A 452,599-nucleotide genomic window follows, 5' to 3' on the forward strand; every position below is an offset into this window, starting at 1 on the left:
CCGATGCTGTCGCATATCCACTGCTTCAACGACGCCGCCATGCTGACGCACGGCAAGGTCTCCGGTGATATCCCAGCCGTCAGCGCGGGTGCCGACCGTTTGGTCCGCGGCATTGCCGCATCGCTGTTTGCCGAAGATGTCGAAACCCACTTCGCCAACCTGATCGCTTACGACACGCCCGAACTTCTGGGCGACGAATGGGTCGATTCAACACCCTTGTTGGAGAAGGAGGCCGCGCTGTGATCGACGCAATGGACAAGGCCGCCGGTCTATCACCGCACGATGCGCTTTTCAGCGCGCGTCGGTTTCGGCCTGAATTCGTGCTGGGGGCCGAGGAATGTCGCCTCTCCGTCCTGCAGCCAGCAAATGACCAAGGGCTTGCGCCTAATTTGCGGGTTGCTCTGGCCCGTCGCATGGCCGCTCTGAATGCCGATCCGGTCCTGATGGCCGAATTTGATGTGCAGCTGGCTCAGCTCGATCCGACTGAGCAGCTTCTGGCCTTAGCCCAGGGGGAAACGGATTTGGAAGAGCCATTGGCGACCATCGCACGTCATGTGGACCTGATTACGCTGACACCGAAAAAGGCGGAAGCGGGCCACATCGCCCTGCTCGCCCAAGCTGGATTGAACAATCCTCAGATCGTCGCCCTTTCCGAGCTCATCGCCTTCGTCAATTTCCAGACGCGGGTGGCAACCGGCCTGCGATTGTTGAGGACGGCATGATTTCCGCGGTGCGCCTGAAGCCATTGAATTGGCATCCGTACATAGCGCCAGTCGAGCTATCCGAGGCCACGCCGGAACAGCTTGAAGCGATGAAGGTCACGCCATCAGCCAAGAAAGTTTCGGAATATGTGCGCACCCTTGCGCATGACCCTGAGAGCTACCTTGCCCGCACCATCTTGTTCAACGCCATCATGTATGTCGAAGGCGGGCTTGCCCGCCCTGACCGCGAGCTTGGTGCATTAGGTGCGTCCATCGTCAATGGCTGCAAATTCTGCGCCGTTGTTCACGCCCGCAGGCATGCAGAGCTGACCAAGAACGACGAAGTGGTCACCGCGCTCTATCTCGATAAACCTGAAGCGCTCGGCCCACGCGATGCGGCAATCTACAGTTTTGCCCGCCGCCTGTCGGCGGCCCCGTCGGAAGCGACGGCAGACGATATCGCCGCGCTTCGATCAGTCGGCATGGACGACCGCGAGATTATCGACCTGATCCACGCCATATCGATCTTCGGCTGGGCAAACCGGCTGATGCACGTTCTCGGCCATGCGGAGAGCGGGTGATGATGTCGCATGCGGTCGAAGCAGTCCGTCTCACACTTTCCGAAGGGACAACCAGCAATGCTTGAACTCAAAGATGTAAAGCTGTCTTACGGAAGCACGCAGGTTCTGAACGGCGTCAATCTCTCGGTAAAGCGGGGTGACGTGGTTTCGATCATCGGCCCCAGCGGCACCGGCAAGACCACGTTGCTGAAATGCATCAACTACCTGGCCAAGCCGTCGTCAGGAACCATCGCGTTCGATCAGATCCGGATGGATTACCAGCGTGCCGACAAGGTCGCTGTCCAGGCGATCCGGTTGCGAACGGCGATGGTCTTTCAACAATTCAACGTCTTCAAGAACATGACGGTCCTGCAGAACGTGATGGATCCACTGGTCGTCGTGCAGCGCAAGTCCGCGGACGAGGCGCGGGAGATCGCCTTGCGGGAGCTCGAGCGGGTCGGCCTCACCCCGAAGCGAGACAGCTATCCCTCCCAACTGTCGGGCGGCCAGCTCCAGCGCACCGGCATTGCGCGCGCCCTGGCAGTTCGTCCCGACGTGATACTCTTCGATGAGCCTACGTCATCGCTGGATCCAGAACTCGTCGGTGAAGTCCTGAAGGTGATCAAGGACGTCACCTCGTCAGGGATCACTTCGCTGCTTGTGACCCACGAGATGCAATTCGCAAGGAACATCTCCAACCGGATCGTCTTCATGGACCGTGGCGTGGTCGCCGCCGATGGCAGCCCGGCTGATATCTTCGACGCGCCTTCCAGCCCACGACTTGCTCAATTCCTGCAGTCAGAACTCGCTTTTCAATAATCCAACAACAAGGGAACCTAAGAAATGTCTGTAATCACATCCCGCTTTTCCCGTCGTCATGCCCTGGCTGTCGTCGGCGGCATCGCAATAGCCCTTGCAACCGCAGGAGTCAGTTATGGTCAGACCGTTCGGACAATCAAGATCGCGACGTCTGCCGAATCCAAGCCGCTGGCATGGGGCGCGATCGGCGTCGAGCCGCAAGGCTATGAGCCCGATCTCCTGAGGGCGATCAACGCAAAGCTGCCGCAATACAAGTTCGAGATGGAAGGTGTCTCTGACATCGCGCAGGAAACTGGCCTCGCCACGGGCAAGTACGACATCGCGGTGGGTGGCTACTACAAGTCGCCCGAGCGCTCCAAGCAGTTCTTCATTCCGGAAAATCCCATGGGCGCCAGCCTGATGAAGATCTACAGCAAGAAAGACAGCGGCATCAAGGAAATGAAAGACCTGGTCGGCAAGAGGATCGTTCCGACCACGGCCGGCGGTGGAACCTACAAGTTCATCATGAACTGGCAGAAAGAAAACCCGCAATACAAGCTCGATGTCACGGCATCGAGTGCAGGCATTCCCTACCCGAACCGGCTGGACGAAGTTCAGAACGGCAAGTTCGACGCTCTCGTCTTGCCGTCCAATCTCGGTGAGCAGACCGTCATCGAGCAAAAGAAACTCGATATCGTGGCGTCCGAACCAGTGTTCAGCAACAACACCTACATGCTGATCCACAGATCAGACGAGAACAAGGTTCTGGCTGACGATGTGAACAAGGTTCTCAAGGAATTGAAAGACGACGGCACGATCGAGAAGCTCTCGCAGAAGTGGTTCGGCGAGGGCATCGTCCAGTACATGAAATAGCACGGCCGTTGAGGGCCATATTCGCTAGTCAGCGGCAAGGCTGAATTGCAAGAAGGAGCGTTTCAAAGTGGATGTATCTGCTATGATTCCCGAGTTGCTAACGGCACTGCCGCTGACGCTCGCCATCACGTTTACGGCCCTCATTTCCGGGTTCTGTCTGGCTCTCATCGCGACAACACTCCGTGTTCGCAGGGTGCCACTGATCAGTCACCTGGTGGACCTCTACGTGTCCTATGCCCGGAGCGTTCCTGTCGTCCTGCAGCTGTTCGTCGCGTTTTATGGGCTTCCGCTGTTGGTGATCCTGTTCGGCGCCAAAGATTTTATTTCGCCGACGATGGCTGCCATGGTGGGGTTGAGCCTCTACCATGGAGGATATCTGTCGGAAGTCATGCGGCCTGCATATCTTGCCGTCGATCGCGGCCAGCACGATGCGGCCGATAGCCTTGGATATACGTTCCGGCAGAAAATTACTCGCGTCGTCGGCCCGCAAGGGGTGCACTTCGCACTACCGGGCTACGGGAACTCCGTCATCTACCTGATCCATAACGTTGCGCTGGTCATGTACATCGGCGCCGCCGACGTCATGGCGACTGCGCATTTGATCATGGAGCGCGACTACAACCAGTTCCAGTTCGAAACCTACCTCGTCCTGGCGGTCATCTATTCGCTGATGTGCCTGGTCGCATGGCTCATCGTGCGCTTCTTCGAGCTTCGATCACCGATGCAAGCGCCAGAGGCAACGACAACAACTCAGATCAAGAACGAGCTCCTCGCGAGCGTCTGACGTAAGGGTATTCAACCATGTTTGATACCGATATTTTGCTCCAGGACACGCAGGAAATTCTGAGTGCCGTACCCGTGACCGTTGGAATGGCACTCTTGATTTTCGTCCTGTCGACGATAGTCGGCAGCATATTCGCGCTGATCGAATACAGACGGGTGCCGGTTCTGCGAGAGCTCATCATGACTTACAAGATCGTCTTCAAGGGCGTTCCAATGGTCATCGTGATTTTCCTCGCCTATTTCGGTCTGCCGCCCGCATTCCAGTTCCTGTTCTCGTTGCTCGGGATCAACTTCAACGCTCACGAAACCCCCAATTGGGTCATTCTTGTCGTTGCGATTACCGGCTGTGTCGCCGCGTTCCAATCCGAGATTATCAAGGGAGCCCTGAATGCATTCGACACCGGTCAGTCGGACGCGGCCCATTCGCTCGGCTATACGGGCGGCCAACTGTTTCGACGTATCCTGTTTCCCCAGGTGGCCCTCACGGCAATTCCCGACCTGACGACTTCGATGATGGTCATCATGAAGGCGCTTTCTCTCGGATTCGCCATCGAGGTCGTCGATATCTTCGCCCAGTCCCAGCTGACCGCCGCCCTGAACTACTACTACCTCGAAGCCTTCGTGATTGCCGTCGTGATCTACATGGTGATTGCCTATATCGTCACACAGATTGCCGACAGGCTGGAGCAGGCGTTGAGGGTGCGGACGTGAGGCGAATGTGGGATAGAATCGTCAAGCTTCGGATATCGAGCCGCACCTGGGAGGCAATTCTTTCGGGGATGAAAAGCTTGAGGAGAAACCCAAGTAGCCGATGCATGTACCGCTGAATGCCGACTGAAGCACCGATCGCGCCGACGCAACGTTGCGACTGTGCCGACCAGAGGAATCCGGTCTCCGGCTACTGGCATGGAGATCCCCAAGCCGTATTCGGCGCCGCGAGTACGCATCAATATTGGAGAACCTGGGCCTCTCCGTCTCCCACGCCGGTTTATCCGACTTGTCTCACGTCGTATTCCTGCAGGATACCCGCTTTGATCCGACCAGCGAAATGACAACTTGCGAGATTCGATTCCGACAAGCTGTTGACCGGAGGCGATGTCTCACAAACACTTTGCACGGCAGGGCAGCGCGTACGAAAACGGCATCCGGTCGGCGGATTCACAGGGCTTGGCACATCTCCCTTTAGAATGATCCGCTGACGTTCGCGCTCCTCAACTGGATTTGTCGACGGGACCGCGCTGAGCAGCGCCTGTGTATACGGATGTGCGGGCTGGCTATAGAGCGCGCCGCTCTCACCTTCTTCCATGACGCGGCCGAGATACATCACGTAGACGCGCTGTGCGGCCTAGCGAACGATGGCCAGATCGTGCGCAATGAGAAGACATGACATTCCGAAATCATCGCGCAGCTTCAGAAACAGGTTCATGATCTGCGCTCTGACCACGCATGCGCATCGGCTTCACCCCTCGGGAGATTTGCGCTCGCTTGTCGGGCCTTGCCTTCGATCTCGATCTTGCTCCGCGCTTGAAGATCGAAGCGCACCGTTACGGTGCGCATGCGTGCATGCAGCACATCGTCCAGCGTGCCGCGCATTTCATGCAGATAGGTCAGAGACGACTTCCCAACCTTTTCGACAACCGAGCGAATGGTGACCAAGGTTCCAACCGCGGTTTCGTGCGCATAGTCGATCTCCATCCTGACGTCCGCCCAGCCGAGAGTCGGCGTTAGATTGGGAGCGGCAATCCTGCCCAGCAGTTGAAAGCTGGCATCATCGAACATGGCGACGTAGTGACGAACGTTGAGATGGCCCATCACGTCGCACATCCAAGGGTGCACGACGCCGACATAGGTTTCAATGCCGGGCGCGGTCAAAACCCGACCTCGTTGCCACCCTTGAGATCCAGCAGCTGCCGCGCCTCTTCGGGCGTCGCTATTTCAAGCGAGAGTTCGCCAAGGATTCGCTTGATCTTGGCGACCTGCTCGGCATTGCTCTTGGCAAGCGCGCCCTTGCCGACATAGAGACTGTCTTCCAGCCCAACCCGCACATTGCCGCCCATGATCGCTCCCATCGTGCAAAGGTTCATCTGATGCTTGCCGGCTGCAAGGATCGACCAGAGATAGTCGTCTCCGAACAGTCGCTCCGCCGTCCTGCGCATATGCATCATGTCTTCGGGGTCAGAGCCGATTCCACCTAGAAGTCCGAAGATCGTCTGGACGAAAAGCGGTGGCTTCAGCAGCTTGCGGTCGAGAAAGTGCGCCAGCGTGTAGAGGTGACTGACATCATAGCACTCGAACTCGAACTTCGTCCCATAGGCCTGGCCGACCTCGACGATGATGCGCTCGATCTGCTGGAACGTGTTGGAGACGATGCCGTTCTTGGTGTCCTCGAGATAAGGCTTTTCCCAGTCGAACTTCCATTCGGTGTATTTTGGCGCGATGTGGTGCAAGGCAAAATTCATCGACCCCATGTTGAGCGAGCAGAGTTCGGGCTTGGCGGCATGAGCGGCTTCGAGACGTTCGTCGAGCGTCATCTTGAGGCCGCCGCCGGTAGAAATGTTCATCACCGCGTTGGTTTGCTGCTTGATGCGCGGCAGGAAGTCCATGAAGAGCTTGGGATCGGGGGTCGGTTTGCCCGTCTCGGGGTCGCGGGCATGCAGATGGATCACCGAGGCGCCAGCTTCGGCTGCGCCGACGGCGGCATCGACGATCTCTGACGGCGTTATGGGCAGATACGGGCTCATCGTCGGCGTGTGGATCGAGCCGGTGACCGCACAGGTGATGACGACTTTCGGCGATTTCTTCATGGTTAGAGTCTCCCTTGTCTGCCTTTTGTTGTTATCTATCGAGCGCGAGGCAATCCTCACGACCACAGCCCAGCCGGATCGCCGTACCTGGATCGAGCTTCGGCTGAGACGACGAAGTAGCAAGCTTGACGATGAATTTCTGGCCGCTCGCGGTCGCGGCGACGAGCCGGACATGATCGCCGACGTAGATTGATTGAACGACCGTCGCCGGAATCTCGTTGAGCGCCGTGACGCCGTCCTGCAGAACGGACAGGCGCTCGGGCCTTATCGACAGCGTCACCCTGACACCCGCAGAAAGCGCAGCACCGCAGGACATGGCGTTCAACACAACGTCGCCGTCGTCGAGGCGGACGGATACGCCGCCATCCTCGCTCCCGGCCAGCACGGCACCCAACATGCGGTTGCTCTCGCCGATGAAACTTGCGACAAAGCTCGCCGCGGGACGCTCGTACAGTTCGCGCGGCGTCGACAGTTGCTCGATGCGGCCGGCGCTGAACACTGCGATCCGGTCCGACATGGTCAGCGCTTCAGTCTGGTCGTGCGTGACGTAGACGAAGGTCACGCCCAGCCGGGCGTGAATATCCTTGATCTCGAACTGCATCTGCTCGCGCAGCTGCTTGTCGAGGGCGCCAAGCGGTTCGTCCATCAAGACAAGATTTGGTTCGAAAATCAGGGCCCGGGCAACCGCCACGCGTTGTTGCTGCCCGCCCGAAAGCTGCGCCGGCCGCCGATTGCCGAATTCGGGCAACTGGACCATGTCGAGAACGTTCCCGACACGTCGCCTGACCTCCTCGCGGCCAAGTTTGCGGACCTCGAGCGGGAAAGCCAGATTTTCGGCGACCGTCATGTGCGGGAAAAGCGCGTAGTTCTGGAACACCATGCCGATGCCGCGACGATTGGCGGGAACGTTGTCGATGCGCTGACCGTCAATGAGAATTTCGCCCTCGGTCGTATCTTCGAATCCTGCCAGCATCATCAACGCCGTCGTCTTGCCGGACCCGGAAGGGCCTAGCAGCGTCAGGAATTCGCCGCGCATGATTTCCAGGTCGAGCTGGCGCACCGCTTGGACCGCATGCCCGTAGCGCTTGCTCACGCCGCGAAACTCGACGTGAACCGGCCCACGCGGAGATCCGCCCATCACCGAGCCTGCGCCTTCGGATCACGGCGCACCGAAGTCGAGCGCTTTCGAGCAGGCTGCGCCTCAGCCGCCGCCGCGGCGCGAAGAATGATGTCGGCGGCCTCGCGCAGATCGGCCACCAAGGCCTTGCGCGCAGCCGCGCCATCGGCGCGACGCAGCGCCGCGAGCATTTCGTCGTGATGGTCCAGGCCCAGGCCGTAGGTCACGTCCGAGCGGACGATGTTCAAAAACGGTCCTGCCTGCAGCCACAATTTCTCGATGATCTGCTGGATGAGAGGTGACCGCGCGGCATGGTACATCGTGAAATGGAACCGCCTGTTCAGGCCGAGATAGTTAGCCATGACGTTGCTCTCGACGCACTCGCGCATCAGGCTGTTCAGCTTCGCCAATTCATCGAGTTCTTCGGGCGTGATGGTCGTCGCAGCCCATTCGGCCGCGGTCCCTTCGACGCTGCAGCGCACACGCACGAGATCCGAAATACGCGCCACCGTGGCCTCGGGGACGATGACGCCCCGGTTTGGGTGGTCGAACATCGCCTCGTCGCTGACGAGTTGCCGCAAGGCCTCGCGCACCGGCATGGCGCTGGTCCGGTACTGTTCGGCAAGCTGTCGCACGACCAGTCTTTGGCCGGGCAGGAAGTCACCGTTCATCAGTGCTTCCTTCAAGCCCGTATGGACACGAACATGAGCTGTCTTTTGCGCGGCCGAGCCGGCGGTGGCATCCTTGCGATCGAGCATCAGTTTGTCCGGCGGGGCAGTATTTTGAGGTTGCTCGACAGGAAATCGTCGAATGCGGCGGCGAAGCCGTCGAGTTCGGCGTCGCCAAATGGCAGTGACAACGCCAGCATGCCGCGCGGCGTCACGTAGTACCCTCGCAACAGCATCTCGATATGCCACAGCGCAATCACCGATGGATCGGCATCGTCGAGCCGCGCCGGCTTGTCCACCGGCCCCCTGACGAAATGCAGGTTCATCAACGACCCGCGCCCTATGACGATGCCCTCGACGCCATGTCGTTCAAGGGAGACGTTCATCGCTTCACGCAAGCGATCGCCGCGCGCATTGATGGCGCGGCTCGCCTCTTGCGTCAGCACCTGCGTCAGACCGGTGAAACCAGCAGCCATGCTGAGAATATTGTTGTTGAACGTCCCGCCATGCGAGAACGCACCAGGCAAAGCCGGATCGAAGCGGTCGACGAGGTCGGCGCGTCCACCGAATGCACCAAAACTCGCACCGCCGCCGATGTACTTTCCGAGCGTCACGAAATCGGGAAAAATTTCATGCGCACCATGGAGCGCTCGATAGTCGAGGCGCGAGGTCATGACCTCGTCGAAGATCAGCAGCGCGCCGGTCTCCTTCGTCGCTGTGCGCAGCGCCTGCAGGAACTCGCGTGTCGCCGGGATGCAGCCGCCGCCGCCCATCATCGGTTCGACGATGACGGCGGCAAGCTCGTCGCCCTGTTCCTTGATGAGCGCCACGGCGCCTGCACTATCGTTGTAGTCGGCGAAAACAAAGGGGAAAGGCAAATTGAGCGGTGAGCCGCCATGCGCAAAAGTCAGTACGCCGCCGTGATAGCCTTCCCGGAAGGCGAGTATCTTCGAACGCTTCGTGATGGCGCGAGCGGCGGAAATCGCCATGATGTTCGCCTCGGTGCCCGAGTTGCAGAAGCGCACGCGCTCGATGGCTGGAAAACGCTCGACCACCGCCGCTGCCAGGCGCGCCTCGTAGCGGTTGGGTGCACCCAGCATGATGCCGCCCTGTATGACGTCCACAAGGGCCGCCGAAATCGCCTTGTCGGAGTGGCCGTAGAAGCCGGCGCTGTATTCCGAGACCAGGTCGACATAGGTATGGCCGTCCAGATCGGTCACCCTGCAGCCCTCGCCGGAGACGAACGAAACAGGGAATGGCGGGTACCAAAGTACAGCCCTCGTATTGCCGCCCGGCAACGATGCCGCGGCCTCGTTCTGACGCGCCAGGCTGTTTGGGTTGGCGTCAGCGAAACACTGTCGCGCCTCGTCCAGAACAGCAGCGAGACTGACATTGGCGCGCACGTCTCTAGTGCCTTGCAGCATTCGATCAAATCCCCTTGTCTTTTTAACTTTTTTGCACCCTATCGCAAATTCCTGTTGCTAATCAATCCATTTTGCGTTTGAAATTTGATCAAATCCACAACGATAAGAAAGGGGAACTGCGATGAGGACTTATCTGCAAGCCGTATCTGCCGCCGCTATCTGCCTCGCGACCTCGACTTTTGCCGCGTCCGCGGCCGATCCCGTCACGGTGGTCGGCTGGGGTGGTACATGGGACAAGGCCTACAAGGATGGAGTCTGGGACAAGTATACCGAAAAGACGGGCGTCCCGATCATCATGGAAGAGTGGGGCGGCGAGGTCGCCAAGGTGCGTGCCCAAGTGCAGGCGGGCAACATTACCTACGACGTCGTCTCGGTGGAAGCGCCCGCCATGGAGGTCGGCTGCGCCGAAGGCCTGTTCGTCCCGCTGACGCCCGAGATCACCGGCGACGCGGCGAATTATCTCCCAGGCACCCTGCATGAATGCGGTGTCGCGTCCGACACATGGGCAACGGTTCTTGCCTACAACACCGATGTCTATAAGGGCGACGCCGCGCCAAAGAGTTGGGCGGACTTCTGGAACGTCGAGAAATTTCCAGGAAAGCGCGGCCTCTACCAGCAAGCGCAGTTCACGCTGGAAAACGCGCTCATGGCCGACGGCGTGAAACGCGAGGACATGTACAAGGTGTTGGCCACGCCGGAAGGTGTCGACCGGGCTTTCGCCATGCTCGACAAGATCAAGCCGAACGTCGTCTGGTGGTCCACCACGACGCAGGGCATCCAGAACCTCGACAGCGGCGAAGTGACGCTCAGCGACGCGTTCAATGCACGCATCACCAACGAAGCCATCAACGAGAAGAAGCCCTACGCCATCGCGTGGGACGCCGGCTTCTTCTACGGCACCGACTACTGGGCCGTGGTGAAGGGCGCACCGCACCAGCAAGGCGGGCTGGATCTCCTCAAGTGGTTCTCCATCCCTGAAAACCAGGCCGGCTTCTCCAAGCTCTATGCCTATGGCACCGGCCGCAAGGAAGCCGCCGACCTCATTCCCGCGGACTGGAAGGCCAACCTGCCGACGTCGCCGGAGCACCTCCAGTACGGCGCCGCCTATGACAACGACTTCTGGACCGAGCACAAGGAAGCGTTGGAAGAACGCTTCAAGGCCTGGCTCGCGAAGTAACTTGGGCATGTTGGTCGGGACAAAACCGGCTATGAAGCGACGCCAACGGGGCGGCATGCTCGCCCTGTTGACGGCTCCGCTTATATTATTCGTCGTCATTCTGTTTCTGTGGCCGGTGGCGCGCTTCCTCGCTCTGGCCGTCGACAACTCGGATTTCTCGAACAACCTGCCGCGCACCATTGCCGCTCTTGCCGGCTGGAAAGCAGAGAGCGGCCTGCCTGGCGAACCCGTCTTTGCAGCACTCGTCGAGGACCTGGCCGACGCGCGGCGCGCCGGGAAGGAAGGCGTCCTGGCGCAACTCGTGAACCAGCGCGTTGTCGGTAGCCGTTTCCTCGTCATCAAGACGGCAAAGGATGCGGCCGACGGCAAGCTCGGCATGCGCCCCGTGCGCGACGAGGTGCTCGCCAAACAGGCCGGCTGGAAAAACATCGATCTCTGGCAGGTCATAGCGCGTCAGCAAAGCGCGCGAACGGACTATTATCTGCTTGCGAGCCTCGACCTGAAGCGCGGCGCGGACAATTCGATCGAAGCCGTTTCGGCCGACCGCGCCATCTTCGTCGACGCGCTGCTGCGTACGATCTGGATCAGCATCGTGGTGACGGTCATCTGCGCGGTGCTCGCCGTGCCGCTGGCGCAGGCGATCGTCAGCGCGCCGCCTGCCTGGTCGAAGCTGATGTTCGCGCTGATCCTGTTTCCGCTCTGGACATCGCTGCTGGTGCGCACCGTCATCTGGATCATCGTGCTGCAGAAGAACGGTCCCGTGAATTCCACACTGCTCGGATTGGGTATCGTCAGCGAACCCCTCGACCTCATCTACACCCGCTTTTCGCTGTATCTGGCGATGGTTCAGGTTCTGCTGCCCATGATGGTCCTCTCCGTCGTCGCCGTCATGCGGCGGGTTCCGACCACCTACATGCGCGCGGCGCTGTCGTTGGGCGCGCCGTGGCTCACGGCGTGGCGCCGCGTGCAGTTGCCGTTGATCCTGCCCGGGATCCTGTCCGGCGGGGCGATCGTTTTTGTCTTCGCTCTCGGCTATTACATCACCCCGACGCTTGTCGGCGGGCCGACAGACCAGATGATCTCCAGCTACATAGCCTTCTACACCAACAGCACGCTGAACTGGGGCATGGGCGCAGCGCTTTCCCTGCAACTGCTGATGATCCTCGTATTGTTTGCGTTCCTGTTCTGGACGGCATCCGTCCTCTTCCGCAGCAAGGCGCATGTCGCATGAGCGCCGACCGCTTCCGGAAATGGCTGATGTATGCCTATGCGGCGACGTTGCTGGCTTTCATCATCCTGCCCCTGCTGATCGTGGTCCCCATGTCGCTGACCTCGAGCAATTCGCTGGCATTTCCGACGCCGGGCTGGTCGTTGCGCTGGTATGCCGAACTGTGGGTCGACGAGCGCTGGCCGAACGCGCTGTGGAACTCGGTCATCATCGGGCTATCCACCACGGTTCTGGCTTTGCTGCTCGGCATACCTGCGGCGATCGGGCTTGCCTGGGGTGATTTTGCCGGGAAACGGATCCTCTGCGCGATCATCGCCGCGCCTTTGGTGACGCCGGTCGTCATCGTCGGCGTCGCGGCCTTTTCATTCTTCGCCACGCTGGGACTCGTTGGCAACAAACTATCGATCATTTTGGTGCACATGGCGATGGCCGTGCCTGTGATGCTGACGACCGTCGTCGCCAGCCTTTCGACCTTCGACCGGACGTTGGTTCGTGCGGCGGCATCGCTCGGCGCCGGCGCCATGCGCACCTTCTTCAAGGTGGTGCTGCCGCTGATAGCGCCGGGCGTCGTTACAGGGGCCATCATCGCCTTCATCATTTCTTTCGACGAAGTCGTCGTCGCAAGCTTCCTCTCGACGGGCGCGGAGCGAACCTTGCCCCGCATGATATTCTCCGGGGTTCGCGAGTCCATCAGCCCTGCCATAGCGGCCGTCGCCGTGCTGCTGATCGCTTTCTCGGCGATCCTGCTTGGGGTCATCGCCATCCTGCAGAGCCGCTCGCAAGCTCTCCGCGCAAAGGCATCGGCATGAAACTCGATCCGTCGGTGCGGCAACTCGAGACCGAGATGACGGCGTGGCGGCGGCATCTCCATGCCAATCCCGAGCTCGGTTTCGAAGAGTTCGAGACGGCCCGTTTCGTGGCGGACAAACTGCGCGCGTGGGGCATCGAGACGACCGAAGGCGTCGGACGCACAGGTGTCGTCGGCACGCTCAGGGGCAGGCTCGGCGCTGGTCGCAGCCTTGGCATCCGCGCCGACATGGATGCCCTGCCGATGACTGAGGCACGGCCGCTGGTGCATGCGTCCCGCACCCCCGGGCGGATGCATGGCTGCGGCCATGACGGCCATACCACTATGCTGCTCGGCGCAGCCTCGGCGCTTGTTCGCTCGCCCGACTTCGCCGGCACGGTGCATTTCATCTTCCAGCCGGCCGAGGAGGGTCGAGGTGGGGCGCTTGCCATGCTGAACGAGGGCCTTTTCGAGCGTTTCCCCTGCGATGAAGTCTACGCGCTGCACAATTGCGAACGGCCGCTCGGCGAGATCGCCGTCCACCGCGGAACGGTGGCCGCGGCGGCCGATCGCTTCGAGATCGTCGTCCACGGAAGGGGCGGCCATGCGGCGATGCCGCATCTGGCGATCAATCCACTCCCCATCGCCGCGCGCATCCTGCTGGCAATCGAAGCCCTGCCCGGCCGCGTCACCGATGTGCATTCTCCCGCAATCGTCACCGTTGGCAGCCTGCGTGCAGGCGAAGCCTTCAACACCATCCCCGATACGGCGTTTCTGACCGGCACCGTGCGCACCTTCGACCACGAGGTTCAAAAGACGCTGGAGTCGGCAATCCGCCGCATCGCGAAAAACGAAGCTGAAGCTTTTGGCGCCGGCGTCGACATCCGCTACGAAACGCCCTTCGCACCGACGATAAACACTGCGGCGCAAGCCGACGCGATGATCGCGATTGTGAACGAGGTGATGGGACCGGCAAGTCTCGTCATCGATCCGCCTCCCGAGATGGGTTCCGAAGATTTCTGCTACATGCTGGAACAGCGGCCGGGCTGCTATTTCCTGCTTGGCCAGGCGGACGCTGCGCACCAGGCCGCCGCGCACGACACCAACTACGATTTCAACGATGCTATCCTGCCTATCGGCGCGAGCCTTTGGGTCAGGCTGGTGGAGCGCCGGCTGTCCGCGGCAGGCGCATCGTGATGCAGCTGCCGGAAAAGGACATCGTCTGGCGAAGCCACTGGCTGCGGCAAGCCCTGCCCGAGGACCCGAACCTTGCGCCTCCGCTCGAAGAGGCGACGCAGGCCGACATCTGCATCGTCGGCGGCGGCTATCTCGGACTGTGGACCGCCATTCGCCTCAAGGAGCACAATCCGGACTTCGACATTGTCATTATCGAGCGCGACATTTGCGGCGGTGGCCCGAGCGGCCGCAATTCCGGAATGGTACTTTCGGCATGGACGAAATACAGCGCGCTTGCCGCGCTGCGCGAGGGCAACGATGCGCTTTCGATCATCAAGGCGTCCGAAGCCGCGATCGGCGGCATCGAGGCTTTCTGCAAGGCCGAGGGAATAGACAGCTGGTTCGATCGCATCGGCTGGATCTGGGGCGCGACATGCGAAGCCCAGCTGGGGGCCTGGGACGACGCATTGAACAAGCTGGCGGCGCATGGCTACGTGCCTGCACGACGCGTTTCGTGCGACGAGATCGCGGCGATGGCCGGCACGACGAGCCACCTCGGCGGCGCGTTCGATGCGTCGTCGGCAACCGTGCATCCAGGGTTCCTGGTGCGCGGCCTGCGTCGGGCAGCGCTAAAGCGCGGCGTTCGGATCTATGAAAAGTCGCCGATGACGCGGTTTTCGCGCGACGGCACGCTCAAGGTGGAGACGGGGAGAGGCACTGTGTCCTGCGGCAAGATTGTGCTTGCCATGAATGCATGGTCCGGCGCCATTCGAGAACTGGCGCCGGCAATCTTCAACATCTCCAGCGACGACGCCATGTCAAAACCCATTCCAGACCTTCTCGACAAGGTCGGCTACCGCCGCGCGCCGCTGATGATCGATTCCCGCGTCTTCGTTGGCGGTTGGTCGCCGACCCGCGATGGTCGGCTGTCTGTTGGCGTCAGTGGCGGCGTCATCGGCCTCGGCGGCATCGTCGACCAGCGATTTCATGGCCAATCGCCACGGATTGCCGACATGCGCCGCGTGTTGCGGGACGGTCACCCGGCGCTCGCCGGCTTTCCGCTCGAGACATCGTGGAACGGACCCATCGACCGGACCGTCAGCGGCGTGCCGCTGTTCGGCGCCCTGCCCTCTAACCGCGACATCATTTACGGCTACGGCTTTTCAGGCAACGGTACGACGATGGCTTATCTCGGCGGCAAGATCCTGACCACCCTGTTGACCGGCGGCGAATCCGAGCTCACCCATTCGGCGCTCGTGCGCCCGGTGACGCGAGGCTTCCCATCCGAACCATTCCGGTTCGTCGGCGCGCATTTCGTTCGTGGCGCGGTGCGGCGGCGCGACGATCTCGAACATGCCGGCCGAAAACCCGACCTCTTGACCAGATGGCTCGCGGGACTGGCCCCGTCCGGCGTCACCCCTTCGAAAGCCAACCTCCGCGCAAGGAAAGGATAAACGGTGTCCAAGGCCAAGATCTTCAAGCACAGCGAATTGACCCTGAAGCCGTCTATCACACCGACCGGCACATCCTCGATTGCCCGCGTCATCAATGCCGATATCAGTCGGACCATGGGCGGCGGCATCGAGTATCTCGAGAACGCCTCGATCGACTGGACCGTGACCTACGACGAGGTGCTGTTCATCCACGAGGGCACCTTGACGATCGAACTGGACGACGGTCGCCATGAGTGCAATCCCGGCGATATCGTCTGGCTGCCAAACGGCACCCACCTGAAATACATCGCCACCGAGCGTACCGGCTATTTCTATTGCCTTTACCCGTTCGATTGGGCAGCGCGGCAGGGAACGGTAGAACCCTGAACTGACAGGCACTCCTTTTCCATGCGTTGGCCATCCGCAGCGCAGTTCCGAACCCGGGGCGTCCAGACATCGACTCCGGCTCCCACTCCTTGGGTTGTCACGTTCATCATATGTCATGCTGGCGCGCATGTCTGGCCGCAGATTGCAGCGACACAGCTCAGCCGCAGCACCTAAGCAGGAACCGGTAGTTCGACGAGTGGGGGGAAAGGCGGTAGCGCTCTCCCGCTACCAGTCCCTCACTAAGGGATTGATATCTCAGCAAGTCGCTGGTTTTGAACCTGTTTTTTCTCGCAGCTGGTACCTTTCTCTGGTACCTTTTCGGGATGGAAGACATGGCGAAACCTCGTTATCTGGTCGGCAAACCAGGTGACCAAAAATTCAAGCGTAACATCCCTGCACGGTTGCAATCCGTGGCAGGGCAAACCGCGTTCGTAGAAAGGGTGCGCGGCAATAGCGCAGCTGAAATACGACAGCAGGGCAGCTTGTTTGCCGTGATGACAGACGCCCAATTGCAAACCCTCGAAGCAAAGCTGGCATCAGGCGTTGGTCGGCCTTCTGAAACCGAGAGCGAGCTTAACCTGAGCGTGACGAACGCGCGTCAGATCGCGGTCTCCTACTTCTTGGAGCGTCACCAGGCCAATCTGCTCCGGGGGGACTACTTCGCTCTCAAGGATGACCCTGGTTTCCCCGATCTGTTGTCTGATGCAGGAGAGGCGGCTTCCGTGGCGCTACGTGTGGCTTCCGGAGCCGAGGTGACCACCGACCCGAACGCGCTGGAACTGCTTGTGAGACATGGAATAGTTTCCCGAGCGCAAGCTGACCGAATTTCGCCAGACAGGTGGCCAAGTAGTCTGAGAAATCACAAAGCGTTTCAGCTTTTGTGCCGCCTCATGGAGCACGCCGACCTGGAACTCGCCAATCGACGATATCGTTCGTTGAACCTGGGTACAGTGGCCCCCGTTCGAGACGAATTCTTTGCCAGTGCCGAAGGTGCTCCGTCACAGACGCTCCCGTCTCGCGCTATCGCGCCCACTAAATCGATCGTCGACCTGAAAAAGCTGTTCCTTGAAACGAAAACAGGGGTCACTCGATCCCGGTCATCCCAATACCGGATCCCGTTTCGGGTTCTGGAAGAGCAAATCGGGATTACCCCTTCGCTTGCCGACATCGACCGCGAGAAGTGCCGCGAGCTGATGAATTTCTTTCCAAAGGTGCCAGCGCACGCTGCGCAGCACTACCCCACGGCCACTCTTCAACAGGCGGCAGAATTGTACCGCGACAAGACGGGCGCCTATGCAAATCGACCTACCGAGGCACAAAAACACGTCGCAATTTTGAAGAGCGCTTTTGATCTCGCGGCTCAGGAAGGTTGGATATCCAACAATCCGTGGGACGGGCTCAAAGTGGCAATACCCCGGACAAAGAAGTTTGTCGCTAAGGGGAACACCTACCAACCGTTCAGCATAGCTGATTTGAACAAGTTGTTTGGGCTACCGCTGTTTACCGGTTGCGTGGACGACGGCCACGGCTGTCATACCCCAGGTCCAAATCTGCCCATGCGACATCGATACTGGGCTCCCATTCTGGCCCTTTGGACAGGCATGCGAATGAACGAAATATTGCAGCCTGAGAAGGCTGATATCTGCCGTTCGAGCGAAGGGATCGCGTACATCAGGATCACTGATCAAGAACATGGAAATTACGAAGGCAAAGCTTTTGCAAAGCGCGTCAAGACGACCAACGCGATACGCAACATTCCGCTCCACAGCCAACTTATTCAGATGGGATTTCTGGTCTGGGCGGATGCGTCTCAGGATCAGCGGCTGTTTCCGGAAGCTCTTGCAAAGGAGGGCGAGAAACCATCGGATGTCTATTCGAAGCGATTTCGCTACGACGCAGAATTCGCCGGGGTCTGGAAGGCCCGTCGACTTGTCTTTCATAGCTTCCGTAACAACTTCAATGACGCACTTCGGAATGCATCCGTCGAGGTAGAAATTCGCGAAGCTTTGAATGGATGGCGCGCCCAGGGTGTCATGGACAGCCGGTATGGCGAGGGCCAAACCATCAAGCGGCTTCATGATGCTGTGGAGCTGGTTCAGTACGAAGGCTTGGACGTCCGCCACCTAATAGCGAACGCGTCGCGCATCTGAACGAGTTTGCTGCGACAGTTGTCAGCCCCAGGGCGCGCCTTTGCCGGGCAAGGTCCGACTGGCACACTCCACCGGCAAGGTGGACAAGGACACAGGCCGCGACAACGGGCTCAAGTTCTCCCGCGCTGCGCTGCTCGTGGATACCCTGTTCTCCGAGGAAGGCTTCAAGCTCAAGCCCCGGGTCTGGACCCCCGGCACCGCCAAGCTCAAGGACGAAAGCCAACGCGTCCCCTCGACCTCCGCAAAGGAACACCTGCCCTACTTCACCTCACATGCGAAGCACGGGCCGTTCGTCGCCGACTTGATCGACTATCAGCGCCTCAGCAAGATGCGCTCGACCTACGTCGGCCACCCCACCCGCATCATCACCAACGCCAAGGGCATAGAGGTTACCGAGGAAGCGACCGGCTTTTGGAGGTACGTGCATGAAGGGCTCATCCACCCGAGCTTCCTCTTGCACGCCACGGTGACGGGCCGCTCCTCCAGCCGAGACCCCAATGCGCAGAACTTCCCCAAACGCGGCAAGGGCAACATGAAGGAAGTGGTGAAGGCGTTCCGTCGCGTCTTTACCGCACCCGATGGCTGGGTCGTGCTTGAGGCCGACTTGTCGCAGATCGAGCTACGCATCCTCGCGTGGATGTCCCGCGATCCTGTCATGCTGGAAATCTATAGGAACGGCGGCGACACCCATAGCGCCACGGCAGCGGCAGCAAACGGGATGTCCCTGTCCCAGTTCGCAGCGCTGCCACCAGACGAAAGAGAGAGGCTTCGCTTCCAAGCAAAAGCTAGCAAAAGCCCCGTAGAAATATGGCTTACGGCATGATACGTTAATATAGTTAACTAAATTGGAGATTTTATCGTGGCATTTCGTGCTGGAGAGCAGCATCCATTCTCTATCGATCTGAAAGAGCGGTTGATTGTTTTGAAATCAATGGACCTGGGCTCGCGTAAGATCGTTGGAGACGAGATAATTAGACAAGGTCGTTCGCGACAAATGATCAAAACGCTTTGCGGAAATTGCGGAACGACGAAGTTGCTGCACATAGACAACCTGCTCAAAGGAGCGTCGAGCAACTGTCCGTGTCAAAGGATAACGCAATATGGTCCGAAGGCGCGGATGTTGGCTTCGCGGTTCGATGCAATCTATCAACGATGTAACAATCTAAAAAATAAGTCGTATGCGAACTACGGCGGCAGGGGCATTATGTGTCTGTTCGAACGTAATGGATTTGTGAGGTACACGCTTCGCCTGTTTAAAGGCGTTGAGCTGTCCGGGCTCGACATCGACAGGATTGACACCAATGGGAACTATGAGCCTGGAAACTTACGATTGATCGATAGGGAAGGGAATTTGAATAATAAGCGCAGTACAGTCATGGTTTCTGTTTACGGCGAGGTAGTTCCCTCGTCTAAGGCTTACGACAGGATCCGCGCAATCAACCCAGATTTTCAGCTGTCCCGTGGGACGACTGCGAAACTAGCAAGACAGGGTGTTACCGTTGAGGAGTTAATTCGCCGAAAGCCGAGATCCAAGCGCGTTTAGTCCCGTGCGCTGATATTTTGGCTGGGCTCCTCGCATGCGCAAAATGACCATCATTAAAAGCGTGAACTCATCGCTCTCCCTTTGTAAGTGCTTTCAGCATAACCAGGGCCAGAGCCAATTCCTTATCGTCTAGCTGTTTCAGTAGGCGCCTGCCGACCGCCAACTGATCTTCTCCCTCATTGGTTGATGCGACAGGCAAATCGTCAAACAGTTCGTTGATGGTAGCACCCAGTGCCTCGGCCAGCTTCTCAACCGTCTCTGCGTTTGGCCAGTTTACGCCACGCTCAATCAGCGAGATGGTATCGACTGCCCTCTCCGCCCGGTATGCCAAGGCGTCTTGCGTCAAGCCACGCTGTCGGCGCAACGACTTGATCCGATTTCCAAAAGCTTCTTTCAAACCCATGCACGTATCATGGAGGCGGTTTTACGTGCGATGAACCGATCGTCGGTACGCCAAAATATTGATTTCCGTACCGTTGACCAGTATCCTGGAATAATTCCGGGCTTTAAGTCCGGCCAACTCCGGAGCTGAGAAATGAGATTGAAGCCGATCTTCGGCATGGCGCTCGTTGCCACGAACCTGGTGGGTATTTCACAAGCGGCCACTATTCTGAGCGCCACTCCACCACCAGGATATTGCGATACCATCCAGCAGTATGACGTGATTAGGAGCCAGGCGAACGAGCAGTTCGCCGAGGACGGTTCCGACGGCAAATGGGACAAGCGCCGGGCCTGGATCGAAAAGCGCGTCAAGAAGGTCGACGACAAACTGAGCAAAGCGTTAGGCGTGTCACGTGACGATTGGATCGTCGCGGCAGCAGAGAACAAATGGGGCAGCGCTTGTGAAAGCAAAGCGACCGGATTGGTCGAGATCAAATTGGAAGGCGTGTCGAATGTTACTGACGGCCAGGTCGACAGAGTGCGGGATGCAGTCGAGCTGGAATACCTCGCACGACTGCGCTCAGGGCACGACGCTTTCTTCGACCCAGACAAATACAGCGTGGTGAGTTGTCGAAAGGCCGATGTCGACGGCTACCGCTTCGTTGGGTGTAAGATGAAGGCATTCACCGCCGAGACTGACCCTGACGTGTATCTGGTGGGCCAGCAAGGCGGCACTGCGATTGCTATACCCTACGATGCCGAGGCAAAGGCACGTGTTGCTGACGCCACGACACTAGCGTCTGGAAATGAACGAGTAGAACTCGGGACCTACGTAGGCAATTTGCCGCTGGTCGAGTACACGAAAATACGGGACCGGGTGGACTAGACTACGGACGGAGAGCACAAACCCATTGCGGCTCCCTGCTCAGGTAATCAAGCCGAGACTTTGCAGTTTTTTTGCAGCCTCCGCCTTTTTGGAGAGACTGGCGGCAACGTCTTTGGCTGTATCCCCCTGATAAGGTCCCAAGCGATACTCTTTGCGCAGACGGAGTGCGAGGTTGATCGCAGTCTGCCCGACTGAGAGGTATCCGTCATCAGCCGTCTTGGTAGCTTCGGGTGGGTCCACGACCTCGGCTGTAATGCTTACATTCCGCTTAGCTTGTTGGATTTCGGTCTGTAGATCGGCAAGGCCTACGGCGATATGGCGAGGTAGGATGTCTAACGCCACGTCGTCTGGATATTTCAAAGGAGGCATATCGTAATGCCGAGGATCATTCCGATTTAATCGGTCGTAGTCGTTGTAGTCGTGGCGAGCATCGCACTCTAGAGCGAAGGTCGTTAGCACCTCCACTAAACCTATGGCACTGGTTGTCCCCCTTCGTCGATCGAACATCCGCGACTGCCATGCATCCTTCAGCGCAGCGGCAGCCTGATTAAACACAGCCGTAAATACGCCCGTAGTCAAACCTAGCTTCAGGATCAGTCCCCACGTAACAGCTGCCTCCGCAGTCTCTCCCGAAATAGTCATTCCGCCTCACACTGTTTTGCCGCCCTTGTACCACATGAGCTCGCTCATGTGGGACACTCGAAGCGCAGTATTTCAGCGTCTCACATACATGTCTTTTGACTTTTGAGACAATTGTCTCATAATGTCTTTGATCCTAATGGAGCGAATGAGATGCTTGTAGGTTATGCGAGAACATCGACGGCTGAACAGGAGGCCGGGCTCCTGGCGCAACACAGGGATTTGCGTGACGCCAAAGTGGAGAAGCTTTTTTCAGAGCAGGTCTCCTCGGTAAGCCATCGCAAAGAGCTTGACGCCTCGCTCGACTATGTCCGCGATGGCGACACATTGGTGGTAACCAAGTTGGACCGCCTTGCGCGTTCGACTTCTCACCTCCTTGCGATCGTGGACCGGTTGGAAGCAAAGAAGGTCGGACTTAGAATTCTGGATTTTGGCGGGGCTTCGGTCGACACCAAGTCCCCAAGCGGCAAGCTTATGCTTACGATGTTCGCTGCAATGGCTCAGTTCGAGAGAGAGATGATGCTCGAACGTCAGCGCGAGGGTATTGCGAAGGCCAAACTTGATGGAAAATACAAAGGCAGGAAGCCGACCGCCCGAGCGAAAACGGAGGAGGTTTCTAAACTCTACAGGGATGGGGTAGGTCCGACGGAAATTGCGAAGCGCTTAGGCGTGGGTCGGGCATCGGTCTATCGGATAATAAGGGAAAATCAGCAATGATATGCACATGATTTACACGTTGCTGACAAAACGACCCTTCACCGTAATTCTCGCTACGGTCATCACAGAGGCAGAGCATCGAGGTCACGGAGACCATTGCGTTTTGGTGGCGAGCTGTTCAGTTTAAATTTGGGAAATAACTAGAGTGAGCTCGATAAAATGCCTGGAAGCCTTTTAGCTACTCCGTATCCAACCGCTGACGAATGGAAGAAATTGGTCGAAGAGTTCTCCCCGGAAGCCATCGCCCACAAGCTGCTACTCGCCCACGTGCCATATGTCTTTCGCGACGAGCCTTTAAAATTTGCGCTTTTTAGAAAGACAATCGCTGATGCATTCGGTGTGGAACCGAGCAATGTATTTATCGTAGGGAGTGCAATGGCAGGGAGGAGTCTCAAGGGACCGAAGATTGAAAGTGTCTACTCCAGCAAGAGCGACATCGACACACTTATCATATCCGAGCATCTCTTCACCAGGTACGTGATGAAGTCACTAGCATGGGTAAAGGACATAACTCGCCCGGATTTCTCAGGAAAAGTACCCAAATCACCGAGGATTGAACCGGAGCAGACAAAATTTGTCGGTTGGCTAGCGGAAAGCGCTCACAAGGGCATTTGGCGCCCCGACAGCCTTCCAAATGACGCAGCAGCTCGTATCGAGTTTTTTGAGAAGTTTGCTGCAGTGTCTTTGAAAACCCTGGGCCTACAACTCTCGGAAGACACGGTGGCCAAAGTTAACGGCAGGGTTTCGCGGTCTTTTGAGGATGCAGTACGCGACCTGGGTTCCAGTATAGCCCGACTGCGTAAGGAGTTCCGCGGAGAGCAAGTGGAACCCGAGGCTGAGCCTCTGACAGCTCGCGCCTGAGGTCGGCCCTGCCGAAATCGCGCGCCACTCTGTTGCTAGGTCACGTGTTGGAATAACGCTTGCTGGATGAAAATCCGCAGTGAACCCGGGTACAATTGCTCCTTTGCGCCTGCGCCAAGGTTGTCATTGGCGTTTCCGCCGTCCTAAGGTCCGGTTAAAAGATTCGGGTGTGGGGAGCGATTGTGCCGCGAGGGAAAAAACCGTGAAGTAAGGATGCTGTCGCTAAGATTGCACCCACCGACCCTGCGATTGGGAAAACCCTTTTCGCGGCTGCAGACAAGCTGCGTGGCAACATGGATGCCGCTGAGTATAAGCATGTCGCGCTCGGGCTGATCTTTCTGAAGTACATCTCCGATCGCTTCGATGCACGCATTTCAGAGGTCAAAGCGAACCCGGAGGAGGCGTTTCTCCTCGACGATCCTGATGCCTCGCGCGATCTGATCATCGGCGCAGGCATCTTTTTCGCGCCCGAACGTGCGCGATGGACCTTCCTTAAGGAGAACGCCACCAGCACCAAACCTACCATCGGTGAGTTGATCGATCAGGCCATGTTCGCCATCGAGGCGGAGAACCCCACTCTTAAGGGGGTACTGACCAAGAACTATGCCCGGCAGGAACTTGACCAGACCAAACTCGGTGAGGTTCTGAAGCTCTTTTCTGATATCAAGTTCGAGGATGCGCATCACGGTCAAGACGTTCTGGGTCGCGTTTACGAGTACTTTCTTGGCGAGTTTGCAAAACTGGAGGGCAAGCGCGGCGGGCAGTACTACACGGCGGGCTGCGTGGTGAAGCTGCTCGTCGCCATGCTGGAGCCCTTCAGGGGGCGGGTCTACGATCCATGCTGCGGGTCGGGCGGAATGTTCGTCCAGTCGGAGCGCTTCGTCGAACAACACGCGGGAAAGCATGTCGACCCCAAAAAGGCGCGCGACCAGATCGCGGTCTACGGGCAGGAGTCAAACGCCACGACATGGCGGCTCGCCAAGATGAATCTTGCTATCCGGGGCATCGAGGCAAACCTCGGTTCCAAATGGGCGGACACCTTCCACGAGGACCTGCACAAGGGCCTCATGGCTAAGTACGTCCTTGCTAACCCGCCCTTCAACGACAGTGACTGGGGCGGCGACAAGCTGAAGGGCGACACCGAACGCTGGAAATATGGTGTACCGCCCGCTGGTAACGCCAATTTCGCCTGGCTCCAGCATATCATCTACCACCTCGCGCCGGATGGCTATGCGGGCGTGGTGCTCGCCAACGGCTCGCTTTCTAGCCAACAGTCCGGCGAGGGCGATATCCGCCGCAAGATGATCGAAGCCAATCTTGTGGATTGCGTCGTCTCACTGCCGGGGCAGCTTTTCTCCACCACGCAAATTCCGGTCTGCCTTTGGTTCCTCACGCGTGACAAGTCTAACGGCCTCTCGCGCGACAAGACGCTACGCGACCGGACAGCCGAAATACTCTTCATCGATGCGCGCGGACTGGGGTCTATGGTCTCGCGCACGCTGAAGGAACTGACGGACGAGGATATCGCCCAAGTCACTGAGACCTATCATGCATGGCGCGAGAAAGCTGGCGGATATGCGGACGTGCCGGGCTTCGCCAAGGCCGCCAGCATTAGGGAGGTGGCGGCGCAGGGCTTCGTATTGACGCCGGGGCGCTATGTCGGCACCGAAGCCGCGGAGGAAGACGCGGAAGGCTTCGATGCCAAGATGGCTCGGCTGACCAACGCGCTACGCGAGCAGATGGTCGAGGGCGAGTCGATCGACGAGCGCATCCGCAAGGCTCTGGTGGGCGTCGGCCATGGCTGGTGAGGCCGGCGCCACTCAAACGGGCGGACGACCTGCAACCGGTGGGACCATCAAGGGCCGATATGGCCTGTCGGTTGGAAATCCAGGCACGCCGCTGCCTGACGGCTGGACGTGGACAGCGTTATCCTCTGTCGCCCGCCTCGAAACGGGTCATACGCCAAGCAGGAAGCACCCCGAATGGTGGGGTGGAGAAATTCCTTGGATCGGCATCCGTGACGCCACCTCCAACCATGGCAGGATCATTTACGGGACGCGAGAATACACCAACCAACTCGGTATCGAGAACTCTTCGGCTCGCATTCTCCCAGCAAACACGGTGTGTTTGTCGCGGACGGCTTCGGTAGGCTATGTGGTCGTCATGGGTGTGCCCATGGCGACCAGTCAGGACTTCCTTAACTGGGTCTGCTCCGCTCGCCTGAACCATCACTTCTTGAAGTACGTTTTGCTCGCGGAAAAAGATGCCATTCTTCAATATGCCAGCGGAACTACACATCAAACGATATATTTCCCGGAAGCAAAGGCGTTTCACATTGCGCTCCCTCCCGTGCGCGAACAGAATATAATAGCCAACCTTCTCAACTCCCTGGACGATAAAATCGAGCGGAACCGACGCATGGCAGCGACGCTGCAGGAAATTGCGCAGGCCCTATTCAAGAGCTGGTTCGTGGACTTCGACCCAGTTCACGCCAAGGTCGATCGCCGCATCCTCAGCCTCCCCGCCGCCACCTTAGCTCTCTTCCCGGACAGGTTCGGTGAGAATGGGTTGCCAGAAGGGTGGCGGGAAAGTGCGTTCGGCGACGTGTTCGATATCAGGAACGGCAATACCCCTAGTACTGAGGAGCTTCGATATTGGGGAGGCGAGCACCAATGGGCAACGCCGAAAGACCTGTCGCCGCTCGTATCCCCAGTGTTGCTCAATACAGACAGGACTCTCTCGGACCAAGGCGTCGCCGTAGTCAATTCGGGCCTTTTGCCGCCTGGATCAGTGTTACTGTCGACACGTGCACCTATCGGCTATATTGCCTTCGCCACGCGTCCGGTCGCCATCAACCAAGGCATGGCGGGGATCGTCGGCAAGGAAATCTCTACGGCCCATGCTTGGCTGTGGTGCATAGCCAATAACGATGTATTCCTTTCTGTCGCTGGAGGTTCGACCTTCCCGGAGATCAGTAAGGGGACGCTCCGTCGGTTGCCAATGGTTGTCCCGAGCGATGATGTTTCGCGCTCCTTCTCCGCAAGCGTTGACCCAATCGTCGAGCGCCTGATCGCGCTGGCGGAAGAGAATGACAACCTAGCACTGCTACGCGACAGTCTCCTCCCCCGACTTATTTCCGGGGAATTGCGGATTAAGGATATTGAAGCCCAAGGGGAGGCGGCGTGACGCAATGCAGTACCGTCTCCAGATGCTGCATGCGCTGATCGAGGCCCATCCCGATAGAGCAGGCCGATTAAAGGTGCATGTCGATGCTCTGGAGTCGACCATCACAGGCGAACCAGAGCGATGCCTTGAGCGCGTGCGCGCATTGTTCGAGGCCACGTATCACACCATTGCTCCCCAACTGGGCTTGGGCTCTGTCGCAGGAGAGGACTTCCCAGCGCAAAACAGCCGGGTCATCAAAGCGCTCGACTTTACTCTTGATGGTCACCCAGAAGCCGAGCGAATTGGAGAGACGATCCGCAAGCTAGTAGGTAGCATCAACGGCACAGTCGGGGCACTAGCCGAGCTCAGCAACATCAGCGGCATGCGTCATGGTGGGTCACTCGACTGGAGAACGCTGCAACGCCAGCATGCGGTGATGCTGGGTGGGCTGTGTGATACCCTCGTCAGCTTCCTCTTTGATGCGGCTTGGAGCCGAGTGGTGGCGACAGAGGCAAACACGCCGGACTACGGCGAGCACGCAGAGTTCGACGGATATCTCGACTCGGAACACGATGTTGTCGAGATCGCTGGCGCTACTTTTGAGCCAAGCCGGGTCCTGTTTCAGCTCGACCGCACTATCTATGACGCCGTGCGGGTCGAATGGGAACTAGCGCAAGGTGCTGAGCAGGAAGCGGACAAAGAGGTCGCGGCATGACGCGCGTGGCTGTCAGCTCATGCGAGGTGCTGCATCGCGAGCGCAGCCGCTTCGTACTTGATCACCGGGAAGCGGCATGAGCGAGACCTACACTGCTGCCCCAGAGACTCCTCGCCTGGAACTCGCCGAAGAGGCCGTGGAATTGGCGGCGCTTTCCTGGTTCGAGTTGATAGGCTGGAAAAGCGTGCCAGGCGGCTATCTCGCGCCGGACGGCCCGATGGGCGCGCGCACAGATTATCGCGAGGCGATCCTTGAGCCTGAGCTGCGCAGCGCAATCGCGTCGCTGAACCCCGAGGCGACTGCAGACATGGTCAACGCGGCAGTCCTTAAGGTCAAGTCGTCACCCAGCCAGGACCTGACCGAGAACAATCGGCTGTTCCACCCTTTTCTCGTCAGTGGCGTGCCGGTTGAGATCAACGAGAAGGGTACGACTCGGACCATTGGCATTCGCATCATTGATCAGGAAAACCCGCTCGCAAATCGTCTGCTGGTGGCGAACCAGTTCATCGTCAAGGCTAATCGGGCTACTGTTCGCGCGGACGTGACGGCGTTCGTCAATGGCCTGCCTGTGGCCGTATTGGAGCTGAAGAGCCCGTCCGATGCAACCGCCACGCTGGAAAAGGCACATAATCAACTCACAACCTACAAGACCAAAACCCCGGAGCTAATGCGCACCAATCAGGTGCTGGTAATCAGCGATGGCAGCAATGCACGGGTCGGATCGCTGACCGCCGGACTGGACCGCTTCGCCCCGTGGCGAACAATTAGCGGCACAGAATACGAAGATGCGGGGCGCTCGGAGCTAGAGGTGCTTATCCGTGGCGTGTTCGCGCCAGAGCGGTTCATTGATCTGATCACCGACTTCGTCGCCTTTGAGGTTAAGGACGGGGCGGTTAAGTCCAAGAAGCTTGCAGGCTACCACCAGTTTCATGCAGTAAAGAAGGCGTTGGCCTCGACCCTCACCGCATCACAATCAGGCACCCGCAAGGGTGGGGTGGTGTGGCATACGCAAGGGTCAGGCAAGTCGCTGACGATGCTTTTCTTCGTGCGCCAGCTTCAGCTCGCCAAAGAGCTTAAGAACCCGACCATTGTGTTGGTAACTGACCGAAACGACCTGGACGACCAACTTTACGGCACTTTTGCGGACCACGGGGCGACCCTTCGTGGTACCCCTCGACAGGCCGAGACAGCAGAGGAAATGCGTCGCCTTCTGGCGGTTGATATTGGGGGCCTCGTCTTCACAACCATCCAGCGGTTCCGGGGTGAAGACGGTTCGCACCCACTCCTCACCGATCGCAGCAATGTGATCGTCATCGCCGACGAGGCCCATCGCACTCAATACGGAGTCAAGAAGCGCTATGTCGAGCGGGATGGCGGCATCCGAGAGGCTGTAGGTTTTGCAGATTACCTGAGGCAGGCACTACCCCAAGCGACCGTCGTCGGCTTCACCGGGACTCCCATCGAAGAACGCGACCGCGATACTTATGGCACTTTTGGTGAAGTTATCGACACCTACGACATGACGCGCGCAGTTGAGGATAAAGCCACCGTCCCGATCCACTACACGGCGCGGCTTGCCCGCCTGCATCTCACGCTAAGCGATGATGAGCGCGCTCAGCTCGACAGTCTCGCCGAGGAACTAGTTGAGGGAGATGACGCGGCGATAGAGCGCATCAAGGGCAAGCTCGCGCGCTTCGAGGAGGTTGTCGGGGCACCTGACCGCGTCGCACAGGTCGCTGCGGATGTGGTGAGCCACTTCGATACCCGCCGCGAAGCTATGGCTGGCGGCAAAGGCATGATCGTCACGGTTAGCCGGCGTGTAGCCGTGATGCTCTACGACGAGATCGCCAAGCTCCGACCAGGATGGGTCACAACCGATACCAGCGACGATAAGGCGGGATTGATCAAGGTGGTCATCACCGGTAACCGAGCCGATGATCCTCAGCCGTTACAGCCTCACCTGCGCACAAAGTCCCGCCTTGAGGCGCTCGCGACCCGGTTCAAGGACCCCACCTCGGGCTTCGATTTGGTGATCGTGCGTGACATGTGGTTGACCGGGTTCGACGCGCCGTCGCTCCACACACTTTACGTCGACAAGCCCATGCGTGGCCACGGCCTCATGCAGGCGATTGCGCGCGTCAACAGGGTTTGGGGGGACAAGCCCGGTGGTTTGGTTGTTGACTATCTGGGGATCGGATCCGAACTCAAGGCGGCTTTGGAAAAGTATACACAAGGCGACCGTGACCAAGTGCGGATGGACCCAAGCGAGGCGGCCCGCCAAACACTGACACTCCTCGAAACTGCGCTGGCACTATTGGACGGGGGGGGCAATTGGAAGGGTTTCTTCGCTGCACCGCCGACCACTCGACTGACAATCTTGAAACAGTGCCTTGAACACTTGTTGGCGACGGGCAAGCGTGACGCCTTTATCGAGGCCGGCCTCAAGTTAGAGCTCGCCTATGCTATCAGCGCAGGCGATGACCGGGTCATGGGCCGTGCGCATGAGATTGCTATGGTCGCGGCCCTGCGGGCAAATTTGGCGAAGTACACCACAGGCACGGGACACCGCCGCGCCACGGTCGAACGGGATATCCGCCAACTGCTTTCGAAGGCAGTGATGGCAGACGGCATCCTCGATGTGTTCAAGTCGGCCGGCTTGGATCAGCCAGACCTATCCATATTCTCAGACGAGTTCCTTGCCGAGGTCCGTGGTACTGCGCATAAGAACCTCGCTGTCGAGACGCTACGCCGCCTGCTAGCTGACGAGATCAAGGCGCATGCCAGGACCAACATCGTTCATTCTCAAAAGCTGAGCGAGCGACTGGATGAGACGCTACGCAAGTACCACAATCGCGCCGTCGACAGTGTGCAGGTCATTGAGGAACTGATCGCACTTGCAAATGACATACGCGCAAACGTGGCCCGTGCGGCGGAACTGGGGCTGTCTCAGGAAGAGGTCGCGTTCTACGAAGCACTCGCAGAGAACGGGTCAGCCCGCGAGCTGATGGCTCACGAGACGCTGCGCACGCTGGCGCGGTTGCTGGTTCAAACGATCCGTGAGTCGGCGACCATCGACTGGACGCGGAAAGAGGGTGTCCGCGCCAAGATGCGCATCGAAGTTCGAAAACTCCTAGCCCGATACGGATACCCTCCTGATCTGCAGAAAGCAGCAGTCGATTTGGTAGTGCGTCAAGCAGAAGCCATCGCCACCGACTGGGGTTGAGATAGTCCCGAGCTTACGCTGAACTCGGCTCCCAAATCACTCCGCTTTGTCTAGCAGGTCAATCGTGGCGATGGGCGAGCGGCTGAAAAACTGAGCCTCCAAGGCAGGAGGGTTTGAACCGGGTGGATAGTCGATCTTTTCTAAGGGATGCTGTTCGCACCACAACTATCCCCAGCACCGCTCGTCGGAGATTATCGGCTGATCGTCGACAAAGCAGTGGACACAGCAAGAACGTAAATAGCTTCTGCCCTAGATTGTGAGCAATCTTGCCAATGGAAGGGGGCACGATGTACAAGCCAGGTGGTACCATCAAGGACGCTCTACAGAAAATTGAGCAAAAACAGTGGGTTCTCCCTGCTATTCAGCGCGAGTTTGTCTGGAGGTCCGATCAAGTTACGGGTTTCTTCGATAGCCTTATGAGGGGGTTTCCATTCGGTACATTCCTTTTCTGGCGTATCGAGCCTGAACAAGTTGGCGAGTGGAAATTCTACGATTTTATGCGCGACTACCATGAGAGGGATGCCCGGCACTGCAGCGAGCTAGGCCCGGTATCAAGTCGCGCGCTCACTGCGGTGCTGGATGGTCAGCAGAGGCTGACTGCTCTCAATATTGGCCTTCGCGGATCAATGGCGCTTAAGCGAAAACACGCTCGAAAGTCTAGCGCCGACGCCTATCCAAGAATGACTCTCTATCTCAACTTACTATCTAGCGAGAAAGAAACTCCGGAAGGTCAGCTTGAGAAGCAGCGATATGATTTTCGGTTCCTTAGTGAACGTAAGGAATATGTTTCTGGGCAGGAATTTTGTTTCGAGTTAGTGAGATAATGGCCCTTCAAAGCGGCCCTAATATGCTAAACCTTCTGACCCAGAACGGCTTACAAGGTGAAGACCTCAACACCGCTTTTTCTGCTCTTGATCGCCTACACAAGGTCATTCATGTCGATCCTTTGATATATTACTACGAGGAACCGAGTTCAGATCTAGAGCGAGTTCTTAACATATTCATTCGTCTCAATAGTGCTGGAACTCTCCTGTCGCAATCTGATTTGCTCCATAGCATCATTGTTTCTCAGTGGGCTCATCTAGACGCAAGGCGCGAAATAGCGTCCTTAGTTGACGATCTTAACAGAGTTAAGCCAGGGTTTGCCTTCACTCAGAACTTTGTCCTGAAGGCTGGGTTGATGCTGACAGATGTTGCGAGTGTTGGGTTTCGCGTCGAGAACTTCACACGCTCCAACATGGCGCTGTTAGAAAAAAATTGGACAAACATTCGCTCGGCGCTGGTCTTAACAACTCATCTCGCAAGCCAATTCGGGCTCAGCGGGAGCAACCTCCGGGCGGTTAGTTCGCTACTGCCTATCGCGTACTATTTGTATCGGATACAGGCACAAGATAACTACCTCACGCACATGCAGTACGCCGGCGATCGCAGACAGATACGCAGATGGCTCATCGCGTCATTGCTAAAACCTTCCGGTATCTGGGGCAGTGGATTGGACACCCTGCTTACCCATCTAAGGACACCAATTCGCGATAGCGCTGAGGCAGGCTTTCCGGAAGCACATCTCCGCGAGATTATGGCAGCCCGAGGAAAGCCTTTGACATTCGAAGAGCGGGAGATCGATGCCATTCTTGGCTCAGACTATGGAAAGCCAGCCACATTCCTGGCATTGACGCTACTCTATCCCTTTGTCGACCTACGAAATCAGTACCACATCGACCACATATATCCAGAAAGTCTGACGAAGTGGTCTTCCCTTAGCAAACAGGAGTGGCCCGTCGAGGAAATAAGCTGGGTCTCGCAAAGGAGAAATCTTCTCCCAAACTTGCAACTACTGGATGGCGCTGAGAACAACGAGAAACGTGCTGCACTGCCGGCAGATTGGCTCGCAAAGCGCTTCTCTGGACACACAGAAAGGCAGCAGTACGAAAGCGCCCACGATATCGGAACTTCGGTTTCGATGGGCCTATTAGGCTTTCGGGAATTCTATGACGCAAGGAAGGAATTGATGAAGCAGCGGCTTCTGGCGGTACTCAACGAGTAACAGGCTCTAGGGTCGATTTTCGACTACATCGAGCGCTTCAACAACCCACGGCGGCGGGACCCGGTATTGGGCTCTCTGAAGCCCGTGCAGTTCGACGAGCTATGTCCGCTTAGGCGGGGCACCGGGCCACCATGCCGTACGGCTTTGCCCTCCTAGACGTTTAGTGCAGACTATCAAGGTGGGAGGAAGACTGTGCCGGTGATAGCGTGCTTAGGATGGGGCTCCTTGATATGGGATCCACGCGAGTTGCCTGTCCAAAGACAGTGGTTTGACGACGGCCCATTCGTCAGGATCGAGTTTGCTCGTCAATCTAGTGACGATAGAATCACTTTGGTGATTGAGCATTCCGCGAAGCCGGTCCGGGTGCTTTGGGCTGTTATGGACACGACCGACATCAACCAATCAGCAGAAGCCCTGCGAGGAAGAGAGGGAAAGCCCTCGAAAAATCACATTGGCCAATGGGTGCTCGGCGCACCTTCGCCCCAACACATACCGAGCTTGCCTGAATGGGCCGGAGCAAGGGGCGTTGACGGCGTTGTTTGGACAGCGCTTCCTGCCAAATTCCTGGGGGTCGACAGCAATATCCCGAAGATTGAGCAAGTGTTAGACCATCTGCGAACGTTGGTTGGCAGCAAGCGTGAAAACGCTGAGCGTTACATTCGGCTGGCACCACGACAAATCGACACAGAATTCCGGCGGCGCATCGAGGCGGAACTTGGCTGGACGGCTCTCGACAAATGGCGAGACCCTCAACCTTAAACCACTCGTGTCATGGATAGCTGCGTGGTATGGAGCGACTAATCACGTTGTTTTTTGCCTCTTTGGTCTTTGTAGCAGCAGCTTCGTAGTCAGCCCGTAGTCGACCAAACTCATCTTCTCTTCCGGCAGAATGAGCGAGGTCCGTAAGCCAGGTGAGGTTGCGCAGGGCGTGGATGTTTTCGGAGGGCTTGCTTCCTTGTCGTCGTGCTTGCCTGAACTGGTCGATGTTAAGGCGCGCAACACCAAGACGTTGCATTTCTCGAAGTTCTACCGTTGCTGGTTTGGACGCAAATTCTTCGAAATACTGATCGATAAGATCGCGCGTCGCAGCATGAATCAACGAAACGATGTCTTGCTCTTCACGATAGGCGGCCTTGTACGGCCTTTCTGATTCACGATTGGTCATTGTTCCATAATTGGATATCTCCCAATCGTCCGAGCATGCGCCGCAATTCGTTCCGTAGGAGCTGTGAGCAGAGCTCCATGGGTTGTCTTGCGTGGTGATGTACCTAAGGATTTTACCCCTCCCGCACGGGCAATCCATGACCGCAAACTCTGTCGTTTCAGAAGTGCTCATCGATCTCTCATTTGGCTGAGTAGGCTTGCTATATGGGGATCCTAGCGGAGCCTTTCTAGTTGCTAGGTGTCGTAAGCGTCTGCATGCTTTGTGTTACTCTTTCAATGATGGGGACGAATGAGCGGGAGCTACAATACGACGGCTGCGAAACCGGCTGCTTCCCCAAAAATCAGAAGCTCCTGTTAGGCAATTTTTGCGTGGCCTAAAAAGCGGCAACTCGATCGGAGACAATTGTCTCTTTACGACTTGACCACCCTGCCTATCGGGGCGAGAATTAATCATCGGGGTCGAGGCTGAAATGCTTCACGAACCGCGTCGCTAAGGCGATAGCTGATACCGCCGGCACACGGCGGACCGCCGACCACACCTGTCTGACCAGGTGAGGTTGTCGGTTGGCTCGCGACACCTCTTTTCCCAAGACCTCCTAGAGCCGAAGGAGAAGTTGGTATGTCGAAAATCATCCAATTGCGCCGCCACCAGGCAATAAGTGTCAAGGCCAAGGCGAAGCACGTTGTGAGACTTCGGGTCGCAGACCGAACATATCCCGAGGAAACACGTTGGGATGTTCAGCGACCCATCCAAAACGCCGGAAGCTTTCGCGCACTAGATGGCTTTGACGATCGCTGCGCTCGATCCGGTAAGTGGCATGTGTTCGAAGTGTCTCACCGGCTCATCTCGAGTTTTGCCCGGCAAATCGAACCCTACGCGGCGCGGAACCAGGTGGAGGTTCGGATCGACGGTCAGGCGGTCCGTATGGTGAAGAAGGTGCGTGCCTGATGACAACGCCCGGCTCCTAGAAAGACTAGGAGCCAGGCAGTGTCAAAGGCCTTCAGGCAATAACGTGTTTCTTTCAGGTATTGAGTTTTGGTACCTTTTCGGTACCATGGCTCTAAAGAAAATCGTTCAAAATCAATGTCGAAGGTAGCGGGATATCGTTTCCCTCTCCCGCTACCAGCCTACCTTAAGCTATTGAAATCATAGCAAAGACGCGGACCTATGGTAGGCGCCCTGTCCGAAAAAATCTTCAATGATTTTAGGACCTAGCCTGCTGCCATTGTGACGCCAACGAACGTGTTGCGACGCTTCGCAGACAACAAACTGCGCCTCGAGAGACTTGATTGCGAGAATTGGCTGAAATCTCGACCTGCGGACCCATTCGGTCTCGATTCCGAGGCGCAATCGACGCGGATTTTCGAATGGCGCGCCCGTGTCGCTCGGCGGCTTCTGCCCGAGTTATCCAGCTAAATTAAGCAGTCTCATCGGGCGGGCGCTCTGGATTCGCCGACGCCAATCCGCGTGAGCGTACGCGGATCGTCTGACAGATACGATCAGCGAGAGAAGCGAGCGCGCCCTGCACAGTGCGTGCCCCAAGAACGGATTGGAGGGTAACGGCCTGTGTTGCAAACCTATGTTTGAAGGCCTCTCCGCCACAGAGGAAATCGACCAATCCCAAGCCGTGATCAAACGACCACTGTATATACTCCGTAATCAGGACCGCACCCGGCGACGCTCGGCTAAAATCAGGGTCGTAGGTGGTAACGAATGCCATCATGACGTTGTGCTGGACGATGTTGATGGAAACCGCGACCATCGCACCATTGCATTCAAGTACGAAAATGCGCAGCACACCGGCGCGTGACAGCGCGTCGACCAGAGCGGCAAGAACCGGCTCGCCCTCTTCGAAAAGGTCGGATTCACGCGTGTGCTTTTCCAGCCATCTGCGCTTCAGCGCCGATAGTCGCTCCAGCAATGGCTGCAGCGGCTCGTCGGCCGACAGGAGGCGGAATTTCACTTCGCCTGTTTCTTCCAGTATCTTGATGCCGCGCCGATAGTTCTGGCGCATCTTTTTCGGCTGGTCCGCCAGCCACGCTGCTCCGCTGGCCCACTGTCCAGCGACGCGATAACTGACTTCCTCCCGGTGATTGGCGCGAAGCTTGACGCCGCTGGAAGAGGCCGGTGTAAAAATCCTGCGGGCTGCCGCATCCGGAGACAGACGATTGATAAAAGCAAGATCGAAGCCACCTGCCGAACAGATCCGGTTCCAGAGGTTCTGGAGGGCCGATAGGGAGCATTCCGGCGCGACAAGAATATCACCATAGTCCGTATAGCTATTGGCGGCCCATTCGAGGAGCCGAAGTCCTTTTCGTCTGCCGATCGCCAGGGGAATGACAGCGACCAGCCTGTCATCGCTCCATACCAGGCCGATCCGCAGCGAGCGCCGGTCGCGGTCACGCACGGTGCTCCACCATGCCGAAACCCAGGCATGGCTCTGAAAGATCAGTGCATGGGTACGATGCCATAGGTCTACCCATTCGGCTTCGATGGCGGCCAGGCGATCCGTCGAACTGACGATTTCCAGTCGCTCCGCACCAACAGCGTCAATCGAAGCCATTTTGTTCATGGTTGGAGACGGTCCTGCGGCCGCGCGACATCGATGCGCTTTTGAAAAAGTCGCATGATATGGTTTGCCATTTTCTTGAGCGGCAGCACGTAAAGTCCGAAAAGCGACTGATAGTCGCGTACGTCGCGATCTATCAGTCCAAACTTGAGGTCTTCGTCCGGATCCGGGATGAACTGCGTTCCGAATATGCGATCCCAGAATGAAAAAAGTAGCCCGAAATTCTTGTCGTAGTGGCGAGGGTCGACACTGTGATGCACCTGGTGCCAATGCGGACACAAGATGACGCCGTTCAACCGGCCGAAGGAAATCTTCAGATGCGTGTGGCGAACGAAGTCCATCATGAGAATGTTGCGAATGACATAGACGTTGATGCCAAATATGGCGATCTCGACCGGATCAAGCGCAATCAGGCTCCACAAGCCGAAACTGATCCCCGGTATGACGCCGTCCCAGATCCGGTTCATCAGATCGTCCAGGGGGTGAACCCGGTCCTTGGTGATCCCAACCATCACTTCGGCCGAATGATGCACCTTGTGCAATTCCCACAGGAACGGGAAACGGTGCTGGGCAACGTGATATAGGTAGTAGGAGATATCGTAAGCAACGAGCATGGTTGCGGTGAAGAGGATGATCGTCACTGGGCCGGCGGGGCCGGGTATCAGCGGTTGCGAGATGCTGAAGAGCCAGCCGACTGCCTGGTTTGTTGCATATCCCGTGGCGGCAACGAAGGTGACACCGGCGGGAATGAGCAGGAAGGGCATCACCAGCCTTTTCGTGATCCAGAACAATGCGTCCGCTCGCGCCGATGGGTGCATGATGACTTCCGCGGGAAAGGCGAAGTCGAAAAAGTCCCGGAAGGATTTCTGTTCGACCGTTCGCCAGTAGGCGACCACCGCGCTCCCCAGCGCCGTGAGCAACAGGAGACCGAGTGTCAGCAGATCGATGTGTGAGAGTTTTTCCACGATCACTCTGGCGAATTCCGAAAACATCGATGCAGTGGCTCCTAGGTGGTGAAATGGCGATCCGGCTCGTCGCGAAGCACATATTGCCAGGCCTATCATATGCTGCCCGCAACTGTGTATCGGGATGCGACTGGCAGAACAATCATGGCCAAATTAGCAGATCAACGGTGTCAAAACCGCTAAATATCTGAACGTAATTAATGTCGAACGCTGCGCCTGCAACCTGCCCGTTATCGGGTCTGCGGCGGACTTGGCGCGAGCCGGATGACTACTCCCTTTTCGCCTACTTGGCCACGCCATGCGAGGCGTTCGGCTGGCTGCCTTGCACCAAAACGCGGCGAAACCCAGCCGCCCTGGCCCGGTGTGTCGCCGCCGGAACGGATGTGGATCGCTGCGTCTGGAAAGTGGATAGTCATCAAAGGTTCAGCGCCGCGCAATATCGTGACAATGTTTCCATCCCTGTTGGCGTGGAGGTCGGCGGCGAGTTGGAAGACGATCTCAGCGACGCGGCTGCCGCCGAGCAGTTGGTCGGTCACGAGGATGCCGTCGCCATCGCGTGTCACGGCGCGTTGATGCACAACGCCGAAGCGGCCTTTGTACCCGTCATGTCGGGCACACAGCCTCCAGTGCGGCCCCGGCTCGCTCTCCACCAATGTCGCAACCGCCTTGTGCGACCAGTTGAACGCCCCGGAGATGATGCTTTGGCTTTTACCCTCTAGGTTCAGCGTGTTGTGCGCCGGCGTCGAGCGGAACCAGTCGCGCCAGCCTCCCCCCGAACCATAGAGCCATGTGCCGGGGTCGACCAGCACCGGATCGCCGTCAATGCACAGGGTGAGCGACAGCGCGTCGGCATGACCGTGCGCCGCTATCGAAAGGTAGCCCAGCGGGCCGTGGTCGTATGTCAGATGGACGTTGCGACCATTCATCTCGCCGCGCCAGACGGAGAGCCCGCCTTGCGTGAATGTATGCAATCCATTCGGCACCGGCGCCGGCCGCGGTGGCGCGCCGAAGAAAAGCGCACGAAAATCGCCAGGCTCCGGTGCGCTGCCCGGCATCCGTAGAAAACCACGGATGGCGGCCGCGACCGATCCGACATAATCGGTTTCGCCCCCCAGCGTGATCACGCGGCCTTCATCATTGTCGCCGAAGCCGCTGGTTTTCGGCGGGAGCCAGCCTGCGAAATTGGCGAAAGCGGCCAAACGCGCTTCGACGGGCTGGGGAAAAGGCAGTCCGGCCTGGCGCGCCGCCGCAGCGCACAGCAGGAAAAGTTCGGCACTGAAGGCGGCGTAGGTCGGGGTCTGCTCGGCCCCGGCGCCATCGGCCAGGATCTGTTTGAGCACCTCAGCCAGGAGCGACTCGCGAGCCACCTCGGCCCCGAAAGCCAGACCGATCAAATATTCGCCAGCCAATTCCGCGACGAGATGGTTGTTGGCGGACGAAAAACGGGAGGGAAACCGCGGCAGCCAATAGGCGCTTGCCGCCAGTATTTCACCGACTTTTTCTCGCGTCGCCGCGCCAAGCCGGTCGCCGACGAGGTCGAGCGTGACAATCAGGCTGATGGCTCGTAGCGCGACCTCGATGCCCGAGGCCCAGCCAACGCCCCGAAATGGTGGGTTGGCGAAATGCCAGCTCTCGATCGCCGCCTCGATGGCCGCACGGGATTGATCATCGCCGGTGAGAAGCAGATGGGCAGCCAGTGGCGGCAGTTGCTGCAGCCGGTTGATTTCCCAGACATATTTTACATCGCCACGGCCGGTGGCATGGCGAAAATCGATATCGAAAGTATGGGTCTTGGGGCCTGGCCAAAGCCGGCCGGTCACCGGATCAAGGCGCCAGAGCTCGGGTGGAAAGAGAGTATAGGGGTCTCGCTGTGGCCAGGTCTGCCCAAGTGCTGAAAACTGGCCCCGAAGAGTGTTTTGCGCAGCCGCCTCGATAGCTTGCCGCTGGGCTGGTGTCGCAGCGGCCGGCACAGCATTCCGCAATCCGTGCAGCACCGGGTGCAACTGCGGCGACGCATAGCGCTGCCAGCCGTTGTCGCGGCGGCGCGAAACGGTCCTCCGGCGCTGCTCGTCCAACCGATGCAATATCTCGGCCAACTCCATGCTGCGCAATCGGTTGAAATACCACCCGACCCTCATCCGCGCTCCGCCAAGATTTTGATCCTCATACACCATCCCGTCGAAAAAGCGTGTGGCGGCATCCTCTTTTCCGTTCCCGCGGTTAATATCTTCGGCCATGACGCGGAGTTTTGCGATGAGAAAAGTTGTCTACGTCATAGCGTGCGCGCTTGGCATGGCTTTGTCAGCCGAGGCGGCGCCGATCCCGCTTGAGCGCGGCGTTGGCGTCCATGAATGGCTCAACTGGTCGCCGGTGGAGAAAGATGGTTCCTACAAATGGCCGCCCTATCGCAGCGAGAAGGAATGGCTTGCGGGCGGCAGGCCGCTCACCGATTGGCCGGACGGCGACCAGTTTGGTCGCATTCGATCCATGGGCTTCGACTTTGTCCGGCTGAGTGTCGACCCTGGCCCTCTGCTTGCCAGCGAGGGCGCCAAACGACAACAGGCGCTGGACATGCTTGCCGCTGCGGTGCAGCGGGTGGTTTCAAGCGGGCTCAAGGTGGTTTTCGATCTGCATGGCGTCAGCCAGGTTCCGGCCTACAGCATGGAAATGATCCATGGCGGGGCCGACAGCGAGGGTGTTGCCCGCTATCGCAAAATGGTAGTGGCGGTGGCTGCCATGCTGATCAAAATTGGCGCCGACAAGGTCGCCCTCGAGCCCTATAACGAGCCCGCCTACTACCCTTGCGATTCAAGCGGCAGCGATGACTGGCAGCGGATCATGGCAGGCACGGTTCGCGATATTCGCGCCGTCAGCAGCGAACTCACCATCGTCGCGACCGGCGCCTGCGGCGGGAGCATCGCGGGACTGGTCAACCTGGACCCCAACTTCGACGACCCCAACGTCTATTACAGCTTCCACATGTATGATCCGCACAGCTTCACGCACCAGCGGGCCGATGACAAGAACGCTTTCTCCTCCGGCCTTCCCTGGCCTGCCGACGCCAGCACGCCCGAAGTGGTCGCCGAAACCCTCAAGGCGCAGATGGACGCCGCCGGCTTGAGCCAGATCGAAGAGGTGATGAACATGGCCTCGGCGCGTGAAACGATCGCCCGATACTTTGAGCAGAATTGGGGGCAGAGCCAGCTCGAAGCGGGTTTCCGTCAGGCGGTCGACTGGGCTGAAGCCCATGGCATAGCGAGCAGACGCCTGTTCGTGGGCGAATTCGGCGTTATCCTGATGTCTGCGGATGGCCGCATGGGAGCTTTCGATGCTGATCGCCTGCGCTATCTCATGGCAGTGCGCAGAGAGGCGGAACGCTTCGCGATGCCGTGGTCGGCCTGGGAATTCTCCAATCCTTACGGAATGAGTGTTATCCAACCCAAGGGGCCTGCGATCCCGGACCGGGAGATGTTGCGGGCACTGGGCCTGCCATAACTCGTCATCGGGTCAGGATCGGTTCGAGCGGTCTGCCTGGTTGCTGGCGATCAATCGCGTGAAACCCAAGGACTGTCGTCTCCAGTTGCAGCCGAGAGGGCCTGATCGAACCAAATCAGGCTCAGTTTTAAAATCACTCCACCGAGCAGCTATTTAATATATTCGCTGTAGATTGGTGTCCTCGATCATACGCAAACAAGGGAAAGAGGGCCAAGGGAAAGAATGTGCGGAATTGCCGGCTGGATTGGGCGCAGGGTCGAGAAGCCACAAGATCGGGCCGCCGGGATGTCGAATGCCTTGCAGCATCGTGGTCCGGATGCCGAAGGCATCGAACTCCTGGACCTGAACACAGGCGAGGACCAGTTGGCATTGGTGCATCGCCGCCTGGCGATTATTGACTTAAACGCCGATTCAAATCAGCCGATGCAGACCGAGGACGGACGGCTCCGGATTATTTTCAACGGCGAAATATACAACTACATCGAGTTGCGTGAGGAGTTGATCGGTCTCGGCCACCGTTTTCGCACACGCTCCGACACGGAAGTGCTGCTCAGGGCTTATGACCAGTGGCGCCTGGCCATGTTCGACCGATTGAGCGGGATGTTCGCTTTTGCGCTGTGGGACGCTCAACGGCGCGAATTGATCCTCGCTCGCGACCCCTTTGGAAAAAAACCCCTTTACCTCATGCAAGGCAGAAATTTGCTGTCGTTTGCCTCGGAGATCAGCGCGTTGTTGTCTGCGCAGCCAGATGGCCAGCAGCTCGATCTGGATGGAGTGCGCGAGTATCTGACCTGGCGTTACGTGCCTGGACCGCGGACGCTTTTCAAACAGATCCGCAAGCTCAACCCGGGAAGCTACGCTGTGTGGTCGCAAGGGGAAGTAACGGAAACGCGCTACTATGCGCCCCCGGATCAGACCGATCTGACAGCGGATATCGATCCAGGAACCGCCAAGCGGCGATTTCTGGAATTGCTCGACCGTTCTGTCGAGATCAGGATGCGCAGTGATGCGCCGTTTGGCGCCTTTCTGTCCGGGGGCCTCGACTCGTCGGCAATCGTTGCCCTGATGACCAGGCACAGCGACAACCCCATTCGTACGTTTTCGGTCGGTTTCAGCGAACAGGCTTACAGCGAGCTTCCATTCGCCCGGCGCGTCGCCGATCATTTCAAGACCGATCATTGCGAAATCGTCATCCAGGCGGATGACCTGATGAATCATCTGCCCAAGATGGTCCGCCATCGGGGGGCACCTGTTTCACAAAGTACGGACATTCCAATTTACCTGATGTCGGTTCGAGCCTCGCAGGACGTCAAGATGGTGCTTACGGGCGAAGGTGCGGACGAGATACTCGGCGGCTACCCCAAACATCGCGCAGAGTCTCTGGCGGGTGTCTACCGGTCACTTGTTCCAGCGTCGCTTCACAACAATCTCCTCGCCCCTTTGATGCGCGCATTGCCCGGCGCATCGGCCAAGTTCGATACATTTGCCCGAAGCGCGGGTGAACGGGACTTTGCCACCCGGATGATCTCCTGGTTTGGAGCCATAACGGCGCGGGAACGCGATTCGCTCCTCGGTGGGTTGGCCACTTGCGGCCATGACTGCAACGATTTCCCGTTCTCTTCGAGTGTGACGGAATCTCATCTGCGCCGTGTGTTGTTTTTTGATCAGACATCGTGGTTGCCCGACAACCTCTTGGAACGGGGCGACCGAGTGATGATGGCCGGTTCAATCGAGGGGCGAATGCCATTCCTTGATCGCGATCTGGTTTCCTTCGTCAGCCAACTGCCCGATCGTTACAGGCTGGGCTTCCTGCACAGCAAACAGATCCTGCGCGACTGCATGGCCGGCATGGTTCCCGACGAGGTCCTCAACCGCCCAAAGATCGGCTTCAAGGTGCCCGTCGCCGAATGGTTCCGCGGGCCGATGAGCGATTATGTACGGGACCATCTGTGTTCGTCCCATTCGGTCATCCGTAGCTATTTGAGCGCCAAGAAGCTGGACCAGATTGTCAGGGAGCACGCCGAGCGCGCCGCGGACCACGAAAAACTGATATGGGCGCTTTTGAACCTGGAGATATTCCACCGCGAATTCGCGCTTGGCCCGCCGCAGTGACGACAATGAAGGACAGCGTCAGCGCTTGACCGATCGCGCCTCGGACGCGACCGATCTCCAGACATCGCAGATCGCGTCGACAAACGGTGCAAGCTCAAGCCTTTCCCGGTGCACCGCCATGGCGGCGGCGCCAAGCCGCGCGCGCAGCGCCGTATCCTCGACCAGCCGAGTTAACGCCTCGGTCAACGCCGCCACATCGCCGGGCGGCACCAACAGACCGGATTGTTCGTGGGTGATGATGTCCTCGACCGCGCCAACCGGGGTGGCCACGACAGCCAGGCCGGCCGCCATGCCTTCGATCACCGACATTGGCAGATTTTCGGCGAACGAGGGGAGCACCAGAATATCGGCCGAAGCGATCAGTGATGCGACCTCGTCAGGTCCCACCCAGCCCGGAAAAGCAATACGGTCGGCAATCCCTAGAGCGACCGACCTCGCTCGTGCCGGCTCGACCTCACCATCGCCGGCGATCGTGGCACGCCAACCCCTGAGATGTTTCATCCGCTCCAGCGCCTCGCCCAACTGCGGCACGCCCTTTCGCTCGCCGATGCGGCCGAGGAACAGGATGTGCACGTGATCGCCTCCGCCGACATGCGCCAGGGAAGGAACTGCCGTGGCGTTGGGAACGATGACAATATTGCCGCCGTTCGCCGGTGCCCGGCTGGCGACGAAATCGCGCCAAAGCCCCCCCAGGACAATCACCCGGCCGGCATGCTCGAACAGAGCCCTGATACGGCGGCTCATGAAACTATGATCATCTTTCCAGAATGTCTGATACTGCGCCCCATGCAGATGAAGGACATATGGTATCGACAACAGCCTGGCGCAGGCGGCGATCATCATCTTGCGATAGGTGCTGCCGGAGACCGATATATTGATGTGAATGACGTCGGCGCGTCTGTCGAGGCGGGCCGCAAGCATCCGCGCGCAAAAACCAAGCATGTAGAAGATCGAAAGCCCGACATGTCCCGGGCCACGGCTGGAAAGAAAGCGCAGATCGATGTCGGCGATCTCTTGCCGTTCGAACTCCTGCTTCAGCGCCCCCATGATCCGGTCGATGCCGCCTTGTCCCGAAACGCCCGAGGGCGTTGCGACCAGGACATGTATTTTTCTATTGTGGGCGAGACGCTGCAACATGACACCATTTGGATTGCGGATGCCGGGTGACCGTAAAGCAAAGGTTCCAAAAAAGATTTACGACAAATCTTTTGGTTCAAACTGTATCCGTTCACCCTTTGCCGTCATCGTGCTGGAATTCCCGTCGGTCAACGATTAATCGACGGCAAATTTTCCGGGAACAACCCTTTGCTGCTCCGTTCCACACTCATCTATGGCCCAGCTATTATGCTGACGCGGGTTTCCGCTCTGCTCCTGCTGGTCGTCATGACGCGGCTGATCGACCAGACGGAGTATGGCCTGCTGACCCTGGTGGTCACCGTGGGCGAAATGACGGATGTTGCCGTTACCAACTGGCTGCGCATTGCCTTGTTGCGGCTTGGCGGAAAAGGCGACGTCAGCCGTGGCAGCCTGATGCTTGCCGGACAGGTATTGCTTGTCACCACGGTGCTGGCCCTGATCATATCCGTGATCGCCTCGGCGGTGATCGTGCCGGAGCGCTGGATCGAATTTGCAATCGCCGTCTGCAGCTATCTGATTGCCGGCTCCATCAGCCGGTTCGCGTTGACGGTGCTGCAAATGCAGCAGCGTCATTCCCTCTATTCGATGCTTGAATATCTGCGCGGCCTGCTGCAACTCGCCTTGCCGATCGCCGCCATCCTTATCTTCCAACGCTCGTTTCTGACGGTATCGCTCGGCTCGAGCCTCGCCGTGCTGATTGCCGGCATCGTGGCGTGCGTGGTGGCATCCGGGCGCGTTATTGGCGGCCCGCCGCGCTTCACCCACAAGGAGTTTTTTGCCCTCGGCGTGCCCCTGGTCATCATGGCGCTGGTCGGTTTCGGTCTCAACAGCGCTGAACGCGTCTTCCTCAAGCTCTACTACGATGCCGGCGCGGTGGCCGTCTTCGCAGCCGCCTACGCATTGGCTCGGCAGCCGATCGATATGGTCGCCAACGCAATCAACATGGGCGCATTTCCAGAAGTGGTCAGCCGCTTCGACGAAGAGGGATCCGAGGCGTCCGGGCGGTTGTTGTCGCAACTCATGGCCTTGATGATACGCCTTTGCCTGCCGGTCGCAGCAATGCTTATCGCGCTCAGCGGCGACATCACGCGACTCCTGCTGCCCGCGGAATATCATGGTCGCTTCGGCCTGCTGTTCCCGATCATCGCCTTCAGCGTTCTTTGTGCCAATCTCACAAGCTTCGTTTATGGCGTCGTGGTGCACGCACATAAGCGGCCGTGGTTGCTGATCATCGCCAATTCCTTCGGCTCGGTGGCAACGATTTCACTGTCTTTTCTGTTGATTCCCACCATGGCGGAGGTTGGCGCGGCGTTGGCGTTGGCGGGCGGATCGCTGGCAGGTCTTGCAGCCTGCATCGTCATCGCCGAGAGGCTCACGCCGGTGCCGGTGCCCTGGCGCGACATCGCTGTCTCAATCATAATTTCTATCTGCACCGGATTGGCCGCCAGCCTCGCCAGCACTGCGCTGGGCTATATGCCGGCGATCTTTCCGCTCGCGGCGGGCGGCGTCGCCGGCGCTGCGGCTTTCCTGGGACTGACCTGGTTGTTTCACCCCGCGGCCGTGACGCATTTCATCGGCAAGCTAAGGGCACGGCTCCGGATCGCATAAATCCCGCGCTATGAGGCATGCTTGTCTGAAAGTCGCGAGCTTACGGATTGACGTTTCGGCGTCCCCGGCGAGACCAGAACTCACGCCACAGCAGCAGTGCATAGGCGGTGTTGGTATCGTAATAGCGGCGCCACAAGCGTCGCGGCTCCTGCGCCACGCGGAACAGCCACTCCAGGCCGGCCGCCTGAACCAGTTTCGGTGCCCGGGCGACCTTTCCACCATAGACGTCGAAGCTGCCGCCCACGCCCATGACGAAACTCGGAGCGAGTACGTCGCGATAGCGCTTGAGAAAGCGCTCCTTGCTCGGCGTCGGCATCGCCACAAACAGGCAGTCGGCACCTGAAGCGTTGATGGCCTCGACGATCGCGGCCTCTTCCTCCGCCTTGAAATACCCATTGCGCCGGCCGGCAATGGCCAGGCTCGGATGATCTCTGGCAAGTCGGCTTTCAACTGCGTCGAGAATGTGCTGTTCAGCGCCCAAAAGGTAGGGGCGATAGCCACGCTTGGCGCACAGCGCAAGCAGGTTGATCATGACGTCGACGCCGGTCACACGCTCCGGCAACTCGACGCCGCAGAGCCGCGCGCCCCAAAGCACGCCTTTGCCGTCGACATTGACCATATCCGCCCCGACGACATCCTCGCGCAGTTCGGCATTCTTGCGCATGTTCACAAGCTTGGCGACGTTCACGACAACATGATGAAGCGGTCGCCGCGTCGCCATCGCCTCGTCTGCGATGGCCAGCGTCTCGGCCATGGTCAGCGCATGGATGGTCGCACCGAGAAACTCGCGGCGGCGTGATGCCAATAGAGAGTGTTGCGCCCATGCCGGGTCATGCGAGTTCATGCCGCTTCTCCGGTGCGAGCGAGAGACTGCGAGCGTTCCATTTCGGATTTCTTGCCTTCGATGCGGGCGTCGGGCTTGCGCGCCTTGCGCCAGGTCCACAGGCCCCGTGTGTCGACGAGCTTCTTGTCCTTGAGCGCTTCGGGATCGATCAGATTGAATTGTCGATGGTCGACCAGCAGGACGACGATATCGGATTGGTCAATAGCGGAAAGTGCATCGGTGAACATGACGCCGCTGCCCTCGAGCTCGTGTGGCAACTGACGCGCATTGGGCTCGGCAGCGACGATCTTGATATTGGGAATCTTGGACAGAAGCTTAACAACCTCGACAGCCGGGCTCTCGCGCATATCGTCGATATTGGGTTTGAAGCTGAGGCCAAGACAGGCGATCGTCTGCTTGCGGGTCGGGTCGAGCAATGCCTCGATGTCCCTGACCACCGACAAGGGTCGCTCGGAATTGATGCGCCGTGCCGAACTGATCAGCCGCGTATTGTTCGGTGCGGCGTCGATGATAAAATACGGATCGATCGCAATGCAGTGGCCGCCCACGCCCGGGCTCGGCTGCAGGATGTTCACGCGAGGATGCCGGTTGGCGAGATCGATTACCTCCCAGACGTTGAGCGACAGATCCTGGCACACCGCCGCAAGCTCATTGGCGAAGGCGATATTGACATCGCGGAACGCATTTTCAGTCAGCTTAACCAGTTCCGCGCTTTCGGCCTGGGTTATGAACAGGTCGCCGGCGACGAAGCTTGAATAGAGTGCCGCTGTCCGCTCCGAAGACTTTCGGGACAGTCCGCCGATCGAGCGATCATTGTTGATCAGCTCGGTCAGCACCTTTCCCGGCAGCACGCGCTCGGGAGAGTAGGCGACCAGGACGTCAGCTTCCTCGCCATGCGCAACGGGAAATTTGAGATCGGGTCGCAGTTCCGCGAGCAGCGCTGTCATGACACGCGTCGTACCGACCGGCGATGTTGATTCCAGCACCACCAGGTCGTCCCGTTTTAGCACCGGAGCGATGCTTCGCGCTGCCGCAAGCACGTAGCTGACATCCGGCTTGCGGTCCGGGGTGATCGGAGTTGGAACGGCGATAATATAGGCATCGGCCGGCTGAGGCGTGCTGAATGCCTTGAGCTTGCCATTGGCGACAACTTTCTGGATCAAACCATCCAGGTCCGGTTCGATGATGTGGATTTCGCCGCGGTTGACCTTCGCGACCACCGCCTCGTTGATATCGACACCGATGACATCGAGTCCGCGGCTGGCAAAAATGGCACAGGTCGGCAGGCCGATATAGCCCATGCCGATAACGGAAACGGTTTTGATTTCAGCCATGATTCAGCAATTCCTCAACGATCCGGCTCGCGGCTTGGCCATTGCCGTATGGATTGTGCCTCTCCGCCATGCCGCGATAGACGCTCTCATCATCGAGCAGGCTATTGGCATTGGCCAGAATTTTTTCGATATCGGTGCCGACCAGCCGGGCAGTACCAGCGGCGATCCCTTCGGGTCGCTCCGTGTTTTCCCGCATTACCAGCACCGGCTTGCCGAGTGAAGGCGCCTCTTCCTGCACGCCGCCGCTGTCGGTCAACACCAGGTAGCTCTGTTTCTGCAGGTACAGGAACGGCAAATAGTCCTGCGGGTCGATCAGGTGGATGTTCGGCACCGTCCCGATTTCGGCCTCGACCACGGAGCGCACATTCGGGTTGGGATGGACCGGGTAGATGATCTGCACATCCCTGCGCGCCGACAATGCCTTCAGCGCGGTGCAGATTCTCTGGATGCCGCCATCGAAATTCTCACGGCGATGACCGGTGACGAGTATCATTTTCTTGGTCGGATCGATGAAGGGGAAACGAGCGGCGAGCTTGGCGTTCATCAACTTGTCGGCATCGATCTCGCTGGAGAAATGCAGCAGCGTGTCGATCACGGTATTGCCGGTTACGAAGATGGTGTTCGCAGCCTTTCCTTCGGCGATGAGATTGTCGCGCGCCTCGGTGGTCGGCGCAAAATGCCAGGTGGCGATGTTGCCGGCAATCTTGCGGTTCAGTTCCTCCGGAAAGGGAGAGTTGATGTTGTGGCTGCGCAATCCCGCCTCGATATGGGCAACCGGAATGTGCTTGTAGAAGGCAGCTAGAGCCGCGGTCATCGCGGTGGTTGTGTCGCCCTGGACGACGACGATGTCCGGCTTCGCCTTCTCCAGCACCCCCGCCATTCCGAGGAGCACGCGCGAGGTCACGTCGAACAACGTCTGACCTGGCTGCATGATGTTGAGATCGTAGTGCACCGGCAGGCCCGTCAGTTCAATGACCTGATCGACCATCTCGCGATGCTGGCCCGTCACACATATTTCCGTGGTAAAGCCCGGATGGGCAAGCGCGGCGCGCGCCACCGGAAAACATTTGAGCGCCTCCGGCCTCGTGCCGAACACGATCAGCAGTTTTCGCCTTGAGGGCAATTTCGGATGTGAAACGGCGTTCATGGTTGACCCTGGTCACCGAAAGCGTGGGCGCCCGGCTGATATGTGCTTACAGCCTAACAATAGCGCCCTGAACCGCCTTCGTATTCAAAAAAATTAACGTATGATTAACGCTAGAGTCCGCAGCCCCCCTTGGGCAACCCTTGCCAGGAACAGTGGGGAAAGATACCAGAGCAAAGCCATTTTTTGCTTTAACGAGAATAACTTGGGTTGACTAATATTTTAATCATCGGCCACGCCGTCGCATCCCGGCGCTGGGAAAATGAGCTTTTTAAGCGGTTGGATGCGGCAGGTTATGTGGTCTCGAGTTGCAACGCGCCGGCGGCGGCGCCAACCGCTCGGGGGCTGGACACTGTCTTGGCGATCGAGAGCCGGCGTTTCGGTCCCTCGCTGGCGGGCCGGTCCGAGCCGCTGCCGCCCATCGATCGCGGCCCTCCGGACCTCGTCATAGATCTCACTGCCAGCGCAACGGGGCAAGGCGCGCCAGTCCTGAGGCTCGAATTTTGCGGCCGCAACAGCTTTCCAGCCGGCGTTGCCGCAATGTTGGCGAGCGGACAATTGCCTGAACTTGGCGCTCGCCTCGATGGCGTTGTCGTGGCCCAGGCTAGACCGATGCTGGCAGACAGGCTCTGGCTATCTCGAAGCTGCAACGACCTGCTCGCCGGCGCCATGTCGCTGATCATGCAAACCGTCGCCCGCTTCTTTGCGGGCAAGCTTGTGCCGGTAAGCGACAACCCGGTGCCGATCCTGAAGAACGACAGTTTTGTTCGACACTATGTGCCCCTTTTCGGCAGGGCTTTGATCGATCGCGCCGTGCAAAAAATCAGGCGGGGACGACGCCCCTTCTATTGGCAGGTTGCCTATCGGGTGATCGACGGACCAGGCATCGCCGAAACCGGGCAACTCGACGGCAAACCGTTCACAGTCCTGCCGGACGATGGCCAACGCTTCTATGCCGACCCGTTCGTCTTCGAGACCGACCGCCGCCATCATCTGTTTGTCGAGGAATTCCCCTACGCGACGAGTCGCGGCGTGATTTCCGTCGCCGAGCTCGGTGACGATGGCACTTTCGGTGTTCCAAGGGTTGTATTGGAGGAAGCGCACCACCTGTCGTATCCGCAGGTGTTCGCACACGATGGCGAGATTTTCATGATCCCCGAAAGTGGTTCGGCTCGCGAACTTGTGCTCTATCGCGCCGCGCAGTTTCCCGACCGCTGGGTCCGCGACACGGTGCTGATGACGGACAGGGATTTCAACGACGCGACGCTGCTCGAATCCGACGGTCGCTTCTGGCTGGTTGGAACGGAGCGGTTCGGCTACGGCAGCGCGTCGGACACGATGGCGGTCTATTGCGCGCCCTCGCTGCGCGGGCCATGGGTCGCCCATCCGCTCAATCCCATTGCCGTCGATCATTCGGCCACCCGGCCGGGCGGCGCCTTTATCCGCCAGGACGATGCCCTGGTGCTGCCGGTGCAGAACGGATCGAGGGCCTATGGCGGTGGTCTGGGGCTGATGCAGCTTGAGCGACTCGACGCGTCAGACGTCCGCTTCGCCTCGCCCCGGCCGATCGGCGCGGGTCCAGCATGGGCACGCACGGGCATTCATACGCTTAACCGCGCCGGCAATGTCGAGGTCGTGGACAGCGCGGGCTGACTGAAGCGCTGAAAGCCGTGAGCGTCCCGTTGCGTGACCTGCTTATTTGTTCTCCGTGGCAATATGAGGAAGCGGTGTGTTTCTCGTCTTCCTTCTGCCGTTCAGGGTCTGAAGAATCGGCTTCTCGATCATCTCGTAAATCACCAGACTGACGAGGCAGGCTGCCACGATGCTGACCACCGACACCAACCATACCGTTGTCGGATGCTCGTATCCGACGGTGCGTCTGGCCAGGTACGCCACAGCGCCGATCACGAAGATATGCGACAGATAAAGCGCGTAGGAAGCGTCGCCCAACTGCTCGAGAAGGCTCCAGTGCTTGAGTTTCGGCTCCAGAATGAGGCTGAGATGAAGCAGGCCCGCCGCCCACATTGCTTGTCCCGCGAAGCTGATCTGACCCAAGAGCGGCGTACCGTCATCGACGAATGAAAGCACCACGCCTGCAGCGGTCATTACGCCGAATATCCAGGCATGGCGTATGTCGGAAGTGAAATCACCGTCCAAATAGCGCCGCCCTATCCACATGCCGATTACGAATGCCACCGGAGAAGGGTTGAGATAGAACTGGATAACAGGGTTGGTGGGAGCCAGCCACAGCCCGGATATCCACATCGCAATGAAAAAGACCGTCAGCACAAATACGCGCGAGGTCACGGACAGGAATGCGAACACCGCAAAAGCGATATAGAAAAATACCTCGTAATTGAGCGTCCAGCCGAGTGAGAGGATTGGACTGGCGCTATCCCGTCCAGGCGCTTCGTGAACAATGAAGAGGAGCGACTGAAGATAGTGGGGCCATGTAAAGACGGTCTTCTGGAAGAGACTTGGCGCGAGCGCCGCCAGAACCGCGGCGAGGCTGGTGAAAAGCCAGTAAAGGGGGATGATCCGGATTGCTCGGCGTTTCAGGAAGGTGGCAGCGGAAAACGGACCATCTCCCGTAATATGGACCATTATGAAACCGCTGATGACAAAGAACAGAACGACGCCCAGGCGGCCCGCCGTCACAATAATCAGATTGTCCACGCCAATCTGATAGGAAAAGGCGTGTGCGAACAGAACCAGCAAGGCGGCGCAGGCGCGAAGATACTGAATCGAATAGAATTTCTTCACCTTGATCTCCTGCGCTTTGCCGGCGCCTGATGCCATTGTGCCGTCCACAGGCAGCGCGTCGGGCGCCGTGCAAAGCATCGCCATCAATACGACCGGCCAATTAAGTGTGGGTTACCGAGTTCACGAAATAGCGTAAATCCGGCTGCCGATGCATGTCGCGCAAGTGCATTGCGTGCATTCGTTCCCACGCGGCGCACTTTGGTGAGATTTCAATGAGCGGTGTCCGGCTTTTCGGCAAAGCTGACATGTGGCGGCCCATGCCCGGCATCGCCACTGTTAAGATCGGGTTATCCATATTCCTTTACGTTCGTGCAGGAAAATGTACCCGGGGGCGCGTTCGTCCCCTGCCATCTCAATCGCAAGCCGCAACGCTGGTCGGATAATCGTGAGTGTCACCCCCACAGAGCAACAGTTCGTGACCGCGCAGGCCAGCCGCCAAGACGCCCTCACACTCCTGTTCTTTCTCCTCGCGGCCTTCGCTTTCCTGCTCCGCTCGACCATCTCTCCGCAGTTGATGAATATGGTGATGTCCTATTCGACGGAGGGGGGGTCGTTTCCCGAAAAGCTGCATATCGGGACCTATGCCATCTTTCTGCTGCTTGTCGTCATCGCCACGACCCGGCCAATTCGGCTCGAAGGCGATGAAGTCAGGCTGTTCAAGGCGACATTGTTATATTCGCTGCTGCTGTTGTGGCTGGTGCCTTATCTCTTCGTGATAGGCCGTGCCGGCTCGGCCGGCTTCATAATCGATTCCTATCTGGTCTCTTGTGCCGCGGCGATGATCATGCTTGCCTTGGGTGACCATGTGCGCAGGGCGCTTGGCAATGTCATCGTCGGCATGATCGTCCTCAGCGCCATCATCGGAACGATCGAGGCCGTCACCCAGCATCGATTCCTGCCCTATCCCCTCGTTGAGCTGGACTTTCGGCCGATCGGACTGTCGGCCCATCCGCTGGCGCTGGGCGCGCTTTGCACCACCGCCATAGGTTTCGTTGCATTGACGCGGTGGCGTATCTGGGTGTGCGCGCTTTGCATCTTCATTCTCTTCATCGGCACGGCCGCTTCGGGCGCGCGCACCGCCCTGCTGCTCGCTTGCGGCGAGATCCTGTTCCTGCTCGTGTTCCTGCCTTGGCCGGACTTGTCACCCAGACATCAACGCCAGGCCAAACTCCTGGTGCTGATGCTGACGCTGGCCGGTGGCGCCATACTGATTGCGATACTCTTTTCGGCGGGGCTGCTGAACCGCTTCAGCAACACGCTCTTTGATCAAAATTACGACGCGCGCGTCAAGATCTACGATGTATTCAAGTTCGTTGAATGGAGGGACATCCTGCTTGGCATGAATCCCAACGAGTTGTTGAAGATCGTCAACGAAAAGCTCAACCTCCCCTTCATCGAAAGCACGCCGGTCGTTCTTACGCTTTTGTTCGGCCTGCCGATCGCCCTGCTCTTCGCGTTTGCTTTCTTCCGGTTCCTTTTCAAGCTCCTGCGCAATACGCCTCGGGCCGCCCATATCGCAGCGGCCGCGTCCATCCTCGCGGCATTGTCAAACAATGCCCTTTCTTCGAAGGCGCCGGATATCATGCTGCTCGTCATCTTGTTGCTCGCTTATCGAAAGCCGGATGGGCGCCAAACCGGCACGCCCCTTCAAGGCCAACCAGCATCAACAGCGACATGACGCCAAGCCCGCTCCTTGCGGGTGCCCTCGCGACGACCTCTTGTATTTCCATTTGAAACGCCTGCACGCTTTGCCAGGCTACGACGGGCGTGGCAGAATACCGACCAAGGGTGGATAGATCGCTGTTCCGGAACGCGCCTGACACGCCTGGAAAATGAAATGTTAACGATGTTTCCGTAAAGCAGGCTGTGCGTATTGAATATTAAAGGGTTAGCATGATGTCCGCCGCTTCCGGTCCTCCTCCAGCCGCGGCCGCCGCCGGCATTAGCCCCTATGAACGGATCGAAAATGCGCGGCGCGCCAGCAGGCCAAAGCCGCAACAAACCGCGCCGATCATGGCACATGCGGCGGCACCCGCTGTAACGTCGGCCCCTGTAACGTCGGCCCCTGTAACGTCGGCCCCTGTGTCGCCTGCACCCGTGGCGCCGCCTGTAGCCGAGCCCGTCACGACGGTGACGCTCAACAAGATCGGAACCTTTCTCGAACTCGATTTCGGGCGTCTGTTTGTCTGGCTGCGCGCCGGCCTCGCTCTGGTATGCCTGCTGGCAATAGCCGGCGGGATCATCGGCGGTGCCTACGCTCTGCTGAGCAAGCAGCGCTACACCGTGACCACGGACATCCTCATCAATCCCGCCAATCTTCAGGTTGTTCCGAATGATCTTTACCCGCAATCGGCCCAGGTCGATGGACAGCTGCTCAGCGCGCGCAGCAAAGAGCGCATCTTGACCTCGGGCAGCGTGCTTTCACGTGTTGTAGACGATCTTGACCTGGCCAGTGACCCGGAGTTCTTCGACGCGGACCGAAGCCGCACAGGGACGGACGGCGCCAAACCCGACCCAAAGCTTACCGCCCTGAAGAACCTGGCGGAACGGGTTAGCAGCATCGCGGATGAAAAGTCGTTTGTCACGACCTTGATGGTATCGGCGGAAACCCCCGCTAAGGCGATCCTGATTTCGCAGGATATCGTCAAGACTTTCCAGGAAGAGCTGGCCAGCGCCGAGGCTTCCGGCGCCAGCCGTGCCGCGGCCGCGCTGGACGGGCGGCTGGGCCAGCTCAAGAGCGATGTGCAGGCGGCCGAAGAGAAGGTCGAGGCCTATAGGCGCAGCCACAATCTGGCCACCAGCAATGGGCAGCTTGTTTCCTCGCAAACCATGACCCAGCTCAACGGCCAGATCGTGGAGACGCAATCGCGCGTCATCGCCGCGCAGGCAAGTTACGACGCCCTGCTTGCCGCCGGCGCAAACGGCACCAATTCCGGTCCCGCCACGTCGGAGGCGCTTGTGGCGCTGCGCGCAACGGCCAACGGCCTGCGCCAGCAGATCGATTCGCAGTCGATGACCTTTGGCCCCCGTCATCCGTCGATCGTCAGGCTTAAGACGGAGTACAACACGGTCAGCGCGCAACTCAGCGCCGAATACGCGCGCACCCTGCGCTTGGCGAAGGTCAATCTCGATGCCGCCAAAACCTCGTCGGCCTCCCTCAATGCCAAGATGAATGACTTGAAGGGCAACGTGTTCTCGGATAGCGATTCCGAGGTCGCCTTGCGTGAGCTTGAACGTGACGCCGCGTCGAAGACGGCTATCTATGAGAGCTTCCTGTCGCGGGCACGCCAGATAACCGAGCGCGAACAGATCGACAGCACCAATGTGCAGGTGATTTCCACCGCAGTGCCGCCAAAGGGCCGTTCATGGCCCCCGCGCACCGTCGTGATGATCGGCCTGGGGGCCATTGGCGGCATGATCCTCGGCATGTTGCTCGCCATTACCCTGGGTATCGTGCGCGACATGCGGCTTCCGCCGAACCGCCCGGATGTCATTGCCAGCCGCGCCTGAAATGGCGAAGCGGATTGTCTTTCACATTGCCAGCCTCAGGGGCGGCGGCGCCGAGCGTGTGTTCGTCCTGATAGCGAACGAGCTGGCATCGCGCGGCCACAACGTCACGCTTTTTACCTGGAACGCGCAGGGGCCCAATGCCGCCCTGCTTTCGCCTGCCGTGCATCTGGTCGATTTCGGCCTCCCCATTCGCGGCGAGGGTTATGGCAAGTGGGCGACATTGAAAGGCATCGTGCGAAGCGCGGGCCTGCTTGGCCGCCTTTCTCCCGACGCGATCTACAGCGCCCCGGAATTCGCCAATCTGGTCGTGGCGCTGGCGCTTTCCCTCGCGCGAAGCAGGGCGCGGTTCTTCCCGAGTTTCCACGCCGCCGCCTCATTGCCTTCCGGCAGCCTTGGCGCGAAAATGGCGGTCTGGCTTTCGGCCCTGGTTGCGGCCCGCGCCACCAGGGCCATCGCGGTTTCTGAGGGTGTCGGCGGCGATCTTGTGGCCCGAGGCTTCCCGAAATCCAAGGTCGTGGTCATCAACAACCCGCTGCCGCCGGCTGCGGCATCCCAGCAACGCTCCTACGCCTGGCAGGCAGAGCTCGCGGCGATGGGCGACGGCCCCGTCATCATCACCGCCGGACGCCTGGTGCCGGTTAAGGATCATTGGACGTTGCTGCGGGCCTTCGCTGTGCTGCGCGCCGGCCGCCGGGCCCGGCTTGTCATCTTCGGCGAGGGTCCGCTGGCCGACGAGCTGCGCGCCTATGCCGAAGAATCCGGTATCGGCGCAGACGTTCTGTTTGCGGGCTATGTCAATGATCCGGCGGCCTGCTACGCCGTAGCTGACTTGTTCGTCCTATCATCGACCAGCGAGGGCTTCGGCAATGTTCTGGTCGAGGCCATGGCAGCGGGGATTCCGGTGGTCTCCACGGACGCGCCGCACGGCCCGCGCGAAATACTTGATGACGGCCGCTTCGGCGCCCTGGTGCCGGTCGGCGATGCCGCGGCCCTGGCAGTGGCGATGGCCGGAATGCTCGACCAGCCGACAACCGCCGCGATCCTGAAAAGCAGGGCGGCGGATTTCGAAATTGAAAAGATCGGAGACCGGTACGAGGCGTTGCTCTGAATTAGCGCATGGATCGGCTTGCGGCGGCACAGGAATCCGCCATTGATGGGACAGGACGCCGCCAACATAGGCCGGTTACTCCCAATCCAATCATGATCTTTAACATCAATTTACCCGGAGTTGGTAACAACAGGGAACCCGCGTTTTATCCTCAGGATAGGGATTTTCCTTGCCGCAGCATCACAGCCTTCCTGCCGGCCGTGCAAACGATCGCAATTGGCCGCGATTGCACCGCTTCATGCGGGTTGAGCTGGAACTCGCGCCTGACGTCCTGGTGCCGCGAGCCGAAACGGAACTGCTTGGCCGGACGGCCGCGGCCATTCTTGGCGAACAGGCGCACGAAACGATCCTGATCGACATGTGCTGCGGCAGCGGCAATCTTGCCGTGGGCATCGTCAGCGAATGTCCTCGGGCTCGGGCATGGGCGGCGGACCTGACCGACAGCACGGTTTCGCTTGCCCGCCGCAATGTTGTGCGCCTCGCCCTGCAGGACAGGATCAAGGTCCGGCAAGGCGACCTATTTGCCGCGATCGAGGGTGACGGCCTCCGCGGCGCTGCCGACATGGTTGTGTGCAACCCGCCCTATATTTCCTCATCCCGTCTCGATAGCGAAAGCGCGCATCTGTTGGAGAACGAACCTCGGGAAGCTTTCGACGGCGGCCCTTACGGTATTTCGATCCTCCAAAGGCTGGTCCGGGATGCCGCAGCTTTCCTCAAGCCAGGCGGATGGCTGCTATTTGAGTTCGGCGAAGGTCAAGATCGGCAGATAGCAACCCTTTTATCGAGAACGAGATCCTACGAAACCCCAACCTTTGCCGTGACGGCCGACGGCCAGCCCCGTGTCGCCATGGCGCGCAAACATGGTGGCCGGGTTCCCGGAACCGGGAGCCCGGCGTGAGCGTCGTCCGCGCCCTCGATCAGGCCGACCTTGCGGCCGTCGCGGGCATGTTTCAACGCATGCTGCGCAAGAAGCGGGGGCCAGCGCCGGCCTCCCTCGTCGATTACATGAGGCGGTTTTATCTGGACGCACCCGACTGGGGCAGCGGGCTCCGTTCGCTTGTCCATGTCAATGACGCCGGCCAGGTTTCCGGGTTCGTCGGCGTTCATGCGCTGCCAATGAAATTCAACGGCCGGCAGCTCTACGCTGCCATCTGCAGCTCGCTGATGGTCGAGGATCACGAGACCGATCCGATGGCCGGTGCCCGCCTGTTGAAGGCCTTCCTCGATGGTCCGCAGGACATCTCCTTCAGCGAAACCGCCAATGATACGTCCGTGAAACTGTGGACGCGGCTTCGCGGCGTTGTGCTGCCGCAACACAGCCTTGACTGGGTTCGCGTGATGCGGCCGGCGACCTTCATGCTCAGCCTTTTTGCCAATCACATGAAGCTTGCCTGGATGTTCAACCCGCTCGCCCGGATCGTCGACCGGCTCTACCTTCGCAAAATGAAGGGCAGTCAACGACGCTGGACCGGCGTCGTCGCCAACGCATCGAGCCGGGGGGCATTTCGGGCCTCCGAGATCGACAGCGGCAGCTTTGCGGGGCTGCTGGAGCCGCTTTGCGCCCAATTTCCGCTACGTCCGCAGTGGGCGGAAGGTCAGCTCAACCATATTCTGGGCGATGCGGCGCAAAAGCCGGATTTCGGAGAGCTTGTCTACGTGTCGGTGGCATCGCCGAACGGCGCCAATGTCGGCGCTTTCGCCTATTACGCGCGACCGGACGGGATCGGCCGCGTGCTGCAGGTCCTCGCTCTTCCCGGCCAGGCCGGGCCGGTGATCGATTGCCTGGTCGAGCATGCCGCCCGGCGCGGTGTCTCCGGCTTGCGCGGCCGCGTCCAGCCCGCGCTTCTGGACGCCATGCTTGTAAGACGCATAGCCTTCATACCGGTCGCCTCGACCGTCGTGCATTCACGCGATCCCGAGCTTCTCGATGCCATGAAGAACGCGCAGGTCTTTCTGAACGGGCTTGCGGGCGAGCAGTGGAGCCAGTTGATCGGCGGCCGCTTCACCTGAAGCGTTCCGCCTACAGCAATTCCAGGAAAGGGTGCGCGGCTTTCCGTCCGGAATTGCGTAAAGACAAGAGCTTAGTATTTCTTTCATGCATGTCGTATCGCAAGACCGGATCACTTTTGCTCGATATGCATAGGTCAGGAGCCGACTTCGTCCACGCCGTCAACGAGCTGCGGGCGCAGGTGCAGATAGCGCGTTGCCTTTCGCTTGGCGGCGATGTCGGCCCAGACGCGTTCGATCTGTGAGGCGGTCAATCCCGCCGCTTGCCCTACCACCTCGGCGGACACGCCGTTGTTGAGGCCGTAGAGACACAGATCCATCCGATCGTAAGGCAGGGAGAAGTAGAATTCTTCCTGCGTCTGCGCCAGCGAGTAGGTGTCGGTGGTCGGCGGCCGGTTGCGGACCTCTTCCGGAATGCCGAGATAGGCGGCTAGCGCATAGACCTGCGTCTTGTAGAGATGCGCGATCGGCTTGACGTCGGCGGCGCCGTCGCCGTTCTTGACGAAGAACCCCTGGTCGTATTCCAGCCGGTTCGGTGTGCCGAGCACGGCGAAGTTCAGCCGGTCGGCATGATAATATTCGAGCTGCTTGCGGGTGCGCTGCTTCATGTTGGTGGCGGCAACGATGCCGAGATAGACAGCCACCGGCATCCGCAATTTCGTCTGCTTGCCTTGCGGGTCCTGCACCACCAGCGACGAGATGTTGTAGCCCTCGCCTTCGAGCACGTTCGCGATCACGATCTTCGAGGCCCAGCCCTTGCCATAGTCCGGGACCAATTCGCGGATGAAGGCGTCGCGGCGTTCATAGCAGCCCATTGCCCGCAGGGTCGGCCCGATATCCTCCACAACGGCCTCGACGCCGAAAGTGTCGGCGACCAGATGGCCGAGCCGCAGGCTTTCGGGGTCGGAATCGCTTTCCGGCATGAGGACGCACAGCACATTCTGGTGGCCGACGGCCCGCGCGGCCAATGCAGCCGAAACGCTGGAATCTACACCGCCCGAAAGACCGAGCACGAGTCCGCGCTTGCGAATGCCGCGCAACTGCTCGCGCAGGGCCGCCACGATCCTGTCCGTTTCGGCGGCGGGATCGATGGCCAGGGCTTGCGTGAAGGCCGGCGCATCCTGGGTTGAGCCGATGTTCATTGCTCGGCCTCCATCATCTCAGCCGCGAGCCGGCGGCTGACCTTGCCCGACTCCGTCTTCGGTAATTCGCTCCGGAACTCTATGATTTTGGGGACCATGAAATCCTCCAGGTGGCGCGCGCAGTGACGAATGATGTCCTTTCCGCCAAGCGCCGGATCGGACCGCACGACGAGCGCGCCAATCGCATGCCCCAGCACCGGATCCGGCACGCCGACGACCACCGCTTCCGCGATACCTGGATGGGCGTGGAGCACGGCCTCCACTTCCTTGGGGGCGACCTTCTCGCCACGCGTCTTGATGATGTCGTCCTTACGCCCGACAAAATAGAGAAAGCCGTCCTCGTCGGTCTGGAACAGGTCGCCCGTATAGAGCACCTTTTCCCAAGGGTTAGGCCCCGGCCGGAGCGCTCGTTCCGTCGCGGCCTTGTTGCGCCAATAGCCCTGCATCACGTGCGGACCGCGGATGACTAGCTCACCTGCCACGCCCGCCGGCACGCGTTGTCCAAGGTCGTCGACGACAAAGGCTTCCGTGTTGGGGATGGCTATGCCGACCGACCCTGGCCGGCGGTCAAGTTCCTCGGGTGGCAAATAGGTGCAGCGCTTGCATTCGGTCAGCCCATACATCGAATAGATCCGGACGCCGGGCAGCAGCGAGCGCAGGCGTTCTATGTGGGCTGGCGGCAAGGCGGCCGCGGTGTTGGAAATATAGCGGAGGCTGGGCAGGAAACCCGGCGCCAGATCACGCATCTGCAGGATCATCGCCGCCATGGTAGGCACCAGCGGAAGGCCGGTGACGCCCTCTTTGCGGATGCGTTCGAAGATCTCGTGCGGGAAGGCGAAGGACTTCTCGAGCACCAGCGTGGCCCCGAGCCTGACTGCCATCAGCAACTGGTAGAGGCCATAGTCGAAGGCAAGCGGGAGGACGTTCAGGATGATGTCGTCCGGCGCGTTGCGCAGATAGGTGGCGATCGACCCCGCGGCGGCGTCGCAATTGCGATGCGTCATCATCACACCCTTGGGCCGGCCGGTCGAACCTGACGTGTAGATCAGCATCGCAAGGTCGACGTCGATGCCGCGATGGTTTACCTCCGCGCCATCGAACGTCAGGCAGTCAGTCAGGGACGCGGCCCCTGCCGGGCATTGCCCGTCGGCCCCAGGGGTGGAAGCCACGAAGATGCCGGGCTTGCCTTGCGATGCGCAGGCTTCGGTGACCACGGGCATCAGCTTCGCCTGCGTCAGGACCGCCCTGGCGTCGCAATCGGCGATGACGTAACCGAGCTTGTCGGCCTTTGTGGAGGGGTTGATCGGACTGAAGGTCGCACCTGCCTTGAGTGCGGCAAAGATCGATACGGCGGCCTCCCAGCAATTGTCCATGAAGATCAGAACGCGGTCGTCGCGCCTGATCCCATTCATGAAGAGAGCGGTGGCCAGCCGGCTCGAAAGGTCGTCGAGTTCTTCGTAGCTCAGCCTTTTGCCCTTGGTGACCAATGCCGTCTTGGCCGGGTGGGCAGCAGCCTTCGCCACCAGAAAATGCTCGATCCGCACGGGACGTTCCTCGCCGTTGGCGCTTACGCTGCCAGCGTTTGTGCTCTCGCCTCGATGAAGGACGAGATGCGGTCAAGCGAGTCCAGGTTGGCCGGAACGATGTCGGCATCCACCATCGCGATGCCGAAATTGTCCTCGATGAAGGCCACCAGCTCAAGTACCGCAGTCGAGTCGATAATGTCGTTCTCGATCAGCGAGGCTGAATCCGACAGTTTGTAGGAGGTGTCGCCGAACAGGAAGTTGTCGACGATAAAGCTTCTGACCCTGTCCTTGATTGCCGTCATCATGTCTTTCCTTTTCCTCGCCGTCTCAGGCCGCTCTTGCCGCGCCGGCCGCTTGGCCGGCGAAATTCTTCTGCCACAGCTGCGTCGACAGAATGCCGACGAAGGCGGCGTTGTCGCGAAATCCGGTCGCGGTCTCAATGCGGCATTTCTCGTGGAGCTTGGCCACCGCCTTGGCGTTGAACAGGCCGCCGGCGGTAATGCTCGCCTCGCCCAGGCAGTCACGAACATAGTCTAGTTCCTCCGCCCCGACGAAGGAGCGGGCCTCCGGGGCGCGGTAAGGTTGCTTGGTGCGTTTACCGATCGCCGCCGGAAGGTGGTGCCTGGCCACCTTGCGCAATATGTGCTTCTCCATCAAGCCTTTCAGTTTCATCTCCGGCGGAAGTCTTGCCGCGAACTCTACCACGCGATGATCCAGGAAAGGAAACCGCCCTTCGATGCCGTGCGCCATGGCCATCCGATCGCCTTGGCTGGAGAGGATGTAGCCGGGCAGGAGGAAGCGGGTTTCGAGATATTGCGCCTGATGCAGCGGATGCCATAGGGAAAACGCCTCGGGTAGGCGGCTGGTCAGCTCTTCAGCTGCGTCATAACCCTTCAACGTCGCGCGCAGGTCGCCGGAAAAGAAGATTTTCGCCGCCGCCGTGGTCTTGAAGCGTGGCCGATGCGAGAACAGCGGATCGTCGAGGGCAGCGTTGCTGGTGCCGAAGAAGGCAGCCAGATACTCCACCGATTGCTGTTGCAGGCCCGGCAGATACGGGTAAAGCCGGCGGAACAGCTGCGGCCTTATGCGCGATGTGGGCTGCCGCCCGCAGAACCGGCGGACACGCGCCTCCTTGAAGACGTCGTAACCGGCGAAGACCTCGTCGGCGCCTTCACCCGTCAGCACCACCTTCAGGCCGGCCTGGCGAACCAGGGCGGACAATTTGTAGAGTGGCGCTGGCGCCGTGCGGATGATCGGCCGCTCGGCAAAGCGGATGACGTCAGGAAAGACGCTGGCGATATCGCGGGCGCCGCATTCTATGGCGTGGTGGCGCGTGCCGAGCGCCGAGGCCATTTCGGTCTGAAAGGCGCTTTCGTCATGCTCGGCGCTGTCGAAGGTTACGGAAAATGTCTCCAGTCTCCGAGGAGTCATGCCGGCGGCAAGCGCCGAAACGAGCGACGAATCGAGCCCTCCGGAAAGATAGGAACCGACCGGCACGTCGGCCCGCATGCGAAGCCTCACCGCATCGGTCAGAAGGGCTTGCAATTCCTCTGCCGCGTGGTCCTCGTTCGTGATCTTCGACGGCTCATCACGATGCGGATAGTCCAGGTGCCAGTACCGTCTGACCGTGACCTGCCCCTGCGTCGCGATCATCACACTTGCCGCTTCCAACTCGTGGATATTGCGGAACGCCGTGCGCGGAGCGATCGGCGCCCACAGCGTAAAGATCTGATCCAGCGCAATCGGATCAATTTCAGCGGAGACGCCCGGGACCTTCAACAGGGCTTTGATCTCCGAGGCAAAGTAAAGCACCCCGTCCTTACTTGTGTAGAACAGCGGCCGGACACCCATCCGGTCTCGTGCAAGCACCATTCGTCGCTGCCGATTGTCCCATATCGCCAAGGCGAAATCACCGTTCAGGAGAGACAAGCAGTCTTCGCCCATCTCCTCATAGAGCTGAAGGATGACCTCTGTGTCGCTCGACGTCCGAAAGTGTCGGCCCTTGGCGATCAGCCCTTCGCGCAGTTCTATGTAGTTGAAAATCTCGCCGTTGAACGCAATCGTCAAATTGCCGGCCTCGTCGGACATCGGTTGCTGGCCATCGCCGATGCCGATCACCGACAGCCGCGCATGCCCGAGCCCGGCATCGGGTGCTACGAATTTCCCTTGCTCATCCGGCCCACGATGGGCAATTGCGGCTACCATGTGCGTGAGCAAAGCTTCCGCATCCCGGATTGACCCGAAATAACCCCCGAATCCACACATCCCTTGAACTCATATTGAACGCTAAGGTACGGAACATAACCTCGATAGTGGCATCTGGGGTTAATCCGATATTTTCACCGAGCATGTGGTTAACAAGAAGTTGCCACGATGTGGTCTTCGTGGCTAGGACGCGATGGCTCTCCATCACCTCGCGGTTGCGGCCGTAATAGCCGGAACGGTAGCCCAGGCGCTCCGACGTGGCGAACCGCCTGGATACAAACGGGCCGCGCGCAACGTGCTGGCGATCTTGAGGCAAATTCAACCGCAGGCTGCTGGGCTGACTATTATCGGGGTAGGTTTTTTCAACGCTTGCAACGGCTTAGTGCTTTCCGACACGCGCCGGGCGCGAACGGACCAGAGCATTTCCAAAAAAGTGTGACACGGTTTTCTCTGCAGAAGCGCGCGGCGCTTCTGCAGCAATTTGCCTCGAAATCAAGAGATGACGGGGGTTTCAACCTGTCTGTGGAACGGTTGATCGCTCTAGGCCTTTTGTCCGGGTTGGCATGGCTGGACACGGGCGGCTAAGGCTGGAAATGTGATTGCACGTCTTCGCTGCCGGGGGGCTGGCCGGAGGACGAGGAGGATGGCGCTGAATTTCGAATATATTGCCGGCCATCCGGCGCTGCACCGTCATGTCGAGGCGCAGTCGAAGGCGCTGCTGCATATCTATGAAACGAGCCCACGCCTGGCCGCCGTGTTCGCTACGCAACAGCGCTGGCTGCTGGCTCACACCGGCCTAGCCCTGCATTTCGCCCGCGACCCGCGCGACCCCCGCACGGAACTGACACTGGCCCGCTTCATCGATGCCGTGCTTCACTATTCCGTCGCTAGCCGCAACACGGCCGAAGCCTTCATCAAGGAGATGCTGCACTATCACATCATCGAATACCTGCCGCACACCGGTGACGGACGAGCCCACCCGTTTCAGGTGACGGCAGCGACGCTGAAGGAATTCGACGGCTGGGTGGTTGCGCATCTGCGCACGCTCGACGGTCTCGACAGCGGCAGCCGCCTCGCCGCCTTTCTCGAGCAGCACGGCATGATTTCCAGGCTGCAGCCGCTGGTGGCGGAAGGCCTGCTCTCCTCCAACCCTGTGCGTGAGCCCAAGCAGACGTTTTCGCTGTTCATCTGGCTCAACAATGGCGGCATCGTCATGGATTGGCTGATGTCCGGCATCGATCCCGACAATGCCGCCCTCGACCGGATCCCGACCAGCGTGGTTTCGATCGGCGAATTCGCCAGTTGGCTAAAACTCTCGCGCACCCATCTTGCGCGCAAATTGCGCGACGCCGAAAAGCTCGGCAGCGTCGGCTGGCTGGGCCGGCGCGGGCATTCCGTAATGTGGGTCTCGAACAGCTTCTACCAGGAATACATGACCGTGCAGGCCGCCAAACTTGCCGTCATCGATGCCGCGTTCGAAGCCTGCCGACCGGCGTCGCCGCACGCTGGCTGAACGTTCGGCGCAGACGCTGTTGCGCAGCCGATCGTGCCGACCGCGAGGACCCGTCCGGGCGCATGGCCGAGGCGGCCTTTCCGCCGTCGGGATACGGACATCTGGACAGCGGGGGCGAAGCCTGAAAGCGGAACGATCCGCGCGAGCGGCAGCGATCCGCCCGACGGGTTCGGGTGGATCAACTGGTCAAAAGCCGGGCGCAGCATCTCAATCGATGTCGAATGACACGCCCTGCGCCAGCGGCAGCGCCTTGGAATAGTTCACCGTGTTGGTGGCGCGGCGCATATAGGCCTTCCAGGCATCGGAGCCGCTCTCGCGGCCGCCGCCGGTTTCCTTCTCGCCGCCGAACGCGCCGCCGATCTCGGCGCCCGACGTGCCGATGTTGACGTTGGCGATGCCGCAATCCGAACCATCGACGCCGAGGAAGCGCTCGGATTCCTGCAGGTCGCGGGTGAAGATCGACGACGACAGTCCGGCGCCGACCGCATTGTGCTCGTCGAGCACGGCATCGAAATCGGAATATTTCATCACGTAGAGGATCGGCGCGAAGGTTTCTTCGGTGACGGGAGCCACCTGCTTCGGCATTTCGACCAGCGCCGGATGCACGTAATAGGCATCGGGATGGCCATTCTCGACCCGCGAACCGCCGGTCAGCTTGCCGCCGTGAGCGGTGGCTTCCTTGAGCGCCTTCTGCATGGCGTCGAAGGCCGCCTTGTCGATCAGCGGCCCGACGAGCGAAGACGTCTCCAGCGGATTGCCGACCGAGACGCTCTCATAGGCCTTCTTCAGCCGCGGCAGCAGCGCGTCATAGACGCTGTCATGCACGAACAGGCGCCGCAGCGTCGTGCAGCGCTGGCCGGCGGTGCCCATGGCGCCAAAGGCGATGGCGCGCAGCGCCATGTCGAGATCGGCGGTCGGGCAGACGATGCCGGCATTGTTGCCGCCGAGTTCGAGCACGGCGCGGGCAAAGCGCTTGGCCAGACGCGGGCCGACATCCCGGCCCATGCGGGTCGAGCCGGTGGCCGAAACCAGCGCCACCTTCGGGTGGTCGACCAGGATCTCGCCGACGGAGCGGTCGCCAATCAGCACCGGTGCCAGGCCCTGCGGCGCATCTGCGCCGAAGCGCTTGACCGCGCCGGCAAAAATCGCCTCGCAGGCGAGCGCCGTCAGCGGCGTCTTTTCCGAGGGCTTCCACACCACGGCGTCGCCGCAGACCAGCGCGAGCGCCGCGTTCCACGACCACACCGCGACCGGGAAGTTGAAGGCCGAAATGACGCCGACGGCGCCGAGCGGATGCCAGGTCTCCATCATGCGATGTCCCGGACGCTCGGTGGCGATGGTTAGACCGTAGAGCTGGCGGGAAAGGCCGACGGCGAAATCGCAGATGTCGATCATTTCCTGGACTTCGCCGAGGCCTTCCGACGGGATCTTGCCGACCTCGATCGACACCAGCCGGCCAAGCTCGGTTTTGTGCGCGCGCAACTCCTCGCCGAGCAGCCGCACCAGTTCGCCGCGCCGGGGACCCGGCACCATCCGCCAGGCCTGGAACGCCGTGTGCGCGGCATCGATGGTCTTGGCCGCATCGGCCGGCGAAATCGTCTTCAGCGCCGCGATCTGTTCACCCGTCACCGGGCTGCGCACGACGAGGTCGCCGCCGGTCAGCGCGTCCTTGGCCACACCCAGTTTCGCCAGAAGTTCGGCCGTTTCCTTCGCTATCGTCATTTTTATCCCTTTCAGATCCGCTCGCCATCATAGGGCGGCGGTCGAGCCTTGGCGCCATTGTCGCCCGCATGCCGCGGGCGCTGTCATGGCGTGCCATTACTCGTTTCAGGGGAAAATCGCCACCCCGGCATGGTCCAAGCCGGGATTGCACGATTGAGCCAGAGGAGGAACAGGCTTAGTGCGCTGTCTTCGCCGGCGCCTTCACGGCTCCGTCCCGCATCAGCCGGTCGATATGCATGCGGATATGGGCGGCTTCCGCTGCCGTGTTGGCCAACGCAATGGCGCGATCGAAGGCGACACGCGCCTCTTCGCCACGGCCGAGTTGCATCAACAGACCGCCCTTTAGGCCGAAGAAGTGGAAATAGCCGGACAGCCTCTCGCCAAGCGGCTCGATCATGGCAAGGGCAGCTTCCGGCCCGCGCACCTTGGCGACCGCAACGGCACGGTTCAGCGTCACCACCGGCGAAGGTTGCATCGCTTCCAGCAGGCTGTAGAGCAGGTCGATCTCAGTCCAGTCGGTCTCCTCGGGGGTTGCCGCCCGCGCATGAAGGGCGGCGATCGCCGCCTGCACCTGGTAGGGTCCGGGCTTCTGGTGGCGCAGGGCCTTGTCGACCAGCGCCAGGCCTTCGTCGATCATCTTGCGGCTCCACAGCGAGCGGTCCTGGTCGTCGAGCAGCACGATCTCGCCATTCTCGTCGAAGCGGGCCGGCGCGCGCGCATGCTGCAGCAAAAGCAATGCCGTCAGGCCCATGATCTCCGGCTCGGTCTGGAACAGCCGCAGCAACAGGCGCGCCAGCCGGATCGCTTCCTCGCAAAGCGGCGCACGCGCCGGCGCCTCGCCGCTGTTTGTGGAATAACCTTCGTTGAAGATCAGATAGACCATGGCGGCAACGGCGGCGAGCCGCTCCGAGCGCTCGACCGCTCCGGGCGTCTCGAACGGCACGCCGGCATCGGCAATGCGCGCCTTGGCGCGCGTGATGCGCTGTTCCATGGCGCTTTCGCCGACCAGGAACGCACGCGCGATCTGCTTGACGGTGAGACCGGAGACGATGCGCAGCGCCACCGCGATCTGCTGCGTAGGCGGCAGATCCGGATGGCAGCAGATGAACAAGAGCCGCAATATGTCATCACGGTAGTGCGCGCCGTCCAGCCGTTCGGCGATATCGCTCTCGGCATCTTCCAGGTCCGAGATCTGGTCCTCTTCCGGCATCGGCGCCTGCTTGGCGCGCTTGCGCACCGCGTCGATGCCGGTGTTGCGGCCGACAAAGATTAGCCAGGCCGCAGGATCGCGCGGCGGCCCGTTCTGCGGCCAGTTCTTGAGTGCCCTCAGGCACGCGTCCTGGAAAGCTTCCTCCGCCGTATCGAGATTGCGGAAATAGCGCAGCAGCGCACCCATAGCCTGCGGGCGGGCAGCGCTGATCGCCGAGCTTATCCAGGCGAGGTCTGTCATGTGGCTACTCTGGTTGGGTTGAAGACGGAAACCGGTCGGATCTCATAGGATCCGCCGCTGGGATTGACCTCGGAAAGCTCGCGCGCGAAGTCGACGGCTTCGTCGAGATCGGCGCATTCCAGCGTGTAGAAGCCGAGGAACTGTTCCTTGGTCTCGGCAAACGGGCCGTCGATGACGACCAATTCGCCCTTGACCTTGCGCAGCGTCGTCGCGGCGGTGGTGGGCAAAAGCCGCGCCACCGGCCCAAGCCGGCCGGCTTGAGCGTATTTTTCCTGCACATGCATGAGCTTTGCCATGACCTCGTCATCCTGTGCCTTGCTCCAGGAGGAGACGACATCTTCGGAGGCATAGCAGAGGATAGCGTAGAGCATGGGACGTCCTTTTCTGTCTCAAAGGACGAAACAGTAGGGCCTATGCCGACATGGCGTCGACAAAAAAGTTACGCCATTTTTGTCAGCCTTCGCTTGCCTTCAACCATCTCAGCACAAGGGCCTCTTCATCATCGAGACCGTCGATCGCTCGCTTGCGCTTGTTGGCCTCGGTCATTTCGCTAAGCAGCCGCCCTTCCACCCAGGCTTCGAAAACCTGTGGATGGATGTAGCATTTGCGGCAGACGGCGCGTGTGTTGCCGAGCCGCTCGGCCACCTTGTCGATGACGGCGTTCATTACACGCTTGGTCTGCGCCTGGCTTTCGGGAAGCTCCGTCCGCGCAAACAGCGACGCGGCATGGATGGTGCCGCCCCAGGTGCGGAAATGCTTGGAGCTGAAATTGGCGCCGATCGCGTCGCGGATATAGCGGTTGACATCGTCGGAGCGCACTCCATGCCTCTCGCCATCCTCGTCGAGATATTGGAACAGTTGCTGCCCCGGAATATCCTGCGCGCCGCGCACGACCCGGGCGATGCGGCGGTCGACCAGCTTCAATTTCCATTCCTTGCCGGACTTGCCCTTGAAGGCAAAGCGCAGGCTAGATCCCTTGATGTCGACGTGGCGGTCGCGTAGCGTCGTCAGCCCAAAGCTCTTGTTGTCGCGGGCATAGGCGGCATTGCCGACCCGGATCATCGTGTTGTCGAGCAGCCAGACAATTGCCGCCACGACGCGCTCGGCCGGCAGGCCACGGCGGCGCAGATCGGCATCGATCCGGCGGCGCAGCTCCGGCAGGCTTTCGGCAAAGGCGACAAGGCTGGAGTATTTGGCGCCGTCGCGCTCGGCGGCCCACAGCGGATGGTAGCGGTACTGTTTGCGCCCGCGCTGGTCGCGGCCGGTCGCCTGGATGTGGCCGGCGGGATCGGGCGAGATCCACACATCCGTCCATGCCGGCGGAATGGCCAGCGCCTTGATGCGGGCAATGGCTGCCGCGCCGACGGCCTGTCCTTTCGCGCCCTTGTAGGAAAAGCCTTCGCCCGCCTTCAGGCGCCGGATCCCCGGTTCGCTGTCGCTGATATAGGTGAGCGAGGCCTGTTCGGCAGCGGTCTGCGCGCCGTTCTTCGGCGCCCCATCGTCCCCCTGTCCGGCCGCCGACCGGCCGGATGGCGTCCCAGATTTGTCCAGCATGCCCGCTCCACGAGATTTTCTCGTAGATAAGCGCCAAGCCGACTGCTGGTTCCGCGCTCAAGCTTTTTCCAGCGCGACCGGGATGACGTCGACGGCCTGGTCGCCGACCTGGCCGCCGGTGGTTTTCAGCACGCCGACGATCGGAGCCACGTCGGAATAGTCGCGGCCATAGCCAACGGTGATGTGGTCGTTGCTGGCCCGTATGCCATTGGTCGGGTCGAATTCCTGCCAGCCGGCATCGCGCCCACACCACACCTTGACCCAGGCATGCATGGCATCGGCGCCTTCGAGCCGCGGCTTCCCTTTCGGTGGAATGGTGCGCAGGAAGCCGCTGACATAACCCGCAGGAATACCTAGCCCGCGCAGGCCGGCGATCATGATGTGGGAGAAGTCCTGGCACACGCCCCGCTTCAAACGGAAGGCATCGCTGGCCCCGGTACGCACCGTGGTCGCTTCCCCGTCATAGGTGAAGTCGCGGTGGATGCGGTTGCACAGATCGATGGCCATGCCGACCGTCGAGCCGCCGGCGCTGTCGCGGGCATAGGCGGTGATCGCCGCATCGATGCCGGCATGATCGCTGGCGGCGAGAAAGTGATGCGGTGCATCCGGCGCCAGTGACCGTACGGCGCCGAGTTCTTCCCGCAGGCGCTGCAGATCGGGCGACACGTCGAGCCCAGGCTCCGGCCGTGACACCGACACGCGCGCGCTCATTCTGATGTCGAGCCCGTCATGGACGTCGCGAAAGGCGATCGCGGTGACATTGTTGCCGAAGAAATCGGCAAAATCCGTGCGCTCCGATGGGGTCGGCACAAACGAAAGCGAGGCCGCGATCACGCGCTGCACGCCGGCAATGGTCGGCGGCAATACACGCACCTGATGCCGGCTGCCGCCGGCCGCGGCGTCATAATCGTAGCTGAGATGAAGCCTGATATCGTACAGCATGTTAACCGAAATACGCTTTAGCCAGGCTGCTATAGAGGTTGCCGATCTCAGTTGCGAGATCGTCCAGCACCTCCGCCGACATCTCCGATGGCTCCATGACGGCAATTGCCGTGTTGAGCTGCAGGATTTCCTTGGCCGCGACCGACATATGCCCCTCCGGCCCAACCGATGGCAACAGGCCGATCTCCGCCTTCAGCCGTTCGAGCTGGAACAGGATCGAGCGCGGGTTGAGTGGGTCGAGCGCCAAGAGGTCGATCACCGTGCGCCGTCCGGCCCGCACCGGATATTGCCGGCGGTGGGTCATGACGCTGTCGCCGATCTCCAGCATCATGTCGAGCGAGCCGTCCGGCGCACCGGACCTTGTCAGTCGGGCTAGCGTACCGGCGATCTGGATGCCGCGCTCGATCCGCCGGCCGATCTCGAGGAAACGCCAGCCGGTGAAACGGTACATATTCTCGTGCAACAGGCCGGAGAAACCGGCGAGCTTGCGCAGCATGACCGTCATCGCCCGTGTCGCGTCGTCACCCGGCGCCACCGTGGTGGCGAACTGATGAATGGTCTTCGACAGGTCCTTCAGCGCCAGCCAGCCATCGGGCGAAAAGCGGTCGCGGATCTGTCCGGCGCTGTAGACGGCGCTGTCCAGCGTGCCGATCAATCCGGGCGGAATGGCCGCTTCGAGATCGACGCCGAAGGGTTCGAGATAGTCCCTGATATCGGCGAGCAGCAGCATGTCAGGATCGGACGTCTCGGCCAGCCGCACATGATAGGCGCGCAGGATGCGAACCGTATCCTCCGAGCGCTCGATATAGCGGCCGAGCCAGGTCAGGTTTTCCGCCGCGCGGCTGGGCAGGCTGCCCGGCATGGTGCGGACGAAGCTGTCATGCTCCTGCGGCAGCAGCGTCTCGCGCTCGACCGACCGGTCGCTGACCACCCAGACGTCGGCCGCCTGGCCGCCGCGCTGCATGGCGATGGCCGTCGGGTCGAGCGAAAGGCCGACACGGGCGAAACCGCCCGGCATTACCGTCCAGCCATCGGGCGTGCGCGCCAGATAAACGCGCAGGCTTGCCGGTCGCGGTTCCAGCCAGCCGCCGACATAGACCGGCGTCGTCGACAGCGTCACCGCTTCCTGGCCGACGAAACCGCTGCCATCGCTCTCGATGCGCGCGATCAGCGCGATGCGTTCCTCCGGCGTCAGTGCCGAACCGAGCCTGGTCTGGCCGTCATCCTCGAAGGCCAGCCGCGTCGACAGCGCCGGACCGATCACCATGCGATCGATATTGGCAAGCACATGGGCCCGTTCGGTTGCTTGCCCGCACCACCAGGTGGCGACGCTTGGCAACAGAAGTTCTTCGCCGCGCAATGCGCGCGAAATCTTCGGCAGGAAAGCGAGCAGCGCCCGGGTTTCCATCAAGCCCGAACCCAGCGCATTGACCGTCGAAACCGTGCCGCGGCGGATCGCCTCGACCAGCCCCGGCGTGCCGATATGCGAGTCCGACCTCAGTTCCAGCGGATCGGCAAAGGCGGCATCGAGCCGCCGCCACAGCACGCTGATCGGCATCAGCCCGGAAACCGTGCGCACCATCAGCTTGCCGCCGGAGACGGTCAGATCCTCGCCCTCGAGCAGCATGATGCCGAGATAGCGGGCGATATAGGCGTGCTCATAATAGGTCTCGTTGAGCGGCCCCGGCGTCAGAATGGCGACGCGGCCGTCATTCTCCTTCGCCATGCCGATCAGAGCATCGCGAAAGCGACGGAAGAAACCGGCCAGGCGATGCACATGCATCTCGCCATAGATGTCGGACAAAGCCCGCGTCGTGGCGACGCGGTTTTCCAGCGCAAAGCCGGCGCCCGACGGCGCCTGCGTGCGGTCGCCCAGCACCCACCAGCTTCCATCCGGCCCACGGCCGAGCTCGAAGGCGCAAAAATGCAGGAAATGACCGCTGGCCGGCATGGTGCCGACGACGGGGCGCAAATATTCGGGGCTCGCCGCAATCAGGCCTGCCGGCAGGATTCCCTTCTCGATCAGCCGGTTCGGCCCGTAGATATCAGCGACTATCTCCTCGAAAAGGTCGGCCCGCTGGACGAGACCGGCGCTGATCCCTGCCCATTCCTTGTCTTCGATCAGCAGCGGGATATGCGCCAGCGGCCATTCGCGCTCATTGGCGCCGGCCTTGTCATAGACGCGGTAATAAACGCCGGCGTCGCGCAGATATTGGTCGGCGCGGGCAAAGCGCTGGCCCAGCTTTTCGGGACCCAGCTCCTCCAGCGCCTCGATGAAGGGCGCCCAGGCCGGACGCGGACGGCCCGAAGCATCGACCATCTCGTCGACGACGCCGTCAATCGGCTGGTAGTGCTCCAGCAGACTGTGCCTCAGCGGCTTGCCGCGGATCTTTTTCTGATTCCCCTTTGCCATCGCTGATCAGAGTCTTGCTGGCCGCCTGAGGTCAAGGGTCATGGGGAAGTCTTCAGAGGCTTCTTCATTGCGCAGCACATAGGCCGACGGCGTATGGCCGCGCGGCTCGAAGCGGGCGAGACGCCTCGCCTCGGCCTCATTGCCGTTGACCGGGAACGTGTCGTAGCTGCGCCCGCCTGGATGCGCGACATGGTAGACGCAGCCGCCCACCGCCCGGCCCGACCAGCGGTCGTATATGTCGAAGACGAGCGGCGTGTTGACCGGCAGCGCCGGGTGCAGGCCCGACGAAGGCTGCCAGGCCTTGAAGCGCACACCGGCTACCGCGACCTCGCGATTGTCGGTGACCTTCATCGGCACGATTCGGCCATTGCAGACAATGGCATGACGTTCCGGGTTGAGGCCTTCGGTCCTGGCCTGCAGCCGTTCGACCGAGGAGTCGACGAAACGCACAGTGCCGCCGATGGCGCCTTGCTCACCCATCACATGCCACGGCTCCAGCGCCTGCCGCAGTTCCAGCTTGATGCCGGCATGCTGGACTTCGCCGCAGAACGGAAAGCGGAACTCCAGCTGGGCATCGAACCATTCCGGCCGGAATTCGAAACCGTTGAGCTTGAGGTCGTCGAGCACGTCGAGGAAATCCGCCCAGACATAATGCGGCAGCATGAAACGGTCATGGAGCGAGGTACCCCAGCGCACGAAGCGGCCATCAAGCGGGTTCTTCCACGCACTGGCGATGATGGCGCGCACCAGCAATTGCTGCGCCAGCGACATGCGCGCATTGGGCGGCATCTCGAAACCGCGGAACTCGACAAGCCCAAGCCGGCCGGTCGGGCCATCGGGCGAAAACAGCTTGTCGATGCAGATTTCCGAGCGGTGCGTATTACCGGTGACGTCAGTCAACAGATTTCGGAACAGTCGGTCGACCAGCCAAGGCAGCGGTGGGTTCCCCTGGCCCGGATGCGGCACCTGCGCCATCGCGATCTCGAGTTCGTAAAGCGAATCGTGGCGCGCCTCGTCGAAGCGCGGCGCCTGGCTGGTCGGGCCGATGAACAGGCCGGAGAATAGATAGGACAGCGACGGGCGCCGCTGCCATTGTAGCACCAGGCTCTTCAACAGATCGGGCCGGCGCAGGAACGGGCTGTCATTGGGCGTTGCGCCCCCGACGACGACATGGTTGCCCCCGCCGGTACCGGTGTGGCGGCCATCGATCATGAACTTGTCGGCGCCAAGCCGCGTCTGCCGTGCTTCCTCGTAGATCGCCGTCGTCGTCGCCACGCAGTCCTGCCAGTTGGCAGCCGGATGGATGTTGACCTCGATGACGCCGGGATCGGGTGCCACCCTGATAACGTTGAGGCGCGGATCGTGCGGCGGTCCATAGCCTTCGATATGCACGGGAAGGCGGATCGACTTGGCCGCGTTTTCTGCGGCTGCGACCAGTTCGAGATAATCTTCCAGCGCCTCGACCGGCGGCATGAACACGCAAAGCCGCCCGTCGCGCGGCTCGACCGAAAGTGCTGTACGCACCGCGCCGCCGATCTCGGTGATCTCCTGCTCCACCCGGTCTTGCTGGCCGGTCGTCGCAGTGAACGATACCGCCTGCTGGCGCCGCGCCATCTCGTCGGCGCCTTCCAGTTCGGCCGGAGCCGGTTCTGGCAGTATGGCTTCCCGCGCCGGCAGCGGTCCACGCGGCAGCGACGGATCGACCGGCACGATATAGGGGAACTGTGCCGGCGGCACATAAGGCAGCGTGCCCAGCGGCAGGCGGTAGCCGACCGGGGAATCGCCCGGCACCAGGAACAGCCGCCCGCGCCGCGTCTTCCATTTCTCCGAGCGCCAGCGCGGGTCCGATGCCTGGCTGTTCCAGCGCTGGACCGGCAGCACATAGCCGGATGGCTTGGTCAGCCCGCGCTCGAACACTTTCGCCATGCGGCTGCGCTCTTCGGGGTCTTCCAGTTTGGAGTTGGACGGATCGACATTGTCGGGCAGCTTACCTTCCTTCAGCAGCCATTCGGCCGGGTCCTCATAGGCCTCGCTGACCATCGCCTTGTCGATGCCGAGTTCGCCGGCGATTGCCGTCAGCAGGCTTTTCGCCTGCTGCGGCCCGACCTTCGCATCGCTCTTTTCGCGCGCGATCAGCGACGGATCGCTCCATACCGGCTGGCCATCGGTGCGCCAATAGAGCGAAAAGGTCCAACGCGGCAGGCTTTCGCCCGGATACCACTTGCCCTGGCCGTAATGGAGGAAGCCGCCCGGCGCGAAGCGTTCGCGCAATTTACGGATCAGCGCATCGGCCTTTTCGCGCTTGGTCGGGCCGACGGCGGCGGTGTTCCACTCGGCGGACTCGAAATCGTCGATCGACACAAAGGTCGGCTCGCCGCCCATGGTCAGCCTGACATCACCCGCTTGAAGTGCGGCGTCGACCTTGTTGCCCAGCGCATCCAGCGCCTGCCAGCTTTCGTCCGAGAATGGCTTGGTGATGCGCGGATGTTCGGCAATGCGGTCGACACGCATGTCGAAGCCGAACTCGACATTGGCAAAGCTCGCCATGCCGGAAATGGGCGCGGCGTTGCGGAAATGCGGCGTGGCCGCCAGCGGCACATGGCTTTCGCCGGTGAGCAGGCCGGACGTCGGATCGAAGCCGATCCAGCCGGCGCCCGGCAGATAGACCTCGCACCAGGCGTGCAGGTCGGTGAAATCGACAGCGGTTCCGGCTGGGCCATCGAGCGCGACCAGATCGGGCTTCAGCTGGATCAGATAGCCGGAGACGAAACGCGCGGCGAGGCCGAGATTCCTGAGGATTTGCACCAGCAGCCAGCTCGAATCCCGGCACGATCCCTTTTTCGCGGCCAGCGTTTCCTCCGGCGAGAACACGCCGGTTTCCATCCGCACGATATAAGCGATCTCCCGCTGCAGCCGCGCATTGAGGTCGACGACGAAATTGACGGTGTTGGTGGCGCTACGGTCGATGGTTGCGAGGAAAGCAGACAGCAGCGGCCCCGCCGGCTCCGGCGTGCGGTAGATGGCGAGATCGTCCCTGATGTCTTCGGGGTACTCGAACGGGAAGGTCTCGGCCGATGGCTCGACGAAGAAATCGAACGGATTGTAGATCGTCATGTCGGCGACGAGGTCGACCTCGATCTTCAATTCCGTCACCGGTTCCGGGAAGACGAAGCGGGCCAGGAAATTGCCGTAGGGGTCCTGCTGCAGATTGACGAAGTGGTTCGCCGGCCCGACCTTCAGCGAATGGCTGAGCACCTTGGTGCGGGAATGCGGTGCCGGCTGCAGCCTGATGACCTGGGGCCCGAGAACCACCGGCCGGTCATATTTGTAATGGGTCAGGTGGTAGACGGCTGCCAGTATTGCCATGGGGCCCCGGAGATCGGCGTTTCTTCAGCCGAACCCTGACACATCTATTGGCCATTCTCCAAGCAGAGATGTTGCGCTGCACCTAAATTAAGCAGCCGAAGCCGGCTACGCTGTGTCGAGATTCAGGTCAGGCCGAGTCGAAAATGGCTGATACCGAGAACCGGAGCAGAGCGTACTTTTGGTACGCGAGCACCGGAAGCGCAGGTATCGGCCATTTGCAGGCCGGCCTCACTTGAATTCGGCACAGCTTAGAAAAACGCCTGTATCCCCGTCTGAGCCCTGCCAAGGATCAGCGCATGCACGTCATGCGTGCCTTCATAGGTGTTGACCGTCTCCAGGTTCTGCGCGTGGCGCATGACGTGGTAGCCGATCTGGATGCCGTTGCCGCCATGCATGTCGCGGGCCTGGCGGGCGATGTCGAGCGCCTTGCCGCAATTGTTGCGCTTGACGATCGAGATCATCTCCGGTGCCATCTTGCCCTCGTCCATCAGCCTTCCGACCCGCAAGCTGGCCTGCAGGCCCAGCGCGATCTCGGTCTGCATGTCGGCGAGCTTCTTCTGGAACAGCTGCGTGCCGGCGAGCGGCTTGCCGAACTGCTTGCGGTCGAGGCCATATTGCCGCGCCCGGCGCCAGCAATCGTCGGCCGCGCCCATCGCGCCCCAGGAAATGCCGTAGCGCGCGCGGTTGAGGCAGCCGAACGGACCGCCGAGGCCCTTGGCGTTGGGCAGCAGCGCATCTTCGCCAACCTCGACGCCTTCCATCACCACCTCGCCGGTGATCGACGCGCGAAGGCTGAGCTTGCCGCCGATCTTCGGTGCCGAAAGCCCCTTCATGCCCTTTTCCAGCACGAAGCCGCGGATTTCGTCCTTGCCGTTGTCGCCCTTGAGCTTCGCCCAGACGACGAACACATCGGCGATCGGCGCGTTGGAGATCCACATTTTCGAGCCGGAAATCCTGTACCCGTTCGCGGTCTTCTCGGCCCGCGTCTTCATACCGCCGGGATCGGAACCCGCATCCGGTTCGGTCAGGCCGAAGCAGCCGATCCATTCGCCGGAGGCCAGCTTAGGTAGAAATTTCTTGCGCTGTTCTTCCGAGCCATAGGCATGGATCGGATACATCACCAGCGACGACTGCACGGACATCATCGAGCGGTAGCCGGAATCGACCCGCTCGACCTCGCGCGCCACCAACCCGTAGGTGACGTAATTGGCGCCGAGCCCGCCATATTCCTCGGGAATGGTGATGCCGAGCAGGCCGGCCTCGCCCATCTCACGAAAAATGCCGGCGTCGGTCTTTTCCTCGAGATAGGCCTCCTCGATGCGCGGCGCGAGCTTGTCGGCGGCAAAGGCGGCCGCGCCATCGCGCACCATGCGCTCATCCTCGGAAAGCTGGTTCTCGATCAGGAAGGGGTCTTCCCAGACGAACGCGTTCTTGTCGGCGGCCATGGCTTCGCTCTCTCCCAAAATCTTGAAGTGCTCGGGCTTATCCACCTCCGCTTCGGAAAAATCAAACAAAATTGCATCACCGATCAATGAGGTTTAGTAATGGATCATGAACGTCCAACGCCGGCTTTTGCCCAGCACCAGCGCCCTTGCCGCCTTCGAGGCCGTGGCCCGCCTTGGCTCCTTCACCGCTGCCGCCCAGGAACTCGATTTGACCCAAGGGGCCGTCAGCCGCCAGATAGCCCTTCTGGAGGAACAGTTCGGCCGCCGGCTGTTCGAGCGCGACAGCCGCAATGTTCGGCTGTCCACGGCGGGCGAAATCTATGCCGAAGCCGTGCGGGCGGCACTCGGGCAATTGCGCGACGCCGCGCTCGGATTGATGAGCAATCGGCATAGCGGCATGCTGAACCTCGCCATACTGCCGACCTTCGGCACGCGCTGGCTGATGCCTCTGATCCCGGATTTCGTCGCAGAAAACCCTGACATCACCATCAACTTTGTCACCCGCATCGGCCGCTTCGACTTCGCCCGCGAGCGGCTCGACGCCGCCATCCATCATGGCCAGCCCGACTGGCCGGACGCCGATTCCACATTGTTGATGCGCGAAACCGTGATGCCGGTGGTTTCGCCCGACTTCCTTGCCAGCCGCGATATCACCACGGCGGCCGACATCAGCCGCCTGCCGCTGCTGCACATGGCGACGCGTCCCGGGGCCTGGGGCGAATGGTTCGAGGAACAGGGCTTGAGCGCACCGATCGGACCCGGCATGCAGTTCGAGCAATTCGGCACCGTTGCCCAAGCCTGCATGGCGGGGCTTGGCGTCGCGCTCCTGCCGCAAGTTCTTATCGCCGGCGAATTGCAGCGCGGTCAGCTCGTGCCGGCGCCGGGACAGCCGATGCAAAGCCGCAGCGCCTACTACCTCGTCGTCCCGAACGACAAGCGCGGCCACCCGCCCGTCGTCAGCTTTCGCGACTGGCTGCTGGGCCAGGTTGAGAAGGAACCGGCCGTTCTGGCCTGGTAGCTACTTCCGCTTCATCGGCACGGTTTCCGGCTGGAAGCGCAGCGTTTTTGCGACTTGCGTTCGGCAACTTTCGCATCGAGCTTGCTTTTGATCCGGGCGAAAGCCTGGTCTCCATCGACCGAACTGCCACTCGCCATGCCCTCGTCCCAAAGACGCCCCAACTCTTGGACACTCACTTTCTCGAAACTTGCCATATCGCGCGTATCTCCACACAAGGATGGTAGATAACGCTCTAGCGATTGCAAGGAACCATTCGAGGCTACTTCCGCTTCAAGGCATCGGCCAGTGCTGCGCCAAACGCGCCTTGCTGTGCCGGTCGTTCCGGCTGACGCCGCGGCATCGGCGAAGGTTGCGCCGGCTTGCCGCCGCCATTGTCGCGCGGCCCCTTCGGCATCCCGCCCTCGCCGCCGTCCTTGCGCATGGACAGCGCGATGCGCTTGCGCTTGATGTCGACATCGACGACCCGCACCTTCACCACGTCGCCGGCCTTCACCACCTCATGCGCGTCCTTGATGAAACGATCGGCCAGTTGCGAGACATGCACCAGCCCGTCCTGGTGCACGCCGATATCGACGAAGGCGCCGAAGGCAGCGACATTGGTGACGGTGCCTTCCAGAAGCATGCCGGGCTTCAGATCCTTGATGTCGTCGATGCCATCGGCAAAGGTTGCGGTCTTGAAGCCGGGGCGCGGGTCGCGGCCGGGCTTTTCCAGCTCGGCAATGATGTCGCGCACCGTCGGCAGGCCGAACCGTTCGTCAACGAAGACGCGCGGATCGAGCGCCTTGAGCGCGGCACTGTCTCCCATCAGCGAGCGCACATCGCGACCGCAGGCGGCGACGATCTTCTTGGCCACGCCATAGGCTTCCGGATGGACCGACGAGGCGTCGAGCGGCTCGCTGCCATTGGCAATGCGCAGGAAGCCTGCGGACTGTTCGAACGCGCGCGGTCCGAGCCGCGCTACCTTGAGCAGCTCCTTGCGGCTGGCGAACGGCCCGGTCGCATCGCGATGCGCGACAATGGCGTCGGCAAGCGAAGCGCCCAGGCCTGACACGCGGGCCAAGAGCGGCGCCGAGGCGGTGTTGAGATCGACACCGACGGCATTGACCGCGTCCTCCACCACCGCTTCCAGCGAACGGCCGAGCCGATACTGGTCGACATCGTGCTGGTATTGGCCGACGCCGATGGATTTCGGCTCGATCTTGACCAGTTCGGCGAGCGGGTCCTGCAGGCGCCTGGCGATCGACACCGCACCGCGCAGCGACACGTCGAGCCCGGGAAACTCAGCCGCCGCTGTCGCCGAGGCCGAATAGACCGAGGCGCCGGCCTCGCTGACGATCACCTTGAGCGGCTTTGGCCCACCATCCGAAGGCATGTCGGACAGCATGTCGGCGACCAGCTTTTCAGTCTCGCGGCTGCCGGTGCCGTTGCCAATCGAGATCAGCTCGACCTTGTGCAGGCGGATGAGCTTGGCGAGTTCCGCCTGTGTGCCGCGCACATCGTTCCGCGGCGGAAATGGATAGACCGTCGTCGTCGCCAGCACCTTGCCGGTGCCATCTACCACCGCGACCTTGACGCCGGTGCGGATGCCGGGATCGAGTCCCATGGTCGGCCGCGAGCCGGCGGGTGCTGCCAGAAGCAAATCCTTGAGGTTGCGTGCAAAGACATGGATCGCCTCTTCCTCCGCCCGCTCGCGCAGATCGCGCATCAAATCGAGCGTCAGGTGCAGCGAAAGCTTGATCCGCCAGGTCCAGCCGGCGACTTCCATCAGCCAGCGGTCGCCCGGCAGGCTGCCGCCGATGGCGTAGGCATTGGCGATCATCCGCTCGACCGGCTTCACCGGCGAGGCATGGTCGGCATCGACCTCGATGTCGAGCGACAACACCTCTTCGTTGCGGCCGCGCAGCATGGCCAGCGCACGGTGGCTCGGAACATTTGCCCAACGCTCGACATGGTCGAAATAGTCGGAGAATTTCGCCCCGGCCTCCTGCTTGCCGTCGACGACACGGGCACGCATGAAAGCGCGCTCCTTCATGTAGGTTCGCAATTTGCCGACCAGATCGGCATTTTCCGCAAACTGTTCCGACAGGATGTCGCGTGCGCCTTCCAGTGCGGCCTTGGCGTCGGCCACATCCTCGGTCACATAAGCCAGCGCCGCCTGGGCGGGCACCAACGACCGGTTGGCCAAAATAGCCTCCGCCAATGGCCCCAGCCCGCGCTCCCGGGCGATCTCGGCCTTGGTGCGGCGCTTGGGCTTGTAGGGCAGGTAGATGTCTTCCAGTTCAGCCTTAGTGGCGGCAGCCACAATTTTGGCCTCAAGTTCGTCGGTCAGCTTGCCCTGCTCGCGAATCGAACCAAGGATCGTATCGCGCCGCGCATCGAGCTCGCGCAGATAGGCCAGCCGCTCGGCAAGGTCGCGCAATTGCGTGTCGTCGAGCCCGCCGGTGACCTCCTTGCGGTAGCGCGCCACGAACGGCACCGTCGCGCCCTCATCGAGCAGCCCTATAGCTGCTGATGCCTGCTCCGACCGCGCCCCGATCTCTGCCGCGATGATGGATGCGATGCGTTTGCTGTCTGCTGCCATGCTGGTCCCTGTCGCAAAGAGCGGCGACCATAGGCGCTGATGTCCGTCCCGCCAACCGCAGTGTTCTCAAGCGTCAAAGAGGTCCACAGGAAAGCGCCTTGCTTTGGCTCGTCCTCAGACCATCCCGCTCAGCGCCTCGAAAAAGGCAATGATCTCGCGTTCGAGCGGATAATCTTCAGGCACCGGCTGCGACCCCATTTTTGCAATCACCACTTCCATCTTCGGATCGACGTAGAGCCATTGGCCGTGGATGCCGATGCCGCAGAAAGCACCGTTTGCCGCACCCGTCTGGTACCATTTGTTGCGATAGCGGCCCTTCGGGAACAGATGCACCATCGTGCCGCGCTGCCAGGCCTCCGCGCTGCCGCCGGCAACGGTCGTATCGCGCACCCAGCCTTCCGGCACGATGCGCCGGCCATTGGCCGTGCCGCCCTGCCGCATCATCTCGCCGATACGCGCCAGGTCGCGCGGCGTCACCGAAATGCCGCCGGCGGTGCGCGCCGTACCTTCCATGTCGACGCCGATCGAAGCCTCGCTGACAGCACCCAGGGGTAGCCACAGTTTCTCGCGCATCAAGTCCGGGAAGCGCAGGCCGGAAGCTCGTTCGAGCAGCAGGCCGAGCAGATCGGAATTGGGCGAACGGTAGCGGAAGGTTTTGCCGTGCGGTTCTTCGAGCCGCTGCAAGGTCAGAATGAATTCGCGCAAGCTTTCAGTGCCGCCGCCCGGATTCCACAGCGTAGCGCGACGGTAACGGGCAAAGGCGCTTTCGGGATCGAGATAGGCCTCCTCGAAGTCGAGGCTGACGCTCATATCGAGCACATGCCGGCAGCTTGCATCGGCATAGGCCGAACCGGCGGCTTCCGGAATGTACTGGGTCACCGGCGCTTCCGGGTCGAACACGCCCTCGCCTTCCAGTATTCCGGCGATGATCGCGGTGACCGATTTGCTGATCGAAAAGATGATGTGACGGGCGCCGAAATCCATATTGGGCGCGAACCAGTCGCCGATGACCTTGCCAGCCTTCATCACCGCCAGCGCGTCGCTGCTCGAACGTGTGAGGAATTCGGCCACCGTTTCCGGGGCGCTGGCGATCGAAACCTTTTCGCCGAGCAGGCCGCTCAGGTCCCGCACCGGCGCTTCGACGCTTCCCGGCGTCGCCGCCACGGGAGCGGTCGGCACCAGTTCGCCAAGGTTCTGGAATGACCAGCGGTTGAACGGGTTTTCGCGCCAGTTGGAGAGCAGCACCTCATTGCGGGCAAAGCCGTAGCGGATCTCGAACGCAGTCTTGCCAGTCATGAACGTTTCCTCGGAGGGATGATTTGTTGTGGGTCAACCAAGCGCCTTGGCGATGGCGTGCACCGCCTTCAGCGTTGCCACCGAATAGGCGACATTGCTGAAATCCGGATAGCTTGAAAGCTTGACCACGACCATGCCGGTGTCCCAGTCGATATGGATCATCTGCCCGAACACGCCCCGGCACATCAGTGCGCGTGAGCGCGGGTTTTCGATCCAGAACTGGTTGCGGTAGCTGCCCTCCGGCAGGCTCGGATTGAAATCCGGCGCATGCCTGCCGTTGCGCGTCGCCTCGATCCAGTCGGCCGGCACGATGCCGCGGCCATTGTCGAGGATCAACTGGCCGAAGCGGGCGTAGTCTCGCAGCGTCGCGTTGAAGCCGCCATCGGCCAGCGCATAGCCGGCGCTGTCAACCGTGAAGCAGGCGCTCTCGTCGGCGCCGAGCTTTTGCCACAGCTCCTCGGACACCAGCTGCGCCAGCCGTTTACCGGTGACCCGCTCCATGATGAAGGCAAGCACGTCGGTCTCGATCGAGCGGTACTCGAACGCGGCGCCATGCGGCCGCACCTTGTCCTTCAGCTGCAGGATCAACTCGAACAGATGCGGCGGCCATTGGAAATCCGGATCGCTGTCCGGCGGCACCGGCTTCCAGCCGGTGGCGACATCGACCTGGCCGATATCGGAATAGCGATCGGTGTATTCCTCGGAAAAGCGAACACCCGTCGTCATGTCAAGCACATGCTGCACGCTGGCGCCGTCCCAGCCGGTCGCGCCGAGCTCCTGCAGATAGGCGGTCACCGGTTTGGCCGGGTCGATCAAGCCGCGCCCAACCAGAATACCGAACACGGTGCCTGTTACCGACTTCGCCATCGACTGCGACAGATGCAGCGTGCGCTCGGCCATGCCGTTGAAATAGCGCTCATAGGCGACCTTGCCGTCTTTGAGCACCAGGAAGCCGTCCGTGTAGGTCTCGTCGAGCAGGCCAACGAGCGTCGTCGGACGGCCCTTGCTGTCTTCCACCGGCAGCGCGTCGAGATCGGTCTCTGCGCGCTCAAGACGATGGCGATGGCCATTGCCGCGCCAGACCTCGATGGTCGGCAGGAATTCGCGGATGTGTTGGAAGGCCCAGCGATTCCATGGCGGCCGGTCCCAGTCGAGCTTCGGCAGCACCATTTGAGGCGGCGAGCCCCGCATGATCGACGGCCGCGGATCGCTGTTGCGATAGGAGTCCATGAAAGCCATTCCGGAAAAGAAAAGACCCGGCGGCGGATGCCGCCGGGTCTGTCAGACTGCGGTTATTTCTGCAGTTCGGTCCAAATCTTGGTGTAGATGTCCTGGATCTCAGGCGCGCACATCTTCTGGAATTCGCCTTGTGCCTTCGCAGTCTCCGGAATGACGACTTCCGGCGCATCCTTCATGTCGGCCGGCATGTACTTGTCCGAGCCGGTAATGGCGTTTGCGTAGCGATGGAAGGCCGAGAGGCCGGCCGCGTTTTCCGGATCCATGATGAAGTTCTGGAACAGCTTGGCGTTCTCGACGTTCTTGGCTTCCTTGAGAACGACGACGTTATCGCTCCACAGGCCGTAGCCTTCCTTCGGATAATTGTAATGGATGGCCGGATTGGCCAACCGCTGGCGTAGCGCCGAGCCGTTCCAGTCGCTGGTCGCCTTGAAGTCGCCGGCGCCCATCTTTTCGATGGTGTTGTATTCCATGGCGATCCAGTTCGGCTTGGCCGCGACAAGCGTGTCGCGCACCTTCTTCAGCACCGTCTTGTCGTCGGTGCACTGCTGGCCGCCGACATATTTGATCGCCGCGAAGATAACGTCATTCATCTCCGGAACGACATTGGTCTTGCCCTTCAGCTCGTCCGGCGTGTTGAAGATGATGCCCCAGCTGTCGGCTGGTCCCTTGTAGGCATCGGTGTTGACGACGACGCCGACGGTGCCCAGCGCCCACGGCACGGAATATTTGCGGCCGGGGTCGAAGTCTGGATTGGCCCATTCCGGCGCCACGTTCTTGAAGTTCTCCATCTTGCCCGGATCGGTCTCCTGCACGAGGCCCTCCTTGATCCAGATCGGCACGTAGGTTTGCGACGGAACGGCTATGTCGAAGCCGGTGCCGCCCTGGCGTACCTTGGCGAGCGCCGTATCGTTGGAATCGTAATCGGTAATGGTCACCTTGACGTTGTATTTGGCTTCGAACTTTTTGATCACGTCGGGGCTGGTATAGTTGCCCCAATTGTAGATGTTCAGCTCGCCATCGGCGCTGGCCAGGCTCGTCGTTGCGAGCAGCGCCAACCCCATGGCGGCTGTCGTTGTTTTCCAGTTCATGGTTTTAGCTCCCATTTGTCGGTTCAGTCTCTTTTCCTGCTGACGAAGAAAAACAACGTGACGATCGCGACCGAAAGCAGCAGGAAGGCGGTCGATATCGCGTTGATCTCAGGCGTGATGCCGCGGCGGATCTGGCCGAGCATGTAGGTGGGCAGCGTATCCTGGCCGCCCGATTTGACAAACTCGGTGATGACGACGTCATCGAGCGAGATGACGAAGGCCAGCATCAGTCCGGCCAGTATGCCGGGCCACAAAAGCGGCAGCGTGATGCGGCGGAAGGTCTTCCAAGGCGTCGCGTACAGATCGGCGGCCGCGCGCTCCAGCGTCAGGTCCATGTTTTCCAGCCGCGCCCGGATCGGCAGATAGGCGAACGGGATGCAGAAAGCCGTGTGCGCGGCGATCAGATAGCCAATGCCGGAATAGCCGGTGAAGATCTTGATGCGCGAGAAGAAGATCAGCAGCGCCACGCCGGTGACGATCTCGGGCACCATCAGCGGCTGGTTGATCGCCGCATATTTGAAGGTGAGGCCCGGATAGGATGCGGTGCGCGTGGTGGCGAGCGCGGCCATGGTGGCAAAGATTGTCGACAGCACCGCAGCGACGGCGCCGATCCGGAACGAGCGTAGCGTCGCGTCGATAACTTGCACGTTCTGCCAAGCCGACTGAAACCAGCGCATCGAAAAGCCGCCCCATTCCGACGTCGAGTTCGCCGCGTTGAAGGCATAGGCGACCAGCACGATGATCGGCAGATAGAGCACGATAAAACAGGTCGCAGCGATCACCGTGAAGCCGGTCTGGTGCTTGATGGAAAAGTTCTTAGCCATGCCGCGCCCCCGACTTGCCGGCATTGCGCACATAGGCAAGCAAGGCAACCATGACGATGATCATCACCGTGATCGACAGCGCCGAGCCGAGCGGCCAGTTGCGGCCTTGGCCGAACTGCAATTCGATCAGGTTGGACAGCATCATGTTCTTGCCGCCGCCAAGCACGCTCGGCGTCACATAGGCGCCAAGGGCTGGAATGAAGACCAGGATGGAGCCGGCAATGACGCCGGGTTTGACCAGCGGGAAAATGATCTTCCGCAATACCTTGAAACGGGTCGCGTAGAGGTCGTAGCCCGCCTCGACGAGGCGAAAATCAAGCTTCTCCATGCTGGCATAGATCGGCAGCACCATCAGCGGCAGATAGACATATGCCATGCCGATCAGAATCGCCGTGTCGGTGAAGAGGATCTGCACCGGCGCTGAGACGATACCAAGCTTGAGCAGGATGGTGTTGATGATGCCTTCGTTGCGGATGATCTGCAGCACGGCGAAGGTGCGGATCAGCAGGTTGGTCCAGAACGGAATGGTGATCAGGAACAGCCAGAGATCCCTGGTCTTCTCGCTGCGTGTCGCCATGAAATAGGCGGTTGGAAACCCCAATGCCAAAGTTGCGATCGTCGTTATCACCGCCAACTTGATCGAGCGCCAGAATATGGTGACGTGCGCTGCCGCAAGCGAAAGCGTATCGTCGAAAATGTCGCGTTCCATGAACACCGACAGCCAGGCATCGGGCGAGAACTGCCACTTCACATCGCCATAGGGGCCAGGCGTCAGGAACGAGTAGATCAGCACGATCAGCAAGGGGCCGGTCGCGGCGAGGAAGATCACCAGCAAGGCTGGCGCTGACAGCAGCCAGCGGTCGCGCACATCGCGTCGCTGCGCTGCCTTGGCGACTTGTTCCGCGGTCGCCATGATCAGTCCTTCAGCACTTGCGCGGCGTCGTTGCCGATCGTGATGCCGATCTGGCCGCCCTGCACGAAGCCGTCACCGGCGCCGCGGCTGTTCTGACGCCGCACGATGAACGGCTCGCCACCGGCAAGGCGCAGATGGAAGTGCGTGTCGGTGCCGAGATAGACGATGTTTTCGACGGTGCCGGACAGCGAAGCGCTCGGGCTGGCCGTGCCCAACTGCGCATGCTCTGGACGCACGACGATGGTGACCTTGCCGCTGGGGCTGAAGCCTTCCGGCAGCGAGGCTGGGATTTCCACACCAGACGGCAGCTTCACCGTCGCCCGGCCACCAGTCGCGCTAACCACATCCGCCTTGAGGAAGTTCGACTCGCCGATGAAGTCGGCGACGAAACGCTCGGCCGGCCGGTCGTAGATGTCGCGCGGCGAGCCGACCTGCAGGATTTTGCCCGACGACATCACCGCGATGCGATCCGACATGGTCAGCGCTTCCTCCTGGTCGTGGGTGACGAAGATGAAGGTGATGCCCGTCTCGTGCTGCAGCCGCTTCAATTCGATCTGCATTTCCTTGCGCAGCTTGTAGTCGAGCGCCGAGAGCGGTTCGTCGAGCAGGAGCACCTTGGGCTGCGGCGCCAGCGCCCGGGCGAGCGCCACGCGCTGCTGCTGGCCGCCGGAGATCTGGCTGGTTCGGCGACCCGCCAGCGCCTCCATCTTCACCAGTTTCAGCATCTCGGCGACGCGCGCCTTGATCTCGGCCTTCGGCTTGCCCAGCATTTCCAGGCCAAAGCCGATATTGTCGGCGACCGTCATATGCGGGAACAGCGCGTAGGATTGGAAGACGGTGTTGACCGGCCGCTTGAAGGGCGGCAACGGCGCGATGTCCTGACCGTAGAGGAGGATTTCGCCGGCGGTTGGAAAGTCGAAGCCGGCAATCAGCCGCAGCAACGTGGTCTTGCCGCAGCCGGATGGTCCCAGCAGGGTGAAGAACTCATTCTCGCGGATGGATACCGAGACCGTATCGAGGGCAGCGACCTGCCCCTCACCCGATCCGAAAATTTTACTGACGTTTACGACTTCAATTGCATTCCGATCCGGTTTTTCCGGCACGATACGCCTCACTGTTGACCCCGCTCTTGCTGGCGGAGTTTTTCCCCTGTTCGATGTGACCACACGGCCGGTTGGTTGGCAAGTCCGGCATTGAATCACAGTTCAGTCGGTCATTTCGTCTTGCAAGCGGCAAGCTGTGCAAGCCGCATGCCATTGTCAGGCCTGGTAGGTGACCTTGCCACCGCAGACCGTCGTCACCGGCCGCAGCTTGTGTAGATCGGCCGGCGCCGTCTTCTCGATATCGGCCGACAAAACCACCAGATCCGCCATATAGCCGGGTTTCAGAACGCCTTTGCGATGCTCGGCGAATTCGGCATAGGCGCCCTCGACCGTGTAGGCGGCAATCGCTTCCTGCAGCGAGAAACTCTGGTCAGGATCGCCTTCTGCCCATGGTTTGCGCTGCACTGCCGCCTGAATGCTCAGGATCGGGTCGATCGCCGCCACCGGCCAGTCCGAGGCGAACACGACATGGGCGCCGGCGCTTTTCAGGGTGCGCCAGGCATAGCTCAGCGGCCAGCGGGCCGGCCCGATGCGTGACACCGTCGGCTCCAGCGGAAAATCCATGGCGCCGGGCGGATGCGACGGCTGCATCGAGGCGATGACGCCGAGTTCGGCAAAACGCGGCACGTCGGCTGCTGTGGTGACCTCGATGTGCTCAACCCTGTGCCGGCTGTCGCGCTTGCCATTGACCTTCTGCGCCGCCTCGTAACCGTCGAGCACTGCGCGCACCGCGCCGTCACCGATCGAGTGCACGGCGATCTGCAGCCCGCGTTTGTCGATAGCCACGGCGAGATCGATAAATTGCTGCGGCGTGAACAGCGGCTCGCCGACCCAGTCGGGACGATCCGCATAAGGTTCGACCATAACAGCGGTCCAGGAATCGAGCACGCCGTCATAGAACACCTTGACCATGCCCGATGACAGCCACTCACTGCGGTAGCGCTCGGCCATGACGGATGCCTTCTCCAGCATGTCGAGCGTCATGAAGTTCTTGTAGTGGAATGGGATCTTGACGCGGCAGGGCAATCCCTCCTCGGCCTCGATCTCGGAAAGCAGTTCGAGCTGGTAGAGATTGCCGTCCATGTTCTGGATCGAGGTGATGCCGTGGCGCGCGCACCACGCAAGCCCGCGCCGCATTATGTCACGGTCGGCGGCCCGCTCGGCGGCCGACGGCATTGGGTCGGGCTCACCGCCGGTCGACAGCCCCAGCCGCACCCGGCTTTCGCCGGCAAGGTCGAGCACCGGACCGAAGGCCTCGCCCTCGCGCAATTCGCCCGCGGCCAGGCCGTCGCCACCCATCACGATCTCGTTGCCCGGACCGAGCGTGCGTCCTTTCAGGATGCCGGCTATCTCCAACGCCTTGGTGTTGGCCCACATCGTATGGTGGTCGGGCGCTGCCATGCAGAAGGGGCGGTCGGGCAGGATGGCGTCGAGATGATGGCGTGTCACCCGCTCGTCGCCGAGCACGGTGTAGTCGACGCCCTGGCCCACAAGCATTTTCGCCTCGGGCCGCGTCGTTGCGTAGTCGCGGATGGCGCTTTGAAGCGCCTCGAAGCCATGGATACCGCCGAGTTGAAGATGCGCGAGCTCGGCCCCTCCCGAGAACAGATGCATGTGGGCTTCGATGAAACCGGGCAGGACCGAACCGCCCTTGGCGTCGATCACCTCTGTGGTCGTTCCCTTGAGTTTTTCGATGGCGGCGTGGTTGCCTATGGCGATGATGGCGCCGTCCTTGACGGCAATCGCCTCGGCGGCGGGATTGTCATCGTCCATGGTCCGCACGCGACCATTGATGACGATCAGATCAGCATTTTGACCCGCACCCGTGACAGACATCGCGACTCCGCGCTTTTGACGACTGGCTGAGACCGACAACCCTCTTGTCCGACAAGCTGCCACTCCGCCGGAGCGGCTTTATCGGACGAAAACTGATGCCAGTGCGCTGTTTCGAAATTCCCCTTGTGATCTCTCAAAACAGCGTGGATAAAAGAATGCGACTAATTATTCGCGTTTGTCAACGTGCCGAATTTCGAATGTATTGTGGACGACACACCACGCCAATGTTGAGACCGGGACCTGTGTTGAAACCGGCAGGGAACGAAGGCATCAATCCGTGAAGCGCAGTCTCAGCCGCGAAACCAGGATGGCGCTCGAACCGCGCAAGCAGCCGCGGCAGGAACGGTCGAGCAAGGTCGTCGACAGGATACTCGACGCTGCGCTGACCCTGACGCGGGAGCAAGGAACCAAGACGCCGACGACGCTCGCCATTGCCCGGCGCGCGGGCCTGTCGGTCGGTTCGGTCTACCAGTACTTTCCCAACAAGGAAGCCATTCTCCTCGACCTCGCCCGGCGCTGGCTGTCGTCGTTTCCCGAGGTGATCGCCAGGCGCATCGAGGTCACCCCACCCACCAACCGCGACGAGTTTCGGCAGGAGGTGCGCAAGCTGTTCATCGATACCTCCAGAATATATCTCGAAAACGCCACCCTGATGCCGGTGATCGAGGCGATATCCGGCAATGCCGACCTCAGGCCGATCCAGGACGAATATGACGAGCAGATCATCGCGCTTTACGCCGCGTGGCTGCAGCATGTGAACCCGGCCCTTGAAGACAAGATCGCCAGCCGGCTCGGCGTGCTGATGATGGATGTCGGGCACGCCTGCCGGCTTGTGGGGTTGAAGCGGGATCGCAAGACATACGACCTCATCGAGGACGATGTGGAAAGAATGTGGCTCGCTTTGGTCACCCCCTATCTCAACCTTGACTGATTTCGCTATTTCGAGAGGAAATTCATGAAGACTGTCTATTCGCCGCTTCATGCCGGCCATGCCGGCCAGATGGAACTGGTCACGTCGGCAATCGTGCCGGGTTTCGAAAAGCCGTCGCGGGCGGAGTTCATCAAGGCGCGGGTCGAGAGCGAAAAGCTTGGGCCGATCGTCGGACCGGTCGAGCACGATCTCACAGCCGCCAAGCGCATCCACAAGGCCGACTATATCGACTTCCTGCCAACCGTCTGGCCGGCGTGGAAGGCCGCCGGCCTCGATGGCACGGCGATGCCCTTCACCTGGCCGACGCGCGGCCTGCGCGGCGACGTGCCGCCCAAGCGCATCGATGCACTGCTCGGCTATTATTCCTTCGACGCCGGCGCCACCTTCGTCGAAGGCACATGGACCGCGATCAAATCGTCCTATGACGTGGCGCTGACGGCCGCCGCCTTCGTCAAGGGTGGCGAGCGGTCTGCCTTCGCGCTCTGCCGCCCGCCCGGCCATCACGCCGGCGCCGGCTTCATGGGCGGCTACTGCTACATCAACAATGCTGCGGTCGCCGCGCAATGGTTCCTCGATCAGGGCGCAAAACGCGTCTCGATCCTCGACGTCGACTATCACCACGGCAACGGCACGCAGGAAGTATTCTATGAACGCGCCGACGTGCAGGTTCTCAACCTGCATGGCGATCCGATGGTCGAGTACCCGTTCTTCCTCGGCCATGCCGACGAACGCGGCTCCGGCGCCGGCGAAGGCTTCAACGTCAATTATCCCATGCCCTTCGGCACCAACTGGGACGCCTGGAATGCCTCGCTGGAGGATGCCTGCGTCAAGCTCGCCGCCTACGCCCCCGATATCGTCATCGTCTCCCTTGGCGTCGACACCTTCGAGAAGGACCCGATCAGCCAGTTCAAGCTGAAAAGCCCGGACTATCCGAAGATCGGCCATCGCATCGCAAAGCTCGGCCTGCCGACGCTGTTCGTAATGGAAGGTGGCTATGCCGTCGAGGAGATCGGCATCAACGCCGTCGGCGTGCTGACCGGCTTCGAGGACAAATAGGAAAGCAATTCCAGGATAAGTGTGAGGCGGTTTTCCGGCCGGAATTGTGCCAAAGAGATATGGGGCGGCTCCGGCCGCCCCGACCATCTAGGCGGCCGCAGCCGGGTTGGGTGCAACCACCGGAACGGCTGGCCTTCGCGACCGGCCGATGCGGTAGACAATCACCGCCGCAATCACGCCTGCCGCCAGGATGGCGAGCGCCAGCAACGGCCGGTACCAGAACCAGGCAATCGCGATCGTCACCGTGCCGACCAGGATCGCCAGAACGAAGGCGATGATGCCGGTGCCCATCCGCGCCATGCTGCCGAGGAAGGGTATGACGTCGAGGATCACCCCGATCGGGCTGAGGAACAGCGCAAAGCCTATGGTCAGCAACAGCAAGCCGGCGCCGCGCAGCAGCCAGGTGATCAGCGTGTTGGCGCTGACCGCGTCGGCGAACATCTTTTCGGCCGGGACGTTGCCGGTATCGACCATCAGCAGCGCATCGCCGGCTTGCGTCTGGTAGGGCTCGAAGCGGCTGCCGGCCTGGCGCGCGACGATACTGATCACGCCCAGCGGCGCCAGTTCGTAGCCGATGCGATAGTCACCCAAAGCGGGCGTCGTGTTGTCATTGCCGAGAAAAATCTTGCCATCGACGATGCTGAGCGGTTTCGTTCCGGTATAGGCAGCCTTTATCGCCGCCGACTGGTCGGCTGAGAGCGAATAGTCCTTGTCACCCTCGATGCGGTCCAGCACCGGCGTATCGAGATCGAAGGCGACAAGCTTGCCCTCAGGAATCTGGAAGGTCCGGCCGTGGATTTCCATCGGCGGATTCTGGTGGCCGTCCGGCTTCTTGAAGTCCGACGAGTCGATCTGGCTGTCGTCCCACACCTTGGAATAGCTGTAGGTGGTCACCGTCTCTTCGCCACCGCCGAGCTTCTTGGTCGTCTCCGACTTGGACTCTTCCTTCCACTGATACATCTCGACACTGCGCGACAGCCGCAGCCCTTGCGCCGCAATGCCGAAATCCGGATCCGCCAGGCCGCTGTCCGCCGTCACCAGTCCGCTGACATGAACCAGCTTGCCGTCATTGGCGGTATCAACGCTGTCGGCGCCGACCGAAACCACCGCTCCAGAACCTTCGGCCAGCGAGCGCGCCGTCTGCACGGCGCGGCCTTCGTTCCAGAACAGCCCGATCACCATCAGCACGATCAGGATAAGGCCGAAGATGACCCCGCCGACCGCGCGCTTGATCCGCCCGAACCACGAGACGGACGTTACTTCCCGAAATGAATCGCTCATCGTTTCCCCCGAAACAAAGTTGCCCAAGATTTAAACGCGGCCGGCGGCCGCCTCGTATCGATCAGTCGGCGTGGATCTGCGCGCCGCAGTCCCTATCGCCTGTACAGGAATGCACCGCCCGTGTCGTGCCGCCATCGCCGACCCGCCATGGCGATGCGGAGAGCGGCGCCTGGCGATTGCCCCCGAGAAGATCGAGCGCCCGCATCGCCGTCTCTTCGCCGACCTCGTCACGCTTGACGATCTCGACGTCCTTGAAACCGATAGCGGCAAGCTGCGGCATCACCACATCGGGGTCGCCCGCCACCACGATCAGCGACGGATCGAGCGACGCCAGGGCCAGCGCCTGTTTCTGAACCGCATCGAGCGTCAGCTTTGTGCGCGCCGCCATGCGGGTTTGCTGGTCCTCCAGCGTCGATCCGCTGCCGACCGCGCCAATCAGCGAGGAGAACAGACCAGCCGACGTCTCGGCCGATCCAGCCAGCGCCCGGCGATAGACAGTCACCGTGCGGTCGACCTCGTCCTGCGCCACCGGCAAGGTGGTCAGGCCGGCAAATCCTTTCAGGATTTCGGTAATCGCCGGCCCGGTGTTGGCGCGCTCGACGGTGGTTGCCACGACCAATCCCGAGCCGGCCTTCATCGGGCTCATCAGATAGCTCGACACGCCATAGGAGTAGCCCTTCTCCTCGCGGATCACCGAATTCAGCCGGCTGGAGAAATCGGCGCCAAGCAGGTTGGAGACCGCGGTCGATTCAGCGCGCTCGCTCTCGTCGGTGCCGGGCGCCGGCCGCGCCACGAACAGCGCCGACTGGCTGGCGCCGGGTTCGGGCACCAGCAGCACTTTCTGTCCCCCGTTGAAATGCGCCGCCGGCGACGGCTCGACGGCATAGCCGGCGGTGTCGCTTGTCCACGCGCCGAATGCTTTTTCAAGGCTGGCGGCGACGGTCGCGACCGGCATCGGGCCGACGCTGTAGAAGGTCACCGCCTTCGGCGTGAACTCCGCCTTGAATGCGTCCCTCGCCTCGTCGAGCGAGATCGAGGCCAGCGCCTTTGCCGACCAGTCCACCGCTGCCTTGCCCGGCACCTGCGGGATCAGCGTCGCCTTTGCCATGCGGCCGGCAACGCCGGGCAGATCCGCCTCGCGGCCGTTTAGCCAGTCGACCGTCTGCGCCATCAGCACCGTCCATTCGGTCTTGTCGAAACGAGGCTTCAGTACCGCGTCGGCGAGCAGGCCAATACCCTGGTCGAGCTTTTCCGGCGGCACGCCAAGCGTCATCATCGTGGTCAGCGTTCCGGCCTGGTGGCTGACGCCGGCGCCGATGTCGCTGGCCGCCTTGGCGAAATCAGCCGAGCCGCGATCGGCGGCCCCGCGTGTCGCCATGCTTGCTGCAAGCTCCAGCAATCCCTCCTTGCCTTCCGGCACGCTGTTCCAGCCGCCGGCGGCACTGGCCGCGACATAGACCATCGGCGCTTCCGGCATTGTGTAGTGGACGAGTTTGATGCCATTCGAGAGCGTCGCCGTTTCCATGGCGGGCAGTGTTGCCGAAGGCGCTTGCCCGGCCGCATGCTTCGGAATGTCGATCGCCGCTCGCTCCGGCGCGGTGAACGGCTGCGGTGTGCCGGACGAGCCGATCAGTGCATCGGGATAGCCGCCGCGCGGGCCGGGCTTCAGCACCAGCACGCTGGCGTCTCCCGGTTTCAACAGCCGCTTCATCGTTGCCTCGACATCCGCCACGCTGGCGTCCTTCACCCGCGGGTCGTCGACCAGCGCGCTCTGCGCATCGCCGAGCACGTCGGCATTGTAGGAGACGACGCCGGCGCGATCCTTCAGTGCTTCGCTGCCGAGCCGCGCTGCCTGCAAGATGCCGGTGCGCGCACGCTCGACATCGACCGGATCGAGCGGGGTCTTCAGGAAATCCGCAAACGCCGTTTTCATCGCGCTTTCCAGCGCTTCCGGCGCCACACCTTCGGCGGCACCCGCCTCGAAGGTAAAGCGGCCACCGAGCAGACCGCCGGTCCAGCTCGCGCTGGCATAGGTGGCAATGCCCAACTGCGAAACCAGCCGGTTGCGCAAAAACCCATATTCGCCGTTGCCGAGCAGTTCGGCGGCAATGCTGAGCGCACCATTGTCGGGCGACTGCGCCACCGGGCCACTGAAGCCGACCACGACGATGGGGCTTGGCACACGATCCTCGAGCACCAGCTTGAGCCGGGCCTGCGTCGGTGCCGGCACGGCGGGCCGCGCCACATCGGCGCCGCGCGCCACGCGGCCGAACGTGTCGGCAATCAGCGCCTTGGTGTCGTCGATCTCCAAGTCGCCGACCAGCACCAGCACCGCATTGTTGGGCAGATAGTAGCTGTTGAAGAAACCCCTGACATCGTCGAGCGTCGCCGCATCGAGATCGGCGACCGAGCCGATAACCATGCGGCTATAGGGATGCGGCTTCGGGAACAGCCCGGACCAGAAAGCTTCCCAGCCGGATGCGCCGGCCTTGTCGAGCACGTTCTGGCGCATCTCGTTCTTAACCACCGAGCGCTGCAGATCGAGCTTGGCCTGAGTCACCGAGCGGCCGATATTGGCCATGCGGTCGGCCTCCAGCGACAGGATCATCGGCAGTGACGACGACAGCCCGTCGACGTAATATACCGTGCCGTCTTCGGTGGTCCAGGCATTGATCTCGTTGCCGAGCGCGGCGTGCGCGCCGAACACGTTCGGCCAGGCCGGCGTGCCGGAAAACATCAGATGTTCGAACAGATGCGCAAAGCCCGAGCGTCCCGCGGGTTCATTCATCGACCCGACGCGGTAGCGCAGGTTCATCACCACCTTCGGCACGCGATGGTCGGGCACCAGCACCACCTGCAGCCCGTTGTCGAGCGCATAGCTAACGGTCGGCTCAGCCTTGGCGGGCGCTGCCATGCCGGCAAGAACCGCAAGCACCACCGTGAACGCCAGGAAAACCTGCTTCATCATGACCCCCGATGCTGATGGCCGCGAGCAAGCGCCGCCAAATCCGCCGTATGACCGAAGGGATGCCCACCCCTCCCGGCTGCCGAGACCCTATCGGAATCGATCGGCCCTCGATACGGCAGTATCGCAACACCCTCTGGCTTTTTCGTGTCGGCGTTTCAGGCCTTTTGCGGCGGAAAAGGCCGCGAAAGCCGCCCCTGAGTCGCTTGAGTCCAATAATATTGATTTTGTCAAATCGCGTTTGATGTCGGATTCATCTGCGGGTAGATTAGACCCGAATCAGCCGGTCCTTGGGGGGCGCGGCGACCACCCAAAGTCTCAAGTTCCGGCCAATGACCGGCACCAGACGCGGACGGCTTCGCGTTCCCTGAATGGATTCGGCGATCAGCGCGACCGCCGCGCCGTGTGAGTGCTTCGTAAACGTGATGCGTCTTCAAGTTCGGCCGCTGCCAACCCCAGCGTCCGGGCTCAAGAAAAGACTCCGGCCATGACATACAACCAAAGCATCCAATGAGCAGTTCCGCCGCGCTTCTCCAATCCGATACGTTAGGCTCGCGCCTCGAATCGCGCGGCGATCTCACCTCCTTTTTCATGCAGCTTGCCGCCGAGATCGGCGCCGACAGCTACATGCTCGTCGCCATCGTCCACGACCAGGACCGCAACGACGCCCGCATCGTCTCATCCAACTGGATCTTCGACGCCATTGAACTGATCGGCAAGCGGCTGATCGCCGGCCTTGCCCAGGGACCGCTGACCGTTGCACCTGGCATCCGCCCGAGGCCGCTGGTCGCCGCCGCGGCGCCCGACGCCGGCGGACTGCTCACCGGCGAAGAGGCGCGCCTGCTCGACGTGCTTGGCCATGCCGAAGTCTATTCACTGCGGCTCAATGTCGGTCGCCAGCGGCTGTTTGCGCTTTTCTCGGCGGCCGAGGCCGGCAGTATCGACCAGCCGGCGCTGATGAAGGCTCAGTTGAAGTGCTGCTACGCGCTGTCCGCCATCCCGCAATTGATCGCCGCCGTCGCCATGCAGGACCCGCTGTCCGACCGCGAGCGCGAATGCCTGTTCTGGGTGTCTGAAGGCAAAACCACCGATGAGGTCGCAGTGATCCTCGGGGTCTCGTCCAACACCGTCAACAGCTACATCACCCACGCCATCCAGAAATTCGCGGCCTCGAACCGCGCGATGGCCATCGCCACGGCGATCAGGAGCGGCATCATTTGAAACACGCTGACATCAAGGCGGCGGCCGAAGCCCTTTTCAACGAGCAGCGCAATCCGTTCGGCGCCTTCTCCATCGGTTCCGAGACGCACCATGCCGTTACCATCCCGGACGCGGTGCGCCGCTGCCGCTGGATCGCCGTCGACATCAACGCGTCGGCGTTTGGCCTCTATTTCGTCAGCCCCTCGCCGGAACGGGCGCGCCTGGTGCCGAGCTTCGATTCCGACTATCCAGCCACTGCGGTGACAACCAAGTTCATCGCCGGCGCCAATGGCGAGGAGATGGTGCGCCACAGCGGCGCCTCGACAGCGCCGCGCTGGTGGGCCGATGACGGCATCGCCGGCTCGGACGCCGTCTTCCAGAACCTCGCCTGGGCGGAGCGGACGGCGCCGCTGGCGCCGGGCACCAACGGCATCGCCTTTCCCGTCCATGCCGATCGCGGCCATTGCGGGCTGGTGGTGTTCCTCGGCTCGACGATCGCTCTGCCGGAGGACACGCTCTACGAAATCCACGCCCGCTGTTTTTCGCTGTTCGCCGCCGTCGCCCGCATTCGTCCGAACGATGCCGGCCGGATGCGGTCAATCTCCAAGCGTGAACTGGAGTGCCTGAAGCTGACCGCCAACGGCAACACCAGCGAAGAGATCGCCAGGCTGTTGAAGCTGTCGGTCCACACCGCCAACCAATATCTCACCCAGTCGACGCAGAAGCTCAACGCGGTCAACCGCAACCAGGCGGTGGCCAAGGCGCTGCGGCTGGGGCTGATCGAGTGATCCGAGTTGCCCAAAAAGCGGTTTTGGGAGAACAACGTTGAGCAATGACAAACAAGTCACGGGGAACATCGGCGTCTACTATGTAGCGTGGCAGCTGTCGCGGATTGGCTGGAATGTCATGCTCACGGTTCGGAACGCAAAAGGTGCCGATATGTTCGCCGTGTCCGAAGACGAGAACACCCAGCATCCGATTCAGGTTAAGGCTCATGCAGCAAAACCACAGGACACGTTCCTTGGCCTTCAGCCTGAGAAGCACGTTACCCGATGGTGGATGTTTGTCGCGTTTGCGCGCAGCGCCGAACCGGTGTGCTATGTCGTGTCGCTGGACGAGGTTCGTGTCCGCATGGGCCGCGATCCAGGTACCCGATCAGGCAAAACCGAACTTGAGCGCTCGTTCTGGCTTGATCGTCGCTACTACACCCCCGGATCAGACCGCGAGATGATCGAGGCGCGCAACGCTTGGCACCGTCTCGGACCGGCTAGGACGACCATATCGCAGATTTAGTTCTCTATGTCTGCCGCGAACGGTACCTGCCATACCCTGCGGGTACACGTCTCAGACTTTGCCGCTAAAATGCCAGCGGCTCGGTCCGGCGAATGCGCGCCTCTTCGATCACCGTCTCCAGCAAAGCGGTGTTGTGCTCGGGGTCCTCGCCCGGCTTTTCGAACGACACATAGTTGACCGCGACCGAAGACCTCTCCTCGCTCAGCGTCAGCTGGAAATAGACGGTGACGCCCGGCGGCCGAAGCTCGAGATCGAGCACGATGCGCGGGCTGCCGCTCCAGTCGACATGTGCCTCTCCGCCATGGCCGAGCCTGAGCGTGCCCGGCAGGAAAAAAAGCTCCACAGCCGAATCCACCAGATCCGACAGGCAAGCGAAATGCTCGAGCCGGATGAAGGCGATGTAGTCGGCGACGTCGATCAGCCGCAACTCGTCGACCACCTGCTCGATGGCCTTGGCGACGATGAGTTCGCGGGATTTTGCGTGCGGTTGGCGGTTCATGAAATTTGTCTCCGCTCAGCCTTTTTGGAGTAGACGATCCGCACCAGTTCGGCGACGGCCTGGTAGAATTGCGACGGGATCACGCTATCAACCGAAACTTGCTTGTACATGGAGCGGGCAAGCGCCACGTCCTCGAAGATCGGGATGTTGTGCTCCTTGGCAATCTCGCGAATCTTGAGCGCCACCAAGTCCTGGCCCTTGGCCAGCACCAGGGGTGCTGAATCCTCGTCGCGGACATATCTGAGCGCGATGGAAAAGTGCGTCGGATTGGCGATGATCAGCGTCGCGCGGGGCACCGCCGTCATCATCCGCTTGCGCGCCCGGTCACGCGCCAGCGAGCGCAGCCGCGACTTGATGATCGGGTCGCCCTCGGACTGCTTGAACTCGTCCTTGACCTCCTGCTTGGTCATCCGCAGATCCTGCTTCCAGTGGAAGCGCGACCAGACGACGTCGACCGCCGCGATCAGCCCCATGACGAAGACGATCGCCACCAATATATGGACGGTGATGCTTTTGATGACGAGGCCGAAAGCGACGGGGTTGGTGATCATGCCGGCCAGGAGTTGGCGGTAGTCCTGCGACAGCGTGAAGTAGAGCACGATACTGGCGAAGCCGAGCTTGCCTAGCGATTTCAGGAATTCGACCCAGCCCTGAATACCGAACATCCTGGTCCAGCCTTTGGCGATCGAGATGCGCGACAGTTGCGGCCGGATCCGCTCGCCGACGACTTGCGGCATGTTCTGCAGCACCGAGGCGCCGATGCCGGCCACCACCAGCAGCACCAGCAGGCTGACGACGGCATGGCCGATCTCCATCATCACGGTCTTGTAGAGCGCGATGACGTCGGTCTCGGTGTCCATCGGCCACGCCTCGGGCTTCTCCAGGAACATCGACAGGAACATGCCGAGATTGACGACCGCGTCCTTGGCGTAGAAGACGGTGAACACCAGTATAGCGATGAAGGACGCCAGAAGTGCGGCCTCCCTGGAATGGGGCAGCTTGCCCTGTTCGATGGTGTCGCGGATCTTCTTTTCGGTCGCGTCTTCGGTTTTGGAGTCTTTGTCCGCCGCTTCAGCCATTGTGGGGTCTGTTGCTCAGCGTCAGGCCGCTTCGCTCTGCTGCGATGAAGGGAGTTCAAATGCCCCCTCTCGCGACAGCCGGATTGTCGCCACGGCAACGGTCTTGCGCGCCGTCATGATGTCGGCAAGCTGGAGACCTTCCGAGCCTTGTCCGAGCTCGGACTCGATCATGCGCCGCGACCGGGCGCCGATCGCCGACAGCACCGACTCCGTCAATGCGGGCGCCGCACCGCGCAGCGCCAGCGTGATCAGTTCGGTCGACAGCCCGTCGAACAGGAGTACCCTCGCCTTCTGCGTCAAAAGCGGCAGATCGTCGAAGGCAAACAACCTGGAGCGGACACCGCCGAGGTCCGGCGTGCCGGCCTCTTCCAGATCCTGCATGACCTCTTCCAACTGAGGCTTGTCCATCTCGTTGAGCATACTGGCGACGCGCGCCTGTCCCGCCGAGATGTCCTTGGTCGCTGTCTGCGCCAGCACGGTGGCGCGCAGCTGGTTCTCGATGATCCTGGTGGCCGCGTCCGGAATGGTCGCCATCGTCACCATGCGCTTGATGATCTCGCTGCGCATCGGCTTTTCCATGGTCAGCAGAATGTTGGCGGCGGTCTGCGGCGCAAGCTTCGACAGCACCATGGCCGCGGTCTGTGGATGCTCGGCGGCAAGGAACGTGCCCAGACGCGTCGGTTCGAGCTTTTCCAGCTCCGGCCAGATCGGCGGTGGTCCTTCCGGCGCAACCTCGAAGCGCTTGTCGCCCATGATGGCGCTCATCTCTTCGGGCGACAGCGATTCATTGAGGATCGTGTCCATCCGGTCGGCGGAATCGAGCAGGCCCGCACCTTCGGTGAACTCGGCCTCGAATTCGGCGACGATGCGTTCGAGGTCGCTTTGCGGAATGGTGCGCAGCAGCCGCGCCCCTTCGATCAGTGCCTTCAGTTCTTCCTGTTTGAAGAATTTCAGCAGCCGGCTGGCCGAAGGTTTGCCCATCGCCACCAGGATGGCGGCGGCCTTTTGCGGGCGCGTGAGCGTCACCGGCGTCGTCATGGCATAAGCTCCGATCGCTGCTGAGACCGCATGTCGTCTAATCCTCAGGCGCTCTTGGCGGCAGCGATGATTTCGGTCAGCCTGATGCCAAAGCGCGACGGATCGCTTTCCAGCACGGTGATTTCGCCGCGCGCGATCTTGCGGCCGTTGACCACGACATCGACCGGTTCGCCGATGCGCCGGTTGAGCGCCACCGTCGAGCCCTTCTGCAGCGCCATCAGGTCCGACACCGGCATTTCCGTACTGCCGAGGATGATCTGCACATCGACCGGGATGCTCATGATGATGTTCGAATTGGCGCCGGACGTGGCAGCCCGCAAGGCGGCGTCGGGGCGCTTTTCCTCCTCCTGAAGGACGCCGCGCAATTCCTCGATGGCGCGGTCGAGCTGCTCGTCCGGCTGGTCGATATTGGCTTCCACCTTGGTCTTGGCCATAAGTCGTCTCCAAATGCTTGAGCTTGCCCGGCGTCAGCCCGGCATGAGCCCATCGATAAAATCCTGACCGGCATCGTAAGGATGCCTGATCCGAACGGTGTAGTTCTGCCCGAGTTTGCCGAACTCGCAGACAAACAGCGTCTTGTCGCGCGCGCTCAGCTTGGCATGCGACTGCGCGGTTTCCTCGAACTCGATGATCTGGCCCGGCTCGAAGCCGGCGAGGTCGCCGAGCGTCAGGCGGGCCAGCGGCATGGTCGCTTCGAGCGTCACCGTCGAGCGCATGACCTCTTCGGAAAAACGTGCCCGCCAGTCGGAGGTCGTGCCTTCGCTGTCGTGGACATCGGCGATACCGCGTGTGGCCAGCAGGATGCGCTGCGGAATCATCACCGTGACGGTTCCGCTGTCGGTCGGCGTCGAGATGCCGAAGACGATGCGCACCGCCGCGCCATCGCGCAGCACGCGACGCTTGGCTTCGCTGCCCGAAAGCGCCCGCGGCACCGGCAGCCGCAGCTCGAGCGAGCGCCGGCCCGATCCGTTCAACGCCTGCGCAACTTCCTGGAAGACCGTGGTCGCGACATCGGTCTCGATCTGCGACAGAGCGCGCTCGATCGGCGAAACCGGCTGATCCGGATCGCCGCCGAACAGCGCGCACACCATCACGGCGATGGCCGGCGCATCAGCCACCAGCGTCATCGCATCCGAAGACGTCGGCGATGCTATGATGGCCATGGCAAAGGCATCGCCGGCATTCGTGCGGGCATCGGGAACACGGCTGATCTCGACCGCGCGCAGGTCGACGGTGACCGGTGCGCCGAGCTCGCCGGCTAGGCTGTTCTGCAGCAGCGGCAGCGCGCGCTCCCCCATCGAGCGCCCGGTGCCGATGACATGAGCGGCCTCACCGCTGTCACCGACCAGACGCTCGATGATCAGCGAGCGGGCTTGCGAGGGGCTGCCAGGACTTGTCATGACGGCGTGCGGTCCTGTCTGTCGTCATGCATGGCTCAAGCCGCTTTCTTCTCGGCGGAAGCTGTGTTCATCGTGCTTTGCTCGACGGCATCGATCGTCGGCCGCTCATAGGACGAGATGGTCTTGCGACCGAACTCGATGGCCACCTGCGGCAGAGCGCCGTTCATGTAGGCAAGCAGCGTCTGCTTGACGATGATATAGAGGCGATTCTTCTTCTCGCGCACCGTCTTGATCTTGGTGGCAACCGGTCCGACCACCGCATAAGACAGGAAGATGCCGAGGAAGGTTCCGACAAGGGCGGCGCCGATCAGGCCGCCGAGGATTTCGGGCGACTGGTCGAGCGCGCCCATCGCCTTGACCACGCCGAGCACGGCGGCGACGATGCCGAGCGCCGGCAGACCATCGCCCACCGCCACCAGCGCGTGGTAAGCCTTCATCTTGTCGGACTTGATGGTCTGGATTTCCTCGTCCATCAGCGCCTCGATCTCATGCGAGCGGGCATTGCCGATGATGATGATGCGGCAGTAGTCGCAGATGAAATTCGTCAGATCGTGATTCTTGAGCACGGTCGGGAATGCCTGGAAGATCGCCGATTCCTCCGGATTGTCGATATGCGCCTCGACCTCGCTGCGCGACTTCGAGCGCAGTTCGCGCATCAGGCTGTGCAGCACGCCCAGCGTCTCCAGATAGTCGCGCTCCTTCGGCACCGCCTGCTTGAACGCTTCGAGGATACCCCTGCCGGTGTCCTTGACCGTCTTCATCGGGTTGGCGACGAGAAAGGTTCCAAGTGCGGCGCCACAGATGACCACCGCTTCCCAAGGCTGCATCAGCACATGCAGATGGCCGCCCATCGCCATGAAGCCGCCGAGAACACAGCCGAGCGTCACCACAAGTCCGATCAGAATGCCCACGCCAGATCCTTCCGCATCACGTCAGGCCTAACCGATAGCCCCCGTGCCTTGTGTGAGGCTTGAATCATGCAAGGTGAAGCGATTCAGCCTCGCGCAAGCAAGTCCGCATAGTCTTGCTTTTGAAGCTGCGACCGGAGGCATGTCGTGTTGAGCACTTTTACCAGCTACCAGCTCATCGCCAGGGACATCCCCAAGGCGATCGACCGCATCGAGGCGGAGCCGATCACCAAGCGCGACACCGACTACTATCTCGCCAACATCGGCAGCGTGAAATCGATCGACGATTTCGTCAAGAACGACCGGCTGTTCAAATATGCCATGAAAGCCTTCGGTCTCGGCGACATGGCTTACGCCAAGGCCTTCATGGTCAAAGCGCTGAAGGAAGGGGTGTCGGATTCCGACAGCTTCGCCAACAAACTGAGCGACAAGCGTTATGCCGAGTTCGTGTCGGCCTTCAATTTCGCCGCACTTGGCGCTAATGCCACGAGCTACAATTCGGCACAGCAGGGCGTGACCAACAATTACGGCCTCCAGGTCTCGGTCGGCCCTTCGCAGAACGGCTTCACCTACTACAAGGGCGAAACCTCGTACTACCTGAGCAACATCTCCAACGTAAAATCGATCGACGACCTGATGGGCAACGATCGCCTGCTCACCTATGCGATGGCCGCGTTCGGCCTGGACGCCGACGCCGAGCCGGCTGCGACCGTGCGGGCCATGCTGGAAGGCGGCGTCACCGACCCGAACAGCCCCGCGAACACGTCGACAAACAAGGGCTATGCGGCTTTCGTCGCGGCTTTCGACTTTGCCCAATATGGCGACCAGGCTACGGCGCGCGACGCCGTCCAGCAGGCGGTGCCGAAGGCTGTGATCGGCGGAACCGGACTGTTGCTCGTCAAGCCGACCGCGCAATACATCAAGGGCGAGGCCGACTACTACGCAGCCAACATCTCCAAGGTGAAGTCCATCGAAGACCTGCTGAAGGACAAGCGCCTGCTGACCTTCGCCATGGCTGCCTATGGGCTTGATGCATCGACCCAGACGACGAAGCAGATCCGCACCATGGTCAATGGCGGCGTCACCGATCCGTTGAGTCCCGCCAACCTGTTGACCGACAAGAGCTACGCCAACTTCGTCAGCGCCTTTGATTTTGCCCAGTATGGCGATCAGACGACCACGCGCGACGCGGTGCTGAAGACCACGCCGAAGCTCTACACGACCGAGTCCAGTCTTGGCCTCATCAAGCCGAATGCGGACGCCGTCCAGGCCGAGACCAGCTACTACCTCGCCAACATCACCAAGGTGAAATCGGTCGACGACCTGATGGCCGACAGCCGCCTTTATAACTATGCTCTGTCCGCAAGCGGGCTCGATCCGGCGACCACCAACAAGGATCTCGTCCGTGATGTCCTTGAGGGCGGTGTCCGTGAGCCCGCCAGTGTCGCCAACAAGCTCTCCAACAAGGCCTATGCCAGGCTCGCCACCTCGTTGAATTTCGAGGCCTACGGCGAAGCGGCAACGACCCGCAGCCCGTCGCAGCAGCCGGTGGTCGACAAATACATGCGCCAGACCCTGGAAGAAGACGCCGGCAAGACCAATGAGGGCGTGCGGTTGGCGCTCTATTTCGAGCGCAAGGCCTCGACCATCACCAACTGGTACGACGTGCTGGCCGACACGGCCCTGACCAGCGTGGTACGCACCGCCATCGGCCTGCCCGATTCCTTCGCTGCCGCAGATATCGACAAGCAGGCGCAGGCCTTCGAGGCAAAGCTCGACCTCACCGATTTCACCGACCCGGCCAAGCTCGAGAAATTCCTCACCCGCTTCACCAGCCTTTGGGAAATCAATCATCCGACCTCGACCGCCCAGACATCGATCGGTGTGCTGTTTGCGCAGCCGACCACCGTCGGCATCTCGACCGATCTGATGATGGCCATGCAGAAACTGAGATTCTGAGAACACCATGCAGGACAGCCTTTACGTCGCCCTTTCCTCGCAGATCGCGCTTGAGCGCCGTCTCGACACCATCGCCGATAATGTCGCCAACGCCTCGACCATCGGCTTTCGCGCCACCGGCGTGAAGTTCGAGGATGTCGTCTCCGGCAGCGGCCCCAAATCGGTGTCCTTCGCCTCCTCCGGCAAGACCTATTTGTCCGGCGCGCATGGCGCGATGACGCAGACCGGCAACCCGTTCGACTTCGCCGTCCAGGGCGATGCCTGGTTCGGCATCGACACCCCGGCCGGCACCGTGATGACGCGCGACGGACGTTTTTCGATGAACGAGAACGGCGAGTTGATGTCGCTCGAGGGCCATCCGGTGCTGGATGCCGGCGGCGCGCCGATCCAGCTTGACCCGCGCGACGGTCCGCCCAAGGCGGGCGCCGATGGCTCGCTGCGCCAAGGCGACAAGCTTGTCGGCGCCATCGGCCTGTTCAATTTCGACCCCGGTCCGAACTTCGTCCGCTACGGCAATTCTGGCATCGTGCCCGCGCGTGCGCCGGAGCCGGTCACCGACCGTTCCGATCTCGGCGTCGCGCAAGGCTATGTCGAGGAATCCAATGTCAATCCGGTGCTCGAAATGACGCGCCTGATCATGGTCCAGCGCGCCTTCGAGAACACCGCCGCGCTGATGCGCCAGACCGACGCCTCGACCGACGACGCCATCAAGACGCTCGGCTCCAAGTCGTAGCAGCATGTCGAGCAGCAAATCATCGATACGCGCGCTTGAACGGCAACCGGAGACAGCACCGGAAAACCGGCTGGCTGCGCTGGAGCGGATCTGGCGCCGCTTCGATGACACCGAGACGTTGCTGCGGCGCGGCGGCCGTGTTTCGGAGGTTTCGCCAACGCATTACAAGGTGCGCGGCCTGTCTGAAGTCGCCAGGCTTGGCGACCTCGTCGAACAGCGCGGCAATGCCGGCACGCGCCGCGGCGAGATCGTCAGGATCGGCCGCGACGAAGTCGTCATCGCCCCTTTCGAACGCAGCGCCGACGCCGGCATCGGCGACGCCGTGTTTCGCCGCGGCCCGCTGACGGTAACGCCGCATGCTTCGTGGCGCGGGCGCGCCATCGACGCGCTGACCCGCGTCATCGACGGCGGCCCGCCGCTGATCAGGATCGGCGAGGCTGCGAGCGGCGACGGCACAACGCCCGGCGCCATGGCGCGGCAGCGCGTCGGCACCGCCTTCACGACCGGGGTCAAGGTGATCGACATCTTCACGCCGCTCTGCCTCGGCCAGCGCCTCGGCGTCTTTGCCGGTTCCGGCGTCGGCAAGTCGACGCTGCTCGCTATGCTGGCCGGCGCCGACGCCTTCGACACCGTGGTCGTGGCGCTGATCGGCGAGCGCGGCCGCGAGGTACGCGAATTCCTCGAAGACACGATCGGCGCAGAGAGCATGGCCAAGACGGTCGCCGTCGTCGCTACCAGCGACGAGAGCGCCATGATGCGCCGGCGCGCGCCGGATACCGCCATGCGCGTTGCCGAACATTTTCGCGACCAGGGCCATCGCGTGCTGCTGGTGCTGGATTCGATTACCCGCTTTGCCCATGCGCTGCGCGAGGTAGCGACCGGCACCGGCGAGCCGCCGGTCGCCCGCGGCTATCCCGCTTCGGTTTTCACCGATCTGCCTAAGCTGCTCGAACGCGCTGGCCCGGGCGCTGAAGGCCCCGGTATCAAAGGACAGGGATCAATCACTGCCATCATCTCGGTGCTGGTCGACGGCGACGACCACAACGACCCGGTCGCCGATTCGGTACGCGGCATCCTCGACGGCCATGTCGTGCTCGACCGCGCCATTGCCGAACAGGGCCGCTACCCCCCGGTCAATCCGCTGTCGTCGATCTCGCGCCTCGCCGACAAGGCATGGAGCCCCGAGCAACGCATGCTGGTGACCAGGCTGAAATCGATGATCTCGCGCTTCGAGGACACCCGCGACATCCGCCTGCTCGGTGCCTATCAGGGCGGCGCCGACGCCGAGCTCGATATTGCCGTGCGCCAGGTGCCGCTGATCTACGAGGCGCTGACGCAGTCGCCCAGGGATCGCGCCTCGAGCGACGCATTCTCCGACCTCGCCCGTCATCTGAAAGGCAAGCAAAGTGTCGATGCAGGAGACTGAGCTTCAGTACACCGAGCGGCTTTTGCGCGAGATGATCGCAGAGGCCAGTGCCGCCGAGGAAGCCCGGGCCAACGAAGCGAGAGCTGTCAGGGCAAAGGCCGATCTCGACAAGGTCGCCAAGGCTGAGGCCATTCTGGCCAGGGCCGCCAGGCCAGTCTTGCCCAGGGTAGCCAGCGTAGTCGAGTCCACTGTGCCTCGCTTGGCCGAGCCTGCCTTGCCCAGCGTCGTCAAGCCTGAATTGCCAAGGGCCCCTCGCGCCGGCCCCAAAGAAGCGATCGAGACCAGTCGTGACTCGCTTCTCGACGGGCTGTTCCCGGTCACCGAATGGCCGCAGCCGACAAGGCCGCAATATCCCAGGCTCGACAAGAAATCCGACCGCCGCAGTGATATCGTCTTTGCCGCGCTCGGCATCACGCTCGGCCTGATCTGCGCGCTGTTTCCCTGGTATATCTTCTTCAATCAGGACCAGTTCGGCGTGCAGGCGATCAAGTTCGGCGGCAGCGGCACCAATGCAGGGCGGGTCAGCGGCGGCTCGCAGATGGAGAACAGCGGTCAGCCGCTGACGGCAAACGATGTTCCCGATGTCGACCTGTTCGCCACCGGCACGCTGCAGGACCCCGAGGACAAGACCCGGCCTCCCGGCGTCGACGAGCAGCCCTTCCCGGCGGACGCCAAATTTCGCATGGTTCATGTCGCCAATGGCCGCGCCATGATCGAGGACGATGCCGGCCTGTGGATCGTCCAGCGCGGGTCGAAGCTGCCAGACTCCAGCGTCGTCTCGTCGATCGAGCAACGCAGCGGCAAGTGGGTCATGGTCACCAGCACCGACCAGGTGATCGAACTCTCCAAATAGCGGCACACCGGGTTACCCCCCGGCTCGCGCAAGGTCCGCGCAAGACTGGCAGCCTAGTCTTGTTCGTACCAGCCCGGAGATCCCCATGGAGCCCGTCAATCTTTTCGATCTCGCCGCCAAACAGTCGCAATGGCTGTCGGTGCGCCAGTCCGCCATTGCCGGCAACATCGCCAACGTCAACACGCCCGGCTACACCGCCGGCGATGTCGAGCCGTTCGAGAAGGTGCTCGACCGCACGGCAGTGTCGCTGACCGCCACCCAGGCAGGCCACCTCGGCACTGCCGCCACCAATGCCGGCTTCACGGTCAAGCCAGAAGAGACGACCGGCGCCATCATGCCCTCGAAGAACACGGTAGTGGTCGAGAACGAACTGATGAAGGCCGGCGAGGTCCGCCGCTCGTTTGAACTCAACACGGCGATCGTCAAGGCCTTCCATTCGATGATGATGATGGCGGTGAAGAGCTGACCATGGACGCCTTGACCTCAGCTCTCAAGATCGCCGCGTCCGGCCTCAGCGCCCAGTCGGACCGCTTGCGCGTGGTGTCGGAAAACCTTGCCAACGCGCAGTCGACCGGCAACACGCCGGGCGCCGACCCCTATCGCCGCAAGACCATCAGTTTCGTCTCGGAACTCGACCGTGCCTCGGGTGGCACGACGGTTGAGGTCAACTCGATCGACCGCGACCCCAGCGACTTTCCCGTCGAGTTCCAGCCCGGTAACGAGGCCGCCGACGACAAGGGCTACGTCAAGATGCCCAATGTCAACGTGCTGGTCGAGATGGCCGACATGAGCGAAGCCAACCGCTCCTACGAAGCCAACCTTCAGGTCATCAAGCAGGCGCGTGATCTGATCTCCATGACCATCGACCTGATGAGGAACCAGTAATGATCAGCGGCATTGGCGGTATCGGATCGCTTCCCCTCAAGCCGGAGATCGGTGGCGCCGATACCACGACCGACCTGTTCCAGGGCACCAGGGCGCCGATGGCCGGCAGCGAAATCGGCGCCACCTTCGCCGAAGCGCTGAGCCAGGCTGCTTCAAAGACCGTCAACACCTTGCAGAACGCCGAGCAGGTCTCGATCCAGGCGCTCAAGGGCGACGCCGATACCCGTCAGGTCGTCGACGCCGTCATGAGCGCCCAGCAGGCCCTGCAGACCACGATCGCCATCCGCGACAAGGTCGTCTCCGCCTATCTCGAAATCAGCCGTATGGGCATCTGAGGAGACTTGCCGTGAAAGCACTCGCCATCGCAGCGACCGGCATGAATGCCCAGCAGACCAATCTGGAAGTGATCGCCAACAACATCGCCAACATCAACACCACCGGCTACAAGCGCGCGCGCGCCGAATTCTCCGACCTGCTCTACCAGGTCGACCGCACGCAGGGCGTGCCCAACCGCTCCAATTCATCGCTGGTGCCGGAAGGCGTGTCGATTGGCCTTGGCGTCAAGACGACGGCGGTGCGCAACGTCCATACCCAGGGCGAACTGACCTCGACCGGCAACAGTTTCGACATGGCGCTGACCGGCCGCGGCTGGTTCCAGATCGAGGGCGCCGACGGCGGCACACTCTACAGCCGCGCCGGCGCCTTCAACACCAACGCCACCGGCCAGCTGGTGACCGTCGACGGCGCCAATGTCATCCCGGCCATCACCGTGCCGACCGATGCCATCGAAGTTGTCGTCAACAAGACCGGCCAGGTCTTTGCCCGCATCGACGGCCAGACCGACCTCCAGCTGCTGGGCCAGCTGCAGCTCGCCAACTTCGCCAATGAAGCAGGCCTCGCGCCGCTCGGCGACAATCTGTTCCAGGAGACGCCGGCCTCCGGCCCGGCCAATGTCGGCGTGCCCGGCGATCCCGGCTTCGCCTCGGTCGAGCAGGGTTATCTCGAGGCCTCCAACGTCGATCCGGTCAAGGAAATCACCGAGCTGATCTCGGCGCAGCGCGCCTATGAGATGAACTCCAAGGTCATCCAGGCCGCCGACGACATGGCCTCCGTCGTGTCCAAGAACATCAGGTAAGATTTGATGGTCTCTCCGGCCTTCCGCTCCGCGCTTTGCCGCACCGCGCTGATCCTGGCGCTGGTGGCCGGCGGTGTGCCGGCGTTTGCCCAGGAGAGCGCAGACCAGCAGACCACCACTCAGGTCGCGAGCAGTCAGGCAACCGGCGAGATCGTTCTGATCCCCAACCGGGTCATTTATCCCGGCGAGATGATCGACACCGGCGTGCTGAAACCGGTGACGCTGCTCCCCGGCAAGCACAGGCCAGATGCGGTCGCCACGCGGGCCATGGAACTCCAGGGCAAGGTCGCCAAGCGCACGCTGCTGCCCGGCCGCTATATCCCGGTCGCCGCCATCCGCGACGCCTGGCTGGTCGAACAGGGCGCCGACGTGCAGGTCTATTTCATCGCCGGCGACCTCACCATTTCGGCCACGGCGGTGTCGCTGCAGCCGGGTGCCGCCGGCGATTTGATAAAGGTCCGCAACACAGACAGCGGCAAGATCTTTTCCGGCACGGTGATGGCTGACGGCACCATCCGGGTCAGCGCGTCATGAGACGCGGAGCTGCCCTTCTGCTCGCGGCCGTTGTCGGCCTGCAGCCGGCGCTGGCCGACGGTCTTACGCCGAAGCAAAAGCGCGATCTTGCCGGCCAGAATGGCGGCGCCTTTGTCGATCCCGAATACGATCCGGCCACCACCAACCGCATGTTCAGGGTCTCCAACGGCCCAAGCTCTCTGCCACCCGGCCAGGTCGCATCGCGCATCAAGGACATTGCGCAGCTGCAGGCTTCGCGCGACAACCAGCTCATCGGCTACGGCCTCGTCATCGGCCTCGCCGGATCGGGCGACAGCCTGCGCAATTCGCCCTTCACCGAACAGTCGATCCGCGCCATGCTCGAAAATCTCGGCATCGCCACCGAAGGTGGCAGCGCGCGGGCCAAGAACGTCGCCGCCGTCATCGTCACCGCCAACATGCCGCCTTACGTGCAGTCGGGCGCCCGCATCGACATCGACGTCTCCTCCATGGGCGACGCCACATCGCTTGCCGGCGGCACGCTGATAATGACGCCACTGAAGGCGGCCGATGGCGAGATCTATGCTGTCGGGCAAGGCTCGGTCATCGTTTCCGGCTTCACCGCCCAAGGCGATGCCGAAAAGCTGACGCAGGGCGTGCCGACGGCCGGCCGCGTGCCCAACGGCGCCATCGTCGAGCGCACTGTGCGCGCCGAATTCGAGGACCAGGCGCTGCTCACCTTGCAATTGCGCAACCCCGATTTCTCCACTGCCGTTCGCATCGCCGACGCCATCAACGGCTACACCTCGCAACGCTTCGGCATGCGTGTGGCGGCGGAGCGCGATGCACGCACCGTGCAGATCAGGCGGCCGAAGAATGTTTCGGCGGCGCGCTTCTACGCCGAGATCGAGAATTTGGTGGTCGAGACCGACACGCCGGCACGCGTCGTCATCGACGAACGCACCGGCACCATCGTCATCGGCAACGAGGTCAAGATCTCGCGGGTGGCGATCAGCCACGGCACGCTCACCGTGCGGATCACCGAACAGCCGAAGATCGTCCAGCCGGAACCGTTCTCCAAGGGCGTGACAGCGGAGGAACCCTTCACCACCATCGATGCCACGCGGCCTGACGCCCGCGTCAATGTGCTCGACGGACCGAACCTCGAAACGCTGGTGTCGGGCCTCAACCGTCTCGGCGTCAAGCCGGACGGCATCATTGCCATTTTGCAAGGCATCAAGTCGGCCGGCGCTTTGCAGGCCGATCTGGTTCTCCAATAGGCCATGCCGATGATCGATTTCTTTTCCCAAAAGCAGCACCGCCGCAGCGCAGCCTTGGCAGCTTGCGTCATCGCCGCCACCGTCCTTGCCGGCCGCACTGTCCGCGCGGAAGAAGCGGTGCGGCAGGTTCTGCCTGGCGGGCAACAGCCGGCGGCAGTGCAGCAGCTGGTCCGCGAGAAGGTGCCCGATGAAAGCGAGATCCAGCGCTTCTGCTCCAACATCGCCGACGCCGCCCGCGACCGCCGTTACGCGCTGCAGGCCGAAGAGCTGAAGCAGCTGCAGGCCGGCATCGACCTCCGCATGAAGGCGCTGGACGACAAGCGCGCCGAATACGAGCAATGGCTGAAGCGGCGTGAAGTTTTCCTGGCCCGCGCCGAGGATGGCGTCGTCAAGATCTATGCCGGCATGAAACCGGATGCCGCGGCCGAGCGCCTGGCCATGGTCAACACCGATCTCGCCGCCGCCATCCTGATGAAACTCGATTCGCGCAAGGCCGGCGTCATTCTCAACGAAATGGACCAGAAGGCGGCAGCCACGCTCACCGGCATTATGGCCAGCGCGGCGCGAAGGGTAGACCCGTCATGAAGTCGCATATACTCGCCCTGGTCGCCACCGCTTCACTTGCCGGCTGCGCCTCCGACCCCAGGGAGATCGGCAGGGAGCCGGCGCTGTCGCCGGTTGGCACCGGCATTACCGGCAGCGTCAATGCGCCCTACTCCTATCCCGAAACGCCACCCGCGCCAGTGAAGAAATTCTCGCTGTGGGATGATCGCCAGAGCCGGTTGTTCACCGACCCACGCGCGCTGCGCGACGGCGACATCCTCACCGTCAGGATCAAGCTCAACGACAAGGCCAACTTCAAGAACCAGAACGACCGCAGCCGCACCGCCGGGCGCAAGCTCGGCTATGACGTCAACCTCGGATGGGAAGGTGCCACCACCAGCGGCAAGGGCGACGCGGGGCTGAGCTCCACCACCGAAACCAATGCGGACGGCGAAATCAAGCGCTCGGAGAACCTCGAGCTCAACGTCGCCGCCGTCGTCACCGAAGTCCTGCCCAACGGCAATCTGATGATCCGGGGCTCACAGGAGGTGCGCGTCAATTACGAGCTCAGGGTGCTGACCATCGCCGGCATGGTGCGTCCATCCGATATCGGCGCTGAAAACACCATCTCTTATGAACGCATCGCCGAGGCGCGCATCTCCTATGGCGGCCGCGGCCGCGTCAGCGAAATCCAGCAGCCCGCTTACGGTCAGCAGATCCTCGACCAAGTCCTCCCCTTTTAGGACTGGAGAACGGCGCCGTGGCAAATGTCGAACAGGTTCAGCAAAAAAAGGGCCCGTCGCTTGTCATCCAGCTTGCGATGCTGCTGGCGGTGACGGGCGCCGCGATCGGCATGGGCTGGATGTCCGGCGGCTATCTGAAGGGCGTCGGGGGACCGGTGCCTGTGCCCGCCGCACCGGAGAACCAGTCCAATGCCGAGCAACCGAGCAAGGCGGCCGAACATGCTCCCGGCACCGGGCCGACGCTTGTCCAGCTGGCGCCGATCACCACCAATCTGGCTTCGCCTGCTGACACCTGGATAAGGCTGGAAGCGTCGGTGGTCTACGATGCGCCGCAGCCGCCGGAACTTACCGAAAGCATTCACCAGGACCTGCTTGCCATGGTCCGCACCCTGAAGATGCATCAGATCGAAGGCGCCAGCGGCTACCAGCATTTGAAAGCCGACCTCGAGGAGCGCGCCGCAATCCGCAGCGGTGGCCATGCCAAACAGGTTCTGATCAGGACATTGCTGCTCGAATGAGAAAACTCGTCCTCGCCGCCGCGATCGTCGTCGCCGCCACCTCTGTCGCCGCCGCCCAGCAGCTCGATCTCGGCGGCATCGGCAAGGCCGACGGCGCCACCGTCGGCTATATCATCCAGATGTTCGGTCTGCTCACCGTGCTGTCGGTGGCGCCGGGCCTGTTGATCATGGTGACGAGCTTCACCCGCTTCGTCATCGCCTTCTCGATCCTGCGCGCCGGCATCGGCCTGCAGTCGACGCCGGCCAATCTGATCCTGATCTCGCTGTCGCTGTTCATGACCTTCTACGTCATGGCGCCGACCTTCGACCAGGCCTGGAACACCGGCGTCAAGCCGCTGATGGACAACCAGATCAGCCAGACCGAGGCGTTCGAAAAGATTTCGGACCCGTTCCGCACCTTCATGCTGCACAATGTCCGCGACAAGGACTTCGACCTGTTCGCCGATCTCGCCCGCGAACGCGGCCAGGTCGTTGCCAGGGACACCGTCGACCTGCGCATCCTGGTGCCGGCCTTCATGATCTCCGAAATCCGCCGCGGCTTCGAGATCGGCTTCCTGATCGTGCTGCCGTTCCTCGTCATCGACCTGATCGTCGCCACCATCACCATGGCCATGGGCATGATGATGCTGCCGCCGACCGTCGTTTCGCTGCCCTTCAAGATCCTGTTCTTCGTCCTCATCGACGGCTGGAACCTGCTTGTCGGCAGCCTGGTGCGCTCCTTCACCTGACCGTCCGCGCCCTTGGCGCCTTGCTAAAATTTTATGCAATATATTTCCGGTTAACCGTCCCGTTTAGCCCTTTGGTAGGGACTTGCCCGCATATTGCTCGCAGATGGCGGGTGATCGGGTCTCACGATCATTGGCATGATGCCGCTCCGTCATACCGGAAAAGCCGGTATGTCAAAAACACCCTGTAAAAATCAAGGTACGAGTAGCCATGTCCAGTATCATGACGAACGCCTCGGCGCTGACCGCGCTGCAGAGCCTGAACAACACCAACAAATCCCTCGAGCAGACGCAGGCCCGCATCTCGACCGGCTACCGCGTTGCCACCGCTTCCGACAACGCCGCTTACTGGTCGATCGCGACCTCGATGAAGTCCGACAACAAGGCCAACTCGGCCGTGCAGGACGCCCTCGGCCTCGGCGCCGGCAAGGTTGACACCGCCTACACCGCCATCAACGACGTCAAGGACCAGGTCGACCTGATCAAGACCAAGCTGGTCACTGCCCGTAGCGCCTCGAAGGAAGACCAGCAGAAGATCGCGACCGAAATCAACGCCATCCAGGCGCAGATCAAGTCCTCGGTCGCTAACGCCAACTTCGCCGGCTCGAACCTGCTGCAGAACGACGCTGCCGCTGCGTCCGACCTGAAGATCGTTGCGGCTTACAACCGTACCGGCGCGACCGTCACCATCGACACCATCGACGTCAAGGCTGCCGATACGCAGGTTCTCGATGTCGCCGGCACGGGCGGCATCGTCGGCGGCCTGCTCGCCGCTGCCTTCTTCGACCCGAGCACCACGGCGGTTACCCCCGCCGCCATCGACACCGCGCTCGGCACTGTTGAAACCGCGCTTGCCAAGCTGTCCACCGGCGCTGCCTCGCTCGGCGCTGCCAAGTCGCGCATTGACACCCAGAAGAGCTTCCTGTCGAACCTGTCGGACTCGATCGACAAGGGCGTCGGCGCTCTGGTCGACGCCGACATGAACAAGGAATCGACCCGTCTGCAGGCCCTCCAGGTCCAGCAGCAGCTCGGCATCCAGGCGCTGTCGATCGCCAACGGCAACTCGCAGTCGATCCTGTCGCTCTTCCGCGGCTGATCTCTCGACATTACGACTGACACCATCCGTCGGGCCGCGCCAACAGCGCGGCCCGATTTCTTTTTGCGGCTGTTGATTTTCTTGCTAAATGGCTGCCGATTTTTGCTCTTGGCCAGCGCCCTGAATGGCTTGGTTTAACAGGCCGTTAACCATATCCCGGTAGTCATGGTTAACCATTCCATGGCGGGCAGACCATACGGTCGAGGGCTTATGCCTACCCCCTTGATGAAGTTGATCCGGCGTGTTCGGGACACGCCAGTGTTTGAAAAGGGGTAAATATCTTGGCTAGCATCATGACGAACGCTTCGGCTCTGACCGCGCTGCAGAGCCTGAACAACACCAACAAGCAGCTTGAAACCACCCAGTCACGCATTTCGACCGGCTACCGCGTCGCCACCGCCAGCGACAACGCCGCCTACTGGTCGATCGCCACCACGATGAAGTCCGACAACAAGGCGCTTTCGGCCGTTCAGGACGCGCTTGGCCTCGGCGCCGGCAAGGTCGACACCGCCTACACCGCCATCACCGACATCAAGGACCAGGTCGACCTGATCAAGGCCAAGCTGGTCACTGCGCGCAGCGCCAGCAAGGACGACCAGCAGAAGATCGCGACCGAAATTAAGGCCATCCAGGACCAGATCAAGTCGTCGGTCACCAACGCCTCCTATGCCGGCTCGAACCTGCTGCAGAACGACGCTGCCGCGACCTCCGACCTGAAGATCGTCGCGTCCTATAACCGCACCGGCACGACCGTCGCCATCGACACCATCGACGTCAAGGCGGCCGACACGCAGGTTCTCGATCTTCCTGGCACTGGCGGCATCGTCGGCGCTCTGCTGGCGACGACCTTCTTCGATCCCAGCACCACCCAGGTCCTCCCGGCGGCCATCGACACCGCACTCGGCGCCGTTGAAACGGCGCTTGCCAAGCTGTCCACGGGTGCCGCCTATCTCGGCGCCGCCAAGTCGCGCATCGACACCCAGAAGAGCTTCCTGTCGAACCTCTCGGACTCCATCGACAAGGGCGTCGGCGCGCTGGTCGACGCCGACATGAACAAGGAATCCACGCGGCTGCAGGCCCTACAGGTCCAGCAGCAGCTCGGCATCCAGTCGCTGTCGATCGCCAACGGCAACTCGCAGTCGATCCTGGCGCTGTTCAAGCAGTAAGCCTGACCCGGCTTTCTCCTTCTTGAATTGAAGGGCCGCGCCGACAGCGCGGCCCTTTCGCTTTGTGGCTGTGTTTTGACGCATGTCGTTGACCCGGAACCGCTGCACTTCCGGGCGACATGCTCTATCATCTTCGCACAAGCTTCGCGGTCTAGTGTTCCCACGGAATATCATGCTGGGAGCGCTTGAATCGTGCCGCAACAGATCCAGAGCATCATCTCGAATCTCAGGGCATTTGGCGTCAGGCGCCTTGCCATGCTGGCCGGCATTGCCGCATTGGTGATGGCCGTCATCGGCATCGGCTCGGTCTATCTCAACCGCCCGGCCTATGAGACGCTCTATGTCGGGCTTGATCGCTCCGACGTGAACCAGATCGGCCTGGTGCTCGGCGAAGCCGGCATCGGCTTCGACGTCGGCTCCGACGGCACCTCCGTGCTGGTGCCGGCCGGCACCACCGCGCAGGCGCGCATGCTGCTCGCCGAAAAGGGCCTGCCGACCAGCGCCAATGCCGGCTACGAACTGTTCGACAATGTCGGTTCTCTCGGGCTGACCTCCTTCATGCAGCAGATCACCCGCGTGCGCGCGCTGGAAGGCGAGATCGCCCGCACCATCCAGTCGATATCCGGCATCAAGGCCGCCCGCGTTCACATCGTCATGTCCGAGCGCGCCAATTTCCGCCGCGACGAACAGCAACCCTCCGCCTCGGTGGTCATCCGCTATTCCGGCATCGACGCCGAAAAGAGCGCCATGTCGATCCGCCATCTCGTCGCCGCCGCCGTGCCGGGCCTGTCGGCCGACAAGGTTACCGTGCTCGATTCCAACGGCAACCTTCTCGCCGCCGGCGACGATCCCTCCAACACAAGTGCTGCCCGCACGCTCGGCGTCGAGCAGACCGTCGAGGCGCAGATCGGCGACAACATCCGCCGCGCGCTGACGCCTTATCTCGGCCCCGACAATTTCCGCGCCAGCGTCAAGGCCGATGTCAACACCGACACCCGCCAGACCGAAGAGACGATCTTCGATCCGGAGTCACGCGTGGAGCGTTCCGTGCAGTCGGTGCGCGCCAACGAAAACAGCAATCAGAGGCAGGCCTCGACCCCGGCCACCGTCGAGCAGAACCTGCCCGAGACCCAGGCGACCAGCACCGATGGTCCGCAGACGTCATCGGAGAATGATCGCAAGGAGGAGATCACCAATTACGAGATCAACTCCAAGAAGATCGCCACAGTCTCGAACGGCTATTCCGTCACCAAGATGTCGATCGCCGTCGTCGTCAATCAGCAGCGGCTGATGACCATCCTCGGCAAGGACGCAACGCCCGAGCAGATCGCCAAGCGCGTTGCCGACATCCAGAAGATGGTGGCTTCGGCCACTGGCTTCGACGACAAGCGCGGCGACATCATCGATGTCTCGGCCGTCGAGTTCATCGACGGGCTCGACGGCGAGGCGGTCGAACAGCCGGGCATAATGGCGTCGATCGGAACCCATGCCGGTACGATGATCAACGCCGGCGCTTTCATCGTCGTGGTGTTCCTGGTCGCCTTCTTCGGCCTGAGGCCGATGGCCACCGCGCTGAGCGCGCGGCCGACGCCGGCACTTGCCGGTCCGAGCTTCGACGACGTCCAGCGTTCACTGCCGACACCCGAAGCCGCCAGCGCCGAACAGGCGCCGGCTGCCTTGCCCGGCAGCCGCCCAGGCCCGACTCCACTCGACGATCTTCGTCAGAAGATCAGGCCGGCGCCGCAGGAGCGGCTTGCCCGCATGGTCGACATCAATGAGGAGCGCACCGCGCAGATCCTGCGCAAATGGGCGGCCCAGGAAGCAGCGGTATAGACCATGGCCTCGGCAGCGCTTTTCGACCTTTTGCCGGATTTCGGCGCACGCAGCCAGCGTGCCGGCCAGCCCTCGCTCGCCGCCATGGCCGAGCCAAGGCCGGAGACGTCGGCGCCGCAGGCCGACATCGGCGCGCTGATCGCCGAAGCGGTCATCGATGCCGAAGCCGCCCTTGAAGCCCGCCTTGCCATCGCCCACCAGGCAGCGCTCGAGGCGCAGAGACAGGCCAACGCCGATGAAGCAAAGGCCTTTCTAGAAAGTTTCGGCGGCGATCTCGGCGCGGTCGTCACTGCCCGCATCGAGATCATGGAGGCCAAGGTCAGCGACCTCGTCGGCGCCACCATTGCGCGCATCATTGGCGGCCTTGTCAGCGACGATCTGCAGAAGCGTTCGCTGGAAACCCTTGCCGGCACGATCCGCGAAGCCGTCGGCGACAGCGAGGCGGTGCGCATCGCCGTGCGCGGACCGCTGTCATTGTTCGAGACGCTGAAGGCTTCGCTCGGCCCACGCGCGGCCAATCTCGATTTCGTCGAGGCGCCCGGCTTCGACCTTACCGTCGCCATTGACGAAGCGGTGTTCGAAACCCGCATTGCCGAATGGTCGGCCGCCTTGTCGGAGGCCCTGTCATGAGCGAGGGCCCTCTTACGAACGAGTGGACGTCATGAGCGTTGTCGAGGCCGCAGACGCCAGGCATGAGATCATCATCGTGCGGCGCAACCACGACGACCACGACGACGCCCACCATGGCGGCGTCTGGAAGATCGCCTTTGCCGATTTCATGACTGCCATGATGTGCTTCTTCCTCGTCATGTGGCTGATCAACGCCGCCAACGAGCAGACCAAGGCAGCCGTCGCCAGCTACTTCAATCCGGTCAAGCTGGTCGATCGCAACGCCAGCCGCAAGGGCCTCGAAGACCTCGGCGATGGCCCGAGCAAGGTCGGGCTGACGGCGGACGACCCGCGGGACAAGACCAGCAAGGCCGGACAGGACGGCGTCGGCGGCGCCGGTACTTCCGACAAGAAGCAATCGAAGGAATCGGCGCCAAAGACGGATCTTTCCGACGAGCATCTGTTTGCCGATCCCTATGCGGTGCTGTCGGAAATCGCCACCGACACCGGCGTCATGCAAAATGTCAGCGAGAAGGGCGATGGCGGCGCGCAGGCGTCCGGCCCGGCTACCGGCGCATCCGGCGGCCAATCCTACCGCGACCCGTTCGCGCCGGATTTCTGGTCGCAGCAGGTGGCTGCACCAGGCGCCGAAGCCACCGCCGAACGCACCAAGATCGAAGGCGATCCCCTGAAGCCGGGTGACAAGGCGGCACAGACGCAAGTGGCGGAGGTGAAGGCCGTGCCGGCCGCGCCGCCAGTGGCCGCGGCGCCGCTCGAGCCGCTGGCGAAATCCGTTTCCGATAAGCCGCTGACCAAGGCTGAAGCCAAAGCAGAGGCCAAGGCTGAAGCAGCGAAGGCCGAAATTGCAAAGGCCGAAGCCGCCGAAGCACAACCCGCACCCAAACCCGAAGCCGCGGAAAAAGCGCCGACGGCCGCCACTGTTAGAGCCGCGGCGCAGGTCAAGCAGGAACTGGCCGAGGCCTTCAAGCCAGGCGACAAATTGCATAATGGCGTCTCCGTCGAAGCCACCGACAAGGGTGTCGTCATTTCGATCACGGACCAGTTCGATTTCGGCATGTTCGAGATCGGATCGGCGGTGCCTAGGCGTGAACTGGTGCTGGCCATGGAAAAGATCGGCCGCATCGTCAACGAGCAGAAAGGCACGATCAGCATCAACGGCCACACCGACGCGCGGCCGTTCCGCAGCGACACTTACGACAATTGGCGGCTGTCCACGGCGCGCGCCCATTCCGCCTATTACATGCTGGTGCGCGGCGGCGTCGACGAGCGCCGCATCACCGAGGTCGCCGGCTTCGCCGATCGCGAGCCGAAAATTGCAGCCGACCCGATGGCGGCCGCGAACCGCCGCATCGAAATCCTGATGGCGACCGACGGATGAGGCGCGCCGCCATCATCGGCCGCGCCGTCGGGCTGCTGCTGCTGAGCGCTGTCCATCCGCCATCGGCCTTCGCCGAGGACGGCTTGCAGCCCTATCAGCTGGTGCGCTCGCTGCAGCTTGTGCAGGACCGCATCGCCGCCGGCGATCACGCCGCGCTGCCGATGCAGGCCAAGCTGCTCGAAATGGCCGACACAAGGCTGCGCGCGGCGGACGCAGATGATTTCAGCGACCCGAAGAATTTTCGCGCCTTGCTGGTCTATGGCATGAGTGGCGGCAACCCCGTCACCGTCGAGGCGGCGGTGTCGCGCGCCAAGACCGACCCGCAAAGCCTGACCATCGCCAAGGGCATTGTCGATTATCTGAACGGCCGGCAGGCGGCTGCGATCGAGGCGCTGAAGCCGATCGATCCGATGACCCTGCCCCCCGATGTCGGTGCCTTTCTGGCGCTGGTCAAGGGCTCGCTTCTCGCCACCGAGCAACCGGTCAGCGCGCTTGCGCTGCTCGACGATGCTCGCCTGCTCAGCCCCGGCACGCTGGTCGAGGAAGCAGCACTGCGCCGCTCGGTCGGCATCGCCGCCGCGCAAGGCGACGGTGCGCGTTTCGCGCTTGCCTCAACCCAATACGTCGAAGACTACCTCTATTCGCCCTATGCCAGCCAGTTCGCCGACGCCTTCGTCTCCGGCGTCATCACGCTGCACATGGCGATCAGCCAGGACAAGCTCGCCGACATCACCGCAATGATGGATCCAGAACGCGAGAAGGTGATCTATCTGCGCATCGCCCGCCGCGCCGCGATCGACGGCTTTGCCGATCTCTCCGCCTTTGCCTCGGCCAGGGCTGAACGGGGCCGCGACGGCATCCACAATCAGGACGATCCGCGCGCCCAGCTCTATTCCAGCCTGTCCACGGTAACGTCCGGCACCATCGGCGAGGTCCGCGCCAAGCTGGACAAGATCGATCGCAACCAGCTTTCGCAAAGCGACCGCGACCTGCTCGATGCCGCGCAGGCCGTGGCGGGTGAAGTCATCGCCCCGCCGGCGCCGCTGCCTGCCGAAAAGCCCGCACCTGCCGCGGCCAGGCAGGAGCCGGTCAAGACCGCGGCCGTGGAAAGACCCGACGAGCCAGAGCTGCCGCCGGTCGAAGGCGCGATGCCGGAACAGCCAGCCGCCACAACGTCGAGTGAACAGCCCGCAACCGACCAACCGAAGGCGGCAAGTGAGCCGGCCGCGCAGGCACCGAGCACGCCCGAGCCAAAGGCGGCGGAAACGCCTGCAGTCGCCTCGGCCAGCGATGCGGCTCCGGTCGTGCCGGCATCGGTGCCGGCCCCCGCCGCAGTAGAGCCTACCGATCCCACCGACGCCGCCATGGCGAGGACGCGTCACCAGCTCGATTTGATCGACCAGATGCTTGGAGCAGCCCCGAAATGACCACCAATGTTGGCCAGGCCCTGCCGGCTCCCGCGCACGCCGGATCGAAGCAGTCGGCCTCAAACGCCAAGGGCGGCGACAAAAGCTTCGGCGACATGGTGCGCGGCGACGACGATGCGCCGACACCGATAGGCCAGGGAGCAATTGAGGCCGCGTCGCACGAGCTGCATTGGGCCAAACGCAGCCCTGCCGGTCCCGGCAAAAGCGAAATCCCACACACCCAGTCTGGCAAAACGGGGACGAAATCCGCTGCCGGCAAGGCCGCAAAAGAACATGCCGATAGTGGCCCGGACAAACCATCCAAGGACGCTGAGGTGGCCGGACGAGACGCGGATGCAGGATCGCTGCAGGATCATTTGCCACTGGTGCTGGCGCTGCACGATATCAGGCATTTCTCAACGGTCCGGACAAGCGGGAACGGCATCGCGACGAATGGACAGACTGGGCAACCGGCGCCCGCTGGCGAGGCCACTTCTGCACAGACGTCGCCTCTGAAGAGACACCGCGCAGCGTCCGGCATTGACAACAGACTCGACACGACGACGCGATCGGAACGGGCCAAGCCCGGTACCAGCGTTTCCGCACAGGATCAGGGGCAAAAGCTGCCCGCGATCGGGCTCCAGTCCGGCAAACTGCCGCACCAGGATGGTCCGACGCCTCCTCTACCGGCGGGCCAGACGGCAAGCGACGTTTCGGCACCCGAGGCAAAACGGTCCGCGCCGTCGGCGAAGTCCGTCGATGGAGCCCATTCCGCGGCATCGTCCACACAGGGAAAACAGCCGCCATTCGCTGCGCGCGTCGACATTGTCGCCGAACAGAGCTTCCCCGCGCCGGCGCATAGTCCGATAAACCAAACGACTTCGGCGCTTATCGACGCGCTGGCTTCGGATAACGGCCTGCGGCAAGCGGTTTCGACGCCGTCGACGACCGCCCAGACGGCCGGTTCTGTTGCCGTTCCGACACATATATTGAAGATCGAGCTTCACCCGGCAGAGCTCGGCATGGTCACCGCCAGTCTCAGGCTTTCCGGAGAACAACTTTCGATAGAATTGAAGCCCGAAACCCATGAGGCTTACCGCCGTCTCGCCACCGACAGCGACGCCATCGTGAAGTCGTTGCGCGGGCTCGGCTTCGATGTCGACAAGGTGACCATCCTGCAACCCTCGATAGCGATCCACGCAGCGGCCCGCAGCGATGCAGCGAACTCGCATCCAATGCCGCAAGGCCGCGACCAGTCCGCTTTTCAGCCCGGAAACTCGAGCGGCAACAATACGGGTTCGGGCGGCCACCAGTCGGGAAGAAACCGCAATGACGATGCCCAGGAATTCGGCCGCGCTGGCGCGCCTGCTCGCGAGCGTGCTGGCGACGATATGTTTATCTAGCCTCGCCACCAAGCCGGCCACCGCCGCCACCAACCCTTGCGAGCCCGAGATTTTGCGTGCCGCCGATCGCTATGGCGTGCCGGCCGGCATCCTCTATGCGGTCGGACTGACCGAGACCGGCAAGAAGGGAAGCCTGCAGCCTAATGCGTTGAATATAGAGGGGAAAGCGGTATTTCCAAGGAACCGCACCGAGGCCCTGGCCGCCTTCGAAGCAGCCCGGCGCGAGGGCAAGACACTCATCGATCTCGGCTGCATGCAGATCAACCATCACTATCACGCCGCGCATTTCCGCAGCGTCGACGACATGCTGGACCCGCGCCAGAATGTCGACTATGCCGCGCGCTTCCTGGCCAGCCTGCATGCGCGTCATGTCAGCTGGTCGATGGCCGTCGCCCGCTACCACGCCGGCCCCGACAATGACCCCGCGCAGAAATTCTATGTCTGCCGCGTCATCGCCAATATGGTCGCCACCGGCTTCGGCAAATGGACCCCGAACGCCCGCAACTTCTGCAACCATTAGGTGAATCATCTCTTGCGAACGGCTGCAAATCCACGCCCGGCGGGTGACGTGCCACGTCACCCGTTCGGCAACCAACGATACAACCTCCTGATTGCGGTTATTTCGAAACTCGAAATAACTCCCAAGAAAATAGCTACAAGAAATGATGGTTGTTCAGGATTCCCGGCACCGGTTACGGCTCTTCCCACGGGGCAGATGATCTGATTCGGAGGCGGGGCCGATGATTGTAATCGTTGACGAGCGTGAGCTCGTAACTGAAGGCTATAATTCACTTTTCGATCGTGAGGGCGTCGCCTGTGCAGGCTTCGCGTCCGGTGAATTCGGCGAGTGGGTGACATCGGCCGCCGACACGGATTTGCGATCGGTCCGAGCCTTCCTCATCGGCGACTGCCGCGAAGGCGCCATCTCGCCACGCCAGATCCGCGACCGCACCGGCGCTCCGGTTATCGCGCTCAGCGAACAGCACTCGCTTGAAAATACGCTGCGGCTGTTCGAGAGCGGTGTCGACGACGTCATCCGCAAGCCGGTCCATATCCGGGAGATCCTGGCCCGCATCACCGCCATCCGCCGCCGCGCCCATGAGGACGTCAGCTATACCGAGATCGGCGCCATGCGCATCTTCATGGACGGCCGCGATCCCGAGATCGATGGCCAGCCGTTGCCTCTGCCGCGCCGCGAACGCCGCATCCTCGAATATCTGGCGAGCAACCGCGGACGCCGCGTCACCAAGACCCAGGTCTTCAACGCCATCTACGGCATCTTCGACGAAGAGGTCGAGGAGAACGTCGTCGAGAGCCACATCTCCAAATTGCGCAAGAAGCTGCGCGAAAAGCTCGGCCAGGACCCGATAGATTCCAAGCGCTTCCTTGGCTACCGGCTGGTGTTCTGATGGCGGTCTGCGCCAGCCTCGCGCAAGACAGAAATTATATCCTCGCGACCACAGATGGGCCCAACGATGTTGGGCATTGAGGAGACGTTCGATGAGCCTTTACGGAATGATGCGGACCGGCGTTTCCGGCATGAACGCGCAGGCCAACCGCCTTTCGGCCACAGCCGACAACATCGCCAATTCCGACACCACCGGCTACAAGCGATCCTCGGCCGAGTTTTCGACGCTGATCATGCCGCAGGTCGGCGGCGCCTATAATTCCGGCGGCGTCAACACCACCATCCGCTCGGCCATCAGCGCCCAGGGCGTGCTGCAGTACACGACCTCGGTTTCCGACCTTGCGGTCAACGGCAACGGTTTCTTCGTCGTCCAGGACCCCAGCGGAACGCCTTTCCTCACCCGCGCCGGCGCATTCGTTCCCGACGCTCAGGGCAGACTGGTCAACGCAGCCGGCTACCAGCTGATGGCCTACAGCTACGCCAACGGCACACCGGCTGCCACCGCCAACGGTTTCGAAGGGCTGGTGCCGGTCCAGATCTCCGACCAGGAAATGACCGCGACGCCCAGCACCGCGGGCAACTTCAACGCCAATCTGCCGGCCGGCGCCACGCCGCCCGCCGGTCCGCTGCCGTCCACCAACAGCCCGACGGCGGAATACACGTCGAAATCCTCGATGGTCACCTACGACAATCTCGGCAACAAGAAGCTGCTCGACCTCTATTTCACCAACACCGGGACCGGCACCTGGTCGGTCTCTGTGTTCGACCAGTCCCAGGCGACGCCGGGCACATCCTTTCCCTATACGGGCGGCGCGCTGGCCACGGCCAACCTGACCTTCGACACCACCACCGGCAAACTCACCGGCGCCGTCGATTCGATTACCATCCCCGTACCGGGCGGTGCGTCGCTCGACCTCGATTTGTCCAAGCTGACTCAGCTCGGCACCGGCTTCACGGTCTCCGAAGCCAAGGTCAACGGCAACGCGCCCAGCACGATCGAAAAGATCCAGATCGGCGAGGACGGAGTCATTTACGCCCAGTATCAGGACGGCTCGACCAAGCCGCTGTTCAAGATCCCACTGGCCGACGTCCAGAGCGCCGACAACCTCACCGCACTGCCTGGCAATGTCTATGCGCAGTCCACCGACTCCGGCACCGTGCGCATCGGCTTCGCCAATGAAGGCAAGCTCGGCAGCATCATCTCCGGCGCGTTGGAAAATTCCAACGTCGATATCGCCGAGGAATTGACCAACATGATCGCGGCGCAGCGCAGCTACACCGCTAACTCGAAAGTGTTCCAGACCGGTTCCGACCTCATGGATGTCCTTGTCAACCTGAAGAGATAAACGACGGGCGCCAGGGGAATGAACCCAAACCAGAGCAGCGCGGTGCGCGGATTTCGAATTCAAGGCCACACCGGCAAACCGGCCGGGGTGGTCTGGAATTGCAGGTTTCCGAACGCCGACGCCGCCGACAGGGCAGAGACGTCATCCCCTCCCCACTGGCCTCGTGAAAGACCCGCATGTCGCTGACTTCCGCATTGACCATAGCCCAACAGTCGCTTCAGACCACATCGAAGCAGACCAGCGTCCTTTCCCGCAATATTGCCGACGCCAGCAACCCCGACTATGCCCGCCGCACGGCGGTCGTCGTCAGCAGCGCGCCCGGCGCCCGCTCGGTCGAGATCCAGCGCGCCACCAACGCCCTGCTGTTTCGCCAGAACCTTAGCGCGCAATCGGCATGGAGCGGCCAGAGCACGCTTTACAGCGGAATTGACCGCCTCGCCGTTGCCGTCAACGGCGTCGACAACGCCTCCTCTGCCTCGACCGCGATCGGCAAGCTGCAGAACGCGCTGCAGCTTTACGCCGCTACGCCATCCAACCAGAACCTCGGCTCCAGCGTCATCGACGCGGCCCAGCAGGTGGTGCGCGCTCTGAACGACGGCACCAACGCGATCCAGGATTTCCGCACCCAGGCCGATGGCGAGATATCAACGGCGGTTAACGATCTCAACTCGCTGCTTAGTCAGTTCCAGGACGCCAACAAGGCGGTCATCTCCGCAACCCGTTCGGGTACCGACGCATCCGACGCGCTCGACCAGCGCGACGCTTTGCTGAAGAAGATCGCGGACTATGTGCCGGTGTCGACCTTCACGCGTGGCGACAACGACATGGTCATCACCACCAAGGATGGCACGACACTGTTCGAGACCATTCCGCGCTCGGTAAGTTTCACCCCGTCGGCGGGCTACACGGCCGGCACACCAGGCAACACCATCTACATCGACAATGTGCCGGTCAGCGCCGGGGCTGGCGGCAACACCAGCGCCGACGGCAAGCTCGCCGGGCTCATCACCTTGCGCGACGGCGTCGCGGCGACGATGCAGAGCCAGCTCGACGAAGTGGCGCGCGGCCTCATCACCGCCTTTGCCGAAACAGCACCTTCGCAGCCCGACCGAACCGGCCTGTTCACCTGGTCGGGTGCGCCCGCCATTCCGGCCGCCGGCACGCTGATCGACGGGCTTGCCGGCTCGATCAAGGTCAACGCCGCAATGGACTCGAGCGTCGGCGGCAATCCGGTGCTGCTGCGCGACGGCGGCGCCAATGGTGCGGCCTATATCGCCAACACTGCCGGCAACGCCTCCTATTCGCAGCTCTTGATCGGCTATGGCGACAAGCTCGACAAGCCGATGCCTTTCGACGCTGCGGCCGGCATCACCGTCACGTCCAGCGTGTCCGACTACGCCGCCAATGCCATTGGCTGGTTCGAAGGCCAGCGCCAGCAGGCCTCGAGCAACGCCGACGCCAAGGAAGCGCTGGCATCGCGCACCGCCGAGGCGCTGTCCAACGACACCGGCGTCAATGTCGACCAGGAGATGTCGCTGCTGCTCGACCTCGAACACACCTATCAGGCCTCGGCGCGCATGATGAAAACCGTCGACGACATGCTGTCGGCCCTGCTCGATGCCGTAGGATAAGCCATGAAAGCCACATCCGTCTCATCAGCCGCCCTCTCCAACGCCGCGCGCTATCAGCAGATGCGCATGCAGGCCGAACTGGTCAAAGCCACCAAGGAATCGACGACCGGCACCGTCGCCGATGTCGGTCTGGCGCTCGGCGCGCGCACCTCGCAGGCGGTCACCTTCTCGCGCGACCTCGACCGGTTGAACGTCATCATCGATTCCAATTCGCTGGTCACCGCGCGGCTGTCCTCGACGCAGGCTGCGCTTGGCCAGCTTTCCGACACTGCGCAGAATTTGCTGACCGCGCTGACCGCCGCCGGCAATTCCTCGAGCACCATCACGCAGCAAGCCGGCAAGGCCGCCGTGCAGCAGATGACCTCTATCCTCAACGCCAGCGTCAACGGCGAATATCTGTTTGCCGGCACCAACACCGACGTCAAGCCGATCGACGATTTCACCGCCGCGGGCTCGCCGGCCAAGGCGGCGTTCGACGCTTCCTTCTCGTCGTATTTCGGCTTCACGCAGGCCGATCCGCTCGCTGCCAACATCACCGCCGCCCAGATGGACGGCTTCATCACCAGCAATGTCTTGCCGCAGTTCATGGGCTCCGGCTGGCAGGCCAACTGGTCGAACGCCACCGACCAGCAGATCGTCAGCCGCATTTCGCTGGGCGAAACCACCCAGACCTCGGCCAGCGCCAATGACGACAGCATCCGCAAGCTCGCCATGGCTTCCGCCCTGATCACCGGCCTGCTGTCCGGCAATATCAGCCAGGCGGCGAAGACCACCGTTGTCGGCCGCGCCCAGGCGATGGTCGGCGAGGCGCTGGGCGGGCTAGGGCAACTGCAGGCCGAGACCGGCCTTGCCGAGAAGCGGGTCTCCGACGCCAGCGACCGCATGAAGACGCAGGTCGACCTGTTCGAGCGCCATATCCTTGATCTGGAAGGCGTCGACCCCGCCGAGGCAGCCACCCGCGTCGCGGATCTGACGCAGCATATCGAGACGTCCTTCGCGCTGACCGCGCGCCTGCAGCAGATGAGCCTGCTGAACTACCTGACCTGACAATCTCAACCGCAACGGTAGAGCCAAACGATGTACCAATTCTCCTACGCCGACATCCAGACCGACTCCGTTGCCGATGCGAAAGATCGCGAGCGGCAGCTTTTGACCCGCTCGATCGAAATGCTGGCGGCGGCGGCGGCGGTCGGCCACACCTCGATGGAGGCGGTCGAAGCGCTGCACTTCACCAACCGGGTCTGGACCACCTTCGTCGAGGATCTCGGTTCCAGCGACAATGTCCTGCCCAAGGAACTGCGCGCCAACCTCATCTCCATCGGCCTGTGGCTGCTGCGCGAGGCCGAGGACATCCGCCAGGGCCGCACCGACAATTTCGAAGGGCTGATCGAAGTGTCCCAGATCATCCGGGACGGCATTCAATGACCAACACGCTGAAGATATCGCTGAAGCCGAACGAGAAGATCTACATCAACGGCGCCGTCATCCGCGTCGACCGCAAGGTCACCGTCGAGCTGATGAACGACGTACAGTTCCTGCTCGAGAACCATGTCATCCAGGCCGACGATGCCTTGACGCCGCTCAAGCAGCTCTATTTCATCCTGCAGGTGATGCTGATGAACCCGGCCGGCGCCATCGAGGCGCGCGCCATGTTCCGCCGCTCGCTGCCCTTGCTTTTGGCAAGCTTCGAGGATGAGCAGATCAGTGGCGCGCTGAAGCAGATCGACCGCATGGTCGGCGAAGACCATATCTATGAAGCGCTGAAGGCTATCCGTGCGCTTTATCCGCTCGAACGCCGCGCACTTGGCGGCAATGACGATGTTCAGGGTGCGAAGCGCCCGCTGGCCGTGGGAGCACAATACTGATGAATGTGGACATGACGACGACGATCCCCACGGGCGCCAACCAGGGCACCCAGCAGACGTCGAAGACAGCGGTCGACTACCAGTCGTTCCTGAAGCTGTTGATCGCCGAGATGAAGAACCAGGATCCGACGAAACCGATGGATTCGACGCAGTATGTCGCCCAGCTCGCCACCTTCTCGCAGGTAGAGCAATCGGTGCAGACCAACACCAAGCTCGACCAGATCATGCAGTCCTCGGCGCTGTCGCAGGCCGATGCCTTGATCGGCCGCTCGATCACCTCGGCCGACGGCAAGACGACCGGCGTCGTGGCCTCGGTCAGGCTTGCAAGCAACGGCGTGATCGCCGTGTTGCAGAACGGCACCGAAGTGCCGGTCGGCGCGGGCGTTTCGATAAAGCCGGCCAGCTAGACAGTTCCATAGAGGCGCGCTCACATGAACGAGGCCGACGCACTCGACATCGTCCAGTACGCGGTATGGACGGTGCTTGTTGCTTCCGCGCCGGTGGTGCTGGTCGCCATGGTGGTCGGCATCGGCATTGCCCTGATCCAGGCCCTGACCCAGATCCAGGAAATCACCCTGACCTTCGTGCCCAAGATCGTCGCCATCATGCTGGTCGTGGCGCTGACCGGTCCGTTCATCGGCAGCCAGATCTCGGCCTTCACCAACGTCATTTTCGAGCGCATTGAAAACGGGTTCTAGGCAGCGCTTGCAGGCGGCTGTGTTCCGGCTAGATTGCAGGCCATGACTCAGGCAGAACTCACCGGCAGGCCATGTGCGGAATAGCCGGCGTCTGGCGCAAACGAAACCCGATCGACGCCAACGACCTGTCGGATGTCGCCAGCATGATGCAGGCGTTGGTACATCGCGGCCCCGACGATCATGACAGCTGGCACAACAATCGGCTGGCGCTCGGTCACCGCCGACTTACCATCATCGATCCCTCGCCCGCCGCCCGTGAGCCGATGCTGACTTCTTCCGGCGATGGCGTTCTCGTCTACAATGGCGAGGTCTACAATTACCGCTCGCTGCGCGAAACGCTGCAGGCGCAAGGCGTCGTCTTTCGAACCATCTGCGATGCCGAAGTGGTTCTCGAAGCCTTGCATCACTGGGGCCCCGAAAAAGCCGTGCCGCTGTTCGACGGGATGTTTTCCTTCGCCTATTTCGACGCTCGCAGCAGTGCGCTGTGGCTTGCGCGTGACCGTCTTGGAATCAAGCCGATGTCGGTGGCCGACACGCCGGAGCGAATCCTGTTCGCCTCGGAGGACAAGGCGATCCTCGCCTGCGACGGTTTTCCGCGCGACATCGACAGCCGCGAGATCACCTTGCGGCTTGCCTGGCAGAGCCGCGATTCCAGCTACAGCCTGTTCGACCGCATCGAGCGCCTGCCGCCCGCCGGCCTGTGGAAGATCACCGATGGCGTTATCGAGAAGCGCCGCTTCTGGCATGTGCTGGACGTGCTGGAGACCGCGCGCATTACCGGCGATGCATCCGCTGATGCTGAACACATGGCGACGCTCGAGGCGTTGCTCAAGGACAGCGTCGGACTTCACTGCATCGCCGATACCAGCGTTGCCACCGCCTGCAGCAGCGGTGTCGATTCCGGCCTGATAACGGCGCTGGCAAAGCGGTTCAGGCCGGAAGTCCACGGTTATGTCGTCGACCCGCAGCTCGGCAACAGCGAGGCCGAAGACGCCGAACGCACCGGCCGCCATGTCGGCGTGCCCTTGCGCCGGGTGCCGGTCGACAGGAACCGGTTTTTCGAACTTTGGCCAAGGGTAATCTGGCATCTTGAAAGCGATGGCTGGCACGCCAGCCATGTCGCACTGCTGGCGCTTGCCGAACGATGCCGGGCCGATGGCGTCAAGGTGCTGCTCACCGGCGAAGGCGCAGACGAATTGTTTGGCGGCTACCCCTTGCAGGCCTTGAGCATGAAGAAGTGGCGTTCCTGGTCGTGGCCCCGGCGCCTGGTCCATTCGAAGCGCTCGCTCGACCGGAGATTCGAGCAACAGCGTCATGCCCCCTACAAGGTCTCGGCTGGAAGCCACTCACAAATGGATCGCAGCATGGTCCTGCGTGCTTTGTCGCCGGAGCTGAATTTTCTGCAAACCGAGATCTTCGACCGCCTGGAGCCGGTTATGCCGCCCGCGGATCGCGCCTTTCTCGGTAGTTGCCTCTACGACCTCTATTCGCATCTGCAGGACATCCTGCACCGGCACGACCGGCTGAGCATGGCGGCGTCCGTGGAACTGCGGGTCCCGTTCCTGGAAAACCGCCTGATCGACTTCGCCATCCATTTGCCGAGGCGGCAGAAATACCGCGACAAAACAGGAAAATGGCTTTTGCGAAAGGTCGCTGAAAAGCATATTCCGCGCCAGAACGTCCAGGCGCGCAAGATCGGCTTCGAGATGTCGTCGCAATTTTCGGCCGGCACGGAGACTTTGCTACGCGGCGGTTTCCTGCGCGATGCCTTGAAATGGCCCGCCGCGAATTTGGAGGACATGGTCCAGTTGGCGCGGCGCGAGCAACCGTCCAGGCTGCGGCTTGTCGGCATGGAGCTTTTCCTGCGCCTTCACGCCGGCGGCGAGACGACAGGCACGCTGACCGAAGCCTTGCATACCGCTGCCCGGGACAGAAGCTGACTTCGCGCGCGGCCGACAGCCCCGCGCAGTGGACCAATGAGAACATCGCTCTGGGTAGCGGACCATTCCCGGCTGACGTATTTTCGCCTTGCTATCCTGTTGTTGGACCATGATCTTTTTCGAAGACGCGTTCGCCCTTTTGGATGTCGTGCTCTATTTCAAACGGATGCCATGATTGTCGTCCCCGCGGACGAAACCAGCACGTTAAGGTGGGACAGGTCTGATGATCGATGACGAGCCGGACAGCGAACGCGTTTCGGCGCTGGCGCCGTTCCGGCACGGCATCTTCCGCGCCGTCTGGTCGGCCAGCCTGGTGTCGAATTTCGGTGGCCTGATCCAGGGCGTCGGCGCCGCCTGGATGATGACCACCATCGCCACGTCGCCCTATCAGGTGGCGCTGGTCCAGGCCTCGGCCACTCTGCCGATCATGCTGTTTGCACTCGTCGCCGGCGCCATCGCCGACAGCTTCAACCGGCGCAAGGTGATGCTGATCGCCCAAATCTTCATGCTGGTCGTCTCTGCACTTCTAACGCTGTTCACCTGGAACGGCTGGATGACGCCGTGGACGCTGCTTGCCTTCACCTTCCTAATCGACAGCGGCACGGCGCTCAACAACCCGTCCTGGCAGGCATCGGTCGGCGACATGGTGCCGCGCAACAAGCTGCCGGCCGCGGTTGCACTCAATTCACTGGGCTTCAACCTGACACGCAGCGTCGGCCCGGCGATCGGCGGCATCATCGTTGCCGCCGCTGGTGCGGCTGCTGCGTTCGCCGCCAATGCGCTGAGCTATATAGGTCTCATCATCGTGCTCTTCCGCTGGAAGCCGGAGCTGCCGGTCTCGACGCTGCCGCGCGAGACGCTGGGCGCCGCCATGGGCGCCGGCCTGCGCTATGTCGCCATGTCGCCCAACATCGGCAAGGTGCTGGTCAGGGGCTCCGCCTTCGGCTTCAGCGCCGGCGCGGTTTTGGCGCTGCTGCCGCTGGTGGCGCGCGACGTCGTCAAGGGCGATGCCTTGACCTACGGCATCATGCTCGGCGCCTTCGGCATCGGCGCCGTCGGCGGCGCGCTGATAAGCGTGCGTCTCAGACAATTGCTGTCCAGCGAGACGATGGTGCGGATGGCCTTCGCCGGCTTTGCCGTCTGCGCCTTCAATGCCGCCATCAGCCTCAATGCCTGGCAGACTGCGGCGGGTTTGCTCATCGGCGGCGCCTGCTGGGTGATCGCGCTGTCGCATTTCAACGTCACGGTGCAGATGTCGACGCCGCGCTGGGTCGTCGGCCGGGTGCTGTCGGTCTACCAGACGGCGACCTTCGGCGGCATTGCGCTGGGCAGCTGGATCTGGGGCGTCGTTGCCGATGCGCATGGCGCCGAAACCGCGCTGATTGCGGCGGCCATCGCGATGCTTGTTGGCGGCGCCATCGGCCTGTTCCTGCCGCTGCCGCAGCAGACGACTCTCAACCTCGACCCGCTCAACCGCTTCAAGGAGCCGCATCTCGGCCTCGACCTGAAGCCGCGCAGCGGCCCCATCGCCATCATGATAGAGTACATTATCCGCGACGAAGATGTACCCGAATTCCTCGCCACCATGGCCGAGCGCGGGCGCATCCGCCGCCGCGACGGCGCCCGCAACTGGACGCTGGCTCGGGACCTAGAAAATCCCGCAGTCTGGATCGAACACTACCACACGCCGACCTGGCTGGAATACATCCGCCACAACCGGCGCGCCACCCATGCCGACGCCGTCGTCGGCGAGCGGGTGCGGGCGCTGCACAGCGGCGACGAACCGCCGCGCGTGCGCCGCCTGATCGAGCGCCCGACGACCGCCGGCACCGCGCTGGTCTCGCCGAAGGGGCCGATCGATCACTGAGCTCGCCATAGCCGTAGCGCCGGTCAGCCGGCGCTCTGGATCATGTAGAGCTTGCGCGTGGTCTCGCGTATCAGCCACTCGCCCTTCCAGCCCTGCGGCAGGACGAGGAGATCGCCCGGACCGAGTTCCCGCACCTCGCCATCGATGCGGCTCAGTTCCACGCGCCCCGAAATGATGTGGCAGATCTCCGACGAGTCCGAACGATCGGCGGTGAAGCGGCCGGGCGTGCATTCCCAGATGCCGACATCGACAGTCCCGTCAGGCGATTGAAAGAACGAGCGCACGGCCTCGACCTGATCGCCTTCAATCGAGCTTGGCTTAGGAGAGAACGCGCCGATCTCGGCCTTGGCGAGATCGTGGAAGGTCGAAAGATCGATCAAGTCTAGCTCCATGGATAAGAGCAATTCCAGGAAAGGGGTCTGCCCCGGAATTGCGTGAGAACAAATGGCTTTAGTGGCCGGTGATGCTGTCGGCCAACGCGGCCAGCTTCGAGGTGCGCGCAAGCCCTGCCGCCTCGCGGCCATCGGCAATGCGATAAAGCTGGTACATCGAATGCACGCCCAGCCAGCGGAAGGGCTCCGGTTCCCATGGCCTGACCTTGCGGTTGACCCAGGGCAGCTTCGTCAGCTCGGTGTTTGCCCCGAGAACAAGGTCAGCCAGCGTGCGCCCCGAAAGGTTGGAGCTGGACACGCCGAGGCCGACATAGCCGCCGGCCCAGCCGATGCGGGTCGCGGGATCGAGGCCGACCGTGGTGCACCAGTCGCGCGGCACGCCGAGCACGCCGCACCAGGCGTGATCGATGCGGCATCCCTTGGTCTGCGGCAAGAGCGTCGTCAGGATCGTGTGCAGCTGGTCGATCGTGGCCTGCTGCGTCTGGCCGTTGACGTCGGTGCGCGAGCCGTAGCGATAAGGCACGCCGCGTCCGCCCATCGTGATGCGTCCCTCACGCGTGCGCTGGGCATAGCAATAGGCATGCGCCGCATTGCCGAGCAGTTCGTGCCCTTCCCAACCGATGTCGCGCCACAGGTCGGCAGGCAGCGGCTCAGTCACGATCTGCGCGCTGTTGAGCGCCAGCCAGGTCCGCTCCTCGCCGGGGATGCCTGATGTAAAACCCTCGGTCGCGCGGATGATCGTCTCCGCCTGCACCGTACCGCGGTCTGTCGTCACGCTGCCCTTGGCGATGCTTGTCACCGTCGTCTTCTCATAGATCGGCACGCCCAGCCGCTCGACGGCATCGGCAAGCCCGCGCACCAGCTTGGCCGGCTGCACCCGCGCCTGGCCATGGACGACGAAGCCGCCCATGACGTTACGGATGTTGATGCGCGTGCGCGTTGAGGCGGCGTCCAGCATCTCGACGCGGTTCGGGTCGACATCCCAGGAACGGATCGTCTCGCATTCTTCGCGCACGCGCTCCAACTGCGCTGCGTTGGTGGCCACCGTCAGATTGTCGACGCGGCGAATGTCGGCGTCGATGCCTTCCTCGGTCGCGACCCGGATCACTTCATCAACGCAGCCTGCCATCGCCGCCTGCATCGCCATCACGCCTTGGCGGCTCGATGTCTTGAGATATTTTTCGCGCGACCAGCTGAAGCCGCCCGACAGCCAGCCGCCATTGCGCCCCGAAGCGCCGAAGCCGGCAAATTCGCGCTCGACGATCACGACGCGCAGCGATGGCTTCGCCTTTTTCAGATAGTAGGCGGTCCACAGGCCGGTATAGCCGGCGCCGACAATGGCGACATCGGCCTCGATGTTTCCAGGCAAGGACGGGCGCGGAACGGGAACCGCCCCCAGATCCGCATACCAGAACGATATGTCGCCGTTGCGCTTGGCTTGCATGGAATGACTTTCAGATGGGATCAGGCCAGATGGGATCAGGCCAGATGGAATCAGGTGAGTGTGGTGTCGGCGCTTGCGTCGTCCGCGAGCAGCTTGGCATCGCTGCCGTCGAAGCAGAGCTCGACCTTGTCGCCGAGGCCAAAACTTTCGCCGGTCAGCGGTGAGCGCACGATCGCGGCCGAGCCGTCGGCGAGCTTAACTTCGTATTTCGATTCCGAGCCGAGATAGATGGCTTCCGCGATCGTCCCCGACAGGCGGTTGGCGCCATTGGCAGCACTTTGGCCGGCTCTTCGGATCGCGAGCTTTTCGGGACGCAGCAGCATCACCGGGCTGGCTTCCCCCGACAGCTTACGCGGTACCGTCACCGTCTCGCCGGCGATGCTCAGCGCGGTGCTGTTGCCATCGCTGCGCGCCTTGCCGCGCAGCACGGTGGAATCGCCGATGAAGCGGCCGACGAACAGCGTTGCCGGCTCGTCATAGAGCTGGCGGCCGGTGCCGACCTGCTCGATGCGCCCGCGGTTGAACACGGCGATGCGGTCCGACAGCACGAGCGCCTCTTCCTGGTCGTGCGTGACATAGACGAAGGTGGTGCCGAGTTCGCGATGGATGCGCTTGATCTCGAGCTGAAGCCATTCGCGCAGCTTCTTGTCGAGCGCGCCGAGCGGCTCGTCCATCAGGAGCAGCGGCGGGTCGAAGACGATGGCGCGTGCCAACGCCACGCGCTGCTGCTGGCCGCCCGACAATTCGCTGGGATAGCGATGCGCGAAATCGCCCATCTTGACCATGTCGAGCGCCCTTGCCACGCGTGTCTGCCGCGTCGCCTGGTCGACGCCGCGCAGCGTCAGCGGATAGGCGACGTTGCGGCCGACGCTCATATGCGGGAACAGCGCGTAATGCTGGAAGACGACGCCGATGTTGCGCTTGTGCGCCGGCACGCCGACGACGCTTTTTTCCCCGACCAGAAGCTTGCCGCTGGTGACATCGGTGAAACCGGCAATCACGTTGAGCGTCGTCGTCTTGCCCGAGCCGCTGGGGCCGAGCAGCGTCATGAACTCGCCGGGCTCGATGCGCAGCGACACGCCGTCCAGCGCCTTGAAGCCGCCATAGGCCTTGCTGATCGCTTCGAGATCGATCGCCGCGCCCTTGCTTGTCGGCTTCGGATTCATTGGCGTCCTTTCCGCTCGCGGCCAAGAAGGAGCATGCCGCCGCCGATCAGGATCGTGGTCGCGAAAAGCAGGATCGTGCCGACAGCCGCCACCGTCGGATCGGCGTCGCGCGTGATCGAGGCAAAAATCTGCACCGGCAATGTCTTGAGATAGGGGTTCGTGATGAACAGCGACACGACAATCTCGTCGAACGACGTGGCGAAAGCGAACAGCAGGCCTGAGAGCACGCCCGGCGCGATCAGCGGCAGCGTCACCGTGCGAAACGTGGTCAGTGCGCCGGCGCCCAGGCTCGCGGCGGCTGTCTCCAGCCGGCGGTCGAACACTTCGAGACTGGCCGAGACCGCGATCAGCACGAAGGGCAGCGCAAGGATGGTGTGGGCCAGCACGAAGCCGAGCAGCGTCCCGACGAGCTGCGTGTCGAGATAGACGGCATAGATGCCGATCGCCAGCACCACGCCCGGCACCACCATCGGCGTCAGCATCAGCATACGCAAAAGGTTCGCCGGCCGCGCCTTCATGCGGTCGAGGCCGAAGGCGGCAAGCGTGCCGAGCACCGTCGCCAGCACCGCCACGATCGAGGCGACCTTCAGCGAATTCAGGAAGCTGTTCGACCAGTCCGGATTGGTGGCGAAATTCTGGTACCACTGCCAGGAAAAGCCTTGCGGCGGAAAGGCCAGCGATTTGTTTTCGTTGAACGACATCGGCACCACGACCAGCGTCGGCGCCACCAGCCATATCGCCACCAGCAGGCAGACGAGCCCGAGAAGAACGCGGGTGAGCGGCTTCATCTCCATCAGCGCCGCCCCGCTTCCCGATGACTGGACCGCATCACAGGTGCTGCCAGCGCCAGCAGCACGAAGGTGGTGACCAGCAGAACGACGCCCATGGCGCCGCCCCTGCCCCATTGCAGCAGGCTGAGCACCTGCGTCTGCACCAGCGTCGACAGCATGGTCGAGCGCGGGCCGCCGAGCAAAGCAGGCGTGATGTAGAAGCCGAGCGACAGGATGAAGACGATGATCGCGCCGGCATAGACGCCGGCCAGCGACAGCGGCAGATAGACGGTGAAGAACGCGCGCGACGGCCGCGCACCGAGGCTTTGCGCCGCACGCATCAGCCTGAGGTCGATGCCTTGCATCACGGAATAGAGCGGCAGGATCATGAACGGCAACAGCACCTGCGCCATGCCGATGACCACGCCGGTCTGGGTGCGGATCAGCTTGACGCCGCCGAACCCGACCGAGCGCAGCAACGAATTGATGACGCCCGAATCCTGCAGCAGGATCACCCATGACAGCGTTCGCACCACACCACTCACCCAGAACGGGATCAGCACGCAAAGCACAAGCATCAGCCGGACGCGCGGCCCGACCGCGGTCATCAGATAGGCATAGGGATAGGCCGCGATGACGCAGACCAGCGTCACCCAGGCCGAAATGACGAAAGTCCGCTGCAGCACTGTCAGGTTGACCGGCGCGCCGAAGAACCAGGCATAGTTCTGCAGCCCCCACTCAGGTTCCGACAGGCTGCGCAGCACGATGGTGAGCAGCGGATACCCGATCACCGCGACGAGCAGGATGAGCGCCGGCGCCGTGAGCGCGAACGGCCGCCATGCCCGACCCGGCCGCGCATCGGCGGCGGGTTGGGCGATGGGTTCGGACGCGCTCACGGCCTGGCTCTCGCTTGGCTGTTCAGTTGCCGGCCATCAGCGCCGACCACTTCTCCTGCGCCACCGGGAAGTTCTCGACCCAGAATTTGATGTTCTGCTTGTAACCCTGCTTCTGGCGCTCGGGCGTGTTGGTCAGGAAGGCGGCGACCGACGCATCGACCTTGGGCTGCGCGTCATTGTTGATCGGCGTATAGGAGGTCTGCTGCGCCAGGATCTCCTGCGGCCCCTTGCCGAGATAGGCATTGAGCAGCGCATAAGCCGCATCCGTATCCTTGACGCCGACCGGAATGGTCATCTGGTCCATCACCACCAGCCAGTCCTGCCAGGCCGGCGCGTATTTGGCGCCGTTCTTCACCGCCGTCATGGCACGGCCCGTCCACATCATCAGCATGTCGGCCTCGCCGGACTCGGCGAGTTGCTGCGATTCAGCACCGGTCTTCCAGTAGATCGTGTCGGGGCCGAGCTTGCGGATCACGTCGATGGACTTGTCGATGTCGGCCACCGTCATCGCCTTTGGATCGCCGCCCGACACCTTCAACGCCTGCTCCAGCAAGCCGCCGGTCGGATCGCCCGAGCCGTCGAGCGCGCGTGTGCCGGGGAACTTTTCCGTGTCGAAGAAATCGGCCCAGTTCTTGGGCGGGTTATCCCCATACTTCTCCTTGTTGTACATCAGCACGACGCCGTAGTTCATGGCCGGCACCGAGCATTCGCCGACCTGGCCCTCGGGCACCTTGGAGACGTCGAGCTTGCTGAAATCGAGCTTCTGGAACAGCTTGCCGCAATAGACGTAAGGCGGCAGGTCGGCGGTGTCGACGACGTCCCAGGTGACGTTGCCGGATTCGACCTGCGCCTGCAACTTGGCGATCTCTGTCGGCCCGTCATTGAGCAGCGTGGCGCCGGACTTTTCGACGAACTCCTTGAGCGCGGCGGCCTGGCCGTCCTGGTAGATGCCGCCATAGGAAACGAGCGTCAGCGTCTTGCCCTTCAGCGAGCCTTCCTTGACCTCGCCCGCCACCGGCTTTTCCTGCGCGAACGCTGCGGTTGCCAGAACGCCGAGCGCCAGCACGGCGCCAAGGCCCAGATGTCTTGATTTCAGCATGATTATTGTTCTCCCATTTGACCCGCATGGATTGAACCTACCTGGCTGCGAGCGGTTTCCAGGCCCTGTATTGATCGAGTTCGGCGCGCACCGAAGTCGGCGGCGCAATGATCCACATCACCTCGGCTCGGCCACTACCGATGTTCTCTGAGCGATGTGCTGTCGATGTCGCGTATTCGATGCTGTCGCCCTCTTCCAGCACATGCCTGACATCGCCGAGCGAGACCTCGACAATGCCACGCAGCACGACCAGCATCTCGTGCGCGTCGCCATGCGTGTAGAGCGCGGGTCCGGTCGAGCCGCCAATGTCGAACTCGCCGATATAAACTTCCATATCACTCAAAGGAGGGCGCGAGAGCAGCATCTTGCGGCAGCCGTCGCTGGGCGGCAGGCTCGGCCGCTCGCTCCGCAGCAAGACCCCGCGCTGCCCGGCGGCACTATCCTCGAACAGCATCGCCACGCTTACGCCCAGGGCCGAGGCCATCTGGTTGAGGGAGGCGGTGCTGGCGCCGGTCAGGCCGCGCTCGAGCTGGCTGATGAAGCTGGCGCTGGTCCCGGTCAGCTCTGCGAGTTCGCGCAGCGAAAGCCGCCGGCCGAGACGCAGGCTCTTCAGCCGCTGGCCCAGCATATGATGGGCATGCGTCGCCGTCGAGGCGACGCCATTCTTGACTGGAGCCTGGTCGGTGCTCATCCCGTCTTTTTCTCCCACTGAACAATTTGTACAGTGACACTGTACACGTGGCAAGCGCCGAGTAGGGACATTTAAGATGCCGGCCGAGGCCTAGTCTTCGCCCGACAGGTCGCGCCGCGCCTTGTCGAGTTCCTCCGCGTAGCGCCGCATCAGATGGCCCTCGGTCAAAAGCCCGACAACGGCCCGGTTGTCGAAATCCTCGACCACCGCCAGTTCCTCGGCGACGGCGCGCTGGAAGGTTTCGGCGGCCGACTGGACGTTCATGGTCGGCACCAGCACCGCATGCCGGAATTTGGCCAGCGCCAGCACCGGGGTCTCGCCATCGGACGGATCGCTGTGCAGTTCGGCGACGATCAGCACGCCGACATAGTGCCGGCTGCTTGCGGCGCCATTCTGGCGCTGAGGCGCAGTCAGGCTTGCCGCCCCCGCTTCAATTCCCCGCGAGCGTGTCGAGGTATATGAGCGATCGCTTACGCAATCGACGCAGCTGTGTTATTTTTGGCCGTCTCTATTTCCCTCAAGGAGGAGAAGATGAGTGCGCGGGGATTTTTTTCATTAGCTGTTGGCATGATTTTTTTGAGCTCGTCTGCGGTGAGCAATTCAAGCATGGATATGCCGGTTAGGTCTGTTGTGTCACACCCGATGTCTCTTTTGGCGGGAGGCAATCCGGAAAACCAAAGCCGGCCGGCAAAGGAATTTATCCAGACTGCACAACAAGATGTTTGCTGTCCTGGCGGCTACCCTTGGTATCGCAATTCGACGAACACCTGCTACGGCAGCTATGAAGACTGCCACGATACCGATGGCGGCGGATGGTCCTGCAGACAGGTCAACGCCTGCTAGACTTTCTTGGGCCCACGCCTTCTTGACTGTGCCCGGTCCTCAGATCGGCTTCGGCTCGCCGGCCTCATAGAGCATGAGGTTGCGCTCGCCTATGCCGAGCGATGCCCAGCTCGCCCGCCAATCGGCGATGTGAGGCGAGCGGAAATGCGCGTCGAGCGCGGCCCTGTCGCTCCACACCTCGGTTACATGGATGAGCCCGACGTCGAGCACGTCCTTTGCGTAGGAGTATTCGATGCAGCCGGGCTCCGCACGGCTGCCCAGTATCATGCGCTGCATGGCCGGCCTTGCCTCGTCGAGCCGTTCCGCCGGCAGGCGAATGGTGCCGATGATCACCAGCATGATCTCTCTCCTCAAGGCCTCTATCGTCCTGGCAAGTAACCAGTCCTCCCACCCTCGCGCAAGCTTGACCGGTTAGGCTCGAAGGGCTGTCGCGTGCTCGGCAGGCTTGTGATTGGGGACGATATGGCCGTCAGCGAAAGCTTAGCGACAGGAACAGTGGCCAAGAACGGCCGCGATGTCTTCTTCGCCATCGGCATCGTCATCATCCTGGCCGTGCTATTCCTGCCGATCCCGGCCTTCCTCATCGACATCGGCCTCGCCTTCTCGATCGCACTGTCGGTGCTGATCCTGATGGTGGCGCTGTGGATCCAGCGGCCGCTCGATTTCTCGTCCTTCCCGACCGTGCTGCTGATCGCCACCATGCTGCGGCTATCGCTCAACATCGCCACCACGCGCATGATCCTGTCGCACGGCAATGAGGGCACGCACGCCGCCGGCTATGTCATCGCCGGCTTCTCCAAACTGGTGATGGCCAGCGATTTCGTCATCGGCCTGATCGTCTTCATGATCCTAATTGTGGTCAACTTCATCGTCATCACCAAGGGCGCCACCCGTATTGCCGAAGTCGGCGCCCGCTTCACCCTCGACGCCATCCCCGGCAAGCAGATGTCGATCGACGCCGACCTGTCCGCCGGCATGATCGACGACAAGACAGCGCAACTGCGCCGCCGGGAGCTGGAAGAGGAATCCTCCTTCTTCGGCTCGATGGACGGCGCCTCAAAATTCGTGCGCGGCGATGCCATTGCCGGCCTCATCATCACCGCAATCAACATCGTTGGCGGCATCGCCATCGGTTACATCAGGCACGGCATGGGCATGGGCGAAGCCGCCGATGTCTTCATCAAACTGTCGGTCGGCGACGGCCTCGTCACCCAGATCCCGGCGCTTATCGTTTCGCTCGCCGCCGGCCTGCTTGTGTCCAAGGGCGGCACGCGCGGCTCGACCAACCAGGCGGTGTTCGGCCAGCTCGGCGCGCATCCGCGCGCGCTCTATGTCGCGGCCTCGCTGCTCGTCCTGCTCGGCCTGATGCCCGGCCTGCCGTTCTTCCCGTTCTTCACGCTGGCTGCAGGCATGGCCGGCCTTGGCTACGTCATCCCGATGCGCGCCAACCGCGAGGCTGCCGCCGCCGAAGCGATCAAGGATCTGGAGAAGGCCAACAAAGTCGAGGAAGAGAAGAACTCGGTCAAGGCTTCGCTGACCACCGCCGAGATCGAGCTTCTGATCGGCAAGCAGCTGTCGACAAGGCTCTTGGTGTCGCATCAGGAACTGGTGTTCCGCATGGCCAAGATGCGCAAGAAATTTGCCACGCAATACGGCTTCGTTGTGCCGGAAGTGCGCGTCGCCGACGATTTCGGCATTCCGCCGAAGAGTTATCAGATCAAGGTCCACGGCACCGTCGTCGCCGAATACCAGATGCGCGTCGGCGAGATCATGGTGCTGCTCGGCAACCGGGATTTGCCCGACGTCCCCGGCGAGGAAATCCGCGAGCCGGCCTTCGGCATGCGCGCCTTCTCGGTGCTGGAAACCTTCGCCGAGGATCTGAAGCGCGAGAACTATACCTTTGCCGACAACATGTCGGTGCTGCTCACCCATTTGTCCGAGGTGATCCGCAACAACCTGCCACAGCTTCTGTCCTACAAGGACATGAAGGCGCTGCTCGAGCGCCAGGATCCGGAATACCGCAAGCTCGCCGACGAGATCTGCACCTCGCACATCTCCTATCCCGGCCTGCAGGCGGTGCTGAAACTGCTGCTGGCCGAACGCGTATCGATCCGCAACCTGCATTTGATCATCGAGGCTATCGCCGAGATCGCACCGCATGTGCGCCGCACCGAGCAGATCGTCGAGCATGTGCGCATCCGCATGGCCCAGCAGATCTGCGGCGATCTCTCCGAGGGCGGCATGCTCAAGGTGCTGCGCCTCGGCAACCGCTGGGATCTCGCCTTCCACCAGAGCCTCAAGCGCGACGCCAAGGGCGAGGTGCGCGAATTCGACATCGACCCGCGCCAGCTGGAAGAATTCGGCCAGGACGCGACCAAGGCGATCCGCAAGCATCTCGAGGCCGGCGAGCGTTTTGTCCTCGTCACCGCGCCCGATGCTCGCCCCTATGTGCGCATGATTATCGAGCGCCTGTTCACGACGCTTCCCGTTCTCTCCCATGTCGAAATCGCCAAGGGCGTCGAGATCAAGGTGCTCGGGACGATCTCGTGAACATACTGTCGCAAGGCGTCGTCATCGCCGCCTTCCTCGCCTTCTGTCGCATCGGCGCCTGCTTCATGCTGATGCCGGGCCTGTCCAGCGCCCGCGTGCCGGTCCAGGTCCGGCTGTTCGTGTCGATCGCCGCCACCGGTGGCCTGCTCGCCTTCCTGTGGGACAAGATCTTTCCCTTCGTCGATGCGCGACCGCAGGTGCTGGCGCCGATGATCATCTCCGAACTTTTGGTCGGCGGGCTGATCGGCGCGATGACGAGGCTCTACATGGAGGCGCTGCGCTTCATGGGTTCGGCCATCGCCATGCTGATCGGCTATGGCGGCACCGGCGGCCCCGCCATCGAGGAGCCAGAGCCGCAGGCCGCCCTTGCCGCGATCATCTCGTTTTCAGCGTTGCTGCTGCTCTTCGTCTTCGATTTCGACCACGAGATCATCCGCGCTCTGGTCGCCTCCTACACGGTGGCGCCGGTCAACGTCTTCTTCAATCCCCAGGCCGCCCTGGTCGATCTCACCGACACGGTGTCGGACGCCTTCTTCCTGGTCATCCGGCTCGGCAGCCCGTTCATCGCCTATGCCATTCTGGTCAATTTGACCATCGGCTTCGTCAACAAGCTGACGCCGCAAATCCCGGTCTACTTCATCTCGCTGCCTTTCGTCATCGCCGGCGGCATGATCATCTTCTACTTCGCCATCGGCACCATGCTGTCGCTGTTCGTCGACGGCTTTGTCGACCTGACGCTGGCGAGGTGAGATGAGCACGCGCAAGGAACGGCTGAAGAAACTGGTCAAGGTGCAGGAGCAGCTGAAGGCCCTGCACGAGACGCGCCATGCGGCCTTCCTGGCGGCAGCGGCAACCGCCGAAACCGAGGCCAAGGAACTAGTCCAGCATTTCGACGCCGACCAGTCGATGGCGGTGCTGTTCCCTGACCTCTACCATCGCCGCATCGCGAATGCGCTGGTCCGGCAGGAAGCGAGCTTGGAAAGCGCCAGGCAGGAGGTCACGCTCATCGCCACTGCGACGGCGCGCACCAACATGGTCGAGCGCGCCTACAAGGACGTGCGCCGACAGGACGAACGCGAACGCTCCGACCGCGACCGGCTCGATCTGGTCGCGCAGAGGCGAGGGCAGGAATAATCGGAAGTTAGAGCCGGGTCACCTGCGGACGGCGTTCGGTTTCGTTCCGTGCGGCGGGCTGTGTTGGGTGTACGGCGCCGTGTTCGGCCTCTGCGCCTACGCCACCTACGATCTGACCATGGCGACGCCGGCAGCGCCCACCGCAAACGACCAGATCGCATCGACCCAGCCGGAGTTGCCGCTGCTGATAGCAATGCCTAGCATCCGGCGAAGGATTTCGAGCCGGCAAGCCTGCCACAAGCTTGCTGCGGCATGGTCGCTCAGGAAACCCGGCAAAGAGGCGGACTTTCTTGGCGATTTCTCCACCCAGCGACATCGTTCTCGATGTTGCCCGAGCCGTCGACCCGACGGATATCGAGGCTGCCCGTGCCGCGCTGGCCAAGCGGGCCAACGGCGTTGGCGGCGCCTTTTTGGTCGACATGGCGGCTTCGGTGGATACCGGCTCGATCTTGTCGCGTGCCACGGCCGACAAGGCCGCGGCAGGCGCCGATCCCGCGGGAAAATTCAAGAAGTTCGAGGCCATGGTCTTGCAGACCTTCATCCAGAACATGCTGCCCAAGGACACCGAGGGCGTCTACGGCAAGGGGCTAGCCGGCGACATGTGGAAATCGCAGCTTGCCGAGCGTGTCGCCGACGTCATGGCTGAGCGCGGAGGGATCGGCATCGCCAAATCGCTGCTCGCCGACCACTACAAGGACGGCAAGCGCACCGTGCCGATCGGCCCGGTGTCAACCGGGCCGCACAAGACCGAGATCGACCAGCAGACCCGGCTGTCCACCTCGCTGGTCGAGGAATTGCAGCGCAAGGCCGCACGGTCGATGACCGGCGACGAGACGACCATCAAAACCGAAATCAAGATCTAGACCAGGATTTTCAATGGCCGATTTTTCAAAATACTCTTCCAACCTGCCGGCGCGTACGTCCGAAGCGCCGATCCCGTTTGCACGGCCGGGCAACCTTGCCGCCATCATCGGCCGCATCGAGGAAGCGGTCGAGGAAGAGACGGCCGGTTTGAAGAACGACACCAGCTATGACCTCAAGGCCTCCAACGCCCGCAAGAGCCGCTACCTCTATGAGCTGACCCGCGCCATGAAGGGCGCCAACGAGATCGAATTCCTGGAACAGCATCGCGACAGTCTGGCGCGGCTGCGCCAGAAGCTCGCGAAAAACGAGGCTGCAATCCTCGCCCACCTCAACGCGGTCAACGAAGTCGCCACGCTGTTGAAGAACGCCATTCAGCGCGCCGAAGCCGACGGCACCTATTCGGCCGGCGAATTCGGTTGGGCGAGCTGATGATCTCGGCAACAGGCGGGAACAACCGGTGATCAAATTCATCGCTGCCGCGATCTGGATCTGCGCCGCCACGCTTGGCGCGGTGTTCTATTCGTTCCAGGCGGCCGGTGAGCGCGGCGTCGGCGAGACGCCGAAACCGATGCTGGGTGGTCTCGACTACGTCAAGACCGACATCATCTCGGTGCCGCTGATCCGCGATTCCAAGATCGACGGCTATTTCCTCACCAAGCTCGTCTACACGGTCGAGCCGGCCGAGATAAAGAAGATGTCGATCCCGGCCGAAGCGCTGATGACCGATCAGGTCTATTCCTATCTCTACTCCAATCCTCAGATCGACTTCACCAAGAAGGAAACCATCGATCTCGATGCCTTCCGCAAGGCCATACGCGACACCGTCAACGCCCGCGTCGGCGCCGACCTGGTGCATGAAGTGCTGATCGACCAGGTCAACTTCCTGACCAAGGACGAAATCCGCGACAACGCCATGCGCCGCCGCAAGGATCCGGCCACGCCGACCGAACCGGCCCCGGCGGAATCGGCCCAGGCCGAGGCGGCGAAGCCCGCTGCTGAACACTAACCTTCGTCGCAGGGCGAATGTTCTCTGCCGCATTCCTTCCGACTGAAACGAGATGACGCATCGCGCGTTGACGTTTACGTCAACTCGAAGCTATATGCGCCAAGCGACCAGGATCGCGGTACGCGCGAGACAGCGACTTCGGCGGAGGCCGGTCACTGAAGCGCGGCAAAACGCAACGAGACCAGGAGAACAGTCATGAGCGTTCAGGATATTGCCGAGAAGATGAGGTCGCGCGTGGCGAGCGCCGGGTTCGAACATTCCGTGAAGTTCGATACCGGCAGCAACGGCGTCATCGTCATCGACGGCGCAACCGTCTCGACCACCGACGCGCCGACCGACTGCACCATAAAGCTGTCGCTCGACGATCTGGATTCGCTGATCGCCGGCGACCTCAACCCGACCATGGCGTTCATGTCCGGCAAGATAAAGGTCGAAGGCGATATGTCGGTCGCCATGGCGCTCAGCCAACTGATCGGCTGAGCCCTTCGCAAAAACAAAACGCCGCCCTCGCTGAAATGCAAAGGACCGGCGGCGTTTGTTTTTGGACAATCAGGCGGCCAGCGACAGCCTCTGTGCCTTGAGCTTGCGACCTGCAGCCTTCAGCGTGCCATGCGCGCCGTCGAGCGCACCATCGATCAGTTCCAGCGCCAGCAGGCGGTGCCGCTCGTACGGACCAGGCATGGCGAGCGCGCCGGTCTTCTCCGCCGAGAAGCCGAAGCGGCCATAGTAAGGCGCATCGCCGACCAGCAGCACCGCGGCATGGCCGAGACGCGCGGCCTCGGCCAAAGCATGGCGCATCAGCGCCGAGCCGATGCCGGCGTTCTTCAGCGCCGGATCGACGGCGAGCGGTCCGAGCAGAAGTGCTCCCGGGCCACCCTCGCCCAGACGCACGTCCCACAGCCGCACCGTACCAGCAACCGCGCCGGTTGCATCGCGCACGACAAAAGCGAGGCCTTCGGAAGGCCGGCGGCCACGCCGCAGCTTCTCCGACGATTTCTTGCGCCGCATCGGCCCCATGGCTCGATCGAGCAACGCTTCACGCGATGCAATGTCTGCCGCAGTTTCGGCGACGACAACAATGGCGCGGGCACTCTCCCCCCTCGAGGGGGAGATGTCGCCGAAGGCGACAGAGGGGGTCGGCACGACCTGACGCGACACCGCGTCGTGGACGAGGGATGCCGGCGCTTCACGCGAGACGACCCCCTCTGGCCTGCCTGCCATCTCCCCCTCGAGGGGGGAGATTCCCACGGCACCATCAATGTAATTTACAATGTCCATTTCCGCGATCCTTCACGAGCGGAGCTTGTTCCACAGGCGAACCCGAGCGGACGCAAACGTCCACCTGAGGTGATCTGAAGGCCGAAGCCGTCAGATCACGTAGGATCGGAGAGGCTCGAAGCCGTTGAAGGCGACCGCCGAGTAGGTGGTCGTGTAGGCGCCGGTGCCTTCGATCAGCACATCGTCGCCGATGGTCAGCGACAGAGGCAGCGGATACGGCGTCTTCTCGTACATCACGTCGGCCGAATCGCAGGTCGGGCCGGCGAGCACGCAAGGTGCGGTCTCCGAACCGTCATGGCGGGTGACGATCGGATAGCGGATCGCCTCGTCCATCGTCTCGGCCAGACCGCCGAACTTGCCGATGTCGAGGAACACCCAGCGCACATTGTCGTTTTCGGCCTTCTTCGAGATCAGCACGACTTCCGACTTGATGACGCCGGCATTGCCGACCATGCCGCGACCCGGCTCGATGATGGTCTCAGGGATCGCATTGCCGAAATGCTTGCGCAGCGCCGAGAAGATCGCCTGGCCATAGGCCTGGGCCGCCGGCACGTCACGCAGATAGCGCGTCGGGAAACCGCCGCCCATATTGACCATCTTGAGGACGATGCCTTCGTCGGCGAGCGTGGCGAACACCTTCTTGGCGTCGGCCAGCGCACGGTCCCACGCCGTCAGGTCGGTCTGCTGCGAGCCGACATGGAACGACACGCCATAGGCGTCGAGGCCGAGCGTCCTGGCGTGGCGCAGCACATCGACGGCCATCGCCGGCACGCAGCCGAACTTGCGCGACAGCGGCCACTCGGCGCCTTCGCCATCGGTCAAAACGCGGCAAAACACGCGCGCGCCGGGAGCGACGCGGGCGATCTTGTCGACTTCCTCGACGCAGTCGACGGCAAACAGCCGAATGCCGAGCTGGTAGGCGCGTGCAATGTCACGCTCCTTCTTGATAGTGTTGCCGAAGGAGATACGGTCCGCCGGCGCACCGGCGTCCATCGCCATCTCGACCTCGGCAACGGAAGCGGTGTCGAAGGACGAGCCCATCGCAGCAAGCAGGCGCAGGATTTCCGGCGCCGGATTTGCTTTCACCGCATAGTAGATCCGGGAATCGGGCAGCGCCTTTTCGAAGGCGCGAAAATTGTCGCGCACGACATCGAGGTCGACGACGAGGCAGGGGCCGGACGGACGTCGGGTGGCGAGGAAGTCAAGGATGCGCTGGGTGGCCATGGGGTCTCTCCATATACGCCTTGCGGCGCGCAATAAGGCTGCGGACGCGGGGCTTTCGGCCTCGCGAACACGCGGTCAAACAAAGGCGGGACGGAAATCCATGGAACCAGCCGGTGGAGACCCCGGAACCATGAAACGCCATCTCGCGGCGGTGAACCTTGGCCTTGCCCGGCCTCGGTTCGCTTTGTCTGCCTTGGCTTGGATGGGAGACCCGTCCGCACTGCCGGCAATGAAGGTGTGCCTCTTCAGTAACCCCGGTCTTTGGACGACCGGCAGAACACCAGAAAGGCCCGCACCGTCGTTGCTTCAAGGTGTCCTCGGGCTGGCGGTTGGCCGCTAGACCGACTGGAGGGGTTAGCTCCAGTTACCTTACCGATTTCCCTCACCATTCGAGGATCGGCGGACACCCACAGGCACGTGCGACTTTGGGCAAGCGCGATATAAGATCGAAAGATTTCACAATCAATAAAAATCGTATCCCAGGTTGTAAAATTTCCGGCATCGAACAATGCTGGGCCTACTGTATACGGATATCGAACGATGCCAGGCACGCACGGCCCGCTCAACGCCTTTCTTGACCTGCGCCGCATGCCGGTCGCCAATGCGGAACTGGGGCCGCTGGCCGGGCTCAGGCTGGCGGTAAAGGACATTTGCGACGTCGCCGGCTACCGCACCGGTTGCGGCAATCCGGTGAAGTTCGACGAGGCGCATGCCGCGTCCAGCACGGCACCGGCCGTGCAGATGATTCTCGACGCCGGCGCGCGCTTCATCGGCAAAACGCAGACCGACGAGTTCGCTTTCTCGCTGATGGGCCAGAACGCGCATTTTCCGTTTCCGGTGAACCCGGCCGCTCCCGATCGCGTCACCGGCGGCTCGTCCTCCGGATCGGCGGCGGCGGTGGCCGGCAAGCTTGCCGATATCGCCACCGGCTCCGACACCGGCGGCTCGATCCGCGCCCCGGCGAGCTTTTGCGGGTTGATCGGGCTGCGCACCACGCATGGCCGCATTTCGCTCGAAGGCACGATGAAGCTGGCGCCGAGCTTCGACACATTCGGCTGGTTCGCCGACGACATCGAGACCTATGAGACGATCGGCAAGCTGTTGCTTGGCCGCGACCCGCATCAGCATCCGCTCAACCGGCCGCTTTCGATCCGCTGGCTGGACGCTTTCGTGGCCGGCCCCGCCGAGGCAGCCGAATATGCCAGGATGAGAGCGCTGGCCGCCAGTCTTGTCGGTGAGCCGGCGCCGGTAGAGTACAGCTTCGCCTCCTTCCCCGACGAGCTCTACTGGTGCTTTCGCCGCCTCCAGGCCGCCGAGGCCTGGCAGCAGCATGGCGCCTGGATCATTTCGGGCGAGCGCGATCTCGGGCCGGGCGTCGAGGAGCGCTTTGGTTTCGGCCGGACAATCGACGAAAAGACCGCGCGGGCCGAGGCGGTGCGCCGCTTGACGTTCCGCTCCGAGCTAGCCGCGCTGCTCGGCCAGGACGGGTTTCTTGTCCTGCCTACCGTTCCAGGCCCCGCACCTCTGGTCAAAAGCGAGCCGCAGCAGCTCCAGGCCTACCGCGAAAGGGCCTTGCATCTTTTGTGCCTTTCGGGTCTTTCAGGCTTTCCGCAAATCACCCTGCCGCTGGGCTCGGTTGACGGCGCCCCTTTCGGCCTCTCGCTGCTCGGTCCTCCCGGCAGCGACATTGCCCTGATACGGCTCGGCCGGCGAATTCTCGATGCGGCACGAAAGGCTTGATGATGGATACACTGACCCGCATGCGCGCCTTCATCGACGTCGTCGAGGCCGAAGGCTTTTCGGCGGCCGCGCGCAAGATCGGTCGCTCCAAGGCGCTGCTGTCGAAATATGTGCGCGAACTCGAGGACGAACTCGGCGCGCTGCTGCTCAACCGCACCACGCGGCAGTTCTCGTTGACCGAGGCCGGCCATACCTATTACAGCCGCGCTTCGGAAATCGTGCGCGAGGTCGACAGCCTGGCCGACGCCGTGCGCGAATCCTCCGGTGACGTGCGCGGCAGGATCAAGCTGTCGGCGGCGCGCACCTTTGCCGATGCACCGATCGGCCAGTCGCTGATCGACTTCGCCAAGCAGCATCCCGACATCGTGCTCGACATCCATCTCGACGACCGTTTTGTCGATCTGGTCGAGGAAGGTTTCGATCTTGCCGTGCGCATCTCGCGCCTGGAGAACTCATCGCTGATCGCCCGCCGCCTGGGGCCGTTTTCGATCAAGCTTTGCGCCTCGCCGGAGCTGATCGCCAAGCACGGCAAGCCGACGCGCCCGCAGGATCTCGCCAACTTGCCCTGCATCGTCGACACCAATGGCCGCTCGCTCGCCAACTGGCGCTTCAGGGGCGATGGCGAGGAGCCAGTCAGTGTCAACGTATCGGGTCCGATCGAGGTCAACAGCCCGATGGCCGCGCGAGCCGCCGCCGTGTCGGGTCTGGGCTTCACCATCCTGCCGGATTTCATCGCCGCACCCGACCTCGCATCCGGGCTGCTGGTGTCCTTGCTCGACGACCGCATCCAGTCGGGCAGCGGCATTTTCGCCGTCTACCCGCACCGTCGCTATCTTCCGGCCAAGGTCCGTGTCTTCGTCGATTTCCTGGTGCAATGGTTCAAGAACCGCGAGAGCGCTTGAGCCGGTCCTGCCGTGCCGCGGTCCCAATTTCGCCCCGTTTCTGGTAACCTCTCGAAATCTCTCCGAGGCCGATGGAACAGCGACCGAGAATGCATCTGAAACGGCACGCAATCATGCTGGCTTCGGCCCTGGCGACGACTTTTGCCTCCGTCGGAGCGGCTGGCGCGCATCCTCATGTATTCGCCGAGGCCCGCCTCGACGTGATCCTCTCGCCGGATCACCAAAGTGTGAAAGCGCTGCGTCACCTCTGGCGTTTCGATGATCTGTTTTCGAGTACGGTGATGATGGAGTTCGACAAGAACTCCGACCTGAAGCTTGACGACAAGGAGCTGAAGGATGTCGCCGACACAGTTCATGCCTCGCTGGCCGAATTCAACTATTTCCAGCTCGTCACCGTCGACGGCAAGGACGTGCCTATGACGCCGCCACCGCATCTGATGGCCAATTTCGACAACGACCAGTTGATCATCCTGTTCGAATCCGAACCCAAGGTGCCGATCAAGCTCGCCGGCAGGATCGATTTCGGCGTCTACGATCCAACCTTCTACACAGCGATCGACTTCACCGAGGATAGCAACATCACGGTGGAAGGCCTGCCCTCGAACTGCACCAAGAGCGTCATCCGGCCTGATCCAGACGAGGCGATCAAGGAAAACCAGAAGACCCTGACGGACGCGTTCTTCAACGACCCGACAGGCACCGACATGAGCAAGATCTTCGCCACCAAGCTCGAACTGAATTGCCCGCCAGAAGGATAGATCCGGTGATGAAACCGTCCCTGCGTTTGGCATTCGGCCTCGTGGTCGCTGCCCTGCTGATGACGCACTTTCTCGGGCAGGCCCATGCCCAGAGCTCACTCGGCATCGGTGTCAATGACGGCATGGCGCCCACCACCGGCCCGTTCGCCCACATCCTGATGTGGATCAATCTGCGCCAGCAGGAATTCTACCGCGCATTGGCTACGGCGATGAAAGCAATGCGCGAGGACGGCAGCAAGATGTGGCTGCTGATCGGCCTGTCCTTCGCCTACGGCATTTTCCACGCCGCCGGCCCCGGCCACGGCAAGGCGGTGATCTCGTCCTACATGGTGGCCAATGAAGTGGCGCTCAGGCGCGGTATCCTGCTGTCCTTCGTCTCGGCGCTGCTGCAGGGCCTGACCGCGATCCTGGTGATGCTGCTTGCCTATTTCGTCCTGCGCGGCACCGCCATCTCGATGACCGACGCAGCCTGGTTCATGGAGATCATGAGCTATGTCTTCGTCACTTTGTTCGGCGCCTGGCTGCTGTGGCGCAAGCTCGGGCCTACGGTCCTGCGCTGGTTCGGCAAGGCGCCCGCCTACAGCCTGTCGGCAGCCCACGCCGGTCATTCCCATGGCGGCCATTCGCATGCCGCTCACAGCCACGCGGCGCATGCGCATTCGCATGCCTTGCATGTGCATCACGACCATTCGCATGATCATCACGATCACGCTGCGCACGACCACGACACACACGATCGTTCCCATCACGACCACGCTCATCACGATCACGCCGCTCACGATCACCCAGCCGGCGAGGTCTGTGATACGTGCGGCCACTCACATGCGCCCGATCCGGCGCTGCTGTCGGGCGACCGCTTCGACTGGCGCACGGCCTGGTCGGCTGTAGCCGCCGTCGGCATCCGCCCCTGCTCCGGCGCGCTGATTGTGCTGAGCTTCGCTTTGCTCAACGGCCTGTGGCTCGGCGGCCTGCTGTCGGTGCTGGCGATGTCGATTGGAACCGCCATCACAGTCTCGGCGCTGGCAACGATCGCAGTCACCGCCAAGAACTGGGCGGTCTATTTCGCCGGCGACGGCCGCATGGGCAACCGCATCCACACAGTCGTCGAAATCGGCGGCGCCGCCTTCGTCTTCCTGTTCGGGCTGTTGCTGTTGTCGGCGAGCCTGTCCGGAGCTGTGTGACCTCGGCGGGTCAGGCCTGACCCGCGATCATTCCGCCCAGCTCATCCTCGATATGAGCGCGGATGATTTCATCGAAACTGTTTTCGGCGCTGAAGCCGAGGTCCCTTGCACGGCGCGCCTCGAAGCGCGTCGGCCAACCCTTGACGATCGCCCAGATCGTCTCGTCGGGCTCCTCACGGATCAGGCTCGCCACCTCGGCGCCTGCAGTGCGCTCCAGCGCCTCGATCTGCTCGCCGACGGTGACGGCAACGCCGGGCATGGTGAGGTTGCGGCGCGGCCCGACAGCGGCACCGTCGAGCCCGGCGGCATGGATCAGGAAACCGACCGCAGAGCGCGGGCTGGCATGGGTGTGCAGCACCGAGCGCGGCACCGGCAGGATCGCCTCGTGGCCGCTCAGCGGCTCGCGGATGATGCCGGAGAAGAAACCTGACGCCGCCTTGTTCGGCTTGCCGGGCCGCACGCAGATGGTCGGCAGCCTTATGCCGATGCCGTCGAAGAAGCCGCGCCTGGAATAGTCGGCCAGCAGCGCTTCGCTCATCTGCTTCTGCGTGCCGTAGGAGGTCAGCGGCGTCGGATGAAAGTCGTCCGGGATGACATCGGGGAACGGCGCGCCGAACACCGCGATCGACGAGGTGAAGACGAGGCGCGGCGCAAAGTCTGCCAGCCGCACGGCGTCGAACAGCGCCCGTGTGCCGTCGAGGTTGACGCGGTAGCCGAGATCGAAATTCGCCTCCGCCTCGCCCGACACGATGCCGGCGAGATGGAACATGACGTCGGGGCGTGAGGCGACCAGGCTCTCGGCAGCACCGGCGTCGGCAAGGTCGCCCGTATGCGTGGCGATGCTGACGCCATCCATCGCCGGCGCTTGCGGCGGCACGATGTCGTGCAGGTCGAGCCCGGTGATCTTGCGGCCGTTGAGCGTGCCGTCCTTGGCCAGCCGGTCGACAAGTTTGCGGCCGACCATGCCGGCGGCGCCAGTAATCAGGATGCGCATTTCGAAAGCCTCTTATTTGCCCTTGTTCTGGTTGCGGCCCCGCAACCAGAACACCAGAAAAAATGCCAGCACGAAGGCGATGCCGACGATGCCGGCAAGTACGGTCGAGACATTGCCGACGGCCAGCATCACGGTCGGCAAATAGAACGCCGCGATGCCGAACAGCAGCATGATCCAGGCTGCGGCAATCAGCGCGTTTCGCGTGTCGCGGTCCATCATGCGGTCCCACCACAGCGGGAACTCGTCAACTCGGATGCCAATGCCATGAAATTCCCTGTCAGTGATAATGGCCGTGATGCGGTGGCGCACCATGGTCGTGGTCATGATCGTGCTCGTCACGGCTGTCGGCGCACTGGCCGAATTCCGGTTCAACCGTGGCGTGGCTGATGCCGTGTTCGGCGGCGAGCCGCTTCTTGATGGCGCTGACCGCCTGGTGCGGATCGACGCCATCGTTGAGGCAGGCATGCAGCGTCGCCATGTTGCTGGACCCGTCGAGCGACCAGACATGCATGTGATGCACTTCGCGCACGCCGTTGACGGTGCCGGCAATGTCCTTGGCGATGAGGTCGCGGTCGAGGCTTGCCGGTACGCCTTCGAGAAGGACGTGGGCGGCTTCGCGCATCAACGACCATGCGGTGGACAGGATCAGCACCGAGACCAGCACCGACAGAATCGGGTCGATCGGCGTCCAGCCGGTGGCCAGGATGACCAGCGCCGCCACGATCGCCGCCGCCGAACCGAGCAGGTCGCCCAGCACATGCAGGATGGCGCCGCGCATGTTGAGGCTGTCGTGGTCGCCGCCATGCAGCACGAAGAACGAGGCGAAGTTTACCAGAAGGCCGGCGATCGCCACCACCAGCATCGGCCCGCCCAGCACCGGCGCCGGCGTCATCAGCCGGCCCCAGGCTTCGTAGACGATCCACAAAGCAATGGCGAAGATGGCGATGCCGTTGGTGTAGGCGACCAGCGTCTTGACCCGGCCGAAACCATAGGTCAGGCGCACTGTCGCCGGCCGTCCGCCAAGATGGAAGGCGTACCAGGCAAGGCCAAGCGCGATCGAGTCGGCGAGCATGTGGCCGGCGTCGGCCAGCAGCGCCAGTGATCCCGTCAAAAGGCCGCCAAGCACTTCGGCCACCATGAAGCCGGCGGTCAGGCAGGCTGCGATCAGCACACGCTTCTTGTCGGTCGAGCCATGCACGTGGCCGGCGCCATGCCCAGCATGCGAACCATGATCATGGCTGTGCGCCATCGGAAAAAACTCCTGTTACGCGCCGAACTCGGCGCGGAAATCCTCGAGCCGCCGCTTCTGCCGGCCTTCGCCATCGAAATTGGCGGGATCGAGCCATGCCTCATAGGCTTTGCGCAGCGCCGGCCATTCCTTGTCGATGATCGAGTACCATGCGGTATCGCGGTTTTCACCCTTGACCACAAGATGCTGGCGGAAAATGCCCTCGAACTTGAAGCCGAACCGTTCCGCCGCGCGCTTTGACGGCTCGTTGCGGTTGTTGCATTTCCACTCGTAGCGGCGATAGCCGAGCCCGTCGAAAATATACTTCATGAACAGGAACTGCGCCTCGGTCGCTGCCGGCTTGCGCGAGATCAGCGGCCCCCAATAGATGTTGCCGATCTCGATGACGCCATAGGTGGGATCGATGCGCATCAGCGTCTGTCGCCCGGCGACCTTGCCGCTGGCCTTGTCGATGACGGTGAAGAACAGCGGATCCTCGCTCGCCTCGACCTTGTCCAGCCATGGCTGGAAATCGGCGCGGGTTTGCGGCGGGTAGTCGGGCAGCCAGGCAAAGCGTCCATCGATGTCGGGCACGGACGACGCCTCGTACAACCCATCGCCGTGCTTTTCGGCGCTCAGCGGTTCGAGCCGGACATAGCGGCCGTCAATGGGCTTGCGCTCGGGCCGCGGACGCGCTTGCCAATCTTTGAGATTTTCCGACACGCAAAACTCCAATCCGTTTGACTTTTGTGAGCAGACGCTCACAAAAACGCGACCTAACAGCAAGAACCACACGGACGGGAAAAATGCTCCACACGATTTCGGCCTTCGACCGCCTCGGCGAGGAAAACGCCTTTGCCGTGCTGGCGCGCGCCACTGCACTGGCTCAACAGGGCCGCGACATCGTCAATCTCGGCATCGGCCAGCCCGACTTCAAAACGCCGCAGCACATTGTCGAGGCCGCGATCAAGGCGCTGCGCGACGGCCACCATGGCTACACCCCGGCCAATGGCCTGCTGGCGACGCGCGAAGCGGTGGTGCGGCGCACGCTGACCACTACCGGCGTCGAAGTCTCGCCCGAGAATGTAATGATCCTGCCCGGCGGCAAGCCGACCATGTTCGCGGCCATCTTGATGTTCGGCGAACCCGGCGCCGAGATCCTCTATCCAGACCCAGGCTTTCCGATCTACCGCTCGATGATCGAGTTCACCGGCGCCGCGCCCATTCCGGTGCCGATCCGCGAGGAGAACGGCTTTGCCTTCTCGGCAGAAGAGACGCTGGCGCTGATCACGTCGAAGACCAGACTGCTAATCCTCAACTCACCGGCCAACCCGACCGGCGGCGTCACGCCGCGCGCCGAGATCGAGAAGTTGGTGGATGGGCTGCAAGCGCATCCGCAGGTCGCTATCCTCTCCGACGAAATCTACGACGTCATGACCTATGACGGCGAGACGCATTTTTCGCTGCTCAATTTTCCGGAAATTCGCGACCGGCTGATCGTGCTCAACGGCTGGTCGAAGACATGGGCGATGACCGGCTGGCGCATGGGCTGGTCGATCTGGCCGAATGGCGACAAGGGCGGGCATCTCTACGACAAGGTCCGCAAGCTGGCGGTCAATTGCTGGTCCTGCGTCAACGCGCCGAGCCAGTTCGCCGGCATCGCCGCCATCGACGGCCCGCAGGACGATGTCGACAAGATGATGCGCGCCTTCGACAACCGCAGGAAGATCGTGGTCGAGGGGCTGAACGCGCTGCCCGGCGTCTCCTGCATTACGCCGAAAGGCGCATTCTATGCCTTCCCGAATGTTTCGAAGACCGGCTGGAAGGCCAAGAAGCTCGCCTCGGCACTGCTCGAGGAGGCCGGCGTGGCGCTGATCGGCGGCCCCGATTTCGGCATTCTCGGCGAAGGCTACATCAGGCTTTCCTACGCCAATTCCGAAGAGAACATCTTGCACGCGCTGGAGCGGATCGAGGCGTTTTTGAAGAAGTAGGCCTTCGGCTGTTCACCCACGCCCCACGAACGGCATCTTGGTCGCCATCACCGTCATGAACAGCACGTTGGCGTCGAGCGGCAGGCTGGCCATGTGGACGACGGCGTCGGCGACGCGCTGGACGTCCATCACCGCTTCGGCGGCGATGGTGCCATTGGCTTGCGGCACGCCGACCGTCATGGCATGCGCCATATCGGTCAGCGCGTTGCCTATGTCGATCTGGCCGCAGGCGATATCATAGGGCCGGCCGTCGAGCGCCAGCGTCTTGGTCAGCCCCGATATGGCGTGCTTGGTCGCGGTGTAGGGCACCGAGCCCGGCCGTGGCGCATAGGCCGACACAGAGCCATTGTTGATGATGCGGCCGCCCATCGGCTTTTGCTTGCGCATGGCGCCGAAGGCGGCGCGGGCGCACAGGAAGGATCCGGTGAGATTGACGCCGACAATATCGTTCCAAACCTCGACCGGTATCTCGTCGATCGGCGTCGACTTGTAGCTCATGCCGGCATTGTTGAAGAGCAGGTCGACGCGGCCGAAGGCTGCGGCCACCGTCTCGAACAGATCATCGACTTCGCCGGCCTTGCTGATGTCGCAGGCAACTGCCAGCGCCTTGGCGTCCGCTTTCCCGGCTTCGGTAATGGCGGCGTCGAGCACCGCTTTGCGGCGGCCGCAAAACACCGTGTTCCAGCCCGCCTTGAGCAGCGCCGTGGCGACGCTCTTGCCGATGCCGGTGCCGGCGCCGGTGACGATGGCGGTTTTCTCTGTGAGGGCTGTCATGGATTTTGCTCCTGCGCGCCGCGCATCCCCGGCACAGATCGGGGTGCATCCGAATGCACCGACCCATCGCAAATGAGGGCGATCATGGCAAGCCGGACACTAATGCATGTCGCTCAAAAGTGGCCCCGGTTCTAAGAGAACGACATGCATCAGGACAAAAACATGAAGCGCCACGCGCTTTATGTGATCGGTCCAACAAAAAGGGCGGTCATTGGCGACCGCCCCCTGATCTGAACCGGGCTTGGGAGGAGGAAAAGCCGATCCGACTGACTAAAATCATGCGCTTCCTCGGTAAACGAGACGTTAACGCATTTTTCCGGCCTCGGCCCCCCTGCCCCAGGCGCGCGGCTGCGTTGTCTACCAGCGCGGGTTCGGCGCCGTGCCTGACGGAACCGGCACCTTGGCCGCCGACACCGTCGCCTCGACATGATCGACGAGCGCATCCGGCAGGCCGAGCCGGCCGGCGAGCAGGTCGAGATAGCCGCGTTCGGCGCGCGTATCGGGGTCAATCGTCAGTCGCGACGCCGTGTAGAGCTCGAGCCTCTGCTCATCGGTCTTGGCGCCGGCGACCAGCGTATCGAGGTCGAGCGGGCTGTCCAGCTCCGCCATCAGAAACTTTTCCGCTTCCGTGCCGATGCCGGCCAGACTGAGCTTGCCGGCGATCTTTTGGCGCTCCGCGTCATCGACATGGCCATCGGCCTTGGCCGCCGAGATCATCGCCCGCACCAGGGTCAGCGTGAACTCGTCCTCCCCCTGTGGCGCCTGTGAAGGATGAAAGCCGGTGTCGGCGGGCGGCGGCAGCAATTCCGGCTGGCCGGCCGCCGGCGCCTGCTCGGGTGCATTGCCGGCCTTGTAATTCTGGTAGGCCTTGTAGGCGAGACCGCCGATCGCAGCCAGTCCGCCGAGCTTCACGGCCGTGCCGGTGAACTGCCGTCCCGTGCCGGTTCCAAGCAGCACCGCAGCCAGCGCACCGGCGGCCAGCGGATTGTCCTTGGCCATCTGCACAGCCTGCCCGGCCTTGTCGCGAACGGTGCCGGTTGTGCCGGGAACTTGCGAGCCGAGCAGATTGTCGAGAAGCTTCTTGGGGTCGAACATGGTGCCTCCAGAAAAGGGCCCGCGCCAAACGTGAACGGGCAGGTTTTGGACGTTGCAGAGGTAGGTCCCGCACACTGACATTACAATGACGGAGACGCGCTTTGCTATCGGCGCCGGCAATGCCCCAAATCGGTGATCGGTGTGTCGATACCGGCCTCGGCTTGCGCTAATGTCGCCGCCGCATTGCCGAGGGAGGAACCTTGCCGTGACCGATCAACCTGGCCGGGAACCGGCGCGCGATCCGCAGGATCTGGAACGTTTGTTGATCGACCGGCAGTGGGCCGGAGACATTGACGGCATGGTGGCGCTGTTCCAACCCGATGCCGCCATCGACACCGGAGCAGCCGAATTGACGCGTGGCCACGAGGCGATCCGCGCTTTGCTCGAAGCCTTTGCCGCGAGCGGACGAAAGTTCCAGCGCGGCGAGCAGCGCCCGGCGGCCATTAACGGCGACCTCGCGTTGACGTCGACCAGGCTTGCCGACGGCTCGATAACCTCAGAGGTCGCGCGCCGGCAGGCCGACGGCACATGGCTGTGGGTGATCGACCGCTATTCTGTCGTGTGGTGATCCAGTCAGGGCGTCGGCGGCACTTAACTGCCGATATGTCCCCTGCCCCGCGCCTGCGCAAGTTCGACCTGGCGCTGGCGCTCGGCATAGCGGGTGCGATCCTCATCCGAGCGTGCCTCGTAACAATGCGGGCATGACACGCCGGTGGAAAAATGCGGCGACAGCCGGTCCTCCGGCGTCAGCGGATGCCGGCAGGCGCGGCAGAGTTCGGCCTCGCCTTCGGTCAACCCATGCGACACCGAGACCCGCTCGTCGAAGACGAAACACTCGCCCTGCCACAGGCTGTCTTCGGCCGGGACCTCTTCAAGATATCTGAGGATGCCGCCCTTGAGATGGAACACATCCTCGAAGCCGAGCGACTTCACATAGGCCGTCGCCTTTTCGCAGCGGATGCCGCCGGTGCAGAACATCGCGACCTTGCGGCCGTCGAGTTGGTCGCGGTGTTTTTCCACCCAGGCCGGGAATTCGCGAAAGCTCGACGTGCGTGGATCCACCGCACCCTCGAACGTGCCTATCGACACTTCGTACGCGTTGCGTGTGTCGATGACGATGGTGCCGGGGTCCGAGATCAGCGCGTTCCAGTCGGCCGGCGCGACATAGGTCCCCGCACCCGTCGCCGGGTCGAGGTCTTCGACGCCCATGGTGACGATCTCGCGCTTCAGCCGCACCTTCATGCGATGGAACGGCATTTCGGCGGCAGTGCTGTATTTGACCTCGAGATCGGCAAGACCCTCGATGGCCTCGAGATAAGCGATCAGGTCGGCTATGTCGGTTTCGCTGCCGGCGACCGTGCCGTTGATACCTTCCTGCGCCAGAAGCAATGTGCCCTTGATGCCGCGCCCGCAGCAGAAGGCGGCAAGCGGCGTGCGCAATTCTCGCAGCGCGTCGAAGTCGCCCAGCCTCGCAAATTTGTAGAGCGCAGCGACGCGCACGGGTTCACGGTTGGTCATCGCCAAGCCACTAAACCGTGGTCAAAGCGGATTCAAGGCAGAGCTAAAGACACCTTGTCGGTATTCGCCAGCAGGCTCGTTGGCCGACATGTGACATCGCGGCAGGCCGGGTTTCGTGGACTCGGAATCGGCCTTCTGCTAATCGGTTGAAATCACCTAGGGAGAGACAAGCCAATGCCCAGCAAGACCGAAAAGCTCCTGTCGCTGCTCAATGGCCAGCCGGTCATTCCGGTGCTGAAGATCGCCAATGTCGCGGACGCCGTCCCGCTCGCCCGGGCGCTCGCCGCCGGCGGCCTGCCGGCGATCGAGATCACGCTGAGAACCGCCGATGCGCTGGAAGCGATCCGCCGCGTCGCCGGTGAGGTCGAGGGCGCCATTGTCGGCGCCGGCACAATTCTCGATGCCAAGCAGTTCGACGAGGCAGCGGCCGCCGGATCGAAATTCATCGTCAGCCCCGGCATCACGCGAGAGTTGCTGGCGGCGACCAAGGACAGCGACGTTCCCTTGCTGCCCGGCGCCATCACGCCCGGCGAGATCATGGCTGCCCGCGAGGCCGGCCTGCGGTTCCTGAAATTCTTCCCGGCCGAACAATCCGGCGGCATCGCCTCGCTGAAGGCCTTTGCCTCGCCGCTGGCCGACGTGAAATTCTGCCCGACCGGCGGCATCTCGGCCAAGAACGCCGCCGACTATCTCAGCCTGTCCAACGTTATCTGCGTCGGCGGCTCGTGGGTGGCGCCGGACGAGTTGGTCAAGGCCGGCAAGTGGGATGAGATCGAGGCGCTCGCACAGACCGCGAGCAAGCTCGGAAAATAACCTCCGCTACTTTGTCTTTGCGCAATTCCCAAGGGAAGCGCTCCGCGCTTTTCCGGGAAAATCACAGTGTTCCCGGAATTGCACTCGGCACAAAAACCCGCCAGCTGCGCCGACCGGGTTTGCTACGCGTTGAGATTTTGGTTCCCGCTCATGGGCTCGAACCACGATTCACGCCTTCAAAGGGCGCTGTCCTACCATTAGACGAAGCGGGAATGCAGCTTGGTGGTTAGCATTCTGTGGCGATGGAAGCCAGTGCTCGAGATCTCGCTAAAAACAAAAGCCGCACAGGTTGCCCAGCGCGGCTTCGAGTCGATAACGCCCCGGTCACGCCCTTACTTCGTCTGGAAGCGGGCGACCGAAAGGAATTTTACGGCATTGCCGGTGAAGCGGTTGGCATCGGCCATCTGGTTGTCCGCCTGAAAGCCTGCGGTGTAGACCTCGCTCGGCGGCGTATGCACGATGTTGTAGGCATAGCGCGGCGCTGTCGTCGGGCTGGAAACGGTGGCGATGTTGTCGCCGCTGCTCAGCGCCCAGCGGGCCGCCTGCGGTTCGGCCGCCATCACCACTGCCTTCGGTCCTGGCTTCAGGTCGCGGGCCGAAGCCCTGGCTTCCTTGCGTGTCGTCTTGACGCCGGCGCCGATCACCGAGGCTGGATCGGTACCGGCGGGACGGGCAGCAATAGCGCCGCGCGGCGATGCGGCATCGACACCTGACGGATCGTTGAACGCCGAGCGCGGCTCAAGCGACGCAACCTGATAGTCGTCGGTAGCACCGGCTGTATCGGCGGCGCTGGCCTGTTCGAGAACCGCCTTGACCTCGTCCGGACGCTGCGACGGCAGCACCGAGAACGCGTCGGTTGCGGTCTGCTTGTGGGCAGCCGTATCGGCCAGCGCCAGCAGAACGCCCTTGTCCTGCGGCGCAAGCTCAGCCGGCGGCGAAGAGCGGTCGGGACGCCAGGTCGGCAACGGGACGTTGACCGCGACCTGCGCCGGAGCGGCAGCTTGATCGGCCCCCTGGTCGGCATTGCTCGCATCGGCCGTGCCGAACGGCACATTGGCCGGCGCCTGCGCCGTCGCCACCGTCTGTTCGGTGGTGGCATCGGCCACGCCGAACGGCACGGTCTCAGGTTGTTGCGCGCCGACATCGGCCTTCGGCCGCGGTGCGAAAGCGGGCAGCGGCACTTCCTTGGCGGGCAGCGCGGCGATGATCGTCTCCGGCGTGTCCTGCGGCTCCGCATCGTCAGCGCTGTCGTCGGCAAGCTGCGGAATGTTGGCGCGCTTGGCGTTCTGCGGCGACACGATCGCGATGCCAGGCAGATTGCTGTTGTTGTTGCTCGTGGCAGCCAGCACCGGCTTCACGCTTCTCGGCGGCGGCGCGGCGGTAGCGACATCGGCGCTGTCGTCGGCTTCGTCTTCACCGCCACCGCCAAAGAAAGCGGACAGGAAGCCACCGGATTTCTTGGTGCTGCCGCCTGCGCTGGCCATCATGATGGCAGGAGAACCGGCGCCCTTGCGCGCCTTGTAGGAGGCGAGCGCCTGGTCATAACCCGGCAACGGCCTGCCGTCGCTCGGCACATGCAGCGTCTTGCCATTGGGAAACAGGCTGACCAGTTCCTGGCGGCTGATGCCTGGCCAGTGCCGCACATTGCCGACGTCCATGTGGACGAAGGGCGAACCCGACGACGGATAGTAGCCGACGCCGCCGCCCTGCATCTTCAGGCCGATGTTGCGCAGCTTCTTCAGCGGCACACCCGGAATGTAGAAGTCCATCGCCTTGCCCAGCATATGCTGGCTTTCCTTGGCGACACCGCGGCTGCGGCTGCGCAGCATCGAATTGGTCGACGGCGAGCGATAGCCGCAAACGACCTGGATATAGTCGGTGGCGCCGGCCTGCCGGTAAGCTTCCCACACCAGATCGAGCAGGCGCGGATCCATCTTGGTCGGTTCGTTGCGACGCCAGTCGCGCAGGATGATGTTGATCTTCCTGAGGCCTGCCGGATCGTAGCGGCCATTGCGCTTGTAGACGATCTCGGCCTTTTCGTGCGTGTGGAGGTGATAGAGCTTGAGCGAGCGCGTTTCAGCGCTGGCGCCGGCAGCAGTAGCGGCAAGGAAAGCGAACGCAACGATCACCGCTGCCAGCCATCTCGGCCAGACGCCCATGTGATCGCGCCGCCCGTTTCTGTGTCGTTCGACTTTGTTCAAATCAAAAGGCCTTGCAGGCTGCCGTTTGTCCCCGGATTTGTCCAAACGGATGCGTGGTTCTTACATCCGAATATCGATCCTAATGGTTAATCATCGCTTATTGAAGCCGAAATGCGGTAACACCGTGGCGATATCCCGTCAAAAATAATACACAGGATTTCTTGGTAAACTGCTGGTTTAGATCAAGATTCAGCCTTTTCCCGCTACACGATCTGTTACCGCTGGCCTTAATGCGTGAACAACGCTGTCCGCATCAGTCATATTCCCGCCCCAACCCTTATGCAGCGCCGGATGTGGCATGGCAAGCTGGTCCCGGCCTTGCGTTGGCAAGCTGTGGAATTCGGCGTTCAGGAGGCAAGGCGGTCGAGGCGGCCGGTTTCCGGGTCGATGCCGTATTCCTTGAGCTTGCGGTAGAGCGTCGAGCGGCCGATGCCGAGACGCCGCGCGACCTCGCTCATCTGGCCGTTATAATGGTCGATGGCGAGCTTGATCATTTCGAGTTCGACATCGGCCAGCGCACGCACATTGCCACGCTCGTCCAGCGCCCGCAGCGTGCCGAAACGCTGAAGCAGCCTCGCCGGAGGGGCGGGCTCGGCAGCTGCAGTACCGGCGTCGTCAGTCTGCGCGCCATCGCCTTGCGATCCGGTGCTCAAGGCCATGCCGGGGTCCGACAAGGACGCATCGGCGTCGAGATTGACGGTGCCGTCGACCTGCGCCCGGATCTGCGGAAATTCGTCAGTCGTGAGCACATCGCCTTCGGCAAGCACCGAGGCCCTGAACACGGCGTTTTCCAGCTGCCTGATGTTTCCCGGCCAATCATAGGCCTGCAGCATGGCCAGTGCGGCATCCGAGATGCCGTGCAGGCGATTGCCCGCCGGCGCCACCTTGTCCATGAAATGCTTGACCAGATAGGGGATGTCGTCGCGGCGGTCGCGCAGCGGCGGCACGACGATCGGGTAAACGTTGAGCCGGTAGAACAGGTCCTCGCGAAACTTGCCGTCCTTGACCTGCTGCAGAAGGTTGCGGTGCGTGGCCGAGATCAGCCTGATGTCGACCCTGACGGTGGAACGGCCGCCGACCGGATCGACCTCGCCATCCTGCACGGCGCGCAACAGCTTGACCTGCACGTCGAGCGGCAGGTCGCCGATCTCGTCCAAGAACAGCGTGCCCGAATGCGCCTCGACGAACTTGCCGGTATGCTTTTCGGTGGCGCCGGTGAACGAACCTTTTTCGTGACCGAACAGGATCGATTCGACCAGATTGTCGGGGATGGCGCCGCAATTGACGGTGACGAACGGTTTTGTGCGGCGTTCGCCGCTGCCCTGGATGGCGCGCGCCACCAATTCCTTGCCGACGCCCGATTCGCCCTCGATCAGGATCGGGATGTTGGAGGCCGCAGCCTTCTGGCCGAGGCGGATCACCCGGTCCATCGCCGGGCTATGCGTGATCATGTCCTTGAATGTCAGGTGGCCGCCCCGACGCCGCGACGTGCGCTTGACCTCGTCCTCGACCGCCTCGACCTTGAGCGCGTTGCCGATCGCGGTCTGCAGCCGGTCGGGAGACGCCGGCTTGACGACAAAATCGAAGGCGCCGTGGCGCATCGCCGAGACCACCGTTTCTATGCCGCCCTGCGCAGTCTGCACAATGACGGGAACAGTGATGCCGCGCTCGCGCATCGCCTTCAGCACGCCGATGCCGTCGAGGCCCGGCATGACAAGGTCGAGGATGACTGCCGAAATATCCCTCGCATTGGGTCCGTCAAGCGCGCTCAGACCGGCCTCGCCGCCATCGGCAACGATGGCGCTGTGGCCGAATTTCGTCACCGCCGCTTCGAGCAGCCGGCGCTGCACGGGATCGTCATCGACTATAAGAATGGAACCTGTCATGACTGATTTGAGTTGCCCGCCTGGGAAATTCCCATGGATCATCTTGGCACAGGGTTCTAAACAAGGTTTCAAAAAACCCGGTGAACGAATTCCTTAGGATTTGACCGGCTTGTCCTTTCCCCTTGATTCCAGAAGGTAATTGTTGATGAGCAGGATTCTCGGTCGGCAGCTTGCGGCGGTAGCGTCCGGTCAGGGCGCGGCGGAACTTGGCGACCTGCCGGAATGGAATCTCGCCGATCTTTATTCCGGCATGGAGGCGCCCGAACTGAAGCGTGACCTTGCCAAGGCGGCGGCCGACGCCGTCGCCTTCGAGAACCGCTGGAAGGGCACACTGGCTGCGGAGGCCGGGCGCGGAAGCGCCGGCAGGCTTGGCGAGGCGCTGACAGCCTATGAGGCGCTGGAGGAACTGATCGGCCGCATCGTCTCCTATGCCGGCCTGATCTATGCCGGCAACACCGCCGATCCGCAGCGCGCAAAGCTCTATGGCGACATCCAGGAAAAGATGACCGACGCCAGCGCGCATCTTCTGTTCTTCGCGCTGGAACTGAACCTGATCGATGACAAGGCGCTCGAATCCGCCCTCGCCGCCGACGCCGGCTTTGCCCATTACCGGCCCTGGGTGCTCGACCTCAGAATGGACAAGCCCTACCAGCTCGAGGATCGGGTCGAGCAGCTGTTCCATGAGAAGTCGATCACCGGGCGCGGTGCCTGGAACCGGCTGTTCGACGAGACGATGACCGATCTGCGTTTCGACATAGACGGCGAGGAACTGACGCTGGAGCCGGCGCTGAACCGCCTGCAGGACGCCGATGGGGAGGTCCGCCGCCGCGCCTCCGAAGCGCTGGCCACAACCTTCCGCAAGAGCCTGCGCACCTTCACGCTGATCACCAACACGCTGGCCAAGGACAAGGAGATTTCCGACCGCTGGCGCGGCTTCGAGGACATCGCCGACTCACGCCATCTCGCCAACCGTGTCGAGCGCAGCGTGGTCGACGCGCTGGCATCGGCCGTGCGCGAGGCCTATCCGCGCCTGTCTCATCGCTACTACGCGATGAAGGCGCGCTGGCTGGGCATGGAGGTGATGAACCACTGGGACCGCAACGCGCCCTTGCCCGAAACGCCGCAAGCGGTGATTCCTTGGGATGATGCCAGGAACACTGTGCTATCGGCCTATCAGCGCTTTTCCCCCGACATGGCGGAGATCGCCCGCACCTTCTTCGACCGCAACTGGATCGACGCGCCGGTCAGGCCCGGCAAGTCGCCCGGCGCCTTCGCCCATCCGACCGTGCCTTCGGCGCACCCTTACGTGCTGCTCAACTACATGGGCAAGCCGCGCGATGTGATGACGCTGGCGCATGAACTCGGCCACGGCGTGCATCAGGTGCTGGCCGGCGGCCAGGGCGCCCTGATGGCTTCGACGCCGCTGACTTTGGCCGAGACGGCCTCAGTATTCGGCGAGATGCTGACCTTCCGTTCGCTGCTCGACCAGACCACCGACAAGCGCGAGCGCAAGGCGATGCTCGCCCAGAAGGTCGAGGACATGATCAACACGGTCGTGCGCCAGATCGCCTTCTACGAGTTCGAGCGCAAAGTGCATGCAGAGCGTAAGAACGGCGAACTGACCTCCGACAAGCTCGGCCAGTTCTGGCTCGAGGTGCAGGCAGAAAGCCTGGGGCCGGCGATCAAGCTGCGCGAGGGCTATGAGGTCTTCTGGACCTACATCCCGCACTTCGTCCACTCCCCCTTCTACGTCTACGCCTATGCCTTTGGCGACTGCCTGGTGAACTCGCTCTACGCGGTCTACCAGAACGCTGAGCATGGCTTCCAGGATAAGTATTTCGAGATGTTGCGCGCCGGCGGCACCAAGCATCACTCGGAGCTTCTCGCGCCCTTCGGCCTCGACGCCACCGACCCCGCCTTCTGGCAGATCGGGCTTGGCGTGATCGGCGGCCTGATCGACGAGTTGGAAGCGCTCGACAGTTAATGCGCGCACCCATTGGACCGATGGCGCAGAGTGGCAGGTTCAGCAGCGGCCTCGACTTTGCAGAATCGCAGAACAGTTTAGCCGGAATGCATGTGACGGCAGCTCTGTTCTTGTTCTAAATATCTGTTCTTGAATAACTCTCCGGCGAAAATTCCGTTAGCTTTCCCGAAGCCGTATGATAGCTTTCCGACTGAAGCTCAGCCGGGCGCGCGGCTTAAGGCCGGACAGTATCCCGGCCCATGGCAGCGGTCTGACGAATGCGACAGCGACGGTTGGCAATGGGCGGAAAGCCGAACGCCGACACTCGACGACAGACCGGCTGTTCCCTGAGCCGCCGAACCACATTGGATGATCCGATCTGCCAAGGTCATGACTTGGGACGGCGGCGGACGGATCCGACTGGAGAGAGACGATGACCTTCTTTTACATTGTCCTGGCGTTCCTTGTAGGTGTGTTGGTTGGCTGGTTTATCTGGGGCCGGCTGCGCGGCGAACTCGACAGCCTGCGCGGCGATCTCGACCGCACCCGCAGCGAGCGTGACAGACTGCGCGCCGACGCCGATCGCCTGACTGGCGAACTCGACGCCTGCGGCAAGACCCGCGCCGATCTCGAACGCCGGCTGCGTGAAACATCAGCTCCATCCGCCAAGCCTTCAAGTTCGGCGCCGGCCGCGCTGGTATCGACAGCGGCAAAGGCCAAGTCCGCCCCGGCCGCGAAACCGGCCCCCGCCAAACCCGCCGCGGCCAAACCAGCTGCGGCCAAATCGGCGGCCGCAAAACCAGCGGCCAGCAAACCTGCCGCCGCCAAGGCCGCGCCCAAAGCCGCTGCTTCAAAGCCCGCCGCCGTCCCGAAGAAAGCCGCCCCGGCAGCTGGGAAGGCCGATAATCTGCGCCGCCTGATCGGTATCGGCCCGGTCAACGACAAACTGCTCAAGGGCCTTGGCGTCACGACCTACGCGCAGATCGCCGGCTGGACCGCGGCCGACGTCAAGCGCATCGAGGACACGCTGAATTTCGACGGCCGCATCGCCCGCGAAAAGTGGGTCGAGCAGGCCAAGCTGCTTGCCACCGGCGACGAAAAGGAGTTCGCACGCCAATTCCCGAGCGCCGGGACCGCCAACAACAGCTGATCCGTCATCGGCAACATAACCAGAAGGCGGCGCTTTCGGGCGCCGTCTTTGTTTTTGCATTCGCCACTGTCTTTGCGCCCTGCGACGCCGCTCCCTCGATTGCACGCCGCCCGGCCCCCATATAGAGCGGTTCTGGCGTCATCGACCGCAGTACCCGAGCCCCATGCCCCTGCCCTCTGCCATTTTCCGCAACGATGAAAGCGGCCGTCAGTTGGTCTTCGACCACCAGGCCGACATCATCATTGCCTATGATGCCAAGGATTTTCTGCCGGCGCTGGTGGCCGCGCAGGCGGCGAGCGATGCCGGCAAATGGCTGGCCGGCTATTTCTCCTACGAAGCGGGCTATCTGCTCGAACCGAAACTGGTGCCGCTGCTGCCTGAAGGCCGGCGCGCGCCACTGGTTTGTCTGGGTGTGTTCGATGCTCCGGTCGAAGAGGCCGTGCCGCGCAACGATGCGCCGGCCACCAATGGCCCCATCTTCGACGCCAGGGCCAGTTGGTCCGCTCAGGACTACGCCAGACGCTTCGCGCGCCTTCACGACCACATCCGCAAGGGCGATTGCTACCAAGGCAACCTGACCTTTCCGGTCCGTGCCCAATGGTCGGGCGATCCGCTTGCTGCCTTCGACGCACTGACAGGACGCCAGCCGGTCAAGTATGGCGCGCTGATTTCGCTCGGCGATCCCATCGTCTTGTCGCGTTCGCCCGAGCTGTTCTTCGAGATCAATGCCGAAGGCATGATCGAAACCCATCCGATGAAGGGTACCGCACCGCGCGGCGCGACCAAGGCCGAGGACGCGCGGTTGAAGTCCTTCTTGCGCAGCGACGAAAAGAACCAGGCCGAGAACCGAATGATCGTCGATCTCCTGCGCAATGACATCTCGCTGATCAGCGAGGTCGGCACGCTGGAAGTGCCGGAACTGTTCCGCATCGAGAGCTACCCGACCGTCCATCAGATGGTGAGCCGTGTGCGGGCGAAGCTTCTGCCTGATCTCGGCATCCGCCAAATCTTTGGCGCGCTGTTTCCCTGTGGCTCGATCACCGGCGCGCCGAAAATCCGCGCCATGGAAATCCTGCACGAGCTGGAAGAGACACCGCGCGACGTCTATTGCGGCGCCATCGGCTGGATCGCGCCTGCCGGCATGATGCGCTTTTCGGTGGCGATCCGCACCATATCGCTCTTTTCCAGTGGCGAGGCCGTTTACAATGTCGGCGGCGGCGTCGTCTTCGATTCGACGGCGCAAGAGGAGTATCAGGAGTGTCTGCTGAAGGCGCGCTTCGCGACGGGGACACCGCCGATTTCGAGCTGATCGAGACGATGCGCTGGGAGCCCGGCCAGGGCTTTCTGCGCTTCGAACGCCATCTCGCGCGCCTTTACGGCTCGGCGGAAGAACTCGGCTTTGCCTGCGATCCGCAGCGGATCGGCGAGGTGCTGGCGAATACTATCGGGGCGCAGCAAAAGGCGCTGCGCACCCGGCTCGTCCTGCAGCGCAATGGCGAAGTGACCGCCTCGGTCCAGCCCTATGAGCCGTTCGCCGCCGACAAGGTCTGGCGGCTGCAGCTGGCACGGGTGCGGCTCTCCTCCACCGACACGCTGCTGCGCCACAAGACCGGCCGGCGGCAAGTCTACACTCACGCCCGCTCCGAATATCTGATCACCCAGGCCGACGAAGTGTTGCTCGCAAATGAGCGCAGTGAAATCTGCGAAGGCACCATCACCAACGTCTTCGCCGATTTCGGTGATGGCATGCTGATGACACCCAGGCTCGACTGCGGCCTGCTGCCTGGCGTATTGCGCGCCGAGCTGCTGGACGAAGGCCGCGCCCAGGAGGCGATCTACAGCTATGACGAGTTGAAATCCGCCAAAACACTGTTCGTCGGCAATTCTCTGCGCGGCTTGATCCCGGCAACATTGGCCTGATACGAAGCGGCTGCGAGAATAACCGCCGGCATTGGACACTTTCTAGCGAAGCATGAATTCTCGTCAGCCCACGCACACGCCCTATGATGGCTCCTCAAAGCTCTTCACCATCGGGCTGAAGCCGCTCGAACTCGACAAGTGGATCGAGGTCGACCGGTATCTCTTCGACCATCTCGCCGAAAAGCGCCGGCTGTATGCCGAAATTCCCGACAAGGTGTTTGTCGAGGAAGACGGCACGCGCGACGCCCAGCGCGAAGTGCGCGGCCTCATCGAAGCACATCTGCTGTCGACATTTCCCGGGATGTACCGGCGCACCAATGCCGGGGTTGAGGTCATTGGCGCCAAAGCCGACTCTGACGCCACCTTCCCCGATGCCCCGCTGGTCGCAGCGTCGCTGCTCGTCCAGGAAGACCTGATCCTGATGCGCCGTGACGACACCGGCTGGCGGCTCGCTGCCGGCTCGCTGTGTTTCCCGTCATCCTGGTCGCTGGTCGAAAAATTCGGCCGGCCGCTGCAGCAGATCCACGCACCGGTGCCGGGCTTCGGTCCGGGCACCAGGCCGGCCGAGCTCATCAACCGCATGTTCGACGGCCTGCAGGGTCAGGCTGTCGAACGCTTCAACTGGTCGATCCAGGCCGACGACGCGCTCTATCATCCGCTCTCCAATGTCGAGCGCATCGACCGCGCCACCAACCGCCCCTCGCGATTTCCCGACGGCGACGTCAACGCCCACGCCTTCATCCGCGTCGAGCGCCAGACGCTGCGCAAGCTCCCCGTCTCGCGCGACATCCTGTTCACCATCCGCATCCATCTCGACCCGCTGAAAGTGCTGGCGCGGCATCCCGACCGGGCAACGCTTGCCGCCTCTTTCGCGGCGCAATTGCAGGCGCTGGATGAGGCTCAACTCGACTACAAGGGGATGACATCAGACCGTGACCGGCTGGTGCAACGCCTGCAAACCATGGCTCAGGAGTGACGATGATCCGACATGTTCTGAAGCTAGCCGTCCTGCTCGGTGCATTGCTGGCGTTGCCGGCAACAGCGCATGCGGAACCGGTGACCTATGCGGGGAAGCTCGGCAACATCGACATCGTCGTCGAGTTTACCGGTGATCCGGCGACGGCTGGAGAGGCACTGGCGGGCCGCTATTTCTACCGCTCCAAGGGCGTCGATATTCCTCTGCAGGCGAAGTCGAGCAAGGGCGTCACCTTTCAATTGGCCGAGGAAGAAGCCTGCGATGCCAAGAAGTGCGGCGACGGCCAGGCTCCACCCATCGGCGCCGTCTGGCGATTGAGTTCCGCCGACAATGGCAAGACGCTGGAAGGCACCTGGACGGCCAAAAAGACCCTGCCGCTGAAGCTGACAAGGATCGCCAGCCGTGCCCAGACGGAGACGCCGGCGACGACGCCACGCGATCTTTATGATTTCACCGACATGACATTCTCGGGTGACGATGCGCCGATCACCATGGCGGCATCGCCCTACGACTATCTCAAGCTGGATTTCGCGCCCGAGGCAGACGCCAAGGAAGGTTGGCCGGATGCAGCCTACAACTATGTCACCGATCCACGCACCAAATTCGCCAGGCCGCGCATCGTCGATCTCGCCGGCGGCGCGCCGATCGAAGCCGCCAATGCCTTGCTGCAGAACCGCCATTGGCATGACAGCCTCAGCGCCTTGACCTGCGCGGCGCTGCAATACGCCGGCTTCCACGATGGACCACCGATGGAGGGCATGGATGACGATTCGCTTGGCGGCTACGAAGACACGACGTCCAAAGTGACGTCATTGACGCCGAAGCTGATGAGCTGGTCGGAATCCGGCAGCCTCTATTGCGGCGGTGCGCATCCGAACAACTATTCCGACGCCTATGTCATGGACGTGCGCCGTGGCGCCTTGCTTACCCTTCAGGACATGTTTTCCGATACGGGCGACGGCAAGCCAGGCCCCTCGCTGGCCGCCTTCGTCAGGGAAAACCGCAAGAAGCCAAGCGACCAGACCGAGGTGGATTACGAGGCCGAATGCGGCATCGACGATTTGATCAGCGACTATCTAGGCGCCAGCCTGAAGCGCGATGGCGACAGGCAGGTTCTGGTCTTCGGGCTGCAAGGTTTGCCCAACGTCATCCAGGCTTGCGGCGACGATCTCGTTGAAATGCCGGTCTCCGAAGCACAAGCGCTGTTCACACCGGAATTCGCGAAACTGCTCGAACCGTAGGCGCGCATCTGCGCCGTCGGGAACTAACCTTATCCCTGCTTTTCGCTTTATTGTGACAATGATCTATGGTTTGTCGCGCGGCGGTCGAACGGCCGTTTTGGCGCGTTGCTTGAAGGAGTGCTCGATAAAATGGCGAATGAAAACTGGCCCGTTTACGGTGAAATCACCGGCCCTGTCGTGATGATCGGCTTTGGTTCGATCGGACGGGGAACGCTGCCTCTGATCGAGCGCCATTTCAAATTCGACAAGTCGCGCATGACGGTCATCGACCCGCTCGACACCGACCGCAAGCTGCTCGACGAGCGCGGCATCGCCTTCGTGCAGGAGCACGTGACCGAGAAAAACTACAAGAAACTGCTGACGCCGCTTTTGACCAATGGTGGCGGCCAGGGCTTTTGCATCAATCTGTCGGTCGATACCGGCTCGGTCGACCTGATGCGGCTCTGCCGCAAGCTCGGCGTGCTCTACATCGACACCGTCGTCGAGCCGTGGCTCGGCTTCTATTTCGACGCCAAGGCCGACAATGCCAGCCGCACCAACTACGCGCTGCGCGAAGCCTTGATCAAGGAGAAGCACGACAAGCCCGGCGGCGCTACCGCGGTTTCGACCTGTGGCGCCAATCCGGGCATGGTCTCGTGGTTCGTCAAGCAGGCGCTGCTGAACCTTGCCGGCGACCTCGGCCTCGAGTTTTCCGAACCCGCGCAGGACGACCGTGACGGCTGGGCGAAGCTGATGAAGAAGGCCGGCGTCAAGGGCATCCACATCGCCGAGCGCGACACCCAGCGCACCAAGAAGCCGAAGCCGATGAACGTGTTCTGGAACACCTGGTCGGTCGAAGGTTTCATCTCGGAAGGGCTGCAGCCGGCCGAGCTCGGCTGGGGCACGCATGAGAGATGGATGCCGAAGAACGGCAAGGAGCACAAGCATGGCTCCAAGGCTGCGATCTATCTCGAACAGCCCGGCGCCAACACCCGCGTGCGCTCCTGGTGCCCGACGCCGGGCGCGCAATACGGTTTCCTGGTGACGCATAATGAGGCGATCTCGATCGCCGACTTCTTCACCGTGCGCGGTAAGAAGGGCAAGGTCCAATACCGCCCGACCTGCCACTATGCCTATCACCCCTGCAACGACGCCGTGTTGTCACTCCACGAAATGTTCGGCGCTGCCGGCAAGCCGCAGCCGGTCCACCATGTGCTCGACGAAAACGAGCTGGTCGACGGCGTCGACGAGCTTGGCGTGCTGCTCTACGGCCATGCCAAGAACGCCTACTGGTACGGTTCGCAGCTGTCGCTGGCCGAAGCCCGCAAGCTGGCGCCCTACCAGAACGCTACCGGCATGCAGGTCACCTCGGCCGTGCTCGCCGGCATGGTCTGGGCGCTGGAAAACCCGGAAGCCGGCATCGTCGAGGCCGACGAGATGGACTACAAGCGCTGCCTGGAAGTGCAGTCCCAGTATCTCGGACCGGTCAAGGGCTACTACACCGACTGGACGCCGCTCGATAACCGTCCGGGCCTGTTTCCCGAAGACCTCGACAAAAGCGACCCGTGGCAATTCCGCAACATCCTCGTTCGATAGCGGTTCCATACCCCTGCCTCACTGCCTTGCAATCGCCCGGAAATCGGGCGATTGAAGGGATGCGGACGAGAGCAGTGTGCATCCATTTGGACGCACGAGGGACGGCTCTGGAAACTTGAGGCCACGCACATCGTGTTCCCCAAAACGTCGTTTGACGATTGGGCCGATGCGTCAGGAGAGGATTTGATATGACGATTGCGCGCAAAATTCTTTCTGCGGGCGCGGCGGGCGTTCTTGCGACGATGCTTGCCGCCTGCACCACCGGCGGCTCCGACGGGCCACCGATCTCAGCGCAGGCGCGAGGCGTCGAAGGCTCATGGCTGAACGCCGAAGGCAAGGCGGTCTCGACATTGAACGGCGGCGTCTTCACCACCGTTTCGGCGGAGACCGGTGAGAAATTCGCTGACGGCAGCTACACCAAGACCGGCGCCACCTCGGTCGAGATCAACGGAACCTCGCTGATCCGGCAGCAGCCAATCGCTTTCAACTGCCTGCTGGTGTCCATAAACCAGCTGAATTGCACCAGCTCCGCCGGGCAGAACTTCGTGCTGACCAGGCGTGGCTGAACCTTTCCCATGCGGCTTTGCGGATGGCGGCGGCGCGATGCCGCCGCCTTTTTTATGCCGGCAAACCGATGCCGGTTATCCGCCCTGATTCTTCTTGCATCGCCACAACCGCGATGTGAACATACCCGAAATGCTGGCTGTTATCCTGCAGTCGGGCAAGAGCGTTAAACGCCTTTGATCATATCCGGGAGACGAAGATGAAGAAGCTCGCCGCCATTGCCGCCCTCTCTGCCTCGACACTCGGCCTGTCGGCCGCACCATCCTTTGCCGACTACACGTTGAACATCCTGCATTTCAACGATTGGCACAGCCGCATCGAAGGCAACAACAAATACGAGTCGACCTGCTCGGCCGAGGAAGAGACCAAGGGTGAGTGCATCGGCGGCGCCGGCCGGCTGGTCACCGCGATCGCACAGGAGCGCAAGAAGCTCGAAGGCCAGAACGTGCTGCTGCTCAATGCCGGCGACAGCTTTCAGGGATCGCTGTTCTACATCACCTACAAGGGCACGGCGGAGGAGGAATTCCTCAATCAGATCAAGCCCGACGCGGTGACGCTCGGCAACCACGAATTCGACGATGGCGAGAGCGCGCTGGTGCCTTATCTCGACAAGGCGAAGTTCCCGATCGTCAGCGCCAATGTCGTGCCCAACGACAAGTCCGGCGCCGCAGGCAAGATCAAGCCGTCGATTGTGCTTGAGGTCGGCGGCCAGAAGATCGGCATTGTCGGCGCCGTGACCAACGACACGCCGGAACTCGCCTCTCCCGGCCCCAACATCACCATCGCCGACGATGTCAAGTCGATCACCGCCGAGGTCGAGAAGCTGAAGGCGCAAGGCGTCAACAAGATCATTGCCGTCACCCATATCGGCTACAGGCGCGAGCGCGATGTCATCGCCAAGATCCCGGGCATCGATGTGGTGGTCGGCGGCCACAGCCATTCGCTTCTGTCCAACACCGACCCGAAGGCTGAAGGCCCCTACCCGACGATGGTCGACAACCCCGACGGCTCCAAGGTGCCTGTGGTGCAGGCCGCGTCCTATTCGAAATATCTCGGCGAATTCAAGGTCGTGTTCGACGACAATGGCAACGTCAAGGAAGCCAGCGGCGACCCGATCTTCCTCGACAAGTCGATCACTCCCGATCCGGCCGTTCTTGCCCGCATCAAGGAGCTTGGCGCGCCGATCGAGGCGCTGAAGAACAAGGAAGTGGCCGAGACCACCGAGGCCATCGACGGCAGCCGCGAAAGCTGCCGCACCAAGGAATGCGCGATGGGCAACCTCGTCTCCGACGCCATCCTCGACCGCGTCAAGGGACAGGGCGTCGAGATCGTCGTCTCGAATGGCGGCGGCCTGCGTGCTTCGATCGACAAGGGCACCGTCACCATGGGCGAGGTGCTGACCGTGCTGCCGTTCCAGAACACGCTGGCGACCTTCCAGATTTCCGGAAAGGATCTGGTTGCCGGGCTGGAAAACGGCGTCAGCCAGGTCGAGGACGGCGGCGGCCGCTTCCCGCAGGTGGCAGGTCTCAAATACTCCTTCGACAAGTCGGTCGCGCCCAATGCCGGCCGAGTCAAGTCGGTCGAGGTGATGCAGAACGGTGCCTGGGCGCCGATCAATCCGGACAAGGACTATCTGGTCGCCACCAACAATTACGTCCGCCAGGGCGGCGACGGCTACAAGGTCTTCGCCGAGAAGGCCAAGAACGCCTATGATTACGGCCCGGGCCTCGAACAGGTGGTCGCCGACTATCTCGCCGCGCACCGGCCCTACACGCCCAAGCTCGACGGCCGCATCACCGAGGTTGCCGCAACCGTAGCGGCTGCCCCGGCCGCCGAGCCGGCAAAACCAGCCGAACCGGCACCTGCTCCAGCGGAACCGGCAAAACCGGCCGAGGCTGCACCGGCGGAGCCGGCGATTCCCGCATTGCCGGCAGGCTCCGGCGACATCACCACCACGCCGCCGACTGTCCCGGCGGAAACCGCCCCGGCAACGCCGGCTCCGGCCGAACCGGCAAAACCGGCCGAAGCCGCACCTGCTCCGGCAAAGCCGGCTGACGCCGCCCCGGCCGAAGCCAGCCATGTCATCGTCGCCGGCGATACCTATTGGGATCTCGCCAAGAAGGCCTACGGCGACGGCGCCAAATGGAAGGTGATCTCCGAGGCCAACAAAGGCTACGAACCACGCCGGCTTCCTGTCGGCGCGACCTTGACCATTCCGGCGAAGTAACCTCGCTTCGCACTCACGACCAGCAAAACCCGTCCGGGTAACCGGACGGGTTTTTGGCTTTCAGGGTAAGGTGCGGCCAGACGCAGCATTGAAAACTTGCTCCGCATCGCTAGGTTCGCCCGACATCGTCGGTTTTCGCGGTGTCGGGAGACCTTCATGACGCTTTCCACGCCTGTCGACCCCAAAGCCGCGAAAGCGCTCGACCCGCTACCGGCCGGACATCCGCCGGTAAAGGCAGGCAAGATCGGCGTCATGTTGGTAAATCTCGGCACGCCGGACGGCACCGATTTCAAGCCGATGTGGCGCTATCTCCGCGAATTCCTGTCCGATCCGCGGGTCATCGAGCTCAACAAGGCCGTCTGGTATCCGATCCTCTACGGCTTGGTGCTGACCACGAGACCGAACAAGTCCGGCGCCAATTACGCCAGGATATGGAACCGCGAGAGGAACGAGTCGCCGCTGCGCACCTACACCCGGGCGCAGGGCGAAAAGCTGGCCGCAGCGCTCATCGACCTACCCGATGTCGTGGTCGACTGGGCGATGCGCTACGGCAACCCCTCGACCGCGAGCGTCGCGCAAAGGCTGGTCGAGCAAGGCTGCGACCGCATCCTGTCGTTCCCACTCTACCCGCAATACTCCGCGACCACCACCGCGACCGCCAACGACCAGCTGTTTCGCGCCTTGATGAAGATGCGCCGCGCGCCTGCCGTGCGCAGTGTTCCGCCCTACTATGACGAGCCGGTCTACATCGAGGCGCTCGCCCATTCGATCGAACGGCATCTGGCAACGCTAGACTTCGAGCCCGAGGTGGTCATCACCTCCTATCACGGCATCCCGAAGCCCTATTTCGAGAAGGGCGATCCCTATCACTGCCACTGCCAGAAGACGACACGGCTGTTGCGTGAACGACTGGGGTGGGATGAAAAGAAGCTGATCATCACCTTCCAGTCGCGCTTCGGCGCCCAGGAATGGCTGCAGCCCTACACCGACAAGACGGTCGAGAAACTGGCGAAGGACGGCGTGAAATCGATCGCCATCGTCAACCCAGGCTTTTCCGTCGACTGCATCGAGACGCTGGACGAAATCGGCCGCGAGGCGGCCGAGACCTTCCATCACGCCGGCGGCGAGAAATTCGCCCACATCCCGTGCCTCAACGACAGTGCAGAAGGCATGGCGGTGATCGAGGCGATGGTGCGGCGCGAGCTGTCGGGCTGGGTCTGAGGCCGCCACGTTGCGGCGATCGATCGCCGCAGTTGCGCTATTCCATGCACTAATAATCAACGATCACCTGATTGTAACATTATTGAAACACACCTAAGTGTTTGGTGAAGTCGGTTGCATGGAATCAACGCCATGGCCGGCATCTGAGGGAGATTCAAATGGACTTCAGTGGTTTCGGTATTGCGATTGGTGCGCTTGCCTTTCTGGTATTGGTGCTTCTTATCAAAGGCATCCGGACAATCCCGCAAGGCTATAATTATACGGTGGAGCGCTTTGGTCGTTACACCAAAACACTAAGCCCCGGCCTCAACCTCATCGTGCCGTTCGTCGACCGAATCGGCGCCAAGATGAACATGATGGAGCAGGTGCTCGACGTTCCGAGCCAGGAAATCATCACGCGCGACAACGCCATTGTCGGCGTCGACGGCATCGCCTTCTACCAGATCCTCAATGCGGCGCAGGCCGCCTACCAGGTCGCCGGCCTGGAGAACGCCATTCTCAATTTGACGATGACCAACATCCGTACCGTCATGGGCTCGATGGACCTCGACGAATTGCTGTCGAACCGCGACGCCATCAACGAGCGCCTGCTGCGCGTCGTCGACGAAGCGGCGCATCCGTGGGGCATCAAGATCACCCGCGTCGAGATCAAGGACATCAATCCGCCGGCCAACCTCATCGAATCGATGGGTCGTCAGATGACGGCTGAACGTAACAAGCGTGCGCAGATCCTCGCCGCCGAAGGCCTCAAGCAGTCGCAGATCCTTGAGGCCGAAGGCCGCAAGGAAGCCGCCTTCCGCGACGCCGAGGCACGCGAACGCTCGGCCGAGGCCGAAGCGCGAGCCACCCAGGTTGTATCGGAAGCCATCTCCAAGGGCGACGTGCAGGCACTCAACTACTTCGTGGCGCTCAAATACACCGAAGCGATGGGCAAGATCGGTACCGCCAACAACAGCAAGGTCGTGCTGATGCCGATGGAAGCCTCGGCGCTGATCGGCACGCTCGGCGGCATAAGCGAGATCGCCAGGGAGGTGTTCCGCAGCGAAGGCACCGCCGGCGCCGCCAGGCAGGCCGCCCGCGCTCCGGTGGTTCGCCCAGGCGAGAATTGAGGCTAGCTGAGAACTGAGATCATAGGAGCGCACTCCCATGTTCGACCGCATCATTTCCGAACTTGGTCCGTGGAACTGGATGGTTCTGGGCTTCGTCCTCCTGGTGATGGAGGTCATCGCGCCAGGAATATTCATGCTGTGGATCGGCATGGCCGCATTGGTGATCGGTGTGATTTCCCTGCTCGTCTGGGACGCAAGCTTCTGGGCCTGGGAAGTCCAGGTCCTCGCCTTCCTGGCCCTGTCGCTGGTCTCGGCCTTTGCCGGAAAGAAGCTGGCTGGTGGGCGTAATACCCCTAGCGACCAGCCGCTGCTCAACCGGCGCGGCGCGCAGTTGGTCGGCAGGATGGCAACGCTGGCCGAGCCGATCAAGGACGGTCGCGGCCGCATCAAGCTCGGCGACACACTGTGGCGCGTCTCCGGTCCCGACCTGCCGGCCGGCACGCAAGTGCGCGTCGTCAGTTCGGCCGACACCGATCTGGAACTGACCGTCGAGGCAGTTTGACATTTCGAAAGCGCATGGCGCTTTCGATCCGGAAAATCAGGCCGCGTCGCCTAGGGCTTCCCGAACGCGACGCGTCCTTTGATTTTTTCAGGCGGCGCCGATGCGCAGCAGGTCGTGCAGATGAACCAGTCCCACGAGCCGCCTGCCTTCGACCACCATCAGGCTCGTAATGGCCGAATTGTTGATAATCTGCAGCGCCGTCGCCACCAGCGTGTCCGGTGTGGCCGTCTTCGGCTTTTTCGTCATCACCTGATCGACGCTCATTTCCATGAGATTGCTGCCGATGTGACGCCTGATGTCGCCATCGGTGATGATGCCCACCAACGCGCCATCCGCCGTCGCGATCGCCACGCAGCCGAAGCCCTTGTTCGACAATTCGAGGATCGCCTCGCGCATGCCCGTGCCGGAAGCCACCAGCGGCAGCCTTTCGCCGACATGCATGATCTCGTGGATCTGCGTGAGATTGGCGCCGAGCTGGCCGCCGGGGTGGAACGTGCGGAAATGGTCGGGCGTGAAGCCGCGCGCTTCGAGCAGCGCTATGGCCAGCGCATCGCCGACCACCAGTTGCAGCAGGGTCGATGTCGTCGGCGCCAGACCGTGCGGGCAGGCTTCCGGCGAGGACGGCAGGAGCACCACCACGTCGGCCGCGCGCGCCAGCGCCGAGGCCGCGCCCGCGGTAATCGCAATCAGCGGGATCGAGAAGCGCCTGGAATAGGCGACGATGCCCATCAATTCCTTGCTCTCGCCGGACCATGACATGGCGATGATGGCATCGTCTCTGGCGATCATGCCAAGGTCGCCGTGATTGGCCTCCGCCGGATGGACGAAGAAGGCAGGCGTGCCGGTCGAAGCCAGACTAGCCGCGATCTTAGTGCCGATATGGCCGCTTTTGCCGACGCCGGTGACTATGACGCGGCCATTGATGCGCGACACCATGTCGACGGCGCGGGCGAAAGGTTCGGCCAGTTCGTTCTCCAGCGCGGCGGCCAATGCCGCCACGCCGGCCTGTTCCGTGGCTACCGTTCTCAGCGCCGAGGCGACCGAAGCCTCCAAAGGCTTCTTTTCTGGGGATCCCGCATGCATGGCTGATGCGATTAGCGCTTTGCCGTTCGCCTGTCCAACAGAATTGCCGTCCAGCCATGTCGTACAGGCACACCTTCAACCCTCCGTTAACCATCCCCGTTTACGGTTCGGTAAGTATGGCGCGCTTGCGCCGCGCAAGCAGTGGTGACGATGTCGCGGGCCCAGCCTCAAGAGAAAAAAGGTCGAACGGGCAGAGCGTTTTGCGCTCTGCTTCTGGCGACGAGCGTGCTCGCTTTGCTGCGGCCAACTGCGCTTCATGCCCAGGAGACCGAGCTGCGCGGCGAAGTTTCGGAATCGGCGATCCTGTCCGACCAGCAGCGCCGGGCCAGGCAATTGAGCAAGGCCAACACGCAGGTCAAGACCGCCCCTGCCGACACCGCCCCCACGGGAAACACGCCAACCGCTTATGTGCCGGCCAGCGACGGCGCCTTGCCTGACGACACCGACCCGTCACAGGCCGGCGCAAACAGCATTTTCGACCCGCCGGCGACCATCGACAATTCGTTCGTCGACAAGCCGCCAACCGTCCAGCCACGCCGGCCGTCGACGGCAAAGCAACGCGCCGCCGCGGATGCAGACAAGGCCAAGGACAAAACCAAGGCTGCCGACAAAAAGAAGCCTGGCAAAGCCACGGACCAGACCACCACCGGAACGACTCCGGACGGCACTGCGGCAGACGACGCCGATCAGGACACAGCCAACCGCCGTGTCCTCACCGTCGACAGCGTCGACCGGCAGAAGCTCGACCCTGGCGCCGAGCGCACCGACGCCATCGAGGGCCAAAAGAAGAAGCTCGAGGACGACCCGTACGCGGCAACCGGCATCAAGGTCGGCTCGTTCCTGCTGCGGCCGACGCTCGAGCAGGGCGTTGCCGTCACGTCGAACGCCGATTCCAGCGCTGGCGGCAAGTCGGCGGTGCTGTCCGAAACGGCGCTGCGTTTTTCCGCCGCCTCCGATTGGCGCGAGAATTCGGCGGTCATCGACGGCTACGGCAATTTCCGCAACACCATTTCGGGCCAGAAGATCAATGAGGCACGCGGCCGTATCCAAGGCACGTACAATGTCGACCTCGACAATGAACTGCGTGCCATCGCCAAGCTCGGCTACGAGATTGCGCCGGAATCGGCCTCCGCGCCCGACGCCATTGCCGGCGTCAAATCGCAGCCGATCCGCCAGACGGTCGACGGCAGCCTCGGCGTCGAGAAGGACGTTGGCAAGATGCGCTTTGCGCTGACCGGTGCGGTCTCCCACGACATCTATGGCGACGCCAAGCTAACGGACGGCACCGTGTTGTCGCAGAAGGATCAGGACAACACGCTCTACACCGCAACGTTGCGGACCGGCTATGAAATTTCCCCGGCTCTGACGCCCTTTGCTGAGATTGAGCTCGGCCGCCGGGTATATGACCAACGGATCGACAACAAGGGCTTCGAGCGCTCTTCGACCCGGCTTGGCGCACGCGCCGGTATCGAAGTCGACATGGGCGAGAAGCTCAAGGGTGAGTTCTCGGCCGGCTGGGTGAGGGAGGCGATCGACGACAAGAACCTGGAGGCGATTTCGGGAGCCACCATCAATGCCGACCTCAAATGGTCGCCCGAGCGCGGCACCATCATCGGCGTCACCGGGCGAACCACGGTCGAAGGCACAACGAATGCCGGTGAGAGCGGCGACATCCTCTATTCCGGCCGCCTCACCGGCGAGCGGCAGATCCGCGCCGACCTGACCGGCAACGCAGCCCTTGGGCTCGACTGGCGCAATTACACCGGCTCCGACGGCCATGACATGACGCTAAGTGCAGAGGCCGGGCTGACCTGGTGGCTGAACCGTTACGTCGGTCTCACCAGCCGCGCTCGCACCGAAAAGCTGACCAGCAATCTGCCCGGGCGCAACTACACCGCCAACAGCATCTATTTGGGGCTGAAGCTGCAGCGGTAGCTAAAAAGCAGCGCCGCGACGCTCGGACGGCTTCATCTCATCGAGCAGCGTGCGGATGACGCCGGCCATGTTCTCGTTCATGTCGCTGCGCCACAGCGCGAAGGCGACATTGGCCTCGACGAACCCTTCCGGCGAGCCGCAATCGAAGGTGCGGCCCTGAAAGTGGTAGCCAAAGAAGGGCTGCTGCTTTTCCAGCTTCAGCATCGCGTCGGTGAGCTGGATCTCGTTGCCGGCGCCCTTTTCCTGGCTTTCCAGGATCTTGAAAATCTCGGGCTGCAGGATGTAGCGGCCGTTGATGTAGAGATTGGACGGCGCGGTGCCGATCTTCGGCTTTTCGACCATCTCGGTGATGCGGAAGCCGTGATGCGTGTCCTCGCCGCGGCCGACAATGCCGTATTTGTGGGTTTCGGCCGGATCGCATTCCTGCACCGCGATGATGTTGTTGCCGGTCTCCTCGTAGAGCTCGACCATGGCCTTCATGCAGCTCTTTTCGGACTGCATGATCATGTCGGGCAGCAACAGCGCGAAGGGTTCGTCGCCGACCAGTTCCCGGGCGCACCAGACGGCGTGGCCGAGACCCATCGGCACCTGCTGGCGGGTGAACGAGGTCTGCCCCGGGCCCGGCTGCAGCCGCTGCAAGCGGGCCAGCTGATCGTCCTTGCCGCGCTGTGCCAGCGTATCATAGAGCTCGAACTGGATATCGAAATGGTCTTCTATGACCGCCTTGTTGCGGCCGGTGACGAAGATGAAATGTTCGATGCCGGCCTCGCGCGCCTCATCGACGACATACTGGATGACCGGCCGGTCGACGACGGTCAACATCTCCTTGGGAATGGCCTTGGTGGCCGGGAGAAACCGTGTGCCGAGACCGGCGACCGGGAAAACTGCCTTGCGAACTCGCTTCATGCGTCAATTATCCGTTTGAGGGCGTGCCCGGCAATCCCGCCTCGCGACATTTTCGCGCCGGAATTGGGGATTATCGGGCCATTGAGGGAAACATCAACCGGTAAAGCATCCAGGTGTCTTTTCGTTCCAGGCGCCGCCTATGGTAAACCAATTGCTAACCCGGTTCGGCGATGAATGGTCTTTCCTGAGATAGAGAAAGGGGAAAATATGTCCGTTCGCAGTGCCGCAAAACTCTTTACCAGCGTGCTGACGGCGGCCAGCCTCTCGCTCGCCTTGCTGATGCCGGCCGGACCGGCCTTCGCCGATGCCGGGTTTCGGCAATGGGTCGCCGGCTTCCGCGCCACGGCCGTGGCGGGCGGCGTTTCCGGCGCGGTCTACGACCGAGCGTTCCGGGGCATCAATGAGCCCGACCCGGTGGTGCTGGAAAAGGCACGCACCCAGCCCGAGTTCACCGCGCCCGCCTGGGACTATTTCGACAACCGCGTCCATGACCAGTCCGTTGCCGTCGGCCAGCAGATGGCCAGGAAATGGAAGCCGTGGCTGGACCGGATCGAAGCCAGGTTCGGCGTCGACCGCTACATCCTGCTCGCCATCTGGTCGATGGAATCGAATTATGGCGAGATCCTCAAGCGCGACGACATCATGCGCAATGTCATCCGCTCGCTGGCAACCCTCGCCTATGGCGACGCCAAGCGTTCGAAATTCGCCCGCACCCAATTGGTCGCCGCGCTGAAAATCCTGCAGACCGGCGACATCGACGAAAGCCACCTGATGGGCTCCTGGGCCGGCGCCATGGGCCAGACCCAGTTCATCCCGACCAGCTACCAGCATTATGCCGTCGACATGGACGGCAACGGCAAGCGCGACATCTGGAATTCGATCCCCGATGCGTTGGCGACATCAGCCAATCTGCTGAAGAAGAATGGCTGGCAGGGCGGCAAGACCTGGGGCTACGAGGTCACCATTCCAGCCGGCAAACTGCCTGCCGGCTCGAAGACATTGGCGCAGTGGCAGGCGCTCGGCGTCGCCAGGGCCAATGGCAAGCCGTTCAAGAACGCAACCGACACGGCGACGCTGAAAGTGCCGGACGGCCGCGGCGGACCGGCCTTCCTGATGATCAAGAACTTCTCCGTCATCAAGGCCTACAACAACGCCGACAAATATGCCCTGGCCGTCGGCCTTCTTGCCGACGAAATCGCCGGCTCTAATGGTCTGGTGCAGGACTGGAAGCGGCCTTTCACCAAACTGTCCTTCGAGGAAAGGCAGGAGTTGCAGAAGCGGCTTTCGCAGCACGGACTTTACGACGGCAAGTTCGACGGCAAGATCGGTGACGGTACGAAAACCGCCATCATGACCTATCAGGCAACGGTCGGCTTGACCCAAGACGGGTATCCGAGCATGGAAGTGCTCAAATGGCTCAGAAAGAAATAGAGCCGACGACGGCAGCGCGCATCTGCGACGCGCAAGGGATGCCGTAGCATCGGTCTGTGCATGATCCCCTGCGAGGGCCATGCACCAAGTGATGGAGAGGGTGCTTGGTTCCGGCAGCGCGTATCCGTGTGATCGTTTTCCGCTTGCCGATCCTCATTCTGGCCATCGTCGTCCTGGCGACGGGGGTCGCCGGCAGTTTCCACACACCGGCTTTGGCGCAGGAGCAACCGCAGAACCGCGGCTGGTCGCTGCGCGACCTTCTGTTCCCGCGCCGCAGCGAACGCATCGAGCCGCCGCTCGACGTCCGCAAGGCAAAGCCGAAGGTCAAGAAGAAGCCCCGTGCACCCGTTGAACCTTCCGCTCCGATTGTCGAGAAGACACCGGATGCCCGCGTCATTCTGGTGATCGGCGATTTCATGGCCAACGGCCTGGCCGAAGGCCTCGAAACAGCCTTTGCCGACAATGCCAACGTCAGGATCGTCGAGCGCGCCAACGGTTCTTCGGGTTTCGTGCGCGATGATGTCTACAACTGGCCCGAACAGGTCAAATCGCTGGTCGAGACCGAAAAACCCTCCGTGGTCGTCGTCATGCTCGGCTCCAACGACCGCCAGCAGATGCGCGTCAACGATGTGCGCGAGCAGCCGCGCTCCGAGAACTGGACCAAGGAATACGAACGCCGGACCGAAGCCTTGGGAAAGGCACTGGCGGCGACCAAGGTGCCTTATCTGTGGGTCGGCATGCCAGCCTTCAAGACGCCGAAGATGACCTCCGACATGCTGGCATTCAACGACATCTACCACTCGGCAGCCGAGAAGAACGGCGGCGAATTCGTCGATGTCTGGGATGGGTTCGTCGACGAGAACGGCGCCTTTGTCTCGACCGGCCCCGACATTAACGGCCAGGCCGTGCGGCTGCGCTCCGACGACGGCATCAACGTCTCGAAAGCCGGCAAGCGAAAGCTCGCCTTCTACACCGAAAAGCCGCTGGCCAAGATCCTCGGCCTGGCAGCGCCGGGAAGCGTGCTGACGGCTGCCGCGCCGGCCGGCGCCCCGGTCGAGGCGCCGTCGCTGCCCGCCGCCCCGATCGTGGTCGACCGCACCGTTCCAATGCTGCTCAACGATCCGGCGCTCGACGGCGGGACCGAGCTTCTCGGTGCGGCGGCGGCGCCGAAAGCCAATCCGGATCTGCCCGGCGAAAAACTAATCCTCGAAGGCAAGGCGCCCGAGGCCTCGCCCGGCCGCGCCGACGACTTCTCCTGGCCGCCCAAGGCCGCTGCCGCGACGGATACGACGACGGCGATCAACCGTTAACGGGGGAGTACCGTCGACCCCATCAGCGCTTCATCGATCGAGCGCGCGGCCTGGCGGCCTTCGCGGATCGCCCACACAACCAGCGACTGGCCGCGGCGCACATCACCTGCGGCGTAGAGCTTGTCGACGCTGGTCTTGTAGTCGCGATCGTTGGCTTCGACATTGCGGGAACGGCGGCTGTCGGTGGTGATTTTCATCTCACCGTCCAGCTCTTTCGCGACGCCGGCGGCAGCCGGTCCGGCAAAGCCGATGGCGATGAAGGCGAGGTCTGCACGGATGACGAATTCGGTGCCGGGGATAGGCTTGCGCTTCTCGTCGACTTCGCAGCATTTGACGCCGGTCAGCTGGCCGTCCTCGCCGATGAATTCGAGCGTCGCCACCTGGAATTCGCGCTCCGCACCTTCGGCCTGTGAGGACGAGGTGCGCATCTTGGTCGCCCAGTAAGGCCAGACCGAAAGCTTGTCTTCCTTCTCCGGCGGCTGCGGGCGGATGTCGAGCTGGGTGACGCGCACCGCGCCCTGGCGGAAGGCGGTGCCGACGCAGTCGGACGCGGTATCGCCGCCGCCGACGACGACGACATGCTGGCCGCCGGCGATGATCGGATGCGACGGCCAGGCCACCGACTGGATCGGCTCGCCGCCGACGCGACGGTTCTGCTGCACCAGATAGGGCATGGCGTCATAGACGCCGCCGAGATCGTCGCCCGGAATATTGGCCGGACGCGGCGATTCCGAACCGCCGCAATAGAGCACCGCATCGTATCCGGCGAGCAACTCTGCCACCGGCTTGTCGACGCCGACATTGACGCCGCAACGGAAGGTCACGCCCTCGCCCTGCATCTGCTCGATGCGGCGGTCGATATAGTGCTTCTCGATCTTGAAGTCGGGAATGCCGTAGCGCATCAGCCCGCCGGGACGGCTCTCACGCTCATAAACGCTGACCTCGTGGCCGGCGCGGCCAAGCTGCTGCGCCGCCGCCATCCCTGCCGGGCCGGAGCCGATGACAGCGACCCGCTTGCCCGTCTTCTTCTCTGGCGGATAAGGCCGGATATGGCCGGTTTCATAAGCCTTGTCGGCGATTGCCTGTTCGACAGTCTTGATGGCAACCGGAATGTCCTCGAGGTTCAGCGTGCAGGCTTCCTCGCAGGGCGCGGGGCAGATGCGGCCGGTGAACTCGGGGAAATTGTTGGTCGAATGCAGGTTGCGGATCGCATTGTCCCAGTCGCCATTGTAGACGAGGTCGTTCCAGTCCGGGATCTGGTTGTGGATCGGGCAACCGGTCGGCCCGTGGCAGAACGGGATGCCGCAATCCATGCAGCGCGCCGCCTGTTTCTCGACCTCCTTGTCCGACATCGGCAGCGTGAATTCACGAAAATGCCGGATGCGGTCGGAGGCCGGCTGGTACTTGTGCACCTGCCGGTCGATTTCGAGAAAGCCTGTTACCTTGCCCATAGTCCAGTTCCTGCTGTCCAGATGGTGCGGTTTTCGCACCCGTTAACCCCTTGAGGCAGCCGTGGCAACCTTGCATCCGAGGTCAAACTGTCGCTGAAAGTTCCGCCGGGAAGCCTGCGCCTCCCGGCAAGTCGAAAAACCTATTCCGCCGCCACGCCCATGCGCATGCGTTCCATCTCGATCAGCGCGCGGCGGTATTCGACCGGCATGATCTTGCGGAATTTCGGCCGGAAGGTCGTCCAGTCGTCGAGTATCTCGCGGCCGCGTACCGAACCGGTGAAATGGACGTGGTTCGAGATAAGCTGGTAAAGCCGTTCCTCGTCATGGGTGGTCATGTCACCCGAGACGTCGACGCGACCCTTGTGGTCGAGGTCACCGCCATGATGCAGCAGCCTTTCCATCAGATCGTCTTCTTCCGGAACCGGCTCCAGCTCGACCATCGCCATGTTGCAGCGCGCGGCGAAATCGCCGGCCTCATCCAGAACATAGGCCACGCCGCCCGACATGCCGGCAGCGAAGTTGCGACCGGTCTGGCCGATGACGACGACGATGCCGCCGGTCATGTATTCGCAGCCATGATCGCCGACGCCTTCAACGACGGCGGCGACGCCCGAATTGCGCACCGCGAAGCGCTCGCCGGCGACACCTGCGAAATAGGCCTCGCCCTCGGTCGCGCCATAGAGGACGGTGTTGCCGACGATGATCGATTCCGCCGCGACGATCCTGGACTCCTCCGGCGGCCGGATGACGATGCGTCCGCCCGACAGGCCCTTGCCGACATAGTCGTTGGCCGCACCGACGAGATCGAACGAGATGCCGCGCGCCAGGAAGGCGCCGAACGACTGGCCGGCGGTGCCGGTCAGCTTCACCTGGATCGTGTCCTCGCGCAGGCCCTTGTGCCTGAAGCGCTTGGCGACTTCGCCCGACAGCATGGCGCCCGTGGAGCGATCGACATTGCGGATGTCGACCTCGATCTTGACCGGCTGCTTGCTTTCGAGCGCGGGCTTCGCCAGTTCGATCAGCTTGCGATCGAGTACATCGTCGATCGGGTGTTTCTGCCGTTCGGTCCAGTGCACCGCCTCATGCGGCGCGTCCGGCTTGAAGAACATCTTGCCGAAATCGAGCCCACGCGCCTTCCAATGCTGGATCATCTCGCGCTTTTCCAGCAGGTCGCTGTCGCCGATGATCTGGTCGATATGGGTGTAGCCCATCTCGGCCAGCAGCCCCCTCACCTCTTCCGCAACATAGAAGAAGAAGTTGATGACATGCTCGGGCGTGCCCTTGAAACGCTTGCGCAGAACCGGATCCTGCGTCGCGACGCCGACCGGGCAGGTGTTCAAGTGGCACTTGCGCATCATGATGCAGCCGGCCGCGATCAGCGGCGCGGTCGAGAAGCCGAACTCGTCGGCGCCGAGCAGCGCACCGATGATGAGGTCGCGCCCCGTGCGCAAGCCGCCATCGACCTGCAGCGCAACGCGCGAGCGCAGCCCGTTCAGCACCAGCGTCTGGTGCGTCTCGGCTAGGCCCATTTCCCACGGGCTGCCGGCATGCTTGAGCGAGGTCAGCGGCGACGCGCCGGTGCCGCCATCATAGCCCGATATGGTGATGTGGTCGGCGCGTGCCTTGGCGACGCCGGCCGCAACCGTACCGACACCGACTTCCGACACCAGCTTGACCGATACGTCGGCCGCCGGGTTGACGTTCTTCAGATCATAGATCAGCTGCGCCAGATCCTCGATCGAATAGATGTCGTGATGCGGCGGCGGCGAGATCAGGCCGACGCCGGGCGTCGAGTGCCGGACCTTGGCAATGGTCGCGTCGACCTTGTGGCCGGGCAGCTGGCCGCCCTCACCGGGCTTGGCGCCCTGCGCGACCTTGATCTGCATGACATCGGAATTGACGAGATACTCGGCGGTGACGCCAAACCGCCCCGAGGCGACCTGCTTGATCGCCGAACGTTCGGGGTTCTTGCCGCCGCCGGGCAGCGGCAGATAGCGGTCGGCCTCTTCGCCGCCCTCGCCGGTGTTCGACTTGCCGCCGATCTGGTTCATGGCACGCGCCAGCGTCGTGTGTGCCTCGCGCGAGATCGAGCCGAACGACATCGCCCCTGTCGAGAAGCGCTTGACGATATCGGCCGCCGACATCACGTCCTCTATCGCCACCTTCTTGCGGCCGGTCTCTTCCGCAAGCTTGATCCTGAACAGGCCGCGTATGGTCTGGGCACGGGCCGTCTCGCTGTCGATCTGCGCGGAATACTCCTTGAACGTCTCCCACGAGCCCTGGCGCACGGCGTGCTGCAAGGTGGCGACGGCGTCGGGCGACCACATATGGGCTTCGCCGCGCATGCGGTACATATACTCGCCGCCGACCTCGAGGCTGTTGCGCAGCACCGGATCGTTGCCGAAACCGTCGGTGTGCCGGCTGAGCGTCTCAGCCGCGACCTCGTCCAGGCCGACACCTTCGATCAGCGTCGCTGTGCCGGTGAAGTACTTCTCGACGAAATCCGACTTCAGCCCGATGGCGTCGAATATCTGCGCGCCGCAATAGGACTGGTAGGTGGAGATGCCCATCTTCGACATCACCTTGAGGATGCCCTTGCCGATCGACTTGATATAGCGCGAGACCACCTCGTAGGCGTCGACCTCCGCCGGCAGTTCGCCACGCTTGTGCATGTCGAGCAGCGTGTCGAAAGCAAGGTAGGGGTTGATCGCCTCGGCGCCGTAGCCGGCGAGACAGCAGAAATGATGCACTTCGCGGGGCTCGCCGGATTCGACGACCAGGCCGACCGCGGTGCGCAGACCCTTGCGGATCAGATGGTGGTGCACGGCAGCCGTCGCCAGCAGTGCCGGAATGGCGATACGGTCGGGACCGACCTGGCGGTCGGACAGGATGATGATGTTGTAGCCGCCGGCAACGGCCGCCTCGGCGCGCTCGCACAGACGCTCGACGGCGCCCTGCATGCCGGCCGCGCCCTCGCTCGACCCGTAGGTGATGTCGATGGTCTTGGTGTCGAAACGGTCCTCGGTGTGGCCGATCGAGCGGATCTTTTCCAGATCGCCATTGGTCAGGATCGGCTGGCGCACTTCGAGCCGCTTGCGGCGCGAATTGCCGACCAGGTCGAAGATGTTCGGCCGCGGCCCGATGAACGACACCAGACTCATCACCAGCTCTTCGCGGATCGGGTCGATCGGCGGGTTGGTTACCTGGGCGAAGTTCTGCTTGAAATAGGTGTAGAGCAGCTTCGACTTGTCCGACATCGCCGAGATCGGCGTGTCGGTTCCCATCGAACCCACGGCTTCCTGGCCGGTGGTCGCCATCGGCGACATCAGCAGCTTGGTGTCTTCCTGGCTGTAGCCGAAAGCCTGCTGGCGATCGAGAAGGCTGACATCCTTGCGTAGCGCGCGCGGCTCGACCGGCTTCAGATCCTCCAGGATCAGCTGCGTGTTGTTGAGCCAGGTCTTGTAGGGATGCCTGGTGGCGATCTCCGACTTGATCTCCTCGTCGGAAATGATGCGGCCCTTGGCAAGGTCGATCAGAAGCATGCGGCCAGGCTGCAGCCGCCACTTCTTGACGATCCTCTCCTCCGGCACCGGCAGCACGCCGGCTTCGGACGCCATGATGACGCGGTCGTCGTCGGTGACGATGTAGCGCGCCGGGCGCAGCCCGTTGCGGTCGAGCGTGGCGCCGATCTGGCGGCCGTCGGTGAAGGCGACCGCGGCCGGCCCGTCCCACGGCTCCATAAGCGCTGCATGGTATTCGTAGAAAGCCTTGCGATCGGCATCCATCAGCTTGTTGCCGGCCCAGGCTTCCGGGATCAGCATCATCATGGCGTGGCTGAGGCTGTAGCCGCCCTGGAACAGGAATTCGAGCGCATTGTCGAAGCACGCCGTGTCGGACTGGCCGTCATAGGAGATCGGCCACAGCTTGGAGATGTTGTTGCCGAACAGTTCGGAATCGACCGAGGCCTGGCGCGCCGCCATCCAGTTGTTGTTGCCGCGCACCGTGTTGATCTCGCCATTATGCGCGACCATGCGGTAGGGGTGCGCGAGCTTCCATGACGGGAAGGTGTTGGTCGAGAAGCGCTGGTGGACGAGGATCAGCGCGGTCTCGAAACGCGGATCCGACAAATCCTTGTAATAGGCGCCGACCTGGTAGGCCAGGAACATGCCCTTGTAGACGATGGTACGCGCCGATAGCGACACACAGTAGGCGCCGATATCCTTGTTGTTGTTCTCGGCGTAGATGCGGCCGGAAATCACCTTGCGCAGCAGGTACAGCCTGGCCTCGTATTCCTCGTCATCTGGAATGTCCGATGTGCGGCCGATGAAGACCTGGCGATGGAACGGTTCGGAGGCCGCAATATCGGGCGCCTTCGACAGCGATGAATTGTCGACCGGCACGTCGCGAAAGCCGAGCAGCGGCAGCCCTTCTGACTGCGCCGATTCGGCGATGATCTCTTCGATATGGGCGCGCAGTGCCGCATCCTGCGGCATGAACCAGTGGCCGACGCCGTATTGGCCTGCCGCCGGCAGTTCGACGCCCTGGGCCGCCATCTCTTCGCGGAAGAAATGATCGGGAACCTGCACCAGCACGCCGGCGCCGTCGCCCATCAGCGGATCGGCGCCGACAGCGCCGCGATGCGTCAGGTTTTCGAGCACGAAGAGCCCGTCCTTGACGATCTGGTGCGACTTCACGTTCTTCATGTTGACGATGAAGCCAACGCCGCACGCGTCATGCTCGTTGCGCGGATCATAGAGACCCTGCGCGGCCATGCCATTGGTGGTCAGGCCGTTGGTGGTCTGGCCTTCTTTGGTCAGAACGGTATTTTTAACGGCTGCCGCTTTCGTCTGCGCGGCCTGGCCGATAATCGCAGATGGCGTCAGTTCCGTCATCGTCCTGTCCTCCGTTCCGGCCCCTTGCACGTCTAGCATTTGGGGCGCTGGTCTACCTTGGGAAGCGACTGGCTTCCGCTCTCATTCTTGCGGCACGTCTTTTCGAAATCCTTGGCGGACCGTGCGGTGCACCGCCGGTTCGTATCCGGTATCGTACAGGCCACAGCCGAGCCGTCTACCCGTCGCTCGCGGCAACGGCCGGAGTGGCCCAAATGATACGCCAATCCAGCCTGACTTGTGCGACAAAATAAGACAGCACTACTGTCCTAAATTTTTATGGCAGAAATCCTGGGCGCGCACAAGACCGATTCACCAAATTCTTGGACGTTTGGCGACAGAAAATTACGTCAGGCGCTGTTGAAACGAAATTTCGGTCCCGGCACTCCTTCGTGATCGCCTTTGGCTTTACCGCTTTTTCAGCCCTTGGCCCTTGCGCGTCAAACCCCGAAACGGCCATGGTCGCGCTCTTGTCGCAACCAGACTTTCTCAACCAGGCAGGGACTTTGCTGATGTTCTTTGCATCCGACAACTGGGCGGGCGTCCATTCCAACATTGCCGCCGGGCTGTCAGCCAATGCCGGCGGCTTTTCGACCGCCTATGGCGATGGCGATCTCGACCGCGCCGTCTACCAGCGTTTTAGCGAGATCTTCGAACGCGAGGTCGCGGTGTTCTTCGTCGCTACCGGCACGGCGGCCAACTCGCTGTCCCTGGCCGCTTACAACAAGCCCGGCGGCATTTCCTTTGCGCACCGCGAATCGCACATCATCGAGGACGAATGCGGCGCGCCGGAATATTTCAGCGGCGGCTCGCGTCTCCATGCTGTCGACGGCGCCCTGGGCAAGATCGATCCGCACAATCTTGAACGCGCCGTCGCCCGTTTCGCACCCGAAATCGTCCATTGGGGACGCCCGACGGCCGTCTCGATCACCCAATCGACCGAAGTCGGCACAGTGTACGGGCTCGACGACATTTCCACCATTTCGGAGATCGCCAAACGCTTTTCCCTGCCGCTGCATATGGACGGCGCCCGTTTTGCCAACGCATTGGTCGCGCTTGAGACGACGCCGGCCGAAATGACCTGGAAGCGCGGCGTCGACATCGTCTCGTTCGGCGGCACCAAGAACGGCTGCTGGTGCGCCGAAGCGGTGGTGCTGTTCGATCTAGACCGCGCCAAGGAGTTGTCCTTCCTGCGCAAGCGCGCCGCACAGCTGTTCTCCAAGTCGCGCTTCATCGCAGCGCAGTTCGACGCCTACTTCACGGACGGCCTGTGGCTGGACACGGCCCGTCATGCCAATGCCATGGCCGCGCGCCTGGCGGCTGCGATCGAGGATTCGGCAACGGCGAAGCTCGCCTGGTTGCCGCAGGCCAACGAGGTGTTCGCGGTGATGAAAAAGGCGGAAGCCGAAAGGCTGCAATCCGTCGGCGCAGCCTTTTACGACTGGCACAGGCCGCACGGCTTCGACGGCCATGTCGGCGAGGACGAGTTGCTCTATCGCTTCGTCACCAGCTTTGCCACGACTTCAGATGAGGTCGATCGCTTCGGCCAGATGATCGCCTGAACCCGCGAGACCGCGCCAATGACAAAGCCACCTCTCGGCTCAACCATGCGGCTGGTTCGCCCGGCGCCAAACGTGCTCGGCTTCTACGATGGCCGCGTTGACGGCGTTCGCGCCTGGTCGGACGAGCCGAACTGGCTGGACGACGGCGCCTATGCCCTCGGCATCTGCACCTATGCGATCGTCGATGGTTCGCAGGCGCTTGTCTACGACACGCATATTTCGCTGCCTCACGCGCGCTTCATCAGGCAGACGCTCGAAGACATGGGCGCAACATCGATCCGGGTCGTGCTCAGCCACTGGCATGACGATCATATTGCCGGCAATGAGGTGTTTCAGGATTGCGAGATTATCGCCAACACGCTCACCGCCTCGGCGCTCGCGAACAACCGGGCTGAGATCGAAAGCGGTGTTCCACCGATCAAGCCTCTCGTGCTGCCGAACAGGACCTTCGCAGGCAGTCTTGACCTCGCCGTTGGATCGATCGCCGTCGAACTGCGTCAGGTCGAAATCCACAGCCATGACGGCACGGTGCTGTTCATGCCCGAAACCGGCCTGCTCCTGGCGGGCGACACGCTCGAGGATCCGATCACCTATGTCAGCGAGGCGGATCGGCTGGCGCAACATCTGGTCGATCTCGAACGCATGGCCGGCTGGTCGATAGACCGCATCTTGCCCAATCACGGCTCGCTCGAAGCGATTGAGCGAGGCGGCTACGACAAAGGCCTCATCGCCGCGACGCAAGCCTACGTTCAAAAACTGCTTCGCTGCCGGCGTGAGCCTGATCTTGCGAAGCAGGATCTGAAAACCTGCGGCGCCGACATATTCGCCACGGGCGCGGTCGAGTACTTCGCGCTGTACGAGCCCGTCCACCGGCAAAACGTCGAGGCCGTTCTCGCAACCGGCACCGATCGCTAAGCAAGGAAAGGCCGCGCCAAAAGCTCGAGGCCAAGCAAGATCAGGAAAACAAGAAACCAGCGCCGGAAGGTCGCCGGGCTGATCCGCTGTCGGAGCAACTGTCCGAGCCACATGCCGAGCAAGGCCGGCGCAACCGCCAGCGACGACATGGCGACATGCCCGACCTGGAACGCGCCGTGCGAGGCAAGGCCGGCAGCGAGCGCGATCGTCGACACGGTGAAGGACAGGCCGAGCGCCTGGATCAGATCGTCACGGCTCAAGCCCAGCGCCTGAATGTAAGGTACAGCGGGCACGACGAACACGCCGGTGCCGCCGGTGACGATGCCGGTAAGGAAACCGACGATGGGCGACGACCAGCGCTCGGCTGACGCGGGAACCGTCAACTGCCGCGCCAGCAGCGTATAGACGGCATAGACGATCAGCGCCGCCCCGAGGCCGGCCGTCGTCCATTTGACATTGTCGCTGGCCAGCAGCCATGAGCCGGCCAGCGTGCCGGCGACGATGCCGACCATCATCAGCCACAGCCGCCTGAGGATCCATCCGAAGCTCGGGCCGGCAAACAGCTGCCAGATATTGGTGACGAAGGACGGCACGATCAGCAGCGAAGCCGCGGCGACCGGCGGCATGATTGTGCCCAGCAGCCCCATCGCCAACGTCGGCAGTCCCATACCGGTAACGCCCTTGACGATGCCGGCCAGCAGGAAGGTCACCGCAATGGTTGCCGTTAGGGCCAGGGAAAAATCAGCCGAAAGATCAGACATCGCCCTTCATGGGAAGACGGCGCCCGCCGCAAAAGAGCCAGAACTCTTCGGTTGGGGTGACAGAGGCTGCGGCGAAAAAAAGCGGCGCCTCGCGGCGCCGCTTTCGTCTCGGGAGGAGACGCTTTCAACCTTGGGCGTTGTGACGCCGCCGTCTTGATCACGCGGCGTTCTTGGCCTCGATCTGCTTGGCGTTGGCCGAAGAGGCGGTAATCGCGATCTTGCGCGGCTTCAGCTCCTCGGGGATGTTGCGCTTAAGGTCGACGAAAAGCAGGCCGTTCTTCAGGGTGGCGCCGACGACCTCGACATGGTCGGCAAGCTGGAAGCGGCGCTCGAACGAACGCGAGGCGATGCCGCGGTAGAGCAGCTCGGAGCCTTCGCCATTGCCCTCTTCCTTGCGCTCACCCTTGACGGTCAGCACGTTGCGGTGGGCTTCGATCGAAATCTCTTCGTCCGAGAAGCCGGCAACCGCCATCGAGATGCGATAGGCGTCCTCGCCGGTGCGCTCGATGTTGTAGGGCGGATAGGTCTGCGCGCCATCGGGCTGGGCCAGCGAGTCGAGCATGGTGAACAGGCGGTCGAAGCCGACGGTCGAGCGATAGAGCGGGGAAAAATCAACGTGACGCATGAGGTGTTCTCCTGTTGAGCAACATGTTTGCGTGTGGCCGGTGCGAAACCCTGGAAAGGCGTTTCGGGTGGACCAGCAGCCCCGACATCGGCGGCTGCATCCGACATTTGGGGAGCGCAAAAGCGCATTTCAAGGATTTTTGAAGAGCGCCAATCGAGGCGTCGATGAACGGCAGATGAACCGCTGCTTCGGCGCCCGTTCAGCCGGCCGGCGCTAGAGTGCCCCCAGGATAAAGAACCAGGCGGCGCCGGATGAAAGCGCCGCGACGAGGCCGACCGGGTGTAACGTCCCTTCCTCCCGGATCGACAGAGGCCGGAAGCACGCCGCCGCAGGCTGCTTCCGGCCTTGCTTGTCGTTCGTCCGCCCCCTTGGCGTCCTCCCTTTGCTTTTCATCCATTGGCGTCTATCACCATGCCGACGCCCTGCCGGGTGAGACACCACGAAGACGCAAGCGCCTAATGACGGATCTCTTCCATCCCACGCCAGGCAATCCGCCGCCGCAAAATGTCGCCGGCGGCTTTTTCACCACGCGCGACGGCAAGAAGATCCGCTACGGCCTGTTTGCCGCGGTCACCCGGCCGCTGAAAGGCACCGTCGTGCTGCTGCCCGGCCGCAACGAGTGCATCGAGAAGTATTTCGAAACCATCCGCAACCTGACCGACCGCGGCCTCGGCGTCGCCACGCTCGACTGGCGCGGCCAGGGCGATTCCGACCGGCTGATCGCCGATCCGCAACGCGGCTATGTCCGCTCTTTCTACGATTACACCGGCGACCTCGAACAGTTCTTCGAGGATATCGTGCTGCCCGACTGCCGCGGCCCGTATTACATCCTCGCCCATTCGATGGGCGCCGTGATCGCGCTGCTCGCGGCGCCGTCGATGGTCAACCGGGTGCGTCGCATGGTGCTGATTGCGCCTTTCCTGACGGTGCCCGACTCGCCCGTGTCGGCAAAAACCGCGCGCCGCGTCTGCTCGATATTGTGCTTTCTCGGCCTCGGCCGGCTCTACGCCGCCTGGGGTCCGCGTCCCAGGGAAACCCTGCCCTTCGCCCTCAACAAGGTGACATCGGACCCCGGGCGCTATCAGCGCAACACGAAAATCTACGAGCACTATCCGCAACTGGCGCTCGGCGGGCCGACGATCCGCTGGCTGCAGGCGGCAATCAAGGCAGGCGAAGCCATCAGTGAGCCCGACTTCATGGCCAGGATCCAGGTGCCGCTGCTGATGATCGCCGCCGGCGCCGATCAGGTCGTCTCGACCAAGGCCGTGGAAGCCTATGCCAGGCGTCTGCGTCTGGGCTCGCTGCTGATGATCGATGGCTCGAAACACGAGATCCTGCAGGAGGCCGATGTCTATCGCGAGCAGTTGCTCGCCGCCTTCGACGCCTTCATACCCGGCAACGGCGACCCGACAGCCTGATGCCGCCGGCGCTGCATGTTGCGGCGCCTTGAGCTTGCGTCGCCTGCTGACAGCCTTCTGTCAGGAGCAGCGCCGGCAGCACCCAAAGAGCTAAAGATTCTGACAGCCGGTGCCGCCCCGGAATGCTCATCTCTCCGGGTCGAACCGAACGCCAAGGAGATGACGTCATGACCGAGAAAACCTGCGCTGCCTGCGATTGCCAGCTGGACGCCAACCCGATCCGCGTCAAGGTCGGCGGCAAGACCGTCGAGGTCTGCTGCGAGGAATGCGCGATTGCGCTGAACGAAGCCGGCGCCTCAGTGGCCGGCGCCGGCAACGGGGAAGCCTGAGCGATGCGCCCCGATCATGCGGCGCAATGCCTCGCACATCAGCCGACAACTCAAACCGCGACGTTCCGGCGGTCCTTGCGGACACAAGGCATCGCGGCGGCCAACTGGATCGGCCGTCAATTGGAAAGGCGCCGAAGCCGCCTTGCCTTGCTCGAAATGACCGACGAACAGCTCAAGGACATCGGCCTGTCGCGCAGCCAAGCTCACTGCGAATACATGCGCCGTTTGTGGGACTGAGCCATGGCCGTTACAAAGGGCCCGACAGGTGAAGTCTCCTGACAGGTTTGGACAGGTCAATCGCCTAATGTGCCGGAGCAGCTTTCGGTGCAAGGGTAGAATGCCACGGCCATGTCTCAGCTCACCATGTCGCAGTTCACGGTACAGACACTTCTGGACACCGGCACCGTCATGGTGAGGGATGTCCTCTGCAGCGGCGAATGCCGGCACAAGAGCGAAGAAGAGTGCACCGCTGCCACGCATCTTGTGTTTCCCTATCGCGGCGTCTTCGTGCGCCATGTCGGCCGCAACGATGCGGTCGCCGAAGCCAACCAGTTGTTGTTCTTCAACAACGCCGAAGGCTACCGGATCAGCCATCCCGTCGAGGGTGGCGATTCCTGCCTCGATCTCGTTGTCGAGGAGGCGCAACTGCAGGAGCTGACGCCGAAGGAGCAGTTGCGCTCGGGCAGCGCCGTGGCGTTTCGTCGTCAGCGCCGCCGCATCGACCCGCGGGCTCAGGCGCTGGTGGCGGTGCTGCGCCACAGCCTGAGCCGCAACATTGCCGAAACGCTGGAGGCCGAAACCCTGGCGCTGACGCTGGTGCGGCGCTCCCTCGGCGAGCGCACCTCGCATGCCGCCGGCGCAAGCGCTGGCCGGCAGAAGCTGGTCGATCGCGCCAAGCTCGTCCTGTCCTCGGATCTTTCGCGGCGCTGGACGCTGGCCGAGATCGCCGCTGAAGTCGGGGTATCACCGGTTTATCTCACGCAGGTTTTCCAGCAGGTCGAGGCGATGCCGCTCTATCGCTACCATCTGCGCCTGCGGCTGGCGCGCGCGCTCGACCTGCTTGGCCGCTACGACAATCTGACCACGCTCGGCCTGGACCTCGGCTTCTCCAGCCACAGCCATTTCAGCTCAGCGTTCAGGCAGGTCTACGGGCGAACGCCGGCGGAATTCCAGCGCTCGATCAAGCCGCGCTGATCGGGTCGACTATCAGCCCCGCAGGGCTGCCATTGCAGCCGCGTGAAGCTCCGGCGTTGCGGCGGCCAGGATGTCGCCGCCCTTTTCCGCCGGACCGCCCACGAATGTGGTGACGACGCCGCCGGCCTTTTCGATGATCGGGATCAGCGCCACGATGTCGTAGGGTTTCAATCCGGGATCGGCGACGATGTCGACGCTGCCCGAGGCAATCATGGCAAAGGCGTAGCAATCGGCTCCGTAGCGGGCGAGCTGGATCTGTTTCTCGAACGCGTCGTAGCGGATGCGCGCCTCGCCCTTGAAAAGCGCCGGCGTGGTGGTGAACAAGGTCGCCTCGTCAAGCTTCGTCCTCTTGCGGGTCGACAGCTTCCGCGGCCCACCGGGGCCTTCGTAGTGGGAGCCGGAAGCGTTGGCGTAGAACAGCTCGCCGGTGAACGGCTGCGCCATCATACCGGCGACGGCGTCACCGTCGACCGTCAATCCGACCAGCGTTCCCCACACCGGCAGGCCTGAGATGAAGGCGCGGGTACCATCGATCGGATCGATCACCCAGACATGCCTTGAGGAGATGTTTTCGCTGCCATGTTCTTCGCCAAGGATACCGTGATCGGGATACTCAGCCGAGATCAGCGCCCGGATGGCGCGCTCGGCCTCGCGGTCGGCCTCGGTGACCGGGTCGAAACTGCCTTTTTCCTTGTTGGCCACCGCGCCCTGTGCGCGAAAACGCGGCAAGGTTTCAGCCGCCGCCGCTTGCGCGATCCGGCGCATGAAATCGATGCTGATGTCCACGTGATTCTCCCGCATTGCAGAGTGCCAACCCGGTCTGCAGGCACTTTCCCGCCAAAACAAGCCGGTTTATCGATTTTAGAGACATCAGCGTTGCCGAAATGTCACACATCGGCGCCATCGAAACGCATTTTCACATCAGAGTGAATCAAAAAAGCGTGGGATCGATTGACATTTGTGCATCGCACAATAAATTTGTTCTCGGACAGGTTTTCCTGTCCATGCCCTCCTTGGGCGTTTCCTCCCTAGACTTCGACCGTGTCGTGCAAACGATGCGGTCTTTTTTTACGCTGCGGGATGGCCAGCGCGGGATCTCATGAACAGCCGCCGCTCCGTGTCATTCGGCGGCCAGCGGCAGGTCTATGAAGTGGTGGTCGGGCATCGCCATCAGGTCGGCCGAAAAGCGCGCCATATCGTCGGCCAGCGCATCGAAGCCGGCCGATTTCTGGAACGTCCGCTCATTCATGTAGAGGCCGCGATTGACCTCGATCTGCAGCGCATGCAGATGGCGCGCCGGCCGGCCGTAATGCTCGGTGATGAAGCCGCCTGCATAGGGTTTGTTGTGGGCGACGGTGTAGCCCATGCCGATGAGCAGGCCGATCGCCGTCTCGGTCAGGGCTGCCGTGGCCGAGATGCCGAAACGGTCGCCGACGATGAAATCCGGCCGCAGGCCGCTGTCGCCCACCCTGATGCTCGCCGGCATCGAATGGCAGTCGATCAGCACGGCATAGCCGAACCTGGCATGGGTTCTGGTCAATAGCCGCTTCAGCGTCTCGTGATAGGGTTTGTAGACCGCCTCTATGCGCTGGACGGCCTCCGCCAGCGGCAGACGGCCGGAATAGATGTCGAGCCCCTCACCCACCAGCTTGGGCACGGTGCCGAGCCCGCCGGCAACGCGCGCCGAGCGGATGTTGCAGAAGGACGGCACCGGCTCGGCGAACATGCGCGGGTCGAGTTCCCAGGGTTCGCGATTGACGTCGAGGTAGGCGCGCGGAAAATTCGCCGCCAGCATCGGCGCGCCCAGCACCACCGCGCTGCCGAACAGCTCGTCGACATAGCAATCCTCGGAGCGGCGGATGGCGTTCCGGTCGAGCCGCGCCATGGCCAGGAAGCGGTCTGGATAATAGCGGCCGCTATGCGGTGAGTTGAAGACGAAGGGAACGCGCTGCTCGGCGCCCGATCGGATTTCGAAGGGTGGAACGACCGAAAAATCTTCGGCTGCCGTCGTCAATTTGAACGAACCCGGAAACAGCAATGCATCATGATGGGAAACTGCCACCTCATCGGCCGCATGTCCAGCATTTCGGCATGTCAGGAACCCCGTCAAATCAGGATTAATGCCGCCAACGTTCACTTGATGTTTACCGTCAGCTCCTCATATACAGGATGGTTAACGGGCTTGCCGGACGGCAGGCTTGGCTGGGGTGATTCGGACGGGACAAGATGGCACGCATTCTGCTGGCGGAAGACGACGACGACATGCGCCGGTTCCTGGTCAAGGCACTGGAGCGGGCCGGCTACCACGTCAGCGATTTCGACAATGGCGCCAGCGCCTACGAGCGGCTGCGCGAAGAACCTTTCTCCCTGCTGCTGACCGATATCGTCATGCCGGAGATGGACGGCATCGAACTCGCCCGCCGCGCCACCGAGATCGATCCCGACCTGAAGGTGATGTTCATCACCGGTTTCGCGGCCGTCGCGCTCAACCCCGATTCCAAGGCGCCGAAAGACGCCAAGGTGCTGTCCAAGCCCTTCCACCTGCGCGATCTCGTCAACGAGGTCGAAAAAATGCTGCAGGCCGCCTGAAGCACGCACAGTGTGATCTCGCCGCTTCGTCGGCGGCGCGACAAAACGAGCCTTTCTTTCCCTTTCCGGCTATTGACGCGCTGGACCAAAAATGGTGTATGCGCGGCTTCGGATGGGCGTGTAGCTCAGCGGGAGAGCACTGCATTGACATTGCAGGGGTCACAGGTTCAATCCCTGTCACGCCCACCATCCTTTCAATAACTTAGCCAAGCCCGTTTTTGGCTGACCCCTTCGACGACTTAGCCGGTAAGGCGGCCACCGCTTGTGGCAGCCGCCTCGTGTTTGTGGACATTCTAATGCATGGCGCTCAAAAGTGGCCCCGGTTTTGAGACGACATGCATAAAAACAAAGACCTAAAGCGCGTCGTCTGAGTCCGTTCAAACGCGACGCGCTTTAGACGTGGTGCGGGCTTAGCGTCCTTGAAGGCGCAGGCTCGATGCCGTCCTCCATAAGAATATCCTTCTTGCGAGCGAACGCGACGAAGACGCCTCGTGCTGTCTCGGGTTCCACATCGCCAATCAGAGCGGCTTTGCAAGCGCGAATAGCAGCTCTCTGCTCCGGGCTGTTGCCACACCATTCGGATGCGAATTGATAGGCATCTGCGACCGTGTTGAGTTGGCGGGGAAAGCCCAATCCCACCCACACCCGGACTGGCTTTTCAAAAGGTTTCGATAGCATCATGACCTCCTTTCCTAATGCATGTCACCCAGAAGTATGCCGCGGTTCTGGGACAACGACATGCATCAAAACAAAGACTTAAAGCGTGTCGCATGAATCCGTTTCGCGACGCGCTTTAGGCAGTCACTCCTCCGCCTTCGCCACCTCTGCCCATCATCCACGGCATTGTCTTGGATACTTCCTCAAGGATTCTGGCTGCTTTCGCAAAACCGCTGAACGCGTCTCTGGCTGCGGAAAGCGGATAATCGCTATCGAAAGCTCGCTGGCAGGCCCGCAATGCGGTTTGGTGAATGGGGCCGCGCCTGTCCTTCGGCCATTCATAGAGGAACTCCAGAGCGTCCTCGAGACACGTGATTTCCTGAACAAGGTTGTCGCCGCTTTTCACGAAAACGGCGCTGTCAAACATCCGATCGTTCATATGATCCTCCAAATTGAACGAACCATTGAGTTTCATGGTTTGCGCGGTCCAGGCCAACTGCAGGCGCGCGACAGAGGCGCGCCAGTACGTCCTGCAGTGATCATCTTCGTTTCTCCGCAATCACAGCCTCCCGGCCGGAACCGGGAGGCGGACCCGCAGTTCAAAGTGTGACAGATCGACAGGATTACGCGGCTTTACGCGCGCGGTCCGTGTCTTGCGTGATCTGAGTGGCGGCCGTCGGCGTGTCGCCGACGCCGATGCTGATGCGGCGCGGTTTCAGCTCTTCGGGAATCTCACGGACGATGTCGATCGAGAGGAGGCCATTCTCCAGTTTGGCTGCCTTGATCTTCATGTGGTCGGCAAGCTTGAACGTCTGCCTGAAACTGCGATAGGCGATGCCCTGGTGCAGCAGCTGGCGTCCGCTCTGATCATCAGCCTTCTGGCCTACCACGACCAGTTCGGGTCCATGCTGGGTCAGCTCGACCTCATCCTGGCTGAAGCCTGCGATGGCCATCGAGATACGGTAATCGTTCTCGTCGACCTTCTCGATGTTATAGGGCGGCCAGTCTGGACGCGTGCCGCTGTCGAGCATGTCGAAAAGCCGGTCGAAACCGACGGTGGTCCGATAGAGGGTATCAAAGGTTCTCATAGCCACATCCTCCTTGAAGCAACATGGGTACAAGGACGCCGCCCCGTGCGGCGCCGCCATTTTTTGCCGAGCCTTATGGCCTTGGCGGAAATCGAATTAGGAGGCGCCCCAAATGAGTTCAAGAGCATCTCGAATTTTTTTTAGTAGCATCCTTCGCATCGACGGAAAGCGAAATCTGAGTTTCTACGGGACCTTCCCTTCGAACAGTCGAACAGCCCCTTGAAGTACATATCCGGCGGGAAGTTTTCGCGCGATCTGCGCGACCGCATCGTCTACTGCCCCGCCGTCCCGTTTCGTATTCAAATGCCGGCCAGCAAGGAACCGGGTAGCGGCCTTCCGATCCGTAAATCCACCCTGTCGGGGGCGAAACGTCCCGGCGCGTGCCGGGACGTTTCTGGCTCGCGGATCACTGTGGCCGCGGATCGGGCCTGTCGGGCTTGTCATGAGGGGTGTTGTTGCCTTCACGGCACGGTGTGCCGATGCCGCAGCATTTGCCGTTGTAGGTGACACCGGGCTTGGTCTTCTCGCATTCCCTCGGCGGTGCCGTCTGACACCCTGCCAGCACCGAAACCGCGATGGCGGCGAGAAAGACGTTTCTTGAAGTGATAAACATTGACGTTCTCCTTGATGGACCGTGTTTGCTACACACCGCTTGGTCGCGGGCGGCAGCGAAATGGTTCAAGGAAAATTGGAATCAGGCCGCGCCGAGGCGGACATCACCCTTCTCAACATGGTTGAGAAACCACGCATATGTCTGTTCCAATCCACCGCGAAGCGCGTAGCGGGGGCGCCATCCCGTTGCAAACAGCCGCGAAACATCCATCAACTTGCGCGGCGTGCCGTCTGGCTTGGTCGTATCGAAGGCGATATTAGCCTCGACGCCGACGACCGATGCGACGGTCTGGGCAAGCTCGGCAATGGTGACATCCTCTCCCGAGCCGACATTGACGTGGCCGTCGCCGGCACAATTCTTCAACAGCCAGACCAAGGCATCGGCGGCGTCGTCGACATGCAGGAATTCACGCCGCGGCGTGCCCGAGCCCCAGACCTCCAGGCTGCTGCCACCGCTCAGTGCCAGCGCATGCGCCTTGCGCATCAGCGCCGGTACGACATGGCTGGACTGGAGATCGAAATTGTCGCCAGGACCGTAAAGGTTGGCCGGCATCGCCGAGATGTAGTCGACGCCATGCTGGCGCCGATAGGCCTGGCACAGTTTGAGCCCGGCGATCTTGGCGATCGCATACCATTCATTGGTGGGTTCGAGCGGACCGGTCAGCAGCGCGTCTTCCCTGATCGGCTGCGGCGCGAGCTTTGGATAGATGCAGGACGAGCCGAGAAACAAAAGCTTGCCGACCTCGCTGCGAAAGGCGCCGTCAATGACATTGCCCTGCATAACCAGGTTTTGCTGCAGGAAATCGACAGGGAACCGGTCATTGGCCAGGATACCGCCGACTTTGGCGGCCGCCATCACCACCGCATCCGGCCTGTGGTCGGCCATCCAGCGCCGCACCCCCGCCTGGTCGAGCAGGTCGAGCTTGTCGCGCGATATGGTGAGTATCTCGCAGTCCTCGCTCGCCAGCCGGCGCACGACGGCCGAACCGACCATGCCGCGATGCCCGGCGACGAAGACACGCTTGCCCTTCAGTTCAAATGTCGCGTCCATCGGCCTGCCTCACGCAGAACGGCTGTTCTGCCGCGTGCCGCCGGCCGCGCGTGCCAGATCGGCCTGCACCATTTCCGTCACCAGATCCCTGAAGCCGGTCGTGTGCGACCAGCCGAGTCTTGCCTTGGCCTTGGCGGGGTCACCGAGCAGCAGATCGACCTCGGTCGGCCGGAAATAGCGCGGATCGATACGGACCAGGACAGTGCCCGAACCGGCATCGACACCGACTTCATCGACACCCTCGCCTTGCCAGCGGATGCTGCGTCCGGTCTCGGCAAAAGCCAGTTCGACGAATTCGCGCACGGAATGCGCCTCGCCGGTCGCCAGCACGAAGTCATCGGCTTCGCTGTGCTGCAGAATGCGCCACATGCCCTCTACATAGTCGCGCGCATGGCCCCAGTCACGCTTGGCATCGATGTTGCCGAGATAGAGCGTGTCCTGCAGGCCATGATAAATCGAGGCGACGGCCCGTGTGATCTTGCGAGTGACGAAGGTCTCGCCGCGTGTCGGGCTTTCGTGATTGAACAGGATGCCGTTGGCGGCGAACACGCCGTAAGCCTCGCGGTAATTGACCGTGATCCAGTAGGCGTAAAGCTTGGCCGCGGCATAGGGCGAGCGCGGATGAAAGGGCGTGGTCTCGCTTTGCGGGACCTCGCGCGCCTTGCCATAAAGCTCCGACGTCGAGGCCTGATAGAAGCGCACCGACTTCTCCAGGCGCAGGATGCGGATCGCCTCGAGCAGCCTGAGTGCTCCCAGCGCATCGGCATTGCCGGTGTATTCCGGCGTCTCGAAACTCACCTGGACATGACTCTGGGCGCCGAGATTGTAGATCTCGCCGGGCTGTGTCTCCTGCACCAGGCGAATAAGGTTGGTGGCGTCGGTCAGGTCACCATAATGCAGGAAGAAACGCGCACCGCGCTCGTGCGGATCGACATAGATGTCGTCAACGCGCTCGGTGTTGAACGAGGACGAGCGGCGTTTGACGCCATGGACAATATAGCCCTTCTGCAGAAGCAATTCTGCGAGATAGGCCCCGTCCTGCCCGGTTACACCGGTGATGAGCGCCACTTTTTCCGTCATTGCCGCTCCGTCCGCATCCAATCCCGGCAACCGAATACAGATTTGGCGCGAGAACGCAAATCCCCCATACGGGGGACAGGTTTCAGCCAGCGATTGTGTCGTTCTCAGGCACCTGCAACCGCGCAGAAATGCTTCATCCTGGCCAGCGCAAGCTCGGGATCGGCGAGCAACCCTGCCTGGTCGGCAAGGCGGAAGATGTCGGCATAGTGCAGGATGCCGCGCGCCGACTGCATGCCGCCGACCATGGCGAAATGGTCCTGATGGCCGTTGAGCCAGGCCATGAAGACGATGCCGGCCTTGTAATACTCCGTCGGCGCCTCGAAGATCTTGCGCGACAACGGCACTGTCGGCGCCATCAGCGCGTCATAGCCGGCGCGGTCGCCCTCAGCCAGTTTCGCCAGCGCCGCACTGGCGACCGGCGCGATGGCATCGAATATGCCGAGCAAAGCGTGCGAGTGCCGCTTCCCGTCGCCGGCAATCAGTTCGGGATAGTTGAAATCGTCGCCAGTGAACATGACGACGCCTTCCGGCAGCCGGTTGCGCAAGGCAACTTCCTTGCCGGCATCGAGCAGCGATATCTTTATCCCCTCGACCTTATTAGCATGGCGCTCGATGATGGCGACGACGGTGTCGAGCGCAGCCTCGAAATTCCCACTGCCCCAATATCCCTGCAACGCCGGATCGAACATGTCGCCCAGCCAGTGCAGGATGACCTTGCCGGATGCCTGGCTGAGGATGCGATCGTAGACCCTGATATAGTCGTCCGGATCTTTTGCGACCGCCGCCAGCGCCCGGCTGGCCATCATGATCGCCTTGCCGCCCTCGCCTTCAATGAAAGCGAACTGCTCCTCATAGGCGGCGATCACATCTTCGAGTGATCTCGAATTGGCCGGCGCCAGATGATCGGTGCCGGCGCCCGAGGCGAGGTCTGCGCCTTCGACGCTGCGCGCCTCGGCGATCGAGCGCCGGATCAATTCCTGCGCATTCGCCCAGTCGAAACCCATGCCGCGCTGCGAGGTGTCCATCGCCTCGGCGATGCGGAAGCCAAGCCGCCACAAATGATGCCGAAACGCCATCGTCTTGTCCCAGTCGACCGCAGGCTTCGACCAGGGGTCGGTCATCGCGAAAGGGTCGGCGACGACATGGGCAGCGGCATAGGCGATGCGCGGGAAAACCGCACCGATTACGGGCTCGACCGGACTGCCCGCGAGCTTGTAGCTGACGCGGCCGCCATTCTGCGTAGGCAGGGTGATATCCATGGCAACCTCCGTTTTCGGCATCCTATAAATGGAACGTTCCAATAAATCAAGAACCTTTATGATTCAGGCGATTGAACCGGTCCAAATGCCGAAGAAGGCTAAGAGCCCTTGCTTGGAACCGCATTCCTCACCTTTTCGATCTCCGCAAGAATCCCGATTGACTCTCGTTTGGCAGAGTGATTAGAACGTTCCAATAGATTTGCTCATTCAGGCGGAGGAAACCACCGACATGGCCAGCCGGCCCAAGGCAACGATCCTGGACATCGCCCGCGAGGCTGGTGTGTCCAAATCGACGGTGTCGCTTGTGCTGCAAGGCTCAGGGCTGATCCGGCCTGAAACCGCGGTCAAGGTTCGCAAGGCGATCGAGGATGTCGGCTATGTCTACAACCGCGGCGCCGCCAATCTGCGCAAAGCCCATTCCAACGTCATCGGCATGGTCATCAACGATCTCACCAACCCCTTTTTCGCCGAGCTGGCGGTCGGCATGGAGCGCGTCTTCCAGTCAGCCGGCATCGTGCCCTTCATCGCCAACACGGCGGAGAACCCGGTGCGCCAGGAAGAAGTGCTGAAGTCGCTGATGGAACAGGGCGTCGCAGGCCTGATCGTGTCACCGGCACGCGGCACCACGCCGGGCGCCTTCCGTCGCCTCGAGATGGCGGGCGTGCCGGTCGTCTTCGCCATGCGCCGCCTGCCGGACAGCCGCATCCCGGTGATCGCTCCTGACAACCATCGCGGCGCGTATCTCGCCGCCGCCCATCTGATCGGCAAGGGCCATCGCCGGCTGGCCTTCTTCGGCGGCACCTCCGACCTGGTCGTCTATCAGGAGCGCCTGGGCGGTTTTCGTGAAGCTTGCGAAACATTGGGCATTGCCAGGCGCGACGTGCTTGTCGTCGAAGGCGAGACCAGCCGCAGGGGCGGCATCGCGTGCCTGGAAACCGCCCTTGCCATGGCCGAGCCGCCGACGGCGGCACTGTGCTTCAACGATGCCGTCGCCTTCGGCGTCATGCTGGCGCTGCGCAAGCGCGGGCTGGAGCCCGGCGCGGACTTTGCCGTCGTCGGCTTCGACGACGTGGTCGAGGCCGAGCATTATATGCCGGCGCTGACCAGCGTCTCGGTCGACACACCCGGCCTCGGTGAACGCGCCGCCCACGTCATGCTGAAGATGATCCAGTCGCGCACCACGCATGCCGAGGACCATATCGGCGCCGTCAATCTGGTCGTCAGGGACAGCTGCGGTCCCGGTCGCCGCGCCCAGAACACATCAGCAGGAATGGGAGACGCGGCATGAGCGTCAGATGGGGACTGATCGGCGCCAGCACGATCGCCAAACAGTTCATGATCAACGCCATCCGCGCACAAAAGGATGGCGAGATATCAGCGGTGATGAGCTCCAACCCGGAGCGCGCCAAGACCTATGCCGCAGAAAACAACATTCCTCTCGCCGTCTCGACGCTTGACGATTTGCTCGGCGCCGACATCGACGTCGTCTACATCTCGACCACCAATGAACTGCATCTCGAACAGGCGCTGGCCGCGATAAAGGCGGGAAAGCATGTTCTGTGCGAAAAGCCGCTGGCGCTGAACAGCACTGATGCGCGCACGATGGTCGCCGCCGCCAAGGAAGCCGGCGTGGTGCTTGGCACCAACCATCATCTGCGCAATGCCGGCGCCCACCACGCCATGCGCGACGCCATATCAGCCGGCCGCATCGGCAAGCCGATTGCCGCGCGTGTGTTCCATGCCGTCTATCTGCCGGAGAACCTGCAGGGCTGGCGCATCACCAGACCGGAAGCCGGCGGCGGCGTGGTGCTCGACATCACCGTGCACGATGCCGACACGCTGCGCTTCGTGCTCGGCGACGACCCGATCGAGATTTCGGCCTTCACCCAGTCGGCCGGCATGGCCGGCAGCGGGCTGGAAGACGGTGCCATGTGCATCTGGCGCTTCAGGTCCGGTTTGATTGCCCAGTCGCATGAAGGCTTCACAACCAAGTTCGCCGATACCGGCTTTGAGGTGCATGGTTCCGAAGGTTCGCTGATCGCAAAAAATGTGATGACGCAGAAGCCAGTCGGCTCGGTGCTGCTACGCACCGCCAAAGGCGAGGAAGAACTGAGCTTCGACCGAGAAGACCTCTACGCCAGGTCGCTGCGCCAGTTCCATGCCGCCATGCGTGGAGAAGGCCAGCCCTCCGCCACCGGCGAGGACGGCGTCTGGTCGCTGGCGTCGGCCGAAGCAGCGTTGCTGTCCGGGAAATCCGGCAAGGCGGTTGCCATCGAGCCGAAACTCGGGAGCGCCAAGTGAGCAAGCTCGTCTCCGCTCAGCAGGCCGCCAACCTCATCAAGGACGGCATGACCGTGTCGGTCTCGTCGTCGAGCGGGCTCGGCTGCCCGGACGCCGTGCTCGCCGCCATCGGCGGGCGCTTCGACGCGGAAGGCCATCCGAAAAATATCACCACGCTGCACCCTATCGCCGCCGGCGACATGTATGGCATCAAGGGCATCGACCATCTGGCCAAGCCCGGTTTGTTGAAGCGCACGCTCTGCGGCTCCTATCCCTCGGGCCCCTCCTCGTCCGAGCCGCCGCAGATCTGGAAGATGATCGGCGACAATTCGGTCGCCGCCTACAATGTGCCGTCGGGCATCCTGTTCGACATGCACCGCGAGGCCGCCGCCAAGCGGCCGGGCGTGCTGACCAAGGTCGGCCTTGACACTTTTGCCGACCCGCGCCACCAGGGCTGCGCCATGAACGCGGCTGCAAGCGAGCCGATCGTCTCGGTGCAGCAGTTCGACGGCGAGGAATGGCTCTATTTCCGCTCGATCGTGCCCAACATTTCGATCATCCGCGCTACCACCGCCGACGAGCGCGGCAACCTGACCTATGAACATGAGGGCGCCTATCTCGGCGGCCTCGAACAGGCGCTTGCCGCGCGCAACAATGGCGGCATCGTCATTGCGCAGGTCAAGCGCGTCGTCGAGAACGGCACGCTGAAGCCGCATGACGTGCGCGTGCCCGGCGTGCTGGTAGACCACATCGTGGTGGCGCCGGACCAGTTGCAGACGACGCTGACGCCTTACGACCCGGCGATTTCGGGCGAGATCTTCCGCCCGCTGTCAAGCTTTCGCAACGCCGAAATGAACATCCAGAAAGTAATCGCGCGCCGCGTCGCCATGGAGTTGCGCGATGGCATGGCCGTCAATATCGGCTTCGGCATCTCGGCCAATGTGCCGCGTATCCTTCTCGAGGAAGGCCAGCACGGCAAGGTCACCTGGGTGATCGAGCAGGGCGCGGTCGGCGGCGTGCCGCTGCTCGACTTCAAGTTCGGCTGCGCTTCCAACGCCGAGGCGATCATGCCCTCGCCGCACCAGTTCATCTATTTCCAGGCCGGCGGCTTCGATGCCTCGCTGCTCTCCTTCTTGCAGATCGACCGCCATGGCTCCGTCAACGTGTCGAAACTCTCGGCCCGGCCACATGTCACCGCCGGGGCCGGCGGCTTTGTCGACATCACGGCACGGGCGAAAAAGATCGTCTTCTCCGGCTTCTTCAATGCCGGCGCAAAACTGTCGCTCGCCGATGGCGGCATCCGCATCGATGCAGAAGGCAAGGTCAAGAAGGTGGTCAACGAGGTCGAACACATCTCCTTCTCCGGCAAGCGCGCCGTCGCGCAAGGGCAGGACATCACCTACGTCACCGAGCGCTGCGTGATGAAGCTGACGCCGGACGGTCTGATGGTGACGGAACTGGCGCCCGGCATCGACCTCGAACGCGATGTGCTGGCGCAGTCAGAGATTCCGCTCGGCATCGCCAACGATCTCAAGGTCACGCCGGCGGCTCTCTATCAGGACCGGCCGATCGGCCTGTCGCTGAATGGTGGCGCTTCGCTCGGAGGCGCGCATGGCTGAGCGCCTCGTCACCTTCGAGCAGGACGGCGCCATCGGCATCGTCACGCTGCGCCGGCCGGAGAAGTTCAACGCGCTGGACATTCCGATGCTGCGCGCGCTCGAGACAGCGCTCGACGAAGCCGAAATGGCTGAAGGCGTGCGCGTCGTGCTGATCCGCGGCGAAGGCAAAGGCTTTTGCGCCGGCGGCGACGTCGAGGCCTGGGCACAAATGAGCGCTGCCGACTTTCAGGTGCAATGGGTGCGCTACGGCCACCGTGTCTTCGACCGACTGGCGCGGCTGCGGCAGCCGACCATCGCGGTGCTTTCCGGCCATGCGCTGGGTGGCGGGCTGGAGCTGGCGGTCGCCTGCGACTTCCGTGTCGCCGAAACGCAGGTGAAGCTCGGCTTTCCCGAGACATCGATCGGCGTCGTCCCCGGTTGGTCCGGCACGCAGCGCGCCGTGCGCCGCTTTGGGGCCCAGATCGTGCGCCGCATGGCACTCGGCGGCGAGCTCTTTGCCGCCTCCGACGCGCTTGCCCTCGGCGTCGTTGACCGCGTGGTCGAGACCGGCCAGGCGCTGGCAGAGGCCAGGACTTGGGCCGAAAAAATCGCCGGGCGCGGGCCGCTCGCAACCGAAGCCGCCAAGCTGATGATCGCAGTCGCCGAAGGCGAGGAAAGTGCGGCCGCCACCGAGGCGCTCGCCAGCGGCTTCGTTGCGCTGACCGGCGACCTCAAAGCCGGCGTGAGCGCCTTCAAGGCCAAGCAGAAGCCGGCCTTTTCAAGATCCTAGAGAAAGCATGATGAACGCACCGCTCAACATTTCCATGCCGGCCGAGGCGTCCAAGGCGCCGAAGGCTTACAAGCTCCTGATCGACGGCAAGCATGTCGATGCCCGTGACGGCCGCACGATTGCGCGCAACAGCCCCGGCCATGGCTTCACCGTTTCGCGCTATGCGCAGGCCGGCGAGGCCGAGGTGGAGGCGGCCATGCAGGCCGCGCACAAGGCATTCGAGACCGGCCCGTGGCCGCGCACGAAGGCGGCCGAGCGCGCCGCGATCTTGCTCAAGACGGCTGACCTGATCGAGGCCCAGCGCGAAGACATCGCCCGCCTCGATGCGCTGGAATCCGGCAAGCCGATCGCCCAGGCGCGCGGCGAGATCGGCGGCGCCGTCGACATCTGGCGCTATGCCGCCTCGCTCGCCCGCACGCTGCACGGCGAGAGTTACGCCAATCTCGGCGACGCCATGCTGGGCGTGGTGCTGCGCGAGCCGATCGGCGTCGTCTCGATCATCACCCCGTGGAATTTCCCGTTCCTGATCGTCAGCCAGAAACTGCCCTTCGCGCTCGCCGCCGGCTGCACCGCGGTGGTCAAGCCGAGCGAAATGACCTCGGCCTCGACCTTCGTGCTCGGCGACATCCTGATGCAGGCCGGCCTGCCCGCGGGCGTCGTCAACATCCTGGCCGGCCTCGGCGCCGATGTCGGGGGGCCGATGGTCAGCCATCCGCTGGTCGAGATGGTGTCGTTCACCGGCTCTACCCGCGTCGGCAAGATGACCATGGCTTCCGCCGCGCAGTCGCTGAAGAAAGTCTCGATGGAGCTCGGCGGCAAGAACGGCCAGATCGTCTTCCCCGATGCCGATCTCGAGGCGGCCGCTGACGCAGCAGTGTTCGGCGGCTTCTTCAACGCCGGCGAATGCTGCAATGCCGGCAGCCGGCTGATCGTGCATGAAGCCATCGCCGACGATTTCCTCTCCACTGTCAAGGCCCTGACCGCCAAGGTAACGGTCGGCGACCCACTCGACGACCGAACCAAGGTTGGCGCGATGATTTCCGCCGACCATCTGACCAAGGTGGCGGATTACGTCGTGGCGGCAGCAAAAGACGGCAGCAATGTCTATACCGGTGGCGGCCAATTGGCGTCCAATGCCGGCCAGTACCTCGATCCGACCATCATCCGCGGCGTTACCGAAGACATGGCTATTGCGCGCGAGGAAGTGTTTGGCCCGGTGCTCTCCGTGCTGACTTTTGGATCGATTGAAAAGGCGTTGCACATCGCCAACAACACGCCCTATGGTCTGTCTGCAGGGGTGTGGAGCGCCAGCATCGACACTTGTATGTCGGTGGCGCGTGGTGTGCGTTCGGGGACCGTTTGGGTGAACACATTCATGGAAGGCTTTCCCGAGTTGCCATTCGGGGGCTACAAGCAGTCCGGCATCGGACGCGAACTCGGCAAACGCGCTGTCGAGGATTATACCGAGGAAAAGACAATCCAGTTTCATCGCGGCCAGCGCACCGGTTGGTGGGTCGGCTGAGTTTGGAAGAACCCGGTGGGGCTTCCACCGGTCGTGTAATGCAACAAGGGAGGTAGAACATGTTGCGCAAACTGCTTATCGGAACGGCTCTGGCGACGGCCTTTGCTTTCTCGGCCCATGCCGAGGACGTCAAGGAAGTGCAGATGCTGCATTGGTGGACGTCGGGCGGCGAAGCGGCTGCTCTCAACGTCCTCAAGGGCGACCTTGCCAAGGAAGGCTATGCCTGGAAGGACGTGCCGGTGGCCGGTGGTGGCGGCGACGCCGCCATGACTGCGCTGAAGGCGATGGTCGCGGCCGGCAATTACCCGACCGCGTCGCAGATGCTCGGCTACACCGTGCTCGACTATGCGGCGGCCGGCGTGATGGGCGACCTGACCGAGACGGCGAAGAAGGAAGGCTGGGACAAGTCGGTTCCGGCAGCCCTGCAGAAGTTCTCCGTCTATGACGGCAAGTGGGTCGCTGCTCCGGTCAACGTCCACTCCGTCAACTGGCTGTGGATCAACAAGGCGGTGATGGACAAGATCGGCGGCACCGAGCCAAAGACCTTCGACGACTTCGTCGCCCTGCTCGACAAAGCCAAGGCGGCTGGCGTCATTCCGCTCGCCCTTGGCGGCCAGAACTGGCAGGAAGCCACCATGTTCGACTCGGTCGTGCTGTCGACCGGCGGACCTGAGTTCTACAAGAAGGCCTTCAACGACCTCGACGACGAGTCCCTCAAGTCGGACACGATGAAGAAGTCGTTCGACAACCTCGCCAAGCTCGTCACCTATGTCGACCCGAACTTCTCGGGCCGCGACTGGAACCTTGCCACCGCCATGGTCATCAAGGGCGATGCCCTGGTGCAGGTGATGGGTGACTGGGCCAAGGGCGAGTTCAACGCCGCCAAGAAAACGCCGGGCACCGACTTCCTGTGCTATCGCTTCCCGGGCACGGAAGGCTCGGTGGTCTACAACTCCGACATGTTCGGCATGTTCAACGTTCCGGACGACCGCAAGGCCGCCCAGGTCGCGTTGGCCACCGCCACCCTGTCGAAGAGCTTCCAGTCCGCCTTCAACGTCGTCAAGGGTTCGGTTCCCGCCCGTACCGACGTTCCGGACACCGACTTCGACGCGTGCGGCAAGAAGGGCATCGCCGACCTGAAGGCTGCCAACGAAGGCGGCACACTGTTCGGCTCGCTTGCCCAGGGCTATGGCGCGCCTCCGGCGGTCGCCAATGCCTACAAGGACGTCGTTTCGAAGTTCGTCCACGGTCAGATCAAGACCTCGGACGAAGCCGTGACCGAACTGGTCAAGGCAATCGACGACGCCAAGTAAGCGCTGGCCAGCAAGACACCTTCCCCGCTTCGGCGGGGAAGGTTCGCCTCAGGATTGGCCGGCTGGCGCAATTCCAGGAAAAGTGTGAGCGGTTTTCCGGCCGGAATTGCGTGAACGAAAGAGTTAGAGAGGTTCGCCGTTTCCGTGAAACGGTGAAACCCTTTTGAACACCATGCCGACCAGAGACCCGTATGCACGGGGCCGCCTTGCCGCCTGACGGCAGGCACGGACGACCCGAACGGGAGGAGCCCTATGAGCAGTGTAGCGACAACCCAGATCAAGCTGACGCCCGAGCGGTCTCGCCCCTCCGTGCGCGCGCGATTGCAGGACGCGCTGCCGAAGATCGTGCTGGCGCCGAGCTTCGCCATCACCATCGTCTTCGTCTATGGCTTTATCCTGTGGACTGTCTATCTGTCCTTCACTAATTCCAAGACCTTCCCGTCCTATGTCATTACCGGACCACGCGCGTATCTACGGCTGTGGGGCTGGACCTTCGACTCCGACCCGCCATCGAGCTGGTACACGTCGATCGTCAATATGGGCATTTTTGGCTTTCTCTACATCGCCATCTGCCTGGCGCTCGGCCTGTTCCTGGCCATCCTGCTCGACCAGAAGATCCGCGGCGAAGGCGTGCTGCGGCCGATCTATCTCTACCCGATGGCGCTGTCCTTCATCGTCACCGGCGTTGCCTGGAAATGGTTCCTCGACCCGGGCCTCGGCCTCGAACAGACATTGCATCAATGGGGCTGGACAAGCTTCCATTTCGACTGGATCAAGAACAAGGATTTCGTCATCTACACGGTGGTCATTGCCGGCGTCTGGCAGGCCTCCGGCTTCATCATGGCGATGTTCCTGGCCGGCCTGCGCGGCATCGACGGCGAGATCATGAAGGCGGCGCAGATCGACGGTGCCACCACCTTCCAGCTCTATCGCCGCATCGTCATTCCGCTGCTGCGGCCAATCTTCCTGTCGGCCTTCATCGTGCTCGCCCACCTCGCCATCAAGTCGTACGATCTGGTGGTGGCGCTGACCAGCGGCGGCCCCGGTGGCTCGGCCTGGCTGCCGTCCAACTTCATGTATGAGTACACCTTCAAGCGCAACGAAATGGCCGTCGGCTCGGCCAGTGCCGTGATCATGCTGATGACCATCGTCGCCATCATCGTGCCTTATCTCTATTCGGAACTGCGGGAGAAGCCGCGATGAGCGCTGTCGCCACCCCTGCCCGTCCCGCTGCTTCCCGACAGGCCTCCGGCGGCATCAGCACCAAGACCCTCAACCGCATCGTCATCTACGGGCTTCTGGCGCTGTTTGCGCTGTTCTATCTGATGCCGCTGTTCGTCATGCTGGTGACCTCGTTCAAGACCATGGACGAGATCCAGAACGGCAACATGCTGGCGTTGCCCAAGGCGCCGACCTTCGACCCGTGGCTGAAGGCCTGGGGCGAGACCTGCGTCGGCCTAACCTGCGCCGGCATCAAGGGCTATTTCTGGAACTCGATCAAGATGGTGGTTCCAGCCGTACTGATCTCGACCATGCTCGGCGCGCTCAACGGCTACGTCTTGACCAAATGGCGTTTTCGCGGCGCCACGCTGGTGTTCGGGCTGATGCTGTTTGCCTGCTTCATTCCGTTCCAGTCGGTGCTGCTGCCGATGGCGACCATCCTCGGCAGCCTGGGACGTTTCGGCGTGAAGCTGCAGAATGCGACGGGTACGACCTTCGGTCTCGGCAATCCGACGGTCAACCTGGTTTTCGTCCATGTCGTCTACGGCATCGGCTTCACCACGCTGTTTTTCCGCAACTATTACGAGGCGTTCCCGAACGAACTGATCAAGGCGGCGCAGGTCGACGGCGCCTCCTTCTTCCAGATCTTCCGCCGCATCATGCTGCCGAACTCGATGCCGATCTTCGTCGTCACCGTCATCTACCAGTTCACCAACATCTGGAACGACTTCCTGTTCGCTTCGGCTTACGCCGGCACAGGCGACTCCATGCCGATGACGGTGGCGCTCAACAACGTCGTCAACACCTCGACCGGCGTCGTCGAATACAACGTCAACATGGCGGCCGCGATGATCGCGGCTCTGCCCACCCTGATCGTCTACGTCGTCGCCGGCCGCTATTTCGTGCGCGGGCTGATGGCTGGCGCGGTCAAGGGCTGATCAATTCGGAAGGAACGACCATGGCTTTTCTGGAAATTGATGGGCTGAAGAAGCGCTTCGGGAATGTCGAGATCCTGAAGGGCATCGATGTCGAGCTCGAAAAGGGCGGCTTCCTGGTGCTGGTCGGCCCGTCCGGCTGCGGCAAGTCCACCTTGCTCAACACGATTGCCGGCCTGGAGCAGATCACCGAGGGCGAAATCCGCGTCGACGGCCGCGCCATCAACGATCTGCACCCATCCAAGCGCGACATCGCCATGGTGTTCCAGAGCTATGCGCTCTATCCGAACATGACGGTGGCCGGAAACATCTCCTTCGGCATGGAGATGCGCGGCGTGCCGGCCGACGAACGCCAAAAGGCGATCGACAAGGTGGCCAAGGTCCTGCAGATCGGCCACCTCCTGCAGCGCAAGCCGAGCCAGCTTTCCGGCGGCCAGCGCCAGCGCGTCGCCATGGGCCGGGCGCTGGTGCGCGACCCCAAGCTGTTCCTGTTCGACGAGCCTTTGTCCAACCTCGACGCCAAATTGCGCGTTGACATGCGCATCGAGATCAAGCGCCTGCATGCCACCACCGGCACAACCATCGTCTACGTCACCCACGACCAGATCGAGGCGATGACGCTGGCTACCAAGATCGCCGTCATGCGCGACGGCGAGGTGCAGCAGTTCGGCACCCCGGCCGAGATCTACAACAACCCGACCAATTTGTTCGTCGCCGACTTCATGGGTTCGCCAGCGATGAACCTGATCCCGGCGACCATTGCCACGTCGGGAAATGCGCTGTCCGTCGTGTTGGAGCGCGAGGCGCGCGAGCCGATCACGCTGCCGATGGCCAACGCGCCGGCGGGTCTTTCGGCATTCCAGGGCAAGCCGATCATCTTCGGCGTGCGCCCGGAAGCGCTGACCGATCCGGAAGGTGCGGAACGCAACGCCTCCAACATTGCCACTGCCGACCTGCACATCGAAGTGGTCGAGCCGGCAGGGTCCGATACTTTCGCGGTGACCAATCTCGGCGGCAAGGGCGTGGTGGCGCGGTTGCGGGCCGACGCCAACATCCAGCCGGGCACCAGCACGCCGCTCGCCTTCAACCTGACCAAGGCCGTGTTCTTCGATCCGGCGACCGAACACCGCATCCGCTGATCGAGATGGTCAGCCCCGATATCGTCATCATCGGCTCCGGCATCGGCGGCGCTACGATCGCCTCCGGTCTGGCGGGCAGCGGCGCCTCGATCCTGATGCTGGAGCGCGGCGAGCCCTTGACGGCAACGCCGCATGCCCGCGACACGCGCTCCATCTTCGTCGACGGCCACTACCGTCCGAAGGAGATGTGGCGCGAGCCCGGCGGCGCCGCCTTCAACCCCGGCAATTACTACTATGTCGGCGGCAATTCGAAATTCTACGGCGCGGTGCTGATCCGCTACCGCAAAGAGGATTTCGCCGCCGTGGAGCACTTCGGTGGCGTCTCGCCGGCATGGCCGTTTTCCTACGATGAATTCGAGCCTTGGTATTCGAAAGCCGAGCAGCTGTTTCGCGTCCGCGGCTCACTTGGCGAGGACCCGACCGAACCGTTCCACTCGGTCCCCTATGCCTTCAAGCCGGTGCCCGACGAAGCGCCGATTGCGCGCGCCCGCGCCGAGCTGAAGGGACTGGGCCTGCACCCCGCCTCGCTGCCGCTCGGCGTCGACATCGACACCTGGCTGAAGGAGGGCAAGACCGGCTGGGACGCATTCCCCAACACCGCCCAGGGCAAGGTCGATGCGCAGACCGGACCGCTGACGGCTGCACTTAAGGACAGCAATATCCGACTCGAAACCGGCTGCCATGTCGAATATCTCGAAGCGTCGTCCGACGGCAAAAGCATCGCTGCCGTTCACTACCGTCAGAATGGCGAGCTGAAGAAAGTCGCGCCGAAGCTGGTCATCCTGTCCGCCGGCGCGGTCAATTCCGCCGTCATCCTGCTGCGCTCGCCTTCACCAGATGGCAAAGGCTTCGCCAACCGCTCCGACCAGGTCGGCCGCAATTTCATGAACCATAATTCGAGCGCCATGCTGGCGATCGATCCGCGCCGCAGGAACGACAGCGTCTACCAGAAGACGCTGATGCTGAATGACTACTATCTCTCCGACGGCAAAGGCGGCAAGCCGCTCGGCAACGTCCAGCTGCTCGGCAAGATCGACGGCAACATGTTGAAGGCCAACGTCAAACGCGTGCCGAAATTCGCGCTCGATTACATGGCCGGTCACGCCGTCGACTGGTATCTGATGTGCGAGGATCTACCCGATCCGGAAAGCCGCATCATGGTCGACGGCAAGGACATCGTCATGCAATGGCGGCGCTCCAACATGCAGTCGCTGGACGGGCTGACCAAGCTGATGCGTGAGAACTTCCGCGCCTGCGGTTATCCCATCGTGCTGTCGCGTCCCTTCGACAAGCGCACGCCCTCGCACCAGTGCGGCACGGTGAAAATGGGCGACGATCCGGCGACGTCGCCGCTCGACCCTTTCTGCCGCGCCTTCGACCACCCGAACCTGTTCGTTGTCGACGCCAGTTTTTTGCCGAACTCGGCCGCCGTGAATCCGGCGCTGTCGATTGCGGCACAGGCGCTCCGCGTGGCCGAGCATATTCGCCGAACGGACCTCGCGGCATGACCCGCCCCGCAGCAATCGTCACCGGCGGTGCGCGGGGTATTGGGCTCGCCTGCGCCGAGGCGCTGGCCGGGGCCGGCTTCGACATTTTGATCGCCGACCTTGCCGAACAAGCGCCGGACGAACTGGCCGCCAACATCACCGCACGGGGTGCGGAGTTCGCCTATGTCCGTTGTGATATCGCCAACCTCGAGGATCACACGGCCCTCGTCGACGCCGCCATACGTGCCTTCAGCCGCATCGACTGCCTGGTCAACAATGCCGGCATCGGCGCCGTGGTGCGCGGCGATCTGCTGGAGCTGAAGCCCGAGAATTTCGACCGTGCGCTGGACGTCAATCTGCGCGGCACAGTCTTCCTTAGCCAGGCCGTCGCCAAGGCGATGCTGGCGGCTCCCAGCAATCATCCGCGCTCGATCATCACCATCACCTCGGTCAGCGCCGATATGGCCTCGCCGGAACGCCCCGACTACTGCATCTCGAAAGCCGGCCTTTCGATGTGGGTGAAGAACCTGGCGCTACGGCTTGCGCCGGAAAACATCGGCGTGTTCGAACTGCGGCCGGGCATCATTCGCACCGACATGACCGCGAGCGTATCAGCCAAATACGACGCGCTTATCGACAGCGGCCTGGTGCCGGCAAAACGCTGGGGCGAAGCATCGGACATCGGCGCCGTGGTGGCGACGCTTGCCGCCGGCAAGCTCGGCTTTTCCACAGGCTCGATTATCAATGTCGACGGCGCGCTCTCCGTGCCTCGACTGTAGGTGGATAGAGTTATGACCGACTACATCATCGTAGGTGCCGGCCCGGCCGGCTGCGTTCTGGCCAACCGGCTGAGCGAGGATTCAGCGAATTCCGTGCTGCTGCTCGAGGCCGGCGGCAAGGACTGGCACCCCTACATCCACATGCCGGCGGGCTTTGCCAAGATGACCAAGGGCATCGCTTCCTGGGGCTGGTCGACTGTGCCGCAGAGGCACATGCAGGACCGCGTCTTCTGGTATACGCAGGCGAAGGTGGTCGGCGGCGGCTCGTCCATCAATGCCCAGATATACACGCGCGGCAACGCTCGCGACTACGACGCATGGGAGAAGGAAGAGGGCCTCGCGGGCTGGGGCTATCGCGACGTGCTGCCCTATTTCAAGCGCGCCGAGAACAACCAGCGCTTCGCCAACGATTTTCACGGCGACCAGGGGCCGCTCGGCGTGTCGAACCCGATTTCGCCGCTGCCGATTTGCGAGGCCTATTTCCGCGCCGGCCAAGAGATGGGCATCCCCTTCAACCCGGATTTCAACGGCGCTAGCCAGGAAGGCGTCGGCTACTACCAGCTGACCCAGAAGGACGCCCGGCGCTCATCCGCTTCGGTCGCCTATTTGAAGCCTATCCGCGCCCGCAAGAACCTGACGGTCCGAACCGATGTGCTGGTCACCCGCATCGTCGTCGAGAAAGGCCGCGCCATTGGCGTCGAGATCGTCGACAAACCCGGCGGCGAGAAGACCATCATGCGCGCCGAGCGCGAAGTGATCGTCTCGTCCGGCGCCATCGGTTCGCCGAAGCTGTTGATGCAGTCGGGCATCGGCCCGGCTGATCACCTGAAATCGGTCGGCGTGACGCCGGTGCATGATCTGCCCGGTGTCGGCTCCAACATGCAGGACCATCTCGATTTGTTCGTCATCGCCGAATGCACCGGCGACCACACCTATGACAACTACGCCAAGCTGCACCGCACCGCGTGGGCCGGCTTGCAGTATCTGCTGCTGAAGAAAGGGCCGGTCGCCTCCAGCCTGTTCGAGACCGGCGGCTTCTGGTACGCCGATCCGACCGCCGCCTCGCCCGACATCCAGTTCCATCTGGGACTCGGCTCCGGCATCGAGGCCGGCGTCGAGAGGTTGAAGAACCCCGGCGTGACCTTGAACTCGGCCTTCCTGCGCCCGCGCTCGCGCGGCACGGTGCGGCTGAGCAGCGCCGACCCGGCCGACCACCCGCTGATCGATCCCAACTATTGGTCGGACCCTTATGACCGCGCCATGTCGATCAAGGGCCTCAGGCTTGCGCGCGAGATCATGCGGCAGAAGGCGCTTGCACCTTACGTGTTGCGCGAGGTGCTGCCCGGACCATCGCTCGCCAGCGACGACGAGCTGATCGACTATGCCTGCCGCACCGCCAAGACCGACCATCACCCCGTGGGCACCTGCCGCATGGGCCATGACGATATGGCGGTGGTCACACCGGACCTGCGCCTGCGCGGCATCGAGGGCCTGCGCGTCTGCGATGCCTCGGTGATGCCGCGCGTGCCTTCCTCCAACACCAATGCGCCGACCATCATGGTCGGCGAAAAAGGCGCCGACATCATCCTCGGCCGCGAGCCGCTGCCGCCGGCGGTGTTCTCCGGCAATCGGGCCGCATAGCCACTTGGGAGAACGAACCAATGATCAGACACTGCGTCTTCGTACGCTTCCGCAGCGATGTGCCCGCCACCGAGCGCACCGCAATCCACGCCGATCTCGAAGCACTGCGCTCCGTTGTCGACGGCATGGACACGGTCCATTTCAGCACCAATGTCAGCCCGGAGCCGTTCGCGCGCGGCTTCAGCCATGCCTTCACCATCGACTTCCGCGATGCCGCCGCCCGCGACGCCTATCTCGTGCATGAAGCGCATCAGCGCGCCGGCGCCCGATTGGTCGCAGCGCTCGAAGGCGGCACCGACGGGCTGATGGTGTTCGATCTCGACATTACGAAAAAGTGACCGCGCTTCTTTCGAAAGCCGGCTGACGCCTGTTCTCTTTTGCGCCCCAAGGAACATATCGTTCCCCGGGGGCGTTTAGGAGGAACGTCGTGGCTCTCACCGCGCAGCAGAAGAAAACCGTCCTTGCCTCCTTCCTCGGCTGGACGCTCGACGCTTTTGATTTCTTCCTTCTGACGTTCCTGCTCACCGATATCGCAACCTGATTCAACACTGACGTCCCGGCAGTCTCCAAAGCGTTGTTCCTGACGCTGGCGACACGCTTCATCGGCGCCTTCTTCTTCGGCAGGCTGGCCGACAAATATGGCCGCAAGCCCATTCTGATGCTCAACATCGTCAGCTATTCGGTGATCGGCGCGCTGGCTGCCTTCTCGCCCAATCTCGGCATTTTCCTGGCGCTGCGCGCTCTGTTCGGCATCGCCATGGGCGGCGAATGGGGGCTGGGCAGTTCGCTCGCCATGGAGTCCATTCCGCCCAGTGCCCGCGGCATGGTCTCGGGCATCCTGCAATGCGGCTATCCCACCGGCTACCTTCTGGCGGCCGTGGTTTACGGCGTGCTTTACGAGCAGACGATCGGCGGTTACACGATCGGCTGGCGCGCCATGTTCCTGCTCTCCTTCCTGCCGGCACTTATCGTGCTCTTCATCCGCTCGCATGTGCCGGAATCGCCGGCCTTCGTCGAGGCGCAGAAATCCGTCAGACCTGGCCTTCTTGAAACGCTGCGGAAGCACTGGGGCGTCGCCGTCTATGCGGTCGTGCTGATGATGTTCTTCAATTTCTTCAGCCACGGCACGCAGGACCTCTACCCGACCTTCCTCAAGAAGCAGCATGGCTTCGACCCGCACACGGTGAGCTGGATCACCATCGTCGCCAATATCGGCGCCATCGTCGGCGGGTTGGCGTTCGGCGCACTGTCGGAGAAGATCGGCCGCGTCAACGCGATAACGCTCGCCTGCCTGATTGCCTTGCCCTCGATTCCGCTCTGGGCCTTCAGCTCGACACCGTTCATGCTGGCCATCGGCGCCTTCGTCATGCAGGTCGCGGTGCAGGGCGCCTGGGGCGTCATCCCGGTGCATCTTAACGAGCTGTCGCCCGGCGCCGTGCGGGCAACCTTGCCCGGCTTCATCTACCAGGCCGGCAATCTCGCGGCGTCCTATGGCGGTCCCTACCAGGCCGGCATCGCCGAGACGTCTGGAGGCAGCTATGGCTACGCGCTGGCGCTGTTTGCCGGCGTGGTCGCCGTCTGCATCATCGTCGTCATCCGCTTCAGTACGGAACGGCGCGGACAGGTGATGACGGTGCTCGGCTGAAGTATCAGGCTCTCAGCCCAGTCTGAGGGCCACGACACCGGCGACGATGCCGAGCGCGGCGGCGCCGCGCCAGCCTGTCATCTTCTCGCCGAGCGCGAAAACCGAGATCATCATGGCAAACAGGATCGACGTCTCGCGCAACGACGCCACCGAGGCGATCGGCGCCTTGGTCATCGCCCACATGACGATCCAGTATGCCGCGCCGCTGAGCACGCCGGTGAACAGGCCTGCCTTCCAGTCGCGCGCCAGCACGGGCAGCGCCTTGGGCCCGCGAAAGATGAGGCACAGCACCAGCGCCCACGTGGCATCGCAGATGAACAGCCATGCGGCATAGCTCGTTGCCGTTGCGGCCAGCCGCGCGCCGCTGCCGTCGGAGAGCGTGTAGCTGGATATGAAGATCGAAGTGCCGAGCGCAGAGCCGACCGCCCGCACATTGATCCGCTCCAGATGCGCGCCGCCGCGAAACGACATCACCAACGTGCCGGCCGACAGCAGCAGGATGCCGAGGATGGCGAAAGGCGCCGGCATCTCCTGCACCACGACAACGCCGCCGAGGGCGGTCAAAAGCGGCGCCGTGCCGCGCGCCAGCGGATAGGTCTGGGCGAAATCGCCGGCCTTGTAGGCGCCGATCAGGAAAGTCCGGTAGCCCATGTGGAAAATCACCGAGGCGATGATGAAAGGCCACACTTCGGCCTTCGGAAACTCGACGAAGGGCAGCACGAAAAGCGCGGCAAACCCCATGCCCAGTGTCATCAGCGTGATCGACAGGAAGCGATCGAGATGGACCTTGACCAGCGCGTTCCAGATCGCGTGCATGGCGGCGGCGGCTAGCACCGCGAAGAAGACGAAAAGCGTCATCGAGGGCTCACCGATCTCCTGAGCTCAAAGGCGTTTCGAGATCGATATCGATCCGGACCGGAAAATGGTCTGAAGCGATCTCGCCTATATCGGCACTGACCGAGCGCACACGGTCCGCGAACATACCGCCGACGAAGCAATGGTCGAGCCGGCGTTTTGCCACTTTCCCGTCGATCGTTTTCACATGGGTGTGGAAATCGGCAGCCGGCTCGCTAGCGACGGCAGCGGCATCAACAAAGCCGTCGAGATAAGCTGCCCCGCGATGATAGGGCGTGCTGCCGACGATGCGGCTGTATTCGGCGCTGCCAGGCTCCATGTTGAAATCGCCCATCCAGATCGCAGCTGTCGGGTTCTCCGGCTCGGCCTCGCCGCTGGTCCAGTTGCGCGAAGGCTCATCGTCCGCGCCGCTCCACGGGCCGCCCTCGGACGGCGCGCGGCGATGCTCGGCCAAGAGATAGTCGATCTGCTCCAGCCGCTCCTCCGCCGCGACATGGGCGAGGTGCAGCGACAGGACCCTTACCGGTCCGGCGGGTGTGCGGATCATGCATTCGAGCGCCGCATTGCGGGTGTTGAGCGGCTTGAGCGTGCGGCGCATGGGCAGCGCGTGCAGCCGCGACCAGGCGATCGGCAGCTTCGACAGCAGCATGGTGCCGAACTGGCGGCGGCGGTTGACGACCCGGCCGTCGCGCCGCTCACTGGCGTCCATGTCGAAGGCCGGGCCATAGACCCAGTAATAGCTAGGCAGCAGCTTGGACAGGACCTCCGGCTGGTCGTCCTCATTGGTGCGCTGCCAATGCCGCTCGACCTCCTGCAGCGCGATGATATCGGCGCCGTCGACCAGCTTGGTGCAGCGCGAAAGATCGTAACGGCCATCGCCGCCGAACCCGTACTGGATGTTGTAGCTGACCAGCTTCATTGCTTATCCGGCTCAATTTCGCTTTGGCAGTAGCGGTTCGGCAGATGGGTTGCAATGTACCGGCACGACGGCGGAACTGGGCCAGCGTCTATGATGTGGTCAGCGGCTGGAACCGGCCCGCCGGCGATGCCGCCAGTTCGGCCCAGTCGATCTCTTCCTCCAGCCGGTGGTAGGCTTCGTCGCCGATCGTGCCGTTGCTGCGCAACTCCTCGAGCGTGTCGCGCTGGCGGTTAATGGCATAGAGGCGCAGCCGGTCGTATTCGGTCGCGGCCTGAGCGTCCTCCGGGTTTTCCGCAATCAGGCGCTGCGCTTCATACTGTTCGCGCACGACGGCGGCGGCCGCAGATGTCTTGCGGCTCAGCACGTCCAGTGCTGCCTGCATGATGGCGACGCGCGCCTGCGCCACCTCATTGTCGACGGTTCTATCGGGGTCGAAGTTGATCCAGCGCAGCAGCGGCTTCAGCGTCATGCCTTGCAGCACCAGCGTGCCCAGCACCACCGCGAAGGCGGCAAGCACGATCGGGTCGCGGCCGGGAAAATCGGCCGGCAGCGCAATGGCGACCACCAGCGTCACCAACCCACGCATGCCGCACCAGCCGACAATGACGGCGCCGCCGAATGTCGGCAATTCCCGCCTTGCCTCTTGGCTGCCGAAGCGAGCAAGCCACCGGATGATCGCGACGTAACTCGCCACCCAGACAAGGCGCGCGACGATAACGACGACCAGCACCGTTGCGGCGAAAAGGAATGCTTCGCCTTGCCCGTCGCCGGCCAGCCTGCCAACGATCGTGCGTGCCTGCAGGCCCATCAGCACGAAAGCCAGCACGTTGAGCACGAACACGGCCGACTCCCAGACCGAATAGGTGCTGACGCGGCGTCTCGCCGACGACTGGCGCGGCGCCCTGCGCGCAATGGTCATGGCATAGACGACGATGGTGATGATGGCGGAAAGGCCCAGCCTGTCGGCGATGATCCACACGGCGAAGGTTCCGGCAAACTGCACCACCGTGCTGCTCGCCGCATCCTCGATGCGGCCGAGCGACAGCAGCGAGACGCGGCCAAACAGATAGCCCGCGATCACACTGCCGATCGTTGCCAGCAGGATCACCGGAACGGCGTTGCTGAGCATGATCGTGCCAAGCGCCGCCGAAACCGCCAGCCGGTAGATCAGCAGCGCCGTGGCATCGTTGAGCAGGCTCTCGCCCTGCAGGATGGCGGTAATGCGGTGCGGTACCTTGAACTGGCTGAGCACGGCGGATGCGGCCACCGCATCCGGTGGCGCGACGATGGCGCCGAGCGCGATTGCCGCCGCGATCGGCAGGCCGGCCATCTTCCAGCCGACCAAGGCAACCACCACGGTGGTGAAGACCACGGCGCCTAGCGCCAGCAGCGCGAGCGACAGCCGGTAGCGCTTGAGGTCGCGCAGCGACGTGTCATAGGCGGCGTCGAGAAGCACCGGCGCGATGAACAGGGCAAGCGCCAGCTCCGGATCGATCTCGATCGTCGGCGCACCGGGTACGAAGGCAATCGCGACGCCGGCCAGAGCCAGCAGGGACGGATAGGGAATTTCCAGCCGCCGCGACAGCGCCGTCAGCGCGACGGCAGCCAGAAGCAGGATGAGGGTAAGTTCGAATAGCGCCATGGCCCATCGTAGCGGCGAAGCGGCATCATGGGCAGTGGCTGGATGGCAAGATGCTGTTGATTATCCAGCACTCGGGGTCCGGCAATGATACGGCCGTTCATCGCGCCAGCTTGAATCGACCGCCTCGGTCGCCCCAGGATGCTGCTTTGCTAGTGCAGCACCAGCATATCGCTCGATGAGAACGATATGTCGGCCTTCTCGCCGACAGCCGGCGGTGGCGTTGCCGGGCTGTTGAAGGTGTCGAGCGACACCGTGTTGCCGCCGATGCCGACGCGAACGCGAATGACCGAGCCGAGGAAGTGCACTTCGGAGATTTCGCCCGACAGGCTTGAATCGCGACCGGGCTGGCGTCCGAGCGAGATCGCCTCGGGACGCAGCGCCAGCGACAGCGTGTCGCCCGACTTCGAGCCGTTGAGCTTGCCCTTGAGCGAGACTTCCTGCGTGTTGACTTGCACCGTGCCGGCCGCGGCGTCAGTGACCTTGCCTTCGAGCACGTTCAGCGTGCCGACGAAGTTGGCGACGAACTTGGTCGCCGGCCGGTTGTAGATCTCGAACGGCGTGCCGACCTGCTCGGCCTTGCCGCCATACATCACCGCGATGCGGTCGGAGATCGACAGCGCCTCTTCCTGGTCATGGGTGACGAAGATGGTGGTGATGCCGAGCTTCTTCTGGATCGAGCGGATTTCCTCGCGCAACGACACACGTACCTTGGCATCGAGCGCCGACAGCGGCTCGTCGAGCAAAAGCAGCTTCGGCTTCGGCGCGATGGCGCGGGCCAGCGCGATGCGCTGCTGCTGGCCGCCGGAGAGCTGGTAGGGATAGCGGTCGGCCATCTGCGGCAGCTTGATGATGTCGAGCATCTCGGCCACGCGTCTGTCGATGTCCGCCTTGGGCATGCCGGCGACCTTCAGGCCAAAGCCGATGTTTTGCGCCACCGTCAGGTTGGGGAACAGCGCATAGGCTTGGAACACCATGCCGACATTGCGCTGGTTGGGCTTTAGCCTCGTGATGTCCTTGCCTGCGACGACGATCTTGCCCGCCGACGGCTCTTCGAAACCGGCGACCATGCGCAGCACGGTGGTCTTGCCGCAACCCGATGGCCCAAGGAAGGAAACGAACTCGCCCGGCTCGACATCAAGATTGAAATCTTCGACCACGGTGGTGGCGCCGAAGGATTTTCGCACATGCTGGATGGAGAGGAATGGTTCGGCCATGGCTTTTTCTTTCGATCAGTACTTTGTCGATCAGTTCGGGCGGTTCGCCGATCTCGGCGCGAAACGGGACAGGATCTGGATCAGCGACATACAGCCCCAGGTGATGGCGAAGGCGATGATGGCAAGCGCCGCCGGCTCATAGGCGCGGTTGGCGCCAACGTTTTGCAGATAGGGGCCGAAGGCGGGCCGGTTGAGCAAGCTGGCCATGGTGAATTCGCCAATGACGATGGCGAAGGTAAGGAAGGCGCCCGACAGCACGGCGATCAGCACATTGGGCAGGATCACACGACCAATGATCGTGCCCCAACCGGCGCCAAGGATCTGCGCCGCTTCGGTCAGCGTCCTGACGTCGATGGTGCGCAGTCCGGTATCGACCGCGCGATACATGTAGGGCAGCGCCAGCATTGCATAGCCGATGACCAGCAAGGCATTTGTGCCCATGTCGGTCGCCAGGAACGGCAGCGGCGAATTCGAACCGTACATCCTGATATAGCCGAAGACGATGACGATGGCGGGAATGACCAGCGGCAGCAGCGTGATGAACTCTACGATCGGGCGCAGTTGCGGCAGGCGCAGTCGAATCCAGTAGGCGGCGGGCACCACGATCAACACGCCCAGAATGATGGTGAAGATGGCGGCAAGCACTGAGTAGCCAAAGGTCGCCTGAAAACGAGGGTCGCCAAGCACGATCTGATAGGCGTCGAAGGAATAAGCGCCGCGCCGCATGCGCAAGGAAAATTCCACCGTCGCGATCAGCGGAATGAAGAAATAGGCCGCGCCCAGCCCGAAGACGACCCAGGCCCAGAATTTTCCGGACTTCATTTCAGCCACCTCTCCGAGCGCGTCCGGAACCAGATGTAGAAGACATTGGCCAGCCCGGTGATGACGATCATGCCGAAGGCGATCGCATAGCCGAGATGGGCATTGTGCAGCACGTCACCGCGTATCTGCGCATAGAGCAGGATCGGCACGATGTTGAGTGAAGAGCCGGTCAGCGCATAGGCGGTGGCGATGGCGCCGAAGGCATTGGCGAAGAGCAGGATGACCGTGCCGAGGAAACTCGGCCAGATCACCGGGATGACCACCATGCGCCAGTATTGCGTCTGGGTGGCGCCAAGCGTCGCCGCAGCCTCGCCCCACTCCTTCTTCAAGCCGTCGATCGCCGGCGTGATGATGACCACCATTAGGGGAATCTGGAAATAGACATAGGTCAGCGTCAGGCCCCAGAACGACAGGATGTTGAAGCCGTGCGCGTAGATATTAAGACCGAAAAAAGTGTTCAGCATCACCGTGGCAAGGCCCAGCCGGCCGAGCGTGGCGATGAAGGCGAAGGCCAGCGGTACGCCGGCGAAATTGGAAGCCACGCCGGAGAATGTCAACGTCGCCGAACGTATCCACTCCGGCAGGCCGCCGCGCACGATGGCGATGGCGATGCCGAGACCTGCGAAGGCGCCGATCAGCGACGAGGAAAGGCTGACCTTGAGCGAGATCCAGTAGGCGGCGACAATCGATGGCTGCGCCAGTGCTGCTATGTTTTCGAACGTGAATTCGCCGGCATCGTTCTGGAATGCACCCAGCATCAGATAGAGCGTGGGTAGGATCAGGAACATGATGGCGAAGATGAAGAATGGCGCAACGCCGAGCCATTGCGTCGGCAGTCGCATTGCACGCGCCTCGCTGGGGGGCGCGGTCTTCCCGGCAACTGCGTGATCGGAAAGCGAGATATCTGTCATGCGCCGGCTACCGTCTCCGAGGAACACCGGGCGGCCGCGAGGCCGCCCGGTTGGTTTCAAGCCTTACTTGACGTTGGCGCCGACGACGGCATCCCAGTTCTTGGTGACGGCTTCCTTTGCCTTGCCCTGCTCGTCCAGCGTCGGGAACACCGCGGCAGCGTAAGCCTCGGCCGGCGGCAGCTTGGCCATCACGTCCGCCGGGAGCTTGCCGTTCTTGGCAAGATCGTTGAAGCGGATCGGGTGGCAATAGCCCTTCAGCCAGCCGATCTGGCCTTCGTCGGAGTAGAGATACTCCAGCCAGAGCTTGGCAGCGTTCGGATGCGGTGCGAAAGCACTGATCGCCTGCACATAGACGCCGGCAACGACACCGGTCTTGGGCACGACGACGTCGACGGGCGGATTGCCCTTCAGCGTGTCGCGACCGGCAAGTGCATTGTAATCCCAGGTCACCAGGATCGGCGTCTGGCCTTGTGCCAGGGTCGCCGGTTTGCCGATGACCGGCACGAAATTGCCGGCGGCGTTAAGCTTCTTGAAGAAGTCGAGACCAGCAGTGCCAGCAGCTTCGCCGGCAGCCGCACCACCGGAAATGCCGGCCGCGTAGACGGCCTGGATGGCCTGGTTCGAGGCGCGCGGGTCGCCGGCAAGCGCCACGGTGTTGGCGAATTCCGGCTTCAGCAGGTCAGCCCAGTCAGCAGGCGCTTCCTTGACGAGGTCCTTGTTCACCAGGAAGGATAGCACGCCATAGTAGTCGCCGGTCCAGTAACCATCGGCATCCTTGGCGCTGTCGGGGATCGAGTCCCAGGTCGACACTTTGTAGGGCTGGATCAGGCCGTCAGCCTTGGCGGTCGGGCCGAAGGACAGGCCAACGTCGATGACGTCGGGCGCCTGCGGGCCCTTGTTGTCCTTGTTGGCCTTGATCGCCTCGACCTCGTCGCCGGAGCCGGCATCGGGGTTGAGTTCGTTGATGGTGATCTCAGGATACTTTGCCTTGAAGCCGTCGATGACGGCGCCGTAGCCGCACCAGTCATGCGGCAGCGCGATGGTCGTGAGCTGGCCTTCCTTCTTCGCAGCGGCAACCAGTTCATCCATGGACTGGGCCGACGAGATAGCAGAGGTCGCCATGAGGGCGACGGCCGAAAGGGAAAGCACTTTCCCTGTGAACTTGAACATGTGTTCTCTCCGTTGAACTGGCGTCCTGGACGCCTGCGATGCGGTATCGGTTTCATATGACAGCCAGATGAAAGCTTTTTGAAACTGGCCCCCGGCGGTACGAAAAGTTAACTCTTTTTAACCGGCTGTAGCAATTAGCCTCGACTTAATTTCCCGGCTAATGGTTTATTGCCTTGCTTTTTGCCCCCTTGCCCTTCCTTTCCTTCGTTTTTAGATCACGTCCGGCGCAGAAACCGCCTCAGACAGTGCCGGCGATAGTGTTCTCGAGCAGCGTCAGCGCCGCCTTTTTGGTCAGCCTGACCGGGTTGCCGCCGGCGGTCGGATCGACCACCGCCATGTCGGCGATCAGCCCTTTGCGCTTCTTGTCCATGTCGAGCCCCTTGATCAGATCGGGCAGCGCATGCGGCACCTTCAATTCCTTGCGCAGCTTGATGATCGCTTTGGCAAAGCCGTCGAAGCCACCCTTGATGCCGCAATAGGCAGCGAGCCGGGCAATCCGCTCCTCGATGGAGTCGCGATTGAAGGCCAAGACATAGGGCATGAACACCGCATTCGTCATGCCGTGATGGGTGTCGTAGAGCGCGCCGATCGGATGCGACAGCGAGTGGATGGCGCCAAGACCCTTCTGGAAGGCGGCAGCACCCATGGCGGCCGCACTCATCATGTGGGCGCGCGCGACAAGGTCCTTGCCGTTGGCGTAGGCCTTGGGCAGGTTCTCGAACACCAGGCGCACACCTTCCACCGCAATGCCGTCGGCCATCGGGTGATAGCCCGGCGCGCAATAGGCTTCGAGGCAGTGCGCCAGCGCATCCATACCGGTGCCGGCGGTGATGAAGCCGGGCATGCCGACCGACAGTTCCGGATCGGCAATGACGATTGCCGGCAAAAGCTTCGGATGGAAGATCACCTTCTTAGTGTGCGTCGCCTCATTGGTGATGACGCCGGCACGCCCGACTTCCGAGCCTGTGCCGGCAGTGGTCGGCACGGCTATGATCGGCGCGATGGCATCCGAATTGGCGCGCGTCCACCAGTCGCCGACATCCTCAAAGTCCCAGATCGGCCGCGTCTGGCCAGCCTGGAACGCGATCAGCTTGCCGAGATCGAGCGCTGAACCGCCGCCGAAGGCGATGACGCCGTCATGCTTGCCCTTCTTGAACACGGCGATCCCGGCGGTGAGGTTGGAATCGACCGGGTTCGGCTTCACCTCGGAGAACACGCCATAGGATACCTTGGCGTCGTCGAGGATTTTCAGCGTCGAAGCGACGACCGGCAGTTTCGCCAACCCCGGATCGGTGACGAAAAGCGGCCGCTTAATGCCGGTGGCCGCGAGCACCTCAGGCAGTTCCTTGATGCGCCCGGCACCGAAGCGGACGGTGGTCGGGTAGTTCCATTTGGAGATCAGCTTGGACATGTCTTGTCTTTCAAAAAATCAGATGGCTTCGCGCAGATGGAAGGATTTCGGCCGGGTCAGATTGTCGTAGCCGAGCGCCGAAAGGGCAACGCCTTTGCCGGTGTCCTTGACGCCGGTCCAGACCAGCGCCGGATCGAGGTAGTCGCAGCGGTTCATGAACACGGTGCCGGTCTCGACGCGGTCGCCGATCGCCACCGCATGCTCGATATCGTCGGTCCAGATCGAAGCGGTCAGCCCGTAGGGGCTGTCGTTCATCAGCGCGATCGCCTCCTCGTCGTTGCGCACCTTCATGATGCCGACGATCGGGCCAAAACTTTCCTCGCGCATGACGCTCATCTGGTGGTCGACGCCGGTCAGCACTTCCGGCGCCAGATAGGGCGAGCCGGCCTTGTCGTTAGCCACCTTCATATTGATGTGTGCGATTGCACCCTTGCGCAGCGCCTCGGCCTTCTGCTCGCGGATCAGGTCGGCAAAGCGCGCCTGCGCCATCGGCCCCATTGTCGTCGCCTGTTCCAGCGGATTGCCGACGACATAATTCTTCGTCTCGGCGATGAAACCTTCGACGAACTGGTCGTAGACCTTCTCATGCACATAGACGCGCTCGATGCCGCAGCAGCACTGGCCGGAATTGTAGAAGGCGCCGTCGACCAGATTGGCCACCGCATGGTCGAGCTTGGCGTCGGGCAGCACATAGGCCGGATCCTTGCCGCCGAGTTCGAGCCCGAGCGTCATGAAGGTGCCGGCCGCCGCCTTCTCGATGGCGCGGCCGCCGCCGACCGAACCGGTGAAATTGACATGGTCGATCTTGCCCGAGCCGAGCAGCTTCTCGGTCTGGGCATGGTTGAGCACGACATTCTGGAACACGCTCTTGGGCAGCCCAACCTTGTCGAAAGCCTGCTGGAAACGTTCGCCGACCAGCAGCGTCTGCGCCGCATGTTTGAGGATAACAGTATTGCCGGCCATCAGTGCCGGCACGATGGTGTTGACGGCGGTCAGATAGGGATAGTTCCACGGCGCGATCACCATGACGACGCCGAGCGGATCCTTCTTCACATAGCGTCGGAAGCCGTCCTTCGGGTTGGATGCCGGCACGGATTTCAGCGCGGCTTCAGCGATCTCGACCATGTAATTGGTGCGTTCCCTGACGCCGCCGAACTCGCCGCCATAGCGCACCGGTCGCCCCATCTGCCAGGCGATCTCCGGCACGATCTCGTCGGTCATCGCGACCAGCGCTTCGAGCATCGCCAGCATAAATTTGCCGCGCTCGACGATCGGCTTCAGCGCCCACTTCTCCTGCGCCGCTTTGGCGCGCTCGACCGCGGCATTGATCGCCTGGTCGGTCGCGATCGGTCGCTCGGCATAGATCGAACCATCGATGGGCGATTTGAGTTTTACGGTTTCCAAAGGATGCTCCAGTTTAGCAGGCTAGCGTACGCAGATGGCCGTTGCGGCCATAGCGAAGGATGGGCTCGTCACGCGTCACCAGAACCATGTCCAACGCTCTCGCACTTGCCATCAGTATCCGATCCATGGGATCACCATGAGGCGGACCGGGCAGGTTGGATGACGCAATCAGAATGGCTGGTGAGATAGCGCTGAGCTTTGCCGACATTCGCTCGATGAATCGCTCCACGAAGTCGAGTGGCGCCAATGGCAGATTGAGCCGGCCCTTGGCTACGCCAATTCCGATCTCCCATGCCGACATCGGCGAAAGATACAGACGGCCGTCATAGGCCGCTTCCGAAATCTCCCGGCTTGCGTGCGGATCGATCAGACTATCGTTGGCGACAAAGATCATCGCACATGTATCCAGAAGCAGGTTTGGCTCTTCGCTCATTTACGCACCGCAAGTTTGCCGTCGCGCGCGTCAGCCTCACCGCCCAGATAGCCCCGGTCCCATGGCTCGTCATCGAAAGGTTTGGTGATATCAAATCCGGCTTCGATTGTTATCAGGCCCTTCATGAAACCAAAACCGGGGTGGCGATCCGCGCGCGCCTCCTTTGGCGCGGCAGGCACGCTACCACTGGGCGGCGCCGAAATGGGCACTTTGCGAACGCGGCGAAATACCAGTTTCCCACTCCCTATATTGACGGATTCGGTCTCGAACCCAGCCTCAAGCCACTCCCTTGTCATGGGATTGTTGCTCGGATTGTTGCTCCACCATGCAGGGTATTGCTTCGATGCGGGCAGCGGCAGATTGAGCACTCTCTCGATTTCGGCGAATGACATCGGAACGCGATCGACATTTTGGGCAATGAGAAAGTCCTTGAGCGGCGCATATTTGGACATTGCAAACTCCTCAATGTAGCGCACTGCAGTTTACAGGTACCATATGGCACTAACTTCACTACATTGTCAACATTAAAGCTGTATAAAGTTTTAATACCGCTCGAACCCCCTGTGCAGTTCCCAATCCGTAATGCGGCGGTCGTATTCGAACTGCTCCCACTTTGCGGTGTGGACATAATGTTCGAGCACATCGTCGCCGAGCGCCTGCTTCAGCATCTTCGACTTGGCCAGCGTCTCGGTGGCGTCGCGCAGCGTCTTCGGGATCTCCGGCAGGCGCGAGGCCTGGTAGGCATCGCCGACGAACGGCTTCTGCAGTTCGAGCTTCTCGTCGACGCCGGCAAGGCCGGCGGCGATCAGCGCGGCGAACGCGAGATAGGGGTTCAGGTCGGCGCCGCCGATGCGGCATTCCATGCGGATGCCCTTGGTGCCCTCACCGCACAGGCGGAAGCCGGCGGTGCGGTTGTCCTCGCTCCACATGATCTTGGTCGGCGCGAAGGTGCCGGCCTGGAAGCGCTTGTAGGAGTTGATGTAGGGCGCCAGGAACCAGGTAAACTCCCTGGCGTATTTGAGCTGCCCAGCCGCCCATTGCTGGCCAAGCGTGGACAAAGTCCAGTCCGCCTTCTTGTCGAAGAACAATGGCGTCTTGCCGTCGGCGCTCCACAGCGAATTGTGGATGTGGCTGGAATTGCCGGCGAGCCCGTAATTGTATTTCGACATGAAGGAAATCGACTTGCCTTCGGACTCGGCAATCTCCTTGGCGCCGTTCTTCAGGATGACGTGGCGGTCCGCCATGTCGAGCGCCTCGGCATAGCGCACATTGATCTCTTCCTGGCCCGGGCCCCATTCGCCCTTGGAGTTTTCGATCGGAATGCCCGCCGCTTCCATCTCGTTGCGAAGCCGGCGCATGACGCCTTCTTCCTTGGTGGTGATGCCGATCTGGTAGTCGCCGATATAGGGCGACGCGGTGTCGAGCCCCTGCCAGTGCTTCTTGCGGGCGGAATCATAGGTCTCGTTGAACAGGTAGAATTCGAGCTCCGAGGCGAAGTAGCCGATATAGCCGCGTTCGGTGAGCCGCTTGACCTGCTTTTTCAGGATGGCGCGGGGCGAATGCGGCAGGTCGTCATGGGTGTGGTGGTCGAGCACGTCGCAGATCACCAGCGCCGTCTTTTCCAGCCACGGAATCCGCCGCAGCGTGGCAAGGTCCGGCTTCATGACGAAGTCGCCATAGCCCTTCGACCAGCTCGCCGCCTTGTAGCCCGGCACCGGCTCCATATCGATGTCGGCGGCGAGCAGATAGTTGCAGCCATGCGTCTCGTCATGGGCGGAATCGACGAAGTACTGCGCCAGGAAACGCTTTCCCGCCAGCCGCCCCTGCATGTCGACGATGCAGGCCAGCACCGTGTCGATCTCGCCATTGGAGACCGCTTTCTTCAACTGATCGAACGAGAAATTTCCGGCCATTCCTTTGGCACTCCAGCGCTGGTCGTTGATGACAAAACCATGGCCGGCACGATGCCGGCCATGGCCATGATGGTTTACGTCAGTGGCCGGTTTCGCCGACGGCCTGCTCGGCTGCCTTGATGGCTGCCTGACGCGCCGCGATGATGTCGCCCAGCGGCGGACCCTGGAAGCGATTGCGCTCGAAAGCGAACCAGATAATCGCCGTCAGGATGAAGAAGCCAACGGTGATGTATAACGCCCAATCGTTCGGCGGCTGGATGCCGATGATGAAGATCAGGATCATCGACAGGATCGACAGCACGGCAAACAGCATGAAGATGCCGCGACCCATGTTCCAAGGGCCCATCTTGTCCCACTTCGGCGTTCCCCAGGCCAGCATGCCGAGCACGATCGGCACGGTGAAGGAGAGGAACAGGAAGATGACGGTGCAGGACACGACGATGGTGTAGGCCGAGGTACCGGCGACGGAGACCAGCGTCGAACCCCAGACGAACAGCACCGATAGGACCGACGCCGTCCAGATCGCCGCCACTGGCGTGCGATAGGTCGGGCTGACCTTGGCCAGCGCCGCCGAGCCCGGCAGGCCGCCGTCACGCGAGAAGGCGAAGATCATGCGCGAGGCCGAGGTGACGGTTGCGAGACCGCACAGCAGCTGGGCGATGAACACCACGAGGTAGACGAACTCCTTGAGGCCGGGGCTGACGCGCTGGTCGAAAGCCCAGAAGAAGACGTTCCAGCCCTGCTTGGCGGCGTCGTCCATATTCGGGATCATCAGCACGAAAGCGGCCAGGAACAAATAACCGAAGACCGCCGACCAGATGACCGACATGACCATCGCGCGCGGCACCGATGAGGCCGCCTTGATGGTTTCCTCGGAAGTGTGTGCCGAAGCATCGTAGCCGGTGATGGTGTAGATCGGCAGCAAGAGGCCGAGAGCGAACACCCAGGCGTTCGAGACGGACGGCCAGACGCTGGCGCCGGCCTCACCCGAGTAGTTGTGGAAGGTGAAGAGCCGGCTGAAATCCCAGGTCTCGGCGGAGAACAGGCAGACGACCGCAATCAGGATCGAGCCGAAGAAGATCAGGTAGCCCGAAAAATCGGTCAACCTCGCCGTCAGCTTGATGCCGAGATGGTTGATCAGGGCCTGGGCGCCAGTGATGATGACCAGGAAGATCATCTGATTGGTCAGCGTACCCTCGATGCCGAGCGTCGGCCCGAAGGCGCCGATAAAGAACGTCCAGGTGCCGACGTTGATGGCGCCGAGCACGGTGATCAGGCCGAGCAGGTTGAGCCAGGCCGTCACCCAGCCGGTGCCGCGATTGCCGAGGATCGAACCCCAGTGATAGAGGCCGCCGGCCGTCGGATAGGCCGAGCTGATCTGCGACATGGCGACCGCGAAGGTAAGCGAGACGAAGCAGCCGACCAGCCAGCCGATGCCGATGCCGATACCGCCGGCGCCCGACGTTGCCTGCGCCAGCGAATTGATGCCGCCCGACAGGATGCAGATGATGGAGAAGGAAACCGCGAAGTTGGAGAAGCGGCTTAGCCGCCGCTCAAGTTCCTGGGCGTAGCCCATGGAGTGGAGGTGCTTTACGTCTTCCGCCTTGTCTGTGTCTGAATAACCCGGTGCTGCCATTGTAGTCCCCTTTGCGTTCTTAGCTGGCCGGCCCTGCCCCGGTCGGCTTGCGCCGGCCGGAGCATCTAGTCTTGCTGTTAACCGGCCGTCTGGCCGACGGCTGCTTCCGCGGCCGCGATCTCCGAAGCGCGGCGAGCAATGTCGGCGCCGATCGGCGGGCCTTTGAAGCGGCGCGATTCGATGCCGAACCACAGCACCACCAGCAGAACGATCAGGCCGATGGCATAGTTGATCAGGATGTCGAAGGGCGGCTGGATGCCGGCATACATCAGCACCAGAACGCCAAGCACCGTGATGACGGCGAACGGCTTGGACCAGATGCCGAGGCGGAACGGGCCGAATTCGGTCCAACTCTTGCCCTCGGCAAGCAGGCCTGCGGCCACCGGCATGGCGTAGGACACGTAGAGGAACAATGCACAGCCGGCCGCCAGTGCGGCGAAAGCCGGCGAGTACAATGTCGCTGCGACAGCGAGCACCGCTCCGAGCCAGATCGCCGCCACCGGCGTACGCCATGTCGGGCTGACGGTTTTCCACACCGACGAACCGGGCAGGCCGCCGTCACGCGCGAAGGCAAAGATCATGCGCGAGGTCGACGTCAGTCCGGCGAGCGCGCAGATGAAATTCGCCAGCACGATTGCGATGGCAATCATGCTCTTCAGCAGGAATGGTGCCGGCAGATTGTTGAAAAGATTGAACCAGGCATTGGCGCCATCCTTGGCCGTCGCTGCCAGATCGGGGCTGGCCAGTACGAACGAAACGGCCATGACGAAGCCGAACACCAGCGACCACAGGACCGAATGGATCATGCCGCGCGGCACCGCCACGCGGGCATTGTGGGTCTCTTCGGACGTGTGGGCCGAAGCGTCGAAGCCGGTGATGGTGTAGAGTGGGTAGAGCAGGCCGATTAGGAAGGCGACGAGTGCCGTCCGTGCGGTCGGAACGTAGCCTGCGCCTGGATCACCGGTGTTGTTGACGAAGGTGGTGAGCCGCGAGAAATCCCAGCTTGCGCCCCAGATCAGGAACATCGCGGTCAACACGACGGCGACGACCAGAATGAGGTAGCCCGAGAAATCCGTCAGCATGGTGGTGAGCCTGATACCGAAATGGTTGATCAGCGCCTGCGCGACCGTGATGATCACAACGCCGATCACCTGCTCCTGATAGCCCCACGCGGAGACGTCGTGACCGAACACGCCGGACCAGACAAGGTCCTTGAACAGCGCATAAACGCCGACATTGACCGAGGCGACGACGAAGACCAGGCCGAGCAAGTTGATCCAGGCCGTGGCCCAGCCCCAGCCGCGCCCGCCGAGAATTGACGACCAGTGGTAGAGACCGCCGGCCGTCGGATAGGCCGAGCCGATCTGGCCAAGGGACGCGGCAACGACAAGTGCAAAGACGCCGCCGATGACCCAGCCGACAGTCGCCTCGAAGCCGCTGCCGGTCGCCATGGCCAGCGGGAAGGACGTGATGCCGCCCGCCAGAATGCAAATGATCGAAAAGGAAATAGCGAAGTTCGAGAAGCCGCTCATGCGGCGAGCCAACTCCTGGGCATAGCCCATGCTATGGAGGGTTTTTACATCCTCCGATCTTTCAGCGTCTGATTTGTCCGGTCCTGCCATTTTCGTCCCCTGTTTTTCTAGCTGGCCGATTGAACTGACTTTCCCACTGCGTGTCGCCGGGAACCCTTTGCCTCCTCGGGTTCCAGGTCAGAAAAAATGCCTGTGAGCAGATCCGCCCATTTCCGCTGCCCGGTCTCGCCGGAGATCTCGTCGTTGCGGATTTCGATCATTGCGCAGGCAAGGCCGCGCGAGCGTGCATGGCGCTCCAAAGTGAAATAGACGCGGTCGGCCGGCGAATATGGCTCGTTGATGCCGACACTGACGCCGGAGAGCCGCTGCAGCGCCGCTATGAGCGGCGACGCCAGCCGGCGGTCGTCATCGTGGATGATGCCGATATGCCAGGGCCGGTTCTTGCCCTTGTAGACCGGGGTGAAGGAATGCACCGACACCAGCCGGGTCTCCTGCCCACGCGCCTGCCGGTCGTCGATGATCGATGCGATCGTGTCGTGGAACGGCCGCCACGACAAAGCGATGCGCTCGGCGCGCTCACTGTCCGACAGGCCGGCATTGCCCGGAATGGCCGTCGTCTCGCTGACCGGCGGCACCAGGTCCGGTGCGTCGAGCGGACGGTTGCAGTCGATGATCAGGCGCGAGATGCGGGTTTCGATGAGCGTCGCATCGAGGGCGGTCGCGATGCGGCGGGCCACCGGCAGCGCGCCGGGGTCCCAGGCGATGTGGCGGGAGAGATCTTCGGCCGGCAGGCCAAGCGTGCCGAATTCGGATGGCAGGAAGTTGGAAGCGTGGTCGCAGGTCAGCACGAAAGGGCTGGACCCGCCGGGGTTCGTCACCCCTACGATATCAGACGATGCAAGGCTGGCGGGCCGTGCTCTCTCCATAGTCTGCCGTCCCCTGGGGAGCGCTGTATCTTATGTTACGTATTTTGCGTCATTGCGTCCCTGTGGATGATTTCATACAGTTTGTCCGGCTTTGTCAAACGCGATTTCGGGGAAGCGGTCTGGACGGGCTCAGGGGTGGGGAAAACGATGATTTCCAGCATTGCCGAACTGATTTCGGACCGCATCGGCACGATGCCGGCCGGCGAGCGCCGCGCCGCGCAAACGCTGATTGCCAACTATCCGCTGATCGGGCTGAAGACGGTCGCCGAGTTCTCGACCGCCGCCGGCGTATCGTCGCCGACCATCCTGCGCTTTGTCTCCAGGCTGGGGTTCCAGAACTATCCCGAATTCCAGTCGGCGCTGCAGGACGAACTGGCGGCGCAATTGCAGTCGCCGGCATCGCGCACGCTCAATCCGGCCTCACCGGGCAGCAGTGCCGTGTCGCCAATGCTGGAGGCGACGCTGGACAATATGCGCGAGACCTTCAGGCATCTGTCCGACAGGCAGCTTGCCGACATCGCCGAAAGGCTCGCCGAACGGCGCGGCAAGACATTCCTGATCGGCGGCCGCTTCACCGATCCGTTGGCGCGCTACATGGCCGCCCACCTCGCCATCATCCAGCCCGACGTTTATCACCTCGCCGGTCAGGAGAGCATCTGGCGCGACCGGCTGATCGACATGGGCAAGCGCGACGTGCTGGTGATCTTCGACATCAGGCGCTACCAGGACAGTCTGGTACGCTTTGCCGAGACCGCGCATCAGCGCGGCGTGCAGATCGTGCTGTTCACCGACCAGTGGCTATCGCCGATCGCCCGCTTCGCCCGCCATGTCATTGCAGGACGCACCGCCGTGCCTTCGGCGTGGGACTCTTCCGCCGCTCTGTTCGTTGTCGCCGAGACGCTGATCGGCGCTGTCACCAGGCAACTCGAGGCCGACAGCGCCAAGCGCATCCGCGACCTGGAAAGCCTGCGCTGACACGCTCAATCCCGGCCGCAGGTGCGCAAAATTACGCAGATTTAATGTGCATGGAAGCGGCAGAATTGCCATAAAGCCATGATATTGCGGCGGCTTCGCACATACCGGGTGCGTCGCTGCGCGTTTTTTTGCTTGGTGAAACCGGTAGACGTTTTGCCAACCGGAGTGTCGATGGTCGCCTGGAAACAGATCGTTTTTGCGCTTGTGATCCTGGTCGCGGCTGTCCTCGCCTGGGCGCGATTCTTCCCGGGCGCGCCGGAGGTTCTGGCACGCTGGGGCATCGACTGGACCTATGCTTCGGCGCCCGCCACAACCGGTGCGGTCGACACGACAAAACAGGCAGGCGGTCGCAACGCTGCCGGCCGCCCGGCAAATGTCGTCGCCTTGCCTGCGGCCACCGCCACCATCAACGATCGCCTGCAGGCGATCGGCACCGGCCGCGCCAACGCCTCGGTGACGGTCAACCCGTACAGCTCCGGCCGGCTGGTTGAATTCCTCGTTCAGTCCGGCACCCGCGTCGACAAGGGGCAGATCATCGCTGTTCTCGATTCCGAGACCGAGGTGATCTCGCAGGATCGTGCCAAGCTCGCCTTGCAGGATGCCCAGGACAAGCTCGAGCGGGTGAAATCATTGAGGGCCTCCAACGCCGCGACCCCGGTCGCCGTCGCCGATGCCCAAGTGGTGCTGGCCGGCGCCAAACTGGCGCTGCAGGATGCCGAACTCGCCTTGCAGCGTCGTTCGATCGTCGCCCCTATCGCCGGCACGGTCGGCATCCTGCCGATATCGGCCGGCAATTACGTCACCAGCCAGTCGGCGATCGCCACGCTTGACGACCGCTCCTCCATCCTGGTCGATTTCCTGGTGCCCGAGCGCTTTGCCGCCGCCGTCAAGGTCGGCGCGCAACTGTCGGCGACGCCGATCGCCAATCCGAGCAAGGCCTATACCGGCACCGTGTCGGCCATCGACAACCACATCGACGAAAAGAGCCGCACTCTGCTGGTCAAGGCTGCAATCGCCAATCCGGCGGATTCGCTGCGCGCCGGCATGTCGTTCGGCATCACCATGCGCTTCCCCGGCGACACCTACCCGGCCGTCAGCCCCCTGGCGATCCTGTGGGGTTCCGACGGCGCCTATGTCTGGCAGGTCGAGGACGGCAAGGCCAGGCGCGTTCCCGTGCGCATCATCCAGCGCAACACCGAGACGGTGCTGATCGACGCTGAGATCGAGGATGGCGACATGGTGGTGACCGAAGGCACCCAGAGCGTCAGCGAAGGCGGCGCGGTCCGCATCGCCGGCCAGGATCAGCGCGCCGCGGACGCGGCCGAAGGCTCATGACCGCGCCTGTCAGCACCGCCAGCGAAACCGGCTTCACCGCTCTCTTCATCCGCAGGCCGGTCATGGCCTTCGTGCTGAACACGCTGATCGCAGTGGCCGGCCTTGCCGCTTTCTACGGCGTCGAAATCCGCGAACTGCCCGATGTCGACCGCGCCGTGGTCACCGTGTCGACGGCTTTCGAGGGTGCCGCCGCCGAAACCGTCGACCGTGAACTGACCGACACCATCGAGGGTGCGGTCGCGCGCGTATCCGGCGTCAAGTCGATCTCGTCGACCTCGTCCTTCGGCCAGAGCCGCGTCACCATCGAGTTCAACGACGGCGTCGATTTGAACGTCGCCGCTTCCGACGTGCGCGACGCGGTCGGCCGTGTCGCCAACATGATACCGGAGACCGCCGATCCGCCGCGCATCGTCAAGGCCGATGCCAATTCCGATGCCGTGATGCGACTGGCCGTCACCTCCGACACCATGTCGGTGCAGGACATGACGGTGATTGTCCAGGACCAGATCGAGGACGAACTGGCTGCCGTGCCTGGCGTCGCCGACGTTCAGGTCTATGGCGACCGCGACAAGATCTTCCGCATCGATGTCGACCAGAACAAGCTCGCCAGCCTCGGCTTCACTGTCGCCGATCTGAGGGCAGCGCTTGCCTCGGTCGCTTTCGATTCACCAGCCGGTTCGATCACCACCACCAACCAGGATCTCATCGTCCGCACCACGGCCGATGTGACGACGCCGGAAGAATTCGAAAACATCATCATCGGCGGCACGACGCGCATCCGCGACGTCGCCACCGTCACGCTTGGTCCCGACATCGGCCAGACCTCGTTGCGCTCCGACGGCAAGACCGGCATTGGCCTTGGCATCATCCGTCAGGCGGAATCGAACACGCTGGACATTTCCACCGGAGTGAAGGCAGCCGTCGCCAAGCTGCAGGAAAACCTGCCCAAGGGCATGTCGATTAAGATCACCAGCGACGACGCAGTCTTCGTCAACGGCGCCGTGCACGAGGTCGAGATCGCGCTCGGCCTGTCGATCTCCATGGTGCTGATCGTCATCTACATCTTCCTGCTCGACTGGCGCGCGACGCTGATCCCCGGTCTCTCAATGCCGGTCGCCATGATTGGCACCATCGCCGCCATCTATCTCGCCGGCTTCTCCATCAACATCCTGACGCTTCTGGCGCTGGTGCTGGCGACCGGCCTTGTCGTCGACGACGCCATCGTCGTTCTGGAAAACATCGTGCGACGGCGCAACGAAGGCATGGGGCCTCGTGCCGCCGCCGTGCTCGGCGCCCAGGAAGTGTTCTTCGCAGTCATCGCCACGACGCTGACGCTCGTTGCCGTTTTCGTGCCGATCTCCTTCCTGCCGGGACAGACCGGCGGCCTGTTTCGCGAATTCGGCTTCGTCCTCGCCATGTCGGTGCTGCTCTCCTGCGTGGTGGCGCTGACGCTGTGCCCGATGCTGGCCTCGCGCATGTTGACCGGCGCATCGCTCCACCATGAAGGCGGTCACGGCATTGGCGCGCGCGTCGGTGGCGCGCTGAACGCGGCCTACAAGCGCGCCCTGCATGCCTGCCTTGGCGCGCCGTGGATCGTGCTGCTGGTTGCGGTGCTGTTTGCGGGCGTCGCCTTCAGCCTGTTCGGCACCATCCGCCAGGAACTGACGCCGAGCGAGGACCGCGCCGTCGTGCTGTTGCGCATCAACGCGCCGCAAGGCGTCAGCCTCGATTACACCACGCAGCAGATGCAGAAGATCGAGCGGCTGATCCAGCCGCTGCGCGATTCCGGTGAGATCGTCTCGACCTTCGAAAACGCCGGCCAGAACGGCGCCTACAATTCCGGCTTCATGGTGATGACGCTGGCGCCGTGGGACGAGCGCACGCGCAGCCAGCAGGAGATCATGGCGCAGATAAGCCAGCTGACCCGGCAGGTGCCATCCGTGCGCATCTTCCCGGTGCAGGCCAATAGCCTCGGCATTCGCGGCGCCGGCAACGGCCTGCAATTCGCGCTGGTCGGCAACGACCGCAAGGCGCTCGGCGACGCGGCGGTGAAGATCATCGCCCGGATGCAGGCCGATCCGCGCTTCCAGACGCCGCGGCTTTCCATCGACCCGACGCAGCCGCAGCTGGCTGTCGCCATAGACCGCGAGCGCGCCTCCGATCTCGGCATCGACATATCAGGGCTCGCCAACACCTTGCAGGCGATGCTCGACGGCAACGATGTCGTCGATGTCTACATCGCCGACCGCAGCTATGGCGTGAAGCTGGTCTCGACCACCAACCCGATCAATGATCCGACCGATCTGGAAAACATCTTCCTGAAGACCGCCGACGGCCGCTTCGTGCCAATGTCGACCATCGCCACGCTGACCGAGCGCGCCGTGCCGCCGTCGCTGACCCGCGAACAGCAGCAGCCTTCGGTGGCGATCACCTCGAACCTGAACGGCAATTTCGCACTGGGTGACGCGCTCGGCGTTGCCGAGCAGATCGCCGCCCCGCTGCTGCCGCCGGGCAGCCGCGTCCTGCCGCTGGCCGAAGCCGCGACGCTCGGCGAGACCAACAGCGCCATGATCACCATTTTCGGCTTCGCGCTGGTCATCATCCTCCTGGTGCTCGCAGCCCAGTTCGAAAGCTTCGTCAGCGCCGTCATCATCATGGCGACGGTCCCGCTCGGCCTTGCCTGCGCAATCTTTGCGCTGCTTTTGTCAGGCACCAGCCTCAATGCCTACAGCCAGATCGGCCTCGTGCTTCTGGTCGGCGTAATGGCCAAGAACGGCATTCTCATCGTCGAATTCGCCAACCAGCTGCGCGACCGCGGCCTCGGCGTGCGCGAGGCGATCGAGCAGGCCTCGATCATCCGCCTGCGGCCGGTGATGATGACGATGATCTGCACCATCCTCGGCGGGGTCCCGCTGGTGCTGGCCGCCGGCGCCGGTGCCGAAGCGCGCATCGCGCTCGGCTGGGTCATCGTCGGCGGGCTGGGTCTCGCCACCGTCTCGACGCTATTCCTGACCCCGGTCGCCTACCTCCTGCTCGGCCGCTTCGTCACGCCGAAGACGCATGAGGAAGCGAGGCTGAAGCGGGAGCTTGAGGAAGCGGCGTACACGAATGTGGAGCCGGCGGAGTAGCTCCGCTTACCCTCCCCCTTGTGGGGAGGGTCGGACCGCAGGTCCGGGGTGGGGGTGCAGCGCCAACTAACGTCGGTGCAGCGCTCCCGCGAATAACAGAGGTAGGAGCCAAGACCCCCACCCCGACGAAAGAGCAAAATTGCTCTTTCGTCGACCCTCCCCACAAGGGGGAGGGTCGAAAGTCACGGCCTGATAAACACCTTCCCGTTCGGCTTGGCCAGCTCCGCCGGGACCTTCGCCATCGCCTCATCCAGCGGTAGCACCGCCGTCACGTCGGTCGACCAGCGCCCATCCGAAAAGCGCTTTTGTGCTTCCATGATCGCCGGGCCGCGCTTGTCGCGGAAGTGGCGCATCCATTCGACCAGCCAGAAGCCTTCAATGTGCTTGTGTTGGAAGATCATCTGGCCGGGCTCACGGATGACAGTGGTGTCCGGATCGAGCCGTCCATAGATGATCCAGCGCGAGCGCTTCGGCATGGCGTCGAAGATCGCCGAGGCCAGCGGCCCGGTCACGGCATCGAGGAAGATGCGCGGCTGCTCGGCCTTGACCACATCGCGTAGTGCTGCCTTGAAATCCGGCGCCTTCTCGTTGAGCACATGGGCAGCCCCGATCTCCTTCAACAGCGGAATCTGCTCGTCGCGGCGCACGGTGACGATCGGCCGGAACCCAGCCTCCTTGGCGAGACCCGCGATCAGCTTGCAAAGCTGGCTGGCGCCGGCGGTCATGATGAAGGCTTTTTCGCCCGTCTCCTTGACGATGTCGAACATGGCGAGCGCCGTGAGCGGGTTGACGATCATCGCCGCGCCATCCTCGTCGCGGACCGTGTCGAGCAGCGGAATGCAGCCGGCAGCTTCGGCAACTGCATAGTCCGCCCACGCGCCCCAATTGGTGACGCCTGTGGTGAAGGCGATGCGCTTGCCGATCAGGCTTTTCGCATAGGGCTCGTCGCCGCTGGCAACGACCGTGCCGACACCCTCGAAGCCGGCCGGCTGGCCCTTGGCGCGCGGCTGACCGTACTGGCCCTTGATGAACATGACGTCGGACGGGTTGATCGAGGCGAGGCTGACCTTGATCAGAACCTGGCTCGGTCCGGGCGTCGGCACGCCGATGCTGCCAAGCTTGAGATACGGCTCCATCGCCTCCAGCACGCTGCCGGAGGGCGTCCTGGTGTAGCCGTCGCCGGTCAGCAGCAGTGCTCTCATGTCTGAAGGTATCGGCATGGCGGGGCTCCTTAACGTTTGAGGATGAGCTTGCCGGATGCGCCACGGCCAAGCACGCGCGTCACCACGGCGGCGGCATCGGCCAGCGGATAAGTGCCTTCGATGGCCGGCCGAACCTTGCCGGCGAGATGCCAGCCGACCAGCTCCTTCAGATTGTCGGCATGGACGAGCTGGTCGAGCGGCGCGAAATCGCGGGCGATGAGGGTTTTCATCCACTCAGAACCCTTTCCTGCGTGTATTTCCTGAGCTCCGTGCGCGCCACCTGCCGGCGGTGCACGGCGTCCGGCCCGTCGGCGAGGCGCAGGGTTCGCAGATGCGTCCATGAGCGTGCCAGCGGCGTGTCCTGGCTGATGCCTTGCGCGCCGAACATCTGCACTGCCTCGTCGGTGACCTTGAGCGCGACGCGCGGTGCGATGACCTTAATCTGGCTGATCCAGGGCGCGGCTGCGCGCGCATCGCCCTGGTCGATCATCCACGCCGCCTTGAGGCAGAGCAGCCGCGCCATCTCGATCTCCATGCGGCATTCGGCGATGATGTCGAAATTGGCGCCGAGCTTGGCCAAGGGCTGGCCGAAGGCCTCGCGGCGCACCGAGCGCTGGCACAGCAGCTCCAGCGCCATTTCGGCCTGGCCGATGGCGCGCATGCAATGGTGGATGCGGCCGGGGCCAAGCCGCCCCTGGGCGATCTCGAACCCCCTGCCCTCGCCGAGGATCAGGTTTCCGGCCGGCACCCGCACATTGTCGAAGCGAAGATGCATGTGGCCATGCGGCGCGTCGTCGTCGCCATAGACCTGCATCGGCCGCAGCTTGGTCACGCCCTTGGTGCCGGACGGCACCAAGATCATCGAGTGGCGGCGGTGCTGCGGATCGGCTTCGCCGCCGGTGCGGACCATGACGACATAGATGGCGCAGCGCGGATCGCCGGCGCCTGATGCCCACCATTTCTCGCCGTTCAGCACATAGTTTTCGCCCTGCCGTTTGCAGCGCATGGCGATGTTGGTGGCGTCGGAGGACGCAACGTCAGGCTCGGTCATCAGATAGGCCGAGCGGATCTTGCCCTCGAGCAGCGGCTCAAGCCATGCCTGCTTGTGGTCGTCCGAGCCGTAGCGCTCCAGCACCTCCATATTGCCGGTGTCGGGCGCCGAGCAGTTGAAGGTCTCGGCGCCGAGATGCGCCTTGCCCATCTCCTCGGCCAGATAGGCATATTCGACGGTTGACAGCCCATAGCCGCGCTCGGAGCCGGTCAGCCAGAAATTCCACAGGCCGCGCTCCTTGGCCGTTTTCTTCAACCCTTCGAGGATTTCGGTCTGCCGCGCGGTATAGACCCAGCGGTCGCCGCCCTTGCCGACCTCGCTCAAAAACTCATGATCGAGCGGCATGATCTCGTCGCGCACCATGGCGGCGACGCGGGCGTGGATCGGCTTCAGCCGCTCGGTCATGCCGAGATTCATGTCCGCCATCGGTCTCCAACCCTTTCACGCATCCAGGCACTTTACCCGTGGCAAGGATGACCGTACTTCGGATAGCCTTGTCAACGCGAACTCTTGCCGGGCGGCAAGGAAGAGGCGGAGGATCGATGAGCTATCTCGACGAGTTGTTCTCAGTGGTCGGCAAGACCGCGCTCGTGACGGGAGCCGCGACCGGCATCGGCCGCATGGTGGCGACCGCTTTGGTCCAAGCCGGCGCCACCGTGATGATCGCTTCGCGCAAGGGCGAGGATTGCATCAAGGTCGCCGCTGAGTTGAACGGGCTCGGCGGCTCCGGCAGTGCCGAAGGCTTTGCCGGTGACGTCTCGAGCGAAGCAGGCATTGCCGCGCTGGTCGGCGAGGTCAAGGCGCGCACCGAGAAGCTGCATATTCTGGTCAACAATGCCGGCATATCCTGGGGTGCCTCCCTGGAGGATTTTCCCTATAGCGGCTGGGCCAAGGTGTTCGCCGTCAACGTCACCGCCGTCTTCCATCTGACGCGCGAATTGCTGCCGCTGCTGGAAGCTGCGGCCAGCGATGCCGATCCGGCCCGCGTCATCAATCTGGGCTCGGTGATGGGCACGCAGCCGCTGGCCGACGATGCCTATTCCTACACGGCCTCCAAAGGCGCCGTTCACCACCTGACGCGCACGCTGGCGATCGAGCTCGCGGCGCGGCGCATCACCGTCAACGCCTTTGCGCCCGGCCCCTTCCAGAGCCGGATGACCGCCTTTGCCACCGGCACCGAAGAAAAGGCCAGACATGTCGGCAGCCATGTCCCCATCGGCCGTATCGGCGTGGCGGATGACATCGGCGGCGCAACGCTCTATTTGTGCAGCCGTGCCGGTTCCTATGTCACCGGCGCCATCCTGCCGATCGACGGCGGGCAGTCGGTGCAGCATGGGCTGACATTGTTCAAGGAATGAGCCGCGGTCGGCGGCAAGGGGAGGACACCGCAGTGGAACCGATCAGTCTCGATGTGCTTCTGGCCAGCGTCGGCAAGGAAGTCGGCGTCTCGCCATGGCGCGAGGTCACACAGACCATGATCGACCAGTTCGCCGACGCCACCGACGACCACCAGTTCATCCATTGCGACCCCGAGCGGGCCAAAAACGAGACGCCGTTCGGCGGCACCATCGCGCATGGCTTCCTGTCGTTGTCGCTGCTCTCGGCGATGACCTTCGAGACCATGCCGCCGCTGGAAAAGGGCAAGATGGGCGTCAACCACGGTTTCGATTCGCTGCGCTTCCTGGCGCCGGTGAAGACCGGCGCGCGCATCCGCACCCGCTTCGTGCTGGCCGACGTCAAGGTCAGGCCGTCGGGCTGGGTGCAGACGGCGCATGACGTGACCATCGAGATCGAAGGCTCGAAGAAGCCGGCGCTGACGGCGCGCTGGCTGACGCTGACGCTGATCGAGCGTGAGCCGGAGACCGCATGAGCGGCGACGCCAACGCGCTGGACCAGACGGCACTAGCGCCCTATCTCGAGGCGCACATCCCGGGATTTGCCGGGCTTCATTCCATCGAAAAATTCAAATCCGGCCAGTCGAACCCGACCTATCTGCTGACCGCGGCCAGCGGCCGCTATGTCCTGCGCGCCAAGCCGCCGGGCCAGTTGCTGAAATCGGCGCATCAGGTCGACCGCGAATTCACGGTCATGAAGGCGCTGGCCGGCACCGCCGTGCCGGTGCCGGCGATGCTGCATCTGTCGGCGGAGGCGACGCCGATCGGCCGCATGTTCTACGTCATGGATTTTCTCGACGGCCGCATCTTCTGGGATCCGGCAGTGCCGGAGGCCGCTGGCAACGATGAGCGCGCCACCCTCTACGATGCTATGAACGCCACGCTGGCGGCCCTGCACGATGTCGATGTCGAGGCGGTCGGGCTCGGCGATTTCGGCAAACCCGGCAATTACTTCGAACGCCAGCTGGCACGCTGGACCAGCCAGTACCGCGCCTCGGAGACCGGCACGGTCGCCGACATGGACCGGCTGATCGCCTGGTTGGAGACGCATACGCCGGCCGATGACGGCCGGATATCCCTCGTGCATGGCGACTACCGGCTGGACAACATGATCTTCGCAGCCAGTGAGCCGAAAGTGCTGGCGGTGCTCGACTGGGAACTGTCGACACTCGGCGATCCCTTCGCCGACATCGCCTATCAATGCATGCAATGGCGCCTGCCGCACGCCTCGGGCTTTCGCGGTCTTGGCGGCGTCGACCGCGCCGCCCTCGGCCTGCCCTTGGAGGAAGCCTATGTCGCGGCGTATTGCCGTCGGCGCGGGCTGGCCGGCATCGACAATTGGAGCTTCTTCCTCGCCTTCTCCTTCTTCCGCCTGGCGGCCATCTGTCAGGGCGTCTACAAGCGGGCGCTCGACGGCAACGCCTCCAATCCCGAAAAGGCCAGGACCTATGGCGAAGCGGTGAAGCTGCTGTCGCACCTTGCCGCCAAGCTGATCGACCGAACCTGACTCGACAATGAGATATTGTGGTCGGCGCGATTTGATGACAGATCGGATCAGTTCCGTTCCCCGACCGGGGAGCAAGCCCATACGGAGGTGGCAACCGGCCTGGAAACAGGACGCAAACCGATCACCGTCTGTACAAAGAGCATGATGCCGAAAGTGTGAAGCGGTTTTCGGACGACATCATGCTCTATCAATTTGATTAGACCCGGATTCAGATTTCAGGTCAATTCGACCTGAAATCATCCTGCTCTAGCGCGCATCGCTGGAAATGAACTTCATGTGCCGGCTAACTTGCAGGGCGATGTAGACGACCAGCGAGCATCCGATCGGAAACACGATCTCAATGAGGCCGGTGGCGACAGCCTGCGGCAATGCCAGCGCAATGTCCTTGGCTGCGGCAGTCTCGATCGTTAGCGCCGTGATCCCGCCGCCGAACACCGCGCCGGCCAAGGCACCCGCCAGCATGAAATGCAGCGAGCGAGGTTCTTCCTTGGATGCCAGCGAAGCCAGCATCCAGCCCAGCAAACCATACTCGATCGCCCGCAACATACCGAGCGTGGTGAGCGACAGGATCACGGGCTTTGCCGATACATCAAGCGCGCTCACCATCACCTTTTGCGTACCTTTGGCGATGCCCATGGCCAGCGGCCCCGAGATCATGGCGATAAGGCCGCCAAGCGAGGCTCGCACCTTGGTGATCGCCGTGCCGAGGCTGACGCCGGCGCAGACGAAGAATGACCAGGTCACGCCTTGCGCCAAGTCTATCAGAACCTGGGTTGGCGCCGGGTGCGAACCTGCCGCAAATCCGGCAGTCAAGATAAGCGCTTCCATGGCGAAGCCGATTGCGATCGCCAGCCATGCGACTATCACGACCCGCCTGAGCGCTAGCCTTGCGCCATGAGAAAGTGGATGTGCGCCCGGCAGCCCGGACGAAAGCTCTATCGAAGCCATAGAGGCCCCCCAAAACCGAAATTTCTTGCAGAGCCGCCAAATAGGCTTTGTTTGTAACAGTCCGATGTTGCCTGCGTGCGCCCAGGTTACACATGCTGTGACATAGATGCTGGCGAAATGGACCAGAACGGGCACGACTATTCGAGAGAAAGCTTGAGGTCGCTTTTTGATGCCCCTGACAGCGCCCTTGCCCGTTTCCGTACAGCGTATATATTTAGTCATGCACAACCAACCAAAGGCACCGGATCTTGCCACTGAGCGTCCAGAAACGCCGCGAGAAACAAAAGGCCGAACTGCGTTCCGAACTGCTCGACGCAGCCCACAAGCTCGTCAAGGAAGAGGGCTATGAAGGCCTGACCATCCGCAAGTTGGCCAAGCGGGTCGGCTATGCTCCGATGTCGGTCTATTCCTACTTCGCCGACAAGCAAGACATCCTGTTTGCGCTGGCCGAGGATGCCTTCGAAACACTTGCCCGCCGCATCGAGGAGCACCCTTCCGACGATCCGATCGAGGCTTTGCGTGCGGTGATGACCGAATATTCTGCCTTCGGGCTCGGCAATCCCAACGAATACCGCACCGTGTTCATGACCGAAAAGACCAAGCTGCCGGAAGGCAGAAGCTATGAGGACATGGAAGAGGCCAACCCGGCGATGAAAGCGCTGATATCCAGGGTCGAGGCCTGCGTTGCCGCAGGCAAGCTGCAGGGCGATCCGCGCGCCATCGCCACCATGCTTTGGGCAGTCGGCCACGGCACCATCTCGCTTTTGATCACGTTCCCGTTCTACCCCTTCGGCGATCCGCAGGCTTTCGTGACGCGGATGTGCGATTTCACACTCGCCACGCTCAGCACTCAGAATGTGCCGCCGCTGACCGAGACCCCGGTCGACTGCTGAGCATCCCCGCCCCTCCAATTCAACGTCCGGCCTGACAGCTTCGGCTGTGTCAGTGCGCCGCAATTTTCGGCGTTCAAAAAGATTTTTCGTACGCGTACGTTTTCCGACTTGAAAACCCATCTCGGTGGACGTATGTGTACGTTGTATCGTACATGTACGAAAAAAATTTAACCGATGGAGACAGACATGAACAAGACCCTTCTCGCTCTCGCCACCGTGCTGGCTCTCTCCGGCTCGGCTTTCGCCGCCAACAACACACACTCGACCAAGCAGGCCCCCGCCGCCACCTGCGTCGACACCACGACCAATGCCAAGCTCGATTGCGCCGTGACCGGCTCGGTCGAAAAGTCCGACGTCAAGGCCAAGAGCCCGCGTTTCGGCATCGAGATCAACCCGTGGATCGTGCCGAGCACGTTCTAAGTTGATCGGGCTCGACCACAGCACAACGACTAACTTAAGGGCGGCAGGATAATCCCGGCCGCCCGTTTTTTCCTCAGCGCCCCCATTTCCTCAGCGCAAGCCGGCTTTTCCTGAGTTCAAACCTGGCGTAGCCGAACGGTTATTTCTTGCGCGGTTTGCGACCCGGCACCGTCTTGGCCCTGCGGGGTCTTGCCGGCGCGCCTGGGATGGCGGTCGAGGTGATCGACACCGGATCGCTGGCCGGAAACGTGTCCTCGAGGCCTTCCTCGAGTTCCTCTTCGGCAGTCACCTCGTGATGCTGCTCATGTTCGAGTGAGCGCACGGCGGACGTCTTGCCAGCTGACTTCGGCGGCGCTTTCGACGGCATCGTATGTTCTCCCTGATGAGGGAAGCAGAACGGCTTGACCCGTCAAACGTTCCTACGCCGCCGCGTCGCTGGCTGCTTCCGACAGGAAAGTAAAGACATAGTCCGAGAAGGAACGCCAGCACTCGACCCGGAAGGCATCGGCTGCCGTGCGCAGCAGCAGGATTTCGCACTTGCCGAGAATGGTGCGCGACGCCGCGCCCACCGGAAAAGCCTCGAGCGACAAATCCTGCGGGCAGCCTGCATTGATCGCGGCGGCCGCCGCTGGGCCGGTGACGGCGAAGGCGACGTTGCGGTGCGAGATGCCGACCGCCGAATGCAATGCGGCAACCCCAGCACAATCGGCCAGCGGATCCTTGCCGGCCTCGTCGATGACCAGCCACTCGTCAGGGCCGAGCCACAGCGCCGTGCGGCCAGCCTTGGCCGCCGAAGTTTTCGGCTGCTTCGGCAAGGTCAGGCCGAGCGCCTTCGACAGCGCCGCGACGGAAGCCTCCGGCGCGCGCAGCGACATGCGCTCCGCCGGCGGCAGCACCTCGACCTTGACATCCGTTGCGGAAACGACGCGTTCAGCCAGGGCCGGGCGGCGCTCGACCGACGGCGCTGCAGCTGGGGCCGTCTTCTTTGCAGCAGCCTTAGCCATTGAGGCGCCCTCCCGTCTCATCGAAGAACACCATGCCGGTAACCTCCACTTCGATCATCCCGTTCGGCATCGGCACATAGAGCGTGTCGCCCATCCGGTCGCGCCCGCCGGCAACCAGCGCCAGCGCGATCGAGCGACCGCAATTTTCCGACCAGTAGCTGGATGTGACGTGACCGATCATCTTCATCGGGATCGCCTGCTTCGGGTCGGCGACGATCTGCGCGCCTTCCTCAAGCACCACTTTCGGGTCCTTGGTCTTCAAGCCGACCAGCTGCTTGCGGCCCTTGGCGACCAGATCGGGCCGCGTCAGGCCGCGAATGCCGACGAAATCGGTCTTCTTCTTGCCGACCGCCCAGTCGAGCCCGGCATCGTTCGGCGTCACCGTACCGTCCGTGTCCTGCCCGACGATGATGTAGCCCTTTTCGGCGCGCAGCACGTGCATCGCCTCGGTGCCGTAGGCAGTCGCGCCATGCTTTTGGCCCTCGGCCCACAGCGCTTCCCAGACGGCCTGGCCGTGATCGGCCGGCACGTTGACTTCAAAACCGCGCTCGCCGGTGAACGACATGCGAAACAGCCTGGTCGGCACGCCGCAGATCTTGCCTTCGCGCACCGACATATGCGGCAGCGCCTCGTCCGACATGTCGACGCCTTCGACCAGCGGTGCAATGATGTCGCGCGACTTCGGCCCCTGCACGGCGATGACCGCCCATTGTTCGGTGATCGACGTCAGCCAGACATTGAGATGCGGGAACTCGGTCTGGAGATAGTCCTCCATGTGGTTCATGACGCGCGGCGCGCCGCCGGTTGTCGTCGTCACATGGAAACGATCCGGCGCCAGTCGGCCGACGACGCCGTCATCATAGATGAAGCCGTCCTCGCGCAGCATGATGCCATAGCGGCAGCGGCCGCGTTCCAGCTTCTCCCATGGATTGGTGTAGAGCAGTTCCATGAACCTGGCCGCATCCGGTCCGACCACTTCGATCTTGCCCAGCGTCGAGGCATCGAACAGGCCGGCATTGCTGCGCACAGCGACGCATTCGCGGTCGACCGCCTTGTGCATGTCCTCGCCGGGTTTGGGGAAATACCAGGCGCGCTTCCACTGGCCGACATCCTCGAACACCGCGCCTTGAGCTTCCGCCCAGGGATGGATCGCGGTCTTGCGTGTCGGGTCGAACAGCGGACCGCGCGAATGGCTGACGATCGCGCCGAAAGTGACAGGCGTATAGGGTGCGCGGAACGTGGTCAGCCCGACCTCGGGGATCGGCTTGCCCAGCGTCTCGGCGGCAATCGCCAGGCCGTGCATGTTGGAGGTCTTGCCCTGGTCGGTCGCCATGCCGTTGGTGGTGAAGCGCTTGACGTGCTCGATCGAGCGCATGCCTTCATGCACCGCCTGGCGGATGTCCTTGGCGGTGACGTCGTTCTGGAAATCGACGAAGGCCTTGACCGTCTTGTCCGGCCCGGCGCCGGGCGCCGCGCCCAGCATGCCGCGCGACCAGCTTTCCGACGCGTCGACCTTCGGCTTAACGCCCTTGGCCACTTTGCCGCCCGCATCCTTCGCCGCCTTGGCGCCGGCCGCATAGGCTTCGTCGATCGACGCCGAGAGCCCATCCGTACCGTTGCAGGCGCCGACCGAAACGCAGTCCTGCGCATAGATGCCCGGCACGAAGCGCTTGGTCTCGTCATTGAAGGCGACCTTGCCGCGCGACTGTGAGAACAAATGCACCGACGGCGTCCAGCCGGCCGACATCAGGATGGCGTCGACCGGAATGGTGCGCTCGCCGCCCCCATTCTTCGGCTGCACCGTCATCGAGGTCACGCGCAACTTGCCGCCGGCGCGGATCACCGCGCGGCCGAAATTGACCTCGATCCCGAGCGCCCTCGCCTCGTCGATCACAGGTCCGGTCGGATGGTCGCGCAGGTCAACGATCGCCGCCACGTTGACGCCGGCCTTCTTCAGGTCGATCGCGGCGGAGTAGGCCGAGTCATTGGCGGTGTAGACGCCGACATTTTTGCCGACCGCGACACCGTACTGGTTGAGATAAGTCCGCGCCGCCGAGGCCAGCATGATGCCGGGCCGGTCATTGTCGGCAAACACCATATGGCGTTCGATGGCGCCGGTCGCCAGCACCACGCGCTTGGCGCGTACCTGCCATAGGCGCTCGCGCGGCAAATCGTGGCCGGGGTTTTGCAGATGGTCGCTGACCCGCTCGACCAGGCCGACGAAATTCTGCGCGTAATAGCCGAACGCCGTCGTGCGCGAGAGCACACGGACATTGTCCATGGCGGCAAGCTTGGCTACCGCTGCTTGCGCCCAGCCAAAGCCGTCATGGCCGTCTATCCTGGCGCCGCTCTCGAAACGCAGGCTGCCGCCGAAGCCGGCCTGCTCGTCGACGAGGATGACACGCGCGCCGGTTTCGGCAGCGGCAAGCGCTGCCGCGATGCCGGCCGCACCGCCGCCCAGCACCAGCACGTCGCAATGCGCATAGCGCGAGGAATAATGGTCGGGATCTGGCTTGTCGGGCGAAACGCCGAGACCCGCCGCGGCGCGGATCTTCGGCTCGTAGAGACTCTTCCAGGCCGCCTTCGGCCACATGAAGGTCTTGTAGTAGAAACCGGCCGAAAACAGCGGCGATGCCAGATCGTTGACCGCGCCGACGTCGAAGGCGAGCGACGGCCAGCGGTTTTGCGAGTTGGCGACGAGCCCGTCATAGAGCTCCTGCACCGTGGCGCGGATGTTGGGCGCCTTGCGTGCCGCGTCGCGCTTGACCTCGACCAGCGCATTTGGCTCTTCCGCTCCGGCCGACAGGAAGCCGCGCGGACGGTGATACTTGAACGAACGTCCCACCAGATGCACGCCATTGGCAAGCAGCGCCGAGGCCAGCGTGTCGCCTTCGATGCCGGTGTAAGACTGGCCGTCGAAAGAGAACCGCGCGGTCTTGGCCTGGCTGAGACGGCCGGCGCTCGGAATGCGGAACGCGCCGCTCATTTGGAAGCCATTTCGTTGGAGTTTTTGGGCAGCTTGGACGGTTTCGGCTCGCCGGCTTTGTAAGTCATGACGAACTTGTCGGTGACGGTGTCGCGCACCGCGTTGAAGAAACGCGCGCAGCCATGGATGTGGCGCCAGCGCTCATAGATGATGCCCTTGGGGTTCGAGCGGATGAAGAAGAACTTTTCGAAGTCGTCGTCGCTCTCGCCCGCCATGTTGGCCGAACGCGCAATATGCGCCTCGCCGGCGTTACGGAACTCGAGCTCCGGGCGCTCTTCCTCGCAATAGGGGCAGCGGATGAGAAGCATTATCGTTCGTTCCTACAATTCGCCGTGGCCGACATGCGCGCCGGCCGGTTGGTTGCAAAGCCTCTGGCCCATCGCCGCAAAAGGCGCGACGAGCCGAATGCGCTCCTCTACACTTGCGGCGGGGCGAAACAGCTCGCGATACGCCATGTTGCCGATCGTGAGCTGAAACGGATCGGTCGTTACGATGACGCTGCGCGCATCGAATGTGTCGTCCTCGCCGAGATCGGAGGGCCTGTTCTCCATGAAGATGACCACCTTCTGGCCACCGCTCCACACGCATGCCAGAATGCCGGCGTCGATCGAAAACGGCCAATTGGCTTCGTTGCCGGCGCGGCTGATCGGCTGCGTCCGCACCTCGTCCGGTGACGGAAAATGGAACAGGTCCTGCTCCCCCGCCAGCACCAGCGGCACCGCTACAGCCAGTTCCACCATCATCAGTGCGCCACCGCCGCCGCTGCTGCCTCGTCGATGAGGCGCCCGGTGCGGAAGCGCTCGATGGTGAAGGGCGCGTTGATCGGATGCGGATCGTCCTTGGCAATCGTGTGGGCAAAGACATGGCCTGAGCCGGGCGTTGCCTTGAAGCCGCCCGTGCCCCAGCCGCAATTGACATAGAGGCCTGATACCGGCGTCTTGGCCAGGATCGGCGAACGGTCGGGCGTCACGTCGACGATGCCGCCCCACGAGCGCAGCATCTTCATGCGGGTGAAGATCGGGAACATCTCGCAGATGGCGTCCAGCGTATGCTGCAAAATGTGCAGGCCGCCGGTCTGCGAATAGGAGACATACTGGTCGGTACCGGCGCCGATCACCAGTTCGCCCTTGTCGGACTGCGAGATGTAGGCGTGCACCGTGTTCGACATCACCACGCAAGGCACCACCGGCTTAACCGGCTCCGACACCAGCGCCTGCAGCGGATAGCTTTCCAGCGGCATGCGCACGCCGGCCATGTTCATGATCACCGAGGAATGGCCTGCAGCCACCACACCGACCTTCTTGGCGCCGATGAAGCCGCGCGTCGTGTCGACGCCCATGACCGCGCCATTGGCCGCCCGCTTGACGCCGGTGACCTCGCAATTCTGGATGATGTGCACGCCGCGCGCCGAAGCGCCGCGCGCATAGCCCCAGGCCACCGCATCGTGACGCGCCGTGCCGCCTCGCCGCTGCAAGGCGGCGCCGACAACGGGATAGCGCGCCTGCCTGGAAATGTTGAGCGGCGGGCAGAATTCCTTCGCCTGCTCGGGCGTCAGCCATTCATTGTCGATGCCGTTGAGACGGTTGGCATGGACATGGCGCTTCAGCACCTGGATGTCGTGCACATTGTGCGCCAGCATCATGACGCCGCGCGCCGAATACATGACGTTGTAGTTGAGTTCCTGGGAGAGCCCATCCCACAGCTTCAGCGCATGGTCGTAAATGCCGGCGCTCTCGTCATAGAGATAGTTGGAGCGGATGATGGTGGTGTTGCGCCCGGTGTTGCCGCCGCCTAGCCAGCCCTTTTCCAGCACCGCGACATTGGTGATGCCGTGCACGGTGGCGAGATAGTAAGCGGTGGCCAGGCCATGACCGCCGGCGCCGACGATGATGACGTCATATTCCTTCTTCGGTTCCGGCGAGGACCATTGTTCCTCCCAGCCCTTGTGGCCGCGCATGGCCTCGCGGGCGATGGCGAATACCGAATATTTTTTCAACGTTCCAGCCTCGCAAATGGCGGTGGGGTATTTTACGCAGCCCCGGCGCGCGAGGTGTATCACTAGCGAAACGGCGCTTCCACCCTTGCGCTGTTTGCGACGGCGCTTGCCGTTTTGCGCCGCGGTGGAAAAGACCTGCCCGGGCTGGCAGGCATGGCTGCGTTCGGACACACTGGCGATCGCGAGACTCTGGAGGACGTATATGGGCAACGCCTGGTGGAATCTGACCTTGCGTTTCCTGCTGGAACTTGCCGCCTTGCTTGGCCTCGGCTTTGCCGGCTGGAGCCTCTCCGGCGGATGGTGGCGCTGGGTCCTCGCCTTGGCCTTGCCGTTCATTGCAGCTGCGCTGTGGGGAACCTTCGCGGTGCGCGGCGATCCGAGCCGGTCCGGACGCGCGCCGGTTCCTGTACCAGGCGCAGTCAGGCTGGTGCTTGAACTGGCCATCCTGTTTGGCGGTGCAGCCGGATTCTATGCCGCCGGTCACACGACTACGGGCGTTGTCATCACGCTGCTCATCGCCATCAGCTACGCATTTTCGCTCGATCGCCTCGGCTGGCTGCTGAAGCAATAGTCCGGCGCGCGGCGCTTGTGCCGCTGCGAAGCCATTCAGCAAGTCGAGCACGTATCGGGTGGCTAGCACCGTCTCGAACTGCGATCAACATCCCGGTTGCCGGCACAGCCGGCGCGATGAAAGGATGTAAGAAAATGTTCGCACTCGCCAATAAAGCCGCCATCGTCACCGGCGCCAGTTCCGGCATCGGCCGCGCCACCGCAAAACTCTTCGCCGAAGAAGGCGCCAGGGTCGTCATCGCCGCCCGCCGCCAGGCCGAACTCGATGCGCTGGTCGTCGAAATCGAGGACGCCGACGGCACGGCAGTCGCGCTTGCCGGCGATGTCCGCGACGAAGCCTATGCAAAAGCCCTCGTCGATCTCGCCGTCGAAAAATTCGGCGGGCTCGATATCGCCTTCAACAATGTCGGCTCCGTCGGAACGATGGGTCCGATTTCGGAACTGTCGCTGGACGGATGGCGCGAGACGCTCGACGCCAATCTGACCAGCGCCTTTCTCGGCGCGAAATACCAGGTGCCGGCGATGGTCGAACGCGGCGGCGGATCGCTGATCTTCACCTCGACCTTCGTCGGTCACACAGTCGGCATGCCGGGCATGACCAGCTATGCCGCGAGCAAGGCCGGACTGATCGGCCTGACGCAGGTACTGGCCGCCGAATACGGCCCCAGGGGCGTGCGGGTCAACGCGCTGATGCCGGGTGGCACCGACACCCCGTCGGCAACATTCAAGACGCCGGAATCACGCGCTTTCGTGGAAAACCTGCATGCCTTGAAACGTGTCGCTGTGCCTGAAGAGATCGCCCGCGCTGCGCTCTTCCTGGCATCGGATGCGTCGAGCTTCACCACAGGATCGGCGCTGTTTGCCGATGGCGGCGTCTCGATCACCCGGACGTGAAGCATTTCGCGGGTCATCGCCCGCGCCGATCAGCCATAGAACCCGAAACCGGACTTGCTTTTTCCACGCGATTTGGCGATTCGGTTTCGGGTGAGGAGGACGGACATGCTGCTGATCAGGACCTATGTCGCCCAGAGCGCAATCGAAGGCGTCGGCGTATTCGCCGCCGAGCCGATCAGGAAGGGCGCCTCGATATGGCGGCTCGATCCGGATTTCGACCGGCTGATCCCGATGGACAAATACGAGGCGGCGCCGCCGCACCTCAAGGAATTGCTCGACCGCTATGCCTATCCGAGCCCCGACCGTCCCGGCTTCATGGTCTATGAAGTCGATAATGGCCGCTTCATGAACCACGCCGAGCGGCCGAACACGGATTTTTCGCAATATGGCGGCGCCACGGCCACCCGAGATATATCAGCCGGTGAGGAAATTACCTGCGATTACGGCGAATTCTTCGAGGATTTCGCACGGCTCCATCTGGCCAGCGCCTAGTTGGCGCCCTATCTCGGGGCTGCCGTGGCAAATTGGCGGTTGTCCTTCATTTCCAGTGTGGACAGCGCGGCCTGATTCTGCTATCAGCCGCCACAATTCGTGGTGTAAAGCGCCGCGGAGGCATGTGGCTATGGCCACTTGCCTGTTGATATCAAACCCGAAAGACAGGATTGCCCGTGCAGGTACTCGTCCGCGACAATAACGTTGATCAGGCGCTTCGCGCTCTCAAGAAGAAGATGCAGCGCGAAGGCATTTTCCGCGAAATGAAGATGCGCGGCCATTACGAGAAGCCTTCCGAGAAGCGCGCCCGTGAAAAGGCCGAAGCCGTTCGCCGCGCCCGCAAGCTGGCCCGCAAGCGCGCCCAGCGCGAAGGCCTGCTGCCGATGACGCCGCGCCCGGTTGCTGCCGGCGCCGCCGGTGGTCCTGGTGGTGCTCCGCGTCCACCGCGGTTCTGACGCCAATTTTTCGTCCTTTTCGAAGGATACTCTGAGGTGGCGCGATGCGGAATCGCCGCCACCTTTTTGTTTGGAGCGCCGCCATTCTGTTAGAGGCCGTTCCCTTGAACGCGCAAACGGCGTTCTAGATTTTGTTACGACAATCTGTGACCCGGCCCGGAGGGGGACCTGGACGGCGCGGCTGAAGTGAGGACAGGGCAGACATGAACGCAATCGGCGTAGAGCGCAGAACCACAATGCGCGGTTTGGCCCTGGCGGCAGCCCTGATGTCCGGCCTGGTGCTGGCCGGTTGCCAGAGCGTTCCGACCGGCGAATTCAACAACATCGACAAGGCGCAAGGCTCGAGCGAGAACATCTCCTCGCTGTCGGCGGTGATCCAGCGCAATCCGCAGGATCCGGAAGGCTACAATGTGCGCGGCTCGGCCTATGGCCGTGGCGGCCAGTATCAGGCGGCGCTGAAGGATTTCGACACCGCCATCCAGCTCAACCCGAATTTCTACCAAGCCTATTCGAACCGAGCGCTGATCCAGCGCTTCCTCGGCAACCAGGCGGCCGCCCTTGCCGACTACAACCGCTCGATCCAGATCAATGCAAATTATGACGCCGCCTATATCGGCCGCGGCAACCTTTATCGCAAGGCAGGCCAGACCCAGCAGGCCTTCAACGATTTCCAGAAGGCGATCCAGCTCGACACCACGGATGCCCGCGCCTACCACAATCGCGGCCTGATCTATCAAAGCCAGGGCCAGCACAAGTTTGCCATCGAGGATTTCTCGACCGCCATCTCGCTGGCGCCGGACGCCGCCGAACCCTACAACGGCCGCGGCCTCTCCTATCTCGCCATGAATGACGAGGACAACGCCTTCTCCGACTTCAACATGGCCATCAAACTCGACGGCAAGAACGCCGAAGCCTGGTCCAACCAGGCGCTGATCTACGAGCGCCGCGGCGACAAGGTCAAGGCCTCGAAGGCCTACCGCGAAGCCGTCCATCTCGACCCGACCTACCAGCCGGCCAAGGACGGCCTGTCGCGCACATCGGGCGCCACCGCCGGCTGAGATGCGGCCGGCGCGCCGCCATCCGCGGCCTTTTATAACAACGTTCCATTCCTGATGCGGTGCGCCGCGTGAGCGGTTTCTCCCCGGGAAAGCGCAGAGCGCTTCCGCTAGGGATGCGTGTCCAGAAAACCCCACTATCACCCAATCTTAACCACCGGGGCAAAGCGTTAACCCCTGCCTTGATCGCGCCAAGTTTTCAGCGGAACGCTCCGGGCCATTCAACCGTTGTTGAAGGCATTTTCGAAAGGACTGACCCATGATCAAGAAAATCATCTGTGCCGCGGCACTTGCCACGACGCTGCTTGCCGTTCCCGCCAGCGCCGGCAAGCTTCAGCTCGGCACGCTCGATTGCACCATCGACGGCGTCGGTTACGTCATCACGTCGAACAAGGGCGTCGACTGCACGTTCCGCCCTTATCACCATGGGCCGTCCGAGAAATACACGGGGATGATCTCCAAGCTCGGGGTCGATCTCGGCCAGACGCATCAGGGCCAGCTGGTGTGGGCGGTTCTGGCCGCCACCCGCGGCCATGACGAGGGCGACCTTGCCGGCCATTATTACGGCGTCAACGCCGAGGCGAGCGTGGTGACCGGCGGCGGCGCCAATCTGCTGGTCGGCGGGCTCGACGGCGCCTTTGTGCTGGAGCCGCTCAGCGTCCAGGCGCAGACCGGCGTCAATGTAGCGGTCGCCGTGACCTCCCTGGAGCTGATCCACTCGTTCAAATAAGCGTCGGCAAATAAGGATCGACTGATCCCTCTACGCGCGGCGCGGAACAGGTTACTGTTTCGCGCCGCATGCTTTTTGGGGGATCCGCCGTGCTGAAACCAGCCATCGCCGCCGCTATCACCATCATCTGTACCGCCCAGGCCCAAGCGCAAGACCAGGGCATCGAACTCGGTGTGCTCGATTGCGCCATCGGCGGCGGCACCGGCTTCGTTTTCGGCTCCAGCAAGGATCTGAGCTGCACCTTCACGCCGGCCGACAAGAGCTTTTCGCCGGAAGCCTATTTCGGCGCCGTCAACAAATACGGGCTCGACATCGGCACCACCAAGCAGACCGTCATGCAATGGCTGGTGCTGACGCCGCTGAGGAACATCTATGCGCCCGGCGCGCTGGCCGGCGACTATATCGGCGCCAGCGCCGAAGTGACCGCTGCGGTCGGCGCCGGCGCCAATCTCCTGGTCGGCGGCTCCTCGCAGGCCCTCACCCTGCAGCCGCTCAGCCTGCAGACGCAGACCGGTATCAACATCGCGATCGGCGTCAGCCAGTTTCAGCTGCGCAGCATTGAGAACTGACCGGCGCATCAAGCGGAGAGGCTTCCGGCCAATCTCGACCGTTTGCACTTCGATAAAAAGCCACTTGAGCTCAACTGCGCTTGAGGTTTTACAACTCGCCTGACTGAAACAGCGCGCATGGCCCCGCCGGAAAGCCCCCACTGGCTTCTGGCGCCATGCGCCGGCATCGAGATATGCAAAGGCAGGGTAAAAGAATGACTGAAATCACCAGCAACAAGGTCGACTGGCGGGCATTGTGGGCAAGCGGCGACCTCGCGCGCTTCTGCTTCATCAGCCTCGGCATCCTGCTGCACGCCACCAACGAGACGATGGTGGCGACGGTCATGCCGGCCATGGTCGGGGACCTCGCCGGTGTGCAGTTCGTCGGCTGGTCGCTGGCCGTCTACGAGCTCGGCGCCATTGTCGCCGGCGCAGCGGCCGGGCGGCTGGTCAGCTATGTCGCTCTACGCTCCAACGTCACGGTCGCCGCCCTGCTCTATGCCGTGGGCGCCCTGATCTGCGCCACCGCGCCGTCCATGCCGGTGTTTCTTGCCGGCCGTCTGGTCGAGGGGCTCGGCGGCGGTGCGCTGGTGTCGCTGGCCTTCGTCTCGGTCGTGCGGCTGTTTAACCGCAACATCTGGCCACAGCTGTTCGGCATAATGTCGGCGATCTGGGGCGTCGCCGCGTTCAGCGGCCCGATGCTCGGCGCGATCATGGTCGAGCTCCTGTCCTGGCGCTGGGCCTTCGGCGTCTTCGTGCTGGGTGGCATTGCCATGGCATCGGCAAGCTTCATCGTCCTGAACACGCCGGAAGCGACGAAGCCGCAAGCCGCCGCCGGCACCTCGCCGCCCTTCCCCTATGCAGCACTTGGCTGCCTCGCCATCGCCGTCGTGCTGATCGCCACCGCAGGCGTCGACGTCGCCTTGCTTCGATCGTCGCTGCTGCTGATCATCGGCCTCGCCGGCCTGGCGCTGTTCGTTTTCGTCGACGCCATTAAGCCGCAATCGCGACTGTTCCCGTCGGGCCTGTTCTCATGGCGCTCGCCGGTCGGCAGCGGCATGACCATGGTTGCCGCCTTCTCGGTGGCGACAGTCTCTTTTTCCATCTACGGGCCGCTTCTGCTTACCACGCTGCACGGCATCCCGATCCTGACCACAGGCTACATCATCGCCGCCGAATCGATCGCCTGGTCAATCCTGTCGATCGCCGTCGCCAATGCGCCGCTGCAGCGCGAACGGCAGATCCTCGTCATCGGCGCGCTGATGATTGCAGCCGGCCTCGCCGGTTTCGCCTATGCCATCCCCGCCGGCTCGATCCCGCTGATCCTGCTCTGCGCTTTGTTGCAAGGCGGTGGCTTCGGCGTGTCATGGCCCTTCCTGACCCGCATCATCGTCGCCTCGGCCCGCGACAGCGAGCAGACGATCGCCTCGGCCGCCGTGCCGACCATGCAGCGCATCGGCTACGCCGTGGGCGCCGCCATGGCCGGCATCATCGCCAATGCCAGCGGCTTTTCGGACGGGCTGAACCGCGAGGCAGCAGCGCACGTCGCCGGCTGGCTGTACCTGGCCTTCGTGCCACTTGGCATTGTCGGTTGCCTGGCGGCGTTGAAGATGGCTTTGGAGGCACGCCGGCCGCAACTGGCGCCAGGCTGAGGGCACGGCCGATCGAGAATTTGGCGACAGCATTCCGCCGGCGCTGTCGACGTCAAATGCCCTCGGCCACAAGGCTGCTTGCAAGACCATGGCCTGCCCGATTGCGGAACCGGCGGCCGCTCAGGCTTGCAAACGCTCGGCGATGAGCGCGGCGAGCCGCGCCGCCACCTCGCCCTTGCCCATCTCAGGCCATTCCTCGACACCGTCCTTCGAGACGATGCGCACCTTGTTGCGGTCGCCGCCCATGACGCCGGTGGGGCCGACGCCGCTTTCATGCGAGACATCGTTGGCGACAATGAAATCGGCGCCCTTCTTCTTCAGCTTGGCCTCGGCATTCGCAATCAGGTCCTGCGTCTCGGCGGCGAAGCCGACAACCAGCCCCGGCCGTTGCCCGTGATGACCGACGCCGGCGAGAATGTCGGGGTTTTCGACCATTTGCAGCGCCGGTGGGCCCTGGCCCGCCACCTTCTTGATCTTCTCGCCGGCCGTGCCAGCGGTGCGCCAGTCGGCGACGGCAGCTACGAAGACCGCGGCGTCCGCCGGCAACAACTGTTCGACGGCCGCCTTCATCTCGGCCGCGGTCTCGACATGCGTCGTCACAACGCCGGCCGGATCGGCAATGCTGACCGGACCGGAGATCAGGCGTACATCCGCGCCCAGTCTTGCCAGCGCTGCCGCAATCGCATGGCCCTGCTTGCCCGAAGAGCGGTTGGCGATGTAGCGCACCGGGTCGATCGGCTCATGCGTCGGCCCCGAGGTGACGATGATCCTGCGGCCGGCCAGCGGCTTCGGCCTGCTGTCGAGCAGTGCCTCGATCACTGCCACGATGTCCAGCGGCTCGGCCATGCGGCCTTCGCCCACCTCATTGCTCTCGGCCATCTCGCCCCTGGCCGGGCCGACAAAGGCGATGCCGTCCTTGGCGAGCGTCGCCCGGTTGCGGCGCGTCGCGGCATGCGACCACATTTTCGGGTTCATCGCCGGCGCCATCAGCACCTTCTTGTCGGTGGCGAGCAGCACCGTCGAGGCCAGATCGTTGGCATGGCCGTTGGCGAGCTTGGCCATCAGGTCGGCGGTGGCCGGCGCCACCACCAAGAGGTCGGCCTCGCGCGACAGGCGGATATGGCCAACATCGTGCTCGTCACTGCGGTCGAAGAGTTCGGTGAAGACATGGTCGGCCGAAAGCGCGCCGACCGAAAGCGTGGTGACGAACTCCTGCGCCGCCGATGTCATCACGACGCGCACCGCCGCACCGCGCTCGCGCAGCCGGCGGATCAGGTCCAGCGCCTTGTAGGCGGCGATGCCGCCGCCGATGATCAGCAGGATGCGCTTGCCGTCGAGGGTGTTGTGCGTTTTTGTGGATTGACCTCGCTGGGACAGATCGTTGTCAAAACCTCCATGAGGCTCAACCAGGCGGCGGATTGTTGCATAGAGGGTTTCGCTCTCGGGCATGCCGGCTTCCGCCGACAGCACGCTTTTGGCAAGCGCATCACGCGCCTCTTCCTCCATCGACACCCCGCGCGCCGCAGCGCGCTCACGCAATTTCTGCTTCACGTCGTCAGCTAGATTGCGGACAGTAATGGTGCCCATGACTTGCTCCGCGACATCAATAGCGCGACTGCAACGCTAGCACCACAGTTGCTAGCGATGCAAGCGATCAGAGCAGCTTCCACGCGATATACACCAGCGTCAGCGCGATCACCCATAGCGCCAGCCGGCCCGAGCGGGTGTAGCGCGCTTCGGCCTTACCGATGGCGCGCGATGTCGCTTCGTCGAAGCGGAGGCCGTGCTCCGCCATAAAATCGATCTCGCGTGACAGCCGCTCGGTGCGGGCGGCAAGATCGGGCGCCTGGCGGGCCAGCGCCAGCAGCGCCTTGGCGCCGTCGCGCGCGTCCATCAGCAGGCCGCTCGGCCCGAGATTGCCGGCGATCCACTGGCCGACCACCGGCTCGGCCGTCTTCCACATGTTGAAGGCCGGGTCGAGCGTGCGTGCGACGCCTTCGACCACCACCATGGTCTTCTGCAACAGGATCAGTTCCGACCGCGTGGCCATATCGAACAGTTCGGTGACCTCGAAGAGCAGCGTGAGAAGCTTCGCCATCGAGATGGTTTCAGCCGGCTGGCCATGGATCGGCTCGCCGATGGCGCGAATGGCCTGCGCGAAAGCCGCGACATTGTGCTGGCGCGGCACGTAGCCGGCCTCGAAATGCACCTCGGCGACGCGCAGATAGTCGCGCGTGATGAAGCCGTAGAGGATTTCGGCGAGGAACCGGCGCTCCTTCTTGCCGAGCCGTCCGGCAATGCCGAGATCGACGGCGACGATATTGCCATTGGCCTCGACGAACAGATTGCCTGGATGCATGTCGGCATGGAAGAAGCCGTCCCGCAGCGTGTGACGCAGGAACGACTGGATCAGGTTGGTGGCGATCGCCTTCAGATCGTGCCCCGCCGCAGCGAGCCCGGCGATGTCGTTCATCTTGACGCCGTCGACCCATTCCATGGTCAGCACATCGCGCCCGGTGCGCTCCCAGTCGACCGACGGCACGCGGAAGCCCGGATCGTCCTTGGTGTTTTCGCCCAGTTCCGAAAGTGCGGCCGCCTCGAGGCGAAGATCCATCTCGATCTTGGTGGTCTGCGCCAGCGTCTCGGTCACCTCGACCGGCCGCAGCCGGCGCGACGACGGGATGTATTTCTCCTGCAGCCGGGCGGCGAGGAAATAGCTTTCGAGATCCTGGAAGAAGCGGCGGCGCACGCCAGGCCGGATCACCTTCACCGCCACCTTGGTATCGACACCGTCATGCATGGCCTGCGCGGGATGGACCTGGGCGATGGAGGCCGCCGCGACCGGCCCGCCGAACTGCGTATAGAGTTCGCCGATCTTGCGCCCGAGCGAGCCCTCGATCGCCGCCACCGCTTCCGCCTGCGAAAAAGTGTGCATCTTGTCCTGCAGCATGGCGAGGTCGAGCGCCATGTCGTTGCCGACGACATCAGGCCGCGTCGCCAGGAACTGGCCGAGCTTGACGTAGGAGGGTCCGAGCCGGACCACCGCCTTGGCCAGCCGGTCGCTGCGCTCATAAGCGAGTGCGCGGCGGCGGGTGAAGAGCCGGGCCATGCGCCAGCCGAATTTCGGCAGGCCGCCGAGTTCGTCGCCCGGCAATGCTGCGATCACGCCTTCGCGAACCAGCACCCAGCCGGCCCGTGCGAGCCGAAAGGCGGCGCCGACGCTGCTCATCGCCTACCCTGCTGCTGCAAACTGTGGTGCCTCAAAGCTTCCAGCCCGAATGCAGGGCGGCAATGCCGCCGGAATAGTTGCGGAACGACACGCGCTCGAAGCCCGCGCGGGTGATCATGGCAGCAAAGTTCTGCTGATTGGGAAATTTGCGGATCGATTCGACTAGGTAGGAATAGGGTTCGCCCTCGCCCGTCACCATCTTGCCGATCTGCGGAATGGCGTTGAACGACCAGGCTTCGTAGACCTTGTCCAGCAGCGGCATCTCGACCTCGGAAAACTCCAGGCACAGGAACCGTCCGCCGGGCTTCAGCACGCGAAAGGCTTCCGTCAGCGCGACATCGATGCGCGGCACGTTGCGGATGCCGAATGCGATGGTGTAGGCGTCAAAGGTGCTATCGGTGAAAGGCAGTTCCTCGGCATTGGCCTCGACGAAATCGGTGTTGCCGGACAGGCGCTTTTTCTCCGCGCGGTCACGGCCGACGCTGAGCATCGAGCCGTTGATGTCGAGCACCGTGGCATGCGTGTTGCCATGGCTGGCGTCTACAATGCGGAAGGCGATGTCGCCGGTGCCGCCCGCCACGTCAAGCACTTTCCAGCCCGGACGTTTCGGCGGATTGAGCCATGTCACCATGGCATCCTTCCACAGCCGGTGCAGCCCGGCCGACATCAGGTCGTTCATCAGGTCGTAGCGGTTCGCCACCTTGTGGAAAACATCGTTGACCAGAGGCTGCTTGTCGCCTGGCCCTACCTTCTTGAAACCATAGGAGGTTTCCATGCCGCCCGCGGCCGTGGTTCTCTCAACTGACATTATTTTGATCCGTCATAAAACCGGCGGGACCATAGCCGATCGATGGTGCGGGCGCTATTGTTTAAGACGCGGTGTTCGGCCGCGCTTCCAGGTGGTGGGCTTTACGGCCTGGACTGATGAGACGGGATAACTGCATGCCTTTGAAAGCAGAACTGCACTGCCACATCGAGGGGGCAGCGGCGCCCGAACTCGTCATCCGTCAGGCGCAGAAATACGGCAAGGACACCTCGCCCTATATCCAGAACGGCTCCTTCGTCTGGCATGATTTCACCTCGTTCCTGGCGGCTTATGATTTTTCCGCCGACCTGTTCCGCACCGAGGAGGATTATGCCCGCCTCGCCGACCATTATCTGACCAGCCTTGCCCGCGACGGCGCCATCTATTCCGAGGTCTTCACCTCGCCCGACCATGCCGTCAGGGCCGGCCTGTCGCCCAAGGCCTATACCGATGCGCTCGGCGAAGGCATGCTGCGCGCCAAAGCCAAGACCGGCATAGAGGGCCGCATGATCGTCACCGGCGTACGCCATGTCGGCGTCGAATCGATCGAGCAGGCGGCGCGTTTTGCGGCGCGCTGCGGAAATCCGCTGGTCACCGGCTTCGGCGTCGCCGGCGACGAACGCATGGGCGAGATGGAGGATTATGTCAGGGCTTTCGAGATCGCCCGTGAAGCGGGTCTTGGCATCACCATCCATGCCGGCGAGTTGACCGGCTGGGAGACGGTGCAGGCCGCACTCGACCATATCCGCCCGTCGCGCATCGGCCATGGCGTGCGCGCCATCGAAAACCCCGATCTGGTGCGGCGCATCGCCGATGAGGGCATCGTGCTGGAATGCTGCCCCGGCTCCAACATCGCGCTCAAGGTCTACGACAGTTTCGCCGATCACCCTTTCCCTGCGCTGCAGGCAGCCGGCTGCAAGGTGACGCTGAATTCTGACGACCCGCCCTATTTCTGGACTTCGCTGAAGCGCGAATACGACATCGCCGCCGAGCATTTCGCCATGAACGAAAAGGCGCTGGCCGCCATCACCCGAACCGCGATCGAGGCGGCTTTCGTCGACAGGAAGACGAAAAGCGCGCTGCTTGCCCGGCTCGATGCGAAGAGGTGACTGGTGACTGGTGATTGGTTTGCCGGCGCTTCGGCCTGTCAACGGCAATGATCGATCCATCGGGACTCGCAAACCTGCTCACTATTCACTATTCACTATTCACTATTCACCATTCACTGGAGCAACCCATGCAGGGCGTCACCGTCGTCGACCACCCGCTTGTCCAGCACAAGCTCACCATCATGCGCAAGAAGGAGACGTCGACCGCTGGCTTCCGGCGGCTGCTGCGCGAGATCTCGCTGCTGCTCGGCTACGAGGTCACCCGCAACCTCGAACTGACGACGACGACCATCGAAACCCCGATGGAAACCATGGAAGCGCCGACGCTGGAAGGCAAGAAGCTGGTCTTCGCCTCGGTGCTGCGCGCCGGCAATGGCCTGCTCGAAGGCCTGCTCGACCTGGTCCCGGCGGCCCGCGTCGCCCATGTCGGCCTCTACCGCGATCACGAAACGCTGGAGGCGGTGGAATATTTCTTCAAGGCGCCGAGCGATCTCGCCGACCGGCTGGTGATCGTCGTCGATCCGATGCTGGCGACCGCGAACTCGGCCATCGCGGCCATCGACAAGCTGAAGGAGCGCGGCGCCACCAACATCCGTTTCCTTTGCCTGCTGGCGGCGCCAGAAGGCATCGAGCGCTTCACCAAGGCGCATCCGGATGTCCCGGTCTTTACCGCTTCCATCGACCGCCAGCTCAACGAGAAGGGCTACATCATGCCCGGCCTCGGCGATGCCGGCGACCGCATGTACGGAACCAAATGACGGCGGCTGGCAAGGCCAGCTGACATCCAGTCGTTTACCGCCCGTTTACGCAAAGCCGCGGTTTCGGGTTGGCGTTAAAGCGGCACACACCATACGTGGGCAAGAATGGGCCTTCACGAAGGTCCATTCATGCTGCGCAAGCTTGTCATTCTGGGCGTGTTCGCCGGAACGTCGGCATCGATCCCGATCGTCTATCAGTCGAATCCGCAGATTCTCGACAACCTGTTGAAGTCGACCGTCGCCGGCAAGCCGTCCGCGCAGCCTCAGCCCGAACTGAACATGGCCTCGGTTCCCGGCAAGCCGGCCGCACCGCTGCCCACTGGGCGCAAAGTATTGGTGGCGGCTGACGAGCGCGGCCATTTCACCTCCGCCTTCAAGCTCAACGGCCGCCAGGTCGACGGCATGATCGACACCGGCGCCACTTTGGTCGCCATCAACACCTCGACGGCGCGCCGCATCGGCATCTCGCTCAACCCGTCGGACTTCAACCAGCAGGTCAACACCGCCAATGGCGCGATCAGGGCCGCCGTGGTCAACATCGATCGCCTGCAGATCGGCAAGATCAGCGTCGACAACGTCCAGGCGGTAGTGCTCGACGACAAGGCTCTGCGCACCAACCTCATTGGCATGAGCTTTTTGCAGCGGCTGGCAAAATACCAGGTCGAAAACGGCACACTGTTGCTGGTGCAGTAGCGCGTTCCGCTACCCGCGCGGCAGCACGCGCCGGATGACAGTCTTGTCGGCGGCTGGTTTCGACACCCCGATCGTATAGGCCGAAAGCACGGCGGCTGCGGCCGCTTCGGCCTCCGCTTGCGTGCGGGCGTGGACGAGCGCCAGCGGCTCGCCGGCCCGCACCTCGGCGCCGAGCGGCAGCAGCCTGGTGATGCCGACCGCATGGTCGATCCTGTCGTCCGGCCGCGTACGCCCGCCACCGAGCCCGACCACAGCAAGGCCGATATCGCGGGTGGCAATAGCGGTGGCAAAACCGTTGCCTGTCGCCTTGACCGCAAACTCCACCGCCGCTTTCGGCAGGTATTTTTCCGGCTTCTCGACGAAATCGGCGGGACCGCCAAGGGCTGCGACCATACGCGCGAAGGCGGCTGCCGCGCGGCCGCCGGCCAGCGTCTCGGCCGCGCGCCTGAGACCGTCCTGATTGGACGACGCCAGCCCTGCCGATTGCAGCATCTCGGCGGCCAGCGCCAGCGTCACATCCTCCAGTCGCTTGTCGCGGAACCTTCCGGTGAGGAAATCGACGGCGTTGCGCACCTCGACCGCGTTGCCGGCCGCCGACGCCAGCGGCTCGTTCATACCGGTGACCAGCGCCGAGGCCTTCAGGCCGGCGCCGTTGGCGATCTCGACCAGGCTGTTGGCCAGTGCTGTCGCGTCGCGCGACTTCTCCATGAAGGCGCCATTGCCGACCTTGACGTCGAGCACCAGCGACCGCAGGCCGGCCGCGAGTTTCTTCGACAGGATAGAGGCAGTGATCAGCGGCACCGATTCCACCGTTCCGGTCACATCGCGGATCGCATAGAGCCGACGGTCGGCGGGCGCGAGATCGGCGGTCTGGCCGATGATGGCACAGCCGGTCTCGAGCACCGTCTTGCGGAAGCGCGCGATATCCGGCTGGCTGATATAGCCCGGGATGGCATCCATCTTGTCCAGCGTGCCGCCGGTATGGCCAAGGCCCCTGCCGGAGATCATCGGTACATAGGCGCCGCAAGCGGCGACGATCGGCGCCAGCATCAGCGAGACATTGTCGCCGACGCCGCCGGTCGAATGTTTGTCGGTGACCGGACCCGGCAGGTCGGACCAGTCGAGCACATCGCCGGAATCGCGCATGGCGAGCGTCAGCGCCACCGCCTCGTCGCGGTTCATGCCGTTGAAGAACACTGCCATGGCAAAGGCGCCGACCTGGCCGTCCGAGACGCTGCCCGAAGTCACGCCCGCGACAAAAGCCGAAATCTCCTGCGCGGACAGTTTCTGGCCGTCGCGCTTGCGGCGGATGATTTCCTGCGGAAGCATCAGGCGGCGCCCTTCGGCTCCGGCAACCCATCCTGGAACACATGCGCAAGGATCGTCGCCAGCCGTGCGCCGCCGATCGGCGCCATGTCCTTGGTCTCCTGGTGCGACAGTTCCGCCCCGGTCATCCCGGCGGCGAGATTGGTGATCACCGAACAAGCGGCTACGCGAAGCCCAAGGAAGCGGGCGAGAATGACCTCCGGCACGGTCGACATCCCTACCGCATTGGCGCCCATGACGCGCGCCATGCGGATTTCAGCAGGGGTTTCGAAACACGGACCGGAAAACCACATATAGACGCCCTTGTGCAGCGCCGTCCCTGTCGCCTTCGCCGCCCGTTCGATCGCCGCGCGCAAGCCGGCATCATAGGCTTCGGTCAGGCCGACGAAGCGGCGGTCGCTCGGCTCGCCGATCAGCGGGTTGGAGCCGGAGAAATTGATGTGGTCGGTGATCAGCATCACCGATCCTGGCAGCATGTCGGGATCGACCGAGCCGGCGGCATTGGTAAGGATCAGCTTGGTGATGCCGATGCCGGCAAGCACCTCCAGCGCCGGCCGCATTGCAGCAGCAACGCCGTGCTCGTAATAATGGGCGCGGCCGGACAGCATCAGCACCGGCGTGCCGGCGAAAAGCCCCGCGGCCACCTCGCCGGCATGGCCAGTCACCCCGCTGCGGGGGAAACCCGGCAGGTCGGCATAAGAGATGCGCACGGCATTTTCGACCTGGTCGACAAGCCCGCCAAGGCCCGACCCCAGCACCATCGCCGTTGTCGGCGCCAACCCGTCCAGCCTTTCAACGAGGTGGTCCAGAGCTTCCTTCATATCAGCCAACTCTCACTTCAAAATGTCGCCACGAAACCCGTAGGGCAGCATGTCGCCCATCGTCACGGTCTCGACCACGCCGGTGTTGTCGCAAAGATAGAGCTTCGTGTCCGGCCGGCAGAACTCCGCCAGCCTTTGCCGGCAGCCGCCACAGGGCGAGCATTTGGCCATGCGCGAGGCAATGACGGCGATCTCGACGATCTTGCCGCCGCCGCCCATGATGTAATGGCCGAGCGCCGTGGTCTCGGCGCACCAGCCTTCCGGATAGGACGCGACCTCGATGTTGGCGCCGGTGAAGACACGGCCGTCTTCGGTGCGCAACGCCGCACCCACCGGAAACTTCGAATAGGGCGCGTAGGCCTTGGCCATGGCCTCCTGCGCGGCTTCGAACAGATCATGCGACATCTAGACGTTCTCTCCGACGATCGTGGTCAAAACCCGGCCATTTGCGTTTTCCTAGCGCCTTTCGAGCACCAGCCGCATGTTCGACACAGTGCTCCTGGGCGCCCGGATCAACGTTCCTTGACATAAGGCACGCCGCCGGCGCGCGGCGGGATCGCCTTGCCGATGAAGCCGGCAAGCAGGATCACGGTCAGCACATAGGGCAGCGCCTGCATGAACTGCACCGGCACCTTGCCGATCAACGGCAGCGGCGAACCCTGCAGGCGGATCGCCGCCGCGTCGAGGAAGCCGAACAGAAGGCAGGCGAACATAGCGTTGACCGGCCGCCATTTGGCGAAGATCAGCGCCGCCAGTGCGATGTAGCCCTTGCCTGCGGTCATGTCCTTCACGAAGCCGCCATTCTGCACCATCGAGAGGTAGGCGCCGGCAATGCCGGTCAGCACGCCGGTGCAGATCAGGGCCCGGTAGCGCAGCCAGGCGACCGAGATGCCGGCGGTGTCGACGGCGGCCGGGTTCTCGCCGACGGCGCGTAGGCGCAGGCCGAAGCGGGTGCGAAACAACACCCACCAGGTGAACGGCACCATGGCGAAAGCGAGATAGACCAGGATCGAATGGCCCGAGAGCAGCTCGGAATAGATCGGCCCGATGATGGGCACATCGTGGATCGCGGCAGCACCAGGCAGAGTGATGGCCTCGAAGCGCTCGCCCGGCTGTAGCGCCGGCGTTCGCCCGCCCTGCTGGAACCAGGCCTGGCCCAGAATGATGGTCGAGCCGGCGGCGACGAAGTTGATTGCCACACCGGAGACGATCTGGTTGCCGCGATGGGTGATCGAGGCGAAGCCGTGCACCAGGGCAAAGGCGACCGACATCACGATCGCCATGCCGAGACCGAGGAAGGCCGAATGGAAGACCGAAGCGGCGGCCGCACCTGCAAAGGCGCCGACCAGCATCTTGCCTTCCAGCCCGATGTCGAAAACGCCGGCGCGTTCCGAATAGAGGCCGGCGAGGCAAGCGAGCAGCAGCGGCACCGACAGGCGTATGGTCGAGTCCAGGATCTGCACGATGGCGATGAAGACGTCCATCTCAGGCGCCCTTCCCTTTGACAGCTTCGATGCCGACCGACCTTGGACTGAACGAGGCGAACAGCGCCTGGACGTAGGGCCGGAACATGTGCTCCAGCGCACCGGCAAACAGGATGACCAGGCCTTGGATGATGACGATCATGTCGCGGGAAATCGCCGGCATTTCGAAGGCAAGTTCGGCGCCACCCTGGTAGAGCGTGCCAAACAGGATCGCCGCCAGCACGATGCCGACCGGATGCAGTCGGCCCATCAGCGCCACGGCGATGCCGACGAAGCCGGCGCCGGAGACGAAATCGATCGCCACATTGTGCTGGTCGCCCATCACCGGGTTCAGCGTCATCATGCCGGCCAGCGCGCCCGAAATCATCATCGCGATAATGATGATGCGGGTCTCCGAAATGCCGGCATAGCGCGCCGCCTTCGGGCTGTGCCCGTAGGTGCGCATCTCGTAGCCGAGCTTGGTGCGCCAGATCAGCAGCCAGACCAGGAATGCCATGAGCAGCGCCAGCAGGAAGCAGATGTTGAACGGCGCCGAGCGGATCTTGGCGCCGAACAGTTCGATGATCCAGTTGAGCTTGGGCAGTTCGGCGCCGGCGAGGAAGTTGCGCGTCTGCGGCGCCTGCGACGCTGCCGGCTTCAACGGCCCGACCAGGAGGTAGACCATGATCGAGGCCGCGATGAAGTTGAACATGATGGTGGTGATGACGATGTGCGACCCGCGCTTGGCCTGCAGATAGGCCGGGATCAGCGCCCACAGCGCACCGACGGCGGCTCCGGCGACGATCGCCAGCGGAAAGGTCAGCCACCACGGCAGCACAGTGTCGAAGGCGAGGCAGACCACACCCACGCCAAGGCCGGCAATATAGGCCTGGCCCTCGGTCCCGATGTTGAACAGGCCGCAATGCGCGGCCACCGCCACCGACAGGCCGGTGAAGATGAAGGTGGTGGCATAGAACAGCGTGAAGGCAATGCCGGTTCCCTTGCCGAAAGCGCCCTCGACCAGGATGACGGCGGCACGAAACGGGTTTTCGCCGACCAGCATGACGACGAAACCGGCAACGATGAAGGCCACTGACAGATTGATCAGCGGGATCAGCCCATAATCGGCCCAGGCCGGCAGTTTGGCGTAAGGCGTGCTCACTCTGCCGCCTCCTGGCGATCGACGCCTGCCATCAGCAGACCAAGCTCGCCTTCGGTCGCCTCGGGGCCACGTTCGCCGACGATGCGCCCGGCAAACATCACCAGGATGCGGTCGGACAGCGAACGGATCTCGTCGAGCTCGACCGACACCACCAGCACCGCCTTGCCCTGGTCGCGCATGGCAATCAGCCGCTTGTGGATGAATTCTATGGCGCCGACATCGACGCCGCGTGTCGGCTGGCCGACGATCAGAACACCGGGATCCTGCTCCATTTCTCGCGCCAGCACGATCTTCTGCTGGTTGCCGCCGGAGAAATTCGCCGTCTTCAGACGCGGATTGCCGGGACGGATATCGTACTTCTCGATCTTGTCCTTGGCATCGGTCATGATGGCGTCGATGTTGAGGAACGGCCCTTTGAGGTAGCGCGGGTCGTCATGGTAGCCGAGGATCGAATTCTCGTTCTCCTCGAAGGCCAGCACCAGGCCGACATGATGGCGGTCCTCCGGCACATGGGCGAGCCCACGGTCGCGCAACTCGCCGGGATCGGCGGCCCCGGTCAGGTCGATCGGCTTGCCATCGAGCATCACCGAGCCGGAAACCGCGCGCCTGATGCCGGAAATCGCCTCGAGCAGTTCGGACTGGCCGTTGCCTGCGACACCGGTAATGCCGACGATCTCGCCGGCGTGGATATCGAAGGAGATGTCGTCGACCATGGTGACGCCGCGCTGGTCTTTCACCGTCAGGTTCTTGACGGCCAGCTTGACCGCGCCGGCCTCCGTCTCGCCCTTTTCGACCCGCAGCAGCACGCGCCGTCCGACCATCAGTTCGGCCAGTTCGCCGACTGTCGTCTTGCTGGTCTCGCGCGTCGCCACCATCGTGCCCTGGCGCATGACCGAGACATTGTCGGTGATGGCCATGATCTCGCGCAGCTTGTGGGTGATCAGCACCACCGTTTTCCCCTGGTCCTTCAATTGCCTGAGGATGCGAAACAGATGGTCGGCCTCGGCCGGCGTCAACACGCCCGTCGGCTCGTCGAGAATCAGGATTTCGGCGCCGCGATAAAGCGCCTTCAGGATCTCGACACGCTGCTGCAGGCCGACCGGCAATTCCTCGATGATGGCGTCGGGATCGACTTCCAGCCCGTATTCGCGCTCGAGCCGCTCCAGTTCGGAGCGCGCCTTGGCGATGCTCTTTTTCAACAGCGCATCGCTTTCGGCGCCGAGGATGATGTTTTCCAGCACGGTGAAATTGTCGACCAGCATGAAGTGCTGGTGCACCATGCCGATGCCGAGCGCGATGGCGTCGTTGGAGGTCTTGATCGACGCCGCCTTGCCGCCGACACGGATCTCGCCGCTGTCGGCCTGGTAGAAGCCGTAGAGGATCGACATCAGCGTCGACTTGCCGGCGCCGTTCTCGCCGACGATGCCGTGGATGGTGCCGCGTGCGATCTCCAGATTGATGTCGCGATTGGCGCGAACGGCGCCAAAACTCTTGTTGATGCCGATCAGTTCGATTGCGGCTTGCGCCATGCAGCCTGTCCCACTCTTATTTTTTTATCGCTTGGTCAAAACGCCTAGCATGATGCCCCACCCGTGCCAATTGGCGGCGCAGTGGCCACTCTCGACAAATCCCGGTGCGCTTGTCAATTTCGAACGTGGCCGCAGACCTTCACATTCACTAATATGCAAGGCTCAACAGTCGCATCATGCTGCAACTGCGTGCACCAGGACCTGGGGAGTTTCGAATGATCATGCCTGTCGACCGGCTGACGACGCTGGAAATCCGCGCCGCCGAGCAGGAAAAGATCATCGAGGAACTGTCGGGCCAGATCGCCGAACAGTGGACGGCGATCGAACGCATGCAGCGCAAGCTCGATGCGCTGACCGGGCGCTTCATGGCGCTGGAGGAACAGTCGGCCCCCGACGTGCCGATAACCAAACCGCCGCACTGGTAACAAGGAGAAGCCGATGGCCGGTGAAAGCGATCGCGTTGCGCGGGCGGGCGACTATGTGCTTGGCCTGATGAACGATCGCGACCGCGAGCGTGCCGAGCGCGACCTGGAGATCGATCCCGCCTTCCGCGACACGGTGATGCGGCTGGCCGAGCGCATGCATGTCTTCGACCGCACGGGGCGGCCCTCGGGCGCCGGCGATCGCTGGCGGCTGATTTCGCAACGCATCGCCGAACTGCCGCAGATGCGTGTGGTCGGCCAGGACGAAGCGAAGCCGGTGATCGGCAGACTGGAGCGGAAGCCCTATGGCGTCGGCGTGCATTCGCTCGGTGGCCGACGCGGCGCCGTCATCGCCATCGCGCTGATGGTGGTGTTTGCGCTGGGTTATCTCTTGGGCTTGTTGTCGACCGGCGGTGCGCTTCTGCCCTGACGTCCAAGGCAATCGCATATGGATTCTTGCGAAGAAGGACCCGCAACGCCGGAACTGCCGATCTCCCTCCTTGCGGGGGAGATGGCCGGCAGGCCAGAGGGGGGTGTGAAGGATCCAACCTGAATGGCTCCAGAATGAACCGTAATTGGCTGTTAGGCCGAGGGACAGCACCCCCCTCTGCCTTGCCAGGCATCTCCCCCGCAAGGGGGGAGATCGGACGTCGCCGAGACCTCCGCCAATCCTCAACGTCCTTTAAAGCCCTCAAACAAAACCGCCGGGCTTTCACCCGGCGGTTCGTAAGCGAATTCTTATCAATCAATACGGGCAGGCGTTGTCGGCGGTGTAGTCGTGCACCTGGATCGTGCCGGCGATGATGTCGGCCTTGGCCTTTTCGACGGCAGCCTTCATTTCGTCGGTGACCAGCGCCTTGTTGTTGTCGTCCATGGCGTAGTCGACGCCGCCCTCCTTGAGGCCGAGATTTTGCAGGCCGCCTTTGAAGGTGCCGTTCTTGCCGTCCATGAAGGCGGTGTAGACGGCCACGTCGACGCGCTTCAGCATTGAGGTCAGCACCTTGCCGGGCTGCAGGCCGTTCTGGTTGGAATCGACGCCGATGCCGAGCTTGCCGGCATCCGCCGCCGCCTGCAGCACGCCGACGCCGGTACCGCCGGCCGCGGCATAGACCACGTCGGAGCCCTGGTCGATCTGTGTCTTGGCGATCTCGCCGCCCTTGGCCGGATCGTTCCACGCCGCGGGCGTGTCACCGGTCATGTTCTGGATGACATCGGTCGCACCGGCCGCCTTGGCGCCGCCGACATAGCCGCATTCGAACTTGCGGATCAGCGGAATGTCCATGCCGCCGATGAAGGACACCTTCTTGGACTTCGAGGCCATCGCCGCCAGGATGCCGACGAGATAGGAGCCTTCGTTTTCCTTGAACACAAGCGAGCGGACATTGGGCATATCGACGGCATCGTCGATGATGGCGAAGTTGAGATCGGGATATTCCTTCGCGACCACCTTCAGCGCATCCTCCCAGGCAAACCCGGCCATGACGATCGGGTTGCGGCCGTCCTCGGCGAAGCGGCGCAGCGCCTGCTCGCGTTGCGAGGCGTTCGACACTTCGAACTCGACATAGGCGGTGCCGGTCTCGGTCTTGAACTTTTCGGCGCCGTGATAGGCAGCCTCGTTGAAGGATTTGTCGAACTTGCCGCCGAGATCGTAGAGGATGGCCGGCTGGACATCCGCGGCGAAAGCCGGAAGAACCATTGCGGTTGCGGCCAGGAGGCCGAGAACGATACGTTTCATGTGATCCACACCCTGTCGGTTATTTTTTTCCGTTACGCGCCGTCCGCCTGCCCGGTTCTCCGGCAGGCATGCGGCATCAGCCAGGAGTGTACTCCCCTCCCGCTCAAGGCAATCTGGCACGGCCCGAAACAAAATTCACGCGGAATTTTGACCTTTTGGAAAAGCATGCCCCCCGTTGGAAAAACATGCCCAATGCGGTGACAGCTGTGGACGATTGCCGCGTTGTCGTCGCAAGTCCGCTGGGACAACCCATCAGCCCGGCGCGAATTCTCCGCCGCGCCGCCGGCGCCGGTAGCCGATCGCATAGAGGATGAAGGCAAGCACCGCGAACACGGCAAACCCCGGCTGGGCAAGCACCCAGGCGATGCCGCCATCCCATATCATCGGATTGACCTTGGCGCGCACGAAGGTCTCGAAGGCCGCGCGGGTGTCGGGCGAAACCGCCAGCCAGCTCGAATTCAGCGGCGTCATGACCAATGTGGAAGCCGCCACCGAGCGCGTCGCGTCGAGCACGGCCATGATGACGGCGACCGAGAGTGCGATCATGGCCGCGAGGCGAAACAAAAAACGCAACATCGAAATCTTCCCCGGTCCTCAAGTTCCTCCCGAGGACCTTCCGGTCAAGGCGAGGAATAGAATGCGCACGCCCGGCGTGCAATCACCATACGCGAATTTGAGCCTATCGCCCGCCTATATGGCCACCTTTCGGCTCCGCCGATGGACGAGCCAGACGCCGAGGACGCCGCCGCCAATGGCCCCGACCACCAGCCCGGCAAGGCCGATGAACACCGCGAAGTAGCCGCAGCCGCCTTCGAAACAGCTGATGTCGGTGGCTTCGGCGATCCCCGCGCCGAGCGCGAAGCCGGCGACGGCGCCGACGACGGCGCCGAGGGTGATGCCGGCCAGCGCGGCGACGATCGAACTGAAGGCTGACGGTGCCTGCGCTTCCGGCCTTGCATAAAAGGCCTTGGCCTCGTCGCGGCGGCGCAGCAGGTAAATGCAAAATAGGCCGATGACGATTTCGGTGGCGGCGATCGCAAGCTCCCTGGCGGAGACGGTGAAATCGGGCACGGTCAGCGCATAGACCTGCTCGGCCAGCCGCCAGGCGATGGTGGTGATCTGCCAGATGGTGAAATGACGCGGAAAGCGCGCGGAACGGCTGAAGGCGAGGCCGAGCAGATAAAGCCCCCACACGATGGTGACGATGTCGAAGGCCAGTCCGCCAAGCACGAAATAGAAGACCCTGTCCGGCAGGCCGGAACTCTCGAACAGCCACCGCGCCGAGACCAGCCAGTAGACCGACCATGCCATCACGAAGAGGAGCCAGACCACGGGCACGAAGGACAGCCCGCTGTCCGGACGCCCTGCGGGCGTCAGCCCGCCTGGCATGCCTCCGGCCGGCGTTCCGCTGGCTGGCTGTTCATTGCTCGATGTCATGTCGGACGATGCCCCCCGCAAAGCCTCCGCCGCACTCGACAGGTGGCGAGGGGCGAAGTCAAGCGCGGCCGGCCCTGCCGCTTGCACGTGCACACCATTCAGAACCGAAGCGCCTTAGAAGCGGAGCCGTTCAACGCCCCGCGAAACGATGCATGGCCGGCAAAGCGAATAGACTGCCGTTATGGCTTGGCATTCGGCGCCGGATCGACTAGATGAGCCCCGCGCCTGTTTGATTGACGGGCGCCGGGAAGGGCATCCGCTGGTTGGCGGTGTCCATCAAGCGGGTCTTCCCGCAAATCCCAAAGGGATGCATCTCCCCAACCCGCGTGGCAAAACCGGCCGGCGCGAATGCAAGGACGGAGAGGTGGCCGAGTGGTTGAAGGCGCACGCCTGGAAAGTGTGTTTACGGGAGACCGTAACGCGGGTTCGAATCCCGCTCTCTCCGCCATCGCCGTTGATTTTATTGTATTCTTTGACTATTTATCGATCTGCCATAACCGAGGAAACTCGACGGTAGCAACTCTTCGGAACCTTGCCCAGCCGGATATCTTGAGTCTCGTGGCGGCGGAGCATTTGTTTGTCCCTCACAGCGATGTCGGGTCTCGTAACCCTAATTCGCCGTCACGCCTCACACAAAGAAAAACCCCGCCGAAGCGGGGTTCTCATTTCGGTCAAAAATCTCAGTAGGGAGAATTGCACTCCCGACGAGGGCCGTAGTTCGGCTGGTAGGTGTTGTCCGAGGCGCGGTAGCTACGGTAATGATCGTAGCACCACTGCACATGCGAATCGCCACCCCGGTAGACGCGATGGTTGTTGTTGAGCGCGCCGGTAATCAGGGCGCCGGCAATGAATGCTCCGGCGGGGAACCAGAAATCGCCGTGGCGGCGATAGCCGTGTCGGTAATGGCGCGAGCCGCGATGGCCGTTCCAGTAGGGGCCGTCATTGTTGTAGCGCGAGAAATTGCGATCGCCGCGATGCTTCATCCACGGCTTGTAGTCCACCGCCTGCACATCGGACGACGCCGAAGGCGCCTGCGGCGTGAACATTTGCGCTGCACCTGCAGGCACAGCGGCGGTGGCCGCGAACGAAACTGACAGCGTGGCCGCCAGCATACCCGATACAATCTTATTCATGATCTTCTATCTTTCCGTTGCCGTCCCTTATGGGCTTTAAACGGTTTAAGAGCGTTCCGGTTCCGCCCGCCTGCCACAACAAAACCCCACACTTGGCGGGGTTCTGTCGTTTGCGATGCGGAGCGGTTAGGCGGAGAGCTTCGCAACCATCTCCGGAGTCAGAATGCAATGCGCCCATGCCTCGTCATCAATCGGCTTTAGGCTGTCCGCCAAGATCTATCCCGATTGGGATCCACGTTCATGAAGGATCGCACGCCGCAAATCCCGCGGACCTTGCTGGTCCTAACCCCTCCCATAACCATAGACGGCAAGATTTGGTCTTTGTGGGTTATCATTGCGCCGAGTTCGAATTTCCACGCTCGCTTAGTGGAGAGCTACGTAGCGCCGAAGCGGAAGACGCGACTTGTCGACAAGGCGTAGATCCCATGGTTGGCGGGGAGCGTTGGGCGTGTCCTTGTGCCGGCGCAGGGATGATGATTTGCTGCGATTCAACAAAGCGGGGGAACGCCATGGCGGACACGGTTATGAAGGCTCCGGTTCTGGATGTAGTTTTAGCATCTGGGATCGACGCCGCCTTAGGCACGGTGTCGGTCACATTTGGATCAATCGACACAAAGAGATTCCAACTCGATTTCTCCGCACAATGTGTTCCTTTGGCAATTGCTGCCCTCTCGGTCGAGATGGGAAAGCTCGTCGCCACTCTTCCTGCCGAAATGACCCAAAACTGCAGGGCATTTCTATAACGAGCACTCAACTGGCCATGAAAGAGGACGGCACTGTAGCCATCTTTCTCCGATTGGAGAGTGGAGCGGAACTGCCGCTTGATTTTCGGTTGGACGACCTCACCCGCCTGCGCCAACAAATAGACGAAGCGCTTACGCTGGCGGATCGAAAGACCCACCACTGATATAAGCTTCGTCCCGCTCTACATCCGCGCCTTGTCATCTCGCTGGTTGCTGCCGGCGTCTGGCGATTCCGGCAGCGCGATATAGTGGGCATGGCTTCCTGCCCCTGCTGGCCGGGCTCGGCACAACCGGGCTTAATGAAACAAACTGCGACATAGCGCGTTGAGGCTCATTCGCGGAGGGAGCTTCAAAAATGGATCCGGTAACGGCTGCTGTGCTAGTTTTGCTTTCTTGCAGCCCCGGCCAGGGAGTCTGCGAACCACTCGGTACATCACCGGCCGTTTTCGGATCCCTTGACACATGCCAGTTGACGCTAGCGAGGAGGCTCGCGGACGCGCCCAACGGAGAGATTGTCGGTCGATGCCGTTTAATCGATCCGATGGCTACAGGTTCCGTTCCCGCGGGATACAGGACCATTGTCGTCACGCGGGGCACAGGGGCGGATTCGGTGAGCCGTCGCTATATCGTCCCGCACAAGGACTGAAGCCCGCGACATCGCCCGCACCTCTTGCGTAGGGGAAAGAGGCGCGGGGCCGACCGGCTGTTTTGCCTTGCGCAAACGCTTTCGGCTGGCAAGTTCATCAACCGGCTACCCGCAGCAGCAGTTCGGGCCGGGGTTAATCTCTATGACGGCCGCGTCTATGGGCCTGGCGGCGAAGGCTTCATTCGCCTGAATGTCGGCTGCCCGCGTGCTCTGTTGCGCCAAGGGCTGGAGCGCATGTCCAGCGCGCTGGCATCCCTGTGATCGACCGCCAGGGTGCTTCGGATGCGAGCCTGGTACTTGATGCCGGCAGCCGGTAAGGAAACGTCCGAGGGCGACGAGCCGGGTGGCCCGCAAGTCCGGATTCCATAGCCGTGCCGGACACGACGCTCAAGCCAAAGTCGACATGTCCAGCTTGATCGCCGCTACCATTTCACAGCGAACCCGAGCTTGGCGCCCAGGGCGTGGCTATCGCCAAAATCCTTGAGGCTTGTCCGCGCTGTCCCTTCTCCGAAGACGGCGTAGCGACCGTCCGCCCAGCTCAGCGAGCCACCAAGGCCGACACCGCCCCACAGCGCCTGATTTTCGCTGACCAGTTTCGTGCCAGACACATCGACATCATTTCCGTCGAGGAAGTCGTAGTAAAGGTTGCCGAGCCCGTAGATGTGCGTGCGGCTGACTTGCCCCGCATCGTCCACCCACTGGTCTTCATAGTCCGCGGAGAGGCCGAGGCGGCCGACGAGACTGTTGCTGCTGCCGGGCGACACGACGGCGCCAAACGGGTCCGTGAACGTGTCGAAGTCGACCGACGAATAGGCAAGCTGGGCTTGGGGCGTCAGCGACCAGTTGCCGTTGAGGGCGATCTTCTGTCCGGCCTCGATGCTCAGCCCGTAGCCGAAACCGTTGTTGCCGTCCGCAAGCGTGGTGCCCAGCGTGGCCGACCGGATGTCACTGTCATACCATGTCGCCTCGGCCTGCGCGTCGACGTAGAAGCCACCGCTGCCGAACCAGGTGAGCGTGCTGCCGACGCCGTAGCCGGTGGCAGCGATCGACCCTGCCCCGAAGATCGAGGACACGTCCGACGACGCGGTTCCGTAGTGGGCCGTAATCCCTCCGATCAGGGTACCGGCGTCGCTTTCGTGCAGCAGGCCATCGACGCCGGCCTGCAGCTTCCAGGTGGTCACGTCATAGTTCGTGCCGGAGGTCGACGTCTCCGGCTTGATCTCGGCATGGGCAGCTTCGATGCGCGCCCATATCGCCTTGCCGTCGACCGAGCCCTGGCCTGGCAGGTCCGCACCTTGCGGTGTAGCACCCTCGCCCCACGACCGATTGCCGATGCGTTGCTGCATGGTGCCCAGTTCATTGAAGGCCTGCAGCACCCCTTCATAGGCCTCGTACAGCGGCACGCCGGGCGAATAGAGCGGCTGCGGATCGGGATCGCCGTTGACCAGGGCCGAACGCAGATACCAATCGCCGTCGGCCGGCGTGCTGACGCCGTTCTTGTAGAGCCTGTATGCGTAGGCGCCCGCGACGACCGCTGCATCGCCTTCGAAGGTATAATTGCCGTCGAGCGAGAAGCTGCCGTTCGAGACGCCGCCGACGTCGACGATCTTGATGCCTCCGACCGTTTGGGCGCCCGACCCGCCGAAATTGACGACCTGAAGGGTACCCGTCCCTGACGTGTTGCCGGCGATCACCAGCATGTCTGTCGGCGAACCGTCACCACCGAGCGCAGCGTTGAGAACGACGGCGCCGCTATTGCCGACATAGTCGCCGCTTACGGTAAGTGTGTCGCCTGGGACGCCACCCGCGATGCGCACCGTTCCGGCGTTGCTCAGCCCCGCAATCGTCTGGGACGTGCCGGCAAGATCGAGCGTGGCGCCCGAGGCGACGGAAAACTGCGAGGAGGAACTGAACGCGTTCGCAGCGCCCGCGGCAAGCGTGCCGCCGCTGACCGTAGTGGCGCCGGTAAAGCCTGAGTTGTCCAACGCAAGCAGCAGCGTGCCTTGGCCGTCCTTGATGAACGTACCGGCGCCCGAGAGCACGCCGGCATAGCTGGCGGAGGCGACTTGGTCGAATGTGAAGGAGGCGCCGGCGCCGATCGCGACATCGCCACCGAAGCGCTCGGCTGCCGAGACGAGGCCGCCTTGATTGACGGTCCAGTCCAGCAGCGACGTGCCTGACAGCGTCAGCACGCCGGCGCCATCCTTCATCATTGCGCCGGTGCCGGAGATATCGCCGGCGAAGCTGGCGTCCGCCGCCTGGTCGAACACGACAGTGCCGGAATTGCCGATGTCGCCACGAATCGAGGTTGCATCGCCGACCAGCGTGCCAGCGCTGACCAACGTGTTGCCGCCATAGCTGTTCGTTCCCGTAAGCGTCAGCGTGCCGGCGCCGGCCTTGGCAAGACTGCCGGCGCCAGAGATCGCACCGGACAAGGTCAGGTCGGCCACAGTGTCGAAGGTGCCGCCGGCCGACGACAGCGTGACGTCGCGCGCCGAGCTGAACGCCGCTGTGTTGCGCAGCGTCCCGCCGGAGAGCGTCAGGCCGCCAGCGGCAACGCCGAGATTGTTGTCGGCTGAAACAGATAGCACGCCGCCCAGGACGGTGGTGCCGCCCGTGTAGGTGTTGGCGCCGGACAGCACCAGCGTGCCCGCATCGGTCTTGGTCAGGCTGCTGGTCCCGGTTAGCACGGAGGCGATGGTGGCGGTGTAACCTGCTCCGGCCACCGTGCCGTCGCCGACCCGAATGATGCACTCGCCGCCAGCGCCATCAAGCGTGATGGCTTCGCCTTCGATGCGGTAGCCATCGGCGGCGAATTGCATGCCCGTAATCGCAAGCGCGCCGGCGCTGCCGTCGGCGATGACGGTGCCGCCGAGCGTCTGGAAGATGGCGAAGCCGGGCTGCGGCTTCATCGCGCCAGTTACCAGGCCGGTGCTCGTCGTCCAGTTCAGGCTTGTCGCCGTCCACGTGCCGTTGCCGCCGTCGACCAGATCATTGTTGGCATTGCCGGCCGCGTCACCATCCCAGAAGAGCAAGTCGGTGCCGACGCTGCTGACGAGATTGACCTGGTTGGCGACGGAGGTCTGCACCGTCAGGTCGGCGGCCGTGACACCGGCCGGCAGATTGCCGAGCTCGAGACCATTGTCGGTGAGTGCGCCGCCATAATTGATTAGCCGGTAGACGCCAGGCCCGAAGCCGCCGACATCGGTGATGTTGAGGCTGCCGTCCAGCGTCAGCGCTCCGGTCACCTCGATCAGGTCGTTGACACCGCCGCCGACAATTCCTGCCTGGCCGAGCTCGTAGTCGAGCATAGAACCGGAGCTCAGGCTGAGCGATCCGACCGTAAGCGTACCCGGACTGGAGCCGGGGGCCAGCACGCCGCCATCGGCGACGATCACCGCGCCGCCTATCGAGCCGGAGCCGCCCAGCGTGCCGCCGCTGTTGACCGTCGTTTCGGTATTCCCAAGCGAACCTTCGACGACGAGCTTGCCCCCGTCGACCGTGGTGCGGCCGGAATAGGTGCTGTCGCCGTTGAGCACCAGGGTGCCGGCGCCCTCCTTGTAGACGCCGCCCACGCCGCTCAGCTCGCCATTCGCGGTCAGCGTCGTACCCGCCGCCGCGCGGAAGTAGCCATAGGCGGAAGTGAGCTTGACATCGCGGCTCATGGCGAAGCTTGCTGTCGTGCCGAGTTCGCCGCCGTCGAGTGTCAGCAGGCCCGTAGCGGCACCCAGATTCTGGTCCGACGCGACCGAGATGCTTTTGCCGGTCCCGACCTTGGTGCCGCCGCTGTGGGTGTTGGCACCGGTCAGCGTCAGCGTGCCGAAGCCTTCGATGTCGACGCTGCCCGAGCCGGAGATATTTCCGCCGAAGGTGTGGGGGCCGAGGTCGAGAAACGAGACAGCGCCGTTGTCCAGGATGTCGCCACGGATCGCCACGGTGTTGCCGGCAAGCGTTCCTGCATTGACGATGTTGCCACCGGTATAGCTGTTGGACAAATTGGTGACGTTGAGGGTGCCGGCGCCGCTCTTGACCAGTGTGCCGGTGCCGGTCACCTGGCCTGACACGTCCAACTGCGTGCCTGCCACCGTGTCGAACCCGCCGGTCGAATTGATCAGGACATTGCGATTGGTGGCGAAGCTGGTGGTCGTGCGCAACGTGCCGCCGTCGAAGGTCAAGCCGCCCGAGAGGGCGCCCAGATTGTTGTCACTCGAAATTTGCAGGGTCCCGCCGGACAAGGTCCAAGGCGTGACGGCAGTTGTCGTCCCCGTTAGGGTCCAGGTGCTGTTTCCGGTTTTCTCGTAGAACCCAAACCCGTCATATTTGGCGCCAGCGCCGATCTGCGACACACCGAAACTGGCGCTGATATCGCCACCCAGCTTGAATGTATCCGCGGCGCTGAAAGCGACCACATTGCCTGTGATGGTGGAGCCAGCCTGAATCTCCAGCGAATTGACGCCGCCGGTGAACTGGATGGCTTTGCCGGCTACCGGCGTTCCGCCACCCGCGCCAACGGCGCCACCTGTAATCGTGCCCGCATTGATGACGGCGATGTTGGCGCCCTTGATCCCAGCGGCCCCGTCGCCGCCGGCCAAGGAGCCCTGACCGCCACTGCCGCCAATAATCGTCGCACCTTGATTGTTGATGACGGTTCCACCTGAAAGCAGCAGAACGGCGGCGCCACCGTCGCCACCGCCGCCGAGAACAGTTCTTCCACCGGCGCCCCCGAGCAGATTCCCGCTGTTCTGGATTGTCCCGCCAGCGGTCAGGACGATGGCAGCTGCGCCGCCGCCACCACCTGCTTGGACCCCAACTGTGAGGAGACTCGTGCCGCCGGTAACGCTGCCGCCCGCCTCAACAACGACATTTGCAGACGAGAATATGCCGACACCGCCACCACCGCTGCCGCTGTTGCCACTGTTTCCGCCTCGGCCACCTGTGCCACCACTCACCGATCCTGTGCCCGTGACGGTAACGTCGGCCGTGGCACTGACGCCCACACCGCCACCACCACCGCCGCCGCTCCTGACGACGCTGTTCGTGCCAGGTGAGCCCAAAGCGCCGGCCCCGCCGCTGACGCTGGTTGCAACGGTCCAATTTGTGGAGATGACCAGACCCGTAGCACCAGTCGCACCGGCAACGCCATTTGGGTTGTTGGCTGTCGAGCTTCCCGATCCCGACCCTCCGGGCGCACCGTTGCCCGTCGTGAGGTCAACGCCGCCACCACCGCCGCCAGCGGCAGCGCCATTGGGGACATTCTGACCCGTGGCGCCCGATAGTGCACCGTCCACACCCCCTTGTCCGGCGCCTACGCCGACGCCATTGCCGCCATCGGCCCGAGCGGGCGCGGCGCTCAGTGCGAGGGTGACGGCAAGGATCGCAAAGGAGGAAGCGCTGGAGCGAAGCGACACGACTTGCCGCAAGCGCGCGAGATGCAAAACCCAAATCCCATCGCGCGCCAGAATCCGCTCCGCCATGCCTATGCTCCCTGATTCCTGAATGCGCCGAAGGCAGCATGAAAGCTATTCACCCGCAAGACGTTTATAGTCATGAGAGCTACCAAGAAGCTAACGGTGGTCAGTAAAATCAAGTCTGCGACGTTTGAGTGACAGGTAACACGTCAATATTAGATTTAGCTTATTAAAGAGAGACCTTACGGAATCGGGAGAACGATCCCGCCGCATGAATCTGTGCGGAAGCGTTCGGACCTCCTGGGCCCAGCCGATCCCATCGGGCGGAGGTGAGTTTCGCCTCTACGGGGGCGATGAGGCGCTAGGCTGCCCCTTGGGCGACCCCTCACTATCCTGCAAGAAGTGATTCTGTAATCGACTCCCACTCTGCGTCTAGCTTGCCAGTTGCCACAGGCTGCCCGGCGCGGCGGTACCAGTAGGCTGCATTAGAAAGGTCGCCTTCTTTGCGGTGCAGATAGGCATGAACCCATACAGAGGCCGGATCAGATTCGTTGGCCTGCACACACTCATGCGCCCGCTCCCAATCGCCCTGTCTATCCCACCATAGAGCGTGGAGCGCCATCCCAAGATTCGCCGGGGGCTCTACTCCCTGAAGGGTCGCACGGAACTCGTCGATGTCCATAGTTACCTCGCCTCTGGCTACGCCGGTTCTGTCCCGTTCCGTGCAACGAAATGCGCCCTCTGCCGGTGATTTGCTCTGTCGACTTTAGCAATGGCTCTGGCGATCTTTAGCGGAAACGGGGTTTTCGCTCGGCAAAGGCCGCATCAAGGGCTTCCAATTGACGAATGCTCGTTGCAGGGCTGCTTCCTGCTTCTAAGCTTCATGGACGGCAGAAGCTGCTACGGAAGCCAAAGGCGCTTCCAGGCTCCATGTTATGCCATGCGGACCGTGTTCAAGATTTCCCTGCCCACTGACCGCTGCGGGCGCAACCCGCTTCAGCACAACGGTTCCAAAGCCACCTTGTCCGACAGTCTGGACCTGCGGACCATCGGATTCGGCCCAGGTGAGGTGAAAGAGCCTCGAAGCACCGGAACCGGTGATGCCCCATGTGACCGAAATCCGGCCCTTGTCCCCTGAGAGCACGCCGTATTTGGCCGAGTTGGTCGCCAGTTCGTGGAAGGCAATCCCGAGATACTGAACTGCGTTGGGACTGAGCACCAATGATGGGCCCGACATTTCGATCACATCCCCCCGCGGGAAAGGCTCGACCTGGGCCGCCAAGAGGTCGCTGATCGTGGCACCCTTCCAATCCGCCGAAACAAGCAGGTCGTGAGATCGCGACAACGCCATGATGCGCTCGCGCACCTGGGTTTCAAAGTGTTTTGGCGTCTCCGATCGCTTGTTGGTCTCCCGGATCATCGACAGGATGACCGAATACTGGTTTTTCACCCGGTGGTTGACCTCGCGCATCAGCATGCGGATGCGGTATTCATTCTCCTTCGCCGACGTGATGTCTCGCGCTATCTTCGATGCGCCGGTGATCTGCCCGGTTGCGTTACGCACGGGCGATATCGTCAGCGAAACCGGAACCAGGCTGCCATCCTTGCGCAGGCGGGTCGTTTCGAATGGTTCGACGCGCTCGCCGCGGCGAATGCGTTGGAGGATGCGGGGTTCCTCGTCCTGATGGTCTTCGGGGATCAGCATGGTCACCGACCGGCCAATCGCTTCGTCGGCGGTATAGCCGAAAAGCCGTTCGGCGCCGTGGTTCCAGCTTTTTATGATGGTGTTGAGATCCTTGCTGACGATAGCGTCAAATGAGGATTCCACGATCGCTGACAGGTGCTGCCTGGTTTCTTCGGCACGCTGGCGGTCCGTCAGGTCCAGCAGCATGTTGACGGCGCCAATCAGAGCGCCGTGCTCGTCCCGCAGCGGTGTCGGGTAGGGCAGGAACGGAAAAAACGATCCATCGGGACGCTGCGCAACAGCTTGCTGATTGCGGACCGGCCTGTTCTCCTTGAGCGCGATGGCCATCGGGCATTCATCGTGCGGCAATTCCTTGCCGTCGGCACTGAACAGCTTGAACGTCACACACCATTTATCCTTGCCGATTTCAGGCTCCCTGCCTGCCAGATCGGCCGCGGCGCGGTTGTAGTAGGTGATCGTCCCATCCTGATCGGTCGTGTAGATGGCGACGGGTAGGCCGTCGAGTATCTGGTGATAGGTACTGTCATGCTGCCTGAGCTCCGAGCGGGTGTGCACCAAGTCGGTTACATCGACCGTGAAGCACCGGGTGTTGATCAGCTTGCCGTCCCGGAAATGTCCGCTTGAGGTGACTTCGACGTGCTTGATCGATCCATCGCTGGCCCTCAATCGCGCCGGATATCTTACGATCTTCTCGCCATTGGCAAGGCGACCCAAAATGTCCTCTATGACGTCCCGGTCGGGATAGAACTCGGCGATGTGGCAACCGAGGTAGTCCTCTGCGGGATAGCCGAGAAGGTCGAGCTCAGCCTGGTTGGCATGCACGATTACGCCGTCTGCGTTCACCAGATGGAGGGCAACGGCGCCGTTTTCGAAGAAATCCTTGTAATCGAAATCCAGACCGTCATTGCTGGACACCCCCGGGTTTTCGAAGGCGACAACATTCGCCTGTGTTGCTTCATGCATCCCAAACACCTTGTCCAGTCCAACCAAATATAATGCGGCTTGGATCAGTTGGTTCCCATTGCTCGCGGTCTCGACCCGTGCGTACGGGAACCGGACCCTAAAAGGGTCGTAGCCTCGACTCGTCTTCCATCTACAAACGTGCGATCATCCGCGCATGGGCAAACCCTTGGTCCTTGTCGTCGACGACGAAGCCTTGATAGCACTGGATATGGAGTCCACTCTTTCGGAGGCGGGCTTTGCCGTGGCATTGGCGGCGACATGTTCCCAGGCGAAACGTTTTCTTGCGGACCATACCCCCGCCGCAGCGATCCTGGACGTAAGGCTGTCGGACGGCGAGGCTGTTGACGCGGCAAAAACCTTGGCAGGGCGGGCGGTTCCTTTCATCGTCTATTCCGGCCTGGGGCTCGAGGAAACCCCCGAAGCGTTCTCGTCCGGCGTAAGAGTGATGAAACCCGCCGGACCTGCAGAGGTGGTCCGGGCTCTCAAAGCGATGACCGCCGGGCAGCAGAAGGCGACGGGATAGCCGTGCTCTGAGCACCTTCGGTCTAAACTAGCCAGGCGCTGCCGGAGCAGCTGCCGTGCCTCACGGAGCAGCGAATTGCGGCCGGTGCCGATCAGGCGAACAAGGTCGCGCGCTTGATCCTCGGTGATGCCGGTCTCTTTGGCAGTTGACAGCACCAGTGCTTCATTCCCTTCCACTTTCTTAGGGTTGTGCTCGTCCTTGCCCGTGCTGATCATGCCTTCTCCATCGGCTCAACGCCAGGATCTGAGACTCATTCTTCGACGCACGGTCAACCTCGCTGTGCCGCGTTTGAGCGACAGAGATAGCGGCTCAATTATTGCGTTGCCAGAAACGATCCTGGCAACAGCCAAGTGGCCGGGTCCGTTCGTACGATAAAGCGCCCCGCGCAGGGACGGCGCCAGCATGGGCCAGATCGACCAGACAGATTGACCGGTCCTATGCCTCTCCGAAATCGGTTTCGTTTCTTGACGTCGGTTGCCGCTCGTAGTCAACGGGCGGCGGCAGGAGCATGATTTCGGTCTCCTTGCGGCCGAACTCTCGGCCGATCTGGAACGCCGCGTAGATCGCGCCGAGGCGGATAAGGAATCTAAGCATGGGGGTTCTCCTTCGATGTTAGGAACCGCAAGGCCGCGAGATTGTTCCATGGTTTGCGAGTGGGGACGATCTTGCCGTCGCACCAGGCATTCCAGCGCCGGCGCGGCAATCTGAGACATGGCGGTGCGGCTAGGCTGTTGCGGCCGTTGCCTGGGCCGGGATCCGTTTTCGAGGGGCCGGACGGCGTCGATCGCGGCGTTTCGAAACGACTTTGAGGGGAACGGCCGGCGCTGGAGAAAGTGCGCCAAGCACAGCGTTGACCATGCCGTGCGCTACGAAATCGGCGCTGATGTCGGCGGCCAAAGCTTGCCTTTCTTGCCCGACATCGCCCTGCTCCGCGTCTGACCAGAACACAATCCCAATTCTCAAACCTGCCTTGGCGCGCTTCAGTCTCCGGACCAGAAAGCGGGCATGCTTGAGCGAATCCCGGTTCAGGAAACCGACCACGACGGTGTCGATCGCCTCTAGTTCGAGACGACGAATACCTGCCGGCTCCATATCGACAAAACTGGCCTTCGCCACCGTAGCACCTTGCACCTCCAGCACCTGAGCGAGCATGGCGGCAGCGGCATCGTCGAGTTCGCCGCGACCGCCGGCACAAAGCACCGACATGTCCTTGCCGTCGGGCAGCTCGATCTCTTCCTCTTCGACGCCATCTGTTTCCCTGCTCGCGCTCCCTTCCGCGGTGGTTGCCGGCGCATCTTCCTCGCTTGCCTCTTCCTGTGCATCGTCGGCAAGATTTGCCACAAGAATTTGGGCGCTCGCCGCCACCTGCCTTCGCTGTTGATCGCCCATCACGCCACGCATGCGGTCCTGCTCGCCCAACAGGAGAGCAGGAATGGCGACCGTGTCGTAGAAATCGATCAGGTACTTCTCCTCGAGGATCTCCTCGGCATGGTCAGTTGCCTCGTCGGGATCGCCGGCCAGGAGCCGTTGATAGAGCCGGGCGTGAGCTTCAAGGACGGGCTCGTTGCCAAACAGCACGTCGAGAAATTCGAACTGCGGAACATGTCGCCCGAGGACGACGAGGCAAACTGTCAGCGGCGTCGAAAGGACCAGGCCGAGCGGCCCCCACAACCATGTCCAGAAAATTGCCGCAACGATGATTGCCAAAGGAGAAAGTCCCGTGCGCGAGCCATAGAGCCACGGTTCGATGACGTTGCCGGTTACCAATTCCATGACGACAAACAGTGCGGCGGTCCACAGCACCAGCGACCAGCCGGGCGCAACCGCCAAGGCCAGAAACAAGGGCAGCAGCATGCCGATAACAGGGCCGATATAGGGAACGAAGCGCAGCGCCAGTGCCAGCAACCCCCACAGCAGCGCGTTGGGAATGCCGAGCACCCAAAGGCCAATTGCGATTGGTATCGCGTAGACGATGTTGACCACCAATTGCATGATCAGATAACGGCCAACCCGTTTGCCGGCATCCTGCAGTGCCTGCGTTGTGCGATGGAGGTCGCCATAGCCGACGAGGCGGATAAACCGGTCGCGCAGATCCTCGCGCTCAAGCAACATGAAGATGACGACGATGATGATCAGGCCAGCTGATGCCAGCGGGCTGATCAACGGTCCGATGATGTTCTGCAATACCTCCAGAGGTCTCTCGCGGGCGACGATCTCGACGGGAACAGGCTCGCGCCGGGGCTTGTCCGCCGCAGGCGGCGCCACATCCTGCTTGTCGATCTCCTGACCGACGCGCTCGATCACCCCGCTCAGCCTGGCAATTATGCCGCCACCAACGCCCGTCTCCTTGAGGGAACGTACCTTGGTCAGAATGTTTGTCTGGTAGACGGAAATGTTCTGAGCAAGCTCGCTTACCTGGGTCGCAACAATGAAGCTGAACAGGCCCAGGGCCGCGAATGCGCCAATCACGCTCAGAAGCACTGCGGGCAGCCGAGGCAAGCCGACACGCTTCAGTGCGGAGACCATCGGCACCAGCGCAAAGGTCAAAAGCAGCGCGATGGCAATGGGAAGGAACACCTCACGACCGAAATACAGCGCAGCTACTGTCGTGACGATGGTTGCCACGGTAGGCAGAGCTGTGCGCGGATGGGCATTGCCTGCCGCAAGAATCCGTCCTAGCCCCCGCTCGGACGATGAGATGTCGTTTCGACGATTGGCAGCCACGTGATTCCCCCCGTTTCCTAGCGATAGTTAGACCCATTCGCCTGCCGGGCAATGTTTAGCAGGGCCGAATACATACGTTTTGCGGTTTTGCGCCCTGGGCGCTGTGCTCCGACGGTTCAGTCGATATCGTCGGAGCCGCAAATCTGTGGTAAAGCCGCCGCCCAACCAACCAAAGGACGACATCTGTGAGCGAACCGACTGTGGCCGAAGCGACCGAAAGTATCTATGCCTCGCTGCGGGCGGACAATGCCGACATCGACGCCCATATCGCGACGCTCAAGGCTGCGCTGACACGAGAGGGCGCAAAACAGGCGGTGTTCGATCCGGCAAAATTGGCGCAGAACAACCGCTCGGGCCGTAAGTTGATGCAGGCTTATTTTCGCCAGCGCGGCGTGAGCGTGAGGTTTTCGGACCAGTAGCGCGCTGCAGCTTGGGGAACGGCGTCCCAACGGACGGTCCGTATCTCGCCCGCTCCGCCCTGCGGTGGACTTTCGTCAATCCTAGGCGAATGCCCGCATTGCCCTGCCCAGGTCGGTGTCGCCCCCTGCCCCTGCAGCTCTTGACGGAAACCGGTGCCTCCTGTTTGAGGTGGGCCAGGACGTTTGCTGCATGGGGAGATGGGCAAGGGTGGGCAAACAGTGAAGCGCGTTCTTCAGATGCTTGCCGCGGCGATCATCGCGTCCGGGGCGACCGGCTGCACGAGCATTTCCTACTACGCGCAGTCGTTGCAGGGTCACGCGCAGATCATGGCCGCGCGCAGGAATGTCGGGAAACTCATCCTTGACCCTTCGACGCCCGAGGCATTGCGCGCGAAATTGACGTCGGCCAGCGCGATAAGACGGTTTGCGACGGATGAACTGGCATTGCCCGAGAACAGCAGCTACCGCAGCTATGTCGACATCCATCGCGACGCCGTGACCTGGGCCGTTTTTGCCGCGCCGCAATTCTCGCTCGCGCCACGAACATGGTGCTTTCCGGTTTTCGGCTGCGTTCCATACCGGGGTTATTTCTCCCGGAAATCCGCGGCTGAAAGCGCTGTCGAGCTTCAAAGACAAGGCCTCGACGTCTATGTCTCGGGCGTCACCGCCTATTCCACGCTTGGCTGGTCGAGTGACCCGCTGCTGAGCACCATGCTGCGTCAGGACGACACCTATCTCGCAAGCCTTGTTTTTCATGAGCTGGCGCATCAGCGCCTCTATGTGGATGGCGATTCCGCATTCAATGAGGCGTTCGCCGTAGCCGTCGAAACCAGCGGCGTCAGGAAATGGCTCCGCGCCGCCGGCGATCGGGCCGGATTGCGCCGCTACGAAGCCGATCGCAAGCGCAGCGCCGATTTTCTCGGGCTGGTGGCGAGGACGCGCGACGAGCTAAGGCAGGTCTATGGTAGTCCCCGCACCCCGGAAAAGATGGCGGCCGCCAAGGCAGCAACCATCGACCGGTTGCGGGCGCGCTACCGGCAGATGCGCGACAGGCACTGGGCGGGATACCGTGGATACGACGCCTGGTTCGATGCCCCGATCAACAACGCAAAGCTCGCCGCAACTTCTGTCTACGGTGAACAGGTTCCGGCCTTTCTTCGCTTGTTCGACCTGTGTTCGGGCGACTATCCAAGGTTTTACGCTTCTGTCCGGCGGATCGCGGATTTGCCCAAATCGTCACGCGCCGAAGCGCTCAAGGCTGCGGACACGTGCAATTGACTTGAACAAGCACAGGCTGGTCCTGACGATCACCCCAGCGACAGTTCCTTCGTCTGGTGTCTCAAAACGAGGCCGACCGCGCCCAGCAAGGCATCGTTCTCGGTGTGCCTGCCAACGATGATGCGCGTGCGCAGCGCGGGAGCGACATCCCGGGACTTGATCAGCGTGTGGCGTTCATAGGACGCGATCAGCGGCGTCAACAGAATGTCCCCTGCCAAAGCCATGTGGCCGCCGATGATGATAAGCGGCGGATTGAGCACCGAGCCGATCAGGCCGAGACCCCGGCCGGCGATCTCGGCGGTATCCTCGATCATCCGCAACGCCCTGACGTCGCCCTGCTCGGCCATGGCGATGACATCGTCCATGGTGACTTGCCGCCCAACGACACGCGAAATCTGTTCCAGCGGCCGGGTAAAACTCGCGTAGAGCTCCAGGCATCCGCGATTGCCGCAGCGGCAAAGGTCGCCGCCGGGATCGATGCTGATGTGCCCGAATTCGCCGGCGCCGCCGGCGACGCCCGTCACCAGCCGGCCATGCTGGACAATGGCGCCGCCGACACCCAGATCGATCTTGAACAGCACGAAATCGTCCTGGCCGACGGCCGCACCCCACATCAGCTCGGCAATGGCCGCGCAGTTGCTCTCATTGTCGGCGAAGATCGGCTGTTCCAGAACGGGTCCAAACACATCTCGTATGTTGACGCCGGCCCATGTTGGAACCATGCTGGCGCGCAGCACCACTCCATCGCGGCTGACAGGGCCGGAGACGGAGACACCAACCCCCAGGAGCCCCGCCATCGGCAGACCATTTTCCCTGTAGGATTGGGCAATCGCCGATTTGACCGCCCGGGCCGCCTGTTGCGGCTGGTAGTCCAGCGCCATTGGAATATTTTGTTCGGCAATGACGGAATGCGAGACATCGGCGACGATGAGCCGTATCTGCTGAAGAGCCAGGTGAATGCCGACGCAGGTGCCCGCTGTCGGATTGAGCGTCACCGCCGCGGCTGGCCTGCCGATGCCTCTGATGCCGTCGCGGCTGGTCGGGGCTTCGATCACCATTCCAGACCTTTTCAAGCCGTTAAGCGCGGTTGACACCGTCGAGCGCGCCAGACCGGTGGCGCGTGCGATCTGCAACGCGGAGAGTGCGCCGCGCTCGCTCAGGCAGCGCACGATCATGCTCTCCGGCGACGCGGAGGGTCTGTCGATCAGCCAGGTTCTAAGCGAAGGTTTTGTCATGGCTCAACATAAACATCGTTGACTGATAGATCCAATATGTCATCTTGGAAAGAACTCGAGATTGACGCATCTCGCCGGCGGCGGCTTCAAACCGCGGCCATAAGCGGTCGAGACGAACCGTGCAACACGATATGGGAGTGAAACGATGAAGTCCGTCATGACCGCGCTTGCGGCCGCTGCTGCGTGCACATTTTTCGCCGGGGCAGCCTTCGCCGAACCCAAGACGAACCTTTTGCACCAGTGGGCGACCGGATCGGACGCCCAGGCGATCGCCAAGCTCGGCGAGATGTTCACCGCCAAGGGCGGCAAATGGGAACAGACCTCGATCGCCGGCCACACAGCCAATACGCTGGCCAAGCTGCGCGCCGACGTGATCGCCGGCAATGCCCCGCCTGCCGTGCAGCTCAAGGGCCCGGAAATCGCCGAGTGGAACGAGACCGGCATGACCGCCGATCTCGACGAGTTGGCGGCCTCGGAAGGGTGGGAGAAAGTGGTGGCGCCGGAATTGCTTCCGGTGATGAAGCCGACCGGCAAATGGGTCGCCGCGCCCATGAACATTCACCGCATCAACTGGCTCTGGGCCTCGCCCAAGGTCATGCAGGCGGCCGGCGTGGCGGAAATGCCGAAGACCTGGGCCGAATTCAACGCCGCCTGCGACAAGATCGTCGCCACAGGCAAGATCTGCATCTCGCATTCGACCGCCGACTGGACGGATTCGACGGTGTTCGAGGTCGTCCTCTACGGCCAGGACATCGATCTTTACCGCAAGGCCTTTGTCGAAGGCGATGTCGAGTCCATGCGCAGCCCGGGAATGGTCAAGGCCTTCACGCAGATGCGCCTGATGACGAGCAAATACATGGATCCGGGCATGGTCGGCCGCGACTGGGATTCGATGTCGGCGCTGGTCGGCAAGGGCGACGCGGCGTTCCACATCATGGGCGACTGGACGATCGGCCTTTTGACCGCCGCCGGCTTCAAGGAAGGCACCGACTATGTCTGCGCCCAGGCGCCGACCGATTGGGGCAAACCCGGCTTCATCCTCAACTCGGACTCGGTCGTGTTCTTCAAGCAGAAGGACCAGGATTATATCGACGGCCAGAAGCTGCTGGCCAGCCTGATCCTGTCGCCCGACTTCCAGACGGTCTTCAACCAGGCCAAGGGCTCGATCCCCGCACGCCTGGATATCGATCTGTCGAAGGGCTTCAATCCGTGCCAGCAGCTCTCGCAGAAGGATCTGCAGGCTTCGATCAAGGAGGGCACGCTGGTCCGCTCGATGGCGCACAACATGACCATCCCGCAGAAGATGCGCGGCGCGATCATGGACTCCATTACCGAGTTCGTGGCGACGCCGGACATGTCGCCCGAGGATGGCGCCAATGCGATGGCCGACGCGGCGGAAGCACAGAAATAGACGGGAATGGCCGGGCGCCATCCGCACCCGGCCGTCCGCCATCCCGGTCCCGCGCTCCGCCAGTCCTGTGCTCTGCCAATCTCCGTGCTCTGAATGTCAAATCACGACCTGATCCTGTCGGTACCGGCGCCCGCCCGCCCCTGGCGCGAGCGGCTGGGCTCCGCGATGCCCTTGCTGGTGCTCGGCCCCTCTCTCGTGGCGAGCTTCGTCTACGTCTTCGTGTTCACCGGCTGGACGCTCTATATCTCGCTGTCCAACTCCTCGCTGCTGCCGACCTACGGCTTCGTCGGCCTCGAGAACTACGCGTCGCTGTGGGCGAACCGGCGCTGGAACATCGCCTACAACAACCTGTTTTTCTTCAGCGCTTTCTACATCGTCGGCTCGATGGCGGTGGGACTGCTGCTGGCGATCCTGATCGACCAGCGCGTGCGCGGCGAAGCGGCCTGGCGCACGATCTTCCTCTATCCGCTGGCCGTCTCCTTCATCGTCACCGGCACGGTCTGGAGCTGGCTCTACAATCCGACCGACGGCATCCAGGCCATGGTGCGCGGTTTCGGCTGGGCGAGGTTCAGTTTCGCACTCGCCAGCGACCGGCACTATGCGATCTACGCGGTGATCATCACCGGTGTCTGGCAGGCCTCGGGCTTTGCCATGGCGCTGTTCCTGGCCGGCCTGCGCTCGGTGGATCAGGACCTCGTCAAGGCCGCGCAGATCGACGGCGCATCGACGTTCCGCATCTATCGCAAGGTGCTTCTGCCAACCATTGCGCCGATCTTCCTGGCGGTCGCCGTCATCCAGATCCAGTTCGCCATCAAGACCTTCGACCTCGTGGCGGCCCTGACCAAAGGCGGCCCGGGGATCTCGACCACCTTCCCCGCCATCTACGTCTATGACCTGATGTTCCAACGCGGCCAGATCGGCGAAGGTGCGGCCGCCGCCATCATGATGCTTGCCGCTGTTGCCGTGGTGCTGGTGCCCTATTCATTCTGGGTGGTCTGGCGCCGGCGCAAGGAAGCCGGCCATGGCTGACGTCTCCCTGGACCAGTCGCTCGACCGTCGCGCTGCCGCAGTCGCGTCGCGCCGGCATTTTCTCACCCGCTTCGCCATCTATGGGCTGCTGGTCGTCTTCGCGGCGATCTACCTGGTCCCGTTGCTGGTGGTGGTGCTGAATTCATTCCGCGACCAGCAGGAGATCGCGCGCAACGGGTTGATCTCGCTGCCGCGCAGCTTCCGCCTCGATGCCTGGGGCCAGGCCTGGAGCACCTATTGCATCGGCGGCACCTGCGAGGGCATGCAGCGCAACTTCTACAACTCCCTGAAGATGACGATCCCGGCCACGATCATCTCGACGGCGGTCGGCGCGATGAACGGTTACATCCTGTCGAAATGGCGCTTCAGAGGTTCGGAAGCTTTGTTCACCTGCATGCTGCTCGGCGTCTTCATTCCGGGCCAGATTTCGTTGATGCCGTGGGCGTTCATCCTCGGCAATCTCGGCCTCAGCAATTCGGTCTACGGGCTCGTCCTCATCCACGTCATCCAGGGCATTTCGTTCACCACTTTGTTTTGCCGCAACTACTACGTCAGCATCCCCGACGACCTGATCAAGGCGGCGCGCATCGACGGCGCCGGCTTCTGGCGCATCTTCCGCAAGATCATTCTGCCGCTCTCCTCACCGATCCTGATCGTCACGGTGATCTGGCAGTTCACCGGCATCTGGAACGAATATCTGTTCGGCGTCGTCTTCACCTCCGGGCAGCAACAGCCGATCACGGCAGCGCTCGTCGCGCTGACGGCAAGCGGCACCAATGTGCGCGCCTACGATGTCATGAGCGCCGCCGTGCTGATCGGCGCGCTGCCGCCGCTGCTGATCTATCTCTTCGGCGGCAAGTATTTTGTTCGCGGCCTGACGCAAGGTGCCATCAAATGAGGCGCGATCAAGTGAAGGGCATTGCATGTCGACATTGATCATCCGATCGCTGCGCAAGAACTTCGGCGCGGTCGAGGTGCTGAAGGGCATCGATCTCGAAGCGCGGAACGGCGAGTTCATCGCGCTGGTCGGACCGTCCGGCTGCGGCAAGTCCACTCTGCTGGCGATGATCGCCGGGCTCGAATCCGTTACCTCCGGCGAGATCCGCATCGACGGGCGGCTGGTCAATTCGGTGGCGCCGAAGGACCGCGACATCGCCATGGTGTTCCAGTCCTATGCCCTGTACCCGACGATGACGGTGCGCGAGAACATCACCTTCGGCATGGAAAGCCGCCGCGTCCCGAAGCCGCAGCAGGACGAGGCCGTCAAGCGGGTTGCCGCCTTCCTGCAGATCGAACCGCTGCTAGGGCGCAAGCCCGGACAGCTTTCGGGCGGCCAGCGCCAGCGCGTCGCCATGGGCCGGGCGCTGGTGCGCGATCCCAAACTGTTCCTGTTCGACGAGCCGCTCTCCAATCTCGATGCCAAGCTGCGCGTCGACATGCGCACCGAAATCAAGAAGCTGCATCACCGCGTCGGCAAGACCACGGTCTACGTCACCCACGACCAGGTCGAGGCGATGACGCTGGCATCGCGCATCGCCGTGATGCACCAGGGCGAGGTCCAGCAATTCGACGATCCCGCCACGATCTACAACCGTCCGGCCAACATGTTCGTCGCCGGCTTCATGGGGTCGCCGGCGATGAATTTTCTGCCAGCCGAACTGAGCCAGGAAGGCGGTCGCGCCACTGTTGTGTTGCAGACCGCCGACGGCAAGACGGCCAGCCTGCCGATGGTCCAGGCGCTCCCATCCGACACGCCGCGACAGCTCGTGCTCGGCATCCGTCCCGAGCACATCTACCGCTTCGATCCCGACCTTGCGCGCCGCAAGCCGGGCATCGCGCAGATCAATGCAGTGGTCGAACTGGTCGAGCCGACAGGCGCGGAGACCATGGCCGTCCTGCGCCTGGGCGGCAAGGAGATCACCGGCCGTTTCGACCCCGACGGCACGCCGCTTATGGGCGAGACGGTGACGCTCGGCATCGACATGGCGCGTGCCTGCCTGTTCGACCCGACGACCCAACGCCTGATCTGATCTGACCCGATCTGACCGAAGCTTGATCTGAAAAGAGTTCCGCCTTGTCCTTCGCCACCTATCCGAGCCTGTCCGAGCGTGTCGTGCTGATCACCGGCGGTGCGTCGGGCATCGGCGCCGACACGGTCCGCGCCTTCGCCGCCAATGGCGCACGAGTGGCGTTTCTTGATCTGCAGCAGGAGGCCGGCGAGGCGCTCGCGCGGGAACTCGCCGCCGCGGCAGCGCACGCGCCCCTGTTCCTGCGCTGCGATGTGACCGATATCCCCGCCCTCCAGTCCGCGATCGGCACGGTGCGCGACCGCCTCGGGCCTGTCGCAGTGCTGGTCAACAACGCCGCCGATGACAATCGCCAGCCGGTCGCCGACGTGACCCAGGCGACATGGGACCATGCCCAGGATGTGAACCTCAGGCACCACTTCTTTGCCGCCCAGGCCGTGCATCCGCACATGAAGGAAGTGGGCTTTGGTTCGATCGTCAATTTTTCCTCGATCGCCTGGCGTTTCGGCGCCTCAGAGATGGCGCCCTATGCGGCGGCCAAGGCTGCGGTGGTCGGGCTGACCTTCGCGCTGGCGCGGGCGTTTGGCCCCGACAACATCCGCGTCAACGCCATCGAGCCGGGCGCCGTCATCACCGACCGGCAGCGGGAGCTTTGGTACAAGACCCAAGGTTCGGTCGACCAGGTCGTGCAGCGCCAGGTGATCCGCAAGGTTCTGCTCGGCGAGGAGATCGCGCGCACGGTGCTGTTCCTCGCCGCCGACGACAGCCGCATGATCACCAAGCAGTCGATCACCGTGGATGCCGGCCTGAGATGACCACACCTGACTCAAAGGATCGCTTCATGCTCGAGGTCGGCCTGAACCCCTACGGCCTGACCTATCATCTCGGCCTCCAGGGCCGCGGCACGCCACGCGCCAATCCGCAGCCGGCGGGGCTCGAAGGTTTCATCGCGCTCGCGACCGATCTCGGCGCGCGCGTGCTGGAGATCTGGGTGCCATGGCTGACCGAGCTTTCCGACGACGCGGTGATCGCGCTGCGCGAACGGCTCGCCGGCCTTCGCATCACGCCGGTCGTCAGCGGCGGCCTGCTGGTGGGCGAACCGCTCGACGATGCGTTTCGGGCCGCGCGCCTGCTCAAGGCCAAAATCATCCGGACGGCGCTGACGCCCATTCTCTGCGGCGACCGCAACGCCGCCGGCGAAAAATGGAGCGAGTACGTCGGCATCATTCGAGAGCGATTGGTGGAATGGGGTCCCCGCGCGAATGCCGAAGGGTATGTCCTTGCGATCGAAAACCACCAGGACTTCACCAGCCGGGAACTCGTCGAATTCTGCGCGCTAGGTGGTGACAGTGTGGGCGTCACCTTCGACACCGGCAACACGTTCCCGGTCGGCGAAGCGCCGCTCGATTTTACGAAGGTGATCGCCCCCTATGTCCGCCATGTCCACCTCAAGGATTACCGCGTGCAGTTCACGACCGAAGGTTACCGGCTGATCCGTTGTGCCATCGGCGACGGTGCGGTGCCGTTTGCCGAGCTGTTCGCCATTCTTGGCCAACACCACGATCGCATGACCGCCGTTCTCGAACCGGGCGCCTTGGAGGCCCGGCATGTCCGCTATCTCAGCGACGACTGGTGGCGCGGCTATCCGCAGAAGACGGCACGCGAATTTGCCGCCTGCCTGGCGGCCGCGCAGCGCAACCGGCTGCCCGACGATGCCGACTACCGCACGCCTTGGGAGCGCGAAGCCGACGTCTCACTGGTTTCCTATGAGCTCGACATGATCCGGCGCAGCGCCGCCAAGATGCGCAAACTGATGGAGAATATCCGATGACGGCACGTGAACTCGATGGATTGACCGCCTTCGTAACCGGCTCCGGCCGTGGCCTCGGCCGCGTGATGGCCGAGCGCCTGGCCGAACTCGGCGCCAATGTCGCGATCCACGACATGGACGAGGAAGCGCCGGCGAAGTACGGCGAGTTCGCCAATCTCGGCGAAGTGGTCGAGCGCCTGAAGCGGCACGGCACGAAGGTCACGTCGGTGACCGGCAACATTGGCGACCAGAAGGCGGTGGCCGAGATGAAGCGCAGGATCGAGGCCGATCTCGGCGACGTCCATGTGCTGGTCAATTGCGCTGGCGGCGACATCGGCGCCAAGGGCGGCAAGCCGAACCCGAACAACGCCCTCGACATCGAACTGGACGACATCCGCGTGCTCACCGAGAACAATCTGATCGGCACGATGCTGGTCTGCCAGGCCTTCGTGCCGCCGATGAAGCAGCGCGGCGGCGGCTCCGTCATCAACATCGCCTCCGCGGCGGCACATCTCGGCTGCTCGCCCGAGGTCGTTTACTCCACCTTGAAGGCCGCGGTCGTGCATTACACGCGCTGTCTCGCCAAGGAACTGATCGACGACGGCGTGCGCATCAACGCGGTCAGCCCAGGCGCCACGAAGACGGCACGCTTCCAGGCGACCCGCACGGTCGATCCGGAGCGCATGGATTCGAGCAAGAAGTCGCTGAACCGCTATGCCGAGCCGGAGGAGATCGCCGAGGCGGTGGCCTTTCTAGCCGGCCCCCGCGCACGATTTGTCAATGGGCAGGTGCTCCGCGTCGATGGCGGGTTTACGATCTTTCCGGGGTGATGGCGGGGTGCCTCGGATTTCAATTTCGGGGCCGAAAGCGGAAGGTCCGTTTTCGGGATTCCTGGGTTAAATTGCCCCCTCACGCCTCGAGCTTTTCGCAGCGTCAAAACGGCTGTGGAGGGATTGGCAGGCTATACCGCTGACGAAGCGCACATGTGACGCACCGAGGATAAGTAACCCCGCTTGGTCACGAGGGCGCTGCCGACCGGTTGGTCGAAACTGGCGCTGGTACTCGCTATTCACGAACTTGCCGATCACCCTGACGAGGTCCACTAAGCAATGGTGAACGTCATTTCTGAAGTCGCAAGCAACTCGGCCGCCCTACTCCATTGAGGTCAGCCATGCCTTCGCGGAGCCGACGCAATCTCTGCTGGAGCCTGCATGCTTCTTCAGGCGCAAGCGCTGTGTCTCAGTGCGGCATGAATCCTTTTCTCAGCCAAGCCAATATCTTGCTCCCATTGAGGACCCTGCGGACACGCCCGGCGGCCCAGCCAGCCTGCATGGTGGCGCCGGTGTGGCAACTGCAGACGATCTCATGCAACTGCCAATCGGAGAGTTCGAAGAAGCGTCTGGCTTCCCCGTAGGTATCCGATTGCATGCCCGATGCACGCAGCAGTGGATCGTCAAAGGCGACACTGATCGCCGATCCGACCGCGCGCGCTTCTCCGCGGACAGAGGGATGCAGATGCTCAGTCCCGGTGAGAGCCACAAGGGAGCGCGTAGGATTTCGATAGAGCAGTTCCGCCCACCGCTCTATCCGTTGCGTCCTTGTAGCCAGCAGAGCCGGCGATAGTGGACTGATGTCCGCGACTGACTGGAGTTGATCGAGTGTCTGGTGCTTCATGACTGCCTCCTGTTGGTCGTTCCAATCCCAAGGCCTTTGCTGCAGGATTGGCTCACACGCTAAGCCGCCTCGTAAAGGAGCGGCGGCCGATCAGGTGTTGCCACCAATCGCCCACAGGCACCACGCGGCGGCATCTGCAGCGACACCAACTGCATTCCTTCGCCAATGTTCCAGCGGGATGAAAAAAACTGTGCGGCCGGCCGACCCGACGGACCCGGCTGGCGCACGCAGGATCCTGAACTGCTGGACGATGATGACGCAGGCCTGGAAAGGCGGCTAGGTTGGACCTTGCTTTTCAGGCTTGACCATGATGTTTCACTACCCGCTCGGTCATCGCGGGAAGGCCAGGAGCAGAGCCGCTGGCGGCAACGATGAGTTGCGGACGAGGTCGGGCGGTGGAGGACGACGCCCTTGTGCCGCCAGGTCACTGAAGGACCAACCGAAGCGGCGCTTCGGGCGTAAAAGCGATGTCCTTGTAGGTCTGCAATGTCTGCTTATGGAGGAACGGCGGCAAGGCCTCTTTGACCGGCATGGGGCGCATTGCTGACCGGCAGATTTTCGGCCGACAGCAGACCCTCTGCTGCTTGGATACCCAGCACGCAAGCTGACATGTGAGACCTCGGTGCGAAGGCCGGGACCAGGCCCACTGCGAACGTACGTGTTGGTTCGCATGTTGGCGCTGAAGCGCCTTATCGTTCAGCCTCGCGGCACATAGATCATATGAACGGTATCGTCATCGATCAATGTGCTCGACACCAGTTGCAGCGGAGGCCTTGCCTCGTGGAAGAAAGGCTTGCCCTTGCCGAGCACGAACGGCCTCACGTGCAGATGATATTCCTCAATCAGGCCCAGCCCGGTCATAAGACCGCCCAGTTCCGGACCGGAAACGCTCAGGATACCCTCCGTGCGGGCCGCGATCTCGCGAATCTGCGTTTCAATATCGCCGGAGATGAGGGTGGCGTTCGGGCCGACCCGTGAAAGTGTGCGCGAAACGACCCATTTGGGCAGCTTGCGCCAGAGTGTCGCGAACTGGCGAAGCGAAGCATCCCATTCCGCGTGATCATCGTCCCAATAGCGCATGACCTCGTACATCCGGCGGCCATACACAGCGCCGGCATGGTTGCGAATCGTCTCGATCCAGTACTCGAAGTGCTTCTGGCTTGGTGCGCCCATGACCAGATTTCCGGCAAGGTCATCGACATAGCCATCGATGGAAACGTTCATTCCCAAGATAAGTTTGCCCAAAAGCAGCGCCTTCACCTAGTGGGTCCACGGACCAACCGCTTGTAATGCAAGCAGTCAGACGCTATAGCAACTGATTGCAAATCGCAAGCAGCATAGAAAGAAGCGTTCGTGCCGCAAACGAGCCCTGCCTTGTCCCATCAACCCTGCACTTGAACAGCTGGGTGATCCGTCCCGGCTACCGCCATCTACGCCTGCCGTCCCGAATCGAGTTGCACCCCAAGTCGCTCGTTCCGTCTCCACCGCACCACGGCGCGATAGCTGGTATGATCGACCGGCACGTGAAGCACGAAACGGTCGGGGATTGCGGTATCGGCCTTCACCCGCAGCTCCGCACCGTGAGCGTGCTGGTTGCAAACCAGACAATTGATACTGGCGTCGCCAACGCGGATTGTCGCTTCCTTCAGAACAAGATCACGGATATGCGACCGTCGCTCTATCGGTGGGTCAGCCGGCATTGCCTTATCCCTCTGATTTGACGACCTGAAACTCTTCTGAACCCGGAATGGAAAGCGCACTACCGGCCCAGCGGTTGCCTCGAAAGACTGACGAGCTCGGCTTCGTCGACCACGCCGGCCATATAGTTCGCGATAATCCGGGATGCGATGGCGTCGCGTGCTTCGGGCGACTGACCGTCGCGCTTAAGCTGCTCGAATACACGGCCCAACAGCTCGAGTTCGGATGGCTGCAAAACGCCGGCCTCGGTGGCTTTGCGTCGAATGGGCATTTGTGATCCTCCACTGCGGTCAACAACATACGACCGCGGCAGGGAAACTCAACTGTCAGGGCGCCGTCCAGGCGGCGCCGACCACAAATCCCGTTTACCCGAGCGGGGAGTTTTTCACTCAAAGCCACAGTGATCTGGCGTCCATACAAAGCCCGCCAGCAAAGCCGGCGGGCGCAATATTCATAAGATACGCCGCTAGAACCAGCTTCGGTCGCGTTCCTGGCTTTGCCCGAGCAGCATGCCGATCAACAACCCGGCAATGCCACCAAGCACGAAAGCGCTGCTGATGGTGCCGGGATTTTGCTGGACGGCTTCGGACACCGTCTGCGCCTGCGATCTCAGCTGCTGCGTTGCCCGTGCCGCGCGCTCGGTCGCGCTGCCGTACCAGCCGCCGGCTTCGCCGACGGCATCTTCTGCGCGGTCGGCAAGCGTCCGGTTGATCTTGCTGATCTCGCGCCTCAGCGATGCGACCTGCTTCTCCAGGGCCTCCTGGGCCTCTCGGGCGGAAATCTTCGGGGTGTCCTTGGGGGTGTCCTTCGCGGTGTCCTTCGGGGTGTCGTTGTCGGCCATGGCTGTTCCTTTCGTTGAGGCAGGGGGAACGGCCAACGGACAAGGATGGTTCCGCTGCCTGCGTCACAGTCATTCGCCCGGCCGGCCGCTAACTTTGGGAACACTCTCCCGATCCAACGGTTGTGGCTGATGGAGGGCACGCATTTGTCGAATCGATCGAGCCATGCTGAAACGCTGCGGACGGTCTCCGACCTGCTCCACCGCGCCCGCCGTGTCATTCGCGACGGCGGCCATGCGGCGGCGATGTTCGAAATAGACACGCTGCTGCAGGTCGCACAAACAGAGGTTGCGCGCCGCCTCGAACGCAACGATCGCTGAACCTCGATAGGTCACCGCGGGCGGTGTTCACTTGCCGGCGGCGAAGGGCCTCGTTTCCCTTTTTGATCGACTTGCAAGGCGCCCATCGAGCGGGTCGCCGTCCTCAGCGTCGGCATGGCAAAGGCGCAAAAAGCCGCTGACGAGGGGCCATCATCGCGGCATCGACCCTCCCGGCTATAACGCTTTGGCGGCGGAACAAAGCTTGGCCGCACTGGTTAGGCTCACAGCACGATGTGTGCCCCAACGAGGATTTCTGTCCATGAAAACACGTGTTCTTCTAGCTTCGCTGGCCACCGCCACAGCCATGGTCTTCGCCCTGCCCGCCTTCGCCGCCGACAGTGCTCAGGACTTTGTCGACAAGGCCGCCATCGGCGGCCTGTTCGAAGTGGATTCCAGCAAGATCGCAGAAGGCAAGGCCCAGGATCAAGGCGTTAAGGATTTCGCCAAGAAGATGATCGACGATCACGGCGCCGCCAACGCCAAGCTTGCGACCATCGCCGGCGAACAGAAGCTGAAAGTGCCGACGGAGCTGGACGCCAAGCACAAGGCCGATCTGGAGGCTCTGCAGAATGCCAACGATGCCGTCGACAAGCCCTATGTCCAGATGCAGCGCGATGCGCATTCGGAGGCGGTCACGCTGTTCGAGAGCTACGCCAAGGACGGCGACAACGCGCAGCTGAAGACCTTCGCCTCCGAGACCTTGCCGACGCTCAAAATGCATCAGGAAATGGTCGAGAAGATCGCTTCCGCCGACAATGCATCGTCGACCACCAGCTCCACCACCCCGGCCGTGAGCACGACCGACACCACCAATCCGGCCGCCCCGGTCCCGGGTGCCAACAGCTTCACCGAGGATCAGGCGAAGAGCCGCATTCAGGATGCCGGCTTCTCCGGCGTGTCCAAGCTGACCAAAGACGACCAGGGCATCTGGCGCGGTCAGGCCACCAAGGATGGCAAGACCACGACCGTGGCGCTCGATTATCAGGGCAACGTCGTTGCCGGCGCCAACTGAACCTCTGAACCAGATCGAGGAGATCAAGACCATGAAAACCGTAACCGGACTTTTCGACAACTACGATGATGCCTCCGATGCCGTCGGCGAACTGGAGGCAATCGGCGTGCCGCAGGCCGACATCAGCATCGTCGCCAACAATTCGGACGACTGGTACGACGATGGCGACACCTCCAACGCCGCCGAGGATGCAGCCGGCGGCGCCGGTCTCGGAGCCGTCATTGGCGGCGCCGGCGGGCTTCTGACAGGGCTTGGCATCATGGCCATTCCGGGCGTCGGTCCGGTCGTGGCCGCAGGATGGCTGGCCGCCACCGCGGTCGGCGCCGTTGGCGGCGCGGTCGTCGGTGGCGCTGCCGGCGGCATCGTCGGGGCGCTGACCGAGTCCGGCGTCCCCGAAAGGGATGCGCATGTCTATGCGGAGGGCGTTCGCCGCGGTGGCACGATGGTGACCGCCAGGGTCAGTGACGAACTCGCCGACGAGGCCGAGCGTATTCTTGGCGAGTCCAACTCGGTCGATCTGCAAGACCGCCGACGCGCCTATGAAGCCGGTGGCTGGACCGGCTTCGATGCCGATGCCGACCCCTACACCGACATCGAGGCCGAGCGCGACAAAACGCGCAACGCCAGCCCACTCTGATCATCGAGCCCCGCCGCCGTACGGCGGCGGGGCCGAGGGTGCTGTCGGCGCGCTGCAAGCGACGTTCAGATTCGGCCGTAAGGGGGCGGGTTCTCATCGGACCTGCCCCTTTTCGCTGTTGCCTTGGCTTTACCGGCTCTTGCCGTGTTAGCATCGAACCAACGAAACCAGCCCCAGGAAGGCATGAGCCCGTCCCCGCAACTGATTGCCGAATGGCCGTTGTCGCCGTCAGCGACACTCGGGTCCGCCGTGCGCTCCAAGGGGATCGAACGTGAAGTCAGAGCCCGCCTGCCATGGGCAGTCAGGAAGCACGTCAAGGCCGAGACGGGGCGCATCGCATTGCGAATGTCGAGATCCGAAGCGGAAGCGTTCAAGGCCGCCTCTGCCAGTATCTCCAAAACACTGGAGGGAGTGGAGGCGCTGCCTGTGCTTCCACGCGAGGTCGAGGATATCCTTACGATCTCTTCGCGCGAGCGCCACAAATGGCTCAAGGACGGTCGGCTGCAAAGCGCCGGCACACGCACGGTCAAGATGCGTGGGCGATCAAAGTCTGTCACCTTCCACGTTTTCGACCCACGCCACATCGAGGACGTCCTGGACCGCGATCTGGCAACCGTGTGGAGAGAGCAGGATGTCCAGGAAGTCGCCGAGAACAGGCGGCGCGGCGCGGGCAAGGCCGCGTTGACGCGCGCGGGAAAGGGCACCGACCAGGCTCGCACTGCGAGGAAGGCCCGGGACACGGACGGCCCGGCGCCCGGATTGAAGGGCTGGGATGCGTTCGAGGACGAAGGCCTGCTGCGATAATGATGCTGGCGCTTGCCCTTGTATTTTGGGCGTGTGCGGGGCGAGCCTCAGCCTCAGCGCATCAATCCCGCTGCCCGCAGCGCGTCCTCGATGACCTTGGTAATCCCGCCCGCCGGACCGCCTGGCGGATTGACAGGCTCCGGGGCCGGATCGACACGGACGGCTCGCGGTTTTTCCTTCGGCGAGAAAGGCTGCAATGCAGTGCCTGAACCGGCCTCGGCTTTCGCCGTGCGTCGTACCTCTGGCTTCGTCAGCCCCCAGAAACGGGCGATGTGGCGCGTCGAGGAAATCCCGGCATCCAACATGAACGGCCCTGCTTTGCCGAGAGCATTGTCGCCGCCCGCCTGCAATGGCGTGCCATGGCCCATGCCGGCAATGCTGTATGCCTCGACCACGTCGCGGCCTTTGCCATCGGACCAGACTTTGCGGCTCTGACCGTCGACCTTTTCCGTGCGTGTCGGCGCTTGAGCGAGGCCGTGCACGCCCTGCCATTGCGCCAGCACCGCGCCGGCATTGGAAGGCACCACGGTCGTGTCGGCCGAGCCCTGCCAGATCGAAATCCTCGGCCACGGCCCCTTGTGCGGCGAAGCCTCCCGCAACAGACGCTGCAGGTCGGTTCTGGACGGGCCGCCATGGCCACGCATGCGGTCGAAGGCTTCGGGGATGGTCGAGGCGCTGCCATAGGCAAGCCCGGCAATGATCGCGCCGCCGGCAAACACGTCCGGGTAGGTCGCCAGCATCACCGCCGCCATGGCGCCGCCGGCGGAAAGACCGGTGACGAAGATCCGCTTGCGGTCGAGACCGTGGGTGACCACCGCCGCCTCGATCATCTGGCGGATGGACAGCGCCTCGCCGCTGTCGCGGCTTATATCGCCCGGCACGAACCAGTTGAAGCAAAGATTGGCGTTGTTGGCGCGCTGCTGCTCGGGGAAAAGCACGGCAAAACCCTGCTCGTCGGCGAGTTCGGTCCAGCCGGAACCATGGTCGTAGCCGGCGGCAGTCTGGGTACAGCCATGCAGCACCACGACCAGCGCCGCCTGCTTCGGTAGGTTTTCAGGACGATAAAACCGCGCGCGCAAGGCGCCCGGATTGGACCCGAACCCTGTCATCTCGGACAGGTGGTCGTCCTTGCTCTGTCCTGTACCGGCTGGCCGGCCGCGTATCGCGCTCAGCCGGGCGATCGTATCGGATATGTCTCGCAAATCGGTATCCTTGCGCGCCGGAATGGGCAGACTCGTGCACACAACGCACACGCAGCAATATCGTTGCTGCACTGCACAATAACAAGCGGCGCGGTCGATTAAATGACCGATGGATCATGGAATCCGCTGCACGGCTTGTGACGGACGAACGCAATTTGGCCCGGCTGGCCTCTGGTCAGTCAGCCGGTCGAGGGCGGCAGGCGCCGGGTTACCAGCGCTGATGCACGTAGGGCTTGATGTTCTCGTCGTAGACCGCCTTCACCTTGGCCATCAACTCGGAGGACAACGGCGCAAGCTCCGCCGCTTCCGCATTGGAAACCGCCTGCGCCGGATTGCGGGCGCCGGGAATGACAACCGTCACCGCGTCGAACATCAGGATCCAGCGCAGCGCGAATTTCGCCATCGTGGTCTCGCCTGACACCAGCGGCCGCACCTTCTCGACCGCCGCCAGCCCGACCTCATAGGGCACGCCCGAAAACGTCTCGCCGACATCGAAGGCTTCGCCATTCCTGTTGAACAGGCGATGGTCGGTGGTCTCGAACTTGGTGTCCGCCCTGAACTTGCCGGACAACAGGCCGCTGGCCAGCGGCACGCGGGCGATGATGGCGACATCGTTCTTCTTCGCCTGGTCGAAGAACAGCTCGGCCGGGCGCTGGCGGAAGGCGTTGAAGATGATCTGCACGCTGACGACGCCGGGATATTGCATCGCCTTCAGCGCCTCTTCGACACGCTCGACGCTGACGCCGTAATTGCGGATCTTGCCCTGCTCCACCAAACGGTCGAGACGCTCGAACACCTCCGGGTGGTAGTAAAGATCGGTCGGCGGGCAATGCAGCTGCACCAGGTCGAGCGTGTCGGTCTCGAGGTATTTCAGGCTGCGGTCGATCCAGCCGTTGAGGTTCTCGACGCTGTAGCCTTCGACGGTCTGCTTCGGCAGCCGCCGTCCGGCCTTTGTGGCGATGAACGGGCGCGCGCCGCCACGTTCCTTCATCACCCGTGCGATCAGTTTTTCCGAACGGCCGTCGCCATAGACGTCGGCCGTGTCGAGGAAGCTGACGCCCGCATCGAGCGCGGCATGCAGGGCGGCGACCGCATCGTTGTCATTGACCTCGCCCCAGGCGGCGCCGATCGCCCAAGCGCCGAAGCCGATCTCGCTGACTGATCTGCCGGTACGGCCAAATTTCCGTGAATGCATCTCGCTGTTCCTGACTGCGGCTTCGCCGGCAATGCCGGCTCCATGATTGCGATTCTTCGGGGAGCCTCATACCGCATGGCAACGCGATTGACATCCCTCTTCCCTGGATTTACCAGATCACAGGGTTGTATGACAACCCGGTAAGATTGCAACGATTTCGAGCCGGGAGGAACATGTCGCTGATTCGCGAACTCGATCTCCGACGGGGTCGCCGGATGAGCAGTCCGTCAACCGTGGTTGGCTCCCTAATCGTGAACAGCCTTGTCGCGCAGATCCTCGAAGCGGGCATAGCTTTTGGTCAGATGGCTGCGCATAGCGCGGCGCGCGGCGTTGACGTCCCTGGCTTCGATGGCCCCGAGAATGGCACGGTGCTCGCGCTGCATGCGGTCGAGATATTTTTCCCGCTCGGCCTCCGTCATGCGGTCGAGCCGCGTCCAATGGCGCGGGACCATGGCGCTGCCGAACGTGTCGAACAGCCGGGTGAAATTCGGGTTCTGCGTCGCCGCGAGAATGGCGCGGTGGAAGCCGAAATCCTCTTCCGAGCCGGAGCCGCCGGCGCGCACCGCAGCCTCCAGCGCATCGAGCCGCGCGCTCATCTGCTGGAGCGCCGCCTCGCTGCGCCGCTCGGCGGCAAGGCCGGTCGCTTCGACCTCGATGCCCATGCGCAGTTCGAGCACGCGCAGCACCTCGTCGATCGATTCGAGATCGTCGGGCAGCACGGAAAAAATCTTCGGCGGCGGATCCTTGGCGACGAAGGCGCCGAGCCCCTGGCGCGTGGTGATCAGCCCGCGCGCACGCAGCGCCGCCAGCGCCTCGCGCACCACGGTGCGGCTGACGCCTGTGGCAGCAACAATCTCCTGCTCGGTCGGCAGCCGCTGCCCCGGCGCAAGGTCACCGGATTCGATCTGCGCGATCAGCGTGTTGACCAGACCCGTCCGCAGGTTGGGCGCCTGCGGTATGGCGTCGAAAGTCATGGGCTCCGCCATCGGTGGCACTCCGGTTCGATTCTTGTTCGAAGGCCGAATCTTATTCAAAGAATTGCATCGACAGGTGCCCGCCGCAAGGTGACGAAAGGTGAGCCCGCCGGTGTGGGTCCAAGGAGAATTACATGAAAGAACCCGAGGATTGCATGAAAGAACGCATCGGCTTCATCGGCCTGGGCAGCATGGGCGCCGGCATGGCCGACAATCTGTTGCGCAAGGGCTGGCCGCTGACGGTGCATGTCCACCGCAGCCGCACGGCCGCCGACCGGCTGATCGCCGCCGGCGCCACCGAAGCGCCAAGCCCGCGCGAACTCGCCACCGCGAGCGACATCGTCATCCTGTGCGTCACCGGTTCGCGCGAGGTCGAAGCGCTGGTCAAGGGCGCAGACGGGCTTGCTGCGGCCAAGACGCCGCTGCTGATCATCGACTGCTCGACCTCCAATCCGTCATCGACGACAGCACTTGCCGCCGACCTCGCGGAGCAGGGGATGACGCTGATCGACGCGCCGCTGGCGCGCACGCCCAAGGAAGCCACTGAGGGCAAGCTCGACGTCATGGTCGGCGGTCCGGCCGAGATCGTCGCCCGCGCCCGGCCGGTGCTCGAGGCCTTCGCCGCGCGTGTCGTCCACACCGGCCCGACCGGCAGCGGCCACACCATGAAGCTGCTCAACAATTTCGTTTCGATGGGCTATTCCGCGATCTACTCGGAAGCGCTGAGCCTCGGCGCCAAGGCCGGGCTGACGCCGCAGGTCTTCAACAGCGTCATCTCCGGCAGCCGCATGGATTGCGGCTTCTACCAGGCCTTCTTCGATTTCGTCTTGAACCGCAACGAAAACGCCCAGCGCTTCGCCATCGCCAATGCGCTCAAGGACATGACCTACCTCGCCTCCTTCGCCCAGTCCGCCGGCATCGCCAACCCGATCGGCGCCGTGGTGCGCAATGGGTTTGCGATGGCCGTCACGACGGGTCATGGCGAGAAGTTCGTGCCGGCGCTGTCGGATATTGTTGCGGGGTTGAACGGGGTGTCGTTGGTGGAGGCGGCAAAGGCGTGATGGGAACTGCACGCCGCAATCCACCAACCCTCGCCCCAAATCCCCTAAGGCCGAATTGAAGCGAAAGGGTAGTGTCTCAGGTTGAAATTGGAACCATGCCTGTTGGGAACGGTTCCTTTAATCCTGTGGGTCATCCTATAAGCGGGCATGCTGCATCGCAGCATTCATTGTGCGCCGCACAAAAGCCCCGTATTGTGCGTATTGTACATCGGGCATAGTGTGCCGATTCGAAGCTCTGGGGGCTTCTTCGGCTGGAACGCTGAGGAAGGAGCAGAAAATGGCAAATGTTTTCGACGTCGCGCAGTTCATCTTGGATGAGCAGGGTGAGTTGTCAGCCATGAAGCTGCAGAAGCTCGTTTACTATTCTCAGGCGTGGCACATGGTCTGGGCTGACGATCAGATATTCCACAATCGTATTGAAGCTTGGAAGGATGGCCCTGTCTGTCCAGATCTTTGGCGCGAGCACGCAAATACGTTTAAGGTTTCTCATATCGCAAAGGGCAATTCGGCAAATCTTTCCAAGCGCGAACGCCGCACGATTAAGAACGTGCTTAAGTTTTACGGCAAGCGCTCTGCCCAGTGCTTAGCGACCTCACGCACTCAGAAGATCCATGGCTTGATGCGAGGCGCGGTGCTTCCGCCGGTGACCGCAGCACCGCCGAAATCAAGCCGTCCGCAATGCATGAATATTATTCGTCCTTGACGTAAATGGCGCGCAAGCAACCCAAGTACGCAAAAAAACCACGGGCTGGGGATGTGCGGATTCAATCCGATCCTGAGTCATACCTTAAACAGACACCGGTTTGGCGCTTCATCGACTTTGACTGGGATGGTCCGTGGGGACACGCATGTTGCGTTTCTCACGTTGCAAGCATCCGTACGCATGTCGAAAACCATCTGGCCTCATTTGAAACAATGACCTGGGCTGAAATATTAAAAGCCGCAGGAGGAAAGGGAGAGGGCAAGGGCAACAACAGCCATGACATTTCCAGGGACAAATTCAAGAAAGTCGTTCAAGAGAGGTTAACGAGTAAGAGTATCTTGGCGGACACGTTGTTTTCGCTGCGCCTCGATGCTGGGACAAGAATATATGGCGTTCGCGAGCGCAATTGCCTGCGTATTGTGTTTTTTGATCCTCACCACAAAGACAAAGAAAAGTGTGCGTACGAATACTGAATTCGCGTTTGTCTTTTGTCGAAGTGTCCTCGGTTGCCCGGCTAATCGTCAAAAAGCGACAACTGGCCGTCACCCTTGCGGGGTAGCGCCTCGGGAAAGGCGCTATAGAACGACCGTTCAAACTGCTCTTTTGTTTTAACGGACCGCCCTATTCCGACGACCTGCCACATATGCTGCCGCAACGCCGGCAAGCCGACTTCGTCGCTCAGAAACTGAAATAGCTTAAACCTACGACCGCCGTTCGCGTAGACAACGGGGTTCTTTTCCTCAAGCTGTTCCAGTATCCCGCCATTGCTGTTGGCCAGCGGTACATAAATGTATTTACGCAGGAATTTCGCAAAAAAACGTGGGTGCTTTGAGCTATTCGGATTGATCCGCTTCAATCCATAGAGCTTGTACATCATGTCGAAGATGTCGTCCGGAAATTCGGCGTCTTCCCATTGCCGGAATTCGTCACGGATAAATTCCTGCCATAAGTTTCGGTATTCTTCCCGCCTTTTGTCCTCAATGAATCCCGTAGCCTCATCGATTAGAGCGATGATGCCGATCTTTGCCGCCGACCGCATGATAATCTCAGCTTGGCGCGCGAGAAACATCTGTGAAGGGAGAAGCTTGTCACGCCCTTCAATCAAAGCATCGCAAACCTCGATCAAAACGGTCGCTTCGTAGCCGTGGCCCGGATCCCCAATTAACGGCTTGAATTCAATGTGATTTTTGATTTTTTCCCATAGTTCATCGGGGATTATGGATCCTATTGTTTTACCCGAAAGCGTCTTCAGGAACGCGTTGCCGCCTTCCGATTTAAGCCCCAAGGCTTTTGCCATCGCTCGTTTCGAAACCAGGCGGCGGCGATCCCAAAGCACATAGACATCAATGTTAACGTCGCCAATTGGAAGCACACCCTCAGATCGAGCAAGGGGCAAACCTGTATCAAGATCCACCTTGGGGGCATGTCGCGCCAGCGCAGCGTTGCGGGCAATTTTCGTGCGTGTATCCGCAGACAGTTTGTCGGCCCGCGCCGATCCGCCGAGGCTCTGGGGAGTTTTCTTCGTTGCCATAGAATCATCTCCTGCTTGCTGCGCATAGGGGGTACTCTGCTTGCAGAAAATAGCAAGCAGAAAATTCAAACGCAGCCTTCGTTGCTTGCTGAGCTATCGGCCATCTCCGATGGCGCGATTGAGGCGCGGAAAGAAACCGCTGCCCTGAAGCTTGCTAGCAGCTAAACTTCCCCAGTTATGAATGCCCGCGCCCTGCACCGGCCCATCCATGTCAAATCGCAAGATCGGTCGAGCGCGATATGTGCGGAAGCGCTTATCTGGTGTCGCCACGCAGGACGAGACGATGAAGACGGCACTTGAAAACTACCATGCCCGGATGCAGCGGGTGCTGGACCACATCGACCAGCATCTGGACGACGATCTGGGCCTGGAGGCGTTGAGCGGCGTCGCGGCGTTCTCGAAATACCATTTCCACCGGCAGTTCACGTCAACCTTCGGCTTGTCCGTGCATCGCTATGTCCAGCTCGCCCGCCTGAAGCGCGCTTCGTATAGGCTTGCCGAGAGCGACGCCCAAAGCGTCACCGATATAGCGATGGATGCCGGCTACGACGCACCGGATGCCTTCGCCCGCGCCTTTCGGCAACGGTTCGGGCAATCGCCTTCGTCGTTCCGGAAATCTCCCGACTGGGGGTCGTTGCTCATGGCCTTCGGGCCGCTCGAAAAAGCAAGGACCACGCTCATGCAGATAATCTTCGAACCCGACGACGTCATGATACGCGATGTGCCCCCGACGCCGGTGGCGATCATGGAGCATCGGGGTGACCGGGCGACGCTCCAGGACACCATCCTGCGCTTCATCGCCTGGCGCAAGGCCGCCGGCCTGTCGCCCGAGACAAGCTCGACCTTCAACATCTTCCGTTCCGAAAGGGAGCCCGCGGTGCCGGCCGACTACAGCATGGACATCTGTGCCGGGACCGACCAGCCGATGGAGGACGCGCAGATGAAGGCCGGCGTGATCCCCGGCGGACGCTGCGCGGTGCTGCGCTACCCCGGCAACACCAACAATCTCGAGCCGGCAGCGCTTTACCTGTACCGCGAATGGCTTCCGGCCAGCGGCGAGGAGGCGCGCGACTTTCCGATCTATTGCCAACGGCACTTTTCGTCGAACGGACCGGTGCGCGAGGTGGTGCTTGAGCTGTTTCTGCCGCTGAAATAGCGCGGTGGGTGGCGGCCTATCTCCGGCCCTGAGCTGGTTGAGCCGACGACCGTGTGAAATCTGATATGGCGCTCCCCCACTCCGTCTCGGCTTCGCCGAGCCACCTCTACCCCCACATTCGTGGGGGAGAGGAAACCCAAGCTTTTGAAGGGCTGCGATCTCGGAGATTGGCATTTCCTCATCCCCCATGAAATGGGGGGTCCGAAGGACGGGCGAGACCCGTGGCTCGCCCCGGCAAGGTGGCTCGGCGAAGCCGAGACGGGGTGGGGGTCAGCGCTGCCATAGGCGATTGGCCCAGCGCGCGGATAAGGCAAGCCTATCCCCCAGCCTGCCCGCGCACAGCCTTCCGCAACCGCGAATGCCGCACCGGAGACGCCACTTCCTGCACCGGCGCACCAGGCTCCGCAGCTTCCCCCTCATGCAACCCCACCCGCAACGCCGCACCCGCCAGGTGGTCGCGCATCGCGGCTTGCGCCCCTTCGGCGTCGCCGGCACGGATCGCTCTCAGGATGCGCTCATGTTCGCCGAGCGTGATGCGGGCCATGTCGTCCGACTTTTGCTGGTTGCCGGCGGCGAGAATGCTTTCGCGCACCCGCTCGGACACGAAGACCAGGAATTGGCCCATGTAGGAATTGCGCGTCGCCTCGGCGACGGTGCGGTGGAATTCGAGGTCGCTGCGCAGCCAGGCGACGCTGCCATAGGGGGCGGCGCGCATGCCGGACAGCGCATCGCCCATGGCTTTGAGATCGGCGTCGCTGCGCCGTTTTGCGGCAAGGGCCGCCGCCTGCACTTCGAGGATGCCACGCAGTTCGAACAGATTGCGAAACGAGTCGGCGCGCTGCAGCGTCTCATGGTCGATGGTCAGCACCGTCGGGTTGTTGCTCTCGACCACGAAGGCGCCGCGCCCCTGCTGCGACCAGATTCGGCCTTCCGAGCGCAGCCGCGCGATCGCCTCGCGCACCACGTTGCGGCTGACCCCGAAAGTGGTTGCCAGCGCCGCCTCGGTCGGCAGCTGGTCACCCGGCTTCAGCCGGCCTTGCGCGATCTCGCGCGAGATGGAACTGGCCACCAGAGTGGAGAGGTGTGGGCCGCGATTGACCTTGTCGAGTTTCAGCGTCATCGCTCACCTATAGTCGACGGCGGGTGCGGACGCCAGAATGCGGCCGTTGCTGAGAATGTGGCGCGGGTCGAATGCGTCCTTGATGCCGGCGGCGAGGTTGAGCGTCACCGGATCGATGCGTTCGAGGAACGCCTTCTGCTTGACCCGGCCGATGCCGTGCTCGGCGCTGATAGAGCCGCCATAGCGATCGACGACGGTGAAGATCTCGGCTTCCGCCTGCTCGAACAGATGTTCCATCGCCTCGGTGCCCATGCCTTCCGGCGGCACGACGTTGAGGTGGATGTTGCCGTCGCCGACATGGCCGTAGGTGACGGCCAGCGCGTCGGGCCGGGCTTTCTCCAAGGCGGCCAGCGCATCGGTGACGAAATCGGCAAGCCTGGAGATCGGCACCGACACATCGGTGCGCAAGTAGCGCCCGCCCCTGCCCTGCCGCTCGACCATGATCTCGCGGTAGAGCCACAACCGCTCACCTTGAGCCCTGGTCGAAGCGATGACGCCGTCCTCGACGATGTCCTCGACGCTGCCGAGAAACCCCAGCAGCATGTTGGAGAGGTCGATCAGCCCGCCCGACGACACCTCGATCAGCACATAGACCGGATAGGGCTGGCTGAGCGGATCGGGAAAATCCTGGCCTTCGCGCATGGTGATCTCGATGCCGCCGCGCAGGATCAGTTCGAAGGCGGTGAGCAAATCGCTGCAATCGCGCCTCGCCCTTGCATAGAGTGCCATCGCGTCCTCGACGGAGCGCAGGCCAAGCAGCGCGGTTTCGATCTGCGTCGGCTTGGGGAATAGTTTCAGCGCCGCCGCGGTGACGATGCCGAGCGTGCCCTCCGAGCCGATGAAGATCTGCTTCAGATCATAGCCGCGATTGTCCTTGCGCAGCACTTTCAGCCCGTTCCAGATGCGGCCGTCGGCCAGCACCACTTCGAGGCCAAGCACCAGGTCGCGCGTCATGCCGTAGCGCAGCACGTTGAAGCCGCCGGCATTGGTGGCGACATTGCCGCCGATGCGGCAGCTGCCTTGCGCGCCGAAGGTGATCGGCAGCAGGCAGTCGCTCGCTTCAGCCTCACGCTTGGCGTCCTCGAGGATGCAGCCGGCCTCGACCACCATGGCAAAGTCGATCGGGCTGATCGAACGGATACGGTTCATGCGCTCCAGCGAGATGACGATCTCGCCGCCATCCGCCGCCACTGCGGCGCCCACGAGCCCGGTCAGGCCGCCTTGCGGCACGACCGGAATGCGCTCGGCATGGCAGAACCGCATCAGCGCCGACATCTCCTCAACCGAAGAGGGCCGCGCCACCGCCAGCGGCCGGCCGAAATGATCGCCCGACCAATCGCGGCTGTAGCGCGCCAGATCCACTTCCTCGGTCAGCAGCCCGCCATTCGGCAGCAGGCCGGCCAGGGCTGCGATCTGCGATGCGGAGGGCGCGGCATTCATGGATTGGCTCTGGGCCCCTCGGCAAAACGACTGGACAAATACCGACGTTGTCGTGTTATCATACAACCCTGATTGAGAACATCAAGCGAGGCCGTCTTGCCGCCAAGTGTTCGATGTGGATGATCAGACCCGCAAATCACAGAATTCGGAGGACTTCCCCAATGAGCGACGCCCCGGGCTTTCGCTATATGCACACCATGATCAGGGTGCTCGACCTCGACAAGTCGATCGCCTTCTACACCGAGGTGCTCGGCATGACCCTGCTGCGCCGCGACGACTACCCCGGCGGCAAGTTCACCAACGCCTTTGTCGGCTACGGCCCCGAGGACAAGGAAGCCGTCGTCGAGCTGACGCTGAACTGGGGCCGCGAGGAGCCCTACGAGATCGGCACCGGCTTCGGCCATCTGGCGCTCGGCGTCAACGACATCTACGCCGTCTGCGCCGAACTGGAAAAGCGCGGCGCCAAGATCCCGCGCAAGCCCGGCCCGATGCAGCACGGCACCACCCACATCGCTTTCGTCGAAGACCCCGACGGCTACAAGATCGAGCTGATCGGCCTCGACACGATGTGATCCGATCGGGCCGGACCGCATCGGCCTCGCGCCGATGCGGTCCCGTCCTGTCCGCGCTTGCCTGGGAGGCGGGATCACTTGATGACCGCGATCTTGCTGCGGTCGATGGTAATGGCGACGGCAGCGATCAGCACCGCGCCGAACACCATGTTTTCCAGGAAGATATTGACGCCGACAAAGGTCATGCCGATGCGCACGATCGAGATGATCAGCGCGCCGACCGCCGTGCGGGCAACGCCGCCGAGCCCGCCGGTGATCGCCGTGCCGCCGACGATGACGGCGGCGATGGCCGGCAGCAGCAGCTGGTTGGCCAGCACTGGCGAGCCGCTCGACAGCCTGGCCGCCAGCACGACGCCGGCGATGGCCGCGAGCATACCCGACGCGGCAAAGGCGATGATCTTGGTGCGGTCGACATTGATGCCCGCCGCCCACGCCGCCGGTTCGCCGGCGCCGACCGCAATCGCCTGGCGGCCGAAGCGCGTGTAGCGCAGCGCCAGAAAGGCGGCGATGCCGATCACCGTCGAAATCAGCACCACCACGGGAATGCCGGCGACAGTGGCGTTGATCCAGGCGGTGTTTTCGCGACCAGCCTCCTCGATGGTGATGGCGCGGCCATTGGAGACCCAGAGCGCCAGGCCGGTGACGACGCCGCCGGTGGCGAGCGTCGCCACGAAGGACGGCACGCGCAGCTTGACGTGAACGACGCCGCTCAACACGCCGAAGGCGAGCCCCGACAGGATCGCCACCGGAAAGGCGGCGAGGCCGAGCGAAGGCAGCAATTGCGCCAGGATGACGCTGGCTAGTGACGCCACCGCCTGGATCGACAAATCGATGCCGCCGAGCAGAATGGCGAAGGTGACGCCGGTCGCCAGGATGAACAGCACGGCGGTGTTGGCAAACAAAAGCGCCACGGTCTCGCCGGTCAGGAAGCCGGGCGCGGCGATCTCGATGATCAAAAGCAGGCCGACAAGCAGCACCAGTGGAATGGCGCCTTGCGTCCACTTGCCTTCGAAAACCCGCCTGATGGAGAACGCTTCATTCATCGGCTCACACCATTGCCCTGAGAAGATCGACCTGGTTCGGCTTGTTGCCCGGACTGGCATCGAAGCGCGCGGTGATTGCACCATCGCGCATCACCAGCACCTGGTGCGACAGGCCGATCGTTTCCTCCAGCGTGTCGGAAATCAAAAGAATCGCCACGCCTTGCGCGGAGAGATCGCGCACCAGCTCGTAGACCTCTTCCTTGGCTCCGACATCGAGCCCGCGTGTGGGATGGTCGAGCACCAGGATGCGCGAGCCCGCCGTCATCCAGCGCGCCAGCACCACCTTCTGCTGGTTGCCGCCGCTGAGCTTGCGGCAGGCGGCATCGGGGCCGGGCGCCTTGATGCGCAGCCGCTTGATCCAGTCGGCGGCAAGCCGGCGCTCCTTGCCATAATCGATGGCGCCATGGCGCATGACGCTGGAGAGATCGGCCAGCGAAATGTTCTCCGCGATCGACAGGAACATCACCAGCCCTTCGAGCCGGCGCTCGCGCGGGACATAGCCGATGCCCTTGCGCACCGCCGGTTCCGGCGAGGAGAAGCGCACGGCATCGCCGGCGATTTTCATCTCGCCGGCATCATGCTGGACGAAGCCGCCAACGGTGCGCGTCACCTCCTCGCGGCCGGAGCCGACGACGCCGGCAATGCCGACGATCTCGCCCGCCCGGATCGAGAGATCGACGCCGTGATAGAAACCGTTGGCGCCAAGGCCCTTGGCCTCGACCATCACGGTATGTCGCGGCGCCAGCTGGCGGGCCTCGCGATAATACTCGGCCTGCAGGCCGCGCCCGACCATGATCTCGTGCAGCTCAGGCGCGGTGACTTCGGCTGCACGATGTTCGGCAACGACGGCGCCATCCTTCATCGTGTAGACGCGGTCGGAGATATTGAGCACCTCGTCGAGGCGGTGCGAGACGAAGACGAAGCTGGCCCGGGATTTGAGCGAGCGCACCCGCGCGAACAGCACCTCGATGTCGGCGGCGTTGAGCACCGAGGTCGGCTCGTCGAGCAGGATGAGCAACTGCCGCTCGACCACTTCCTCCAGGGTCAGCGCCTTGGCGAGCTCGACCATCTGGCGCGCGGCGAAGGTGAGTTCGGAGGTGCGCGCGGTGACGTCGATGTCGATGCCGATCTTGGCCAGTTGCCGCCGCGCCGCCGCGTTCATGGCGCGCCAATTGACGATGCCGAAGCGGGTGAAGCGGTCCTCTTCGCCGAGATAGATGTTTTCGGCAACCGTCAGGTTCAGCACCAGCGACTGCTCCTGGAACACCATGCCGATGCCATGCCTGGCCGCATCACGGGCGTTGCGCATGCGCAGCTGTTCGCCATCCAGCGTGAGCGAGCCGCCATCCGGCCGGTAGCCGCCGGCCAGCACCCGCATCAGCGTCGACTTGCCGGCGCCGTTCTCGCCGATCAGCCCGACAACTTCATTGGGCCGCACCTCGATGGAGACGTCGCGCAGCGCCTGGACGCCGGGGAAATTCTTGATGATGTTGGACGCCTGCAGCATGGCGTTCACTTGACGATTTTCAGGCGGACACGGTCGAGCGACAGCGCCACCGCGGCGATGATCATCAGACCCTGCACCGTCTGCTGGATGTAGGGCGAGATGCCGAGCAGGATCATGCCATTGGCAAGCACGGTGACGATCAGCACACCGATCAGCGTGTTGACCACACCGCCCTCGCCGCCGGTCAAAGCGGTGCCGCCGACGACCACTGCGGTAACCGCGGCAAACAGCCTGCCGTCGCCGATGACGGCATGCGACTGGCCGAGCTGTGCCGCGGCCAGCACACCGGCAATGCCGAAGAAGAACCCGGCCAGCGCAAAGGCGATGATGCGCACGCGCACGACATTGACGCCGGAGAGCTTGGCGACATCCTCATCACCGCCGATCGCCAATATGTGGCGGCCGAGCTTGGTGTGGTACTGGATGACGGTGGCGAGCAGGAAGGCGCCGAACGCGACCCAGACCGCCACCGGCAGGCCGAGGAAACGGTGCAAGGCCAGGTCGCGGATCGAGGCGTCGTTCAGCTTGATGGCCGTGCCGCCCAGCATATAGACCGACAGGCCGAGGCCGATGAACCACATGCCGAGCGTGCCCATGAAGGACGGGATGCGCAGCATGGTCTGGACGAGACCGCTGACGAAGCCCATGGCGGTGCCGGCGGCGATGGCAGCGAGCACCGCCCACCAGCCATAGTCGTTGCCGTTGCCGTCATTGGCGGCGAGCAGCACAAGCACCATCGCCGCCACCGAAAGCGTGCCTTCGACTGCGAGGTCGATGCTGCCCATCAGGATGATGAAGGTCAGCCCCATGGCCAGCGTCAGCGGCACGGCGGCGGAATTCGCAAGCCGCACCAGATTGCGCAGCTCGATGAAATTGGGGTTGGCAATGGCGATGAGTACGCAGAGTACAATCAGCACCGCCAGCGGCGCCAGGCTGCGCCAGCGCCTGCCGCCCAGGAATGTCGCGATGCGGCCGGGGAACGGTGTCATGGGCGTCGTCCGCTCGATGTCCGAAACGGACTTCAGGGGTTCTGTATGGATTGTCAAGAAACCGCTTCCCGTCTGCTGGTGACAGCCGTCGCGACAAGGGGATCGCGACGGCTGCGGGAGGAAGCGGGCCGCCAGGGAGTTGCAGCCCACTCCGATGGATCAGGTGCGGATTGCTCCGGTGACCCGGCCCCACAGATCGTTCCAGTCGATCTCGGGCTTCGCATCGACATTGGTCTTGTAATATTCCTCGACATTGTCGTGCGAGATCAGCACCGCCTTGCCGTAGAACTCGCGGTGCTCCGGGGGCTCCTTGGTCGGGTCGAACTTGCCGATCTTGGCGTTGTAGCCGATGGCCAGACCCATGCCGCCCTGCCAGAACGGATCCGAAGTGACGGTGCAGGCGAACTCGCCGGTGCGCACCGCATCGACCGCCGTCTTGATGCCGTCGACGCCGACGATCGGCACCTTGCCGGCGAGATTTTCGGCACGCAGCGCTTCCAGTGCACCGGAGCCCATATCGTCATTGGCGGCCCAGATGCCCTTGATGTCGTCGCCGAAGCGGGTGAGCAGATTGCCCATCAGGTCGAAGGCTTCGGTCGACTTCCAGTTGGCGACCTGGAAGTCGAGCAGCTTGATGTCCGGGTTGGCGGCGAGCGCCGCATCGAGGCCCTTCTTGCGTTCGATCGCCGCCGTGGTCGAGATCAGGCCGCCGAGTGCGACGATGCCGCCCTTGCCGCCAATGGTCTTGAACAGGATCTCGGCGATGGTCTTGCCGCTGTCGATGCCGTCGAACTCGATATGCGAGACATAGTTCGGGTTGAAATCCTTCGGGTGCAGATCCCCAGGCTTGTTCCACTGCGTCACCACATAGGCGCCGGCCTTGGCGCAGGCCTCGACGATCGGGCGCGCATCGGGCGTGTCGTTGGGATCGGAATTCAGCACCATGTTGCCGCCGGTCTTGGCCAGCATCGCCTTGATGTCGGCAATGCCCTTCTCGCTGTTGCCTTCCGAAACCAGCGTGACGTGTTCCAGCCCGGCCCATTTGGCATACGCTTCCGCGCCGGTCTTCCACACCGCGTGATAGGGGTTGGACAGCGAGCGGATCGACGTCACCAGCGTCGGCTTGTCCTGCGCGCGCAGCACGCTCGGCATGGCGAGTGCCGCCACGCCGGCGGTGGCGCCCATCATCAGCGTGCGCCGGTTGACCGCAAAATTCTTCGTGTCGTTCATACCTCGAATCCTCCCGATTGAATTCTGTTCCGCCCGGCATCTTGCGCGGGGAGCGCGGCCGGGACCTCCTGGTGAGGGTCGTCAAGCTCCTCCACTTGTACGACAACCCTTCAACACGATAACCATACCCTTTCTCTTGACGTGGCACAAGCGACTTGAGATCGTCGCGCGCAAGAGGAAGGGGCGGTGATTTTCATCGCCCGCCGGAGCATGATCCCTAGAAGTGGGAACCGGTTTTCTCGGACAAATCGGGAAACCGTTTTGTCCGGAGATCATGCTCCAACAAAGAGAACCCGGGAGTGGAAATGACGGATTACATCATTGTCGGCGGCGGTTCGGCTGGCTGCATTCTGGCCGCCCGGCTGAGCGAGGACCCGGACGTGTCCGTCGTGCTGCTCGAGGCCGGTCCGCCCGACACCGACCGCTACATCCATTTGCCGGTCGGCTTCTTCAAGATGACGTCGGGGCCGCTGATCTGGGGTTATGACACCGCGCCCGGCAAGGAGATCGATGGCCGCACCATGGTCTATCCGCAGGCGCGTGTGCTCGGCGGCGGCTCCTCGATCAACGCCCAGGTGTTCACCCGCGGCTGCCCTGAGGATTATGACGGCTGGGCGACTGAGAATGGCTGTGCCGGCTGGAGCTATGCCGACGTGCTGCCCTACTTCGTCCGCTCCGAGGGCAACGACACTTTTGCCGATGCGCAGCACGGCACTGACGGCCCGCTCGGCGTCTCCAGCGGCGCGCCGCATCCGCTGACCCGCATCTTCGTCAAGGCGGCGCAGCAGGCGGGCCTTCCTTTCCGCGCCGACTTCAACGCCGGTGAGCAGGCGGGCGCCGGCTTCTACCAGACGACGACGCGTCGGGGGAAACGCTCGAGCACGGCGGTCGCCTATCTGAAGCCGGCGCTCGGCCGCAAGAATCTGACGCTACGCACCGACGCCTCGGTCAGCCGCATCGTGGTCGAGAACGGCCGCGCCATCGGTGTCGAGATCATCGTCAATGGCCGCACCGAACTGCTCCGCGCCGAGCGCGAAGTCATCGTCGCCGCCGGCGCCATCGGCTCGCCGAAATTGCTGATGCTGTCCGGCATCGGCCCGGCCGTGCATCTCGGCCATCACGGCATCGAGGTGGTCCACGATTCCAAAAACGTCGGCCAGAATCTGCACGATCACATGGACGTCGATGTCGTCGCCGAGCTCAACGGACCGCATGGCATCGACCGTTACAAGAAGAAGCGCTGGCAGGCGGTTGCCGGTCTTGAATATGCGCTGTTCGGCAAGGGGCCGGTGGCCTCCAACATCGTCGAGGCCGGCGGCTTCTGGTGGGGCGACCGCGCGGAGAAGACGCCGGACATCCAGTTCCATTTCCTGCCCGGCGCCGGCGTCGAGGAAGGCATCGGCTCGGTTCCCGGCGGCAATGGCTGCACGCTGAACTCCTACCATGTGCGCCCGCGTTCGCGCGGCAGCGTCACGCTCAAGTCCGCGGACCTGCGCGATGCGCCCATCATCGACCCCAACGCGTTCGCCGAGCGCTATGATCTCGAACGCGCCATCGACGGCATCGAGATCAGCCGCGAAATCCTGTCGCAGCCAGCCTTCGCCAGATACATCAGCCGCGAGCATCTGCCCGGCAAGGCGATGCAGGGGCGCTCAGCACTCGAAGCCTTCGCCCGAGAACATGGCCGCAGCGCCTATCACCCAGTCGGCACCTGCCGGATGGGCGGCGATGCCGACAGCGTCGTCGACCCCGAGTTGCGCGTGCGCGGGCTGCAAGGCCTGCGTGTCTGCGACAGCTCGGTCATGCCGAGCATCGTGTCGTCGAACACCAACGCCGCCGTGGTCATGATTGCGGAGAAGGCTGCGGATCTGATTGCGGGGCGAACGCTGCCGGTGGCGTAAGCAGGACAATCGCATGTGGTGGCGCCACGCGATTGCCCTGCCTTGAGCACCTGTCGCTGAGCGCATAGCACTCGAACCGCACTAAAAACGACAGCCTCCCGCAGCGCCTTCAACCGACGCTTGCGCAACCCACCAACCGACAGGAAACCCCCGGTTGCGGGCTCGTTGCCGACGCCTGCGCGGGGATGTGAAAGCGCTTTTGCGCCAGTTCCGCGATCACACCATATGAACCGATCCAAGCTCTGCTAGCTTGTGGGCGTGGGACTTGTCCCGCTTTGGCCGGTGCTTCAGGCAACCCCATCCCAACCCCCCGCCCCCTGCGGTACCGGCCATCCCCCTCCCCCTTTTGGCAGGCTTCTCGACCTGCCATCCTCAGCCGTCCCTGCCAACTTCGAGGTCGACGACGAGGCCTGATGCGTGGCATGCAAATCAAGACCATCGGCAGCGTATCGAGGGATTTCACATCGGCTGTCTGGACGACGTCCTGGAGAGCGACAGATCGGGGTCGAGCCGCCTCAGCTCCCGGTTGATGGCCGCCAGGCGCTCCGGTTCGCCCTTCCGTGTTGCAGACATTGAGAATAACGGGGCGTAAGCGCATAGGATTTTTCCTCAATGTTGAACGACCCTCGACGCACGCGACGCGGATAGGTGCCACGATAGGGTTCCGTGTCTGGTGACGTTCAGCGAACCACCGCCTCGATGCGTTCCACGCGGTGCGCGAAACGGCTTGGCCATCGGCGCGGTTCGGCTTGCCAAATGCCGCCATGCCGCCCATACACGGCTTGAACAACCGCCCCGAGGGTCCGCGCCCATTTTGCCAAAGGATACTCTCCGATGTCTGTGACGCCGTCGCCGTGGTCAAAACCGTGACGGCTTCCCTCGCAAGCCTGGGCTGGACGGATTTCTTCGGCGACCAGCTTGAAGCCGATGAGGCAGACCTCGTGCCGACGCGCATCGCCTCGGTGCACCGCGACCGCCTGGCCGGCCTGTCCCGGGCAGGGCCAGTGGATCTGACGCTGCCGGCCAATGCCAACACCGGCGACTACGCCGTCGGCGACTGGGTGCTGGTCGAGCAGCATACACATCTGCTGCGCCGCCGGCTGACCCGCAAGACGGTGCTGGAGCGCCGTACCCAGGGCGGCAGGATCCCGCAGCTGGCCGCGGCCAATGTCGACACGCTGTTCATCGTGACGTCCTGCAATGCCGATTTCAACATCGCCCGGCTCGAGCGCTATCTGGCGCTGGCCAACCAGGCCGGAACGACGCCGGTGATCCTGCTGACCAAGGCCGACACCGCTGACGATGCCGAGAGATACCAAAGCCAGGCCGCCGCCCTTCAGCGTGGTTTGCCCGTAGTGACGCTGAACCCGCGCGTCGCCGATGCCGCAGCGGCGCTTGCTCCCTGGTGTGGCGCAGGGCAGACGGTGGCGCTGGTCGGCTCCTCCGGGGTCGGCAAATCGACGCTGGTCAACACGCTGGCCGGATCGGCGCAGCAATCGCCGCAACAGACCGCGGGCATCCGGGAACACGATGCCAAGGGTCGCCACACCACCACAGCCAGATCGCTGCACGCCATTGCCGGCGGCGGCTGGGTAATCGACACGCCGGGCATGCGCACGCTGCATGTCAGCGACGTCGCCTCCGGCATCGACACGCTGTTTGCCGAAATCACCGAGCTCGCACCGCTGTGCAAATTCCGCGACTGCACCCATGTCCACGAACCGGGCTGCGCGGTGCAGGCTGCGTTGAAGGCGGGTACGCTCGACCCCGAGCGCCTTGCCCGCTGGCGCAAGCTGTCGGAGGAAAACCAAGGCAACACGCCGGTTCAGAGCGGGCCGCGCGGCAACAAATCGCCCGCGGGCCGCCCGAAGCGGCGTTGAGCGGATAGGAATTGAGGAACGAGACTTCGGAGGCCCGGCATGTGCCGGGCCTCCCTTTTTTCACTCTCCGCGCATCGTTGCCTGGAAGGTTGGCAGGTGCTTCTGCTGCGCCTCCAGCATGCGCTCGCGGTAGACGCCGTAGATGACGTCGGTGTCGTGCAGCGTCACGCCGGCAATGGTCGGCGAGGCGAAGACCGGCAGTTCGATGCCGCGCTTGGCGAGCTGCTCGGCGGTGCGCGCGATCAGCTCATGCGCCAGGATCATGGCAAGCACCGTCGACGAGCCCGACACCGGCCGGCTCCAGCCCTCGACCGGCACGATGGCGTCCTCGATCGGCGAACAGGTGTCGATGACGAGGTCGGCGGCATCGGCCAGCCGCTTGCCGGAGGAGTGCGTCGCCGGCTTGTCCAGATTGTTCTTGCTGGTGACCGCGACGACGAAGATGCCGCGCTTCCTGGCGTAGAGCGCGGTGTCGATGCCCGACGAGTTGCGGCCGCTATGGCCGAAGATGATGATCGAATCGCCCTTGTTGAGCGGCTGGTGGTCGAGGAATTTTTCGGCGTATCTTTCCGTACGCTCCAGCCACAAAAGCTCGCGCACGCCGCCGGCGCCGAGCACATTGTGCCACATCACGCGCGGGTCGGTCAGGGGGTTGAAGCCGACATAGCTGCCATAGCGCGGAAACACTTCCTGCACCGGCAGCACCGAATGGCCGGAGCCATAGAGATGCACCAGCCCGCCGCCCTCGAGCGAGTCGGCAAAGCGGCTGGCGGCCTGGCCAAAGGCCTCTTCATTGGCTTTCGCAGCCTGGTCGATGAGGGCGGCGAGACGGTGGATGTAGAGATCGGACACGTGGGTACTCCTGTTTGATGTGTCGGTCTGGAATGGATCAGCTTCTCGGATTCAGCGGCACGCGTCCGGCGCGCAGCGTCGAGCGGATTTCGTAGCGGTCGCCGCGCATGATCGAGACGGTGAATTCGAACGGGCCGCGCTCGTCGGTGGTGATGCGTTCGACGACGAAGGCCGGGCTGCCGACGGCGAGGTCGAGCAGTTCGGCATCCGCCGCGCCGACCGCGCCGACCCGGTAGTTCTCCCGCGCGGCCACCGGCACGATCCCGTAATGGCGCTCCAGCGCCTCGTAGAGCGAGCCCTGCAGCAGGCCGGCATCGAGGAAGCCCGGCACGCGCACCGCCGACAGCTGCGCCGTCTGGATGCCGATCGGCTCGTTGTTGCCGAGCCGCAGCCTGCGAATGCGCACCACCGGATCGCCCTCCTCGATCTCCAGCGCGCCGGCAGCCGCCGCATTGGCGGTGGTCAGGCTGCAGTCGAGCAGGCGCGAGCCCGCGACCACGCCCATATTGCCCATCTCCTGGGTAAAGCTGGTCAGCTCGCGCGTGCCGGCGACCAGCGTGGTCGAGCGCACGAACGTGCCGCGGCCATGTTCGCGCCTGAGCAGCCCGGCCTCCTCGAGATTGCGCAGCGCGTGGCGCAGCGTGATACGGCTGACGCCGAACAGGGCGCACAGCCTGTCCTCCGCCGGGATCTGGTCGCCCGTTGCCCATTCGCCGCTCTTGACGATGGCGCGGATCGCCTCTTCGACCTGATACCAGAGCGGCTCCGGCCGTCTGCGGTCCGGCTGCTGAAAGCTTGCTTCGCTCATCGCACATGCCTCCACCCTTGCCCAACGGCGCCGGCCAGCGCCGCGCCGACGAGGCCGGCGCGGGGACCGAATTTTCCGGGCTTGACGTCGATGCCGCGCAGATGCGGCGGCAGTTGGCGTCGCAGCGCTGCAAGCAGCGGCGGCCGGATCACATCCAGCGCCTCCGCCAAACCACCCGAAATCAGAACCGCTTGCGGATCGAGCAGCGCGACAGCGCCTGCAAGCGCGGTGCCGAGCTGTCGCGCCGGCAGTTCAAGCAAGGTGAGTGCAGCCAGCTCGCCGGCCTGGGCAGCGGCGATCAGCTGGCGGCCGTCGGCAAGGCCGATCTGTCCGGCAAGGCCATCGAGCGCCCGGCCCGACGCGACGCGCTCCAGCCAGCCGCTGCGCTCCTCGCCATGATCTTTGACGTCGGCGCAGGCCCAGCCGAACGAGCAGGCGCCGCCATGCGCGCCGGCAACGATGCGGCCATTGGCCAGCACCGCCGAACCGATGCCGGTGCCGATGGCGAGCAGGATCGCTTCCGACATGTTTTTCGCACTGCCTTCGACAGCCTCCGCCAGCAGCGCAATCTGCGCGTCATTGCCGAGCGCTACGCGCAGTTTGGGAAACAGCGGCTGGATATCGACGCCGTCGAGGAACGGCAAGTTGGGGATCCAGCGGCAGATTGAGCCCTCGACCAGACCCGGCACCGCGATGCCAAGCGCTGAGACCGACCCGGCCTCAGCGCACAGCGCGTCGATGCGCGCAATGAAGGCACCAAGGGTTGCCGGCGCCGGCTCGCTGCCCAGCGCCTCCAACGCACCGACATCGCCCGTAGATACGGCGGCGCGCAGATTGGTGCCGCCGAGATCGATGGCGAGTACCCGCCTCATCGACCGGACCCTTTGCCGAAGGGGAGCGAGAACAGGCCGCTGCCGGCATTCCACGAATGCGACGCCGCCGCGAAGGCCTGCGCATGGCGCGTGCCACGCAGGCAGCCGCGCAGCCGGTAGAGCGAACTGTAATAGTCGACATAGGGGAAGCTGCTCAGGCCGCGCGCCAGCTCATACTCCATGACCGCGTCGCGCCAGGCCTCGAACCCGTCGCTGACATCGACGAGATGCTCGGGCCGGAAGCCGTCATCGTCCTCCCAGTTCTCGCCGAACAGCAGCAGTTGCGGCGTGTGCGCCGGATGGTCGCTGGCAACGGTCGGCAGTCCGGCGAAGAAGATACCGGTCTTCGTCAAATGCGCGGCGGCGCGATGGTCCTTGTGCCAGCTGCCATGCCAATGGGTGATGACGATCTCGGGTTTCAGCTCGCGAATGATGTCGCCCACTTCGAGCGCCGTCTGATCGTCTGTGGGCAGGAAGCCGTCGCGCAGGCCAAAGCTACGCATGGCGACGCCGAGCCGCTCCGCCGCGCTGCCCGCTTCCTCTTCCTTCTGCACGCAATAATGCGCGGGAACCAGGTACGGATGGCCCTGCTCACCCATGGTCAGATGCAGGAAGGTCACCGTGGCGCCGCGCTTGACGGCAGCGGCCGCCAGCGGCCCGGCCATCACCTCGGCATCGAAGGCGTGTGCGCCGACCACCAGGATGGATTTCGCCGCATAAATCCTGTCTTCGATCATTTCATGCCCCCTCCGGTGCCGACGCCTTCGCGAATCTGCCGCGCCAGCAGACAATACATGATCAGGATGGGCGCCATGGATATCGCCAGCGAGGCGAACACCAGGCCCCAGTCGGTGCGGAACTGGCCGACGAAGACGCTGATCGCCAGCGGCACCGTCTTGTAGCGGTCGTCGAAGATGAAGATCAGCGGGAAGAAGAAATCGTTCCACACCGCGATCGCGGTGAAGATTGCCACGATCGACACCGCCGGCTTGACCATCGGCAGGATGATCTGGAACAGGATGCGGACCTCGCCGGCGCCGTCCATGCGCGCCGCCTCGTCCAACTCGGAGGGCAAGACGCGCATGAAATTGGCGAAGATGAAGACGGCGAAGGGAATGCGGATCGCCGAATAGACCAGGATCAGCCCGGTCAGCGAATCCAGCAGGCCGAGATTGCGCATCAGCGTGAACAGTTCGACCGAGGCCAACCGGATGGGCAGCATGATGCCGGACAGGAACAGGCCGAGCATGATGGCATTCCAGCCAAGCTTGTAGCGGCTGAGCGGATAGGCGGCCATCGCCGAGACGACGATGGTGAGGATGACGGCGCCGCCCGTGACGATCAGGCTGTTGATGAAATTCTGGCCGAGATCGGCGCGCGTCCAGGCATTGATGAAATTGTCGAAGGCAAAGCTTTGCGGCAGGCCGAGCCTGTTGTCGTAGATCTCGGCCGTGGTCTTGAAACAGGAGACGATGAGGATGTAGAGCGGCAACAGCACGGCCGCCGTCCAAACGACCAGCACCGTCCAGCCGGGCAGCCGCGCCAGCGGCCGAGAGATGGCCGGTCTTTGTGAAATCGCCAGCGCGCTCATAGCTGCACCGTGCGGCGGTCGAAGAAGCGCAGCATCATGAGCGTGCCGATGCTGAGGATCAAAAACAGCACGGTGCCGAGCGCCAAAGCCAGACCGATATCGGTGATGCCGACAGCACCTTCCGCGCCGAAGGCCAGCCGGTAGAAGTACGTCACCAGCGTGTCGGTCGAATAGCTCGGATTGCCCTGCACGCCCTGCATGACATAGACGAGGTCGAACTGGTTGAAGGTGTTGATGAACGACAAAGTCGTCAGCGTGCCCAGCGCCGGCATCAGCAGCGGCAGCGCGATCGAGAACAGCATGCGCGCATTGCCGGCGCCGTCAAGTTTTGCCGCCTCGAAAATCTGGCCGGAAATCTGCCGCAGACCTGCCGTGTAGATCAGCACCGGCAGGCCCATCCAGTTCCAGGCATCGACGGCGATCAGCATGGCGAGCGCGGTGTGGCTGTTGCCGAGCACAGTCAGGCTGCCCTGGTGCAGGCCGAGCCCGTTCAGCGCCCATTCGACGACGCCACCCGGTGCCAAAAGCAACCGCCACAGCGCGCCAATGATGACCGGGCTCAGCACCGCCGGAAAGAAGAACACCGACTGGAAGAAGGCCGCACCCTTGTCGCGCAGGAATAGCAGCCAGGCGAACAACAGGCCGAGGCCATTTTGGAAGACCATGATGCCGAAGAACCAGGCGGTGTTGTGCCACAGCGCGCCGTAGATCCGCGCGCCGCTGGGGAAAACGAACAGCCTTGAGAAATTCGACAGGCCGGCGAACTCGACCATGCGCAGCCCCTTCCAGACGAAGAAGCTGCCCCAGAGCGACATCCCCAGGGGATAGAGGACGAACAGCGCATAGACCGCCAGCGCCGGCAGGATGAACAGCACGGCCATGCGCTGCTGCGTGCGGCGAAGGCTGCTGGTGCGGCGAAGGGTGCTCATGCGCTTTTCTGGTCCGTGAGAGGCCGGCCGCTTTGCGACCGGCCGCGCCTACTGCTTCGGCTTGAACCAGGTGGCGACTGCGGCCTGCATGTCGGCCGCCAGCTTCTCCGGCGCGATGTTGCCTTCGACCATGTCGATGATCTCCGACTGCAGCACCGAAGACGCCGTCGGCGACTGCCAGCGGAAGCCGACCAGCGTCAGATAGGGCGTCGAATTCTTCGCCATCTCCATCATCGAGGCCAGCACTGGATCCTTCACCGTCACATCCGTGCGGGCCGGCGGCCAGCCGAGCTCGTCGGCGAACATCTGCGCGAACTCTGCCGAAGCCATGAAGCCCAGCACCTTGGTCGCGGCTTCCTTGTTCTGGCTCTCGGAGACCAGGCCATAGGAGCCGTCGGAGAAGGCCGAGGTGTAGAGTTTTGCCCCGGCATCGTCGGCGGGGAACGGGAAGATCGAGAACTTCAGCTTCGGGTTCTGCGCCTTGAAGCTGCCGTTCTCGAACGAACCGCCGAGGAACATCGCCGCCTTGCCGCCGATGAACTGCTGCGTGGCGGTGGTGTAGTCGATGCCGGCGAAGCCGTCGGGGAAATACGGCTTCAGCTCGGCGAAGCGCTTCAGCGCCGCGACATAGCGCGGATCCTCGAAGGTCGCCTTGCTGCTCATCATCTGGTCGTAGAATTCAGGACCATAGACGGTCGGGCCGACGACGCCGACGGCGATCTCCAGTTCCCAGGCCGAGCCGTTGGCGCCGCCGGTGGCGATCGGCGTGATGCCGGCCGCCTTCAGCTTCTCGCAGACAGCGGTGAAATCCTTGTAGGTCTTCGGTATCTCGATGCCCTGGGCGGCGAAGATATCCTGGTTGTAGAAGACGCCCATCATCGGCACCGAATAGGGCACGCCATAGAGCTTGCCGTCGCTGCGGCCGCGCGCGCCGCCAAGCGCCGCGTCCTCCATGTTCTTCAGCTCCGGCACGCTGTCGTCCAGCGCGTCGAGATAGCCGGCCTCGACGAAGGGCTGCAATTCGCCATAGGCCTTGAGCTGGGCGATGTCGGGCCCGCGCCCGCCGCGCAGCGCCGTGCTCAGCCGGTTCTGGTAGTCGGCATCGGGCGTGAACTGGATGGCGACCTTGATGCCGGGATTCTTCACCTCGAAGGCATCGAAGATGCGGCGCATCGCCGCCTCGTCCTCGGTGCGCCAGCTCCACAGCGTCACCATGCTGTCGGCGGCTCGCGCCGGCAATGAGGCAAAGACGCCGGCGCAGGCGGCGGCAAGGCCGCCGATCAGCCTAAGCGCTGCGCGCCGGTGAAGTGAAAGCATGCTCATTGCCAGTCTCCCATTGTTCTCTGTCCTTGGCGTCCCGCGGCGTTCCCGTGCCGTGAGAAGTCATTGGTTCGGCAAAAGTCATTATAACGACATAGCGGTATTCGCAAGAGGTCTGCTGCGCCTCAGGAATGGCGGCGTTGGCCCCCTCACGACATTGCAGTACCTGCATCCGTTTGTTTGCTAACGATAAATATCCACATTCCAGCGCCGCAAAGAAATCTGTGACCGTACCATGTGAGACTTTTTCGCCAGCAAGCCCTTGCGTCGCCGCGCTGACTTGTCATAACCTCATGTGAACCGATAGGGAGGATGAGGAATGTCGTTTGCCTGGACGTCGAAACTGGCACTGGCCGCAGGCCTCGCCATCCTGCCCGCCACGGCCTGGGCGCAATCGGTCAACATCTCCTATCTCACCCACTGGTCGCCGGAGACGGTGGCGCTGCTGGAAGCGGCGGCCAAGGATTATGCCAAGACCAATCCGGATGTCAGCGTCACCGTGCGCGCCGTCCCCTTCGGCGACCTCCTGACCACGCTGCGCTCGCAAGGCGGCGGCGCGGACGGCCCAACCATCGGCGGCATCTACGATCTCTGGTTGCCGGAACTGGCGCGCGACAAGCTGGTCGCGCCCGCTCCCGATGCGGTGGCCAGCGAGGTCATGGCCGCCTGGCCGGCGGGCATCACCAGCGCCGCCTCTGTCGGCGGCACGCTTTATGGCATCCCCAACGAAATCGACGTCTATGCGCTGAACTACAACAAGGCGCTGTTCAAGCAGGCCGGCATCGCGGCGCCACCCAAGACCTGGGCCGAATTCAAGGATGCGGCCAAGAAGCTGACCAACAAGGATGCGGGACAGCAAGGCTTCGGCATGATCAATTCATGGGCCGCCGGCGTCGTCCACCCCTTCGCCTCGCTGCTGGTCTCCAATGGCGGCGACCTGGTCAAGAACGGCAAGCCGGTGCTCGACAACCCGCAGGCCGCGGAGACTTTCCAGCTCTATGAAGACCTGATCAAGTCGGGCGCCAGCGTGCCTTCGATGGCGACCGCCGACGCCAACACCACCGGCCCCTTCCTCAACAATTTCGTCTCCGGCAAGACCGGCATGATCATCATGGCCAATTGGTGGGAGAGCGCACTGAAGGCCGGCATGGGCGACAGATTCGCCGACATTGCAACGGCGCCGATTCCCGTCGGCCCGAGCGGCGACAAGCCGCATTCGATCTCCTACTCCTGGATGACCGTGGTCAACGCCAATGCAGGTGCCGCCGAGCAGAAGGCGGCGTGGGACTTCCTCGCCTGGCTGAACAATCCAAAGTCCGGCAAGAACGGCGCTTCCGCGATGTCGGATATCCTGATGTCGATGGGCATCCTGCCCTCACGCCTCTCCGACATCGAGGCGCACAAGGACAAGCTCGGCTCGGAATTCCTCTCCGGCTATGTCAGCGTGCTCACCGACGCCAAGCCGTTCCCTGTCGTGCCCGGCGGCCAGGAATTCTCGGAATCGCTGCAGCAGACGCTCGAGGCGTTGCAGTATGGCCAGGTCTCGGCCAAGGATGCGCAGGCGACGGCGCAGGCCGACGCCATTTCGATCCTGGAGCGCGCCGCCAAATAATGATTCAGAGGTACCGTGCCTCGGCGGGCATCATGCTGGCGCCCGCCGTGACGCTGATCGGCATCTTCATCCTGTTGCCGATGCTGCTCACCGTCTGGCTGTCGTTCCAGGACTGGTCGACGCAGACGCCGTTTTCCAGCGCCGGCTTCATCGGCCTCGACAATTTCCGCGAGATTTTTGGGGTCTCCTCGGTTGGCCGCGATTTCAAGGCCGCGCTCGCCAACACAGCCGTCTACACCGCGCTCTCCGTCATCCTCATCCTGCCTCTGTCGGTGGCCTTCGGGCTGATGGTCTACCAGCAGGATGTGCCCGGCGGCACGGCGCTGCGCACGGTGCTGTTTGCCACCTACATGGTGCCGATGATCGCTGTCGCGCTGGTGTGGTCGAAACTCTATTCGCCGAGCGAAGGCCCGCTCAACCAGATGCTCGGCCTTATCGGCATCGGCCCGCAGCCTTTCCTGTCGTCGCCGCGCTCGGCGCTGATCTCGATCGTCTTCCTCAATGTCTGGCAACAGGTCGGTTATTTCACCGTCTTGGCGATCGCCGGGCTGACGCAGATTCCCGGCAGCCTCTACGAGGCCGCAAAGCTCGACGGTGCCAACCGCTTCGAGCAGTTCCGCTTCATCACCCTGCCGCTGATGCGGCGCACGCTTCTGTTCAGCGCCGTCATCGCCATCATCAACGCCGTGCAGGTGTTCGAGCCCGTGGCCCTGATCACGCAGGGCGGGCCGGTCGGCTCGACCAATGTGCTCACCTACCACATCCGCCGCGTCGGCATCGAGCGTGCGCAGGGTGGACTGGGTTCGGCCATGGCGGTCATGCTGATGCTTTCGCTGATTGTCGTCGTCTGCGCGCTGTTTGCCTTCGCCAACCGGACGAACGACGAATGAGCGCGGGATCGTCGAGCCGGCTGTCGCGCCGGCGCCCGTCCGGCCGCAAGGCGCTGCTGGCGACGCTGATGCTGCTGGTCGCCGTCGCCTCGGCCTTCCCGCTGGTATGGATGGTGCTGTCGAGCCTCAAGACGCCGGCCGAGAGCATGCAGGTGCCGCCGGTGTGGATCCCCCTTACGCCGAGCCTCGACGCCTATGAGAAGGTGTCGGGCGTCGTCAATGTCGGCCGCTCGATGTGGAATTCTCTGGTCATCGCCTCGATCACCACCGCCGGCATCCTGCTGACCAGCATGATGGCCGGCTACGCCTTCGCCAAATACCACTTCCCCGCCAAGTCGCTGCTGTTTTCTCTGCTGATCGCCACCATGTTCCTGCCGCCGATCGTGACGCTGATCCCGCTCTATCGCCTGGTCGGCTCGATCGGCCTCAACGCCAGCCTCGCCGGCATCATCGTGCCCAATCTCGCCAACGCCTTCGGCATCTTCCTGATGCGCCAGTTCATCTCCGGCGTGCCCGACGACCTGATCGACGCCGCGCGCATGGACGGCGCCTCGGAGTTCTTGATCCTCTACAAGATCGTGGCGCCGAGCGTCGCTCCCGCAATCGCGGCTCTGGCCCTCTTCGCCTTCGTCTACCACTGGAACAGCTATCTCTGGCCGCTGACCGTGCTGCAGGGCAATGCCGACGCCTATCCGATCGTCATCAGCCTGAGCCGGTTGCTGAGCTACAACAGGGGCGCGGTCAACACCGGCCTGGTGATGGCCGGCGCGACGCTGGCCGTGCTGCCGCCGCTCATCCTGTTCGTCTTCCTGCAGCGCTTCTTCGTCGATTCCATCGTCGGTTCGGCGATCAAGGGATAGCTCGCCTCACCCGAACCTTGCCGCCGTCCAAGCCCCGCCCGCAGCATTCGACTCCACCGCCGCCGCGACAAACTTCACCCCGCGCGCGCCATCGATGACATCGGGCACCTGTGCCGCGCGCGCCGGATCAACCGTCCCGCCCGAACGGTGCGCGCGAACGATATCGGCGGCGTCGCGGTAGAAATTGGCGAAGGCCTCGATATATCCCTCCGGATGCGCCGCCGGCATGCGCGACACGCGCTGGCTCTCAGTGGTCGAGCCATGGCCGCCGCGCACCAGCGTGCGGGTCTCCTCGCCGTAGATGGAGAAGCGCAGTTCTTCCGGCCGGCCGCCCGACCATTCGAGCCCGGCTTTGTCGCCATAGATGCGCACCGAGAGATCATTGTAGTGGCCGGGCGAGGTCTGGCTGGCGAGGATCGTGCCGCGCGCCCCGCCGGTCCAGCGCACCAGCACATGCGCATTGTCGTCGAGCCGGCGTCCCGGCACGGCAGTGAACAGATCCGCCGACACCGCCTCGGCCTCACAGCCGGAGATATAGCTTGCCAGGTTGAAGGCATGCACGCCGATATCGGCCAGCACCGCCGACTGCCCGGCGCGCGCCGGATCGGTGCGCCACTCCGCCTGCTTCTGGCCCTCGGCGTCGATCGGCGTGGTCAGCCAGTCCTGGATGTAGGCGCCATGCACGGACACGATGCGGCCAAGCGCGCCCGCCGCCACCATCTCGCGCGCCTGGCGGACCATGGCGTAGCCGGTGTTGTTGAGCGTGACGACGAAGCGACGCTTTTTCTCCCGCGCCAGCGCCACCAGCGCCTCGGCCTCATCCAGCGTCGTCGACAGCGGCTTGTCGCAGATGACGTCGATGCCGGCCTCGAGAAAGGCCGTGGCGATCGGCGCGTGCAGATGGTTGGGCGTGACGATGACCACCGCCTCGATGCCGTCCGGCCGCGCTGCTTCGGTTCGCGCCATCTCGCGATAGTCGGCATAGCTGCGATCCGGCGCGATGCCGATCTCGGCGGCCGATGCGGCGGCGTTTTCCGGGTCCGACGACAGCGCGCCGGCGACCAGCACGATCTGGTCGTCGAGGCGCATGGCCAGCCGATGCACGGCGCCGATAAAGGCATTGCGGCCGCCGCCGACCATGCCGACCCTGAGCCGCTTGCCCGCCGATCCGTCCGATGTTGCGTAGACCATGTTTCCTCCTGGGAAGACAGTTTTTGCCGTCGTCGAGTTCTGTCGCGCCCCCCTCTGTCCTACCGGACATCTCCCCCACGAGGGGGGAGATCAGCCACCACAGCGGCCTTCGCCAATCTCAGACGTCGCAAGAGGGCGCCGAAGGCGAAACTGCCAATCTCCCCACCCGTGGGGGAGATGTCCGGCAGGACAGAGGGGGGCGCCGTAGAGCGCTGCTTTTGACCGCTCGCATCAGTCACACTTTCGAACATGATTTCCAATTTTCATATTGTAAAACGATCGTATCGCGCTAGCCTGAAATCATGAGTGGGGCAAGCAAGGCATCCGCACGGTCCAGCACCGACGAGGCGGCGACGCGCAAGCGCGGGCGCTCTCTGGCCGCGCTCGGCTACATCCAGCCGCAGACCTATGAGGAGCTGCGCGCGGTGCTGTCGTCGGGCACGGTGCATTTCCCCAAGCGGCTGCGCCAGGTGGCAATCTTCCTGTGGCAGCATCCGAGCGACGTCGCGCTCGGCACCATCGCGCAGGTTGCGGCACAGGCCGGCGTGCAGCCCTCGACGCTGGTGCGCTTTGCCCAGATCTTCGGCTATTCCGGCTTTTCCGATTTCCAGGGCCTGTTCAAGGAGCACATCAAGGGCTCATGGCCGGAAGGGCGCGGCGAACCGCGCACCGAGACCGAGCCCAATCTGCATTTCCTGCACGGCATGGTCGGCGCGTCGCAGGCCTCGCTTGGCCGCATCGAGGCGGGCTTCGATGTCGCGAGTTTCGACAAGATGGTGGCGCTGCTGGCGGCCGCCGAGCTGATCTATGTCATCGGCTCCAAGCGCGCCTTTCCCGTCACCGCCTATCTCTCCCTGACACTGTCGCAGCAGGGCGTGCGCAATGTGCTGGTCGACAATGTCGGCTCCTCCGCACTCGACCAGATCGGCTGCATCAGCGGCCGGGATGCCGTGCTCGCTGTCTCGTTTAGCCCCTACAATTCGATCACGCCCGATCTCGTCGCGGTGGCGCATGAGCGCAAGGCGCGTATCGTCACCGTCACCGACAGCACCTTCAGCCCGCTGATCCCGCTCTCGGACAGCTGGCTGGAAGTGGTGGAATCCGACTTTGCCGGCTTCCGCTCACTGGCGGCCTCGCTCGCCGTTGGGATGGCGCTGGTCCATGGCGTGGCGGCGCGGCGCGGCGAATGAGGCGTCACTGGTCCAATTGACTATCGGGAATTGCCGTTCCATATTTCTCAAAATAGAAACTTTATTCCCGGGAGGAGGAATGGAGATCCGGCTTGACGGCAAGGTGGCTCTGGTCACCGGGTCGACGCAAGGCATTGGCCGCGCCATTGCCGAGTCGCTGGCGCGTTCCGGTGCCGCCGGGCTGCTGGTCACCGGCCGAGAGAAGACGCGTGGCGAGGCTGTGGCGGCCGAGCTTTCGCAAATGGGCACGCCGACCATCTTCGTCGCCGCCGACCTTGCCGATCCTGACGCCCCCACCCTTCTGGCGCAAGCCTGCATCGAGCGCTTCGGCCGCATCGATGCGCTGGTCAACGCCGCCGGCCTGACCGATCGCGCCTCCTTCCTCGACGCCAGCCTCGACGACTGGGCGGCGCTGTTTGCCGTCAACACGCGCGCGCCGTTCTTCCTGATGCAGGCGGCGATTGCCGACATGAAGCAGCGCGGCCAAGGCGGCGCCATTCTCAACATCCTGTCGATCAACGCCCATTGCGGCTCGCCGGAGCTTGCCGTCTATTCCGCCAGCAAGGGCGCGCTGGCGACGCTGACCAAGAACGCCGCCAACGCCCACCGTTTCGACCGCATCCGCGTCAACGGCATCAATGTCGGTTGGACGGACACGCCGGCCGAACGCATCATGCAGGCGGAGACTTTGGGCAACGGCCCTGGCTGGCTCGACAAGGCCAATGCCGCGCAGCCTTTCGGCCGGCTGCTGACGCCGAACGATATCGCCAGCCTCGCCGTCTTCCTGCTCTCCGACGCGGCCGGCCCTATGACCGGTGCGGTGATCGACCAGGAGCAAACGGTGATCGGGGCGAACCGGTGAGCGCTTCCACCGAAACGCTTGGGCCGGCGCTGCTCGACCGCTTGCCGGCCTCGGTCCAGACACCGTCCTATGACCGTACGCTCCTCTCGCCCGGCATGGCGCATCTCGGCGTCGGCGCCTTCCACCGCAGCCATCAGGCCGAATACACCGACGATCTCATCTCGCTGCGCTTCGACCGCTGGGGCATCGTCGGCATCAACATCCGTCCGCCCAGCCTTGCCGACACGCTGGGACGGCAGGGCGGGCTCTACACAAGGCTGATCCGCGAGAACAGCCATATCGAGGCACGTGTGATCGGCAGCATCGTCCGGGTGGTCGACAGCCAGGAGAGTGCGGCACCGGCGCTCGGCGTGCTGATCTCACCCGATATCGAGCTGGTGACGATGACGGTGACCGAAAAAGGCTATTGCCACGTCCCGTCCAGCGGCGAACTCGACCTTGGCCATCCCGACATCGTCCACGACCTCGCCAACCCCGAGACGCCACGCAGCGTGCCCGGCCTGCTGGTGCGGGCGCTGGAGCAGCGCAGGGCCACACATGAGCGACCCATAACGTTTCTCTCCTGTGACAACATCCCGACCAACGGTACTATTCTGAACAATGTCGTGCGGACGTTTGCCGAACGGCGGAGCAAAGGGCTGGCCCGCTGGATAGAGGCCAATGTTGCCTTCCCCGCGGCCATGGTCGACCGCATCGCGCCGGCGGTGACGCAGGATGACCTCGATAGTGTCGAGCAGTGGTTCGGCTACCACGATGCCGCCGTCGCTGTCGGTGAGCCGTTCCGGCAGTGGGTGATCGAGGAAAAATTCGCCGGCCGCATGCCGCGCTGGGATCTGGTCGGCGCCACCTTCGTCGACGACGTCACGCCGTTCGAGCATCTCAAGATGCGGGTGCTGAACGGCGCCCAGACGACACTGGCGACGCTCGGCGTGCTGGCCGGGCTCGAGCACACATCGGACGCCATAGCCAACCCACTGCTGTCGGACTTCATCCGGCGCATGCTGGTCGAGGAGACGCTGCCGACGCTGATGCCGGTGCCGGGCGTCCTGCCCCTTGCCTATGTCGAGCAGAGCCTTGCCCGGCTGAAGAACACCGCGATCCGCCACCGCAACCACCAGGTCGCCACCGACGGTTCGCAGAAGATCGTCCAGCGCCTGCTCAACCCGATCCGCGACCGGCTCGCGATGGGCCAGAGCATCGGCCTGCTATCGGTGCCGGTCGCCGGCTGGATGGCCTATCTGATCCGGGCCTCGGATCGCTTTGAAAGACGCTGGCCGGTGTTGGATCCCTATGCCGGCAAGGTCGCCGCGATCGCCGATGCGACCGGTCACGATGCCAGCGCGCTGGTGTCCGCCATCCTTGCCATCGGCGGGATATTCGACCCCGGCCTTGCCGCCGACGATACGTTCCGCGCGGCCGTCACATCGGCGCTGGGCGACCTGCTGTCGGACGATCCGATGGCGGCTGTCCGGCACAGTCTCGAACAAGATGAGGTCGCGAGGTTGAAGCGATCCAAACAATCGGCATTATAGTCGTCGGGGTCTAAGGGAGGCAGAATGAAACTAGGAGTGCTAACAGCACCTTTTGCGGAGACGCCGCTTGGCGAGGTTGCCGACTGGGCGCACTCGGCCGGCTTCGAGGCGCTGGAAATCGCCTGCTGGCCGAAGACCTCCGGCGCGACGCGACGCTATGCCGGCACCAGCCATATCGATGCCGCTTCCACCTCGCCCGCGCAGGCCAAGGAGATCGTCGCTTCGCTGACGGAGAAGAAGCTGACGGTCTCCGGCCTCGGCTATTATCCCAACCCGTTGCATCCGGACCCTGCCCATCGCGAGGCCGTCATCGGCCATCTGAAGAAGGTCATCGTGCTGGCCGCCAATATGGGCGTGCCGGTGGTCAACACCTTCTGCGGTGGCGATGCCTCGAAGACCGTGGACGTCAACTGGCAGGACGCGCTGAAAGTCTGGCCCGAGACCGTCGCCTATGCGCGCGATCACGGGGTAAAACTCGCCTTCGAGAACTGCCCGATGATCTTCACCTATGACGAATGGCCGGGCGGGCACAACATCGCCTATTCGCCGCTGGTCTGGCGGCGCATCCTCGAAACCTGGGGCGGCGAGGTCGGCATGAATTTCGACCCCTCGCATCTGGTCTGGCAGATGATCGACCAGGGCCGCTTCATCAAGGAGTTCGGCCCCTACATGCTGCATGTCCACGCCAAGGATTTGATGATCGATCATGATGGTTTGTATGAGCGCGGGATCCTTTCCGCCGGGATAGGCTGGCAGGTGCCGCGCATGCCGGGATTGGGCGATGTTGACTGGAGCGGCTTCTTCTCCGGCCTCTACCGCGCCGGCTATGACGGCTCGGTCATCATCGAACATGAGGACAGGCGGTTTGAAGGCAACGACGATGCGGTGAAGCGGGGCTTCCTGCTCGCCCGCGACGTGCTGCGCCCCTTCGTCAAATGACGAGGTGAATGACTTGGTCTGAACCTGCCGAAGGGTCTGACCCTGAGACGAAAAACAACAATGTGGAGGAGTACTGACATGAAGAAAATACTGACCATGGTCCCGTTGCTTGCGGGCGCTGCCTTGCTGGCATCGATGGGCGTGTCGTCGGCCGAAGCCAAATATACGATCGGCATTTCCAACACCGTGCAGGGCAATGGCTGGCGCGAGGAAATGGTCTGCGCCATGAAGGCGCAGGCGCTGGCTTCGGGCGAAGTGACGAAGCTCAACATCGCCCATCGCAACACCGATGCCGCCGGCCAGCTCGAAGACATCCGCAATCTGATCAGCGCCAAGGTCGACGCCATCGTCGTCAACCCCGCTGATCCCGCCGGCATCAAGGCGGGCCTGGAAGAAGCCACCAAGGCCGGCATCGTCGTCGTTGCCGTCGACCAGGCGGTGACCGAACCGTCGGCCTACATCATCTCCAACAACCAGGAACAGTATGCCTATCTCGGCGCCAAATGGCTGTTCCAGCAGATGGGCGGCAAGGGCGAAGTGTTCTACATGCGCGGCGCCGCCGGCGCCTCGGCCGACAGCGATCGCGACAAAGGCTTCAAGAAGGCGCTGGCCGAAAACCCCGGCGTGAAGGTGGCGCAGGAAGTCTTCACCGGCTGGCAGCAGGATCAGGCCAAGCAGCAGATGCTGTCGTTCCTGGCCACCGGCACGCCGTTCAACGGCGTGTGGACGTCGGGCATCGACAACGTCATCGTCGACGCGCTGGTCGAATCGCAGGCGCCGCTGGTGCCGGTGGTCGGCGCCGACAATGCCGGCTTCGTCGGCCAGCTGAGCTCGGTGAAAGGTCTCGTCGGTGCAGCCGTCACCAACCCCGGCTCGATCGGCGGCGCGGGCGTGACGCTGGCGCTGCAGATCCTCGACGGCAAGAAGCCGGCGCAGCAGACCGTGCTGGTCGACCCGCAGCTGTGGGACAACGCCACCGACGAAGGCAAGGCCAAGCTGAAGGCAGCCGCCGATCCGTCGCTCAGCCCGGAATGGCCGGTCTCGATCTCGATCCCGGAGTGGACGACCTACACGAAGGACCAGATCGTGGCCTGCAAGGGGCCGGGGGAGTAAGCCTGGTTTGAATGAACTGGCGAGGACGGCGAACGACCGTCCTCGTCACACAGACTAGCGCTCTACGGCGCCCCCTCTGTCCTGCCGGACATCTCCCCCACAGGTGGGGAGATTGGCTGTCATCTCGGCTTTCGCTAATTTTCTACGTCGCAATACGAGGGGCGGCGCCGGAACTGCCAATCTCCCCCCTTGTGGGGGAGATGTCCGGCAGGACAGAGGGGGGCGCCGTAGAGCGCCGACATTAGTTTCTGGAACCATCAATTTTGACAACAAACCATTTGACCACCAGCCCCCTCCTCGACGCCACCGGCGTCGCCAAGAACTACGGCGCGGTTGCAGCGCTTCGCAACGCGTCGCTCTCCGTGCTGCCGGGCGAGGTCCACGCGCTGATGGGCGCCAACGGCGCCGGCAAGTCGACGCTGGTGAAGATCCTGACCGGCGCCATTCCGGCGAACTCCGGCCGCATCCTGATCCGTGGCGAGGCGCGCGACATTCGCTCGCCCGCCGCCGCGCGCCGCGCCGGGCTGCTGCCGGTCTACCAGGAGCCGTCGCTGATCCCCGATCTCGACGTTCTCTCCAATCTCAGGCTCACCGGCACGCCGGTCGAGCCGTTCCGCGCCTGGGTGCGCGAGCTCGGCATCACCGACCTCGATCTGCGCGACACCGCGCGCGACATTCCGCTGGCCGTGCTGCGCGTGCTCGACCTGGCGCGGGCGCTCGCCGTCGAGCCGGACGTGCTGCTGCTCGACGAGATGACGGCGGCCCTGCCCGCCAACCTCGCCGAAAAAGTGCTGGAAGTGGTGCGCCGCCAGGGCGATGCCGGCCGCGCCGTGATCTTCATCTCGCACCGCTTCGTCGAAATCTCCGCACTGTGCGACCGCGCCACCGTGCTGCGCGACGGCGAGACCGTCGGTGTCGTCGACATCGTACCCGGAGTCGAGGAAAAGATCGTCGAGCTGATGCTCGGCACCCGCATCGTGAAAACTCATGTCGCCGCCCGCAGCGCCGCCGAGAAGGCCGCGCCCGCAGCTGCCCGGCCGCGCATCTCCGTGCGCAATCTCCGCGTCGGCGCCAAGCTCAGCGACGTCTCCTTCGATCTCGCCGACGGCGAAGTCGCCGGCGTCGTGGCGCTCGAAGGCCAGGGCCAGGACGAATTGTTCGCCGCCCTTGCCGGCTCGATCCGGCCCTCCGGCGGCACGATCGAAGTCGATGGCCAGCCAGTGAAATTCGCCCACCCGATCGACGCCATCCGCGCCGGCATTGCCTATGTGCCGGGCGACCGCTCCGAGGCGCTCGCCATGCAGCGCTCGGTCCGTGAAAACATCGCCCTGCCCTTCAGTGCCGCGCTGCGCAACTGGGGGCCGATCAACATGCGCCGCGAGCGCGCGACCGTGCTCAGCGCCATCGAGCGGCTGCAGATCGACACCCGCGCCCAGGGCGAAGTGCAGCGCCTGTCCGGGGGCAATCAGCAGAAGGTGACCATCGCCCGCTGGATCGCGGCGGATGCCCGCACCATCCTGTGCTTCGACCCGACGCGCGGCATCGATGTCGGCACCAAGCAGGAGATCTACAAGCTGCTGCGCGAACTCGCCGGCAACGGTAAGTCGGTGCTGTTCTACACCTCGGAGCTGGAGGAGGTGCAGCGCGTCTGCGACCGCGTCATCGTCATCTTCGGCGGCCGCCTCGTCGACATTTTTCCGGTCGAGGAGGCCGACGAGCCGGCGCTGATGCGCGCCGCCTACGGCCTGCCGCGCGGCGCCAAGGCCGACATCGGCATTCTGGCAGACCCGACCGCGAACACTTCGGCTTCGCCGGAGGCGACGCCATGAGCCATTTCCTGCGCCGCCAGGGCTGGGTTGTCGGCCTGTTTGCCCTGCTCATCGTCCTGTTCATCGCCACCAGGATCATCCAGCCGGCCTATGGCAGCAATGATTTCGGCTCGCTCGCCCGGGCCGTTCTGCCCTATGCCTTCGCAGTCGCCGCGCAGACGGTGGTCGTCATCGCCGGCGGCATCGATCTGTCGGTCGCCGCCATGATGGCGCTGACCAGCGTCACCGCGGCGTCGATGATGAATGGCGCGAGCGAGGAATACGCGCTGTTCGTGGTGCCCTTCGTGCTCGCCATGGGTTTTGCGCTCGGCGCGCTCAACGGCCTGCTCATCGTCGTCACCCGCGTGCCCGACATCGTCGTGACGCTGGCCATGCTGTTCGTGCTGCAGGGAGCAGCGCTGTTGGTGCTCGACGCGCCGGGCGGCGGCATCGCCGAATGGCTGAAGGCGCTGATCTCCGGCACGGTACGGATCCCCGGCCTGCCCGACGCCGTAGATGCCTGGGTCCCGAAGGCGCTGCTGGTGCTGATCGTGTGCCTCTGCGTCATCTGGATACCGCTGCGGCGCTCGCGCCTCGGCCTCTCCGTCTACGCCATCGGCTCGAGCGAACTGGCGGCGTTCCGCTCCGGCGTGCCGGTCAAGCGCACTCGCATCATCGCCTATGCGCTGTCCGGCCTGTTCGCCGCCTTTGGCGGCCTGGCGCTGACCATGAGCACCGGCATCGGCGCCCCCATCCCCGGCCCCTATCTGCTCGCCAGCGTCGCCGCCGTGGTGCTGGGCGGCGTCGCGCTCGGCGGCGGCAAGGGCGGCCTGCTCGGCCCCATCGTCGCCGTCTTCGTGCTGAGGCTGGTGCGCACCGACCTGACGCTGCTCGCCATCGACCCCAATGTCACGGCCATCATCGAGGGGCTGATTATGGTGGCGGTGGTGATGTTCGGGGCGTTTATCACGATGCGGGGGCGGCAATGATGGGTGTGCTGTCGCAGAGAGACGTCGGCGTTCCTTCGCGCCCCCCTCTGTCCTGCCGGACATCTCCCCCACGAGGGGGGAGATCAGCTGTCATCGCCGCTTTCGCCAGCCTTCAACGTTGCAAAAAGGAGCGAGGCGCTGGAGCTGCCAATCTCCCCACAAGTGGGGGAGATGGCCGGCAGGCCAGAGGGGGGCGCCGTAGAGCACTGTCCTCGCAGAACATTGGGCGCACCCCATGAGCACCACCGCCATCACCCCGGTCCCCTTCGGCCGCCGCATAAAGCGCTTCATGGCCGATCGCCCGCTCATCCCGCTGATCGTCCTGCTCGCCATCCTGGTTATAATCCTGCAGATCCTGCGCCCCGGCATCGTCAACGAGCGCTGGATCGCCAACACTATTAAATTCGCCATCCCGCTGGCGATCCTGGCGGGATGCCAGACCATGACCATGCTGACCGGCGGCATCGACCTGTCGGTCGGCACGGTGGCAACGATGAGCGCCTTCATCATGGCGACGCAAGTGGTCAACCAGGACCCGGCGGTGGCGTTCCTGCTGGCGATGATGCCGGCGGTGCTGATCGGCCTCGTCAACGGCATCGGCGTCGGTGTCTTCCGCGTCCACCCGCTGATCATGACGCTGGGCACCAGCCTGATCGGCACCGGCTGCCTGCAGGTCTACCAGCGCACGGTGATCGCGTCGGGCGCAAAAATCCCCGACTTCCTGGCTTGGCTCGGCACCGGCGTGACATGGGGCTTCCCCAACGCGCTGCTTTTGTTCGTGCCGCTCGCCGCCCTCATCGTCTTCACGCTCGCCCGCACCGGCTTCGGCCGCCTGCTCTACGCCGTCGGCGACAATGAGCGCGCGACCCGCCTGTCGGGCGTGCAATACTGGCAGGTCATCACCGCGCTCTACGTCACCTCCAGCGTGCTCGCCGGCATCACCGGCCTGCTCTATATCGGCCTGATCAAGGCGCCGTCGCTGTCGCTCGCCGAACCGCTGGTGCTGCCCTCGGTCGCCGCCGCCGTCATCGGCGGCACCTCCATCTTCGGCGGCCGCGGCGGCTACACCGGCACCATCATCGGCGCCCTGATCCTGACCGTGCTGACAACACTGCTGACCATCCTGCAGATGCCGGAGGGGGCACGGCGGATCTTGTTCGGGCTGATCGTGCTGTTCGTGACGGCGGCGTATTTGCGGATTGTGGAGGAGCGGTAGGGGCTGGCGCCCGACGCTGCATTGGGCGAAGCTTCCCCATCCAAGGTTCAGGCCAAGCGCACGGGAGCAAGTTCCCCCTCACCCGGATTGCCAACCGAATTGCGAAGGGCAATTCGGGGCAATCCGACCTCTCCCCGAGGGGAGAGGAGGGCGCCAGCGTCAACGCCAGCCTCTTCTCCCCAGCGGGGAGAAGGTGGCCGCGAAGCGGCCGGATGAGGGGGCTGGCGCAGCCATAGGCGATTATCATCGCCCCAGACGAGCTTACCCCACCGAGAACGCGAGGGAGCGCCCCCTACTTCAAAGAAATCGCCATCCCGCTCAGATCCGCATTCACCTGCAGCCCCACCTGCCGGCCCGTAAGCTCGAGCTGGGCGCCCTTGTCGTTGGTCATGACGATCACCTGCGCCCCCTTGCCGAGCGCGCCGCCACCGCCGGCCGCGCCATAAACCCCGGTCGCATCCCGCACCCTGCGGATATGGCGCACGGTGCCCCGGAAATAGGTCTTGGAAACCCCGAAGGCGAAGCCGCCCGAAACGCCGCCGATCGTGATGGGATAGGAGCGGCCGTGGAAGGTCAGCGTCCCCTCGCCGCCGGAACCGCCGACGAAGAAGGCCGCCTTGTACACGGCAAAGCGGATCGTGCCGCTATCGGCATGCGCGGCGCTGGCAGCGCTGACGGACACAGTTGTGATGGCCGCAACCGCGAGCGAACGAAAGCTGGACGAGATGGTCATGGTGCGAGCTCCTCAGGATCGCCGCTTGCCCAACCGGCAGGGCTCGTCGGCGTCTTAACAAACTTGAACAGGTTCAGGCCGGATTTGGTTCCAGGCAGGCTGTGACAAGATCCGACGAAACGTGACGTGGTGTACTTTCGGGTTGCGGAGGAGGCGGCGGCTATTTCCTCTTCCTGAGCACTTTTCGCAGCGTTAACTTCAACCGCCTCATCTGGTAATGGCGCCGCAACTTGGCCAGCGCCGACTGGTGGGCGGTGTCGATTGCAGCCAGCGAGCCCGCCTCGGTAGCCTGCGGCAGCGCGAGCAGCGCGTCGGCCTGAAGATCGGCAAAGGGCTTGGGGTCATAGCTGGCGAACGGCGTCGGCGGGTCGCTGAGCACGGTGGGGTTGCTGTTGATCTCGAACACTACAAGCCTGCCGTCCACGAAAGTGTAGTCGATGCGGCCATACTGCATGCAGGCTTTTTCGAAGACCTGCATGACCGCATTGGCGTCAGGATTCGTATCGACATAGGTCCTGATTTCTTCGATATGCGCCGGCAGCAATTGCTCGGGCGAATTCTTGACGAACCACGATTTCGACATGGCGCAATGCTGGCCGTAGATCGTATCGCCGACCCGAAACGCCGCGTACTTCCTGAAATAACCGTCCATTCCGGGGGTGCCGATCATCTCCACCACCATCGGCCGCACCAGATCGCTACCGTCCAGCCGGGCGATCGCGGCGTCCAGCGCCGGCCGGTCGTGCAGCAGCGGCGGCTCTCTGTAGAGTGCGCCCGTCTCGTCGCGGATGAAAACGGGATAGCGTATCGCCTCTTCCAGCTCGTCCGGCCTGAACACACGAAAAGCGTTGCTGCCGTCGGCATGAAGCAGGCGCAGCAGGTCGAAGCGCTGCAGGCTGGCGGTCGGGTGATTGAGCTGCGTCAGGCCGGTGTTGTCAGCCAGTTCGGCGCTGATGCCGGCCGCGCGGCTCAATTCGTCCGATGTCAGCCGGTCCATGTCGGACCAGATGACCACCCCGGCGCGAACGCCGCGCAGCAGCCCGGCATCCTCGTAGCGCACCAGCCGGAACCACGCCTCCAGGTCAGTCCGGTGATACAGAAGCACCACCGCCTGCGTGTAGGCGTGCTCCCGGTGCGCGACGTAAAATATCATGCGTTTCCGTTGTCCGTATGTAATTGCAAAGGGGAACCATGATAATTAGACAGGCTTGTGAAAGCCGTGAAATGGTTCTCGATCCGGCATGCGTCAAACAGGAGATAGAACAGGTTGACGTTTCCGTGAAGCTGCAAACCGCATTGGCAAGAAACTGCCATGCGCCATCAACGCGTTAGAAGTCGAGGCAGCCGACACATGAATTTAGACGATGTTGCGACACCCATCCGCCGGTTAGACCTGGAAGACATCCCTTTGCTGATGGAGCTTGAGGCTGCCGCCTGGGCCGCACCGCTGCAGGCGAGCGAAACGACCATCCGCCACCGGCTGGCACTCGGACACACCATGTTCGGCGCGATCGATGGCGATCTGCTTGCTGGCACCATCTGCTTTACCGAGACCAGCCAGGATCCGCTGGTGCGCGCCGATTTCCCCAGGAATTTCGATGCCTATGCATCGCTGCCGCGCAGCGAGCCGGTTTACGCACTTTACGCCTACAATCTCTGCGTCCGGCCGAGCCATCGCGGCTCCAACACGGCGGTGCGGCTCTTGAAGGAGATGGAGAGCCACGGCCGCCGCCTGGGCGCCAGCTGGCTGATCGGCGATGGCCGCTGCTCGTCCTATGCCGGCTCCTCGGGCGAAGAGTATGATCATGTCAAGGCCGATGCGCGGTTCCGCGCCACCATCGACCGCTGGAACCAGACCGGCACAAGACCGCCGCTGGAAGAGATCATCCGCGATCCGCTGCTGCGCATGCACTACCGCGTCTACGGATGCGAGTTCCTCTACGTCATGCCGGACTTCTTCCCGCAGGACGCCACGTCAGGCGGCTTCAGGGTCATTTCAGCCAAGAATCTCAAGGCATGAGATTCGCGCCGTCATGACAGCTCCGCATTTCGATCCGTTCGCGCTCGGCGACGACCCGTTTCCGCATTTCGCCCGCATGCGCGCCGCCGGCGGCATTGCGCGCGGCGTCGCGCCCTATCCCGAGCTGGCCGACGCGCATTATGTGTTCAGCCATGAGCTGGTGTCGGGCGCGCTGAAGCATCCCGCTCTTGTTCAGGCGCCGCCGGGTACATATGAAGAGGTCCGCCGCAAGCTCGTCGACCATGCGCCCATGGCTCTGCTCAGCCGCTCGGTGCTGCTTGCCGATCCGCCTCAGCATGGCGCCTTGCGCCGGCCGGTCGCTGGCTTTTTCTCACGGCCGGCCATCGAAGCGCTGACGCAAGGTCTTCGCGCGCTGAGCCACGAGCTGGTCGAGCGTGCGCTGGCGGATGGCCGCGTCGACGCCGTCGCCGGGCTCGCCGTGCCAGTGTCCTTCTGGCTGCTGCAGGAAATCCTCGGCATCGAGATCGAGGACCCTTGGGCGTTGAAATCGGTGACCCGCCGCATGGCCAGCGCATTCGACCTGCGAAGAGCGCAGCCGCCGGCAGAAAGCGCCGAGGCCTATCGCGAATGCCAGGCTTTTGTCGAGGAGCGGCTGGCTCGACAGGCCTACCGGTCGGACGGAATGGTTGCCGGCATGGTGCGGGAGGTTGCGCAAGGCCGCTGGTCGCGCGAGGACATGGTGGCCAACATCGTCTTCATGCTGTTTGCCGGACAGGAGACTGTCGTCGACGCTCTCGGCAACGCAATTGTTGCGCTGGATCGCTTTCCCGAACAGCGCGCGCTGCTCAAGCGCGGCGCTGTCGACTGGAGCAGCGCGGCGGCCGAACTGCTGCGCTATGGCGCCTCGGTGCAATACGCCGTCGCCCGCATCGCGGCGCAGGACATCGACCTCGGCGACGTCAGGATTGCGGCTGGCGAAGCGGTCGTGCCGGTGCTCGGCAGCGGCAATCGCGACGATGCCGTCTTCGCCGATGGCGACCGGCTGGACCTCACGCGCCCGCCAACCATGTCGATGACCTTCGGCACCGGCCTGCATGTCTGCCTCGGGCAGCATGTCGCCCGTATCGAGATCGCGGCGATGATAGAAGCCCTGTTCACCCGTGCGCCCGGATGGCGGCTCGATGCCGCAAATGCCGAGCGCCGCGCCTCGATGTCGTTTCACGGCATGGCTACCGCGCCGCTGATCCTCAACCCCGCTGCGTGAAAAGCGGCCGCGTCTGGGGGATGACCGCCGGGTCGAGCGACCTGACGATTTCCGAAACCTTTGCCCGCAAGGCGCCCACCGTCGCATCGTCGAGCGGATCGAGAATATCGTTCTGATCTCTCGATACCCGGTACTCGTCCAGCGACGGCGCCTCGCTCGACGGCGTGAAGCCGCCGCCGCGGGCATGCTTGTCGGCCAGTTCCTGCCTCGATTTCACGGCATAGTGGCGGATCCAGCCGATCTTCCATTCCATCGGCATGGCCGCCGGGTGCTTGTCGAGCGTCATGCCGTCGACCAGCGTCCTGCGGAGCGAGATGCGGAAACCGTGCGGGTGCGGCATGAACTGCCCGGGATCCCGCAGCGCCTTGCGCAGCACCGAGGACACGCGGGCAAACGACTTCTTCCAGCGCGCGGTCGGGGCGTCATGCGTGCCGCGCCTTTGAAACCGCACCGTCACCAGTTCGTCGTCATAGGCCTCTTTGCCGTCGCTGCCGAAATTCACCCAGCGAAAGGCGACGCTGCGCACGCCCGGGCGGCTCAAAAGCGAGCGGACCAGTTCGGCTCCGCTCCAGGGCGGCGCGTCGAGCGGCTCGAGGAACTCGTCGGCGTCCATGAAGCCCAGATAGCGATAGCCGTGGAGCAATGCCTGCCAGTAAAGATAGGAATAGGCCCGCCGCTGCGGCAGCACCGTGTCGTGTCGCCAGTCGACCAGCCGAATCCAGCCGGCATCGCGCAACGCCTGGAGCACCGCCGTCTGCGGTCCGGCGCTGCAGTTGTCGGCGATCATCAGGTCGAAGCCATGCAGCTTGTGCCAGGCGACCCACTCGATCACATAGGGCTGCTCCAGCTTCATGATCGCGCAGATCACCGGCCTGTTGACGGAAAACGGAATTCTCATCGCAACGCTTTCCCCGCGCCACCCGCTGCTGCTTGAGGCTCGACCTGCCGGAACGGGATCGCATCGCCATAAAATGCCGCAAGCTGCTCCGAAGAGCCCGTCCAGTCGCCCATGTCGAACTGGTGGAACCGATAGCGTGGGTCGTCAAGGGGCAGCAGGTCGATATCCGGCCTGATGCACCGGTCGAATATGCCGGCCACCGGCAGATGGATCGTCCGCGCCGAAGACAACCAACCGGCCAGCCAGGAGAAGCTGCTCACCCCCGTGACGAGATGGCTCGCCCGGCGCAGCGTCTCGAAATCGGTCAATGGCGACGCCTTCGGCGCGAAGACAGCATCGGGAAAACGCTGACGCAGGCGCCGGCAATAATCGTTGTCGTCATGGGTCTGGCCGACGAAGACCGGCTTGCGGCCGCTATCCTTGATGAGCGTCTCGAAGAAGCCGAATGGCATCGGGCAATAGTTGCGGTGGAAGCCGTCGAGGATGTCGCCGGCCCGCACATGGATGACGAGAAAATCGTCGCCATGGGTCGGCGCGGCGACGGCACGCCCGTCGAACAGCCCGGAGACCTCGTCCCGGTCATAATAACCCAGCCGCTGCGCGAAGCCCTTGAAGCGGATGCTCCGCGCCCGCCTGTCGCGGAACGCGGCTATGATCCCGTCGAGGTCGTAGCGGTGATAGCCGTCGACCCGAAGCAGCCGGTATTTCCACAACAAAGGCGGCCGCACCCTGGCGATGGACCATTCCGGCAGGTCGGCGTCGCAGACATAGCCACCGGGGATACGCTTCGCCAGCACATGGCAAAACATGTACTGGAACATCTTGTTCGCCATGCCGCCAAACGGCTGCATCACGATGGGCACTTGCCGCATTGGACCCCTTTCGCCAAAGACGGTCATTGTTACCCGAGCTGCGCGGGCCGGTCGACTGGCCTCTGACGCCAAGGGCGCATCATGATCGCCGCCGGCAAGCCACCCTCAGGGGTAATGCGTCGGCTTTGGCGCGTAGATCTTTGGATCGAAGTCCAGATCCCTCGGCAAGGGCAGGCTTGAGCACTGCAAATGCACCTCGCGTGCGAGCAGCCTTCGCTGCTTCTGCTCGTTCTCCTTGATGGCCGCCACGAGGCCCATGCTGTAGGGCCCCAGCACGACGCCGGCGGCCCATCCCGGATGCTCCTTCTCGCGCGCGTCGTAATTCATGGCATCGGTGCGGGCCTGCTGGCATTCCGGCGTCGCCCATTTCGGGTCTTGGGTCGAGAGCGAGGCTCCATACTGGACCGGAGACGATACGCACCCTGCCACTGTCGCAGTCAACGCGACGACCATTGCAATTCTCATCCGCAAGCCCCTCCTAATGTAGGAGGCGACTACAAGACGATTCCAGCGGGAAAAAGGCAGCTTCAGGATGCGGATTTTGCAGGGCCGCTCACCCCAGCAGGTTGCGCGCCGTGCGCATGAAGATCTTCGAACCGATCGGGATCAGATCGTCGGGAAAATCATAATCGGGATTGTGCAATGACGGGGTGCGCTCGCCCGCGCCGAGGAAGAACATCGCCGACTTCGCCTTGTGGCCGAAGATGCCAAAATCTTCCGAAGCGCGCATCGGCAGGGCTTCCTCGCTGCGCGCGACGCCCTCTTCGTCCAGCGCGTGGTTGAGATGTTCCACCGCGTCCGGCGCATTGACGCTGGCGACGAAGATTTCGTGATAGTCGCAGCGCACGGACAGGCGGTGCTCGGCCGCTATCCTGGCGGCCAGCGCCTCCGCAGCTGCGACCAGCTCCGCCATGCGCTCGTCACGCCTTGTGCGCAGCGTCGCCCAAACCTCGGCGTAGCCGGGCGCGATGCCGAACACGGCCTCGCCCATCGTCGCATGGGTGACGGTGACCATGCTGAAATCGTCATCGGCGAAAGTGCCGCGCCCCAGTGCCGGAAGCGCCGGCATCAGCTGGCTGATCGCCGGCATCGGCGACACGCCGGTTTCGGGCATGGAGGAATGCGCGGTCTTGCCGTCCAGCACGATGCGGATGCCGCGCGAGGCGCAGTTGACGACGCCGGGCTTGAGCCGCACCTCGCCGAACGGCACGCCCGGCAGATTGTGCAGCGAGAAGGCGAAGTCCGGCGCGATCTCGCCAAAGCGTGGATCGGCGACGACGCCGGCCGCACCATTGCCGGTTTCCTCCGCCGGCTGGAACATCAAGACGACGCGGCCGCGGGCCGGCCGCTCACGCCCGAGCTGGCGGCCAAGTGCGGCCAGGATCGCGGTGTGGCCGTCATGGCCGCACATATGCGATTTTCCCGGCACCTGCGAGGCATGCTCGACGCCCGAAAGCTCCTCGATCGGCAGCGCATCGATCTCCGAGCGGAACAGCACCGTCGGTCCCGCCTGGCCGCTGTCATAGACCGCCGCCACGCCATGACCGCCGAGGCCGGTCAGCACCTTGTCCGGCGCTGTATCGGCGAGGAAGCTGACGACTTCCTTGGCGGTCTGTTCTTCCTCGTTGGAGATTTCCGGGTTTTGGTGCAGCTTGCGGCGCCATGCCGTCAGCTCGATGATATCGCGATTGGTCAGGGTCATGGCTTGGGCTCCGCTTTGGTGCTGCAGGTTACACAAACACGATAGGGTTTTTCTCACGCCGTGCCATACTGATCAATTCCACTGGTCCATCTGCCTGTCTTGTGTGAGCGTAGATGACGACATCCCATGACCACCACACAACCCAGAGAATTTCCAGCTCCGCACTGAGGCCGTCGATCTCATCTCCGACATCCGGTGGCTTCTCCTGAAAAGCGCCGCGTGCTCGCCTGTGCGACATCTTTCGCGATATTTGCTTCCATCCACCCGAAGGAACGGTTTCGGAGCAACAATGGCCAGGCGGTTTGCGTTTCTCTTGGTTCGCGACTTCACGCTGTCGCCGCTGTCGCTGTTCATCGACACGCTGCGGCTCGCCGGCGATGAAGGCGACCGCAGCCGCCGGATCGAGTTCGACTGGGAGATCGTCGGCGAGCGTGGCCTGCCGATCCGGGCGAGTTGCGGTGTCGAGTTGCTGCCGACCAAGGCGATCGGCAATCCGCAGGAGTTCGACAATGTCGTCGTGGTCGGTGGCCTGCTCGACACCAACCGCAGCCTCAGCTCCGAAAAGGAGGTCTTCCTGTTGCGGGCGGCCGAAAAGGGCGTGCCGCTGACGGCACTCTGCACCGGCAGCTTCGTGCTCGCGCGCTACGGTCTGCTCGATGGCTACAGTGCTGCCGTCAGCTGGTTTCACATCAAGGATTTCCGCAGCCAATTCCCTGATGTGAACGCCCATGCCGACAGCCTGTTTTCCGTCGATAGGGGCCGCTCGACCTGCGCCGGAGGCACGGGTGCGGCCGACCTTGCCGGCCATTTCGTGTCGCAGTTCATCGGCCGCAAGGCTGCGGAAAAAGCCGCCAAGATCCTCGTGCTCGACCGCATCCGCTCGAGCTTGGATGTGCAGCCCGTCGGCGACCTCTTTCCCGCGGCCTCGAGCCGCGCGGTGAAACGGGCGCTGCTTCTGATGGAAAGCAATCTCCAGGAGACGCTGTCGATCGCCGAGATCGCGGGCCGGTTGCATTTATCCCGGCGCCAGCTTGAGCGGCTGTTCGGCGCCGAGCTCGGCATCGGCCCGATGGCCGCCTATCTTGCGCTGCGCGTGCATCAGGCCAAGTCGCTGCTGGAGGGGAGCGACTTGGCGATCGGCGACATCGCCTACCGCTGCGGTTTTCCCAATGCCGGCCATTTCAGCCGTGTCTTCCGCCATCAGACCGGTATCACGCCGACCCATCTCAGGCATCCGAACCGAATGTCCGGTGTCTTTGCCGACGGCAAGGGGAGCGGTCCCTAAGCCTATATTGGGGCGTGCGATCTCGCCGTTGGTATGATAATATCATACCAACCTGATAGGAGGGATCCATGTCCGCCACCGAAAAACGCACCTTCAGCCTGCCGGCCGAGCAGGCTGCTTTCATCGACCAGCTCGTTCGGTCCGGCACATACGCGACCAGCAGTGAAGTGATCCGCGCCGGTCTTCGCGCATTGCAGGAACGCGACGCCGCCGTGGAGCGCTGGCTGCGTGAGGAGGTCGCGCCGACCTATGATAGGTGGAAGGCAGACCCCTCCCAGGCCATCCCGGCCGACAAGTCTTTTGACAGCATCCGCGCACATCACGCAGCTCGCCTCAAGGGGAACGTGTGAAGCGCCGGCATGTTGTCCTTTTGCCGGAAGCCCAGACGGACCTGTTATGGATATACGATACGGTCGCTCACGCATCCGGCAACCTCACCGCCCTTCGCTACATCGAGCGGATCGAGCGATTTTGCCTGGGTCTCGACTATGCCTCGGAACGCGGAACCCTAAGGGATGATGTGCGGCCGGGGCTTCGCATCGTTGGCTTCGAGCGCCGCCTGACTGTGGCCTTCACCGTAGAAGGCGACCAGGTGGTGATTCTCAGGGTGTTCTACGGCGGCGTCAACTGGGAGGACGAGTTGGCGCCTATCGCTCCGTGAACGCCCGCGCGAACGAGTCCAGCATCGGCCGCGCCAGATATTCGAGGAAGGTTCGGTCGCCGGTGCTGATAAACGCCTCGACCGGCGTTCCCGGGTAAAGCTGCTCGGCTTTCACGCCCTGCGGCAGCGTGTCGGTGATCTTCAGCCTGGCGCGGAAATACGCCTCATGCGTGGTTTCATCGATCAGCCGGTCGGCGGAAATTTGCGTCACCGTAGCCGGGACCTCAGGGGTGAGGCGCGCGTTCAGGGCGGACAGCCTGAGCTTCGCCGGCTGGCCGACGCGAACCAGGTCCACGTCTTTCGGCCGCAGCTTCGCGTCGACGATGAGGCCCGACGCGGTCGGCAGGATCTCCATGATCTTCTGCCCCGGCGCAATCACGCTGCCTTTGGAGTTGTAGATCGAGGATACCACGATGCCGGCTGCCGGCGCCTTGATCGTCGTGCGCCCCAGCACCGCCTCGGCTGCGGTGATCTGTTCGCCGATGTCGGCCAGGCTGGTGCGGACCTCGTCGAGCTTGGTCAGCGCGTCCTCGACGCGCTGCGTGGTCGCGCGCTCGACCTGCGCCTGGGCTTCGACGATCTGCGTCTTGGTCGCTGCGATATCCGCCTCCAGCGCGCCGGCCTGGCCGACCAGATCGGCCTCGCTGCGCAGAAGCTGCGAATATTCGCTGCGGTTGGTGAGACCCTTGTCGAGCAGGCCGGTCTTGATGCCGAGTTCCTTCTTTACGATCTCGGCCTGTTGCTGAATGGCCAGTTTCTGCGCCTCCAGTCCCAGCGCCGACTCACGATGCATGGCGACGCGCTGCGCCAGGATCGACTGCTCGGACCGGAACCGGGCGAGCCGGGCCTCGAACTCCTTCTGTTGTTCGTGCACCAGATTGTCGAAATCGCGCTGGAACGGCGCGGGTGCTGCTTCGGCGATCGGCGCCAGCCTGTCCGATCCGTCGCGCTCGGCCTCAAGTCGCGCGGCACTTGCCCTGAGCGCGATCGTCTGTCTGGTCAGCCGGTTGAGGTCGGTCTCGGCCGCCCTGCGGTCGAGCAGGACCAGCGGTTCGCCTTGTTGCACGCGGTCGCCTTCATGCACCAGCAACTGCTCGATGATGCCGCCCTCGGGGTGCTGGATGAGGATGTTGCCGCCCGTCGCCGAGATCGTGCCGGAGGTGATCACCGCGCCGGAGAGCGGCGCGTTCGCCGCCCAATAGCCGAAGCAGCCGACGAAGAGCGCTATGGCCACGTAGCCGACGACGGCCAGGCGGCGGAAGTCGGTGCGCGGTCGACCTTCGAAGGCGAGGCTCTGCTGCATCATCGTCTATGACCCGAAGCGGACGCTGTGCGGGCGCACGGTCGGCACGAACGAGCCTGTCACCACCGCGCTCCCGGCCTTGCCGGCCGCCGGTTGCCTCAGCACCTCGCTCGCAGGGCCGAAAGCTTCGACCATGCCGTTGCGCAGGACCATGACGCGGTCGCAGGCCGCGGCGATCGAAGGGCGATGCGTGATGACGACTGTCGTGACGCTTACACTTCGCGCGGCCGAAAGCATCCCTTCGAGCGCCGCCTCCCCACTGCCGTCGAGATGGGCGTTGGGCTCGTCCAGCACCAGCATGCGTGGCTTGCCGTAGAAGGCGCGCGCCAGCCCTATCCGCTGGCGCTCGCCGCCCGACAGCACGGTATGCGACGGGCCTATCATGGTCTGATAGCCGTCGCGCAGCGCGAGAATCAGCTCATGCGCCTCGGCGCGCCTGGCCGCTTCGACGATCGCGGCGTCATCGGCGTCGGGTTCGAAGCGGGCGACATTTTGCGCGATCGATCCCGGGAAAAGCTCCACCTCCTGCGCGAGATAGCCGATATGCCTGCCAAGCTGGGTTTCGTCCCAGCTCCTCAGGTCGGCGCCGTCGACCCTGACCGCGCCGCCGGTCGGCTGCAGCGCGCCCACAAGCAATTTCGCCAGCGTCGATTTGCCGGCCCCGCTCGGGCCGACGATCGCCACCGCTTCGCCGGCGCCGATGGCAAAATTCAACCGCTTGAGGATGGGCTCCGTGCCGAAAGCCGCAGTCGGCGCGATGAAGAACAGATCCTGCACCGAAATCGCGCCCAATGGATCGGGCAGTGCGAGCTTGCGCCCCTGCGCTGGTTGCGCCGCAAGGGCGGTGTCCAGCCGTTTCCAGCATCGCTTGGCGTCGACGATCTGCCGCCAGGATCCGATCAGCTGGTCGAGCGGCTGCAGCGCGCGCGACGACACCAGCGACGAAGCGAAGATCATGCCGGCGGTCATCTGCCCTTGTAGCACCAGCCACGCGCCGGCGCCGAGGATCGCCAGTTGCAGCATCATGCGCAGCGCCCGCGACGTCGCGCTGAAGATCGCATTGGCGCTTCCGGAACGGTCATGCAGGGTCAGCGCCTCAGCAACGTGTTGTCCCCAGACCGCGGCGGCATTTTGCACCATGCCCATGGCGCGCAGCGTGTCGGTGTTGCGGGCGAAGGCCTGCTCCGCCTGGCTGGCCACCGCCGAGCGTTCCGCCGACATGGCATCGTTCCTGCCGATGGCAAGCTGGTTGGCCACGACCAAGAGAAACAGCAGCACGGCGCCGGCGAGCGTCAGCCAGAACAGGACGGGATGGATGAAATAGAGCAAGGCCAGGAAGACGGGCGCAAACGGCAGGTCGAACAACACCGCCACGCCGCGCGACCTGATGAAGGCGCAAGTCGTGGCAAGGTCGTTCAGCGGCGACAGCCCGCTGCCGGCATGTCTGGCGCCAAGCGAGGCGGCGAATGTCCGCGCGCCCAGTTTCTGGTCGACGGTGGCCGCAACACGTTGCGCGTAGATGGCGCGGACCGCGTCCAGCAGGCCGAGGAAGGCGAGCGCGAGGACCGCCATGGCCGAGAGATAAAGCAGCGTCTCGACGCTGGAGGACGGCAACACCCGGTCATAGACCTGCAGCAGATAGAGCGGGATCACCAGGAGCAGGATGTTGATCAGCAACGAAAAGATGCCGATATCGGCGATGCCGCGCAGGAAAACCGGGCGCAGGCCGATGGCCGCATCCCTGAGTGGCGCGCGGTCCCGTGACATCTAAACCGCGTGCTCGGCTGTCGTGCTCAGATGGCTCTGCTGCAAATCGTTCAGCGTATAGGCGTGGATATAGTCGATCTTCATTTGCGCGGGCGTCGCCAGATGGTCGGGCGGCGCGCCGGCTTGACCGCCGACCGCAAGGTCGACCAGCATATACATGGGCTTGTTCATATCGGACGGCGTCGCCGCTTCCGCGACCTGGACGCCATCATAGGTCCAGACCAGCTTGTCCGGCGTCCACAACAGGCCATAGGTGTGATAGCCGTCGGTGTTGGAGACATTCACCGTCGACCCGACCGTGGTGTGGGTTCCCGTCTCATTTGTGTGCGCGGTCATGAGAAGCGCATTCGGGTTCTGCCCATACATTTCGATCACGTCGAGTTCCGGGGGCCATGAACCGTCTTCGGGCAGAAGCCAGAAGGCCGGCCACGCGCCGGCATTTTCCGGGAGATCGGCCCGCATTTCGAAATAGCCATAGGTCTGCGAGAAGGTGTCGTGCGTCGTCAGTATGCCGGAAGTGTATTCGTAATTGTTGATCAGCGGCTTGATGTCGTCGGGCGCATGCGCCGCGGTTATGGTGAGCACGCCGCTTGCGACGCTGAACGGATGGACCGAGCTGGTCGGCGCATAATTGGCGTCGATATACCATTGCAGCTCGCCGTTCTGGGGCTGCGAGCTGCCGTTCTGCGCCCCCCACCAGAAATTGGAATCCCAGATGCCGCTCTGGCCGTTCCACAGGCTCAGCGTGTTGAAATCGTCGTTGAACGACAGCGTCATGCCGGTCTTGTCGATCGGCAGCTCGAACTGGCCGGGCTGAAACTTGTCGATCGTGGTGTTGTGGAACACCAGCACCTCGCTCGAGCCGAGGTTCAGCTGCACGTTCGATCCCACCTGGACCATATTGGCGTGGACGGCCTCGAACGAGGTGAAGGCATAGCCGTTGAGGCGCACCGTGTCGGTCGCGCCGAAATCGGAGATCAGGTCGCTGCCATTGCCCTTGTTGATGATGAAGGTGTCGGCGCCGGCGCCGCCGATCAGGACGTCATTGCCCTTGCCGCCGTCCAGCGTCTGGCTGCCGGCGCCGCCCGTTATGATGTTGTCCTGACCATTGCCGAAGGCATAGTGGCCGTCTCCGGTGACGACGAGGTTCTCGAAATTCGCGGGCAGCTTGTAGCTCATCCAGGTATCGATCGTGTCGACGCCCGCGCCGTAGTTCTCGACCGCTTTGTTGATCGTCGAATAGAGATGGTAATAGTCGTCGCCCGCGCCGCCATACATGGTGACCTTGACGTTGGTGTCGCCCCAGAAGGAATCGTTGCCCGAGGTGCCGTAGCGGTAAGGCGCGCCTCCAGTCGCCGAGAACCAATGGGTGGAAGCGCCGGTATAGGGAAGTGGAATGCCTTTGGCGTTGAGGACTGTGGTCATTCCGACACTCCTTGCGCGTGCTGCCTTGGTCGTTCGACAACCTTCGAGCGACCATTTCGGATCAACTCTTAAATTGATCCGTCGTTCCAGGGAATCATTCTATAGTACACCAAGGAGATCGTCGCCCATCATTTAATAGATAATGCCGAAGGCGTTAAGCTGATCCTAATACAACTTTATAGGAGAGACTTACAATTTTAATAAATTGTGAGATCCGCGCCGAAAGGTTAGGCAACCTGTCAATGATTCATGCAATTTGACGCGACACGACCGCCTGCCTGAGGCGGCGACTCGAAGTCGCGGGCGGATGGCTGCCGGCAAAGGGCTCAAGAAAATTTGACAGGCTATGTCGGACCGGGTGAGGTTCACCCGTCCTTGGGGCATAGAACAACGAAACCACAAAGGATACCGAAGAGATGCCAAGCACCGTACGTTTGCACCGCGTTCTGACGACCAGCCCGGAGAAGGTCTACCGCGCATTCACAGAAGCCGACGCGCTGGCGAAATGGCTTCCGCCGAACGGCTTCACTTGCACCGTGCACAGCTTCGACGCGAAAGTCGGTGGCGCCTTCAAGATGTCGTTCCGAAACTTCACGACGGGCGGCAGCCATTCCTTCGGCGGCGAATATCTCGAACTCGTTCCCGGCGAGCGCCTGCGCTACACCGACAGGTTCGACGACCCCAATTTGCCCGGCCAGATCGAAGTGACCGTGCTCCTGAAGAAAGTGTCGGTCGGCACGGAACTCGACATCACGCAGGCCGGCATTCCGGACGTTATTCCGGCCGAAGCCTGCTACCTCGGCTGGCAGGAGTCGCTGCGCAATCTGGCAAAGCTCGTCGAACCCGAGATCAATCAGTAGAGCCCATCGGATCGGCGGCGCCGCCCAGCCAGTCCGCGCCGCCGACAATGCCGAGCCGAGGACGCATCCCTCACGGCCCGGTGCAGATCGGCAACGGTTGTGGCGGCGGTGGCGGGTTGTCCTTGGCGTATTGCGCGATGATCGGCTCAAGGCTCTTTCGCGGCCAGAATTTCGGCTTCCCGATCTCCTTCAGGCAGGACGCATTCCAATAGGCGCCCGATTTACCAACGGCGGTGATGTCGCGCGATTCCGGGTAGATATAGAGCGTCGTCGGATTGCCCTTCATCATCAAAATGATCTGGTCGGCGTCGGACGGCGACCAGCTGGTGCAGCCATTGCTGCGGCCGCCGGCATAATCCACCAGCTTGCCGTATGGCACGAAGCCGTCATGGTCGGCATAGGAGCTGTTCGGGTTCTTGCGCAGGCACATGCCGCGCAACAGCCGCGCCGCGTGGCCACCGATCACCCGCTGCCTGGCATTCGCCGTCTCCCCCTCACCGTCGAACTGGATGAAGGTGCGCAGCAGCGCCTGGTCTTTTTTTGCGCCGATGCGGTAAAAACCCTTGAATGAGGTCTTTGCCTCGCCGGTCATATAGGCGCCACCGGTCGTCAAGGACGAGTCCAGGGCATTGCCGAAGTTTCTCGCGCAGCGCTTCCCGTTGGAGAAATCGACCACGCCTTTCAAATTGCGGCCGCCGCCATGGCCCGACGAGATCGCCCTGAACGACTGCTTGGCCTCGCAAATGACATAGTAGCGCCGCCCTAGCACGCCATTGCCGAGATCGCCGGGGCGCGTCGCATCCATGGCGAAATAGCAGCCATTGTGGACCGCGCCTTGCGCGACCTTTTTCAGGTAAAGCGCGCGCGCCCGCTCCAGCACCACTTGCGAAATCTCGCCGTCGTCATTGCCGACATGGGCCTGCAGCCAGGCCGGTATATCGGAGGACGCGGCAAAAGACCGGGCAGACATCGTCAAGGCGATGCCGGCGATGGCGAGGAGGCCAAAGACAAAGACAGCCAGAGATTTCAACCGCACCGGACAACCCTCCCGCCCGAACCGTTCTGCGATTCTCGGAAACCCATCATAAATCGTCGCGCGCCGATCGGCGAAACACATCTTGTTCAGAACCGCGCAAGCAAGTCAGGTAGCTGCCTGTTCGCCTTTCACAGCGCCAGGCTGCCCTGTTCCGCCTCCGCGGCATTGGGGTCGCCCGGCGCCGTCGCCCAGGCGAGCTCGACCAGCGTCACCGTGCGGCGGCCGGTGCCGTCGAGCTGGCAGACGATGAGGCCCTGCTCCTCGATATAGGTGAGCAGCCGCCGGGCGCGCCGCAGCGAATGCGAGCCGTAGGCGCGCGCGATCGCCGCGTCGCTCGGGCACGGCCAGCCCTCCTTGGCGGCGCGGGCGATCATCATGAACACGCCCTGCATGTCCTCGGGCAGCAGCGAGGCGCGCACGGAAACGTCCTGCCAGGCGTCATCGCCTGCCATGTCGGCGCCGAGCCCGGCGCGGGCACGCGTCAGCATGCGACGGAATTCTGAGAGGTCCGGCACCACCGAAGCGAGGCCTTCGATGCGGCAGCGGACGACGAACTCCTGATAAAGCACGCCGATGACGCGGAAACCCGCATCGGGCTGCGCCAGGATGGCGCGCAGGACACGGTCCACCCGCTCTCGCCGCTCGGCCATATCCTCGGCGCTTACCGCCGGTTCCGCAGGTTCCGGGCGGATCTCCATCGCTGCCGATTTGGCCGCCATCAGCTGGTCGAGCAGCTCCGGCGACGCCATCCGGCGCGGCGCGCGCATCGTCTCGGGCGGCGGCGCCGCCAGGATGATGGCGCGCGCGTCTTCAAGCGCTGTTTCCGGCATTGCCATCAGCCGCGGCGTACCGTTGCGCGGGCTGGTCTCGGTCTGGCCGATGCGCACGCCCAGCGGACGGCGCGACAGCGCTGGGCCCAACGCCATGAAGTGCCCGCGCTCCAGGTCTCGAAACGCCTCGGCCTGACGCCGTTCCATGCCCAGAAGGTCGGCGGCGCGCGCCATGTCGATATCGAGGAAGGTACGGCCCATGAGGAAATTGGACGCCTCCGCCGCGACATTCTTGGCGAGCTTTGCCAGCCGCTGCGTGGCGATGATGCCGGCAAGGCCGCGCTTGCGGCCGCGGCACATCAGATTGGTCATGGCGCCGAGCGAGAGCTTTCGCGCCTCGTCGGACACTTCGCCGGCCACGGCGGGCGCGAACAGCTGCGCTTCGTCGACCACCACCAGCATCGGATACCAATGCTCGCGGCCAACCTCGAACAACCCGCCGAGAAAGGCAGCGGCGCGCCGCATCTGGTTCTCGGCATCGAGCCCTTCGAGATTGAGCACCGTGGAGACGCGGTGGATGCGCGCCCGCTCGCCGGCTGCTTGCAGGCCACGCTCCGTATGCTCCTCGGCATCGATGACCAGATGGCCGTAATGGTCGCCCAGCGAGACGAAATCGCCTTCCGGGTCGATGATGGTCTGCTGCACCCAGGGCGCGCTCTGCTCCAGGAGCCGGCGCAAAAGGTGCGATTTGCCGGAGCCGGAATTGCCTTGCACCAGAAGCCGGGTCGCCAGCAGCTCCTCAAGGTCGAGCGCCGCCGGCGCACCCGCCGTCGTCTGTCCCATCTCGATGGCTACGGTCATGTCACGACTCTCCTTGCGGACAGGGCTTATCAACCCGGCCGCGAGCCGTCGAGCGCGCCATGGCAACTCGCCCGCTGTTCCACACCTATGCTGCCAAAGCGCCACACATCAGCCCATCTGCCCAAAGGGAAGCACATCAAGCGGAGTTGACCGGCGGCAGAAGCGGCGCGTCCAGCCCGTCGAAGGGATCGCGCCAGGCATCGATGGCTTCGAGCCGGCGATACCAACCCAGAACAGAGGGATAGTCCGCCAGCGGCAGGCCGGCTGCATCGTTGAACGGCAAAAACGTCGCCATACGGAAATCGGCATAGGAGAGCGACTTGCCCACAAGCCATGGCCGCTTGGCGAGCTCCGCCTCGAGAATCGCTGCCGCGATGCGGAACTCCGCCAGCCCCTCCTCGACCTTGCCCTGGTCGACGGGCCCAATCCCGTAGCGCTGCTTGGTTCCGCGCTCGAAATGCACGATGTCGCAGGCCCGGACGAAATTCTCCTTGCCCCAGCTCAGCCAGCGGATCATGTCGGGTTGGTCATCGCCGCCGCGCCAGAAATCCGAACCCGCTTCGCGCGACAGAAGGCAGGCTATGGCGTCTGCTTCCCACAGGCTGCCGCCCGGCCATGCCAATATCGGCAGGGTAAGATTGGGATTGAGCTGACGAAACCGCTCAGCCTGCCCGGGCGCCATGGGTGCCGCAAACTCACACTCGACCTTGGCCTGCAGATGACGTGCAGTTGCAACCGCGAGGCGCGGATTGGGATTGCGGCTGAAGTACAGTTTCATGTCCCGTCCTGGACGCTGTGGGCTCGATCCTATCAAACACGCAAACGTGCCCTCCAGGCAATCTGGTCGGACCACGATTCCGCTGGCACACGCCGTCGTTCGGCGTATTATTTCCTTCGGGAGAGGGTTCTTGGCAGGAGGAAGCCATGAACGTAGTGCCGAGCGTACCTGTCATCGACGTGACAACCCAGAACCTTGTTTCCTCTGCGCTTTCCAGATTCCGCGCCGGCGATACCGTCTCGACCAGGGCGGCGCTCGACGCCATCCGCCGCATGGATCCAACCTGTGTCGACAGCGACGACGATCTCGTCGAACTCGTCGTCATGGCGGCAATTGGTAAGACCATGGCGGTTGTGTTCGACCACCGCTCCCGCTAGCCCTGTTGGACGAACCTGTCCCGTTCAACTCGCTTGAGCTCGAGTGGGTTCGGTTGGCGAGCTTTTACAGCTGCAGCCCGGAAGCGGACGTCTTCGTGCGCGAAGGCCGGCAATAGCATCAGCGGGTAAACCTCAGTTCCCCAAGGGATGCGGCATGTAGCCGACGAAGCCGCCGATCTTCCAGTGGCCCGCCACCTTCCTGCAGAAATACAGCGTCTGCCATTTCAGCTTGTCGACGCTGCCATCGGCCTTGGCCACCGAGCCGTTGAACTTCTTGTGCAGCACGGCGCGGTCGCCATCGACATCGATGTCGCGCATGTTGGTGACGCGAAACAGCGCCTCGCGCAGCGGCTCGGCGAATCTGGTCGTCGCCGTCTCCTTGGCCTGGCGCAGCCATTCGTCGCGATAGACGGCAAGGCTCGGGAATTGCAGACGCCAAGCGTCGGCATCGCTGAGGAAATGCGCATGCATGCCGAAGAAGCTGTCGGCGAGGAAATCATCCTCGACCATCGACCAGTCCTGACCGATAAAGGCGTCGATGTCGCGCCGCACCAACATTTCCCAGAGCGCGTGGCGATCGGCATCGCCCTCTGGAAACGGGTTCTTGTCGAAGGTCATTGAAATCTCCTGTCGGGAAAATGCGACGCGCAAGATGCTGGCGAGCCTGCGATAAAGCAACACGCGTTTGGAAAAATGCTGCTTTCCAAAAAGCCCCCTATGAGGATCACCGGGACAGGCGTAGAGCGGTCGTCGAAAACGGGGCGCGGCCCGCCATTCTGAACAGGAGTTTCCTTTGCCCAAAGAGTGTTTTGGAACATCCCACGTGCCGCTGTCGCCGGCCGTGCGCGCCGGGGATTTCGTCTACATCTCAGGTCAGGTGCCGGTCGACGGCGACCGCATTGTGGTCAAGGGCGGCATTACCGAGCAGACCGAGCAGGTGCTGCAGAATGTGAAGGCAGCACTCGCGCTGGCCGGCTGCACCATGGACGATGTCGTCAAGACCACGGTCTGGCTCGAGGACGCGCGCGACTTCGGCGCCTTCAATGCCGTCTACGCCAAGCACTTCCCGAAAAATCCGCCGGCCCGCACCACGGTCGAATCGCGGCTGATGATCGACATCAAGATCGAGGTCGAAGCCGTCGCTTACCGGCCGGTTTGACCAGTCGGGGCATGATCCCGAAAAGTGGAAACCGGTTTTCTCGGACAAACGGAAACCGTTTTGTCCAAAGATCATGCCCCGAAACAAAGAGAGGCAGGCGCCGATGCAGTTCGATCTCCTGATCAAGGGCGGCCGCCTGATCGATCCGGCCTCGGGCCTGGACGCGCCGCGCGATGTCGCCGTTGCGGGCGGACGCATCGTGGCCATCGAGGCGGCGATCGATGCCGAGCACGCCACCAAGATAGTCGACGCTCGTGATTGCATCGTCACGCCCGGCCTCATCGATTTGCATAGCCATGTCTATTGGGGCGGCACCTCGCTTGGCGTCGATGCCGACCGGCTGGCGGCCAAGAGCGGCACCACCACCTTCATCGACGCCGGCAGCGCCGGCGCCGGCAATATTCTGGGCTTTCGCCGCCATGTCATCGAGCGCTCGAAGGTGCGCATCCTGGCCTATGTCAACATCTCCTTTGCCGGCATATTCGGCTTCTCGCAAAGCGTCTCTGTCGGCGAATGCAGCGATCTCAGGCTCTGCGAGCCACGCGAGACGGTGGCTGCGGTGCGCGAGCACGCCGATGTCGTCGTCGGCGTAAAAGTGCGCTCCGGTAAGCATGCCGGCGGCGCCAGCGGCATCGCGCCGGTCGATCTCGCGCTGGAAGCCGCCGACCAGGCCGGCCTGCCGCTGATGGCGCATATAGACGAGCCGCCGCCCGGCCGCTCCGAAGTGCTGCCGCGGCTGCGCAAGGGTGACATCCTCACGCACTGTTTTCGCCCGTTCCCCAACGCGCCGGTCTTCGCCTCCGGCGCGGTGCGGCCGGACATGCGGCTGGCCCGCGAACGCGGCGTCATCTTCGACATCGGCCACGGCATGGGATCGTTCGACTTCGCCGTGGCGAAAGCGATGCTGGCCGAGGGCCTCGCGCCCGACGTCATCTCCAGCGACGTGCATCTCTATTGCGTCGACGGTCCGGCCTTCGACATACTGGTCTGCATGTCGAAGCTAATGGCGCTGGGCATGCCGCTGGTCGAGGTGCTGCGCGCCGCCACGCAAAGGCCAGCCGAGGCGATCGCCAGGCCGGAGCTTGGGACGCTGAAAGTTGGCGGTGTCGGCGATGTCGCGGTGCTGAGACTGCGCCCCGGGCGCTTTACCTTCGTCGATGCGGTCGGTGCGGCGCTGATCGCGGATCAGCGGCTCACATCGGACGGCATCGTCGTGGGTGGTGTCTGGTGGCCGAACGAAGCCGCCGACCACAACGAGACCGAGCGCTTCGAGGCCCACACGCACCATACGCATGTCGAGGTCGCGGCACGGCATTTCGGGCGTAGGCACGATTAGCTGGTCTCCCCTTCATGGGAGATGGTCTGTCTTTCGGCGGCGCGTTTGAGGACCGCCTTCCCCCACTCCGTCTCGGCTTCGCCGAGCCACCTCTCCCCCCTCCGGAGGGAGAGGAAAGGCGCCAGCTGGAATCGCTTCGCGCCATTCCTCTCCCCCGTCGATCGGGGGAGAGGTGTCGAGCGAAGCTCGACGGAGTGGGGGTCGAACCTTACCCCGAATTACTCACCGCCCCAAACACCGGCGTCGCAATCCCTTCCATCCGCGCCTTGATCTGCAGCGCTACATATTTCGAGTAAAACCGCGACAGCGCCAGATTGCCGCCGTGGAACCACAGCGCGTCCTGGGCCGTCGGCTTCCACATGTTGCGCAGCTCGCCTTGCCAAGGACCGGGATCGCCCTTGACGCCGGAGCCGAGGCCCCAGCATGGCCCTACCTTGTCGGCGACCTCGCGCGAGACGATGGCCGCCACGGTCTCGTTCATCGACTGGTAGCCGGTACAGGCGACGATCGCATCGACGGCCAGCTCGCTGCGGTCGTCGAACAGGATGCCGGTCGGCGTCAATGAACTGATGCCGACGCCGCTCTTCACTTTGATCTCGCCATTGATGATCAGTTCGCAGGCGCCGACATCGATGTAGTAGCCGGAGCCGGTGCGGTAGGCCTTCATCAACAGCCCGGTCTCGTCCTCGCCGAAATCGATGGCGAAGCCGGCGGCGCGTAGCTGGTCGTAGAAGTCTGCGTCGCGTGCCTTGATCACCTCGTAAAGATCCCGCTGGCCCTTGGGTACAAGCGCGAACGGCGTGGACGCGACGATCAGGTCGGCCTTGTCGGTGCTGATGCCGCGCGCCAAAGCCTTTTCCGAGAAGATCTCGAAGCCGACTTCCATCAGAGTGTCGGATTTCACCACTGTCGTCGGCGACCGCTGGATCATGGTGACGTCTGCGCCGCTCTCCCAGAGGTCGACGCTGACATCGTGCCCCGAGCTTGCCGCGCCGATGACAGCGACACGTCTGCCGCGGAATTTCTCGCCGCTTGCATACTGGCTGGAATGCAGGAGTTCGCCCTTGAAGGTCTCGGCGCCGGGCAGCGCGATCTGGCGTGGCGGGCCATAGGCGCCGGTGGCAAAGACAATGTGCTTCGGCTTCAGCGTGATCTGCCGGCCGACGCGGTCGACCACCACAGTCCACACCTTCTCGGCCTCGTCATAGCTGGCGCTGAGGCATTTGGTGGCGACCCAGTAGTTGAGCTCCATCACCCTGACATACATCTCCAGCCAGTCGCCCATCTTGTCCTTGGGCGTGAACACCGGCCAGTTCTCCGGGAACGGAATGTAGGGCAGATGGTCGTACCAGACCGGATCGTGGAGCACGAGCGAGCGATAACGGTTGCGCCAGGAATCGCCGGGGCGCGCATTTTTCTCGATGATGATGGTGGGCACACCGAGCTGCCTCAGCCGCGCGCCGAGCATGATGCCGCCCTGCCCGCCGCCGATCACCAGGCAATAGGGCTGCTCGGTGGCGCCGAGGTCGCGCGTCTCGCGCGCCCGCGCCTCCGCCCAGGTTTCGCGCTTCGGATCGGCCTTGTGACGGATACCAAGCGGCCGCGCCGGTCCCTTTTGTTCCTCGAACCCCTTGAGCTCACGCACCGCCGTGAACAAGGTCCGGCAGCGGCCGTCCGTAAGGCGCACAATCCCTTCGCCCCGCGCGACCGCCGTTTCGAACGTGAACCAGGCCTCGACGGTGCCCTCATCCGAGGTCGCCTCGCCGGACAGCGTCCAGTGTGAGGGCTTCGTTTCCGCCAGCGTCGCTTGCAGCATGTCGCGGATCTCATCGCGGCCTTCCATCGTGGTGATGTTCCAGGTGAAAGCCAGCAGATCGCGCCAGTAGCAATCCTCGACGAACAGGTTGGCGGCCGCCTCGGCGTCATCAGCTTCCAGCGCCCGTGCAAGCGCGCAAAGCCATGTCGCCGCCTGTTTCGATGGTGCCATGTCGAGCATCTGTTTTTCCCTCACTTTGCGTTCCCATTGTTTCGAAAGACGGAGCCGCCGCAAGAGGGGTCGCGATATCATGGCGTCGGTTTCTAGCGGCCCGGAACGGAGCCATCTCCCGGAAATCTTTATAGGAATTTTATATCTTTCCTCCCGGCCCCGTCTCGAACCTTTATGGCGATCGGGTCCATATTCCATCTCGAGCAAAACGCTGCGGACGCCGTGACCCCAGAGTTACGGCGGGCCGTTCTCATGGAATTTCTGGCTCGCCAGTCGCTGGCGCCAAATACAAGCAGAAGCAAGGACCAACACAAATGGACATCGTCGTCATCGGGATCGAGGTTTTGTTCTTCGGTCTTTCCCTCGCCTACATCAAAGCTTGCGACGCTCTTTAAGCGGAAGGATCGCACCATGCTTGTCGATTACATCCTCGGTGGCGGCGTGACCTTGTTCCTGCTCGTCTACCTGACATACGCCCTCGTTCGCCCAGAACGCTTCTGAAGCAAGGCACGGAAACCCATGACACTCAACGGATGGATACAGATCCTGGTTTATTGCGGGATCGTCGTTTTGCTGGTGAAGCCGCTCGGCGGCTACATGTACCGCGTCTTCAATGGCGATCGCACCTTTCTCTCGCCCATACTCGGGCCCGTTGAGCGCGGCCTCTACCGCATTTCGGGAACCAGCGAGCGCGAGGAGCAGCACTGGACGACCTACGCGGCAGGAATCATCTTCTTCAGCCTTGCCAGCTTCCTGGTGCTGTACTTTCTGCAACGCCTGCAGGGCGTCCTGCCTTACAATCCGGCCGGGATGGCATCGGTCGAACCCAATCTCGCCTTCAACACTGCCGTCAGCTTCGTCACCAACACCAACTGGCAGAATTACGGCGGCGAAAGCACGTTGTCCTACCTCGTGCAGATGGCCGGCCTGACTGTTCAGAACTTCATGTCCGCCGCCGTCGGCATTGCCATTGCGGTGGCGCTGATCCGCGGCTTCGCCCGCGCCTCGGCCAAATCGATCGGCAATTTCTGGGTCGATATGACCCGCTGCACGCTCTACATCCTGCTGCCGCTCAGCATCGTGCTCACCCTTGTCTATGTCTGGCTCGGCATGCCGCAGACGCTCGGGCCTTATGTCGACGCCACCACGCTGGAGGGCGCCAAGCAGACGCTCGCCCTTGGGCCGGTCGCCTCGCAGGTCGCCATCAAGATGCTCGGCACCAATGGCGGCGGCTTCTTCAACGCCAATGCCGCGCATCCTTTCGAAAACCCCGACGCCATCTCCAACATGATCCAGATGGTGACGATCTTCGCGCTGGGTGCTGCACTCACCAACGTCTTCGGCCGCATGGTCGGCAACCAGCGCCAGGGCTGGGCGATCCTGGCCACGATGGGTGTGCTGTTCATCGCTGGCGTCGTTATCTGCTACTGGGCGGAAGCCGCGGGCAATCCGCTGGTCCATGCGTTGGGCGTCGACGGCGCCAACATGGAAGGCAAGGAGAGCCGCTTCGGCATTGCCGCTTCGGCACTATTCGCCGTCATCACCACGGCTGCGAGCTGCGGTGCGGTGAACGCCATGCATGACTCGTTCACAGCACTTGGCGGCCTGATCCCGATGCTCAACATGCAGCTCGGCGAAGTCATCGTCGGCGGCGTCGGCGCCGGCTTCTACGGCATCGTCATGTTCATCGTCATCACCGTGTTCGTCGCCGGCCTGATGGTTGGCCGCACGCCCGAATATCTCGGCAAGAAGATCGAGGCCAAGGAGGTCAAGATGGCAATGCTCGCCATCCTCGCTCTGCCGTTGGTCATGCTGGTCTTCACGGCAATAGCGGTCGTGCTGCCAAGCGCCGTCGCCTCGATGGCCAATGGCGGTCCGCATGGCTTCTCCGAGGTTCTTTATGCCTACACTTCGGCGGCGGCCAACAACGGCTCGGCCTTTGGCGGCCTTTCCGGCAACACGCCCTGGTACAACATCACGCTCGGCATCTCCATGTGGGTGGGTCGCTTCTTCGTCATCATTCCAGCGCTTGCCACTGCCGGCTCGCTAGCGACGAAGAAGACGGTTCCGGCTTCCGCCGGCACCTTCCCGACCGACGGCCCGCTGTTCGTCGGCCTGCTCGTCGGCGTCATCCTGATCGTCGTCGGCCTGACCTTCTTCCCGGCACTGGCGATCGGACCGATCGTCGAGCACCTGGCTGCCATCAACGGCCAGACATTCTGAGGCTTGTCATGTCCTGGTTCTACCCAAAACGCATGAAGGCCCGGCCGCGAGCCGGCCCACGAGCCGGCAATGAGGGGGAGGAAACGCCCCCTCCCTTCCCCAGCGTATCTACCTTCCTCGGCCTCGCGGCAGTCATGATCGTGATCTGGCTGCTGGCCTATGGTCCGCCGCCCCTCTTTTCGGCATCCGATCGGTCGGTGCCGGCCAACAGTTCAGATACTGGAGCCACCAAATGAGCCAGTCCAAATCCGCGAGCATCATGGATGCCCGCATCCTGTGGCCGGCCATCGGCGGCGCCTTCAGGAAACTCGACCCCCGCACGCTGGTCAGGAACCCGGTGATGTTCGTCGTCGCCATCGTCTCGCTTCTTACCACGGTCCTGTTCGTCAAGGATCTCGCCACCGGCGGCGGCGATTTCGGCTTTACGCTGCAGATCATCATCTGGCTGTGGTTCACCGTGCTGTTCGCCAACTTCGCCGAGGCCGTCGCCGAAGGCCGCGGCAAGGCGCAGGCCGATTCGCTGCGCAAGGCGCGCACCGAAACCCAGGCCAAGCTGCTTGCCGGCGAAGACCGCTCCAGGTTCAAGCTGGTGCCCGGCACCAGCCTGAAGGTTGGCGACATCGTGCTGGTCGAAGCCGGCGACATCATCCCGTCCGACGGTGAAGTGATCGAAGGCGTGGCCTCGGTCAACGAGGCGGCAATCACCGGCGAGTCCGCACCCGTCATTCGCGAATCCGGCGGCGACCGTTCGGCGGTCACCGGCGGCACGCAGGTTCTGTCCGACTGGATTCGCGTGCGCATATCAGCCGCCTCCGGCCACACCTTCCTCGACCGCATGATCTCGCTGGTCGAGGGTGCCTCGCGCCAGAAGACGCCCAACGAGATCGCGCTCAACATCCTGCTCGTCGGCATGACGCTGATCTTCGTGCTGGCCACCGCCACGATCCCGAGCTTTGCCTCCTATTCCGGCGGCTATATCCCGGTGACGGTGCTGGTCGCGCTGTTCGTCACCTTGATCCCGACCACCATCGGCGCCCTGCTGTCGGCCATCGGCATTGCCGGCATGGACCGCCTGGTGCGCTTCAACGTGCTGGCCATGTCCGGCCGTGCCGTCGAAGCGGCGGGCGACGTCGATACGCTTTTGCTCGACAAGACCGGCACCATCACGCTCGGCAACCGCCAGGCCACCGAATTCCGCCCGGTCAAGGGCGTCACCGAACAGGAACTGGCCGATGCCGCGCAGCTCGCCTCGCTCGCCGACGAGACGCCTGAGGGACGCTCGATCGTCGTGCTGGCCAAGGAGAAATACGCCATCCGCGCCCGTGACATGGCAACCTTGCATGCCAGCTTCGTGCCCTTCACCGCGCAGACCCGGATGAGCGGCGTCGACATCGATGGCTCGTCGGTGCGCAAGGGCGCCGTCGATTCGGTTCTCGCCTATGTCAGCCAGTCGACATCGGCCACTCACGGCGCGCGCCCCGGCAGCGACACCGTCAAGGATCTCCAGGCGATCGCCGACGAGATCGCCAAGTCGGGCGGCACGCCGCTGGCCGTCGAGCGTGACGGCCGCCTGCTCGGCGTCGTCCACCTCAAGGACATCGTCAAGGGTGGTATCCGCGAGCGCTTTGCCGAACTGCGCAAAATGGGCATCCGCACCGTGATGATCACCGGCGACAATCCGATGACTGCGGCGGCGATCGCAGCCGAAGCCGGCGTCGACGATTTCCTCGCCCAGGCCACGCCCGAGGACAAGCTGAAGCTGATCCGCGACGAACAGGCCAAGGGCAAGCTGGTCGCCATGTGCGGTGACGGCACCAACGACGCGCCGGCCTTGGCGCAGGCCGATGTCGGCGTCGCCATGAACACCGGCACGGTTGCCGCCCGCGAGGCCGGCAACATGATCGACCTCGATAGTGACCCGACCAAGCTGATCGAGATCGTCGAGATCGGCAAGGCGCTGCTGATGACGCGCGGCTCGCTGACGACCTTCTCGATCGCCAACGACGTCGCCAAATACTTCGCCATCATCCCGGCCATGTTTGCCGTCTTCTACGTTGCGCCGGGACATACAATCGGCCCCCTGCAAGCGCTCAACATCATGCATCTGGCGACGCCGCAGAGCGCCATCCTATCGGCCATCATCTTCAACGCGCTGATCATCATCGCTCTGATCCCGCTGTCGCTTAAAGGCGTCAAATACCGCGCCATCGGCGCCGGCGCGCTGCTCAGCCGCAACCTGCTGGTCTACGGCCTCGGCGGCATCATCGTTCCCTTCGCCGGCATCAAGGCGATCGACATGATCGTCACCGGCCTCGGCCTCGCTTAAGGAAATACGTCCATGCTCACTCAGATAAGACCCGCTGTTATCATGATCGTCTTTTTCACCGTTTTGACCGGCCTGATCTATCCCCTGGGCATGACCGGCATCGCCCAGGCGCTGTTTCCGCACCAGGCCAATGGCAGCTTGATCGAGAAAAACGGCACGGTCATCGGCTCCGAACTGATCGGCCAGGGCTTTGCCGACGACAAGTATTTCCATGGCCGCCCCTCGGCTGCCGGCGACGGATACAACGCCGCGGCGTCCAGCGGCTCCAATCTCGGTCCAACCAACCCCAAGCTGATCGACCGCATCAAGGCCGACGCCGAAAAGCTGAAGGCGGAGAACCCGAACCAGCCGGTGCCGATGGATCTGGTGACGACGTCCGGCAGCGGCCTCGACCCCGCCATCAGCCCGGACGCCGCCTATTTCCAGGTCGCTCGGGTGGCCAACGCCAGGGGCTTCGACGAAGCCAAGGTCAAGGCGCTTGTCGACAGCCATGTCGAAGGCCGCGAACTCGGCTTCCTCGGCGAACCGGTGGTAAACGTGCTGGCGCTCAACCTGGCACTGGACGATACCAAGCAGTGAGAGACAATCTCTGAAGCCAGGGGCCGGGGATCGACACGATCCTCGGCGCCGTTCATGATCGAGCCTGATGCCGGACGCCAGAAGCAACGATACCAGACCATCTCCGGACGCGCTGCTCGAGCATGCGGAACGGGAAGAGCGCGGCCGCCTGCGGATATTTCTCGGCGCTGCCCCCGGCGTCGGCAAGACCTATGAAATGCTGATGGCCGGCCGCGCCAGGCTGGCTGACGGCGTCGACGTGGTCATCGGCATCGTCGAAACCCACGGCCGCAAGGAAACCCTGGCGCTGGTCGAAGGCTACGAGGTCATCCCGCGCCAGAAGGTCGACTACAAGGACCGCGTGCTGAATGAGATGGACATCGATGCCATTCTCGCCCGCCGCCCCGCGCTGGTGCTCGTCGATGAGCTCGCCCACACCAACGCACCCGGCAGCCGCCACCCCAAGCGCTATCTCGACGTCCAGGAAATCCTTGCGCGCGGCATCGACGTCTACACCACGCTCAATATCCAGCATGTCGAGAGCCTGAATGACGTCGTGGCGCAGATCACCCGCGTCAGGGTGCGCGAAACGGTCCCGGACTCCATCATCGACCAGGCCGACGACATCGAGATCATCGACCTCACGCCCGACGACCTGATCAAGCGGCTGAAAGAGGGAAAGGTCTATTTCCCCAACACTGCCCAGCGCGCAGTCGAAAACTATTTCTCGCCGGGCAATCTGACCGCGCTTCGGGAATTGGCGCTGCGCCGCACCGCCCAGCGCGTCGACGAGCAGTTGCTCAACCACATGCAGTCGCACGCCATTCCCGGCCCCTGGGCGGCGGGCGAAAGGGTGCTCGTCTGCGTCGATGCGCGTCCGGGCGGAGCGTCTCGTGTCCGCTATGCGCGCCGGCTGGCCGACCGGCTGCGCGCCCCGTGGACGGCGCTGCATGTCGACACGCCGCGTTCGGCCGCCATGTCGGAGGAAGACAAGGACCAGCTGGCCACGCTCTTGCGCCTGGCCGAGCAGCTCGGCGCCGAGGTGACGACCATTCCGGGCCAGAACGTCGCCCAGGACATCGTCCGCCACGCCACGGCCAACAACTTCACCCATATCGTCGTCGGCAGGCCGACCCGCTCGCGCTGGCGCGAACTGATCGAGGGTTCGCTCACCTACGATCTGATCCGCAATGCCGGCGATATCAGCGTCCATGTCATTTCAGGAACGGAGCGCGACAACGAGGCCACGTCGAGGGTCAAGGCGGCGGCCGAGCAGACGCCATTTCAAATCTGGCCTTATCTTTTCTCGACCGTCTATGTCGCCGGCGCGCTTGCCGTCAGCGCCGTCCTCGATCAGTTCCTCGACGTTCGCAACCTTGCCAGCGTGCTGCTGCTGGCGGTGCTGACATCGGCAGTGACCTTTGGCCTGTGGCCGGCGCTGTACGCCTGTTTCCTCAGCGCCATTGCCTTCAACTTCTTCTTTCTCGAGCCGCGCTACACGATGACGATCCGCGATCCGGAGAGCATCGTTGCCTTCGCCGTCTTCCTCGTCGTTGCCGTCATCGCCAGCAATCTGACGGCGCGTGTGCAGCGTCAGGCAGCCGCCGCCCGTTCACGCGCCCGGGCCACCGAGGACATCTACCTCTTTTCAAAGAAGCTCGCCGGCGCCGGCACGCTCGACGACGTTTTGTGGGCCACAGCCTTCCAGATCGCCTCGATGCTGAAGCTGCGCGTAGTGCTGCTTTTGCCGGAAGAAGGCACGATCACCGTCAAGGCCGGTTATCCCCCCGATGACACGCTGGCCGAGGCCGACATAGCGGCTGCACGCTGGGCCTGGGAACACAACCGGGCTGCCGGCCGTGGCGCCGATACCCTGCCCGGGGCAAAACGCCTCTACCTCCCCTTGCGCACCGCACGCGCGGCCGTCGGCGTCGTCGGCCTCGACAATGACAAGCAGGGGCCGCTGTTGACGCCCGAGCAACAGCGCCTGCTCGACGCGCTGGCCGATCAGGCGGCGGTTGCCATCGAGCGCATCCAGTTGGTCGCCGATGTCGATCGCGCGAGGCTGGCGGCCGAGGCCGACCGCTTGCGCTCGGCACTGCTGACGTCGATCTCGCATGATCTGAAGACGCCGCTCGCGGCCATCATGGGCGCGGCCGGCACGCTCAGGGAATTTGCGCCGGCACTGCCCGAGAACGATCGGGCCGAGCTGCTGACCACCGTGCTCGACGAGTCCGAACGGCTGAACCGCTTCATCGCCAATCTGCTCGACATGACCAAGATTGAATCGGGCGCCATGGAACCGAATTTCGCCCTGCACTATGTCGGCGATGTCGTGGGCTCGGCCTTGCAGCGGGCACGCAAGATCACTGCCGGGCACAAGACCGAGGTTGATATTCCGGCCGACCTGCCGATGCTGAAGCTTGATCCCGTGCTGTTCGAACAAATGCTGTTCAATCTGCTCGACAATGCCGCGAAATACGCGCCACAGGGATCGACAATCCGGCTGCAGGGCTGGGCCGACAATGGCTCCGTCGCGCTGCAGATCATGGATGAGGGACCGGGCATTCCGCCCGCCGACCTGGAGCGCGTCTTCGACAGCTTTTACCGGGTGCGCAAGCGCGATCAGGTCCAGGCCGGCACCGGGCTCGGCCTGTCGATCTGCCGGGGCTTCATCGAGGCGATGGGCGGCACGATCATGGCGGCGAACCGCAGCGATCGCCCGGGCGCAGTCTTCACAATCCGCATGCCGAGGTTGGTACAATCGTCCGATACGGACGTATCAGGTGTGGACGAGCAAGCATCTGGTGATCCGGCATGACAAATTCCAACGTCAGCATACTGGTCGTCGACGACGAGCCGCCGATCCGCAAACTGCTGCGCGTCGGCCTCGGCAGCCAGGGCTATGCGGTCAGCGAAGCGCCCAACGCCAACGCTGCGATCGAACTCGTCGATGCACAAAAGCCGGATCTGATCCTGCTCGACCTCGGCCTGCCCGGCATGGGTGGCCTCGATCTCCTGCGCAAATGGCGCGGCGACGGCCTCGACGTGCCCGTGGTCATCCTGTCCAGCCGCACCGACGAAGCCGGCATCGTCGCGGCGCTCGAACTCGGCGCTGACGACTACATCACCAAGCCGTTCGGCATGAACGAGCTGGTCGCCCGCATCCGCGTCGCGCTGCGCCACAAATTCCAGCAGCAGGGCGAAAAGCCGGTGTTCCACACCGGCGATCTCTCGGTCGACCTGGTCAAGCGCATCGTCAAGGTCGAAGGCAAGGAGATAAAGCTCTCCCCCAAGGAGTACGACATATTGCGCATTATGGTGCAGCACGCCGGCAAGGTGCTGACCCACCATTTCCTGCTGAAGCAGGTGTGGGGCGATTCGACCGACGTGCAGTATCTCAGGGTCTATGTCCGCCAGCTCCGGCAGAAGATCGAAAAATCACCCGACCAGCCGCGCTACATCACCACGGAAACCGGCGTGGGGTACCGGCTGCGCGAGGTTGAGTAACCGCGCGCTCGCTGCTCAGTCCGCCGAGAGTTCCGCCGTTCGCGCCAACGCGCCGCCAAAACCGTTGAGCGGGATGGTGAAACTCACCGCTTGACCGGTGTCGGCCGCGAAGGCGTCGATCTTCAGCGTGGTGGCTGCCTTGAGCAGCGGCGTGACGCTGGCATCGAACGCCACCGGCACCAGGCAGCCGACGGCCTGGCAGGTGTTGAACGGCAAGCTGCCTTCCAGCTTCTGGTCGTCGATGGTCAGGCTGACTCCTTTGGCGAGCGCCAGGCCGAACGGCAGCGCCAGCGTTCCGGCGGCATCCTCGCCGCTCTTGCTCGACAGCTCGATCGCCAGCAGGCGCTGGTTGGACTGCTTGTTGAACTGCTGATGCGACAGGCTGCAAACCTTGGCCGTGCCGGTTACCTGGCAATTGACCGTCCAGTCGCCATGTGTCTCGGACAGCGCCGAGGCGCCGCCAGGCAATGTCGGGCCGGCAGCAGGGGCGGGCGCTGCGGCGGCAGGCGCCGCCTTGTCGGTCTTGGTTTGCGCCGCGACTGCCACCGGGCCAAGAATACAGATGCTGCCCAGTAGCGCCGCGAAATATACTTGCCTGCTTTTCATCAATATGCTCCCGATTGTGCCTCGAGTCAGCCGCGATTGAGGCCGAGATCCGCGCCCGATAGAGCGGTCAATCGATCTTTTCTGTCAAGTGCGGCCGGGCCGCTTCCTCAGGGATTTCGCCAACCCGTGGCAGATCGGCCCATGGCAGACCGGCCCATGGCAGATCGAGACGAACGCCCTATATAGAGAGGAGGTTATATCTGTACGGGAATGAACTGATGTCGACGCTTCGCCTATCGACAGTTCTCATGTCGGCAATGCTGGCGGCGGCAACGCTCGCCGGCATCATGCAATCTGCTGCGGCTCAGTCCGTCAATCCCAGCGCCAACCGGCTGATCCAGCAGAACCAGCTGCAGCAATTGCGCAACAGCCTGCAGCGGCAGCAGTTCCAGCAACAACAGCAGCAATATCGCGAGCAGGACCGTCGGATCGTGCCGCAGCCGCGCCCCGAAGTGCCCGTCGTCCGGCAAGCTTGTCCGATTCAGATCGTCAACAACCAGATTGTGCGTGTTTGCCGTTGATATCGGTCGCTTGCGATTTACTTAGTCGACTTATTTACTAAAAATGCCTCATTGCCTCGCGGGCATATCAGGGGTTTGCAGGCGGCGTGCGGCGGTGCGCCCGCCGACCGGATTTTCAGCACATGGCGACGACCAAGAAAAAGGCGGTACGCAAGGCAAGGCGAGGCGAACGCATTCGCCAGGTCGCCGCCATTCCCTTTCGCCTGGACGTTTCAGGCAATTTCGAAGTGATGCTGGTGACGTCGCGAGCGACGAAGCGGTTCATCGTGCCCAAGGGCTGGCCGATGAAAGGAAAGAGCGGGCGCAAGGCCGCCACCATCGAGGCGCGCGAAGAAGCCGGCGTGCTCGGCAAGACCCGCAAGGCGCCGGCCGGCAGCTATTCCTACTGGAAACGGCTGGAGCACAATTTCGTGCGCGTCGACGTCGTCGTCTATCTGTTGGAGGTGTCCGAGGAACTGGCCAACTGGCAGGAGGCCAAGAGCCGCCAGCGGGCATGGCTCAAGCCGCAGGACGCGGCGTTGCTCATCGATGAGCCGGATCTCTCGACGCTGATGGCCAACCTGGCGCCGCCTCAGCCGGCAGTGCCGGACCCGGCCTGACCAACCTCACTTGCCCTCGTCCCCTTCAGCGGGACCCTCATCCCCCTCAGCGGGAAATGGCCGCAGCGGCGTGCCCGTATAGGCCCACAGCCATTCGCGCGGCAGCGGCCCTTTGTTGCGCTCGCTTTGCTGCGACTGTTCCCATGCATGCGCCAGGATGCCCACCGAGCGCGAGAGCACGAACAGGCCGCGCGTCAACGGCGGCGGAAAGCCGAGCTCGCCATAGATGACGGCGGTGGCGCCGTCGATGTTGAGCGGTATTTTCTTCCCCTTGCGCCGTGCCACCTCTGATTCGACGGCCTCGGCGATGTCGGCAAAGCGTCCGCTGACGACGCCGCGCGCGGCAAACTCGCGCGTCACTGCGATCAGGCGCGGCGCGCGCGGATCGACCGGGTGGAAGCGATGGCCAAATCCCGGCACATAGCCTTTCTCCTCGGCGAAGAAACGGTCGAGCCGTGCGGCTACGGCTTGGTCCAGCGCAACACCCTGGTCAAGTGCCACGGCAATGTCGCCATAGAAGGACAGCGCCTGTTCGCCGGCGCCGCCATGCACGTCACCCAGCACGTTGACGGCGGACGCCATGGCGCTGTTGATGCCGACGCCGCAGGTGATGGCCATGCGGGCAATGGCGATCGACGGCGCCTGCGGCCCGTGGTCGACGGCCGCCCCCAGCGCAATGCCGAGCAGCGCCGCCTGCTCCTCGCTCGGCAATTCGCCGCGCAGCATCAGCCAGATCGTGGCCGGAAAGCTGACGCGGCCGATCAGCTCCTGGATTTCATAGCCGCGCAGCCGGATAATGCCGGGGCTCATCTCGATGATGCCGGTCTGCCACCATTCCTCGCCGCGTTCGCGGCCGGTTTTTCTCTCGCTCACGCGCTTCTCCTGGCGCGCGGCGGCAGGGTGGAAAAAACCTCGTCCATATGCTCGCCCAGCACAGGCGGCGGCAGGACCGGCAAGGGTGCCGCGCCATCGACCATGAAGCCGCCGCGCACCACGGTCAGCGGCTGCGCCATGCCGGGCAGACCCTGGAAACGCGTGGTCATGTCGCGCTCGACCACCTGGCGCTCGCCAAGCACTTGGGGGATCGTCAGCACCCGGCCCGCCGGCACGCCGGCGCGGTTGAATTTTTCCTCCCAGCCTGCGGCCGAGGCGCTCGCCAAGGCCGTCTCGATCAGCACCTTCAGCACAGCGCGGTTCTGCTTGCGCGTCTCGCGCTCGGCAAAGCGCGGATCGTCGGCCAGTTCCGGCTGGCCGATCAGCCGGCAAAGCGTGACGAACTGCTCCTGCTTGTTGGCGGCGATGTTGAGCAGGCCGTCGCCGGTGCGAAACGCGCCGGAGGGCGCAGCCGTCATGTTCTCATTGCCCATCGGCTGCGGCTCGACGCCGGCGGTCAGATAGTTGGACACCGGCCAGCCCAGCGCCGACAGCGTGCATTCGAGCATCGAGACATCGAGAAACGCGCCCTCGCCCGAGGTCTTCTGCTTGACCAGCGCCGCGGCGATGGCGAAGGCCCCGACCAGCCCGCCCAGCGTGTCGGCGACGGGATAGCCGACCCGCAAGGGTGCGGTCTCCGGCGTGCCGGTGATGCTCATGATGCCGGACAGCCCCTGGATGATCTGGTCGTAGGCCGGATTGTCGCGCATCGGCCCGGTCTGGCCGAACCCCGATATGGCGCAATAGACGAGACCCGGACGAACCGCTTTCAGCGCCTCATAGCCAAGCCCCAGCCGCCCCATCACGCCCGGTCGAAAGTTCTCGACCAGCGCATCGGCGGAGGCGACGAGATCGAGGAAGCGTTCGCGGTCGGCTTCGCTTTTGAGATCCAGCACCACCGATCGCTTGCCGGCATTCTGCGCCAGGAACGACGCGCCCATCCCCGCCTCGTTGAGCGCCGGCGAGGCGCCGAGCTGGCGCGCCAGATCGCCGCCTTGCGGCGTCTCGACCTTGATGACATCGGCGCCGAGCAGCGCCAGCTGGTAGGCACAATAAGGGCCCGCCAGCACATTGGTCAGGTCGAGAATGCGGATGCCGGCAAGCAGATCGGTCATGATGCTCCAGGTCGCTCAGGCATCGCCCGGCACATGCTCGGGTCCGCGCCGGCGCCGATGCTCGATGAAGGCCCAGATATGCGGACCGGCGAGCCCGATGAAGGCAAGGATCAGCAGCACCAGCGACAGCTTGTGGGTGTAGAACACCGACCAGTCGCCGTTCGAGATCGTCATCGCCCGGCGGAACTGCGTTTCGGCAAGCGGCCCCAGGATCATGCCGATGATGACCGGCGCGGTCGGGAAATCGAAGCGCCGCATCAGGAAGCCGGCGGCCCCCAGGAGATAGAGGATGACGAGGTCGATCGGCGATTGCGAGATGCCGTAGGTGCCGACGGTGGCGAACACCAGGATGCCGGCATAGAGCTGCGGCGCCGGGATTTTCAACAGCCGTACCCACAGCCCGATCAGCGGCAGGTTGAGGACGACCAGGATGACGTTGGCGATGAACAGGCTGGCGATCAGGCCCCAGACCAGATCGGCCTGCGTCGTCAACAGCAGCGGTCCCGGATTGATGCCGTAGCTCTGGAAGGCCGACAGCATGATTGCGGCGGTCGCCGAGGTCGGCAGGCCAAGGGTGAGCATCGGCACCAGCACGCCGGCGGCAGACGCATTGTTGGCGGCTTCCGGTCCGGCAACGCCCTCGATGGCGCCGACCGTGCCGAACTCCTCCTTGTGCTTCGACAGCTTCTTTTCGATGGCGTAGGACAGGAAGGTCGGGATCTCGGCGCCGCCGGCAGGCATGGCGCCGATCGGGAAGCCGATGAAAGCGCCGCGCAGCCATGGCTTCCACGAGCGCCCCCATTCGGCCGCGGTCATGTAGAGCGAGCCCTTGAGCGGCACGATCTCGTCCTTGCCGGCATAGCGGCGCGAGGCCATGTAGAGCGTCTCGCCGACGGCAAACAGGCCGACCGCGGCAATGATGACATCGACGCCATCGAGCAGTTCGTTCATGCCGAAGGTGAAGCGCGGCTGTCCCGTCTGCAGGTCGACGCCAATCATGCCGATGACGAAGCCGATGAACAGGCTGGTGAGGCCGCGCACGGAGGACGAGCCGAGCACCGCCGACACCGTGATGAAGGCAAGCACCATCAGCGAGAAATATTCGGCCGGCCCGAAGGCGAGCGCGAACTTCACCACCACCGGCGCCAGGAAGGCGACGCCCATCGTGCCGATGGTGCCGGCGACGAAGGAGCCGATCGCCGAGGTCGCCAGTGCCGCGCCGCCGCGACCCGAGCGGGCCATCCTGTTGCCTTCCAGCGCGGTGACGATGGTGGCGCTTTCGCCCGGCGTGTTGAGCAGGATCGAGGTCGTCGAGCCGCCATACATGGCGCCGTAATAGATGCCAGCAAACAGGATGAAGGACGCCTCCGGCGCCACCTGGTAGGTGATCGGCAGCAGCAGCGCGATCGTCAGCGCCGGCCCGAGGCCGGGCAGCACGCCGATGGCCGTGCCGAGCGTGGTGCCGACCAGGCACCACAGCAGGTTCGTCGGCGAGAAAGCGACCGAAAATCCGTGGGCGAGATGGCCGAGCGTCTCCATGGCGTCAGCCCCTTACCGTGGCGATGATCGCGTCGACCACCGTATTCAGCTGGTTTTCGATGAAGCCGGCGCCAATGTTGACGCCGAGCGCCCTGGCAAAGCCGAAATAGGCGGCAAGCGCCAGGATCAAGCCGGTCAGCGCATCGCGCAGCGTGTGCTTGCTGCCGAAGCCATAACAGACGAGCACGAACATGATGACCGAGGCGGCGGTGAAGCCGAGCGGCTGGATCAGCACCAGATTGGCGACCAGGCCGGCAACGACGATGCCCATCGCCTTCCAGTCGGTCGGCGTCTCCTTTTCTTCCTGCGGCTGCCAGCCGCCGCGCAGCGCGGCGACGATGAGCAGCAGCGAAAGCACGATCATGCCGGTCATGGTGATGTAGGGAAAGACGGTCGGCCCGACCTTGGAATAGAGCGGCGAAACCGGGATCGCCAGGGTCTGCCACGCCACGGCCGCGGCACAGGCGAGAAGCCCGATGCCGATCAACAATTCGGGCATGGCAAGGCGCGGGGGCGCCGGCTGCTGGTCGCTGGTGCTCATCGATGTCCTCCCGAGATGGCCGGCATCCTCCCGCCGGCCGCATCCGCAGTTTCACTCCCAGCGCATGATATGTCCATGCCGCAGGCGAATGTCGGAGGGGCGGCCGTGGCCGCCCCTGAAGACATCAGGCGAGGCCGAGATCCTTGAGGATCGCGGTGATGCGGGCGGTGTCGTCGACGAGGAATTTCGCATAATCGTCGCCGGTGAGCAGGATGGGCGTCCAGTTACGGTTCTTGCACTCGGTTGCCCAGGCATCGCTCTTGGCCATGGTCTCGATCATCGTGACCATCGCCGCCTTGTCGGCATCGGAGACGCCTGGCGGTGCGAAGACGCCGCGCCAGTTGAACAGTTCGACGTCAATGCCGGCTTCCTTCATCGTCGGTGCGTCGATGCCGTCCTGGCGCTTGTCGGCGGAGATCGCCAACAGCCGAAGCGCGCCCGCCTTGACCTGCTCGGAGAACTCGCCGAAGCCGGAAATGCCGGCCGCAACCTGGTTGCCGAGCAGCGCCGACAGCGCCTCGCCACCGCCGGCGAAAGGCACATAGGAGAGGTTGGTTGCCGGAACGCCGACCGTCTTGGCGATCAGCCCGAACAGGATGTGGTCGGAGCCGCCGGCCGAGCCGCCGGCCACCGGAACCTTGGTCGGATCCGCTTTGAGCGCCGCAACGAAATCGCCGGCCGTCTTGAACGGCGAATCCGCCGGCACCACCAGCGCCTCGAACTCGCCGGTGAGGCGAGCGATGGGCGTGACTTCGGAGAGGTTGTTGGCTGATTTGTTGGCGATGATGGCGCCGACCATGACCATGCCGGCCACCATCAGCGAATTGCCCTTGCCCTTCCATTGGCTGATGAACTGCGGCAGGCCGACCGTGCCGCCGGCGCCGCCGACATTGGTGATCTGCGAGCCGGAGATCAGTTTTTCACTGCGCAGCACCTGGTCGATGGTGCGCCCCGTCTGGTCCCAGCCACCGCCGGGCGCGGCCGGCACGAAGATCTGGATCTGCGGTGCATCCTGAGCGAGGGCGGGCGTCAAATGCGTTGCAACGAATCCGGCAGCGCCTGCGGCCGCGGTGCTCATCAAAAATCTGCGTCTGTTCAGCATGGGATTCCTCCAAATCACGACACCTCCTCCGGTGCCTGCCAGAAACGTAGCCTGAAAACAGACCCGCTCGGCAAAAATTCATGCCGATTTCGGTGCGTTCTGTCAACAGGAACGCTGTTCTACTAGACAGAACCATGGATGTGCGGCACAATCGCTTCGGCCGGCCTTTGTCCGAGCAGGTAAACTGGAATGAAACTGTTCGTGAGATGACCGAAGCGCGATCCCAGCCGTTGCCGGCCGATGGTGTTGCCGCGCTCGACCGCGCGATTGCCATTCTCGACGCGTTCGCGACCGCCGACCGCTCGCTCAGCCTGGCCGAGATCGCGGCGCGCACCGGGCTCTACAAAAGCACCATTTTGAGGCTGGCGAACTCATTGCTGCGCGGGCAGTTGCTGGAGCGGCTCGACGATGGCCGCTACCGCATCGGACCCGCCACCTTTCGGCTTGGCGCGCTTTACCAGCGCTCGGTCGTGGCGGTCGACATCCTGCTGCCGATCATGCGTGATCTTGCCGAACGCAGTTGGGAAAGCGTGGCGTTCTATGTCCGCTCGGGCGACGCCCGCACCTGTCTCTACCGCGTCGAATCCAAGCATCCTATCCGCTACACCATTCGGGAAGGCGACCTGCTGCCGTTGCTCACCGGCTCGGGCGGCCGCGTGCTGGCAGCGTTTTCAGGCCAGCCGGGCGAACCATACGAGACCATCCGCAAGGCCTGCCACTATCTGTCGATCGGCGAACGCGACCCTGAGACGGCGGGCGTCTCGGTGCCGGTGTTCGGACCGGGCCGCGTTCTGCTCGGCGCCTTGACGCTCGCCGGCCCGTCGACACGCGTCGATACGGCGTTCCTGCGCCGCATGACACCGGACCTGCTGGAGGCCGCCGCTCGCGCCACCCGCGCCTTCGGCGAGGATGCCTCGATGCTGGAGCAGGCAGCGCGCCTAGCCGGCGCTGAAACCGTGATCGGCCTCAGTTCGCCTTGACCAGCACCACGCGGCGGTTCTTGGCGCGGCCGGTTTCGTCGTCATTGCTGGCGACGGGCGCCATCATGCCGGCGCCGGCGGCGGTCAGCCGGCCGCCATCGATGCCGTATTTCGAGACCAGCGCCGTCTTTACCGACTGCGCCCGCCGCGACGACAGATCGATATTGTAGTCGAAGGCGCCCTGGTTGTCGGTATGACCGACGACGATCACCGCCATGCCCGGCTCGTTGGTCAGAAGCGTCGAGATCTCCTTCAGCGTCGGTTCCGATTCCGGCTTGATGTCGGCCTTGTCGGTGTCGAAGAAGATGCCGTAGAGCGAGATGGAGCCGGTGGCCGACAGCGAATCCGCCATCTTGGCCGCTTCGACCACCACCATCTTCTTGTCGCGCGCCTTGGGCTCCAGCACCTGAACGACGGCGATGGTGCGGCCGTTGAGTTCCTTGCAGTAGAGGTCGTCGATCAGCGAATAGGCCTGAACCGTGACATAGGCGTCGCCGCCATCCTGCGGCACCTTGGCAGCGAAGAAGCGCTGGTCGTTGATACCGGTGGTTACCGCACAGGCGCCATTGGAAAAGGCCGCGTCCTTGACGTCGCTTTCATGGAAGAAATACATCATCAGGCTCATGTCGCCGCCGCCACCGCTCGACGACCGGTCGGCGGCGCCGCCGCACTCTTCCTTCTTGCATTCGAACAGGACTTCGCCGCCGGCGGCCGCGATCACATCCTGGTAGTTGCGCAGCACTTCGAGCGGGGAGCGCTCGGCCGGCAGCACATAGGCGATGCGGGTCAGCGCGCCTTCGACCTCAGCCTTCTTGTCCGGCGCGAACACACGGTTGTTCATCGTGTCACGGGCATCCGGATCGGCGCTCGGCTTCAGCGGCGACAGCGGCACTGTAAAATCGGTATAGGCGAATTTTTCGTAGGAGACGATGAACGACCCCTCGTAGCGCTTGGCCAGATGATTGTCGGCACCGCCCTCGATGTCGGCGGTCGGCACCGTCGCATCGGCGCCCGCCAGTTGCACGGCCGCCAGGAGCAGCAGCCCCGCCCAGAAAAGCTTCAGAAATATCGCATTGATCGCACGCATGGTCGGCTCCCCCAAAGGGCAATTCCAGGAAAAGTGTGAGCGGTTTTCCCACAGGAATTGCGTAGCTAGATTAGAATAGCCAACCCTGGCAGAACGTGGAAATTGCGTCGATGAAGCGCTTCACACCCGCCGTTCGAGCAGGATCGTCAGCCCGTCGTGATAGGTCGTTTCCAGGACCTTGGTGTAGCCGCACTTTGCCGCAACGTTCAACGAGCCGGTGTTTTCCGGATCGATGATGCAGACGGTTCTCGCGCCGGCAAAGGTTTCGTCGCCCCAGGCCAGGGCCCTTCTGACGACTTCGCTGGCAAGACCCTTGCCATGTGCTTGCGGCGCCAGCGCCCAGCCGGCTTCCGGAATGCCCTCGAGCGACGGCTCGATGTCGCGCTTCAGATCGTGGAATCCGGCCTCGCCGATGAAGCGACCGCTGGCCTTGTCCTCGACCGCCCAGAAGCCGTAGCCGAGCAGCGACCACAGGCCGGCATGCCGCAGGAACCGCATCCAGCTTTCCTCCCGCGTCCGCGGCTTGCCGCCGATGAAACGGGTGGTGACGGGGTCGGCCCACATGACAGCATAGTCGTCGAAATCTTCGATCCGGTGCGCCCGCATGATGGTCCGTTCCGTTTCGAGAACCGGGACGCCGGCTGTTTTTGGACTGCTCATGAAACTCTGCCTCCGTTGACGGTCAGCGCTTAGCAAACCAGCGCGCCCGGACAAGGGCCAAGCCGGATCATCATTCAGCCAGGGAAGCTTCCGAACGGCCTGGCGCGACCAGGCGGTCGAAGCGAACAGCGTCGGCTTACTTTCAGCCGTGCCAGACCATCTTCATGTAGAGCCCACCGCGCCGCAATTCGTCCAGCATCTGGTCGAGCCGCTTCTGCCTGGTGTCGCTGCGTTTGGCGCGGGCGACCCAGCCGAGATAATCGTTCTTCTGGTAGTCCGGCCGCGCCTCGTAGGCCGCTGTCAGTCCTTTTTCGGTCAGGGCGATGCGGATGTCGTCCGGCATCGGGTTCAGGGCGCGCTTCAGTCCGGTCATTTCAGAAAACCCCAGCTGTCAGGATGGCGACGCCGATGGTCCAACCCAGGTCCGCCTCTGGGAATTCTGCCGAACGATGCTACCTTTCGCAACCGGTCCGGCAAGGGCCGGTCTCGATACCGCCAATGGGAGGAGAACGCCATGGACACCACCGATCTCGTGCTTGCCATTTTCCATCATCTGCTGGTGTTCTCGCTGGCCGGCATCATCGGCGCCGAATTTGTCCTGATCCGCGGCGACCTCTCCGCCGCCACGCTCAAGCGGCTTGCCGGCATCGACCGCCATTATGGCATCATCGCCATGCTGATCATCATCATCGGCATCTGCCGCGTCATCTACGGCCTGAAGGGCTGGGAATTCTACGTCTACAACTGGGTGTTCTGGGCCAAGATGGCGGCATTCGGCATCGTTGGCCTGCTGTCGATCATCCCGACCATCCGCTTCATCTCCTGGAACCGGCAAGCCAGTGCAAATCCCGGCTTTCAGGTGCCGGTTGCGGAACTCGCCTCGGTGAAGACCTATGTGCGCGCCGAAGCCTTCATCTTCCTGCTGATCCCGATCTTCGCGGCGGCGATGGCGCGCGGCTACGGTTATTGAAGCAACGCCAACACCAAACCCATCTCCTCCGGGCATACTCCCCACTGATCGCCATGGTTGCGCACGACTGTATTTTGCAGTTTGCGTCAGGCGACAATCTGTTAGCTTGCCTTTGTTGCACCCTCGCTGCCTGACCTGCACAGCGATCGGAGATTGATATCCTGGGAGGAGAATTACGATGAGGAAAATTGTAGCCGCCCTAGCCGCCGCCGCGGCCGTCACGCTTTATTCGTTCACCGCCAGCGCACAGACCTATCCCGAGCGCACCATCACCGTCGTCGTGCCGTTTGCGGCCGGCGGTCCGACCGACACGGTCACGCGGCTCGTCGCCGAAGCCATGTCGAAGGATCTCGGCCAGCAGATCATCGTCGAAAATGTCGGCGGCGCCGGCGGCACGCTGGGCGCCGGCCGCGTCGCCAACGCCGACCCGGATGGCTACACGCTGCTCCTCCATCACATCGGCATGGCGACCAGCGCGACCCTCTACAGAAAACTCGCCTATGACACGCTGAACGCCTTCGAGTATGTCGGCCTCGTCACCGAGGTGCCGATGGCGATCGTCGCCCGCAAGGATCTGGAGCCGGCCGACCTGAAAGGGCTGGTCGAATACGCCAAGACCAACAAGGACACCATCACCGTCGCCAATGCCGGCATCGGCGCTGCCTCGCATCTGTGCGGCATGCTATTCATGAGCGCCATCGGCACGCCGCTGGTCACCGTGCCCTACAAGGGCACCGGTCCGGCCATGACCGACCTTCTCGGCGGCCAGGTCGACATTATGTGCGACCAGACCACCAACACCACCAAGCAGATCCAGGGCGGCACGATCAAGGCCTATGCCGTCACCACGCCGGAACGCCTCGACGTGCTGAAGGACGTGCCGACGACCATCGAAGCCGGCCTGCCCGCGGTGCAGGTCGGCATCTGGCACGGCCTCTATGCGCCGAAGGGCACGCCGGCCGAGATCACCGGCCGACTGTCGAAATCGCTCCAGGTCGCACTGAAGGACCCCAACGTCATCGCCCGCTTCGCCGAACTCGGCACCAAGCCGTCGTCCGAGGCCGACGCGACGCCGGCAGCGCTGAAGGCCAAGCTGGAAGGCGAGATCACGCGCTGGAAGCCGATCATCGAAGCCGCCGGCCAATACGCCGACTGAGGCTTGAACGGGGCGCTGCCGGCGCCCCGTTTTCGCTTCGACGTCCGTTTTCACATTTGCAACGGCAAGCCCGTTGCAAGGGTCAGGGGAGGACCGCCATGAAACCTTTCGCCATCGACAGGACAAACGGCCTGTGCGCCGCGCTGTTCATCTTTTTCGGCGCCTTTTTCGCGATACAATCGCTCGGCCTCGAAATCGGCACCGCCTTTCGCATGGGACCGGGCTATTTCCCGCTGGTGCTGGCGATCGTGCTGATCGTGCTCGGCGCCATCATCCTCGTCCAGGCGGTGCGCGTCGAGGGCGAGCCGATCGGCCCCATTGCGTGGCGCGGCATGCTGTTGATCCTGCCGGCGCCGATCTTTTTCGGCATGACCGTGCGCGGCCTCGGCTTCGTCCCGTCGATCTTCCTGACGGCGTTGATCGCCTCTTTTGCCAGCGCCCGCATGAAGCCGCTGACGGCACTTCTGCTGTCGGCCGGCCTGACGCTGTTTTCGGTGCTGGTCTTCAGCTACGCGCTCGGGCTGCCATTCCAGCGCTTCGGCCCCTGGTTGCCCCAATGGCTGGCATTGTGAGGCGCTGAGATGGACCTCCTCAGGAACCTCGAACTCGGCTTTTCGACGGCCACCACGCCGGCCAATCTGGGTTTTTGCCTCATCGGCGTTCTGCTCGGCACGCTGATCGGCGTCCTGCCCGGCATCGGCGCCACCGCAACCATCGCCATGCTGCTGCCGATCACCTTCCAGATCGGCGACCCGGTCTCGTCCCTCATCATGCTGGCCGGCATCTACTACGGCGCCCAGTATGGCGGTTCGACCACCGCCATTCTCATCAACATGCCCGGCGAATCCTCCTCGGCCGTGACCGCCATCGACGGCTACCAGATGGCCAGGAACGGTCGCGCCGGGGCGGCTCTGGCGATCGCCGCGATCGGCTCGTTCTTCGCCGGCACGGTGTCGACCTTTCTCGTCGCCGTCTTTGCCCCGCCGCTGACGGCAATAGCCCTGCAATTCGGCGCGGCCGAATATTTTTCGCTGATGATCGTCGGCCTCGTCTCGTCCATCGCGCTCGCCCACGGCTCGATCGTCAAGGCGCTGGCGATGGTCGTGCTCGGCCTGCTGCTCGGCATTGTCGGCACCGACATCTACACCGGCACGCCGCGCTTCACGCTCGGCATCCGCGAATATGCCGACGGGCTGAACTTCGTCGCGGTGGCGGTCGGCGTCTTCGGCGTTGCCGAGATCCTGCGCAATCTCGAAAACGAGCACGAGCGCTCGGTGATGATCAAAAAGGTCTCCGGCCTGATGCCGACCCGCGACGACTTCAAGGCGATGGCCGCGCCCATCGTGCGCGGCACGATCATCGGTTCGGCGCTCGGCATCCTGCCCGGCGGCGGCGCGGTGCTTGCGGCCTTTGCCTCCTACACGGTCGAAAAGCGCGTGTCGAAACACCCGGAGGAGTTCGGCAAGGGCGCCATCGCCGGCGTCGCCGGACCGGAATCGGCCAACAATGCCGGCGCCCAGACCTCCTTCATTCCGATGCTGACGCTGGGCATTCCGGCCAATCCGGTCATGGCGCTGATGATCGGCGCCATGATCATCCAGGGCATCGTGCCCGGCCCCAATGTCGCGATCGAGCAGCCGGCGCTGTTCTGGGGCATCATCGCCTCGATGTGGATCGGCAATCTGATGCTGATCGTGCTGAACCTGCCGCTGATCGGGCTATGGGTGAAGCTGCTGACGATCCCCTATTATGTGCTCTTCCCGATCATCATGGCGTTCTGCTCGATCGGCGTTTACAGCGTCAACACCAACGCCTTCGATCTCTACGCGGTCGCATTCTTCGGCCTGCTCGGCTACATCCTGACCAAGCTGCGCTGCGAACCCGCACCCCTGCTGCTCGGCTTCGTGCTCGGCCCGCTGCTCGAGGAAAACCTGCGCCGCGCCATGATCCTGTCGCGCGGCGACCCCTCGACCTTCGTGACGCGGCCGATCAGCGCCGGCCTGCTGCTCGTCGCACTGGCCGTGCTCGTCGTCGTCTTCCTGCCGTCGGTCAAGAAGAAGCGCGAAGAGGTGTTCGTGGAGGAAAGCTAGTTGTCGGGACGCCGGGCGCCGCGATTTCCACGAGCGGCGCCGGCACGTCTGTCGTCTTCACCTCGGCCTTGCAGAGATCGGCGATGACGCAGGCCGGGCAATCGGGCTTGCGCGCCTTGCAGACATAGCGGCCATGCAGGATCAGCCAGTGATGCGCATGGCGCATATACTCGTCCGGGATGATCCGCAGCAGCCCTTGCTCGACCTGTTCGGGCGTCTTGCCTGGCGCCAGGCCGAGGCGGTTGCCGATGCGGAAAATATGGGTGTCGACCGCCATCGTGTGCTGGCCGAACGCCATGTTGAGCACGACATTGGCGGTCTTGCGCCCGACCCCCGGCAGCTTGACCAACTCATCGCGCTCGCTGGGCACCTCGCCGCCGTAATCGCGTATCAGCGCCTCCGAGAGCGCCACGACATTCTTGGCCTTGTTGCGCCAGAGCCCGATCGTGCGGATGTACTCGCCGACCCTGGCTCCGCCCAGCGCCAGCATCTTTTCAGGTGTGTCGGCGACCTTGAACAACGCCCGCGTCGCCTTGTTGACGCCGGCATCGGTCGCCTGCGCCGACAGCACCACGGCCACCAGCAGCGTGAAGGCGTTGACATGCTCGAGCTCGCCTTTCGGCTCGGGCCGTTGCACCGAAAACCGCCGGAAGATCTCATGCACCTCGGCCGCGCTGTAGAGCGAACGGACCCGCGCCGGCGCCGGTCGCGGCTTGGCATTCGAGCCGTCGCGCCGCCCGGGCGGCAGTTCACTTTTGGATAGGGAAAGATTTTTGGACTTGGGGCTGGCCATTCCCTTCCTATAATATCCTGGGATGAGCGACACAAACGCCTCGTTTCAGGCCGACGAGCCATTCTTCCAGGCGCTGCTGACACCGCACCGCTCGCTAGGCCGCACCGGCTTTGCCGTGCTAATGGGCGCGCTGCTGTTCGGCTGGGTGGTGACCGGGGCGTTTTTCCTGTCGCGCGGCGCCTGGCCGGTGTTCGGCTTCTTCGGCCTCGACGTCATCGCCGTCTACGTCGCCTTCCGCGCCAACTATCGCGCCGCCCGTGCCCGCGAGGAAGTGTCGGTGTCGCGCACCAGCCTCGACATCCGCAAGACGGCGCCCTCGGGAAAGTCGGAAGCGCATCGCTTCAACCCGTTCTGGGCGCGCTTTTCCGTCGCTCGCCATGCCGAGATCGGCATCACCAGGATGACGGTGGAAGCACAAGGACAGAATGTGCCGATCGGATCATTCCTGGACCCAGACTCCCGCGAGAGTTTTGCTGTGGCCTTTTCGCGGGCACTGACAAAAGCCAGGACGCGCTAGAGCCGCCGCATTAGAACCGGTAGCGTAAAATCCTGCCGACCTTGCGCAATGCGGGAATGTGTCTCCACAGTCCGATGAACAGTTTCGCGGACCAGCCCATGTGCGCGGTGCGTTCGGCGCTGTAGGCCGAGATATCGTCGACAAAGCGCAGCTTCGGAACGGCACGCTCCAGTACCTGCGGGTCGTCGATCGCCCAGTGAACCTCGGCGCCCGTCGCCCTGATGGTCGGATTGAGGCGCAGCATCTTCAGGCCGAAGTGGCTGTAGGCGTCGAACATCAGCTCGCCGCCGGCAAGATGCGCGACAAGGCGTGACAGCAGCCGTGGCCCCTCCTCTACCGGGAGATAAGGCGTCAACCCCTCCATCACCACGACGGCCGGACGATTGCGCGGCACTTCTGCCAGCCAGTCTGGGTCGGTTACCGAAGAGCCGACGAGGTGGTAGTGGTCCCGGGACGGGTAAAGCTTGCGCCGGAGCGCGATGACATCCGGAAAATCGACATCGAACCACTCCACGCCTTCGGGTGGATCGACACGGAAAATGCGCGTATCGAGCCCGCAGCCGAGATGCAGCACGATGGCGCCGGGATTTCTGGCGATGAAGTCCTGAACGCGGACATCATACGTCTTGGCCCGGATCGCCAGGCCGATGCCGAGATTGGTGTCGACCTTGAGGCGCGAGAAATCATAGTCGATCTTGCGCACGGCCTCGTCGGCGAAGCGATCCCCGAGCAGCGAATGCGGCAGCCGGCTTTCCAGTGCCTTGCCATAAAGCGTCATCAGCAAGGTCTCCCTTGCTCCGCTCAGATTCACCCTTTCGCCGGCCATTGGCATCTCCCGGGGCGCAATCCAGTATTTATCTGGGAACAGGCGGCAACAAGGCAAGTTTCGGGTGGTTGCAAGGGGCGGAAAGACCGATATTCGCGGTCAAGGAGATATTGCCATGAACGCCCAGATGACCACGAATACGCAGATGAAACCGACAGCGATCCTGCAGCACGACATCACCCCCAAGGGCAGCGACTACGAGGTCGTGCGCCGCGCCATCGAGAAGATCAGCCTCGACTATCGCGACCAGCCCTCGCTGGAAGCCTTGGCCGCTGATGTCGGCGAGACACCCACGGGCCTGCAAAAGCTGTTCACCCGCTGGGCCGGCCTATCGCCAAAAGCCTTCCTGCAGGCGGTCACCCTCGACCATGCCCGCAAACTGCTCGATTCCGGCATGCCGCTCCTCGAAACATCGTTCGAACTCGGCATGTCCGGCCCCGGCCGGCTGCACGATTTGTTCGTCACCCATGAAGCGATGTCGCCGGGCGACTACAAGACGCGCGGCGCTGGCCTGACCATCCGCTACGGCTACCACATCTCGCCCTTCGGCATCGCCCTGATCATGGTCACCGACCGTGGCCTTGCGGGGCTCGCCTTCAACGATCCGGGCGGCGAGCGGGCGGCTTTCGCCGACATGTCGGGCCGCTGGCCGAACGCCACCTATGTCGAGGACATGAGCGCCACCCAGCCCTATGCGGCGCGCATCTTCGATCCGACATTGTGGCGCGCCGACCAGCCGCTGCGCGTGGTGATGATCGGCTCCGACTTCCAGCTGCGCGTCTGGGACGCGCTGCTCAGGATCCCGATGGGCAAGGCCTGCACTTATTCCTCGATCGCCTCCAGGATCGGCGCGCCAAACGCCAGCCGGGCGGTGGGGGCGGCGGTCGGCGCCAACCCATTGTCCTTCGTCGTCCCTTGCCATCGGGCGCTGGGCAAGTCCGGCGCACTCACCGGCTACCACTGGGGCCTGACCCGCAAACGCGCCATCCTCGGTTGGGAAGCGGGCCAGACCGCGTCCTGAAGCTGCCCGCATCAAACAACACCGGCGAAATCCCTTCGCCGGTGTTGTTCTTTTTGCGAGCTCCCGGCGCAAAACATCCGCACGCTCTGGCAAGCCGCCGGCTTACAGGTTAGCTTCCCGCGCATTCCGCAGGAGGCTTTCTTGATCATCGTTGTCGGCTCGATCAACCTCGACCTTATCGCCAATGTCGACCGCCTGCCTTCGCCGGGCGAGACGGTCCGCGGCTCCGGCTTCGCCACCGCGCCCGGCGGCAAGGGCGCCAACCAGGCGCTGGCTGCGGCGCGCGCCGGCGCCAAGGTGCGCATGGTCGGCGCCGTCGGCAAGGACAATTTCGCAACCGAAGCCCTCGCTTTGCTCGTTGCCGGCAAGGTCGATCTCTCCGGCGTCGGCCAGAGCTTCGCCTCCACCGGCACGGCGCTGATCCTCGTCGGCGCCGATGGCGAGAATGTCATCGCCGTCGTGCCGGGCGCCAATGATTCGGTGCTGCCCGGCGATCTCGCCAAGGCTTTCCTTGCGAAGGGCGACGTCGTCCTGCTGCAGCACGAGATCCCGCTGCAGACCGTCGATGCAGCGCTTGACGCCGCACGCGCCGCCGGCGCCGTCACCGTGCTCAACACCGCGCCGTTCCGTAGCGAGGCGGCAGCGTTGCTCGGCAAGGCCGACTACGCCGTCGCCAACGAAACCGAATTCGACCTTTACGGCGAGGCGCTGTCGCTGAAAGGCCGCGACCGCCCGGCACGCATGCGTGACTTCGCCGGCAAGACCGGCCACACCATCGTCGTCACGCTCGGCGGCGACGGCGTGCTGGCGGCGACCCCGGAGGATTTCCTGACCGTGCCGGCGCTGAAGATCACGCCGGTCGACACCGTCGGGGCCGGCGATACTTTTTGCGGTTATCTCGCCGCCGGGCTGGCGTCCAACCTGCCGCTGGAGCAGGCTCTCACCCGCGCCGCAGCCGCCGGCTCGCTCGCCTGCCTGAAGCCCGGCGCCCAGCCGGCCATCCCGCTGGCGGCGGATGTCGACACCGCCCTGCGCAACAACGCCGGATGACAGCCCTGCGCCCCGCAACGAAGCACGCCATGCCCCCCGCCGGCGACATCTGCCGGATGTCCGCTGTCGACCTGGCCGAGGCGATCCGGCTGCGCCGCCTGTCCGTGCGCGAGTTGTTAGCCGCATTCCTCGACCGCATCGACGCGGTAAACCCGCTGGTCAATGCCATCGTCTCGTTGCGCGAGCGCTCCGACATCCTGCGCGAGGCCGACGCGGCGGACGCGCATCTAGCGCAAGGCGGGCCGGCCGGCTCGCTGTTTGGCCTGCCGATGGCGATAAAAGACCTCGCCATGACGCGCGGCTTGACGACCAGTTTCGGCTCGCCGATCTTCGCCGATTTCGTGCCGCAGGAGGATGATTTCTTCGTCGAGCGCATCCGCAAGGCCGGCGCCATCATCATCGGCAAGACCAATGTTCCCGAATTCGGGCTGGGATCCAACACCTATAACAACGTGTTCGGCCCGACGCTGAACGCCTTCGATCCGGCGCTCACCGCAGGCGGGTCGAGCGGCGGCGCTGCGGTCGCCCTTGCACTCGACATGGTTCCGGTCGCCGACGGCAGCGATTTCGGCGGCTCGCTGCGCAATCCGGCGGCGTGGAACAATGTCTATGGCTTCCGCCCGTCGCAGGGCCTTGTCCCCGGAGGGCCGGACCTGGAAGTCTTTCATGCTCAGATGGGCATAGACGGGCCGATGGGCCGCAGCATCAGCGACATGGCGCTGCTACTCGATGTGCAGGCGGGCTACCACCCGCACGCGCCGCTGTCTTGGGAGAAACCCGGCTCATTCCTCGAAGGGCTGGCAACGCCGGCAAGCGGCGGCCGCATCGGCTGGCTCGGTGATCTCGGCGGTCACCTGCCGGTAGAGCCTGGCATCCTCGATCTGTGCGAGGCCGCACTCGGCCGCTTCGCGGAGGCATCCTTCCTGACCGAGCCCTTGCTGCCGGATTTCGATTTCGAGGCACTGTGGCAAGCCTTCGTGACGCTGCGGCAGGCGAGCAGCGGCTCGGCGCTGAAAGTCCATTATGACGACCCGCACAAGCGCGCGCTGCTGAAGCCGGAAGCCGTCTGGGAGGTGGAGAACGCCATGCGGCTGACGGCGCCGCAGATCCGCGCGGCCTCGGTCATCCGCACCTCCTGGCACCGGACGCTGCTGTCGCTGTTCGAGCACTTCGATCTCATCGCGCTGCCGACGGCGCAGGTGTTTCCTTTCGAAGTCGGCACGCATTGGCCAAGTGAGGTCGCCGGACGGACCATGGACAGCTACCATCGCTGGATGCAGGTTTCGGCCTTCGCCACGCTCGGCGGCTGTCCGGCGCTCAACGTGCCGGTCGGCTTCGACGACAAAGGCCGCCCCTTGGGCATGCAGCTGATCGGCCGGCCGCGCGGCGACCTCGCCGTGCTAAGGGCCGGAGCGGCCTATGAGGCGACCTTGCCTTGGCAGGCTGGGGCGTCCTGACGCGAGGGGCGGCACGGTATGCGACCGGCTTGCACCAGCCCCGCCGCCATGCATTGATTGCAGCCAGCCGCCTAAGCGCATCCTCGAGGAAATCCCCATGTCGCTGGAACTCTACGCTGCCTATGTCCTTGCCTGCATCGTCATCATCCTGGTGCCCGGTCCGACTGTCACGCTGATCATCGCCAACAGCATCCGCCATGGCTACCGCGCCGGCCTTGCCAATGTCGCCGGCACGCAGGCCGGGCTTGCCATCATGATCGCCATCGTCGGCATCGGCCTCAACACGCTGATATCGGGCATGGGCCACTGGTTCGAGTGGGTGCGCCTGATCGGCGCCGCCTATCTGATCTGGATGGGTGTGCAGATGTTCCGCGCCAAGGGCACGCTGAATGCCGACGGCACGGCGAGAAAGCCGCGCGGCGGCTTCTTCCTGCAGGGCCTGCTCGTGGCGCTGAGCAACCCCAAGACGCTGGTGTTCTTCGGCGCCTTCTTCCCGCAATTTATCGCCCCGCAGGGCAATTACACGCTACAGATCGTCGTCATGGGCCTCACCGCGATGATCTTTGCCGCCGCCTCGGATTCCACCTATGCGCTCGCCGCCAGCCGCGTCGGCCGCCTGCTCTCGGCCAGCCGCATCAAGCTGATGTCCAGGATCAGCGGCAGCTTTCTGGTCGGCGGCGGCCTGTGGCTGGCGTTTTCCAAGGCGAAGTGACGACCGCCAACGGTCGTTCCCAACGGAGCCGGTACGTGAAGGCTGATTGAAAGTCAGTCTTCACGCCACCACATGAATCGGCGTGGGGGGATTCACGTCGATGTCATGGACTTACGCTGGCATAAAAAGGGACGCGCCCGGCGTGATCCTGATCGTCGTCCTGTTTGCGGTGATGGTTCCTTCGGCTCTCTACAAATGGACGAATGATGCGAGCCCCATCCGGTCGGTCGAGCCAATCGACGCAACGGTCAAAAGTACCCATTCAGACAACGGCCGCACGCTTTATCTGGTTGCACTCGAAACCGGTTCGTCCATTCTTGTCGAAGACGACCTCCCGCATCTGATCGGCGCGCCGGCAAGATTGGAGCGCGTCACGCGCGAGAATGGAATGGTCTTCTATCGATTTGCAAAGTGAACGGCGGCGGCGCCTTCTCCCCTGTGGGAGAAGGTGGATCGGCGCGATAGCGCCGAGACGGATGAGGGGTGTTCCAGCGGAGTGAGACGTGGGCGTTCCCTGGAACACCCCACATCCGTCGCCTTCGGCGACACCGCCCGGGGGCGAGCCACTTGTCTCGCCCCGTCCCTTCGGAACCCACAATGGCGAGAAAGGAAAGACAGAGCTAAAGCCGAGCCAACCTCTCCACCAGCAGCGCAAAGAACGCGTCATGGTCGATGTCGCGCATCACCATGGCGTTCTTCGGCCGCTTGGTCACGCCCCACCAGTCGATCACGGTCATGCCCATGGTGAGTTCGGAGGTGGTTTCGACGGTGACGTTGCAGTTGCGGCCCTTGAACAGCTCCGGCTTCAACAGATAGGCGATGACGCAGGGGTCGTGCAGCGGGCCGCCATCGGTGCCGTATTTCTCCTCGTCGAAGCGCTCGAAGAACTCCAGCATCTCGGCCGTCGCGGTGCCGACCCGGGTGCCGAGCTGGCGGATGGCCTGCGTGCGCTTGGCCGTGGTCAGCGCCTTGTGTGTAACGTCGAGCGGCATCATGACGATGGGAATGCCGGATTTGAACACCAGGTCGGCGGCTTGCGGATCGACATAGATGTTGAATTCTGCGGTCGGCGTGACATTGCCGCCTTCGAAGAAACCGCCGCCCATCAGTACGATTTCCTTGATGCGCGGCGCGATCTTCGGCTCACGGATCAGCGCCAGCGCGACATTGGTGAGAGGGCCGAGCGCGCACAGCGTGATCGTGCCGGCCTCTTCCTTCATCAGCGTCTCGACGATGAAGTCGACCGCATACTGGCCCTGCAGCTTCATCTTCGGATCGGGCAGTTGCGGGCCGTTGAGGCCGGTCTTGCCATGCACTTCCTCGGCGGTGACCAGCTCGCGCGCCAACGGGCGGATGGCGCCTGCATAGACCTTGATGTCGGGCCGGCCGGCCAGTTCGCAGATTTTCCTGGCGTTCTTTTCGGTCAATTTCAGCGGCACGTTGCCGGCAACAGCAGAGATGCCGACGATCTCCAGCTCGGCGCTGCCGAGCGCCAGCAATATGGCGACGGCATCGTCCTGGCCGGGATCCGTGTCGATGATGATCTTGCGGGTCTGGGGCATTTCATTTCCTTATGCGGGGGAGTCTTTTTGGCGGGGGTGTTCGGCGGCTTGAACTTGGCCGCGGCGCGGACCATATCAAGACCATCGGGAAAAATGCCATCCGGGTTTTTCCAGTTTATGTCGCTCCAAAGAGGACAGTGTAACATGAGCCGAATGACGCCCTTCTCCAGCCCGCTTCTCCTTGGTTTCGATGCCATGGAAAAGACCCTGGAACGACTGGCGAAATCCGGTGACAGTTATCCTCCCTACAACATCGAGCGCCTCAGCGGTGCTGACGGCAAGGCCGAAAGGCTGCGCATTACGCTGGCTGTCGCGGGTTTCGCCGAAAGCGATCTCGATGTCACCACGGAGGAAAACCAGTTGGTCGTGCGCGGCCGTCAAACCGACGACACCGAGCGCGAATTCCTCCACCGCGGCATCGCCGCGCGCCAGTTCCAGCGCTGTTTCGTGCTGGCCGACGGCATGCGGGTGATCGCAGCGGAACTGAAGAACGGCCTTTTGTCGATCGATCTCGATCGGCCGGATACCGAACGGCTGGTACGGAAAATAAATATATCGGTGAAAGACTGATCTTTACCGATGGCTCTCATGCGGGGATGGCCTTGAGCGGCGTCCTCGCGCCAAGGAGGCTTGAAATGACCAGAACTGACGAAACCATCATCATGACCAGCGGCGAATTCGCCCATCTCGGCGAAGGCTCGGTCGCTTATCTGCGCAAGGTCTCGAGCGACGAATTGCTCGGCCGCTTCCCCAATCTGGGCGAAATCGCGCCCGGCATGGTCCTGTGGGCCCTGTTTGCCGCCAACGGCCAGCCGATCCTGCTTTCGGATGCGAAAGACCGGGCTTTGGCCGGCGCCATGGAAAACGACCTGACCACTGTCGCCATTCACTAAGGCGACTGCTGGCGGTTGAAATGGAGAGGGCCGCCTTCGGCGGCCCCTGGAAGACTTAAATCCGAAGAACTTCAGGCGGCGTGCGAGGCCTGCGTGTCCGAAAGCAGCGCGTGGATGGCGACCGCGTCGCGCGTACCCCTGATCTTGGCCACCGTGTCGGCGTCGCGCAAAACCCTGGCGATGCGCGACAGTGCCTTGAGGTGATCGGCGCCGGCGCCTTCCGGGGCCAGCAGCAAAAACACCAGATCGACCGGCTGGTCATCCAAGGCCTCGAAATCGACCGGCGTCTCCAGCCGGGCAAAGACGCCGGCGATGCGCTTCACCCCGGCGAGCTTGCCGTGCGGAATGGCGATGCCGTTGCCGACGCCGGTGGAGCCCAGCCGTTCGCGCTGCAAGATGGTGTCGAACACTTCGCGCTCCGGAATGCCGGAAATCGCCGCCGCTCTCTCGGACAGCAACTGCAGAAGCTGCTTTTTGGAGTTCGCCTTCAACGCCGGCAAGATCGCCGGAACGTTGAGAAGATCGCTCAGATCCATATTTGAAATCCCTTATTCGCCTGCCGTCACCAGTCCTCGCCCCTCGCGCGGCTGGCTATCATCTCTGTGCGACCATTGTCGTCACCTGTGCGACCATTGTCGTTGTCGTCACGCCTGTGCGACTTTGGTCGTCGACGGGTCGATCCAGCCGATATTTCCGTCCGGCCGCCGATAGACGATGTTGAGGTGGTCGTTTCCGGCGTTGCGGAAGACGAAAACCGGGCTGTCCTTGGTGTCGAGTTCGATGACCGCCGACGCGACCGACATGGTCTGCAGCGTCATGGTTGATTCGGCGACGATGGCCGGGGCGTAGTCCTCCGGAATGTCCTCATCGTCATCAGTCAACGGCGCCATTACCGTATAGGCGATGTCGGTGATTTCGCCATTTCCATTGCCTGAATTGTGCGATTTCAGACGGCGTTTGTAGCGCCGCAGCCTGGTTTCGAGGCGGTCCGCGGCCGCCTCGAAGGCAAGTGTCGGATCCTGGGAATCGCCGGTTGCCTGCAGCGAAGCGCCGGAATCCAGCCTGATCATGCAATCGGCCGAGTAACGCGACCCCGATTTGATGACCGTGACGTGCCCTGAAAAACCGCGATCGAAATATTTTCCAATCGCCTCGCCGACGCGATCGGTAATGCGCGAACGCAACGCATCGCCGATATCCATGTGTTTACCCGATATCCGCAATTTCATCTGAAAACTGACCTTCCTTGCTCAGGCTTCAAACTGGCCAGAGTTTATACTCGTGATCCGTGCGCACAAGCTTTGCGGCGTCAACTCGCGCCGATTTTAGATCCGAACTTTCCGGTTGATCACAATCCGCCTTCTTGGCCGTCCCGTGGCCTTCATCGTGACGGACCATCCGCATGCGGGCCGCGAGCCCGTCTCATGCGGGCGGGCTTCTAGACACTTCATTGCAGCTTGTCAATTAATGCATGTCGCCCAGAAGTGCGCTGCGGTTCTGGGACAACGACATGCATCAAAACAAGACTTAAAGCGCGTCGCATGAATCCGTTTCAGCGCGACGCGCTTTAAGGTCGAAAGTTGTGGAAATCCAACCATAGCAAAAGCCTTGCCGGGCAAGCAGAGCTAGCGCCCCGCGCTTGCCAGAGCGCGCTTTTCACGCCGCCGCTGCACCGAGGAGGGAATATTCATACCCTCCCGGTACTTGGCCACCGTGCGCCGGGCAATATCGACGCCGCTTTCCTTCAACATATCGACGATTGCGTCATCGGACAGCACATCGGCGGGCTTTTCCTCGTCGATCAGCTGCTTGATGCGGTCGCGCACCGCTTCCGAGGAATGCGCATCACCGCCGCCCGACGCCGCGATCGAAGCCGTGAAGAAATAACGCAGCTCGAACACGCCACGCGGCGTCAGCATGTATTTGTTGGCCGTCACCCGGCTGACGGTCGATTCATGCATGCCGATGGCATCGGCCACCGTGCGCAGGTTGAGCGGCCTGAGCTGGCGCACGCCATGGACGAGAAAAGCGTCCTGCTGGCGCACGATTTCCGACGCCACTTTCAGGATCGTCTTTGCCCGCTGGTCGAGACTGCGCGTCAGCCAGTTGGCATTCTGCAGGCATTCGGCCAGGAAATCCTTCTCCGCCTGATTCTTCGCATGCGGCGAGACCTGGGCGAAATAGATGTGATCGACAAGCACGCGCGGCAGCGTCTCGGCATTGAGCTCGACCGTCCAGCTACCGTCATTGGCGGCGCGGACTTCGACATCGGCGACGATGGCGTCGCTGGCGCCGCCCGAAAACGCCATGCCCGGGCGTGGGTCGAGCGCGCGGATTTCGGCCAGCATGTCGAGGAGATCCTCCTCGTCGACCCCGCAAAGCCGCTTCAGCGTCTGGAAATCGCGCCGCGCCAGGAGTTCTAGGTTGCCGATCAGCGTCTTCATCGCCGGATCGAGACGATCGAGCATGGCAAGCTGCAGCGACAGGCATTCGGCAAGGTCGCGCGCAAACAGGCCGACCGGCTCGAATGTGTGGCAGGCTGCCAGCACATTGGCCACCATCGCCTGATCGGCGCCGAGCCGTTTGGCGATCTCGGCGGGATCAGCGCGCAGATAGCCGGCCTCGTCCAGGCCGTCGGCCAGTTCGGCTGCGATCAGCCTTGCGGCCGGATCGGCAAAGGCAAGCGCGATCTGCTCGCCGACATGCTGGCGCAGCGTGATCGCCGCGGCGGCCATGTCGCCGACGTCGAAGCCTTCGGAAGAACCGGACGAACTATTGCCGGTGGCCGACTTCCACTGCGCCGTCAGGTCCGGACCGAGCCGCTCGCTGGTGCCGGGATCGTCGGGGAACAGATTTTCCAGCGAGCTGTCGAGCTTGTCGGAGATCGCTTCGGCGCTCCACGCCGTCTCGTTTTCGAACCAGTCGCCATCGGCGGTAGGCTCAGGAGCGGCATCGCCCTTCTGCACCTGGTCGCTTGCGGCGTCCTCCTGGGGCTCGGCGCGCTCCAGCAGCGGATTGCGCTCGATCTCGTCGTCGATGAAGTGGTCGAGCTCGACATGGGTGAGCTGCAACAGCCTGATCGACTGCATCAGCTGCGGCGTCATCACCAGCGACTGGGATTGTCGTAGCTGTAGTTTCGCCGCCAACGCCATGGTTCGGTTTCAAACGCCCTTCTGCACCCGGAAGCCTACACATCAGAAGCTGCCGGAAAATGAATTTTTCCGACCTTCCATAGAAACTGGCCCGGCTTTTGCTTGTCAAGGCGAACGATGGCAAAAGGCCCCTGCCGAAGCATTATCTCACGCAAAATCGGAGAAAAAAGCCCGGCGGGGCGGCAAAAATCACGTCAGGAAACAAATTTCACGCTCAGAGCGTGAAACCTTCGCCGAGGTAGAGCCGGCGCACATCGGGGTTCGCCACCACCTCGTCGGCACGGCCATGAGTCAGCACCTGGCCGGCATGGATGATGTAGGCGCGGTCGATGAGGCCGAGCGTTTCGCGCACATTGTGGTCGGTAATCAGCACGCCGATGCCGCGCGCCGTCAGATGACGAACCAGCTGCTGGATGTCGGCGACGGCAATCGGGTCGATGCCGGCGAACGGCTCGTCGAGCAGCATGTAGGCCGGGCGCGTCGCCAAAGCTCGGGCGATCTCAAGACGCCGCCGCTCGCCACCCGACAGCGACATGGACGGCGACTTCCGCAGATGGCTGATGTGAAATTCCTCGAGCAGTTCGTCGAGATTACGCTCGCGCACCTTGCGGTCCTTCTCAACCACTTCGAGCACGGCGCGGATGTTCTGCTCGACATTCAGGCCGCGGAAGATCGAGGCTTCCTGCGGCAAATAGCCGATGCCGAGGCGGGCGCGGCGGTACATCGGCATCGAGGTGACGTCGAAACCGTCGATCTCGATCGTGCCCTCATCGACCGGCACCAAGCCGGTGACCATGTAGAAACAGGTGGTCTTGCCGGCGCCGTTCGGCCCGAGCAGCCCGACAGCCTCGCCGGCACGCACGCCGATGGTGACACCGCTGACCACCTTGCGGCCCTTGTAGCTCTTGGTCAGACCCTTGGCGATCAGGGTGCCCTTGAACTTCGAGGAATCAACGGTGACTGTGGCCGGTGCTGCAAGTTTACTGGCCGCCCGTCCCGGAAGGCGGGTCAGCAGCGAAGACACGCCAGTCATTCGGGCTTCGGGGCCTCGGATTTCGGTGGCGGCGTCATCGACATGATGACGCGCCCGCCGCAGCCATCGACCTGAGCAAGGCCGCTTTTCATCTGCACGGTGAGCTTGCAGCCCTTGAGGACGTTGGGTCCTTGGGACAAGACGACCTCCTTGCCCGACAGAACTAGCACCTGCGTCTTCATGTCGAACGTGGCGTTGTCGCCGGTGGCGATCTGGTCATTCGACTTGATGTAGACTTTGTTCTTGACCACCAGATGGTCGATATTGGCCGAACCGGTCATCGCCGAAGCGCCGGCGGCAGCACCTTTGGCGGCGTTGGGGTCCTTGACGTAGTAGACCTCCATGCTGCCGGCCTTGAGCAGCGTTGGCCCTTGCGTGACGGTGACGTTGCCGCTGAACAGCGCCATGCTGTCGGCCTGGCGGACCTCAAGTTTGTCGCTCTCGATCTGGATCGGCTGGTCGCCCGACAGTTTGAGCCCGGACTGGCTGCTGGCGCTGGACTGAGCCCAGGACGGCGCCATACCCAGCAACAGCAAGGCCGAAGCTGCGGCGACAAGCCGTGCCGAATTACTGGGACGCATTCGTTTCTCCGCTCTTTGCCTCTGCCGCCTTCATAGTGGCCGGATCGATGTGAACGCTTACCTTGTTCTCGAAAACGATGACCTTGCCATTGTCTTCGACCGACATTGAACCCGCGGTGATCCGCGAGCCGTTACGGCTGACATCGACCGCATCACCTGTCTTCATAGAGCCTTTGCCCATATCGAGGAAGACCGATTTGAAGATGGCAGCGACGCCGTCGGTGGTGGTGACGGTAACGTCGCTGGTCATGTCCATCGTGTTGGCGTTTCTGTTGTAGATCCCGCGCTTGGCGTCGACGGTCGCCACATTGTCGGCCGTCAGCGGCAATTTGGCATGGATGCCTTCGAGTTCGATCATGTCCTGCTTGCCGACATCCTGGATGGCGCGCAAGGCCGTCAGCGAATAGGGCAGCTTGTCCTTGGTGAAGCCGTTGAGCTTCGGATTGGCCATCACCAGCTTGCCATCCGCGAAAGCGGTGCCGTCTGCCTGTATCGAAATGTTGATCGGCGCCGCCAGATAGGAATAGACCGGAAACGCAACCGCGATCCCGGCGGCAAGCACCGGCACGGCAAACTTAAGCACGCGCACGCGGCGCGAGTGGCGCTGGGCGCGGTCGAAGGCGTCGCCGCGCGTGCCCGCTGGCGCCGTGGGCGCCAAGGCCGCATCGGCATTGGTCGGTTCGTTCGATCGCGCAAGCATGACTGACTTCTAATAAACCCTTGTCCGCCAAAACACCTGCTATAGGTGGGTTGCCGGCCCCCGCAAGCAAGCACAAGCGGAGGAAAACCGCAAAAATGTGACGGCCGCTGTTTTACAGACGGAACTCAGGCGACACAATTTCGTCACCTCATAGCAGAAACGAACGCGCCGCGTCATTTTTTCCTGAAATGCCTCCGTCGTGAAGGTCGCTTCGTCGCAGGCTCTTGAGGAAGAGGTAGCCGGGCGCGGACGCTTGCTTTAAAAGCATCGCTTCCCACCGACTGTGAGGCAGACCATGGCACTGAGAGCCGACGACCTGATCGACCGCCGCCGCTTGCGGCGCAAGCTGACCTTCTGGCGCGGCGCCGCCATTGCCATCGTGGCCCTTGGGGTGATTGCGCTTGCAAGCTGGTTCTATGGGGGCGACCTCGGCGGTTCTTCCGTCGACCACATCGCCAAGGTCAGGATCGAAGGCACCATCACCGAGGACGAGGAACTGATCAAGCGGCTGGAAACCATCCGCACATCCTCGCAGGTCAAGGGCGTCATCCTGGCGATCGATTCGCCCGGCGGCACCACGGTCGGCGGCGAATCGATCTACGAGGAGGTGCGCAAGCTTGCCGCCGACAAGCCGGTGGTGGCCGAGGTCGGCACGCTGGCCGCATCGGCCGGCTACATGATCGCCAGTGCCAGCGACCATATCGTTGCCCGCAAGACGTCGATCGTCGGCTCGATCGGTGTGCTCATCCAGTATCCCGATGTCAGCGGTCTGATGGACAAGGTCGGCATCAAGCTCGAGGAAGTGAAATCCTCGCCGCTGAAGGCATCGCCCTCGCCCTTCAAGCCGACCAATGAAGACGAGCGAGCCATGGTCCGCAAGCTCATCCTCGACAGCTATGACTGGTTCGTCGGCATCGTCGCCGAGCGCCGCAAAATGACCCGCGATCAGGCACTGGCCCTTGCCGACGGCTCGATCTTCACCGGCCGCCAGGGCCTTGCCAACGGTCTGATCGACGCTGTCGGCGGCGAGAGCGTGGCGATCGACTGGCTGGCGACCAAGGGTGTCGACGCCAAGCTCAAGGTGGTGGAATGGAAGGACACCGAGCGGCGTGGCGGCTTCCTGTTCTCGAAAGCAATAGCGCGCAGCGTCGGCAGCGCGCTCGGCCTGTCGGAGGCCGGCAGCGACGTGCTTCACGAAATTGGCGCGGATCGCTTGTTTCTTGACGGTCTCGTTTCCGTCTGGCACCCTTGATCTGCCGGTTGGGGCGAGTAAAAAAGCAAATAAAATCATCCTGATATTTGACCGCAGCGCTTTCACGGGGACCTTTCTGATGATCAAATCCGAGCTTGTGCAGATCATTGCCACGCGCAACCCGCATCTTTTCCTGCGCGACGTCGAAAACATCGTGGGAGCGATCTTCGACGAGATTACCGATGCCCTGGCGGAAGGCAACCGGGTCGAATTGCGCGGCTTCGGCGCTTTTTCGGTGAAAAATCGCCCTGCTCGCACCGGCCGCAACCCGCGCACCGGCGAATCCGTCGAGGTCGAGGAGAAGTGGGTGCCGTTCTTCAAGACCGGCAAGGAATTGCGTGAAAGGCTGAATGGCGGCAAGTAGGCGCGGACCAACGCGCCGGCGTTATCAAGGCCTGCCTTCTCCAGGGAATTTCTATGTTGAACCGCTTCATACTTATCGTGGTCTTCGTGCCGCTCGCCGTCATCCTGATTGCGCTGGCTGTCGCCAACCGCGAGCTGGTCGCCTTCACGCTCGACCCGTTCAACCCCGGCAATCCGAAATTGACGCTGACCTTGCCGCTGTTCATCTTCCTGTTCGTGGCGCTCGCCATCGGCATGGTCGTCGGCAGCCTGGCGACCTGGGTCAAGCAGGGCCGCTACCGCAAGCTGGCGCGCCAGCGCGGCGTCGAGGCCGAGAATTTGCGCCAGGCGGTCAGCCGGGTACCCGCCGCACCGCAAGGCTCGGGCCAGGGTCCGGCGCTGCCGAAGCCAACGGCCTGAAGCCGAAGCTTTTATCTTCGCGGAGTTTTGCATGCTGACCATTTCGGCCGACGCTGTCGACCAGGCGCTGACCTTTCCCGGGCTGGTCGAGACATTGCGCGCGGCCTTCCGCGAGGGTGCTGTGCAACCCGTCCGCCATCATCACGGGGTCGAGCGGCCCGACGGTGCCACATCCACGCTGCTTTTGATGCCGGCGTGGACCGACTTCCATGCGGCCGGCACGTCGGTCGGGGGTCATATCGGCGTCAAGATCGTCACCGTATCGCCCGACAACAACGCCATCGGCAAACCGGCGGTAATGGGGCTCTACCTCCTGCTCAACGGCGCCACCGGCGAGCCCGAAGCGCTGATCGACGGCCAACGGCTGACACAGTGGCGCACCGCTTGCGCCTCGGCGCTGGCCGCCTCCTATCTCGCCCGCGAGGACGCATCGCGGCTTCTGGTGGTCGGCGCCGGCGCGCTGTCGCCGTTCCTCGCCAAGGCGCACTCCGCGGTGCGGCCGATCAAGACCATCCGCATCTGGAACCGCACGCCCGCCAATGCCGAAAAGGTCGCGGCCGATTTGCGCGCGGACGGTTTCAACGCCGAGGCCGCAAGCGATCTCGACGCCGAACTCGCCGAGGCCGACATCGTCTCATCGGCGACGATCACGACGACGCCGCTGGTCAAGGGTGCGCTGCTCAAGCCGGGCGCGCATGCCGATCTGGTCGGCGGCTTCACGCCGACCATGCGCGAGAGCGACGACGACGCGATCGCGCGCGCCCGCGTCTATGTCGACACCCGCGCCGGCGCCACCAAGGAAGCCGGCGACATCGTCCAGCCGCTCGCCTCCGGCGTGCTGAAGCCGGAAGCCATCGTCGCCGATCTGCATGAGCTGGCGCGCGGGGAAAAACAGGGCCGGCAGAGCCCCACTGAGGTCACGCTGTTCAAGTCGGTCGGCGCCGCGCTTGAGGACCTTGCCGCCGGCATTGCCGTCTACAACGCGCTCAAGCAGTAGCCTCGGCGCCGGTGCTGCGATCGAACTTCCTGATCGCTTCCGCGCTGACCGGGGTGAAGAAGTTCACCAGATTGCCATCGGGATCGCGCAGCAGCAGCGACCGGTTACCCCATGGCATCGTCGTCGGCGTCTGTACGAAATCGCCGATGATTTTCGCCAGCCTGCCGTACTCAGCATCAACATCGGCGACGCGAAACTCGATGATCGCTGAGCGGTTGGCGGCCGGCTGCGCCACATCAGTTCCGAACAGGGCCAGCGTGCGGGTGCTGCCGATCGCCAGTGTGCAGGACGGCGTTGCCAGTTCGGCGAAATCGTCTGTGAACCAGGTTGCGGTAAGCCCGGTGATCGTCTCGTAGAATGCCACCAAGGGCTTGATCTGGTCGGTAATGATGCGGATCGAGACGAAGTCCATCTTATTCTCCTGGGGCAAGCGCGACGCTATCTGAAGACAATCGCTTGTCGCACAAGGCTGCTGACAACTTGGTGTCAGCAGCCTTGTCACGGTGCCTTGCCGATCCGGCGGCTGGATGCTTCAGCCTGCCTTCATGGCAGCGCCCATCGCCTCGGCGATCAGCGCGAAATCATGCGCGGTAATTTCGAACAGGCCAAAGCGCAGTTGATAACCCCAGTTCGATTTGCCCGCGGTGAAGTCGAACTGCTCGAGCAGCGGCTTGATCGGCGCCTCCTCGGCCTTGGCCCATTCGACATCCCTGCGGAATGGCGTGAAGCCACCGCCCATGTCGCCCTGGTAAGGCTCGCCTTCTCGCACGGTGCCGATTGCCGTGAAGGCCTGCAGGCCGTCTTTCTCTCGCAGAATTGTGGTCGGCGAGTAGTAGACCACACCGTCGCCGGGCTTGATGCGGCGCAAGGGTGCCGCCTTGCCGTGGTTGACCTGCATGAAGCCGGCCTCGCGGCCGCGCCGGACATGTTCGGCGGAAGCGACCGCGATCCAGTGTGCACTCATTTCTGTTCTCCATTGGCCTGTTCCCCATTGGCCTGTTCTCCGTCGTTCAGCCAGTAGACGCGCAGCCGGTGCTTGTCTGGGTCGAGCGCAACGAAGGTGCGGCCGAAGTCCATGTCGGTCGGCGTCTGCAGGATGGTCAAGCCGCGTCCTGCCCAGTCCGTGTAAGCGGCGTCCACCGCATCAGGCCGGTCCAACGCGAAGACGAGCTCCGCACCGCCGCCCGCGGCTGCGGCCGCCGGCTCCACGGTGTGGCGCGACCACAGGCCGAGCTTGAAGCCATTGTCGAGCACGAACAGCACGAAGGTCGGCGACGTCTCCACCGGCTGGCATCCCAGCAGCGCACCGTAGAAGGCGCCGCTCCGCTCCGGGCTGTCGACATAAAGGATGACGAAATTGGGGGTGTTCATGTCTGCTCTCCAGGGTTTCGATTGGAGGAGCATAGGTGACCCCACTGTCAGATTCTGGCAGCAGCGGCTTGCGAGGGCGTAGAAAGGAGCATTAAGCGCCGGGCTGGCGCTTCGGTGCGTCCAGCGTCGCGCGCCATTCCTTCAGCAGCGCCTGCCGACGACGTGGATAGCGGATATCCGTGGTGTTGAGCCCCGACATCCGGTCGGCGCGAAAATGTCTTAAATCCTGCCGCGTCTCGCACCAGGCCACCACCACCCGCACCTTGTCGAAAAAGCCGAGCGCGAATGGCCAGATCAAGCGCTCGGAGGCCGCGCCGCCGGCATCGCGGTAAAGAAAGCCGAGTTTTCTCTCGTTGCGGATCGCCTGGCGCACCAGGCCAAGGTCGATGCTTTCGACAGCATCGCCGTGCGGCCCGACCAAAAGCGCGGTCGCATCGAGGTCCTCGCGCAGATCATCCGGCAGCACAGCGGCGATCTTGGCCAGCGCGTCGGTGGCGGCGGCCGACAGCCGCTTGTCCGGTTGTCTGGCAACCCAACGCGATCCCAGAACGATGGCCTCGATCTCCTCGTCGGTGAACATCAGTGGCGGCAGCATGAAGCCGGGTTTCAGCACATAGCCCAGCCCAGCCTCGCCCTCGATCGGCGCGCCTTGCCCCTGCAGCGTGGCAATGTCGCGGTAGAGCGTTCGGATCGAAACGTCCATCTCGCCGGCAAGCGTGCGACCGCTCACCGGCCGGCGATGCCGGCGCAGGATCTGGATCAGGTCGAGCAGGCGTTCGGAACGGGACATGATTCGAGATTTGCCTGTTTCCTCAGCGAGGTCCACCACCTCAGACATTCGCACGCTCGACCATTTTGTTTGCGCAGCCGGTGACCCTATGCCAAAAGCGGCCTGCCGCCTCCGGAGACGCTCCTGCTTGAAGTCTTTTCGCGACAAACGCAGCGACAACCGTCCGCCCGCAAAAGGCAGGACCGAACATGCGCGGCCACAGCCGGAGACCGTACCAATCCGCCCCGAAGCCAGACAGCAACGCCACGAAACAAAACCGGACGACCGGTCTGATCCGAAGCCCGCCCCCCGTATCCTGGCGCGTCGCGAAGGCATCCTGCCCACTGAGCGCCTGCCGGTGATCCTCGAAGTGGCGCCCAATCAGGATTATGCACTGCTCGACAGCGGTGCCGGCGAGAAGCTCGAACAATACGGCCCCTACCGCATCGTGCGGCCCGAGGGACAGGCGATCTGGCAAAAGGCCTTACCGGCCAGGGACTGGGACCGCGCCGACGCCATCTTCACCGGCGACACCGACGAGGAAGGCATCGGCCGCTGGCGGTTCCCGAAGGTACCGCTGGGCGAGACCTGGCCGATGAAGCATGACGGCATCGACTATCTCGGCCGCTTCACCTCGTTTCGCCATGTCGGCGTCTTCCCCGAGCAGGCTTCGCACTGGGACCATATGGCCAGCCTGATCGCGGCGGCCAAGCGCCCGATCAAGGTGCTGAACCTGTTCGGCTATACCGGGCTCGCGTCTCTGGTGGCCGCCCGCGCCGGCGCCGAGGTCACCCATGTCGATGCCTCCAAGAAGGCGGTCGGCTGGGCGCGCGAAAACCAGGAAATGGCCGGTCTCGGCAGCAAGCCGATCCGCTGGATCGTCGACGATGCAGTGAAATTCGCCGAGCGCGAAGAGCGCCGCGGCAGCCGCTACGACATCATCCTGTTCGACCCGCCTGCCTATGGCCGCGGACCCAAGGGCGAGGTCTGGCAGTTGTTCGAGGACCTGCCCGGCCTGACCGACCTTTGCCGCGCGATCCTGACGCCGAAACCGGTCGCCATAGTGCTGACCGCCTATTCCATCCGCGCCTCCTTCTTCGCCATCCATGCCTTGATGCGCGACACCTTTGCCGGCATGGGCGGCACGGTTGAATCAGGCGAACTGATCATCCGCGAGCAGTCCGCCGGGCGGGCGCTGTCGACATCGCTGTTTTCGCGCTGGGTGGCCTGAATGCCCCGGAGACCTGAATGCCCGGGAGTCCCGAATGAATGAGCGGCACGCCGGCGCGCCCGGGCAGGTCAAGGAAGTCACCAGCCTTGCCAATCCGCTGATCAAGGACATCAAGGCGCTCGCCCAGAAGAAATTCCGCGACCAGCAGAACGCCTTCATGGCCGAAGGGCTGAAGCTGGTCATCGACGCCCTCGACCTCGGCTGGTCGATCAGGACGCTGGTTTTCGCCAAGGCCGGACGCGGCAATGCGGCGGTCGAAAAGGTGGCGGCGCGCACGGTTGCCGCCGGCGGCACCGTGCTCGAAGTGTCCGAAAAAGTGCTGGTCGCCATCACCCGCCGTGACAATCCGCAAATGGTGGTCGGCGTCTTCCGGCAAAAACTGCTGCCGCTAAGAGACATCCGCGCTCACGACGGCGACGTCTGGGTGGCGCTCGACCGGGTGCGCGATCCCGGCAATCTCGGCACCGTCATCCGCACCGTCGATGCCGTCGGCGCCAAGGGCGTCATCCTGGTCGGCGAGACTACCGATCCTTTTTCTGTCGAGACCGTGCGCGCCACCATGGGCTCGATCTTCGCCGTGCCGGTGACCAAGGCGACGCCGGAAGCATTTCTGGCTTGGCGAAACAGCTTCTCGGGCCTGGTGGTCGGCACCCATCTGAAGGGTGCGGTCGACTACCGCTCGGTCGATTTCTCCCGAGGACCGGTGCTCTTGATGATGGGCAATGAGCAGCAGGGCCTGCCCGACAATCTGGCGGAAAGCTGCGACCGGCTGCTGCGGATTCCGCAGGCCGGCCGCGCCGATTCACTCAATTTGGCGGTCGCCACCGGAATCATGCTGTTCGAGATCCGGCGCGGCGCGCTGAAACTTGCCCCCGAGGACGCCACATCGTGAAATCATGGTCTCCCTATGCGCTGCTGGTGGTGGTGGCAATCGCGCTCGACCAGTGGATAAAGCATCTGATCGAGACCGGCCTCGGCTTCCAGGAAAAGCTCGACATGGTGCCATTCCTGGCGCTGTTTCGCACCTACAATACCGGCATCGCCTTCTCGATGTTCTCGTCCTTCGGCGACACCGGCCTGGTCGTCATCGCGGTCGTGGTCGTTGCCTTTGTGCTTTACCTCGCAACGCGCACCCCCGCCGGCCATGTGCTGGCCCGCATCGGCTTTGCATTGATCATCGGCGGTGCGATCGGCAATCTGATCGACCGCGCCCTCTACGGCCACGTCATCGACTATATATTGTTCCACACGCCGGTATGGTCCTTCGCCGTCTTCAACCTCGCCGATGCCTTCATTTCGGTCGGCGCGGCGCTGGTCGTCTTCGACGAGTTCATAGGCTGGCGGCGCGAGGCCAAGCCGCAAGGCCCAGAAGCCTGACGGCCCGACTCTTTTGACCAATTGACCTCGCCGGACGGCCGCCGCACAGTTCGGCCAGAGCCAGCCAATGCCGACCGCCAGCCTTTGCGAAGCCGAGGAGAAGAGATGCCTGAAACCTTCAAAGCCATCCTCGTTTCGCGCGACGCCGAAAAGAAACAGTCGGTGGAGGTCGTCGATTTCGGCGAAGCCGATCTGATGGAAGGCGACGTAACCGTCGCGGTCGAGGCGACGACGGTCAACTACAAGGACGGGCTGGCCATCACTGGGAAAGCGCCAGTGATCCGCCGCTGGCCGCTGGTGCCGGGCATCGATTTCGCCGGAACCGTCCTCTCCTCATCGCATGCCGACTGGCGCAAGGGCGACAAGGTCATCCTCAATGGCTGGGGCGTCGGCGAGACGCATTTCGGCGCCTATGCCGGGCGCGCCCGCGTCAACGGCGACTGGCTGGTGCCGTTGCCCGACGGCATCAGCGCGCACGATGCGATGGCGGTCGGCACCGCCGGCTATACGGCCATGCTCAGCGTCATGGCGCTGGAGCGGCACGGCATCCTGCCGGATCGCGGCCCGGTGGTGGTGACGGGTGCAGCCGGCGGCGTTGGGTCGGTCGCGGTCTCGATCCTGTCCAGCCTTGGCTATCACGTCATCGCCTCGACCGGCCGCAACGCCGAAAGCTCCTATCTGATCGACCTCGGTGCCGCCGAAGTGTTTTCGCGCGAGGAACTCTCCCAGCCGGCCAAGCCGCTGGCCAAGGAGCGCTGGGCCGGCGGCATCGATGCCGTCGGCAGCCACACGCTGGCCAATGTGCTGTCGATGACCGCCTATGGCGGCGCGGTCGCCGCCTGCGGCCTGGCGGGTGGCATGGATCTGCCGTCGAGCGTCGCCCCGTTCATCCTGCGCGGCGTCTCGCTGCTCGGCATCGATTCGGTGATGGCGCCCAAGGCCGTGCGCCTCGAAGCCTGGCGCCGCATCGGCAGCGATCTCGATCTGCAAAAGCTCGCCGGCCTGTCGACGACCATCGGCTTCGACGACATCATCGCCGCCGCCCACGACATCGTCGAGGGCAAGATCAGGGGGCGCATGGTCGTGGATATGTGAGGCCCCGAAGCCGCCAGAACGGGCGGCAAAAATGCATGACCGCTAAAATTCGAACGATCCGCCGCGCTTTTCCATAATCTCTATCTGGCAAGGATTTCCGCATGATCGCGGAGTCCGCCAGGAAAGAGAAGAGCCGCGCCGAAAGCATCGACGGGCCGAACCCGGCGACGCCCAAGCGGCAGCATGTTGCCGCGCCGCCGCTGGCGCCGGATTTGCCGCGCCCCACGTCCGAGGGCCTGCCGTTCCTGACGGTGGTCGCCAGTGTCGTGCTGGCGGGCCTCTCCCACCTCACCGGTGCGCCGATCTTCATCACCCTCGGCCTGCTGGCGACAGGCGTTGCCGGCGTCGCCATGCACCTGCGCAACCGCCGCACCGTCCACCGCGCGACGGCCTTGCTCGACGAAACCGCCGCGCGCAGCCGCGCCGAGATCGAGACGCTGGCCGACCGCATGTGGGAGATGCAGGAGAGCGAGGAGCGTTTTCGCGGGCTGATCGATGCGCTCGGCGATCTCGTCGTCCACCGCGACCGCGACGGCCACATCGTCTATGCCAACATGGTTTTCGCCGGCCTCGTCGGAACCGATCAGCGCGACCTTGCCGGCAGGACTCTGGCCGACCTCGGCATCGATGTCGGTATCGTTCCCGACGCCGCCTTTTCGGATCACGAATGCCTGAGTTCCACCGACGTCTCCATCCGCACGCCGAACGGTCCGCGCTGGTTCTCGTGGATCGAACTGTCGGTGCGCGACAAGGATAGCGGCGCCGTCTCGCACCGGGCGATTGCCCGTGACATCACCGCCCGCAAGCGCGCCGAATCCTCGTTGATCACCGCGCGTGAGCGCGCCGAATATGCCAGCCAGGCCAAGTCGCGCTTCCTCGCCACCGTCAGCCATGAGATCCGCACGCCGATGAACGGCATCATGGGCATGGCCAAGCTTCTGGCTGACACCAATCTGTCGCCCGAGCAGCGCACCTATGTCGGCGCTGTCTCGACCTCGGCCAGCGCCCTTTTGGCGCTCATCGAGGATTTGCTCGACTATTCCAAGATAGAGGCCGGCCGTTTCGACCCGGAGCCGCAGCCGACATCGCTGCGCGAAATCGCCGACAACATCATCGAACTGATGGCGGCGAAAGCCTTCGCCAAGAACATCGGCCTCGGCTGTCATGTCGAGCCCGACGTGCCACAGATGATCATGGCCGATCCGGGAAGAGTCAGGCAGGTGCTGCTCAACCTGATCGGCAATGCGATCAAGTTCACCGACACCGGCGGCGTGCTGGTTTCGGTTGCACGGGCCCGCACCGAGACCAGCGACCGCATCTGCTTCACCGTCGCCGACACCGGCCCTGGCCTGCGCGAACAGGATATGGAGCGCATCTTCGAGGAGTTCGAACAGTCCGACGGCACCTCGACCCGCACCCATGGCGGCGCCGGCCTCGGTCTGGCCATATCGAGGCGCCTGGTCGCCGCCATGGGCGGTGCCATTTCGGTGTCGAGCCGGCTTGGCGAGGGATCGGAATTCGTCTTCGAGATCCCGGCCGCAGGAGCAACCGAAGCACCGCAGAACCGGCAGAACATCCTGGCCGGCCGGCGCGCCGTGATCGTGTCGAAGAACGCCGTCGAGGCCGACGCCATCGCCCGCACCATCCGCGCCCATGGCGGCGCCGTCGACGTCGCCGCAACCGCTTCCCAGGCGACGCCCTTCGCCGAACATTGCGATGTGCTGTTGATCGACGCGGCCCTGGAGGACGGCGACGGCAGACTGCTCAAGCGCCTGCGCCAGAGTGGCTTTGCCGATTGCGAGGCGATCACGCTGATCGCGCCGACCGACCGCGGCATGCTTGGCGAATTCCGCACCAGCGGCTACGCCACCTTCCTGGCGAGGCCGGTGCGCGGCGAAACCCTGCTGCGCGTGCTGCTGACCAGTCATGCCCCTGCCTTGCCGCCGCCCAAGCCGGAAAAGACCGGCGCGTCCTCGCTTCGTGCCCATGGCGGGCGCCAGCAAGGTTTGTCGGTGCTGATCGCCGAAGACAACGACATCAACGCCATGCTTGCCCGCGCCACGCTTTTGAAGGCGGGACATCGCGTGAAAGTGGTCGGCAATGGCAAGGCCGCGGTCGAGGCGGTGACCGAAGCCGGGCTGAAAAATCGCTTCGATGTGGTGCTGATGGATTTGCACATGCCGGTGATGGACGGGCTGGACGCGATCGCCGCCATCCGCCGCCACGAAGAGGAAATGGCTGTGCCGCCGGTGCCAATCATGGTGCTTTCGGCCGACAGCCAGGAAAAGACCCGCCACGCCGTGCTCGCCCATGGCGCCAGCGGCTTCGTCACCAAGCCGCTCGATCCCGACGCGCTGGTCCATGCCGTCGAGGGCCAGGTGGCCGCCTGAAGCGACGCTGGAGAAATCCTCGCGTCACGTAGGTAGCCGAATGAAGGTTTTCGCCAGCCGACGAAGTATTGCCCGTCGCGCCGTATCACGGTACTGTCACAATCCTGTTGCACCTACACCGTATCCCCGTGCCAAGAGGGATGGCTCGAAGGAGAATCACTCGTGCATACAGTTATGCCGGAATGTGACACTCGGCCCAGCGCAGGCGGCGCTTTGCTCGCCGCGCGGAACGCCGATGCCGTCGCAACAGGCGCACCGCTGGGCCGTATCGGCAATCTCGAAGTGCGGCTTGCCCGCAATGAGGCCGAGATCGCCGCCGCGCAGGAAGTGCGCTACCGGGTGTTTTATGACGAGCTTGGCGCCAGGAAGGACCTGTTCCAGGCGCAGGACCGGCGCGACGCCGACCGCTTCGACCCGCTGTGCGACCATCTCCTCGTGCTGGACACTTCGATCTCCGGCCCCGAGCATCGCCGCATCGTCGGCACTTACCGCCTGCTGCGGCAAGAGATTGCGGCGACCGCCGGCGGCTTCTATTCCGAAGGCGAGTTCGAACTGACCAAGCTGATCGCCCGCCATCCCGGCCAGCGCTTCCTTGAGCTCGGCCGCTCCTGCGTGCTGCCGGAATACCGCTCGAAGCGCACCATCGAGGCGCTGTGGCAAGGCATCTGGGCCTACATCAACCACTATGAGATCGGCGTGATGACCGGTTGTGCCTCGTTCCCTGGCACGGTGCCGGCTGCGCATGCCGAGGCGCTCACCTACCTTGCCCATCACTGCCGGACCAACTCCGCCTGGGATGTGCGGGCGGTCTCCGGCCGCTATTGCTCGATGGATCTGATGCCGATCGAGGCAGTCAACGCCAAGGCGGCGATCGCGGCCATGCCGCCGCTGGTCAAGGGCTATCTGCGCGTCGGCGCCCGCATCGGCGACGGCTGCGTCATCGACCGTGAGTTCTCCACCGTCGATGTGTTCGTGGTGATGCCGGTCAAGGAAATCGGCGCCCGCTACGTCAACTATTATGGCGGGGAAGCGCAGCGCTTTGCGGCGTGAGGCAGTAGGCAGTAGGCAGTAGGCAGTAGTGAAGGCTGCCGCGAATTGCTGACTACCGACTATTCCCTATTCCCTATTCCCTATTCCCTATTCCCTATCCCCTCTCCCTACGGAATATCCTCCGGTCGCCGTCCCGGGCGGCTCTTGTAGGACGGAAAGGTCCAGCCGAATTTCAGCGCGCCGCCGCGCACCAGGAAAGCCGCGACGAAGCCGGCAATATCCGAGGCGAGCGGCGGCAGGCCGGCAAGATCGCCAAGTGTGTAGAGGCCGGCGCCCGCGAGTGCGGCGGTGACGTAGATTTCGGGCCTGAGCAGCACCGATGGCTCGCCGGCCAGCAGATCGCGCAGGATGCCGCCAAATGTGGCGGTCAACACGCCCATAACAACGGAGACGACCGGCGAGCCGGTGATGGCCAGCCCCTTGGCCGCGCCCATTACGGAAAAGGCCGCCAATCCGATGGCGTCGAGCCAGAGCAGCCATTTCCAGCGGGATTCGACGCGGTGGGCGATGAAGAAGACCAGCACCGCAACCGCCGCGCAAACCAGCACATAGCCGGAGTTGGCGACCCAAAAGACGGGCAGGTTGAGGATGACGTCGCGAAGCGTGCCGCCGCCAATGCCGGTGACGCTGGCCAGAAACAGGAAGCCGATAATGTCGAGCTGCTTGCGCGAAGCCGCCAACGCCCCGGTCGCGGCAAAGACGGCGACGCCGGCATAGTCGAGGAGGTCGATGGGTGTCAGGGACATGAGGTAGTAGGGATTGGGAATTAGGGAAAGTATGAATAACACGAAGCCGCGCGATTGATACGCCTGCCTATTCCCTATTCCCTATTCCCTATTCCCTACTGCCTACCCTACTCACGCATCCTTCTCGGCCTGCTCGTTCACCGGCCCCGGCTCGACCGGCGCTTCGGTGGCCGCGATCTTGGGGCCGCCCTTGGCGACCCCGACCATGGCCGGCCGCAGCACGCGCTCGCCGATCGAATAGCCCGGCTGCACGACCTGGACGACGGTGTTGGCCGGCACATCGGGATTGGGCACTTCGAACATCGCCTGGTGGAAATTCGGGTCGAACTTCTCACCTTCCGGTTCGAGCTTCTTCACCCCATGCCGTTCCAGCGTCGACAGCATGGCGCGCTCGGTGATCTCGACGCCGTCGATCAGCGCCTTGAAGCCGGCATCTCCGGCCGCTTTCGCCTCGGCGGGGATAGCATCGAGCGCGCGGCGCAGATTGTCCGACACCGACAGCATGTCGCGGGCGAAATTGGCCACCGCATAGGCGCGCGCATCATGCACGTCGCGGGCGGTGCGGCGGCGCAGATTCTCCATCTCGGCTGCGACGCGCAGCGCGCGGTCCTTCAGCTCCTCGTTTTCCTTCAGCAACCGCACCAGCGCTTCATAGTCGCCGTCGATGCCGCCTTGCGTGCGCTCGGCCTCGGCCGTTTCGATATCCTCGGGCGCGCGTTCGTCTTTTGTCTGGTCGCTCATCGCCATTTCCCGTCATTCGAATGGTTTGGATTCGCGCCCGATATCGAGGTTTGGCGGCCAAAAATCAAGGGGCAAGCCCAGGAGGACGCCCAACAGCAGGCAATGTTGCGGGCTGCCCGTCGGACTTGGTGCGGGACGCAAAGACGTTCAAAATTAATTCAAACTTTACCGTAACGGCAGCCTTTGCTTGCCAATACCCCGCTATGGGGAACCATTCAAAGCTTGGAGGAGTTTTGAAACCGACACAGGATTTGAGACAATGGACCGCAATACTGGCAACAGAAGCGAAGAGCTCGCCGCCGACATCAGGCGCCAGTTCGGCACCGAGGCGACGACGCGCTTCTTGCGCACCTTGCCGGCCTTCCGCACCGAGGCCGACATTCCCGCCCGTTTCCGGGACCTGCTCGACCGGCTGGACGGCATAGAAGCCAGCATGGCCGGCGGCCGACGCCGTCAATAGCGATGCTATCGCGCGACAATTACGCGCAGTAATTTTGCGTGAGCTTTTCCTTGCGGCAGCGGGACGCCCCGCCTATGCTTCCTGATGAACATGATTTCCCCCGAGACGGCCGCCAACAGCAAGCGCGCCTGGTTGAAGATCCTGGCGCGCTACAAGAAGCCCGACCGGCGACGCAGCACTCTTGAACTCGCCATCACCCTTATTCCTTTCGTTACGCTGTGGGCGCTGTCTTCGGCAGCCTATTCCTATGGCCACTGGTGGGGCTTGATCCTGATCCTTCCGGCCGCCGGTTTTCTGGTGCGGATCTTTATGATCCAGCACGATTGCGGCCACGGCTCCTTCTTCGCCAACCGCACTGCCGACGACTGGATCGGCCGCGCGCTCGGCGTGCTGACGCTGACCCCTTACGATTGCTGGCGGCGCGCGCACGCCACCCATCACGCCAGCGCCGGCAATCTTGACGAGCGCGGCATGGGCGATATCAGGACGTTGACGGTTGCTGAATACCGGCAGCTGTCTTGGCGGGGACGCCTTGCCTATCGTCTCTACCGCCATCCCCTGGTGATGTTCGGCCTTGGCCCGATCTGGCTGTTCATCTTCGAGCAGAGGCTGCCGGTCGGCATGATGCGCGGCGGCCTGACGCCCTGGGTGTCGTCGATGACCACCAATCTCGGCATCGCGGTCGCGGCAGCGCTGCTTATCTGGCTGGTCGGCCCCGGCGCTTTCCTGATCGTCCATTTGCCGATCGTGATCCTGGCCGGATCGGCCGGAATCTGGCTGTTCTACGTCCAGCACCAGTTCGAGGAGACGGAATGGGCGAAGGACGAAGAGTGGGAATTCCAGCGTGCCGCCCTGCACGGCTCGTCCTATTATGATTTGCCGCCGGTGCTGAACTGGTTCACCGGCAATATCGGCGTCCATCACGTGCACCATCTCTCGGCCAAGGTGCCGGGCTACCGGCTGCAGGAAGTGCTGCGCGACTATCCCGAACTGCGCGGCATCGGCCGCGTCACGCTCCTCGACAGCCTGCGCTGCGTCAAGCTGGCGTTGTGGGACGAGAACCGCCGCAAGCTGATCTCGTTTCGCGAAGCGCGGGCCTTGGCCTAAAAGCAATTCCAGCAAAGTGTGAGGCGGTTTTCCGGGCTTTCGCTTGGGAATTCCGTAAGACAAAGAAAAAAACCGCCGCACCGAAGGCGCGGCGGCATCTCCCAAAAACCGGCTCAGGCAGCCTTGCGCTCCTCGCGCATCCAGACCTTGCAGCCCTGATCATGTCAGGCGCCTTTTCGGCGATCATGATGGACGGTGCATTGGTGTTGCCGCCGATGAGCGCCGATTCCTCCCTCGCGCCCCGCGGATATTTCCGTCCGGACAGCCAGGAGAAGGCCCGATCACAGTCTTTGTAAAGACAGGCGGAATTACCGTCGCGTCAGCTGTTGCGAACGCGCCGCCAGGAGTATTTCGGCCCCTTCGGCTCCGACGCTTCGGTCGGCTGATAGTAAAGGCCCAGCCCGCCTGTGCGGCCTTCTTCGAGGCGCTTCAGCAGAACCGGGTTGGAGATCTCGAACTCGTCGAAGCCGAGGCGCAGCATATGCGGCAGCTGGTCGACGAGCACCTGGCCCGTGGCGCGGACCGCGCCCTCGAAATCGTAGCGGCTGCGCAGCAATTCGCCCTTGGAAAACGAGCGGCCGTCGCTGAAGGCCGGAAAGGCCAGCGCCACCAGCGACAGCTGGTCGAGCAGATCCACGATCTTTTCCAGCTGGTCGCCCGGCAGCAATGCGACGCCCAGCCGCTCCTTGGCCGAGCGCCGCACCTCGGCATCGAGGCCGAGAAATGCCTGCAACGGCAGGATGAAGCGGCCATTGCCCGCCAGTGCATCCGCACTTTCGGCATGTGTCCACTCGTCTTCGCGAAAACCCGTCCGGGTCCAGAGGCGGGTCTCCGCTGTGGTCTGTTCAGTCATAGAAAATTCCTAAAGCCCTAAAAATCGAAAGTCCGCGAAAGCCGGTCCACACGAAACCGGCGGCCTCCGGGCGGAAGCCGCCGTTGCAGGCCAGCCTCACCTGAATATCACCATAGCTTAAAGGGATGCGTCGGTCAGCGACACTTCCAGTCCCGACAGATGGATGCCGCACTCGGTCTTGGCATGACCGGCCCAGCGTCCGCTTCGCGCATCCTCGCCCGGCTGCACCGGCTGCGTGCATGGGAAGCAGCCGATCGACAGATAGCCGTACGCAACCAGCGGATTTTCGCGCAGCGCATGCGCGCGCATGTAGTCAGCCTGGTCGGATGTCGTCCAGTGCGCCAGCGGATTGACGCGTACGCGCGGGCCGACCGCCTCGAACACCGGCAGCGCGGCTCGCGTCGCCGCCTGGAAGCGCTTCCGGCCGGTCAGCCAGGCGCGGAAGGGGGCGACGCCGCGCGCCAGCGGCTCGACCTTGCGCACGTCGCAGCAGGCATCGGTATTGCTCTGGTGCAGATTGCCGGTCGGATCGACCCGCTCGAGCGCCGCGTCTTCGGGCTTGATCACCCTGATGTCGGTCAGCCCGAAATCGGCGACCAGCGCATCGCGATAGCCCAGCGTCTCTTCGAAATGCTTGCCGGTGTCCAGGAAGATGACCGGCAGCGTGCGGTCGACCTTGGCGATCATATGCAGCAGGACGGCGGAATCCGCGCCGAAGGACGACACGGCGGCGATCTCGTCATGAAACAATTCGCTCGCCGCGCGTTCGATGATGTCGAGCGGGCTCAGATGTCCATACAGCGCGTCGAAGCCCGCCGCTTTGGCGGCGATGCTGTCGTCGACGTCGACGATGCGGTCAAGCGGCCTTGGTTTCGCCAGCATAGAGCGCCTCCTTGAACGGCGCGGGACCGACACGGCGGTAGGCGTCGATAAAACGTTCACTGGGACCGAGCCGAAGGCCGAGATAGGTGTCGACGATCTGCTCGATGGCGTCCGTGATCTCTTCCGAAGAGAAGCCGCGGCCGATGATTTCGCCAACCGAGGTGTTCTCGTCGGCCGATCCGCCAAGCGTCACCTGGTAGAGTTCGGAGCCTTTCTTCTCGACGCCGAGGATACCGATATGGCCGACATGGTGATGTCCGCAGGCATTGATGCAGCCGGAAATCTTCAGCTTCAATTCGCCGATCTCGCGCTGCCGCTCCAGCGAGGCGAAGCGAAGCGAAATCTCCTGCGCGATCGGGATCGAGCGCGCTGTCGCCAGCGCGCAATAATCGAGGCCAGGGCACGCGATGATGTCGCTGATCAGGTTGGAATTGGCCGTCGCGAGGCCAATGTCGACCAAAGCGTCGTAGACCGCTTTCAAATCGGCGCGCGCCACATGCGGCAGGATCAGGTTCTGCTCATGGCTGACGCGCAGTTCGTCGAACGCGTATTTCTCGGCGATGTCGGCGACCGCTTCCATCTGGCTGTCGGTGGCATCGCCCGGCACCTCGCCGATACCTTTCAGCGAAATCGTCACCGCGGCATAGTCGGGATGGCGATGGGTCACGACATTCTGGTCGAGCCAATCCGAGAAGCTTTTGGAATCGAGCCGCGCCAGCTTGATCGCCGCGTCGCCTTCCGGCCGGGCGGTCAGTGCCGGCGGCGCGAAATAGGCGTCGATGGCACGGATGTCGGCTTCCGGCAGCTTCAGCTCGGCGTCCTTCAGCTCCTGCCATTCGGCCTCGACCTGGCGGGTGATTTCCTCGACGCCGGTCTCGTGGACGAGGATCTTGATGCGCGCCTTGTACTTGTTGTCGCGGCGGCCATAGAGGTTGTACACGCGCAGGATCGCGGTGCAGTAGGACAGCAGGTCGGCTTCCGGCAGGAAGTCGCGGATCTTGCGCGCCACCATCGGCGTGCGGCCCTGGCCGCCACCGACATAGACGGCAAAGCCGAGCTCGCCGGCGGCGTTCTTCTTCAGATGCAGACCGATATCATGCGTCTGGATGGCGGCGCGGTCGCGCTCGGCCCCGGTCACCGCGATCTTGAACTTGCGCGGCAGGAACGAGAATTCCGGATGCACAGACGACCATTGCCGCAGGATCTCGGCATAGGGGCGCGGATCAGCGACCTCGTCGGCGGCGGCGCCGGCAAAGTGATCGGCGGTGACGTTGCGGATGCAATTGCCGCTGGTCTGGATCGCATGCATCTCGACGCTGGCGAGATCGGCCAGGATCGCCGGAATGTCGGACAGCGCCGGCCAGTTGAACTGGATGTTCTGGCGCGTGGTGAAGTGGCCGTAGCCCTTGTCGTATTTGCGCGCGATGTGGCCGAGCATGCGCAGTTGCGCGCTGTTCAGCGTGCCATAGGGCACCGCGATGCGCAGCATGTAGGCGTGCAGCTGCAGGTAGACGCCGTTCATCAGCCGCAGCGGCCGAAACTGATCCTCGGTGATCTCGCCGGACAGCCGGCGTTCGACCTGGTCGCTGAACTCGGCGACGCGGGCCTGGACAAAATCGTGGTCGAACTCATCGTAGCGGTACATGTTTCGTCTTTCAGGGCGCGTCCGCCCGTATTTTGTTAAGCTGCCCGCGCAGCCTGCTTGCCCAGATCTTCCCGGATGGTCGGGCCGGCAGCGCGGATCTTTTCGCGCAGCCGCACCGGCACGACGATGCCATTGACGACTTCAGCGTCGATCAGATTGACGTCGACAACCTGATTGTTGGCGTTGGCCTTGGCGCCGATTGCTTCCAGCCTGTCCTCTGCCGCTTGGTCATGGGCAAGGTCGGCATGGTCGACCGTCTCGGCCCAGCCACCATCGGCGTACCAGACGGCGATGCCGTCGGAGAGGCGGTTTGCGGTCAGTATCTTCATGGCTGGACCTCTGCGTCGGCCGCATTGGCGGCGCTCTCATGACTATGTGCCGCGAGCGGCTCGGAACGTTCAAAGTTGGCGCCGGCAACCGCGTCGCCGATGATGGTCATCACCGGACCGGCCAGATCGGCGCGCTCTTCCAGCGACGGCAAATCGGCCAGCGTGCCGTGGAAACGGCGGCGGTTCTGCAAGCTGGCATTCTCGACCACGGCAACCGCCGTGTCCGGCGACAGGCCGGCCTCGATCAGCCGTCCGGCGACTTCGGCGGCGACCGAGCGGCCCATATAGACGGCGACGGTGGCGCCGGAAATGGCGAGCTTGGCCCAATCCGGCAGCGAATTGCCCTTCAGATCATGGCCGGTGGTGAACACCATCGACGAGGAGACGCCGCGCAGCGTCAGCGGCAGCTCGAAATCGGCGGCGGCGGCAAAGGCGGCGGTGACGCCGGGGACGACATCATAGGCGATGCGGGCATCGCGCAGTGCGGCCATCTCCTCGCCGGCGCGGCCGAACACCAGCGGGTCGCCCGACTTCAGCCGCACGACGCGCTTGCCCTGCCTGCCAAGCTCGACCAGCAGCGCATTGATCTCGGCCTGGCTCTTGGTGTGGCATCCCTTGCGTTTTCCGACCGGCAGCCGCTCGGCGTCGCGGCGGCCCATGGCGACGATCGCCTCCGGCACCAACGCGTCATAGACGATGACGTCGGCTTCCATCAAAAGCCGATGCGCGCGCAGCGTCAGAAGATCCTCAGCACCTGGCCCGGCGCCGACCAGGGCGATATGGCCCGAAGCCGGAGCCTTCGACAGCAACAGATCGGCGGCGGCGTCATGCGCCTGCGAAAGCTCGCCGGCTTCGACGGCGCGCGCCGGTGCACCCTGGAAAAAACTGCTCCAGAACTGGCGGCGTGCGTTGCCTTTCGGCAGCAGCTTTTCGGCGGCACCCCGGAACGAGGCGGCAAGCGCTGCCAGCGGCCCGAGCGACGGCGACAGCATGCGGTCGATGCGGCTGCGCAGCATCTGCGCCAGCACCGGACCCGCGCCTTCCGTGCCGATGGCGATGGCGACCGGGGCGCGGTTGACCAGCGCCGGGGTGAAGAAATCGCATAGCTCCGGCCGGTCGACGGCATTTACCGGAATGCCAAGGCGGCGCGCATCGTGGGCGACGCGGCGGTCGAGCGTCTCGTCGCCGCTGGCGGCAAACACCAGGACCGCGCCTTCGAGATGCGCGGCGTCGTAGGGGGCGTCGATACGGATGGCGCCGGTCGTGGCGATGAAGCTCAGCAATTCGGCGTCGGCAACATCGGCAATGATGCGAAGCACAGCACTCGACTGATCAAGTAGCCGCGCCTTGGCCAACGCTTCGCCTCCGCCGCCGACGATGGCCACGGCTTCGCCTTCGACCCGCATGAAGACCGGGAACGCGGTGAGCTTGGGATTGGTGTGCGGCATGACGAACAGATTCCGGAACAATTCGGCAGTTTTAGGCGCGGACGCGAAAAAGCTGAAGGAACCCACTCGCGCATCCCCTGACGGGAGGCAATCGGTTTTCCGCAAGCCAAAGGGCCAAGAGAAAAATATTCCACATCCGCATATCAGGCGGATTCAAGCTGCTGCCGCAGGCTTTGTTCTGCGGCTCTTTTATCCGGCAGTCGGCCAAGCTGCAAAATTATTTTTTCTAAATTCTACCAATTTAGTAGATTAAAGCCGTGACCTCCGGACATTGCTCCGATAGACGATAGATCGGGCTTGATATGGCTGCGTGCGATCTCGGCGAACGAAGTGGAACGTTCCCGCTTCGCCACGCGTTCTGCCCCTGCCGTAACAGACAATCGTCGGCTGGATTTGAACCTTCAAACAGGAGCGCGCAAATGAGCAAGATCAACCTGAAACATGGCCTTCTGGTCATGGTGGCCGATGGCGAGAAAGCGCTGTTCCTGAAGAACGAGGGCGACAATCTCTATCCGAACCTGCAGCTCTTCCAGGAGATGAAACAGGACAATCCGGCAACGCGCGAACAAGGCAGCGACAGTCCCGGCCGCTACAATGACGGCCCCTCCGTGCATCGCAGCGCGGTTGAGGAAACCGACTGGCACCGGCAAGGCAAGGAACGCTTTGCCGAAGAGATCGCGGACCGGCTCTACAAGCTCGCCCATCACGGCATCTTCGACGACATCGTGCTGGTCGCGCCACCGCTGGTGCTCGGCACCATGCGCAAGAAACTGCACAAGGAAGTCACCGACAAGGTGCAGGCGGAGATCCCAAAGACCCTGACCAACCGCCCGCTGATCGATATCGAGGCCATGCTGCAGGCGGCGTGACGCATCGATCATTCGGTATTGGCGCGCGCAGCGGTTTTGCTGCGCGCGCCTTTCGTTTTCGGTGCCTCTGGCCACCAATTTACGTCTTGCGGGTTGCGTCGCCCGCACCCCCTCCACCATATTGAAAAAGGCGGCGGCTTCGGGCGGCGCACACCCGACATTTCCCGAAAGGCGCTCCATAGACAATGCCGCATGACACGCCCCTTATCGCCACCATCGTCGCCGGTCTGGGGCTGGCATTCATCTTCGGGGCGCTCGCCAACCGTTTTCGCATCCCGCCGCTGGTCGGCTACCTCGTCGCCGGCGTACTGGTCGGACCGAACACGCCGGGTTTCGTCGCCGATGCCGGTCTTGCCAATGAGTTGGCCGAAATCGGCGTCATCCTGCTCATGTTCGGCGTCGGCCTGCATTTCTCGCTGAAGGACCTTCTCTCCGTCCGCGCCATCGCCGTACCCGGCGCCATCGTCCAGATCGGCTTTGCCACCGCGCTCGGCGCCGGCCTCGCATGGATGCTCGGCTGGTCGATGGGCGCAGGCCTCGTCTTCGGCCTGGCGCTTTCCGTCGCGTCCACAGTGGTGCTGTTGCGCGCGTTGCAGGAGCGACGGCTGATCGAGACCGAGCGCGGCCGCATCGCCGTCGGCTGGCTGATCGTCGAGGACCTCGCCATGGTGCTGGCGCTGGTGCTTTTGCCGGCGTTGGCCGGCGTGCTCGGCGGCCAGCCGCAGGTCGATGACCATGCGAGCCTTTTGTCGCTGCCGGCCAGCTACGGCATCTGGGGCGTCGTCGGCCTCACGCTGGCCAAGGTCGTCGCCTTCGTCATCGTCATGCTGGTGGTTGGCCGCCGCGTCATTCCGTGGATCCTGCATTACGTCGCCCATACCGGCTCGCGCGAACTGTTCCGGCTGGCGGTGCTGGCGATCGCGCTCGGCGTCGCCTTCGGCGCCGCCAAACTGTTCGGCGTCTCGCTGGCGCTCGGTGCCTTCTTCGCCGGCATGATCATGAGCGAATCCGAGCTCAGCCACCGCGCGGCGGAGGAATCACTGCCGCTGCGCGACGCCTTCTCGGTGCTGTTCTTCGTCTCGGTCGGCATGCTGTTCGATCCGTTCAGCCTGATGAGCAATGGCTGGCCGATCCTGGCGACGCTGGCCATCATCGTCATCGGCAAGTCGCTGGCCGCCTTCGTTATCGTCATCGCCTTCCGCTATCCGCTGGGAACCGCCTTGATGATCTCGGCCAGCCTCGCGCAGATCGGCGAGTTCTCCTTCATCCTGGCGGAGCTCGGCGTCGGGCTGAAGCTGTTGCCGCAACAGGGACGCGACCTGATCCTGGCAGGCGCCATCCTGTCGATCCTGGTCAATCCGCTGATGTTCCTCGCCCTCGACTGGATGAAGCCATGGCTGGACGCGCGCGCCGCCAAGGCAGCACCACCGGAAGAGGCCAAGCCGGTCGGCCCGGCGACGCAGCCCGGACAAGTGGCCTCGGTGGCCGCTGCTGCCAAAGAGGACGGCCCGCCGCCACGCACAACGCTTTCGGGCCACACCATCCTGATCGGCTACGGCCGCGTCGGCAGCCTGGTCGGCGCGGCGCTGAAACAGGCATCGCTGCCCTTCCTGGTCATCGAGGACGCCGACAAGACGCTGGCGAGGCTCAGAGACGACGGCGTCGAAATCGTCTCCGGCAATGCGGCCAGCGCGAGCGTGTTTGCCGCCGCCAATCCGCAGGGGGCCAAACGCTTGATCCTTGCCATCCCCAACGCGTTCGAGGCCGGGCAGATCGTGCTCAGGGCGCGCGCCGCCAACCCCGGCATCAACGTCATCGCGCGGGCCCATTCCGATGCCGAGGTCGAGCACCTGATGGGGCTCGGCGCCGAAACCGTCATCATGGGTGAACGCGAAATCGCCCGCGGCATCGTGCAAGAAGTGCTGGAGCAAAAGCTGATGCCGCGCCCCGAAGCCATTGAGCCCTCCCCGGCCTGAGGCTTGCCCACAGGCGCGTTGATCACGCCACGAAGGCGGAGCCGCCATTGTGCGCGACGCTGGCGAGATACTTTGCCGGCGGCTTGCCGAGCGCTTTCTTGAACATGGTGATGAAGGCGGTGACGGAGGCGTAGCCGAGATCGCCCGAAACCTGCTGGACACTCGCACCGGAGGCCAGCTCCCGTATGGCGACGATCAGGTGCAATTGCTGGCGCCAGCGGCCGAAGCTCAGTCCGGTCTCCTTCACCACAAGACGGGCGAGACTGCTTTCTGAGAGCGCGACGCGGGTGGCCCACTCGGCAAGCGTGCTGCGGTCGGCAGGGTCTTGCGCCAACGCATCGGCGATCCGCCGCAAGCGCGGCTCGGCGGAGATCGGCAAATGCAGCTGCTGGACCGGCATGCGCGGCAGTTCGGAGAGCAGCATCCCAGTCAAAAGCGCGTCCTTCCCGTCGTCTTCCTCCATGCGGTCGGCCAGCTCGATGATCAATTCGCGCAGCAGCGGCGAGATCGACAGCGTGCAGCACCGGTCCGGCAGATCGGCGGCTCCCGGCTCGATATAGACGAAGAAAATCCGCGCATTGGCGGTCGCGATATTGCTGTGTTCCATGCCGCCGGGAATCCACACCCCGCAATGTGGCGGCACCATCCACAGGCCGCTCGGGACGCGGCATGTGACGCCACCGCCGAGCGCGAAGACGAGCTGGCCCTTCCGATGCCAATGGGTCGCCACTTCCGCTTTGGTTTCGGTGACATCGACGCGCACCGCAATTGCAGGAGCGATCACATCATCGACGTCGAAATTGACCCACGGGTAGCGGAGAGGCTGTCTCATGATTGACGGCTTTTAGCGACTATTCGCCATGATAGCTAAATTCTTTGATCCGGGAAGTCGATAGGCTCCGGTTCGTGGCTGGCATGTCACAAACCGGCAGGAAGGCTTCCCATGCGCGCCCTCGTCATCTCTCCCGACAGCCCCACCGGACTGACCTTTGCCGAGGCCAACGAACCTCAACCCCTCGCCAACGAAGCGCTTGTCTGCGTCCACGCAACCTCGTTGAACCGCGGCGAACTGCGCCTGCTCACCATACGCCCAAAAGGCTGGATACCCGGCCAGGACATCGCAGGGATTGTCGAACGGGCGGCAGCCGATGGCTCCGGGCCTGCCGTCGGCGCCCGGGTTGTGGCTTTGGTCGACGAGGCCGGCTGGGCGCAACGGGTCGCCGTTCCGACTGACCGCTTCGCCGTCATCCCGGATGAGGTCAGCTTCGTTTCCGCCGCCACGCTTCCCGTGGCGGGCACGACGGCCCTAAGGGTCTTGCGCCATGGCGGCGACCTCGCGGGACAGCAGGTGTTGATCACCGGCGCCAGCGGCGCGGTCGGCCGTTTCCAGATCCAGATCGCCCGCGAGCAAGGCGCCGCGGTGACTGCAATCGCCGCCGCCCGGCACGCCGAGGATCTCCGCGGTCTTGGTGCTCACGAAGTCGTCGAGTCGATCGAACTGGCCGAAGGGCCATTCTCTCTGATCACCGAGTCGGTCGGCGGCCAAAGCCTCGCCCATGCCATCGAACGCGTCGCCCCCGGCGGCACCATCGTCATGTTCGGTTCGAGCAGCGGCGAATTCACGCCGGTTGGCTTCAGACAGTTCGTTCCGGGCCATGAGGGAGCGAGGCTTCAGACTTTCGCCTACTACACATCCGGTCCAGCCATTGGCGCGGACATCGCCTCGCTGCTCGCTCTGGTCGCGGCTGGCCGGCTGGAAACCCGTGTGTCCATGACCGTGCCGTGGACAGACATCGCCCGGGCTCTGGACGCCCTGCGACAGCGCAGCTTCGGCGGCAAGGCTGTTCTCACCATCGCTGAATGAGCAGTCTGTCAGTGCTCAGACGTGCTGGCCGCCATTGATGTGGATTTCCGAGCCCGTCACATAGGACGCCTGCTGCGAGCACAGGAAGAAGATGATGTCGGCGACTTCCGAGGTGGCGCCAAGGCGCCTGAGTGGGATCGTCTCGACGATCTTGTCGGTGCCAGGCGACAGGATCGCGGTGTCAATCTCGCCCGGCGCAATCGCATTGACGCGGATGCCGTGCGGGCCGAAATCATGCGCCATCTCGCGCGTCAGCGAGCCGAGTGCCGCCTTCGAGGTCGCATAGGCGGTGCCGGCGAAAGGATGCACGCGCGTGCCGGCGATCGAGGTGACGTTGACGATCGAGCCTTTTGCTGCAGCAAGCTCCTTGAAGAGGCCCCGCGCGAGCATGATCGGCGCGAAGAAATTCACCTGGAACACATCGCGCCAGACATGCATCGGCGTGTCGATCGAATCCATGCGGCTGTTGCCGTCCTTGAGCTTTGGCGAAATGCCGGCATTGTTGACCAGCGCGTGCAATTGCCCGCCATGCGCCTCCAGCCGATGACGGATCTCCGAGACGGCGATGCCGACATCTTCCTGGTCGGCGAGATCGACCTTGATGTGGTCCTCTGGGCCGGCCGGCCACGGGCAATCCTCGGCAAAAGCCTGGCGCGAACAGGTGATGACCCGCCAGCCCTCACGCGAAAAGCGCTTGACCGTGGCATGGCCGATGCCGCGGCTGGCTCCGGTCAGCACGATGGTTTTTCTGATGTCGGTCTCAGCCATGTCTGTCACTCCGGCCGGAGATGTAGCCGAATGCCGCGAAGGTGGCGAGAGGCCGAATTGTCACCGCAGCTCTCATATGAGGAACGGATTGCCAGCTCGCATTTGATTCGAAGCTAGAATGACGAGCCGCTCAGCCGCCGCCGAGAATATCCAGGATTGAGGTTTTCCGCTTCTTGGTCGGGCCGCCGACGCTGCCCGGCGGTACCGGATGCTTGATCGAGGCCGTGGTGCCGCCGTCGCCCGGCATGTTGAAACCGTCGGCATCGACGGTTTCGGCCGGACGGCGGACCGGTGCTTGTGCGGGTACAGCAGCAGGTGCCGGCGCGGCAGCAGGCTCAGAACGGCTGACGGCCACGGCAGGCAACGGCGCCGCCTGATTGTTATCGACTGACGGAATATCGTCGGGCACGATGGTGTCGGGCGGCGTCGACTTCCAGGTGCCGGGCAGCGGCCGGACCGGCACACCTTCATGCGCGGCCACCATGAACTCGTGCCAGGCCTGTGCCGGCAGCGCGCCACCGGTGACCTTCTTCATCGGCGTGCCGTCATCATTGCCGAACCACACGCCGGTGGTGAGGTTTGCGGTGTAGCCGACGAACCAGGCGTCGCGCGAATTCTGGCTGGTTCCGGTCTTGCCGGCAGACGGCCAGGCGAAGGCCGCCTTCTTCGCCGTGCCGATCTCGACCGTGCCGGTCATCATCGAGTTCATCATGCCGACAATGTTCTGCTTGACGACGCGCGGCGCGCTGCCGCCATTATCGTCATAGAGCACCTTGCCTTCGGTCGTGGTGATGCGGCGGATGAAATGGATGTCGGGCTTGTAGCCGCCATTGGCGAACGGCACATAGGCCGATGTCAGCTCCAGCGGCGTCACTTCCGAGGTGCCGAGCGCGATCGAGGTGTTGGCGATCAGGTCGGACTGGATGCCCATGCGGTGCGCCGCCTCGACCACCGCGTCGGGGCCGACTTCCATGGTCAGCTGTGCGGCGACCGAATTCAGCGACTTCGCCAAAGCGGTCGCCAACGTCACCTTGCCGAAATACTTGCCGCCGTAATTGTCCGGTGTCCATTTGCCGATCTTGATCGGCGCGTCGTTGCGCACGCTGTCGGGCGTGCGGCCAGCTTCGAGTGCGGCCATATAGACGAACGGCTTGAACGCCGAGCCCGGTTGACGGCGTGCTTCGGAGGCGCGGTCGAACTGGCTGGTCGAATAGTCGTAGCCGCCGACCATGGCGCGCACGGCGCCGGAATTGTCGATCGAGACCAGCGCGCCCTGGCTGACATTGAGCTTCTTGCCGCTCTCGTCGATCAGCCGGCGGATCGACTGTTCGGCGAGCTTCTGCAGGTTGAGGTCGACGGTGGTGTCGACGACGATGTCGCTGCGCACGTCACCGATCAGATCGGGCAGCTCTTCCATGATGGTGTCGGCGACGTAGTTTTCCGAACCGGTCCAGTAGGATGGCGCGCGCGTTGCCGGGGCGCTCATCGCCGAGGCCAGTTCCTTGGCGCTGATCTTGCCTTCGTCGCGCATGGCGGCGAGCACCAGCTGCGAACGCTCCTCCGCCGCTTTCGGGTCGCGCGCCGGCGACAGCCGCGACGGCGCTTTCAAGAGGCCGGCGAGAAGGGCCGCTTCCGACAGAGTGACATCGCGCGCGCTCTTGCCGAAATAGCGGCGCGAGGCCGCCTCGACGCCATAGGCGCCCGAGCCGAAATAGACCCGGTTGAGGTACATTTCGAGGATCTGGTCCTTGGTATGCTTGTGCTCCAGCCAGAGCGACAGCAGCACTTCCTGCACCTTGCGCTCCAGCGTGCGGTCGGGCTTCAGGAACAGGTTCTTGGCCAGCTGCTGGGTCAGCGTCGAGCCGCCCTGCGAGAAACGCCGGCCCAGAACATTGGTCACCATGGCGCGCGACAGACCGATCGGGTCGATGCCGAAATGCGAATAGAAGCGCCGGTCCTCGATGGCGATGACGGCTTCCGGAATGTAGGGCGACATTTCGTGCAGGCCGACCGCCTCCCCGCCGCTCATGCCGCGGTTGGCAAGCAGTTGCCCGTCGACCGAGACGATCTTGATGTTGGGCGCGCGGTCGGGGATCGACCAGGTGGTCGCCGCCGGCATCTTGGCGCCGTAATAGACGACAATGCCGGCCACCGCGATGCCGCCCCAGATGCAGAGCACGAAGCACCAGTAGAACATCCGCGCCATCACGCCGAACAGCCCGCGCCGGGGTTTGCCGCGCTTGCCGCGTGACGATGATTTTGCCTTGGAGGTTTTGCGCGCCGAAGATGATTTGCGATTGGCCGGCACGACCCGATCCTCCTCGTTCACCGAAAAACCGGCCGCGGATTTCGCCTTTGGCGATCCCTCGAAGCTGGGTTCGATGCGACTGTCTCTGCGGTTCGCCATGCGTTGCGCTGTCTTCCCGGTGTCAATGGCGCTCGGGTTGGAGGGTAGATGCGGCGGTTTAAGGGCGCGTTAAAGCAGGGCTCGTGCAGGCCGTTGAAATTCCTTACGAAATTCTTAATCCGTTACCGCGCGTTACCGCCGCCGTTACCGCTCTGTTCACGTCGCTTGACGCGCGCGTCAGCAAAGCGGTCCGCAGCCTCCAACACGGCGCGATCATACTGCTTGGTGGTGGTGGTTGCGCTATGCCCGGCGACCTTGCTGGCATCGTCCAGACTGGCATCGGATGCCCTGCCCTCGGTGATGCCTGAAGCCCGCAAGTCTCGCGCCCAAAGGGTCACCGGAAGACCTGCCACCTTGCGGTCGACAGACCAGCGCTGCGCGAAAATCGTGGCGCGCCAGGGCAAGCCGTTTTCCTCGGCCACGATGATCGGCCCCTTGCGCTTCTCGATCGGCCAGTGCTGCAGCTCTTCCATGACCATCGGCGCCTTCCTCAGCGAATAGGAAATGCTGAAGCCTGTGCTATCGGCGGTCTTGGATGGCGTGTAGTGCAGCACCATGTCGGCGTCGATGTCTTCCCAGCGAAGGCCAAACCATTTCAGATCCCGGTCGGCGTCAAGCACTTCGGAAATTCCGCCCATGTCCATCGGCCACCACTGGCCGATCACGTCCCACAACCGAAGCACCGTCTCGAAGCACAAGGCATAGGCGAGCGCCGACGAAGGCCGGCCGGCCTGATGCGCTGCCGCGCGCGCCGCGATGATCTGGGTGGCGGTGGCGGACTGTTTGCGGGGCTTGGGGTGCGGGAGCCTCTTTGCAGTCTCGCGCATGACGACCGACAATTCCGAACAGCCGGGCAAGCGCATCATGATGCCGAAGCTGACTGCAGCGAAAAGAACGGCGCGCGCGGTCGACGCAGCGGCGAGATAACGCCCGTTCTCCGACCAAACGTCATGCCAGTCGATGAGGTCAACGCCGGTTGTTTCGTCAAGCCGGACGCTGCCTATGTGGCCCTTCAGGTTCTTCAGATAGTGGTTATAGGGCCGCAGCGAACCGGGTTTCAGCTTCCGGTATGGGCTGCGCTTGTGCGTCTCGTAGATGGTCAGGAGCGACTTGATCGTTCCGTCGAACTTCAGAGGGTCGGCACGGTAGCCGGTGCGCCATAGAAGCATCTCGGCTTGGAGCGAATGGCATTTCGCCTTCAGCATCTCCGGCTGATCGGCCAGATAGTAGAGGTTCACCGTTTTCGGGATGTAGCCGTTCTTTACGTCATTTTCGTCGGCAACCCAGTGCGGCACTCGGCCGCCAGCGCGCTTGATCCATTTCAGACCTGGGGCCTTTGTCGCGTCTTCGTTTTCCATTGGCTTGCGTCCGCTTTGCCGGGTGGCGCTGTTGCCGTGGTCGAGCCGGTTCCAAGGTAATTTTCATAGAACCGCTGCACCAAGGCGACCGGGCGCCCTCCGTGAAATTCATCAATAGCCGGGAAACCGGGCTTGTTGGCAAGGGTCGGCAGGCGCTCGCGCATCCATTTGCCTGCTTTATCCTTCCCGACGATGGCCTCTGCGATCTGCTCGTCCGATGCGAACATGGGCAGATCGTCGAGGGTTGCCCCGGCGCGGGTCATCTGCCCGCCCTCGCGCAGGTCCAGAACCACAGGCCGGCTTTGTCACAATGTTGCTGTGCTTTCGAAAAATTGCTGAAATCGCCGTTCATCCGGCGCGCTCCATCGATTGGCAAGCGTCTTCGAGCCGATTGGTTGAGCCGTTCAGCGCTTCGCGTATCGGCGTCAATGTGCCGTCATCATCCAGATCTGACGTGTTGCCCAGGGCCAACCAAATGGTGCGCAGTTCGTCTCGCACTTGGTGAAGCTGGTCGATCGCTGAGAGCGGGACAACCCGGCCGCCTCCTAGTGGATCGCCCTCCCCGCTGAGCAACCATTCCCACCGGACGCCATAGCCAGCCGCATACAGGCGGGCGACTTCATAGTCGAAAGCGCGGTTTCCGCTCTCGTGGCCCGCATATGTGCCGGGCGGCACTTTCAGCGCTTCGGCGCCGCCGCTGACGGTGTGGATACCGGCCTGAGTTCTCGCCCAGGCCAGCCGCGCGCCAGCGGTCTTGATCTTGCTCGTAATGCTGACGACTTGGATCACTTCGCACCTGCCTTCGGACCTTCATGGCCCTCAAGCGCATCGGTAACGGGTCCAAGGAGTTCGTCGGCGGCGGCAAGAGCATCAACGATGCTGGTTGCCATATTCACATGGCCGCCTTCCTGGATCGCCCAGGCCGCTGCACCGCAAACCCGGACGATTGCAGCCGCTTGGATGCAGCAAGACATTATCTGATCTGCAGACATGTCTCTGTGATCGATGAAGCGGCTCATTTGCCACCTTCCCGGGTAAGCTGCCAATCGATGTCCCCGGCAATCCTGGCCAACTCCGCGACAACCGATGCAGGGCTGTCGGTGCCCCCGTCATACTGGCCGACTATGATCCCAAACTTAAGTTCGCCTTCGTCTCGGGTGCTGACTGGCCTTTGCAACACGGCCTCGCGTATGTCGTCGATCTCGCAGCCGATATTGTTGCGGAGGAACTCTAGTATCTCGCCAGCTTCGTTGTACGGTTGACCGTCATCCGGGCCGTTGAAACGAGGCTGCTCCTGAAGACCGCTGAGAACTTGGGCGACAGTGGTCAGCGTCTCGACGAGTGCCGACAGTTGCTTGAGCGAGAGAAGGTCGGTTTTGAAGCCGAGCGGGTGCGCTGGGCGGCTCATTCCGCACCGCCTTCCGACTTGCCCATGGTTTTGACCACGGCAACCATTGTCGCAGCGTAGCGGTTGACCTCGCCCAGGAAACCGATCTCGACGCCGGTCAGATGGTTGCGGGACGGCAAGCGTTCTTCCTGCCGGAGTCGGCACATATCGTTGACGATGCAGCCGAGAAGTGTGGTTGCGCCGTTGGTCGGGTGACGGCCGATGAAGTCGAGATATTCGCGCGCCAGTTCATGGCCTTTGTCGCAGTCCTTGCCGAAATGGCCGGTTGCGTCGACATTCCAGTAGCAGATGCCACCGCCGGCATCGCGGCCTTTGCGGTGCATAAACGACAGGGTGTCAGCCTCATGCGCTATCTTCGCAGCGGGGCGACTAGTTTGAATTTTCGCCGATGCGGTGTTATGTAACGCCTTGGTCATCTTCAATATCCTTTGTCGGTGATCGTGGGGAGCCGCCGTGCAAGGCGGTTTCATTTCGAACGACGATCAGATTGAGCTTGCCGGCTCGCTGGTCGTCGTTTTCGTTTCGTCCATGCGGTTACGGATGCACCGCACGATTTCAGAATTTTGAGAACTTCCGTTCCGCGCGGCCTGCGTGGCGATGAATGCCTTTACGTCTGCCGGCAGTCTCACCAGAAATTTCGGGTCCGCCCGACTCATGTCCTTTCCTTCCCGTTAACCAAGACGGAATATAGCACCGTGCTAGGTTGCGAGCAATAGCACCGTGCTATATATCCCCAGCCTATGGCGCGCGAAGATCCCCAGATAAACATCCGGCTACCGGCGAACTTGAAAGAGCGCCTGGAGGAGCGCGCCGAACGCAACAACCGCAGCACCACCGCTGAAATCGTCGCTCGGCTGGAACAGTCCTTTCTCGGCCCCAAGCATCCGCCGTCGATCACGATCCGCTTGGAGGCGTTGCCGTTTGGGACGCCTGCCATCGACGTATCTATCGGCACATTCTTTTCCGACCTGTCGAAGACGCTGAAAGAAAGCGTCGAAAGCATTCGCGCCGCTGAACGGGTCGAACGGCTTGCGGAGCGCGAGCGCGCCGCAAATAGCCTCGAACCCGCACAAGATGCCGGTATCGACGACGCAAGAATCGTTGTCTCGGTCGCGGCGGAAAATACCGAACGGCGCCGACTAAAACGGTTGGCCAAGCTCGAACGCGACGCTGCCGCCGCTAAGGCAGCCCAAGACGATGAAAGCGGCGAATAGCTCACGCCGCGCAATCCTTCAGCAGAAACGTTAGCACCTTGTGGACGGCGCGGGTGTCGGCCGCGTTGCTGAATTCGCCGCCGTCGTAAACGCCGGGCTGACTGTTGAGATAGTGGCACCAGCCCCAAACCATCGCGGCGACCCGCGCCCCATCCATGGTCTCGGGCGTGAGCGTCAGGATTCGGTCGGAGAGCTCCGAGCATCGATGGAATGCGGCCGCAATAGAGGGGTCTTTGTCGAAGTCCTCTCCTGAATCGCTGAAGGCGGCGCGCTCGTCCGCCCAGGCCTTGCGGAATTCGACGCCAAGGGCGATCAGGTCAGCGTCAGTATGCATAAGGCTTGATAAGGGGGTGGGGTTCATTGAAAGCTCCATCGGATGCGATGGATACTATTCAAGCACCGCTTAACCATATAGTCAAGCCACGCTTAACACCTTTTCAAGTTTGGCTTCACCTTGTTCGGCGCCGGAACCTTCGATGCTCGTTCATTGTCCCGACAATTCGGCCAGGATTCTTGGCTGAGATGGTCAGCGTAGGATAGTCGGGGTTGAGCGGGTAAAGTTCGATGATCGGCTGGCCGTTGTCGTCCAAGCCGCGCGGGCGGTACTTCTTGAAAGTTGCCTCTTCCTCACTCTCAATGGCGGCCACCACGCAATCGCCAGGCAGAGGCCGAAGGCCGGTGTCGACTATAATCACGTCGCCGCTCTGAAATTCGGGAAGCATGCTGTCGCCATCGATTTCCAAAGAAAAGGCGTATCCGGCCGGCTCCCAATGGATTTCAAAAGCTTGGGTATCTGGGGGCAGTGGCTGCTCGGCAATGACTGGTGACCAAGAGCCTGCTGTCACGCGGCTGATCAGCGGCGCGGCGAAAACCTTGCCTTCCGCTTTGAAAGGGAGCAACTCGCGCCGGCCACCAGCTGGGGCTAGATCGATACCCAGCAAATTGCTGAGCTTGATCAATCTGCCTCCAGTCGGCGTGGTGGTGTCACTTTCCCATTGGGATACAGCCTGAAGACTTACGCCCATGGAATTGGCGACCGAGGCCAGCGTCAAATCCTTCGCCTTGCGCGCGGCTTTGATGGTTTCCCCCAAGGTCATGAAAAAATTCTCCGTTTCAATTCAAGAGACTAAAGTCAGACTTGATTAATTCAAGCAAGCTGCACTTGAACTTATGGTTAAGCCGTGCTTGAATTTCACTTCGCAATTCGAGCCAGGGGTGCAGAACTTCATGAGTGATCCGGACGGAAAGAGCGGCCTCGAACTGGCCGTTGAAGCAATTGGCCAGGCCAAGAAGCTTGCCGAGATGCTGGATATCACGCCGCAGGCCGTAAGCCAGTGGAAGCAGATCCCGCACGACCGCGTGATTGCAGTCGAGCGGCTGACAGGCATCCATCGTGGCCGCCTCCGTCCCGACCTGTACCCGCCGGAACTGCCGTCAGTTGATTTGGTGCGAGCATCGGCATGACGGCGGCGCAATGACCAGCGGCGTTTTCGCGGTGTCTCGCGACATCTTCGAACATCATTTTTTCGCGGCGGAACCGTTCACCGAGCGCGAGGCATGGGTTTGGCTGATCCGCGAGGCGGCATGGAAAGCGCGGCGCGTTCGGGTCAAGGACGGCATGGTAGCGTTGAAGCGCGGCCAGCTCGCGTCATCGGTCAGGTTCATGGCCGATCGCTGGCAATGGCACCGGTCCAGTGTCGACCGCTTTCTAAAGCGTCTAAAAACCGAGACAATGATCAGCATCTCCGTCGAGACAGGGCAGAGCGTCATAACTATCTGTAAATACGACACTTATCAGCGCGTCAGCCTTCCAGCCGAGACAGCTAGCGAGACACCAAGCGAGACGACCGCGAGACAACCCCGAGACAAACAAGAAGACATTAAAGGCATTGAAGGCATTAAAAAGAAGAACAACGCGCCTTCGGCTGTGGTCGACAAAGTTCCCCCTCAAGCCGTCCAACCCAACCCGGCAGAAAACAAGAATGACCGCGAGGGCGGGCCGGATTGGCACGGGTCGGCCGAAGAGAAGTTTTATGCCGCCCTGCCCGGATGGCAGAAAGCCGGAGTGCCGCGCGGGATGCTGTTTCAGATCGGCGAGCATCTTGGCGGCGACTTCGATCAGTTGATTGACATCGCTGGTCGAGCCGCGAGCGCCAAAAAGCCAAAGGCCTATCTCGGCGGAGTGCTGAAACAATACCGCCCCCCGGCGCCGGCAAAGGTCGATCCCAAATTACCGGCATGGATCACAGACGCGCGCTGCCAGGGTTACCCGGTCGAGCGGGAAGGCACGTACTGGCGCTTCGCTGGCGGCCTCTACGACGACACCAAGCAACAGGTCGGCAACTGATGCGCGAGCTGAGCGAACTCGGAATTTTCATCAATGATCGCGATGGCGAGCAGCGGACTACCTGCCCGTCTTGTTCCCCGCATCGCCGGAAGAAAAAGGACAAATGCCTTGCTGTCAGGATCGACGGAACCGGAGCAACCTACTTCTGCCACCACTGCGGTTTCAACGGTGGCGTTCGAACAGGGCAAGCTTTCGGCGGCGGCAAAGGACTACGCAAAGACGGTCCGGGGCATAAGCGCGACGACTTTGGCGCAGCTCGGCGCCGCCTCAGGAACGGTCTACTTTCCTCGCCGTCTTGAACGCAAAAGCGAGGCCGTTTTCTTCCCCTACACGCTCAGCGGCAAGCGGGTGAACTACAAGGCCTGCGCCTTCCCAGAGAAGGATTTCATCGGCGAGAAGGGCGGCAAGCTTTGCTTCTACAATCTCGACCGCGTGTTGGCCGCGCCCCCCGGCGATGTCTACATGGTCGAAGGCGAATGGGACTTGGCCGCCATGGTCGAGGCCGGTTTACCGATCGGCCGGATTCTGTCTGTGCCAAACGGCGGCCGGGAGAAGAAGGAAGGCGCGGACGACAAGCCAGCGGAGCCCGCCGGCTATGAGTACGTCGAACAGGCTCTGGCGCGCGGCCTCGGCAAGCACAAGCGTTTCATCTGGTGCGGGGACATGGACGACACCGGGCTTTCGCTCCGGGCGGACATGGCCCATCTGCTCGGCGCCGCCAAGTTCTGGTTCATCGACTGGCCCGAAGGTATCAAAGACGCCAACGACATGTTGCGCGCTGATGGCATCGAAGCGCTGAAAGACCTGGTCACCAATGGTGCGTTGCCGTGGCCGGTCGCCGGTCTCTACAGGCTCGCGGAACTGCCGGAGATGGCGCCGATCCGAGCTTGGGAGGTTCCCCGCATGCCGGCCTGGCGCGGCAAGATCCTTTTCGCGCCCGGCACCATGTCAGTGGTCACCGGTCACCCTGGCCACGGCAAGACGGCAGTGATGGCGCAGGTTTGGGCCGACATCGCCGACAAATACGGGCTGGTCATCGCCACGGCCACGTTTGAGACGCGGGCCAAGCCACACTACCGGCGCATCCTGCGGACGCTGCATGCAGGCCGTCTGGAGCGAGAAATGACGCCGGAAGAAATCCGGTACTCGGACCAGTGGATAAACGACCACTACCTGTTCATGCAGCACCCGGAGCAGACGCCAACGCTAGGCTGGCTACTTGAAACGGCAGAGGCCGCGGTGGTCAGGCACGGCGCATCAGTGGTGCAGCTCGACCCATGGAACCGACTGGAAAGCCAGCGCGAGGCTCGGGAAACAGAAACCGAATACATCGGCCGCTGCCTGACGGCGATCTACAAATTTTCGCAGGACATGGGCTGTCACGTCCAAGTGTTGGCCCATCCGGCGAAAATGGACGGGCCGCGCAAAGGTTCGCCCCCGGAGCTCGACGACATAGCCGGCTCAAAGCATTGGGACAACCGCGTTGACCAGGGCTTGGTCGTGCACCGCCCGAAGATGTTCGACGAGGGCCAACGCTGCACCGATGCGGTGATCTTCCACAAGAAGACCCGCTTCGACGAGCTGGGCCATCCCTGCAAGCTGAAGATCAACTTCAACATCCAGAACGGGAGGTTTGAAGATGCCGAATAAGGAAAAATCCGAGCGGCTTCCGTGGTCTGTTGAACAGGCGTTGCTTGTCCACACGAGCATCAATCTCGCGGCCCGCGACGCTGTAATCGGCATCTGGTGCGAGTTGCCAGACAAGACTTGGTTGGCAATGAAACCCGTCCTGGAGCGGTGGATAGCGATCGGCAACGCCAATAGGGCGGATCTGCGGCGGATCATTGACGAGGTTGATTACCGGCGCCGCGAATTTCCCCGAGGCCTGACACTTTCGAACGACAACAAAGGGCGTTGCCATGACCGTGATTGAAGCTTCGGGCGGGGGCTGGATTGTGGTTTCTCGCGGCGAAACCTTGGCGGGGCCGTTTCCGACCAACGCGGAAGCCTGGCGCGCGGCTGATCGCATCGAGGGCTCGCCCATATCGCCAGCCGAAAAGCGGGCTGACTGGATCTCGAACAAGATCCTGTCGAGCGGGCCGGCAGAAAACGGGTTGCAGGAAAACCCGTTTCCCACCCTTCCGAAGCAGACCCGGCAGGAGAAGAAACAGGCCGCTAAGAAACGGCGGACGAAAGAGCGGCGGACGCCCGCTGCAGCAAAGGCTCCGAAATGGCTGCGGACAATAGCGGCGACTGACTTCGACCCGAAGGGAAAGCGCAATTATCGGGATGCGCAGCTCGGGACATTTGGCGCGGCATCGCCCGTCCGCCACATCAGTCCAGCGGAATATCTAGCGGCAAGCGAAGGGAACGAAAATTGAGCGGTTCGCAAGCGTTCGTTCACCAATCTTTCGGCTACCGGTGGGCAGACACCGAGAATGTCGGGGAAAGCTCGGCGCGCTTGGTCGTTGTCCACAGCGAGGCCTGCAACCAAGCAGCCGCGCACTCATGCAGAGGCGTCCCCGCTCAGGTTGAGCTGCGTAACAGGAAAAACTCTGTGGAACTTCTCAATGGTATTGCCGCGATCTCAACAACCGGCCTCAATCCACGTAAGCCCAGCACAGGTGAGCCGATCTGCGAGCGCGTAGATCCGTCGGCCCTATTCGTCGACCATGAGTACCAGCGTGCTATTGGCGAAAAAGGCCACAGACAAATCCGGCAAATCATCGAGAGGTTTTGCTGGACGAAATATAAGCCGCCGATCTGTGCCTACGCCGAGCATGGCGGCAAAACTATCTTGAAGGTGCTTGACGGGCAGCACACTGCAATTGCAGCTGCGAGTAATCCTCATATCGATCTTATCCCGGTGATGATCGTCGACGCGCCCGACACCCAGACCCAGGCAGCGGCATTCGTCGGTCAAAACACTCAGCGGCTTGGAGTTACCGCACTGCATCTCCATCACTCTGCGGTCTTAGCGGGTTTTGAGGACGCTGTGGACGTTGACCGTACCTGTCAGCGGGCCGGGGTCAAAGTTCTTAAGAATCTGCCCAAGTCGGGCAAATATCAGCCTGGCGATACGATTGCGATTTCGGCCATCAGGGGCCTCGTCGCCCGTCGTGAACCACTGGGAGCGCGGATCATCCTTGAGGTCTTGGCCAAGGCTCATTTGGCACCCATCACCGCAACTCACATCAAGGCTGCCGAGTACGTCATGACCGACAGTGAGATGTCGATAAAGCTCGATCCCGATGATCTGTCGAAAACGATAGGCGATCTGTACCTGTCGGCCGAAGACGAAGCGAAACTAATGGCGAAGACCCATCGCACGTCGGAATGGAAGGCGCTCGGATCAATCTGGTACCGCAAGACAAAGAAGAAGCGACAGGTGATGCGCTTGGTCGCCTGAAACGGCGCGCCGCGGCGAATTGACGGCGCGGCGCACCCCAACGGAGTTTCGTATGACGAAAGCAGCAAAGAAAACCAAGCCGACCGCGCCAAAGATGCGCAAGGGTGAGGCCGAACAGGTGAAAATCCGTCGCGACCTCGGCCATGACTTCGCTGTCCAGACGGATGATTACGGGCGCGATCGGCTTATCGCCGGGACGGCAGAAGCGCGTCGGGTCTACGATGTCAGCAATGGCGGCTATATCAGCACGGGTGGCATAGCCCGGGTTCGCAAGGTCGATCCCCTCAAGGGCATCTCGAGCCTGACGTACAAGCAGCGGGAGGCCGGTACTCGCTATCGCGCTGACTTCGAACTGGCCACGCGCGAGGGCCTGAAGACCATGGGCATGGGCGAGCGCGTGGACGGAGGGCGGTCCGGAGCGAGTGTCCCGGCCAAGCTGATCGACAACCATGCTGTCATGGCGCGGGCGCGGCAAGCTCTGGTCTATCCCGAGATACTGGCTGTAATCGATGCGGTATGCGGTCTCGGGATGTCAATCAAGGAAGTGGCGCAGCGGGAGAACGTGGTCCGAGACATTCCCGCCCAGCTTTTGCGCATGGGTCTGGAACGCCTCGTTTTCCACTACGGGTCGCAGTCAGCAACGCGTCACAACAGTTGAAACGTGCCGTCACGTATGGTAGATATTTGGGCACGGTGACGATTTGCGCCGGAACCCGCCTAAGTCAGGCGGGTTTTTTGTTGAGCAGCGAAGCAGGAAGCTCCTCCAGAGACGCGGTTCGCTCTTCTTGCAGCCTGACCGTCTCAAGTGAGC

The 452,599-nt window shown here is 62.9% G+C and carries 436 protein-coding genes, 3 tRNA genes and 2 pseudogenes (1 of these 441 cut by a window edge); 237 read left to right on the forward strand and 204 right to left on the reverse strand.

Annotated features, from left to right (window positions below):
* The 7 genes from AC3CCE_RS05215 to AC3CCE_RS05245 form a co-directional block, all read left to right on the forward strand.
* Nucleotides 1-243 carry the 3' end of an NAD(P)-binding domain-containing protein gene (locus AC3CCE_RS05215; RefSeq protein WP_023669871.1) on the forward strand. 1,227 nt of this gene lie to the left of the window's left edge, so only the last 243 of its 1,470 coding nucleotides appear in the window; its start codon lies beyond the left edge, outside the window; it ends in the stop codon at nt 241-243.
* Entirely contained in the window at nt 240-722 is a 483-nt protein-coding gene (locus AC3CCE_RS05220; RefSeq protein WP_023669870.1) for a CMD domain-containing protein, read from the forward strand. Before AC3CCE_RS05215 ends, AC3CCE_RS05220 begins: the two co-directional genes overlap by 4 nt.
* Nucleotides 719-1,282, forward strand: coding sequence for a peroxidase-related enzyme (locus tag AC3CCE_RS05225; RefSeq protein ID WP_023669869.1), 564 nt, complete (start codon nt 719-721; stop codon nt 1,280-1,282). The genes AC3CCE_RS05220 and AC3CCE_RS05225 overlap by 4 nt, the downstream gene beginning before the upstream one ends.
* A gap of 57 nt (nt 1,283-1,339) precedes the next feature.
* The gene (locus tag AC3CCE_RS05230) at nt 1,340-2,080 is read left to right on the forward strand and encodes an amino acid ABC transporter ATP-binding protein (protein ID WP_023669868.1); all 741 of its coding nucleotides are present in this window, start codon (nt 1,340-1,342) and stop codon (nt 2,078-2,080) included.
* Nucleotides 2,081-2,104: 24 nt separating this feature from the next.
* Complete coding sequence (locus tag AC3CCE_RS05235) at nt 2,105-2,932, forward strand: transporter substrate-binding domain-containing protein (protein WP_023669867.1); 828 nt, start codon at nt 2,105-2,107, stop codon at nt 2,930-2,932.
* Between the two features lie 67 nt (nt 2,933-2,999).
* Nucleotides 3,000-3,716, forward strand: coding sequence for an amino acid ABC transporter permease (locus AC3CCE_RS05240; protein ID WP_023669866.1), 717 nt, complete (start codon nt 3,000-3,002; stop codon nt 3,714-3,716).
* 17 nt (nt 3,717-3,733) lie between these two features.
* Complete coding sequence (locus tag AC3CCE_RS05245; protein ID WP_023669865.1) at nt 3,734-4,426, forward strand: amino acid ABC transporter permease; 693 nt, start codon at nt 3,734-3,736, stop codon at nt 4,424-4,426.
* 277 nt (nt 4,427-4,703) lie between these two features.
* On the opposite strand, the gene AC3CCE_RS05250 is transcribed toward AC3CCE_RS05245, so the two are convergent.
* From AC3CCE_RS05250 to AC3CCE_RS05275, 6 genes are all read right to left on the reverse strand, one after another.
* Nucleotides 4,704-5,039: an oligopeptide/dipeptide ABC transporter ATP-binding protein gene (locus tag AC3CCE_RS05250; protein ID WP_352624196.1), complete on the reverse strand. Its 336-nt coding sequence runs from the start codon at nt 5,037-5,039 to the stop codon at nt 4,704-4,706.
* Nucleotides 5,040-5,137: 98 nt separating this feature from the next.
* Complete coding sequence (locus AC3CCE_RS05255) at nt 5,138-5,587, reverse strand: acyl-CoA thioesterase (RefSeq protein ID WP_352624198.1); 450 nt, start codon at nt 5,585-5,587, stop codon at nt 5,138-5,140.
* Nucleotides 5,584-6,519, reverse strand: coding sequence for a 3,5-dioxohexanoate:acetyl-CoA acetone transferase (gene kce / locus AC3CCE_RS05260; RefSeq protein ID WP_023820709.1), 936 nt, complete (start codon nt 6,517-6,519; stop codon nt 5,584-5,586). Before kce ends, AC3CCE_RS05255 begins: the two co-directional genes overlap by 4 nt.
* A gap of 31 nt (nt 6,520-6,550) precedes the next feature.
* Complete coding sequence (locus AC3CCE_RS05265; protein ID WP_352624200.1) at nt 6,551-7,612, reverse strand: ABC transporter ATP-binding protein; 1,062 nt, start codon at nt 7,610-7,612, stop codon at nt 6,551-6,553.
* 44 nt (nt 7,613-7,656) lie between these two features.
* Nucleotides 7,657-8,394: a GntR family transcriptional regulator gene (locus AC3CCE_RS05270; protein WP_023713979.1), complete on the reverse strand. Its 738-nt coding sequence runs from the start codon at nt 8,392-8,394 to the stop codon at nt 7,657-7,659.
* Nucleotides 8,394-9,728, reverse strand: coding sequence for an aspartate aminotransferase family protein (locus AC3CCE_RS05275; RefSeq protein ID WP_023713980.1), 1,335 nt, complete (start codon nt 9,726-9,728; stop codon nt 8,394-8,396). Before AC3CCE_RS05275 ends, AC3CCE_RS05270 begins: the two co-directional genes overlap by 1 nt.
* A gap of 121 nt (nt 9,729-9,849) precedes the next feature.
* On the opposite strand from AC3CCE_RS05275, the gene AC3CCE_RS05280 reads away from it, so the two are divergent.
* The 9 genes from AC3CCE_RS05280 to AC3CCE_RS05320 all read left to right on the forward strand — a co-directional run bounded on the left by AC3CCE_RS05280 (nt 9,850) and on the right by AC3CCE_RS05320 (nt 19,609).
* The gene (locus tag AC3CCE_RS05280; RefSeq protein WP_023696855.1) at nt 9,850-10,905 is read left to right on the forward strand and encodes an ABC transporter substrate-binding protein; all 1,056 of its coding nucleotides are present in this window, start codon (nt 9,850-9,852) and stop codon (nt 10,903-10,905) included.
* Between the two features lie 31 nt (nt 10,906-10,936).
* Complete coding sequence (locus AC3CCE_RS05285; protein WP_023686279.1) at nt 10,937-12,136, forward strand: ABC transporter permease; 1,200 nt, start codon at nt 10,937-10,939, stop codon at nt 12,134-12,136.
* Nucleotides 12,133-12,942: an ABC transporter permease gene (locus AC3CCE_RS05290; protein ID WP_352624202.1), complete on the forward strand. Its 810-nt coding sequence runs from the start codon at nt 12,133-12,135 to the stop codon at nt 12,940-12,942. Before AC3CCE_RS05285 ends, AC3CCE_RS05290 begins: the two co-directional genes overlap by 4 nt.
* Nucleotides 12,939-14,117 carry a M20 aminoacylase family protein gene (locus AC3CCE_RS05295; RefSeq protein WP_352624204.1) on the forward strand — a complete coding sequence of 393 codons (1,179 nt, stop codon included), beginning with the start codon at nt 12,939-12,941 and terminating at the stop codon, nt 14,115-14,117. Before AC3CCE_RS05290 ends, AC3CCE_RS05295 begins: the two co-directional genes overlap by 4 nt.
* Nucleotides 14,117-15,550 (forward strand): NAD(P)/FAD-dependent oxidoreductase, encoded by a 1,434-nt coding sequence (locus AC3CCE_RS05300; RefSeq protein ID WP_352624206.1) that lies wholly within the window; start codon nt 14,117-14,119, stop codon nt 15,548-15,550. Before AC3CCE_RS05295 ends, AC3CCE_RS05300 begins: the two co-directional genes overlap by 1 nt.
* A 3-nt stretch (nt 15,551-15,553) precedes the next feature.
* Nucleotides 15,554-15,916 (forward strand): AraC family ligand binding domain-containing protein, encoded by a 363-nt coding sequence (locus AC3CCE_RS05305; protein ID WP_023683363.1) that lies wholly within the window; start codon nt 15,554-15,556, stop codon nt 15,914-15,916.
* A gap of 332 nt (nt 15,917-16,248) precedes the next feature.
* Nucleotides 16,249-18,066 (forward strand): site-specific integrase, encoded by a 1,818-nt coding sequence (locus tag AC3CCE_RS05310; protein ID WP_352624209.1) that lies wholly within the window; start codon nt 16,249-16,251, stop codon nt 18,064-18,066.
* Nucleotides 18,067-18,106: 40 nt separating this feature from the next.
* Nucleotides 18,107-18,889, forward strand: coding sequence for a DNA polymerase (locus AC3CCE_RS05315; protein ID WP_352624211.1), 783 nt, complete (start codon nt 18,107-18,109; stop codon nt 18,887-18,889).
* A gap of 36 nt (nt 18,890-18,925) precedes the next feature.
* Nucleotides 18,926-19,609 carry a hypothetical protein gene (locus AC3CCE_RS05320; RefSeq protein ID WP_352624213.1) on the forward strand — a complete coding sequence of 228 codons (684 nt, stop codon included), beginning with the start codon at nt 18,926-18,928 and terminating at the stop codon, nt 19,607-19,609.
* Nucleotides 19,610-19,676: 67 nt separating this feature from the next.
* On the opposite strand, the gene AC3CCE_RS05325 is transcribed toward AC3CCE_RS05320, so the two are convergent.
* Entirely contained in the window at nt 19,677-20,012 is a 336-nt protein-coding gene (locus AC3CCE_RS05325; protein ID WP_352624215.1) for a helix-turn-helix domain-containing protein, read from the reverse strand.
* A 132-nt stretch (nt 20,013-20,144) separates the two neighbouring features.
* On the opposite strand from AC3CCE_RS05325, the gene AC3CCE_RS05330 reads away from it, so the two are divergent.
* On the forward strand, nt 20,145-20,876 hold the full coding sequence (locus tag AC3CCE_RS05330; RefSeq protein ID WP_352624216.1) for a hypothetical protein: 732 nt from the start codon (nt 20,145-20,147) through the stop codon (nt 20,874-20,876).
* Nucleotides 20,877-20,915: 39 nt separating this feature from the next.
* Here AC3CCE_RS05330 and AC3CCE_RS05335 read toward each other — a convergent pair whose 3' ends face one another.
* A complete protein-coding gene (locus AC3CCE_RS05335; protein WP_352624218.1) occupies nt 20,916-21,518 on the reverse strand; it encodes a hypothetical protein in 603 nt (200 codons plus the stop codon).
* A gap of 150 nt (nt 21,519-21,668) precedes the next feature.
* Here AC3CCE_RS05335 and AC3CCE_RS05340 point away from each other — a divergent pair, with 150 nt between their 5' ends.
* The 10 genes and pseudogenes from AC3CCE_RS05340 to AC3CCE_RS05385 all read left to right on the forward strand — a co-directional run bounded on the left by AC3CCE_RS05340 (nt 21,669) and on the right by AC3CCE_RS05385 (nt 32,999).
* Complete coding sequence (locus AC3CCE_RS05340) at nt 21,669-22,232, forward strand: recombinase family protein (RefSeq protein WP_352624220.1); 564 nt, start codon at nt 21,669-21,671, stop codon at nt 22,230-22,232.
* A 159-nt stretch (nt 22,233-22,391) separates the two neighbouring features.
* The gene (locus tag AC3CCE_RS05345) at nt 22,392-23,093 is read left to right on the forward strand and encodes a hypothetical protein (protein WP_352624221.1); all 702 of its coding nucleotides are present in this window, start codon (nt 22,392-22,394) and stop codon (nt 23,091-23,093) included.
* Nucleotides 23,094-23,341: 248 nt separating this feature from the next.
* Entirely contained in the window at nt 23,342-24,901 is a 1,560-nt protein-coding gene (locus AC3CCE_RS05350; RefSeq protein WP_352624346.1) for a type I restriction-modification system subunit M, read from the forward strand.
* Nucleotides 24,891-26,279: a restriction endonuclease subunit S gene (locus AC3CCE_RS05355; RefSeq protein WP_352624223.1), complete on the forward strand. Its 1,389-nt coding sequence runs from the start codon at nt 24,891-24,893 to the stop codon at nt 26,277-26,279. The genes AC3CCE_RS05350 and AC3CCE_RS05355 overlap by 11 nt, the downstream gene beginning before the upstream one ends.
* A 4-nt stretch (nt 26,280-26,283) precedes the next feature.
* Nucleotides 26,284-26,973 (forward strand): abortive infection family protein, encoded by a 690-nt coding sequence (locus AC3CCE_RS05360; RefSeq protein WP_352624225.1) that lies wholly within the window; start codon nt 26,284-26,286, stop codon nt 26,971-26,973.
* Between the two features lie 76 nt (nt 26,974-27,049).
* Nucleotides 27,050-30,196: a type I restriction endonuclease subunit R gene (locus AC3CCE_RS05365; RefSeq protein WP_352624227.1), complete on the forward strand. Its 3,147-nt coding sequence runs from the start codon at nt 27,050-27,052 to the stop codon at nt 30,194-30,196.
* A gap of 287 nt (nt 30,197-30,483) precedes the next feature.
* Nucleotides 30,484-31,020, forward strand: a complete 537-nt coding sequence (locus AC3CCE_RS05370) for a DUF262 domain-containing protein (protein WP_352624229.1) — start codon at nt 30,484-30,486, stop codon at nt 31,018-31,020.
* Entirely contained in the window at nt 31,020-32,240 is a 1,221-nt protein-coding gene (locus AC3CCE_RS05375; protein ID WP_352624231.1) for a GmrSD restriction endonuclease domain-containing protein, read from the forward strand. Before AC3CCE_RS05370 ends, AC3CCE_RS05375 begins: the two co-directional genes overlap by 1 nt.
* A gap of 3 nt (nt 32,241-32,243) precedes the next feature.
* Nucleotides 32,244-32,396, forward strand: a pseudogene (locus AC3CCE_RS05380) (integrase core domain-containing protein); the annotation flags it as partial.
* 222 nt (nt 32,397-32,618) lie between these two features.
* Nucleotides 32,619-32,999: a hypothetical protein gene (locus tag AC3CCE_RS05385; RefSeq protein ID WP_352624233.1), complete on the forward strand. Its 381-nt coding sequence runs from the start codon at nt 32,619-32,621 to the stop codon at nt 32,997-32,999.
* Nucleotides 33,000-33,009: 10 nt separating this feature from the next.
* Here the strand turns inward: AC3CCE_RS05385 and AC3CCE_RS05390 are convergent, their stop codons facing one another.
* Entirely contained in the window at nt 33,010-33,576 is a 567-nt protein-coding gene (locus tag AC3CCE_RS05390; protein ID WP_352624235.1) for a hypothetical protein, read from the reverse strand.
* 447 nt (nt 33,577-34,023) lie between these two features.
* Here AC3CCE_RS05390 and AC3CCE_RS05395 point away from each other — a divergent pair, with 447 nt between their 5' ends.
* The gene (locus tag AC3CCE_RS05395) at nt 34,024-34,353 is read left to right on the forward strand and encodes a hypothetical protein (protein ID WP_352624237.1); all 330 of its coding nucleotides are present in this window, start codon (nt 34,024-34,026) and stop codon (nt 34,351-34,353) included.
* A gap of 469 nt (nt 34,354-34,822) precedes the next feature.
* Here the strand turns inward: AC3CCE_RS05395 and AC3CCE_RS05400 are convergent, their stop codons facing one another.
* The 3 genes from AC3CCE_RS05400 to AC3CCE_RS05410 all read right to left on the reverse strand — a co-directional run bounded on the left by AC3CCE_RS05400 (nt 34,823) and on the right by AC3CCE_RS05410 (nt 39,176).
* A complete protein-coding gene (locus tag AC3CCE_RS05400; RefSeq protein ID WP_023747195.1) occupies nt 34,823-35,977 on the reverse strand; it encodes a GNAT family N-acetyltransferase in 1,155 nt (384 codons plus the stop codon).
* Complete coding sequence (locus AC3CCE_RS05405) at nt 35,974-36,966, reverse strand: sterol desaturase family protein (protein WP_023747194.1); 993 nt, start codon at nt 36,964-36,966, stop codon at nt 35,974-35,976. The genes AC3CCE_RS05400 and AC3CCE_RS05405 overlap by 4 nt, the downstream gene beginning before the upstream one ends.
* Before the next feature lie 203 nt (nt 36,967-37,169).
* Nucleotides 37,170-39,176, reverse strand: coding sequence for a heparinase II/III family protein (locus AC3CCE_RS05410; protein ID WP_023671805.1), 2,007 nt, complete (start codon nt 39,174-39,176; stop codon nt 37,170-37,172).
* Between the two features lie 16 nt (nt 39,177-39,192).
* Here AC3CCE_RS05410 and AC3CCE_RS05415 point away from each other — a divergent pair, with 16 nt between their 5' ends.
* Both AC3CCE_RS05415 and asnB (AC3CCE_RS05420) read left to right on the forward strand, forming a co-directional pair.
* Nucleotides 39,193-40,434 carry a glycoside hydrolase family 5 protein gene (locus AC3CCE_RS05415; RefSeq protein WP_031192949.1) on the forward strand — a complete coding sequence of 414 codons (1,242 nt, stop codon included), beginning with the start codon at nt 39,193-39,195 and terminating at the stop codon, nt 40,432-40,434.
* Nucleotides 40,435-40,656: 222 nt separating this feature from the next.
* On the forward strand, nt 40,657-42,546 hold the full coding sequence (gene asnB, locus AC3CCE_RS05420) for an asparagine synthase (glutamine-hydrolyzing) (RefSeq protein ID WP_352624240.1): 1,890 nt from the start codon (nt 40,657-40,659) through the stop codon (nt 42,544-42,546).
* An 18-nt stretch (nt 42,547-42,564) separates the two neighbouring features.
* Here the strand turns inward: asnB (AC3CCE_RS05420) and AC3CCE_RS05425 are convergent, their stop codons facing one another.
* Nucleotides 42,565-43,683 carry a glycosyltransferase family 4 protein gene (locus tag AC3CCE_RS05425; protein ID WP_023671802.1) on the reverse strand — a complete coding sequence of 373 codons (1,119 nt, stop codon included), beginning with the start codon at nt 43,681-43,683 and terminating at the stop codon, nt 42,565-42,567.
* A 168-nt stretch (nt 43,684-43,851) separates the two neighbouring features.
* Here AC3CCE_RS05425 and AC3CCE_RS05430 point away from each other — a divergent pair, with 168 nt between their 5' ends.
* Entirely contained in the window at nt 43,852-45,291 is a 1,440-nt protein-coding gene (locus AC3CCE_RS05430) for a lipopolysaccharide biosynthesis protein (protein ID WP_352624242.1), read from the forward strand.
* 40 nt (nt 45,292-45,331) lie between these two features.
* Here the strand turns inward: AC3CCE_RS05430 and AC3CCE_RS05435 are convergent, their stop codons facing one another.
* Genes AC3CCE_RS05435 through wecB form a run of 3 tightly spaced genes read right to left on the reverse strand, consistent with a single transcriptional unit; the run spans nt 45,332 to nt 48,616 of the window.
* The gene (locus AC3CCE_RS05435; protein ID WP_023725122.1) at nt 45,332-46,135 is read right to left on the reverse strand and encodes a WecB/TagA/CpsF family glycosyltransferase; all 804 of its coding nucleotides are present in this window, start codon (nt 46,133-46,135) and stop codon (nt 45,332-45,334) included.
* A complete protein-coding gene (gene wecC, locus AC3CCE_RS05440; RefSeq protein ID WP_023686301.1) occupies nt 46,132-47,469 on the reverse strand; it encodes a UDP-N-acetyl-D-mannosamine dehydrogenase in 1,338 nt (445 codons plus the stop codon). The genes AC3CCE_RS05435 and wecC overlap by 4 nt, the downstream gene beginning before the upstream one ends.
* Nucleotides 47,462-48,616 (reverse strand): non-hydrolyzing UDP-N-acetylglucosamine 2-epimerase, encoded by a 1,155-nt coding sequence (wecB, locus tag AC3CCE_RS05445; protein WP_023804769.1) that lies wholly within the window; start codon nt 48,614-48,616, stop codon nt 47,462-47,464. Before wecB ends, wecC begins: the two co-directional genes overlap by 8 nt.
* Nucleotides 48,617-49,351: 735 nt before the next feature.
* Between wecB and AC3CCE_RS05450 the strand changes: the two genes are divergently transcribed.
* Nucleotides 49,352-50,266 (forward strand): glucosamine inositolphosphorylceramide transferase family protein, encoded by a 915-nt coding sequence (locus tag AC3CCE_RS05450; protein ID WP_352624245.1) that lies wholly within the window; start codon nt 49,352-49,354, stop codon nt 50,264-50,266.
* Between the two features lie 42 nt (nt 50,267-50,308).
* On the opposite strand, the gene AC3CCE_RS05455 is transcribed toward AC3CCE_RS05450, so the two are convergent.
* Nucleotides 50,309-51,412 carry an acyltransferase family protein gene (locus AC3CCE_RS05455; RefSeq protein WP_196813817.1) on the reverse strand — a complete coding sequence of 368 codons (1,104 nt, stop codon included), beginning with the start codon at nt 51,410-51,412 and terminating at the stop codon, nt 50,309-50,311.
* A 283-nt stretch (nt 51,413-51,695) separates the two neighbouring features.
* Here AC3CCE_RS05455 and AC3CCE_RS05460 point away from each other — a divergent pair, with 283 nt between their 5' ends.
* The 5 genes from AC3CCE_RS05460 to AC3CCE_RS05480 all read left to right on the forward strand — a co-directional run bounded on the left by AC3CCE_RS05460 (nt 51,696) and on the right by AC3CCE_RS05480 (nt 58,004).
* Complete coding sequence (locus AC3CCE_RS05460; protein ID WP_210164060.1) at nt 51,696-53,054, forward strand: VpsF family polysaccharide biosynthesis protein; 1,359 nt, start codon at nt 51,696-51,698, stop codon at nt 53,052-53,054.
* 218 nt (nt 53,055-53,272) lie between these two features.
* On the forward strand, nt 53,273-54,886 hold the full coding sequence (locus tag AC3CCE_RS05465; RefSeq protein ID WP_031197769.1) for a GumC family protein: 1,614 nt from the start codon (nt 53,273-53,275) through the stop codon (nt 54,884-54,886).
* 1 nt (nt 54,887) lies between these two features.
* A complete protein-coding gene (locus AC3CCE_RS05470; RefSeq protein ID WP_023825390.1) occupies nt 54,888-55,994 on the forward strand; it encodes a glycosyltransferase in 1,107 nt (368 codons plus the stop codon).
* 169 nt (nt 55,995-56,163) lie between these two features.
* Nucleotides 56,164-56,892, forward strand: coding sequence for a N5-glutamine methyltransferase family protein (locus AC3CCE_RS05475; protein WP_488377109.1), 729 nt, complete (start codon nt 56,164-56,166; stop codon nt 56,890-56,892).
* The gene (locus tag AC3CCE_RS05480; protein ID WP_352624250.1) at nt 56,889-58,004 is read left to right on the forward strand and encodes a hypothetical protein; all 1,116 of its coding nucleotides are present in this window, start codon (nt 56,889-56,891) and stop codon (nt 58,002-58,004) included. The genes AC3CCE_RS05475 and AC3CCE_RS05480 overlap by 4 nt, the downstream gene beginning before the upstream one ends.
* A gap of 134 nt (nt 58,005-58,138) precedes the next feature.
* Here the strand turns inward: AC3CCE_RS05480 and nadE are convergent, their stop codons facing one another.
* Genes nadE through asnB (AC3CCE_RS05500) form a run of 4 tightly spaced genes read right to left on the reverse strand, consistent with a single transcriptional unit; the run spans nt 58,139 to nt 62,934 of the window.
* Complete coding sequence (gene nadE, locus AC3CCE_RS05485; RefSeq protein ID WP_023751291.1) at nt 58,139-59,143, reverse strand: NAD(+) synthase; 1,005 nt, start codon at nt 59,141-59,143, stop codon at nt 58,139-58,141.
* Nucleotides 59,140-60,687 carry a class I adenylate-forming enzyme family protein gene (locus AC3CCE_RS05490; protein ID WP_023683447.1) on the reverse strand — a complete coding sequence of 516 codons (1,548 nt, stop codon included), beginning with the start codon at nt 60,685-60,687 and terminating at the stop codon, nt 59,140-59,142. The genes nadE and AC3CCE_RS05490 overlap by 4 nt, the downstream gene beginning before the upstream one ends.
* Before the next feature lie 23 nt (nt 60,688-60,710).
* Nucleotides 60,711-60,974: an acyl carrier protein gene (locus AC3CCE_RS05495; protein WP_023671787.1), complete on the reverse strand. Its 264-nt coding sequence runs from the start codon at nt 60,972-60,974 to the stop codon at nt 60,711-60,713.
* Nucleotides 60,975-60,996: 22 nt separating this feature from the next.
* On the reverse strand, nt 60,997-62,934 hold the full coding sequence (gene asnB, locus AC3CCE_RS05500; protein WP_352624252.1) for an asparagine synthase (glutamine-hydrolyzing): 1,938 nt from the start codon (nt 62,932-62,934) through the stop codon (nt 60,997-60,999).
* Nucleotides 62,935-63,517: 583 nt separating this feature from the next.
* On the opposite strand from asnB (AC3CCE_RS05500), the gene AC3CCE_RS05505 reads away from it, so the two are divergent.
* The gene (locus tag AC3CCE_RS05505; RefSeq protein WP_023671785.1) at nt 63,518-64,387 is read left to right on the forward strand and encodes a hypothetical protein; all 870 of its coding nucleotides are present in this window, start codon (nt 63,518-63,520) and stop codon (nt 64,385-64,387) included.
* A 207-nt stretch (nt 64,388-64,594) separates the two neighbouring features.
* Here the strand turns inward: AC3CCE_RS05505 and amaB are convergent, their stop codons facing one another.
* The 8 genes from amaB to AC3CCE_RS05545 form a co-directional block, all read right to left on the reverse strand.
* Nucleotides 64,595-66,109 (reverse strand): L-piperidine-6-carboxylate dehydrogenase, encoded by a 1,515-nt coding sequence (gene amaB, locus AC3CCE_RS05510; protein ID WP_352624254.1) that lies wholly within the window; start codon nt 66,107-66,109, stop codon nt 64,595-64,597.
* Between the two features lie 175 nt (nt 66,110-66,284).
* Nucleotides 66,285-67,559 (reverse strand): RNA polymerase sigma factor, encoded by a 1,275-nt coding sequence (locus AC3CCE_RS05515; RefSeq protein ID WP_023707663.1) that lies wholly within the window; start codon nt 67,557-67,559, stop codon nt 66,285-66,287.
* On the reverse strand, nt 67,556-67,930 hold the full coding sequence (locus AC3CCE_RS05520; protein WP_488377110.1) for a YciI family protein: 375 nt from the start codon (nt 67,928-67,930) through the stop codon (nt 67,556-67,558). Before AC3CCE_RS05520 ends, AC3CCE_RS05515 begins: the two co-directional genes overlap by 4 nt.
* 82 nt (nt 67,931-68,012) lie before the next feature.
* Nucleotides 68,013-69,113, reverse strand: a complete 1,101-nt coding sequence (locus tag AC3CCE_RS05525; RefSeq protein ID WP_023686314.1) for a DNA topoisomerase IB — start codon at nt 69,111-69,113, stop codon at nt 68,013-68,015.
* Nucleotides 69,114-69,170: 57 nt separating this feature from the next.
* Nucleotides 69,171-70,055 (reverse strand): transglutaminase family protein, encoded by an 885-nt coding sequence (locus tag AC3CCE_RS05530; RefSeq protein ID WP_352624256.1) that lies wholly within the window; start codon nt 70,053-70,055, stop codon nt 69,171-69,173.
* 1 nt (nt 70,056) lies between these two features.
* Nucleotides 70,057-72,468, reverse strand: a complete 2,412-nt coding sequence (locus AC3CCE_RS05535; RefSeq protein WP_352624258.1) for a circularly permuted type 2 ATP-grasp protein — start codon at nt 72,466-72,468, stop codon at nt 70,057-70,059.
* Nucleotides 72,469-72,474: 6 nt separating this feature from the next.
* Nucleotides 72,475-75,834: a transglutaminase family protein gene (locus AC3CCE_RS05540; protein WP_352624260.1), complete on the reverse strand. Its 3,360-nt coding sequence runs from the start codon at nt 75,832-75,834 to the stop codon at nt 72,475-72,477.
* 248 nt (nt 75,835-76,082) lie between these two features.
* Nucleotides 76,083-77,279, reverse strand: a complete 1,197-nt coding sequence (locus AC3CCE_RS05545; RefSeq protein WP_023751298.1) for an acyl-CoA dehydrogenase — start codon at nt 77,277-77,279, stop codon at nt 76,083-76,085.
* Nucleotides 77,280-77,385: 106 nt separating this feature from the next.
* On the opposite strand from AC3CCE_RS05545, the gene AC3CCE_RS05550 reads away from it, so the two are divergent.
* Nucleotides 77,386-78,297 carry a LysR family transcriptional regulator gene (locus AC3CCE_RS05550; protein ID WP_023686321.1) on the forward strand — a complete coding sequence of 304 codons (912 nt, stop codon included), beginning with the start codon at nt 77,386-77,388 and terminating at the stop codon, nt 78,295-78,297.
* 11 nt (nt 78,298-78,308) lie between these two features.
* On the opposite strand, the gene AC3CCE_RS05555 is transcribed toward AC3CCE_RS05550, so the two are convergent.
* The 9 genes from AC3CCE_RS05555 to AC3CCE_RS05595 form a co-directional block, all read right to left on the reverse strand.
* Nucleotides 78,309-78,491, reverse strand: a complete 183-nt coding sequence (locus AC3CCE_RS05555; RefSeq protein ID WP_023820690.1) for a hypothetical protein — start codon at nt 78,489-78,491, stop codon at nt 78,309-78,311.
* A gap of 65 nt (nt 78,492-78,556) precedes the next feature.
* Nucleotides 78,557-80,878, reverse strand: a complete 2,322-nt coding sequence (locus AC3CCE_RS05560) for a Tex family protein (protein ID WP_027049850.1) — start codon at nt 80,876-80,878, stop codon at nt 78,557-78,559.
* Between the two features lie 114 nt (nt 80,879-80,992).
* The gene (locus AC3CCE_RS05565; protein WP_352624263.1) at nt 80,993-82,174 is read right to left on the reverse strand and encodes a serine hydrolase domain-containing protein; all 1,182 of its coding nucleotides are present in this window, start codon (nt 82,172-82,174) and stop codon (nt 80,993-80,995) included.
* A 33-nt stretch (nt 82,175-82,207) separates the two neighbouring features.
* Nucleotides 82,208-83,404, reverse strand: coding sequence for a serine hydrolase domain-containing protein (locus tag AC3CCE_RS05570; protein WP_352536584.1), 1,197 nt, complete (start codon nt 83,402-83,404; stop codon nt 82,208-82,210).
* Nucleotides 83,405-83,466: 62 nt separating this feature from the next.
* Nucleotides 83,467-84,501: an ABC transporter substrate-binding protein gene (locus AC3CCE_RS05575; RefSeq protein ID WP_352510423.1), complete on the reverse strand. Its 1,035-nt coding sequence runs from the start codon at nt 84,499-84,501 to the stop codon at nt 83,467-83,469.
* A gap of 23 nt (nt 84,502-84,524) precedes the next feature.
* Nucleotides 84,525-85,325 (reverse strand): ABC transporter permease, encoded by an 801-nt coding sequence (locus tag AC3CCE_RS05580; protein ID WP_023686325.1) that lies wholly within the window; start codon nt 85,323-85,325, stop codon nt 84,525-84,527.
* A complete protein-coding gene (locus tag AC3CCE_RS05585) occupies nt 85,318-86,238 on the reverse strand; it encodes an ABC transporter permease (protein ID WP_352510422.1) in 921 nt (306 codons plus the stop codon). The genes AC3CCE_RS05580 and AC3CCE_RS05585 overlap by 8 nt, the downstream gene beginning before the upstream one ends.
* A 2-nt stretch (nt 86,239-86,240) precedes the next feature.
* The gene (locus AC3CCE_RS05590; protein WP_023699750.1) at nt 86,241-87,341 is read right to left on the reverse strand and encodes an ABC transporter ATP-binding protein; all 1,101 of its coding nucleotides are present in this window, start codon (nt 87,339-87,341) and stop codon (nt 86,241-86,243) included.
* A 156-nt stretch (nt 87,342-87,497) separates the two neighbouring features.
* Nucleotides 87,498-89,177: an amidohydrolase gene (locus AC3CCE_RS05595; RefSeq protein WP_352510421.1), complete on the reverse strand. Its 1,680-nt coding sequence runs from the start codon at nt 89,175-89,177 to the stop codon at nt 87,498-87,500.
* A 277-nt stretch (nt 89,178-89,454) separates the two neighbouring features.
* Here AC3CCE_RS05595 and AC3CCE_RS05600 point away from each other — a divergent pair, with 277 nt between their 5' ends.
* A complete protein-coding gene (locus tag AC3CCE_RS05600) occupies nt 89,455-90,108 on the forward strand; it encodes a TetR/AcrR family transcriptional regulator (RefSeq protein ID WP_023714009.1) in 654 nt (217 codons plus the stop codon).
* A gap of 24 nt (nt 90,109-90,132) precedes the next feature.
* Nucleotides 90,133-91,164 (forward strand): histone deacetylase family protein, encoded by a 1,032-nt coding sequence (locus AC3CCE_RS05605; protein WP_352624266.1) that lies wholly within the window; start codon nt 90,133-90,135, stop codon nt 91,162-91,164.
* 87 nt (nt 91,165-91,251) lie between these two features.
* On the opposite strand, the gene AC3CCE_RS05610 is transcribed toward AC3CCE_RS05605, so the two are convergent.
* On the reverse strand, nt 91,252-92,445 hold the full coding sequence (locus AC3CCE_RS05610; protein WP_023754998.1) for a TMEM43 family protein: 1,194 nt from the start codon (nt 92,443-92,445) through the stop codon (nt 91,252-91,254).
* A 61-nt stretch (nt 92,446-92,506) separates the two neighbouring features.
* A complete protein-coding gene (locus AC3CCE_RS05615; protein WP_488377111.1) occupies nt 92,507-95,413 on the reverse strand; it encodes a M16 family metallopeptidase in 2,907 nt (968 codons plus the stop codon).
* Nucleotides 95,414-95,920: 507 nt separating this feature from the next.
* On the opposite strand from AC3CCE_RS05615, the gene AC3CCE_RS05620 reads away from it, so the two are divergent.
* From AC3CCE_RS05620 to AC3CCE_RS05630, 3 genes are read left to right on the forward strand one after another with little or no spacing between them, the layout of a single operon-like run.
* A complete protein-coding gene (locus AC3CCE_RS05620; protein WP_023683473.1) occupies nt 95,921-96,631 on the forward strand; it encodes a helix-turn-helix transcriptional regulator in 711 nt (236 codons plus the stop codon).
* Nucleotides 96,628-97,398 carry a helix-turn-helix transcriptional regulator gene (locus AC3CCE_RS05625; protein WP_023686334.1) on the forward strand — a complete coding sequence of 257 codons (771 nt, stop codon included), beginning with the start codon at nt 96,628-96,630 and terminating at the stop codon, nt 97,396-97,398. The genes AC3CCE_RS05620 and AC3CCE_RS05625 overlap by 4 nt, the downstream gene beginning before the upstream one ends.
* Before the next feature lie 37 nt (nt 97,399-97,435).
* Nucleotides 97,436-97,903, forward strand: a complete 468-nt coding sequence (locus tag AC3CCE_RS05630; RefSeq protein WP_023725150.1) for a hypothetical protein — start codon at nt 97,436-97,438, stop codon at nt 97,901-97,903.
* A 64-nt stretch (nt 97,904-97,967) separates the two neighbouring features.
* Here AC3CCE_RS05630 and AC3CCE_RS05635 read toward each other — a convergent pair whose 3' ends face one another.
* Genes AC3CCE_RS05635 through motA form a run of 6 tightly spaced genes read right to left on the reverse strand, consistent with a single transcriptional unit; the run spans nt 97,968 to nt 102,830 of the window.
* Nucleotides 97,968-98,402: a hypothetical protein gene (locus AC3CCE_RS05635; RefSeq protein WP_023725151.1), complete on the reverse strand. Its 435-nt coding sequence runs from the start codon at nt 98,400-98,402 to the stop codon at nt 97,968-97,970.
* Nucleotides 98,399-99,481, reverse strand: a complete 1,083-nt coding sequence (gene flhB, locus AC3CCE_RS05640) for a flagellar biosynthesis protein FlhB (RefSeq protein ID WP_352624271.1) — start codon at nt 99,479-99,481, stop codon at nt 98,399-98,401. The genes AC3CCE_RS05635 and flhB overlap by 4 nt, the downstream gene beginning before the upstream one ends.
* Nucleotides 99,482-99,502: 21 nt before the next feature.
* Nucleotides 99,503-100,519, reverse strand: coding sequence for a flagellar motor switch protein FliG (locus tag AC3CCE_RS05645; protein ID WP_352624273.1), 1,017 nt, complete (start codon nt 100,517-100,519; stop codon nt 99,503-99,505).
* 44 nt (nt 100,520-100,563) lie between these two features.
* Complete coding sequence (fliN, locus tag AC3CCE_RS05650; RefSeq protein ID WP_023671753.1) at nt 100,564-100,953, reverse strand: flagellar motor switch protein FliN; 390 nt, start codon at nt 100,951-100,953, stop codon at nt 100,564-100,566.
* Between the two features lie 33 nt (nt 100,954-100,986).
* On the reverse strand, nt 100,987-101,919 hold the full coding sequence (locus AC3CCE_RS05655; RefSeq protein ID WP_352624275.1) for a FliM/FliN family flagellar motor switch protein: 933 nt from the start codon (nt 101,917-101,919) through the stop codon (nt 100,987-100,989).
* Between the two features lie 35 nt (nt 101,920-101,954).
* On the reverse strand, nt 101,955-102,830 hold the full coding sequence (gene motA, locus AC3CCE_RS05660; RefSeq protein WP_023671751.1) for a flagellar motor stator protein MotA: 876 nt from the start codon (nt 102,828-102,830) through the stop codon (nt 101,955-101,957).
* A 144-nt stretch (nt 102,831-102,974) separates the two neighbouring features.
* Here motA and AC3CCE_RS05665 point away from each other — a divergent pair, with 144 nt between their 5' ends.
* The 32 genes from AC3CCE_RS05665 to AC3CCE_RS05820 all read left to right on the forward strand — a co-directional run bounded on the left by AC3CCE_RS05665 (nt 102,975) and on the right by AC3CCE_RS05820 (nt 133,786).
* Complete coding sequence (locus AC3CCE_RS05665; protein WP_352624278.1) at nt 102,975-104,786, forward strand: DUF1217 domain-containing protein; 1,812 nt, start codon at nt 102,975-102,977, stop codon at nt 104,784-104,786.
* Nucleotides 104,787-104,793: 7 nt separating this feature from the next.
* The gene (gene flgF, locus AC3CCE_RS05670; RefSeq protein WP_023671749.1) at nt 104,794-105,519 is read left to right on the forward strand and encodes a flagellar basal-body rod protein FlgF; all 726 of its coding nucleotides are present in this window, start codon (nt 104,794-104,796) and stop codon (nt 105,517-105,519) included.
* Nucleotides 105,520-105,523: 4 nt separating this feature from the next.
* Nucleotides 105,524-106,945, forward strand: coding sequence for a flagellar protein export ATPase FliI (gene fliI, locus AC3CCE_RS05675; protein WP_023710976.1), 1,422 nt, complete (start codon nt 105,524-105,526; stop codon nt 106,943-106,945).
* Entirely contained in the window at nt 106,932-107,798 is an 867-nt protein-coding gene (locus AC3CCE_RS05680) for a hypothetical protein (protein ID WP_352510414.1), read from the forward strand. The genes fliI and AC3CCE_RS05680 overlap by 14 nt, the downstream gene beginning before the upstream one ends.
* Before the next feature lie 85 nt (nt 107,799-107,883).
* Complete coding sequence (flgB, locus tag AC3CCE_RS05685; RefSeq protein ID WP_023683310.1) at nt 107,884-108,264, forward strand: flagellar basal body rod protein FlgB; 381 nt, start codon at nt 107,884-107,886, stop codon at nt 108,262-108,264.
* A gap of 2 nt (nt 108,265-108,266) precedes the next feature.
* Nucleotides 108,267-108,683 (forward strand): flagellar basal body rod protein FlgC, encoded by a 417-nt coding sequence (gene flgC, locus AC3CCE_RS05690; RefSeq protein ID WP_023686341.1) that lies wholly within the window; start codon nt 108,267-108,269, stop codon nt 108,681-108,683.
* The gene (gene fliE / locus AC3CCE_RS05695) at nt 108,683-109,018 is read left to right on the forward strand and encodes a flagellar hook-basal body complex protein FliE (RefSeq protein WP_023701074.1); all 336 of its coding nucleotides are present in this window, start codon (nt 108,683-108,685) and stop codon (nt 109,016-109,018) included. The genes flgC and fliE overlap by 1 nt, the downstream gene beginning before the upstream one ends.
* 11 nt (nt 109,019-109,029) lie before the next feature.
* Nucleotides 109,030-109,818, forward strand: coding sequence for a flagellar basal-body rod protein FlgG (flgG, locus tag AC3CCE_RS05700; RefSeq protein ID WP_023686343.1), 789 nt, complete (start codon nt 109,030-109,032; stop codon nt 109,816-109,818).
* A gap of 6 nt (nt 109,819-109,824) precedes the next feature.
* The gene (gene flgA / locus AC3CCE_RS05705) at nt 109,825-110,352 is read left to right on the forward strand and encodes a flagellar basal body P-ring formation chaperone FlgA (RefSeq protein ID WP_023714018.1); all 528 of its coding nucleotides are present in this window, start codon (nt 109,825-109,827) and stop codon (nt 110,350-110,352) included.
* Complete coding sequence (locus AC3CCE_RS05710) at nt 110,349-111,590, forward strand: flagellar basal body P-ring protein FlgI (protein ID WP_352624282.1); 1,242 nt, start codon at nt 110,349-110,351, stop codon at nt 111,588-111,590. The genes flgA and AC3CCE_RS05710 overlap by 4 nt, the downstream gene beginning before the upstream one ends.
* Nucleotides 111,591-111,593: 3 nt before the next feature.
* Nucleotides 111,594-112,175, forward strand: a complete 582-nt coding sequence (locus tag AC3CCE_RS05715) for a MotE family protein (protein ID WP_488377112.1) — start codon at nt 111,594-111,596, stop codon at nt 112,173-112,175.
* Entirely contained in the window at nt 112,172-112,876 is a 705-nt protein-coding gene (gene flgH, locus AC3CCE_RS05720; protein ID WP_023673654.1) for a flagellar basal body L-ring protein FlgH, read from the forward strand. Before AC3CCE_RS05715 ends, flgH begins: the two co-directional genes overlap by 4 nt.
* Before the next feature lie 17 nt (nt 112,877-112,893).
* Nucleotides 112,894-113,394 (forward strand): flagellar basal body-associated FliL family protein, encoded by a 501-nt coding sequence (locus AC3CCE_RS05725; RefSeq protein ID WP_023673655.1) that lies wholly within the window; start codon nt 112,894-112,896, stop codon nt 113,392-113,394.
* The gene (gene fliP / locus AC3CCE_RS05730) at nt 113,391-114,122 is read left to right on the forward strand and encodes a flagellar type III secretion system pore protein FliP (RefSeq protein WP_023710973.1); all 732 of its coding nucleotides are present in this window, start codon (nt 113,391-113,393) and stop codon (nt 114,120-114,122) included. The genes AC3CCE_RS05725 and fliP overlap by 4 nt, the downstream gene beginning before the upstream one ends.
* A gap of 208 nt (nt 114,123-114,330) precedes the next feature.
* Entirely contained in the window at nt 114,331-115,215 is an 885-nt protein-coding gene (locus tag AC3CCE_RS05735; protein WP_023683303.1) for a flagellin N-terminal helical domain-containing protein, read from the forward strand.
* Nucleotides 115,216-115,496: 281 nt separating this feature from the next.
* Complete coding sequence (locus tag AC3CCE_RS05740; RefSeq protein ID WP_023683302.1) at nt 115,497-116,381, forward strand: flagellin N-terminal helical domain-containing protein; 885 nt, start codon at nt 115,497-115,499, stop codon at nt 116,379-116,381.
* 192 nt (nt 116,382-116,573) lie between these two features.
* Entirely contained in the window at nt 116,574-118,214 is a 1,641-nt protein-coding gene (gene fliF, locus AC3CCE_RS05745; protein WP_023686350.1) for a flagellar basal-body MS-ring/collar protein FliF, read from the forward strand.
* 3 nt (nt 118,215-118,217) lie between these two features.
* Entirely contained in the window at nt 118,218-118,844 is a 627-nt protein-coding gene (locus AC3CCE_RS05750; RefSeq protein ID WP_023686351.1) for a hypothetical protein, read from the forward strand.
* A gap of 31 nt (nt 118,845-118,875) precedes the next feature.
* The gene (locus tag AC3CCE_RS05755) at nt 118,876-120,222 is read left to right on the forward strand and encodes a MotB family protein (RefSeq protein WP_023686352.1); all 1,347 of its coding nucleotides are present in this window, start codon (nt 118,876-118,878) and stop codon (nt 120,220-120,222) included.
* Nucleotides 120,219-121,649, forward strand: a complete 1,431-nt coding sequence (locus tag AC3CCE_RS05760) for a chemotaxis protein (RefSeq protein WP_023744229.1) — start codon at nt 120,219-120,221, stop codon at nt 121,647-121,649. Before AC3CCE_RS05755 ends, AC3CCE_RS05760 begins: the two co-directional genes overlap by 4 nt.
* Nucleotides 121,646-123,031, forward strand: a complete 1,386-nt coding sequence (gene fliK, locus AC3CCE_RS05765; RefSeq protein WP_023686354.1) for a flagellar hook-length control protein FliK — start codon at nt 121,646-121,648, stop codon at nt 123,029-123,031. Before AC3CCE_RS05760 ends, fliK begins: the two co-directional genes overlap by 4 nt.
* Nucleotides 122,964-123,551 carry a transglycosylase SLT domain-containing protein gene (locus AC3CCE_RS05770; RefSeq protein WP_373432824.1) on the forward strand — a complete coding sequence of 196 codons (588 nt, stop codon included), beginning with the start codon at nt 122,964-122,966 and terminating at the stop codon, nt 123,549-123,551. The genes fliK and AC3CCE_RS05770 overlap by 68 nt, the downstream gene beginning before the upstream one ends.
* 220 nt (nt 123,552-123,771) lie before the next feature.
* Nucleotides 123,772-124,440, forward strand: coding sequence for a response regulator transcription factor (locus AC3CCE_RS05775; RefSeq protein ID WP_023683295.1), 669 nt, complete (start codon nt 123,772-123,774; stop codon nt 124,438-124,440).
* A 91-nt stretch (nt 124,441-124,531) separates the two neighbouring features.
* Entirely contained in the window at nt 124,532-125,785 is a 1,254-nt protein-coding gene (locus tag AC3CCE_RS05780) for a flagellar hook protein FlgE (protein WP_023691731.1), read from the forward strand.
* Nucleotides 125,786-125,961: 176 nt separating this feature from the next.
* The gene (gene flgK, locus AC3CCE_RS05785; protein WP_023686357.1) at nt 125,962-127,416 is read left to right on the forward strand and encodes a flagellar hook-associated protein FlgK; all 1,455 of its coding nucleotides are present in this window, start codon (nt 125,962-125,964) and stop codon (nt 127,414-127,416) included.
* Nucleotides 127,417-127,419: 3 nt separating this feature from the next.
* A complete protein-coding gene (locus AC3CCE_RS05790) occupies nt 127,420-128,463 on the forward strand; it encodes a flagellar hook-associated family protein (protein ID WP_023671892.1) in 1,044 nt (347 codons plus the stop codon).
* A gap of 30 nt (nt 128,464-128,493) precedes the next feature.
* Nucleotides 128,494-128,841, forward strand: a complete 348-nt coding sequence (flaF, locus tag AC3CCE_RS05795) for a flagellar biosynthesis regulator FlaF (RefSeq protein WP_023671893.1) — start codon at nt 128,494-128,496, stop codon at nt 128,839-128,841.
* Nucleotides 128,838-129,281 carry a flagellar biosynthesis repressor FlbT gene (gene flbT / locus AC3CCE_RS05800; RefSeq protein WP_023671894.1) on the forward strand — a complete coding sequence of 148 codons (444 nt, stop codon included), beginning with the start codon at nt 128,838-128,840 and terminating at the stop codon, nt 129,279-129,281. The genes flaF and flbT overlap by 4 nt, the downstream gene beginning before the upstream one ends.
* Entirely contained in the window at nt 129,281-129,688 is a 408-nt protein-coding gene (gene flgD / locus AC3CCE_RS05805; RefSeq protein ID WP_023683289.1) for a flagellar hook assembly protein FlgD, read from the forward strand. The genes flbT and flgD overlap by 1 nt, the downstream gene beginning before the upstream one ends.
* A 24-nt stretch (nt 129,689-129,712) precedes the next feature.
* Entirely contained in the window at nt 129,713-129,979 is a 267-nt protein-coding gene (gene fliQ, locus AC3CCE_RS05810) for a flagellar biosynthesis protein FliQ (RefSeq protein WP_023671896.1), read from the forward strand.
* 71 nt (nt 129,980-130,050) lie between these two features.
* Nucleotides 130,051-131,919: an asparagine synthase (glutamine-hydrolyzing) gene (gene asnB, locus AC3CCE_RS05815; protein ID WP_023691732.1), complete on the forward strand. Its 1,869-nt coding sequence runs from the start codon at nt 130,051-130,053 to the stop codon at nt 131,917-131,919.
* 223 nt (nt 131,920-132,142) lie between these two features.
* Nucleotides 132,143-133,786, forward strand: a complete 1,644-nt coding sequence (locus AC3CCE_RS05820) for an MFS transporter (protein ID WP_023671898.1) — start codon at nt 132,143-132,145, stop codon at nt 133,784-133,786.
* A 23-nt stretch (nt 133,787-133,809) separates the two neighbouring features.
* Here the strand turns inward: AC3CCE_RS05820 and AC3CCE_RS05825 are convergent, their stop codons facing one another.
* The 8 genes from AC3CCE_RS05825 to AC3CCE_RS05860 form a co-directional block, all read right to left on the reverse strand.
* Nucleotides 133,810-134,178, reverse strand: coding sequence for a cupin domain-containing protein (locus tag AC3CCE_RS05825; protein WP_081725355.1), 369 nt, complete (start codon nt 134,176-134,178; stop codon nt 133,810-133,812).
* A gap of 58 nt (nt 134,179-134,236) precedes the next feature.
* The gene (locus tag AC3CCE_RS05830; RefSeq protein ID WP_023695740.1) at nt 134,237-135,622 is read right to left on the reverse strand and encodes an NAD(P)/FAD-dependent oxidoreductase; all 1,386 of its coding nucleotides are present in this window, start codon (nt 135,620-135,622) and stop codon (nt 134,237-134,239) included.
* A 50-nt stretch (nt 135,623-135,672) separates the two neighbouring features.
* Nucleotides 135,673-136,788 (reverse strand): ABC transporter ATP-binding protein, encoded by a 1,116-nt coding sequence (locus AC3CCE_RS05835; RefSeq protein ID WP_023686365.1) that lies wholly within the window; start codon nt 136,786-136,788, stop codon nt 135,673-135,675.
* Complete coding sequence (locus tag AC3CCE_RS05840; protein ID WP_023695739.1) at nt 136,785-137,582, reverse strand: ABC transporter permease; 798 nt, start codon at nt 137,580-137,582, stop codon at nt 136,785-136,787. The genes AC3CCE_RS05835 and AC3CCE_RS05840 overlap by 4 nt, the downstream gene beginning before the upstream one ends.
* Nucleotides 137,582-138,454, reverse strand: a complete 873-nt coding sequence (locus tag AC3CCE_RS05845) for an ABC transporter permease (RefSeq protein WP_352624292.1) — start codon at nt 138,452-138,454, stop codon at nt 137,582-137,584. The genes AC3CCE_RS05840 and AC3CCE_RS05845 overlap by 1 nt, the downstream gene beginning before the upstream one ends.
* A gap of 22 nt (nt 138,455-138,476) precedes the next feature.
* Nucleotides 138,477-139,553, reverse strand: a complete 1,077-nt coding sequence (locus AC3CCE_RS05850; RefSeq protein ID WP_352624293.1) for an extracellular solute-binding protein — start codon at nt 139,551-139,553, stop codon at nt 138,477-138,479.
* A gap of 37 nt (nt 139,554-139,590) precedes the next feature.
* Entirely contained in the window at nt 139,591-140,244 is a 654-nt protein-coding gene (locus tag AC3CCE_RS05855) for a helix-turn-helix domain-containing protein (RefSeq protein WP_352624295.1), read from the reverse strand.
* 90 nt (nt 140,245-140,334) lie between these two features.
* Nucleotides 140,335-140,604, reverse strand: coding sequence for a hypothetical protein (locus AC3CCE_RS05860; protein WP_488377113.1), 270 nt, complete (start codon nt 140,602-140,604; stop codon nt 140,335-140,337).
* A gap of 171 nt (nt 140,605-140,775) precedes the next feature.
* Between AC3CCE_RS05860 and AC3CCE_RS05865 the strand changes: the two genes are divergently transcribed.
* Nucleotides 140,776-141,087, forward strand: a complete 312-nt coding sequence (locus AC3CCE_RS05865; RefSeq protein ID WP_352624297.1) for a hypothetical protein — start codon at nt 140,776-140,778, stop codon at nt 141,085-141,087.
* Nucleotides 141,088-141,126: 39 nt separating this feature from the next.
* Here AC3CCE_RS05865 and AC3CCE_RS05870 read toward each other — a convergent pair whose 3' ends face one another.
* Complete coding sequence (locus tag AC3CCE_RS05870) at nt 141,127-141,426, reverse strand: putative quinol monooxygenase (protein WP_352624299.1); 300 nt, start codon at nt 141,424-141,426, stop codon at nt 141,127-141,129.
* Nucleotides 141,427-141,549: 123 nt separating this feature from the next.
* Here AC3CCE_RS05870 and flhA point away from each other — a divergent pair, with 123 nt between their 5' ends.
* From flhA to AC3CCE_RS05905, 7 genes are all read left to right on the forward strand, one after another.
* Nucleotides 141,550-143,637, forward strand: coding sequence for a flagellar biosynthesis protein FlhA (gene flhA / locus AC3CCE_RS05875; RefSeq protein ID WP_023671908.1), 2,088 nt, complete (start codon nt 141,550-141,552; stop codon nt 143,635-143,637).
* Nucleotides 143,634-144,386 carry a flagellar biosynthetic protein FliR gene (fliR, locus tag AC3CCE_RS05880; protein ID WP_023691740.1) on the forward strand — a complete coding sequence of 251 codons (753 nt, stop codon included), beginning with the start codon at nt 143,634-143,636 and terminating at the stop codon, nt 144,384-144,386. Before flhA ends, fliR begins: the two co-directional genes overlap by 4 nt.
* A 1-nt stretch (nt 144,387) precedes the next feature.
* Nucleotides 144,388-144,771: a hypothetical protein gene (locus AC3CCE_RS05885; protein ID WP_023751316.1), complete on the forward strand. Its 384-nt coding sequence runs from the start codon at nt 144,388-144,390 to the stop codon at nt 144,769-144,771.
* Nucleotides 144,772-145,061: 290 nt separating this feature from the next.
* On the forward strand, nt 145,062-145,634 hold the full coding sequence (locus tag AC3CCE_RS05890) for a rod-binding protein (protein WP_023747159.1): 573 nt from the start codon (nt 145,062-145,064) through the stop codon (nt 145,632-145,634).
* A 13-nt stretch (nt 145,635-145,647) separates the two neighbouring features.
* A complete protein-coding gene (locus AC3CCE_RS05895) occupies nt 145,648-146,064 on the forward strand; it encodes a hypothetical protein (RefSeq protein ID WP_023671919.1) in 417 nt (138 codons plus the stop codon).
* 28 nt (nt 146,065-146,092) lie between these two features.
* Complete coding sequence (locus tag AC3CCE_RS05900; protein ID WP_023683275.1) at nt 146,093-146,641, forward strand: hypothetical protein; 549 nt, start codon at nt 146,093-146,095, stop codon at nt 146,639-146,641.
* A 195-nt stretch (nt 146,642-146,836) separates the two neighbouring features.
* Nucleotides 146,837-147,121: an SCP2 sterol-binding domain-containing protein gene (locus AC3CCE_RS05905; protein ID WP_023683274.1), complete on the forward strand. Its 285-nt coding sequence runs from the start codon at nt 146,837-146,839 to the stop codon at nt 147,119-147,121.
* Between the two features lie 69 nt (nt 147,122-147,190).
* Here AC3CCE_RS05905 and AC3CCE_RS05910 read toward each other — a convergent pair whose 3' ends face one another.
* A complete protein-coding gene (locus AC3CCE_RS05910) occupies nt 147,191-147,862 on the reverse strand; it encodes a GNAT family N-acetyltransferase (RefSeq protein WP_352510395.1) in 672 nt (223 codons plus the stop codon).
* A 147-nt stretch (nt 147,863-148,009) separates the two neighbouring features.
* Entirely contained in the window at nt 148,010-149,143 is a 1,134-nt protein-coding gene (gene odc2, locus AC3CCE_RS05915) for an ornithine/lysine decarboxylase (protein ID WP_023671923.1), read from the reverse strand.
* Nucleotides 149,144-149,683: 540 nt separating this feature from the next.
* Here odc2 and AC3CCE_RS05920 point away from each other — a divergent pair.
* The 4 genes from AC3CCE_RS05920 (at nt 149,684) to AC3CCE_RS05935 (ending at nt 153,724) form a co-directional block, all read left to right on the forward strand.
* A complete protein-coding gene (locus AC3CCE_RS05920) occupies nt 149,684-150,883 on the forward strand; it encodes an amidase (RefSeq protein WP_023701056.1) in 1,200 nt (399 codons plus the stop codon).
* Between the two features lie 2 nt (nt 150,884-150,885).
* A complete protein-coding gene (locus AC3CCE_RS05925; RefSeq protein ID WP_023701055.1) occupies nt 150,886-151,785 on the forward strand; it encodes a LysR family transcriptional regulator in 900 nt (299 codons plus the stop codon).
* Between the two features lie 89 nt (nt 151,786-151,874).
* Nucleotides 151,875-152,543: a DUF1007 family protein gene (locus tag AC3CCE_RS05930; RefSeq protein WP_023701054.1), complete on the forward strand. Its 669-nt coding sequence runs from the start codon at nt 151,875-151,877 to the stop codon at nt 152,541-152,543.
* A gap of 8 nt (nt 152,544-152,551) precedes the next feature.
* Complete coding sequence (locus AC3CCE_RS05935; protein ID WP_488377161.1) at nt 152,552-153,724, forward strand: nickel/cobalt transporter; 1,173 nt, start codon at nt 152,552-152,554, stop codon at nt 153,722-153,724.
* 10 nt (nt 153,725-153,734) lie between these two features.
* On the opposite strand, the gene denD is transcribed toward AC3CCE_RS05935, so the two are convergent.
* From denD to AC3CCE_RS05955, 4 genes are read right to left on the reverse strand one after another with little or no spacing between them, the layout of a single operon-like run.
* The gene (denD, locus tag AC3CCE_RS05940) at nt 153,735-154,718 is read right to left on the reverse strand and encodes a D-erythronate dehydrogenase (protein WP_023714026.1); all 984 of its coding nucleotides are present in this window, start codon (nt 154,716-154,718) and stop codon (nt 153,735-153,737) included.
* Between the two features lie 12 nt (nt 154,719-154,730).
* A complete protein-coding gene (locus AC3CCE_RS05945) occupies nt 154,731-154,937 on the reverse strand; it encodes a hypothetical protein (RefSeq protein WP_023701051.1) in 207 nt (68 codons plus the stop codon).
* 58 nt (nt 154,938-154,995) lie between these two features.
* The gene (locus AC3CCE_RS05950) at nt 154,996-155,967 is read right to left on the reverse strand and encodes a cation diffusion facilitator family transporter (RefSeq protein WP_023714027.1); all 972 of its coding nucleotides are present in this window, start codon (nt 155,965-155,967) and stop codon (nt 154,996-154,998) included.
* A 15-nt stretch (nt 155,968-155,982) separates the two neighbouring features.
* Complete coding sequence (locus tag AC3CCE_RS05955; RefSeq protein WP_023701049.1) at nt 155,983-156,669, reverse strand: GNAT family N-acetyltransferase; 687 nt, start codon at nt 156,667-156,669, stop codon at nt 155,983-155,985.
* A gap of 83 nt (nt 156,670-156,752) precedes the next feature.
* Here AC3CCE_RS05955 and AC3CCE_RS05960 point away from each other — a divergent pair, with 83 nt between their 5' ends.
* On the forward strand, nt 156,753-157,937 hold the full coding sequence (locus AC3CCE_RS05960; protein ID WP_023714028.1) for a pyridoxal phosphate-dependent aminotransferase: 1,185 nt from the start codon (nt 156,753-156,755) through the stop codon (nt 157,935-157,937).
* A 12-nt stretch (nt 157,938-157,949) separates the two neighbouring features.
* Here the strand turns inward: AC3CCE_RS05960 and AC3CCE_RS05965 are convergent, their stop codons facing one another.
* Entirely contained in the window at nt 157,950-158,711 is a 762-nt protein-coding gene (locus AC3CCE_RS05965; RefSeq protein WP_023710952.1) for an SDR family oxidoreductase, read from the reverse strand.
* A 357-nt stretch (nt 158,712-159,068) separates the two neighbouring features.
* Entirely contained in the window at nt 159,069-159,806 is a 738-nt protein-coding gene (locus tag AC3CCE_RS05970; RefSeq protein WP_352498655.1) for a tellurite resistance TerB family protein, read from the reverse strand.
* Between the two features lie 205 nt (nt 159,807-160,011).
* Here AC3CCE_RS05970 and AC3CCE_RS05975 point away from each other — a divergent pair, with 205 nt between their 5' ends.
* On the forward strand, nt 160,012-160,374 hold the full coding sequence (locus tag AC3CCE_RS05975; RefSeq protein ID WP_023817278.1) for a YybH family protein: 363 nt from the start codon (nt 160,012-160,014) through the stop codon (nt 160,372-160,374).
* 23 nt (nt 160,375-160,397) lie between these two features.
* Here AC3CCE_RS05975 and trhO read toward each other — a convergent pair whose 3' ends face one another.
* Nucleotides 160,398-161,324 (reverse strand): oxygen-dependent tRNA uridine(34) hydroxylase TrhO, encoded by a 927-nt coding sequence (trhO, locus tag AC3CCE_RS05980; protein WP_023817277.1) that lies wholly within the window; start codon nt 161,322-161,324, stop codon nt 160,398-160,400.
* Between the two features lie 174 nt (nt 161,325-161,498).
* On the opposite strand from trhO, the gene AC3CCE_RS05985 reads away from it, so the two are divergent.
* Nucleotides 161,499-162,137 carry a 2-dehydro-3-deoxy-phosphogluconate aldolase gene (locus AC3CCE_RS05985; protein WP_023817276.1) on the forward strand — a complete coding sequence of 213 codons (639 nt, stop codon included), beginning with the start codon at nt 161,499-161,501 and terminating at the stop codon, nt 162,135-162,137.
* A 138-nt stretch (nt 162,138-162,275) separates the two neighbouring features.
* Here the strand turns inward: AC3CCE_RS05985 and AC3CCE_RS05990 are convergent.
* From AC3CCE_RS05990 to AC3CCE_RS06000, 3 genes are all read right to left on the reverse strand, one after another.
* Nucleotides 162,276-162,349 (reverse strand) — tRNA-Gln (locus AC3CCE_RS05990).
* Nucleotides 162,350-162,469: 120 nt separating this feature from the next.
* The gene (mepK, locus tag AC3CCE_RS05995) at nt 162,470-164,296 is read right to left on the reverse strand and encodes a peptidoglycan L,D-endopeptidase MepK (RefSeq protein WP_023817275.1); all 1,827 of its coding nucleotides are present in this window, start codon (nt 164,294-164,296) and stop codon (nt 162,470-162,472) included.
* A 389-nt stretch (nt 164,297-164,685) separates the two neighbouring features.
* On the reverse strand, nt 164,686-166,224 hold the full coding sequence (locus tag AC3CCE_RS06000; protein WP_023825450.1) for a sigma-54-dependent transcriptional regulator: 1,539 nt from the start codon (nt 166,222-166,224) through the stop codon (nt 164,686-164,688).
* Nucleotides 166,225-166,369: 145 nt separating this feature from the next.
* Here AC3CCE_RS06000 and AC3CCE_RS06005 point away from each other — a divergent pair, with 145 nt between their 5' ends.
* The 12 genes from AC3CCE_RS06005 (at nt 166,370) to AC3CCE_RS06060 (ending at nt 180,672) form a co-directional block, all read left to right on the forward strand.
* Nucleotides 166,370-168,208 carry a M3 family oligoendopeptidase gene (locus AC3CCE_RS06005; protein WP_023823295.1) on the forward strand — a complete coding sequence of 613 codons (1,839 nt, stop codon included), beginning with the start codon at nt 166,370-166,372 and terminating at the stop codon, nt 168,206-168,208.
* Between the two features lie 412 nt (nt 168,209-168,620).
* Complete coding sequence (locus AC3CCE_RS06010; RefSeq protein WP_023820661.1) at nt 168,621-169,337, forward strand: protein in NADH-ubiquinone oxidoreductase complex; 717 nt, start codon at nt 168,621-168,623, stop codon at nt 169,335-169,337.
* Nucleotides 169,338-169,500: 163 nt separating this feature from the next.
* Complete coding sequence (locus tag AC3CCE_RS06015; protein ID WP_352624306.1) at nt 169,501-170,646, forward strand: aminodeoxychorismate synthase component I; 1,146 nt, start codon at nt 169,501-169,503, stop codon at nt 170,644-170,646.
* A complete protein-coding gene (locus tag AC3CCE_RS06020; protein WP_031199162.1) occupies nt 170,595-171,257 on the forward strand; it encodes an aminotransferase class IV family protein in 663 nt (220 codons plus the stop codon). The genes AC3CCE_RS06015 and AC3CCE_RS06020 overlap by 52 nt, the downstream gene beginning before the upstream one ends.
* Nucleotides 171,258-171,309: 52 nt before the next feature.
* Nucleotides 171,310-172,233: a heme-dependent oxidative N-demethylase family protein gene (locus tag AC3CCE_RS06025; RefSeq protein WP_023814612.1), complete on the forward strand. Its 924-nt coding sequence runs from the start codon at nt 171,310-171,312 to the stop codon at nt 172,231-172,233.
* A gap of 2 nt (nt 172,234-172,235) precedes the next feature.
* Nucleotides 172,236-173,474, forward strand: a complete 1,239-nt coding sequence (locus tag AC3CCE_RS06030) for a hypothetical protein (RefSeq protein ID WP_352624309.1) — start codon at nt 172,236-172,238, stop codon at nt 173,472-173,474.
* 129 nt (nt 173,475-173,603) lie between these two features.
* Entirely contained in the window at nt 173,604-175,049 is a 1,446-nt protein-coding gene (locus tag AC3CCE_RS06035; RefSeq protein ID WP_023691759.1) for a homospermidine synthase, read from the forward strand.
* Nucleotides 175,050-175,237: 188 nt separating this feature from the next.
* Entirely contained in the window at nt 175,238-175,615 is a 378-nt protein-coding gene (locus tag AC3CCE_RS06040) for an Omp10 family outer membrane lipoprotein (RefSeq protein ID WP_023735034.1), read from the forward strand.
* A gap of 197 nt (nt 175,616-175,812) precedes the next feature.
* Nucleotides 175,813-177,840, forward strand: coding sequence for a 5'-nucleotidase C-terminal domain-containing protein (locus tag AC3CCE_RS06045; protein WP_352624311.1), 2,028 nt, complete (start codon nt 175,813-175,815; stop codon nt 177,838-177,840).
* A 156-nt stretch (nt 177,841-177,996) separates the two neighbouring features.
* A complete protein-coding gene (hemH, locus tag AC3CCE_RS06050; RefSeq protein ID WP_023735036.1) occupies nt 177,997-179,061 on the forward strand; it encodes a ferrochelatase in 1,065 nt (354 codons plus the stop codon).
* Nucleotides 179,062-179,219: 158 nt separating this feature from the next.
* Nucleotides 179,220-180,170: an SPFH domain-containing protein gene (locus AC3CCE_RS06055; RefSeq protein WP_352624314.1), complete on the forward strand. Its 951-nt coding sequence runs from the start codon at nt 179,220-179,222 to the stop codon at nt 180,168-180,170.
* A 37-nt stretch (nt 180,171-180,207) separates the two neighbouring features.
* On the forward strand, nt 180,208-180,672 hold the full coding sequence (locus AC3CCE_RS06060) for an NfeD family protein (protein ID WP_352624316.1): 465 nt from the start codon (nt 180,208-180,210) through the stop codon (nt 180,670-180,672).
* Between the two features lie 87 nt (nt 180,673-180,759).
* Here AC3CCE_RS06060 and AC3CCE_RS06065 read toward each other — a convergent pair whose 3' ends face one another.
* Entirely contained in the window at nt 180,760-181,755 is a 996-nt protein-coding gene (locus AC3CCE_RS06065; RefSeq protein ID WP_352624318.1) for a KpsF/GutQ family sugar-phosphate isomerase, read from the reverse strand.
* A gap of 150 nt (nt 181,756-181,905) precedes the next feature.
* Here AC3CCE_RS06065 and AC3CCE_RS06070 point away from each other — a divergent pair, with 150 nt between their 5' ends.
* Complete coding sequence (locus AC3CCE_RS06070; protein WP_488377114.1) at nt 181,906-183,690, forward strand: outer membrane beta-barrel protein; 1,785 nt, start codon at nt 181,906-181,908, stop codon at nt 183,688-183,690.
* Here the strand turns inward: AC3CCE_RS06070 and galU are convergent, their stop codons facing one another.
* Nucleotides 183,691-184,596: a UTP--glucose-1-phosphate uridylyltransferase GalU gene (gene galU, locus AC3CCE_RS06075; protein ID WP_352510378.1), complete on the reverse strand. Its 906-nt coding sequence runs from the start codon at nt 184,594-184,596 to the stop codon at nt 183,691-183,693.
* A gap of 207 nt (nt 184,597-184,803) precedes the next feature.
* On the opposite strand from galU, the gene AC3CCE_RS06080 reads away from it, so the two are divergent.
* Together AC3CCE_RS06080 and AC3CCE_RS06085 are read left to right on the forward strand one after the other, a co-directional pair.
* On the forward strand, nt 184,804-186,027 hold the full coding sequence (locus tag AC3CCE_RS06080; RefSeq protein WP_023828228.1) for a lytic murein transglycosylase: 1,224 nt from the start codon (nt 184,804-184,806) through the stop codon (nt 186,025-186,027).
* 104 nt (nt 186,028-186,131) lie between these two features.
* The gene (locus AC3CCE_RS06085) at nt 186,132-187,337 is read left to right on the forward strand and encodes an SGNH/GDSL hydrolase family protein (RefSeq protein WP_352624321.1); all 1,206 of its coding nucleotides are present in this window, start codon (nt 186,132-186,134) and stop codon (nt 187,335-187,337) included.
* Here AC3CCE_RS06085 and AC3CCE_RS06090 read toward each other — a convergent pair.
* Together AC3CCE_RS06090 and gltB are read right to left on the reverse strand one after the other, a co-directional pair.
* A complete protein-coding gene (locus AC3CCE_RS06090) occupies nt 187,334-188,788 on the reverse strand; it encodes a glutamate synthase subunit beta (RefSeq protein ID WP_352624323.1) in 1,455 nt (484 codons plus the stop codon). The genes AC3CCE_RS06085 and AC3CCE_RS06090 overlap by 4 nt on opposite strands.
* A gap of 140 nt (nt 188,789-188,928) precedes the next feature.
* Complete coding sequence (gltB, locus tag AC3CCE_RS06095; protein WP_352510376.1) at nt 188,929-193,680, reverse strand: glutamate synthase large subunit; 4,752 nt, start codon at nt 193,678-193,680, stop codon at nt 188,929-188,931.
* Between the two features lie 509 nt (nt 193,681-194,189).
* On the opposite strand from gltB, the gene AC3CCE_RS06100 reads away from it, so the two are divergent.
* Nucleotides 194,190-195,239, forward strand: a complete 1,050-nt coding sequence (locus AC3CCE_RS06100; protein WP_023686416.1) for a threonine aldolase family protein — start codon at nt 194,190-194,192, stop codon at nt 195,237-195,239.
* 18 nt (nt 195,240-195,257) lie between these two features.
* A complete protein-coding gene (locus AC3CCE_RS06105; protein ID WP_023747133.1) occupies nt 195,258-196,154 on the forward strand; it encodes an MBL fold metallo-hydrolase in 897 nt (298 codons plus the stop codon).
* Here AC3CCE_RS06105 and AC3CCE_RS06110 read toward each other — a convergent pair.
* Both AC3CCE_RS06110 and AC3CCE_RS06115 read right to left on the reverse strand, forming a co-directional pair.
* Entirely contained in the window at nt 196,151-196,915 is a 765-nt protein-coding gene (locus AC3CCE_RS06110; RefSeq protein WP_023686418.1) for a sulfite exporter TauE/SafE family protein, read from the reverse strand. The two genes, AC3CCE_RS06105 and AC3CCE_RS06110, sit on opposite strands and share 4 nt — an antisense overlap.
* 157 nt (nt 196,916-197,072) lie before the next feature.
* Nucleotides 197,073-197,540, reverse strand: a complete 468-nt coding sequence (locus tag AC3CCE_RS06115; protein ID WP_023671202.1) for an Hsp20 family protein — start codon at nt 197,538-197,540, stop codon at nt 197,073-197,075.
* Between the two features lie 458 nt (nt 197,541-197,998).
* On the opposite strand from AC3CCE_RS06115, the gene AC3CCE_RS06120 reads away from it, so the two are divergent.
* From AC3CCE_RS06120 to AC3CCE_RS06135, 4 genes are all read left to right on the forward strand, one after another.
* Entirely contained in the window at nt 197,999-198,958 is a 960-nt protein-coding gene (locus tag AC3CCE_RS06120) for an alpha/beta fold hydrolase (protein ID WP_023735042.1), read from the forward strand.
* A 167-nt stretch (nt 198,959-199,125) separates the two neighbouring features.
* Nucleotides 199,126-199,287, forward strand: a complete 162-nt coding sequence (locus AC3CCE_RS06125) for a hypothetical protein (RefSeq protein WP_023695699.1) — start codon at nt 199,126-199,128, stop codon at nt 199,285-199,287.
* A 3-nt stretch (nt 199,288-199,290) separates the two neighbouring features.
* Nucleotides 199,291-199,524 (forward strand): DUF1127 domain-containing protein, encoded by a 234-nt coding sequence (locus tag AC3CCE_RS06130; RefSeq protein ID WP_023751336.1) that lies wholly within the window; start codon nt 199,291-199,293, stop codon nt 199,522-199,524.
* A gap of 126 nt (nt 199,525-199,650) precedes the next feature.
* The gene (locus AC3CCE_RS06135; RefSeq protein WP_023735044.1) at nt 199,651-200,481 is read left to right on the forward strand and encodes a helix-turn-helix domain-containing protein; all 831 of its coding nucleotides are present in this window, start codon (nt 199,651-199,653) and stop codon (nt 200,479-200,481) included.
* A 12-nt stretch (nt 200,482-200,493) separates the two neighbouring features.
* Here AC3CCE_RS06135 and hisN read toward each other — a convergent pair whose 3' ends face one another.
* Both hisN and AC3CCE_RS06145 read right to left on the reverse strand, forming a co-directional pair.
* The gene (gene hisN, locus AC3CCE_RS06140; RefSeq protein ID WP_023735045.1) at nt 200,494-201,267 is read right to left on the reverse strand and encodes a histidinol-phosphatase; all 774 of its coding nucleotides are present in this window, start codon (nt 201,265-201,267) and stop codon (nt 200,494-200,496) included.
* Nucleotides 201,268-201,601: 334 nt separating this feature from the next.
* Nucleotides 201,602-202,543, reverse strand: coding sequence for an N-formylglutamate amidohydrolase (locus tag AC3CCE_RS06145; protein WP_023704024.1), 942 nt, complete (start codon nt 202,541-202,543; stop codon nt 201,602-201,604).
* 164 nt (nt 202,544-202,707) lie between these two features.
* Between AC3CCE_RS06145 and cpdR the strand changes: the two genes are divergently transcribed.
* On the forward strand, nt 202,708-203,070 hold the full coding sequence (gene cpdR / locus AC3CCE_RS06150) for a cell cycle two-component system response regulator CpdR (protein ID WP_023671195.1): 363 nt from the start codon (nt 202,708-202,710) through the stop codon (nt 203,068-203,070).
* 114 nt (nt 203,071-203,184) lie between these two features.
* Nucleotides 203,185-203,259 (forward strand) — tRNA-Val (locus AC3CCE_RS06155).
* 204 nt (nt 203,260-203,463) lie between these two features.
* Here the strand turns inward: AC3CCE_RS06155 and AC3CCE_RS06160 are convergent.
* From AC3CCE_RS06160 to AC3CCE_RS06190, 7 genes are all read right to left on the reverse strand, one after another.
* Nucleotides 203,464-203,751: a DUF982 domain-containing protein gene (locus AC3CCE_RS06160; protein ID WP_031197745.1), complete on the reverse strand. Its 288-nt coding sequence runs from the start codon at nt 203,749-203,751 to the stop codon at nt 203,464-203,466.
* Nucleotides 203,752-203,863: 112 nt separating this feature from the next.
* Nucleotides 203,864-204,286 (reverse strand): DUF982 domain-containing protein, encoded by a 423-nt coding sequence (locus tag AC3CCE_RS06165; protein ID WP_352624327.1) that lies wholly within the window; start codon nt 204,284-204,286, stop codon nt 203,864-203,866.
* A gap of 64 nt (nt 204,287-204,350) precedes the next feature.
* A complete protein-coding gene (locus tag AC3CCE_RS06170) occupies nt 204,351-204,815 on the reverse strand; it encodes an Hsp20 family protein (RefSeq protein ID WP_023671192.1) in 465 nt (154 codons plus the stop codon).
* 406 nt (nt 204,816-205,221) lie between these two features.
* Nucleotides 205,222-205,428 carry a hypothetical protein gene (locus AC3CCE_RS06175; protein WP_023686425.1) on the reverse strand — a complete coding sequence of 69 codons (207 nt, stop codon included), beginning with the start codon at nt 205,426-205,428 and terminating at the stop codon, nt 205,222-205,224.
* Nucleotides 205,429-205,509: 81 nt separating this feature from the next.
* On the reverse strand, nt 205,510-206,478 hold the full coding sequence (gene fcl / locus AC3CCE_RS06180) for a GDP-L-fucose synthase (protein ID WP_352624330.1): 969 nt from the start codon (nt 206,476-206,478) through the stop codon (nt 205,510-205,512).
* Between the two features lie 9 nt (nt 206,479-206,487).
* On the reverse strand, nt 206,488-207,558 hold the full coding sequence (gmd, locus tag AC3CCE_RS06185) for a GDP-mannose 4,6-dehydratase (RefSeq protein WP_488377115.1): 1,071 nt from the start codon (nt 207,556-207,558) through the stop codon (nt 206,488-206,490).
* A 104-nt stretch (nt 207,559-207,662) separates the two neighbouring features.
* Nucleotides 207,663-208,817, reverse strand: coding sequence for a dihydrodipicolinate synthase family protein (locus AC3CCE_RS06190; RefSeq protein WP_352624332.1), 1,155 nt, complete (start codon nt 208,815-208,817; stop codon nt 207,663-207,665).
* Nucleotides 208,818-209,046: 229 nt separating this feature from the next.
* On the opposite strand from AC3CCE_RS06190, the gene AC3CCE_RS06195 reads away from it, so the two are divergent.
* The 14 genes and pseudogenes from AC3CCE_RS06195 to AC3CCE_RS06260 all read left to right on the forward strand — a co-directional run bounded on the left by AC3CCE_RS06195 (nt 209,047) and on the right by AC3CCE_RS06260 (nt 225,167).
* A complete protein-coding gene (locus AC3CCE_RS06195) occupies nt 209,047-210,105 on the forward strand; it encodes a LacI family DNA-binding transcriptional regulator (RefSeq protein ID WP_023747128.1) in 1,059 nt (352 codons plus the stop codon).
* Nucleotides 210,102-211,118, forward strand: coding sequence for a Gfo/Idh/MocA family protein (locus tag AC3CCE_RS06200; protein ID WP_352510372.1), 1,017 nt, complete (start codon nt 210,102-210,104; stop codon nt 211,116-211,118). The genes AC3CCE_RS06195 and AC3CCE_RS06200 overlap by 4 nt, the downstream gene beginning before the upstream one ends.
* The gene (locus AC3CCE_RS06205) at nt 211,115-212,716 is read left to right on the forward strand and encodes an acyl CoA:acetate/3-ketoacid CoA transferase (RefSeq protein WP_023747126.1); all 1,602 of its coding nucleotides are present in this window, start codon (nt 211,115-211,117) and stop codon (nt 212,714-212,716) included. The genes AC3CCE_RS06200 and AC3CCE_RS06205 overlap by 4 nt, the downstream gene beginning before the upstream one ends.
* Nucleotides 212,709-213,485 carry an enoyl-CoA hydratase/isomerase family protein gene (locus tag AC3CCE_RS06210; protein ID WP_023671185.1) on the forward strand — a complete coding sequence of 259 codons (777 nt, stop codon included), beginning with the start codon at nt 212,709-212,711 and terminating at the stop codon, nt 213,483-213,485. Before AC3CCE_RS06205 ends, AC3CCE_RS06210 begins: the two co-directional genes overlap by 8 nt.
* A gap of 10 nt (nt 213,486-213,495) precedes the next feature.
* Nucleotides 213,496-215,007 (forward strand): aldehyde dehydrogenase family protein, encoded by a 1,512-nt coding sequence (locus AC3CCE_RS06215; RefSeq protein ID WP_352624349.1) that lies wholly within the window; start codon nt 213,496-213,498, stop codon nt 215,005-215,007.
* A gap of 59 nt (nt 215,008-215,066) precedes the next feature.
* Complete coding sequence (locus AC3CCE_RS06220) at nt 215,067-216,320, forward strand: ABC transporter substrate-binding protein (RefSeq protein ID WP_027049809.1); 1,254 nt, start codon at nt 215,067-215,069, stop codon at nt 216,318-216,320.
* 252 nt (nt 216,321-216,572) lie between these two features.
* Nucleotides 216,573-217,523 carry a carbohydrate ABC transporter permease gene (locus AC3CCE_RS06225; RefSeq protein ID WP_023671182.1) on the forward strand — a complete coding sequence of 317 codons (951 nt, stop codon included), beginning with the start codon at nt 216,573-216,575 and terminating at the stop codon, nt 217,521-217,523.
* Nucleotides 217,520-218,479: a carbohydrate ABC transporter permease gene (locus tag AC3CCE_RS06230; protein ID WP_023814627.1), complete on the forward strand. Its 960-nt coding sequence runs from the start codon at nt 217,520-217,522 to the stop codon at nt 218,477-218,479. Before AC3CCE_RS06225 ends, AC3CCE_RS06230 begins: the two co-directional genes overlap by 4 nt.
* 20 nt (nt 218,480-218,499) lie before the next feature.
* Complete coding sequence (locus AC3CCE_RS06235; protein ID WP_023671180.1) at nt 218,500-219,615, forward strand: ABC transporter ATP-binding protein; 1,116 nt, start codon at nt 218,500-218,502, stop codon at nt 219,613-219,615.
* Nucleotides 219,616-219,620: 5 nt separating this feature from the next.
* Nucleotides 219,621-221,123 (forward strand): GMC oxidoreductase, encoded by a 1,503-nt coding sequence (locus AC3CCE_RS06240; RefSeq protein ID WP_023804697.1) that lies wholly within the window; start codon nt 219,621-219,623, stop codon nt 221,121-221,123.
* Nucleotides 221,120-221,881, forward strand: a complete 762-nt coding sequence (locus AC3CCE_RS06245) for a 3-ketoacyl-ACP reductase (RefSeq protein WP_352624335.1) — start codon at nt 221,120-221,122, stop codon at nt 221,879-221,881. Before AC3CCE_RS06240 ends, AC3CCE_RS06245 begins: the two co-directional genes overlap by 4 nt.
* 12 nt (nt 221,882-221,893) lie before the next feature.
* Complete coding sequence (locus AC3CCE_RS06250; RefSeq protein WP_023814630.1) at nt 221,894-223,522, forward strand: GMC family oxidoreductase; 1,629 nt, start codon at nt 221,894-221,896, stop codon at nt 223,520-223,522.
* A gap of 20 nt (nt 223,523-223,542) precedes the next feature.
* On the forward strand, nt 223,543-223,860 hold the full coding sequence (locus tag AC3CCE_RS06255; protein WP_023683219.1) for a Dabb family protein: 318 nt from the start codon (nt 223,543-223,545) through the stop codon (nt 223,858-223,860).
* Nucleotides 223,861-223,949: 89 nt separating this feature from the next.
* Nucleotides 223,950-225,167, forward strand: a pseudogene (locus AC3CCE_RS06260) (MFS transporter).
* Between the two features lie 12 nt (nt 225,168-225,179).
* Here AC3CCE_RS06260 and AC3CCE_RS06265 read toward each other — a convergent pair.
* The 15 genes from AC3CCE_RS06265 to AC3CCE_RS06335 form a co-directional block, all read right to left on the reverse strand.
* Entirely contained in the window at nt 225,180-226,025 is an 846-nt protein-coding gene (locus tag AC3CCE_RS06265; protein WP_352624337.1) for an EamA family transporter, read from the reverse strand.
* A gap of 7 nt (nt 226,026-226,032) precedes the next feature.
* Nucleotides 226,033-226,941 (reverse strand): endonuclease/exonuclease/phosphatase family protein, encoded by a 909-nt coding sequence (locus AC3CCE_RS06270; RefSeq protein ID WP_023710922.1) that lies wholly within the window; start codon nt 226,939-226,941, stop codon nt 226,033-226,035.
* A gap of 88 nt (nt 226,942-227,029) precedes the next feature.
* The gene (locus AC3CCE_RS06275; protein ID WP_023695635.1) at nt 227,030-228,583 is read right to left on the reverse strand and encodes a cation:proton antiporter; all 1,554 of its coding nucleotides are present in this window, start codon (nt 228,581-228,583) and stop codon (nt 227,030-227,032) included.
* Between the two features lie 149 nt (nt 228,584-228,732).
* Entirely contained in the window at nt 228,733-229,797 is a 1,065-nt protein-coding gene (locus AC3CCE_RS06280) for an ABC transporter ATP-binding protein (RefSeq protein WP_023686439.1), read from the reverse strand.
* Nucleotides 229,798-229,827: 30 nt separating this feature from the next.
* Nucleotides 229,828-230,619: an ABC transporter permease gene (locus AC3CCE_RS06285; protein ID WP_023671171.1), complete on the reverse strand. Its 792-nt coding sequence runs from the start codon at nt 230,617-230,619 to the stop codon at nt 229,828-229,830.
* A complete protein-coding gene (locus AC3CCE_RS06290; RefSeq protein WP_023817252.1) occupies nt 230,616-231,530 on the reverse strand; it encodes an ABC transporter permease in 915 nt (304 codons plus the stop codon). Before AC3CCE_RS06290 ends, AC3CCE_RS06285 begins: the two co-directional genes overlap by 4 nt.
* 63 nt (nt 231,531-231,593) lie before the next feature.
* The gene (locus tag AC3CCE_RS06295) at nt 231,594-232,700 is read right to left on the reverse strand and encodes an ABC transporter substrate-binding protein (protein WP_023671169.1); all 1,107 of its coding nucleotides are present in this window, start codon (nt 232,698-232,700) and stop codon (nt 231,594-231,596) included.
* A 238-nt stretch (nt 232,701-232,938) separates the two neighbouring features.
* The gene (locus AC3CCE_RS06300; protein WP_023683212.1) at nt 232,939-234,111 is read right to left on the reverse strand and encodes an iron-containing alcohol dehydrogenase; all 1,173 of its coding nucleotides are present in this window, start codon (nt 234,109-234,111) and stop codon (nt 232,939-232,941) included.
* 18 nt (nt 234,112-234,129) lie between these two features.
* Nucleotides 234,130-235,515, reverse strand: a complete 1,386-nt coding sequence (locus tag AC3CCE_RS06305; protein ID WP_352510370.1) for an aldehyde dehydrogenase family protein — start codon at nt 235,513-235,515, stop codon at nt 234,130-234,132.
* Between the two features lie 13 nt (nt 235,516-235,528).
* Nucleotides 235,529-235,948: a type II toxin-antitoxin system VapC family toxin gene (locus AC3CCE_RS06310; RefSeq protein WP_031196520.1), complete on the reverse strand. Its 420-nt coding sequence runs from the start codon at nt 235,946-235,948 to the stop codon at nt 235,529-235,531.
* Nucleotides 235,945-236,400 carry a DUF7662 domain-containing protein gene (locus AC3CCE_RS06315; protein WP_023695631.1) on the reverse strand — a complete coding sequence of 152 codons (456 nt, stop codon included), beginning with the start codon at nt 236,398-236,400 and terminating at the stop codon, nt 235,945-235,947. The genes AC3CCE_RS06310 and AC3CCE_RS06315 overlap by 4 nt, the downstream gene beginning before the upstream one ends.
* 90 nt (nt 236,401-236,490) lie before the next feature.
* A complete protein-coding gene (locus AC3CCE_RS06320; RefSeq protein ID WP_352510369.1) occupies nt 236,491-237,861 on the reverse strand; it encodes a glutamine synthetase family protein in 1,371 nt (456 codons plus the stop codon).
* Between the two features lie 79 nt (nt 237,862-237,940).
* Nucleotides 237,941-239,497, reverse strand: a complete 1,557-nt coding sequence (locus AC3CCE_RS06325; protein ID WP_352510368.1) for an amino acid permease — start codon at nt 239,495-239,497, stop codon at nt 237,941-237,943.
* 77 nt (nt 239,498-239,574) lie between these two features.
* The gene (locus AC3CCE_RS06330; RefSeq protein ID WP_352510367.1) at nt 239,575-241,119 is read right to left on the reverse strand and encodes an amino acid permease; all 1,545 of its coding nucleotides are present in this window, start codon (nt 241,117-241,119) and stop codon (nt 239,575-239,577) included.
* Nucleotides 241,120-241,136: 17 nt separating this feature from the next.
* Nucleotides 241,137-241,955 (reverse strand): N-formylglutamate amidohydrolase, encoded by an 819-nt coding sequence (locus AC3CCE_RS06335; protein WP_352510366.1) that lies wholly within the window; start codon nt 241,953-241,955, stop codon nt 241,137-241,139.
* Nucleotides 241,956-242,102: 147 nt separating this feature from the next.
* Between AC3CCE_RS06335 and AC3CCE_RS06340 the strand changes: the two genes are divergently transcribed.
* The 3 genes from AC3CCE_RS06340 to AC3CCE_RS06350 all read left to right on the forward strand — a co-directional run bounded on the left by AC3CCE_RS06340 (nt 242,103) and on the right by AC3CCE_RS06350 (nt 247,393).
* Nucleotides 242,103-242,930 carry a MurR/RpiR family transcriptional regulator gene (locus AC3CCE_RS06340; RefSeq protein WP_023686446.1) on the forward strand — a complete coding sequence of 276 codons (828 nt, stop codon included), beginning with the start codon at nt 242,103-242,105 and terminating at the stop codon, nt 242,928-242,930.
* Nucleotides 242,931-243,101: 171 nt separating this feature from the next.
* Nucleotides 243,102-244,265: an efflux RND transporter periplasmic adaptor subunit gene (locus tag AC3CCE_RS06345; protein ID WP_023686447.1), complete on the forward strand. Its 1,164-nt coding sequence runs from the start codon at nt 243,102-243,104 to the stop codon at nt 244,263-244,265.
* Nucleotides 244,262-247,393 (forward strand): efflux RND transporter permease subunit, encoded by a 3,132-nt coding sequence (locus tag AC3CCE_RS06350; RefSeq protein ID WP_352624341.1) that lies wholly within the window; start codon nt 244,262-244,264, stop codon nt 247,391-247,393. The genes AC3CCE_RS06345 and AC3CCE_RS06350 overlap by 4 nt, the downstream gene beginning before the upstream one ends.
* Nucleotides 247,394-247,575: 182 nt before the next feature.
* Here AC3CCE_RS06350 and AC3CCE_RS06355 read toward each other — a convergent pair whose 3' ends face one another.
* From AC3CCE_RS06355 to AC3CCE_RS06365, 3 genes are read right to left on the reverse strand one after another with little or no spacing between them, the layout of a single operon-like run.
* The gene (locus AC3CCE_RS06355) at nt 247,576-248,613 is read right to left on the reverse strand and encodes a zinc-binding dehydrogenase (protein ID WP_352624713.1); all 1,038 of its coding nucleotides are present in this window, start codon (nt 248,611-248,613) and stop codon (nt 247,576-247,578) included.
* An 11-nt stretch (nt 248,614-248,624) separates the two neighbouring features.
* A complete protein-coding gene (locus AC3CCE_RS06360; protein WP_488377116.1) occupies nt 248,625-248,825 on the reverse strand; it encodes a zinc-binding dehydrogenase in 201 nt (66 codons plus the stop codon).
* Entirely contained in the window at nt 248,822-250,072 is a 1,251-nt protein-coding gene (locus AC3CCE_RS06365) for an acyl-CoA dehydrogenase family protein (protein ID WP_488377117.1), read from the reverse strand. The genes AC3CCE_RS06360 and AC3CCE_RS06365 overlap by 4 nt, the downstream gene beginning before the upstream one ends.
* Nucleotides 250,073-250,188: 116 nt before the next feature.
* On the opposite strand from AC3CCE_RS06365, the gene AC3CCE_RS06370 reads away from it, so the two are divergent.
* From AC3CCE_RS06370 to AC3CCE_RS06380, 3 genes are read left to right on the forward strand one after another with little or no spacing between them, the layout of a single operon-like run.
* A complete protein-coding gene (locus tag AC3CCE_RS06370) occupies nt 250,189-251,004 on the forward strand; it encodes an SDR family oxidoreductase (protein ID WP_352624717.1) in 816 nt (271 codons plus the stop codon).
* Nucleotides 251,001-251,516 carry a MaoC family dehydratase gene (locus AC3CCE_RS06375; protein ID WP_280790513.1) on the forward strand — a complete coding sequence of 172 codons (516 nt, stop codon included), beginning with the start codon at nt 251,001-251,003 and terminating at the stop codon, nt 251,514-251,516. The genes AC3CCE_RS06370 and AC3CCE_RS06375 overlap by 4 nt, the downstream gene beginning before the upstream one ends.
* The gene (locus AC3CCE_RS06380) at nt 251,513-252,547 is read left to right on the forward strand and encodes a phosphotransferase (protein ID WP_352624719.1); all 1,035 of its coding nucleotides are present in this window, start codon (nt 251,513-251,515) and stop codon (nt 252,545-252,547) included. The genes AC3CCE_RS06375 and AC3CCE_RS06380 overlap by 4 nt, the downstream gene beginning before the upstream one ends.
* 246 nt (nt 252,548-252,793) lie before the next feature.
* On the opposite strand, the gene AC3CCE_RS06385 is transcribed toward AC3CCE_RS06380, so the two are convergent.
* Nucleotides 252,794-253,717 (reverse strand): hypothetical protein, encoded by a 924-nt coding sequence (locus AC3CCE_RS06385; RefSeq protein ID WP_352624721.1) that lies wholly within the window; start codon nt 253,715-253,717, stop codon nt 252,794-252,796.
* Between the two features lie 26 nt (nt 253,718-253,743).
* On the opposite strand from AC3CCE_RS06385, the gene AC3CCE_RS06390 reads away from it, so the two are divergent.
* Nucleotides 253,744-254,388 carry a TetR/AcrR family transcriptional regulator gene (locus AC3CCE_RS06390; protein WP_352560355.1) on the forward strand — a complete coding sequence of 215 codons (645 nt, stop codon included), beginning with the start codon at nt 253,744-253,746 and terminating at the stop codon, nt 254,386-254,388.
* Nucleotides 254,389-254,574: 186 nt separating this feature from the next.
* Nucleotides 254,575-254,808, forward strand: a complete 234-nt coding sequence (locus tag AC3CCE_RS06395) for a DUF680 domain-containing protein (protein ID WP_352624724.1) — start codon at nt 254,575-254,577, stop codon at nt 254,806-254,808.
* A gap of 139 nt (nt 254,809-254,947) precedes the next feature.
* Here AC3CCE_RS06395 and AC3CCE_RS06400 read toward each other — a convergent pair whose 3' ends face one another.
* Genes AC3CCE_RS06400 through AC3CCE_RS06425 form a run of 6 tightly spaced genes read right to left on the reverse strand, consistent with a single transcriptional unit; the run spans nt 254,948 to nt 260,794 of the window.
* Nucleotides 254,948-255,175, reverse strand: a complete 228-nt coding sequence (locus AC3CCE_RS06400; RefSeq protein ID WP_352624726.1) for a hypothetical protein — start codon at nt 255,173-255,175, stop codon at nt 254,948-254,950.
* 52 nt (nt 255,176-255,227) lie between these two features.
* A complete protein-coding gene (locus AC3CCE_RS06405; RefSeq protein WP_352624728.1) occupies nt 255,228-255,812 on the reverse strand; it encodes a sarcosine oxidase subunit gamma in 585 nt (194 codons plus the stop codon).
* Nucleotides 255,805-258,798, reverse strand: a complete 2,994-nt coding sequence (locus AC3CCE_RS06410; protein ID WP_023814643.1) for a sarcosine oxidase subunit alpha — start codon at nt 258,796-258,798, stop codon at nt 255,805-255,807. Before AC3CCE_RS06410 ends, AC3CCE_RS06405 begins: the two co-directional genes overlap by 8 nt.
* Complete coding sequence (locus AC3CCE_RS06415; protein ID WP_023683197.1) at nt 258,795-259,106, reverse strand: sarcosine oxidase subunit delta; 312 nt, start codon at nt 259,104-259,106, stop codon at nt 258,795-258,797. The genes AC3CCE_RS06410 and AC3CCE_RS06415 overlap by 4 nt, the downstream gene beginning before the upstream one ends.
* Before the next feature lie 12 nt (nt 259,107-259,118).
* Nucleotides 259,119-259,541, reverse strand: coding sequence for a hypothetical protein (locus AC3CCE_RS06420; RefSeq protein WP_023686459.1), 423 nt, complete (start codon nt 259,539-259,541; stop codon nt 259,119-259,121).
* The gene (locus AC3CCE_RS06425) at nt 259,541-260,794 is read right to left on the reverse strand and encodes a sarcosine oxidase subunit beta (protein ID WP_023686460.1); all 1,254 of its coding nucleotides are present in this window, start codon (nt 260,792-260,794) and stop codon (nt 259,541-259,543) included. Before AC3CCE_RS06425 ends, AC3CCE_RS06420 begins: the two co-directional genes overlap by 1 nt.
* A 202-nt stretch (nt 260,795-260,996) precedes the next feature.
* On the opposite strand from AC3CCE_RS06425, the gene AC3CCE_RS06430 reads away from it, so the two are divergent.
* The 8 genes from AC3CCE_RS06430 to AC3CCE_RS06465 all read left to right on the forward strand — a co-directional run bounded on the left by AC3CCE_RS06430 (nt 260,997) and on the right by AC3CCE_RS06465 (nt 267,190).
* Complete coding sequence (locus tag AC3CCE_RS06430) at nt 260,997-261,365, forward strand: YrdB family protein (RefSeq protein WP_023683195.1); 369 nt, start codon at nt 260,997-260,999, stop codon at nt 261,363-261,365.
* Between the two features lie 134 nt (nt 261,366-261,499).
* Nucleotides 261,500-262,258 (forward strand): SDR family oxidoreductase, encoded by a 759-nt coding sequence (locus AC3CCE_RS06435; protein ID WP_023704048.1) that lies wholly within the window; start codon nt 261,500-261,502, stop codon nt 262,256-262,258.
* Between the two features lie 105 nt (nt 262,259-262,363).
* Complete coding sequence (locus AC3CCE_RS06440) at nt 262,364-262,750, forward strand: SET domain-containing protein (RefSeq protein ID WP_023671139.1); 387 nt, start codon at nt 262,364-262,366, stop codon at nt 262,748-262,750.
* A gap of 176 nt (nt 262,751-262,926) precedes the next feature.
* Entirely contained in the window at nt 262,927-263,205 is a 279-nt protein-coding gene (gene rpsU / locus AC3CCE_RS06445) for a 30S ribosomal protein S21 (RefSeq protein ID WP_023671138.1), read from the forward strand.
* Nucleotides 263,206-263,408: 203 nt separating this feature from the next.
* Nucleotides 263,409-264,263, forward strand: coding sequence for a tetratricopeptide repeat protein (locus AC3CCE_RS06450; protein WP_023714058.1), 855 nt, complete (start codon nt 263,409-263,411; stop codon nt 264,261-264,263).
* Between the two features lie 256 nt (nt 264,264-264,519).
* Nucleotides 264,520-264,990, forward strand: coding sequence for a DUF992 domain-containing protein (locus AC3CCE_RS06455; RefSeq protein WP_352624733.1), 471 nt, complete (start codon nt 264,520-264,522; stop codon nt 264,988-264,990).
* Nucleotides 264,991-265,079: 89 nt separating this feature from the next.
* The gene (locus AC3CCE_RS06460) at nt 265,080-265,559 is read left to right on the forward strand and encodes a DUF992 domain-containing protein (RefSeq protein ID WP_352624735.1); all 480 of its coding nucleotides are present in this window, start codon (nt 265,080-265,082) and stop codon (nt 265,557-265,559) included.
* Nucleotides 265,560-265,753: 194 nt separating this feature from the next.
* Nucleotides 265,754-267,190 (forward strand): MFS transporter, encoded by a 1,437-nt coding sequence (locus AC3CCE_RS06465; protein ID WP_352624737.1) that lies wholly within the window; start codon nt 265,754-265,756, stop codon nt 267,188-267,190.
* Nucleotides 267,191-267,310: 120 nt separating this feature from the next.
* Here AC3CCE_RS06465 and coaBC read toward each other — a convergent pair whose 3' ends face one another.
* The 3 genes from coaBC to ubiE all read right to left on the reverse strand — a co-directional run bounded on the left by coaBC (nt 267,311) and on the right by ubiE (nt 271,227).
* The gene (coaBC, locus tag AC3CCE_RS06470; RefSeq protein WP_352624739.1) at nt 267,311-268,777 is read right to left on the reverse strand and encodes a bifunctional phosphopantothenoylcysteine decarboxylase/phosphopantothenate--cysteine ligase CoaBC; all 1,467 of its coding nucleotides are present in this window, start codon (nt 268,775-268,777) and stop codon (nt 267,311-267,313) included.
* A 67-nt stretch (nt 268,778-268,844) separates the two neighbouring features.
* A complete protein-coding gene (ubiB, locus tag AC3CCE_RS06475; RefSeq protein ID WP_023671132.1) occupies nt 268,845-270,419 on the reverse strand; it encodes a 2-polyprenylphenol 6-hydroxylase in 1,575 nt (524 codons plus the stop codon).
* Nucleotides 270,420-270,450: 31 nt separating this feature from the next.
* A complete protein-coding gene (gene ubiE, locus AC3CCE_RS06480) occupies nt 270,451-271,227 on the reverse strand; it encodes a bifunctional demethylmenaquinone methyltransferase/2-methoxy-6-polyprenyl-1,4-benzoquinol methylase UbiE (RefSeq protein WP_023747104.1) in 777 nt (258 codons plus the stop codon).
* Between the two features lie 134 nt (nt 271,228-271,361).
* Here ubiE and AC3CCE_RS06485 point away from each other — a divergent pair, with 134 nt between their 5' ends.
* From AC3CCE_RS06485 to AC3CCE_RS06495, 3 genes are all read left to right on the forward strand, one after another.
* Nucleotides 271,362-272,333, forward strand: a complete 972-nt coding sequence (locus tag AC3CCE_RS06485; RefSeq protein ID WP_023691857.1) for an adenosine deaminase — start codon at nt 271,362-271,364, stop codon at nt 272,331-272,333.
* Between the two features lie 128 nt (nt 272,334-272,461).
* Nucleotides 272,462-273,091: a uracil phosphoribosyltransferase gene (gene upp / locus AC3CCE_RS06490; protein ID WP_023671129.1), complete on the forward strand. Its 630-nt coding sequence runs from the start codon at nt 272,462-272,464 to the stop codon at nt 273,089-273,091.
* A 129-nt stretch (nt 273,092-273,220) separates the two neighbouring features.
* The gene (locus AC3CCE_RS06495) at nt 273,221-273,784 is read left to right on the forward strand and encodes a TIGR02281 family clan AA aspartic protease (protein WP_023695614.1); all 564 of its coding nucleotides are present in this window, start codon (nt 273,221-273,223) and stop codon (nt 273,782-273,784) included.
* Between the two features lie 9 nt (nt 273,785-273,793).
* Here AC3CCE_RS06495 and deoA read toward each other — a convergent pair whose 3' ends face one another.
* The 6 genes from deoA to AC3CCE_RS06525 all read right to left on the reverse strand — a co-directional run bounded on the left by deoA (nt 273,794) and on the right by AC3CCE_RS06525 (nt 280,085).
* Nucleotides 273,794-275,113, reverse strand: coding sequence for a thymidine phosphorylase (gene deoA / locus AC3CCE_RS06500; RefSeq protein ID WP_352624742.1), 1,320 nt, complete (start codon nt 275,111-275,113; stop codon nt 273,794-273,796).
* On the reverse strand, nt 275,113-275,931 hold the full coding sequence (locus tag AC3CCE_RS06505; RefSeq protein WP_352510352.1) for a purine-nucleoside phosphorylase: 819 nt from the start codon (nt 275,929-275,931) through the stop codon (nt 275,113-275,115). The genes deoA and AC3CCE_RS06505 overlap by 1 nt, the downstream gene beginning before the upstream one ends.
* Before the next feature lie 12 nt (nt 275,932-275,943).
* On the reverse strand, nt 275,944-276,336 hold the full coding sequence (gene cdd, locus AC3CCE_RS06510) for a cytidine deaminase (RefSeq protein ID WP_023683183.1): 393 nt from the start codon (nt 276,334-276,336) through the stop codon (nt 275,944-275,946).
* Between the two features lie 107 nt (nt 276,337-276,443).
* Nucleotides 276,444-277,415 (reverse strand): ABC transporter permease, encoded by a 972-nt coding sequence (locus AC3CCE_RS06515; protein WP_023683182.1) that lies wholly within the window; start codon nt 277,413-277,415, stop codon nt 276,444-276,446.
* A gap of 1 nt (nt 277,416) precedes the next feature.
* The gene (locus tag AC3CCE_RS06520) at nt 277,417-278,556 is read right to left on the reverse strand and encodes an ABC transporter permease (protein WP_352624745.1); all 1,140 of its coding nucleotides are present in this window, start codon (nt 278,554-278,556) and stop codon (nt 277,417-277,419) included.
* Nucleotides 278,553-280,085: an ABC transporter ATP-binding protein gene (locus AC3CCE_RS06525; RefSeq protein ID WP_352624747.1), complete on the reverse strand. Its 1,533-nt coding sequence runs from the start codon at nt 280,083-280,085 to the stop codon at nt 278,553-278,555. The genes AC3CCE_RS06520 and AC3CCE_RS06525 overlap by 4 nt, the downstream gene beginning before the upstream one ends.
* A gap of 218 nt (nt 280,086-280,303) precedes the next feature.
* Between AC3CCE_RS06525 and AC3CCE_RS06530 the strand changes: the two genes are divergently transcribed.
* Nucleotides 280,304-280,510 carry a SlyX family protein gene (locus AC3CCE_RS06530; RefSeq protein WP_352624979.1) on the forward strand — a complete coding sequence of 69 codons (207 nt, stop codon included), beginning with the start codon at nt 280,304-280,306 and terminating at the stop codon, nt 280,508-280,510.
* Between the two features lie 13 nt (nt 280,511-280,523).
* Nucleotides 280,524-280,937 carry a hypothetical protein gene (locus AC3CCE_RS06535; RefSeq protein WP_352624749.1) on the forward strand — a complete coding sequence of 138 codons (414 nt, stop codon included), beginning with the start codon at nt 280,524-280,526 and terminating at the stop codon, nt 280,935-280,937.
* Between the two features lie 315 nt (nt 280,938-281,252).
* Here the strand turns inward: AC3CCE_RS06535 and AC3CCE_RS06540 are convergent, their stop codons facing one another.
* From AC3CCE_RS06540 to AC3CCE_RS06550, 3 genes are all read right to left on the reverse strand, one after another.
* Nucleotides 281,253-282,242 (reverse strand): BMP family lipoprotein, encoded by a 990-nt coding sequence (locus AC3CCE_RS06540; RefSeq protein WP_023683177.1) that lies wholly within the window; start codon nt 282,240-282,242, stop codon nt 281,253-281,255.
* 252 nt (nt 282,243-282,494) lie between these two features.
* Entirely contained in the window at nt 282,495-282,818 is a 324-nt protein-coding gene (locus AC3CCE_RS06545) for a hypothetical protein (protein WP_023683176.1), read from the reverse strand.
* Between the two features lie 114 nt (nt 282,819-282,932).
* Nucleotides 282,933-283,679 carry a hypothetical protein gene (locus AC3CCE_RS06550; RefSeq protein ID WP_023733527.1) on the reverse strand — a complete coding sequence of 249 codons (747 nt, stop codon included), beginning with the start codon at nt 283,677-283,679 and terminating at the stop codon, nt 282,933-282,935.
* A gap of 358 nt (nt 283,680-284,037) precedes the next feature.
* Between AC3CCE_RS06550 and AC3CCE_RS06555 the strand changes: the two genes are divergently transcribed.
* Nucleotides 284,038-284,127 (forward strand) — tRNA-Ser (locus AC3CCE_RS06555).
* A 232-nt stretch (nt 284,128-284,359) separates the two neighbouring features.
* On the opposite strand, the gene AC3CCE_RS06560 is transcribed toward AC3CCE_RS06555, so the two are convergent.
* From AC3CCE_RS06560 to AC3CCE_RS06580, 5 genes are all read right to left on the reverse strand, one after another.
* On the reverse strand, nt 284,360-284,812 hold the full coding sequence (locus AC3CCE_RS06560) for a BA14K family protein (protein ID WP_023683173.1): 453 nt from the start codon (nt 284,810-284,812) through the stop codon (nt 284,360-284,362).
* Nucleotides 284,813-285,143: 331 nt separating this feature from the next.
* On the reverse strand, nt 285,144-285,716 hold the full coding sequence (locus tag AC3CCE_RS06565) for a hypothetical protein (RefSeq protein ID WP_352624752.1): 573 nt from the start codon (nt 285,714-285,716) through the stop codon (nt 285,144-285,146).
* A gap of 907 nt (nt 285,717-286,623) precedes the next feature.
* Nucleotides 286,624-291,675 (reverse strand): autotransporter outer membrane beta-barrel domain-containing protein, encoded by a 5,052-nt coding sequence (locus AC3CCE_RS06570; RefSeq protein WP_352624754.1) that lies wholly within the window; start codon nt 291,673-291,675, stop codon nt 286,624-286,626.
* 322 nt (nt 291,676-291,997) lie between these two features.
* Nucleotides 291,998-292,291, reverse strand: coding sequence for a hypothetical protein (locus AC3CCE_RS06575; RefSeq protein ID WP_023704064.1), 294 nt, complete (start codon nt 292,289-292,291; stop codon nt 291,998-292,000).
* Between the two features lie 192 nt (nt 292,292-292,483).
* Nucleotides 292,484-294,277 (reverse strand): PAS domain S-box protein, encoded by a 1,794-nt coding sequence (locus AC3CCE_RS06580; RefSeq protein WP_352624756.1) that lies wholly within the window; start codon nt 294,275-294,277, stop codon nt 292,484-292,486.
* A 154-nt stretch (nt 294,278-294,431) separates the two neighbouring features.
* Between AC3CCE_RS06580 and AC3CCE_RS06585 the strand changes: the two genes are divergently transcribed.
* On the forward strand, nt 294,432-294,800 hold the full coding sequence (locus AC3CCE_RS06585; protein ID WP_023671108.1) for a response regulator: 369 nt from the start codon (nt 294,432-294,434) through the stop codon (nt 294,798-294,800).
* Nucleotides 294,801-295,235: 435 nt separating this feature from the next.
* On the opposite strand, the gene AC3CCE_RS06590 is transcribed toward AC3CCE_RS06585, so the two are convergent.
* Together AC3CCE_RS06590 and AC3CCE_RS06595 are read right to left on the reverse strand one after the other, a co-directional pair.
* Entirely contained in the window at nt 295,236-295,394 is a 159-nt protein-coding gene (locus AC3CCE_RS06590; RefSeq protein ID WP_023671107.1) for a hypothetical protein, read from the reverse strand.
* 129 nt (nt 295,395-295,523) lie between these two features.
* On the reverse strand, nt 295,524-297,524 hold the full coding sequence (locus AC3CCE_RS06595; RefSeq protein WP_023671106.1) for an AI-2E family transporter: 2,001 nt from the start codon (nt 297,522-297,524) through the stop codon (nt 295,524-295,526).
* Nucleotides 297,525-297,709: 185 nt separating this feature from the next.
* On the opposite strand from AC3CCE_RS06595, the gene AC3CCE_RS06600 reads away from it, so the two are divergent.
* Nucleotides 297,710-297,943 (forward strand): hypothetical protein, encoded by a 234-nt coding sequence (locus AC3CCE_RS06600; RefSeq protein ID WP_023671105.1) that lies wholly within the window; start codon nt 297,710-297,712, stop codon nt 297,941-297,943.
* A gap of 198 nt (nt 297,944-298,141) precedes the next feature.
* Nucleotides 298,142-299,221, forward strand: a complete 1,080-nt coding sequence (locus AC3CCE_RS06605) for an aminopeptidase (protein WP_352624759.1) — start codon at nt 298,142-298,144, stop codon at nt 299,219-299,221.
* Between the two features lie 29 nt (nt 299,222-299,250).
* On the opposite strand, the gene AC3CCE_RS06610 is transcribed toward AC3CCE_RS06605, so the two are convergent.
* A complete protein-coding gene (locus AC3CCE_RS06610) occupies nt 299,251-300,456 on the reverse strand; it encodes an ROK family transcriptional regulator (protein WP_031262127.1) in 1,206 nt (401 codons plus the stop codon).
* A gap of 145 nt (nt 300,457-300,601) precedes the next feature.
* On the opposite strand from AC3CCE_RS06610, the gene AC3CCE_RS06615 reads away from it, so the two are divergent.
* From AC3CCE_RS06615 to AC3CCE_RS06645, 7 genes are all read left to right on the forward strand, one after another.
* The gene (locus tag AC3CCE_RS06615) at nt 300,602-301,867 is read left to right on the forward strand and encodes an ABC transporter substrate-binding protein (protein ID WP_023683165.1); all 1,266 of its coding nucleotides are present in this window, start codon (nt 300,602-300,604) and stop codon (nt 301,865-301,867) included.
* Between the two features lie 93 nt (nt 301,868-301,960).
* The gene (locus AC3CCE_RS06620; RefSeq protein WP_352624761.1) at nt 301,961-302,896 is read left to right on the forward strand and encodes a carbohydrate ABC transporter permease; all 936 of its coding nucleotides are present in this window, start codon (nt 301,961-301,963) and stop codon (nt 302,894-302,896) included.
* Entirely contained in the window at nt 302,889-303,794 is a 906-nt protein-coding gene (locus AC3CCE_RS06625) for a carbohydrate ABC transporter permease (protein ID WP_023671100.1), read from the forward strand. The genes AC3CCE_RS06620 and AC3CCE_RS06625 overlap by 8 nt, the downstream gene beginning before the upstream one ends.
* 25 nt (nt 303,795-303,819) lie before the next feature.
* Nucleotides 303,820-304,926 carry an ABC transporter ATP-binding protein gene (locus tag AC3CCE_RS06630; protein ID WP_023828263.1) on the forward strand — a complete coding sequence of 369 codons (1,107 nt, stop codon included), beginning with the start codon at nt 303,820-303,822 and terminating at the stop codon, nt 304,924-304,926.
* A 44-nt stretch (nt 304,927-304,970) separates the two neighbouring features.
* The gene (locus AC3CCE_RS06635; RefSeq protein WP_023828264.1) at nt 304,971-305,738 is read left to right on the forward strand and encodes an SDR family NAD(P)-dependent oxidoreductase; all 768 of its coding nucleotides are present in this window, start codon (nt 304,971-304,973) and stop codon (nt 305,736-305,738) included.
* Nucleotides 305,735-306,754: a sugar phosphate isomerase/epimerase family protein gene (locus AC3CCE_RS06640; RefSeq protein ID WP_352624764.1), complete on the forward strand. Its 1,020-nt coding sequence runs from the start codon at nt 305,735-305,737 to the stop codon at nt 306,752-306,754. Before AC3CCE_RS06635 ends, AC3CCE_RS06640 begins: the two co-directional genes overlap by 4 nt.
* On the forward strand, nt 306,751-307,563 hold the full coding sequence (locus tag AC3CCE_RS06645) for an SDR family NAD(P)-dependent oxidoreductase (protein ID WP_352624766.1): 813 nt from the start codon (nt 306,751-306,753) through the stop codon (nt 307,561-307,563). Before AC3CCE_RS06640 ends, AC3CCE_RS06645 begins: the two co-directional genes overlap by 4 nt.
* 409 nt (nt 307,564-307,972) lie before the next feature.
* Here AC3CCE_RS06645 and AC3CCE_RS06650 read toward each other — a convergent pair whose 3' ends face one another.
* Together AC3CCE_RS06650 and AC3CCE_RS06655 are read right to left on the reverse strand one after the other, a co-directional pair.
* The gene (locus AC3CCE_RS06650; protein ID WP_023671095.1) at nt 307,973-308,407 is read right to left on the reverse strand and encodes a hypothetical protein; all 435 of its coding nucleotides are present in this window, start codon (nt 308,405-308,407) and stop codon (nt 307,973-307,975) included.
* Nucleotides 308,408-309,103: 696 nt separating this feature from the next.
* Nucleotides 309,104-309,652 carry a dihydrofolate reductase family protein gene (locus tag AC3CCE_RS06655; RefSeq protein WP_023824588.1) on the reverse strand — a complete coding sequence of 183 codons (549 nt, stop codon included), beginning with the start codon at nt 309,650-309,652 and terminating at the stop codon, nt 309,104-309,106.
* A 263-nt stretch (nt 309,653-309,915) separates the two neighbouring features.
* Here AC3CCE_RS06655 and AC3CCE_RS06660 point away from each other — a divergent pair, with 263 nt between their 5' ends.
* Nucleotides 309,916-310,128, forward strand: coding sequence for a hypothetical protein (locus AC3CCE_RS06660; RefSeq protein WP_023698778.1), 213 nt, complete (start codon nt 309,916-309,918; stop codon nt 310,126-310,128).
* Nucleotides 310,129-310,166: 38 nt separating this feature from the next.
* Here the strand turns inward: AC3CCE_RS06660 and AC3CCE_RS06665 are convergent, their stop codons facing one another.
* Together AC3CCE_RS06665 and AC3CCE_RS06670 are read right to left on the reverse strand one after the other, a co-directional pair.
* A complete protein-coding gene (locus AC3CCE_RS06665) occupies nt 310,167-310,376 on the reverse strand; it encodes a hypothetical protein (RefSeq protein WP_023671091.1) in 210 nt (69 codons plus the stop codon).
* 195 nt (nt 310,377-310,571) lie between these two features.
* The gene (locus tag AC3CCE_RS06670) at nt 310,572-310,946 is read right to left on the reverse strand and encodes a hypothetical protein (protein ID WP_023750126.1); all 375 of its coding nucleotides are present in this window, start codon (nt 310,944-310,946) and stop codon (nt 310,572-310,574) included.
* 129 nt (nt 310,947-311,075) lie between these two features.
* Between AC3CCE_RS06670 and AC3CCE_RS06675 the strand changes: the two genes are divergently transcribed.
* The 4 genes from AC3CCE_RS06675 to AC3CCE_RS06690 all read left to right on the forward strand — a co-directional run bounded on the left by AC3CCE_RS06675 (nt 311,076) and on the right by AC3CCE_RS06690 (nt 313,717).
* The gene (locus tag AC3CCE_RS06675; RefSeq protein WP_023671089.1) at nt 311,076-311,264 is read left to right on the forward strand and encodes a hypothetical protein; all 189 of its coding nucleotides are present in this window, start codon (nt 311,076-311,078) and stop codon (nt 311,262-311,264) included.
* A 259-nt stretch (nt 311,265-311,523) separates the two neighbouring features.
* Entirely contained in the window at nt 311,524-312,276 is a 753-nt protein-coding gene (locus AC3CCE_RS06680) for a DUF4142 domain-containing protein (RefSeq protein WP_023671088.1), read from the forward strand.
* A gap of 31 nt (nt 312,277-312,307) precedes the next feature.
* On the forward strand, nt 312,308-312,913 hold the full coding sequence (locus AC3CCE_RS06685; protein ID WP_023710869.1) for a general stress protein: 606 nt from the start codon (nt 312,308-312,310) through the stop codon (nt 312,911-312,913).
* Between the two features lie 183 nt (nt 312,914-313,096).
* Nucleotides 313,097-313,717, forward strand: a complete 621-nt coding sequence (locus AC3CCE_RS06690; RefSeq protein WP_050596050.1) for a hypothetical protein — start codon at nt 313,097-313,099, stop codon at nt 313,715-313,717.
* Nucleotides 313,718-313,770: 53 nt separating this feature from the next.
* Here the strand turns inward: AC3CCE_RS06690 and AC3CCE_RS06695 are convergent, their stop codons facing one another.
* From AC3CCE_RS06695 to AC3CCE_RS06705, 3 genes are all read right to left on the reverse strand, one after another.
* Complete coding sequence (locus AC3CCE_RS06695; RefSeq protein WP_023750123.1) at nt 313,771-314,919, reverse strand: extracellular catalytic domain type 1 short-chain-length polyhydroxyalkanoate depolymerase; 1,149 nt, start codon at nt 314,917-314,919, stop codon at nt 313,771-313,773.
* A gap of 208 nt (nt 314,920-315,127) precedes the next feature.
* Entirely contained in the window at nt 315,128-316,114 is a 987-nt protein-coding gene (locus tag AC3CCE_RS06700) for an aldo/keto reductase (protein WP_023750122.1), read from the reverse strand.
* A gap of 245 nt (nt 316,115-316,359) precedes the next feature.
* On the reverse strand, nt 316,360-317,100 hold the full coding sequence (locus AC3CCE_RS06705) for a FadR/GntR family transcriptional regulator (RefSeq protein WP_023686499.1): 741 nt from the start codon (nt 317,098-317,100) through the stop codon (nt 316,360-316,362).
* Between the two features lie 143 nt (nt 317,101-317,243).
* Here AC3CCE_RS06705 and AC3CCE_RS06710 point away from each other — a divergent pair, with 143 nt between their 5' ends.
* From AC3CCE_RS06710 to AC3CCE_RS06720, 3 genes are all read left to right on the forward strand, one after another.
* A complete protein-coding gene (locus AC3CCE_RS06710; RefSeq protein ID WP_352624981.1) occupies nt 317,244-318,149 on the forward strand; it encodes an NAD(P)-dependent oxidoreductase in 906 nt (301 codons plus the stop codon).
* A 277-nt stretch (nt 318,150-318,426) separates the two neighbouring features.
* Nucleotides 318,427-318,852 carry a Panacea domain-containing protein gene (locus tag AC3CCE_RS06715; RefSeq protein ID WP_352624771.1) on the forward strand — a complete coding sequence of 142 codons (426 nt, stop codon included), beginning with the start codon at nt 318,427-318,429 and terminating at the stop codon, nt 318,850-318,852.
* A 5-nt stretch (nt 318,853-318,857) separates the two neighbouring features.
* Nucleotides 318,858-319,325, forward strand: coding sequence for a hypothetical protein (locus AC3CCE_RS06720; protein ID WP_352624773.1), 468 nt, complete (start codon nt 318,858-318,860; stop codon nt 319,323-319,325).
* A 41-nt stretch (nt 319,326-319,366) separates the two neighbouring features.
* Here AC3CCE_RS06720 and AC3CCE_RS06725 read toward each other — a convergent pair whose 3' ends face one another.
* A complete protein-coding gene (locus tag AC3CCE_RS06725; protein ID WP_352624775.1) occupies nt 319,367-320,383 on the reverse strand; it encodes a P63C domain-containing protein in 1,017 nt (338 codons plus the stop codon).
* 283 nt (nt 320,384-320,666) lie between these two features.
* Here AC3CCE_RS06725 and AC3CCE_RS06730 point away from each other — a divergent pair, with 283 nt between their 5' ends.
* Nucleotides 320,667-321,539 carry an AraC family transcriptional regulator gene (locus AC3CCE_RS06730; RefSeq protein WP_352624777.1) on the forward strand — a complete coding sequence of 291 codons (873 nt, stop codon included), beginning with the start codon at nt 320,667-320,669 and terminating at the stop codon, nt 321,537-321,539.
* Nucleotides 321,540-321,855: 316 nt separating this feature from the next.
* Here the strand turns inward: AC3CCE_RS06730 and AC3CCE_RS06735 are convergent, their stop codons facing one another.
* Together AC3CCE_RS06735 and AC3CCE_RS06740 are read right to left on the reverse strand one after the other, a co-directional pair.
* Complete coding sequence (locus tag AC3CCE_RS06735) at nt 321,856-322,659, reverse strand: FadR/GntR family transcriptional regulator (protein ID WP_352624779.1); 804 nt, start codon at nt 322,657-322,659, stop codon at nt 321,856-321,858.
* Nucleotides 322,660-322,662: 3 nt separating this feature from the next.
* A complete protein-coding gene (locus AC3CCE_RS06740) occupies nt 322,663-324,099 on the reverse strand; it encodes an FAD-binding oxidoreductase (RefSeq protein ID WP_352624781.1) in 1,437 nt (478 codons plus the stop codon).
* A gap of 161 nt (nt 324,100-324,260) precedes the next feature.
* Here AC3CCE_RS06740 and gloA point away from each other — a divergent pair, with 161 nt between their 5' ends.
* Nucleotides 324,261-324,671, forward strand: coding sequence for a lactoylglutathione lyase (gene gloA / locus AC3CCE_RS06745; protein ID WP_019856614.1), 411 nt, complete (start codon nt 324,261-324,263; stop codon nt 324,669-324,671).
* 74 nt (nt 324,672-324,745) lie between these two features.
* On the opposite strand, the gene AC3CCE_RS06750 is transcribed toward gloA, so the two are convergent.
* The 4 genes from AC3CCE_RS06750 to AC3CCE_RS06765 form a co-directional block, all read right to left on the reverse strand.
* The gene (locus tag AC3CCE_RS06750; RefSeq protein ID WP_023683139.1) at nt 324,746-325,714 is read right to left on the reverse strand and encodes an ABC transporter permease; all 969 of its coding nucleotides are present in this window, start codon (nt 325,712-325,714) and stop codon (nt 324,746-324,748) included.
* 4 nt (nt 325,715-325,718) lie between these two features.
* Entirely contained in the window at nt 325,719-327,221 is a 1,503-nt protein-coding gene (locus AC3CCE_RS06755; protein WP_352624983.1) for a sugar ABC transporter ATP-binding protein, read from the reverse strand.
* Between the two features lie 5 nt (nt 327,222-327,226).
* On the reverse strand, nt 327,227-328,267 hold the full coding sequence (locus tag AC3CCE_RS06760; RefSeq protein ID WP_352624783.1) for an ABC transporter permease: 1,041 nt from the start codon (nt 328,265-328,267) through the stop codon (nt 327,227-327,229).
* A gap of 102 nt (nt 328,268-328,369) precedes the next feature.
* Nucleotides 328,370-329,440 carry a sugar ABC transporter substrate-binding protein gene (locus AC3CCE_RS06765; protein WP_023683136.1) on the reverse strand — a complete coding sequence of 357 codons (1,071 nt, stop codon included), beginning with the start codon at nt 329,438-329,440 and terminating at the stop codon, nt 328,370-328,372.
* 305 nt (nt 329,441-329,745) lie between these two features.
* Here AC3CCE_RS06765 and AC3CCE_RS06770 point away from each other — a divergent pair, with 305 nt between their 5' ends.
* On the forward strand, nt 329,746-331,341 hold the full coding sequence (locus AC3CCE_RS06770; RefSeq protein ID WP_352624785.1) for a GMC family oxidoreductase: 1,596 nt from the start codon (nt 329,746-329,748) through the stop codon (nt 331,339-331,341).
* A gap of 854 nt (nt 331,342-332,195) precedes the next feature.
* Nucleotides 332,196-333,221 carry a ribosome small subunit-dependent GTPase A gene (rsgA, locus tag AC3CCE_RS06775; RefSeq protein WP_488377118.1) on the forward strand — a complete coding sequence of 342 codons (1,026 nt, stop codon included), beginning with the start codon at nt 332,196-332,198 and terminating at the stop codon, nt 333,219-333,221.
* A gap of 60 nt (nt 333,222-333,281) precedes the next feature.
* On the opposite strand, the gene AC3CCE_RS06780 is transcribed toward rsgA, so the two are convergent.
* The 7 genes from AC3CCE_RS06780 to AC3CCE_RS06810 are packed head-to-tail and all read right to left on the reverse strand — an operon-like array spanning nt 333,282 to nt 339,596.
* Nucleotides 333,282-334,073 carry a sugar isomerase domain-containing protein gene (locus tag AC3CCE_RS06780; protein WP_023686509.1) on the reverse strand — a complete coding sequence of 264 codons (792 nt, stop codon included), beginning with the start codon at nt 334,071-334,073 and terminating at the stop codon, nt 333,282-333,284.
* 37 nt (nt 334,074-334,110) lie between these two features.
* Nucleotides 334,111-334,881 (reverse strand): GntR family transcriptional regulator, encoded by a 771-nt coding sequence (locus AC3CCE_RS06785; RefSeq protein WP_023683130.1) that lies wholly within the window; start codon nt 334,879-334,881, stop codon nt 334,111-334,113.
* Nucleotides 334,878-335,753 (reverse strand): ROK family protein, encoded by an 876-nt coding sequence (locus AC3CCE_RS06790; protein WP_352624790.1) that lies wholly within the window; start codon nt 335,751-335,753, stop codon nt 334,878-334,880. Before AC3CCE_RS06790 ends, AC3CCE_RS06785 begins: the two co-directional genes overlap by 4 nt.
* Nucleotides 335,750-336,490: a PIG-L deacetylase family protein gene (locus tag AC3CCE_RS06795; RefSeq protein WP_023698618.1), complete on the reverse strand. Its 741-nt coding sequence runs from the start codon at nt 336,488-336,490 to the stop codon at nt 335,750-335,752. The genes AC3CCE_RS06790 and AC3CCE_RS06795 overlap by 4 nt, the downstream gene beginning before the upstream one ends.
* Entirely contained in the window at nt 336,487-337,344 is an 858-nt protein-coding gene (locus AC3CCE_RS06800) for a carbohydrate ABC transporter permease (RefSeq protein ID WP_352624792.1), read from the reverse strand. The genes AC3CCE_RS06795 and AC3CCE_RS06800 overlap by 4 nt, the downstream gene beginning before the upstream one ends.
* On the reverse strand, nt 337,341-338,273 hold the full coding sequence (locus AC3CCE_RS06805) for a carbohydrate ABC transporter permease (protein WP_031196540.1): 933 nt from the start codon (nt 338,271-338,273) through the stop codon (nt 337,341-337,343). Before AC3CCE_RS06805 ends, AC3CCE_RS06800 begins: the two co-directional genes overlap by 4 nt.
* Nucleotides 338,274-338,321: 48 nt before the next feature.
* The gene (locus AC3CCE_RS06810; protein ID WP_352624794.1) at nt 338,322-339,596 is read right to left on the reverse strand and encodes an extracellular solute-binding protein; all 1,275 of its coding nucleotides are present in this window, start codon (nt 339,594-339,596) and stop codon (nt 338,322-338,324) included.
* Nucleotides 339,597-339,912: 316 nt separating this feature from the next.
* On the opposite strand from AC3CCE_RS06810, the gene AC3CCE_RS06815 reads away from it, so the two are divergent.
* From AC3CCE_RS06815 to AC3CCE_RS06825, 3 genes are read left to right on the forward strand one after another with little or no spacing between them, the layout of a single operon-like run.
* A complete protein-coding gene (locus AC3CCE_RS06815; RefSeq protein ID WP_352624796.1) occupies nt 339,913-341,205 on the forward strand; it encodes an ABC transporter substrate-binding protein in 1,293 nt (430 codons plus the stop codon).
* Nucleotides 341,205-342,095, forward strand: a complete 891-nt coding sequence (locus AC3CCE_RS06820; protein WP_352624798.1) for a carbohydrate ABC transporter permease — start codon at nt 341,205-341,207, stop codon at nt 342,093-342,095. The genes AC3CCE_RS06815 and AC3CCE_RS06820 overlap by 1 nt, the downstream gene beginning before the upstream one ends.
* The gene (locus AC3CCE_RS06825; RefSeq protein ID WP_352624800.1) at nt 342,092-342,955 is read left to right on the forward strand and encodes a carbohydrate ABC transporter permease; all 864 of its coding nucleotides are present in this window, start codon (nt 342,092-342,094) and stop codon (nt 342,953-342,955) included. Before AC3CCE_RS06820 ends, AC3CCE_RS06825 begins: the two co-directional genes overlap by 4 nt.
* 6 nt (nt 342,956-342,961) lie before the next feature.
* Here AC3CCE_RS06825 and AC3CCE_RS06830 read toward each other — a convergent pair whose 3' ends face one another.
* Entirely contained in the window at nt 342,962-344,146 is a 1,185-nt protein-coding gene (locus tag AC3CCE_RS06830; protein ID WP_352624802.1) for a Gfo/Idh/MocA family protein, read from the reverse strand.
* Between the two features lie 302 nt (nt 344,147-344,448).
* On the opposite strand from AC3CCE_RS06830, the gene AC3CCE_RS06835 reads away from it, so the two are divergent.
* The 8 genes from AC3CCE_RS06835 to AC3CCE_RS06870 all read left to right on the forward strand — a co-directional run bounded on the left by AC3CCE_RS06835 (nt 344,449) and on the right by AC3CCE_RS06870 (nt 353,795).
* Complete coding sequence (locus AC3CCE_RS06835; protein ID WP_352624804.1) at nt 344,449-345,336, forward strand: MurR/RpiR family transcriptional regulator; 888 nt, start codon at nt 344,449-344,451, stop codon at nt 345,334-345,336.
* A gap of 79 nt (nt 345,337-345,415) precedes the next feature.
* Nucleotides 345,416-346,198: an SDR family oxidoreductase gene (locus AC3CCE_RS06840; RefSeq protein ID WP_352510323.1), complete on the forward strand. Its 783-nt coding sequence runs from the start codon at nt 345,416-345,418 to the stop codon at nt 346,196-346,198.
* Complete coding sequence (locus AC3CCE_RS06845; protein ID WP_352624806.1) at nt 346,195-347,730, forward strand: mannitol dehydrogenase family protein; 1,536 nt, start codon at nt 346,195-346,197, stop codon at nt 347,728-347,730. Before AC3CCE_RS06840 ends, AC3CCE_RS06845 begins: the two co-directional genes overlap by 4 nt.
* Nucleotides 347,731-347,754: 24 nt before the next feature.
* A complete protein-coding gene (locus tag AC3CCE_RS06850; protein ID WP_352510321.1) occupies nt 347,755-348,669 on the forward strand; it encodes a sugar phosphate isomerase/epimerase family protein in 915 nt (304 codons plus the stop codon).
* Between the two features lie 78 nt (nt 348,670-348,747).
* Nucleotides 348,748-349,782, forward strand: a complete 1,035-nt coding sequence (locus AC3CCE_RS06855; RefSeq protein ID WP_023683115.1) for an ABC transporter substrate-binding protein — start codon at nt 348,748-348,750, stop codon at nt 349,780-349,782.
* A gap of 278 nt (nt 349,783-350,060) precedes the next feature.
* Complete coding sequence (locus AC3CCE_RS06860) at nt 350,061-351,611, forward strand: sugar ABC transporter ATP-binding protein (protein WP_352624808.1); 1,551 nt, start codon at nt 350,061-350,063, stop codon at nt 351,609-351,611.
* A complete protein-coding gene (locus AC3CCE_RS06865) occupies nt 351,608-352,579 on the forward strand; it encodes an ABC transporter permease (RefSeq protein ID WP_352510319.1) in 972 nt (323 codons plus the stop codon). The genes AC3CCE_RS06860 and AC3CCE_RS06865 overlap by 4 nt, the downstream gene beginning before the upstream one ends.
* Nucleotides 352,580-352,814: 235 nt before the next feature.
* The gene (locus tag AC3CCE_RS06870; RefSeq protein WP_023728503.1) at nt 352,815-353,795 is read left to right on the forward strand and encodes an ABC transporter permease; all 981 of its coding nucleotides are present in this window, start codon (nt 352,815-352,817) and stop codon (nt 353,793-353,795) included.
* Between the two features lie 292 nt (nt 353,796-354,087).
* On the opposite strand, the gene AC3CCE_RS06875 is transcribed toward AC3CCE_RS06870, so the two are convergent.
* Complete coding sequence (locus tag AC3CCE_RS06875; protein ID WP_023686526.1) at nt 354,088-354,528, reverse strand: lipid-binding SYLF domain-containing protein; 441 nt, start codon at nt 354,526-354,528, stop codon at nt 354,088-354,090.
* Nucleotides 354,529-354,688: 160 nt separating this feature from the next.
* On the reverse strand, nt 354,689-355,681 hold the full coding sequence (locus AC3CCE_RS06880) for a hypothetical protein (protein WP_352510318.1): 993 nt from the start codon (nt 355,679-355,681) through the stop codon (nt 354,689-354,691).
* Between the two features lie 198 nt (nt 355,682-355,879).
* On the opposite strand from AC3CCE_RS06880, the gene AC3CCE_RS06885 reads away from it, so the two are divergent.
* Both AC3CCE_RS06885 and AC3CCE_RS06890 read left to right on the forward strand, forming a co-directional pair.
* Nucleotides 355,880-356,548: a hypothetical protein gene (locus AC3CCE_RS06885; protein WP_352510317.1), complete on the forward strand. Its 669-nt coding sequence runs from the start codon at nt 355,880-355,882 to the stop codon at nt 356,546-356,548.
* A gap of 13 nt (nt 356,549-356,561) precedes the next feature.
* The gene (locus AC3CCE_RS06890; protein ID WP_352510316.1) at nt 356,562-357,773 is read left to right on the forward strand and encodes a cytochrome P450; all 1,212 of its coding nucleotides are present in this window, start codon (nt 356,562-356,564) and stop codon (nt 357,771-357,773) included.
* Here the strand turns inward: AC3CCE_RS06890 and AC3CCE_RS06895 are convergent.
* The 4 genes from AC3CCE_RS06895 to AC3CCE_RS06910 all read right to left on the reverse strand — a co-directional run bounded on the left by AC3CCE_RS06895 (nt 357,757) and on the right by AC3CCE_RS06910 (nt 361,245).
* Nucleotides 357,757-358,671: a glycosyltransferase family protein gene (locus tag AC3CCE_RS06895; protein WP_023691919.1), complete on the reverse strand. Its 915-nt coding sequence runs from the start codon at nt 358,669-358,671 to the stop codon at nt 357,757-357,759. The genes AC3CCE_RS06890 and AC3CCE_RS06895 overlap by 17 nt on opposite strands.
* Nucleotides 358,668-359,543 (reverse strand): alpha-1,2-fucosyltransferase, encoded by an 876-nt coding sequence (locus AC3CCE_RS06900; RefSeq protein ID WP_023686531.1) that lies wholly within the window; start codon nt 359,541-359,543, stop codon nt 358,668-358,670. Before AC3CCE_RS06900 ends, AC3CCE_RS06895 begins: the two co-directional genes overlap by 4 nt.
* 105 nt (nt 359,544-359,648) lie before the next feature.
* The gene (locus AC3CCE_RS06905; protein WP_023691921.1) at nt 359,649-360,008 is read right to left on the reverse strand and encodes a hypothetical protein; all 360 of its coding nucleotides are present in this window, start codon (nt 360,006-360,008) and stop codon (nt 359,649-359,651) included.
* 88 nt (nt 360,009-360,096) lie between these two features.
* Nucleotides 360,097-361,245, reverse strand: coding sequence for an amidohydrolase (locus AC3CCE_RS06910; protein WP_352510314.1), 1,149 nt, complete (start codon nt 361,243-361,245; stop codon nt 360,097-360,099).
* A 289-nt stretch (nt 361,246-361,534) separates the two neighbouring features.
* On the opposite strand from AC3CCE_RS06910, the gene AC3CCE_RS06915 reads away from it, so the two are divergent.
* The 3 genes from AC3CCE_RS06915 (at nt 361,535) to AC3CCE_RS06925 (ending at nt 363,191) form a co-directional block, all read left to right on the forward strand.
* Nucleotides 361,535-362,530 (forward strand): GlxA family transcriptional regulator, encoded by a 996-nt coding sequence (locus AC3CCE_RS06915; protein ID WP_352510313.1) that lies wholly within the window; start codon nt 361,535-361,537, stop codon nt 362,528-362,530.
* 68 nt (nt 362,531-362,598) lie between these two features.
* A complete protein-coding gene (locus AC3CCE_RS06920; RefSeq protein ID WP_023669694.1) occupies nt 362,599-362,880 on the forward strand; it encodes a type II toxin-antitoxin system ParD family antitoxin in 282 nt (93 codons plus the stop codon).
* On the forward strand, nt 362,877-363,191 hold the full coding sequence (locus AC3CCE_RS06925) for a type II toxin-antitoxin system RelE/ParE family toxin (RefSeq protein ID WP_023669695.1): 315 nt from the start codon (nt 362,877-362,879) through the stop codon (nt 363,189-363,191). The genes AC3CCE_RS06920 and AC3CCE_RS06925 overlap by 4 nt, the downstream gene beginning before the upstream one ends.
* Here AC3CCE_RS06925 and AC3CCE_RS06930 read toward each other — a convergent pair.
* From AC3CCE_RS06930 to eglC, 3 genes are read right to left on the reverse strand one after another with little or no spacing between them, the layout of a single operon-like run.
* Nucleotides 363,178-364,497, reverse strand: coding sequence for an HlyD family type I secretion periplasmic adaptor subunit (locus tag AC3CCE_RS06930; protein WP_023683105.1), 1,320 nt, complete (start codon nt 364,495-364,497; stop codon nt 363,178-363,180). The genes AC3CCE_RS06925 and AC3CCE_RS06930 overlap by 14 nt on opposite strands.
* A 3-nt stretch (nt 364,498-364,500) precedes the next feature.
* Nucleotides 364,501-366,261 (reverse strand): type I secretion system permease/ATPase, encoded by a 1,761-nt coding sequence (locus tag AC3CCE_RS06935; protein WP_352624813.1) that lies wholly within the window; start codon nt 366,259-366,261, stop codon nt 364,501-364,503.
* A complete protein-coding gene (eglC, locus tag AC3CCE_RS06940; RefSeq protein WP_023747055.1) occupies nt 366,262-367,686 on the reverse strand; it encodes an endo-1,3-1,4-beta-glycanase EglC in 1,425 nt (474 codons plus the stop codon).
* Between the two features lie 416 nt (nt 367,687-368,102).
* Between eglC and AC3CCE_RS06945 the strand changes: the two genes are divergently transcribed.
* Entirely contained in the window at nt 368,103-368,546 is a 444-nt protein-coding gene (locus AC3CCE_RS06945) for an SRPBCC family protein (RefSeq protein ID WP_023683102.1), read from the forward strand.
* Between the two features lie 70 nt (nt 368,547-368,616).
* Here the strand turns inward: AC3CCE_RS06945 and AC3CCE_RS06950 are convergent, their stop codons facing one another.
* From AC3CCE_RS06950 to AC3CCE_RS06960, 3 genes are all read right to left on the reverse strand, one after another.
* The gene (locus AC3CCE_RS06950) at nt 368,617-369,582 is read right to left on the reverse strand and encodes a hypothetical protein (RefSeq protein ID WP_023824612.1); all 966 of its coding nucleotides are present in this window, start codon (nt 369,580-369,582) and stop codon (nt 368,617-368,619) included.
* A 128-nt stretch (nt 369,583-369,710) separates the two neighbouring features.
* Nucleotides 369,711-371,213 carry a helicase HerA domain-containing protein gene (locus tag AC3CCE_RS06955; RefSeq protein ID WP_352624816.1) on the reverse strand — a complete coding sequence of 501 codons (1,503 nt, stop codon included), beginning with the start codon at nt 371,211-371,213 and terminating at the stop codon, nt 369,711-369,713.
* Between the two features lie 136 nt (nt 371,214-371,349).
* Nucleotides 371,350-371,991 (reverse strand): glutathione S-transferase family protein, encoded by a 642-nt coding sequence (locus tag AC3CCE_RS06960; RefSeq protein WP_023700072.1) that lies wholly within the window; start codon nt 371,989-371,991, stop codon nt 371,350-371,352.
* Between the two features lie 146 nt (nt 371,992-372,137).
* Between AC3CCE_RS06960 and AC3CCE_RS06965 the strand changes: the two genes are divergently transcribed.
* Nucleotides 372,138-372,368 (forward strand): hypothetical protein, encoded by a 231-nt coding sequence (locus AC3CCE_RS06965; RefSeq protein ID WP_023669703.1) that lies wholly within the window; start codon nt 372,138-372,140, stop codon nt 372,366-372,368.
* A 132-nt stretch (nt 372,369-372,500) separates the two neighbouring features.
* Here AC3CCE_RS06965 and AC3CCE_RS06970 read toward each other — a convergent pair whose 3' ends face one another.
* Nucleotides 372,501-372,986: a hypothetical protein gene (locus AC3CCE_RS06970; protein WP_023710833.1), complete on the reverse strand. Its 486-nt coding sequence runs from the start codon at nt 372,984-372,986 to the stop codon at nt 372,501-372,503.
* Between the two features lie 175 nt (nt 372,987-373,161).
* Between AC3CCE_RS06970 and AC3CCE_RS06975 the strand changes: the two genes are divergently transcribed.
* Together AC3CCE_RS06975 and AC3CCE_RS06980 are read left to right on the forward strand one after the other, a co-directional pair.
* A complete protein-coding gene (locus AC3CCE_RS06975; RefSeq protein WP_023683098.1) occupies nt 373,162-373,527 on the forward strand; it encodes a RidA family protein in 366 nt (121 codons plus the stop codon).
* A 103-nt stretch (nt 373,528-373,630) separates the two neighbouring features.
* A complete protein-coding gene (locus AC3CCE_RS06980; protein WP_023710832.1) occupies nt 373,631-374,863 on the forward strand; it encodes an amidohydrolase/deacetylase family metallohydrolase in 1,233 nt (410 codons plus the stop codon).
* Between the two features lie 208 nt (nt 374,864-375,071).
* On the opposite strand, the gene AC3CCE_RS06985 is transcribed toward AC3CCE_RS06980, so the two are convergent.
* Nucleotides 375,072-376,859 carry a flavin-containing monooxygenase gene (locus tag AC3CCE_RS06985; RefSeq protein WP_352624819.1) on the reverse strand — a complete coding sequence of 596 codons (1,788 nt, stop codon included), beginning with the start codon at nt 376,857-376,859 and terminating at the stop codon, nt 375,072-375,074.
* A gap of 402 nt (nt 376,860-377,261) precedes the next feature.
* Between AC3CCE_RS06985 and AC3CCE_RS06990 the strand changes: the two genes are divergently transcribed.
* The 6 genes from AC3CCE_RS06990 (at nt 377,262) to AC3CCE_RS07015 (ending at nt 385,467) form a co-directional block, all read left to right on the forward strand.
* Entirely contained in the window at nt 377,262-377,351 is a 90-nt protein-coding gene (locus AC3CCE_RS06990) for a K(+)-transporting ATPase subunit F (RefSeq protein ID WP_023669708.1), read from the forward strand.
* An 18-nt stretch (nt 377,352-377,369) separates the two neighbouring features.
* The gene (kdpA, locus tag AC3CCE_RS06995) at nt 377,370-379,073 is read left to right on the forward strand and encodes a potassium-transporting ATPase subunit KdpA (RefSeq protein ID WP_352624821.1); all 1,704 of its coding nucleotides are present in this window, start codon (nt 377,370-377,372) and stop codon (nt 379,071-379,073) included.
* A gap of 232 nt (nt 379,074-379,305) precedes the next feature.
* Nucleotides 379,306-381,399, forward strand: a complete 2,094-nt coding sequence (gene kdpB / locus AC3CCE_RS07000; protein ID WP_023704187.1) for a potassium-transporting ATPase subunit KdpB — start codon at nt 379,306-379,308, stop codon at nt 381,397-381,399.
* 12 nt (nt 381,400-381,411) lie between these two features.
* The gene (gene kdpC, locus AC3CCE_RS07005) at nt 381,412-381,978 is read left to right on the forward strand and encodes a potassium-transporting ATPase subunit KdpC (protein ID WP_352624823.1); all 567 of its coding nucleotides are present in this window, start codon (nt 381,412-381,414) and stop codon (nt 381,976-381,978) included.
* Between the two features lie 67 nt (nt 381,979-382,045).
* The gene (locus AC3CCE_RS07010) at nt 382,046-384,778 is read left to right on the forward strand and encodes a DUF4118 domain-containing protein (RefSeq protein WP_352624825.1); all 2,733 of its coding nucleotides are present in this window, start codon (nt 382,046-382,048) and stop codon (nt 384,776-384,778) included.
* The gene (locus AC3CCE_RS07015; protein ID WP_023669714.1) at nt 384,775-385,467 is read left to right on the forward strand and encodes a response regulator transcription factor; all 693 of its coding nucleotides are present in this window, start codon (nt 384,775-384,777) and stop codon (nt 385,465-385,467) included. The genes AC3CCE_RS07010 and AC3CCE_RS07015 overlap by 4 nt, the downstream gene beginning before the upstream one ends.
* A gap of 15 nt (nt 385,468-385,482) precedes the next feature.
* Here AC3CCE_RS07015 and AC3CCE_RS07020 read toward each other — a convergent pair whose 3' ends face one another.
* Nucleotides 385,483-386,073: an invasion associated locus B family protein gene (locus tag AC3CCE_RS07020; RefSeq protein ID WP_023669715.1), complete on the reverse strand. Its 591-nt coding sequence runs from the start codon at nt 386,071-386,073 to the stop codon at nt 385,483-385,485.
* A 218-nt stretch (nt 386,074-386,291) separates the two neighbouring features.
* Between AC3CCE_RS07020 and AC3CCE_RS07025 the strand changes: the two genes are divergently transcribed.
* Both AC3CCE_RS07025 and AC3CCE_RS07030 read left to right on the forward strand, forming a co-directional pair.
* Complete coding sequence (locus tag AC3CCE_RS07025; protein WP_023683090.1) at nt 386,292-386,594, forward strand: hypothetical protein; 303 nt, start codon at nt 386,292-386,294, stop codon at nt 386,592-386,594.
* A 122-nt stretch (nt 386,595-386,716) separates the two neighbouring features.
* The gene (locus tag AC3CCE_RS07030) at nt 386,717-387,193 is read left to right on the forward strand and encodes an NUDIX hydrolase (RefSeq protein ID WP_023669717.1); all 477 of its coding nucleotides are present in this window, start codon (nt 386,717-386,719) and stop codon (nt 387,191-387,193) included.
* A 6-nt stretch (nt 387,194-387,199) separates the two neighbouring features.
* On the opposite strand, the gene AC3CCE_RS07035 is transcribed toward AC3CCE_RS07030, so the two are convergent.
* From AC3CCE_RS07035 to AC3CCE_RS07055, 5 genes are all read right to left on the reverse strand, one after another.
* Complete coding sequence (locus tag AC3CCE_RS07035) at nt 387,200-388,066, reverse strand: citryl-CoA lyase (RefSeq protein ID WP_031196006.1); 867 nt, start codon at nt 388,064-388,066, stop codon at nt 387,200-387,202.
* On the reverse strand, nt 388,063-389,241 hold the full coding sequence (locus AC3CCE_RS07040; RefSeq protein WP_352510301.1) for a CaiB/BaiF CoA transferase family protein: 1,179 nt from the start codon (nt 389,239-389,241) through the stop codon (nt 388,063-388,065). Before AC3CCE_RS07040 ends, AC3CCE_RS07035 begins: the two co-directional genes overlap by 4 nt.
* 15 nt (nt 389,242-389,256) lie before the next feature.
* Complete coding sequence (locus AC3CCE_RS07045; protein WP_023669720.1) at nt 389,257-390,780, reverse strand: tripartite tricarboxylate transporter permease; 1,524 nt, start codon at nt 390,778-390,780, stop codon at nt 389,257-389,259.
* Between the two features lie 4 nt (nt 390,781-390,784).
* A complete protein-coding gene (locus tag AC3CCE_RS07050; RefSeq protein ID WP_023728518.1) occupies nt 390,785-391,321 on the reverse strand; it encodes a tripartite tricarboxylate transporter TctB family protein in 537 nt (178 codons plus the stop codon).
* Nucleotides 391,322-391,445: 124 nt separating this feature from the next.
* Nucleotides 391,446-392,423 (reverse strand): Bug family tripartite tricarboxylate transporter substrate binding protein, encoded by a 978-nt coding sequence (locus AC3CCE_RS07055; RefSeq protein ID WP_352510300.1) that lies wholly within the window; start codon nt 392,421-392,423, stop codon nt 391,446-391,448.
* Between the two features lie 206 nt (nt 392,424-392,629).
* On the opposite strand from AC3CCE_RS07055, the gene AC3CCE_RS07060 reads away from it, so the two are divergent.
* Nucleotides 392,630-393,403, forward strand: coding sequence for an IclR family transcriptional regulator (locus AC3CCE_RS07060; RefSeq protein WP_352510298.1), 774 nt, complete (start codon nt 392,630-392,632; stop codon nt 393,401-393,403).
* On the opposite strand, the gene AC3CCE_RS07065 is transcribed toward AC3CCE_RS07060, so the two are convergent.
* The 3 genes from AC3CCE_RS07065 to AC3CCE_RS07075 form a co-directional block, all read right to left on the reverse strand.
* A complete protein-coding gene (locus tag AC3CCE_RS07065; protein ID WP_352624828.1) occupies nt 393,390-394,490 on the reverse strand; it encodes an OmpA family protein in 1,101 nt (366 codons plus the stop codon). The genes AC3CCE_RS07060 and AC3CCE_RS07065 overlap by 14 nt on opposite strands.
* Before the next feature lie 120 nt (nt 394,491-394,610).
* Nucleotides 394,611-395,150 carry a GNAT family N-acetyltransferase gene (locus AC3CCE_RS07070; protein WP_352624830.1) on the reverse strand — a complete coding sequence of 180 codons (540 nt, stop codon included), beginning with the start codon at nt 395,148-395,150 and terminating at the stop codon, nt 394,611-394,613.
* 142 nt (nt 395,151-395,292) lie between these two features.
* Nucleotides 395,293-395,523, reverse strand: coding sequence for a YdeI/OmpD-associated family protein (locus AC3CCE_RS07075; RefSeq protein ID WP_023683083.1), 231 nt, complete (start codon nt 395,521-395,523; stop codon nt 395,293-395,295).
* A gap of 141 nt (nt 395,524-395,664) precedes the next feature.
* On the opposite strand from AC3CCE_RS07075, the gene AC3CCE_RS07080 reads away from it, so the two are divergent.
* The 4 genes from AC3CCE_RS07080 to AC3CCE_RS07095 all read left to right on the forward strand — a co-directional run bounded on the left by AC3CCE_RS07080 (nt 395,665) and on the right by AC3CCE_RS07095 (nt 399,366).
* Nucleotides 395,665-396,120: a DUF2214 family protein gene (locus AC3CCE_RS07080; protein WP_352624832.1), complete on the forward strand. Its 456-nt coding sequence runs from the start codon at nt 395,665-395,667 to the stop codon at nt 396,118-396,120.
* 178 nt (nt 396,121-396,298) lie between these two features.
* The gene (locus AC3CCE_RS07085; protein ID WP_023814702.1) at nt 396,299-397,276 is read left to right on the forward strand and encodes a tripartite tricarboxylate transporter substrate-binding protein; all 978 of its coding nucleotides are present in this window, start codon (nt 396,299-396,301) and stop codon (nt 397,274-397,276) included.
* Between the two features lie 98 nt (nt 397,277-397,374).
* The gene (locus AC3CCE_RS07090; protein ID WP_023740843.1) at nt 397,375-397,848 is read left to right on the forward strand and encodes a tripartite tricarboxylate transporter TctB family protein; all 474 of its coding nucleotides are present in this window, start codon (nt 397,375-397,377) and stop codon (nt 397,846-397,848) included.
* Between the two features lie 9 nt (nt 397,849-397,857).
* Complete coding sequence (locus AC3CCE_RS07095) at nt 397,858-399,366, forward strand: tripartite tricarboxylate transporter permease (RefSeq protein ID WP_023683079.1); 1,509 nt, start codon at nt 397,858-397,860, stop codon at nt 399,364-399,366.
* Here AC3CCE_RS07095 and nth read toward each other — a convergent pair.
* Nucleotides 399,326-400,159: an endonuclease III gene (gene nth, locus AC3CCE_RS07100; protein WP_023691952.1), complete on the reverse strand. Its 834-nt coding sequence runs from the start codon at nt 400,157-400,159 to the stop codon at nt 399,326-399,328. The genes AC3CCE_RS07095 and nth overlap by 41 nt on opposite strands.
* Before the next feature lie 22 nt (nt 400,160-400,181).
* Between nth and AC3CCE_RS07105 the strand changes: the two genes are divergently transcribed.
* Complete coding sequence (locus AC3CCE_RS07105; RefSeq protein ID WP_023700093.1) at nt 400,182-400,676, forward strand: DUF2244 domain-containing protein; 495 nt, start codon at nt 400,182-400,184, stop codon at nt 400,674-400,676.
* Nucleotides 400,677-400,686: 10 nt separating this feature from the next.
* On the opposite strand, the gene AC3CCE_RS07110 is transcribed toward AC3CCE_RS07105, so the two are convergent.
* Complete coding sequence (locus AC3CCE_RS07110) at nt 400,687-401,502, reverse strand: class I SAM-dependent methyltransferase (RefSeq protein ID WP_023683077.1); 816 nt, start codon at nt 401,500-401,502, stop codon at nt 400,687-400,689.
* Nucleotides 401,503-401,617: 115 nt separating this feature from the next.
* Between AC3CCE_RS07110 and AC3CCE_RS07115 the strand changes: the two genes are divergently transcribed.
* The 5 genes from AC3CCE_RS07115 to AC3CCE_RS07135 all read left to right on the forward strand — a co-directional run bounded on the left by AC3CCE_RS07115 (nt 401,618) and on the right by AC3CCE_RS07135 (nt 406,157).
* Nucleotides 401,618-402,523, forward strand: coding sequence for a methylated-DNA--[protein]-cysteine S-methyltransferase (locus AC3CCE_RS07115; protein ID WP_352624836.1), 906 nt, complete (start codon nt 401,618-401,620; stop codon nt 402,521-402,523).
* Nucleotides 402,524-402,664: 141 nt separating this feature from the next.
* Complete coding sequence (locus tag AC3CCE_RS07120; RefSeq protein ID WP_023710821.1) at nt 402,665-403,573, forward strand: ribokinase; 909 nt, start codon at nt 402,665-402,667, stop codon at nt 403,571-403,573.
* Nucleotides 403,570-405,030: an amidase gene (locus tag AC3CCE_RS07125; RefSeq protein ID WP_352624838.1), complete on the forward strand. Its 1,461-nt coding sequence runs from the start codon at nt 403,570-403,572 to the stop codon at nt 405,028-405,030. The genes AC3CCE_RS07120 and AC3CCE_RS07125 overlap by 4 nt, the downstream gene beginning before the upstream one ends.
* A 97-nt stretch (nt 405,031-405,127) precedes the next feature.
* Nucleotides 405,128-405,742: a LysE family translocator gene (locus tag AC3CCE_RS07130; RefSeq protein ID WP_352624840.1), complete on the forward strand. Its 615-nt coding sequence runs from the start codon at nt 405,128-405,130 to the stop codon at nt 405,740-405,742.
* A 142-nt stretch (nt 405,743-405,884) separates the two neighbouring features.
* Nucleotides 405,885-406,157, forward strand: coding sequence for a hypothetical protein (locus AC3CCE_RS07135; RefSeq protein WP_352624842.1), 273 nt, complete (start codon nt 405,885-405,887; stop codon nt 406,155-406,157).
* 205 nt (nt 406,158-406,362) lie between these two features.
* Here AC3CCE_RS07135 and AC3CCE_RS07140 read toward each other — a convergent pair whose 3' ends face one another.
* Nucleotides 406,363-407,304 (reverse strand): nucleoside hydrolase, encoded by a 942-nt coding sequence (locus tag AC3CCE_RS07140; protein ID WP_023698210.1) that lies wholly within the window; start codon nt 407,302-407,304, stop codon nt 406,363-406,365.
* A gap of 144 nt (nt 407,305-407,448) precedes the next feature.
* Here AC3CCE_RS07140 and AC3CCE_RS07145 point away from each other — a divergent pair, with 144 nt between their 5' ends.
* Nucleotides 407,449-407,874, forward strand: a complete 426-nt coding sequence (locus tag AC3CCE_RS07145) for an Hsp20 family protein (protein WP_023669741.1) — start codon at nt 407,449-407,451, stop codon at nt 407,872-407,874.
* Nucleotides 407,875-407,939: 65 nt separating this feature from the next.
* On the forward strand, nt 407,940-408,197 hold the full coding sequence (locus tag AC3CCE_RS07150) for a BQ00720 family protein (RefSeq protein WP_023686566.1): 258 nt from the start codon (nt 407,940-407,942) through the stop codon (nt 408,195-408,197).
* A 71-nt stretch (nt 408,198-408,268) separates the two neighbouring features.
* Here AC3CCE_RS07150 and ptsN read toward each other — a convergent pair whose 3' ends face one another.
* The 6 genes from ptsN to lptC form a co-directional block, all read right to left on the reverse strand.
* Complete coding sequence (ptsN, locus tag AC3CCE_RS07155) at nt 408,269-408,733, reverse strand: PTS IIA-like nitrogen regulatory protein PtsN (RefSeq protein WP_023669743.1); 465 nt, start codon at nt 408,731-408,733, stop codon at nt 408,269-408,271.
* 108 nt (nt 408,734-408,841) lie between these two features.
* On the reverse strand, nt 408,842-409,426 hold the full coding sequence (gene hpf, locus AC3CCE_RS07160) for a ribosome hibernation-promoting factor, HPF/YfiA family (protein ID WP_352624845.1): 585 nt from the start codon (nt 409,424-409,426) through the stop codon (nt 408,842-408,844).
* Between the two features lie 396 nt (nt 409,427-409,822).
* The gene (gene rpoN / locus AC3CCE_RS07165) at nt 409,823-411,349 is read right to left on the reverse strand and encodes an RNA polymerase factor sigma-54 (protein WP_352624847.1); all 1,527 of its coding nucleotides are present in this window, start codon (nt 411,347-411,349) and stop codon (nt 409,823-409,825) included.
* Nucleotides 411,350-411,563: 214 nt separating this feature from the next.
* Nucleotides 411,564-412,382: an LPS export ABC transporter ATP-binding protein gene (lptB, locus tag AC3CCE_RS07170; RefSeq protein WP_023669746.1), complete on the reverse strand. Its 819-nt coding sequence runs from the start codon at nt 412,380-412,382 to the stop codon at nt 411,564-411,566.
* Nucleotides 412,379-412,963: an LptA/OstA family protein gene (locus AC3CCE_RS07175; protein WP_023683069.1), complete on the reverse strand. Its 585-nt coding sequence runs from the start codon at nt 412,961-412,963 to the stop codon at nt 412,379-412,381. Before AC3CCE_RS07175 ends, lptB begins: the two co-directional genes overlap by 4 nt.
* Entirely contained in the window at nt 412,950-413,663 is a 714-nt protein-coding gene (lptC, locus tag AC3CCE_RS07180; protein ID WP_352624849.1) for an LPS export ABC transporter periplasmic protein LptC, read from the reverse strand. Before lptC ends, AC3CCE_RS07175 begins: the two co-directional genes overlap by 14 nt.
* 295 nt (nt 413,664-413,958) lie before the next feature.
* Here lptC and sppA point away from each other — a divergent pair, with 295 nt between their 5' ends.
* From sppA to lhpI, 4 genes are all read left to right on the forward strand, one after another.
* A complete protein-coding gene (gene sppA / locus AC3CCE_RS07185; protein ID WP_023698204.1) occupies nt 413,959-414,915 on the forward strand; it encodes a signal peptide peptidase SppA in 957 nt (318 codons plus the stop codon).
* 79 nt (nt 414,916-414,994) lie between these two features.
* Complete coding sequence (locus AC3CCE_RS07190) at nt 414,995-415,279, forward strand: integration host factor subunit beta (protein WP_006200394.1); 285 nt, start codon at nt 414,995-414,997, stop codon at nt 415,277-415,279.
* 53 nt (nt 415,280-415,332) lie between these two features.
* Nucleotides 415,333-415,677 (forward strand): lipopolysaccharide assembly protein LapA domain-containing protein, encoded by a 345-nt coding sequence (locus tag AC3CCE_RS07195; protein ID WP_023698203.1) that lies wholly within the window; start codon nt 415,333-415,335, stop codon nt 415,675-415,677.
* A gap of 31 nt (nt 415,678-415,708) precedes the next feature.
* On the forward strand, nt 415,709-416,674 hold the full coding sequence (gene lhpI / locus AC3CCE_RS07200; protein WP_023712337.1) for a bifunctional Delta(1)-pyrroline-2-carboxylate/Delta(1)-piperideine-2-carboxylate reductase: 966 nt from the start codon (nt 415,709-415,711) through the stop codon (nt 416,672-416,674).
* Here lhpI and AC3CCE_RS07205 read toward each other — a convergent pair.
* The 4 genes from AC3CCE_RS07205 to AC3CCE_RS07220 form a co-directional block, all read right to left on the reverse strand.
* Nucleotides 416,664-417,086 (reverse strand): VOC family protein, encoded by a 423-nt coding sequence (locus AC3CCE_RS07205; RefSeq protein WP_023712336.1) that lies wholly within the window; start codon nt 417,084-417,086, stop codon nt 416,664-416,666. The genes lhpI and AC3CCE_RS07205 overlap by 11 nt on opposite strands.
* A gap of 120 nt (nt 417,087-417,206) precedes the next feature.
* Entirely contained in the window at nt 417,207-417,638 is a 432-nt protein-coding gene (locus tag AC3CCE_RS07210) for an EVE domain-containing protein (RefSeq protein ID WP_352544910.1), read from the reverse strand.
* Nucleotides 417,635-418,045 carry a VOC family protein gene (locus tag AC3CCE_RS07215; RefSeq protein WP_352544909.1) on the reverse strand — a complete coding sequence of 137 codons (411 nt, stop codon included), beginning with the start codon at nt 418,043-418,045 and terminating at the stop codon, nt 417,635-417,637. Before AC3CCE_RS07215 ends, AC3CCE_RS07210 begins: the two co-directional genes overlap by 4 nt.
* Before the next feature lie 91 nt (nt 418,046-418,136).
* Nucleotides 418,137-418,835 (reverse strand): helix-turn-helix transcriptional regulator, encoded by a 699-nt coding sequence (locus AC3CCE_RS07220; RefSeq protein ID WP_352624852.1) that lies wholly within the window; start codon nt 418,833-418,835, stop codon nt 418,137-418,139.
* A 127-nt stretch (nt 418,836-418,962) separates the two neighbouring features.
* Between AC3CCE_RS07220 and AC3CCE_RS07225 the strand changes: the two genes are divergently transcribed.
* The 6 genes from AC3CCE_RS07225 to olsB all read left to right on the forward strand — a co-directional run bounded on the left by AC3CCE_RS07225 (nt 418,963) and on the right by olsB (nt 425,957).
* Entirely contained in the window at nt 418,963-420,045 is a 1,083-nt protein-coding gene (locus tag AC3CCE_RS07225; RefSeq protein WP_352544908.1) for an RsmD family RNA methyltransferase, read from the forward strand.
* Nucleotides 420,046-420,079: 34 nt separating this feature from the next.
* A complete protein-coding gene (locus AC3CCE_RS07230) occupies nt 420,080-420,937 on the forward strand; it encodes a TrmH family RNA methyltransferase (RefSeq protein ID WP_023683061.1) in 858 nt (285 codons plus the stop codon).
* Nucleotides 420,934-421,422: a signal peptidase II gene (gene lspA / locus AC3CCE_RS07235; protein WP_023820568.1), complete on the forward strand. Its 489-nt coding sequence runs from the start codon at nt 420,934-420,936 to the stop codon at nt 421,420-421,422. The genes AC3CCE_RS07230 and lspA overlap by 4 nt, the downstream gene beginning before the upstream one ends.
* 105 nt (nt 421,423-421,527) lie before the next feature.
* A complete protein-coding gene (gene acuI / locus AC3CCE_RS07240; protein WP_352624855.1) occupies nt 421,528-422,517 on the forward strand; it encodes an acrylyl-CoA reductase (NADPH) in 990 nt (329 codons plus the stop codon).
* Between the two features lie 101 nt (nt 422,518-422,618).
* Complete coding sequence (locus AC3CCE_RS07245; protein ID WP_352624857.1) at nt 422,619-424,907, forward strand: response regulator; 2,289 nt, start codon at nt 422,619-422,621, stop codon at nt 424,905-424,907.
* A 174-nt stretch (nt 424,908-425,081) separates the two neighbouring features.
* A complete protein-coding gene (gene olsB / locus AC3CCE_RS07250; protein WP_023683057.1) occupies nt 425,082-425,957 on the forward strand; it encodes a l-ornithine N(alpha)-acyltransferase in 876 nt (291 codons plus the stop codon).
* 107 nt (nt 425,958-426,064) lie between these two features.
* On the opposite strand, the gene AC3CCE_RS07255 is transcribed toward olsB, so the two are convergent.
* Nucleotides 426,065-426,697, reverse strand: coding sequence for a trimeric intracellular cation channel family protein (locus AC3CCE_RS07255; RefSeq protein ID WP_023683056.1), 633 nt, complete (start codon nt 426,695-426,697; stop codon nt 426,065-426,067).
* A 117-nt stretch (nt 426,698-426,814) separates the two neighbouring features.
* Nucleotides 426,815-427,444 (reverse strand): nucleotide exchange factor GrpE, encoded by a 630-nt coding sequence (gene grpE, locus AC3CCE_RS07260; protein ID WP_023691975.1) that lies wholly within the window; start codon nt 427,442-427,444, stop codon nt 426,815-426,817.
* Between the two features lie 259 nt (nt 427,445-427,703).
* Between grpE and AC3CCE_RS07265 the strand changes: the two genes are divergently transcribed.
* Nucleotides 427,704-427,904, forward strand: a complete 201-nt coding sequence (locus AC3CCE_RS07265) for a hypothetical protein (protein WP_023683054.1) — start codon at nt 427,704-427,706, stop codon at nt 427,902-427,904.
* An 84-nt stretch (nt 427,905-427,988) separates the two neighbouring features.
* Nucleotides 427,989-429,011 carry a fatty acid desaturase gene (locus tag AC3CCE_RS07270; protein WP_023691976.1) on the forward strand — a complete coding sequence of 341 codons (1,023 nt, stop codon included), beginning with the start codon at nt 427,989-427,991 and terminating at the stop codon, nt 429,009-429,011.
* 319 nt (nt 429,012-429,330) lie between these two features.
* On the opposite strand, the gene AC3CCE_RS07275 is transcribed toward AC3CCE_RS07270, so the two are convergent.
* The 5 genes from AC3CCE_RS07275 to cysG all read right to left on the reverse strand — a co-directional run bounded on the left by AC3CCE_RS07275 (nt 429,331) and on the right by cysG (nt 434,168).
* The gene (locus tag AC3CCE_RS07275) at nt 429,331-429,864 is read right to left on the reverse strand and encodes a DUF934 domain-containing protein (RefSeq protein WP_023669768.1); all 534 of its coding nucleotides are present in this window, start codon (nt 429,862-429,864) and stop codon (nt 429,331-429,333) included.
* A 117-nt stretch (nt 429,865-429,981) separates the two neighbouring features.
* Nucleotides 429,982-430,746, reverse strand: coding sequence for a phosphoadenylyl-sulfate reductase (locus tag AC3CCE_RS07280; protein WP_352624860.1), 765 nt, complete (start codon nt 430,744-430,746; stop codon nt 429,982-429,984).
* Nucleotides 430,721-432,391 (reverse strand): nitrite/sulfite reductase, encoded by a 1,671-nt coding sequence (locus tag AC3CCE_RS07285; RefSeq protein ID WP_023683051.1) that lies wholly within the window; start codon nt 432,389-432,391, stop codon nt 430,721-430,723. The genes AC3CCE_RS07280 and AC3CCE_RS07285 overlap by 26 nt, the downstream gene beginning before the upstream one ends.
* Nucleotides 432,392-432,426: 35 nt before the next feature.
* Entirely contained in the window at nt 432,427-432,720 is a 294-nt protein-coding gene (locus tag AC3CCE_RS07290) for a DUF2849 domain-containing protein (protein WP_023691980.1), read from the reverse strand.
* The gene (cysG, locus tag AC3CCE_RS07295) at nt 432,717-434,168 is read right to left on the reverse strand and encodes a siroheme synthase CysG (protein ID WP_023691981.1); all 1,452 of its coding nucleotides are present in this window, start codon (nt 434,166-434,168) and stop codon (nt 432,717-432,719) included. Before cysG ends, AC3CCE_RS07290 begins: the two co-directional genes overlap by 4 nt.
* On the opposite strand from cysG, the gene AC3CCE_RS07300 reads away from it, so the two are divergent.
* The 3 genes from AC3CCE_RS07300 to AC3CCE_RS07310 all read left to right on the forward strand — a co-directional run bounded on the left by AC3CCE_RS07300 (nt 434,167) and on the right by AC3CCE_RS07310 (nt 437,013).
* Complete coding sequence (locus tag AC3CCE_RS07300) at nt 434,167-434,421, forward strand: hypothetical protein (protein WP_155923978.1); 255 nt, start codon at nt 434,167-434,169, stop codon at nt 434,419-434,421. The two genes, cysG and AC3CCE_RS07300, sit on opposite strands and share 2 nt — an antisense overlap.
* A 166-nt stretch (nt 434,422-434,587) precedes the next feature.
* Entirely contained in the window at nt 434,588-435,037 is a 450-nt protein-coding gene (locus tag AC3CCE_RS07305; protein ID WP_023669773.1) for a baeRF12 domain-containing protein, read from the forward strand.
* A 185-nt stretch (nt 435,038-435,222) separates the two neighbouring features.
* A complete protein-coding gene (locus tag AC3CCE_RS07310) occupies nt 435,223-437,013 on the forward strand; it encodes a cation:proton antiporter domain-containing protein (protein ID WP_023683049.1) in 1,791 nt (596 codons plus the stop codon).
* Nucleotides 437,014-437,035: 22 nt separating this feature from the next.
* Here the strand turns inward: AC3CCE_RS07310 and AC3CCE_RS07315 are convergent, their stop codons facing one another.
* The gene (locus AC3CCE_RS07315) at nt 437,036-437,845 is read right to left on the reverse strand and encodes an AraC family transcriptional regulator (protein ID WP_023669775.1); all 810 of its coding nucleotides are present in this window, start codon (nt 437,843-437,845) and stop codon (nt 437,036-437,038) included.
* 111 nt (nt 437,846-437,956) lie between these two features.
* Between AC3CCE_RS07315 and AC3CCE_RS07320 the strand changes: the two genes are divergently transcribed.
* Entirely contained in the window at nt 437,957-438,877 is a 921-nt protein-coding gene (locus AC3CCE_RS07320) for a zinc-binding dehydrogenase (RefSeq protein WP_352624864.1), read from the forward strand.
* Between the two features lie 15 nt (nt 438,878-438,892).
* Here AC3CCE_RS07320 and AC3CCE_RS07325 read toward each other — a convergent pair whose 3' ends face one another.
* The 9 genes from AC3CCE_RS07325 to AC3CCE_RS07365 all read right to left on the reverse strand — a co-directional run bounded on the left by AC3CCE_RS07325 (nt 438,893) and on the right by AC3CCE_RS07365 (nt 445,474).
* Nucleotides 438,893-439,645 (reverse strand): SDR family NAD(P)-dependent oxidoreductase, encoded by a 753-nt coding sequence (locus AC3CCE_RS07325; RefSeq protein WP_023686590.1) that lies wholly within the window; start codon nt 439,643-439,645, stop codon nt 438,893-438,895.
* A gap of 130 nt (nt 439,646-439,775) precedes the next feature.
* The gene (locus AC3CCE_RS07330; protein ID WP_352624866.1) at nt 439,776-442,052 is read right to left on the reverse strand and encodes a transglycosylase domain-containing protein; all 2,277 of its coding nucleotides are present in this window, start codon (nt 442,050-442,052) and stop codon (nt 439,776-439,778) included.
* Between the two features lie 122 nt (nt 442,053-442,174).
* Nucleotides 442,175-443,410, reverse strand: coding sequence for an integrase (locus AC3CCE_RS07335; RefSeq protein ID WP_352534055.1), 1,236 nt, complete (start codon nt 443,408-443,410; stop codon nt 442,175-442,177).
* Nucleotides 443,374-443,703: a hypothetical protein gene (locus AC3CCE_RS07340; RefSeq protein ID WP_023820563.1), complete on the reverse strand. Its 330-nt coding sequence runs from the start codon at nt 443,701-443,703 to the stop codon at nt 443,374-443,376. The genes AC3CCE_RS07335 and AC3CCE_RS07340 overlap by 37 nt, the downstream gene beginning before the upstream one ends.
* Nucleotides 443,704-443,758: 55 nt before the next feature.
* Nucleotides 443,759-444,199, reverse strand: coding sequence for a helix-turn-helix domain-containing protein (locus tag AC3CCE_RS07345; RefSeq protein WP_352537099.1), 441 nt, complete (start codon nt 444,197-444,199; stop codon nt 443,759-443,761).
* Nucleotides 444,196-444,429 (reverse strand): hypothetical protein, encoded by a 234-nt coding sequence (locus AC3CCE_RS07350; protein ID WP_023820561.1) that lies wholly within the window; start codon nt 444,427-444,429, stop codon nt 444,196-444,198. The genes AC3CCE_RS07345 and AC3CCE_RS07350 overlap by 4 nt, the downstream gene beginning before the upstream one ends.
* The gene (locus AC3CCE_RS07355; protein ID WP_352534051.1) at nt 444,426-444,818 is read right to left on the reverse strand and encodes a hypothetical protein; all 393 of its coding nucleotides are present in this window, start codon (nt 444,816-444,818) and stop codon (nt 444,426-444,428) included. The genes AC3CCE_RS07350 and AC3CCE_RS07355 overlap by 4 nt, the downstream gene beginning before the upstream one ends.
* The gene (locus tag AC3CCE_RS07360; protein WP_352624869.1) at nt 444,815-445,234 is read right to left on the reverse strand and encodes a hypothetical protein; all 420 of its coding nucleotides are present in this window, start codon (nt 445,232-445,234) and stop codon (nt 444,815-444,817) included. The genes AC3CCE_RS07355 and AC3CCE_RS07360 overlap by 4 nt, the downstream gene beginning before the upstream one ends.
* A 66-nt stretch (nt 445,235-445,300) precedes the next feature.
* Nucleotides 445,301-445,474, reverse strand: a complete 174-nt coding sequence (locus AC3CCE_RS07365; RefSeq protein ID WP_081731199.1) for an Arc family DNA-binding protein — start codon at nt 445,472-445,474, stop codon at nt 445,301-445,303.
* Between the two features lie 84 nt (nt 445,475-445,558).
* Between AC3CCE_RS07365 and AC3CCE_RS07370 the strand changes: the two genes are divergently transcribed.
* On the forward strand, nt 445,559-446,032 hold the full coding sequence (locus AC3CCE_RS07370; protein WP_352534047.1) for an Arc family DNA-binding protein: 474 nt from the start codon (nt 445,559-445,561) through the stop codon (nt 446,030-446,032).
* A 1-nt stretch (nt 446,033) separates the two neighbouring features.
* Here AC3CCE_RS07370 and AC3CCE_RS07375 read toward each other — a convergent pair whose 3' ends face one another.
* Both AC3CCE_RS07375 and AC3CCE_RS07380 read right to left on the reverse strand, forming a co-directional pair.
* Complete coding sequence (locus tag AC3CCE_RS07375) at nt 446,034-446,393, reverse strand: hypothetical protein (protein ID WP_155921514.1); 360 nt, start codon at nt 446,391-446,393, stop codon at nt 446,034-446,036.
* An 88-nt stretch (nt 446,394-446,481) separates the two neighbouring features.
* Nucleotides 446,482-447,129, reverse strand: a complete 648-nt coding sequence (locus tag AC3CCE_RS07380) for a LexA family protein (protein ID WP_023820555.1) — start codon at nt 447,127-447,129, stop codon at nt 446,482-446,484.
* 130 nt (nt 447,130-447,259) lie between these two features.
* Between AC3CCE_RS07380 and AC3CCE_RS07385 the strand changes: the two genes are divergently transcribed.
* The 7 genes from AC3CCE_RS07385 (at nt 447,260) to AC3CCE_RS07415 (ending at nt 452,446) form a co-directional block, all read left to right on the forward strand.
* The gene (locus tag AC3CCE_RS07385) at nt 447,260-447,496 is read left to right on the forward strand and encodes a transcriptional regulator (protein ID WP_023820554.1); all 237 of its coding nucleotides are present in this window, start codon (nt 447,260-447,262) and stop codon (nt 447,494-447,496) included.
* 10 nt (nt 447,497-447,506) lie between these two features.
* Nucleotides 447,507-448,379, forward strand: a complete 873-nt coding sequence (locus tag AC3CCE_RS07390; protein ID WP_050589090.1) for a hypothetical protein — start codon at nt 447,507-447,509, stop codon at nt 448,377-448,379.
* Between the two features lie 33 nt (nt 448,380-448,412).
* On the forward strand, nt 448,413-450,029 hold the full coding sequence (locus tag AC3CCE_RS07395; protein WP_352624872.1) for an AAA family ATPase: 1,617 nt from the start codon (nt 448,413-448,415) through the stop codon (nt 450,027-450,029).
* Nucleotides 450,019-450,312: a hypothetical protein gene (locus tag AC3CCE_RS07400; RefSeq protein WP_352534043.1), complete on the forward strand. Its 294-nt coding sequence runs from the start codon at nt 450,019-450,021 to the stop codon at nt 450,310-450,312. The genes AC3CCE_RS07395 and AC3CCE_RS07400 overlap by 11 nt, the downstream gene beginning before the upstream one ends.
* Nucleotides 450,299-450,760, forward strand: coding sequence for a hypothetical protein (locus AC3CCE_RS07405; RefSeq protein WP_352534041.1), 462 nt, complete (start codon nt 450,299-450,301; stop codon nt 450,758-450,760). The genes AC3CCE_RS07400 and AC3CCE_RS07405 overlap by 14 nt, the downstream gene beginning before the upstream one ends.
* Nucleotides 450,761-450,936: 176 nt before the next feature.
* Entirely contained in the window at nt 450,937-451,788 is an 852-nt protein-coding gene (locus AC3CCE_RS07410) for a hypothetical protein (protein ID WP_352499011.1), read from the forward strand.
* A 52-nt stretch (nt 451,789-451,840) separates the two neighbouring features.
* Complete coding sequence (locus AC3CCE_RS07415) at nt 451,841-452,446, forward strand: DUF6456 domain-containing protein (RefSeq protein ID WP_352499010.1); 606 nt, start codon at nt 451,841-451,843, stop codon at nt 452,444-452,446.
* The last annotated feature ends 153 nt before the right edge of the window (nt 452,447-452,599 follow it).

The sequence above is a fragment of the Mesorhizobium sp. P160187 genome (assembly GCF_057766425.1).

Coding starts and splice junctions, on each gene's coding strand:
- AC3CCE_RS05225 (WP_023669869.1), top strand. CDS start 719: ATGATTTCCGCGGTGCGCCTGAAGCCATTGAATTGGCATCCGTACATA.
- AC3CCE_RS05230 (WP_023669868.1), top strand. CDS start 1,340: ATGCTTGAACTCAAAGATGTAAAGCTGTCTTACGGAAGCACGCAGGTT.
- AC3CCE_RS05235 (WP_023669867.1), top strand. CDS start 2,105: ATGTCTGTAATCACATCCCGCTTTTCCCGTCGTCATGCCCTGGCTGTC.
- AC3CCE_RS05245 (WP_023669865.1), top strand. CDS start 3,734: ATGTTTGATACCGATATTTTGCTCCAGGACACGCAGGAAATTCTGAGT.
- AC3CCE_RS05250 (WP_352624196.1), bottom strand. CDS start 5,039: ATGTATCTCGGCCGCGTCATGGAAGAAGGTGAGAGCGGCGCGCTCTAT.
- kce (WP_023820709.1), bottom strand. CDS start 6,519: ATGAAGAAATCGCCGAAAGTCGTCATCACCTGTGCGGTCACCGGCTCG.
- AC3CCE_RS05270 (WP_023713979.1), bottom strand. CDS start 8,394: ATGCTCGATCGCAAGGATGCCACCGCCGGCTCGGCCGCGCAAAAGACA.
- AC3CCE_RS05275 (WP_023713980.1), bottom strand. CDS start 9,728: ATGCTGCAAGGCACTAGAGACGTGCGCGCCAATGTCAGTCTCGCTGCT.
- AC3CCE_RS05280 (WP_023696855.1), top strand. CDS start 9,850: ATGAGGACTTATCTGCAAGCCGTATCTGCCGCCGCTATCTGCCTCGCG.
- AC3CCE_RS05285 (WP_023686279.1), top strand. CDS start 10,937: ATGAAGCGACGCCAACGGGGCGGCATGCTCGCCCTGTTGACGGCTCCG.
- AC3CCE_RS05290 (WP_352624202.1), top strand. CDS start 12,133: ATGAGCGCCGACCGCTTCCGGAAATGGCTGATGTATGCCTATGCGGCG.
- AC3CCE_RS05295 (WP_352624204.1), top strand. CDS start 12,939: ATGAAACTCGATCCGTCGGTGCGGCAACTCGAGACCGAGATGACGGCG.
- AC3CCE_RS05300 (WP_352624206.1), top strand. CDS start 14,117: ATGCAGCTGCCGGAAAAGGACATCGTCTGGCGAAGCCACTGGCTGCGG.
- AC3CCE_RS05310 (WP_352624209.1), top strand. CDS start 16,249: ATGGCGAAACCTCGTTATCTGGTCGGCAAACCAGGTGACCAAAAATTC.
- AC3CCE_RS05325 (WP_352624215.1), bottom strand. CDS start 20,012: ATGGGTTTGAAAGAAGCTTTTGGAAATCGGATCAAGTCGTTGCGCCGA.
- AC3CCE_RS05330 (WP_352624216.1), top strand. CDS start 20,145: ATGAGATTGAAGCCGATCTTCGGCATGGCGCTCGTTGCCACGAACCTG.
- AC3CCE_RS05335 (WP_352624218.1), bottom strand. CDS start 21,518: ATGACTATTTCGGGAGAGACTGCGGAGGCAGCTGTTACGTGGGGACTG.
- AC3CCE_RS05340 (WP_352624220.1), top strand. CDS start 21,669: ATGCTTGTAGGTTATGCGAGAACATCGACGGCTGAACAGGAGGCCGGG.
- AC3CCE_RS05345 (WP_352624221.1), top strand. CDS start 22,392: ATGCCTGGAAGCCTTTTAGCTACTCCGTATCCAACCGCTGACGAATGG.
- AC3CCE_RS05355 (WP_352624223.1), top strand. CDS start 24,891: ATGGCTGGTGAGGCCGGCGCCACTCAAACGGGCGGACGACCTGCAACC.
- AC3CCE_RS05360 (WP_352624225.1), top strand. CDS start 26,284: ATGCAGTACCGTCTCCAGATGCTGCATGCGCTGATCGAGGCCCATCCC.
- AC3CCE_RS05365 (WP_352624227.1), top strand. CDS start 27,050: ATGAGCGAGACCTACACTGCTGCCCCAGAGACTCCTCGCCTGGAACTC.
- AC3CCE_RS05370 (WP_352624229.1), top strand. CDS start 30,484: ATGTACAAGCCAGGTGGTACCATCAAGGACGCTCTACAGAAAATTGAG.
- AC3CCE_RS05375 (WP_352624231.1), top strand. CDS start 31,020: ATGGCCCTTCAAAGCGGCCCTAATATGCTAAACCTTCTGACCCAGAAC.
- AC3CCE_RS05385 (WP_352624233.1), top strand. CDS start 32,619: ATGGACACGACCGACATCAACCAATCAGCAGAAGCCCTGCGAGGAAGA.
- AC3CCE_RS05390 (WP_352624235.1), bottom strand. CDS start 33,576: ATGAGCACTTCTGAAACGACAGAGTTTGCGGTCATGGATTGCCCGTGC.
- AC3CCE_RS05395 (WP_352624237.1), top strand. CDS start 34,024: ATGTCGAAAATCATCCAATTGCGCCGCCACCAGGCAATAAGTGTCAAG.
- AC3CCE_RS05400 (WP_023747195.1), bottom strand. CDS start 35,977: ATGAACAAAATGGCTTCGATTGACGCTGTTGGTGCGGAGCGACTGGAA.
- AC3CCE_RS05405 (WP_023747194.1), bottom strand. CDS start 36,966: ATGTTTTCGGAATTCGCCAGAGTGATCGTGGAAAAACTCTCACACATC.
- AC3CCE_RS05410 (WP_023671805.1), bottom strand. CDS start 39,176: ATGGCCGAAGATATTAACCGCGGGAACGGAAAAGAGGATGCCGCCACA.
- AC3CCE_RS05415 (WP_031192949.1), top strand. CDS start 39,193: ATGAGAAAAGTTGTCTACGTCATAGCGTGCGCGCTTGGCATGGCTTTG.
- asnB (WP_352624240.1), top strand. CDS start 40,657: ATGTGCGGAATTGCCGGCTGGATTGGGCGCAGGGTCGAGAAGCCACAA.
- AC3CCE_RS05425 (WP_023671802.1), bottom strand. CDS start 43,683: ATGTTGCAGCGTCTCGCCCACAATAGAAAAATACATGTCCTGGTCGCA.
- AC3CCE_RS05435 (WP_023725122.1), bottom strand. CDS start 46,135: ATGAACTCGCATGACCCGGCATGGGCGCAACACTCTCTATTGGCATCA.
- wecC (WP_023686301.1), bottom strand. CDS start 47,469: ATGGCTGAAATCAAAACCGTTTCCGTTATCGGCATGGGCTATATCGGC.
- wecB (WP_023804769.1), bottom strand. CDS start 48,616: ATGAACGCCGTTTCACATCCGAAATTGCCCTCAAGGCGAAAACTGCTG.
- AC3CCE_RS05455 (WP_196813817.1), bottom strand. CDS start 51,412: ATGGCATCAGGCGCCGGCAAAGCGCAGGAGATCAAGGTGAAGAAATTC.
- AC3CCE_RS05460 (WP_210164060.1), top strand. CDS start 51,696: ATGTACCCGGGGGCGCGTTCGTCCCCTGCCATCTCAATCGCAAGCCGC.
- AC3CCE_RS05465 (WP_031197769.1), top strand. CDS start 53,273: ATGTCCGCCGCTTCCGGTCCTCCTCCAGCCGCGGCCGCCGCCGGCATT.
- AC3CCE_RS05470 (WP_023825390.1), top strand. CDS start 54,888: ATGGCGAAGCGGATTGTCTTTCACATTGCCAGCCTCAGGGGCGGCGGC.
- nadE (WP_023751291.1), bottom strand. CDS start 59,143: ATGAACATCGGCTCAACCCAGGATGCGCCGGCCTTCACGCAAGCCCTG.
- AC3CCE_RS05495 (WP_023671787.1), bottom strand. CDS start 60,974: ATGATGACGGCAATCAAGGACAGGGTCAGAAGCTTTATCGTCGACAAC.
- asnB (WP_352624252.1), bottom strand. CDS start 62,934: ATGTGTGGATTCGGGGGTTATTTCGGGTCAATCCGGGATGCGGAAGCT.
- AC3CCE_RS05505 (WP_023671785.1), top strand. CDS start 63,518: ATGGCGCTGAATTTCGAATATATTGCCGGCCATCCGGCGCTGCACCGT.
- amaB (WP_352624254.1), bottom strand. CDS start 66,109: ATGACGATAGCGAAGGAAACGGCCGAACTTCTGGCGAAACTGGGTGTG.
- AC3CCE_RS05515 (WP_023707663.1), bottom strand. CDS start 67,559: ATGACAGACCTCGCCTGGATAAGCTCGGCGATCAGCGCTGCCCGCCCG.
- AC3CCE_RS05520 (WP_488377110.1), bottom strand. CDS start 67,930: ATGCTCTACGCTATCCTCTGCTATGCCTCCGAAGATGTCGTCTCCTCC.
- AC3CCE_RS05525 (WP_023686314.1), bottom strand. CDS start 69,113: ATGCTGGACAAATCTGGGACGCCATCCGGCCGGTCGGCGGCCGGACAG.
- AC3CCE_RS05530 (WP_352624256.1), bottom strand. CDS start 70,055: ATGCTGTACGATATCAGGCTTCATCTCAGCTACGATTATGACGCCGCG.
- AC3CCE_RS05535 (WP_352624258.1), bottom strand. CDS start 72,468: ATGGCAAAGGGGAATCAGAAAAAGATCCGCGGCAAGCCGCTGAGGCAC.
- AC3CCE_RS05540 (WP_352624260.1), bottom strand. CDS start 75,834: ATGGCAATACTGGCAGCCGTCTACCACCTGACCCATTACAAATATGAC.
- AC3CCE_RS05545 (WP_023751298.1), bottom strand. CDS start 77,279: ATGGCCGCCGACAAGAACGCGTTCGTCTGGGAAGACCCCTTCCTGATC.
- AC3CCE_RS05550 (WP_023686321.1), top strand. CDS start 77,386: ATGAACGTCCAACGCCGGCTTTTGCCCAGCACCAGCGCCCTTGCCGCC.
- AC3CCE_RS05555 (WP_023820690.1), bottom strand. CDS start 78,491: ATGGCAAGTTTCGAGAAAGTGAGTGTCCAAGAGTTGGGGCGTCTTTGG.
- AC3CCE_RS05560 (WP_027049850.1), bottom strand. CDS start 80,878: ATGGCAGCAGACAGCAAACGCATCGCATCCATCATCGCGGCAGAGATC.
- AC3CCE_RS05565 (WP_352624263.1), bottom strand. CDS start 82,174: ATGACTGGCAAGACTGCGTTCGAGATCCGCTACGGCTTTGCCCGCAAT.
- AC3CCE_RS05570 (WP_352536584.1), bottom strand. CDS start 83,404: ATGGACTCCTATCGCAACAGCGATCCGCGGCCGTCGATCATGCGGGGC.
- AC3CCE_RS05575 (WP_352510423.1), bottom strand. CDS start 84,501: ATGAACTGGAAAACAACGACAGCCGCCATGGGGTTGGCGCTGCTCGCA.
- AC3CCE_RS05580 (WP_023686325.1), bottom strand. CDS start 85,325: ATGGCTAAGAACTTTTCCATCAAGCACCAGACCGGCTTCACGGTGATC.
- AC3CCE_RS05585 (WP_352510422.1), bottom strand. CDS start 86,238: ATGGCGACCGCGGAACAAGTCGCCAAGGCAGCGCAGCGACGCGATGTG.
- AC3CCE_RS05595 (WP_352510421.1), bottom strand. CDS start 89,177: ATGTCTGTCACGGGTGCGGGTCAAAATGCTGATCTGATCGTCATCAAT.
- AC3CCE_RS05605 (WP_352624266.1), top strand. CDS start 90,133: ATGAAGACTGTCTATTCGCCGCTTCATGCCGGCCATGCCGGCCAGATG.
- AC3CCE_RS05610 (WP_023754998.1), bottom strand. CDS start 92,445: ATGAGCGATTCATTTCGGGAAGTAACGTCCGTCTCGTGGTTCGGGCGG.
- AC3CCE_RS05615 (WP_488377111.1), bottom strand. CDS start 95,413: ATGATGAAGCAGGTTTTCCTGGCGTTCACGGTGGTGCTTGCGGTTCTT.
- AC3CCE_RS05620 (WP_023683473.1), top strand. CDS start 95,921: ATGAGCAGTTCCGCCGCGCTTCTCCAATCCGATACGTTAGGCTCGCGC.
- AC3CCE_RS05635 (WP_023725151.1), bottom strand. CDS start 98,402: ATGAACCGCCAACCGCACGCAAAATCCCGCGAACTCATCGTCGCCAAG.
- flhB (WP_352624271.1), bottom strand. CDS start 99,481: ATGGCTGAAGCGGCGGACAAAGACTCCAAAACCGAAGACGCGACCGAA.
- AC3CCE_RS05645 (WP_352624273.1), bottom strand. CDS start 100,519: ATGACGACGCCGGTGACGCTCACGCGCCCGCAAAAGGCCGCCGCCATC.
- fliN (WP_023671753.1), bottom strand. CDS start 100,953: ATGGCCAAGACCAAGGTGGAAGCCAATATCGACCAGCCGGACGAGCAG.
- AC3CCE_RS05655 (WP_352624275.1), bottom strand. CDS start 101,919: ATGACAAGTCCTGGCAGCCCCTCGCAAGCCCGCTCGCTGATCATCGAG.
- flgF (WP_023671749.1), top strand. CDS start 104,794: ATGCAGGACAGCCTTTACGTCGCCCTTTCCTCGCAGATCGCGCTTGAG.
- fliI (WP_023710976.1), top strand. CDS start 105,524: ATGTCGAGCAGCAAATCATCGATACGCGCGCTTGAACGGCAACCGGAG.
- AC3CCE_RS05680 (WP_352510414.1), top strand. CDS start 106,932: ATGCAGGAGACTGAGCTTCAGTACACCGAGCGGCTTTTGCGCGAGATG.
- flgB (WP_023683310.1), top strand. CDS start 107,884: ATGGAGCCCGTCAATCTTTTCGATCTCGCCGCCAAACAGTCGCAATGG.
- flgC (WP_023686341.1), top strand. CDS start 108,267: ATGGACGCCTTGACCTCAGCTCTCAAGATCGCCGCGTCCGGCCTCAGC.
- fliE (WP_023701074.1), top strand. CDS start 108,683: ATGATCAGCGGCATTGGCGGTATCGGATCGCTTCCCCTCAAGCCGGAG.
- flgA (WP_023714018.1), top strand. CDS start 109,825: ATGGTCTCTCCGGCCTTCCGCTCCGCGCTTTGCCGCACCGCGCTGATC.
- AC3CCE_RS05710 (WP_352624282.1), top strand. CDS start 110,349: ATGAGACGCGGAGCTGCCCTTCTGCTCGCGGCCGTTGTCGGCCTGCAG.
- AC3CCE_RS05715 (WP_488377112.1), top strand. CDS start 111,594: ATGCCGATGATCGATTTCTTTTCCCAAAAGCAGCACCGCCGCAGCGCA.
- flgH (WP_023673654.1), top strand. CDS start 112,172: ATGAAGTCGCATATACTCGCCCTGGTCGCCACCGCTTCACTTGCCGGC.
- fliP (WP_023710973.1), top strand. CDS start 113,391: ATGAGAAAACTCGTCCTCGCCGCCGCGATCGTCGTCGCCGCCACCTCT.
- AC3CCE_RS05735 (WP_023683303.1), top strand. CDS start 114,331: ATGTCCAGTATCATGACGAACGCCTCGGCGCTGACCGCGCTGCAGAGC.
- AC3CCE_RS05750 (WP_023686351.1), top strand. CDS start 118,218: ATGGCCTCGGCAGCGCTTTTCGACCTTTTGCCGGATTTCGGCGCACGC.
- AC3CCE_RS05755 (WP_023686352.1), top strand. CDS start 118,876: ATGAGCGTTGTCGAGGCCGCAGACGCCAGGCATGAGATCATCATCGTG.
- AC3CCE_RS05760 (WP_023744229.1), top strand. CDS start 120,219: ATGAGGCGCGCCGCCATCATCGGCCGCGCCGTCGGGCTGCTGCTGCTG.
- fliK (WP_023686354.1), top strand. CDS start 121,646: ATGACCACCAATGTTGGCCAGGCCCTGCCGGCTCCCGCGCACGCCGGA.
- AC3CCE_RS05770 (WP_373432824.1), top strand. CDS start 122,964: ATGCCCAGGAATTCGGCCGCGCTGGCGCGCCTGCTCGCGAGCGTGCTG.
- AC3CCE_RS05775 (WP_023683295.1), top strand. CDS start 123,772: ATGATTGTAATCGTTGACGAGCGTGAGCTCGTAACTGAAGGCTATAAT.
- AC3CCE_RS05780 (WP_023691731.1), top strand. CDS start 124,532: ATGAGCCTTTACGGAATGATGCGGACCGGCGTTTCCGGCATGAACGCG.
- flgK (WP_023686357.1), top strand. CDS start 125,962: ATGTCGCTGACTTCCGCATTGACCATAGCCCAACAGTCGCTTCAGACC.
- AC3CCE_RS05790 (WP_023671892.1), top strand. CDS start 127,420: ATGAAAGCCACATCCGTCTCATCAGCCGCCCTCTCCAACGCCGCGCGC.
- flaF (WP_023671893.1), top strand. CDS start 128,494: ATGTACCAATTCTCCTACGCCGACATCCAGACCGACTCCGTTGCCGAT.
- flbT (WP_023671894.1), top strand. CDS start 128,838: ATGACCAACACGCTGAAGATATCGCTGAAGCCGAACGAGAAGATCTAC.
- flgD (WP_023683289.1), top strand. CDS start 129,281: ATGAATGTGGACATGACGACGACGATCCCCACGGGCGCCAACCAGGGC.
- fliQ (WP_023671896.1), top strand. CDS start 129,713: ATGAACGAGGCCGACGCACTCGACATCGTCCAGTACGCGGTATGGACG.
- asnB (WP_023691732.1), top strand. CDS start 130,051: ATGTGCGGAATAGCCGGCGTCTGGCGCAAACGAAACCCGATCGACGCC.
- AC3CCE_RS05820 (WP_023671898.1), top strand. CDS start 132,143: ATGATCGATGACGAGCCGGACAGCGAACGCGTTTCGGCGCTGGCGCCG.
- AC3CCE_RS05825 (WP_081725355.1), bottom strand. CDS start 134,178: ATGGAGCTAGACTTGATCGATCTTTCGACCTTCCACGATCTCGCCAAG.
- AC3CCE_RS05830 (WP_023695740.1), bottom strand. CDS start 135,622: ATGCAAGCCAAGCGCAACGGCGACATATCGTTCTGGTATGCGGATCTG.
- AC3CCE_RS05835 (WP_023686365.1), bottom strand. CDS start 136,788: ATGAATCCGAAGCCGACAAGCAAGGGCGCGGCGATCGATCTCGAAGCG.
- AC3CCE_RS05840 (WP_023695739.1), bottom strand. CDS start 137,582: ATGGAGATGAAGCCGCTCACCCGCGTTCTTCTCGGGCTCGTCTGCCTG.
- AC3CCE_RS05850 (WP_352624293.1), bottom strand. CDS start 139,553: ATGCTGAAATCAAGACATCTGGGCCTTGGCGCCGTGCTGGCGCTCGGC.
- AC3CCE_RS05855 (WP_352624295.1), bottom strand. CDS start 140,244: ATGAGCACCGACCAGGCTCCAGTCAAGAATGGCGTCGCCTCGACGGCG.
- AC3CCE_RS05865 (WP_352624297.1), top strand. CDS start 140,776: ATGAGTGCGCGGGGATTTTTTTCATTAGCTGTTGGCATGATTTTTTTG.
- AC3CCE_RS05870 (WP_352624299.1), bottom strand. CDS start 141,426: ATGCTGGTGATCATCGGCACCATTCGCCTGCCGGCGGAACGGCTCGAC.
- flhA (WP_023671908.1), top strand. CDS start 141,550: ATGGCCGTCAGCGAAAGCTTAGCGACAGGAACAGTGGCCAAGAACGGC.
- AC3CCE_RS05885 (WP_023751316.1), top strand. CDS start 144,388: ATGAGCACGCGCAAGGAACGGCTGAAGAAACTGGTCAAGGTGCAGGAG.
- AC3CCE_RS05895 (WP_023671919.1), top strand. CDS start 145,648: ATGGCCGATTTTTCAAAATACTCTTCCAACCTGCCGGCGCGTACGTCC.
- AC3CCE_RS05905 (WP_023683274.1), top strand. CDS start 146,837: ATGAGCGTTCAGGATATTGCCGAGAAGATGAGGTCGCGCGTGGCGAGC.
- AC3CCE_RS05910 (WP_352510395.1), bottom strand. CDS start 147,862: ATGGCAGGCAGGCCAGAGGGGGTCGTCTCGCGTGAAGCGCCGGCATCC.
- odc2 (WP_023671923.1), bottom strand. CDS start 149,143: ATGGCCACCCAGCGCATCCTTGACTTCCTCGCCACCCGACGTCCGTCC.
- AC3CCE_RS05920 (WP_023701056.1), top strand. CDS start 149,684: ATGCCAGGCACGCACGGCCCGCTCAACGCCTTTCTTGACCTGCGCCGC.
- AC3CCE_RS05925 (WP_023701055.1), top strand. CDS start 150,886: ATGGATACACTGACCCGCATGCGCGCCTTCATCGACGTCGTCGAGGCC.
- AC3CCE_RS05930 (WP_023701054.1), top strand. CDS start 151,875: ATGCATCTGAAACGGCACGCAATCATGCTGGCTTCGGCCCTGGCGACG.
- AC3CCE_RS05935 (WP_488377161.1), top strand. CDS start 152,552: ATGAAACCGTCCCTGCGTTTGGCATTCGGCCTCGTGGTCGCTGCCCTG.
- denD (WP_023714026.1), bottom strand. CDS start 154,718: ATGCGCATCCTGATTACTGGCGCCGCCGGCATGGTCGGCCGCAAACTT.
- AC3CCE_RS05945 (WP_023701051.1), bottom strand. CDS start 154,937: ATGATGGACCGCGACACGCGAAACGCGCTGATTGCCGCAGCCTGGATC.
- AC3CCE_RS05950 (WP_023714027.1), bottom strand. CDS start 155,967: ATGGCGCACAGCCATGATCATGGTTCGCATGCTGGGCATGGCGCCGGC.
- AC3CCE_RS05960 (WP_023714028.1), top strand. CDS start 156,753: ATGCTCCACACGATTTCGGCCTTCGACCGCCTCGGCGAGGAAAACGCC.
- AC3CCE_RS05965 (WP_023710952.1), bottom strand. CDS start 158,711: ATGACAGCCCTCACAGAGAAAACCGCCATCGTCACCGGCGCCGGCACC.
- AC3CCE_RS05970 (WP_352498655.1), bottom strand. CDS start 159,806: ATGTTCGACCCCAAGAAGCTTCTCGACAATCTGCTCGGCTCGCAAGTT.
- trhO (WP_023817277.1), bottom strand. CDS start 161,324: ATGACCAACCGTGAACCCGTGCGCGTCGCTGCGCTCTACAAATTTGCG.
- AC3CCE_RS05985 (WP_023817276.1), top strand. CDS start 161,499: ATGCCCAGCAAGACCGAAAAGCTCCTGTCGCTGCTCAATGGCCAGCCG.
- mepK (WP_023817275.1), bottom strand. CDS start 164,296: ATGGGCGTCTGGCCGAGATGGCTGGCAGCGGTGATCGTTGCGTTCGCT.
- AC3CCE_RS06000 (WP_023825450.1), bottom strand. CDS start 166,224: ATGACAGGTTCCATTCTTATAGTCGATGACGATCCCGTGCAGCGCCGG.
- AC3CCE_RS06005 (WP_023823295.1), top strand. CDS start 166,370: ATGAGCAGGATTCTCGGTCGGCAGCTTGCGGCGGTAGCGTCCGGTCAG.
- AC3CCE_RS06010 (WP_023820661.1), top strand. CDS start 168,621: ATGACCTTCTTTTACATTGTCCTGGCGTTCCTTGTAGGTGTGTTGGTT.
- AC3CCE_RS06015 (WP_352624306.1), top strand. CDS start 169,501: ATGCCCCTGCCCTCTGCCATTTTCCGCAACGATGAAAGCGGCCGTCAG.
- AC3CCE_RS06025 (WP_023814612.1), top strand. CDS start 171,310: ATGAATTCTCGTCAGCCCACGCACACGCCCTATGATGGCTCCTCAAAG.
- AC3CCE_RS06030 (WP_352624309.1), top strand. CDS start 172,236: ATGATCCGACATGTTCTGAAGCTAGCCGTCCTGCTCGGTGCATTGCTG.
- AC3CCE_RS06035 (WP_023691759.1), top strand. CDS start 173,604: ATGGCGAATGAAAACTGGCCCGTTTACGGTGAAATCACCGGCCCTGTC.
- AC3CCE_RS06040 (WP_023735034.1), top strand. CDS start 175,238: ATGACGATTGCGCGCAAAATTCTTTCTGCGGGCGCGGCGGGCGTTCTT.
- AC3CCE_RS06045 (WP_352624311.1), top strand. CDS start 175,813: ATGAAGAAGCTCGCCGCCATTGCCGCCCTCTCTGCCTCGACACTCGGC.
- hemH (WP_023735036.1), top strand. CDS start 177,997: ATGACGCTTTCCACGCCTGTCGACCCCAAAGCCGCGAAAGCGCTCGAC.
- AC3CCE_RS06055 (WP_352624314.1), top strand. CDS start 179,220: ATGGACTTCAGTGGTTTCGGTATTGCGATTGGTGCGCTTGCCTTTCTG.
- AC3CCE_RS06060 (WP_352624316.1), top strand. CDS start 180,208: ATGTTCGACCGCATCATTTCCGAACTTGGTCCGTGGAACTGGATGGTT.
- AC3CCE_RS06065 (WP_352624318.1), bottom strand. CDS start 181,755: ATGCATGCGGGATCCCCAGAAAAGAAGCCTTTGGAGGCTTCGGTCGCC.
- AC3CCE_RS06070 (WP_488377114.1), top strand. CDS start 181,906: ATGTCGCGGGCCCAGCCTCAAGAGAAAAAAGGTCGAACGGGCAGAGCG.
- galU (WP_352510378.1), bottom strand. CDS start 184,596: ATGAAGCGAGTTCGCAAGGCAGTTTTCCCGGTCGCCGGTCTCGGCACA.
- AC3CCE_RS06080 (WP_023828228.1), top strand. CDS start 184,804: ATGTCCGTTCGCAGTGCCGCAAAACTCTTTACCAGCGTGCTGACGGCG.
- AC3CCE_RS06090 (WP_352624323.1), bottom strand. CDS start 188,788: ATGGGCAAGGTAACAGGCTTTCTCGAAATCGACCGGCAGGTGCACAAG.
- gltB (WP_352510376.1), bottom strand. CDS start 193,680: ATGACGGAACTGACGCCATCTGCGATTATCGGCCAGGCCGCGCAGACG.
- AC3CCE_RS06100 (WP_023686416.1), top strand. CDS start 194,190: ATGTTCTTTGCATCCGACAACTGGGCGGGCGTCCATTCCAACATTGCC.
- AC3CCE_RS06105 (WP_023747133.1), top strand. CDS start 195,258: ATGACAAAGCCACCTCTCGGCTCAACCATGCGGCTGGTTCGCCCGGCG.
- AC3CCE_RS06110 (WP_023686418.1), bottom strand. CDS start 196,915: ATGTCTGATCTTTCGGCTGATTTTTCCCTGGCCCTAACGGCAACCATT.
- AC3CCE_RS06115 (WP_023671202.1), bottom strand. CDS start 197,540: ATGCGTCACGTTGATTTTTCCCCGCTCTATCGCTCGACCGTCGGCTTC.
- AC3CCE_RS06120 (WP_023735042.1), top strand. CDS start 197,999: ATGACGGATCTCTTCCATCCCACGCCAGGCAATCCGCCGCCGCAAAAT.
- AC3CCE_RS06125 (WP_023695699.1), top strand. CDS start 199,126: ATGACCGAGAAAACCTGCGCTGCCTGCGATTGCCAGCTGGACGCCAAC.
- AC3CCE_RS06130 (WP_023751336.1), top strand. CDS start 199,291: ATGCGCCCCGATCATGCGGCGCAATGCCTCGCACATCAGCCGACAACT.
- AC3CCE_RS06135 (WP_023735044.1), top strand. CDS start 199,651: ATGTCGCAGTTCACGGTACAGACACTTCTGGACACCGGCACCGTCATG.
- cpdR (WP_023671195.1), top strand. CDS start 202,708: ATGGCACGCATTCTGCTGGCGGAAGACGACGACGACATGCGCCGGTTC.
- AC3CCE_RS06160 (WP_031197745.1), bottom strand. CDS start 203,751: ATGATGCTATCGAAACCTTTTGAAAAGCCAGTCCGGGTGTGGGTGGGA.
- AC3CCE_RS06170 (WP_023671192.1), bottom strand. CDS start 204,815: ATGAGAACCTTTGATACCCTCTATCGGACCACCGTCGGTTTCGACCGG.
- AC3CCE_RS06175 (WP_023686425.1), bottom strand. CDS start 205,428: ATGTTTATCACTTCAAGAAACGTCTTTCTCGCCGCCATCGCGGTTTCG.
- fcl (WP_352624330.1), bottom strand. CDS start 206,478: ATGGACGCGACATTTGAACTGAAGGGCAAGCGTGTCTTCGTCGCCGGG.
- gmd (WP_488377115.1), bottom strand. CDS start 207,558: ATGACGGAAAAAGTGGCGCTCATCACCGGTGTAACCGGGCAGGACGGG.
- AC3CCE_RS06190 (WP_352624332.1), bottom strand. CDS start 208,817: ATGGATATCACCCTGCCTACGCAGAATGGCGGCCGCGTCAGCTACAAG.
- AC3CCE_RS06195 (WP_023747128.1), top strand. CDS start 209,047: ATGGCCAGCCGGCCCAAGGCAACGATCCTGGACATCGCCCGCGAGGCT.
- AC3CCE_RS06200 (WP_352510372.1), top strand. CDS start 210,102: ATGAGCGTCAGATGGGGACTGATCGGCGCCAGCACGATCGCCAAACAG.
- AC3CCE_RS06210 (WP_023671185.1), top strand. CDS start 212,709: ATGGCTGAGCGCCTCGTCACCTTCGAGCAGGACGGCGCCATCGGCATC.
- AC3CCE_RS06215 (WP_352624349.1), top strand. CDS start 213,496: ATGAACGCACCGCTCAACATTTCCATGCCGGCCGAGGCGTCCAAGGCG.
- AC3CCE_RS06220 (WP_027049809.1), top strand. CDS start 215,067: ATGTTGCGCAAACTGCTTATCGGAACGGCTCTGGCGACGGCCTTTGCT.
- AC3CCE_RS06225 (WP_023671182.1), top strand. CDS start 216,573: ATGAGCAGTGTAGCGACAACCCAGATCAAGCTGACGCCCGAGCGGTCT.
- AC3CCE_RS06230 (WP_023814627.1), top strand. CDS start 217,520: ATGAGCGCTGTCGCCACCCCTGCCCGTCCCGCTGCTTCCCGACAGGCC.
- AC3CCE_RS06235 (WP_023671180.1), top strand. CDS start 218,500: ATGGCTTTTCTGGAAATTGATGGGCTGAAGAAGCGCTTCGGGAATGTC.
- AC3CCE_RS06240 (WP_023804697.1), top strand. CDS start 219,621: ATGGTCAGCCCCGATATCGTCATCATCGGCTCCGGCATCGGCGGCGCT.
- AC3CCE_RS06245 (WP_352624335.1), top strand. CDS start 221,120: ATGACCCGCCCCGCAGCAATCGTCACCGGCGGTGCGCGGGGTATTGGG.
- AC3CCE_RS06250 (WP_023814630.1), top strand. CDS start 221,894: ATGACCGACTACATCATCGTAGGTGCCGGCCCGGCCGGCTGCGTTCTG.
- AC3CCE_RS06255 (WP_023683219.1), top strand. CDS start 223,543: ATGATCAGACACTGCGTCTTCGTACGCTTCCGCAGCGATGTGCCCGCC.
- AC3CCE_RS06265 (WP_352624337.1), bottom strand. CDS start 226,025: ATGACGCTTTTCGTCTTCTTCGCGGTGCTAGCCGCCGCCGCCATGCAC.
- AC3CCE_RS06270 (WP_023710922.1), bottom strand. CDS start 226,941: ATGAAGCTGGTCAGCTACAACATCCAGTACGGGTTCGGCGGCGATGGC.
- AC3CCE_RS06275 (WP_023695635.1), bottom strand. CDS start 228,583: ATGGCGCTATTCGAACTTACCCTCATCCTGCTTCTGGCTGCCGTCGCG.
- AC3CCE_RS06280 (WP_023686439.1), bottom strand. CDS start 229,797: ATGGCCGAACCATTCCTCTCCATCCAGCATGTGCGAAAATCCTTCGGC.
- AC3CCE_RS06285 (WP_023671171.1), bottom strand. CDS start 230,619: ATGAAGTCCGGAAAATTCTGGGCCTGGGTCGTCTTCGGGCTGGGCGCG.
- AC3CCE_RS06290 (WP_023817252.1), bottom strand. CDS start 231,530: ATGACAGATATCTCGCTTTCCGATCACGCAGTTGCCGGGAAGACCGCG.
- AC3CCE_RS06295 (WP_023671169.1), bottom strand. CDS start 232,700: ATGTTCAAGTTCACAGGGAAAGTGCTTTCCCTTTCGGCCGTCGCCCTC.
- AC3CCE_RS06300 (WP_023683212.1), bottom strand. CDS start 234,111: ATGTCCAAGCTGATCTCCAAATGGAACTACCCGACCACCGTCCGCTTC.
- AC3CCE_RS06310 (WP_031196520.1), bottom strand. CDS start 235,948: ATGAGCGAAGAGCCAAACCTGCTTCTGGATACATGTGCGATGATCTTT.
- AC3CCE_RS06315 (WP_023695631.1), bottom strand. CDS start 236,400: ATGTCCAAATATGCGCCGCTCAAGGACTTTCTCATTGCCCAAAATGTC.
- AC3CCE_RS06320 (WP_352510369.1), bottom strand. CDS start 237,861: ATGGCCGGAAATTTCTCGTTCGATCAGTTGAAGAAAGCGGTCTCCAAT.
- AC3CCE_RS06325 (WP_352510368.1), bottom strand. CDS start 239,497: ATGGCAGCACCGGGTTATTCAGACACAGACAAGGCGGAAGACGTAAAG.
- AC3CCE_RS06330 (WP_352510367.1), bottom strand. CDS start 241,119: ATGGCAGGACCGGACAAATCAGACGCTGAAAGATCGGAGGATGTAAAA.
- AC3CCE_RS06335 (WP_352510366.1), bottom strand. CDS start 241,955: ATGGAGAGAGCACGGCCCGCCAGCCTTGCATCGTCTGATATCGTAGGG.
- AC3CCE_RS06340 (WP_023686446.1), top strand. CDS start 242,103: ATGATTTCCAGCATTGCCGAACTGATTTCGGACCGCATCGGCACGATG.
- AC3CCE_RS06345 (WP_023686447.1), top strand. CDS start 243,102: ATGGTCGCCTGGAAACAGATCGTTTTTGCGCTTGTGATCCTGGTCGCG.
- AC3CCE_RS06350 (WP_352624341.1), top strand. CDS start 244,262: ATGACCGCGCCTGTCAGCACCGCCAGCGAAACCGGCTTCACCGCTCTC.
- AC3CCE_RS06355 (WP_352624713.1), bottom strand. CDS start 248,613: ATGCCGATACCTTCAGACATGAGAGCACTGCTGCTGACCGGCGACGGC.
- AC3CCE_RS06360 (WP_488377116.1), bottom strand. CDS start 248,825: ATGAAAACCCTCATCGCCCGCGATTTCGCGCCGCTCGACCAGCTCGTC.
- AC3CCE_RS06365 (WP_488377117.1), bottom strand. CDS start 250,072: ATGGCGGACATGAATCTCGGCATGACCGAGCGGCTGAAGCCGATCCAC.
- AC3CCE_RS06370 (WP_352624717.1), top strand. CDS start 250,189: ATGAGCTATCTCGACGAGTTGTTCTCAGTGGTCGGCAAGACCGCGCTC.
- AC3CCE_RS06375 (WP_280790513.1), top strand. CDS start 251,001: ATGAGCCGCGGTCGGCGGCAAGGGGAGGACACCGCAGTGGAACCGATC.
- AC3CCE_RS06380 (WP_352624719.1), top strand. CDS start 251,513: ATGAGCGGCGACGCCAACGCGCTGGACCAGACGGCACTAGCGCCCTAT.
- AC3CCE_RS06385 (WP_352624721.1), bottom strand. CDS start 253,717: ATGACTAAATATATACGCTGTACGGAAACGGGCAAGGGCGCTGTCAGG.
- AC3CCE_RS06395 (WP_352624724.1), top strand. CDS start 254,575: ATGAACAAGACCCTTCTCGCTCTCGCCACCGTGCTGGCTCTCTCCGGC.
- AC3CCE_RS06400 (WP_352624726.1), bottom strand. CDS start 255,175: ATGCCGTCGAAAGCGCCGCCGAAGTCAGCTGGCAAGACGTCCGCCGTG.
- AC3CCE_RS06405 (WP_352624728.1), bottom strand. CDS start 255,812: ATGGCTAAGGCTGCTGCAAAGAAGACGGCCCCAGCTGCAGCGCCGTCG.
- AC3CCE_RS06410 (WP_023814643.1), bottom strand. CDS start 258,798: ATGAGCGGCGCGTTCCGCATTCCGAGCGCCGGCCGTCTCAGCCAGGCC.
- AC3CCE_RS06415 (WP_023683197.1), bottom strand. CDS start 259,106: ATGCTTCTCATCCGCTGCCCCTATTGCGAGGAAGAGCGCCCGGAGCTC.
- AC3CCE_RS06420 (WP_023686459.1), bottom strand. CDS start 259,541: ATGATGGTGGAACTGGCTGTAGCGGTGCCGCTGGTGCTGGCGGGGGAG.
- AC3CCE_RS06430 (WP_023683195.1), top strand. CDS start 260,997: ATGGGCAACGCCTGGTGGAATCTGACCTTGCGTTTCCTGCTGGAACTT.
- AC3CCE_RS06435 (WP_023704048.1), top strand. CDS start 261,500: ATGTTCGCACTCGCCAATAAAGCCGCCATCGTCACCGGCGCCAGTTCC.
- AC3CCE_RS06440 (WP_023671139.1), top strand. CDS start 262,364: ATGCTGCTGATCAGGACCTATGTCGCCCAGAGCGCAATCGAAGGCGTC.
- AC3CCE_RS06450 (WP_023714058.1), top strand. CDS start 263,409: ATGAACGCAATCGGCGTAGAGCGCAGAACCACAATGCGCGGTTTGGCC.
- AC3CCE_RS06455 (WP_352624733.1), top strand. CDS start 264,520: ATGATCAAGAAAATCATCTGTGCCGCGGCACTTGCCACGACGCTGCTT.
- AC3CCE_RS06465 (WP_352624737.1), top strand. CDS start 265,754: ATGACTGAAATCACCAGCAACAAGGTCGACTGGCGGGCATTGTGGGCA.
- coaBC (WP_352624739.1), bottom strand. CDS start 268,777: ATGGGCACCATTACTGTCCGCAATCTAGCTGACGACGTGAAGCAGAAA.
- ubiB (WP_023671132.1), bottom strand. CDS start 270,419: ATGAGCAGCGTCGGCGCCGCCTTTCGGCTCGCACGGGCCGGCTGGGTG.
- ubiE (WP_023747104.1), bottom strand. CDS start 271,227: ATGTCAGTTGAGAGAACCACGGCCGCGGGCGGCATGGAAACCTCCTAT.
- AC3CCE_RS06485 (WP_023691857.1), top strand. CDS start 271,362: ATGCCTTTGAAAGCAGAACTGCACTGCCACATCGAGGGGGCAGCGGCG.
- upp (WP_023671129.1), top strand. CDS start 272,462: ATGCAGGGCGTCACCGTCGTCGACCACCCGCTTGTCCAGCACAAGCTC.
- AC3CCE_RS06495 (WP_023695614.1), top strand. CDS start 273,221: ATGCTGCGCAAGCTTGTCATTCTGGGCGTGTTCGCCGGAACGTCGGCA.
- deoA (WP_352624742.1), bottom strand. CDS start 275,113: ATGCTTCCGCAGGAAATCATCCGCCGCAAGCGCGACGGCCAGAAACTG.
- AC3CCE_RS06505 (WP_352510352.1), bottom strand. CDS start 275,931: ATGAAGGAAGCTCTGGACCACCTCGTTGAAAGGCTGGACGGGTTGGCG.
- cdd (WP_023683183.1), bottom strand. CDS start 276,336: ATGTCGCATGATCTGTTCGAAGCCGCGCAGGAGGCCATGGCCAAGGCC.
- AC3CCE_RS06515 (WP_023683182.1), bottom strand. CDS start 277,415: ATGGACGTCTTCATCGCCATCGTGCAGATCCTGGACTCGACCATACGC.
- AC3CCE_RS06525 (WP_352624747.1), bottom strand. CDS start 280,085: ATGGCGCAAGCCGCAATCGAACTGATCGGCATCAACAAGAGTTTTGGC.
- AC3CCE_RS06535 (WP_352624749.1), top strand. CDS start 280,524: ATGGCCGGTGAAAGCGATCGCGTTGCGCGGGCGGGCGACTATGTGCTT.
- AC3CCE_RS06540 (WP_023683177.1), bottom strand. CDS start 282,242: ATGAAACGTATCGTTCTCGGCCTCCTGGCCGCAACCGCAATGGTTCTT.
- AC3CCE_RS06545 (WP_023683176.1), bottom strand. CDS start 282,818: ATGTTGCGTTTTTTGTTTCGCCTCGCGGCCATGATCGCACTCTCGGTC.
- AC3CCE_RS06550 (WP_023733527.1), bottom strand. CDS start 283,679: ATGACATCGAGCAATGAACAGCCAGCCAGCGGAACGCCGGCCGGAGGC.
- AC3CCE_RS06560 (WP_023683173.1), bottom strand. CDS start 284,812: ATGAATAAGATTGTATCGGGTATGCTGGCGGCCACGCTGTCAGTTTCG.
- AC3CCE_RS06570 (WP_352624754.1), bottom strand. CDS start 291,675: ATGGCGGAGCGGATTCTGGCGCGCGATGGGATTTGGGTTTTGCATCTC.
- AC3CCE_RS06575 (WP_023704064.1), bottom strand. CDS start 292,291: ATGGACATCGACGAGTTCCGTGCGACCCTTCAGGGAGTAGAGCCCCCG.
- AC3CCE_RS06580 (WP_352624756.1), bottom strand. CDS start 294,277: ATGCATGAAGCAACACAGGCGAATGTTGTCGCCTTCGAAAACCCGGGG.
- AC3CCE_RS06585 (WP_023671108.1), top strand. CDS start 294,432: ATGGGCAAACCCTTGGTCCTTGTCGTCGACGACGAAGCCTTGATAGCA.
- AC3CCE_RS06590 (WP_023671107.1), bottom strand. CDS start 295,394: ATGCTTAGATTCCTTATCCGCCTCGGCGCGATCTACGCGGCGTTCCAG.
- AC3CCE_RS06605 (WP_352624759.1), top strand. CDS start 298,142: ATGGGCAAGGGTGGGCAAACAGTGAAGCGCGTTCTTCAGATGCTTGCC.
- AC3CCE_RS06610 (WP_031262127.1), bottom strand. CDS start 300,456: ATGACAAAACCTTCGCTTAGAACCTGGCTGATCGACAGACCCTCCGCG.
- AC3CCE_RS06615 (WP_023683165.1), top strand. CDS start 300,602: ATGAAGTCCGTCATGACCGCGCTTGCGGCCGCTGCTGCGTGCACATTT.
- AC3CCE_RS06620 (WP_352624761.1), top strand. CDS start 301,961: ATGTCAAATCACGACCTGATCCTGTCGGTACCGGCGCCCGCCCGCCCC.
- AC3CCE_RS06625 (WP_023671100.1), top strand. CDS start 302,889: ATGGCTGACGTCTCCCTGGACCAGTCGCTCGACCGTCGCGCTGCCGCA.
- AC3CCE_RS06630 (WP_023828263.1), top strand. CDS start 303,820: ATGTCGACATTGATCATCCGATCGCTGCGCAAGAACTTCGGCGCGGTC.
- AC3CCE_RS06640 (WP_352624764.1), top strand. CDS start 305,735: ATGACCACACCTGACTCAAAGGATCGCTTCATGCTCGAGGTCGGCCTG.
- AC3CCE_RS06645 (WP_352624766.1), top strand. CDS start 306,751: ATGACGGCACGTGAACTCGATGGATTGACCGCCTTCGTAACCGGCTCC.
- AC3CCE_RS06650 (WP_023671095.1), bottom strand. CDS start 308,407: ATGAAGCACCAGACACTCGATCAACTCCAGTCAGTCGCGGACATCAGT.
- AC3CCE_RS06660 (WP_023698778.1), top strand. CDS start 309,916: ATGATCGACCGGCACGTGAAGCACGAAACGGTCGGGGATTGCGGTATC.
- AC3CCE_RS06665 (WP_023671091.1), bottom strand. CDS start 310,376: ATGCCCATTCGACGCAAAGCCACCGAGGCCGGCGTTTTGCAGCCATCC.
- AC3CCE_RS06670 (WP_023750126.1), bottom strand. CDS start 310,946: ATGGCCGACAACGACACCCCGAAGGACACCGCGAAGGACACCCCCAAG.
- AC3CCE_RS06675 (WP_023671089.1), top strand. CDS start 311,076: ATGGAGGGCACGCATTTGTCGAATCGATCGAGCCATGCTGAAACGCTG.
- AC3CCE_RS06680 (WP_023671088.1), top strand. CDS start 311,524: ATGAAAACACGTGTTCTTCTAGCTTCGCTGGCCACCGCCACAGCCATG.
- AC3CCE_RS06685 (WP_023710869.1), top strand. CDS start 312,308: ATGAAAACCGTAACCGGACTTTTCGACAACTACGATGATGCCTCCGAT.
- AC3CCE_RS06690 (WP_050596050.1), top strand. CDS start 313,097: ATGAGCCCGTCCCCGCAACTGATTGCCGAATGGCCGTTGTCGCCGTCA.
- AC3CCE_RS06700 (WP_023750122.1), bottom strand. CDS start 316,114: ATGCATTCACGGAAATTTGGCCGTACCGGCAGATCAGTCAGCGAGATC.
- AC3CCE_RS06705 (WP_023686499.1), bottom strand. CDS start 317,100: ATGGCGGAGCCCATGACTTTCGACGCCATACCGCAGGCGCCCAACCTG.
- AC3CCE_RS06710 (WP_352624981.1), top strand. CDS start 317,244: ATGAAAGAACGCATCGGCTTCATCGGCCTGGGCAGCATGGGCGCCGGC.
- AC3CCE_RS06715 (WP_352624771.1), top strand. CDS start 318,427: ATGGCAAATGTTTTCGACGTCGCGCAGTTCATCTTGGATGAGCAGGGT.
- AC3CCE_RS06720 (WP_352624773.1), top strand. CDS start 318,858: ATGGCGCGCAAGCAACCCAAGTACGCAAAAAAACCACGGGCTGGGGAT.
- AC3CCE_RS06725 (WP_352624775.1), bottom strand. CDS start 320,383: ATGGCAACGAAGAAAACTCCCCAGAGCCTCGGCGGATCGGCGCGGGCC.
- AC3CCE_RS06730 (WP_352624777.1), top strand. CDS start 320,667: ATGAAGACGGCACTTGAAAACTACCATGCCCGGATGCAGCGGGTGCTG.
- AC3CCE_RS06735 (WP_352624779.1), bottom strand. CDS start 322,659: ATGACGCTGAAACTCGACAAGGTCAATCGCGGCCCACACCTCTCCACT.
- AC3CCE_RS06740 (WP_352624781.1), bottom strand. CDS start 324,099: ATGAATGCCGCGCCCTCCGCATCGCAGATCGCAGCCCTGGCCGGCCTG.
- gloA (WP_019856614.1), top strand. CDS start 324,261: ATGAGCGACGCCCCGGGCTTTCGCTATATGCACACCATGATCAGGGTG.
- AC3CCE_RS06750 (WP_023683139.1), bottom strand. CDS start 325,714: ATGAATGAAGCGTTCTCCATCAGGCGGGTTTTCGAAGGCAAGTGGACG.
- AC3CCE_RS06755 (WP_352624983.1), bottom strand. CDS start 327,221: ATGCTGCAGGCGTCCAACATCATCAAGAATTTCCCCGGCGTCCAGGCG.
- AC3CCE_RS06765 (WP_023683136.1), bottom strand. CDS start 329,440: ATGAACGACACGAAGAATTTTGCGGTCAACCGGCGCACGCTGATGATG.
- AC3CCE_RS06770 (WP_352624785.1), top strand. CDS start 329,746: ATGACGGATTACATCATTGTCGGCGGCGGTTCGGCTGGCTGCATTCTG.
- AC3CCE_RS06785 (WP_023683130.1), bottom strand. CDS start 334,881: ATGAGCGAAGCAAGCTTTCAGCAGCCGGACCGCAGACGGCCGGAGCCG.
- AC3CCE_RS06790 (WP_352624790.1), bottom strand. CDS start 335,753: ATGAGGCGGGTACTCGCCATCGATCTCGGCGGCACCAATCTGCGCGCC.
- AC3CCE_RS06795 (WP_023698618.1), bottom strand. CDS start 336,490: ATGATCGAAGACAGGATTTATGCGGCGAAATCCATCCTGGTGGTCGGC.
- AC3CCE_RS06800 (WP_352624792.1), bottom strand. CDS start 337,344: ATGAGCGCGCTGGCGATTTCACAAAGACCGGCCATCTCTCGGCCGCTG.
- AC3CCE_RS06805 (WP_031196540.1), bottom strand. CDS start 338,273: ATGAGCACCCTTCGCCGCACCAGCAGCCTTCGCCGCACGCAGCAGCGC.
- AC3CCE_RS06810 (WP_352624794.1), bottom strand. CDS start 339,596: ATGAGCATGCTTTCACTTCACCGGCGCGCAGCGCTTAGGCTGATCGGC.
- AC3CCE_RS06815 (WP_352624796.1), top strand. CDS start 339,913: ATGTCGTTTGCCTGGACGTCGAAACTGGCACTGGCCGCAGGCCTCGCC.
- AC3CCE_RS06820 (WP_352624798.1), top strand. CDS start 341,205: ATGATTCAGAGGTACCGTGCCTCGGCGGGCATCATGCTGGCGCCCGCC.
- AC3CCE_RS06825 (WP_352624800.1), top strand. CDS start 342,092: ATGAGCGCGGGATCGTCGAGCCGGCTGTCGCGCCGGCGCCCGTCCGGC.
- AC3CCE_RS06830 (WP_352624802.1), bottom strand. CDS start 344,146: ATGGTCTACGCAACATCGGACGGATCGGCGGGCAAGCGGCTCAGGGTC.
- AC3CCE_RS06835 (WP_352624804.1), top strand. CDS start 344,449: ATGAGTGGGGCAAGCAAGGCATCCGCACGGTCCAGCACCGACGAGGCG.
- AC3CCE_RS06840 (WP_352510323.1), top strand. CDS start 345,416: ATGGAGATCCGGCTTGACGGCAAGGTGGCTCTGGTCACCGGGTCGACG.
- AC3CCE_RS06850 (WP_352510321.1), top strand. CDS start 347,755: ATGAAACTAGGAGTGCTAACAGCACCTTTTGCGGAGACGCCGCTTGGC.
- AC3CCE_RS06855 (WP_023683115.1), top strand. CDS start 348,748: ATGAAGAAAATACTGACCATGGTCCCGTTGCTTGCGGGCGCTGCCTTG.
- AC3CCE_RS06865 (WP_352510319.1), top strand. CDS start 351,608: ATGAGCCATTTCCTGCGCCGCCAGGGCTGGGTTGTCGGCCTGTTTGCC.
- AC3CCE_RS06870 (WP_023728503.1), top strand. CDS start 352,815: ATGAGCACCACCGCCATCACCCCGGTCCCCTTCGGCCGCCGCATAAAG.
- AC3CCE_RS06875 (WP_023686526.1), bottom strand. CDS start 354,528: ATGACCATCTCGTCCAGCTTTCGTTCGCTCGCGGTTGCGGCCATCACA.
- AC3CCE_RS06880 (WP_352510318.1), bottom strand. CDS start 355,681: ATGATATTTTACGTCGCGCACCGGGAGCACGCCTACACGCAGGCGGTG.
- AC3CCE_RS06885 (WP_352510317.1), top strand. CDS start 355,880: ATGAATTTAGACGATGTTGCGACACCCATCCGCCGGTTAGACCTGGAA.
- AC3CCE_RS06890 (WP_352510316.1), top strand. CDS start 356,562: ATGACAGCTCCGCATTTCGATCCGTTCGCGCTCGGCGACGACCCGTTT.
- AC3CCE_RS06895 (WP_023691919.1), bottom strand. CDS start 358,671: ATGAGAATTCCGTTTTCCGTCAACAGGCCGGTGATCTGCGCGATCATG.
- AC3CCE_RS06900 (WP_023686531.1), bottom strand. CDS start 359,543: ATGCGGCAAGTGCCCATCGTGATGCAGCCGTTTGGCGGCATGGCGAAC.
- AC3CCE_RS06905 (WP_023691921.1), bottom strand. CDS start 360,008: ATGAGAATTGCAATGGTCGTCGCGTTGACTGCGACAGTGGCAGGGTGC.
- AC3CCE_RS06910 (WP_352510314.1), bottom strand. CDS start 361,245: ATGACCCTGACCAATCGCGATATCATCGAGCTGACGGCATGGCGCCGC.
- AC3CCE_RS06915 (WP_352510313.1), top strand. CDS start 361,535: ATGGCCAGGCGGTTTGCGTTTCTCTTGGTTCGCGACTTCACGCTGTCG.
- AC3CCE_RS06920 (WP_023669694.1), top strand. CDS start 362,599: ATGTCCGCCACCGAAAAACGCACCTTCAGCCTGCCGGCCGAGCAGGCT.
- AC3CCE_RS06930 (WP_023683105.1), bottom strand. CDS start 364,497: ATGATGCAGCAGAGCCTCGCCTTCGAAGGTCGACCGCGCACCGACTTC.
- AC3CCE_RS06935 (WP_352624813.1), bottom strand. CDS start 366,261: ATGTCACGGGACCGCGCGCCACTCAGGGATGCGGCCATCGGCCTGCGC.
- eglC (WP_023747055.1), bottom strand. CDS start 367,686: ATGACCACAGTCCTCAACGCCAAAGGCATTCCACTTCCCTATACCGGC.
- AC3CCE_RS06945 (WP_023683102.1), top strand. CDS start 368,103: ATGCCAAGCACCGTACGTTTGCACCGCGTTCTGACGACCAGCCCGGAG.
- AC3CCE_RS06955 (WP_352624816.1), bottom strand. CDS start 371,213: ATGACCGTAGCCATCGAGATGGGACAGACGACGGCGGGTGCGCCGGCG.
- AC3CCE_RS06960 (WP_023700072.1), bottom strand. CDS start 371,991: ATGAAACTGTACTTCAGCCGCAATCCCAATCCGCGCCTCGCGGTTGCA.
- AC3CCE_RS06965 (WP_023669703.1), top strand. CDS start 372,138: ATGAACGTAGTGCCGAGCGTACCTGTCATCGACGTGACAACCCAGAAC.
- AC3CCE_RS06970 (WP_023710833.1), bottom strand. CDS start 372,986: ATGACCTTCGACAAGAACCCGTTTCCAGAGGGCGATGCCGATCGCCAC.
- AC3CCE_RS06980 (WP_023710832.1), top strand. CDS start 373,631: ATGCAGTTCGATCTCCTGATCAAGGGCGGCCGCCTGATCGATCCGGCC.
- AC3CCE_RS06985 (WP_352624819.1), bottom strand. CDS start 376,859: ATGCTCGACATGGCACCATCGAAACAGGCGGCGACATGGCTTTGCGCG.
- AC3CCE_RS06990 (WP_023669708.1), top strand. CDS start 377,262: ATGCTTGTCGATTACATCCTCGGTGGCGGCGTGACCTTGTTCCTGCTC.
- kdpA (WP_352624821.1), top strand. CDS start 377,370: ATGACACTCAACGGATGGATACAGATCCTGGTTTATTGCGGGATCGTC.
- kdpB (WP_023704187.1), top strand. CDS start 379,306: ATGAGCCAGTCCAAATCCGCGAGCATCATGGATGCCCGCATCCTGTGG.
- kdpC (WP_352624823.1), top strand. CDS start 381,412: ATGCTCACTCAGATAAGACCCGCTGTTATCATGATCGTCTTTTTCACC.
- AC3CCE_RS07010 (WP_352624825.1), top strand. CDS start 382,046: ATGCCGGACGCCAGAAGCAACGATACCAGACCATCTCCGGACGCGCTG.
- AC3CCE_RS07015 (WP_023669714.1), top strand. CDS start 384,775: ATGACAAATTCCAACGTCAGCATACTGGTCGTCGACGACGAGCCGCCG.
- AC3CCE_RS07020 (WP_023669715.1), bottom strand. CDS start 386,073: ATGAAAAGCAGGCAAGTATATTTCGCGGCGCTACTGGGCAGCATCTGT.
- AC3CCE_RS07025 (WP_023683090.1), top strand. CDS start 386,292: ATGTCGACGCTTCGCCTATCGACAGTTCTCATGTCGGCAATGCTGGCG.
- AC3CCE_RS07030 (WP_023669717.1), top strand. CDS start 386,717: ATGGCGACGACCAAGAAAAAGGCGGTACGCAAGGCAAGGCGAGGCGAA.
- AC3CCE_RS07040 (WP_352510301.1), bottom strand. CDS start 389,241: ATGACCGATCTGCTTGCCGGCATCCGCATTCTCGACCTGACCAATGTG.
- AC3CCE_RS07045 (WP_023669720.1), bottom strand. CDS start 390,780: ATGGAGACGCTCGGCCATCTCGCCCACGGATTTTCGGTCGCTTTCTCG.
- AC3CCE_RS07050 (WP_023728518.1), bottom strand. CDS start 391,321: ATGAGCACCAGCGACCAGCAGCCGGCGCCCCCGCGCCTTGCCATGCCC.
- AC3CCE_RS07055 (WP_352510300.1), bottom strand. CDS start 392,423: ATGCTGAACAGACGCAGATTTTTGATGAGCACCGCGGCCGCAGGCGCT.
- AC3CCE_RS07060 (WP_352510298.1), top strand. CDS start 392,630: ATGACCGAAGCGCGATCCCAGCCGTTGCCGGCCGATGGTGTTGCCGCG.
- AC3CCE_RS07065 (WP_352624828.1), bottom strand. CDS start 394,490: ATGCGTGCGATCAATGCGATATTTCTGAAGCTTTTCTGGGCGGGGCTG.
- AC3CCE_RS07070 (WP_352624830.1), bottom strand. CDS start 395,150: ATGAGCAGTCCAAAAACAGCCGGCGTCCCGGTTCTCGAAACGGAACGG.
- AC3CCE_RS07075 (WP_023683083.1), bottom strand. CDS start 395,523: ATGACCGGACTGAAGCGCGCCCTGAACCCGATGCCGGACGACATCCGC.
- AC3CCE_RS07080 (WP_352624832.1), top strand. CDS start 395,665: ATGGACACCACCGATCTCGTGCTTGCCATTTTCCATCATCTGCTGGTG.
- AC3CCE_RS07085 (WP_023814702.1), top strand. CDS start 396,299: ATGAGGAAAATTGTAGCCGCCCTAGCCGCCGCCGCGGCCGTCACGCTT.
- AC3CCE_RS07090 (WP_023740843.1), top strand. CDS start 397,375: ATGAAACCTTTCGCCATCGACAGGACAAACGGCCTGTGCGCCGCGCTG.
- AC3CCE_RS07095 (WP_023683079.1), top strand. CDS start 397,858: ATGGACCTCCTCAGGAACCTCGAACTCGGCTTTTCGACGGCCACCACG.
- nth (WP_023691952.1), bottom strand. CDS start 400,159: ATGGCCAGCCCCAAGTCCAAAAATCTTTCCCTATCCAAAAGTGAACTG.
- AC3CCE_RS07105 (WP_023700093.1), top strand. CDS start 400,182: ATGAGCGACACAAACGCCTCGTTTCAGGCCGACGAGCCATTCTTCCAG.
- AC3CCE_RS07110 (WP_023683077.1), bottom strand. CDS start 401,502: ATGGCCGGCGAAAGGGTGAATCTGAGCGGAGCAAGGGAGACCTTGCTG.
- AC3CCE_RS07115 (WP_352624836.1), top strand. CDS start 401,618: ATGAACGCCCAGATGACCACGAATACGCAGATGAAACCGACAGCGATC.
- AC3CCE_RS07125 (WP_352624838.1), top strand. CDS start 403,570: ATGACAGCCCTGCGCCCCGCAACGAAGCACGCCATGCCCCCCGCCGGC.
- AC3CCE_RS07130 (WP_352624840.1), top strand. CDS start 405,128: ATGTCGCTGGAACTCTACGCTGCCTATGTCCTTGCCTGCATCGTCATC.
- AC3CCE_RS07140 (WP_023698210.1), bottom strand. CDS start 407,304: ATGCCCCAGACCCGCAAGATCATCATCGACACGGATCCCGGCCAGGAC.
- AC3CCE_RS07145 (WP_023669741.1), top strand. CDS start 407,449: ATGAGCCGAATGACGCCCTTCTCCAGCCCGCTTCTCCTTGGTTTCGAT.
- AC3CCE_RS07150 (WP_023686566.1), top strand. CDS start 407,940: ATGACCAGAACTGACGAAACCATCATCATGACCAGCGGCGAATTCGCC.
- ptsN (WP_023669743.1), bottom strand. CDS start 408,733: ATGGATCTGAGCGATCTTCTCAACGTTCCGGCGATCTTGCCGGCGTTG.
- hpf (WP_352624845.1), bottom strand. CDS start 409,426: ATGAAATTGCGGATATCGGGTAAACACATGGATATCGGCGATGCGTTG.
- rpoN (WP_352624847.1), bottom strand. CDS start 411,349: ATGGCGTTGGCGGCGAAACTACAGCTACGACAATCCCAGTCGCTGGTG.
- lptB (WP_023669746.1), bottom strand. CDS start 412,382: ATGACTGGCGTGTCTTCGCTGCTGACCCGCCTTCCGGGACGGGCGGCC.
- AC3CCE_RS07175 (WP_023683069.1), bottom strand. CDS start 412,963: ATGCGTCCCAGTAATTCGGCACGGCTTGTCGCCGCAGCTTCGGCCTTG.
- lptC (WP_352624849.1), bottom strand. CDS start 413,663: ATGCTTGCGCGATCGAACGAACCGACCAATGCCGATGCGGCCTTGGCG.
- sppA (WP_023698204.1), top strand. CDS start 413,959: ATGGCACTGAGAGCCGACGACCTGATCGACCGCCGCCGCTTGCGGCGC.
- AC3CCE_RS07190 (WP_006200394.1), top strand. CDS start 414,995: ATGATCAAATCCGAGCTTGTGCAGATCATTGCCACGCGCAACCCGCAT.
- AC3CCE_RS07195 (WP_023698203.1), top strand. CDS start 415,333: ATGTTGAACCGCTTCATACTTATCGTGGTCTTCGTGCCGCTCGCCGTC.
- lhpI (WP_023712337.1), top strand. CDS start 415,709: ATGCTGACCATTTCGGCCGACGCTGTCGACCAGGCGCTGACCTTTCCC.
- AC3CCE_RS07205 (WP_023712336.1), bottom strand. CDS start 417,086: ATGGACTTCGTCTCGATCCGCATCATTACCGACCAGATCAAGCCCTTG.
- AC3CCE_RS07210 (WP_352544910.1), bottom strand. CDS start 417,638: ATGAGTGCACACTGGATCGCGGTCGCTTCCGCCGAACATGTCCGGCGC.
- AC3CCE_RS07215 (WP_352544909.1), bottom strand. CDS start 418,045: ATGAACACCCCCAATTTCGTCATCCTTTATGTCGACAGCCCGGAGCGG.
- AC3CCE_RS07220 (WP_352624852.1), bottom strand. CDS start 418,835: ATGTCCCGTTCCGAACGCCTGCTCGACCTGATCCAGATCCTGCGCCGG.
- AC3CCE_RS07230 (WP_023683061.1), top strand. CDS start 420,080: ATGAATGAGCGGCACGCCGGCGCGCCCGGGCAGGTCAAGGAAGTCACC.
- acuI (WP_352624855.1), top strand. CDS start 421,528: ATGCCTGAAACCTTCAAAGCCATCCTCGTTTCGCGCGACGCCGAAAAG.
- AC3CCE_RS07245 (WP_352624857.1), top strand. CDS start 422,619: ATGATCGCGGAGTCCGCCAGGAAAGAGAAGAGCCGCGCCGAAAGCATC.
- olsB (WP_023683057.1), top strand. CDS start 425,082: ATGCCGGAATGTGACACTCGGCCCAGCGCAGGCGGCGCTTTGCTCGCC.
- grpE (WP_023691975.1), bottom strand. CDS start 427,444: ATGAGCGACCAGACAAAAGACGAACGCGCGCCCGAGGATATCGAAACG.
- AC3CCE_RS07265 (WP_023683054.1), top strand. CDS start 427,704: ATGGACCGCAATACTGGCAACAGAAGCGAAGAGCTCGCCGCCGACATC.
- AC3CCE_RS07270 (WP_023691976.1), top strand. CDS start 427,989: ATGAACATGATTTCCCCCGAGACGGCCGCCAACAGCAAGCGCGCCTGG.
- AC3CCE_RS07275 (WP_023669768.1), bottom strand. CDS start 429,864: ATGACTGAACAGACCACAGCGGAGACCCGCCTCTGGACCCGGACGGGT.
- AC3CCE_RS07280 (WP_352624860.1), bottom strand. CDS start 430,746: ATGCTGGCGAAACCAAGGCCGCTTGACCGCATCGTCGACGTCGACGAC.
- AC3CCE_RS07285 (WP_023683051.1), bottom strand. CDS start 432,391: ATGTACCGCTACGATGAGTTCGACCACGATTTTGTCCAGGCCCGCGTC.
- AC3CCE_RS07290 (WP_023691980.1), bottom strand. CDS start 432,720: ATGAAGATACTGACCGCAAACCGCCTCTCCGACGGCATCGCCGTCTGG.
- AC3CCE_RS07300 (WP_155923978.1), top strand. CDS start 434,167: ATGACGAACAGATTCCGGAACAATTCGGCAGTTTTAGGCGCGGACGCG.
- cysG (WP_023691981.1), bottom strand. CDS start 434,168: ATGCCGCACACCAATCCCAAGCTCACCGCGTTCCCGGTCTTCATGCGG.
- AC3CCE_RS07305 (WP_023669773.1), top strand. CDS start 434,588: ATGAGCAAGATCAACCTGAAACATGGCCTTCTGGTCATGGTGGCCGAT.
- AC3CCE_RS07310 (WP_023683049.1), top strand. CDS start 435,223: ATGCCGCATGACACGCCCCTTATCGCCACCATCGTCGCCGGTCTGGGG.
- AC3CCE_RS07315 (WP_023669775.1), bottom strand. CDS start 437,845: ATGAGACAGCCTCTCCGCTACCCGTGGGTCAATTTCGACGTCGATGAT.
- AC3CCE_RS07320 (WP_352624864.1), top strand. CDS start 437,957: ATGCGCGCCCTCGTCATCTCTCCCGACAGCCCCACCGGACTGACCTTT.
- AC3CCE_RS07325 (WP_023686590.1), bottom strand. CDS start 439,645: ATGGCTGAGACCGACATCAGAAAAACCATCGTGCTGACCGGAGCCAGC.
- AC3CCE_RS07330 (WP_352624866.1), bottom strand. CDS start 442,052: ATGGCGAACCGCAGAGACAGTCGCATCGAACCCAGCTTCGAGGGATCG.
- AC3CCE_RS07335 (WP_352534055.1), bottom strand. CDS start 443,410: ATGGAAAACGAAGACGCGACAAAGGCCCCAGGTCTGAAATGGATCAAG.
- AC3CCE_RS07350 (WP_023820561.1), bottom strand. CDS start 444,429: ATGAGCCGCTTCATCGATCACAGAGACATGTCTGCAGATCAGATAATG.
- AC3CCE_RS07355 (WP_352534051.1), bottom strand. CDS start 444,818: ATGAGCCGCCCAGCGCACCCGCTCGGCTTCAAAACCGACCTTCTCTCG.
- AC3CCE_RS07360 (WP_352624869.1), bottom strand. CDS start 445,234: ATGACCAAGGCGTTACATAACACCGCATCGGCGAAAATTCAAACTAGT.
- AC3CCE_RS07365 (WP_081731199.1), bottom strand. CDS start 445,474: ATGAGTCGGGCGGACCCGAAATTTCTGGTGAGACTGCCGGCAGACGTA.
- AC3CCE_RS07370 (WP_352534047.1), top strand. CDS start 445,559: ATGGCGCGCGAAGATCCCCAGATAAACATCCGGCTACCGGCGAACTTG.
- AC3CCE_RS07375 (WP_155921514.1), bottom strand. CDS start 446,393: ATGAACCCCACCCCCTTATCAAGCCTTATGCATACTGACGCTGACCTG.
- AC3CCE_RS07380 (WP_023820555.1), bottom strand. CDS start 447,129: ATGACCTTGGGGGAAACCATCAAAGCCGCGCGCAAGGCGAAGGATTTG.
- AC3CCE_RS07385 (WP_023820554.1), top strand. CDS start 447,260: ATGAGTGATCCGGACGGAAAGAGCGGCCTCGAACTGGCCGTTGAAGCA.
- AC3CCE_RS07390 (WP_050589090.1), top strand. CDS start 447,507: ATGACCAGCGGCGTTTTCGCGGTGTCTCGCGACATCTTCGAACATCAT.
- AC3CCE_RS07395 (WP_352624872.1), top strand. CDS start 448,413: ATGATCGCGATGGCGAGCAGCGGACTACCTGCCCGTCTTGTTCCCCGC.
- AC3CCE_RS07400 (WP_352534043.1), top strand. CDS start 450,019: ATGCCGAATAAGGAAAAATCCGAGCGGCTTCCGTGGTCTGTTGAACAG.
- AC3CCE_RS07405 (WP_352534041.1), top strand. CDS start 450,299: ATGACCGTGATTGAAGCTTCGGGCGGGGGCTGGATTGTGGTTTCTCGC.
- AC3CCE_RS07415 (WP_352499010.1), top strand. CDS start 451,841: ATGACGAAAGCAGCAAAGAAAACCAAGCCGACCGCGCCAAAGATGCGC.